Here is a 461373-nt window from a genome sequence, read left to right as displayed (position 1 = left end):
TGACCCCTTTTGAAAGATTCTCTGAAAGATCCTTCAACCACACTCATTTTATATTTTTCACTTCTCTATCTTTTGACCTCTTAATTCCTTGCAAATCCTCTCTATTTCTTGTGAAAAGGATTTTACTTGGAAGGCTTCTGAAAACCTTTGATCCTCAGATACAGCTACTACTTGTAGCAGTTTTTCTTCATATGTTTGTACAAAATGATCAAGCGTTGGACTCTTTGACTTCAGGGCCTTAGCAATCCCTTGAATGATTTTTACACGATAGTAGTCCTCTTTTGGCATTCTCGGAATATCCCATTCACCGTCGTGATTTTTAAAAATTTTTCTAATAGGAACTGCCGAAAAATCAAAATATTTTCCCTCTTGATTTGGCTTAGAAAATGGATCAATTAATAAAGAAGCATAACGAATATAGAGAAGGTATTCTTGATGGATGGACTCAAGTTTATTAAAATTCTCTATTTCTTGTCTGGCTATACTTGCTGGCAGCAATGGATAATTATCATCTACCATAAACTTCAATAGATTTAGGGGTTGAATATCGAAATGACTGACGATTGCCATCATTTCTTTCCAATAATTTAATAATTGATGAATCATTCTATAAGTAATGGGGCCCTCCGGATAGAGTTTATACACATACTTTGTCATTGTCTTTTCATCAAAAATCGCTTGTAATGAAAAATCATTCATAAATAAAGGTGGGTGCACGTACAAAGATATATTTCTTGTTTCTGCCTCAAGAGGAGATGCTACCTTTTTCAGACTAATCCCCAGATGATGAAATAGTACAGTTAAAATTTCTAGTCTATCTGATTTCGAGTAAGTTGAACCAATATATACTTTTTTCTTCACACCTGTTGTTAATACCTCATTTGATGGAATTCCACCTATCCATCTCGTATCTCCATAATAGGTTGAAAAACTAATTACCTCTGCCTGAGGAGCTAGATTCTTTAAGAAATTAGTTATTAAATGACTAGAACCAAATGTAGGGGAAACTAATATAAAACATCTAGCCTCCTTTAGCACTTTGGTATCGATTTGTGCGAGTACAGAAAGATAAGCATCTGTGGTAACACTAAGTATAACCGTATCCCAATTTCCACAAATTGTATCATAACCCTTAAAAAATATATCAATTGTACATTCTCCCGCTACAGGCTGATGTTGTGTATTTTGTATAGATACCTTAAGTGCCAGGTGATGCTGAATGATAGCTTCGAAGAATAGATTGGAGCGTAAAGATTCTCGACCAGCAATAGCTACCTTACTGTTTAAAATTTTTTTGAAATTCACAGCTAATTGAATTACTGTTGGCCCTGTTCCTAGCAATAAAACATTGTTAAAATAAGCCATATTCCTCTCCTCATCTATAGTACTTTTTGATATAAAATAACATCAAATACACGTTGAGGGTGCATAACTTCATCTATTATATGCCATTTGGTTTCGTCTACCCTCTGCATGGGATAATTAAAAAGAGACTTTAATCCATTTCCATAACGCATCGCAATCAGCACATCTTTATTTGTGACATCATATAGTTGATCTAATATGTCATATTTACAGCTAACAGTGGAACTAAATATGATATGGCTAATTTGATTAATCACTGCAAGTTCCCCTACTGTCTTCTTTTCTATTTCAATGGATAAATGACTTCCTAAATTATTGACTACATGTTTTCCCAATTGAATCGCTTCATTATCAATATCAATCCCAAAAACGTCTGCTCCTGTTCGTTCCGCAATCCTTAATAAAGTTATAGGAAAAGGGCCAGATCCCACCAACAGCACCTTCGATTGACTGGTAATTTGAAAACCTCCAAATTCCTTTTCAATGCAATCTTCTATATTTCGAAAATAATCAGTGATCTCCTCTTTTTCACAGGTTACTAGTTGAGCTCGATATTTTTCCATGATTTGCACACAAACAGAAGCGTTATTTCTTAGATTCTCAACTAATGATACAATTTCGCTTGTTTGCTCTAAATTATCCCATAGTTTTTCATTGTCACGATTTATTATAAAAGATGAATAATTATCGATTATTCCACACAACTCTGAATAATCAACTAGTAGGTGATCATTGTTTTGATGGATAAATAACTTAAATTTCTTATCAAAGTAAAGTAATTTCTCAAAAAAATCGTCTATATCCTTCACTTGCCTCACTCCTATGTTTAAGGATTAAAGTTCAATATATGCCAAACCTTTTCATACTATTTCAACCCTCCCTTGGATATGTAAATTATTAAAAATCTCTACGGAGCGAAGAATCTTGTAAAATAATTTATTTATCTACAAGGTACGATTGTTACCTCGTTTCTTTACGCACCTTTTCTTTTCATACCAATGCTTTCAGAAGATTTTCTACGGTAGAATATCTAACACCTAAATAGGCAACTTAGTAAACCACTATGAACAAAATGTTCAAAATGAATGATTTACTCATATTATTTTTATTTCACAATACTTTCATTATATTGACCCTGCCAACTGAACAATCTATGATAATCCCTGTTAATGATTATCATTTTCATTTAAAGTAACGGAAAAGGAAGGTTAGAAGAATGCTAAGTTTTACTAAATTAAAGAATTTGAGTGGGCTATCGCTAATCCTGTTATTAGCAATAATGATGGTGTTAACTGGATGCAATGCTCCTCAAAATCATACAGACACAGAGAAAAAGGAACAAACTACTGGAGAAGCAAAAGAATCTAAAAGTAAAACAATTAAACATGAAATGGGAGAAACCGTACTTAAAAATACTCCTAAAAAGATTGTTACCTTAGAGTTATCTTTTGTTGATTCCCTAAATACTTTAGATGTCAATCCGATAGGTATTGCCGATGACAATAAAAAAGATATGATCACAAAACTAGTCGGCCATGACATAGACTATACATCTGTAGGAACTCGTGAACAGCCTAGCTTAGAGGTTATTAGCTCTTTACAACCGGATTTAATCATTGCAGATGCTGAGCGACACAGTGCTATTTATAAAGATTTACAGCAAATTGCTCCTACAATTGTTTTAAAGAGTCGCGAATCGACATATCAGGATAACTTAGACTCTTTTAAAATAATTGCCGAAGCGTTAGATCAAAAAGAGGCTGCTGAAAAGAGATTAGGTGAACATAAAGAAATCATAAATGAAATTAATTCGAAACTAAGTCTTGATACAAATCTAACTGTTTTACCTGCAGTTGTACGAGACACATCATTTCAAGCGCATACTACTTCTTCTTATGATGGAGAATTACTTGAACAATTAGGTCTGAAGGTGGCAATTCAGGACGAACAACCTTATGTTGAAATGAGTTTGGAACAACTTGTCGAAATCAATCCAGATGTACTACTTTTAGCGAATAATGAAGGTAAGCTACTTACTGATGAGTGGAAGGAAAATCCTCTTTGGAAAGACTTAAAGGCAGTAAAAAATGACCAGATTTATAGTGTTGATAGAGATTTATGGACAAGATTCCGAGGAATTATTTCGGCAGAAGCTATTGCTAAAGACACGTTAGCAAAATTGAATGAAAAATAAAGTAAACAAAAGAGAAGTAAGTAAGATACCCTACTTACTTCTTTTTCTAGTAAATCTTATATTTTGTAAGAAAGTGTGTTGTAGTTAATGGAATCTATAGTTAAAGCTAAAGTAAAAATATATAGTACAGCAATAACTGCAATCGTTTTATTGATGTTAGGAATTATCATTAGTGTTTCTGTAGGGATAGCAGATATTGATCTAGTAATGATATTGAAATCCTTTTTCGAGATAAATCCATCAAAGGAACAGTTAATTATACAAACCCTTCGATTGCCTCGAGCTATCATCGGAGCATTAGTCGGTGCAAATTTAGCCGTAGCCGGTGCTCTTATGCAGGCCATTACTCGAAACTCATTAGCCTCCCCTCAAGTATTTGGTGTGAATGCGGGGGCTTCATTCTTTATTGTCACTGCTTTTGCTCTCTTTCCTTCCCTCTCTTCCCCATCTCTCGTTTTCTCTGCATTTATCGGGGCAGCAGTTGGAGGAATAACAGTCTATTCCTTTGCATCTGGAGGAGGAATGACACATGTAAAACTAGCGTTAGCTGGAATTGCCGTACACTTCCTTTTATCCTCTTTAACACAAGGAATCATTATTTTTAGTGAGCAAGCAAAGGATGTTCTGTATTGGCTAGTAGGATCAATTAACGGAAAATCATGGACACATGTTATGATCATTCTTCCCTGGTCTATTTCAGGACTATTCATTGCCTTATTACTTTCAAGGTCTATTTCGATTCTTGTCCTAGGAGAAAGTACTGCTCAAGGGCTTGGGCAACAAGTAAATCGTATCCGTATGCTAGCTGGAATCCTAGTCATTATTTTGGCTGGCTCTTCTGTAGCGGTCGCAGGTCCAATAGGCTTTGTTGGATTAATTATTCCTCATATTGTTAGAAGATTAGTGGGAGGAGATTATAAAAGAATCATTCCATTCTCTGCACTATTTGGAGCTTTACTTTTAGTTTACGCAGATATTCTCGCTCGCTTTATCGCTTATCCTTTTGAATCACCCGTTGGTATTGTGACAGCTATTATCGGGGCACCATTCTTCCTTTATTTAGCAAAGAGAGGAAGGAATATTAAGCAATGAAACATAAACAAAAATTTATGCTACAACGCAATGTTCATCCTAATCTTATTCTTCTAGTACTTTTAATAATCATCCTCATTTTATCTATTATAAGTCTAGGCTTAGGAGCCATTTACATTACACCGTCAGAAATCATTCAAAATTTAATTGGAGAAGGAACACAAAGTCAAAAATTTATATTAAGCAATTATCGGATTCCTCGTATTATAATCGCTATCATCGTAGGATCTGGATTAGCAACCGCTGGAGCGATTTTGCAAGGAATCCTCCGTAACCCATTGGCATCTCCTGATGTAATCGGCGTTACGAGAGGAGCCGGATTAGCAGCCGTTATCATTATCGTTCTATTTCCAACGTCACCCATTATTTTTCTTCCCCTTGCAGCTTTTATAGGAGCAGCTACCATTGCTGTCATTCTAATGCTGTTTGTTTATAAAAAAGGGGCTCAACCAAATACACTCGCTTTAGTAGGAATAGCTCTAGGTGCAATATGTCAAGCAGGGATAGAGTATTTTATGATTAAGTTCCCAGATGATGTAAGTGCGACTCTTTTATGGTTGACGGGCAGTCTATGGGCAAGAGGATGGGATCAAGTATATATCCTGCTTCCATGCCTCATTCTTATCCCCCTACTAATTGGATTAACTTCTAAATTAGATATTCTAAGCCTTGGTGATGATATAGCTACTGGTCTCGGTGAACGCTCAAAATTCCTGCGCTATATTTTACTAGGTGTTTCAGTTGTGTTAATTGGCGTATGTGTAGCGACAGTAGGTTCTATTGGATTTATAGGTTTAATCGCTCCTCATATTGCCAGAAGAATTGTAGGATCTAAATTTAAAGTGTTACTTCCTGCTTCCGCTCTCTTTGGTGCTATTCTTCTATTAGTTGCTGATAGCCTGGGTAGAGGTCTTTTCCCTCCAATAGAAATACCTGCTGGAATTATTACAGCAGTGATTGGTGCACCCTATTTTTTATATTTATTACGTTCTGAACGAAAAAAGGCATAAGAAGGTGAGCATTTATGACAACATTATCAGCAGAGCATCTTTCTCTCTCCTATGGATCATCTCAAATCCTTGATAATATAAATTTAGTCATTCCTGAAGGTAAGATTAGTGTTATTATTGGGGCTAATGGCTGTGGAAAATCTACTATTTTGCGTTCCTTAGCTAGATTATTAACCCCTCAAGAAGGAATGGTCTATTTAGATGGTAAGGCCATTCAGCAGCAGTCGTCCAAAGAAGTTGCTAAGAAATTGGCTATTTTACCTCAAGGTCCAGAAGCTCCAGAAGATATAACGGTTAAAGACCTATGTTATTATGGTAGACATCCACATAAAGGTCTATTGTCTAGACAAACGCTGGAAGATGATGCAATTGTAAACCGCGCATTATTAGCAACCAAAATGACTGATTTTGTGGATCGTACATTGGATGAGCTATCTGGGGGACAAAGGCAAAGGGCATGGATTTCAATGGCTTTAGCACAAGACACAGATCTACTATTATTAGATGAGCCAACAACCTATTTAGATTTGGCGCATCAAATAGAGATACTTGAATTGCTACGTGATTTAAATGTCACTCACGGTCGAACAATTGTCATGGTTTTACATGATCTAAATCAAGCAGCACAATATGCGGATCATCTCATTAGCATTGTTAAGGGCAAAATTTATCAAGAAGGATCGCCTGAAAAAGTATTTACCAAGAGCATGATTAAGGATGTATTTGGATTAGATTGCTGTATTATTGAAAATCCTGTAGACTATACACCACTTTGCATTCCTATCGGCTTATCATTAAGATAAAAAACACAAGGGACCACTACTGTTAAGTTGGAGTGGTCCCTTCATATTGTTGAAAAACAAAACCATCAATAGATTTTTTGTGAAAGGTGAAAATGGTTTCCGTTGCAGGCTACTTGCTTTCCTGTGGGCGAGCGCCGAGCCGCTTCCTCCGGCTACCGCTCCGTGTAGGGGCTCGCCTGTCTCGCGATCCCACGGGAGTCAAGTAGCCTTCCACTCCAATCCACAAAAGTATTATCTTTTTAGCAAAGGTTTTCAAATAAAATGAAGGTGTTCACGACTCTTTATGGAGAGGTGTTGTCACGCATTACTTCTCCACATTGAAAATAAGAGTTTATCCCCTCTAAGAATATAGATAATGGGCGATTTGATCGCTATGCTACTATGAAAAAAAGTAAAGACACTTTGCAGAATGCTTGATTGGAGTGGAGCGAACGGAAGTGAGTGAAGCGGCTCATCGGACGCCCCCTGGAAAGGACGCTGGCGGAGCGGAAATCAACCCCTCACCTTGCAAAGTTGCTTTTTCTGCCGTTGACATCATCTTTTTGCAACAACATGGGACCACTACATTAAAATTGTAGTGGTCCTTTTTTGTATTCCACACTTCGATGCTCGTTGAAATGTTGATATTTTATAATGGGTTCTGACAGTGAAAACATTTTGCGGGAGGAACTAAAAATGAAAATAATGAAACAAATGCCAAATACAAAAATGATAAATCCTAAAATTTTATATTATGGATTTCCTGTAATTTTACTGAGTACATTAAATGAGGATGGAACAGTGAATATTAGCCCTTTATCTTCTTCTTGGGCATTAGGAGACTGTATTGTCTTAGGTATTGGCCTCGGTGGAAAAGCAATTGAAAATTTAGAACGACATCCTGAATGTGTCCTGAATATTCCTGACACCTCTCTATGGGAGAACGTCGAACAGTTAGCTCCTTACACAGGAAAAAATCCAGTCCCAGATTTTAAGAAACAGATTGGTTTTACATATAGAAAAGAGAAATTTGATATTAGTGGCTTAACACCAATTGGGTCTACAACGGTTATTCCTACTCGAATTATGGAGTGTCCAATTCAAATCGAAGCTCAGGTAAAACATATTCGTATCCCAGATTATGCGCCTAGTTTTGCAATCGTCGAAACACAAACGATACATGTACATGCCCATGAGGATATAATTATAGAAGAAAATCATATTGATCCAAATAAATGGAGTCCCCTAATTTATAATTTTCGTCATTATTTTGGTCTGGGTAGCAAGCTTGGTAACAACTTCCGGTCAGAGATCTAGACATAGATAGTTATATTTATAAATACATCAAAAAGTTAAAAAAAGACCAGGTTCTCATTTGAGCGCCTGGTTATTTGTTTCGAGACTAGCATATAATTGGGGTCAAAATAATATACTTGCTGCTCTTACACACAAAATACTTCACTACTAAGCAATTTAGAAATGAAAAATTTTTCTCAGTACATTCACTTTTCCTCTTTCATAAATTCCCTAAAGTTTTCAACGATTTCTTTTGCTTTAGTACGATATAAATAATGATCCCCTTCAAATGTCATCACTTTTCCATGTACAGAATCTTTTATTTGTTTTTTATGCTCTGGTATCCACCTATCCGTTACTGGATGATTCGCTTGTATAAAGAAAATAACCGGAATATTTTTAGGAAATGATAAATTTTCAGCTGCTTTAAAATTTGCATACATCGTTTCAGCTTCATTTAATTGGCTGGGATTATACATGTTTTTATGCTTAAGAATTTTCATTTGTTCTTTTGTTTTTTCCTCATATGGTAGTACGGTATATGGGTCATCACTTAGCTTCACTTGCAATCTAGCTAAACCTGAATTTTTAAGTAGTTTTAAAGTAGTTATTATTGAAGACTCAATCTTTTTCTCGCTTATCGTTGGAACACTACTATCGAGCCCGACAAATGCACTCACTTCGTTTGGATATTTGTTCACATACTCCAATCCGTAAAGGCCTGAAATGGAGTGGCCCATTAGAATATAACGCTCAATATGAAGTCGCTGTAAAGCTTCATGTATTTCACTGACAATATTCTCTATGCTTCGTTCTTTTTCAGTTAGATTACTTAATCCATATCCAAAAGGCTCAATAACAACAACCTTGTAAAAAGGAGATAATTCATCTACTAATATTTTAAAATCAAGTGCTGGTGCCGCTGTTCCATAACCAGGTAAGAGGACGACGGTTTCTTCGCCTTCTCCCTGAATGAAGACATTCATTTTTTTCCCATCTACGGTTACAGACTGACCATAAGTTTCTAGTTTTCCTTGCTCCATCTTGCTGCAGACAATATTAACAAGAAAGACAATCGCTAAAAAAAGTAGTATGGCTATAACTAAACCCACTATTATTTTACTTATAATGGTGATCGTTTTTTTCATTATATTGGCACGAGGGTGTAGAACGGCAAGCGATAGCCGTTTTCTCCTTTGTTCTCGTACCACACCTCCCTTTCGTTATCTCTTCTCCATATCATTGTATTCTGGCTATTTTCGCAAACCGTTAAGGATAGCTTATACAATGAAGGTGTACTACCTATGACAACAATATGAACGGGGTATGAACAAAAAAAATATTACGACATGATCAATTACAGAAAGGACCCCATGATCCTTTTGTTATGGTATTGCTTAATTGACATAAAAAAAGGATCTTCAAATCGAAGACCCTTCAGACTGTAGACAAACTATTTTTTGAGAGTTCAGATGCTAAAAAATAGTTTATCTCTTGCTTTATAGCAAATTTATCCAACAACATTTATACGTCATGCTTTCTATGCTACAATTTTCTATACGTGAGGAAGGAAGGTGTCTTATGAAAATATCCGTTTATGTTGCAAGTGCATTTAGCAAGGATCATAAAGGCGGAAATAAAGCAGGAGTAGTATTTATTGAGAATACATTGACCACTACTCAAAAAATGGCAATAGCCAAACAACTGGGCTATGCGGAAACCGCATTTATATCAGAATCTGAAATAGCTGATTATAAATTTGAGTATTTTACACCAAAAGAGGAAGTTGATTTATGTGGTCATGCCACAATTGGCTCTTTCACGATACTGATGCATTTAAATAAACTTTTCAAGGATCGCTATACGATTGAAACAAACAGCGGTGTTCTTACTATTACGATAAAAGATGACATCATATTCATGGAACAAAACAAACCGAAATTTTATGATGTTGTATCTCCAAACGAGTTGATCGACTGTATTGACATTAAAGCTATAGACAATAAATACCCGATTCAAATTGTCTCCACGGGCTTAAAAGATATTTTAATTCCTATAACAAGTGAAACACAATTACATGCACTGCAACCTAATTTTGAAAACATTAAAGAAATCAGCAAGGATTATCATGTTGTCGGGATGCATCTATATACTTTTAATGACGATCGAATAATATGCAGAAATTTCGCTCCACTATACGATATCAATGAAGAAGCAGCGACTGGAACCTCAAACGGTGCATTAGCTTGCTACCTTTATGAACAGCACAACTTGCAAAAAGAAATCTATGTATTTGAACAAGGCTATTCTTTACACTCGCCTTCCGAAATATTAGTTAAATTAGCAACCAATAACCATAAAATAGAAAAAGTTTATGTTGGCGGCAAAGGCTACTACTGTGAAACTAAGTATTTAAATGTAGAAAATATAGAGTGAAAATAAAAAAACACCGAATAAAATCTCTCAACCTCAGACTGTAGACAAAGTATCTGATTAATTTCTGGTCTTCACTATTCGAAGATGATTGGTAAAGAAAAAATGCACATGAAAATGGGTCTTACTTTTGCTTGTCTAAATATAAAAAACTTAGCAAACATCCTGAAATTAAGAGACCAAAAGGACTCTATTTTTTTGCCTATTTCGGTGTTTTAATTCAAAAATAGAGAAATAGATAAAAAAACAAACACATTTTTTAATTGGACAATGTGTTTGTCTTCATTCTGAAGGATCTTTAAATCGAAGATCCTTTTGCTACTTCTTTACTGGATTTTTTGTATTTAGTTTTGACGTTTCTTAACAATCCATCTTTTTCTAGTAATGTTGGTAAACTTATACCGATAACGATCGTTACGATACCTGCTATTTGCAAAGTTGTAACCGTTTCGCTTAGTAGGATAACTGATACCATCACCGCGATTGGCAATTCAACAGCACTCAATATGGATGACATACCTAATCCAACTTTAGGAACTGCAATCGTGAATAAGAAAACCGGTATAATCATGCCGAATAACCCTAATGCCAATCCGTAAATCCAAAGTCCTTCGTTAAACAAAGTACCATTCCAAATAATTTCTGGAGACTGAAAAACCGCCGTAATCGTGAAAGCAAAGAAAGAAACCAATACTAAACGGTTAGAAGTTGTCATACTTGCAGTTGCCTTTCCGTTCACATATAAAAATAAGGAATAACAAAGAGCAGCCGCTAACCCCCATAACCACCCTTGAAAAGGTATTTGAGATAAATCTACATCAATTATGCCAGCAGCTGGTATGGTTCCAGCTACCAATATAATTAAAGAGATGAATTCAATTCTGCTTGGGAATTGTCGTTTTGTGATACAAGATATCAACATGCCAATCCATGTAAATTGAAACAGTAGTACAACCGCCAAGGAAGCAGGCAAAAAGTTCAAAGAATGACCATATAAAATATTTGTTAACCCTGTTAAAACGCCTGCAAATACAAGGATTTTAACGCCTTTAAAGCTAAATTTCGATCTATTTGTAAGTAAGAAGATACATACTGCTATACAAAAGCCGATAAAAAACTGACTTGTAACTGCCTCGGAGACAGAAAAACCACTACGCATTGCCAGTTTTATAATAGTTGAAACGATACCAAAACTACTAGCTGCAATCACTACTAATAGGGGATAAAGATACATCTTGATTATTCACTTCCCTCTCAAAACTTGTATATAAATGAAATTTTGTTTATGATTTTGAGATGTCGAAAAAAATCATAATCTCCAATATATATCACTGATTGTTATTTTACAATCTTTTTTTTCGTTAATAATGAATTCCCCAGTAGAAGAAAGTCTAATTTTAAAAATGACAAAAAAGCCAAACCCAGATATATCAAGGGTTTGGCTTTTATCCACTATTTCATGAATAATCCAACCCTGTTGATCACAAAATAACAAAAAGTTACGATATTTCACAAGTAGATTTATATCTTTATACAGAGTTAAGATGGGTATTCATTTTTAACATTATGCTTATGAGTTTCTAAGAAATTCTTATATTGTCTTTGCCTTCTTTATTGAATTTATAACTAAAATGGTTTTACTTCTTTCAATTTATAAATACCAACGTTATATTACTAAACTTAAAGATTGCATGTATTAAAAATAGCTGTTGATTTCTAGAAAACTTTTGTATACAATATTTATAATTTGATACGCAAACTCACACAAATTTGTGAGTGGCGGAATTTTGTAGAGTTTTTTCTCTGTTTCATTCGCCCGTCGTCTATAAATAGACGACGGGATTTTTATTTTTTGGAGGGATTTTTTGAATAAATTAAAGTTTTCTTTAGTGGTTTTATTGGGTGCCTGTAGCTATGGGGTCCTATCATCCATACTTAAAATTGGATTTTTAGATGGATTTTCTTTTCCTGAACTTTTAGGTGGACAATATATATTTGGCTGGTTTGGACTATTATTACTCGTTGTTACCTTTTCTCGTCATAAAGTATCCTTAAAAAATATATTATCATTGTTAGCAGTTGGGATAACAATGAGTTTAACTAGTATTTTTTATGGGCTTTCTGTAAAAGAACTACCTGCATCAATTGCAATTGTATTGTTATTTCAATTCACTTGGATGGGTGTCCTAATGGAAGCAATTGCTAATAAAACCTTGCCAAGCCGCGATAAGGTATTGTCCATTGCCATCTTATTTGTAGGAACGGTATTTGCTGGGGGTGTATTTGATGGAATAGGACAAGAATTATCAACAAAAGGAATCATCTTTGGGTTACTAGCAGCTATAACTTTTTCCATGTATATATTTGCAAGTGGACGTGTATCTACTGATGTTCCAATTTACTCAAAAAGCTTTCTGATGACGACAAGTGCAACCCTTTTTGTTTGCTTAACTTTTCCCCCAACATACTTGATTGATGGTACACTGCAGGCTGGATTATGGAAATATGCTTTAATTTTAGGTTTCTTTGGTGTTGTTATACCAGTTATTTGTTTTTCAATTGGTGTACCAAAGGTAGGGACGGGTTTAGGTACAATTTTAGGAGCTGTCGAACTCCCTACAGCAGTTATTGCTTCAATTACACTTGTCCATGAAGTCGTATCGCCTTTACAATGGATTGGGATTCTTTGTATTTTATTTGGAGTTTTCTTCCCTCAAATGTTCATAATACAAAAAGAGAAGAAACAAATTCGTTTTCATGAAAAAACTACACATTTTTAGGTAGGCTTCTAGAAATTGCTACAAACTAAATCGACTTTTGATGTTTTCAAAAAGAATTTTATATTGAAAAATTTAGTAATACAGTGTTTTTTATTAAATTTTATTTTTGATAGGACGAGTTATGTTGCTACTTAACAAGTACTTGCATGTGCTATGAACTAGGAGTCATACTACAGACTCTAAATTTGTGCAAAAATTATTTAAATGGTTATTAGAATAAGGAGTAGCCTAATAAAGAGACATAAATTAATAATATCGAAACAAGGAATTCGACTCCTCCTGTCTTAGAAGACTACTAACATAATTTTACGGTTAACTAAGAACATAGATAGTCAACAATTAAAAGATTTGCTTGAATAAAAAAGATTCTTTTGATACAGCTTTAAGGGTACAAAGCAGCATCAAAAGAATCTTAATTTCTCTTTAATAAAAATCGGCAATGCGTTTAGCGTGACTCTTTTGGTGGTTGGCATACATCACATTTTCGTTGATTTTTATTTTTAAATTTCGTAAATGTTTTTTCAAAGTTACTACCACATGCACATTTAAATAGTAACTTTTGAGAAAAACCATGATATTCCGTCGTTAACAACTTACTTTCTGAATTGTTCTCAACAAATTTCTGAATTTCACCAATCGTCCAACGTTTATTCATTCTCTTACACCTCCATATTTGATCGTTCTGCGGAGGCTTTTCTTGGCATCCGTTATAAAAAAGATCTTAAGCGCCTCATTATAACATGAGCTGGCTAACAATTAAACAGATGTTTTACAAACTTGTGAGTACTGTTACGATTCGAGCGAGCCTCCCAGCACTTGGCATACCAAGGAACCTTGTAAGATTCAAAGCTTTTGAATCTGCTCTTTAATATCTACCTTACATAATCCTCCGTGGTAACAAACCACAGATTCAATGTCTAGGTCTACATATTTCTTTAAAGATTGTTGAGCAACCTCTATATCCAAAGTGGTTGGAGCATGAATTCCCCCCAGTGCTCCGTTTACGCTATACATTGAATCACCAGCAACAAGCGTTTTACTTTGCTTCAAATATAAACTAATATGGCCAGGCGTATGTCCTGGCGTATGGATAACTCGTATCCCCCCACAATATGGTAATTCTTGACCGTCTTTCAAGGTCTCATCCACTTTCCCCATAGGTGGGTTCGCTATGTGCCCATCTTTCAAAAGTGGTAATTCTCCCTGAATATAAGGCTTATCTAATTCGTGCGCATAAACTTTTATATTACTTCCGCAATTTTGTAATATCTCTGGGAGGCTGCCTATATGATCTATATCCTGATGTGTCAAAATCACAACTTTTAGTTGATCCAACGACACGCCTACCTTCTCCATTGCTATGCATAAGTCTTCCATTTGACCTGAGCATCCAGTGTCAATTAAAACAGCCATCTCCTGATCCCATATAAGAGTTGGATGAATAATGGCTCCATTAAAATCAAGCTCCAGAATCTCTACTCCCTTAGAAACTTTCATAATTTTCTTCCCCTTTATAAGTAGATTTTATCATTCAATAATATGTTAATTTTTTACATCACGAAGAACAGTCCTCTTGCGCCAAAGGAACTCTCTCAAAGTTTCGAAATTGACTAGAATCGTTCCAACAATAATTATCAGAGTACCTATGCCTGTTAGCCACGAAATATATTCATGATAGAAGGTAACGCCTAATATAACGGCAATGACTGGTGATATATATAGCCATGTAGAAGGAAAAACAGGATTTGTCCGTGAAACAAGCCAATAATAAATACTATGACCGATCATTGAACCAAAAATAATTAAATAAAAAAGAGAGCCAATTGAAGCTGGGCTTAAAAGATAATGAAGCTGAATGTTCTCGGTAAAAAGTGACAAAATGATTAATAAAATCCCTCCATGCATCATTTGTGCTGCATTTAAAGCAATCGGGGATGTCGTTTCAAATTTTCGGATGACATGCTTCGTATAAATCGTTCCAGATGCGTAAAAAACTTCACCTAATAGAATGGCGAAACATCCAACCATCCAGACGGGACTAATCTCAATTGAAAAACTAGGTAAGAGCAAGAACGTGACACCAATAACTCCGACGACACAACCAATGAATGATTTCCGATTTCCTTTTTGCTTCAAAAGGAATGTCTGAATAACGATGATCATCATCGGACCTGTAGCAGATAAAACAGCTGCGATTCCAGATGTCACATACTGTTCTGCCCAGTATAACGTGGCAAACGTCCCAAAGGTTAAACCCACTCCTGTAAAAAGCATCTCTTTCCGAAATAATAACCGGATTGTCGTTTTTTCTCTCCAAACCATAAAACTAAATAGTAGCAAGCCAGCAAGGAAAAAACGAAGGCCAGCTGATAAAAACGGAGGCACTCCTGCATCTACACCAATTTTAATCGCTAAAAATGTTGTCCCAAAAATCAAACACATAAAGAAATAATTAATCATTACCATATAAAACTCCTCCTCTTTTTCTATCATAAAAGAAGGAGGACAGAACAGATTGAAAAGGATAGAACAGATTAGATAGGTTCGTGGTACAATCGTTTTGAATAGGAGGAATCGATGTGGGCAAAGCAATTCAAAATGAAGATTATCTTTTTAAGAAAGTCTATGATGATGTACTGCACCGAATAGAGCGTAAAGAATGGAAAGAACATGAAAAGCTTCCCTCCGTTCGGCAATTAGCATCTGAAATGAATGTTCATCGACTAACGGTATTAAAGGCTTATCAATTACTGAAACAGCATGACAAAGTTTATGTAAAAGATAAAGCAGGCTATTTTGTCCAATCAAATGTAACGAAAAACCTTGAATATCTAGATCAGGACAACCCCATTGTTTCAGCATACGTAAAAAAAAATCATTTATCCGAAATCCATCAACCATCTGCTTCCTATCATTTTTCTCAGGCATTGATTGATCCCAATCTTTTGCCTAATCATTATTTTTCAGATTACGTGAAGGAAGTGTTTGACCTTTATCCTAAAGTACTGGCAACCTACTCAACTGTACAAGGTGATTTAGAGTTGCGTGAAACACTCACTCAGTATTTTATCAACCAGTATAAAACTCATCTCAGTGCAGATGATCTGTTAATAACGTCTGGCTCACAGCAAGCCATTCACTTAATCGCTCAAGCTTTTATTAAGCCAAGAGACGTCGTTTTATTTGAACGTCCAAGCTATAGTGCAGCGATTGATATTTTTAGAGCACAGGGGGCACAGATTGTAACGATTGATATCCATCCTGAGGGCTACGATTTAGAACAGGTTGAATACTATATTAAGCAATATAAGCCACGCCTATTTTATCTCAACCCCACATTCCATAACCCAACAGGTTATACTGTTCCTGTTGAGCAGCGTAAACGATTAGTAGAATTAGCTGAACACTATCGATTTTTATTAATAGAAGACGATGCCTATCACGACATCTATTTTGATGAAGCCCCGCCACCACCAATTTACACATATGATAGTGCTGGGACAGTCATTTATATCCGAAGTTTTTGCAAATATATCTCTCCTGGTTTGAGAATAGCGACTGTTATTTGTCCATCATCATTAATGAACTCACTACTAACAGAAAAATCGTTAGCTGATAATGGCTCACCACTTCTCAATCAAAAAATTTTTCTCCATTACTTTTCCTCACTAAGGTTGCAGCAGCACTTGGAGAAAATTCGGATTGCTTTACAGATCCGAAAAGAAATCATGGAGGAAGAGTTAGCAGTAACAGGTTGGCGATGGATCAGCCCAAAAGGCGGTCTGAATTTATGGGTGCAGCTCCCCAATAAACTTCCAACTGAATTATTATTATCCAAAAGTATCGAACAATCGATATCCTTTGTGCCAGGTCAAATTTGTGATCCATTAAAACAACTATCTTCCTGGATACGTTTGAGCTATTCTTATGCAAATGAAAAACAGCTAAGAGAAGGGGTACAAAGGTTGGTTGCAGTGGCGCAATCGGTTTCTAAGTGATCGGACTAGCAATTTAATTTCATCTATAAACGGTGGTTTTCACAGCTTTATCAACCATTTCAATTATTTCGTTCAGAGCTGCCACGAATCGAAAAAAGCAGTGGACACAGCAATAATACGCTACCACATCCACTAACATATTCAGCTGTCAATTTGAATAATATGAAAAAAAGTTATACATCTAGCTCCTATCTCTACAAAATAATTGCAACGAAGGACAGCAAAAGATTGTTCTAGGTGAAGAACACAAATGTACCAAGGAATGATAAGAGTGCCTTCAGATTTGATGAAGCCACATTGACTCTCATATTCCCGCGAAATAGTGGTCCAATTTAAAGCTGCCTCCTTTAAGAAAAGTTATTTTATTATTAAAAAGCGCGATTTAGAGAAATTTCTATTCTCATAACATCCCTGTAGAATGATAGAATGTTTTTATACAGTGATAGAAGGAGGAGAACGATTCATTGTCTGATCAAAATGAGAACTCATTAGATAAGGGAAAACAGCCTGATCCGAAAATCAAAGTAGAAAGAAAAGAGGGAGAACCTACTGCTGCTTTCAAAGGGGCTTCCTGGGCTGCATTGTTAGTAGGTGTTACTGCTTATTTTATAGGCTTGTTTAATGCAACGATGCAACTAAACGAGAAAGGATATTACTTAGCTGTTTTAGTATTTGGACTCTATTCAGCAATATCTTTACAAAAAGCAGTAAGAGATAAAGAAGAAGGAATACCTGTCACGAATATTTATTATGGTATTAGTTGGGTTGCACTTATTGTATCTATTTCATTAATGGGCATTGGGTTATATAATGCTGGCAGTATTGTTTTAAGCGAAAAAGGGTTTTATGGTATGTCATTTGTTCTTAGTTTATTTGCATCCATCACGGTTCAAAAGAATATTAGAGACACACAGAGAGCAAGAGAAAGAGAGTAGGTTATATTACTGAAAGAGTCGAGAAGTTCATTCTCGATTCCTTTTGTCATTTTTTCCTAAGCTCCATGCTCCTCCAGACTATAAAAAAAGAGCATGGCTGTCATAAGCCATACTCCTATCAATTTTATTAATTTTCTCCACTTATCTCGACTAAAATTTTAGATTGTGTTTTGTCATTTGTTAACGTTTTGAATCCTTTTTCAACAATCTCATCTAGTTCAATTTGGCTTGTGATGATCCCTTGTGGATTTAGTTGACCAGCGCTCATTGCATCAATTGTTCTTTGGAAAATGGACGGTGTATAAACAATGGATGATAATACATTAACACCTGTGTTTGTAAGTTGCATTGGATTCCATTCGATTGGTCTTGCAAAAATCGAAACAATCATCATGTTTCCACGAGGTTTTGTTACATCAATTGCTTGTTTAAATGTAGGAGCAACTCCCGCCACTTCAAAGGATACATCAACCCCATCTGCAACAATCGCGCGAACAGCTTGTACAGGATTTTCTTTACCTGAGTTAATAGCATGGGTTGCACCTAATTCTTTTGCCTTTTCTAATCGATCATCTGATAAATCTAATACGATAACTTTACTAGCACCAGATGCTTTTGCAGCGATTACTGTTAATAATCCAATTGGTCCAGCCCCAAATACAGCAACAGAATCCCCTAATGTAACCCCAGCATCTTTGACAGCTTGTACAGCAACAGCCATTGGTTCTACCAGTGCACCATCTTGTAATGTTAAGTTATCTGCTAAACGGTGTACATTTGTTACAGGGACATTAACATAATCCGCAAATCCACCGTTTCCATGTAAGCCAATGAAGTTAAATCCATCATAACGATCGACATCTTCATGTTTATTTCTATACGTTAGTGTAGGATTGATGACAACTCGGTCCCCTGCCTTAAAGTCAGTAACCTTAGAGCCAACTTCTTCGATGATACCAGCAAATTCATGTCCCATTGTAAGTGGGGCAACTTCACCTGTTAATTCAGCTTTTACATCAACTGGTACGAAAACCGGACCCTCTTCGTATTCATGTAAGTCACTTCCACAAATACCAGCCCATGCTACTTTTACTTTCACTTCTTCTTCTCTTAAAGCTCGTAATTCAACCTCTTCGACTCTAATATCTTTCACACCATGCCAAACTGCAGCTTTCATTTATGTTACCCCCAAAAAATTATTTAAATTGGTACCATAAAATAACATCCTTAATAGCCATTCGTGCATTTTCAAAATCCGACACTTCTATACACTTGATAAATGTATTGATGGACATATGGTAGGATTCAACTAGATTCATTTTCCATTTTGTTTGTGCAGCTACATTTGTAACAAATATTGTTTCTTTAAAGAATCGTAGCATGGCAATATTTCCTGTAACATCAAAAAACAATTGTAGCAAGTGAGCAAACGAAACAACATATTCATAAATATTTTCAGCAGACTTTCTTTGTTTCATCGCTTCAAAACGAAGTAATAGTTCATTTTGCAAATCGGCAGTCCATTTAGATTCACACTCGGTAAGTGCAATATCCAATAGATGATAAAGCGCTTCCAAATAATCCTTTAATTCCTGATCCGTTATAATCTTCACTCTTACACCTTTATGTTGTACTTTTTCAACTACACCATCTTTTTGTAAAAGATAAAGGGCCTCACGAACAGGTGCATGACTTACTTGTAACTCCTTTGCAATTTCCGCTTCGATTAAGCGCTGACCTTGTTCATAATAACCAGAAAATATGCGAAATAATAATCGTTCCGCTATTTGCTCAGAAATTGTTTTTTTTGAAATTGAATTTTCATCAAACCCCATTAAACCACTCCAATAAATTTATATCCTTTTATTTTAACATAGTTCAGTGTATAGGGTGATTAGCTAAAAGTGTTATATATTATGGATTATAGATTATCGATAATCTATAAAAGTATTTTAATCTATAAATTCATTTCTTTCAATTATCTTGTTTCGGTTATAGTATCTTTTAAAAGAAATATCAAATTCTAAGAAAGTGTTATTAAGCTGATGAGCGAAGTACAGTGGGATTGTTCGCAGAGAGGTGGATCAAATGTTCCAAAGCACTAAGCATTTCATTTTAGAGTGCCTAATTTTACAATAAACTTCTAAATAGGATTTACTTATTTTCCTTTTTTGAAGTAATAAGTTGTATTATCATTTACTGCTTCGATTAAAAGCCTAAGAGATACATCGAACTTTCCAAAAAGCCACAATAGAAAACTGTATAAATATGCAATAAAAAAGATCAGGCTTTATGCACCTGACCTTTGCTATAGTTATTAATTTAACGGAATTGCCGGTACAACTTGTTCTGCATTAGGGATTGGTTGAGGATAAAAAAAGTTGCTTTCTCCATTAGATTGATTAATATATTTCTTTGATTCCTTGTACTGTTGTCTTAGTCGGTTTTCAAATTCTTTAGGTGTCATATTTTGAATGCTATTTAAAAACTTTTCTTTGTTTTTTTCTGGAATATACATTTCTATCCCATATTCTTTACTAAGTTTTATCAATATTTTATTGTAAGGTACGAGTAATAACTCAATATCGTTGTCATATGTTGACTCAGCATTATAATGAGTAGTTGAACAAAAAACAGAAACCATGATACAAATCAATGTAATATTTATTATCTTCTTCATGCTTTTTCTCTCCTTTAATGTTCCTTTCCCCTTACTTATATCCGAATTACTTAATAATAAACACATCTTTATTTTTTTCATTTTTAAACAATAAGCCAACTAATTTGCATAGTATGTATTTGATGCTGTTAAAGAAAGTGCAAGTGCAACACCATTAGCATCTTCCGGATGTCCTCTTAGAGAGACTGTACAACTTTTTAAATCACTACTTAATTTATGTGAAGCACTATCAACTTCCCAATGATAACCTGTAAAACTAGATGGCCAAGTTGTTCCATATGATTTTATACTTTGATAAGTGAAAGTTCCTTGATTACCTGATGCACTAAAAACATTTGAGTTCAAGTACATTGAAGAATTATAGCTTAATGCAACTAGTTGAGTAATATTTTCACTAATAGATAATGGAGAAACTGCAGAGTCACTATTAGATAGCTTATCATTATAAAAATTATCTAAGAACTCTTTATATTGTTCTCTTAGTAATTTTTCTAATTCATCTGTGCTCATATCTCCTACATTGTTATAAAAGTGTTCCTTTTTTTCTGGATTAATATAAAATTCTACGCCAAATTCATTAGTCAGTTTATTCAACACTTCCTGATATGGACTAATAGATTTTTCAAGATTTACATTTTCACTTGCAGACACACAGGTGATTAATGATAAGGAAATGCTCAAACATAAAAAGATGTAAATAATAACTTTACAAATTTTTTCATAGTATGACCTCCAAACTAATTTACCTGTATTTACATTTAAATACATATTAATACATGGATTCATAATTTTCAAACTTATATTTACACAATAAAGCTAAAATAAACTCTCAGAAAACCTGATTTGAAAGCGTTGTTTTTTGACAAATGACATGACCGTAATGTTTCACTTCTGAGTTCGGGTAGATAACGTATTATGTCATAAATACTAAGAATTGCTTGTTACAGTATAAATACTTTGCGAAATTATCTAGAAATGCATCCTCATTTGACTTAGAAATAATTTATAAATTTAACAATACTTCCATTTTTGAGTAATACTTGATTTAAAATCTTAAAGCTACATAAACAAACTTCATTTTTAAAAATGATTATTTAAAATAGATTTATCCTTTTTACTTAGCATGGATTTTAATAATAAAATTTGATTATTTTTGTACTTGTTATTCCTCTAAGGCATCCATTAGTTAAACAACTAATTTAAATCATTCTGTTTCTTATGTGAAACAGCAACTAATACTACAATCGAAGTCCCAACACCTGGTGCATCATTTGAATCAAGTCCATCTCAAACTATAGTTAAAGAATAAACTTCACATATATTTAGATTACCAAGTGCATTTGCGAAATGACATTTTCTACTTTTCGACTAAACTTGTTATTAGCTCCTACTTTAAGTTTGCAACTAATTTTTCAGATTTTTTTTGAAATCATCACCATCTTTTTTTCTCTTCATATTCTATAGAATCAGATTATTGAGGGGGAAACATATGGGGATTGAATTCACAGCTCTCCATTGGATTTACGTTGTTTTTATTGTGCTCATCATCGGATTTATGGTTAAACGTCGCGATACCACCCTCATTTGTGTAGTAGGCATCTTTATGCTAGCAATTGTTGCGACTGGCGATTTTACTTCGTCCATAAGTGGTGTGTTTAACAGCTTTATTTATGCCATAACAGAGCTGTTATCAACGATTCTTATTATTTCGATTATCGTGGCGATGAGTCGAGTCATGATGTCTTCAGGTATTAATGAGGTTATGGTTGCACCTTTCACAAAGATCATTAAAACACCAGCACTAGCTTATTGGACGATTGGACTATTAATGATGTTTATTTCTTGGTTTTTCTGGCCATCACCTGCAGTGGCTCTGTTAGGGGCGGTGCTCTTACCTGTTGCGATTCGGGCGGGCCTCCCAGCACTAGGTGTTGCCATGGCGATGAACTTATTTGGGCATGGTATTGCGTTATCGAGTGATTTTGTCATTCAAGGGGCTCCAAAATTAACGGCTGATGCTGCTGGTATCCCTGTTGGCGATGTTGTTTCAGCCAGTATTCCACTTGTTATCACAATGGGCGTTGTGACGACAATTGTTGCTTATATTTTCTTACGACGTGATATGAAACGAGGCACTTTACTTTTAAACACTGCCAGCAAGGAAGACGAAGATAGTACACAAGCAATGGAGGAAAATTTACTATCGATCGGGCAAAAACGATTCTTTGCTGTACTTATTCCTATAGCTTTCATCTTGGATGTTGTTGCAATGTCTGTTTTTAAATTGCAAGGTGGCGATGCTACGGCTTTAATCGGGGGAACCTCTGTTTTTATTCTATTGTTGCTTAGTGTTGTTGCTCATAAATCAGAGGGACTAGAAAAAACAACAAGTTATTTGATTCAAGGATTTCAATTCGGCTTTAAAGTCTTCGGACCCGTAATTCCAATTGCTGCTTTCTTTTATCTAGGAGATGCTGGCTTTACACAAATTCTTGGTGATCACCTTCCCGCTACCTCACACGGTATTGTCAATGATCTTGGTGTAGGTCTTGCAGCAATCGTTCCGTTAACAAAGGAAATAGCTGTTGTCACGCTAGCGGTTGTTGGCGCTATTACAGGATTAGATGGTTCTGGCTTCTCAGGAATTTCTCTGGCTGGCTCTGTCGGCAGTTTGTTCGGCAATGCCATTGGTGAAGGAACAGCAACTTTAACAGCTTTAGGGCAAATCACTGCTATTTGGGTTGGTGGTGGTACACTAATTCCATGGGCATTAATCCCAGCCGCTGCTATTTGTAATGTCAGCCCATTTGAGCTGGCAAGGCGTAACTTAATTCCAGTAGTCATTGGACTGGTTGTGACAACGATTGTAGCGGTATTTTTGATATAAAGACAACAAAGAGATGGCCTATTTTTGGAAGCCATCTCTTTCACGCTGTTTTAACTATCCGCATAATATTTTCGAAAAGATTCATGAAATATCTGCTTTAATTGAAATCCATTAATCCCCAAATTATTAGCTTCTACCATGATTTGCTCGACACCCTTCGCTACTTGTTGAATGGAAAAATGCATGGCTTTACTAGAATCTACTATTATCAATGCTGCAGAATGCGGTTTAATGGTGATGATGCCTTTCCTTTGAAGCTCTTTGTAGCTTTTATGAACCGTATGCAAATTGAGGTCTGTTTGTGCTGCTAAATTACGAATAGAAGGCAAATGGTCCCCCTGTGTTAAATTTCCAGTCACTATTGCTAAAAGGACCTGCTGTGTTAACTGCTGATAATATGGAATTTTACTTCTTCGATTTATTTTTACATTCATTTGTCGAGAATTCCCTCCATATTAAAATTTCTTTTTGGCAATAAAATGATGCATGATAGCCATCATGAATAGTACAAGTAACAGTGTGACAACAATATTAAAGCCATACCATGTTTCTACGTTACCTGTCATTAATATCGTGGTAGCATACAAACTATTACTAGCAGGATTCATTACATCTAAGAATGGATGTAAGCCAGCACAAAAACGACAAATAAATAAGACACCTATACTGATTAAAGCAATAAATGGTGAACTATTAAAAAAGGTACTGATCATGGCAACAAATGTAATGACAAACAACAGCCAAATACAATAAAATGCTAAAGCGATCAATGCACGAGTGATCGGTACAGAGGTAAATAAATAAGATGTATAGCCAAAGGACATTGCATAGCCAAGCGTAATACATAGAACAGCTAAAACATAATGAGTAAGTAGTTTACTATTTAAGTAGGACGAGATAGATACTGGCCTTGTTAGAATAAATGCCATCATCCCATTGGCCTTTTCTCCTTGAATAATCCCCATCGTTGCAATGGCAAGGATGATTATACCTAATTGATCAAATTGCGAATTAAGGGTTGAGGCAAGCACTTCTGCTCCCCCTGGCTTTGCCATTGTAGGATCAATTATAATCCCTTCAACACCACCCATAGATTGTAAAATAGCAGGTAAAAAATACATCATGATCGGCTGAGTTAAGCCTAGTAGGATATAGACAATTGGTAGCCAAACGACTTTATATTCCTTTGTCATTTGATTCATTTCTTTTCTACTTAATGCTAGAAACGTATTCACTTCACGTTACACCACCAATTCTAAAAATATTTCTTCTAAGCTTTCTTGAATGCCAAGATCAAACTTTGTAAATACCACGTTTGAATTCAATCCGTACTGTAGCAATCGATGGGCATCTGCTTCCAATTGATTGACATATACTTTAAAACCATCACCGCAACTTTCGATTTTCTTTACATATGCTAACTGTTCAATCGTTGTGAGCCACTTAACATCTTTCTTCTGAATCATTAAAAAGATAGCTGGATCTTGATAGCGATTAAGTAACTCTAATTTTGTCGCATCTTCTATTTTATAACCATTTTTAATGACCACAAAGCGCTCACAAACTTCCTCCGCATCGCCTAATATATGCGTAGAAAGTAAAATGGTCGTTTCTTTTTTTATGTCTTTTAATAGATTCAGCACTTCACGTCTACCAATTGGATCTAGTGCTGATACTGGTTCATCCATAATAATGAAAGCTGGCTTGTGTAATAAAGCTTGTGCGATGCCAAGACGCTGCTTCATCCCCCCTGAAAATGTTCCAACATGAGCATCTGCTTCTTTCCCTAAGCCAACCTTTTCTAAAAGAATTGGAATGTCTTTTTGTAATTGATTTTTTGAAATACCAGAAAGTGTCCCCATAAAGGATAAGGTTTCAGATGCTGTCATCCACGAGAAGAAATTAGGATACTGTGGTAAATATCCAATATGATTTTTCATCTTTGAAATTTTTTGTCCATCAAGTACAATGTCCCCTTCATCTGCATAAAGAATGTCAGCAATGATCTGAATTAATGTGGATTTCCCTGCCCCGTTTGGTCCAATAAGCCCTACACATTCATTCGAATCTATAACCATTGAAAAACCGCTCACGGCCGCTTTCTGTTTAAATTTTTTCGTAATATTGTTAATTTCTAAGCGCACGTTTATTGACATCCTTTCTACCAATCACGAAATATAGAACAGAACCAATTGTATTAAAGAACAAAATAATCATTGCCCACATCAGTATGTTTTCTCTTGTATCTCGGTGATTATATAAATCAATTAGTGCAACAGTGATAAGTAAAAAACCTACGAGTACAAATGGTAAAAGGATTGGTAGTATGCTTGCCCAATCAATTTGATTTAAGTCTTCAAAACCATAGTGTAATTTCATTTTTATAGCTCCCTTCATTATCATTATCGATAATGATAACAAATGGATGAATAAATTTCATTACCTTTTTACTGTACATCTGAAAAAAAAATCTATAGTATATTTTTTGATAATGTTCTCATATTGATAACATTTGAATGCTTCCCTTGATACTATCTCATTTTCTTGTAGGAGGATCGGTTTATGCGCAATAAAGCAGAGGTATTAATGCACCCTGTGAGAATGAAAATTTTACAAGCTCTGATGCACAATAAAGAAGAGGGTTTAAGCACATTGGAGATGATTTCTATCATTAAGGATGTACCACAAGCTACTCTATATCGTCATATCCAAATTTTAGTCGATGAAAACATCATAAAAATTGTGAAAGAGCGAAAAGTTCGTTCTGTTACAGAGAAGTTTTATGCATTAAATGAAGGAGCAGCAAAACTTAGCAAGGAGGATTGGACCCAACTCACAACCAAGCAAAAATTAAATTATATTTCCTACTATCAACTGGCTTTACTATCTCAATATCAAAATTATTTGCATTCACTTGATGAAAAAGAAAGCACGACAGATTTAGCAACATTTTCTTTAATCGACCTAACGTTAACGAACGATCAATTCAAAAACTTTGAAAATGAATTAAACGATTTATTAACTAAATACTATAATATGACCGACTCAAATAAAGGTTCTGAGACTAAAACAATTGCTCTAAATATTATTCCAAAACCTTAGGTACTATTGACGTAAAGAAATGGAGAAGATTTATGAAAAAAGGAAAGTCACTAGAAAATATACGAAAATTCATTATGATAATTATTGGTGCAGTTATTGCCGCTTACGGACTAGAGGCCGTATTAATTCCAAATGCGGTTATTGATGGCGGTGTAACAGGTATTAGTATTATGGGTGCTCACCTCTTTGGTATCCCGTTAGGCGTACTGCTCTTTGTATTAAATATTCCGTTCATTTATATCGGCTATAAGCAAGTTGGAAAAACCTTTGCCTTAATGAGTAGTGCTGGCATTGCAGCTTTATCGATTTCGACGGTTTTATTACATGATGTCAAAACCATTTTAGGTCCAAATGATCCTCTCCTAATTGTCTTATCTGGTGGTATGCTGCTTGGTGTGGGTATCGGGATTGTCTTACGAAATGGTGGCGCTTTAGATGGCTCAGAGGTTTTAGCTGTATTATTATCACGTAAGATTCCATTTTCAGTCGGCGATATTATATTATTTATCAATGCCTTTATTTTCTTAGGGGCAAGCTTTATCTTTGGCTTAGAGAGTGCTCTTTACTCAGCGTTAACTTACTATATTGCCAAAAACGTTATTGATATTATCCAAGTTGGTTTAGAGAAATCAAAAGAAGTACGTGTGGTTAGTGCAAAATCAGAGGAGATTGGCGACGCCATCCAAGCTCGCTTAGGACGTGGTGTTACCTATACACATGGTCGTGGTGGCTTCTCCAATGAACCAACTGAAATCTTGAACTGTGTCATTAACCGTATGGAAGAAAATAAATTAGTTTCGATTATTAAGGACATTGACGAAGGCGCTTTTGTTGTCATTTCTGATGTATCCGAAGTTCGCGGTGGTAACTTTAAGAAGCGAGATATCCATTAATGTAAAAGTAAGTAAGGCATGATGCGCCTTACTTACTTTTTTATTTAGTTACTACTATCATATTTTACGCCCCCTATTAAACATAATGCCCCCAGCATTACTACTAAGGAAGCCCCGATTAATGCATACTGATAGCTATTTGTAAAATTCGCAAGTGTTCCTGCAATGGATGGTCCAATCATTTGTCCAAGTGCATAGCCTGCCGTTAAATAACCTATTATTTGATGACTATTAACTGGTACAATTTGTCTTGCTAATGTTGTCCCAACCGTTGTAATACCCATAAAGGTTGCCCCAAAAATAAAGGCACTAGCATAAAGGATCATCGAATTTGTAGCTAATGCGGGTAAAACAATGCCTATCGCTTGCAGGAACATAGAGATGAGTAAAATTTTCACATAACCATAACGCTGTGCTAGCTTAGACCACACGATACATGAGGGAATTGCTGCCACGCCCACAGCAAACCATACAAAGGCTGCATCCCCATGAAAGCTTGTCGACTCCTGTGCAATCGATACAATAAATGTGCCCGTGACAATATAGCCAAGTCCCTCTAAGCTATAAGCGATGATTAACCACTTCATCCAAGACGGAGGAGGCGTTTTCTGTGAAATAATTATCTGGCTTTCCGCAAGTTGTTTACTTGGTGGAATGGGTTTGATGAATAGCACAATCCAGACAAACAATACAAAACAAAACAGGGCTAGTGCGATCCAAGTGCCATTCCAATTGAACATGGCATGTATTGGAGAAACGATCACGGCACTTAATGCAATACCCATGCCAACCCCACTATAAAACAGCCCTGATAGTTGCATATTCCTACTGCTAGATAACTGGTCTAATACAAGGCTTGTCATAACAACAAAAATAAAAGCACTCATAACACCTGAGATAAACCGTAATATGTACCATATTATGATGGCATTTGTAAAACCCATGAACGCCGTTGTTAAAATGCTGATAACAAGTGCAATTCGCAAAAAGGGAATACGTTTATTCCCTATTGGTAAACGGCCTGCCACCCAGGCTCCAACCAGATAGCCTAAGTAATTACTAGTTGCTAAATAACCTGCTGTTGCACGGCTAAATTCAAATGCTTCTTGCATATACGGTAAAATAACCGTATACGAAAAACGACCGATGCCCATAGCGATTACTAAAGCAAAAACGCCACCGATTAAATATCGAACGGTTTGCTTGTGCATAACATCACTCCTTCTATTTCACTATATCGAATATCTAGGTATCACAAATAGACCCAATTCGTTATAATAAGTATCAAAAAAATTGATAGTTGGTGACTCTATGAATATTAATGATTTAACGATCTTTCGAACAGTCGTCCAAACTGGTAGCTTTTCAAAAACTGCCACAGCTCTTAATTACACTCAATCCAACATCTCTATGAAAATCCAAAGTCTTGAGGCACTGTACGGTACAACATTCTTTTATCGTGGGCATCGAGGCATACGGCTAACACCAAAAGGGGAACAATTTTACGAGTTAGTCTTAAAAATGCTTCATCTCTATGAAAAATCTTTTGAAATCATACAGGATACAGAGGAACAACGAGGCGTTTTACGAATTGGTTCGATGGAAACAACTGCTGCACTGCATTTACCAGCGCTGTTGACAACATTCCAGCAAGCACATGAACAGGTGGATATTACCATATTAACAAGCCCCTCTCAGCACAATATTGAACGGGTAGAAAACTATGAACTAGATGGTGCATTTGTTACGGGACCTGTTTATAAAGAAAATATATGGATGAAGGAGTTTGTCTGTGAAGAGCTTGTTATTCTCACATCTAGCAAGCAAAAACCCATCAAGCATCTACGGGATTTAGAGGGTAGCACCGTAATTACATTCCGCCATGGCTGTTCCTATCGAGCCATCCTGGAACATTGGCTACATGAAGACGGTGTTCAACCGCAGAATCGAATGGAGTTTGGTACGCTTGACGGTATTATTGGCTGTGTTGCTGCTGGGTTAGGTATTACCTTGCTCCCTCGTGCCATTGCGGAAAAATATATGGCAACACAAACATTGACATTGCACGAGATAAAGAACAAGCAAGCACATATTCCTACATGGTTTATTTATCGTAAGGATGAAGTGCAATCCCCCATACTAAAGTATTTTTTAGAATCTATAGAAGCTTATGACTATCCAACGGTTTGACGGTTTTATCCATCTGTTTTAGGGTTTTATCCGTCGGTATTAGGGTTCTATCCACCGGTTTTAGAGTTCTATCCGTCAGTTTTGGGATTCTATCCTACAACTTTTCGAATCTATCCGTCTCCCTATTGAAAAAGCTGTTCAGCGCATCATTCTCTGCTGAACAGCTCTTCACATGTTTTCTTTTGACGACTGAATGCATTTCCTTTAGGCTGTAATTAGACACTGAAGGGAGTTTTCTATGGATATTTTTATCGCTAGTAACCGCCAATTACCGATCCGCTACTATGTGCAGGAAGCGATTTGGATTCGACGTGGTGGCAGTATTAAGCTGCCAGATTTAACACTGCCGTTTTTCGTCGAGGTAGAAATTAAAAATCAATATAATTTACATATCATCGCAGATTATATTATGGACTTTCAACGACAATACAAGCAGACAGAAATCCAATTATTAATTAGAAACACAGCTACCCTAGCTACCCTGCAAGATATGCTTTCACAACATGTACAGACACAACATGCCATTACCATTCTTCCATTATAGTCAAGGCTATTGGGCTGTTAATGGCAATGTGATAATAAAGTACAGTGTCTCGTTTTTATATTTAGCGTGAATCGTTCCTCCGTGAAGCTCCACAATGCTCTTGGCAATCGCTAGTCCAAGCCCTGAGCCCTCAGTAACATTTGTTCTCGATTGATCCTTTTTATAAAATCTCTCAAATAAACTACTAAGCTCCTCTGATGTAAAGGCATCACTTTGATTCGCCACACAAATACGCACATGGTTTTTTTGTCCTTCAAGAGAAACCATAATTTTTCCTTCAGCTGTACTATAATTGATCGCATTGATGAGTAGATTATCAAATACTCGCACAATCTTTTCCGAATCCAGCGCCGCAAAAATTCGTTTTTCTGGAAAATGTTTTATAAAAATACGTTGTTTTTCCTCTGCTAATGGTACTAATTCTTCCATTAGTTGTTCGAGCAGCTCATTTACACAAACTTGTTGTCGCACTAAAGTATTTTTATCATTCGTTAGCTTGGTATACTCAAATAAATCATCTATTAAATTCTTTAATTGCTCGGATTTCGAAAAAGCTATTTTCAAATATTCGTCATATTGCTCTTTCGTCTCATACTTCTCTTCTCTTAATAAACGCAAATAACCCATAATCGAGGTAAGAGGCGTTCTGAGGTCATGTGAAACATTAGTAATGAGATCATTTTTTTGTTGCTCAATTTTTCTTTCCATCTCGATACTTGTCATGATTTCTTCTGCCATTTGATTAATATTATCAGTTAGTAAAGCAATTTCATCCTGCCCTTTTTTCTCAATACGAAAGGCTAAATTCCCTTTTGCGATTTCCATAACCCCCTCCGCTAATGCCTCAATTTGATTCATTTTGCGTTTTGTTATATAGAAAAATGATACGATAAACAAAATAACACCAATGAAAAAAGGTACGGGTCCTTCACTCGTACTTGTGATGGCTTCCCCTTGTGGTAGCCCACTAACAAAGAAATAATAATTTTTTTCTTGTAAGGTCAACGGCACTAATGTAGTAAATTCCTTACGAGAAGTTTCGATCACATGATAGGCATTTTCAAAAGGCTGATTCATTGTAAAATCCATAACATGCCTAATTTCTTCATGTAAATCGATTTGTTGCTCTTTTACCTGCTTTGTTTTATATAAGATCTTACCTGTCTCATCTGTGACGACTATTTTTAAAGCATTGTCTTCATATTCTATTTTTCCGTTTTCTTGATCAATCAATTCTCTTAACGCTTCAACACTATTTTCTTGGGTCGCCAATTCTGCTGTATCCTGTGCATGGTAATACATCATCTTCATACTGCCACTATAATCCACAATCACAGTTTCGTTGATATTCTCAAAAAATGGCACTACTGCACGTGCCACTAAAAAGCTGCCAAGCGCACATAATAAAAACGTTGTAAATAGTTGAATACGAATGCTACGTTGAATATTATTTTTTATTTTCACACCGATATGCTTTAGAAACCTTGGGAACTTTAAAAGCCTAAAGATCTTTTTCAACTTTATACCCTACTCCCCATACGGTTTTAATATATTGAGGATTTCTTGGATTTGTCTCAATTCGCTCTCGAATTTTTCGAATATGTACCATTACAGTATTTTCTGATTGAAATGCCTCCTCTTTCCAAACTTTTTCATAGATTTGCTCTGCACTCATGACGATGCCTGGATTACTAACAAGCAATTCCAAAATAGCAAACTCTCTTGGCGTTAACTTTACTCTTTCATTGTTCACAAAAACTTCATGTGTTGCTGTATTGATACGTAAATCACCAACTTCCATCTCCTCATTATTGCTACTATTAATACCACTCATTTTCAAATAGCGACGAAGCTGTGATTTAATGCGGGCAATCAGTTCTAACGGATTAAAGGGCTTTGTCACATAATCATCAGCACCTATCGTTAAACCAACAATCTTATCCATATCTTGAGATTTGGCAGTCAGCATAATAATAGGCATTTCTGCTATTTCTCTTACCTTCATACACATTTCAATGCCATCTACTTTAGGCATCATTAAATCCAATACAATTAAATGAACCTTATGCTTCTTTACTAACTGCAAACCCTCTTCTCCATCACATGCCTCTAGCACATGAAACCCCTCATTTTTCAAATAAATGGCGATAAGATTTCTTATCTCCTTTTCATCATCTACAATTAAAATTGTTTCATTACTCATCTAATCCCACCATTAATCAAATATTTTCCAATAATCACGTTTCACCATTTTACCTATTTTTTTATTTTCCGTATATAAAAATAATAAAAACAGCTGACAATCAAGATGAATACCCCAAAGTAAATACCATATTTCGTAGCAATCACAGAAATATACTCAATCTGGCTACCAAATAATAAACCAAGTGTAAAATAAATCAATGTCCATACAAAGCCCGTTGTATATGAAAATAAGGCATATGTTTTAAAAGGCATATTATTCATTCCCACCAAGTAAGGAAGGATATGTCGAACAATCGGAATAAAATAACTCAGGACTAATGCAAAGCGTCCATATTGATCTAGCAATTCTTTCGATTTGAGTAAGTATTTTGCCTTTTTCTTTTTCACCAATTTATCGAGTACACGATGACCAAATAGTTTACCGAGAACAAAGCCTAGAGAAAGCCCCGAAACAACGCCTAAATAAGTGAGTAAAAAAGATTTCCATACGACCATTTTTTCCAACGAAGATAGAAAGCCACCACTCATGACAATCATTTCATCTGGTAGCGGCATGCCTATAATACCTAGCCATAAACTAAAAAATAAAGCAAAATAGCCATATTGTTCGATAAATAGTAACAGATCCTGTAGCTCCATTAACTGACCCTCGTATTTCCAAGCCTACAGCTCAATACATAGGCTGGTGGCATATTGATCCATACTTTTTCATGAGAAATATCCTGAAAATAGGTTTGGAAGAATGATTTTTTCACAAGTGAATATTGGAAAGTAATGAATTTTCCATTATGCAAACAATCCTTCACATTTCTTAAAATACAACTGGATACTTCCGCCTTTAAAGATGTAAATGGTAGGCCAGAAATAACATAGTCTATTTTTTCGATAGTCAACTCCGTCATATATTGCTTCAAATTTTCTGCTGAGCCATGAATCACTACAACATTGGCTACATGAGCAAACTGCCGACGTAGTTTTTCACAAAAAATCGCATTATTTTCTATGAGAACCAGCAATGTAGCTGGCTTTTTGCTTTTCACAAGCTCCGTTGTAAAGGACCCCATCCCAGGACCCAGCTCAACAATGCATTGAGCCGTTTCAAAGCAAATAGGTTGTACCATTTTATGCGCTAATTTTTTAGAGCTAGGTGATATGGCGCCTATAGTTTTCGGATGCTTTATAAATTCAGTAAGGAAGGTGATGAGCTGCATATAGTTTTCTCCTCGCTTTGCTTTCATTGTTGATGGTTCTAACTATAAAGAGCATTTCTTAAAGATTTGCAAGGAGAATTCTTAACTTTTTCTTAATAATTTACATTATTTAGTTAGTAGGCAAACAGCATTCTCATAGGTGTAAACAAAAAAGTCGCTCATTTCATACATGAGTGACTTGATTGATTAATTTATATATTCATCTTCATTTTTCTGCTTATACTCTCCATCCCTAAATGCTCATAAAACTCAATTGCATTGGTATTGAATTCCCAAACATTTAATTCTATAGATGTAGCTCCCTTTGCTATTGCCCATTCTTTACAACGATCAAATAATCGTTTTCCAACACCTTGTTTTTGTATTTCTTTTTTTACACCAAAATCATGAATATACGCATATTTACGCTCTATTAAAGAATGAAATGGAGGTGCACATTCAATGCAAACTACAGCAAAACCTATAATTAAATCACTATGCTTGGCTATAAAAATCTCACTATTTTGATCTTCAAGTAATTCTTTAAAATACATATTGGGCATAACAGATTCAACATTTTTAAAAACAGTCGGTTCTTTCATAACATGTTCTTCGTGCCCTTCTCGCACAAGATCATTGATCGCAATATAATCTTCATTCTTAGCTGTACAAATAGTAATAATCATATTTCACACCTCCCAAAATAACCCTTTTTATATTATAACAGCAGTATAAAGGTATGATTCTTTCTTATATGACATGTTGTAATTTTAATCTTTTTCTTTGTTTCTCATGATTCCCTTACTAATTCCTCTTATAATTAACTGTCCTAAAACATAAAAAAATGAAACAAAGATAATGGCTACATCTCTTCCAAAAGGCTTAAACCAACTTCCATCATCATCTATAAAAAAATGGCCAAATATCAAAGAAATAGCTGTCATTAAAAAATTCATGGCAAAGAACAAAATTAAATGACAATTTCTGGATAACACACCTACTACAATGATGAAAAAAAGAAATAACGGAAATAAGAAACTAGCCTCTTGGTTAGAAAGATGGCTATTATACTCGTAAAAATGAAATAAGAACGGAAATGGAAATAACAGCAAAATAATTTGAATAAGTATTTTCATTTCAACTATACCTCCTTGAAATATAAAATGATTAATTTAGTGTAATTTTACACTAATAATCCCCTTTTTTCTATATAAAATAAATGTATACGACGGTAATCCTTCTGTATCAACTTTGTGCTGAGCATCAGTACCATTTCCCTTAAGATTCATAAAAGATTAAAAGGTACTTCGTTCTAATGACTATTTCCTACATAAAATAGGCATACAATTGCTGCCAATCGAATAGAAACCTATATAGAGAACATTTAGTCACGGGAAAAATAAAGTGGGGTGTGAAAGGATGCTTAAAGTAAATGATGCAAAAGAAATGGTACTTGAAATTGTGCAAGATGACCCATTGTTTGTTGCACTACAACATACGCCTTTAGAGGAAAACCTCTTTAATGATGGGTATTTAGCAGAGCTTGATGAATCGAAACACTATACAATCGCAGAAGTCGCGGGCTGGTTTGATATTACAGACGCCATGCTTCGCTACTATTTAAAACCGTTTGAACAGTACATTTTTGATAATGCTTCACCCAATACAAATAGCAATATTCGTTTAAACCTACCTGCTATATTAAGATTGCGAATGATTTTATTATTGAAGGATGAGTATCGTGTGAGGGGGATTAAATTATTGTTAGGTATTGATGATAACGGTCAGTTGCTGAAACACCAAATTACCGCAACGACCATGGATTCTGAGGATTTATCACATAAAATTGATTTGCTCGGAAACGTCCTACAGCAGATGATTCAAACAGGCCTATTTCAGATTCTACCCAATGAAGAGCAAGGAACTTTACAAGTAAACATTAATCAGGATTTTCTTGCTCAAAATATCGAACGATTTTCTTCTGAATCTGCCCTTCAAGTAGAGGAAATTCAAAAGGAAACATCGGAGCTAAAACAAGAAAATGAACATCTCCAAAAGCAAATTTCCGAGCTACAAGAAAATAGCGTAAAGGACATTGTCCAAAAGATTAGAGAGCGTCATATAGAAAATGAAATTGTTTCTACTTTACGTACAGAAGCATTACAGCAATTTTCTCAAAATAATAAAGTCGGTTTTTTCACCAAATTTTTCAAGTCCACTCAAATTGAAATGGACAAAGAGCAATTTGTTCTAAGCTATATTTCAAAACATTTAGAAGAACGTTTAGAAATTGCATTGAACGATTATTATGATAAGTAAACTGGAACAATGGAGAACATGAGTGAGACTATTAGAAATGGTCACAGTCATGTTCTTTTTTATTTTTCCAAATCACATTGACCACAGTAGTCAATTTCAATATAATGGCATAAAATATGACGGAAAGGAGTAAAAAATTGTACCAAGCTTTTATGAATTTAGCAGAAGATAAACGTCAAGCAATCATTAATGCTGCCTTAAAGGAGTTTTCAATCAATCACTATGCTACCGCTTCAACAAACAAAATTGTGAGCAATGCCAATATTTCAAAAGGCATTTTATTTCACTATTTTGGTAGTAAAAAAAATTTATATCTATTTTTATATGAATATACAACCAATACATTCTCCGAAGCGCTTAATCGTCAACTTGATTTAACAGAGCCTGATATTTTTAAGCGTTATGAACAGATCATGAAAGTTAAAATTGATCTCATGAAGCAATATCATGCTCTGTTTGATTTTTTGAAAAAGACCTATGCTGAAACAAGCTTTGAGGTCCGAGATGAATTAAATCATTATAATGCCACTATTCAAAAAAGCTCCTATGCGATGGTATTTGAAGGAATTGATACTGGTTTATTCCACGAAAACTTGGATATCAAAAAAGCAATCGATACAATTCAATGGGTGACAGATGGCATTAGTCATCGTTATGAGGAAAGGTTAAAAGCGCATGCAGATAATCAAGAGCTCTTTAACGAATTAATCGAGCAATGCATGGTAGAGGCAAGTGAATATTTTCTATTTTTGAAGACATTATTGTATCAATAAAATGGGGTGATTGGCATGTCCATGATTGAAGTAAACCATTTAACAAAAAAGTTTGGTGATTTCTATAGTATACAAAATGTTCATCTACAGATTTCAAAGGGTGAAGTGTTCGGTTTTTTAGGACCAAATGGGGCAGGAAAATCCACAACCATTCGCCATTTAATGGGTTTTTTACAGCCAACTGAGGGCTCTTGTTTCATTAACGGTCTAAATTGTCGAGAAGCATCTGCAATCATTCAGCAATTTGTTGGCTATTTACCTGGAGAAATTGCATTTATAGATAAAATGACGGGTAAACAATTTATTCACTTTATTGCTAAGTTAAGAGGTATGAACGATTACACGCATGCCGAGGAATTAATGCACTACTTTGAATTAGATGCTTCTGGGCTCATAAAGAAAATGTCGAAAGGTATGAAGCAGAAGGTTGGCTTAGTTTGTGCCTTCATGCATCATCCCGAAATTGTCATTTTAGATGAACCTACTAGTGGTTTAGACCCGCTCATGCAAACAAAATTTATTGACTTTATTATAGCTGAAAAGGACAAAGGAACGACCATTTTCATGTCCTCCCATATGATTGAAGAGGTAGAGAAAACTTGTGATCGTGTAGCGATTATTAATGCAGGTAAAATCGTGGCGACTGAAACCATTGCAGACTTAAAGAAACGTAAATCCAAAAAATACATGCTTGCGTTTCAAGATGAGCAAGAGCTTACTCGCTTCCTTGATGAGAAATACGCACTTGAACGAATCTCCTCTACAAAAGTTATGATTACTATAACAGGAGATCTTCAAGCATTTCTTCGTGCTATATCCAACTACAACATTATAGACTTAGATGTTATTTCACAATCACTAGAAGATATATTTATGCATTATTACGAAAGTGGAGGTACTCAATCATGAATCTTACCTTATTCAAGCATGAGTTTTTTGCCTCTCTTAAACTATTCACCATTATTATTGGTGTACTAATGCTATATATTGTCAGTGTGATTTACATGTATAATCCGGAAATGACGGACACGCTAAAAAAATTAACGGACACAATGCCTGAAATGATGGCGGCCTTTGGTATGACCAGCATCGGCGATACCTTAATAGAATTCCTCTCTGCCTATTTATATGGATTTTTATTCATGATTCTTCCTATGGTATTTTCGATCATGTTAGCCAATAAGCTCATCATGGGCTATATTGACAATGGTTCAATGGCATACTTACTTGCAACACCGAATACACGTTTTAAAATTGTCTTTACACAAGCACTATTTTTGATCATTAGTCTTTTTACTCTCCTTGCTATTACCACACTGGTCATGATCGTCTTTGCAGAAATATTGTTCCCTAATGAGCTGGACATAACAGCCTTATTACTACTAAATTTCGGGCTATTTTTGTTGCACTTTGCCATTAGTGGATTCTGCTTTCTTATTTCCTGTAGCACTAAAGATTTAAGAACATCTTATGCCTATAGTGCAGGCATTCCCATTGTTTTTTACCTTATTGAGGCACTCAGCAATATGGGTGGTTCATTAGAAAAATTACAATACTTCACAATCTATTCATTGTTCGATTCCGTTAAACTAATTCACCAAAATAGCTCCTGCTGGTGGATGCTAGGTACACTTTTACTCATTGGCTTGCTTTGCTATAGTTTAGCGATTCATTTTTTTGTAAAACGAGATTTACATCTATAATTCCTAACCGCTACAGAGCAAGTGCTGTAGCGGTTTCCCATTAAATAGTAGCTACTACATTTCCTAAAAAGCTTAATAATCGAAAATGTAGAGCAACCATTTCTTCTACTGTTAAGTTCTCGTTCCCCTTGTCTAACCACTCCTGAATCACCCCTAAAATGGCTGATGCTATAAAGGCTTGTAAGTATTGCTGAAACTCTGGATCTTGTGCTTCCTTGCGGATAAGTGATAGTCTGTCCAAAATATGACTTCCGAAGATCGTTTTCATCTTTTGCGTAAATGCAGGACTCCCCTGCTCTCCTAATAACATACGAAAGGCTGGTGCGTGCTCCTTTATACACGCTATCACCTTGATAAACGGCTGATAGAGTTGCCCCATTTTTACTGTTTGAAAAGCATCCACAGGCTGAACATGTTTAACATAGCGCTCTAACTCCAGTAATAGCTCCTGCTGCAAATCCTCCATCACATCATATTTATCCGTATAATGTAAGTAAAACGTGCCACGATTGATTTCAGCTGCTAACGCTAAATTCTTTACTGTCACACGCTCAAAGCCTACCTCCTCTACTTGCTGGATAAAAACCCTTTTAATGGCTTGCTTCGTTTCAAAATTCATCTTTTCATGTACAGACACATATTTCCCTCCATTTACTTAACACTTGCTGGCAAACTGTTGATTGTATTTGCTCACATGCTACCGTAAAATTTTTATCAAATCAACATTGTGTTCAGTGAAGGAGTGAGGTCCATATGGGCAACCAGGCAATCTCTATTAAATCTCTTGAAAAACGATTTCAACAAAAGCAAGTTATTGCCCCCCTTTCTTTGGATATTCCTAAGGGACAGCTAATGGGCTTACTTGGTCCGTCAGGCTGTGGTAAAACAACACTAATCAAAATGATTATGGGGATGCTAAAGCCTGATCATGGCACTATTCAAGTGTTAGATTTGGATGTTCCACATCAGCAATTATTGAATGATATCGGCTATATGGCACAATCAGATGCACTTTATACAGATTTAACTGGGGAAGAAAATCTACATTTTTTCGCTAAGCTTTATTCATTATCGAAGGCGGAACGAATAGAAAGAGTTGCCTATGCTGCTAGCCTTGTTCGTTTAACAGATGACTTACGACTTAAAGTGGTAAATTATTCAGGGGGAATGAAACGTCGATTATCCCTTGCTATTGCCCTTATTCAGAATCCTAAACTATTAATCTTGGATGAACCGACAGTGGGAATTGATCCTGTCTTAAAAAAGGAAATTTGGCAAGAACTTATTCGTTTAAAAGATCAAGAACAAAAAACGATATTAGTGACGACGCATGCGATGGATGAAGCAGAAAGATGTGATCAATTGGCCATGCTGAGAAGTGGGCATATTATTGCACAAGGTACACCACAAGAGTTAAAAGATCATTATCAAGCAAAAGATTTTGATGAGGTGTTTTTAAAAGCTGGAGGTGACGTTCAATGAGAATAGGTGCTATCGTCACAAGAATCATCCAACAAATGAAACGAGATAAGCGGACACTTGCTTTATTATTTTTAGCCCCGCTTCTTGTCTTGTCCTTAATGTATTTTATTTTCAATAGTAACGAGGCTTCTGTCACACTTGTGGTCTCTAATGGGCCCGCCCCATTGATCGACAAATTGAAAGAGACTGATTTTACCATTATCGAGGACAATGCTTTTTCAAAAAAGCAGCTACAGGATAAAGAGTATGATGGTTGGCTAGCAATAGAGCAAAATGATAGTAAGTTAACTTTATTAAATGATGACCCTTCTCAGGCAAAGGCATTAACGATGCAACTGGCACAAGTTTTACAGCCAACACAAACCTCTATAGGCAGTATGGAAACGGACTATATTTATGGTGATAAGGATACGGCTATTTTTGATATATTTAGTCCTATGCTCATTGGTTTCTTCGTGTTCTTCTTTGTCTTTTTAATTACCGGCATTGCCCTATTAAAGGAGCGTACTTCAGGAACATTGGAGCGTTTACTGGCGACACCTATTAAACGCTCAGAAATTGTAGCAGGCTATATGGTCGGTTATGGTTTATTTGCCTTCCTGCAAACGATTATTATCGTCCTGTTTGGTATTTATGTGCTAGATATTGTCCATGTAGGCTCCATCTGGCTTGTCCTACTCATTAATATGGTGGTTGCCCTTGTATCGTTATCCTTAGGTGCATTGCTATCTAGCTTTGCTGCTTCAGAATTTCAAATGATGCAGTTTATTCCGCTTGTTATTGTTCCTCAAGTATTCTTTTCGGGTATTTTTCCGCTCGATAGTATGGCGGAATGGCTTCAAAATATTGGACGCATCATGCCTCTTTACTATGCTGCTGACGCATTGAATGGCGTTATGTATAAAGGTTATTCATTTCCTGATATTGTAATGAATCTCAGCATTCTTGCTTGTTTCGCCATTGTTTTCATTACGTTAAATATTATCAGTTTAAAAAAATATCGTTCGTTGTAAAGTAAACAGTAAGAATCTGTTAATCATTAAACAGATTCTTACTGTTTTTTATAATGGTTTCTTTTGCCATATAACCTACTATTCTCTTACAATAAGCTTAGTGAATTTAACAAAAGTAGGTGCAGATTTATGAATATGTTACTCGCCGTACAAAACATCACCAAGCAATACAGAGGCACTACCATTTTAGAAAGTGTCTCTTTTTCCATCCATTACAATCAAATTACTGCTATTTTAGGGAAAAACGGCTCTGGCAAAAGCACCCTATTAAAAATAATTGCGGGGCTAATCACGCCCGACTCTGGTTCTCTTATTCCTTCCAAACACCCTTTAAAAATTGGCTATGTACCAGAAGTTTCTCCTTCTCATATTTTATTTACCCCTAGAGAATACCTTGAGCATATGGGGCAAATCTGCGGAATGGGTAAACAAGAACTATTATCGAGAATAAATTATTTACTCGAACTATTTCACTTAGAAGATGTACAAGATACTAGAATAGCTCATTTTTCTAAAGGAATGAGGCAAAAAATGATGATTACGCAGGCCATGCTTAATGAAACAGATTTATTGATTTTAGATGAACCTCTGTCGGGACTAGATCTTAAAACACAAAGTGAATTGGAACAGACACTTCTGAGCCTCAAACAACAAGGTATGACGATACTCTTAACCTGTCATGAAACAAAACTACTGGATCATGTTGTTGATACAACTTTAATGATTGAAAATAAAGAAGTAAAAGAAGCTAATTTATCAGTGCATCATGCAACCTATAATCAATTGATTTTTGAGATTTCTAATCTTGCATACTTACAAGACATCTCTCCTTTAATCGAAATTCAAAACCAATTACAACTAGCCAATGGTTCTTATGAAGTTATTACTCATATTCAAGCACAGCAAACTAACCATCTCTTACAACAGCTGCTCTATAAAAATGTTACTATTAAACAAATAGTGCCAATCAATGTCAAGGAGAAATTCATACAAAATGATTAGTTTAATGCGATATCAGTTAAGCAATTATGCTAGAACCTATCAGTATGTTCCACCTTTTTCAATTTTTATTTTATGTCTTGTTGTCAACTATACATTTGTCCCAAATCCTATATTAGATAGCTTTTCATTTACCTCAATTGTTATCTTTTTCTTAATGGGATGGTTCACCATCACACTGTTTCATTCAGAAGATGAGGGGCAAAAAGTGATTACAATATTACATGCGAATGGTTCAACACGTTATAATATTAGCTTATTTATAATCTGCATGTTGATTGCTTTATGCTTAAGTATGATTTCTGTGATCTATCCTACCGTCATTCACGCTTTTGCTGAAGAACCAAGTTTTCTACACCTATCACTTGGATTTCTCGCTCATTTTAGTTTAGCGTTTTTAGGAATGGCACTCTCTGCTATGTTTACAAGAGAGCTTGTCAAAAGTAAACAAAATACTTGGTGGGGTGTTATCAGCGTATTATTGTTTGCTGTAGTAATAGCAACGTTAAAAGACTCGATCCTGCATATAAAAGGCATTATTTGGTTTCTACCCCCACTTTATCTTTCTTTAGAAATGATGACTATTGGAGATCAAATAAAGTCCATACCTAGTAAGTTCTATTGGCAATTTATCTGGATACTAGTTTATGCTATTTTCATTATCTATTTATTTTTCTTTTTGTCCAAACTAAAAAAGAATTAATGATTAAAAGGACTCCCAATTAAGGAAGTCCTTTTATTCTGGATGTTGTTAGTTTTTGACGATAAGTTTTAAATAAACAAATCGTTAGTAAGCTACAGAAAAATGAATCGATGATACGGATTACCCATGTACCATAACTGCTTAGTGAAATCTCATTCATAATGTACCAAAAACAAAAATACAAAAACGCTAGACCTAGTATCTGCATCCAAAAACAAAATTTTTGTGTTGTATGAATCGTTTGCAAAGTTTCCTTCGGCTGATTGTTTGTTCTGAAATAGACATAGCTGATTATCAGCATAAGACCAATGAATGTACTGCCATGCTGTAAGTATTTATAAACAGGAATCTGCAAGCTGAATAGTGGCATTATTTCAGATAAAATAGCTAATTGCGATACCATATAGCCATTTCTATGTGTAAAGGAATCCCAGATAACATGTGTTAGCATACCAAATAGCGCTGAATAGCCAAATACGATGACATTGAATAATTTACTCTTGGAAGTTTTTTGGATAGTTGTATCCTGTAAAAATAAAGGTAAATGATTAACTAGATGTTGATGAATAAACGCACGGTATAGTGTATAGATCAAGATAATAAGAGGTAGATTCAAAATGAAAAAACCTGTCACACTATGACCGATTGCTCCTATTGGTCTGCCTCTAAAAAAATATTCAAAATCAGGTGCCATACTTCCTAGGACAAGTGCTGAAAAATGGATGTATTTGCTTTGTCTTGAAAAAGGTAATATTGCTGCTGGATGTGCAAAGGTTAATGGCATATCACCCACCTCCCATCTGTTCAGACGTTTCTTATGGTGAAAAGATACTCCTCACTATAAAAAAAATCGCATTCCCTCATAGAAATTGTTCTTCTGATAAAACCTCAATTCCATGTCTTCGAAGCAATGCCGTAGTTACCCCTTCTCCAACTAGTTTTATTCCATTGAACTCACCATTATAAATCTCTGCACTGCCACAGGATGGGCTATATTCCTTTAAAATGACATGAGTCGCTCCCACCTCAAGCGCTTTTTGTAAAGTTACATAGGCCCCCTTTAGATATAGCTCCGTGACATCTCGTCCAGAACTTTCAACCACTGTTGCGTTGCCATCAAGAACATCCTGTCCATTGCCTCCTACAATTTCAGCGGGCTCACGGGGCGTCGAAAAACCTCCCATCAGCTCTGGGCAAACCGTGACAGCTTTATTTTCTAACACAAGCTTTTGTATTTTTTCATCTAGGCTGTTGGTGCCATTATAACGAACATTGAAACCTGCTAAGCAAGCACTTATTAGAATCATCGCTTTCTCACTCCTTCTCCTATCTTTATTCCACTATAACATGCGTGATACAATATTTTTATGAAGATCAAGGGAGGGTGAAAAAATGTCCGATCCTATTTTGATTTTGCCTTATACAGATGAATGGGCTAAGGAATTTCATAGCATAGGCTGTCAATTGCGTGAGGCCTTAGGAGACATAGCGCTGAGAATTGATCATATTGGCTCAACCGCTGTAACAGGGTTAGCAGCGAAACCAGTGATTGATATACAAATATCCGTCGCATCGTTTACACCATTGACAGCATTTAAAGCTCCATTAGAATCTCTCGGTTTTATTTATCGAGCGGAAAATCCAGATAAGTCTAAACGCTATTTTCGAGAGGCTCCAGACCAAAGACGAGTACATATTCATGTTCGACAGGCTGGGAGTTGGGCAGAGCAGTTAGCCTTATTATTTCGAGATTTTTTGCGCAGTGATCCAGAACACTGTCGGCGCTATGAGCAGGTAAAATATGAATTGGCTAAGAAATACACACATAATCATCAACTTTATACGGATTCTAAAGAAGCGATCATATGGGAAATTTTAAAACAAGCAAATCATTGGAGTCAGCAGACTGGCTGGTCTCCTGCCAATTCAGATAGCTAAAGAAAAAGGAGGAACAAACTTGGCTGAATTTACAATTTGTTTTCTGAAGAAGGGTGATTATATCCTTTTACTAAATAGAGATAAGCCACAATGGATGGGCGCGTGGAATGGTGTAGGTGGTAAAATTGAACAGAGTGAAACGCCATTAGCTGGTGCACTTCGAGAAATCAAAGAAGAAACAGGTATTACGGTTGAGGATATCACCTATAAAGGTAAAATTACCTGGACAGATGGCGTTGTGAACTATGGTTGTATGTATGCCTTTATAGCAGAACTACCTGAATCTTTTACATATGTTACTCCCATAAAGGTAGCAGAAGGCATTCTTGATTGGAAGAAGCTAGATTGGATTTTTCACCCTGAAAATGTAGGTATTGCGGATTTAAAATATTATTTACCTACAATGCTCAATGAAACAACTAACTATGAATTTATCTTTACATATCAAGACAAGAAATTAGTTCATGTCTCTTCTACACCAATTGAACAAACATCTACTGTCTAGTAGACAAACAAGCCTCGTCATGCTGTGATTGCATGACGAGGCTTGTTTTTTAGTGTCTTGGCTGTACTTTTCCAGTTCGACCAATTCAAGGCACTATATGTTAAAATATGGATGTAGATTTACGTGACTAAATACCTAACTTGATTTGTTTTGATAACCATGACCTGAGGAGCATTTTCGCTTTTTTCTAGCTCTGTCTTCATATTTAATATTGAATTACGATCATAAAGCTAAAAAACGGCAATTTTTTTTAAAATTTTGTTGACTTTTATTGAAATTAGTAATATTTTTGTCTAAGTGATAAAGATTATCATTATCGTTTTTTTAAAATAAAGTGAGGTTGGGAAAATGTCAAAAATGAAAAATTCTATGTTCGTCGTAATGCTTTTATCATTTATGGTTTTAGCTTTAGCAGCATGCTCTGATTCATCTAATAAAGACACTGCTAAAAAAGAAGAACAAACAAAAGATAATACATCAGAAACTACTGATGGACAGCAATATCCAATTACAATTAAACATGCTTTTGGTGAAACGGTTATTGAAAAAAAGCCAGAGCGTGTAGCAACAATTGCTTGGTCTAACCATGACGTAGCACTAGCACTTGGTGTAGTTCCAGTAGGTTTCTCTGCTGCTAACTATGGTGTACAAGATGGTAGTGGTATGCTTCCTTGGACTGCTGAAAAATTAAAAGAGCTTGGTGAAGAAAATCCGAATATCTATCAAGATACAGACGGTCTAGACTTCGAAGCCATTGCAGACTCTAACCCGGATGTCATTCTTGCTGCATACTCAGGTATTACGCAAGAAGAGTACGATACTTTAAGCCAAATCGCACCTGTTGTTGCGTATAAAGAAATTCCTTGGGTAACTTCTTGGCGTGACCAAGTTACATTAAACACGCAAGGTATGGGTATGGAAGCTGAAGGTCAACAATTAATCAAAGACACTGAAAAATTAATCCAAGATAAAGTAAGTGAACATCCTGAAATTAAAGGTAAAAAAGCTGCATTCGCTATGTTCACTGCAACGGACTTATCAAAATTCTATATTTATACACCTGCAGACCCACGTGGTGAATTCTTAAACGAATTAGGTATGGAATATCCTGAAAGCCTTAACAAGCAAATTACTGATGATAGCAGCTTCTATCTTGAATTAAGCGCTGAAAATGCTGATGCTTTATCTGATGTAGAAATCTTTATTGCTTATGGAGATGATACAACTTTACCAGCCTTACAAGCTGATCCAATTTTAGGGAAAGTACCTGCTATTCAAAATGGGCATGTTGTTGTTATTGGTGATAACACGCCACTTGCAGCTGCTGGTACCCCTAGCCCACTATCAATTGCCTATACAATTGATGAGTATTTATCATTAATCTCAGACGTAGCAAAAAATATTAAGTAATATGAATAAGATACAAGCTACCGAACAGAAGCAGTTATTTATCCCTAAACATTTTGGAAAAGTTTTGCTCTTTCTCATCATTTTTCTTGCGATATGCGTAATTGCTTCGTTACTATTCGGTTCTCGTACAATTGGCTGGACTGGACTGATGGATGGCTTGTTCCATCCTGATGTCGAGTCACATGAAGCCGTTGTTATTCGAAAACGAATCGTTCGAACAATTTTTAGTTTACTGTGTGGTGCGGCATTAGGTGTTTCTGGGGCACTCATGCAAGCAGTAACACGTAATCCAATTGCAGATCCAAGTATTTTAGGGGTAAACACAGGGGCATCCCTTTTTGTCGTTTGTGGTATTGCTTTTTTAAACATTAGTTCAGCAAATCAATATATCTGGTTAGCAATAGCGGGGGCAATTATCACTGCTATTTTTGTATTTGGAATAGGTTCTATGGGTGCAAGTGGCGCTACACCTTTAAAGCTTGTACTTGCAGGGGCTGCTACTAGCGCTATTTTATCTTCATTGGTTGTCGCGGTGATGATTCCGCGTACAAATGTAATGGATCAATTTCGATTTTGGCAAGTTGGTAGTGTAGGTGCCGGGAGCTGGGATGCTTTACAGCTATTTATTCCATTTTTAGTTGTTGGTATCTTGATTGCCCTCTTCACTGCCCCAGCACTAAATGCTTTAGCACTTGGGGATGAAGTGGCAACTGGTTTAGGTGTTCGTACTGGTACACTACGGATGTCTGCAGCACTTGGTGGTGTCCTTTTATGTGGGGCTGCTACAGCTTTAGCAGGACCGATTGGCTTTATCGGTTTATTAGCAACCCATGTTGTCCGCCTTCTTATTGGACCTGATATACGTTTTATCCTGCCTATGTCTGCCTTAACAGGAGCTATTATTTTAACGTTTTCAGATGTATGTGGTCGACTTCTCGGCAGTCCTGGTGAGTTAGAGGTGGGTATTTTAACAGCCTTTATAGGTGCCCCTATCTTGATTTTAATTACGATGAAAGCGAAAATGCGTGCGTTATGATGAATGAAACATTGATATCCATAATGGAAGGTAGAAAACAAAGAAAAAGACGTTTTGTCATAATAACTTCTGTACTAACTCTTATTTCCATCATACTTTGTGGCACAATGCTAATGCTTGGTAACACGATTTATCCTGTCGAGGATGTTGTCCGTGTTCTCTTAGGCCAACAAGTACAAGGTGCTTCTTTCGCAGTAGGTACAATTCGATTACCACGCATGCTAGCTGGTACATTTGCTGGCTTTGCATTCGGTGTTGGTGGTTATATTTTCCAAACCATGTTGCGCAATCCTTTAGCAAATCCAAATGTTATCGGTATTACAGCTGGTTCAAGTGCTGCTGCTGTATTTTGTATTATTGTCCTACAAGCAAGTAATATTGTTGTATCTATTGCTTCAGTTATTGGTGGTTTAGCTACTGTACTAATTATTTATGCTTTATCAAGAGGTTCTTCTTTTTCAATTGGCAGATTAATTTTAATCGGGATTGGCATTCAAGCCATGCTCAATGCATTCATCTCTTATTTAATGTTGATTGGCAACACACATGATATTCCAAGCGCCATGAGATGGTTAAGTGGGAGTTTGAATGGTGCAAAAATGGAGACGCTATTTCCATTAATAATCATTGTCATTGTTTTTACACCTGTACTTTTATTTTACGGGAAACATTTAGAAATGCTTGAGCTTGGTGAACAAACATCCACCTCTCTAGGTGTAGACACAAACAAAACACGAATCATTTTAATGATTAGTTCTGTATTAATCATTGCACTTGCTACAGCAACTACAGGACCGATTGCCTTTGTTGCATTCCTTGCTGGACCAATTGCCAAAAAGTTAGTTGGTGTCGGGTTTTCAAATATATTTCCAGCTGGTCTAATTGGTGTTATTTTAGTATTGGCTGCTGATTTAATTGGGCAATTCGCATTTACAGCTAGATATCCAGTAGGTGTTATTACAGGAATCATTGGTGCACCTTACTTAATTTACTTGTTAATTCGAATCAATCGAAAGGGAGATATATGATGAAACCAACACATACGCTTCAAGCTGAGCATATAACATCTGGTTACGAGCAGAAAACGATTTTAGAAAATGTCAGCATTGCTATTCCAAGTAACAAAATTAGCATTATTATTGGTGCGAATGGTTGCGGGAAATCTACTTTATTAAAAACAATGGCACGTCTCATTAAGCCAACTGGTGGTCACGTCATGCTAGATGGCAAATCAATTCATCAAATGCCACCAAAGCAATTAGCTCGTGTGTTAGGGCTTTTACCTCAATCCCCTATCGTTCCTGAGGGAATTACAGTTGCTGATTTAGTCGGACGAGGTCGATTTCCTCACCAAACATTGTTTAAAGGATGGTCCAAACAAGATTATGAGGCAGTTGCAGAAGCACTTGAAATGATGAACATTACAGAATTTGCTGACCGCAATATTGATGAACTATCAGGTGGTCAGCGTCAACGTGTATGGATTGCTATGGCATTAGCACAACAAACTGATATTTTATTTTTAGATGAGCCGACAACTTTTTTAGATATTACATATCAAGTTGAAATTTTAGATTTACTAACAGATTTAAATAAAAAATATGGTACAACCATTGTCATGGTATTGCATGATATTAACCTTTCTGCCCGTTATGCAGACTACTTATTTGCATTAAAAAATGGTCATTTACTTGCAGAAGGTTCACCAAAAACTATTGTGACAAGCGAGTTAATTAAAGAAACATTCGATTTAGATAGCATGGTCATTGAAGACCCTGTTTCAAAAACACCTTTAATCGTTCCTGTTGGTCGTTATCATGCAGTCTAGCTAAAAAGGGAATGTTGTTCATGTCACTAGCAGAAAAAGACCTTTTGGCAAAGCAAGGGGTTGATTTACGTTCCGCCAGCGTCCCTTCCAGAATGCGTCCGATGAGCCGCTTCACTCACTAGTGTTCGCTGTATGCTCTCATCTGTGATGCTAAATCCTCTAGGAGTGACGGTGGCTCCACTCCAATCAACCATGTGCAAAAGCGTCTTTTCCTTTTTTCATACTAGCAGTAGTGAACACCACTATGAACGATGCACATAATCCCTTTAGAAAGATCTAATTTTGTCTTACTGGAAGACGAGATTGAAAATTTGTTTGAATATAATCTTCACTTACATAGCCTTATCGATCTCCCTTTCAACAAAGAGATGATGGTGGGGTTTAACAGTATTACATGATGAATATCACCTTGCTTATCGCAGTTAGCTGTATATCTTTTTCTAATAGACAAACAAGCCTCGTCCATGCAACAGTAGCATGACGAGGCTTGTTCTTTATCCTCTAGCCTGTGCAAAACGCATTCTGCACATCGACCAATTTAAGCTTGTATGCTGGATTTCATCATGGATTTCCCACAAGCTATTTACTATACGTAATTCAACATTCCGATCCCATAATGCTTTAGCTATATCGTTGACTTCAGAGACATTAATGGGTATTTGTGTTAATTCACTTGTATGATAGCCTGCATTATCATCCTGTAATGTGAAGCCATTACTATCAAACTCATATAGGTAAAGTCTCGTATTCTTCAATATTTCAAACCATTTGTTTTCAATGACCACTACATGAGAGGCTTGCGCTAGATAATGCCTTCTATCCTGTTCTGTTGTTTGTATCCCTGCATGAAAACAAACACGAGGACAATCTCTCGGTGTTAAATAATTTGGCAAGCATCTTTCGTTGATTGCCCAAACAAGCCCTTTGGTGGCATCTAAATCTGGTCGTTCAGGTAAACGAGGATGAAAAATCGTTATTGTAGAATCTTCACTGACATGAAATAAACGCATGGATTCACTCTCCTTCATTTTCTTAGTTTAAATACTAGAAAATCTGCACAATGCAAATCTTCCTCAAATTGCGGATATTTCTCTAGCATGTCTTGTGATGGCTTTGGCTCTACAATATTTTCAATGGTAAAGCCAGTTTGAATAATGGCTTGCACATAGCTTGTTAATGTTCGATGGTATAAAACTATGGGTGGTTCAGCATCTAGTTGTTGATAGGCACCCTCATAAAAATAACGCTGGACTTTCCAATACTGTTGATCTAGCTGCTCATGTCTCATCCATCCACTATTTGGTGTCACAAAACACGGATGCAGAATCGAAAAGATAAAAATGCTATTCGGTTTTAATAGTCGATACATCTCACGTATCGCAGCCTGATAATCCTCTAAATCTTGGAAAACCATATTCGAAACAATACCATCAAATTGTTCATTTGCTAAGAATGATAAATTTTCACAGTTCCCGTGTAAAAATTGAATAGCTTCCTGCTGTTGTGTTCTTTCCAAAGCAATCTCCAGCATTTTTCGAGAAAAATCAACAGCCGTCACGCTTGCCCCTTTCTTCGCTAGTAATCTACTTAAATAGCCTTCTCCACATCCTGCATCTAATACATGCTTTCCGTCTACCTCTTCCAGCAAAGAAAAGATAGTGGGATTTAACAGTACTACACGATGAATGTCACCCTGCTCATCGTAGTTAGCTGTATACCTTTCCGCATATTGATTCCAGCGTTGAATAGCTTGTTCTGTGTTCATATATAGTCCTCATTTCAAAGTAGAATCGTAACGTTACGTCCTTTGTGCACTTGTCTATTTTTCCATATAAAGAAAAAAATATATAGACTTTTATTATATTTTTTAATATCATGTAGATAGAGGCACGGCTTCTTTAAGTAAATGATAAAGCCAGAAATCCTATTTGGATTTCTGGCTTTTATGCGTTATATAGAAATTGTATGTTCTGCAACAGCTTCTTTTTTTAAAGTGAGCCATCTACCAATTACCATAACGAGCAATGCAAGAAACACAATGACACCAGCAAATACAAGTGCTGCTTTATAGCTACTATAAACTTCAACCAGCTTTCCTGCGACGATCGGTCCGATAATTTGTCCAAAAGCATAAAAGGTTGTTAATAAGGATACAACGAATCCGCTTTGTGTCGGGAAAAGCTGTCGTGCATAGGAAGTAGTTAGCGTGACAATCCCTACAAAGGTTAGTCCGAATAAAAATGACGCTAACAACACACTCCATACGGTTTGTGCAAAAACAGGTAACAGGATGCCTACCACTTGAAGTATGTATGCCACAAATAAAATTTTTATAGCTGAAAACTTCTCTAATAAGATTGTCCAAACAGGAGCTGATGGAATAGCCGCTAACCCCACAATGACCCAGCTATAGGAGGAGTAAGCTTGAAGAGAAGGGATATTATGAATAATATCGACTAAAAAAGTCCCTGTAATAATATAGCCTAACCCCTCTAAGCCATAGGATAAAATCAGCCATGGCATAAAACCCTTTGTCATTTTTGTATCAAGCGTTTTTGTAACTTTTGTGATATCCTGCACCGCTAAACTTCTCCATAAATAATAGGTAATAAATAAAAAAATCGCTGATAAAATCCCTAATCCTAACCATGTACCCTGCCAAGCAAATCTTATTTCTAAAGCAGGTACACATAAACCTGAAATAGCAATTCCCAAGCCTATACCACTAAATACATAGCCAGACCAGCGTGATAATGAATGTTTCGCCAAGTAATCCATAATAATACTAGACGTTAAAACAAAAATAATACCCCCTGTAATGCCTGCAATTAAACGCAGAACTAGCCAGACACTATATACTTCTATCAAGCCCATTAATACAACGGATAGGACATTGATAACAACACTTGCCAATAAAACATTCTTACGTTGACGATAAATGAATCCTGCCCATAATGCACCAATGAAATAACCAATATAATTGCTTGAAGCTAAAAATCCAGCCACTTCTAATGAAAAACCTACATCACGACGCATAAAGGGTAGAATCGGTGTGAATGCAAATCGACTAATCCCCATTGCAACAACCAATAATAAAATTCCTCCAAAGACAATCCCTATGTGTTGTCGATTCATGATGATCCCCCTCTCATATATTCTACTGTAATTAAAAGGATACAGAGCGCAAATTAATAAATCTAATATATAATGTATATAAAATCATAAAAAAAATTTATGAAAGGTGTAACGACATGAATTTACATGCTCTGCGGTTATTTACAAAGGTGGCTGAACTCAATAGTGTTTCCAAAGCAGCACAGACGCTTATGATTAGTCAGCCTGCAGTAACCATCCAAATTCGAAATTTAGAAAAAGAGCTGGGTTTGACTCTGCTAGAAGCCAAAGGGAGAGGCATTTCGCTAACTCAAAATGGTGCTTTTTTATACAAACAGGCACAGCGCTTATTTGATTTAGAAACTGATATTGAAAGTAAAATTGAACAACTTAAAAATACGGGCAATGAAGAATTGCAAATTGCCTCAACACATGTTCCCTCCCATTTTTTATTGCCCAAATGGTTAGCTCATTTTAAACAAGTTTTTCCAGCGACACATATTCATTTAAAAACCGCTAATTCTCAGCAAGTTATTGAGGATTTACTTCATTATAAAGCTGATTTGGCCTTTATCGTCAAAGAAGATGGGCATCATGCTGATATTAATTATCAATTTCTCATGAATTTAGATTATTGGTTTATTGTACCGTACAACCATCGTCTAGCTGGTCAAACGATTTCCCTTGCAGAACTTATGCAGCAGCCCTTTGTCACAAGGGAGGATGGGAGTTCCACAAAAGAATATTTAAATGCTTTATGTAAAGTGCATAAAATCCCTCCACCGAAAGTAGGGCTACAACTAGATGGAATTAATGAATCGATTCATGCCATTGCAGCAGGTTTTGGTACGATGCTAGCTCCATCCATAGCAGCTTCTAGCTTTATTCAACAGCAACAAGTTGCCCGCGTTTTTATTAAAGACATTGATATTCAACGCCCTATCTACCTTTGTACAAGAAAAAATGAATTGCATCACTCCGCATCCTTTAATAATTTTCTTCACATCATCAATGATTCGATCATGTAGAAAGAAGGCACTCTCAGTTAGGTGCCTTCTTTTGTTATCTATCAACGCTTGTCAAAGCTGTAAAAATGTAGTTGCAAAGGTGGATTTTTTTCTTTAGCCACAGCACCAATATTCGTTTTTTTATAGACTTAATAGTTTGTATAGCCTATAATAATCCGTGTTATTATCAATAAACGAACATTAAGGTGGTTTTTATGACTGAATATACGCATATTTTCAAAGGGACAGCTTTTACTAGTAAATCTGCTACTGACGTTCACATTTTAAAAGATTATTTATTTTTCATTAATGCTGACGGCATGATTGTTAAAACAGTCGCTCCTGAACACGCGGATTACCAACAACTATTCACTACATATCAAGATCAAAATAACTTCCATGCATTAGCTGAAGGGCAATATTTCCTACCAGGATTTGTCGATTTGCATGTACATGCACCTCAATGGGCACAATCTGGGACAGCTTTAGACATTCCTCTATACGATTGGTTAAACACATATACTTTCCCTATCGAATCAAAATTTTCCGATTTAGCATTTGCTCAAGAGGTTTATGAGGATTTAGTAAGCACACTACTTGCCAATGGTACAACTACATCATTATATTTTGCGACGGTTCATAAGGAGGCCAGCGTACTTTTAGCGAAAATCTGTGCTGAAAAGGGACAGCGAGGATTAGTCGGAAAAGTAGTCATGGATGATCCTGAGCAAAATCCTGATTTTTATCGAGATGAGAACACAAAAACTGCATTAGCGGATACGGAGGAATTTATTTTAGCTGTAAAAGATTTAGCCAAAACAGCTAAACAGGGTGTTTATCCTGTTGTCACGCCTCGCTTTATTCCAAGCTGTACTGATGGTGCCTTAAAGGGCTTAGGTGAATTGGCTGCGAAATACGATACACATATTCAATCTCACTGTAGTGAAAGTGACTGGGAACACGGCTACGTCAAAGAACGATTCCAGAAAAATGATGCAGTTGCCTTGCATGACTTTGGTTTGTTAGGTGATAAATCTGTCATGGCTCATTGTAATTTCTTAAGTGATGAGGATGCCCGATTATTTGCTGAAACTGGCACTGCCATTGGTCATTGTCCAATCTCTAATGCCTATTTTGCTAACAGTGTGATTCCAATCGCCCGCTTCCATGCTATGGGGGTTGATATTGGATTAGGCTCAGATGTTTCAGGTGGATTTTCTCCAAGTCTTTTTGATAATGCAAGACAGGCTGTTATGTCATCGAGAATGTTAGAGGATGGTGTAGATACAACCATTACCGCCGAAAACCGTGGTGTGCCAAATTCACGCATTACGATTAATGAGGCCTTCTATCTCGCGACAGCTGGTGGTGGAGAAAGCTTAAGTCTTCCAATTGGACGTTTACAGGAAAACTATACATGGGATGTACAAATTATCGATACAAAATTCCCTACTGCTAAGCTTCCGATTTTTGATCAAAATGAAGATTTACTCGATATCTTCCAAAAAATCATGTATCTTGTACGCCCAGAAAATATCCGTGAGGTATGGGTGCAAGGTAGTAAAGTTCATACGAGAGACTAATCACTCTCTTATTTTCCAATAAAAATCTATCATTTTGAGGTGTACAACTTCGTGGAAACACAACATAGAAAACTAACTAATCAAACAAGACAAACACAATTAACCGTATTACCAGATGAGAAAATCTCGTTCGGTCAATCCGCTCTACTCGGTTTACAGCATGTAATGGCTATGGATGTTTACGTCGTACCATTTTTAATTGCCATGCTAATCGGTTTACAAACTGGTCAGGCAAGCGCACTCATTCAATCAACCTTTATTGCAGCTGGGATTGCGACGATTGTGCAAACACATTTTTGTATGAAATTACCGATGGCACAAGGTCCATCCTATGTTCCACTTGGTGCCATTATTGGGATCTATGCAGCAAGTGGTAGTGGTGATTTAGGTTGGAGTACTGTGCTCGGTGCTAGTTTAATAGGTGCCATTTTAGTTATTATTTTAGGCTATACAGGCATCTTCAATAAAATTGTCCAAACATTTATTCCACCAATTGTGGGTGGAACGATTATCTTTGTGGTTGGACTGTCCTTAATGCCTGTCGGTTTAAGTGATAATATTTTTAATGGAGCAGGAGCATCCATTAATCAAAACATCTATTTAGCGCTGATTTCAGCATTTGTGTTAATTATTTGTGTTATGTTAGGCACAGTCTTCCATCAAAAAGGACGTCTATTCCGAATTGCTTCTGTCATCATTGCCTTAATTGCTGGTAGTATCGCAGCCAATATCATGGGTGTTTTAGATTTATCTCCTGTATCGCAAGCAAAATGGTTTAGTATGCCACAAATTCCATTTGCAGATTTTAGCTTTAGTTTTAATATTTCTGCCATTATCACAATGGTCATTATTTATATTGTCTTAATGGCAGAAACAACAGGAACATGGTTTGCCATTAGCAATGTTATCGACCAACCATTAACAAATAAGCAAATTAATCGTGGTGTTATTGGCGAAGGAATTGGCTGCTTTATTGCTTCTTTACTTGGTTCCACTCCTGTTACTGGTTACTCTACAAATGCAGGTGTTATCTCAATTACAGGGATTGCGAGCCGTCGAGTATTTATAGCAGCAGGTATTTGGTTTATCGTCTTCGGCTTCTCTGGAAAATTAGCGGCACTCATTTCAGCGATTCCTTCGGCTGTTATTGGCGGTGTATTTGTGATCGTCTGCGGTATAATTGCCATTAGTGGTTTGCAGGTCATGAAAAATGAACATATTGGCGAAAAGGAAATGTATGTCATTGCGATTCCTGTTATTTTAACGTTAGCTTTGACATTATTGCCTGATGATTTCCTATATTCATTACCTACAACCGTTCAATATTTATTTGGGTCGCCTATCGCAACGGCAGCGCTAGTAGCGATTTTCCTTAATAAAATTCTACCAAACTCAAAATAGCAGGTATCTACAACGCACAGCACCTCTAGTCCATTTGGATTTGCAGGTGTTGTGCCTATTTATTTTCTAAAATTTCTGTTTCCTTTTCTGTTAATCTGTTATACTAGAGTAAAAAAGTAGGGATTAGAATGGACTATGATGTCATAATAGTTGGTGCTGGCTCCATGGGGATGGCGGCTGGTTATTATTTAGCAAAGGAAGGTAAAAAAGTTCTTATGCTAGATGCCTTTACTCCCCCGCATGAAGAAGGTAGTCATCATGGAGATACAAGAATCATTCGTTTTGCTTATGGTGAAGGGGCTAGCTATGTACCTTTTGTAAAAAGAGCTGGTGAGCTTTGGCATGAGCTAGTGTCATTAGTAAATGAAAGCTTATTTTTACAAACCGGTGTGGTCAATATTGGCGAACCAACATGTGCCTTTATTCGAAATGTGAAGGCTAGTGCTGCACTCTATGATTTAGCACTCGAACACTATTCAGCTGCTGAGGCGATGAACAAATGGCCAGGGCTATTCTTGCCAGCAAATTTAGTTGCTTGCTTTGAGCCGACTGCAGGCGTCCTTCGTGTTGAAGCATGTATTCGAGCATATAAAAAATTAGCCTTAGAGGCTGGTGCAAGCTTACAGACAAATGAAAAAGTATTGGCTATCCAAGCTGGTGATATTGTACAGGTTCAAACAGTACATAATAGCTATAAAGCAAAGCACTTAATAGTAACGGCGGGTGCATGGGCAACAGAGTTACTACAAACAGTAGACGTGAGCATACCCGTCACACCAACGCGCAAAACCTTTGCATGGTTTGAGGCGGATGAGCAGCTATATCGTGATGAAGTTTTCCCAGCCTATTGCTTTGAACTTGCAGATTCGACCTACTACGGTTTTCCAAGCATTGATGGAGCTGGGTTAAAGCTTGGACGACACGATGGCGGTGATGTGGTCAATCCGAACGACCCTCTACGTCCATTTGATGCGTCTGATACAGTTGATTTACAAAATTTCATTGATCAGTTTATGCCTCAGCATGGAACGCTTAAATACGGAAAAACATGTAAGTATTCGATGACACCAGATGAAGATTTCATTATCGATTTTTTACCTGAACATCAGAATATTGTCATTGCTGCAGGCTTTTCTGGTCATGGCTTTAAATTTAGTAGTGCTGTTGGGGAAGCCCTTGCGGAATTAGTTATAGAAGGCAAAAGTAAACAAGATTTATCTACCTTTAAGCTTAGTCGTTTTTAGCAAAAAAAGGATTGGTACAACGGTTAGTCGTTGCACCAATCCTTTAATTTTGAAACATGGTTTGAAACGCTTGCCAATCAAATAAACGCGGAAGATTCACATGCTGGTTATAGGATTGATTTTTTAAGATCACCTTAGTTTTCACATCATGAAGCGTTTCAAGTACTGCTGGTTTATCATCTACATAAATATCTAAAGCAAGCTCTTTTATAATGGCTACTTTTTCTGCATCTTGCATGCCACAGAAAAAATGACCGTCTGTTATTGGAAAGCCCTGTGCTTCCATCCACGCTTTTGTTTGCGCACAGTATTGTTTTGGGCGAGATGTAATATAGTAAATGTCATATCCTTGCTCTGCTAAAGTTTGGAGCGTTTTTAATGCCCCTTCAAAAGATGGGCAGTCCGTAAAATAGATCTCTTCTAATACGCTATTCCACATGGCTGAACCTTCCTCGTCTGTTAATCCAAATGGTTCATGAATTTCCACTCGCTGTATCGCTTGAAAGGTTTCAAAGGAAACATTTTTACCAAGCTTTTTATTATAGAGTGAAAAGGCATGTGCTCGTAAATCAATTAATGTGTCATCTATATCAAAGCCAAACTTCATCTAGTTGTTCGTCCTTTCAAGAAGCCTTGTTTATAAAGTTAGAAGCAAATGTCTGCTCTTTTTCAATTTGTTTTGCTAATACTTCCTCAATGGCTTGCTCACGCATTTGTTGAAAATCTTCTACGTTAAAATGTGCTAGCGTGTCTTTATTTAGCAATGATGCAAGACAATCTGCATCTTTCAGTGCACTATTCAGCCCAAAAGCGCCAGTTGGTGTCATTGTGTGAACGGCATCCCCTAACAAGACAAGGCCCTTTGTTCCCCAACTATTACAATGGCTACTAAAGACATCAAGCAAAACAAAATCTTGCCAAGACGTTATCTGCGCCTGTACGGACTCCGCTAATTCTGGAAATGCCTCCACAAGCTGCTGGATAAAGGGTGTAAATGCTTGTTTTCGGAGCTGAGGGAAACTACCTTGTTCGATATTCCAGCCTATTTGAATATAACCACCAACTTGCGTAAACAATGACAGCTGCTTATCATCGATGAGTGCCATTTTTATAGATGGCTCCCAATCAGTGGGTGCAGGAATTTTAGCCCACAATAAATCAAAGCCATGCTTTTGTTTCTGAACATCAATATGTGCTTCCTTACGAATGGTAGAATAACGACCATCAGCACCAATAATTAATTGGCTATCGATCTTTATAGGGTCTCCGTTTTTTGTCGCCAAAACGCCTCTATAATGACCTGAAGCATCCACAATCAGCTTTGTTACCTTTGTATGTAGCAAGCATGTAAAGTTAGGGAACGGTTGTGCTTTTTGTAAAATTCCTTTTAATAAATTGGCCTGAGGTACATGAATGCCTAAATGTCCTATTGCTTTATCTGGAAGAATCGTTTTAAATGCTCTGCCACCAGCATAATACTCAAGCTTTTCCATTCGTAAGATGCCAAGTGCCTCGACTGCTTCAAAAAGATGGTGACTTTTTAAAACAGCCTCACCTTCCTCATTTAAATGCTCGCCACGAAATGCCTGACCAAGTGCTGCATTTTGCTCTAGTAGGATTACTGACAGCCCTTTTTTAGCAAGTAGGTAGGCTAACAGTGCACCTGCTGGACCTGCTCCTACTATACAGATATCTGCTTGATAGTTCACTTTTCTTCACCTTGCTTTGGATAAGCAATAATACGCAAATCCTCGCCTATTTTATCAAATGAAGTAAATTCAACATCCCATGCCTCATGCATGAGAGAGGGATTATAGCCAGCAAACGGTGTTAACGATAGATTCCCTCCAAGAACTTTAGGCGCTATATATACCACATATTTATCGATTGCACCTTGCTGTAAAAAGGAAGCGTTCATTTTACTTCCGCCTTCTAGCAAAATATCCGTTATGCCGTGTTCATAAAGTTTTTCAAGCATCTCATCAATCTGAAGGCCATATTCATTTTTTCGAACAGGGAACACTGTAACACCTTTTTCTGTAAATAAATGAATCTTTTCTTGGCTTACGTCGTCACTACAAACCAGAATCGTTGGTGCATCCTCCGTATTTAACACATTTGCATGGTCAGGTGTACGTAGAGAACTATCGATAATAATACGTGTTGGATTTTTTCCGTATCCTTCTTTTAATCTTGTTGTTAAAGAGGGATTGTCAGCAATCACTGTACCCACGCCAACTAAAATTCCATCTACTTCATGGCGAAGATGGTGAACATCTTCACGTGCTGCCTCACCTGTTACCCATTTTGAATGCCCTGTATGCGTGGCAATTTTCCCATCTAAAGTCATGGCAAATTTCGAAATAACAAATGGGCGTTTTGTAAGCATATTGTGAATAAAACGTTCATTTAAACGGCGCGCTTGTTGCTCTAAAACACCTACTTCTACCACTATTCCCGCTTCTTGCAGCAATTGAATACCACGACCTGCTACAGTTGGGTTTGGATCTTGCATAGCAACTACCACTCGACTGACACCAGATTCCTTCACTAAATTCGCACAAGGTGGTGTCTTACCATAATGTGAACAAGGCTCTAGCGTTACATATAATGTAGCACCCTGTGCATGCTCTCCAGCCATTCGAAAAGCATGCACTTCAGCATGTGGTTCTCCTGCTTTTCTGTGTAAACCTGTGCCTACAATCACGCCGTTCTTCACGATTACAGCCCCAACAAGTGGATTAGGGTTCGTATTTCCTTTTGCACTAGCTGCTAAATCTAGTGCCAGTTGCATATATTTTTCATCTACATTCATCATCATCGCAACCTCCACCTATTGCTTTTCGCGTAAATGTCCAGATTTTTCAACTTTCGTTTCTAAATAAAAACGATTCGTCTCTGTCAAACCGCCCCATAAAGGAACATGCCCTTCCGCAGCCATGCCGCGAGCCTGTAATGCAGCCAATTTCTTCGGATTATTTGTAATCAGGGTTACTGGTTTGGTACGTAACGTAGCTAACACCGCAAGTGCTTCTTCATAAGAACGTGTATCGTCTGGGAAGCCAAGTGCATGGTTTGCTTCAACTGTATCTAACCCTTCCTCTTGCAATAAATAGGCAAGAGATTTAGAGAATAGTCCAATACCACGACCTTCATGATCAGCTAAATAAAATATGGCACCACAGCCATGCTCTACAATCATTTTCATGGACTCATGCAACTGGTAACCACAATCACAGCGCTGACTGCCAAAAATGTCACCTGTGTGACAAATACTATGCATTCGGATTAAAGCATCTTCTGAGTGGGCAAAATCACCATATACAAGCACAGAAGATTGTTGCAAAAAGGCTAAATTGGCAGCGGCTAATCCATCAATGATTTCTTCTTTTGTTAAATTTGCATCGATTTTAAGCCAGTTATACCATTGAAAAGTTGCAGAAAAATCACCTTGTTTTACAGGCAAATTCACTGGACCAACTAGGCAAATATTTTCTGTGTTCGTATGCTTTACTATTGTCATTTTATCTTTCACTAAGTCCATCACTTTAGTCGTAATTGTCATATTAATCTCCAACCTTCTATAGAAACAGTTGGCTAAATTCACCAACTGAGCACATGTATTTTCACATCACTTACATAACGTAACTTAGTTTATAATAATAACTAAAAAGTGTCAAACAACAGCTATTATTCTTTCATTATAATTGTTAGAGACGGAAATTTTATTATTACTTTTTCATCATATACTACTAGCTTATGGAGATGCTATTTTTTCTGTGCAGGCTAGTCTATAATAAGCTGTGGTACTGTAATGACGAAAGGAAGTTTAACATGAACTTAGAAAAAACTGTTCAACTAAAGCAACCAAAATATCAACAAATAGCCATCGACCTCGCCTCCAAGATTGTCGAAAGAAAATACAGCATTGGCGATAAAATATATGCAAGATCCTCTCTTGCCAGTCAATATAATGTTTCAGCTGAGACTGCAAGAAGAGCTATTGCCGTTTTGCAAGACTTAGAAATTGTTGAAGCCTCTAAAGGTAGCGGCGTAATTATAAAATCGTATGAAAAAGCGGCTCAATTCGTCAGACAGTTTCATGATGTCCAATCGATTCATGAAATACAAAATGAGCTTTTGACAAGTATTCAAAAGCAACATCAAGAATTGATTAATTTGCAAGACAAGGCAAAGCAACTAATTAGTCGCACAGAGCATTATCGATCAGTCAATCCTTTCATTCCCTATCAATTAGAAATGACAGCTGATAGTCCATGCATTCATCAAACTGTACAAGCTTTAAATTTTTGGCAAAATACTTCTAGTACCATCGTTGGTATTAGACGTGGCAATGAATTATTACTATCACCTGGTCCTTATGTCTCATTTGAAGAAGGTGACATTATTTATTTTGTTGGAAATGATGAAAGTTTCGCCAGAGTTCAAAGCTTTTTATACCCAAATTAAAATCCGTTTAAGCGCTGATATAACAGCGTTTAAGCGGGTTTTTTCTTATTTATCGATTTGACAAAAGTAACAACCCTTTGCTACAGTAAGGTTGTTACTTGTTTATTTTTGGGTATCGTTATCCTCACATAGTAATATTCTACGAAAGGAGTGCTTCTATGGAAAAAATTAAAATAGAACACGTATCGAAAGTGTTTGGCAAACATATTCCCCAAGCACTAGAACTCGTTAAGCAACAAAAAAGTAAGACTGATATCTTAAAAGAAACAGGTGCAACTGTTGGTGTATACGATGCAAGCTTTACTGTCAACGAAGGAGAAATCTTTGTGATTATGGGATTGTCGGGAAGTGGCAAATCCACGCTTATACGGCTCTTAAACCGCCTTATTGAACCAACGAGCGGAAATATATATATCGATGGAGAAAATATTTCTACTATGGGAAAAGAAAGTCTACGGTCTGTAAGAAGAAACAAAATGAGCATGGTTTTCCAAAACTTCGGTTTATTCCCCCATCGTACATTACTTCAAAACACCGAATATGGCCTTGAAATTCGAGGCATTTCAAAAGAAGAACGGCAAGCAAAAGCTGAACAAGCTTTAGAAAATGCCGGATTACTCGCATACAAAGATCAGTATCCAAGTCAATTATCAGGTGGTATGCAACAGCGTGTTGGCTTAGCACGAGCCCTCGCAAATGATCCTGAAATACTGCTAATGGATGAAGCATTTTCTGCACTTGATCCATTGATTCGTAAAGAAATGCAAGATGAGCTACTCGATCTACAACAAACATTGAAAAAGACGATTTTATTTATCACACATGATTTAAATGAAGCATTACGCATTGGGGATCGCATTGCCATTATGAAGGATGGCTCTATCATTCAGATTGGTACGGGAGAAGAAATATTAACCAACCCAGCAAATGATTATGTCAAAACATTCGTGGAAGATGTGGATCGTTCGAAAGTATTGACAGCTGAAAATGTCATGGTACGACCAGTTTATGTCAATACAGACCTAGATGGCCCTAAAGTGGCACTAAAACGCATGCGTCAAGAAGCTGTTAGTTTATTAATGGCTGTTGATAAAAATAGACATTTAAAAGGCTATATCACTGCAGACGATGCACTGGCTGCAGCTAAGAAACAAGAGCAAACCGTCCATTCTATTGTGCAATCAGAAGTGTTAACAGTTCCACCAGATATGTTACTACAGGATATTTTAGGGATGATCTATAATTCTCCTACTCCTATTGCCGTTGTGAAAGATGGTCGCTTGCTTGGTGTACTAATTAGGGGCGTTGTCATCCAAGCACTGTCAACGAGCGATGAGGAGGCCGAAGCACATGAATAACTTTTTAGATAATATTCCAACATTACCACTAGCTCCGTGGGTAGAATCAGCTATGGACTGGTTGACGAGTAATTTTTCAGCGTTCTTTAACTCTATTCAGCAATTCGGAAAACTACTCATGAATCAGGTCACTGATTTATTAATTAGTATCCCAGCCATTATTCTTATACTTCTTGTCGTGATATTTGCCTTCTTCGTTTCAGGCAAAAAGTTAGGGCTTGCTGCATTCTCATTAATAGGCTTGTTGTTTATCTATAACCAAGGATTATGGACTCATCTTATGGAAACAACCACGCTTGTGATCTTTTCCAGTATTATATCCATCATCATCGGTATTCCACTTGGTATCCTAATGTCAAAATCAACGGTAGCTGAAAACATTATTAAACCAATACTAGATTTCATGCAAACAATGCCTGGCTTTGTTTATTTAATTCCGGCTGTTGCCTTTTTTGGTATTGGTATTGTACCTGGTGTCTTTGCATCCGTTATCTTTGCTTTACCCCCAACTGTACGTATGACAAACCTCGGTATTCGTCAAGTACCAAAAGAATTAGTGGAAGCTGCAGACTCCTATGGTAGTACAGCTAGCCAAAAATTATTTAAAGTTGAAATTCCCCTTGCTAAATCAACCATTATGGCAGGGATTAACCAAACCGTTATGCTGTCACTTTCTATGGTAGTGATTGCCTCTATGATTGGGGCTCCAGGTCTAGGACGGGAAGTATTAACGGCCCTACAACGTACCCAAGTTGGGAATGGCTTCGTTGCAGGTTTAGGTTTAGTTATTTTCGCAATCATTATTGATCGCTTAACACAAAGCTTCAATAAAAAGAAAGCATTATAGAAACGTCATCTTTCTTGCTACCATCCATGCTCCGATGGATGGCGGCAGTCTGATACAAAACGATGAAGAGAAAGGGAGATTCGATGAAACTGAAAACACTATCAAAGTTAGGAATGGCACTAGGCCTAGGCTTCATGCTTGCTGCATGTAGTGGAGGCGACTCAGGCTCAAGTTCTGGTAAAAACAGTGATTCTAAGGAGGTAAACCTAGCCTATGTTGAGTGGGATACAGAAATTGCCTCAACGAATGTTGTTGGGCAGGTACTCGAAGATTTAGGCTATGATGTAACATTAACTCCTTTGGATAATGCGATCATGTGGGAGGCTGTCTCGAAAGGAGAAGCTGATGGAATGGTGGCTGCATGGCTACCACATACACATGCTTCACAATATGAAAAATATAAAGCTGATTTAGATGAGCTAGGTGAAAACCTTGCTGGTGCAAAAATTGGTTTAGTTGTACCAAGCTATATGGATGTTAATTCTATTAAAGATTTAACAAATGAAGCAGATCATACAATCACTGGTATTGAGCCAGGTGCGGGAATTACGGCTGCGACAGAAAAAGCATTAGAAGAATATGATAATTTAGCAGATTGGAACTTTATTACTTCTTCTTCTGGCGCGATGACAACGGCATTATCTAAAGCGCTGAAAGATAAGGAAGAAATTATTGTCACAGGCTGGTCACCACACTGGAAATTTGCGAAATATGATCTTAAATACTTAGAAGATCCAAAGGGTGTATTTGGTGGAGAAGAAACGATTAATACATTCGTTCGTAAAGGCTTAAAAGAAGATTTACCAGATGTATACTCAGTTCTAGATAATTTCCACTGGACAGCAGAAGATTTAGAAAGTGTTATGTTAGAAGTAATGGATGGTAAAGATCCAAAAGATGCTGCTAAAGAATGGATTGATGCTAATTCAGATAAAGTGGCTGAATGGACAAAAGATGTAAAAAAATAATATAAAAACAGGCACTTCCGCTTATGCAGGAGTGCCTGTTTGTTGTTGAAAAAAGATCATGTCACTAGCAGAAAAAGACCTTTTAGCAAGGTGAGGGGTTGATTTCCGTTCGCTCCAGGGTCTCCTCTGTGACGCTGGCTCCACTCCAATCAACCATTCTGCAAAAGTGTCTTTTCCTTATCTTTCATACTAGCCGTAGCGATCAAATAGCCCATGATTTGTATAATTAGATAGGCTCCTATTTTCAATGTGTAGTGACAACACCTCTCCATAAAGGGTAGTGAAAACCTTTGCTAAAAAGTTAACATTTTTATGGGTTGGAGTGGAAGGCTAATTGACTCTCGTGGGATGCTCGGCGCTCGCCCACAGGAAAGCAAGTAGCCTGCAACGGAAACCATTTTCACCATTCACAAAAATTCTATTGATTGTTTTGTTTTTCAACACTATGCAGAGTGCCTGTTTAATTATGATAGCAATTTCAACATTATTGCTGCTCCTAATACAAGGACAATACAAACCATGCGTCGCCAGTCCTTTGATTCATTAAAAAATAGCATACCTAGCAAGGCTCCCCCAGCAGCACCAATTCCTGTCCAGATCGCATAGGCAGTACCCATTGGCAATGTTTCCATCGCATAGGCAAGACCTGCAAAACTTAAGGTGAATGCACCAATCAACAGCCCTAAATTTTTCATACTCTTCGTCTTATTATATTTACTAATCATATATACGCCCATCATCTCACATAACCCTGCAACAACTAATGCCATCCATGCCATTATTCAGTCACCTCTTGTTCCTTAGGCTCTCCCGTTACAAGCTTTAAGCCCACAACCCCTGCAAGTAACACAACAATACATACTATTTTTGCTAATTTCCACGGTTCTCCAAACAGTAAGCTATCTGCACATACGGTACCCGCTGTACCTAATCCGACAAAGATAGCATAGACTGTCCCAACTGGTAAATGCTCTCCAGCTTTAATGAGCAAATAAAAACTAATAAAAATAGCAATAGCTGTCCCAATCCATTCCAGCACACTTGTTGCATGCTTTAAACCAATGACCCAGCCTACTTCAAAGCAAGCTGCTATTATGACACTGATCCACTGTTTATTCATCCTAAATCCCTCCATTTGATAAGACACGGCCGAATAACTGGTTAATCCAAATACTTTTTCAGCATTCGCCAAATAATTCGATTTTAGCCAAACAAAAAAAGCCTGAAGAAACTGTTTTTAAACAGTATCTCCCAGGCTTTTATCCTTCCGTGTCACAAAATCAATTTGTGGTTTTCTCTCGGACCAGACTAGCAATAGCTACGGAACCCTAGAAAACTTTTTATTCGATTATTACTCTTAGTATAGCAAACTATTTAATGATTTTCCACTGGTACATAGCCGACCTTTTCTACCATCGCTTGCCCTTCCTCAGAAAGTATCCAATCAATCAGTTTCTGAGCATTTTGATTTTCTGTACCAGCTGTGATGGCAAAAAATTCAGATACTAAAGGATATGTACCATTTTGAATATTCTCTTTTGTTGGTGCTACTCCGTCAATGGATAGTAATTTGATTTTTTTATTACCAACCATCTCTGTAGAATAATATCTAAACGTAAAGCCCATGGCATTCTTATAATTTCGATATTGTGACACTTCACGAATGATTCCACCCATTCCTGATGCAACATCTTCAGTCGGTGCCTCCATAATTGGCGTATTGCCCATCAATTTTTCTAGTGTCGTTTGGCTTCCACTATCTGCTGGGCGTTGGAAAGCACGAATGGCCTCATCCTCACCACCCACTTCACGCCAATTCGTTATTTCTCCAGCATATATTTTTTGGACCTGCTCAAGTGTTAAATTATCGATTTTATTTTTACGGTGCACAAAAAAGACAAATGCCTCTCGACCAATTGGCGTCATATCAAACGTAAGACCTTCCTTTTCAGCTTGCCATTCTTGTGAGGTGGACGGTGCTGCCGCAAAGATCAAATCAACATCTCCTGCAATTAAATTTTGATAGGCCTCTGGTGTACGGCTTACTTGAACTCTACTATTATATGGAGGATAGTCACCTTTGGGATAAGTAGCCTCCACAAAAGCCGCATACAAAGGATACATGGCTGTTGCACCATCTAACCGTGGCAAAGACTCTGTCAATTGTAAGGAAGCTTTTTCATTAGATTTTACCACTTCATTGCCAAGCGTAAATGGCTGATAAACGGTTACATCCATTTCCGCATCCACAGTGGGAATACTCAATTTATAATAATGTTGAATTGGTTTGATGGCAGCAATCAATAAGGCGATTCCCATCACACCAAATAGCAAGCCTCTTCGTTTTTTTGTGTTGGTCCATTTAAACATGCTACAAACAATCCAGACAAATAAACAAGCTGGTACAGTAAAGACTAAATTAATTAAATGCATGCCACCACTCAATGTGATAATGAGTGCGACCATTAATGTCACAACTGATAAACCAATTAGAATAGATACTATTTGTATAAACTTAAGCATACAAAAACCTCCTTAGTGTAATTTTACACTCCTTACACCAATGGTACTCGAAAGATAAAGCATTCACAACCATATATTCTGAAAATTATGGTAAAATTAATTTTGTCTTGATTTAACAAATGCTTTTTGTATGAATGTAGAAAACTCGCCTCTATAGAAAAGGGAGCTTCTCGAATAATCTCAAAAAATCTCGACAACCTATGCTAAGGCATAATTGATATGAGTAGGAGGATGTACATATGGCAATTGAAAAAGCACGTCACCATTTAGCACAATGGCATGTAGAACACAAAATACAAGAATTAGAAGAAAGCTCCGCAACAGTTGAATTAGCAGCCCAGGCGCTTGGCTGTGAGCCTGAACGCATTGCAAAATCTTTATCTTTCCTCGTGAATGATGGTGCGATCTTAATCGTTGCTGCAGGTGATGCTAAAATTGATAATGCAAAATACAAAGCCCTATTTGGTACGAAGGCAAAGATGTTATCCAAAGATAATGTGGAGACGATGATTGGCCATGATGTCGGAGGTGTGTGTCCTTTTGGTGTGAACGAAGGCGTAGCGATTTATTTAGATGAATCACTGAAGCGTTTTACTACAGTATTTCCAGCCTGTGGTAGTAGCAATTCAGCCATCGAGGTAACGATTTCAGAGCTCGAAACGTATGCACCTTATAAAGAATGGATTGATGTCTGTAAAGGTTGGAATGAATAAGGATTAAACGAAACGATTGGCGAAACTTTTAAAAGTCTCACCAATTCATGTTGTTGAATAAAGTTAATGTCACTAACAGAAAAAGACCTTTTGGCAAAGCGAGGGGTTGATTTCCATTCCGCCAGCGTCCTTTCCAGGGGGCGTCCGATGAGCCGCTTCACTCACTTCCGTTCGCTCCAGGGTCTCCTCTGTGACGCTGGCTCCACTCCAATCAACCATTCTGCAAATTCCTTTTCTTTCATACTAACCGTAGTGAAAAATGTGGAGAAGCGATGCGTGACAACACCTCTCCATATAGAGTAGTGAACACCTTCACTTTATTTGAAAACCGCTGCTAAAAAAACAAATTAATGGGTTGGAGTGGAAGGCTACTTGACCCCCGTGGGATAGCGAGACAGGCGAAACCTTAAACGGAGCGAAGGAAGCGGTTCGGCGCTCGCTCACAGGAAAGCAAGTAGCCTGCAAAGGAAATCCATTTTCACCTTTTACAAAAATGCTATGGATGGTGTTGTTTTTCAGCACTATAAATTTGTTATTCCTTGTAACCAACGGCTAACCAATGTGAATCCCATTCTGTAATTTGATTGCCTACCCGACAGCTTAAACCACATGCTTGATTATCCGCCACAAATGAACCAATTAGCCACTTCTTAGCGTGATATCCCTCTTCTAACTGTACTGTTATGCTAGGCATCTCCACATACTGTTGGTAAATAAACAAATTATCATCATAATGTGTGGATGTGGAAGCATTTACTCTCTGCCCACTTCCTGCGTAAATTTCTACAGTATTTCCCTCACGAGAATAAACAGGCTTCTTCACATAGGGTATATCCTCTCGTATAAATGGTTCTGCTGTAAGGTATGTAGGGAGCATATATTGCTGGATAGCTGCTCGTTCCTCGGAAGTAAAGAGTAATGGATCATTTCTCCGCTCCCATATTAACCATAATAAGATTTTCGATTGTAATACATAAGCAGCAGGTGGATTAATAATTGCCAGCTGTCTTTTTTTGATAAGCTCTAAAAGATGCAATCCAATGCGATCACCATCCGATGCCACATCATCTAGTAAAAACTCTACAGGGTGTGCGGGTCTAAATAAAATATCAATTTTCTCCATTGTGGGTGTATACAGACCTTGTGCTACCTCAGACGTGTCACTAGAAAAGATAATCAGTTCTTGAATGGGCACATACTCCATATCAAAAGGAATACAGTGTTTGATAAACTGTACTTGGCAATACTCCTCGTAGTCCTCCTTCGCTGTTTTCCCCGTGATAACAATCTTTGGTTTGTTGACATCTTGTAAATATTGGATGGCAGCAAAAAGAGCACCCGACAAGGTTTTTTGTAAGGCTGTTACATCATTGGGATTTTTATAGCCAAAATGCTGGCATAGTGCGTCATTCATCTCAAAGGTTTCTTGTACAAGAAAAGGTGTTTCTCCATTTAACTCTAAACATTTAATGTAGCCCTCCTCTGTACAAATAAAATCAAATCGTGCCAGAACTGATTGCTGCTGTAAATAATCTAGTTGAATATATGGTATCATTTCGGGTCGAATTCCTAGGGCTAACAGTTGATCGACCGATAAATGTTTAAATTGTTTCCCAACTTTTAAAAAAATGCGCCAAAGGATTTGTGTTGCATAGTGAAGTTGATCAATTTGCTGCTTTGGCAATTCTAAAACATCATATAACGCATACTCCAAATCCTCAAAGTCAGGAAAGAATTTAGGGAATTTCGAGTAGAATGCTTGTCGTTGCTGTGTATGATTCATCATCGTTTTTGCTTCCTTTCCAAACTTTACGAGGAGGACGAGCCGCCACGAGATGCCCCGCCTGAACCAAAGCCGGATTTCCCTGTGCTTGAGGAGGAGCCATTAGAGTAGGAATTGGAGCTCTTAGATGAACTATCTGTCGAATAGGAACGTTGTCCACTCGAATAAGAATTTGATCCACTTGAAGTAGAGCTACCTGAAGTTGAACCAGCCTTATTTTGCGTACTGTTTGTTATACCATTTGTTGATTTACTTTCATCTTTAGCGCTTGATGACGATCGTGGCACGGCTGAGCCGCCACCATTGGTTTGCTCCTCTCGATCTGTGCCATTTTTTAAATTGCGACTTTTATATATTGCACTACCTATCATTGCGCCAGCCGTTGCATACATTAGTCCATTAAAGAAATGCTGTGCATAGTAAGGTGAATTTTCATCGATACATTCAAAGGAACCATCATCACCTTCTTGCCATTCATCACAGGCATCAGCCATTTCACTAGTATAAACACTTTCTATTTCATTACTTGTGGTTGCTTGATTTTGATCTTCTGTTACCTGATTCGAAGTAGTTAAAGAGGTTTCCTCCACTGTCTGAGTTTCACTATTTCCACATGCTGCTAGCTGTACAGCCATCAAAGATGCCGTTGTCACAGCCATATATTTTTTTATTTGCTTTGCCATATTGTAAACGCTCCTTTATTTCTAGTATCTAGTTTACGGTTGTCTACCATTTTAGGTTTCATCTTTTACAAAAACATACAATTTATTTCAGCAAAAAAAATCCCAAACAGTAGAATTGTTTGGGATTTACAGTGTTTTATGATTGTTTTGACACAACTTTTTTACCATAAGTCATATAGCGCCATAATTTTTCAAATGGTCCAATTGTAAAGAATTTAAACCAAATCACACTATAGATTATTTGAATGATAAACGTTATACTCGCGATTACTACAATCTCTGATGGTGAAACTACTTCTAACCCCATTAATGAAATGATGGCTGTTTCAATAAAGCTTTGTGCCAAATAATTTGTAAAGGCCATTTGCCCTACACGTCCAATTGGCTGAAGTAGCTTGGCTATTGTTTTATGTTCTAATAGAATAAATAAACCACTTAAATAAAAGTATGTTGTCGGAACAACCCCTAAGCCAATAATAGATTGAAGCTGTTGGTCATCTGCTTGTGAGGCAAACCAAATCCATAGTGAAAATCCAATAAAGAAAGGGAAAGTACCATAAAGCAGCCGTTTTATTTTTTGACTATGCTCCCCAATATGCCCAATCCAATCAGCTTTTGCTACTAAGAAACCACTTAAAAACATAATAAAGATGGCTACGGCATCATTGCCTAAAAAGCCAAAAATAGCTGACGAAATCGCATTAGTCGGCATATACATTTGTCCTAATAGCGCAAGAATATGCAGTGTGATAATGGTAAATAACCATTTAGAAATAGTTGAAACCTTCGCCGAATAAAATGGGAGCAATAAAAATCCAATCACTGCGTAAATGGCTAGGATAGAGCCCCAAAAAATAAAAATATGAATAATACCAATACCCAATAAAGCAAATAAGCGTCTTGCAAAGCGCCATTTCGGTCTATCCCCACGCGCTTCTGCACGTGAAGCAAAAATATAAAAACCAACCCCAAATAGGAATGAAAAGATAGAGAAAAATTTCTTTTCTATAAAAATATTAATAAGTGAATCAATCACCCCATTGATACCACTCATATCAGGCATTGGTGCACCCTCCATTAAAAGCTGATAGGCGCCTACATTAATAAATAAAATACCAAATAACGCTAATCCTCTTATAATATCTAAGGAAATGATTCGTTCTTTTTGTGTAACGGATGGATTCATGTTAAAAAAACTCCTTATCTTTTATGCTATAACTAGCATAACTTCCCATCCTTACAGCTAATTTTTTTTTAAGCTTACAGGAACCTTAAATCAAAAAGAATAGTCTTATAGTTTTTTATCCTTTTCTACGAAGAAACGTTACATATTTTATAGTAAAAACATCGAAAAGAGAGGTTTAGAAGATGAATAGAAATCGCAAGCTCGGTTTTTGTTATCCTGGCTATCGATACTGTGGTCCTGGTTGCTCAGGACCAGGCGCCCCTACAAATGCAGTGGATGCTTGCTGTAAACTGCATGATGAATGCTATGAACGCCACGGTAGCACAAAATACTGTGATGAATTGTTTCAACAATGCCTCCGCCCCCATATGAACGCACCAAATAAAATGGCTAGAGATGCCAGACTGTTCTATCGTGTTTTCGAATTACGCAATCGTTTCTTTTAACTACAGACAAAGCTCACGGTGTTTTCGAAAGCAACGTGGGCTATCTTTTTGTATAAATCGCATATTTTTGCGGAGTTGTAAAACCAAGCTTTGTACCTAAATGAATGGATGCCGTGTTCGAAATATCACAATCCCAACAAGGCGTTAGCTGGTTGGCAAGACAATGATCTATAAATGTTTCCGCAATGCTACTTGCTAATCCTTGTCCTCTAAAATTTGAATCTGTCATAATATCAATTTCTGCATATTCATTCGATTTAAAAATAGAGACAGCTTCACTGATGATCTGCTCTTTATGTACTAAACAAAAGCCAAAGCCATTTTCGAGGAAATTAGAGGTAGCATCCCAATATTCCTCATAATATGTCTGATCAAATTCCAGTGAATTGTTAATAAGATGGTCAGTAATAGACTTGACTTCGTAATGTCGTTCCCCACGCTTTTCTTGATGATTATAAATAGTTTCATCGAATGTAAATGTGTAGCGTTCTAATTTTCTAAGCTGGTCATTTAGCAATTGTTCAATTTTAATATTCCATTGTTCTGAATAAGAAAATAAGGTAAAACGTTTCTTTTGCTTTATGGCCTGTTGGAAGCAGTAGACAAGCTGATGATCAATCGAAGTCTTACTTGCATCGCCATATACATAATAGATTCCTGATTTCGTGTGGAATAATAACGTTTGGTAAGCAACTGTATCCATATAGACAGTTCCTTCTATAATTTGATCTAGTATACTATAAACAAATGTTGGTGCTGTTGAAATAAATTGTTTAATGATAGGATATTGATCTTCCGAGACTTTTATCATGCTATTTCCTCCAGTATTTTGCAGTATGTATCCTTCCTATTATAATAAACCTATATCCAATTGAAGGGACTGAATTATGCGCAGATAGCAATATTTTTCATCCAACTCATCATAATTTTGGAGGTAAAAGTATTGATTGAAGATATCAACACGGAAAGATTACGATTACGAAAAATGGTGAAAGCTGATGCTAAAAGTTTATTGGCCATTTGGTCTGATCCTGAGGTAACCAAATACATGAATATTACTCATTTTACACATGAAGAGCAAGCCTTAGAAATGATTGAACTACTGGAGCAATTAGCTAGGCAACACAAGGCGATCCGCTTCTCTATTTTTGAAAAGGCATCCAATCATATCATTGGCTCATGTGGCTTTAATATGGTGGATTATGACAAGGCTTTAACAGAGATTGGCTATGATTTGGGCAAGGTTCATTGGGGAAAAGGCTATGCAACAGAAGCCATAACTGCTTTAATTGATTATGCTTTTACGCAATTAACAATGGAAACAATTGTGGCAAAAGTTGATGCTGCAAATATCAATTCAATCAAGGTCTTAAAGAAATTGAACTTTATTTGCCAAGGCTATGACAATATTGAAGATGCTCTACAACTTTACACTTTAACAAAGTCGTAAAATGACAAGGCTAAGAATGGTAAAATTTAACCAATACTTAGCCTTTTTAATTAGTGATACATACCGTGATTAATTTTCCCTGTCAGCCTTTCTATTTGTACTTCAAATAGCTCAATTTTAGGCATAATCGGATAGCCTTCTCTTTCAAATGTCCATTCAGCATTGCCATATTTCTCTAGAAGCGCATCAAAGAACCATTCTTTCTTTGACTCCTCTTCAATTCTTACGATCTGCCCAAACAGCACCACACTTTGATAAACAAGTGCTGATTGACAAGCATATTTTTTGCCTGGATGTAAATCGCCCATATCGCTCACTTCTATACAAACTTTAGAATTTTGTTTGATATTTGACCAAAAATGACTCTCTCGAATATTACCAATATGCAAATAAAGTTTGTCCTCCCCCTCATACACATAGACAAACGGAATAACATAAGGAAAACCTTCCCCATCAACAGTTGCAACATGTGCCACTTTTCCTAATTTCAAGTATTGTTGTGCTTCCTCTTGTGAAATTTCTACACGCTTGTTTTGAATCGTACCTCTCATCATTCCTTAACCCCCTCATGAAAATATGTAACGATTAAATAAATGCTACTGTTACATCGTTTATTTTAAACATATATACATATTACATCTTTAACACAATAAAAAGAAAGGTTCTTCACTAAAATATGAATTTAGCTAAGAGGCATATTCGAATGCGATTATTCATGTTAAAATCAATCGCCATATATAGGTTGTTTAATACAGCTAACTTGAATTGTATAAACTCGCTTTGTCCGATCTCTATGTAGTTTTTATAGGTAATAATGGATAGCCTAAAGTAGCTTCTAAATATTCTTTCACAATGTTTCATTTCTCTATTTCCACATAAAAACACCCCAAAAGTTAGATTTTAACTCTAACTTTTTGGGGTGTGGTACCTATACAGGAAGCTGTTTTTAGCTCTGTTAATTTCCTAAGCGTGGAAGCTGATTCCAATATATCTTCTATATCAGTTGATGTGTCTTATGTTATTAAAAACTTTGTTACTTCTAATTATCCCACTCTTTGAGCTTTGCTAATGAGGTTTTATAATAACCGGCCAGCACTTGAAGATAGTCTTCTCCTTTAACGGCTGTAAAAGGATTTGGTCCCTCTGCCATCATCTCCATAATAATCGGCCCTGTATAGTTGATTTCATGTAAAGCTTTGATTTGTCCCTTTAGATCAGCATGACCATTTCCAATTGCTTGACGATTAGAATCTGCTATATGATACATACCTAACTTGCTTCCTACTTTTTTTAAGACCTCGATAGGATTAGCTTCTTCAATATTCATATGGTATGCATCTAATAAAACATATAAATGAGGACTATTTACTGCATCAATTAATGCTAAAGCTTCTTGTCCTGTTACAATTTGGTGGTTTTCATAACGATTTAGCACTTCAAATACAACGTCAATATTTAAAGTGTCTGCCTTCTCCATCACTTTTTTGGAGCTATCAATAAGGAGCTGCCAATCTTTCTCTACCTCTCCACATCCCGCTATTTTTCCTACATCACCATGCAAACAAATACGGCTTGCTCCTAACTCTTTTGCCCAGCTTAATAAATCTAAAAAGTATTGCACTGCCTTTAAACGTATCTCTTCATTTTCACTAGAAATATCTACATTATCAGGTGTAACTGACACTACTTTCAAGTCATATTTAGCTAAAATAGTCGCCAATTCTCCCGGGTTTTGTGTTAAATCTCCTTGAACTTCTACGCCACTTACACCAATTTCCTTTGCTAATTTACATTTTTCCTCAAGCGAAATATCTCCAAATGACCATAAACATAAACCATAATCTCTGCTCATTTCTTTCTCCCCTCTACTAAACTTTCTTGCCTGTAGACCTTTTTACTAGATTTTGCTACACTTCAACAAATATCATAGAACTATTCTTATAACCCTGTTAATTCCCCAATATAGATGCGAGCCATTTTTGCATATTGGAATGGGTTTGCCTTTGCAGGGTCTTGTTCAGCCTCTACAACAAACCAGCCTTTATAATCAATCTCCTTTAACACTTGAAAAATTGGCTCAAAATCAATATTCCCATCGCCAGGTACAGTATACACCCCTGCCTTTACTGCCTCTAAAAAGCTTAAGTCATTCTCTTTTACCGTCTGAAGAACTTCAGCTCGTACATCCTTTAAATGCACATGATGAATACGTTCTCCATGCTTTTGTAATACTTCTAAATAATTCTGTTCTGCAAAATATAAATGACCGCAGTCAAATAATAGTGATACCAGGTCTGGATCTGTCTCTGCCATTAAGCGATCAATTTCTGATACATTTTGAATACCTGTCCCCATATGATGGTGATAAACAATTCGCATGCCTTTTTTCTTGGCAATTTTACCAAGTTGCTCTAACCCTTTAGTAAGCAATCCCCATTCCTCTTCATTAAATACAGGCTTATTACGAATAACACCTACATCCAGCTTGCCTTGAATGCTCTTACCTTGCTCAGATACAACGATAACCTTTGCGTCCATAGCATGTAGAAAATCACAATGCTTTAAAAATGCCTGCTCTGTTTCCTCATATGGTGCAGTCGTTAAATATGCACTAAACCAAGCAGATGCTACTTGTAAACCACGTATATCTAAATATGAATGTAAAATTTCTGGATTTTTCGGAAATTTATTACCTATTTCACAGCCGGTATATCCCGCTAAAGCCATTTCACTAATACATTGTTCAAATGTCACTTCTTTCCCTAACTCTGGTAAATCATCATTAGTCCAGCCAATTGGAGCGATACCTAATTTAATATTTTCTTTACTTAACATAAAATGAACCTCCTCCATGTATATAAGCGATTTGAAAATTTATATGTATCTCTTTATTACTAGAAAAAATAGGAGTAGCCTTTCAATTCACTTGAAAGACCTCTCCTAAATAACTTTTAGAGGCCCTTTATTTCCAGCAAATATATGACTTACTTGTGAAATAAGAAGAACCCATTTCTAATATTGTTAATAAAAATGGACAATCAACATATCTGAACCTATTTTACACTTCTAATAAAGAAGCAATTTTTACTGACTGACCTGTTTCCATTGATTTTTTTGCAGCTTCAGCAATCAGTTCTGCTTGTAATCCATCATTTCCTGAGCAGACTACTTCTGTATCATTGACAATGGCCGCTACAAATTGCTCTATTTCAGAAATATAAGCTTGTGTATAACGTTCTAAGAAAAAGTGATATGGTTTGTCTGTCATGATACCGTCTTCACTGAAATAGGTAACATTTGATGGGCGGTTATTTTCAGTAACTAGCGCACCTTTATCGCCAAATACTTCTAATCTTTGATCATACCCATAAATGGCTTTACGACTATTTTCAATTGTTCCGATGCTTCCATTGGCAAATGTTAATAACACAATTGCTGTATCAATATCGCCAGCTTCACCAATCTTTTCATCGATTAGTACAGCACCCTTAGCATGTACTTCCACAACATTTGACTGCATGATATAACGAGCCATATCAAAATCATGGATCATCATATCGATAAATAGGCCGCCAGAAGTTTTAATATAATCAATTGGTGGTGGCTGAGGGTCACGTGACGTAATGCGTAACGTATGCGTAGAACCAATCGCCCCGTTTGCAACTTGATTTTGAATTGTACGGAAGTTGGTGTCAAAGCGACGATTAAATCCTACTTGTAGCTTAACGCCTTCTTCTTTAACAACCTCTAATGCTTCTCGCGTTGTTTCAGTTGAAAAGCTAATAGGCTTTTCACAGAAAATATGCTTTTTAGCACGTGCAGCAGCTTTAATTAACTCACTATGTGTAGTCGTTGGGCTACAAATAAATACGGCATCAATTTCTGGATTTTGAATAATATCCATTGGTTCATTTGTAATATATTCAATATTTCTTTGCTCTGCCCATTCGCGAACATTATCAATATATACGTCTGCAACTGCCTTTACCCTAATCGTTGGCATTGTAACTAAATTATCAATATGGAGTTGTCCAATACGGCCAGCTCCAATAACTCCAATATTAATCATCATTTTTTCTCTCCTTTTTAGGTAACCGCTTAACTCAAACAACTTTTTAAAGGACTTATATGAAATATTGCACCTCAATATAAATCCTTCAATCTTGGTTATATGATTTTACACTTTGTCTTTCAATTAATTTCGGCGCTAAAACGATTTGTTCAAACGGTGCACATTTCTCTTCTTCAATAATTTTTAATAATTGATAGATCGCAAGCTGCGCCATTTCTTCGACAGGCTGCTCAATGGTTGTAAGCTGTGGCTGACATAGCTGCGCATAAATGGTATTATCAAAGCCAATAACCGATAAATCCTCTGGCACTTTTAGACCTTTCTCTAACGCTGCATTAATTGCAACGATAGCGAAGAAGTCCGTTGTCGCAAACAACGCGGTTGGATGCGGCTCGAAAACCAACAATTGCTCAGCTGCCATCTTTGCTTCAGCTAACTCAGAATTACATGAAATAATCTTGGACTGTTGAACAGCAGATTGATGTACCTCAAAATAGTTACAAAAGCCTTGAATACGCTTTTGTTCACTATCCCTTGATAAATCACCTATGATTCCCACATGATGATGTCCCTTTTCTAATAAATAACGAGCTGCAATATACCCACCTTCGTAATTATTAGTTGTCACACTGGCAGTTTCATTCGGATCTGCATATACAGAGAACTTTAACACTGGTGTATTACGCTTATTAATTTTTTTTAATACATCACTATCAAGCTGCTCTGTTGCAATAATAATACCGTCTACCTGTTTCTTTAACAGTAAATTAATATATTCCTCTTCTCTTTCTGACTGATTATACGTACTACAAATAATAATGGCATATTCAATTTCACGCGCTTTATTTTCTAAAGCGCGCGTAATTTCTCCAAAAAAGGGATTTGCTATATTCGGTACTATTACACCAAGCGTTTTCGTTTTTTTTCCTGACAATGCTTTAGCAATAATGCTCGGCTCATAATCCATTTCTTCCATTACTTCCTTAATATGATTACGGGTTTTTTCGCTGATTTGACCTTTGTTGTTTACTACCTTTGAAACAGTAGCAATCGATACATTCGCTTTTTTTGCCACATCATAAATAGTTGATTTTTTCATTGAATACTCCTTTTATTTAATGATGCCCTTATAACCTATAATCGCAATCATATTATAATATCTATTTATTTACTAATAGATTTTAAGAAATCTAAATGCTCTTGTGCATTTTCTTTTGTAATAATAGTAATGCCACTATCTATACGGCTATCGATAGATTCGCCGGATATTGCTTTGACAGCTGTTTCTACACCTTGATAACCCATATTGTAAGGATTTTGTGCAACTGTTCCTGTTAAACCATTATCAAGAATTGATTTTACAGCTTCTTCTGTACCATCTGTACCAAATATTTTAATATCTAAATTTTTTGCTTGTACAGCACGTAATACGCCCAGTGCCATATCATCATTTGCTGAAAATACACCTTTAATATCTTGGTCTTTTTCTAAGATATTTTCCATAACAGACATCGCTTTTGTTTTATCACTATCTGCAGGTTGCTCCGATACAATAACCATTCCAGCTTCCTCTAACGCTGCTTTAGCACCTTTAATTCGCTCATCTGTTGCTGGATTCCCTAGCGCGCCTGAAATAAGAACTACCTTATCACCTTTTTGAAGCATGTTTGCTAATTGTTTGCCGCCTTCTTGTCCTGCACTAAAGTTCTCTGTTCCGATAAATGTAGTTTTACCGTTAAATGTTGCATCTGAATCAATTAATACCACTGGAATATCTTTTGCTGCTCTTTCCAATGCAGGAATTACTGTATCTGGCTGCGTTGGGGAAATTAAAATCGCATCAGGCGATTGACTAATTTGATCTTCTAGCATATTTACTTGCTGAATAACCTCAGACTCAGCTGAAGGCCCAACAATTGTCACATTGATACCTAGATCCTCACCTGCTTTTTTAGCACCCGCCTCTACATATTTCCAATAGGGACTCGATGTCGTTTTTAATACAACTGAAACATTTTTATCAGCATCCGAATTTGAGCCTGAAGATGATGATTGATCATCATTACATGCTGCTAAAAATAACGAACTCACTAAAGCAAAAGATAGAAATGGCGTTAAAACTTTCTTCATAGTTAATAGCCTCCATATTCTTTTCTATTTATTTTTTCATACACACATTAATTAGCTTTAGATTTACGCTGACGTAAAACATCTACGAAAACTGCGGCAATAATTACTACACCAATTACGGTCATTTGGAAATCTGCCGAAACATTCAGTAAATTCAGCCCATTACGAAGGACCGCTATAATCAATGCTCCGATTAACGTCCCCCATACAGTTCCTACTCCACCGAAGAAACTAGCACCACCAATAATAACAGCGGCAATTGCATCTAATTCATAAGAAAGTCCTGCTAATGGGAAAGCGGAGTTTACACGTCCTACCATTACTAAACCCGCTAAAGCTGCCATAAAACCACTAATTGTATAAACAATAATTAAAACACGATCTACATTAATCCCTGATAAGCGCGCTGCTTCTTTATTGCCGCCAATCGCATAAATATAACGTCCTGTTTGAGTACGTGTCAGAAAAATATGGAAGATAATATACACAGCAATAACTAATAAGAAGCTTACTGGAATAGGCCCTACAAATTCACTACCTAAAAATTGAACTAAGTACGGGAAGCCCGCAATTGGTGCAGCTGCCGTAATAATTAATGCGATACCTCGCGCAATATTCATCGTTCCTAATGTTGAAATAAATGGATGCGGTAAGCGTAGTTTTGTTAATAGTAAACCATTTAATAAACCAAATCCTGCGCCAATCAATAAACAAACGGCAATACCAGCGACTGCACCCATTTGCATGTTAACTGAAACAATCCCCATAACCATAATCGAAACCGCTAAAATCGAACCTACAGATAAGTCAATACCAGCTGTTAAAATTGGTAGTAACATCCCAATTGCTAGTAGAGCATTTATAGATGATTGTCTAGCAATATTCATGAGGTTGCTGACCGTAAGGAATTTATCAGTCGTCATTGTCAAAACAGCCATTAAAATAATTAATGCTAAAAGCGAACCAAATTTACTTAATAGCTTCTTCCAGCCTTGTTCTTTTTTTTCTACTTTCAAAGTTTCAATTAATTCACTCATCTTATTCCTCCTTTAAACGCTATGCCCCTATTGTTGCTGCTTTCATGATGGTTTCTTGTGTTGCTTCAGCAATTGGTAAATTCGCTGTAATATCCCCTTGATTCATTACTAAAACTCGATCACACATTCCTAAAATTTCTGGAAGATCTGATGAAATCATTAGTACAAGCGCACCTTCATCCACTAAATGATTCATTAAGCGATATACTTCAACTTTTGCCCCAATATCGATTCCTCTTGTTGGCTCATCAAAGATGAAAATTTTAGCTTTCGTACAAAGCCATTTAGCAATGACTACTTTTTGCTGATTTCCGCCACTAAAGTTGCGTGCATTTAACTCAATGCTGCCAGGCCGAATTTGCAATTCCTTCACATATTTTGCTGCCTCTTTGCGCATTTTAGCTGGGTTTAATAGCTTTCTAGATCCTTTAAATGCCTTCATATTGGCTAAGCAGACATTAAAGTCAAGTGGTAAATCTAACAATAGCCCCTCTGATTTTCTATCCTCGGTAATAAACGCAATGCCTGCTTCAATTGCTTGGCGAGGGTTAGTAATTTTTTGCTTCACACCATCAATGTAGATTTCTCCCGAATGTCGTTTATCAGCAGCAAAAATTGCTCTCGCTAATTCTGTTCGGCCCGCTCCTACTAAACCAGAAACGCCCAAAATTTCTCCATAATGAACTTCCATGTTTAAAGCAGGTGAATTGGCAGTCACTTTAAAATTCTCAATTTTAAAACCTATTTCGCCTCGCACAAATTCTTTTTTCGGGAATTTCTCATCAAGAGAACGGCCAACCATTAACTCAATCCAATAATCTTGATGAGTTGTAGCTACTTCTACAGTTTCCACACCTTGTCCATCACGTAAAATAGTAATACGATTTCCTAAACGTTGAATTTCTTCAAAGCGATGTGAAATGAAAACAATGGCCATTCCCTCTGCTCTTAGCTGTTCAACAATTTTATAGAGCTGTTCTACCTCTACACCACTTAAACTCGATGTCGGCTCATCCATAATTAACACTTTAGCGTCTAAAATAAGTGCTTTTGCAATTTCAACAAGCTGTTGCTGACCAATACCTAATTTATTTAGCTGAACTGTCGCCAATTTTGGATCTTGTCCTAAACGTACTAATAACTCCTCTGCTTGCTTAATCATTGTCGATCGATCAAGCATTCCGAACTTACCACCTTTTTTTAGCTCTCGCCCTAAAAAGATATTTTCGTATACTGCTAACTCTGGAATAACGTTTAGCTCTTGATAAATGGTTGCAATACCAAGCTCCATGGATGCTATTGGTCCAGTAACACGAACAGGCTTCCCCTCCCAAATCATTTCACCTTTATCCATTGCATAGGCACCTGTAATAATTTTTATCAGTGTAGACTTTCCAGCACCGTTTTCACCTAATAACACATGTACTTCTCCGCGTCGAACACCTAAGTTCACCCCTTTTAATACATGGTTACTTTGAAAGCTTTTATAAACATCTTTCATTACAAGTATTTCTTCAGGCATCGTCAACACTCTCCCCTTCTAGTGCTCGATTGTTATTATTTTTCCTTGGTCTTTAAATGAAGCCGTTGCTGTGTAAGCAATCTGTAGGGCCTTAATACTATCTTCAACAGTTACAGGTGACAATGCCCCATTCATAACCGCCTCAGCGAAAGCGCTTAACTCATTGACATAAGCAGACTCGAAACGCTGTGGGAATGCAGGAATAATTTCATGCAGATTTCCTTTAGGTGTTAAAATATTGACATTTGATTTTTTTGTACTTCCGATAAGAAGTGTACCTTCTGAACCAATAATTTCAGTTCGAATATCATAGCCATAATACGCACAACGGCTTCCTTCTATATCGCCCGCAGCACCATTTGCAAATTGTAGATGTGTAAAGCCTTGGTCTACATCATCATATTGTGCAAACTCAGGATATTTGATATTACAACCAAAGGCAGAAACGGCTTGCACTTCTGCTCCCATTAAAAAGCGTGCTAAATCATAGTCATGAATACATAAATCGATATATAATCCGCCACTACCTGGAATAAAGCTTAAATCTGGTGCAACTGGATCTCGACTAATCCCTTTAAAATAAAGTGGCTTGCCAATTGCTCCTTCCTCAATCATTCTCTTGGCTTCAACATAATCCTGATCAAAGCGTCTCATAAAGCCTACTTGACAAAATACGCCACTCTTGTCGATCTCCTGTTGAATTAACAAAGATTCTTCCATGTCAATTGTTAATGGTTTCTCTACAAAAATAGCTTTTTTAGCTGCAATCGCTTTTAAGATTATTTCATAGTGTGTACTTGTAGGAGTAACAATTACTACCGCTTGAACTTGCTCATTGTTCATAATTTCGTCTACATTGTTCGTAAAAAGTGGAATGCCAGATTCTGTTGCAACAGCTTGTGCAACTTCTAAAGAATAATCACAAACTGAAATTATATTAATATACTTAATTTTCTGTAAATTCATCACGTGCCAACGACCTAATCTTCCTAATCCAATAACAGCTACATTAAGCATAATAAATATCCTCCACTCTGATAAATTTTCCATTTTTATAAGCTGATTTATAGGCTTGCTCTAAATAATGCGACATTTCAAGTGATTGCTGCAAATTTTTTTCAGAGGACACTTTACTATCCACTTGCTGTTCAAAGTGTTCAATTTGTCTCAAATATTGATCATCCTGAATTTTGTGCTGTTCTAACAAATCTCCTGCATTATTGTAGCGTTCTACAATTCCGACGCCACTTTTCGAAACATCAGGACGGAAACTATGTGAAACTTTTAACAAGCCTTGTTCTCCAATAATTTCATAGTAATCAAGAAATGGCATTTCCATCGAACAAGTAAAGGTTGCCATTTTCCCATGTTTATCAAACATTGTACAAACACTAGTACGATCAACATCTGTTTCAGAAAGAGTATTGCTTACCATGCTAATGACTGCGGGCTTAAAGCCAATTAACTGTGTAATTGCATGCATACAATAGCAGCCAACATCATACATCGCTCCTCCTCCTAATGCTGAATTTAATCGAATATCCTGCTCATTTTCTAATAACCATGAAAAATGGGATTTAATATGTACAATATCTCCAATTAGAGGCAATAATTCACGCATCTTTTTATGCTGCTTATGATATTGGTACATAAAACCTTCTAAAAAATAATGACCTGTTTCTTGTACAGTTGCTGCAATTTGTTTCATTTCTTCTAATGAAATCGTAGCTGGCTTTTCCACTAACACATTCTTATAAGATTTTAATGATTTGATTACCATATCATGATGTAATGCATTTGGTAGGGGGATATATACGGATGTTACATGTTCATCAGCTAATAGGTCTCCGTATGTGGCATAGACATTATCAATTTGAAAACGTTGTGCTTTTTCTTTTGTTTTGGTAGCAAGTGCATATGGTTTAGAATTAGCCGAGCGGCGAATTGCTGGAACAACCTCATCAAATGCAATATTAGCAGCACTAATAATTCCCCAATTCATGTTTATCACCTCTTTATAATAATAGGAAAATAAATCTAGTTAAGCGCTTACTTAAATTGAATATTACAAAATTGCGAAAAATAAATCAATATATAATTTTCTCGTAAATAGCACAATTTTCTCTGTTAAACCATTTTTAACTTTACCGAAATAGTAAAAATAATTAGTGGTAACTACTATAAACTTTCTAAATACCTAGTATTTTCAATACAAGGTCGTATTCCTAAGAAATAACCAGACTACTATAATTATTACACTAATAAAATTTAATTCTCATTAAACTTTTTTAAAAAAACCATAACTTTATCAATTTATACTAACAAATTAACCGTAATCGGATATAAATTAACCATAATTGCAATCGATATCTCCAAAAAAATAACTATTATTCATTCAATTTCACAATAAGATAATCATTTTTTAACAAATTATTTATCAACACTCTTATGTAAATTATTGAATTCACGTGCAGAAAAAATATATATCTTTATCTGCAAGCATCCCACTAACGATCATTCTTTCTTATCCTTCTATTAAACGACTAATATGATCATATATTCTTTTGACAATAGGGAATGATTTATCAAAAGGAGCAGAATTTATATCCTGCTCCACAACCGCCCAATCGTTATAATCTATGTCTTTTAACACCTAAACAAATGCTCCAAATCGAAGACACTTTTTCTGGCTCACACGTAATATCCTCTATTACTACTTTTGCAAAGACCAATTTTCAGCATTCATTTTTCCACGAACAGATAAATCACAGCTTTAGCTTTAAACATGCAAATATAGAACACACTCATGGTGCAAATAAATAAACTCGATAGGATCTACACGCATTACAGTTATCAAGTAAAAAATTATAAAAAAGGACAATGCAACCATTTGATATCGATATTTATTCAACGTCAATTAGTTGCAATTCTCAGAGCATTTCTCCTATATTTTCCACAGATTAAATAATCAACATATGATATATTAACTATTTTTTCGGGTTATATACATCTCTCTTAACATAGCTGATTATTTACTTGTTAAAAATCGTATCTATAACTTGAATTTCTTTATCTGTTAATGGTACATTCAAAGTTTCCAAATTCATTAAAAGTTGCTCTGCTCGCTTTGCACCTGGAATAATGACATCGATGACTTCACGTGTTAAATACCATGCTAGTACAAGATGAGCAATTTCAATATTTTTTTCGGCTGCCATTGGACGGAGCTGCTCTATCTTTGCTAAGTTTGAAGAAAATACATTATTTTGAAAGTATGGTAGCCCCCTGCGTAAATCATCAAATGTTGCCTGTTCATTAAATTTACCTGTTAGCAAGCCTGATGCTAGAGGGAAATATGGCACAAATGAAATTTGCTGTTCTTTTAAATATGGGAATAGCTCATGTTCCGCGTCACGCGACAGTAAATTATATTCACCTTGTACAACATCTACATAGCCATCTTTATTTGCCTCTTGCAATTGCTGTAATGAAAAATTTGATACACCAATTGCACGAATTTTCCCAGCATCCTTTAACTCTTTTAGTGCACCAACCGCTTCATCTTTTGGTGTATCCTTATCCGGAAAATGTATATAAAACAGATCGATATAATCAGTTTGAAGTCGTCCAAGAGCCTCATCCACAGCCGTTTTTAAAAAGGTAGGATGATTATTAAATTGTTCCCCTTCATGATTTAATCTATGGGCAGCTTTTGTCGCAATAATCGTTTCTGCTCGATTCCCCTGCTCCTTTACTACTTCACCAATTAGCTCCTCGGAACGCTTTGGACCATAGATAAAGGCAGTATCAATAAAATTGACCCCTTGTTGAAGCACTGTATGTACCAATTCACGTCCCTCTGCCTCATCTAAATTTGGATATAAATTATGCCCTCCTACTGCATTCGCCCCAAAACCAATTGGATTCACATAAAGCTCTGTTCGACCAAGTTGTACTTTTTTTACCATAGTTAACACTCCTTATTCCATCGTAATTGGTTTTATCTCTCTAGACCATATAAGGCTACATATAAATCCTAATATGCTGATACAGCCTGAAAAATAAAAGCTTGCTTCTAAGCCAAATGAAGTATTGAGCAATCCTGCTACAAACGGCCCTACAAACATTCCTATTGCATAAATAGCTTGATAAGCCCCCATCGCTGTTGCTCGCTTGGCATGCGGTATTTTCTCTACCGCCATTCCTAAAAATAATGGGAATAGCAAACCTAAGGCAAAGCCATTCATCATTTGTAAAAATAAGAATAGTATTTTCGTTTCGATAAGAGCCATCAGCATCGTAAATATAGCTGTTGTTAAAAAGGCTAGCTGCAATATACGCCACTTACCAATTTTCAAGATAAATGGTTTCCCACTCATTAATGTAGCGATGGCATGGGGAATCATAAAGGCAAATACAACAAGACTGATTTCAGCTGGTCGTAATCCTTTAGATAATGCATATGCTGTAGTAAATCCGAACATTGTTGTAAAAATAATACTATGAGCAAATATAGAAAGTAGAGAAACTTTCAATAACATCGGTTCTCTTACAACCGTGCCCAATTCACGCAACTTAATAGGCTTATTTACTGGTCTTTTATTCTCTTCTGAGATAAAGAAAGAAAGCAATAGCCCAATACCCCCTAATATTGTACCAATCCAATATGGCGCATCCCATCCTAACTCCTCAACAAGCCAAGCACTAAGCGCCATTCCTAGCAATTGTGCAAACACAAGTGCAAATGATAGATTTCCCATTGCGCTATGTAGCTTGTCATCTGCAGCATAATTAGAAAATAAAATCGTAAAAGCAACCCATGTTGCTGCAGCAATTCCAGCTAGTGCACGGGAAATTAATACCCATTCTAAGCTTTCTGTTAAAGCAAAGGCTAAACAACTTGCTGTACTAATAGCCATTCCTAGCACAACAAATAGTTTTCGATTATTTAATAAATCCGAGCTAATACCCGTCGGCACACGAAATAAAAATTGCATCAAGCCATAACTAGCTAACACAATACCAGTAAAGGTAAATGTTCCTCCCAGATGCTCAATGTACGGAGATAACATCGGAATATATAAAAAATGAGCAAACCAAAAGATAAATGCAATAACTAAAAATAGCAATTGATCCCATCTCTTCACCTTATCACTCCGTATACTTTTAATCATTCATTATAAATAAATGATTATTTTTCAGGATATAAAATTTTGTAATTATATTCTTTACTATGATGCAAATATATGTTGTCTGGTTTTCGGTCAGTCACTAAGTAATCAATTTGATTAAAATCACAATAAGTAGTTAATGAATATTTCCCAAATTTACTATGATCCACTAGCACAAAAACTTGTTCACTTCTCTCAATGACTTTCGCTTTGATAGGTGTTTCTAATGGAGCGGAATTTGTAATTCCCTTTGGCAATGAAATACCTGTCGATGCCATAAAAGCTTTATTAAAATTATATTTACAAAGGTTTTCTACCCCCTCTGTACCTACATAAGATCGAGTAGAACGTTCAAACATTCCACCCATTGAATAAATACTTAAATTCGGATAGTATGTTGCATCCAACGTAAAGTCAAGATTATTTGTGATAATGGTAATTCTTTTATCTTTAATAAACTCAAGCATTTCCAGTGTTGTTGTACCAGAATCAATAAAAATAATATCGTTATCCTCCACAAATTGTGCTGCCAGCTGCGCTAATTGTTTCTTTTCATGAAGTTTTTTCACCTTACGATCTTGATAAGGCACCGTTTGAGAATTAGAAATCGATACACCTCCATGTATTTTGGTAATTTTTTCAGTTGCAGCTAACTCTTGAATATCGCGTCGAATGGTGTTTTTGGAAACATTAAATACTTCCACTAGCTCATCGATTGATGCAGATTCTTGTTGCCTAACATAGTCTAAAATCGCCTTTATCCTTTGTGACTTCATCATAGGGCATTCTCCTCTTTTATATATTATTTACTACCAAAATGCACTCATTTGTTTACCAATTTCTAATACCTTTAGTAGCTTTTATTATTTTACATACTATATCATAGAATAAAATTGACAATCATCTATATTTTTATTTCTTTTCTCCAAATAGCCTATTATTATGCAGTTATGTTCTAGATGCACTTTCTGTATCTATTAAATTTTTTACAACTCACTGCTATCAAATATATCCAAAACATATCCAAATCGTTCAATTACCTCCCCTTTAAAAATCTCTAATCCTCTATTAATTATTAAAGTTTACCACAATATAATCAAATTTAACCCAAAATATATCATTAAGTAATCATTTTATTGTTAACTTTTTGAATTTTATATGCTATACTCGTCTCAAGAAACAAGAAAACTGAATTTAAAGTCAATAATAAATATTCTGTTTTATCTTGATTCGCTAGATGCAATGATTATTGTTTGCCTCTTAGAATGTAGTAAGGGAGTGGGGAAATACCTTTAGTTAAAACAAAAAGCGAACTTAAGTAGCGTTAAGACAACTTTGAGATGTAACAATCACGTTAGTTTAAAAGCATTTCAAGATCATAGAACATCCAATATCAAATTGTTACACAACACGATCCTACTAAAATGGTTATTGACGATATGGACTTGAATTAAACGAAATGATAAAGTCGTTATCTTTACCATCATCGTACACATAAGATGGGAGAGAATTCCATCTATTATTTATTAACATCAGCACTCAAGGTTAATAGTGTCATTTACTCAAAAATGTAATGATAACTTTTGTTACTATTGGTGCAGGTAAATGGCACATCGATTTTGAAAAAGTGCTGTTTTTAAATGATGTACGATGATTGAAATATTTTAAAACATTCTATATAAAAAATACTAATTTTTTTGAATAAGAGGAGGTCCTTATCATGTCAAGAAAACTGAAAAACTTTATTAATGGTGAATGGATAGAAAGTAGAACAGATAAATATGAAAATGTATACAATCCAGCAACGAAAGAAGTATTAGCACAAGTACCACTTTCCACTTCAGAAGATTTTGAAGAAGCTGTTCAAAAAGCACAAGAAGCACAAAAAAATTGGGGGAAAACACCTGTTGTACGTCGTGCGCGTATTTTGTTCAAATACCATAACTTATTACAAGAACATCAAGAAGAACTTGCTACTTTAATCACAAAAGAAAATGGTAAAAGTTATACAGAAGCGCTTGGTGAAGTTGGTCGTGGTATTGAAAATGTAGAATTTGCAGCAGGTGCTCCTACTTTAATGATGGGTGATTCTCTTGCAACAATCGCTTCTGATATCGAGGCAACAAATTATCGTTACCCTATCGGTGTAGTTGGCGGTATTGCACCATTTAACTTCCCAATGATGGTTCCATGTTGGATGTTCCCAATGGCAATCGCACTTGGTAATGCATTTATTTTAAAACCATCTGAAAAAACGCCATTACTTGCTGAAAGATTAGCACAACTATTAGATGAGGCTGGTTTACCAAAAGGTGTATTTAGCATTGTTCATGGTGCTCATGATGTTGTAAATGGTATTTTAGATCATCCAGTTGTGAAAGCTGTATCATTTGTTGGTTCTAAGCCAGTTGGTGAATATGTTTATAAACGTGCAAGCCAAAACTTAAAGCGTGTACAAGCTTTAACAGGTGCAAAAAACCATACAACTGTACTAGCTGACGCAGATTTAGATTTAACTACAAAAGAAATTATTAGTGCTGCATTCGGTTCTGCTGGTGAACGTTGTATGGCTTGTGCAGTTGTTACTGTAGAAGAATCAGTCGCTGACGAGCTAATAGCTAGACTAAAAAAAGCAGCTGATGAAATTACAATGGGTAATGGTTTAGATGATGGTATCTTCCTAGGTCCTGTTATCCGAGAAGAAGCGAAGCAGCGTACATTAAATTACATTGAAAAAGGTATTGCTGAAGGAGCAAAGCTTCTACGTGATGGACGTGGTGAACAAAATGAAGACGGCTACTTCTTAGGTCCTACAATATTCGAAAATGTGACACAAGATATGACGATTTGGAAAGAGGAAATTTTCGCACCAGTGCTATCAATCGTACGTGTGAAAAACTTAAAAGAAGCCGTTGAATATGCTAACCAATCAGAATTCGCTAACGGAGCATGTCTATTTACGACAAGTGCATTATCTGTTCGTTACTTCCGTGAAAATATTGATGCAGGTATGTTGGGTATCAACCTAGGCGTACCAGCGCCAATGGCATTTTTCCCGTTCTCCGGTTGGAAGTCTTCATTCTACGGAACTTTACATGCAAACGGAAAAGACGGAGTAGATTTCTATACGCGTAAAAAAGTAGTAACTGCTCGTTACAACGAACCCGATTTTTCATAAATGAAACAAAAAAAGAAGGGAAGTCTCTCCCACTTCCCTTCTTTTTTCTACAGGTTAATTGGAAACCCTTTCTAAATAGGAGGAAGACGATAAATGAGTCAATTACTTAGAAAACCTGACAATAAAATAATTGCTGAAGGTGTAACTTTAGTGCATGAGGTAACAAAAGAAAACTCTGAATTAGTATATGTTGGTTTTAAAATGCTAGATTTAGAGCCACACGCAGTTTATAAAGAAACATTAACGGATTTAGAACTATGTATTGTAGCTTTAACTGGAAAAATCACTGTAACAGATGGCCAAGACAGCTATAAAGAAATTGGAACACGTCAATCTGTTTTTGAAAGAATACCAACAGATAGTGTTTATATTTCACATAATAAATCATTGAAAATCACAGCGAACACAAAAGCACGCGTCGCTCTTTGCTATGCCCCATCTGATCAAGAATTACCTACAAAATTCATTAAAGCATCTGATAATGGTATCGAAAATCGCGGTAAATACAATAATAAACGTTTAGTTCATAATATTTTACCTGATTCAACTCCATCAGCAAATAGCTTGCTTGTTGTAGAAGTAATTACAGAAACAGCTAATTGGTCAAGCTACCCTCCCCATAAACATGATCAAGACAATTTGCCAGAAGAATCATTTTTAGAAGAAAGCTATTACCACGAAATCAATCCACAGCAAGGTTTTATTTTTCAACGTGTTTACACTGATGACCGTTCATTAGATGAAACAATGGCTGTGGAAAACGGGGATGTGGTCCTTGTGCCAAAAGGTTATCACCCTGTAGGAGTTCCTGATGGTTATACTTCTTATTACTTAAATGTTATGGCTGGTCCAACTCGTATTTGGAAATTCAATAATGATAAAGATCATGAATGGATTATTCACCGTCCATAAAACTGTATTATTTATTTCATCTAATAAAAGGAGAGACCCCAATGGTACTGATATTTAATCAAAATAGAGAATTTGATATTATTGCAATTGGCCGTGCCTGTATCGACTTAAATGCAAACGAATACAATCGCCCAATGGAAGAAACGATGACTTTTACAAAATACGTTGGCGGTTCACCCGCCAATATCGCAATTGGTAGTAGTAAACTTGGCTTGAAGGCTGGATTTATTGGTAAAATCCCGCAAGATCAACATGGTCGTTTTATTAAACAATATATGAGTGAAAAGGGTGTGGACACTTCCAATATGGTGTTTGACACAGAGGGCCGTAAAGCAGGTTTAGCTTTCACAGAAATTCTTAGCCCTAGTGAATGTAGCATATTAATGTATCGTGATCATGTAGCGGACTTATATTTAGAGCCTTCTGAAGTAAACGAAGATTACATTAAAAAGACCAAAATTTTACTTGTTTCAGGTACAGCTCTTGCACTTAGCCCTTCTCGTGAAGCGGTATTCAAAGCAATTAGCTTAGCTAAAAAACATGCTGTTAAAGTTGTTTTCGAATTAGATTATCGTCCTTACACTTGGCATTCACAAGAAGAAACTTCCATTTACTATTCCTTAGTAGCGCAGCTTTCAAATGTTGTGATTGGTACTCGTGATGAGTACGATGTAATGGAGAATTTAGCTACACCAGGTAACAATGATGACACCGTAAAACATTTATTTGCACATGATGCAGAATTAGTTGTCATTAAACATGGTGTTGATGGCTCTTACGCTTACGAACCAAACGGAGCCACATATCATGGTCAAGCTTATAAAACCCAAGTATTAAAAACATTCGGTGCTGGTGATTCATATGCATCTGCTTTCTTATATGCCGTCGTTAACGGAAAAGATTATGAAACCGCCCTAAAGTATGGTAGTGCTTCCGCTTCAATAGTCGTTAGTAAGCATAGTTCATCTGAAGCCATGCCAACAGTACAAGACATTGAAGATCTTATTAAAGATCGTTCTTAATTAAACTAGTATGCCTCAGAGTAGTAGATTGTCATCTTTATTTGCTTATTAATTTTAGAAAGAAGGTTTTAATATATGAAAAAAAAGATTCGTCTAACAACAGGGCAAGCACTAGTAAAGTTTTTGAAACAGCAATATATCCATATTGATGGAAAAGAATTTCGATTCGTAGATGGAATCTTTAACATTTTTGGGCACGGCAATGTTTTAGGAATCGGACAAGCATTAGAACAATATGGGGAAGATTTAAAAATTTATCAAGGAAAAAATGAGCAGGGCATGGCACATGCAGCTATTGCCTTCAGTAAACAAAAGCTGCGTCAACAAATTTACGCAGTGACTACTTCTGTAGGCCCTGGTTCTGCAAACCTTGCAGCAGCAGCTGGAACAGCGTTAGCAAATAATATCCCTGTACTCTTTCTTCCTGGTGATGTTTTCTCCAGTAGACAGCCAAATCCTGTTTTACAACAAATAGAACATGAGCACAGTGCAGATATTTCTACTAATGATGCATTACGCGCTGTTTCCCGCTATTGGGATCGTGTTACACGACCAGAACAATTGATGTCTAGCTTAATTCGTGCATTTGAAGTAATGACAAATCCAGCAACTGCAGGCCCAGCAACTATTTGTATTGGACAGGACGTAGAAGGTGAAGCATTCGATTACGATGAAGCATTCTTTAAAAAGCGAGTCCATTATTTAGATCGTAAAGCACCAGTAGCACGTGAAAAACAAGGTGCCCTCGAGCTTATTAAAAAAAGTAAACGACCAGTCTTTGTAATTGGAGGCGGCGCTAAATATTCCGAAGCTCAAGAAGTATTAGCGCGTATATCCGAAAAATGCCATATCCCCTTAGTTGAAACACAGGCTGGTAAATCGACTATTGCTGCAAATTTCGCTAATAACCTAGGTGGCTTAGGTGTTACAGGTACTCTAGCAGCAAACAAAGCTGCCAAAGAAGCTGATCTAATTATTGGCCTAGGGACCCGTTACACAGATTTTACGACAGCATCAAAAACGGCATTTGATTTTGATAACGCTAAGTTTTTAAACATTAACATTAATCGTTTTCAAGCTTATAAATTAGATGCCTTCCAAGTTGTAGCAGATGTTCGCGCAACACTTGAACTGTTAGAGGCAGAATTACATGATTACCAATCCACTTTCGGCACACGAATTGTGGAATTAAAAGAAGAATGGACGAAAGAACGCAATCGCCTAAGTAATGTGACATATACACGTGAAGGTTTTGATCCAGAAATTAAAAACCATTTCTCACAATCTACTATTAATGAGTATGCTGATGCATTAAATACGACATTCGCTCAAACTACTGCATTATGCACGATCAACGATGCGATTGATGATGCTGCCATCGTGGTGACAGCTGCCGGCTCTTTACCAGGTGACATGCAACGCATTTGGAATCCTAAGTCAGCAAATACTTATAACGTGGAGTATGGGTACTCTTGCATGGGCTATGAAATTGCAGGTGCATTAGGTGCTAAACTAGCAGAACCTACCAAAGAAGTTTATGCAATGGTTGGTGATGGCAGTTTCCTTTTACTCCATTCAGAACTTGTAACCGCTTTGCAATACAATAAAAAAATTAATGTAATGTTATTCGATAACTCTGGCTTTGGCTGCATTAATAACTTACAAATGGGCCATGGTAGCGGTAGCTTCTTTACTGAATTCCGTACAGCTAATAATCAAATATTAAATATTGATTATGCAAAGGTCGCAGAAGGATATGGCGCAAAGGTTTATCGTGCTAACACGGTAGAAGAATTGAAATTCGCAATCGAAGATGCTAAAGAGCAAACTGTTTCCACGTTAATTGAAATGAAGGTATTACCAAAAACAATGACAGATGGCTACGAATCTTGGTGGAATGTTGGTGTAGCTGAAGTATCAAACAATGAAAAGATTCAAAAAGCTTATGAAGAAAACCAACATCATCGTGAAGCAGCACAACAATACTAATTTTTCAAAATAAATAATAGTTTTTTAGAAGACGAGGTGAATGTTATGGGATTTGTCACATTAAAGGATTTATTGCCACAGGCAAAAAAAAACCATTATGCTATTGGACAATTTAACATTAATAGTTTCCAATGGATAGAAGCCATATTACGTGCTGCTGAACAACAAAAATCACCTGTAGTTTTAGCATCATCAGATCGAATCGTTGATTATCTCGGTGGATTTAAATTAATCTCTGCTACAGCCGATAGAATGATAAAAGAGATGAACATTACAGTACCCGTAGCCCTCCATTTAGATCATGGTTTTACAGTTGAACGATGCATGGAAGCCATTGATGCAGGCTATAGTTCTGTTATGTACGATGGCTCTAAGCTTCCCTTAAAGGATAATATCACTACAACTCGTGAAGTTGTCGATTATGCCAAAAGGTATAACGTTTCAGTAGAGGCAGAAATCGGTTCTGTCGGTGGAACAGAAGATGGTGTTACTTCAGGTATTAAGTATGCAGATCCAAACGAATGCTATCAGTTAGTTGAATCGACAAATATCGATGTACTAGCAGCTGCATTAGGCTCAGTTCACGGACCTTATCAAGGCGAACCACAGCTTGCCTTTGATTTAATGAAAGAAATTTCTGAACATCTAAACGATATTCCTTTATCTTTACATGGCGGCTCCGGTATTCCTGAGCATCAAATTATTCAAACGATTGAATATGGCCATGCTAAAATAAACGTAAATACTGAATGTAATCAAGCATGGGCTCAAGCTATTCGTGAAATACTTACAAATAATCAAAATTTATATAACCCACCAGATATTTTAAAGACAGGTATGGATGCTATCGAAAGAGTTGTGTTTGAAAAGATACAATTATTTAATTCATTTAATAAAGCTTAGCATCTTGTATTGAACTATATTCCATAAAGCATCATTACAACAAAAATGGATTTGGTCAACTATTCGTTGACCAAATCCATTTCATCTTTACTTTATTGGAATCCAAATTTCTGAGTATGAATCAGGGCTGTAGGCGTCCTCTTCAGGGTAAACCTCAAGCTCCGCTGTTCCTGCTGGTTCGTATGGATTGGATGGGAACCACTCTGAATAAATTTGTTTCCACGTATTTTGCATCGCATCTGGCATAGGGCCATGTACCTCAAAGATAACCCATTTTGATGGAGGTACTTCCATTGTTAAGAGATCTTCTCCTACTTCTCCTACATGATCAGTAGCAATCCAATAATCAATGAAGCCTTTTTGTCCCTGGCTTGTATTTGGTACACAAACACCTAGTACGCCATTGATAGTGCCATTATTTAATTGATATAACTGATGGTCAAAGCCACTTTGATTCACTTCATGCCAAAATAGAGGGATTTCCCGTGTGTTCTCTCCATTTTGACAGTTGTACGTTCTTTTTACACCAACAATTTGAAACTTGTCTTTTTCTACAATTTTATACTTCATTGGTTCTGCTCCCTTCAAGCTTACCTGTATCACCAGGCGATTGTATGATTGTAATGGTCCTTGCTTCTTTCTTGCTTCACTGGGCGTTACATAATGCTGTTTACGAAACGCTTTGGTAAAGGCTTCAGGAGTTTCATAGCCGTATTTGTAGGCGAGATCGATTATTTTTTGTTCCGTACCCATTAATTCTTGTGCAGCTAATGTTAATCTTCTTCGACGTAGATAATCTGCAATAGACATATCTGTTAAAATGGCAAATGTTCGTTGAAAATGAAAGACCGATGAATTAACCTCCTGTGCAATCTGTTCAATCGTAATATCCTCTAATAAATGATCCTCCATAAAATTAATGGCCTTTTGAATCGACTCAATCCAACTCATTGCTCTCACTCCTTGATCCCATCATAAAATAGATATTGCTGTATAACCTGTCTTTTTATGCTAACTTTGGACAGGTTATAAGGGAAGTATTTTTTTATGGACTACTCTCTTTGCTTAATTTCGTCCTTTATATACACTTTTTTCTCTTTCTCCTCTAAATTTCATTGTACTCGAAATCAAAATATATTGAAAAATAACAATAATGTATTTATAATAACGGACAAGACCTTTATTGTCCTTAAATAAAAATAAAGAGTCTTAAAAAGGAGGAAGAATTGAATGAATGATTTACATACGCAACTGAGTGTTGGCAAACGAAATTTTATCTTTTCACTACTATTTCTAGCATGGCTAGTCGATTCATTAACATTGTTCGGCATGAATGTGGCCATCATCCCCATCAGTAAAGAATTGCATTTAACACAAACACAAAGCGGGATGGTCATCAGTAGCTTTTGGCTAAGCAGTGCACTAATGACATTGCTAGCAGGTTGGGCATCTGATAAGTTTGGCTCAAGGAAAATAATTGTTATTGCTGTATTCATGATTTCCCTCTTCTCCCTACTGACTGGGATGATTGGCTCTTTTATGGCTATTTTAGCTATTCGTTTTATTCTCGGTCTTGGTGATGGTGGTTTGCCGACAGGTAGTGGTGTTGCCATTACGGAGATTTTCAAAAAGGATGTTCGTGCACGAGCTAAATCGATGCTACTAGCAGCTCAATTAATTGGTGGCGTTCTTGCTTTATATTTGGCTGGTTTAATTGCTGATACTTGGGGCTGGCGCGCAATGTTTTACATCATTGGTGGTGTAGGCTTAATTGTCACTCTTTTATTGTTTAAGTTTTACAATCCACCAAAGCTTGTCAAACAACAGGCAACAGCAGTAGAAACTTCGGATGGTCGTCCAATGAAAGAGCTCTATAAAAGTTCATTTTTATGGGTTCTTGTCGTGATGTACTTTTGCTCAAGTACAGTCCATTGGGGATTCTCCTCTTGGCTACCTTCCTATTTGGAACAAACTCGGAATTTAAATTTACGAGAAGTAGGATCACTTGCTATGATTCCACAGGCTTGTGGATTAATCGCAGCTATTATCACAGGGTTTTTAATCGATAAGGCACTGGCCGGAAAAGAAAAAGTAATTGTTTTTGTTGGTGCCATTGTTTCGGGCCTATGCTTGTATATGATGTTCAATGCATCAAGTATTCAGTTAGCTATTTCCTATCAAAGTATCTTTTCAATCGGTGATGCAGCCATCTCAATGGCAATCTTAGCCATTCCACTTAAGTATGTTTCTCAAAAAATCATAGGCTCGTTTTTAGGTATGATGTATTTCGCTAGTGGTATGGCAGGTTTTATTGCACCAACAGCCATGGGTGCCCTTATTGATGGTTTTGGTGGTTCATTCCAAGCAGCATTCTTCTTCCTGATCGGCGCCCTAGTCATCGTTGTAATTTGTGCGGTAATCTATAGAATCCCATCAAAGAATAGTAGTTTAATTGATCATGCTTAAAAAAGAAAGGTAAGGGTGAGTTTATTTGACTAAACATAGTAGACTATCTCAAATTATTGAAGAAAAACGAGAAAAATTAATTGAAGTGAGCAATCAAATTTGGCAGTATGCTGAAACAGGATTTGAAGAGTTTAAATCTGCTGAACTATTATGCAAGGCACTAGTGGATGAAGGATTTGAAGTGGATAAAGGTGTTGCCCAAATTGAAACCGCCTTCATGGGAACTTGCGGTAGCGGCAAACCTATCATCGCATTTCTTGGAGAATTCGATGCGCTTACTGGCTTAAGTCAAAGTGGTGGTATCGCACTGCCGAATCCACAACAAGTAGGAGGCAACGGTCATGGCTGCGGACACAATTTATTAGGTACAGGTTCACTTGCTGCTGCTATTGCATTACGTGATTACATGCAAGAGCACAATATCAAAGGGACTGTTCGCTATTATGGTTGTCCTGGCGAAGAAATTGGCGGTGGTAAGACCTTTATGGCAAGAGAGGGCGTTTTTGATGATGTCGATATTGCTTTGACTTGGCATCCAGGAACAACGAATAATATCATGTCGGTTGCTACACTTGCTTGTTACGAAGTATATTTTAAATTTAAAGGCAAAAGCGCCCATGCAGCTGCTAGCCCACACTTAGGGAGAAGTGCTCTTGATGCTGTGGAGCTGATGAATATCGGAGTAAACTATTTACGGGAGCATATCATTCCAGAAGCACGGGTCCATTATGCCCTTACAAATACAGGCGGTTCTTCTCCAAATGTTGTACAAGCAGAGGCAGAAGTATTGTATTTTGTAAGAGCCCCAAGAGTTTCTCAAACGGAGGATATCTACCAACGTATTTGTGATATTGCAAGAGGTGCTGCTCTGATGACAGGTACTGAGGTAGACATTGATCTAGCCTCAGCTCTTTCTAATGTGATACCTAATACAACATTAGAACAGGTTATGCATGAAAACTTCGTCAAATTAGGTGTACCTTCTTATACAGATGAGGAACTACAATTTGCAAGGGCTATTCGTGAAACATTATCGGAAGAGGAAAAAAAGGTGGATGTGCAAAGAAATCGTGAATTAGCTGGAAAAGATATGGCGGATGTCATTGACCCATTCAAGCCAGATGAATTTATGGCTGGGTCTACAGATGTTGGTGATGTTAGCTGGCTTGTTCCAACTGCACAATGTATGACGGCATGTGAACCACTTGGAACCCCTCTTCATACATGGCAAATTGTAGCGACAGGAACAACTTCCTTAGCACATAAAGGCATGCTTCACGCAGGTAAAATTATGGCTTCCACAGCACTGGATGTTCTTCTACAACCAGCATTAATTGAACAAGCGAAGGCAGAATTAATTGAACGTCGAGCTGGTGAGGTGTACACTTCCCCACTCCCATCAGACGTCAAGCAATACAAAATTCGCTCGTAGCATAAAAGAGAGTCCGTATTATGGACTCTCTTTTCATGTTGTTGAAAAAAGATGATGTCAACGGCAGAAAAAGCAACTTTGCAAGGTGAGGGGTTGATTTCCGTTCCGCCAGCGTCCTTTCCAGGGGGCGTCCGAGGAGCCGCTTCACTCACTTTCGTTCGCTCCAGGGTCTCCTCTGTGACGCTAAATCCCCTAGGAGTGACGCTGGCTCCACTCCAATCAACCATGTGCAGAAGTGTCTTTTCCTTATCTTTCATACTAGCCGTAGCGATCAAAATAGCCCATGATTTGTATAATTAGATAGGCTCTTATTTTCAATGTAGTGACAACACCCCTTCATAAAGAGTAGTGAACACCTTCACTTTATTTGAAAACCTTTGCTAAAAAGGTAACACTTTTGTGGGTTGGAGTGGAAGGCTACTTGACTCCCGTGGGATAGCGAGACAGGCGAGCCCCTGCACGGAGCGGTAGCGGAGGAAGCGGCTCGGCGCTCGCCCACAGGAAAGCAAGTAGCCTGCAACGGAAACCATTTTCACCTTTCACAAAAATTCTATTGATGGTTTTGTTTTTCAACAATATGAAATGAGAGTCCATGTAATTATGGACTCTCTTTTTAGAATGGAGAAATTTTATAAACCTTCCGTGGACGTCCGCGTGTGTGGGGTTTTTCCTCTGCAACTACTTCAGCGAATCCTTTTTCCTCAAGGGTTGTTAATATTCGGCGTGCACTTCGAGCTGGTATTTGCATATATTTAGCTAGCTCATTAGCATTCAGCTCATCACTTGCTAATTTTTTCAATGATGACTTTAACTTATTTAATGTCATCACACTTAAGGAGGTTTCTTGACTTAAAGCCTCTAATTCTTCTGAGGTATAGGAATATGTAAGTTGTTCAGGCTTTCCAAGGGGTCCAGCGATTTTTTTATCATCAAAACAAACCATCCATGATCCCTTACCACAGTCCTTTGCATGCAATAAGGCATTTCCAGCGTTAATTTCTGCGTCATATACTGTTTGACCAATTCCAATTCCACAAGTCATGGCCTCTTGATCTAGTTGTGTGAAATCTTCTATATCAGGTATTTGGCTAAAATTCTTCGTGATGTCCTCCATTAAACCTCTCGTCGTGAAAATCACATAACGCCCAAATCTTGTAGATTTAATGGAACCATGAATGCTTTTTGTATATGTTAGCAAATGCTCCATAATCTTCAGTTCCATTCTAAACAACTCATCTGTAGAAAAATTATTTTTTGCGATTCCTGAAAAAGGATCAATTTCGATAATTTGCACAGCAATTTGCGTCGCCTTATAACGTAACATTTCATATGTTCGTAGCATATTCGTAATAACGGCTTCTACTGCCATTGAGGATGGGAACAGTCGATAGGTTGGAACACCTAGCTGTTGTAGCTCATGATGAATGGGATGACCTGTAATGGCCGCCTTTGTTTGGCCACTTTCCCAAAGCTTAAAATGGTAGTGTACAAGCTCATTTAAGGAGATCGTCTCAGATTCCACAAATTTAGGCTTCACTTCGATTCCTGCCTCCACCAAAGCTTGCTCCCATGCATCACTATTACCAGCATCATAGCTAATCTCATTCACTTCGATTTTGTGTTCATACAATACCCTTAACACCGTTTTATATAAGGAAGATCCTTTATACATAACATAAAAAATGGGTGTCTTTAGCTGATTCCAACTTTGCACAATATCATAGGTGATTGGCCCTGTACACAGCCACATATCCATTTCTTCTTGCAATAGAGGTGTCACTTTTTCATCTAAATCCGCTTCTGCGAGACATTCTATCGAGGTACATATAAACTCTGGCCAATTTTTCAAGACCGCTTCGACAAATTCAATTGAGTCTGAAGGGCCAAGAAGACCTAACCGTATTTTCAAGTACACCCCTCCTCTGTTCAATTAACATGATAATTTTATTATAGCAAAAGTATATAGAATTTTTCAGAAATCCATCTGTTTTTTACAATTACATACTTCATAGGTAAAAATAGATAAAAAGGGGTTTTACTTGTGAAATGGCAAGGTGCTGCCGCTATTTGTTTGAACAAAGACAATCAATTATTAATGGTTTTGCAAGGGAATAAGGATGAAGAAAAAACATGGGCTGTTCCATCAGGTGGTAAAGAGGCAACGGAAGATTTTAGGGCTTGCTGTATTCGAGAGGTTTATGAAGAAACAGGCTATATCGTAACGATTCTTAAAGAAATTCATCATAAGCAGAATGAAATTGTGGAGGTATATTACTTTGAAACTGTCCTGGCTGGCGGACAAATGCTAATTCAAGATCCTGACGAATTAATTTATGACATCGCATGGAAATCTAAGGACGAAGTTGCCCGATTACCATTAACCTTTCTAGAAGATCGAGTCTTTCTATTATCTTTATTTATTTGAATAAAAAAAGTCACGTCTCATCGACATGACCCCATCTTGTTAAATGTTCTAATCATTTTGCTGATAAATAATTAAAGCAGAATGGATGACTGTCTGTTCTCCAATAAAGAGCGTATTGTATTTGATATCAAGTATTAAAAAGCCTTTTAAATCTACTAAAGCCCGGTTAATATCAAGTTCAAATTGCACAATATCATTGTTTTGAATTGTCACAACTTGAGTTATTTGTGTCATTGCCCACACTCCTTTAATCTTATGATAGAGCAAAAAGAAGTTCATGTCACATAAAAAAGTTGGGGCAAAAAATAACCCCAACACTTTTTTAGTACATCTTTAAATACTCCTCACGCTCCCAATTATGGACACGTGTGCGATATTTATTCCATTCAATCTCTTTTGCAGCTGTAAATTTATCGTAAATATGGTCACCCAGTGCATCACGAACAATGGCATCCATCTCTAATTCGATTAGCGCAAATTCCAATGAGGATGGTAAACTGTCAATCCCATTCAACTCCCGCTCCGCTGCTGTCATTTTATAAATATTACGATCTACCGCAGCTGGTGGCGTTAAATCTTTACGTATGCCATCTAGTCCAGATGCTAGAATAACAGCCATTGCTAAATACGGGTTTGCTGCTGGGTCAACTGAACGCAATTCAATTCGTGTAGATAGTCCACGAGCTGCTGGAATACGAATTAGTGGTGAGCGGTTTTGAGCTGACCATGCTACATAGCAAGGTGCCTCATAGCCAGGTACTAATCGTTTATAGGAATTGACAAGTGGATTCGTGATAGCCGTAAAGCCATGTACATGCTTCATGATTCCTGCCATAAAGCTACGTGCGGTTGCACTTAATTGTAAGTCAGCATGTTCATCGTAGAAGGCATTTTTATCACCTTCAAATAACGATAAGTTAAAATGCATTCCTGACCCATTGACCCCAAATAGTGGCTTTGGCATAAATGTTGCGTGGAGGCCATGCTGTGCAGCAATGGTTTTTACGACTAGTTTAAATGTTTGAATATTATCACATGCCTCAATGGCACTGGCATACTTAAAGTCAATTTCATGCTGGCCAGGTGCTACTTCATGATGAGAAGCTTCAATTTCAAAGCCCATTCCCTCTAACTCTAAAACGATGTCACGACGACAGTTCTCCCCCAAATCAGTTGGCGCTAAATCAAAATAGCCCCCACTATCATTTAATTCCAGTGTTGGGTGTCCCTTTTCGTCCAGCTTGAACAGGAAAAACTCAGGCTCTGGTCCTAAATTAAACGAAGTAAAGCCTAGCTCCTCCATTTCCTTTAATACACGTTTTAAATTGGAGCGTGGGTCTCCTTCAAACGGTGTACCATCTGGTCTCGCAATATCACAAATAAAGCGAGCTACTTTCCCTTTTTCAGCAGTCCAAGGAAAAATTACGAAGGTATCGATATCGGGCTTTAAATACATATCTGATTCTTCAATACGCACAAAACCCTCGATTGAAGAGCCATCAAACATGACTTTATTATCTAACGCTTTCTCTAATTGACTGACAGGCACTTCCACATTTTTAATTGTTCCTAATATATCTGTAAATTGTAGGCGAATAAATTTCACATTTTCTTCCTTCACTCGGCGTACAATATCTTCTTTTGTATAATGTTTCATTCTTCACCACTCCAATGTAATTTTAGTTAACATGTTATTTATTACTGTTCTTAAAATACATTAAAAATGGAGAATACGCAATATGTATGTAAGGTTTTATAACATGCATATTATCGAATATATTAATCCCTTTTTTAGATTAATTTTTTTATCACATTTCCTTCTAAAATAGCGTTCTTTCATCTTAAATAAAGGACAAAATTACTACTTTCTACAAAAGGTCTTTAGTCTTACAAAAATCCTTTGTCTGTCTAATGATTGGACAGTTTATTTGCATGATTAGGAGCGAAGCGTTTTCTACATCTTCATGCAGCAAATGCATATAACACAAGAACATTGCTAAAAACATAACCTTAGAACACTCTTCATGAGCTTGGATGTCAAAAACCCCATTGATTAAGTTTTACTTTATATCACAAAAGCCTTGTATAATGCCATATTTATTGGTAAATTTATAGCAAATTAGAATTTTAATTTATTCATATTATAAGTAAATACGGAGTATATATTATGGTTAGAAATCATTATGTTGGCTTCCAGGAAATATTTAGTTATAGATACATAAGGCGGTGAATTGAGTAGGCATGTCAGTATTAATTATTGGCAGCGTAAGTAATGATGTGCTGCGTCTGCAAAAATATTTTCATCGTATCGGCATCCCAAATATTCATTGCTTTTCAACAACGGAAGTAGCAATGAATTATTTAGTAGATTCATCTTTGAAAGATGAGCTAGAATTAATCGTACTCGACACTAAAATGACACTCAGAAATTGCGAGGAAATTTGTCAGCACATTCATGTACTTAAAAATTGGATAGAAGTCCCTATCCTTCTATCTACTACCTACGAAAAAACCATAACAATCGATAGGGTATTTGAAGCTGGTATTTTCGACTTTATTTTAAAACCTTTTGATTTCACTCAATTTAAGACTCGCATTCAAGTAGCCTTAAAATATCAGAGGGAAGCCACGCTTCGAAAGCAGCAGGAAAGTATGATTCAAAAAGATTTGTTTGTTGCAAAAAAATTCCAAAAGAATGCACTATCTCCCCCATTAAATCTTGAGCATATACAGGTTGATGGTCTTTATGTAACATCCAATACACTAGGAGGTGACATGTACTGCTGGTTTAAAATTAATGAACATTTAACCGCCATTCTTCTGTATGATGCAATGGGGCATGGTATCGCTGCATCACTCGTTACTATGTCCATTAGATCCTTATTAAAAGGAATGATTACGAAGTTAATTGATCCAGTAGCAGTAATTCAAGAACTTAACCGCCAAATATACGAGCTATTTTCTGATGATATGGACCGTTTTTTAATGACGGCAATCTACATACTTCTAGATACAAAAAACGGAACTTTGCACTATGTGAATGCGGCTCATCCTTCTGGTTTTTTATTTGGAAAATATGGAGAAACAGTCTTCCTCCCAGCGAATACACCTATCCTCGGACTATTCCCTACTATTCAAATAAATAAAAAAACAATACCTTTATCAGGCTGGCACCGCATCATTCTTTATACGGATGGATTATTAACATTAAACGAGCAAAATTCAATTGATATGGACTTTTTCTACAGTTATGCTTCACAGGAAAATAGCTATGCACTACAAAAGTTTTCTCAAAAATACAATTTATTTGATAATGATTACAGTGATGACATCACAGTCGTTTCAATAACAATTACATTAAAGGGTAGGTGATTGAAGATGGAATTCACACTCAATGTAAATCTTGATACACAAGCTATAGCCTTTATTGATCAAGTAATGGAGAATTATACAGAGTTATATAATCTACCTTATAAACGAGAATTACGATTTGTTGTACATGAATTAGTCATCAATGCCGTAGAGGCTATGGGGAAAATTGACACACCCTCTCAAAAGGAGATCCAAATACATGTAACGCAATCATACGAAGAAATAAAGATAACAGTCACTGATGAAGCAAAAGGTATTGCCGAATATGACTGGGACAAAGTTCTCCAATTCGATTTAGACGAACTTGATTATTCTGATCGTGGACGCGGTTTATTTTTTGTCAAAAATATGGTCGACCACATTTGGTTTGAAAATATTTCAGAAACAAAATTTTTAGTTGGTATTTCAAAAAAGATTCATATATAAAGTAAACGTAAAATTGGGGGCGTGTTTTAATGAAGTTATCTATACGAAAAAAAATGAATCTGCTTATATTTGGTTGTATTATCTTACTTACTTCCCTTTTAGCAGGAGTCAATTTTTTTGTTGCCAAGAACAATCTATTAGAAAGTGCTGATACAAAGCTTCTATCAGATATACAGGTAAGCTATGAATATTTAGACGCTAAATATCCTGGAGAATGGTCCATTAAAAACAACCAACTCTATAAGGGCGATATCAATATGGTAGAAAATTTCGAGGCAGCTGATAAAGTTGGAGAACTCACAAACGGGAATGCTGTATCCATCTTTCAAAATGATACTCGTATAAGTACCAATATAGTGGATAACGGTCAACGCGCTTTAAATACAAAAGTTTCTGACGAGGTTGCTACTGTTGTGCTAGGAGAAAAAAAGCGCTTTATCGGTTCTGCAAATGTCTTAGGAAGTTTGCATCAAGCAGCCTATGATCCTATAGTAAATAGCCAAGGGGAGGTTATCGGCGTATGGGCAACCGCTGTCCCTACCGCTCCTTATATAAGCATTGCCACAAAATCAGCACTGGAGAATGTAGCCATTTCCTTAGTGATTGCCATTGTGATGATTGGAGGAATTAGTTGGTTCTTACAAAAACAAATTGTTAATCCGATTAATATTCTAAGTACAAATGCCAAAGAGCTGGCAGAACTAAACTTAAATGTTAAACTGTTAAACCCGAAAGGCAAAGATGAAATCGCTGAATTAGCGCGCGCATTTAGTAGTATGAAAAATCATTTAACAGAGACGATAACGATTGTGGCTGGTAGCGCACATCAAATCGCAAAGTCGTCACACACTTTAGCAGAATCATCCCATCAAACAAGTGAAGCATCTAACCAAATCGCATTGACAATGAATGAAATTGCTGTTGGTACTACGACTCAATCCGACCAGGCTGAACGAATCGTTTCCATGATGCAAAAAACGATCGAGGAAGTATCAAAGAGCTTACAAAAGGCCGAAATCACTTTAAATAGCGCTATTGAATCAACTCATATCGCACGCAAAGGAGAAGAAGCCATCAATGAAGCGATTATGCATTTAGGTGATGTGACGAAAACTGTGTCTTATGCAACTGATTCTATCCAGAAGTTAGGCAAGCGCTCTGAAGAAATTGGTGGTATTATTACCGTTATCACAGGCATTGCTGAGCAAACGAATCTGTTAGCACTCAATGCAGCCATCGAGGCAGCACGAGCAGGCGATCAAGGAAAAGGCTTTGCTGTCGTTGCATCAGAGGTTCGTCAGCTAGCAGAACAGTCAAGTTTAGCAGCAGGACAAATTACAAATCTCATTAATGATATCCAAGCTGAAACTTCTGTGACGGTAAGGACGATGGAAAGCAATTTATTGGCGGTCGAGGAGCAAGTAACAATCATTAATAAAGGTGGAAGTGCTTTAAAAGAAATCGTGGAGAAAGTTGTCGAAACAGAAGAAGGTGTCGAACAAATGAAGGTTGCATTTACACATGTTAACGACAACTCCTTAGGTGTGCAACAAGCTATCCAAGATATTTCACGTATTATCGAAGACGCTGCAGCAGCTACAGAGGAGATTGCCGCGACTTCTGAAGAGCAATATGCGACAGTTGCAGAAATTACACAAAGTTCAGATGAGCTATCATCAATTGCTGATAATTTACAAAATGAAGTTAATAAATTTAAGTTTGAATAAATCCCCAAACAAGTAAAGAAAAATGGAGGCGCTATAGGATGAATCAGAAGAACATTGCAATGAATATTGACACAAAGGCTGATTATATTGTGATTGCGTTTACTGGCGATTTAGAATACGGGATAATCGAAGATATAAAGTCAGAGCTGCAAACACTTAGCTTGGACACAAAACACGGATACATTATCGATATGCAAAGGGTTACAAATATTGATAGCACTGGATTCGGTATGATCGTCAATTTCGCTAAGAAGGTGTCTGTAAAAGATAAAAAAATTGCCATTATTGTCGTCGATGATTTCATTCGCAACTTATTCGCTATTTCACAGGTTGATAAAGTATTCCCTATTGCCAAAAGCGAAGAACAAGCAAAGAAAATTATTAAAGAAGATTGGCTAGGAGAGCTATCACTTAACGAGTATTAATCCTTGTCATACTAAAAAAAGGTGTATTCCTGTTAGATGGAATACACCTTTTCTTTAATATTGCAGTAGCATATTAACAAACACGACAAGAATGATAATCGGTACGACAACTAACATTAACATACGATATGATGAATAATAGCCTTGTCCCATTTGACTACCCATTAACAATTCTCTTTTCACAAATTCTTTATCCACTACATGGGCAATAAAGATAGCAATGAATAAATTTCCTAATGGAAGCATGATGTTTGACACTAGAAAATCGGTTGCATCAAAAATACTTTTCTCAAAAATCGTTACATCCGATAGAACACTAGAAGAAAGTGCTGCTGGAATAGCTGCAATAAATACGACTATACCAAGTAAAAGTGTCCACATTGGACGGGATTTCTGACTATGTTCCATAAATGCCGCGACAATAATTTCATATAAACTAAATGATGACGTTAATGTGGCAAATAAAAATAGTAATAAAAACATCGCTAAAAATACTTCACCGAATGGCATTTGACTGAAAGCTGTTGGTAGCACCATAAATAGCAAGCCTGGACCCGCTGCTGGCTCTAAATCAAAAGCGAACACAACAGGGAAAATCGCTAATCCTGCTAAAAATGAGACTAGCACAGTTAACAGCACAACAGAACCTGCTGAATTTGGCAGACTTACATCCTTTTTTAGATAGGAACTATATGTAACAAGACAAGAGAATCCCACTGCTAACCCAAAGAACGATTGCCCCAGCGCTTCTAATAATGCCTTTCCAGTAATATTTGAGAAATCAGGCCATAAGAAGAATTTTACGCCCTCCATTGCCCCATCCAATGTAACAGCACGCACAACAAGGACAATGAACATTATAAAGAGTAGCGGCATCATCCATTTATTGGCCTTTTCGATCCCATTTTGTACACCTAACGAAATCACAAGTACATTGGCTAATGTAAACAATACTAAACCAACTAGCGTAATCCAAGGCGTACCTATAATTTTTCCAAATAGTTCAGCAGGATCTACTGCTGGATCGATTACAGCGCCAGCAACACCGAGCCCGCTATAAATAAAGATCCAACCTCCAACTACACTATAAAAAGTTAATAATAAAAAACAACCTAGTACACCCATTCGACCAATCCAAGCCCAGCTTGGCTTTGTCGGAGCAATTTTTTTATATGCCGTTACAGCCTCCGATTGTGTACCACGCCCCAAAACATACTCGGACAATAGCATTGGTAACCCTATTAACAAGGTAAATAACACAAAGATTAGGAAAAACGCTCCCCCACCACTTTGTCCCGTTACATAGGGTAGTTTCCAAATTGCCCCTAGTCCAATTGCAGCACCCGCTGATGCTAGAATAAATCCTAATTTACTAGACCACTGTCCCTTTTGTTCACTCATCTCTTCAAACTCCTCAAACATTCTAAACTCTTCCCTATTTTACATGAAAATATAGCTTTCGACTAGGTCATAATGATAAAGTACTAGATAGCTTGCTTACTCCATTACTTTTTTCTATGTTTATCCGTTAGTTTTGCCTTTCTTTCCGTTCCTTTTAGTAATTTATCCGTTACACCTTAAACCCTATCCATCATTCCTTCAACAAAAAACCTCGGGTATATTCACCCGAGGTTAGCGTATATTATTTTGATATATAGATAGAACGCTGACGGTCGATCCATTTGCGCATTGTTGTAAATAAAAACGCCATAATAGCCGTTAATAAAATACCTTTCACAATGTTAAATGGTAAAATCCCAGCGACAATCATTTTATAAAGTGAGTCACCTACAACAGGTTCCATTCCTAAGAAGTATGTGTACATTGGTAAAAATACTACATAGTTTAAAATACTCATGCCTACTGCCATAACGACTGTACCTGTTGCTAAACCTCCAACAAGACCAGCAATTGTTTTAAAGCGATTAAAAATAAAGCTTACTGGTAAAATAAATAAAATGCCTGTTGTAAAGTTAGCAATATGACCTACTGGCACACCTGTTGGCGTTCCTGAGAAAATCCAATCCAATACATTTTTAAATAACTCTACTAAAATACCAGCTACAGGCCCCATTGTGATGGCTGCTATTAATGCAGGCATATCACTAAAGTCCACTTCCAAAAATGCTGGGAACGGCGGAATCGGGAAATTAAAAAGCATTAATAAAAACGAAATACTGCTCAGCATACCAATCGTAATAAACGATTGAAGTTTAACATTCTTCTTCATAGAAAACTCTCTCCTCTTTGCTGATTCAATCTCGCAAGAAGAAAGGTGACGATCTTTCAATTGTTAGCATGAAAAAACCCTTATGCATGAAAAAGCACAAGGGAGAAAGGCATGACGAATAAGCGTCAATATAAACTATTTTTTGAGCACTGTTTAAAAAGCTCTACAAAAAAGCGCTCGGCTATAGTTCACTTCATAACAATGAATGACGATCGTACCTCCATCTTCTCCCATCCAGACTTTAACTGTCGGCCTTGGAATCACACCAAGTCAGCCATGCAAATAAATTTGCACAGGTCGCGGGCTGAAGAGTGTAGCATAAACCATTCGAGTTAATGAAAAACATTAACGGTTTACCACTCTATTACCGCCGGTCGGGATTTTCACCCTGCCCCGAAGATGAATCATATTATTTTATACTACAACCTTACTATAATTAATTATCAAGAAAAAGTAAATAGTTCTGCTTAAAAAAATCCGATTAGATTTGTATGTATTATAAAAATGGAGCATTCCATGCTACAGGAATGCTCCATTTTTGACTAAGGCATATATTGTTTATTTGGCCCCACAGGCTTTGGCAAATACGTTTTCAAATCGAATCCTTCCCAGCTTTCTTGGACCACATTATCTAAGCGTAATTGTTGGCCAAAGCCAGCAGCAGTTAACATCATGGCCTCAATCAATTGCGTGGCGCGGATTGGCTCCATCGATGCTAAATCTAAGGGGATATCAAATGTAACGACGACACCTTCCGCTTCCTCTTTCACGGTATAAGTCACGTTTTCAGGAACAACTGTTACATAAACATCATCATTTTTGTTTTTCATGAGTGTAAGTGCCTCTGTAACATTTGCAAATGTTTGACGGAAATCTGGTGACAGATATTCCGCACCATTACCATCTTGGTATAAATAATAATTAAAATGTTTGGCGTTTGTTAATGACATAGCTTGGCTTGGCTCGCCCTCTTGAGAAAACTCATAAGGTGTGCCATCTTCATTTTGAATCTCCACTTCCGTATATTCAGAATCTGAGAATGTATCTTCCAAAGTTCCTTTATACTCATTGACGGTAGCTGAAGCAACATCATAGTCATTGTCCTTTGGTAAAACGTGGACAAGCTTGTCTTCCTTCTCCTTCAGTTCACCTTTAAAAGGATGATAATCTGTAAACCCTTTGGCTTCTTCATCAATTTGAGGAGCGTATTTCTCATACATCTGTAGAGTAGAAGGTTTTTCTGTTCCAAAATCAGTTGCTACACGCTCATTTGGTATCACATATGTCATTGGCACACTTTCCGCATCACGTCCTGCTAAACCAATACGGAAAACGACAGCATCTTTCACATCTTCCTCATAGACAGATGACCGTAAAGATAACATGCGCTCATGCTCCGATACAATACTGGATTGAAGCGCTTCATCCTGCGTAGCAGCGTCTTTAGCAGAACGATCTTCCTGTAAAGTAGCGTAATTAGCCGTTTCTGGAGTACTAGCTAGATCTTTTTGGCTAGCATCATTATTCATGAACATGGAGCCAACGAGTACCGTTAGCGCGAAAACTGCTGCTACACTCGTAAAAATCGGCATTCTTCGGAACTTAAATCGTGATGGTCGTTCATCTTGGATCAAAGGTTTACTTTCTTGTTGTGCTTCTTCATTCTCTATAGGTTGTTGTATCGCTTCTTGAAGGTGACTATTATCCTGCAAGCGAGCATCTGCCATTAACCGATTTAATATTTCTTCTTTTGAACGGTGGTCAGAAAGCTTAGGGGCATTGTTCAATACATATTCAAGCTGTTCATCATCAAATGGCTTATGCGTCATTGCCGTTTCGCCTCCTGTTCTCTAATCGGCTGTAGCTGTTGCCTTAAAAATTTAATGGCTCGATGCTGGGTCGTTTTTACCTTAGCTTCTGTCCAATCTAGTATTTGCGCTGTTTCTGCGATCGATAAGTCCTGAAAATAGCGCATTATAATGACCATTTTTTGGTCGCCTGTACAGTTTTCAAGTGCTGATTCTACCTGCATAAATTCATCACTGGCCTGTAGCATATCTTCCGGTGATGGTGTGGTTGAATGGAGCTGTTCCGTTTCCCAGTCAAAGAAATCATGTGAATGCTTTTGGCGTACAGCTTGCTTTCTAAAATGATCAATCGCTACATTTTTGGCAATAGCAAATAGCCATGTTTTCTCACTACTATTCCCTGCAAATTGATCATATGAGCGCAACACTCGTACATAAACTTCATGTGCTAAATCTTCGGCAAGTGTACGGTTTTTTACTAAATATATTAAAAACTGAAACACGTCTTGGTGATATGCATCGTATAGTCGATGGAACACGGAGTCATTCAAAGCACTCCACCCCCGTTCTATAATATTTGTCGTCTTACATTCATAGAAGTTACAGCCAATTAATAGCAATACATGTTATTAATCGAACGGTAAATAAAACGTGAAGGTCGTACCCTCTTTCAGCACACTGTCTACCATAATATTACCTGAGTGTGCCTTCACAATATTTCTAGCAATGGCTAAGCCGAGACCAGTTCCGCCTTTGGAACGGGTACGTGCCTTATCGGCTTTGTAAAAGCGTTCAAAGACATATGGTAAGTCATCCTGAGGAATGCCATGCCCTGTATCTTGAACAGATATTTTAGCAAATGTCGGCTCCTGCTCGATTTTTACAGTCACAGACCCTTCATCTGTATGTCTAAGTGCATTATCGACTAAATTTGTAAGCACTTGTTCAATCCGATCCTCATCAATATTAATCATGGCCTCGTCATTAAATTCACTGTCAAATTGCAGACGAACGTGCTTTTCCTTTGCTACCTGAGCAAATTTTTGTGTAATACGCTCGAATGTCGAATTGATCGGTAATTCATCTTTATAAAGCGTCATATGCCCTGATTCCATGCGTGCCAAATCTAATAGATCTGTCACAAGGCGACCCATTCGCTTCGATTCATCATAAATGATTTTGGTAATCTCATTACGCTCTTCCTGATCCTGAATAAAATCATCGTCCATTAATGCTTCAGAGTAACCTTGTAGCATAGCAATCGGTGTCCTTAGTTCGTGAGAGACATTGGCTATAAAATCGGATCTTAGTTTTTCTAAGCGATGTTGTTCAGTCATATCACGAATAACAGCCACAGCCCCACGTATCATTTCACCACTATAGAGAGGACTAATCGTAAATGTGTAGTAGTTGCCGTCCATTTCAATTTCCTCTTCTAGTTTATCCTCAAACATCAGCACATGATCAAGCATATGATACAGCTCTGGAGGGATAGGCTTTGCACTTTGCGAGCCTTTATTCACAAACCACTTTTGCATTAAACGTTCTGCTGGTGGGTTACTTAATAATATTGTACGATCACGGTTAAAGGTAATCACTGCATCTGTCATAGAAGTCAAAATATTCGAAAGCTGTTCGTTTTCTTGATTAATAACCTCTAAATTATGCTTTAATTGACGGCCCATTTGATTGAAGGCAACGGCAAGTTGACCAATTTCGTCATTTTGCGTTGTAGGCATTTTCGCTTCAAAATTCCCTTTCGCGATTTCAAAAGCCAACTCACGCATTTTTCTTAATGGCGAAGTAATACGTGAAGAAAGGAAAAATGCGAAGAATGTCGTCAGCACAAATGCTATGAAGGCAGCTAAAAAGACAATTTTCGTTGTTTCCTTAGACGTTTTATGTAGCGCATCTGGGCTTTGATAGATGAAGACAGCTCCATGTACTGTATTTTCAACATTTAGGGGGAAACCAAGTACGACATACGATTCCATCTTTTCTTGATCAGTAGAAGAAGGCATCATCATTTCTTTAATAATGGGTTCATCTGATTGAAACACTTCATGAAAAGATTTATTGGCTAAAATAGTATCTTGTATTTCTTTTTTGTTGACACCCTCCTGCATTGCAAAGGATACTTCAACATGGCTTATCGCAATCAATGCATTGGTCCCTGTAGGTAAAATATCTTTTAATAATTCCGAAGTAGATTCTGCTGTTTCATTGTCATCTACTATACTTGCCACTGTTGCAGCTGTCTGACGCAATGAAATTTCTGCTTGCTGCATATGATAATTTTGAAGAAATTCAAGCATTAATACCGTGAAAACAAATAATACAAATGAAACGAGAAGCAATATGGTTACCCATAGCTTCCCGACAACACTATTCCATATTCTATTCATTGACAACCTCAAATTTGTATCCAACGCCCCAAACTGTCACAATCATTTTAGCAGCGTTTTCAGAAACTCGGTTGAGCTTTTCACGTAACCGTTTTACGTGTGTATCCACTGTACGTAAATCACCAAAGAAGTCATAATGCCATACTTCTTTTAGTAGTTGTTCACGGTCAAATACTTTGTCTGGCGATTTCGCTAAGAAATACAGTAATTCATACTCTTTTGGTGTTAAATTGACCTCAATCCCCTCTGCTGTTACACGGTGTGCATCGTGATCAATCATTAAATGCTGGAACACCACCAAATCTTTTGAAGAGGATGCATTCGTCGTTGGTGAGAAAGCTTGTGAACGGCGTAAAATAGCCTTCACACGTAAAACAACCTCACGAGGACTAAATGGTTTTACAATATAGTCATCTGCGCCAAGCTCAAAGCCTTGTACACGATTCGCTTCTTCGCCTTTTGCAGTTAATAAAATAATCGGTGTTGCTGCGCGTTCTCGAATTTCCGCACACACTTCTAGCCCATCTTTTTCAGGCATCATAATATCAAGTAAAATACAGTGATACTCTTTTTCTAAAGATTTCTCGATCGCTTGTTCACCATTTTCTGCCTCGTCAACAAGGTATCCTTCTCGCTCTAGATACATTTTTAATAAGCGGCGAATACGATCCTCGTCGTCTACTACTAATACTGAAATATTTTCTGACACTTTCACGATCCCTCTCTTCCAATCTTTCTCTACCTTCTATTGTACATGCTGTGACACATATTGAAAAGAAAAGAAAGCCTCTTCGCTACAGCGAAAAGGCTTGTTGTTTCACAGGTTACGCGTAGGAGTGTAAACCTGCAAGGATTAAGTTAACAGCAATTAGGTTGAATAAAATAATCCCGAAACCAATTAATGCTAACCAAGCAGATTTTCGACCTTCCCAGCCTTTTGATAAACGTAAATGCAGGAATGCTGCATAGAATAACCATGTAATAAGAGCCCATACTTCTTTTGGATCCCAACCCCAGAATCGACTCCAAGCAATTTGTGCCCAAATCATCGCAAAGATTAAAGCACCTAGGGAGAATACAGGGAAACCAATCAACACTGAACGATAACCAATTTCATCAAGTAATTGTAAATTGACACGTTTAACTAGTGGTTGGAAAATGGCACTAATTCGACGGCGAGCGATTAAACGAATTAATAAATACAAAATAGATCCTATCATTAATGACCAAACAACAGTTGTTAATTTTTTAGCATTAATTAATGCTGGCATTTCTACTAATGGTGACATGCCATGTTCTTCAACCACTTCATATTCATTCATACCGAAAATCGGAGGTAAATTGTAAATAATTTTACGAGTAGTTCCTTCTTTATCCACATAATTATAGCTAGACTCATAATCCATAGCACTAAATGTAGATGTTACCGCAACAAACCCAATAACTACTACAAGACAGTACATCACGGCCTCTAACCAAAAACGTTGTTTAGAACGCTTCGTTAAATCTACTACTTTTAATAAGTAAATAAGTCCTGCCACAGCACTAATAGCTAAAATAGATTGCCCTAATGCTGCTGTAATAACGTGAATCGTTAACCAATAACTTTGTAACGACGGCACTAATGGACTTACTTCTTTCGGGAACATTGCTGCATAAGCGATAATTAAAAGTGCTACAGGCAATGCCACTAATCCAAGTGCAGTCAAACGATAAATAAAATAAATTAAGATAAACGCACCGACAATGAACATACCAAAGGCAGTCGTAAATTCAAACATATTACTTACTGGCGCATGTCCAGTATAGATCCAACGCGTAATAAAATAGCCAAGCTGTGATAGGAAACCAATAATGGTAACCACAATGGCAAGCTGGCCCCATTTGCCAGTATTCTTACCAGTAGCATTAGCTTGCTTAATTGAACCACCAAATAATAATGTCGCAACTAAATAAGCAATAAACGCTACAAATAATAAGTTTCCACTTATATCAATCAAACTCATAAGGTGTTGTCACCTTCCTTTTCTTTAATGCCACCATTTGTGGACTCTTCGCCAGCCTCATCTTTCTCTAACTGATCTGTATACGGAGGCAATGCAGCAAATGTTGTGACAGCATCTAAATCCTTTTTCATGCTGAACATATTTTTGTTGACATGGGCAGCCATTAACACACGGCCGTCTGGTTCCACTTGCAGCCATAAACGACGATGATTCCAATAAGAGCCAATCGCAACACCGATCATAAAGATGACACCCCCAACAAACAGAATAGGGATGGTACTATCTTTACGTACCGTAATACCTGACATGTCACGCATTTCTGCACTAGCAAACTTCATTCTGTATTTATTTTCACCAAGTGGTTCTAAAGGAGGTTGCATAATTTCAACAAAGCTTACTTCTCCTTCTGGTGTTTCTGGTGTTGTCATTTTAAATAAAAACGCGGGATTATTTGGAATTGATGTTTTTGTTTGTGGCTCACCATTTTCAAACCCATCAAAATCTGGTGTATACACTAGTATTTGAACGGATGAACCATTGCCTAAATCATATTCTTTTTTAGGGTTTGTTAAATCAATCTCTACCTTACCTAATGATTTCTCCGTCGTCTTATTAATTAATTCAAAATTCATTTGTTTTAATTCATTTAGACGATAATCCATCTGGTAAAGAGCAAAGCCATCTTCTTTCAAAGGGTGGTTTACACGAATGGAATAGTCTTTTACTTTTTCTAGATTTTCCGTATCCCCTGGTAATGCGTCTTTAGGCTGCTTGTACAGTGTAATATCGGTCTGGAAGTTTTTAGCTACTACATTCACACCCTGTTTAACTTGCTCTCCTTGAGGTGTATTATCATGTGTTTCTAAAATAAAGTCACGGTTTTCAATGAAATAACCTTCCATCCCACTGATCGCTCGTGTTTCACCTTCACGCACCCATATCGATTCATCCACATAGAATCCTGGGATTAGACGTAGCATGACCCCACCTAAAAAAATGATGAGACCTACATGGTTTATGTACGGGCCGTAACGAGAGAAGCGTCCTTTTTCAGCTAAGAGAGCGCTACCATCTCGACGAACAGAATACTTCATCTCAGTCATTTTTTGAGCCACTTTATCAAGCGTTTCATCCGCACTCGCCGTCACTTGTCCTTCTGCAACAATGCGCTGACGCTTCATAAAGCTTTCATGTCTTTTAACACGTTGATTCTTTAATGATTTATAAAGCGGAATGCCTCGGTCAAGACTTGCCACAATAATCGATACTGCCAGCATACCAACTAAAATTTGGAACCACCATGAGCTATATAAATCTGAAAGCCCCAACGTATAATAGATTTTTCCGAATGTACCATATACGTCTGCGTAATAAGCTCCTTTCTCCATATCAGAAGCTTTTACGTAAAACTCTTGCGGTAGTAATGTTCCGATTGAAGCAGCAATTAATGTGATAATAATTAAGGATATACCTACTTTAACACTCGAGAAGAAATTCCATATTTTATCGATGAAAGATTTGTTATATGTTTTGGAGCGAATGGCCATACCATCATAGCGCATATCAACAACCTTATTTTGTTTTTCTTCTTCGGTTAAAGGACGACCACATTTCTCACAAAGCTTCGTGCCGTATGGATTACTATGACCACAAGCACAAATGATTTTTTCCATCGTCATTTACTCCTTATCTGGCTTCACTAATTCCATGTACGAAGCAATATTTTCCTCCGTCATTTCACCTGTAATAATTTTGGCTACTTTGCCTTCTGGATCAACTAGCACTGTTGCAGGTAATTGACCTACATTATAAGCAGTCATCACACTTTTTGTTTTGTCGATAACTACAGGAAATGACAACTCATATCGATCGACAAAATTCTGTACTTCAAAATCTGTTTGAGCAATATTGACCGCTAATGTTTGTACACCCTGATCTTTATACTCTTGATACTGATTGTCCATCGCAGGCATTTCCTTCTCACAAGGCTTACACCAAGTTCCCCAGAAGTTTAAAAATACCCCTTGTCCTTTATAATCCGACAATTTATGCTTTTCACCGTTTAAATCTACTAACGTGAAGTCAGGTGCTTTAGAGCCCACTGCTACTAACTCTACTTTTTCCTTTGTTGCTGTTCCATATACTGTGTACCCGATTGCCAATGCTAACACAGCTAAAATGACCGTTCGCAGTACAAGACGTTTTTTCTTTTTCTCCAAGTTAATAAACCCCCTATCAATTACGGCTTGCGTATGCTTCTACATAATGAAGATACAAATAGAACTTTTTCATGCTCTATACGTCTATAAGTATGTAAAAACTTCTTTCACACTGACGTCAACAATACCGAATTAAATGTGTTACAGCTATAGTAGGTGTACTATTCTCACCTATTATAGCAAAATGATACAAAAACACTTAGCTATTAATTATGAATGATTTATGAACGATTTCACCACAAAGAAAGTGTAAACATCCAAATACCTCTTGTGGTATCCACACTTTCTTCTGGCAAATTTCATTAATCCAGCTTTCCTGTCTCTGCTAACACACGTAGTTGCTTGACTTCATGCTTTGTTAATTCACGGTATTCTCCTGGAGAAAGGCCGAATAAATCTAAAAAAGCAAAGCGTTCACGTTTTAATTTGACAACGGGTGTCCCAATCGCTTCGAACATACGACGAACTTGGCGATTACGGCCTTCATGAATCGTGATTTCACAAATGGCTTTGCCAGCTTTTTCGTCAAAGGATGTCATACTTACCTTAGCTGGTGCTGTCTTACCATCCTCTAATTTGATCCCTCGTTGAAGCTTTTTAAGCCCTTCAATTGTTGGCACACCTTTGACACGAGCGATATATGTTTTGTCAATTTTAAACTTCGGATGTGTCAACATATAGGAAAATTCTCCATCATTTGTCAATAGCAATAATCCAGATGTATCATAATCAAGACGACCAACTGGGAAAATACGTTGCGGAATATGATGAAATAAATCTGTGACAGTTTTGCGTCCTTTATCATCTGTTACAGCAGAAATTGTTCCACGTGGTTTGTAAAGTAAGTAATATACCTTATCTTCTTTTTCTAATTTCACACCTTCTACTTCAATTGTATCGGAATTAGATACCTTTGTTCCCAACTCACGAACAACTACACCGTTTACTTTAACTTTGCCTTCTAAAATCAATTGCTCTGCCTTGCGCCTTGAGGCAACACCTGCATAGGCAATGACCTTTTGTAATCTTTCCATTTTTTCACCTCTAGTTTTCTTTCACAATAACACTTTCTTCATCATTCGATTTCGATCCAATGAATAGGGTTATTTTTTCCCGCTAATCTGTGAAAATTATGTCATACTTTTAGACATTATTAAAGAAAAACAAATTTCACATTTTTTATTTGAGTATTCCAACTAATTTCGCATTAGCTAATTTCTTAACATTTGAACCTGCATTTTGTTTTGTTTACTAGCAGTATACTCAGTTAGCAATAATGTGAATCGATTGTAAAATCTTTATTTTAACAACAAAAAAGCTACCATTCGGCAGCTTTTATTTGTATACATTTTCAATTGTTAGGCCACGTTGGTTTAACTCATTGGCTATATAGTTTTTAGCCAGCATCATGTTGCCTGCCAAAGATTCTTCAATTGTGGAACCATCTTGAAATTTAAAAACCAGATGATCAGGCTTTGTCACACCACTTTTTTCTAGATTCACTTGCTCCACTTTCACAACTTCTTCCCACCCGACAAAATCAGCTTTTAAACTAAAAATTGGACTCCTATAGATACCGTTTGAATCTATCAATTTATAGGTATTAAAGCTTAATGCGATGAAACCTAAAGCAATTAATAAGGAAGCAGACACTAGACCACGTTGAATATTCTTGCTTTTTTTCGTTTCAGGTATGATCAAATAATTGATTAGTAGTACAAGAGCCATGACAAATAAAGAGGCCATAAAGATAATATAAGCATTAAAATAAGGTGCAAAATAATAAAATTCTTTTGGTCGATATAGCATCTCTTGAATTGGATATAGTAGAATGACAGGGACAATTAAACTTGATAAGAATAAGACAATTATTAGCCCAAATTGAATTTGTCTACCTTTACTTTCCATGGAAGCATTCCTCAATTTCCTCACCCCTTTTTTCGAAAATTAAGAATTCAACCTTCATTATCATTTTACCAAATTTAACATCAATTAATCAAATAATGTAAAAAATCAGCAAATCGTTTTTAACGATCCGCTGATTCAACTTTTACTGGCATTGCATAAATACGTTCTTCGCCTATAAAGATCGACAAGACTGCTTCTTGACGTTTTCTTGAAACATGTAATACTTGCCGAACTTGTTCTTTTTCCTCTTTATTTAATTGTAGGCGAACGGGCTCTTGTAAACGAATAGCCAACTTTTTATTGACATTGTATTTACCCTTCTTCACTACTGTTTCAAGACGATAATCTTGCCATATTTTATTGGATAAGCCTCGATGTACATTCCAATCATCGGATGCATTTAATGTGACAACAATGCAGGTTTGCCCGTCCTTTTGAAAGGCCGTTGCAAGTGTTCGTCCAGCAACCTTGGTAAAGCCCGTTTTTCCAGCAAAAGCAGTACCAGTGGCTGACTTTAAGGAACTAACAGGTTGCTCTGTCTCATCATCTATATCTGCCGCCATTCCCGAACCTTCTCTTAATAAACGGTGTTTATTTTCCCATAGCATTCCGTTTACTGTATTCGCCCGGTAAAGAATCGTTGAAGCAATTTTCTCAAACGTTTTATTTTGCAAAGCAAGTCTTAACATCTCAGCAGTATCTCTCGCTGACGATAAATGCTCATCATGATGGAGACCAGATGGATTCATAAAGACGGTATTGGTAAGACCTGCAATAACGGCTCTTTCATTCATTAATTTGACAAAGCCCTCTACAGAACCCCCTACATGTTCGGCTAAAGCTGTGGCAGCATCATTGCCTGACCGTAGCATTAAGCCATACAATAACGTTTCGACTGTTACCGTTTCACCAGCCTGTAGGTAAATAGAACTTCCCTCAGCCATAGCAGCCTTTGGGGATATAACGACTTCATCCTGCAAGTCACTATTTTCGATTGCCACAAGTGCTGTCCAAATTTTTGTTAGGCTAGCAATAGGTAATCGTTCATCGCTATTGGACCCTATTAAAACCCGACCTGTATCGCCATCCAAAACAGCATAGCCGCTTCCTCCTCTTGCAAAGCTAGTTTGAGGAAGCATTACCATGAACACAATGATCATGAACAGTGTTAAACGAAATAACCGAAGCAACGAGCCACTCCTTATTCAATGTGATAGGAAATTATAGATTTAAATTTATGTTGAAGGCTACACATTATACCTAATTACCATTATTTTGCCCCGCTAAAAGTCTCTTGGAACTTCGTCATAAATAAATCTGTTTCTTGTTCTGTATCAACAAGGTCCTCATCAGGTAGAGGAGGCATTTCTTCTATATTATTTAAGCCAAAATAATGTAAAAACTCTTTTGTTGTTCCATATAAGATGGCACGTCCAGTTCCTTCTGACCGTCCTACCTCTTTAATTAAGCCTCGTGAAACTAACGTTTGGATTGGTCGTTCACACTTGACGCCACGCAAATCTTCTATCGCTACACGGGTAATGGGCTGTTTGTATGCAACTATCGCTAACACTTCGAGGGAGGCTTGAGATAAGGATTGTGCGGTTGGATTTTCTACTAATCTTTGAATTGTATCGGCAAACTCAGATTTTGTAATGAGCTGATAGACGCCTGCAATTTCTTTCACCGTAATTCCTCTTGCTAAATCTTCTTCATAGGTTTCTCTCAATGTATTCATTGTTTGCAGAATCAACTCTTCCTGCTCTCCTAAAAGTTGTGATAGTTGTTTAATCGTTAAGCCATCATCTCCCACAACAAATAATAAGGCTTCAATTCTACTCTGTAACATCAATGTTTTCGTCATCTTCCCATTCCTCCTTCTGTAAGGTAACCGTTAATTCTTCAAAGTTACCATCTTGCTCTACGATGACGATCTGACGTTTCATCAGTTCAAGAAGGGATACAAACGTCAGAATAAGTGTTGGCTTATCTTCATAGGGAAAAAGCTCGAAAAATGATGCACGTCCACCTGTTAATCGTAAAGAATCCACAACAGAACGCATTTGATCTTTTACTGATCGTTCCTGCCTTGCTACAGTTGTTTTTAATGGTTTCTTTAATTTTTTACGACGCATCAATTTTTGAAATGCGCCAAGCATATCATAGATATTCACATTCAAATCAAATAAAGCCATCTGTTCTTCTGAGGCTAATCCTGTTAAATCCGCAGGAGGCCTTGTAAATACTTGTGCTCTGTCTGTTTCAAGCTCTTGCAAATTACTTGCTGCTTCCTTGTATTTTTTATATTCGATTAAGCGTTGCACCAGTTCTTCACGAGGGTCAGGTCCGTCCACTTCTAATTCTGCGTCCTCCATCTCTCCTTCGTGAATCGGCAATAACATGCGGCTTTTAATTGCCAGCAAGGTTGCTGCCATTACTAAATATTCACTTGCTTCATTTAATTCCAGTACTTGCATTGCATGTATATGGTCGATATATTGTTGTGTAATTTCAGCCATTGGGATATCATAGATATCAATTTCCAATCTGTGAATTAAATGCAATAATAAATCAAGAGGCCCTGAAAAGGCTTCTAATTTTACTTCATAAGACATTATTTTACCACCCTGAGATTCTATGTTCTTTTAGTATAGTGGAAAGGAGTCCAAAATGCATCCGCAGCATCATACTTTATTTATAGATTACTGTGCCTATTTTAATGGCAATCAAGATTTTTTTGAATGCCATGAAGTGCTAGAGGAATATTGGAAGGAAATTGCACCTGGTGATAAAATGCATCCACTTGTCGGCTATGTACAGCTGGCAACAGGTTTCTATCATTGGCGACGTGGTAACAATACTGGTGCTAAACGAATTTTAGAAAAAGCACTTCATAATTTTCAAGTAAATGAAGGGCATATTTTTTTCCAAGAAATTGATTATCATGAACTCCTAACACAAATGACAATAGCTCTTACTTCGATAAAAACGGGCAAGTCCTTTCAAACTTTCCAGCTCCCTCTTTCACCTCACTTGCTGGAGTTAGCCATAGCACGTATAAAGCTTTTGCCATCGAACAGCTCAAATTATCTTCTTCATAAACATATGCTACGAGATCGCTCACATATTCTTGCAGAGCGACAAGAAAGCAAACAAAGAAAAAGCAGACGGTGTTAATCGTCTGCTTTTTCATCGGTACAATGAATACATTTTCGAACGAAACTACGTGTTTCATCTGTAGCACGTACACTTTCATATTGGCCAAGTTCCGCCACTTCTTGAAGCATCTCGGTTGCTACACCCTCGCCCCTATAGGAAGGGATCACCGACACGTGCTGGATCGTAGCTATATTATGCTCATCAACAACAAGCCCTACTATGCCAACATATTCATCATTCTTTTTCCATAAGTATAAAACCCAATTATCATCATTTTCATAGGAGTGGATGGTTTCTGTAAGCTTTTTTACGTCTTTTTCGTTAGGCATAAACGAAAGTAGCCCCATTGCTATTTTCTCTAAAGCTTTTTTATATCGAATTAACATATTTGTCTATTCCCTCTTTTTCTAGCTGTACATAATCTTTGACTATCCTACACGATTTGTACTTTTACCGCAAGCCAATTTCTGTCTTACGAACCAGGTCCGAGAATACCTTTCGACGCCAACACCCAATAGACTACGCCCCATAATAAAATAAATGTTGTAATGGACGCTAGTAATACCCACTTATTTTTCCTCAAATTTACTCACCCTTTTTTAAAGTTAGCGGGAGATCGTTTTGCACAATATCTTCATAACTTTCGCGGCGAATAGCTAGTTGATGCTGTCCATCCTCTACAAATACAACAGCAGGTCTTGGCACACGATTATAGTTACTAGCCATTGAATAACCATACGCACCTGTACAGAAAATGGCTAACACATCACCTGAAGCAGCATCTTGTAGTTTAGCATCAATAATTAATTTATCGCCAGATTCACATAATTTACCAGCAACTGTATAGAGTTCATCTTTCGGCTCATTCGCCTTACTTGCGATGACTGCCTCATACTTAGCGTCGTATAGTGCTGGGCGGATATTATCACTCATACCGCCATCAACCGCAATATATTTGCGCACATCTGGCACTGTTTTTTGTGAACCGATTGTATAAAGAGATGTTCCTGCATCACCTACAAGTGATCGACCTGGTTCAATCCAAATTTCCGGCATCTTCAGTCCAAGAACAGTTGCTTTATTTTTGACAACTGTAATCATATCCTCTACATATACTTGTGGTTCAAGCGGTGCATCTTCTTCAGTATAACGAATACCAAAGCCCCCACCTAAGTTTAACACAGTACATGTAAATCCGTGAGTCTTGTTCCAATCAGAAATTTTGTCAATCAATTTTTCTCCAGCTAAGCCAAAACCAGCAGTGTCAAAAATTTGTGAGCCAATATGACAATGTAAGCCTAGTAACTCTAGGAATTCATGGCTAAATGTTTGTTGGAATGCTTCATCCGCTTGACCATTGTTTAAGTCAAAGCCGAATTTTGAATCTGCTTGACCTGTCGTGATGAAATCATGCGTATGTGCTTCAACACCTGGTGTAACACGTAATAATATACGCATTTTTTGCTGACGGCGCTCCGAAATTTCTTTTAAAAGCTGTATTTCATAGAAATTATCTACAACAATACATCCAATCTTGGAGTCAAAAGCTAGCTCTATTTCAGCAATGCTTTTATTGTTACCATGAAAATGAATGCGCTCTGCAGGGAAACCTGCCTTTAATGCAGTAAATAACTCCCCACCAGATACAACATCCAATGATAAATTTTCTTCTGCTGCTAATTGATACACCGCTACACATGCAAATGCTTTTGAAGCATAAGCTACTTCTGCTTTTACGCCTAGTTTTTTAAACGTATCGATAAAGCTGCGTGCACGCTTACGAATAAGTGCAGTATCATACACGAAAAGTGGTGTACCATACTCTTTTGCTAGCTCTAGTGTGTCTACCTGTCCAATTGTTAAATGACCATCTTCAGAAATCGCTTGTGTTCCATATAAATGCATGTGCATCTCTCCCTTTTCACATCGTTCCATCTTGTTATTTTTACGGCTTGATAGTGGAATCATTCTTTACCATTTAAAGCCATCCCATCAAGAAATTATTTCCATCAAACATAAAAAAACAAATGTATAATACTTGCTTTTTCTTGAATGAAAATAATTTTTGCAAAAATCACAAAATACTATATGTGAACTTTATCACATGAAAAAAACGAGTGCAACGGCTCCTATGATCTTTTTCGCTGTTTGGAAGCGACTACATAAGGTCTTAATGCATCAGAAGTCATTGGGAAACGAATGATGACACGAAGCATTGCCGTTGGAAAGAATGGAACAAGCGGCCATAAATAAGGTGCCTGCATTGGTCGCAATGAACATAAATAGGTAAACAATAAAAATAAACCAATAAATAACCCATTGACACCCCAGAGACCCGTCATCAGCAGTAACAGTAACCTAAAAATTTTAATGGAGATACTGAGCTCATAGGACGGAATAATGAAAATAAGAATAGCTGCAACTGCTGTATAGAGGACCACCTCTGAAGAGAATAATCCAACATCAATCGCAATTTGACCAATGATTACCCCCGCAACCAATCCCATCGCTGTCGATAATGGTGACGGAGTATGAATGGCGGCCATCCTCAAAAACTCGATGCCAATATCTGCAATCAGTATTTGTAGTAACAATGGTACATGTGATTTCTCCTCCGTACCTAAAAAGGAGAGGGCATCCGGAAGTAAGGATTCATTCGTTGCAAATACATACCACAATGGCAATAAAAGTAAACCCATAACGGAGCCAAAATATCGCATTAAACGTACAAACGTCCCTACAGTCGGTGCCTGTCGATATTCCTCCGCATGCTGTAATAAATGAAACATGGTAACAGGCACTAAAATAACGGATGGAGAGGTATCGACTAATATAGCTATGTGCCCTTCAAGTAGATGGGCAGCTGCAATATCAGGTCTTTCCGTATAACGTACAAATGGCACTGGATGGAACTTTTGTTTAAAAAGCCATTCTTCTAATGATTTATCGGCCATCGTCAAGCCATCATGATTAATTTGTCCAAGACGCTGTCGTAAACTTTCGAGCATATCTTCATTGGCAACATCCTTCATAAACGCGATCGCCACGTCGGTTTGACCGATTTTGGATATTTTATGTAGCTCGAAACGTAAATTACTATTGCGAATTCGCCTACGTATTAAAGCTGTATTTTGAGAAATTCCTTCTGTAAAGCCATCCCTTGAGCCACGGATAACTTTTTCATTATCTGGCTCTTCTGGAGAACGTCCTGGATAGTTTCTAAGCTCTGCAACGTAGCAATAGCCACTTTTGGTAATAAAGGTGACCTGTCCACTTAAAATGGCTAGTAAATAGGCTTTACGCTCTGTTTCCTCTGAACGTCCATGGAAATTAAAATAGGACTCAAAGTATTCCTTCTCATCCTCTACTTCAATCTCAACGTCCTCATCTGGGAGCATACTAGAAAGTAACTGTGTTAAAGCTTCTCCATCTACAAGCCCACTAATATATGCACAAAGGACCGGCAAATCTTTGACAAATAAGTGTTTAATCCCAACGTCAAATGATTCGCCGTCACCAAAATGTTCTATAAGAAAATCTTCGGCTTCTTCTAAGCTGTTAAATAATTTATTTGTCATGCTGTCACCATTTTCTTAGATGTCTTTTTTTATTACTTCCTGCTCCACTGTTGCACTTGTTGCCATCCAACTTTTCAGCTGGGCAAGAATTTTTTTCTCTAATCGGGATACTTGTACCTGAGATATACCTAATCTATTTGCAATTTCAGTTTGCGTGCAATCTGAAAAATAGCGAAGATATATGATAGACTGCTCTCTCGGCTCAAGTCTCGTTAGTACTTCTTTCAGTGGGATATAATCAAATGGTTGCTCTGATTTCTCATCCTTCATTTGATCCATTAATGTAATGGAATCCCCCTCACTTTCATACAATTGCTCATGAAGAGAGGCTGGGTCTCTCAGCGCATCGGATGCGGTGACAATTTCCTCGGTTGTCACACCAAGCACCTGAGCGAGTTCTTGAATAGTTGGAGGATGTTCGTTCTTTTTAATAAATTCGTCAGTAGCATGACGGATTTTAAAATTGAGCTCACGAATAGAGCGGCTCACCTTCACCATGCCATCATCCCTTAAAAAGCGTTGAATTTCTCCAATAATCATCGGTACGGCATAGGTTGAAAATTTCACATCATATGTTAAATCGAATTTATCCACAGATTTCATGAGCCCTATGCAGCCAATCTGGAATAAATCCTCAAGCTCAACACCTCTCGTTGTAAAACGTTGAACAATGGACCACACAAGTCTCGTATTGCCTTCTACCATTCGTTTACGAGCCTCATGATCGCCCTGCTGTGCGCGTGCAATTAAATCACGCATTTCCTCCTGAGACAAAAGCTTATCGGACGACTGTTCTAACGGCTTCACGGGCTTAACCTCACATTACCGCTGTGCGAACTGTGTAAAATTTCTTCGTGAATGTTACAGTTGTTCCTTCTTGCCATTTTGATATAACTGTCAGCTGATCCGAAAAACTGTCCATAATAGTGAAGCCCATACCTGAACGTTCCATCATACTTTTCGTTGTAAATAACGGCTCCATCGCTCGACTAACATCCTCAATTCCTACCCCTTTATCCATGACAGATACTGTCACAATATCATCCTCACGTTTAGCATGAACTGTCACAACACCCTTACCATCTTCTTCATAGCCATGAATAATGGCATTGGAAACCGCTTCTGAGACAACTGTTTTAAATTCTGATAGTTCATCAATAGTTGGGTCTAATTGTGCAATAAAGCCTGTAACTGCTACACGCGCTAAAGCTTCATTTTCACTAATTGCCAAAAAAGTTAATGTCATTTCGTTATCCATTTACAATCCCCCTTACGCGATCAATCGCTTGTTCCTCTGTTGCATCCATCATCCATGGCCCTAATCCTGAAAATTGAAATACTTTTCGCATTGTTGGCGATGGATTCAATAAAATAGTTCGCCCAGCAACTGCTTCTAACTCACGCATTCGACCAAGCACTAAGCCAACTCCCGAACTATCCATAAACGATAGCCCTTCTAAGTTCCAAATGATGGTCGTCACAGTGCCTTGAAAAATTGCTGCAGAAATTTTCGCTCGAATTTGTTCTACTGCATGATGATCGAGCTCCCCAAACAAACGTATAACGACTGTCTCTCTTGTGACCATTTCTAATTGATAATGCATGAACATCGCCTCCTCCTCGTGCAATTCCACATTCAATATGGTGAATCCTTGCGGCTGACAGAACTAGTGCAAAGTCTTCCGAAATAGTGTCTAATCGACATACTTATAGCTTTTTAGGTTAAGTGCAGTATGGGATAAATCAACAATTTCTAAACGCTATCGATTGCTAAAGTTTGGCGATTCATGGAACACAAAAAAGCGAGAGCCCTCTTAAAGTGAGGGCTCTCGCTAAGGATCTTTATGCAATTGTATAAGCTTGTTGAATTTTATTAATTGTTTCTTCATCAATTGGTTGATTTGAATATAAATAAGCAATCGTATCGCCAGTATGGACATGGTCACCTTTTTTAGCAATAAGCTGAATGCCTGCATCATAATCTAGCTGCGATTCCTTCGTTAAACGCCCAGCGCCTAGACTAACACTTGCTTCCCCAACTAATAAGGCATTAATAGTTTCCACAGTGCCCCCTGTAATCGCTGTCACTGCTACTTTATGAGCTGTTTCATTTTGAACAATATCAGAGACTACTCCACCTTGCGCCACAATAAACTCCTCGAATTTTGCAGCTGCAGAGCCATCTGCAAGTACTCGCTTCACCGCAGCAGTCGCTTCCGCTTCATTCACGCCAGCAGCGATTTGGTACATTAAGGAAGAGATGACAACACATTCATCAACCAAATCCTCATGCGTTTCTTCCAAGCGTCCACTTAATAAGGCATATGCCTCGACAACCTCAAGCTTATTACCAATCATTTTCCCTAATGGATTATCCATATCACTAATATGTGCGATGACTTTACGTCCAAGTTTTTCTCCAATAGCCGTCATTGTATCCGCTAAACGCTGTGCTTCTTCCTGCGTCTTCATAAACGCACCTGAGCCACATTTTACATCGAGTACAATACCATCGGCACCGCTTGCAATTTTTTTACTCATAATCGATGCTGCGATTAATGGAATAGAATCGACAGTACCTGTCACATCACGCAATGCATACAATTTTTTGTCGGCTGGTACAAGATTACCTGTTTGTCCAGCAACGGCAATTTTATGCTGATTGACATTATCAATGAACTCTTGTGATGAAAGTTCTGTTTTGAAGCCCTGAATGGATTCCAGCTTATCGATTGTTCCCCCAGTAATCCCTAAACCTTTACCGCTAAATTTCGCAACAGGAATTCCTAGAGCAGCAATAATTGGTGTGACAACAAGTGTGACCTTGTCACCAACTCCTCCTGTTGAGTGTTTATCAATTTTAAAGCCTTCAATAGATGTTAAATCAATGACATCGCCTGATTCGATCATTGCCTTTGTTAAATAAAATGTCTCATCATCAGACATGCCCAGTAAACGTATCGCCATTAATAAAGAACTTGCTTGATAATCTGGGATTGAGCCTGTCGTATAGCCTTCAACAAAATACTGAATTTCAGCTTGAGAAAGCTCTAATCCTTGTTTTTTCTTTTCAAACAATTGAACCATATTCATACGAAAAAAACCCCCTTATTTCAAATCATGTAAGAAACTTTTACCGAATGGTGGTGCTTCTACATGAAAGTTTTCTGCAACTGTTGCTGCAATATCTGCAAAAGTTTCACGAAGCGCAAGTTCCGCCCCACCGTTAAAACGTGGTGAATAGACAATTAGTGGTACATATTCACGTGTATGATCTGTCCCTGGGAAGGTTGGATCATTGCCGTGATCTGCTGTAATAATTAATAAATCGTCTTCTGACATGGCTTCTAGAATTTCTGGTAGGCGTGCATCAAATTCTTGTAATGCTTGTCCATAACCTAGTGGATCACGACGATGGCCAAAATTGGCGTCAAAGTCCACTAAATTTAAGAAGCTAAGTCCGCGGAAGTCACGACGTACAACTTCTGCAAATTGATCCATACCATCCATATTATTTTTTGTACGGACCGAATCTGTCACACCTTCACCATTGAAAATATCTGAGATTTTTCCAATGGCAATCACATCTAATCCCGCGTCCTTCAAAACGTTCATCGTTGTACGACCAAATGGCTTTAACGCATAATCATGACGATTGGATGTACGAGTAAAGTTTCCAGGCGTACCCACAAATGGTCGGGCAATGACGCGACCTACTAAATAGTCAGGCTGTAATGTTAATTCACGAGCAATTTCGCAAATTTTATATAACTCTTCTAGTGGAATGATTTCCTCATGAGCCGCAATTTGTAAAACAGGATCGGCTGATGTATAGACAATAATCGCTCCAGTTTCCATATGCTCCTTCCCGAAGTCTTCAATCACTTGTGTACCACTTGCTGGCTGATTGCACAGTACTTTACGACCTGTACGTTTCTCTAGCTCATCAATTAGCTCCGCTGGAAACCCATCTGGATACACTTTAAATGGTTTATCAATATTTAACCCCATGATTTCCCAATGGCCTGTCATCGTGTCTTTACCAACTGATGCTTCTTGCATTTTACCGTAGTATGCTTTAGGGTCAGTAGTTGCATGCATTCCATGCAATGGTTCAATATTCGCTAAACCAAATGACTCCATTACTGGCATTGTAAGCCCATTCATTTTTTCAGCGATATGTCCTAGTGTATGTGCGCCAACATCACCGAAATTGGCAGCGTCTGGTGCTTCACCAATACCTACGGAGTCCATGACAACGACATGGATTTTATTAAATGGTTTATTCATAATGGTTGCCTCCTAATCTCATGACTCTATTTTACCAAAAAAATGCGAAAAATAAAGGTCAGACATCCGACTGAAATATAATTTTTTCCTATGATGTTTTAAGCACGTGGATGGAATTGCTTATAGACCTCAGATAATCTTGTTTTGCTAATATGTGTATAAATCTGCGTAGTAGAAATATCTGCATGACCAAGCATCTCCTGTACCGCTCGTAAATCGGCTCCATTTTCAACCAAATGAGTGGCAAAAGAATGACGCAATGTATGTGGTGTTAATTCATGTTGGATGCCTGCCTTTAATGCATGCTCCTTCATTAATTTCCAACAACCCTGCCTTGTTAAACGTTTCCCTCTTTGATTAATAAAGAACGCATCTGTTTTAGGGTGCTTTCCCTGTAATTGACCACGAGCACCGTTTAAATAGCCATTTATTGCCGAAAGTGCGCTTTTGCCGAGTGGAATGATTCGCTCCTTGCCGCCCTTCCCAAATACACGTACAAAGCCCATGGTTAAATGAATATCAGCTAAATCCAGTGCAATGAGTTCACTGATACGCATACCAGACCCATACAATAACTCCAGCATGGCAAGATCACGTATGCCTTGTGGCTTACTTCGATTCGGAGCTGTTAGTAAAGCTTCAATTTCTTCGATAGATAAGATATTAGGCAATTTTTGCTCAATTGTCGGCATTTCCAAATGAACTGTCGGATCGGTTTCTGCACGCTTTTCTCGTAGTAAAAATTGGTGGAAACTCCGAATAGATGAAATATGACGGGCAACTGTACGACTTGTCTTCCCCTGTGCCCGCAATTGCTCTAAATGGCGTAATATAGTTGTCCGTTCCACACGACTAAAATCAGCCATACCCTCTGCTTCCTGTAAAAAATGAACATAGCTTTCTAAATCTCGGCGATAGGATGCTAATGTATTAACAGATAACTGCCTTTCCACCTGAATAAAATGGATATAGTCCTCTACTGCATATTGAAATTCATTCATCACAACGCCCCCTTACTGTCAATTATTCTCTATTTTAGCATGGCCTTAAGAAATGTGCTAAAGCACCCTCCGTTCGACATAAACCACCAACCATAATAGAATTTGTACTTCATTTTTATAAAAACAAAAAACTGCCCGATTCAATCTATACCAAAGATTAAAACAGACAGTTTTTTGTTATTTTTCTTCATTCGATTCGTCGTTTTTATCATGACAGCGCCAGCATATGCCGTGGAAAGTTAGTCGGTGATCTTTTATGATAAAGTTCCAACGTTTTTCAACAACGGCTTCCACATCTTCAAGTAAATCTTCTTGAATTTCATCAACAGCACCACATTCGATACAAACAAGATGATGGTGGAAATGGGCAGCTCCCTCTTGGCGTAAGTCATAGCGCGATACGCCATCGCCAAAGTTGATTTTGTCGACAATTTTGAGCTCCGTTAATAATTCTAACGTTCTATAAACAGTAGCTAGACCAATCTCTGGTGCTTTTTCCTTTACTAAAAGATAAACATCTTCAGCACTTAGGTGGTCCTCTTCGTGCTCAAGCAAGACAGCAACTGTCGCTTCTCGCTGCGGCGTCAGCTTGTAACTAGCACTATGCAACTGTTTTTTTATACGATCAATTCGGCTCTCCATGTGACGCCCCCCTAAACTCTTTCCATTATACCAAAGGAGTAAATCCTATTACAAGATAGTGAATAGATTTCTAACCTGCTTCTACTTTTTTATCTGATCACAATTTTTGTCTATTCAATCCATCATTTTAACACATATGAAATAACAATAAACTCAGCAACTATTATGATGAAAAATGCGATAAAATTCAACAAAATTGTCCGACCAGATACTTGTTTCCCGATTTTTCGCTTTGACCAAGCGGGTACAAGTAAATTGCATAGGACTAGCAACAATATACAATAGATGAGCTGAAATGGAAACCACCAAATCGTATAAAGCCAAAAAGCTTCAAGTTTTTGTAATAAAAAAACCGAACTAAAGCCAAAAAAAGTGGCACGCATGGCTACGGTCACACGCACTAACACCTTTAAGACGCTATGTGTTGCTAGTAATAATACAAGACCTATGGAAATAGCGACAGGCAGCACTAAACGAAAAATGGATTGCCTGTCCCCATCTGCTAAACGAGGCTCTATAAATAAAATAAAGGGTTCCGCTTTCGGTCCACCAATAATATGAAAGAAAATAACGCCACAAACAAAACTTACCGCAATGATGGAAGCGTGATAAAAAATAGACACCGTACGAGACATAAACATGCTCCTTTTCTATCAAGGTTTGTACAGCTTATGCTCGTCCGTCTCTATTATGCTAAAAGATTCTTTTCTAAATTTGCAGCCAGCCACAGTACTGCAAATGCTGTTTTAGCATCATATATACGCTGGTCAGCCACCATTAATTGTGCTTCTTCCAACGAAACTTCTAAAAGTTCGACAAATTCATCCTCATCTAAATCTGCTTTATTGTCTATTGTATATAATTCCTTGGCTACAAACAAATGAATGACTTCATCCGCAAAGCCTGGTGATGTTGCAAAGGTTTGTAAAAAACTAAGTTTATGCGCTCCATAACCTGTCTCTTCCTCTAATTCTCGGCGTGCTGTCGCCACAGGTTCCTCACCAGACTCAAGTTTTCCAGCCGGAATTTCAATAATAGAACGCTCCAGCGCTTTACGATATTGTTCTACTAACACTAGTTTCCCCTCGTCCGTAACAGCAATCACTGCTACGGCACCTGGGTGCTTAATTATTTCACGTTTTGCAACCTGTCCATTTGGTAATGTAACATCATCAATTTGTAGTTTTATTATTCTTCCGTCATAGATTGGTGTCGATTTCGTTGTTTTTTCCTCAAACTTTTTCATTGACGATTACCTCGCTTGTTCTTCAGATATGTTCATTGTACCATTACAAGTAGAGAAATCGAAGGAGGTCATTCGTATGAAAAAAAGACAGCTTGGTACAAGCGAATTGTTTATTTCAGAGATTAGTTTAGGAGGCATGTCTCTTTCGACAGATAAAACACAAGCAGCTGCCATTGTCGATATGGCACTAGATGCTGGTATTAATTATATAGATACAGCTGATTTATATGATTATGGTGCTAACGAAGAGATTATTGGCACAACATTAGGTAAACGTCGTCAGAATGTCATCTTAGCAACAAAAGTAGGTAATCGTTGGGTAGAAGGTGTAGATGGCTGGCAGTGGGATGCATCACCATCCTATATAAAAGAAGCTGTCCATGCTAGCTTACAACGTTTAGGAACGGACTATATTGATGTATATCAATTACACGGTGGCACAATCGAGGATGATTGGGATGGAATTATTGACGCTTTTGAAGGATTGAAAAAAGACGGGCTCATTCGTGAATATGGCATTTCCTCTATTCGTCCAAATGTTTTGCAACGGTTTTTACCTGCAAGCTCAGCAAAAAGCGTTATGATGCAATATAGTGCTCTAGATCGCCGCCCTGAAGAATGGCTTGAGTTTATTGCGAATCAAGGTGCATCTGTTGTAACACGTGGCACAGTGGCAAAGGGCTTATTAACGAATAGCTGGCAACAACGTCTACAACAGGTTAATGGTTTTAACACCTATACAGCTGAGGAGTTAACAACAACGTTAACAGACTTAGCTTCACACTATGATGATTTGCATGCATTGGCTACCGCTTTTAATCTGAAAGAGCCGACAATCGCTTCTACGGTCATTGGCGCAAGCTCACAACAACAGCTAGCTCAAACACTTGCTGCCTACGAGAAAATCAATTCCATAACAGATTTTAAGTTAGCGAATGAGCGAACAAAAAATGAGATTTATCAAGAACATCGATGAAAAAATGGCTAATTTTTATCATTTGTCTAGTCGTACTAGTAATCTCCTCTAGTATGACCTATGAGCAACAGAGCATATTACCAGAATTAGAAGATTTACTTGCCAATAAACCTTTTGAAAAACAACTATCTATTTTAAAAATTCCCTATTGGGGAACCATTGTTTCCGTTGAAGAACGTGGTTATTTTCCATTTGTAGAGTTTTTAATTCGTAAATTGACACATTTCATGGGATTTGGCTGCATCGCACTTGGTCTATATTTTGCCTGGGGAAAACGACGTTTTGCAGCAAGTATTGCCATTGGTGGAACAGCTATGATTGCTACGCTTGATGAATTTCGACAAAGCTTTACCCCAGGTCGTACAATGAGTGCTCAGGATGTACTTGTCGATACAGCTGGAGCCATTGTTTTTGTTAGTATCGCTGTAGCAATGAGAAAAATACTCAAAAATAAAAGACAAAAGGCATTATCCTAGCCTTTTGTCTTCATCGTGTTGAATAACAAAATATCCATAGAATATAAAGTAAAAAAGGTTTGCCGTTCCGCAAAAGAGCGCTCTTTTTTACAAAGGTTTCACAAATAAAATGAAGGTGTTCACTACTCACTTTATTGATGGTCGTTGTGATGAATCCCTTCTCTACTCTCTAAAAATATTTTATTCACTACTGGTACTTATGAAGGACCCTGAAGTGGCACTTTTGCAGCATGGTTGATTGAATGGAGCCAGCATCACTCCTAGGGGATTTAGCGTCACAGTGAAGCGGCTCATCGGACGCCCCACGGAAAGATCTCTGGCGGAACGGAAATCAACCCCACGCCTTGCTAAAAAATCTTTTTCTTGTGACATTACCTTTTTTCAACAACATAAAGACAAAAGGTACAATCATAGCCTTTTGTCATAGCCATTTATTTCAAAGTTGGAACCTCCAAAAATAGAGGGAGTTTGTTTCTTTATACAAGGCAGCTCCCGCTTTTTCTAAAACTCGATGGGATGCCACATTATCTTTTTCGGTATCTGCAATAACGTATTTTACATTTGGCTGATGAAGTAACCAGTTTTTTAGAGCTATGATTGATTCGGTCATATAGCCCTGCCCCTGATAATAAGGAAAAGTATAATACCCAATCACAACTTCCCCTCGCTCATTTGGCATACCTTTAAGCATTATGCCACCAACAGCGCAATTTTTTTCTGTTAACACAAGTAACCAATTCGTATGCCACAGATAGTTTTGCTCATCTTCTACTACTTTGGAAAGTCTAAAATAAAGCGCTTGTTTAAGCTCGCAATCTAAACTCCCTACACCTTTAGACAATGACAACTCCTCCGCCATTTGCTCCTCATGCTCTATTAGTAATTTTAGATACTTGGCGTTTAAAGGAATTAAACTTATTCTTTTTGTCTGTAATTCTACCATGTTGTTCTCCTAACATAATTTAATCGATACTAAACTACAATTAGGTATATGTTATTGGCAGCGTCTCCCGTTCCATTGAATTCAAAAATCTCTCTTTATATATCGACTATAACGACATAATTTTAATGCTGTAAAAGACAAAACAGTGAACCCACCTGTGTGAATTCACTGTTTTTTTCTTAAAATTTAGAGCCTTTATCGCCATATTCGTTTAGTAGTTCTTCAAACGATTTATTTTTTTCACGTTGTTTACGTTCAAAAGCTAGTTTTGCTTGGCGTTCTTCTTCTGCTGCCTGCTCTTTCGCAGTTAAATCTTGCTTCGCTGCTTTTAATTTTGCTAGCACATCGCCACCTAGCTGATCTGCTAATGTGACCGCCTCTTGCTTAGGTAGGCTGGCTGTTAAGCTATTGTCTGTATGTTGTTGCTGTTTTCTTTTCTTTCCCATTTCTATTCACCTTCTTATAGACATCAAGGGCGCTTCACTACTGTTGCTACGCCTTGTCCCCCACCGATACATAATGTGGCTAAACCCGTTCTCACATCACGCTTTTCCATCTCATGTAATAGCGTTACCAAAATACGAGCACCACTTGCACCGATTGGGTGACCAAGAGCAATAGCACCCCCGTTAACATTTAGTTTATCATGATTAAAGCTTAATTCACGATCTACAGCAATCGATTGTGCTGCAAATGCTTCATTTGCCTCAATTAAATCGATATCGTTTAAAGTAATCTCGGCCTTTGTCAGCGCTTTTTGTACTGCTTTTACAGGACCTGTTCCCATAATAGCAGGATCTACACCAGCACTAGCATTCGCTGTAATAATCACCATCGGTTGAATACCTAGCTCTTGTGCTTTTTCCTTTGACATCACCACTACCGCTGCCGCACCATCATTAATACCAGACGCGTTCGCTGCTGTCACAGAGCCATCCTTTTTAAATGCTGGTCGTAGCTTAGCTAAGGACTCCGCTGTCACACCTGCTCGTGGGAATTCATCTTGATTGAAAAGAAGTGGCTCTCCCTTACGCTGTGGAATTTCGACAGCGACGATTTCATCTTCAAACTTGCCAGCTGCAATCGCTGCCTCTGCACGTTGCTGAGAACGAGCTGCAAAAGCATCCTGCTCTTCTCGAGAAATTTGATACATATCACATAAATTTTCAGCTGTAATCCCCATATGATAATCATTAAAAGCACACCATAGGCCATCATGAATCATTGTATCTACTACCTTTTGATCGCCCATTCGGAAGCCTTCTCGTGCATTTTTTAAGACATATGGAGCCTGACTCATATTTTCAAATCCACCTGCAACAACAATCTCAGCATCTCCCGCTATAATCGCCTGTGTTGCTAAATGAACAGCCTTTAAACCTGATCCACATACCTTATTAATTGTTAATGCAGAAACCTCATGTGGTAAACCAGCCTTAATTGCTGCTTGACGAGCTGGATTTTGTCCAAGTCCAGCCGCTAAAACATTCCCCATAATGACCTCATCGACGTGTTCCCCTGCTACGCCAGCACGTGCTAATGCCTCTTTAATGACAATGCTACCTAACGTTGTCGCTGGTACGTCTTTTAATGTCCCCTGAAATGAGCCGATAGCTGTACGCACCGCACTCACGATTACTACCTCGTTTGTCATAATCATTCTCCCCTTTTCCCCGTTCAAAAATCAACACTGCATGCATATGCTACTAGCAGATATGTATATTTTAACAAATATTATGACGATTTTCGATAATAGAAATAATCGCAGTTTTGCCAAAGATATTGTAAAATGTTGACGTGTTTTAAACAATCTTAGTTGGGAACATTACAAATAAGAAACAGCATGTGGAGGTGTTTTATGATGAAAAAGAAGATGCTTTTATTCTCTGGTATTACAACAACGCTAGCCGCAGCTGCAACAGGTCTGTTCGGCTTCGCGCTTTCCAATAAATTAATGTATATCCAACAAAAAGACCCTGAATTTATTCGGGAACGAGAAACGACTGCAAAGCGCTTTGATGAAGCTTGGTACAATAAAAACTTGAAATGTGAGCTGAATATTGATTCCCCAAATGGCTACTCAATTCGAGGCATTATGTTTCAGCCTTTGCAAACCAATAACACCATCATCATTTGCCACGGGGTTACCGAAAATAAAATAAATTCCGTGAAATATGCTCGCCTATTTGAAAGACTTGGCTATAATTCCGTTATATTTGACCACCGTCGCCATGGTGAATCGGGAGGCAAGACAACCAGCTATGGCTACTATGAGAAAAACGATCTTGATGCCGTTGTGAAAACAGTAAAAGCCATGATTGGCGAGGATGCTATTCTTGGCATTCATGGTGAATCGATGGGTGCTGCAACCATGCTCCTCTATGCAGGAACGGTTGAAGATGGAGCTGATTTTTATATCTCAGATTGTGCATTCTCTGATTTTTCTATGTTGCTCAAGCAAATTGCGAAAACTGAATTTAAATACGGCTCGATTATTCCTATTCGTTTTGCCGACTTTTTTGTTCGTCTCCGAGATGGTTACTCATTTAAAAGTGTAACACCTGCAGAAGCTGTCACACATATTGAAAAACCTGTACTCTTTATCCATAGCATTCCAGATACATTTATTCCAGCCTCCATGTCACTAGATCTTTACAATAAAAAAGCAGGCCCAAAAAAATTAAAACTTTTTGATACAGGCGCACATGCACAGTCCTTTAATGAAAATATGGATGAATATGAGGATTTAATTCATGATTTTTTAGAAAATTTTATTTATCAAAAAATCAATCGGGATTCTTCCTCCTCCAATGTCATCCCATTCCATTTTTAGTGCGTATAAAAACCTTGCGGAATTTTTTATCGCAAGGTTTTCATTTTGTTTATTCTTCAAACACGATATGCCATTCATCACGTTTTGCTAAAAATTCTTGCGCTAATGCTTGTGCCCCTTCTAAGCTATGGCTAGCTGCCCAGCCACATTGCACTTCATTGCAGGCAGGTACGGCTGTTGCCTTTGTCACGTCTGTAAAGGTTTTTTCTAAAATAGTTAATAAATCCTCATAATCATTATGATTGATCAATGATACATAGAAGCCTGTTTGACAACCCATTGGACTGAAATCAACAATATGATCTGAGTAATTACGGATAATGTCAGCGGATAAATGCTCTAAAGAATGCAATGCAGGCATTTCCATATGCTCTTTATTTGGCTGTTTAAAGCGAATATCGTATTTATATACTTCATCGCCATTTTGGCCCGTTTTCACACCTGCTAAACGAACATAAGGTGCCTTTACTTTTGTATGATCTAGATCAAAACTTTCTACATTTGTTTTTTCTTTTTGCAAAATATACAACTCCCTTCCGTATGGTAATTCTATTATACATAGTTTCCCGATAGAATTGTATGATTTTCAAGAATTTTTTAAATACTGTTAAAAATAAAAAAAAACAACTAGTTATGCTTGAACTAGTTGCTCTGATCATTCCAAATTACTTCTGGAATTTATTCATTTGCGCCATCATTTGACGTACTTGCTTTTCAGACGGCGTACGACCCATTTGTGCCATCATCATACGAATCATTTGCTCATTAATAGGTGGGTTTTCTTTTAAATATTTCATCATAGCTTGACGAGCGAAATAGAAACCAAGTGCCGCGCCCGCTGCTAATGCGATAATTACGATAATAATCCAGCCCCATATAGGCATACAACCAACCTCCTCCACTACAATATACCGAGAAAAAACTCTCCACGCTCCATTATACACGAAATAATAGCGTGTTACTATATATTGTAGTGAATTTTCCTAGTGCATTGTATACTTCATCGGCTTTAACCACCCACACTCATTATCCTGTTTATTAAAAGCAATAAAGCGTTCACTCATTTTAGCAAGCATTTGAAATAAATCTAAATCTAGCATTCGTGAACCTTCACAATAAACACAAATTTTACGATCCACTAAATAAATAGCCATTTTGCCTTTTATCGGATGTTCTAAAAACAAAGCATTGCGAGCTCTTTCTAGGTGTGCATATTTGGAATCAAGTTGTTGCTCTAACATGGCTGCAATCTCCTCAAAACGAACGGATTCACATATATATGCAAGCTCTTTTAAGGATTTCTCGTTGGCATCTTCACAACCTTGCATCATCTCTAATAACTTACGCTCTCTGCCAAAAATAAACGTTAAATGCTCTTCTTTTATCTTATATATAGAATAGGTTCTCACCAGAAATCCTCCTTCGCTCAGTTTCTTTTCCATAAGTATAGCTCATTCAATCTTGTTTATTTGTCAAACGAAGGAGGGATCTCTCTTCTATTTTTGTCGAAAAAATTCTAGTTTCGGATCTATAAATGACTTTATGACAAATGGTAATTATATCCAAGAATAAATAATATTTTTCCAAAAAATAAGAAAAAACCGCTTGTTTAGCACGCCAAAAACCTTCTATTGTGGCTGCTTAGATGAATCTCAGCCTCGAGACCTAGTACAAAATCAATTTCGAGTCCGTTTTAGACAATCTTGTAAACAGGTAACATAAAGGTACAAACGAAAGGAGCTAAAACAAATGAAAAAATTTCTTTTATTAACTGGAGGCGTCATTGCAGCATGTGTTGCACTTGCGTTAATCGGACCACTGGCAGGATTATTATTCTCCGGACTATTTGTAGCACTGGGCATGCACTTCTACATTGCTAGTAAGTCAACATTCGGTAAAATTTTCTGGTTTACAGTTGGTCTAATCGGTGTCCTATCAGCAGTGTCCAACATTCCAGCAATGGTTGGTCTTGCAGCAATCGCCATTATCTATGTTATCTATAAAAAATGGAATGGTGAAGATGTAAAAATCCCAACAATTGAAGAAAAAAAAGAAGAAGATCCGTTTACAAACTTTGAAAAAGAATGGTCAAACTTAACAAAATAAAAGGAGCGAATTTAAATGAACTTATTTCAACGTTTTAGATATACAGTAGAGGCAGACTTACATCAATTATTTGATAAGAAGGAACAAAAAAATCCGATTGCGATGTTAAATCAATACATTCGTGAAGCAGAAAAGCAAACGGAACAAACAGGCAAATTATTAGAGCGACAAGGGCAATTAAAAGAAAAACTAGAGCAAGAATATAAAGAGAACGCGGATTTACTTGCTAAACGTGAATCTCAATTGGCACTAGCAAAAACGAGCGGAGAGCAGGACTTAATTGATTTCGCTACGGATGAAGTAACAGCTTATTCAGCCCGTAACCTTACATTACAAGCTAGCATTGAAGCAAGTACACGTGAATACTTCGAGCTTGAGCGTAAATTTGAAACAATGAAGCATAAAATTAAAGATATGAAAGTGCGTCAATTACAGCTGATGGGGAAAGAAAATGTAACTCGCGCCCATCATCAAATGGATGGAATGATCGCCAAAAACAATAAAACAAACTTTGAAGATTTAGAAGCGTATATCGATAAATTAGCTTATCAAATCGATAAAGATCATGAGCTCACAACTTTTGAGGCAAGACTCGCAGAATTAGAAAAAAAAGCAGTAGAAGATAGCTCACCACTGCTAATTGAAAATAAATAACATGGTATAATATAAAGAGATAAGGGATGCCTCTATTTAGGAAGCATCCCATTTCTTTGAAGAAAAGTAATCTACATTTATAGGACCTTCTCTCTTCCAAATAACAAAAGATTCAATGCAACAGATTTTTCAATAGCATTTTTCCTTGGTGGTTTATTGATATTTGTAGTTACCTTGATTTGGGTATTGTATTAGCGATTAATACTGGAAAAGGAAATTACTAAGATGAAAATTAAAAAGTGGGTCCATCATATGATTAAAATCTGCCTTTTTGCTTTAATTTTTCTCCTCGTACTTTCAATCTGTTTATTGTGTTATCGTTCCATTGTTCAACAACAGATAAAGCAACAAAGTACGGCCATTATTGAAAATGGTGGTATTAGTGAACTAAAAGAAATAACTGTAAATGGAGATAAACAATTTATACTAGTAGAGGGGCAAGATAAAGAAAGACCATTTTGTTTATTCCTTCATGGTGGCCCTGGCTCCCCATTTCCATATGGGGTAAGTGCTAGAACGCTGTTTCCTGAGATTACCGAGAACTGCGTAGCCGTATTTTATGATCAACGGGGTTCTGGTAAAAGTTATAATAAAAACTTATCATTAAACACAATGAACTTAGTTCAATTCACAGAAGATGCTAATAGTATTGTGGATTTTATAAGAGTACATTACAAACAGGAAAAGATCTTTATCATTGGGCAATCTTTTGGAACAGTAATCGGAACACAATTAATAGCTCAATATCCCGAAAAGTTTCACGCTTATCTAGGCATTTCGCAATTAACGAATCCAACAAAGGGACAGGAACTTGGTTATGAGTGGCTAAAGAACGAAGCTCAAGCAATTGACGATGAGAAAACTCTTAGAATTTTGGAGAGTTTTGATAAAAAACCCTATCTTGAAGAAGATGAAGACCAGTTTAGTAAACTTATCAATCAATATAAAGGAATGAATTATTCTGATGATACCATAGAAAAGGTGAACCTTTTTAATTTAATCAAAGGGGCTTTCACTTCACCTGACTATTCTTTACAAGATATTTATCATGCATTTATTTCTGGTCCCCAATTTAGTCTTATCGAAAGCAAGGAATTAAAAAAAGAAATTATCCTTACTAATTTTTTTGAAACTGTTAAAACTATAGAAATCCCTGTTTATCTTATTCATGGAATATATGATAAACAGGCAAATTATGAATTATCTAAACAATATTACGAGATTTTAGATGCACCAAACAGCAAGGAGTTTATCACATTACAACACTCTGCTCACTATCCAAACAAACTTGATGTCACACTAATAAATGACACATTGAAAAAAATGCTTGAAAAATATTAACGCATGAAACTTGTAGAGAAGTTCAGCTTCTCACATCAATTTCTAGAAGGAAGGGTGACCCTCTTGCAAAATTTCACAACAAATAAGCTCACATTTTGGGTACTTTGCTTCTTTTTACTCGTCTTCGTGGAGCTAACTATTTTTAATAACGGTGGTGCCTTCTGTTTATTGATTGGGGCTGTACTTCTTTATTTAAGTTTTTCCAAAAAAGTTCGATTTTTTAAATGGACAGGAATTTTCTTTATTGCCATTGCTTTGTTCACGATGTGGAGCTTACGTTTATTTATCGTCATCATGCTCTTATATATGCTCTATCAATACTTACAAAGAGAAAACGAGCCAAAAGTAGTTGGTGCTGAGCTTTTTGAAAAGCTCCCTGCGACTAAAAATGACTTAATTGGCACAATGCCAGCGCCTACAGAAGCATATAAATGGCAAGATGTACAAATTCAGCGCCTTGCAGGAGATATTACCATCGATACAACGCAAACGATCTTACCAGCTGGCACTAGTTTAATTACAATTCGACAAGGTATCGGTAAAGTTCAAATTTATATTCCTTATGAAATTCCATTCCGTTTACAGTATACGACGTTATTTGGTGAGCTTTCCTGCTTACATGTCGGGCCACAACGTATATTAAATGAAAGTATTACTTTCTCCGATGGCAACCCTGAGGATGCTAAACGTGTATTGATTATTCATGTCGCAACCTGGCTTGGAGATTTGGAGGTGCTACGAAAATGATTGCCTTTATCTCAAGATTATTTACATTATTTTTTATTTTAATGAGTGCTGTTTTCGGTCTTCTTGTTGCACTATGGGGCAATCCTGATGAAAAAACATGGGAGCCCTTATGGCAGCAGAATTACGATAATATCCCTCTAGGTGGCATCATCATAGTTAGCCTGTTTATACTTAGCTTCCTGTTTGCCAGCTGGATCAGTATGACTGCAAGGGCACGAGAAGCGCAGGCAACACGAATAGTGAAACAATTAATCGAGCCTGATTTTGTTTTTCCTCAAAAACAAGCTCTTCCGAAGTCGTTAAAAAAGGCACTTGTCCAAACGAGTGAATTAATCGATACACAACGTAAAAGTTTACAGCGTTTGTCTAATGAACGGGCTGAGGCCAATGATAAGATAATTCAGGAGCGTATTATTGCTGAACGCCAACGTCTAGCTAGAGAACTACATGACTCTGTGTCACAGCAACTATTTGCTGCCTCTATGTTACTATCCGCATTAACTGAAAATGACGAACATGCTACTAGCTTAAAACAGGTGGAGAAAATCGTTCAGCAGGCACAGCTAGAAATGCGTGCATTACTGCTACACTTACGGCCTGTAGCTCTACACAATAAAACTTTGGCACAAGGCTTAGAGGAATTGATTATTGAGCTTCAGCAAAAAGTTTATTTCCATATTGAATACGAGCTAGAGGAAATGGCCTTAACGAAAGCAGAGGAAGATCATTTATTTCGTATTGCACAGGAAGCCCTCTCCAATACGCTTCGTCATGCCAAAGCAAGTGAGGTCGAATTACTGCTTGTGGCAAGAGACGACTTAGCTATTTTACGAATTCAGGATAATGGGTTAGGCTTTGATGTGGAGGCTGATAAATCAACGTCGTACGGCTTACAAAATATAGCTGAACGAGCAGTTGAAATTGGCTGCACCTATAAAATTGTATCAGTGCCTGGTGAAGGAACAATTGTAGAGGTTAAAATTCCTTTACAAAAAGAGGAGGTCAATGTCGATGATACAAGTGCTCATAGTGGATGATCATGAAATGGTACGGATTGGTGTGTCAGCCTATCTTTCAGCACAGCCAGATATTACGGTTGTAGGTGAGGCTGAGAACGGTAAAGAAGCTGTGGAACGTGCCCTAGCGCTAAGGCCTGATATTATTTTAATGGATAATGTGATGCCTGTTATGACAGGAGCAGAGGCAACAGTGGAAATATTAGCAGCATGGCCTGAGGCAAAAATCATGATGGTGACTAGCTTTTTAGATGATGATAAAGTATATCCTGCCTTAGAGGCTGGCGCGGTAAGCTATATTTTAAAAACATCTAATGCCAAACAAATTGCAGATGCTATTCGAAAAACGATGGGTGGCGAAACGGTATTAGAGCCAGAGGTCACTTCCAAAATGATGCACCGCATGCGCCACGGCAATAGTACGCCACTATACGAACAATTGACTGAACGTGAAATGGAAGTATTATTGCTAATGGCCCAGGGTAAAGCCAATCAGGAAATCGCTGATGAGCTATATATTGCCTTGAAAACAGTAAAAACACATGTTAGTAATATTTTAGCAAAGCTAGAAGTTCAAGATCGTACTCAAGCCGTCGTCTACGCCTTCCAAAATGGGCTAGCGAAATAACCATCTATCCATTGCGCTTTGAGGACATGGCGATCTTTCAACAGAAATCTTACCAACTAATCATCCATTTATTTTAGTATGAGCCAAAATAAATGGATGATCCTGCGTAGAAAACGTCCTTGCAACAGACACCCATTGATTTATCTTATCCTATACTCCCCCAAGATGAAAAGGGATTAAAGCAGTAGGTCTTTGCGCTTCAATACTTCTAAACTTACTATATAGAGAACAAGACGAATCCCAAGTGGTCAGACTAGCAACTAAATCGTACTCTCCTCACCACCAATAAATTTGATCGCAATACTCGTAAAATTTTTTAGGCTTCTTACCATATACTAGTTTAACCATGCCTATATATATTCGATGAGATTTAGCAAAATTGATACTATGAAATGAGAAGTCAAAATAATCTTGATAGTACGTTTTGTTAGATAGAACTTTTTATCGTTTGGTACGTTAGTATTTATAAAAGGGGAGCTTTCATGGATAGTCGTTTTACGTATCAGCACTTTATTAAAAATAATGCTTTTGCATTATTGGACCCTGTTTTTATTGTATTGCTGCTGTTCTCCATTGTACTGCTTATCATCGTTTTGCTGAAAAAAGTGCCTGTTTGGGTATGTACTCTTTTTGGTACTTTAACTAGTATTGTAGCCGCACAGCTTCTTTGGTTTTCTGGCATTATTGCTGATGAGCTAGGGATTGGTGGTAGTGCAAAAAGCTTTAATCTTTTTATTAGTATCGTGATTGTGCAGTGTCTTAGTTTATGGGTAACTAGCAAGAAAAACAATAAAAAAATACCGCAACATAGCAGCGTGATGTAAAGTCACGCTGTGTTGCGGTATTTTTATGTAGCTTATAGTGCTTTTACTTTTGCTACAACGTTTTCGACTGTAAAGCCATATTTCTCGATGACTAATTCACCTGGTGCGGATGCGCCGAATTTATTGATTAACTATACAGCTTCTTTATGGACTGCACCCTGCTTTTCAACAGGAGATACTATGTAAGCTCCCCCCTTCGCTACACCCTTATATACGATTTCAATAGAAGCGTGATTGCTAATTAGCCGTTACTAAAATCTCATTTTCTTCATGTTTTGCTTCAACAAACTGTCTATGATTTGGGGCAACAACTAAACTATATGAATGCATTATCGCTTGCTGTTGCATAACCCCCTTTAAAATAAAGCCATCCGTGACACCTGTTGCAGTAAATAAACAATCATCTGTTTGAACAAGTTCATCCAATGTCCAAATTTGATGAGGGTCTTTGATACCCATTTTGACACAGCGGGCATATTCCTCCTCTGTCTCTGGCATCAATTGACCTAAAAAGTCACCACCAAATCCTTTTTGTGCCGCTGCAGCAATAACCCCTTCTGGTGCACCACCAATACCAATAAACAAATCAACGTCACATTGCTCTAATGATGTTGCTAAAACGCCTGTAATATCGACTTCGGCAAAAAGCTTGACCTTAGCTCCTTCCTCTAATACATCCTCAATCCATTGCTGATGACGTGGACGATCTTGAATCATCACCGTTAATGCACGTACAGGCTTATGTAATGCCTTTGCTACACGATGCATATTTTCTTTTAAAGAATCCGTTAAACAAATCGCCCCTTTCGCTTGAGGTCCGCAAGCCATTTTTTTCATATACATATCAGGTGCATGAAGTAATGTTCCTTGTGGTGCTACAGCCATCACTGCCATTGCATCATTCATACCTTTTGCTACTAATGTAGTGCCTTCAATTGGATCTACTGCAATATCAACATGCAAAGCTTCTCCTGTTCCAAGCTTTTCTCCAATATAAAGCATCGGTGCTTCATCCATTTCACCTTCACCAATGACAACTGTAATATCCAATGGTAATTGGTTCAGTTCATTTCGCATCGCATTTGTTCCTGCACCATCAGCCGCTATCTTATTGCCACGTCCAATCCACGGATAGGCGTTCAGCGCTGCCATCTGTGTTACTTTCATAAAATCATTTGCAAAATGCTTAATTTGTACAGTCATTTTCATCATTCCTTTCAAAAAAGGCAATAAAAAACACTCACCCTAAAAAAGGCATGTCCGAAAACATCATTTAAAGCGGATGAATGCTATTTTTAGTTATACACGCATCGTATTTTGTGCGATGTATAAAAATTGCTCCATAATTAATGCTGCTGATGTAGCACCAGGATCTTGCACGCCAATGGAACGTTCACCTAAGCGGCTTGAACGACCTCGTTTTGACAATAAATCTTTCGTTGATTCAGCACCTTCTTTAGCAGCAGCAACAGCTTTTTCAAAGGCTACAGGAAAATCTCCATCCTTATTAAATTCAGCAATTAATGTTTCACGCGCTGGAATAAGTGCATCCATCATCGTTTTATCGCCTAACTCTGCTTGCCCACGCTCCTGTACTCCATCTACAAAGGCAACCCAAAAATCTTTCCATGCTTCATCATTTAACATATCTTTACCTTTTATGGCTTTCGCCCCACGCATAAAGCCTGTTGCATATAATGGACCAACGGATGAACCAACCGCACTTAAAAATGTACGACCAGCAGTTGAACTTACTTTGACACAGTCCTCTTCCTCAGCTAAAGGCCCTTCTAGTTGTTCTTTAACAGCTTGCCAGCCAATAGACATTGTGACACCATGATCACCATCACCTAATTTACGGTCAAGCTCACATAAATAATCTTTTTGTTCTTCAATCATATCCACTATTTTCAATAAAAACTGTTTAAATTGTGTTACCGTGACTTCCATCTCGCTTCCTCCCTATCGCTGTACATACATTGGACAATCTGCTGCAAAATCAATGACTTCCATCAGCTCGTCATCTAATTGTGCAATGGATATAGATGCACCACCCATTTCTAAAGATGTGCTATAATTTCCCACAAATGAACGATGAATGTGAATATTTTTTGCTGTTAAAATTTGTTCAACACGACGGAATAAAATATATAGTTCCATATTCGTTGTTGAGCCTAAACCATTTACTAATACAGCTACTTTGTTACCGCTTTCAATTGGCATATCTTCTAAAATAGCATCTACCAATCTATCTACAACCTCGTCAGCCGTTTGAAGTTTACCTTTTTCAATACCTGGTTCTCCATGATGTCCTAAACCAATTTCCATCTCATCCGCTTCTAATTCAAAGCTTGGCTGACCTGTTTGTGGTAGTGAGCACGGTGAAAGACCAACACCCATTGTACGTGTCACATCGTTCATTTTATTCGCAACACGCACAACCTCTTCTAAACTATAGCCCTTTTCAGAGGCAGCCCCAGCAGCTTTCGTCACGAAAAACTCACCTGCAATACCTCGACGTTTGTGCTGTTCTTCCTTTGGTGCGGATGCAACATCATCTGTTACAATGACACATTCTACAGTAATATCTTCCTCTAAATCGGCAAGCTCTGCTGCCATTCCGAAATTCATTAAATCACCTGCATAATTTCCATAAATATAGACAACACCTTGTCCATTATCAATTTTTTTCGTTACCTCAACAATTGGATCTGGGGAAGGAGAAGCAAAAATATTCCCTACAGCTACACCATCTGCCATCCCATATCCTACATAACCCATAAAAGCAGGCTCATGACCTGAGCCACCACCAATTAAAACACCCACTTTTTGGCTTTCTTCACGAACAGCAACTAAAGCACGTTTATTTTCTGCTAATTGCTGTACATAATTTGGAAAGGCTTTTACATAGCCTTCAATCATTTCATCCACAACATTTGCAGGATCATTCATTAATTTTTTCATTATCTATGTACACCCCCATCAATATAACTTTGTTCTTGGTTCATAATTTGTTGTACTTTACGCGCGGAATTACCACCTGGAAAAGCCGAATTCAAATAGATTTCTACTACTTTTTTTGCTGCTTCTATGCCAATTACTTTTTCACCTAAAGTAATAATTTGTGCGTCGTTACTTTTACAAGCTCGTTCCGCTGAATAAACATCATGTGTTGTTGCTGCACGAATCCCTGGTACTTTACATGCCGCAATCGCCATACCTAGCCCTGTACCACACACTAAAATGCCTCGATCTAATTGATTGTTCATAATAGCTGTGCCTACTGTGAACGCAACACCTGGGTAATCAATTTCTGTACAATTGTCTTTTGAACCATAATCAATCACTTCATGACCTAATTCTTCGGTAATATATTGTTGCAAAACTTGTTTCAAATGATGTGCATTATGGTCTGAACCTAAACCAATTTTCATTATACAATTTCCTCCTACTTGTCATCTATATATATTTGGTATTTTCTGATAAATATAATATTATTCTCACACACAGATTTTCGTTTGTCAATTTTTATTTTCGTTCATTTTCGTTTATTTTCGTTTTTAATTATATAAAAAGGATATTCTTTTCGAATATCCTTTTTATCAATGTCCTGTTACTACCTCTTTCGGTATATCGGTTTGTTTAGAGCCTTTTGGCAGACGAACAAATATCATCAACCCAGCACTTATAATATGCATAGTAACATATGCCCAAATAACACCAACAGCACCAAAACCACCGATTAAAGCACCTGCAACTGCTGGACCGAGAAATGTGCTTAAACCAGCACCCAAGTTAAGAATAGACATTGCTGCTCCACGGTTTTCTGGTGCTAATGATGGCACTAATGCAGAAAGTGGGACATACGCCGCTAAACAGGAGCCGAAGCACATAGCCACAATAATTGTCATCAGATAGTTAGCACCAAGGAAATACGGCACATAATAAAGACCTGCCATAAACACTGCACAACCTAAACCACCGATCCACATAACAGTACGCTGCCAGCCAATTTTATCGGCCACTGCACCCCAAATTAAATTGAAAATAACATTGCTTGCCCATAGAGCCCCATAAATTTGTAGCCATTGTGACATCGTAAATCCAGCATCAATCATATAGGCAGGCAAAAAGACTACTAATCCATATGCACCAGATGTATTAATAGCACGAACAATGCCACCAAGACCTACACGTGGCTTTTCAAATGCAATCGTGATGCCTTTTGTCATTTGCTTCATTGCTTCTTTAATTGTTAAATTTGTTTTTTGTACTTCAGGTTTGCAAAGGATAATACCAAAAACTGCACCGATTGCTGTAAAAATCAATGCACTCCAAAGCGTCATCATCTCGCCTAAAAATGGTAGTGCAAAACTTGAATAATAGGCCCCTAGCATATTTAGACCACCTGCAAATGATACCCAGAACCAACCAACTGCTGTTCCTAATCGCTCAATTGGAGCATAGTACGTAATCCATACTAAAAATGAATACGCAAATAATGGATAGCCTAGCCCACGTAATGCATATGTAGGAAGCATAATAGATAAATTCATCGTTGTAATACCTATTAATAAGAAAATCAACGTTCCTAAAACAAATAAACTCAATCCTATAATCATCATTTTTCTAGGACCATAAATTTCTGCTAACACACCTGAAAGCCAAGAAGCTATAGCTACAGCAATACCATAAAAACTAAGTAATGTAGCGACCTCCTGTACAGTCATTCCATTTTGGGTTAAATAGGTTGAAAGCCAACCTTGTTCTAAACCATCCCCAATCATAAATATCAGGACGCCTAAATAACCCATAAACATTTTTTTATCCATTCCTAGCTTACCAACTGATGTCGCCTGTAAATTTGATTGCATAATATCCCCCCTTGTCTAGCGTTTATCGGCCTATAAATTTGGGTTTAGTACTACTTTTAATGATTCCCGTCCATTTTTCACTAGCTCAAACCCTTTTTCAAACTCTTCAAGAGGTAGCATATGTGTCACAACGCCCTCTGTTGGTAAATCTCCATTCATAATTCCTTTGATAACAGGCTCATAGCAGTACGGCCCTAAATGTGAACCTAATACATCCAACTCTTTACGGTCTGAAATAATAGACCAATCCACTGTTACTGGGTCTTTAAACACACTAAATTCAACGAAACGCCCTAATTTACGAATTAATTTTAAACCCTGCTCGACAGATTTTTGTGCACCTGTTGCTTCAATATATACATCACAACCATAGCCATCGGTTAATTCATCAATAATGCCATAAACATCATCTTTCGCAGGATTTAGTACTATATCTGCACCAAATTGTTTTGCTAATGCTAAACGATCCTCAAATAAATCAAGAACAATTAATTTTCCTGGACCTGATTTTTTTATCGCACCAATCATGCCAAGCCCTAATGTTCCAGCACCTGCTAATACAACAACATCTTCTAATTCAATTTGTGCACGTTGAACAGCATGATATGAACAGGCATATGGCTCAATAAGAATGGCTTTTTCAATTGGTAACTCATTTGGAACATGGTAATTAATGCCCTCCTTTGTAAATTTCATATACTCAGCCATACCACCATTAACATTGTTTTGGAAACCATATAGATCATGCTTTTGACACATCCAATATTGACCACGCTTACAAAAGCGACATTTCTCACAAGGAACTATTTGTTCTGAAATTACACGATCACCGAGTTCAAAATCACCATCTACATTTTCACCAATTGCTACAATATGACCGATAAACTCATGACCAGGAATCATTGGTGCTTTAATGTATGCGGGCTGATCTTCATCGCCCCAAAAGCTTGGCGCACCGTCAAATGCTTTTACATCACCTGCACAAATGCCACATGCTTCTACCTTTATTAAAATTTCACCTTCCCCAATCTTTGGAACAGCTACTTCCTCTAAACGATAATCACCAGGTTCATAGGCAACAACTGCTTTCATTTTTGTTGGGATATTGTCAATAGATTTTGTCACTTTGTCTACTACTTGATTTGAACACATGTATTTCATCCTCCCATTATAAAAAAGCGTTTTCATTTTTCAGATTGTTTTTGTTTTTCTGTTTTTATCGTACCACCCAAACTTTCGAATTTCAATTTTTATTTTTATTTAATTTCGTTATCTATTTTTTACTTTCATTTCATTTATTTTTACGCTACTATGTAAAAGCAATATTTTTTCTGACTTTCTTAATTATCATATTGCTTGTAATTGTAATTTTCTAAATCCTATTGTTTTTACACTATCTAGGTATGATATGATAGTGAAAATAACGAAAAACAATAACAATATGCTCATCACTAAAAGATATGGTTGATATTTTTTCAAATAGTAATTAAAAGATAAGATCCTGGTCACAAAGGCGTTGCTACTATCGCATAGATATAATGTCATAGAACAACCTGATGTGCTTAGCGTGTGTTGCAAGCAAACACTTTCTTTTAGAGCCTTTACTTGTTCAGTGGCGTGGAGGGTACGACTTCAGCGGAAAGCGTCTCCCGCAACGGAAATGGACAAGGTTTTCCTATCATCTGTAAAATAAAGGCTAATCAACACACCTGAGTTCAAAGGAAACTTTACTCTATGTAAAAGAAGCAGCACTTACAAAGTATGCTAGCAGGGTGGCAGTCAACCCCACTTTATGGTGAAAAGCAAAAAATAATATTATAGAAAATTTATAGGTGATGTGATGAAAAAAATGTTTGCACAGGAACGTCAAAAAATAATTTTGGATAAATTAGTTCAACAGAATAGTATTACGATTAAGGAATTGGCTACTTCTTTAAATGTGTCGGAAGCTACTTTACGCACTGATTTAACAAAGCTTGAACAACAAAATCTGTTACGCCGAACGCATGGTGGTGCTATTTTAGTCGATACAGATGAACATGAAACAAGCTTTTCTACGCGTCAGCTCAAAAATAAAACTGAAAAAAATGCGATTGCACGTGCAGCTTTGCAAACGATTTCAGATAATCAATCTATCATGCTTGATGCCAGTTCAACTGCTTTGGAACTAGCCCACTGTTTAAAGGACTTTAATCATCGTCTAACAGTTGTGACAAGTGGCTTAAAAGTGGCAATGGAATTAAGTGATTCTCCTAATATTACTGTTATTTTAATCGGTGGAATCGTGAAGCAAGGTTCAAATTCATTAGAGGGAACACTTGGCGCAGAGATTTTAGATAAGATTCATGTAGATCGCTTATTTACATCTGCCAATGGTTTTAGTAAAGATGCAGGATTTACGGATTTTAGTGTTTATGAAGTTGAACTGAAAAAGCGCATGGTTCAAGCAGCTAAAAAAGTGACAGCCTTGCTTGATCATACAAAAATAAACCGTAGTTCTATTGCAGCCTTTGCCTCCATTGCAGATATTGATACATTCATTACAGATGAACCAGTTTCTGAAGACTATTTCGACCTTTTCCAAACGTATAATGTTGAACTGATTGTGGCAAAAAAATAACAAAAGGTGGGATTCACTTGAAGTTCAAAGGTTTTGATACAAATTTCGGCATTGAAAATAAAGTGGCAGTAATTACAGGCGGTGCAAACGGGATTGGCTATGCTATCGCTCAGCTATTTATTGAAAAAGGGGCATCTGTTGCACTTTTTGATTTAAAAGAAGATGTAGCAGCTATTGCAAAGGAGTTGCACCAGGAGCGAGCAATTGGTGTTCTATGTAATGTAACAGATAATGCAAGTATGGATGATGCCATCAAACAAGCCCATACTCATTATGGAAAAATTGATATTTTGGTAAACTGTGCAGGCATTGCTCTACTCGATGATGCTGAAAATATTTCTGATGACTATTGGCAAAAAACCATGGATATTAATGTAACAGGTACATTTAAAATGGCACAGAAGGTTGGCAATATTTTCATCGAACAAGGCACTGGAGGCAAAATTATTAACTTAGCCTCTCAAGCAGCCATTATTGCACTGGATAATCATGTTGCCTATTGTGCAAGTAAAGCGGCTGTGCTTGGTATTACACGTTCTCTTGCATTGGAGTGGGCACAATTTGATATTAACGTCAATGCAATTTCACCAACCGTTATTTTAACAGAGCTTGGAAAAAAAGCTTGGGCTGGTGAAGTGGGCGAACAAGCTATGAAAGAAATTCCACTTGGACGCTTCGGCTATCCAGAGGAAGTTGCAGCCATTGCTCTTTTCCTTGCATGTGATGCTTCCAATTTAATCACAGGTGAAAATATTGTGATTGATGGTGGAAATACCATTAAATAAAATTGCATAAAAAATACCTCTATCGTTAATTTAAATGAGGCAGTGGGAAGCTCGAATATATCGAGCTTCCCACTGCCTTTTTACTTTATAATGAAGATGTTTTTGCTTGTCTTCTTAATATTATTTGTTTAATGCTTTCACTTTTGCTACTACGTTTTCAACAGTGAAGCCGTATTTTTCCATTACTAATTCACCTGGAGCAGATGCACCGAACTTATCAATTGCTAGAACATCGCCTTCAAAGCCAGTATATTTATGCCAGCCGAAAGATGCCCCCATTTCAATTGCAAGACGTTTTGTAACAGCTTTTGGTAGAACAGATTCTTTGTAAGCGGCGTCTTGTTTTTCGAAGCGATCCATAGATGGCATAGAAACAACTGCTACATCTATACCGTCTGCTTTTAATGCTTTTTGTGCTTCGACAGCAAGCGAAACCTCAGAGCCTGTTGCAATTAAAATAGCATCTGCCACTTCTTTTGTAGCTGGAGACACTGTGTAAGCACCCTTTGCTACGCCCTCACGTACTGTTTCAATAGAAGCGTCAAGAACAGGTAAGTTTTGACGAGATAATACAAGAACAGTTGGTGTTTTTTCTGCTGCTACTGCAAGCTCCCACGCAACTGCTGATTCATTTGCATCCGCAGGGCGAATAACAGATAGGTTTGGCATTGCACGTAATGATGCAAGGTGTTCGATTGGTTCATGTGTTGGACCATCTTCCCCTACTGCAATCGAATCATGTGTGAATACATATGTTACAGGAAGACCCATTAATGCAGATAGACGAATTGCAGGACGAACGTAATCAGAGAATACGAAGAATGTACCACCGAATACATTTAAACCACCGTGAAGAGCCATTCCGTTCATAGCAGCACCCATTGCAAATTCACGAACACCGAACCAGATGTTACGTCCAGCATAGTCGTCTGCTGAGAAATCTCCTGCACCCTTCATCGTTGTTTTATTGGAGCCAGCAAGGTCAGCTGAACCACCAAAGAATGAAGGTGTTTTCTTCGCAATAGCATTAATTGCATCGCCTGAAGAAGAACGAGTTGCTACAGATTTACCAGCTTCATATACAGGTAACTCAGAAGCAAAGTCTTCTGGTAATTCACCATTCATCGCTTTCTCGAATTGAGCTGCTAACGCTGGGAATTCTTCTTTGTATGCAGCAAATTTTGCATTCCAAGCTTCCTCTGGTTGTGCGCCTTGCACTTCAGCAGCCGCATTAAATGTATCGTAAACTTCTGCAGGAATTTGGAATGGTTCATGTGCCCACTCATAGGCAGCCTTCGTTAAGACAACTTCATCTGTACCAAGTGGTGCACCGTGAGAATCTGCTTTACCAGATTTATTTGGAGAACCAAAACCAATCACTGTTTTCACTTCAATTAATGTTGGCTTGCCAGTTGATTTTTTCGCTTCCTCAATAGCAGCATTAACAGCATCTACATCTGTACCATCTGCCACTTTTAAGTAATTCCAGCCATAAGATTCGAAGCGTTTTTGCACGTTTTCTGAGAATGACTTTTCTAAGTCACCATCTAAAGAAATATCATTAGAATCGTAAAGCACGATTAATTTTTCAAGTTTTAAGTGACCAGCTAATGAAATAGCTTCTGCTGCTACACCTTCCATTAAGTCACCATCGCCACATAGCGCAAATGTGTAGTGGTCAACAATGTCATGACCTGGTTTATTGTAAGTAGCAGCTAAATGGCGCTCAGCCATAGCCATACCAACAGTCATAGCGATTCCTTGTCCAAGAGGACCAGTTGTTGCCTCTACCCCTACTGTATGACCGTATTCAGGATGTCCTGGTGTTAATGAATCCCATTGGCGGAAGTTTTGAATTTCTTCCATTGGTAAACCATAGCCTCCAAGGTGCAGTAAGCTGTATAAAAGCATTGAACCATGGCCTGCTGATAGTACAAAACGATCACGGTTAAACCATTTTGGATTTGCTGGATTATGGCGTAATTGTTTTGTCCAAAGCGTATAAGCCATTGGCGCTGCCCCCATTGGTAAACCTGGGTGACCAGAATTTGCTTTTTCAATAGCATCGATTGACAAAGTTCGGATAGCATTAATTGCTAAAAGATCCGCGTGTTGAGTCATTATATTGTGACATCCTTTCTCGTCCTATATATTGTTCTTTTACAGTTTAGTCAACATTGCTTTAGAAAACAATGCTTTTGTTATACTATTTGCGTTTTCATACATACTTTATTGAATTGTGTCACATTAATTTAGAAATTTATTTTTTTGTGCTTGTTTTACCTTCTCAGGAGTTACATCATTTCCTTCTGCATCTACCACTTTAACGTTTTCAATCGTATCTCGCATAGTTGCTCTAAACGTATCTAAATACTCCTTGCGAAGCGCTGTTCGCTCCTTTGCTTCTTCCTCTGTTAATTGTCCGCTTTTTGCTTTAGCAGATAATTCATTAATTCGGTTAATTTTTTCCTTTGATAACATGGTTACACACCTTTCAGTACCTAGCTTAATGACCTCAGTATGCAAAGTATAGCATGGTTTCCCTTAAAATGCAGTTATACCAACCCTTAAAAACACTTCTTAGCCATTATTTACATGACTTCCAGAAGTTAGAGGTGTATAACTAATAATAAAAGGAAAAATTTGATAGATATTAGGAGGAGCTATCATGAACATCACAACACCTAGATTACTTATTCGAACATTTGAAGCCTCAGATTGGCAGGCCGTTTATAGCTATATGTCCGACAAAACGGTCATGCACTATATGCCAGAGGGTGTGTTGAATGAAGATCAGGTTCAAAATTTCATAACAGAGAATAGCAACGAGCAAGCAAAACATTTCGCCATTGTTTTACGTGAACAACAGCGAGTCATTGGTCATCTTGTTTTCCACAAATACTTTGGCGATCATACGTATGAAATTGGATGGGTTATGAATCCTGCCTATCATTATCATGGCTATGCTTCTGAAGCTGCTCAGGCCCTATTAGATCACGGCTTTAATAAAATGAAACTTCATCGAATTATTGCCACATGCCAGCCAGAAAATATCGCTTCTTACCGAGTCATGGAAAAAATCGGGATGCGCCAAGAAGGATTTTTTAAAAAATGCATACCTCATGGAGAGACTTGGTGGGATGAATACTATTACGCTATTTTAGAGGAAGAATGGAACGATTTAAAGGTAAGAGGTGTATGAAATGAAGAAAACTGCGGTGTTATTATACCCACAATTTAGTGAATATGAATTGAGTGTTGCTTTGTCCATATTAATGCAAGGCGGTAAACCCATCATCACACTTGCATCGAATACCAAACCTATCAGAGGAGAATCTGGTTTAAATTGTATAGCTGATTTATCCGTGAATGAGGTAGAGCTTGACGATATTGATAGTCTACTATTACCAGGCTGTATGGATATTTCTACATTACAACTTGAAGAGAGCTTACTAGACTTCATTCATCTTCTATCTGCAAAAGGAGGAATGATTGCAAGTATTTCTAGCTCCCCTTACCTATTAGCAAAAGCAGGGGTCTTAAAGAACAAAAAATATACAGTAGGACTACCTTTAGATGGCATGGAGCAGTTAGGATGCTTTGAACTTCATAACTATTCAGATGAACTAGTGGTACAAGATGGAAATATCATTACAGCAAGAGGAAGAGGTTTTATTCCTTTCGGTATTTGTTTCGGGCATGCGTTAAAGCTAAATTTTGATGAAAATTGGTATTAAGTGATGATTTAAAACCCAAATGTCCAATTAATCGGGCATTTCATGTTGTTGAAAAAGATGATGTCATTAGTAGAATGAGAATTTTTAACAAGGCTGTGGGGTGATTTCCGTTCCGTCTGTGTGCTACAAGAAAGCAAGCAGCCTGCAATGGAAATCCATTTCTCCCCTTCAATTGACTGTTTTGTTTTTCACACCAAAAAATGTCCAATTAGTTGGACATTTTTTAATTCTTATCTTACGATATATGTCTAATACTTTGGACAAAATGGAGGAATAATTCTGAAGAACATCATCAAAATTTTAAGAAAAAAATTAGGCATAACACAAGCTGCTCTTGCAAAAGAGTGTGGAGTTGTGAGACAGACCATTAATAGTATTGAAAATGATAAATATGATCCGACCCTAGAATTAGCTTTTAAGATTGCTAAGGTTCTCAATAGCCGAATTGATGAGGTGTTTATCTATGACTAAATTTCACCCAAATTATATGATTACAATGAAGGACTTCGTGAAAGAACACTCAGCAATTTTAAGAAAACAAACTCAAGAAGTATCGATACCCGTGACCAATGAGGACCGAAATACCCTCCTAGCCATGCTACAATATCTGAAAAATAGCCAAAATCCAACGCTAGCAAAAAAATATAAGCTTCGCCCTGGGAGTGGGCTCTCTGCTAATCAAATTGGCGTAGATAAACGAATGTTTGCTGTACTCTTTGATGACCAAGAAATGATGCTGATTAACCCTAAAATAATGAGTCATTCCCTTAATATGATTTATCTACCGGAGGGAGAAGGCTGTCTATCTGTAAATCGACCTGTCCCTGGTTTTGTACCGAGATATGAGAGAATTAAAGTCAAAGCTTACGACATCGATGGACATGAAATCATTGTACAGTTACAGGGCTATGGGGCCATCGTTGTACAGCATGAAATCGATCATTTAAATGGCATCATGTTTTATGATCGAATAAATAAAGAGCACCCTTTCCAACTGCCTAATCATGTTATCATCGAAAGCTTTTCTTCGCTTCAGTAGTTTTTTACAGAAAAAAAATTAGCAGGAATATTATTTTCCTGCTAATCTTTCTTGGTGCTCTTGGAAACGACGATGTACAGTCGCCTTACTTACCTCAAATCCTAACCCTCTAAGCGTTATAGAAATTTCTTCAAAGGTAAATCCACGTTTGCGGAGCTTCACAATTTCCTCTACAGGTAGATCTTTTCGCTCCTGCCCCTGCGGATTACCTCGGTTCGATAAATTATTTTCTGGACGATAGCCGTTTTCTACAGCACGTCGCATACCTCGTCGAATTTTAGCATTATGGATTCTACGCTGATACTCCTCTACAATCGCTAAAATTTCAAGCAGCATCGTATCCATTTCATTTAATTGAACTGGGCCTGCATCACGCATCGAAAAAACGTCAGTTGCTGACTTTTGTAATAAATGTAATACAGCCATCCTTGCATTGCCTCGTCCTAAACGAGTTTCATCTTGGACAAAAAGAGCATTAATGTTCTTATCTTTTATAAAATCAAGCATTTCTAGTAAGCCTTCACGTTCTACATCATAGCCACTATGTTGATCTTTAAACACGCCCTTCACCGCATAGCCTTGCTCTTTAGCATAGCGCAGCAACTCTTCCTGCTGGCGCTCTAATGAGGAGCTTTGTGTTTCTTTTTCAGTACTTACGCGACAATAGACAACAGCCGATAGTTGATTATTTATCATTGTTCATTTCTCGCAATTTCGATAGTATTGATGGGACTGGCTTGATCACTCACTACAGGAATAACTAGAGATTTTCCCGCTACAATTTTAATATCTGCTAGTTCATTTTCCGTTTTTACAAGCTTTATCCAATCATCAGTACTCATTTTACCACGATATTGCTCAGCTAACGACCACAAGCTATCTCCATGTTCAATTTGAATTTCTGCGTAACTAACTTTTCCTGGATCAGTAATGTAAAGGTATGCTGCAAATAGTAAACAAGCTCCTATTAAAATTGAGATATGTGTGTTTTTCTTCAACCATGTCATAATCATTACCCCTTTTTAAGAATGTTTGTTCGGAATGTATGTTCCCATAATAAAGCGAACAAACGTTTTTGTCAAACACTTTTCGAACCTATGTTTGCATACATGTTCGCATTCTGTTATACTATCAAATAAGTAGAATGATATTAGAAAAAAGAGGTGAGCACGCATGAAAAAAGTTTCGAAAAGACAAGAGGACATTTTAGCTTTCATTAAGGAAGAGGTACGAGCTAAAGGATATCCACCATCAGTACGTGAAATTGGTGAAGCAGTTGGACTTGCTTCCAGTTCAACTGTTCATGGACATTTAGCTCGATTAGAACAAAAAGGCTTTATTCGTCGAGATCCAACAAAGCCACGCGCAATTGAAATTTTAGAGCCTGAAGAATCCATTCAAAAGCAACAGGTGATCCATGTCCCACTTGTCGGGAAGGTTACAGCTGGTTCTCCAATTACAGCAATTGAAAATATTGAAGAATACTTCCCATTACCCGATACGTATGGCACAAGTGAAGATCAATTGTTCATGCTAGAAATCATGGGGGAATCAATGATTGAAGCTGGGATTTTAGATGGAGATTTAGTCATTGTCAAACAAAAGGCAACAGCTAATAATGGGGATATTGTTGTAGCTATGACAGCTGAGGATGAAGCAACTGTAAAACGTTTCTTTAAAGAGAAAAACCATTTCCGTTTACAACCTGAAAATTCTTCTATGGAACCTATTATTGTCGATCAAGTTTCGATTTTAGGACAAGTTGTAGGTCTTTACAGACGTGTACATTAACGATTAAAGCAGGTTTTGAGGATTATGTTCCTTCTAAGAGCATGTATCCTCTTTTTTACGCAAAAAAAGAATCCATATACGATTGGATTCTTTGTATAATGCCCCTTCTAAGCTTCCTTCTTAAATTTTAAGCTCGCTTCAATAAAGGCTGAAAATAGCTTTTGAGCACTCTCATCTCCTGCTATGGCTAGTTCCTCAGGATGCCACTGAACAGCCAAGCAAAATGGCATCTCCTCATGAACTACCGCTTCGATAATACCGTCGCTGGATTTTGCTGCTACTTTTAATTTTTCTGCTAACACATTCACCGCTTGATGATGAAATGAATTCACTGCAATCTTCTCTTGTTCAACGATAGTCGCTAATAGATTGTCAGCAATAACCTGTACAGAATGAGTAGCTACAGCTCGACCTGATTGCTGCGTATGTTGGAGTAACTTGTTACTAAAATGGTCACTATCAATGTCCTGATATAAAGTACCACCTAATGCAACATTTAATATTTGAATCCCTCGACAAATACCGAAAATAGGCATTTTCCGTTGGAATGCAGCTTCAATTAAGGCTAATTCAACCGTATCTCGCGCTGGATGAATTTTTCCAAGCTTTAATGAAGGCTCGGCCCCGAACAGAAATGGATGCACATCATGGCCGCCCGATAACATTAAACCATCTGTCATGGCTAAAATCTGTGCTGCCTCTTCTTCTACTCCAATCGGAATAATCAGTGGAATTCCACCTGCTTCAATAATGCTTTTGCTGTAAGCAGCATTTAATCGAGAGGATAAATCATCCTCCACAAAGGCTGTAATACCAATAATCGGTTTCACTTGCTTCCCTCCACATTCTTGAAGATTAAACAATTACCAAAAGCCTAAATACCAATTGATTAATAGATCGCCATAGAAATAAACAATGACTGCGGCCAGTGCAATAGAAGGCCCAAACGGAATGGGTGTTTTTCTCCCCTGTTTGTTCTTCGATAACACAGTAAATCCGACAATCATACCAATAACAGCAGCTAAAAACAGCGTTAACAGTGTATCAATTGTACCCAGAACGAGACCAATTAAAAAGAATAATTTAATATCGCCTCCACCCATGCCACCGTTCGATAGCACAGCAATTATATATAATATGCCAAAACCAACAACAGCACCCACAAGAGAGTCCCACCAAGGTGTTAATGGTGATAGAACTCGTCCAATAGCAAGCAAGGGTAAAAAGAATAATAGCACCTTATCTGGAATCTGCATATAGGCCAAATCTGACACTACAATGATGACTAATAAGGAGATAAAAACGAAAGCTACTATTAATTCTATGCTCCAGCCTAGCCGCCAATAAGCAAAGGCAAATAATACACCTGTCATTAATTCTATGACTGGGTAAACCCAAGAAATTTTGTTGCCACAACTCCGACATTTTCCTCCTAAAAATACATAGGACAATACTGGCACTAAATCAAGCGCCGTTAGTCGTCTCTGGCATTTCGTACAATGGGAAGGAGGGTGTACAATCGACTCCTTCTGCGGTACACGTAAGCCGACAACATTATAAAAAGAGCCAAAGACAAGTCCAAATAAAAAAATAAAGATCGTATAAGCCATTTCCAATTTTATGTCCTCCTAAACCAATAGGCGCCCATACAAATGAAGTATGGTGCGCCTATCAATAAAGTTTATTGTTGTTCTTCGTAATAGAACGTCGTCACTTGCACTGTTGCCTTTAACGTAAGATCTGCATCTTTCTCTAGCTGTTCCTGCTCTCCAGGTAATTTAAATTCAATCTTATCGGTTTTCATGACACGCTCTAATTGTTCAACCTCCTGTAAAAAGCTTTCAAGCGAATTAAAATCAAGCGCCCCAACCTCTAAGATAAAAGTAATGAGCTTTAAATTAGCTGGTAAAGAGTCCTTTGAAAGAGAAGCAATCGGTGTAGTGGTCTCCTTGTTCTCCTGATCACCATTGACCTCTGCTTCAGCCTGTTCTAACATATTGAGCTCATTCGATACATCTGAAGGTTTCACAGTGCCATCCTCACCTTGAACAGTTAAAGTCTGTATACGAGTTCCTGTCACCTCTTCAATCTCAGCTAAATCAAGAATAATCTTTTCAACGGCTCTTGTTGCAGGTAGCTTTTGTCTTAAGGCTAATATATTGATAGTAGGCTGTCCCTGCTCCTTGTCTAATTGTGCTAGTTGTTCTTTGACATTAGCTAATTCTTGCTGCACCTGCAATACATTACTCTCTTTTTCATTCACCTCATCCAATTTTGGTGACAGCAAATAATAATACAGCGCAAATAAAATAGCAGCTATCAACGCCAGTAACAAGATCATAGATGAATTTTTACTACTCGTTAATTTATTCATGAGCGTCGTCCTCCAGCTAAATACATAAAATCGATTGTTGCTGTGATGGACACTGAATATCGCGGTACTTCTTTAAATTTTTGTTGGGGTGTTAACGCCCTTTGTTCACCTAGCTCTATTTCAAAGTTTGAGACAGTGTTAATTTGAGCATCTGTAAAATAGCTACTCATTAAAAGTCGCTCCACATATTTCGATATATCTGTCATCGTTTCAAAATCCACTTCAATATTCACTGTGTTCTCTCCGAAAACGTAGCTACGTAAATAGGAATGAGTTGGTAATAAAGTTTTTGTTTCATCAATTAACGGTGTTACAGGATAAGAAACGCTTTGAATAAAAGTCACAGACTCTTCCAACGAACCCTGATCGACACTTTGTCGTGCGTCTAGCTCTTGCTGCAATTGATTAAGCTGTGTTGTTAATGCCTGTTCCTCTGCAGTCAATCGAGACAATTCACTTTTGGATGTAAAAAATAAAAAAAGTAAATAAGCTACAATAAGTCCCACAATGACAATCACCAAGCTATAAAAAAGCTTGGGAGAGGTTGTTCTTTTTTCAAGTTGTGGTAAGAGGTTTATATCTGGAACCATTAACGAACCTCCTTCAAAGCTAAGCCAAGCAACGTTGAAAATTCTCGCTTAAAGCGAGGAAACGATTTCTCAATTTTTTTCCCATCGACAACCCTCAGTGGTGGTTCTAAATTAGAAGCGAGTAAGTTCCCAATTGATTTCAATAGTGGGTTATCGCCAAGCATGATAATTTCATCCACTGTTTTTTCACCTTTATGTAAAGAAAACTTAAAGAAATTCATCATCCGATCAATCTCTAGAACCTGATCCATTACGACCATTTGATAATTCTCTGATTCGCCATTATAAATAAATTGATAGCTAAACTCATTCTCCTTCTTCCCCTGCCATTGCGTCATATCTACTTCAATGGTTTGATAGCGCAAAAACTCCACTTGGCCATTGGAAAAAATACTGATAGAGAGTTCATTAATCGACCATTCTGCTATTAAATATGTTTTATTAGGCATTAATAAGGACATGTGCTCTAATAAGCGTATATTACAAAGCGCACGAATATCGGCAGCTTCGGGTTCTAATGAAACATCTAACAGCATCCCTACTAGTTTCGTAATCTCTTCAGAAGGCGCAGCAAATAAGATAGCCTTGCCATCCTCGGCATCTGCATCATACACATCAATTAAAGGGTCCTGAAATGGTAAATGAATGGAATGTCCCAATTCCATCTCAGCATATCCTCGTAATTCCTGAGGCTTTACATCTTTAGGGTGCTCAAAGTTTTTTAATAGAACCGTCGTATCAGGGACAAACATGCGAACTGCCTGTTTTTTCCCTGTCCATTTCATTACTTGCTCTTTAATCACCTCAAAAAGAGCTACCTCGTCGATTATTGTCCCATTTTCAACGATTCCAGCTGCTAAGGGGTATTCATAGCCCTGCCACTGATTAGGCTCTGGTCCTTTCGCCACAATCGCACGTAGCACATAATCCTTCAGTTCAATCGAAACATGCGACTTTCTTTTTCTCTTAAACATGTGAAAAGACCTCCTTATCCTATTCAGTATAAATGATTTTTTCAATTAGTCATCCATTTCCCAGCCAGAAACGCAAATTTTCTTGCGCTTCTGAGTGGGTTGGGAGGACTGATTATTCCTTACCTTTTGTATCTTTATTATCTTCCGGTTTTTCCCCGCCAGCTTTTACCAATCTGTCATTAATCTCTTTTTCTGTTGCTTTATTATCTTTAACTTGAAATTCTGCTAACTTAATATCCTTTAATCTAGGGTACGTAACTTCCCAACCAGTTGTTGTATTTAATTCAACAACAGTACCAGCTAAATCTACACCATCTACATACGGTTTTAATGATTCATCATTACATTTATTTTCTTTACATGCCCCATCAATATAAGCAATTTTAGCACCTGCTAGAATATTTGATGCCTCCGCTAAAATTGCACGGTCCTTCGACTTATTAATAATATTACCAATTGCAGGTACAGCGATTGCTGCGATAATTGCTAGGATAACAATTACAGCTAATAGTTCAACTAATGTTAAACCTTTCTCATTTTTCAATAGTTTTTTATTTTTCCATTTTTTTAACATAATGAAATCCTCCTTAATAATTTTATATGAAGTGTGTGTACACGCGCTTCTGAACATTATGGCGAAGCTGCACAATCTCGCCCAATACATTTGCCACCAGTTCCCTTGCTGCCCTTACGAATATCGTCTGCAATATGCTGTAAGGTGGCATTATCAAAATTAATATATTTGCCATTGCTGTAATAAATCGCATGTGCATTGAAATAGTAGGTGCCCTCGATAAATTGGACATTGGCATTCTGACCTTCTTTATCTGCCTCTAATATTTTGCCTGCACTGTCTAAATAACCATCAGATACTAATTTTCCCACTTCAACCATCTGCCATTGATCAGCGGTTGGATGCTCCATAAAATAGAACTGCGCGGCATGAATGACATTGATAGCATCTGCCTTTAATGCCTTATAACGTGAATTATCAATGACATTACTTATAGCTGGAATTGCAATGGCAGCAACGATAGCTAGAATAACAATGACTGCCAATAACTCGACTAATGTCAAGCCCTTTTCGTTCATTACCCTCATTTCCATGTCCAGTCTCTCCTTTAATACTTAACCATGAAGATACCTACTTGCCGCTTCCTTTTGTTAGCAAATCTAAGTAGATATTTCCCATTAAGCGGAACAAAAGGGCATCCATATCAATATTGTAAACATTACATATTTTCATATAGTTGGAACATTGGTAAGAATATAGCCGCAACGATGACACCTACAACTAGAGCCAGTATCACAATCATTAAAGGCTCAATGAGTGACTTCATGGTATCGACAGCACGGTTTACTTCTTCTTCATAAAAATCAGCAATCTTTTCAAGCATGTAATCCAAGGACCCTGTTTTCTCACCAATTGATGTCATTTGTGTAACAAGTGGTGGAAATAGCCAGCTTTTTTCAAGTGGTTCTGATAATGTGCCACCCTTTTCTAAATTATCTCGGGCTTCCAGTACTACTTTACCCATTACTGGATTACCACCAACCTTTTCGACAATTGTTAGGGCTTGTAGAATTGGCACGGAGCTACTAAAGAGTGTAGACAAGGTTCTTGTCATTCTCGCAATAATATCCTTTTGTAACAGCTGTCCAAAGATTGGCATACGCAGTAAAAATACATTGACGGCATAATGAAACTCTTTATTATTTTTATAGAAATAGTGTAAGCCCACTACTAACACCAATAATCCTAAAATCACAAGGTACCAAAACTGAATGAGCCAATCACTAATACCTACTACAATGACCGTTATTAACGGCATTTCTAAATTCATTTCTTTAAATGCATCCATAAAGGTTGGCACAATGAACACCATTAAAAACATACCAACCACCAGTGTTAAAAGCGATAATATCGCTGGATAGGTCATGGCAGATTGAATTTTTTTCTTGATGTTATATTGCTTCTCTAGTGTGCTTGCAAGGCGATCTAATGTATCATCGACGTTTCCTGTAGCCTCACCAGCACGCATCATATTGACAAATAGCAATGGGAACACTTTTGGGTGTTTACCTGCTGCATCTGAAAATGCCATCCCATTTCGAATATCCTCTTCAACCTGCATCAATGCTCGCTTCAGTGGTTTACTCCTTGTTTGCTCACCCAAAATATGGGTTGCTTCAACGACAGGAACGCCCGCACGAATTAATGTCGCATATTGCCGACAATAAATAACAAATTCCTGGTGCTTCACTTTTGTCCCAAAAGCAATATCTTTATGTAAAATGCTATTTGATTCTTGAAGTTCTCGTGCATTAATTCCTTGTGCTCGAAGCTTTTCCATGGCTACCTTTTTATTCGGTGCCTCGATAATGCCCTTTTTAGGTGCTCCTGTTTTGGTACGACCACTATAACGAAATATCGTCAACTATAATCACCAGCGTTCATATATGGTCGTGCATCCTCAAGTGAAATCTTACCTGTCGTAATTAAGTGTTGCATCGAATATTCCAATGTGTGCATACCTAATGCTTTACTTGTCTGCATCACACTTGGAATTTGGTGGATTTTTTCATTACGAATTAAATTCGAGATGGCAGGTGCCTGTACTAAAATTTCTGTCGCAGCAATACGCCCTTTTACATCCTTACGTACAAATAAACGCTGAGAAACAATACCTTGCAGTACATTCGCAAGCTGCACACGAATTTGACTTTGCTGATGTGGTGGAAATACGTCTATAATACGGTCGATCGTTGTTGGTGCACTACTTGTATGAAGTGTAGCCATGACTAAATGTCCTGTTTCAGCAGCCGTAATAGCCGTTGAAATGGTTTCGTAATCTCGCATCTCCCCGACTAAAATAATATCTGGGTCCTGACGTAGTGATGCACGTAAACCATTTGCAAAGCTCATCGTATCGACACCAATCTCACGCTGATTGATGACAGATTTCTTATGTGAATGCAAGTATTCGATTGGATCCTCTAACGTAATAATATGTTTTGATCTCGTTTCATTAATATGATCAATCATTGCTGCCAAGGTAGTTGATTTCCCTGAGCCTGTTGGGCCAGTCACTAAAATTAAGCCTTGTGGTTTTTCCGCAAGCTTATATAACACCTGTGGCATATTGAGCGCTTCAATAGAAGGAATTTTAGCCTCAATTAAACGAGCCGCAATCGTTACTTCATTTCGCTGATGATATGCGTTGACACGGAATCGACATTTCCCAGGCAATGAAAAGTTAAAGTCAGTTTCACCTTTGTCCTCAAACTCCTGTTGTTTATGGACAGGGAGAATGACCTTTACCATTTCCTTTAAATCTTCTGTTTCTAGCGGCACTGTGCCATAATGCTCCAGTTGCCCATGAATACGATACACTGGTGGAATATCTTTTGTTAGATGTAGATCCGATGCTTTCTCTTCAAATGCACGTGTTAATAATTCAACGATTGAATATGCTGTCATTTCTTTCACCCCTAGTCTGCACTTGCAACACGTAATATTTCTGATGTGGTTGTTTTGCCAGCTACAACCTTTAGTAATCCATCTACTAATAAGGTATGGAAGCCTTTCTCATTCATATAATCACGTAGAACGCTATCACCAACACGATTTAAAATCATATCCTTTATTTGGCGATCAACAGGGAGGATTTCATGAATCGCCATACGCCCTCGGTAGCCTGTATGGTTGCAGGCAGGACATCCACGACCTTTTTTTCCATGCGTTACGCCCTCCACCCCATTGTCTTCAAGTATTTCAAGTTCACGAGAAGTGAATACATATGGCTCAGCACAATCACGACAAACTTTACGTACAAGACGTTGCGCCATGATTCCTACAAGGGAAGAGGATAGTAGAAATGGCTCAATACCCATATCATGTAGTCTTGAAATAGATTCTATGGCACTATTAGTGTGCAGCGTACTTAACACTAGATGGCCTGTTAGTGAAGCACGAATAGCAATTTGAGCTGTTTCAAGGTCACGAATTTCCCCCACCATCACAATGTCAGGATCCTGTCGTAAAATCGATCGTAAACCTACCGCAAATGTTAAGCCGACTTCCTCTTTTACTTGTATCTGGTTGATACCATCTAATTGATATTCCACTGGGTCCTCAACCGTAATAATATTGACGCCTTCTTCATTTAAATGAGAAAGTGCCGCATATAAAGTAGAGGACTTCCCTGAGCCTGTTGGACCAGTAATCAACATCATACCGTTTGGATGGGCTATCATTTTCCTAAAAAGTGCCTCATTACTTGCACTAAAGCCTAATTTATCAATATCATTGGCTGAATTGGTTAAATCTAAAATACGCATAACAACCTTTTCACCATAGACTGTTGGTAATGTGGCTAAACGTATATCGACAGGTCTAAAATTAACATTGGTTTTAATACGTCCATCCTGTGGGATACGATTTTCTGTAATATTTAAATTACCCATAATTTTAATACGAGCCAATACGACATTTTGCATATGCTTGGGCAAGGATCGTTCAGTACGAAGCACACCATCTACTCGATAGCGGACACGTAGCTCTGTCTCTTGTGGATCAAAATGGATATCACTTGCGCGCTGTGCGACACCATTGGCAATTATTTGATTCACTAAACGAACAATAGGTGAATCCTCATTCTCAATTTCGTCTTGTGTTTCCGTACTTGTGGCAGCCAAATCCAACATGGCCGCATCCATTGATTCCTGCAAATCATAGTATTTTGTTATCGTCCGATATAAATCATCTTTTGCTGCAATACTTGTCTCGATTTGGCAGCCCGTCGTCATACGAACTTCCTCAATGGCGAAATAATCCATCGGGTCTTCCATTGCAATAAACAATTTATTTTTTTCTTTGCGAATCGGCATAATATTTGTCCGCTTTGCCAGCTCCGCAGGAATTAGCTGTAATAATTCGGGACTAATTGAAAACTGATTCAAGCTTATATGAGGAATACCCAGCTGGAATTCTAAGACCTCAATAAGCTGCTGCTCTGTTAGGAAGTTTTCTTTAATAAGGAAATCTCCAAGCTTCTCATTTTTCATCTTAGTAGTTAATGCGTACTCTAGCTGGTCAGCTGTGATAACACCTGATTCAACCAGTAAATCCCCTAAACGTTTACGCCCTGGCTTCATTGCCATAAACATACCTCCAATCGTTATGGACTTGTTTGTACAAAATTGCCACCCTTGTCATAGTAGCCATAGACAATTTCTGGTCCATCTTCTTGCTTTGTTTCCTCTGGTGTTGAAGATTTCACGTCAGGCAAGCCATTCCCATCTAAATCCACTTCTAAATCAGGATCTGATGTTCCTGCCCCTACGTTTTGAGTAGGTGTTGTGATCGTAACAGGCTCCTGCGATGAACGCGTAACAATTCGATTTTGAGGTGCATAATAATCTCTACTAATGAATTGTTCTTCTGTTGCTCCGTTCTCTACAATGGAACGATACACTTCCACTCTTGAACCCTCTTTACCCTCTTGCTCCACTCGTTCTTGTCCAGCTTTTAAATCCTCCGAATAGCGATAAATAATTCGTGGCTTCACGATTTTATCCTTGCTGACGCGAACTGTAATGTCCTTGTCTTTCACTGCTGCAAAAACTTCTATCTTTAATTGATTACCTTCCATAGATGCTTTCATTTTACCAAGCTGTTCGGAACGATTTATAAATTGTAAGTCTTTTACTAATGCTGCATTGATATCCGCTTCAATTCCCTGCTGTAAATAGCTTGGATTGATTTCCTGAGAATGTCTTTCAAGAATTTCGTAATCCGTTTGAAGAATGACACTATATAGCATGGACGCGACAAAATCTAAACCTGCATCATTGACAACCCCAGCCTGTTCACCTAATAGTGAAAGCAACGAGATCGATTGATTTGGTACTAGATTGACATCATTTAATAACGGAATGATTTTCGCTACCCCTTGACTATTTGCTGGTAGCTCGGCAATCTGAAAGGCAATCCTTTCCTCGGTTTGCATGGAATCTTCATTGATAACGGCTTCAACCTTATGCTCCTTCAAATAGCTGGCCTGTAAGATTAATTTCTGAAGTGTTTTATCTGTATCCCAAATACCTGCTTCATCTATTTGCTGTGTAATTACTTCATTAACGGTAACAGGAATGGGAATATGAACAATTTTCTCTTTTTGCCAAAATGCATACCAAGGTTTTTTTGTCTGCATTTCGTACTGAGCAATAGCTGCTGATGTGTCAAAAACAAATTGTTTCGGGTCTATGGTTTTGGAAATGCCATCACTAACAATTTCTATTTCCTCACCTTGCCATTCTGAGATTGCATTTTGTAAAGTTGTGGCTAAATCTGATGTTTTCACATCAATGATCTCAATATCTCCAATGGTTGATTTTTCAACATCTCCCTTGGCAAAAACCTTTCCATTTAGTACAAGAGATGGAATAAAAAATCCAATAGCCGCAACAAATGTAATGAATAAGCCAAATATTTTTATGTATTTTTTCATCTGCAACACCCCTCAAAGTACTAAACTTTCTCTATCTTTCTAAATGATACTATAATTAAAGCCATTTTACACCACCATAAATGCAACTTTTTTCCGATTTCATTTTTAAAAAACCTTAAAAATTTCAAAAAAATTTAAGAAATTAGTTCATTCGAAGTACAACATATTAAAAATTCCATAGATATAGAGTAATAATTTCGTTATAATATCCATAACAGTAATAATTATCTACATTGAGCTAACTGTCCCTTAGGATAGTTAGACTCAAACTTTATAATTATCGGGAACATATAAAAATTATTACTCTTAAATGTTAATTCAAGTTATAAAAACATTTAAACACTAATACCTAATCACTCATAGAATGGAAGTGAACCTTTATGATTGTTAAGAACAATCAAACAGGAATTACACTTGTAGAAGTTATTGCCTCTATTGTTATTATTACTATTATCCTCACAAGCTTTTTATCTTTTTTTATAAGTACAGCTAAAACTACTAGCACATCAAATGGTATTTTTGATGCTACTTATTATGCCCAAAAAGAGATGGAACATATTTATCAACTTTCTCAAACTACTAAATATGATGATAGAGTCTCAGAAATTACACTTAGTCCTTCAGATACTAAAGAAGAGAACAAGAAATATTATTATCAAGGCTCAAATACAAGCTTTGAGAAATTAGGGAATTTAGAAGTAGACCCTAACAATCAATATTACTACTCCTTAACATGCATTCCAAAGTCGTATACCTTAACAACAATTGTTATTAAGGTATACGACAAAAAAGGAGGCGTTCTAAAAGCTCAAATGGAGAATGTTTTGGAATGGAGGAATAATGAATGAAACGTTCCAACGAAGCAGGAATTACACTTATTGAAACAGTTGCTGTAACCGTTATCATAGCAATAGTAAGCTTATTAATTTATTCCATTATCCATCAAAGTCAAACAAATTTTCATAAGCAAAACAATGTAAATAAAGATATTAATGACGCTGCTTATGCTTTAAAGGTAATAACAAAAGAAATACGAAAAAACCCAACTACAGTTTCTTCGGACTCGTCATCTGAATTAACTATTAATAAAGATGTTACAGGTAAGGAACTACACTTTGTTTTTAACAAGGATAAAAATACAATAAATAAAAATAACGTTATTTTCGCTACAGGTATTCAAGATTTTCACATCTCGCTTAAAGAACAGATCGTTACAATTAAAATTACTAGTGTACATGGTAAAACGATATCAACAGAGTTGTATCTTAGGAGGGTGGAAACAGAATGAAACGTAATTATTTACAAAAAAATAGCCATGGTTATACTTTTATGATTGCCCTCTTTGTTATCGTTTTGATTGCTGTACTTGGGCTTGGTCTAATGTTAACAACATCAAATACATTAAATATTACTAAACACGAGCGTAACGATCAGTCCATTTTTTATATTGCGGAGGCTGGGTTAAACGTAGAAAAGAAAGCTGTCTATACCCTTGTAAATAACGCTTATGATTTCACAAGAAACAAGCACAAGCAAACAAAAAAAGAAGATAGAGATAAAATTGATTTTGTCAAAATATTTATTGAACAAATAAATGACGGCTTACCTGATCAACCAGTTTCCAATAGCAGCTTCGAACCTCAATTTAATCAACAGCCTGAGGCATGTGTCAAAGTGACAATGGAAAGTGAATCGCCTTTAGCCATTAAAATCGAATCTACAGGATACTTAAGTTCTTCTGAAAATCCCATAGAAATAGATAAAGAATGTACAGAACGTATTTCCAAACATCATCGTGTGGTGGAGCAAATCCTTGAAGTAGATGTAAATTTAAAGTTTTTAACTGACATTGATGATAATGAAGGTGGACCAGTTTTTGAATTGCCAAACCTCGCTGTACAAACATCTGGGGATATCACTTTAAAATCTGCAAAAATCAATGGAAGTGCTGTTTCAAATTCTGGTTCAATACATTTAATAGATGATTCGAACATAACAGGTGCTATAGGTACTAATAAGCCATTAGACGCACCAAATTGGTTAATACAAAGAGAAAAACTAAATGATAGACTCGTTAATAAAACAGTACCCGAAATATTGTTACCAGAATTCCCAAGCTATTCTTTTATTTCTTTATCCTCGGCTAACTACCCAAAAGATTTTCCGATTACAAATGGGAGTTATGCAGCAGGTTGGAACCCTCCGAATTCAAGAGAGAATTTGTCAATGAAAGAGGATTCTAAATTAAATAATTTCACCGTCCCAGATGGAAAGACAATTAATATTGATATAGGTGATAAAACTGTTAATTTACTAGTAGAAGATACATTTAAAATAGGTAGTAATGCAACTGTTAATATAATAGGCACGGGGAAATTAAATATTTTTGTAAAAAAATCACTTACCATCATTGGAACATTAGGTGTAACAAACAGAGACCCGAATAATATAAATGTATATTACTCCGGATCAAGTGTACCTAAGATTGATGATGGTGGATGTTTAATCGCGGCTTCATTAATTATAGAAAAAGCTGATTTAGATTTAAGAGGTGGTGGAGAAATGAGTGGAAATATTATTAGTGGCGGATCAAATATTTCCATTCATGATGATAGAAAACCCACTGGACAATATATAATTGCACCAAAAGCAAAAGTTACACTCGGTGGCTATTTCCATGGTGTTATTATTGCACAATCTTATTTAGGTGATGGGTACGGTGCTGTTACTTATCGACCAGGTATTGTACCTCCACCTTTTCCACCTTCTACCTCAACACCAGATTATAGTGATCCTAAACATTTAATAACTGAAGAAAGTATGGTTGAAAAATAAAAAATGAAGTGACCCCTAAAAGTTAGACACGGTTATTTCGTTTAGACAGCTTGGGTAAAATGAGTTCGGTACTGCACTGGACTCATTTTTAATTTTGCCTTCATACGTTTCGTGTTGTAATAGTTTATATAGTTTTCCAGTTCCTTTTTAAAATGCTTGACACTTTTAAATTCCTTTAAATAGAGAAATTCCGACTTCATGATGCCAAAGAAATTCTCCATGACAGAATTGTCGTAACAGTTGCCTTTACGCGACATACTTTGCACAATCCCTCTTGATTGAAGGGCGTGGCGATATTGTTTCATTTGATAATGCCAGCCTTGATCGGAATGCATGAGGAGCTGGTGTTCTTCTGGCAACCGCTCTAAAGCCTTTTCTACCATCTCTGAAACTAACGAATATGTAGGTCTAGAGCCAATTGTATACGTAATAATTTCGCCATTAAATAAGTCTAAAACAGGCGATAAATAAAGCTTTTCACCAATTAACTTAAACTCCGTAATATCTGTTACCCATTTCTCATTAGGCGCTTTTGCTGTAAAATTGCGATCTAAAATGTTAGGCGCAATTTTACCAACTGTCCCTTTATATGACTTATATTTTTTCATACGAACGATGCACTTTAAGCCTAGCGCTTTCATCAGGCGTTGCACTTTCTTATGATTCACTTTTTGCCCACGATTCGCTAGCTCATCACGAATGCGACGATAGCCATAACGGCCTTCATGTTCCTTATAGATTTCTTGAATTTCGGCCTTTAACTCGGCATCTGGATCGGGACGATTCATCTTCTTTACTAAATCATAGTACGTGCTACGTGGAATTTCTGCGAACGCTACAAGCGCCTTCACCGAGTATTTATGCCTTAATTCATAGATGACGTTTACTTTGTCTTCTTTGGTGATTTTTCCTTGGCTTGAACTAAGGCGTTTAACTTTTTTAAATACTCGTTTTCCATACGTAGACGATTGATTTCTGCTTGAAGTGCTTCTGGTGAGCCTTCTACTGGTGCTTGTTTTGGTTGTTTATTTGTTTCTTTTTTCATGATGGACGCCCCTTTTTCTTTGATTGAAGGGCATCGAATCCTTTTGTTTCAAATTGTTTTTTCCAAAAACGAAGTGTAGAAGGAGTAGCTATAATAAAGATAGCTGCCGTTTCAAGTAAGGACGTACCGTTTTCAATCATATAGTTTAGTACGTCTAGTTTAAACTGTGCCGAATAATTTGTATATCGTTTTATAAACGCTTCTACGCCGTTATACTCATATTGTTTCACCCAATTAAGAATCGCTTTGTGATCTGTTCCAATTAATCTAGCAATTTCATGTGAACTTTCTTTACCTTCTATGTAGCGTAGGACTGCTTGTAATTTTTCTTCTGATGTATATTTAGCCATATAAAAACTGCTCCTCCAATTGTTAGATGTGTCTAACAATTGGGGAGCAGTTCAGATTTTATTACTCTAACTTTTGGGGTGCAGCACCTACCCTAGCAGGCTATTTTTTATTTCATTTCCTCAACAACCTACCCGACAACAGCATGCCAATACCACCAATGGTAATAAATAGAATAGCTCTAATCAATAAATCAAGGGCAGATAAGTCAAAGAAAATTAGCTTAATGAATGCAATGACTAAAATAATAAAGCCTGTTGTGCGCAGTGTTTTTAAATGATGTGTGGAACTAATCCATAGTGAGACACTGGCTGTTAAGAATAATGTAATGGTTGCAAGGGCGATGCTTAGCTTCCAATCAAGGACATTGTTATATGTGAATTGATGGATTAGCCCCCATATTGAAATCATCGTGAGCACGATACCACCGCTTACAATGGCGTCCACATATTTCCCTAGACGATCCTCGTACAATCGATAAATAATTCCTTTTACAAGCACATCCACGATTATTGCTACAATGACTGCTATATAAATTAATCTAGTAATACTATTGAAGCTTTCCAGCATTGACAGTCTCGTGCCGATCATCAAGGAGACTAGTAGGAAAAATGCGCCGAGAACTGGCGTTAAAGCACGTCCTTTATAGGTTTCCTCTACAAATAGAGAGCCAGTAAATAAGGCAGCTAATACGATACACACCATGTATGGAATGTCATTTGTTGCTGCAAAATAAACGGTATCTAGTTTGCTAATATAGGCTAAGAAATAGCCAGTTGTGACCACTGCTAAAATATCGATCACATACAAATCCTTCATGACCTTTTCAAAAGGTGAGAGTGTCTCTTTTGGACGTCTTGCATATAAATAAATAATGATGAAATAGATGATTGGCATAAATAAGCTTAAATGATCTATGCTGAAAAATGGACTTGGTTCATGAAAGAAGAAGTTTAGTGTAAATGTGATCACAAGAGAAAGCGAAGTGACAACCTTCATTATACTTGCACGTATTCGCAAGCTCATCATCACGCCTGCAAATGCGATGAGTGGATACAATAAATCATCCACTTTATTCGGTATGTTCAATAGAAGTATCATATTGCAGAAGGTGATAAACGCAAGTGTCACAGCACTATCCAATACTTCCTGCCATTTCTGACGATAGCTATAAAACGCTAGTGCTCCAAATAAAACCATTAAGATAAGGAGTAGCATTTCTCCATTTTCAAGAGAACGAATGATCAGGTTCAGCAGTAATAAACTAAATGAGCCTAAAGAAAATTGGACGCCGATGTGAAGAGGCTTCCATTTTGATTGTGCATTATACAGTAGGCACCAAATTGCATAAAAGATTGCTAAAATTGCAATCAAACCAAGTGCGAAAACTACTTGCTGATCACTATTCATAAACGCTACAACGCTCACCGCTAGCACCGAAAAGAATGTGGCAATATAAAGGGCTAGCTTTTGCTTGTGCTGATAAATGACCCATTGCAATGCAGCAAACAAGACGATCACAAATAGTAAGATAATGACGGCACTAAAATCCATATATTCTAGTAAATAAGGCAGTAATAATGATGTAAAGGCAACAAAAACAGTTAGTGCTTCATTTTTCTTCAAATAGCTAATGGCGATACCATAGGCTATATAAAGTAGCGTAATGCCTAGTGCTGGGGTAAGACCAATGATTTCGTATAAAATGGCACTCGCTGCAGTTGTTAAAATACCAACAATAAATGCCCCACCGTATAAAGAGATCGTTATCGCCGTTGAGCCTACTTTTCTACGTTCTATTGCATAGGCTATAACCGCTAAACCTACCGATAGTGCATAGGCAAGGATGATTTTCACGCCATTCGATAAATAACCATAATCACTTACAAGTTTTAGACCCCAAAGTACGCCCATTACTAAAATAACCATGAATACTTTTGGAAGTGCCCACATAACACGTTCCTCCATCGATGGCTGTGGTTGCACTTCTTTTTCCGTTACTTTAGTCGGGATAGGCCTCGACTCCAGTACTGGTTTTGGTTTTATTGGTTCTGATTGCTTGATCATCGACTGTCTGGCATCAAGAGTATTTATTTTTTCAGCGCTTTGTGAGCCTTTTAATAAAGACAACTCCTGACGTAAATCTGCCATTTCCTCCTCGAGCTTAGCAATTCTTCGCTCCAATTCAACAGACATTCAATCATCCTCCCCACTTTATCAATTTTCTAACAGTATAACATATTTATCCTTATTGTAAAATTACACTTTTTGTTTATTTTATCTCGGTCTCCGATACATTAAGGCACGCTCACTATCACTGGTGCCCCGTGTGGTTGGATCTACAATGACACCCATTAACACAAGAATCGATAAAACTGTATTTAAAATAGATGACATTTGCTCACTCATCACCCCTGTAAAATCATAGCCAAAAATCGCTGCTACTTGTTGTGCGAGTAGGAGTAACAATGAAAATAGCCCTAGTAAAAATGGAATATGTTGAAGACGAACCTTCCAATTGATTCTCATAAAAGCTCACCTCCCCCCCTCTTGCCACAGTATATGCATAATGGTTATGTGACACATATGCAAAAATGGAACTCTCGCCATGTTACTAGGATTTTTTAATAATATTTTGTGATGCAAACTATTTTCAGACGTTGAAAGAAAGACAGGTTTTATCATGAATGACATGTTCATATATTTAGTTAGGTTGCATCGCAGTAGCGAGGTGTCCACCAATTTACTGAAAATGAGGGTGATGGAGATGGTGTATGAGTGGAACGCAGTAAGGGTAATGGCTTGCTTAAGTATTGTGTTATTACATGCTACAACCAATATTGAAATTATGAATGGCTATATAGAACAGCCATACTACCAGTTTTTTAGATTATTGTTATGTTTCGCTACACCGACTTTTATCTTATTATCCATTTTAATATTAGCGAAACGCTATCAACACCAGCTTCCTCCTCATTTTTTATGGCGTCGTTTGCAGTTTATTATCATACCGTTTGTAGCAGCTGGCATTTTATATGCCGCTAACGCAGCCTTTCATTATGATGAAAGCTTTTGGGATGCATTATATCGTCATATTGTGTTAGGAGATTTTTCGGGTTGGTTTGTCATGACTATCTTTCAGCTCTATATACTCTTTTTTTTAGTCAAAAAATTTCAGCTATCTAGTATCTGGTTCACACCTATTATGTTTTTGTTTGGTATTTTCTATATGACACTGGCAAATGTAAAGATAGATTATTTCATCCAGAATGAACATTTTATGCGCCTACTTTTTGTGGGCTGGCTCCCTTATTTTGCACTAGCCTATATGATGGGCAGTCATTATGAAAAAATCGCCCACTATCTCGTCCGATATAAATTTTTCACAGTGCTAGCTGTCCTACTTGCAATGGCTATTTTATATACAAATTATTATTTAGGTGCCCAACAGATTACATCAAGAAGAATTGATATGATGCTATTCGTATTGGCGATGACATTTTGCATCCTAGCGTTTGCACAAATTTTGCCCAAACTCCCTTTTATCCCTATTTTAAGTCGCTATTCCTTTGGGATCTTTTTAATTCACTGGCTAATTCAAGAATATATAGCACCCTATAGCGCATTACTACCCACTCCCTTCCTTCAAGTCACTTCTCTTTTTTTATCCAGTTTACTTGTCTGTATATTGCTCATCAAAATCATTTCTTTTATTCCTTTCAGTGCCTATCTGATAGGAAAATCTCATCAAAAGCCCTCTCAAGAATGAGAAGGCTTTTTTGATGGAATAAAAATTGTGTACAGAATTTTTTTGCCAAGTGATTGACAGTTGACGCCATAAGTTGTATGGTTAGTTACACAAGTAATTAACCAACTAACAAGTGAGGTGGATTGTGATTCATTCTTTAAATAACGAAAAGCCTATTTTCCAACAAATTCGCGAAAGAATAGAAGATGCCATTTTAGATGGACAGCTACAGCCTGAAGATCGCATTCCATCTACGAATGAATTTGCCAAAGAATATCAGATTAATCCTGCAACTGCTGGGAAAGGCGTGAATGAATTAGTGGATAAGGGTGTCATTTATAAAAAGAGGGGTGTCGGCATGTTTGTACATGAGGGCGCCAAAGATATTTTAATTACTGAGCGTAAAGCAAGCTTCTTCCAGCAACATATTGAACCATTGAAAAAAGAAGCGAGACGTCTAGGCATTTCAGATGAAGAGTTACAACAACTACTACAAGGGGGATCATGAATGAAAATCAATGTGAACCATGTCACGAAAACCTATAAGCATAAATCAGCCTTGAAAAATGTCACTTTCACTATGGAGGGTCCAAAAATTATTGGCTTTTTAGGCCATAACGGAGCTGGTAAAACGACTTTTTTAAATCTATTATCAGGACTCATCACTACAACAAGTGGTGAAATTTTAGTTAACGGAGAAAATGTTTTCAATGCCCCTTCTACATTACGTGATATTTGCTTTATCGCTGAAAGTGGCAATTTTCAAGAAGAAATGACCATTGCCCAAACATTAAAGGCCAATCGCTTCTTTTATCCAAAATGGGATGAAAAGCTAGCTCATGAACTGCTAAAAGTTTTTGCCCTGAATCCAAAAGATAAAGTGCGGAATCTTTCAAAAGGAATGGTATCTGCACTTGGAATTATTACGGGCTTTGCGAGTTGTGCATCCATTACTATCTTTGATGAACCGTATATCGGTTTAGATGTAGCTGCACGTAATATGTTTTATGATTTGTTAATTGAGCAGCAAACAGAAAATCCGCGATTATTTATTTTATCCACACATTTAATTGATGAGGCGAGCGAGCTATTTGAGGAAATTTTTATTCTACATGAGGGCGAGCTTTTGCTCCAAAAGACCACTGATGAATGGCGAGAGCATATTGTGGCTGTAAAAGGCAATGCCTCAGATGTTGCTGTAGCAATTGGCGACTTACAAGTAATCTATCAGCATACATTTATGCAAGAAATGACAGCTGTTGTTTTTGCAAATGGTCAATCCATAGAAGGTCAAAACATCTCGATTGAATCTGTTTCTCTTCAAGATATGCTTGTCTATTTAAGTAAACAGAAAGTGAGGTCTGGGCGATGAACACAATGAGCGGCAGTTTTTATATCTTATTTCAAAGCTATAAGAAGCAAAATATTATTTTTTGGAGCATTTTATTTTCTATCGTGCTTTTGTCATTTTTCTTAGATGCATTTTTTGGTCAATATGTATCTTTTGCTATGACTATTTCGATCCCAGTTTATATTTTTTACAGTATGATGGCAACTAAGCTTCTAAATAGAACCTTACCCTATTTTTTAAAGCTAGGATTAAGTCGCCAGCAATATATGTTATATGTCGGACTATTTTTCATGAGCTGGAGTCTAATCGGTGCCTTCATTATTGCGTGTGCACATCAAATCATTTCCTATGTTTCTACGCTATTCAATATCAAGGATATTATGATCATCCACCCTATCCTATTTTTTGATATCACCCATTCATTTTTACAAACCGTAGTATTGGATACGGTCTTACTACTATTTTGTCTTAGTTCTGGCCTTCTCCTTAACGTTGTTTTTTATCGCTTAGGCATACTTGGTGGCTATAGCTTAATTGGTTTACTAGCATTGATTCCTATATTAATGGTGATCTTTGAATGGTATTCTCCGTTGTATGAGCTTTTAGCCCAATCATCCATATTAGGCATTTTAGGTAGCCTGTTTATTTTTAGTATCTTACTCTATTTAGTTATTGCAGCTAGCATGCGAAAGGTTTCTGTGAATCCTGTATAAATACAGAATAGGAGGAAGGTAATAAAATGAACAAAAATGTGCTGATGAAAATAATTGCCTTAGAGTTTCTGCTCATATTTTTCTATGTTTTAAACGGTGCCTTTGTTTCCATTAAACAACCTACAAGCCCTTTTCTACAGTTTGCACTGTTAATCCCATTCGCATTGGGGCTCTTCATCTATACAGGAATGAAAAAGAACTGGCAAAAATATTTCTTTCTTCCTTTTAAAAAGAATCATTTCTTCATCACCTTACCGCTCCTTATTATTTTATGTATCATTTTGGTGAGTACAAAAGGATTGAATATGACATCTATTAGTGATTTCATTGTCATGTTTATCATGCAAATCTTCATTGTAGCGTTTATAGAGGAGACTGTATTTAGAGGCATTATGCTACGAATGCTATTAACAAAAGGAACATTCACTGCTGTCTGGATTTCTAGTATATTGTTTGGCATCACACATGCGCTACAATTACTAGGTGGTCAATCTCTAGAAGATACGATTGTTCAAATCATCTATGCCCTTTTAGTTGGCCTTGTTCTAGCATTGCTTGTATTAGATGGTCAATCGATTATCGTGACGATTCTTTTCCATGGCTTGAATAATTTTTTCAATTTTATGGGAAATATGGAAGGCTCCATGTTAAGTGCCTATCTTATCATTTTTGTGCTCTTTATCTACATGCTTCTGTTATGGAAACGTGTAAAGAAAACCAATCACAATCCGTTTACGAAAAATGCCAAGTCCATTTAAAACTTGGCATTTTAGTTAGAAAAGTAAATGACCAACCAATGCGGCAATTGGAAGAGAAATGAGCGTACGTAGTATAAATAAGACGACTAAATCGAAAAACTTCAATGGAATTTTTGTACCTAAAATAAGTCCACCTACCTCAGACATATAGATCAGCTGTGACACAGAAACAACAGCAATGACAAATCTAGTAACATCCGATTCAATGCCCGCACCTAAAATAGAAGGTAGAAACATATCGGCAAAGCCAACGACCATTGTTTGCGCTGCTTCAGCGGCTTCAGGCAAGCCAAGTACGGTTAAAATTGGCTCAAACGGCTTTCCTAAAATCGCAAAAATACTTGTAAATTCAGCAAGCATTAAGGCAATTGTCCCAAAAGCCATAACGATAGGCGCAACACCTACCCATAAATCAATTACGTTTCTAGAGCCATCTTTTAAAAATTTTCGAGGATCACGATTTGCATGCGCAATAGCAAGTGCATTTTCTAAGCCATGTGAGACGGAATTATAGCCCTCAGGTAATTTCTCACGTGAATAATCTACTGGTGTCCCATCTATATACGTATCCTCCTTCTTCGCAAGTGGATAGATTCGAGGCATAATAATGGCTAATACAATTCCACAAAGGACTACTGTCAAATAATAAGGAATAAAATAGCGTGCCAAATGTACCGTATCCAATACAACGATACAGAATGTGATAGACACTACCGAGAAACTTGTAGCAATAATCGCAGCTTCTTTTTTTGTGTAGTTCCCCATCTCATATTGTTTACTTGTCATTAACACACCTATTGTGCCATCGCCAACCCATGACGTAAGAGCATCAATTGATGAACGTCCTGGACTTTTAAAAAGAGGTCGCATAATTTTCACCATCATTGTCCCGAAAAATTCAAGTAAACCGAAGTTTGTTAAAAATGGTAAAAGAAAACCTGCAAACAAAAAAATGGTAAACAAAAACGTCACAAGTCCCCCATTTGGATCCATTAGGAGTCCACCCGTATTTTCATTATTGATGGCAGAAGGTCCAAAATTGAAGACCACCATTGAAGCAAAGACTAAACCGATAAAACGAGTAATTGTCCAAAACCAATTAACATAAAACAATGTATCTAAAATACTAGGTTCTTTCGCATTTTTACGAGGTATAAATTTCGCTATAAGTGCACCAATTGCAGATATTGCAAACATTATAATTGTAAAATAACTAATGACTGGAGCCACATTACCCGCTAAAATATTGGCTAAAATGGCAATAGGCACTTTCCAGCCCTCTACCGTTAAAATGGGGGTCATAAATAGGAAGATACCAATTAAAGAAGGAATAATGAAATAAAAATATGTAGAAACAGAATATTTTTTCATTTTTTATAAAGCCTCATCTCTATTAATCTCAATAATTTATGTATTTTTCATTACAACAATTCGAATAGTGTTTATAAGAAGCATTTATTTGTCCATCGTTGTACTACTATACAAACAAATATATGTTGTTTTCATTCACTACCTCATTCCTCCTTCTGTTATAGAACGTTTTTAAAAGCTTTGAAGTATGGAGCATTAAACAGAAAAACACTCAAATTATTCATGTTTTTATAACATAAATCTGTTATAAAACTATTGTAAACGCTACACGCTAGTTGGTTCAACCTCGCAATATTCTGAATATTTATATATCCATTGTTTTTTCATTTACTGACCATCCATAATATATAAAAGCCTAACTTCTTTATAAGAAATTAGACTCCTTGATTTAGATAGCAATTCTATTATTGCATCAACGATTTTTTAATGTTTTACTGGACCTTTCGTGATTTCAGTCAGTTTTGAATTGATAGCAAAGATCTTTGCGTTGATATTTGTGATTCCAAATTCAGCTAATCTTTTTGAATGCATTTCTAAATATTGTTCAGCAGCGTGTTTTGTTTCGAACATGTAGATTCCGCCTGCTTCGTTTGTTTCAGGGCTCTCCGTCCAAATTTTCCACAAAAGTCCTTTCTCTTCACTAATACTTCTTGCTAGATCCGAAAATGCTTCTGCCATGTCTTCTCCAAATGGTCCATCCATTTTAAAATCCACCTGTAATACGTATGTCATTGCCATTCTCCTTAATATTTAGTCGTAATATAACATTCACCAAGCATTTCCTTCATTTCATATTGATCTGATGAAAGCTCTTTTTTCACATAAGACGTAACCTCTGATTTTTCCAGATCATACATGACTTCAATTTCTTTCGAAAATAGTAGCTTTTCTTTTTCGAGCAAGCTTAAAAGAGATGGCTGTTGTTTTGGTTGCAGTTCCTCGATATGGAGAACCTGTTTTAGTCCATCCACATAGTTTACAAATGGACGCCCACCAACAATTTTTAAGCCTTTATTGTCCTCATTCATCATAATAATAGTTGGAAACCCTCTAACACCTAGGTTTCTTGCACGGTCAAAATCTTCATTTAATAACTGCTGTCCGGTTGTTTGTTGTGATTCGTTTACAGTGGCCTCTCCATCAAGACCAAGTTTATTTACAATGTCAATCATAACGGATTTATCTGCAATATTTTGATTGAATATAAATAGTGCTTCTCTTGCTCGGCGCAAATATTCATAGGCTATAGCATCATGATGATTTTTTTGAATCACTTTAAATACCCGAGATGGTGGGTAGGATGATTGAACTGGATTGTCAATCATGACTGTTCCATCAATTGGCATGCGGTAATATGCACCAACTTCTCTCCAGTGTCCCACAACATCGGCAGGTCCAGATATTCCATTTGCAGGATCAACTGGACCATCACCCCATTTTTCTAGTAATCCTCCCATTATCGTATGAAAGTTAAAATAGTGGCCGTACTGCTCGATAAAACGGCGAAGAACAGGCTCAAGCGCCCAACAATGAGAGCAAATCGGATCAGTTACATAATATACTTCAACGGATTTCTTTGGTTGATTAAAATCAATCATTCCGAATTCCTCCTCTCCAGCTACTCCACATACACCTGTCTCTAAATCACACATCATAGGATTGTTCTTCATTTTATTTTCCTCTTTTCTTACTTGAATTAAGAATAGAAATATTACTCTCTCATTTGCCTTACACTTGTATTTTATTCATAATAAAATCATCAAGAAACCAATAATCTATTTGATGCGTTGTTTATACAACACATTTAAGAAATTGTTTAAAAAAGGAGTGACAATTAAATGACCTCACCTAAGACAGACCTTCGCGTTATACGTACGCGTAAATTAATTATGGATTCTTTCATTGAACTTTCTAGTAAAAAAGAATTCAAGGATATTACGGTTAAGGATATTACGACAGAGGCCATGATTAATCGTGCGACTTTTTATTATCATTTCGAAGATATATATGATTTGTTAGAGAAGGTATTATCAGAAGTTTTGTTAGTTAATTTGAATGATGATTTCCTTCAACATAATGAACTTAATGAAGAAGCTTTCGTTATTATCTTTAAAGCAATAACTAATTTTCAAAAGTCATTATCCAATCGGTGTCATAGAGGCTATGAAGAGACGATTGCTCGTATTATTAGAGAACAGCTTGAAATTATTTTTTACAAGATGTTATTGAAACAAAATGCAACGACTGAGAACGAAGCGCTAAAAATGACTGCGGTTATATTAAGCTGGGGAATCTATGGTGCTTCTATAGAATGGAAAAATAATCATCAGGAGAGACAGCCCGAAGAATTTATCAAATCTGCAATCCCTTATTTATTGGCAGGTATTGATAGTCAAGACAATGTGTTATAGATTAACGTTCACATTTAGAAAGCATTCTGATAAAGAAGTTTTATTGGCATGCTAGATTTTACAAAGATAGAAAAAGTGAATAAACACTTATATGATTTCATCAGTGTTTATTCACTCTTAGTGGTAGAATATTTTGTTGAGGTTATGATTGTCTTTTTATTTTTGGACAAGAGATACAATAATCATTTGCTTCATCAGAGGTATGATAATAGAAACAACATGTTTTTCTCAAGCGTACAGGTTGCTCCGATTCTTTGATGGTCACTTTAGGCCCACAATAGTTCGTCAAAGGATTTTTTCTTTCACCAAAAAGGGTGCCTGGTGCTAGGTTTACAGTATAGTGATAATCCTCTTGTATACGAACCTTTTCTTGCTCGCTGGCCCCTTCCCTTATTTTCGTTTCATAGAGCCAATTCACATAAATAGCTGTGTTTTCCCATAAGATTGATTTTGGGATTTTACTTATTTTCGCTAATGACTGCCACACCTTCGCTAAATTATTCGCAAAGATTTCTCTAAGAACCTCATCACGCCATTTTTCACGGTCTTCAATAGGTTTTGACACTGTGCTATCGATTAGCCGAATATTTGGAAGCCATGGCTTCGCATATTCGGCTTCTACCCATGTATTTTCGATTCCACACTGTAGTCCTTTATCGTATCTGGACATAGCATAGAATGCTGAAGCCATCGTTAAGACGCTATAGCGCTTCGCAAATAACGATGCCGTAACTAGTGTAGATGGCGAATGGAAGAAGTGGGCAATTTTTTGTAAATAATCTAGCGCTTGTTCAGTATCCAATAGACTTTGGGCACATATAGAATAAGTAGCGTCTACTGCTGGCTCTATCGTCAATCGATAATCTCGTAGTAGCACGGATGATTCTTCAGCTGACAGTGTTAAGCTCAACTGATGCCTACCTCCTCTAGTTCCTTGGTTTGAACTGTTCGTCCCTTGCCATGTGGAACACATAATGGTGTACCAAATATTGGATCTTCAATAATGGTACAATCCATATGAAAAACTTCTTGTACCATCTCAGCTGTCACTACTTCCTCTGGCTTGCCTTGCGCATAGACCTGTTTATTACGCACCGCCACAATATGATGGGCATAGCGACAGGCTAAGTTTAAATCGTGCAATACCATAACGACTGTACGGCCTTCATTTTCATTTAAATCAAATAGTAAATCTAAAATTTCTACTTGGTGAGCCATATCTAAATAAGTTGTAGGTTCATCTAGTAAAATAAGATCTGTTTTTTGAGCCAATGTCATGGCAATCCATACACGTTGCCGCTGACCACCTGATAATGCATCTACTGGTCGATCCGCAAATTCAGTCATCTGCGTTACCTCAAGTGCATTGTTCACAATTTTTTCATCCTCTGTAGACCATTGCTTTAACCAGCTCTGATGCGGATAACGACCTTGTTTAATCAATTGCTGAACGGTTAATCCTTCTGGCGCAACAGGCCCCTGTGGTAGAATAGCTAAACGTTTCGCCACCTCTTTTGTTGAAATGGCATCTAGTTTATTATCATCTAAGAAAATTTCACCTGACTTCGCTTTTTGTAGCCGTGCAAACGTTCGAAGTAGTGTAGATTTCCCACAACCGTTGGCCCCTACTAGTACCGTAATTTTCCCTTTTGGTATTTGAAGATTCAAATCTTCCAATATAAGATTTTCACCATAGCTTACATGTAAATTTTGTGCCTCTAAGACATTTTTCAAAATCCTGTCACCTTCTTCTCACGCTTTTAACTTTTTTATCATGAAGCTTTATTGATTGCGCGTTCTAAATAATAAATAAATAAAGAATGGTGCGCCAATTGCAGCAGTAAAGACACCTGTTGGTAAATCCTTTGGTAAAAAGGCTGTTCGTGCCACAATATCAGCTACAATGACAATGATTCCACCTATAATAGCTGTCACAGGAATTAATCCTGCAAAGGAACGCCCTACAAGCATTCTGCTCATATGAGGGGCAACTAATCCAACAAAGGCAATGCCTCCAGCAAAAGCGACAGCAGAGCCAGCTAGCATCACACTAATGAGTAGAAAAAGCAAACGATACACTTGCACTTTTACGCCTAGCCCTATCGCTATTTCATCGCCTAATTCCTTCACATTTACCGTTCTTGCTAAAATAAATGTTAGTGGCAATAAAATGACTAGCCATGGTAATAGCAAATAGACATCCTGCATATTCGCCCCATACAAACTACCTGTCAGCCATAAATAGGCCTTCGTTGTTGCGGCTACATTACTGATCACAAGCAACATCGTCACAACGGCCTTTGCTAAGGCTGAAATCCCAATACCAATAAGCACCATACGTATAGGTGTGACGCCTTTTCTCCATGACAGTAGATAAATGATAAAGGAGACAATGCCTGCACCTAAAATAGCAGCTAACGGTAAAAATTGAATGCTGACTGACCCCATAAAGTACACGATAAAGATAATTGCCCCCATGGATGCACCACTCGTTACACCGATAATATCTGGAGCAGCAAGTGGGTTACGGATAATCCCTTGTAAAATTAAACCGGCAACTCCTAGCGCAGCACCAACTAATAATGCCATCAATACGCGTGGAAGCCTTAACGTATGTAAAACAAAATCATAGTCTCCATTGCCATAGCCCAATAATTCTTTCACCACTGTAAAAGGATGGATAAACTCGCTACCCGCAGATAAACCCAGAATCGTTATGATGACTAATAATAAGCTTAATAGTAGTAGTATCCAACCTGTTCTTTTAGCAATTTGAAAAGAGATACGATTAGATTTCGTTCGAACCGTCACATAATTAGGCATTTTTTGCTAACCCCTTTCGTGCAATATAGATGAAGAAAGGAGCTCCGATTAAGGCCGTCATGACACCTATCGGCATTTCTAATGGCATAATCACATACCTCGCCGCAATATCAGCCAACAGTAGCAATATCGCTCCCAACACCGCACTATACGGAATAATCCAGCGGTAATCCGTCCCAACAAGATGGATCGCCATATGGGGGACAATCAAGCCAATAAAGCCTATTGAACCTGCAACCGCTACTGAGCTGCCTGCAAGTATAATAATAATGATGCCTAATGTGATTTTCGTCATCATTGTTCGTTGTCCTAATCCTTTGGCAATATCATCACCTGATTGTAAAATATTTATCGAACGCCCCATAAATATTGCCACAACAGTAACCACTAAAATAAACGGTAGGACTGGTATGAGCATTTCAATGCTACGACCCGATACAGAACCTGCTAACCAAAACAGGACACTTTGTAAACCTTGTTCATCAATGACTAAAAGTCCCTGCGTAAACGAGACAAATAGAGCTGTAATCGCTGCACCAGCTAATACTATTTTAATCGGTGTTAAACCATCTCTTCCTAATGAGCCTAGGAAAAATACCATAGCTCCCGCTGCACCTGCTCCTAAAAAGGCAATCCACATATAGCTCATTAAAGATTGAATGGAAAAAAGAGTAATGGCACTGACAATAAAAAATATGGCTCCTGCATTGATACCTAAAATATCAGGAGCTGCTAAAGGATTTCTTGTTAATGCTCGCATTAATGCCCCCGCAATGGCAAGGCTTGCGCCAACTACTGTAGCGATCACAGCTCTTGTAAATCTAGATGTTCGAATAATGACATGCTCCTTATTAGCAGCATCAAAATGAAAAAAAGCATCATAGATTGACGAGAAAGGTATGGGCGTTTGACCAATAGCTATGCTGATTATAAATGCCAGCAAAAGGATCAAACAACTGATGAATAAGCCTATTTGTTTCATCGGGGTACTAGAAAGAATAATTCTCATTTTATGCCAACTTTCTTGATCCACAATTTATCTTATGCATATAGCTGTAGGTTTCAATTATGCTCAAACACTACAATGAGAGGGCTGTTATTCAAGTATTCTCTAACACTTTTAACAGCCCATCCCTCATTCACTATTTTTCTAATTCAAACTTGTCATAAATATCATCTAGCATTAAATTAGCACTAATAATGCCACCTGCTAGATTCCAATTGATTTCATCTACTTGGTAAACTTGATTTGCTTTCACTGCGTCAAGCTCTTTCCATAGTGGATGGTTTGTCCAATCTTCATAAGTTTTTTTCACTGTTTCATCATTTTCCATAAACATATAAATAACATCCGCATTCATTTGTGTAATGCTTTCCTTATCAGTTAGCTTCACAATTTCTAAAGAATCATCTGTTAAATTTTTAGGACCTTGGAATCCAAGCTCAGATAAAATAGAACCCGCATACCCTGTCACATAAATACGAGCATGGTCTGCTCTGAAGTTGACAACGGAAACATGGAATGGCCATTTATCGCCAAGTTTCTCTTTGATTTTTGTTTGGAAATCAGCAACTCGCGTATCCCAATTGCCTAGTAATTCTTTCACCTTATCTTCTTGATTCATTGCTTGACCCATCATTTCAGCTGTTCCTTTGAAATCGAAAACTGTTTCATGAGCAACGGTTGGAGCAATCTGTGATAACTGATCATAGATTTCTTCATGACGTACTTTAGAAGCAATAATTAAATCTGGTTTTAGCTTTGCAATTTCTTCAAGGTTTGGTTGTGTTTCTTGTCCCACAATTGCAACGCCATCAAGATCATTTTTCATATAATTATAAACAGGCGCTTCAGCCCAAGATTCTACTACCCCAACTGGCTTAATGCCCATTGCTACTGCAACATCTGTAGCACCTTGATATAGTGTAACGATTTTTGTAGGTGTTCCTTCAATCGTTGTAGTACCCATAGCATGTGTAATCTCGCGACTAGTAGCTTCTGATTCTGTGTTACTTTCTTCTGCTTTGTCATTTTCTTGTGAACTACTGGAGTTCGATGATTTCTCCCCACAACCCACTAATAATAACGCGAAGGTTAATAGCAGTGTGAAAAGTACAAAAAAATTCTTTTTTTGTAGTGATAATTTTGGCATACATTTCCTCCTAAGAAATAGTCGACAACGATAATCATTATCAATTAAAGAGTATACTGTACGTTTGTTTTATTGACAATATGTATTTTTTCAAAAAACATACTTTTTTAATAAAAATTTATTTTAAATTAAAAATTCATGACATTGAACCAATTCGATTGCTCTAGACAATGAGCGAATGACGCTAGGAAGAACGTTTATTATTCAACCTAATCATCGTGTTGGAAAACAAGCAAATAGATGATTGTTATGACTCATTACTTCTTCACATTGAAAATATGTGCCTTCCCTTTCTCTAAAAAGTAGAAATAATGGGCTATTTTGTTCACTACTGTAAGTATGATTTGCAACATGGTTGAGGGGAGGCAGATCATTGCCCACGAAAAGGACACTAGCGGAACGGAAATCACCCCCCTCGCCTTGCAAAATTGCTTTTTTTGTCGTTGACATCATCTTTTTTCAACAACATGGAATGCTTTCATTTCACTCACTGGCGTAGGCAAGTTGATTAAAGATTTTCTAGCATTTTAGTTACTTGTTAGATTTACCTATGCATTAATAGGCAAATAAATAGACCCTATCGACGTATATCTCATATCTTAATAATGAACTACAACTTATCAAAACAGGAGGTAATAACATGTTTCAACGAAGACGCCATCCGGCAAAAGGTCCACACTGCTGTCCGCCCCAAATGATGCCAATGCAATATGATCCACCACAGTTTTTACCACCAGAGCAATATGTTCGCACAAATTATATCCATACGGTTGTTCCCCATGTTCAACCAGCACACGTTACAACGGTGAACAAACATATGATTGATCATCAGTACTATTTCCCATGCACAGAATCTGTTGTTAACGAATGCTGTGAAACACATACAATGTGCGGTATGCCACCTAACCCTTGCCATATGCCACACCATCATAAACATATGCGCTAATCATAAAATAACGATGGGGTTGTCACACGACCCCATCGTTCCTAATAAATTTAGAAAAAAACCGAGTAACCTTTATGAGGCACTCGGTATCTTTATGATTAATACATTTTTAAATATTGATCGCGTTCCCATTGATGAACGGTTGTACGGTACATATCGAACTCAATTTCTTTTGCTTCTTTAAAGTTTGCGTAAATATGCTCACCTAAAGCTGCTTGCGCTACTTTATCTTTAGCAAGTAATGTTAGTGCATCATCAAGTGCTGCTGGCAAGTTTTCAATACCATTTGCTTGACGCTCTTCTTCAGACATCACATAGATATTGCGGTTAATAGCTGCTGGTGGCGTTAAGTTTTGACGAATACCTTCAAGACCTGCCTCTAAAATAACAGCCATTGCTAAATATGGGTTTGCTGAAGGGTCCACAGAACGTACTTCTACACGAGTTGAAAGTCCACGTGCTGATGGAATACGAATTAATGGTGAACGGTTTTGTGCAGACCAAGCTACATAACAAGGTGCTTCATAACCTGGTACTAGACGTTTATAAGAGTTAACTGTTGGATTTGTTACAGCTGTGAAACCTTGTACGTGCGCAAGAACACCCGCCATGAATTGCATAGCTGTTTCAGAAAGACCTAATTCTGTAGATTCATCATAGAACGCATTTTCTTTGCCTTTAAATAGTGACACGTTAAAGTGCATACCAGAGCCTGCTTCACCAAATAGTGGTTTTGGCATAAATGTAGCGTGTAGGCCATGTTTACGAGCAATTGTTTTAACCACTAATTTGAATGTTTGGATGTTATCACACGCAGTAACAGCATCAGCATATTTAAAGTCGATTTCGTGTTGTCCTGGAGCTACCTCATGGTGTGATGCTTCAATTTCAAAGCCCATTTCTTCTAGCTCTAATACGATATCACGACGGCAGTTTTCACCAAGATCTGTTGGAGCTAAGTCGAAGTAGCCACCATGGTCATTTACTTCTAACGTTGGCTCTCCTTTTGCATCTAATTTGAATAAGAAGAATTCTGGCTCAGGCCCTAAATTGAAGCTTGAGAAGCCCATTTCTTCCATTTTTTTAAGAATACGTTTTAGGTTGTTACGTGGGTCACCAGCAAACGGTTCGCCTTTCGCAGTGTATACGTCACAGATGAGACGTGCCACTTTCCCTTTTTCAGAAGTCCAAGGGAATACTACGAAAGTATCAAGATCAGGATATAAATACATATCAGATTCTTCGATTCGAACGAAACCTTCAATAGATGAGCCATCAAACATCATTTTATTTTCTAATGCTTTGTCTAATTGACTTACAGGAATCTCAACGTTTTTGATTGTGCCAAGAATATCTGTAAATTGTAAACGAATAAAGCTTACATTTTTTTCTTCGATGAGACGTTTAATGTCCTCTTTTGTGTATTTACCCACAGTTTTCCACACTCCTATAATTTGTCTAGCTTTTATGTTTACCCTACCCTATTTATTAATAGAATCGAGATAAATCCCCTCGTCGGATGGATGATTTTTGCATGCGCTGTGCTTGACGCATTTCTTCGCGCATAATTTGGCGTAATTCTGAATCACTTAAATCTTGTTCATCAGTTGTAGCAACAGGATTTTTCTTTTTAGCAAATATTTTTTTAATCTTCGCCATATTCATACCCTGTTCTAAGTAGTCTTTAACCTCAAGCAATGTATCGACATCATTTAGTGAAAACATACGTCGATTGCCTTCTGTTCGGTGCGGCTCAATTAAATGGTGTTCTTCATAATAACGAATTTGTCTTGCCGAAAGCTCTGTTAATTGCATCACAATACTCATCGATAATAACGGCATAGTTCGTCTAATTTCACGACTCATTTAAGTCCTCCTCCAATACCCGCTTATCATATAACGAAATTTTTTCACTGTCAACCAACCATGTAAGGTTATCTAACATGGTTGGTACTATTTTTTTCAATCTCATAGAAAATTGTAAAAAACTATTCATATTTAGGCTTAATCTATTGTCTTGTTATGATTTTTGAATGGCTTGAACCGCACTACAAATTGCAAATTTAACGTGTTCATATGTTAGTCCACCTTGGATAAAAGCAGTAAATGGCGGTCGTATTGGGCCATCTGCTGTCAGCTCAATGCTGGAACCTTGAATAAACGTTCCAGCCGCCATGATGACATCATCTTCATAGCCTGGCATATATGCTGGTTCCGGAGCATAATGGGCATTGATTGGTGAATTCGCTTGTATTTCACGACAAAAGGCAATCATTTGCTGCGCTGTTTGGAAAGACACAGATTGAATTAAATCTGTACGTTTCGCATGATAGCTTGGAGAAGTGTTCATACCGATTTCCTCCAGCATTCCAGCTGTAAAGATCGCACCTTTTAATGCTTGCGATACAACATGTGGCGCTAGGAAAAATCCTTGATAAAAATCACCTAGTGTATTTAATGTGGCTCCCGCTTCTGCACCTATACCTGGAGATGTCATGCGGTAGGCACATTTCTCCACTAAATCTGCTCGGCCAGCAATATAGCCTCCGATTTTCGCCAATCCTCCACCAGGATTTTTAATGAGCGAGCCAGCCATTAAGTCAGCACCAACTTCTGTAGGTTCCTGCGCCTCTACGAACTCACCATAGCAGTTATCTACAAAAATAACAGCTTCCGGGGCTAATTTACGTACCTTTGCACACATATCAGCAATTTCATCAATCGTAAAGGATGGACGTGTTGCATAGCCTTTTGAACGTTGAATGGCAATCATTTTTGTTTGTGTTGTAATGGCCGCTTCTACACCTGCCCAATCAATGGCCTGGTTATCTAGTAAATCCACATGTCGATAACCGATTTTATAATCTTTCAGTGAGCCTGTATCTTTATCACCACCATCAACAATGGATTGCAATGTATCATATGGCTGACCAGAAATATAAAGCAGCTCATCACCAGGACGCAAAACACCGAATAGACTAAGCGTGATTGCATGTGTCCCTGAAATAATTTGGGGGCGAACAATGGCAGCCTCTGCTCCAAATACTTCCGCATAAACACGTTCTAGGTTATCCCTTCCCTCATCATCATAGCCATAGCCGTTAGATGGATGTAAGTGGTAGTCACTCACTTGATGCTTGCGAAATGCTGCTAGCACCTTCTGCTGGTTATAAAATGCCATTTCTTCTACCTTGGCATGATAAGGCCGCACTTGCTCCTCTATTTTTGTCGCTAAGGATATCGTTTGTGTAGATAAATTTGATGTAAACGTCATTCTTTCTTCTCCATTTCACAATTGTCCCGCATTTCATTCAGTAAGATTTATTGACTATCTAAATTGACATCAATCACTCTAGAATTCCCTAACCAAACACTGGTATATAAATGCTTTTGACGAATGTTTTTCTTTATTTTAATCACATTTTATCAATTTGTATGTGCACCTGTAAAACTTGCCTATTGTTTCTAAAGGAATTTTACGCTAAGCTAATGTGCGGACTTATTTCAAGAAGCGTATTTAATGACTGATTTTGGCTATTAAATTCATAGATTCTGTTACGTAAAAAAGTCTTTTAACTTATAAAAAAGTTTATTTATTGATAGAAGGGGTGAAAGGGATGGCTTGGGAGGTTTTTAGTATTATAGGAACAATTGCCTTTGCTATTTCTGGGGCAATCATTGCCATGGAAGAAGAATACGATTTATTCGGTGTATATATACTTGGTATTGTTACGGCCTTTGGTGGTGGAGCAATTCGAAATTTACTCATCGGACTACCTGTCACAACACTATGGGGGCAAGATATGATGTTTCAAATTGCACTGGCTGCAATTACGATATTCTTTATTTTTCCACATCATCTGATTCAGCATTGGCATCGTTGGGGTAACTTCACAGATGCTATTGGCTTATCAGCATTCGCTATTCAAGGGGCACTCTATGCTGTGAAGCTTGATATGCCAATTAGCGCGGTCATTGTAGCTGCAGTTTTGACAGGTTCAGGTGGTGGTATTGTACGAGATTTATTAGCTAGACGAAAACCACTAGTTCTCCGTGATGAAGTCTATGGTGTTTGGGCAGCTCTCGCAGGGCTGATAATCGGATTTGAGGTTTTTACAGGGGATATTTTCCTTTATATTTTATTCGCAGTAATTACAGCGTTACGTATTCTTTCCTATATGATGAAGTGGCGCTTGCCATTACGAAAATTAAATCGTGCATAAATACCATTCAGCCAATGACCAAAAATTAAGTCATTGGCTGTTTTATTGTTTTTATCTTTTTAACAACTGCATTGATTCTTCTAAAGTCACCATATTTTTCATCATCGAGCAGGCTGCATCTAAAATGGGAAAGGCTAGGGCTGCACCAGAGCCTTCACCTAAACGCATATTCATGTACAACATTGGTTCAATGCCAAATAATGCAGCGGCAATTTTAGCCCCTGGTTCCTCTGAGGCATGGGAAGGAATAATATAATCTTTTACTTTTGGTTCGAGCTTATAAGCAATGAGCGCGGCAATAGTTGAAATAAATCCATCAATGACAACAGGTTTACGATGGACTGCAGCGCCAAGTATAATGCCTATCATCGCCCCTATCTCTAACCCGCCAACCTTAGCTAGAACATCGATGACATCTTTAGGATTAGGCGTATTTAAGCTAATTGCTTTTTCAATAATCGCCGCTTTATGGGCAATTCCACCTTGACCAACTCCTGCTCCAAATCCTGTTACTTCAATTGGGTCACAGTCAGTTAGAACAGCTAATATCGCAGCACTCGGTGTTGTATTGCCGATGCCCATTTCCCCAGTTCCAAGTACATTGGCACCTTTTCTGATTTCCTCTGTTGCCACACGAATTCCTACTTCAATGGATTGAATAGCCTCTTCTCTAGACATAGCTGGACCTTGTGCCATGTTATCTGTACCATATTTAATTTTATGAATGAGGACACCTGCATCAAGTGGAATATCTTCTTTTACCCCAACATCTACTGTTACTACCTTTGCATTGGTAATGCCCGCAATCGCACAAACACCTGTACCTCCCTTAGGAAAATTTAATGTTTGAAAGACCGTCACATCTTGTGGATTCGTGGTTACACCTTCCTCACAAACACCGTGATCTGCTGCACAAACAATGATGACTTTTTTATCAATCACCGGAAATAATTGTCCAGTTATGCCAGAAAGCTGCACTGCAATGGACTCTAGTTTTCCTAAACTGCCAGGGGGTTTACATAGGGCATCTATACGCTGTCTAGCTTGCTCCATCACCTTCAGGTCAGCACCTTGGATGTTTTGTATCGTGTCTTGTAGTAATTGCATGATAATTGCTCCTCTCTTTTTAAGACAAAAAGAAAAAGTCTGTAGTTTATTGTCATGACAAATAAACTACAGACTTTTCCATCATCTATATCTTCTAAAGCATGTAGGCAGGTCTCCTGGCTCAAGTTCAACATCTCATAGCACCTTCCCAGCAATTTGCTAGTGGCATTCACTATGAAACTCCCTTATACAGTGGCGGGTCCGCTAAAGCTTTTCACTTTATTCCCTATTCTCCCTATTGGGCACCTATTGCTTTTATTCAACTACTTTAAATCTACGACAGCTCACTTTTCCTGTCAATATGTGAAAAGTAAACTTGTAAAACTAAACAGTAACACTATAAAGTGGCTTATGTCTTTTCCAATTCACTTAGTAATGTTGAGCCTAATAGAAGAACAGCCCCTATTATTTGTAGGACTGTCATTTGTTCACCAATAATCATTGTTGAGAGTACTAATGATGTCAGTGGATCAATATAGCTAAGAATGGCTATACTTTGACCTTTTAGCTGAGACATGCCTAAAAAGAACAAAAAGAACCCCACACCTGCATGCACAATACCAAGTACTATCAATACTAGAACGAACCCAAAACTAATTTGCATCACTTGAAAACCCGTAGTCCCTACAATATAGAGACAGAGCAAAAATGCAGCTAAAGAGAGTTGGATAATTGTATTTTCGGGCTCTTTTAAACCACGAATACGTTTATTTGTAAAGGTTAGTACCGTGTAAAAGCATGCTGCGATCAAACCATAGACAATACCGATAAAGTGACCACTGTTCTCCATGTTTTGGCTTTGGACAATCAAAAATAGGCCTATTAATGCTACAGCAACATACACTATTTTTCTCCCTACTAACGTCTCTTTTAAAATAATAGGAGATAAACAGATGACCAGTACTGGCGCAAAATAATAACTTAGTGCTGCATTGGCAATGGTCGTTTCCTTATAAGCCTGAAATAAAAATATCCAATTACCGCATAATGCTAAACTTGAAAGCATTAACGGCCATTTATTTTGGACAATCGTGATCCTCGAAAAGCTTTCCTTTTTATAAACAAATATGGCCAACAAAAAACAAGCGCCAATGATACTCATCCAAAAGGCAATTTCACTTGAGGATAAAGGAATAAACTTCGCAAAAACACCGACAGCACCAAAAATAATCATGGACAATACAAATGCTAATTTTCCGCTCATTACAAATTCCTACTTTCTACGTATATCGTTTTAGCCTATACAGTAGAATCTATCGAAATGAGCAAGCTATTATCGAATGCCTAAACAGTAGATTCTACTGCAAAGACATTGTTGGGGGTGCTATGGATCGAAACATACAAAATCCCTCCTTCATTCACTATAATCATAACATATTTCTGAAAATTCAGGATTTAAAATATTAAAATTAGGGGAAGGTTCAGCAAGTAATAAAACAATGAAAAGTTAGGGGAAGATAAAATGAATGCAAAAGAATTAAGAAATGCCAGTGCTGAAACCTGTGAAACGCATGATAGCCTCTATGCCAAGTTGGTAAAACCGATCAATCAACTGCTAATAAATGTCGACGCTTCTATTAGTGAAGAGACAGCAAATAAAATACTAGAAAACTTAAAGTTATTTCATAGTGGTGATAAATACATTACGGAGTGTCATTTCGAGGAGAGTCAAAATTTCTTGAAAGACGGCATTGAGCTTCTCCAAAAGGGTGATTTGGCGAATGGAGCACTACAAATTTATGGCGCTGGTCTAAACTTTGCTAGCTATGCTTCAAAGGTGCAGGGACAAAAAAATGTTCATCTCTACAAAAATTTTGAGGAGAATTTTAATTTCATCATGGACTCCCTGAAAAAACAAGCATAAGAAAAACAAAACCAGCAATAGCTTTTTTGTGAAAGGTGAAAATGGTTTCCGTTGCAGGCTACTTGCTTTCCTGTGGGCGAACGCTAGTGAGGGAAAGCTCCTCGGACGCCCCCTGGAAAGGACGCTGGCAGATCGGAAATCAACCCCTTACCTTGCCAAAAGGTCTTTTTCTGCTAGTGACACGATTTTTTTCAACAACATAAAAAAAGAAAGAGTATATGCTCTTTCTTTTTTCATGGTTTATTTAAATTCTAATTCTCCATCATAAGCCAGCATGCCGCCTTCAAGGTTTGTTACATCAAATCCTTGTGCCTCTAAGTAAGCACAGGCGTTGGCAGAACGAGCACCAGCCTTACACACAATAATATATGGCTTTTCTACATCTAATTCCTCTAAACGTTCAGGGATTGTTCCAAGTGCAATATGCTGAGCGCCTGGAATCATGCCGTGTGCTACTTCATCTTCTTCACGAACATCAATAATATATAGGTCCTCATTTGCATCTAAAAGATCTAATAATTGTGTTGTTTCCATTGTTTTCATTAACTTTGTCCTCCAAAATATCAAATTCCACTATCATTATAGCTTGTAGCAAAAAAAACAGCCAGTGTGGAGAACACTAACTGTTTAACAATCTTTTTATACTTCTGTCTCTAAAAATTCTATTTGTTTTGCTGGAACGAATGTAGAAATGGCGTGCTTGTAGATTAGGTGCTGCTTATTGTCAGCATCCAGCAGTAAAACTGTAAAATTATCATATGATTTCACAGTCCCTTTTAACTGAAATCCGTTTAACAGAAATACAGTTACAAAAACACTGTTTTTTCGTAGTTGGTTCAAGAACGTATCTTGCAAGTTGATTGATTTCATCAAATAGCCTCCCTACTAACTTTCTACCTCTTCATTCCTATAGTAGCACGTTCTACCAATTTATCAATTAGTAATTTTTAGAAATTTTTCTTTATTCTTATAATCGGTCATCTGGTGTAATAAAATGGATATCCATTTTATTGCGGAAATAAGTAAGCTGTCTTTTTGCATAGCGACGGGAATTTTGTTTTAAGCTATCAATGGCTGCTTCTAGGGTACATTTGCCATCCAAATAATCATATAATTCCTTATACCCAATGGCTTGTATAGACTGCACACCTCGGATATTTTGCTGCCATAATCCCTTTACCTCTTCCAAAAGGCCATTTTCCATCATCAAATCAACACGACGGTTAATGCGGTCATAAAGCACCTCACGAGACATATTTTGACCTAGTCCCAAAATAACATGCTTATAAAGGGGTACTTCCCCTCGATTTTGTGCTTCGGCTGCTTTCGAGACACCGCTTAATTCCAGCATTTCTAATGCACGAATAACACGTCGTGTATTATTTGGATGAATTGTCTCCGCTGCTTGAGGGTCTAGTTGTTTTAATTTGTCATGCATTGCCTCAGGGCCAAGCTTTGCTAATTCCTCATAGTAGGCTTTACGTGCTCGCTCATCTACTTTTTCATCAGTAAATTGGAAATCATAGAGGACAGCTTGTACATATAAGCCTGAGCCTCCTACTATAATAGGTAATTTTTGACGAGATTGAATTTCCGCAATCTTTGCGCGTACCAATTTTTGATAGTCTGCCACTGAAAAAGATGCTGTCGGCTCTAAAAAACTTAGTAAATGATGAGGAATGCCCTCCATCTCTTCTTCCGTAATTTTAGCTGTCCCGATATCGAGCCCTTTATATATTTGCATGGAGTCACCATTAATGACTTCACCGTTATATTTCTTTGCCAATTCAATGCTTAAAGCCGTTTTACCAGAGGCAGTCGGTCCCACAATCGCTATGACCTCTGCCTGCTGTAATTTAATTTCTATCATATTTTTCTAACCACCGTATTAAAACTTGAAAGACTGCTTCTTGATTGTCTTCATTTAAAATTTCATGTCGTTTATCCTCGAATAAATAAACCGTTACATCCTCTATGCCCACCGCTGCTAACTGTTCAGCAACTGTGTAAACGCCTAGCCCCTGTTCACCGACGGGATCTTTACTGCCACTTATCAAGAGAATAGGAAGATCTTTTCTTACTCTTGCTAATTCTTTTTTACGATTTAGTGTTGCAAAGCCCGTTGTTAAATCTACAAAAAATTGATTCGTTGGAATAAAGCCACAATAGGGATCGTCTATATACTTTTGCACCTCTTGTTGAACTGAACATAACCAGTCATAGGCAGTCTTTGGATTCGGAAATTGTTTATTAAAGCTACCAAAACTCAGTTGATTTAACAGCTTACTTTCAGTTTCTTTCCCTAGCCCCTTTGCTAATGCTCTGGCTAAAATATTTCCAACAGCATGTAAGGCTGTCACATTTCCAGTACCACAGAGAATAACATTGTTTACTTGTTCTCCGTATAGTTGAATATAGCGTCTAGTAATGAAAGACCCCATACTATGACCAAAAAGAATTAATGGTACATCAGCGTACGATGCATGTAATTGTGTGATCACCTCATGAGCATCTTTTACAACACGCTCAAAGCCGTTTTCTTCAGCAAAGAAGCCTAATGTTCCATTATAAGCTGCCGTTTCACCATGTCCACGATGATCGTGCATCGTCACGACATAGCCTGCTGCGTTGAGTGTTTTCGCAAATGTTAAATAGCGCCCACTGTGCTCTGCCATGCCATGCAAAATGTGAATATGTCCAATACATGGCGTTGAAGGCTCCAATGTTCGAGTGAAGACAAAATGTTCATCTGACATTTGAATATAACGCTCCATCCCTTACTCCCCTTCTTTCACAAAATTTGTTGCATCGATAATGGCTTGCTCTAATTCAGCAATATACCTATTTTTTTGTTCCTCTGTATAATTCAAGCGTTGTTGCATCACCTGAATCACTTGCTGCTTATAAAGCTTTACTGCTTCAATATCAAAGTATAATAAGCCCGTACGACGAATAAAGAAGTCGCTAGGTGTATAGATCATTTCGGCTTCTATGCCATACAGTAGCATAGCATGTAGGGCAAGAGGCATTGTACTGCCATGTTCATGTAAAAATTTCACACGATCAAATAAGGCATCTACATTCGTGCCATACTTTTGTACAAGCTGTTTGGCTTCATCATAATTTAAGCCGTATTGTACACCTTCTCGTGCTTTATAGGCAATATAATCAGGGAAATTAATAGCGTTGATTCCTTTTGCGCCAGAAAGTGCTAGCTCACGTGTTAAACAGGCACTTGCATGCTTGTAACGACGTGCCTTCACAATTTTATCGACAATTGTTTCAGCCATTTGGCGATAGCCTGTGAGTTTGCCACCAGCAATCGTCATTAAACCACTGGGCGCTGTCCATATTTCATCTTTTCTTGAAATTTCAGATGGGTCCTTGCCTTTTTCATAAATTAGTGGTCGTACGCCTGCCCAGGAGGATTCAATTGTTTCTCTTGTAATAGTAGCTGTTGGAAAGACCTTTTTAGCTGCCTCAATTAAATAATCCACATCTTGCTGTGTTGCCACTGGATGTACAGGATTACCCTCAAAAACAGTATCCGTCGTCCCTACATAGGTTTTACCATCTCGAGGAATAGCAAAGGCCATGCGTCCATCGACAATATCAAAATAAACAGCTTGCTTTAGTGGAAAGTCCTTCTGTTTGAGGACAATATGAACGCCCTTTGTCAGACGTAATTGCTTGTTATCTGCTACTTTATCTTTTTGTCGTACGTCATCAACCCAAGGGCCTGTCGCATTTACAATTTGTGCGGCATGGACATCGAGTATGTTACCCGTTACATGATCCTTCACTTTAATGCCAACAAGCTTTTTCTTGTCGTAGATAAATTCCGTCATTTCTGCATAATTGAGGCAAAGTGCTCCATATTCTGCAGCCTTTTTTAATACTTCAATTGTCAGACGGGCATCATCTGTACGGTATTCTACATAGTAGCCGCCACCAACCAATCCATCTTGATTAAGCAAAGGTTCTAATGCTAGGGTTTCTTGGGCGTTTAACATCGTTCTACGTTCATGTTTTTTGACACCCGCCAAGCGATCATAGACCTTTAGTGCCATAGATGTTGTGAATGGACCAAGCGAACCCTTTTTATATAAAGGTAATAGCATTTTTTCAGGCGTTGTCACATGTACCGCATTATCATAAACGATTTCACGCTCTCGCCCAACTTCCGCTACAACTCCTACGTCAAATTGCTTTAAATACCGCAGGCCACCATGAATCAGTTTGGTTGATCGGCTCGACGTACCAGCTGAAAAATCCTGCATATCAATTAATGCGACAGAAAGGCCTCTTGATGCGGCATCTAATGCAATTCCTGCACCTGTAATACCACCACCAATGACTAATACGTCAAAGCTATAGTGCTCTAGATAATATAAAATTTTTGGTCGCTGCTCAAATGAAAACATACCTTTCTCCCCCAATAGCTATGATTTAAAAATTCGTGTTGCCTCTACAGCCTTCTGCCAGCCAGTGTACAGAGCTGTGGCTTGCACTTCATCCATGTGAGGTTGGTAGGTTTGCCCACTCACCCATAATGTGGATAAAGCCTCTTGATTTGGCCAAAAGCTTGTCGCGAGCCCCGCTAAATAGGCTGCACCGAGTGCTGTCGACTCATTCAGTTTTGCTAGTTCAACTTGTAGCTGTAAAACATCACTTTGGAACTGCATTAAAAATTGATTTTTGACAGCTCCACCATCTACACGGAGTACTTCAATCGGAGTACCCGCTGCTTCCTCCATTGCATCCAGTACATCTTTCGTTTGATAGGCTAATGATTCAAGTGTTGCGCGAATAAAATGTTCTTTTGATGTTCCTCGTGTTAAGCCAAAAATGGCACCACGAGCATCAGTATCCCAGTAAGGTGTACCGAGCCCAACAAAGGCGGGGACAACATAGACGCCATCCGTATTGTCTACTTTTCTAGCATAGGTTTCAGAATCCTCAGCTGTACGAATCATCCGTAGTCCATCCCGAAGCCATTGGATAGCTGACCCTGCTACAAAAACACTACCTTCCAATGCATAGGTCACCGTCCCATCTATTCCCCAAGCAATGGTCGTCAATAAACCATTTTCAGATGTCACTGCCTGCTGTCCAGTATTTAATAGCATAAAGCAGCCTGTGCCATACGTGTTTTTCGCCATTCCTTTGGTAAAGCAAGTTTGACCAAAAAGTGCGGCTTGCTGATCACCCGCAATACCAGCAATCGGGATTCTTTCTCCAAAGAATATACTTGGAGCCGTTTCTGTGTATATTTCTGATGAATTCCTTACTTCAGGGAGCATGGACATCGGAATATCTAAAAGCTGGCAAAGTTCCTCATCCCACTGCAATTCGTGAATATTGTAGAGCAAAGTTCGAGCTGCGTTTGAGTAATCGGTCACATGGGCCTTTCCCTTTGATAATCGCCAAACTATCCAGGAATCAATCGTGCCGAATAATAAATCTCCATTGTTAGCCTTTTCACGGGCGCCATCCACATTATCTAAGATCCATTTAATTTTTGTCGCTGAAAAATAAGCATCTAGGCGTAGCCCTGTCTTTTGCTGAAAACGTTCTTCATGCCCCTGTTCTTTTAAGGCATTCACTATGTCCTGTGTTTGGCGTGATTGCCAGACAATCGCATTGTAAATCGGCTGACCTGTGTGTTTATCCCACACAACGGTCGTTTCGCGCTGATTGGTAATACCGATCGCATGAACCTCACTTGCTTCATGCCCACTTTCGGTCAATACGGCTGCAATAACGGACAAAATAGAGCCCCATATTTCATTTGCATTATGCTCTACCCAGCCAGCCTTTGGAAAAATTTGTTGAAATTCCTTTTGTGCGACATGAACAATTTCACCTTTTTTATTAAATAAAATGGCTCTTGAACTTGTCGTTCCTTGATCAATCGCTAAAATAAATTCGCCCATCCATTTTCCCCCTTTTCATTACATAACCCGTTTGAACATTTTTTCCACTTCATATGATGTAAAATGGATAAGCACTGGACGTCCGTGTGGGCATGTAAATGGATTATCTGCATTGCGTAAATCTCGTAGCAATATTTCCATTTGTTCTTTTGTTAAATAATGATTGGCTTTGATCGATTTCTTACAGCTCATCATAATCGCTGCTGCCTCACGTAGTTTTTTGATATCAGCCTTTTTAGTTGTCAGCACCTGTTCAATTAAATCCTCAATGATTTCCTGTTCCTCCCCTTGTGGGAACCAGCTCGGATGCTCACGCACAACGAAAGATGACTGTCCAAATTCCTCTAAGAATACGCCTACAGCTTCTAACTCATGCTTGTGCTCTCGTAATATCAGTGCCTCATCAGCTGCATAATGGAATGTTAGTGGTAACAATAATGCCTGACGTTCATGAGGATTGACTTGACCGACTTTTTCACGGAAAAATTCGTATTTAATGCGTTCCTGTGCAGCATGCTGATCAATTAAGTAAAAACCATCCTCCATTTGCGCGACAATGTATGTGCCATGGATTTGCCCTACTACTTCTAGTTCAGGAAAAGGTTCCTTCGTAGGTGCCTCTTCCAATACTTCCGAATGTGCAACGATCGTTACTTCATCAACTGTTTCAGCCTCCATTTGTGGTGTTGGCTGCCAACTTTCCTCCTGAACAGTAGAAATAGGCATAGGCTCCACTATCTGTTCACGATTGTTTTCTTGAATGGTTTGGACATCATAAAGTTTTTCTACGATGGCATTCATTTTCTCCACATTAATCTTAGGGGCAGGCTTCCAAATATTTAATTGCTCCGTAACTGGTTTAACGATTTTTTCTTTCTTCTCCATTTGTGGGACTCGAATAATGTTGCGTATCTTTTCACGAATGGTTTCTTCTATTAACTTCAAAAGCTCAGGCTCTTTACTTAAACGAATTTGATGTTTTGCAGGATGCACATTCACATCTGTTAAGTAGGGATCACCCTCTATATAAAGAACAACTATTGGAAAACGCTCAATAGGTAAATACGTATGATAGGCATCGACAATAGCCTTTTGTACTAAATAATGCTTGACCCAGCGACCATTGACAAATAGGGACATATAATTTTTAGAAGCACGTGTTACCTCTGGTAAGGTTACAAAGCCAGAAATTCGATAATCATATGACTCGCCTTGGAATGACACCATTTTCTTGGCATTATGTACACCATAAATAGCAGCAAGTACTTGTTGTACATCTCCTCGACCATTTGTTTGCAGTAATTGTTGACCATTATGCAGTAATCTGAATGCAATTTGTGGGTTACCAAGTGCGAGGCGATTCATCAGGTCTATTGTATGCCCAAGTTCGGTTTGAATGGTTTTCATATATTTTAAGCGGGCGGGTGTATTAAAGAATAGCTGTGATACTGTTAAATCAGTCCCTTTGCGCAACGGACCAGGCTTATGAGTGAGGATATGTCCACCTTCAAGCTCTAAATGTGTACCAGATTCACCATTTGATGTAATCAATGTCATTTTGGAAACAGAGGCAATAGATGCTAAAGCCTCACCACGGAAGCCAAGTGTTCGAATACGGAATAAATCATGTTCTTGATGAATTTTACTAGTAGCATGACGAGAGAATGATATTACTGCATCCTCTTCATCCATACCGCTACCATTATCTATTACTTGAATGGAAGTGAGACCCGCTTCTAGTAAAAAAACATCAATGGACGTACTTCCAGCATCAATAGCATTTTCCACTAGCTCTTTGACAACAGAAGCTGGTCTTTCTACTACCTCTCCTGCTGCGATTTTATTGGATAGCCATTCGTCCATAATTTGTATGTTTCCCACTAACGTATCACTCCTTTATTTTTTAGCGTTCACTAGCTCTTGCTGTAGCTCATATAAAATATTCATCGCCTGCATTGGTGATGTACCTAGAATATTTACCTTTTCTAATTTCTTTAGCACCTCTGCCTCGGCTGGTGAAAGTGGCTCTGCCTCTGCAAATAAAGACATCTGCACTGGTTGTTCAGCTATCACCTGTGTTTCGGCAACTACCTCTTTCCCTGCCTCAAAGTTCTCAAGTAATACACGTGCTCTAGCTAAAATTTCTTCTGGTAATTGAGCAAGCTGTGCCACATGAATACCATAGGATTTATCAGCCGCGCCTTTTTTCACCTTATGCAGGAAAACGACCGTACCATTTTTTTCAGTGGCCGAAACATGCACATTTTGTAAGCGTGGCAAATCCTTTTCAAGTGCTGTCAATTCATGATAGTGCGTAGAAAATAACGTATTTGCTCCAATTTTGTCATGAATATACTCCATCATCGATTGTGCCAAACTCATACCATCATAGGTTGATGTTCCACGTCCAATTTCATCAAATAGCATCAAGCTATTTTTCGTTGCATGCATAATAGCATGTTGTGATTCAAGCATCTCCACCATAAATGTAGATTGCCCTGCTGCTAAATCATCGGCCGCTCCAATTCGAGTAAAAATTTGATCGGTAATAGGCAATTTTGCTTTTTCAGCAGGTACATAGCAGCCCATTTGTGCCATGACAACAATTAATGCTACTTGACGCATATAAGTACTTTTACCAGACATATTCGGTCCTGTAATAAGCATCATATTGTTCTGCTCTTCTAGCACACAATCGTTTGGTACATACATTTGCTTATTCAACATTTTTTCAACTACAGGATGGCGTCCTTCTATAATTTTCAGGGCACGTCCACCATGAAATTCTGGTTTCGTAAAACGGTATTTTTCTGAGACGCTCGCAAAGCTTAGTAAAACATCTAACTCACTAATGCTTGCTGCCAGTGCTTGGACACGTGGAATATAAGCTTTTAATGCATCACGAATTTCCACAAACAGGTTGTACTCTAATGTTAAGCTTTCTTCTTCAGCATTTAAAATCAATGCTTCTTTTTCTTTTAGTTCCTGTGTAATATAGCGCTCCGCATTCGCCAGCGTTTGTTTGCGCTCATAGCGTGTTAAATCCGCTAAATGAATATTTGATTTTGTAATTTCAATATAGTAACCAAAAATGCGATTATAGCCTATTTTTAAATTTTTAATACCCGTTTTCACACGTTCTTCTTGTTCAAGCTGGGCAATCCAATCCTTACCATTACGAGCAGCATAGCGAAGTTCGTCTAAGCGTTCATTATAGCCATCACGGATGACATCCCCTTCTTTAATGGTAATAGGTGGATTATCTGTAATCGCTTTTGCTAACAGTTCCTCGACATCTGTACATGTATCAAGTTCCACACCTAATTGCTGTAATGTTTCTTTATTTGACCCCATCAACTGTTGCTGAATAGCTGGCACTTGACGTAAAGAATCACGCAATTGGGCTAAATCTCGTCCACCCACATTGCCAAAAGCAACACGACCAGCCAACCGCTCTAAATCATATACTTGTTTTAAGGATGCTTGAAGCTCTGTTCGTACAAAATATTCTTCCAATAAATCCGTAACAATCGCTAGTCTAGCTTCTATAGCTGAATGTGTGGCAAGCGGCTGGTGTAGCCATTGTTTTAATTTTCGCCCACCCATCGCTGTCACGGTGTCATCTAATAACCATAAAAGTGTCCCTTTTTGATCTCCACCACGAATTGATTGAATAAGCTCTAAATTTCGCTTAGAGCTAGAATCAATACGTAAATAATTTTTGATTTCATTAAACGTGAATGCTTGAATATGTGATAAAGATCGCATTTGCGTTTGATCGATATAAGCTAACAAGCGAAGACACGCAATTTGTAACGGTTGTGGTACAGCTTCTAAATAGCTTGCTGCTTTGTCCATAGACATTTCATTCACTTCAATCGAAAGCACGATACCAGCATTGACGGCATGCTCTGCTAACAATAGCTGCAAACTATCCGTTACAATAAGCTCTCGAATACCATAAGCCTGCATTTGCATTAATAATGCTTTCTCATCGCCTTCAATAGACGACACCACTGCTTCACCTGTTGATAAATCTAAATAAGCGTAGCCAAATGTTGTGTCATCTAGTTGCTCTGCCGCGCCAATAAAATGATTGGATTTACCATCAAGTGCCTTCCCTTCCATAATTGTTCCTGGTGTGATAAGCCGAACCACTTCACGTTTGACCACACCTTTTGCTTGCTTTGGATCTTCTGTTTGTTCACAAACGGCCACTTTATAGCCTTTTTGCACAAGTGTTTCAATATAATTTTTAGCCGAATGATGCGGCACACCGCACATTGGTATTCGCTCTTTTGCGCCTGCATCTCGGCTTGTTAATGTAATCTCTAAAATTTGTGAGGCATTGATAGCATCCTCAAAAAACATTTCATAAAAGTCACCTAATCTAAAAAATAAAAAGGCATCTTTGTAATCTTCCTTTACCTGTAGATACTGTTGCATCATTGGTGTATAAGTTGTCATATCACTATTTCCCTCGCTCTTGCCTTATAGATATTTTTATTATAACAAAAGATACATGCGAAACGCTTCATTCACCTTTTTTAAGATGCTAGCATTTCGCATGTATCAAAAAATGATGTTTTTTAAACTTATCTTGGTCGTTCATCAGGAAACGATGAAGACTCTAACACATACCTACCTTCTCCTTCAGGACTTGAAGATGAGCTGGAACTAGAGCTTGATGAGGATGAAGATGAACTTTCATCATTAAGGCTCCAATCTTCTTCATAGTCTAGTGGATGGACACTAATACAAATTGTTGTTTCACCCATTACTTCCACAACTACTTCACGTTCCACTACAATTTCAAACTTCGTACCACATGGAGAGATAATCGCTTCAATACAATTTGGCTCTTGTATCACACGTACACGAACGTCATCACCAACGCTAATTTCACCTTCTCGATAGTGAAGCTTCACTTTGTCTTTATAGTGAATCGTTTCAGAAAACACAGCTGTTTTCGAATGATTACTATAGGCATACCACACATTGACATCAAATTTCCCTGTTACTTCTACAAATTTCCCGACTCTTTTTGCAGAGCAAGTGTGATTGATTACCCAGCATCCTAAAATACTTGTCGGTTTATTTGTTGGTGATAATGTCACACGTTCTTCCGTTCTCTTCTTCCCTTTGGCAACTACTGCTTTCGTCACGATTTGTCGTAAACGTTTCAGCGCAATTCCTCCTTCGACTCTTTTCACTCCATCATATGCAGGTAGCGCCCATTGGGTGAACATATATTTTTAGAGAATGAAAAGTATCGTCCAGATCTTTTTCCGTGAGAGGTCTGCTATAGCGTGGGAATGCTTCAATAGAAGAAGACATGAAAAAAGCTCGAATGCTGTCATTCGAGCTTTGATTTCCAAGGGTTTATTAGGAGCAACTACCTGGCTGAGTATTTTCTACGTATGAACCCGTTTCACCACGAAGAACATCGCCACCAGTTGAGCGAATAATTTCATTTGTAACATTATTCGCGATGGTATTCGATACCAGTTGCAATAAATCATTCACATCGCCTTGTGATTCTTTAAATTGTTGCACAACTGGGATAGCATTAATTTCTTCTTCGATTTTAGCAATTTTATCTTCAATCATTTTTAATGCTTTTTCTTTCCCTAAGTGTTGGAAATTAACCGCTTGTTTTTGTAAGCTTTTTAAGCTTGCAATACGTTCACGTACTTGTTGATTTTCATTAATCTGTGCTTCTGCCTTTTTGAAAAATTCAACCTCTGGCGTATTTGCAATCATATGTGCAATTTCATGTGATTTTTTAATTAAATCTTCTTTTGTATATAAGACTTGTGTCATTTACGCTTCCACCTTTTCATTTTTTACGACTTCCAAAAATTCACCAGTAAGTGAATAAGATGTAGTCTCTGTTATTTTTACTTTTACTAATTGACCAATTACTTCTGCTGGTGCTTTAAAGTTAACTAAACGATTTTTCCGCGTATAGCCTGCTAGCACATCGTCGCGTCGTTTACTTGTACCTTCAACTAATACTTCGACAACCTCACCATTTAAACGCTCTAATGCTTTGCGTGAGTATTCACCCACTACTTCATTTAAACGTTGAAGACGCTCTTTTTTCACCTCTTCAGGTACATTGTCGATCATTTTTGCAGCTGGTGTTCCTTCACGTGGAGAATAAATATACGTAAACGCTGCCTCAAAGCCGACTTCACGGTATAAGGACAATGTTTCCTCAAATTGCTCCTCTGTTTCATTCGGATAGCCAACGATAATATCTGTTGTTAATGTTACTTCAGGTATGGCAGCTTTAATTCTGTCCACTAAACCTAGGAAATGCTCGCGTGTATATTTACGCGCCATAATTTTTAAGACATCATTCGAGCCAGATTGTACTGGTAAATGGATATGCTCCACTAAGTTGCCACGTTTTGCAAGAACTTCGATTAAATAATCATCAAAGTCACGTGGATGACTCGTTGTAAAACGTATCCGTGGAATATCAATCTTTCTTAATTCATCCATTAAATCACCAAGACGATAATCAATATCCTCAAAATCTTTGCCGTAAGCGTTGACATTTTGTCCCAGCAACATAATTTCTTTGTAGCCCGCTGCCGCTAGCTCACGTATTTCAGCAATGATTTCCTCTGGTCGGCGACTACGCTCTTTACCTCGTGTATACGGAACGATACAATACGTACAGAATTTATCGCACCCATACATAATATTAACCCAAGCCTTAATGGAACCAAGACGTTTTTTCGGCAGATTTTCAATGACATCGCCTTCTTTAGACCAAACCTCTATCACCATTTCCTTCGACATGTAAGCTTCTTTTAAAATGTTCGGCAAACGGTGAATATTATGTGTACCAAATACCATATCGACATGTGGGTAGCTTCTTAAAATTTTATTAACAACAGATTCCTCTTGCGACATACAGCCACAAACCCCGATTAGCATCTCAGGGTTTTTTCGTTTATATTTCAGCAGGAAACCAAGTTCTCCAAATACTTTGTTTTCTGCATTTTCACGAATAGCACATGTATTTAGCAAGACAACGTCAGCCTCTTCAATCACCTCTGTTGGTGTGTAGCCCAGCTGCATAAAAATCCCAGCCATTACTTCTGTGTCATGCTCATTCATTTGGCAGCCATAAGTACGAATATAGAAGGTGCGATCTTTGCCCATTCCTGCGAACTCTTCTGCAATGCTAAAATCCTTATGATACTTGACATCTTCTTTCCCACGTTTTTTAGCATCTTTTAAGGAAGGAGCCGTAAAGACCTTCTCAAAATATTTACTATAATCCTTTTCAGGCTTGTCTTCTTTTTTTGGTTGATTGACTTGTTGATTAGCTAAGCGTTGTTCCTCATTCATCGCAATCAGGTAACTCCTTTCAAACGAAATCCATGCACTTGAATTCCCATTTTATTATTATACTGAATAGTTGATACTTCCTACAAGGTTTGCGCCTCAAATGTCGTGGTTTCGACTTAATTATATGAAGATAGGCGTAATTATCCATCCGCTTTGATGTTCTATCCTTCCGTTAGGGCTTTGTATCCTCCTGTTTTGAAGCGCAATCCTTCAGTTTGCATATGCTAACCATTGCTTTCATTAAAATACTTGCTGTACTTTACATGTAAATACGAATCATACAATTTCAACTTCATCCAACGCTTTATATTCATATCTTCTTTATACAGTAATGCATTCGTGTATTGCCCTTCTTTCATTAATTGCTTTGCTTCAATTTTTAATTTTTCATTCTTCATGTATTTAAATAATGTTTTTGGAGGAAGTAGTGACCATACATGCTTCGTCTGGACATATGTTCGCTCATGATTAACCTGGAATAAATAATCATCCACCACATACTGCATTAAATTATGACCACTCGCTGTCACATAGTAGCTTGAAGCCCCTGCTCGCAAATTCATTTCAAATAGCTTATATTCCCCATCTCTAGCGTCATATTTCATATCAAAATTAGCAAAACCTGTATAGCCAATTTCCTCTAAAAAATGGCGGATTGATTCCATTAGCTGTTCATCATAGTCCGTCATGACAGCTAAAGAAATACCTTTATTTTGCGGAGATGGATCTTCAAGTAGCTTGTTGCTTACACACATCAACTTTACTTTTTGATCCCTTCCTACATATACATCTAGTACACGTATATAGGAATCATCGCCTGGAATAAATTCTTGAACGATTAAGGCATCTTGATAACTAGAACGATAAATACTGCGAATGATGTGCTGCATCTCGTCTGCATCATGCACTAAAAATATTTTTTTCTTCTCAGGAAAGGAACTATTCGTATAGGTCACGGCATTGGAAGGTTTAATAATAATGGGATACTGGATCGGGAGTTCACTATTTGCATGATGTTCCTTTGTGATGATCATGGTTTTGGGGTATTTTAACTGATATTTATCACAAAGCTGGTAAAACTTTTCCTTTGTTTGCACCATTTTTAGTAAAGCCTGATCAATATAAGGTAAAATAAAGTACTTTTCAAGCAGCTCTTTATTTTTAATGATAAGCTCTGCATAATAGCAGTCACAAACTAATAAAATCAATTTCTTTTGTTGGCACTGCATGGCCAATGCGACTAGCGCTTGTACAAAACGGCTAGGATCATCTAAATGTTCCACATATTGAAAATCCAGAATACCGCTATTTTGCGTGGCAATTCCCTGAGAGCCTCCCAAAAAGAGTGAGCGCATCGTTCTCCCTTTTTTAGCTGGCTCAATGACAAGACTTTTGATGCGATAGGCTTCATAAAAAGAGCGGGCTACCCCATAGGCATGCTGACCCGATTGAATAATAATTGGCAAAAAGGGTTGTTCTTTAATGGATGTCAATTTGATTCGCCTCACATTATAAAAATGAATTTAATCATTTGTATGCGAGCTAAATTGTACTTATGTAATACAAATAAAAGGCACTACAATGAAACTTTAGTGCCTTTTCTCTACCTATAACGTGATCATTTTTTTAACTCGCTGCTCAAAAGCGACAATGGCTTGAACGCCATAACCCTTTAGTAGCTCAGTATTGGCAAATGTATATTTACCTAAATCATCCGGGAAATGCGCATCAGAGGATACGGTAAAAGCAACTCCATGGGCAAGTAAGGTTTGTAAAAAAAGAGGACCCGGACACATTTCCTTTACAGGGTAGCGATAATACAGCCCGGCATTGATTTCAGTGGCGGTTTGAGTAGACGTTAGTGCCTGTGCAATACGTTTATACCAAACTTCAAGAAAAGCACGATCCTCCACTTGATAATTAAATACTTTAAAGTTATCTAAATGGGCAACAAAATCAAACATATTAGAAAGAATCATTTGCTCAACTACTCCAAAAAATCGCTCATAACTTTGTTGTAAAGTGGGCTGATCCATTTGCTCAAAAAGATATTGTGTTTGCGGATTATCAAAGCCCCAACCATCAACAAAGTGAACTGAACCAATCACATAATCCCAAGGATAACCAGCCAGTAAAGCCGTTAATTCCTCCTCCCCACCAACAAAATAATCTGCCTCTATACCAAGCCTTAGTGTAATGCCATGTTGACGCCATTTTTCCTTTGCCTGCTGAATGGTCGTGACAAAAGCATCTATATTTTCTGTCATCACACGATCCAGCCAATAGCGCTGTATTTGTCCAATCTCGCTATCATCTAGCCTCATAAAGCGCTCAAAATAGGCCCGTGTTTCTTGAAAACGATATAAATGATCAACAATACCTACCTCACGCAAGCCAAGCCGTTTTGCCTGTTCGAGATATAAATCCAACCATTCCTCACTATAACAGCCATTTTTCACACGTTGTGCTAGCCGCTGTACTTGACAGGTCATTTGTTGCTTAGAGCCTTTTTCCGTCTCATCCTCCTGATGGAAAAACGCCAGTGCCTGTGATGTACGCTCTAGCCAGCGAAATGAATAGGGTCCCTCTTCTAAATGTACATGATAATCAATTGTCATCAGCTCTTCCCTCCATTACATACCGTCCATTTTTCCTCATAAGCTTGCCATTCTAATGGACAAGTGCTTTCGCAAAGAATTTCTGTACATTCATCAAGATGACAGATTTGAAAAAATGATTTGCCATTGATTTTGGCTGCATCCGCTAATAAATAACTCACCTTACTATGCTTGAGCATTTTCTTAGAAATAAGAGATTCATCCAAATCGTAATCATAAACAATGCCCTCACTAATGCCACCACACGATAAAAAGGCCTTATCAAAATTCATATTATCTAGCATTTCTAACGTCATAGCACCTGCAACTGAAGATTGTTTTGGATTCGCAGTGCCCCCTAGTAATATGACCTTGCCTGTCATGCGTCGTTCTTCAATAGCTAAATTAAATTGAATAGCTGCTGCAATCGAATTCGTGACAACTGTTATATCATCAACAGCTAATAAAAAATCGGCCATATGTACCGTTGTAGTACCTGTATCTACTGCAATAGTATCGCCGTCGCAAATGCGTTTTGCTGCCATACGAGCAATTTGTCGCTTTGCCTCCTTTTGCATTTGTAGCTTGCGTAAAAACACCGGTTCATTGCGTACGTTTGTGTATTTAATAGCCCCACCATGAACTCTTGATAATAAATGCTGTTGCTCTAATTCATCAAAATCTCGGCGAATGGTTTCTGGTGCTACTTGAAGGGCATCGGCAATATTGGCAACAATAATTTTTCCTTCTATATCTAATTGTTTTAAAATAAATTCAAATCTTTCCAGTTTTGCGTAAGTCATGCTAATGCAATCACATCTTCTTGTGCGACATAACACTTATAGGTTTTTCCCATTTCAATCGAATAGCCTTGTTGATGCAGTTGTTCCATTGTAAACGCCATTTCCCCATCAAACGTAGTACGAATAATATTGCCACTCATTAATGATTGTTTGGCAATTCCGGAGAGACACAAATCTCCATCTCTTTGATCGAGATGCAATGCTTCAGGTCGAATGGCAAATTTAGAGGATTGCGCTACTAAAGATTTTCCAAGCATTTTCTCTAAAGACTGGCGTGGAAAGACATTATAATGACCGATGAAATTAGCAATAAATTCATTATTCGGTCTCGTATAGATTTCTGTTGGTGTACCATTTTGCGCAATATGGCCATTATTCATGACGAATATTCTATCCGAAACAGCCATCGCCTCCTCCTGATCATGTGTAACTAGAATCATTGTCATATTTAATTTTCGTTGAATTGCTCGTAAATCGGCTTGTAGTTTCTTGCGAATTTGAGCATCAAGCGCACTAAGCGGTTCATCTAATAACAGTACTTTAGGGCGGACAATTAATGCACGTGCCAGAGCAACACGCTGCTGTTGTCCCCCAGATAATTCTTTCGGGTAAGCATTGGCTTTCTCACTTAAATGAACAAGTGCTAGCATTTCTTGAACACGCTGTTCAATATCTGCCTTACTGACTTTTTGCATATGCAAACCAAAAGCAACATTTTCTAGCACAGTCATATTAGGAAAAAGTGCATAGGATTGAAAGACCATGCCCACTTGACGATCCTTCGGTTGTACGCCACTCATATCTTTTCCTTCAATCAAAATTTTACCTGCCGATGCATCTGTTAAGCCAGCAACAATGCGCAAAATGGTACTCTTTCCACAGCCACTAGGACCTAACAGTGTGATAAATTCACCCTTTTGAATTTCCATATGAATATTGGTTAAAACAGTTGCTTGTCCATATTTTTTATGAAGTCCTTCAATAACAAGATAACTCATAGATTTGTAGCACCTTTCGATCGTTTCGTTACGATTGCAATGACAAATGTTAATAGACCCATTAGCACGAGATAGATGAAAACAACTGCACTAGCAATATGTCCACTTGTGCTAAGCTTTTTCATTAAATAAATTTGAACTGTTTCAAAGCGAGAGCCAACAACAAGATTAATCAAGACAAATTCACCAAATAAGACAGAGAAGGATAACAATGCACCTGCAAATAAGCCTGGATAAACGGTAGGCAGTAAGATTTTTGTGAATGCTTGCCTTTTGGATGCACCTAGCAATTGAGCCGCATCAAGTAGCTGCCTCGCATCTATATTTCTTAAACTATTTCGTGTACCTTGATAGATATAAGGAAGAATTCCCACAACATAGGCGCCTAAAACAACGAATATCATCGGTATACCTATTTTGCTATAAACGCGTATAAGCCCTACTGCTAAAATAATTCCTGGGAAAGAATACACCATCACCACTGCCATCTGTATCCATTTCTCATATTTAGGAAAGTACAGGACGATGACAAAGATAGCTGGCACAATAACGAGGAGTGCGATACTAACTGCACCACCTGCTAAAAGTACTGACCGGCCAAATGCCTGAATAAATTCGGTATCCTGAAACAATGTGGCAAGCCATTTGAATGTGAGTCCCTCTGGCAATATCGTTTTATTCCATTTTGTTGCAAACGCATAGAGCATCGTTGCCAACACTGGTAATAGTAAATACCCCCCTAACAGAAGGAAGAAAAAATCAGCCAAGCCACGCTTTTTCATTTTACTTTCCTCCTTGTTTTAGAGATACTCCACTCACTAATAAGCATGGCCGTCACCATTGTCACTGCTAATATGACCGCAATGGCACTGGCTAGCTCTGGCTGAGCAAATATATCACCTTTTATTAAGGAGCCAATACGAATCGCCACTAAATTATAATTACTGCTTGTTAATGCATAAGCAGAGGCATACGCCCCCATTGCATTGGCGAACAATACACTAAAGGTTCCCACAATCCCTGGAAGCATAACCGGTAAACCAATTTTCAGCCAAAACTGCCAGCTAGATGCCCCTAGAAGGGCTGCTGCCTCCTTCCATTGCTGCTGTATCCCATCATAAATGGGATATAGCAGCATAAGCGATAATGGTAGTTGAAAATAAATATAAATAAGTAACAAACCGCCCCAGCTATAAAGAGAAAAGGACGTCAACACATCAATATCCCATTTGTCAAATAACAATGTAAATAAACCACTATTGCCAAGTAAAACAATAAAAGCAAATGCTAGCGGAATGCCTGAAAAATTGGATGTTAAGTTCGTTAGTATTAAAATTTTCTCCCGTACTGGCTCAGAAAACTTCATCATGGCATAGACAGCAAACAATGTGACAAACAATGCAATGACAGCCGAGATAACGGACAATGTTATGCTATTTTTAAAGCCTTGCAAAATATAATCGTTCGTAAAAATGGACTTGTATTGCGCCAGTGTAAAGCCCTCACTATTTTGAAAGCTCGTAATAAGCATATACAGTAAAGGTACTAGGAAAAATAATAAGAGTAGAACAAGAAAAGGCGAAAGCCAAGCAATGGACTGCCGCTTCGATATCAACACAACCACTTCTTTCTATAATTACTTGCGGCTCAAGAGGGATAGTAGTCGCTCCAACCTAAAAGGAGCGACTACTCCTAGTTACACCTCTTTTGCTGTATACACACCTTCTAGCAAAAGGGGTACCATATCATCCGCAGGCTCCATATTTAATAAATGACAGCACAGTGGCGCAATTTGTAATTGCGAAATAATGCCTTCTTTTATACCAGCCTTTACAGAATCTGATATGACAAACAGTGGCACATGACGATCCTCATGCGTTGTTCCACCATGATTGCCATCACTTGTCATACCATGGTCAGCTGTCACAATTACCTCATAGCCTTGTGCCATACACTTTGGAATAAATAATGAAAGTAAGGCATCCATCGCCAACACACGATTGCGATATTGAGCAGAATCCGCCGTAAATTTGTGGCCATCATCATCAACATTCATTGGATGAATATAAAGGAAATCAGGTTGCTTTTGATCCATTAACCATGCTGCATCGGCAAACACATGACTATCTGGATAATGATCCTCAAAATAGAACATACCGTTGTCAATTGGTAATTGTGTATCGAGTTGTAGCCTGTCTTCCATATGATTAAAGGGCGCTCTATTATAAAGCTCACTTACCCAATAATAGGCGGAGGCTGCGGTGGACAAACCATGCTCCTTTGCGACATGAAAGACACTTTGTTGATTCGATAAACGCACAGTCATATTGCTAGTAACGCCATGCACAATGGGGGATGTACCCGTTAAAATTGTCTCATACAATGGTCTGGATAATGATGGTACCTCTGCGCAAATCTTATAGCGAGCAGCCACCTGACGCTCGACTAAATGGTGCAAAAATCCCATATGTGTACAGGCTGTATCAAAACGCAATGCATCGATGACAATAAGAACCACTTTGTTATTTTGCATGGATTAACACCTGCTCTTGATAAAGCTGAGGGATTTGCTTCGTCGTGTCTTCCCATTTCTTTTGATCTTTTACTGGCTGTGCATTCGTATACATATCTGCTGGTAATAATAAGTCTTTTACTTCCTGAGGAAGGTCTACTTTATCTCGAATCGGACGCGCATAGCCTTTTGCTAAATTTTCTTGACCAGCATCTGAAAGAATATATTCACGTGCTAGCATGGCAGCATGTGGGTTTTTGGCATATTTATTAATTACCGTTGCATAACCAGAAGTGACAGATCCTTCTTTTGGTATCACTACATCGAAGCGCTCCTCATCGATTTGGTGACGATAGCCTAGTGCATTAAAATCCCATAAGATTGCAACATCTATTTCACCTTTTTCTAGGTTTGCTACTGATGGATCCCCCTGTAAACGCCCTTGCTTCGCTAATTCGGCAAAGAAATCAATGCCTGGCTGGATGTTCGACTCATCCCCTCCAAAGGCCATTGCTGCTGCTAAAATAGCAAACTGTGCTTGGTTAGCCGTTAATGCATCCCCAATACTGACTGTATAATCCCCATTTTTCAGATCTTCCCATGATGTTGGGGCATTCTTCACATTATTTTTATCTGTCAAAAAAGAAATGGTTCCTGTATAGCCAACAATCCAGTGTCCTTCTTCGTCTTTAGCCCAATCAGGTATTTCATCCCAATACGACGTTTTGTATGGTAATGTTAAGCCCTTGTCCTTAGCGATTGGTCCAAAAGCAATTCCGACATCTCCAATATCTGCTGTAGCATCATCTTTCTCTGCTTCAAACTTCGCTAACTCCTCGGCACTCGACATGTCCGTATCCTTGTGTTTGATGCTATATTCGGTCCCGAGTTCCTCCCAAGTTTCTACCCAGTTCGCCCATGTATCTGGCATACCAACAGAATTAACAGTGCCCTCTTCTTTTGCTTTTTCTGTAATTTCTTCAAGCGATAAATCCTCGTTTACCTCATTTGCACTAGATGAACTGTCAGAACAAGCTGCCAACATGGAAATGGCTAATGCACCGATTAGACCTTTTTTCCACAGTTTTTGAATTGCCATGTGTTGGACCCTCCATTTGTTTTGCTTTATTTTTATTTGCTTACATCCGTAATGGTATAAAACAAACATTAAGCAAGTATGGAGGTGTTAAAAATATTTAGTAAAAATTATTGAGGAATTATAAATATCTATGAAAATAATGAATAAGTGAAGTAGAATTGTAAAGTTGTATGAGGAGAATAAGGAAAAACCTAGGTATGTGTACGTTTGCTTTACAGACGTACACATACCTAGGTTATTTGGAGAGACCTAAAAAATCAGCATATGTATGCGGCTCATTTTCCTTGAGAATTGTTAAAAATGTAAATGCCAGTTGTACAACTGACCACCATCTCATATTGTACGACATCTCAAAACGAGAAGGTTCTAATGAAAAGACATCTTGAAAAATATCTAGCGGCTCTATTTGCTCATCCTTTAAAATGGATAGAAAGCCAAGAAATAACGTATGATCTTTGACTTCAATCAGTTTGTCCTCTACAAGAGCATCAATATTTTCAGGCTGCTGAAAATTACATTGTGTAGCTACATAACGTTCTAAATCCTGAGCACGCTTTCGGTCTTCACGTTCCTTTTTTTTTGCAATAAAATCAATGACGTTATTCACGTTCATCGCCTCTTTTTTTCTTTTATTGTAGCATTTTTTTAAGGAAGAATGCCTGAAATAGCCCCACTCTTTTCTATAATAGAAAGATCTTTAGGCATTTTTATTCACCAATGACAAGGGTATGAAGTGGCGATGTTCCATCTGAATAAAGCCCTCAAACTGTGTAAAAAAATCGTTCTATTGGATGCTTCCTCATAAGCTTGACTTAAATGGTTTGTTTTTTAGTAAATTCCTCTAAAAAAGTAGTCAGTTGATGAAATTCCACAGAGAAAACATCTTGCATACCAAAATAGCCCTCTTTTTCATCAATAACCTTGGCAAACTTTTTATAAAGACGATGAATATAGCCATGATGGCGATAAGCATAAAACTGGACTTCCTTCACTTCTGGATGTTCTTCTAAAATATGATTAAGCATTTGTAGAAAACCATTAACAAAGGATCGACTATTTTGATAATCTTTTTTTAATAGCGCACAATCAATAAAAACGATATTTTTATTTTTAAATTGATCTTCTCGTATACCCAATGTATAGCTCGCCGCCGCGATTACTTCCTGTTGTGGATTTTGAAAGAGAAGCAGATTTGTCTCTTCTATCATGACATATAAACTACCTAGTGTATCTAAAATTGGATACATATCATCAAATATATTTCTATTTTGCAAAAAGAAAACCGCGAATTTTTCATAATCCTTGTCAGTCTTACATTGCACTATTTCCATTCCTTTTCCCCCTTATTTAGTGGGCCCACTTACCATTCACTAAAATGGCTTCGACAGTACCGTCTTCACGTATACCATTGACCTGTAATTTTTGTGAACCTAACATAAAATCAATATGGATCATACTATTATTTATGTTTTCTAGATTCGCACGATCTTCTTCTTTCAAGCCTGATGTATAGGCTTGCCCAATAGCTAAATGACAGGATGCATTCTCGTCGAATAAATTATGATAGAATAGTAGATTGCTTCTGGAGATTGCAGAATCATGAGGAACCAATGCCACTTCGCCAATATATCTTGCTCCCTCGTCTTTATTAAGCATATTTTGTAATGCTTCCATTCCTTTTTCAGCTGAGAAATCAATAATCTCTCCATCTTTAAACGTAAGTGTAAATTGATCAATGATCTGCCCTTCATAAACTAATGGCTTTGTATTTTTGACTATCCCATTTACACCTTTTTTGAGTGGTGTTGTATAAATTTCTTCAGTCGGCATATTACAAATAAATGAACTTCCATTGTCATTCGTTTCTAAGCCATTAACCCAACGATGATTTTGCGGTAGCTCAATTTTTAAATTTGTGTCTTCGCTAATGAAATGTAAATAACGGAAATACTTATCGTTCAATAAAGCTGCCCTTTTATTTAATGTTTGGATATGCTGCCTCCAGGCTTTTAGTGGATTTTCTTCTTCTAATCTTAGTATTTCAAAAAACTTTTCCCATAACTTTTCCAGAGCATTTTTGGGCTCTAAATCGGGGAAAATAGACCCTGCCCATTGCTCCGTCGGATAAACAATAACAGTCCAACTAACTTGCATTCTAATCAATTTTTCGGTAAACGAGCGAAAAGCAAGTGCAGAAGCATACTCTGCTTTTTCTACCTTAACAGGGTCTACTCCCTCCATATTTTGCAAGTGGGGTGAAATTATATAAAGAAAAGCGGCACCACTACTCGCCATTTCTTCATACCCTTTCACAAGCCAATCAGGTGTATAGGCTAAGCCTTGCTCTGTCATATATTCATATTCAATTCGAGCAAGCTCTTCATCAATCCACCTTATATAAACATAATGTGCACCATTGAGATAGGCATGTCGACAAACCCTTCTAACAAAATCGGCAGCAGCTATTGAGGCAGAAATCACTAAAGTCTGTCCTTGTTGAATATTTATTCCTACTTTAATGACCAACTCCGCGTACTGTTCTATTTTAGTTTCAAAAGTTTTCATTCTATGTTAAACTCCCAATTTTTAATATTTTAATGAACACGCCAATGTATTTTTTTACTGATTAATAGATAAGAAAAGCATGAAAAAATAAGTAGAATCAAAACATCTATTAATGTAGAATTGGACCATCCAACAGTTAGCATACCGTGTAATACATTCGCTACATACGTTGTGGGTAGCACATAGGAAATCCACTGAAGAATAATAGGAAGATCTTTCATCTCAATCATAACTGGTGTTAAGAAAGTGACAAACATCAGTAAAAATTGGGCTACAATATTTGTAAATTGTGGATTTGGAGATAAAAACCCCATTAATACACCAATGCCCACTACACTAAAAATCGCCAATAATGCTACTGGTATTAAAAGCCACTCGAAATGAAGATTCACCCCATAAATTTGCTGACCGAAAGTAAATACAATAATAAAAGAGGGTAAGGAAGTTAAAATACCATAAAACAACAAAGATAAAATAAAATTAACTTTACGGATGGGAAGGGACGAATAATATGTAAAATAACCTCCGAATTTTTGATACGATATATCCTGCCCTAAAATATTCATTCCCATTAACAGAATACTAAAAATCATATTACCAATAATTAATCGTGCCAATTGTTCTGAACTTGATTCACCCAGTAAAAATTCAAGAAACACTAAAGTAACCATTGGAAAAATGGAAGACATTGCAATGATCCATAATAATTGATGCCTTACGATGGCTATTTGTATACGAAATAGAATAAATAATTCAACAAAAAATTGAATAAAGGAATTCATAAGCTATTCACTCCTTTGTTGCTCTTGAAGTAATGAATAGACATCTTCAAGACTTGGAGGTAACAGAGAGTACTGACTGATGTTCAATGTCTCATCCTGTATTATTTCAATAATAGTACGGACCGCATTTTTCTCAATTAGCAGGGTGAGTTTTGTATCCTCTACTAATTCAGCTTGCCCAAAAGCTTTTAGTCTGTCTTGGATATTTTGAATAGAGGCTTCCTGCGCATAAATTTCTAAACGCATTCTTTGGTCTACCCTTCTCTTCAGCTTTTCGACATGGTCAATGGCTAAAAGCTTTCCGTTATCTATAACAGCCACACGATGGACAACTTTTTCAGCTTCCAATATATTGTGAGTGACTAAAATAATTGTTGTACCCTTTTGGTTAAGCTCACGAATGATGTCCCATACTAATTTCCGTTTTAATGGATCTAGCTCGTTTGTAGGTTCATCCAAAATCATGACGGATGCCTGACCAATCAAAGTAGTTCCTAAACTAATGAGTCTTCTTTGGCCACCCGAAAGCTTTGATAATAGCTTATCTCGATAAGCTTCCATGCCTAACCTCAGCAAAATGTCATCAGTCTGTTGTTTCGACTCTTTTTTTGAAAGCCCCTTTAACCTACCCGTAAAATAAATGGCTTCCCATGTTTTTAAAAATGATAAAGCAAAAGTCTCTTGTGAATAATAGGCAGTCTGTCTCAATACATACTTCGTATTCTTGGATACTTCTTGGTTATGAAACTTCACTGATCCCTCTGTTGGTGCTAACTGTCCAATCATTTGCTTAATCAATGTGGTTTTTCCTGCTCCATTCGGCCCTAATAAGCCAATAATTTCTCCTTTATTTATGGTCAGTGAAATGCCATCATTTGCTTTAAATTTACCTTTTTTATAATAGAAAGTTACATTTTCTAATTCATATATTGGTTCAAGCATGTTAAACAGCCTTCTTTCAAAAGATGAGGTCTGACTAAAAAGTCAGACCTTGAGGTAATAATTATTTACCGAAGGGCTTTGTATCACCTTTTGGGAAATTCACTATTGGTGGAAACATCAAAATTTTTCACCTCACTTTCTTTTTTATTGAGTGGACAACCATCAGATAAGCTAATGATAATCACTACTTATTTTTGATTTTATATTACTTTAAAGTAATATACAACAAGAAAAATAGAAAAATCAGTATTTTCTCACTTCTAATAATAGACTAACTTAATTTATAATTTCTTCTATCTATTAGACTATTTACAAACAAAAAATATTTTTCCCTTTGTTGCTACACATTATTCGTAATATCCATCATCTTTGTCTTCTTTAAATTAAGTAGCTTCAATGTTTTAATAAAAATATCTATTTCTCGCTAATCTATATTATCCTAAAGTAATATTTGATTTTACTGTGTTCATAACGATGTGAAGCTGTTAGATTACACAAAAAGATATTTAAAATTGGAGTGCCCTGTATAAAAATGTCGCTAGCTCTGCACGTGTTACTGGCACATCGGGATGAAATTCACCATTACTCCCAAATGCAATCCCAGCCTGTTCTAGTGCTGCAATATAACCCGTGCTCCAATGATTACTAGAAACATCACTAAATGAACTTGTACCCTCAGAAGGTAGTCGTAATGTTTTTGCTAAAATTTTTGCTACTTGTGCACGTGTAATAGCTTCTACTGGACGGAATGTGTCACCCATCCCATCAATAATTCCCGCTTGCTGTAGCGTGTTGATCTCTTCATAGTAGACATGATTTGTTGCTATATCAGAAAAGGCTTTTGCTGAGCGAATTGATTCAAACTCGAAGGCGCGTGCAAATAATACTGCCACATGCATACGACTAATCGGTTCATTTGGACGGAAAGTGCCATCTTCATAACCTTGGATAATCTTAAGTATCGCTAGTTCCTCAACTATCTCTTTTGCCCAATGGCTATCCATATCATAAAACCTTACCATTTCTTTGGGTAGTGGTGTGTCTGATTCGTCCACTAGCAAAGGTATCCACTTTGCATATATTACTATATTCTCTCGAATAACTGTATCCTCATCCCATTCAATTTTAAATGCTGCATCCTCATACCAGCCATCAAAGCGAAAACCATCTTTGGTAGGTAAAGGTAAATCACGTATTTTTGTATTATAAGCAATCTCTTGTGGCGGAAGTATTGTACCACCATTTGTATGAAAAGTGATTTTCACAGTTGATAATGAAGAGTAGTCATTATCGTTGGGTGATGTGGTATTGTCACCTGATGATGGTGGATTTACTATCCATTGAGCATATAATATGACATGCACTTTACCAATTGGAAAAGTTTCATTTGCTTTATACACTGTTCCTGTCCCATCTGCCTTGGTGTTCCACCCTACAAATGTATAACCTGCTTTTTCTAGGTGGCCACTATTTCCTTGGACTGTCACTGTTTGATTTTCTTCATACCGTGTACTATCTCTGGTACTTGACCCGCTGTTGCCTCATTTGCATCATAGGTAACTGTATATGTTGCAGTTTGTTTTTTTGTCCATTGTGCGTAAAGAATCACATTTGTTGTGCCTATTTGAAAAGTGACATTCGCTTTATACGCTATACCTTTTCCATCTACCTTGGTGTTCCACCCTACAAATGTATAACCTGCTTTTTCTAGGTGGCCGCTATTTCCTTGGACTGTCACCGTTTGATTTTCTTCATACCGTGTACTATCCTCTGGTACTTGACCCGCTGTTGCCTCATTTGCATCATAGGTAACTGTATATGTTGCAGTTTGTTTTTTTGTCCATTGTGCGTAAAGGATCACATTTGTTGTGCCTATTTGAAAAGTGTCATTCGCTTTATACGCTATACCTTTTCCATCTATCTTGGTGTTCCATCCTACAAATGTATAACCTGCTCTTTCTAGGTGGCTGCTATTTCCTTGGACTGTCACTGTTTGATTTTCTTCATACCGTGTACTACCCTCTGGTACTTGACCCGCTGTTGCCTCATTTGCATCATAGGTAACTGTATATGTTGCAGTTTGTTTTTTTGTCCATTGTGCGTAAAGGATCACATTTGTTGTGCCTATTTGAAAAGTGTCATTCGCTTTATACGCTATACCTTTTCCATCTGCCTTGGTGTTCCATCCTACAAATGTATAACCTGCTTTTTCTAGGTGACCACTATTTCCTTGGACTGTCACTGTTTGATTTTCTTCATACTGTGCACTATCCTCTGGTACTTGACCTCCTGTTGCCTCATTTGCATCATAGGTAACTGTATATGTTGCAGTTTGTTTTTTTGTCCATTGTGCGTAAAGGATCACATTTGTTGTGCCTATTTGAAAAGTGTCATTCGCTTTATACGCTATACCTTTTCCATCTACCTTGGTGTTCCATCCTACAAATGTATAACCTGCTTTTTCTAGGTGGCCGCTATTTCCTTGGACTGTCACCGTTTGATTTTCTTCATACTGTGCACTATCCTCTGGTACTTGACCCGCTGTTGCCTCATTTGCATCATATATTACTGAGTAGAATGGTGTCACTTCATATACGCCTAGATCGATTGTTATTCCCTGAATACGTTTGTTGCCAGCAATATCTGTTGTTACATCTGCTAATTCAGGATAATTAACTTTCCCTCTATCTATTGCTGGTGAGTCAACTTTTAAGCGATAGTCTTTCTTGCTAGAATCCATAAAAATATCTGTTGGTATATAGTTGGATGTATCTGTAGTATTCCCGTCCCCATCAATAAGTTTCCCTCGTACATTCCTTCCTACCTGTACATCTAGCAAACTATTTTCAACTTTGCCCTTATAATTCGAAATAGCAATTTTCCTACTATTGCCAATAATAATGGTATTTTGAATTTTACTAACTAGATCACCTCCATAAATAGCACTCTCCCCATATCTTGGAATATCCCCACTAATAGTCACATTTGTTAAGATTATATTACTATTTGGAGAGTCATTACTTATAGAAGCTCCTTCAAATTCTGCCTTGTTTCCAGTGAATAATACATTTCTTAGATTAGGGCTACTATTATCTTGATTGAACAGGCCCCCTCCAATATATGCATCATTACTTGTTAATGTTGTATTTGTCAAAATCGGGCTGCTAGAACCATTATTAGACATAGCCCCTCCACCATAGTTTGCTGTATTTCCGCTAAATAAAGCATTCATAATAATTGGACTGCTATCTTGATTATGCATACCAGCTCCATTGATGGCACGGTTTTGATTAATCTTCACTTCATCAAAGCTAGGACTACTATAATTGGAAGTAAAAACACCTCCACCTATCTGAAGTGCCTGATTATTATTAAATCTCGTATTTCTTATGACTGGGGTACTGTCACGACCAGTTATAAACATCCCCCCTCCATACCCTGCCTTATTTTCGCTGAATGTTACATTTGTTAAAGTTGGGCTACTATTATCGTTGTACATACCCCCTCCATACATAAATGTCTCATTTCCAATAAATATTACATTGTCTAGGCTCGGATCACTACTTGCATTGTACATCCCTGCCCCATAACTACTTGCCGTATTGCTGGTGAATAATACATCTATTAAGGTCGGGTTACTCATCTCATTAGCTATACCACCTCCATCATAGCTGGCTACATTTTTATTAAATTGCACATTTGTTAACATTGGACTACTTTCGCTATTGTACATTCCTCCTCCTTTCCCTGAAATTAAGGCCTTATTTCCATCGAAACTCACTCCTGTTAAACTAGGATTACTTTGTTTCGTATTGGACATAGCCCCTCCTTTATTCTCTGCTTCATTTTCAATAAATGTTACATTTGTTAAAATAGGACTACTCCCATAATTGTAGATACCCCCACCTTCACTTTGTGACCCAGTTGTCTTATTTTTTTCAAAAATTACATCTTGAAAAGTCGGTCCACTATTATAGTTATAGATAGCGCCACCTTGGAAGCCAGCCTCATTTTCAGTAAATGTCACATTTGTTAAGATAGGATTACTTTCACTATGATTGTAGAGTCCACCGCCCTGAAGGCCCGCTTTATTACCATAAAAATTAACATTCGTTAAAGTCGGACTATTTCTACTAATATTGAACATACCTCCTCCATATAAATCCATAGTGCTCCCATTAGCATTTCCTTTCGTAATCGTGACACCATCGAGAACTGCTGTTTTATCTAACTCTAGGAAATAGGAATGGAAAAAAACATGATAAGCACTACTACCATTAGGTAGTGCGCCACTTAATATGGTTTTGTATTTCTCAAAATCTCTCTCTGCTAATGTCGTTTCATCACCTTTAAAACCACCATAAATCGCCACGCCATTTTTCATTTGAAATGTTGCACTACGTGGATCATTACCATCCACTTTTCTAGTTGGCGTATATGTTCCTTGGGCAATCCATATTTGATCTCCACTTTGTGCCTTATCTAATGCTGATTGTAAATTATCAAAGGCATTTACCCAATTTGTACCATCATTACTTCCTTCAACAGTATTCAGATTCACATAAATAATGGAATTACTTGCCGATAATAGTGAAGGCTGTGATCCTGCAATACGAATAGTATGCTTACTGATAGTTGGTTGTCCGATAATTCTAAACCAAATTGAATAATCACCTGCATCAGTTAAGACAAGTGGATCCATCATATCGAATATCTCCCATGTATCCCCTTCATTGACTGACCACTCTACTTGCATACCTTCACTATCAATCGAGGAAGTTGCCATTTGGATCGTGACAGGATTTAAAGCGATATGTCCTTCTATATAAGGTTCTCCTTCTGTTGTCAGGATAATTGTAAGTGGCTCATTAGCTGTTGCAGACACAGTTATACTACCAAATAAAGCTTGCGCAAATAATAAACAGATGGTAAAAAGCAACATCAACTGTTGCCACACTTTTCTCATAACAGCCCTTCTTTCTTATTACTTTATAAAAATAACCTCTTTTTGTATGAGTCTTCCAAATAGGATCCAATATTCTAGAAATAATAGCTATAACCGTTACTCTATCAAAATCCAACTTATATTACTCAAAAATAATATAAAGGTACAAAATACCATTTTGCGTCATCGTTTGAATTCCAAGCACTGCTACCCTGTCGAATAAAACGATACAACTGTTGCCATGTCTTCCCCTCTTTCTGTAGATTCCTATCTGATATGCTTTACTACTAAAATAAATAGACTCACATGTATAACAATATATAGTGGCTATAACCGTTACTTATTTCCAATTTCATATTATATTACTGAAAAGTAATATTCAACTACAAAAAAGAAAAAATTTGTATTTTCCTTTTTCCCTAACGGTGCAGTTGAACTATTGGACACTTTGTTCTCTATTCAACATTCCTTCAATGAGTAAGTCTACAATTTCAGTGGCTATCTCTTCTGGCTTTTTTAGCTTTGGCAGTAGTTGAACAAATGTTAATCGCTCAATAATGCCTATTAAGCACTCTGCCACTATATGTGTATCTATATCTTTGCGAAAGTAGCCAGCATCTACTTCATAATCCAGATTCTCTTTAATTTGCTTGACAATTTGTACCTTTATTTCATCAGCCTTTGTTGATAAATAAAAGCCAATCCGTGTTAAATTAGGGTTTTTAGCAAAAAATGCTAATAACTCCTTAACATTATAGATAATACGCGCTCTTACTGTCCCTTGCTCCAATGCAGGCTGTAAGCGGCTTTTTTTAGCTAAATCCATCATTCGTAAGCGAAAAAGATTTTCTAATTCTTCAAAAATGGCCTCTTTATTTTTAAAATACAGATAAAAAGTAGGCTGACTTAATGATGCACTTTTTACTATAGTACTCACCTTCGTTTCATGATATCCATGCTGCGCAAACTCTTTCGCTGCAATTTCAAGTAATAATGCGCGACTTTCTTCTCCACTTGCGCCTTTAGGTCTACCTCTTTCTGCCATAAAAAAACTCCTCCATTTAAGAACACATAAAACATTTTTTTCTATAGAAAAAGTCCTTTATAAGGATAGTTAGTTGTAAAACCTGACCTCCAATAAAAAGGACTAAATTTACTATTAGGGTAACATGAAGGACTCATTAGAGCAATGACTTTGATCTACGCTCAAGATAAACCTGTAATCCTAACCTTATCAATTACTCGTGGAAGCTATGTATTTACCCGCGATTGATTACTAAATACTCGCGGTAGCTATGCGTTTACCCGCGATTGATCACTAAATACTCGCGAAAGCAGTATATTTACTCGCGGTTCCTTACTTAAGCATAAAAAAAGCATTTGGAATGTCATCATTCCAAATGCTTTGATTCTATCATTTTTACATAAATTCTTTTACTAAATCATTAAAATCATTTTCGCTCATTTTGATATCGATATCTGTTAATGGTAGCTCTGAGTAGCCAGGTACTTTTTCTTGATACGACGTTGTTTCTGTATCATGATAAATAATGCCTGTTACTAAGCCCTCGTGCTCCATCACTGTACGCATCGCCATACCACGATCTGAGTGATCATAGCCTTCGACATCCGCTAGCTTTGTTAGGTTCTCTTTAAACCAATCATATGTGTTCACTTTGTTATACGTTACACAAGGTGAAAAGACATTGATAAATGAGAAGCCTTTATGGTTAATACCAGCTTCAATTAAAGCTGTTAACTCTTTAATATCTGTAGAGAAGCCTTGTGCCACAAATGTTGCACCACTTGTTAATGCTACCTCTAATGGTTTTAATGACGGTTCAATCGCTCCACCTGGTGTAGATTTTGTAATAAATCCAGCAGCAGAACGTGGTGATGTTTGACCTTTTGTTAAACCATAGATTTGATTATCCATGACAATATAAGTAATATCAATATTACGGCGGATTGCATGAATTGTATGCCCCATACCAATTGCAAATCCATCACCATCACCACCAGAAGCGATGACATGTAAATCACGATTAGCCATTTTTAAGCCCTGTGCAATTGGAAGTGCACGACCATGAATGCCATGGAAGCCATAAGAATTGATATAACCTGAAATACGACCAGAACAACCAATGCCTGAAATGACCGCAAGTTCATTTGGTTCAATACCAACATTTGCAGCAGCACGTTGAATAGCTGCTTGTACAGAGAAGTCTCCACAACCTGGGCACCAGTTTGGTTTCACTGTATTACGAAAATCCTTAAATGTTGCCATTAGCGAGTCAACTCCTTCACACGATTTTCTAATTCACCTGGCAAGAATGGTGTACCATTATATTTAGTGATTGTCGCGATTTTATCGTGACCACCAACATTCATCTTCATAATATTAGCTAATTGACCTGTATAGTTATTCTCTACAACGATCACTTTTTTCGCTTGTGCAACTAGAGATGTCATTTCTGCAGTTGGGAATGGGTGAATTAAACGAATGTGTGCGTGATTCACTTTCATTCCTTGCACATTCAGTCGTTCTTGTACTTCTTCAATAGCGCCTCTTGTTGAGTTAAAGCCTACTAATAAAATCTCTGCTTCCTCATGTGGTGCATTGACAAAGACTGGGTTATCAAATTTCAAACTCTCTAATTTACGGAAGCGTTTATCCATTTGTGTTTGACGATTACCCGTTGCCTCAGACGGCTTCCCTGTTTCATCATGTTCAACACCTGTAACGTGGTGAATACCATGTAGTGTACCTGGTAATACACGAGGTGAAATACCATCCTCTGTATCTTCATAGCGTTTGAAGTAGGCTTTATCTGCCGCTTCTTCAAGGTCATCAATCACAATTTTACCGCGACGAATATCAATTTTATTATAATCAAATGGCTCAACAGATTGTTTTCCTAGAGATAATTGTAAATCTGTCATTAAGATGACTGGTAATTGTAGTTCCTCTGCAATATTAAATGCTTGGATTGTATCAAAGAAAGCTTCCTCCATCGTCGAAGGTGCAATGACTACTTTAGGGATTTCTCCATGTGTTCCGTAAAGCATAGCCATCAAGTCAGATTGTTCTTGCTTTGTTGGTAATCCTGTTGAAGGGCCCCCACGTTGTGTATCCACTACTACTAATGGTTGCTCTGTCATACCTGAAAGACCGATTGCTTCCATCATCAATGAAAGACCAGGACCCGCTGAAGCGGTAAAGGAACGTACGCCACCAAAGTTAGCTCCGATTGCCATTGTTGCTGCTGCAATCTCATCTTCCGTTTGAATTACCGTACCACCAAATTTCGGTAATTTTTTAATCAAATATTCCATAATTTCTGAAGCCGGCGTAATTGGGTAGGCTGCCATAAAGCGTGTCCCAGCTGCTAATGCGCCAAGCGCTACTGCATCGTTCCCAATCATAAACATACGACGTTTGCCATCTGCAGGTGCAAGCTCCCATTCGCCTATACGATCAACTAAAAGCTCATTCATGATTTGGCGACCACGTGTAATAGCTTCCATATTTTTTTGAACGACTTCTTCGCCCTTTTTACCAAAAATATCATCGACAACATTTTGGAATACTGCATCCTCTAGGTTTAGCAATGACGCTGTTGCGCCAATAGCCACCATGTTTTTCATCAACGAAGTACCAAGCTCAGCTGCTACTTCTGTGAACGGTACTGCAAATAATGGCGCTTTGGAATCCTCTGGTTTAACAGGATCAAATTTTGCATCAGCTAAAATAATACCTTTTTCTGTAAGCTCTTTATAATTGACATCGATTGTTTCTTGATCGAATGCCACTAAAATATCTAAATCATCCGCAATTGCACGTACTTCTGTTGGACGAACTGTAATTTTATTATTCGTATGGCCACCTTTAATTCGAGAAGAGAAGTGACGATAACCGTATAGGAAATAGCCTAGACGATTCATTGCCATTGAGAAAATCTCACCAGTACTCTCAATCCCTTCACCTTGTTGCCCACCGACTTTCCATGAAAGCTGATGTAACATGTCAACAACTCCTTAAATCCAATGTGTACTATTATTTTTCCTTCATAAGTTTAACACGAAGAAACCGTCTGGACTATTGTTTCTCCACGATTTAGGTGAAAATCAGACCTTTGACTGAAAATCCTGTTCATAAAGTTGTAATTTTCAAATCCAAGCAAAATCACGCACCTATTTCAAGTGACATCTATCATATGTAAAACAGGAAAACGAAAAAAATGCCCGCCACATTATTATGTGACAGAGCATTTTACTTCATTACTTTTTTATCGAGTACGTTTTTCCACTAGCAGCTTCAAGGCTGTACGTTCTTCGCCAGCAATTAAAATATCGGCAAACGCCGGTGCGCAAATTAAATCTGTGCCACTTGGCGCTACAAATCCGCGTGCAATGGCCACTGCTTTCACGGCTTGGTTAAGTGCCCCCGCCCCAACTGCTTGCATTTCTGCCTGCCCTTTTTCTCTGATTACCGCGACTAATGCACCTGCAACTGAATTTGGATTAGAGCGTGATGATACTTTTAATGAATCCACAATTATTCCTCCCCGTTTCGCGAATAGTGTTTACGCTCAACAACTCATGTCCCCCTTTTTGGACCTCAAGTTATTGTCCGTAGCACATTTTATGCTCCGTAAAACGGAAATAGACTAATTTGACAAAGAAACCTATATCCTCGTAAAAGAAACGTAAAAAAACATTCTTCGACTTATCTATCCTTGAAATGGATAATCTTCATTTATATAAATGCGTTCACAGGCAATGGCTTTTCCTGTTCGATCATCCATCTCTACAAAGAAACCACTTAAAACCTCTCGTCCGTTTTTCGGTACTTCAAAACGAGATGGCATATTTGTTTGGAATTTATAGATGACACTTTCCTTTGTCATACCTAAAATTTCATCATACGGACCCGTCATACCAACATCCGTAATATAAGCTGTACCTTTTGGGTAAATTCGCGCATCTGCTGTTTGCACATGTGTATGTGTCCCAACAACCGCTGAAGCTTTCCCATCTAGATGCCAACCAAGAGCAATTTTTTCACTAGTCGCTTCCGCATGAAAATCCACGAAGACAAGTGGAGATATTTGTCGAGCTTCTTCGATCAATTGATCTGCCATTGTAAACGGATCCTCATGTGGAGGTAAAAATACACGACCATGTAAATTTATGACAGATAATGTCACACCATTTTTAGAAATTTGGACCATACCTTTACCAGGTGCTTCACTTGAAAAGTTTGCCGGACGGATTAAATAATCCGCGTCATCAATAAAATCAAAAATATCTTTATTGTCCCATGTATGATTGCCCATTGTAATGACATCTACACCTATTTGTAACAGGCTGTTATAAATATTACGAGTAATCCCTCGGCCTGCCGCAGCATTTTCCCCATTTGCAATAACAACATCTGGATTATACTTCTTTTTTAAGCGAGGTAAATATTTTTCCACCGCATCTCGACCAATTGAACCAACAATATCACCAATAAATAAAACCTTCATTTTTTAACCACTCTTTCTTTCCATTACGCCTCTATGATTGTGCTAGAGACTTTACTTCGCACCTTGAATACCATCCCTAATTGTACCGCTAGGCGAAGGATTACGCAAAATAAAAAATACAATCTAACAGCGTGAAATCACTTTGGGCTTTTTCACATTCATGTAGATCAGTGTCGAGGATAAGGTAAGCCAATTCATTTTGATGAGCTTTAAAAAAACAAGCTGTTTGATATTGCGATTTATTAACTTAACCTTTAGTATGTCTGGATATGCCTTTAAAAAGGATTGAAGCTCATACTTCATATTTTGTTTAGTAGCACTTTGATGAAGAATAATCAACAACCCTTCGAATTGGTAATTCAGAAAGCTATTTTTCACTTCACCATAAACCTCTCCACACTGTAATTCTTTTAAGAGCTTATTATACAATACATCATAATTATGCCGTAAATGAACCATCGCTTTTCTTGTTAAGGAGCATTGATTGGTTACATTATAATAATAAAGCTGTCTTGGTACATAACAGATAGATTGATTTTTGAGGATAGCTCTTGTTAGAAAAACTGTATCTTCTGCGAAGTTCATCCCCTCATCAAACCTTAGCTTATGCAAATCTAAAAAGGATTTTTCATACAATTTGCAGCTGGCAAAACCAAAATGTTGTTCTCCTATTTCAGTAAATAATTTGTGTAAACACTCTATGGCATTGTAAATACGGTAAGTGTTGGCTGGATAATGTAATTGTCTACTGCCTTCCGCTTCTTGCCAAAATAAATCGCATTTCGCAATATGGGAACCAGTCAACCTGCATGCTTGATACAGTTCTTCAAGCATTGTTAGCTCTAGCCAATCATCTGCATCTACAAATGTGACATATTGACCTTTAGCATGTTCTATTCCTATATTTCTTGCTTGACTGACACCACCATTTTCGCGATTAAAAACGGTTATGCGTTGATCGAGTTGGGCAAATTTTTGCAAGATGGATAATGATCGATCTTGACTGCCATCATTGATAGCAATAATTTCAATATCCTTTAATGTTTGATGACAAATACTTGCGAGACATTTCTCCAAATATTGCTCACCATTGTAGACGGGCACAATAACACTTACTAAGACTTTGAACGCCAAAATTTTTTGCCTCCTTTACGGCAAAGCTCTATCCACTTTGTTCTCTGTTCTTTCCTCAAGCCAATACAGAAAAGACTGGCAGCTGCCAATAGCGTATAATAAAAAATAGATAAACTAATAGAAAGCCAAGTAACATGAAAGTTTGTTAGTTCCCATAACAGTCGACTACAGCAAATAGCGATGACAAAAGCGAGAACTAGCCTACCAATAGTTCGCCAAAACCTAAAGATATCCAAGCCGATTTTCTTATGGTAATAAATATTCATAATGACGACGTTTCCGATAAATAAAGAACAAGCTGTAACAATCGCCGTGCCGACCTTGCCATAAAAATAGATGGCTGGAATGGATACGACAATATTTGTAACAGCAACACTGATTAATAAAATGGTTCTAAATTTAAACATATTTTTTGCCTTCAGCACATTAAGACCTAAATTTTGTATGAGATCAATACTAAACGGCAACATAATAATGAGTACAATTGCATAAATGGCAATGAAATCTTGCCCGAGCCACAACAGTAGAAACTCACGACCAAAAAGGAAAAAACCACCTAGTATATACCCCACTACTAAAAATTGAATGGCTCCCACTTTGATAAATAGCTGATTAATTTCTACTAATCCATCTTCTTTTGTCACAAGCATAGAAATACGAGGTAAAAATAATCCGCTAATCGCTAAAGCTAGTGACATAAAAATCAGCACAATTTGAATCGCTACTGCATAAATAGCAACATCCTCGGTTCCCTTTAAAATACCTAATAATACTTGATCGGTTTGCCAATAAATTTTATCAACAATAACCGTGATAAAAATAAAAAATGAATAGATGAAGATTTCCTTTATAAGTGCTGTATTTTTGAAGGTAAATGTAAATTGGATGGACAGCACCTTCATGCAATAAACGGCATCTAACACTAAAAAAAGTATGTTATATATCGCGATAATATAGATGAGTGTCACCGCATCTGTTCCCTGTAACAAAAAAAACAACATTGTCAAAGGCTGCACAATCACCTGTAATAATGTTGTTAATTTAATAAAAATAAATTTTTCATATGCTTGTAGGATGGAAGTAAAGACACCTAACGGAAATTGCATCGCTAAACTAATCGTCATGATAAAGCCCATTAGCCTAGCCTTTTCTAATTGTTCTCCCGATAAGCTTTGCCCAAAAATAATAGCCACATGGGAAAATAAGAAAAATCCTATCAATAAAGTAAGACAGCCGATGCCAATAAATAATTTCAGAAAAAATCCATTTAATGATGCTTCTAATACCTTATCCGCAGCTGCTCGATTTCTAGCAATATAGCGTACAATTGCATTGCCTAACCCCAAATCTAAAATGGAGAGATAGCCTACAAGTACTATCATTAAGGAATATAAACCAAATTCTTTCTGACCAAGGAGTGATATTATAATCGGTGTGAAAATTAGCGAAGAGAGCATTGTACAGCCGATCGTTATATAAGAAAGAATGGCTCCAATCTTTATTTCTTTCATGAGCACACCTTTCTATTAATTAGGATGGACTTTCATTTAAAATCGCTGGATATAATGATTGGTATTGCGCAACGACCTGTTGAATTTGGAAGTTTGCTAAAACATGTTCACGACCAAGACTCGCTTTTTGTGCATATTGCTGTGAACTGTAATTTAAAGCCGTATTAATCCCACTTGCTAAAGCCTCTGCATCTTTAGCAGCTACAACCTCGCCACTATTCCCGACCAAATAGGCACAATCCCCAACATTTGTTGTGACACAACATGTACCACTAGCCAGAGCCTCCACTAATACATTCGGTAGTCCCTCTCCTACTGAGGATAAAACGAATACATCTGCTGCTGCCATTAACTGCGGCATATCCTCTCTACTGCCTAATAAGAATGTCACCTGCTCTAAATGGGCGTCCTTAATCATTTGCAGTAATTCTCGATTCGAGTGATCGATTTCATAGCCGACTAAAAATAGATAAAAATCTTGTCGTTGCTGTCTTAGATGATTTAAACTTGCCATCAAATTCGCATAATCCTTTAATGGGTCCCATCTACCCACATGCAATAAAATCGGTTGATTGATGATATCAAATCGCTCTACAAAATATTGCCTTTTCATGCTTGGTTTATATAGATCTGTATTAATACCATTTACAATAACACGATGCTTTTTACTACTATAGCCAATTGCTTCATGAATTTCCTTCACCTTAGGTCCACACGAAATAATGGCATCTACACGTTTAGACAATCTTGCACAGAGCTTGGCAATAAAAATTGTCCTACGTTTATTATCTTGTTTACTAAGATTACTATGGTGAATACCCCAAATTAATTTCTTTTTTAGCAAGATTGCTAAAATATACCCTAGTAAATTAGCATGATACATCCATGTTTGAATAATATCGCTATCTCTACATAATCGATAACAATGCAATAATGCACTTACACGATTGCTACGCATATCGCATATCGATACCTTGATGTTTAATTGCTGTTCTATAAGCTCCCCATACGATCCCATCTCTGTTAAACAGATGACCTCTACCTCGTAATCATCCCGATCCATGTGTTGTAAGAGGCGATAAAGCATGGCTTCCGCTCCACCAAGGCCGATGGTGGTGATGATATGAGTAATTTTAATCTTCTTTTGAATAGTCTCATCCTTCGACTTATATTCTTTATATGTAGACGGCACATAATTTGTTTGTAATCGTTTCTGCATCAAGACCTTTCCATTTGATACTGTCACAAATCATTTGATGATCCACTTTCACATTTTTTGTCACAATGGCTTGAATCCAGCTATCCATCTCCCCATTCAGATCTAAATAATGCAATAAACCCATATTTAGATCTACTTCTCTTGGTAAAGTGGAAGAAACAATAGCGGGTGTACCACAAACTTGTGCCTCTAAAAGGACAATCCCAAAGCCTTCGTATTGCGATGGTAAAAGAAACTTATCAAAGAGTTGAAGAAGCTTGAGAATATCTGTACGTTGCCCTAAAAATCGAACACACTCCTCTACGTTTTTTTGTTGGACAAGAAGCTGGATGTCTTGTTCTAAAGGGCCGTCACCTACTAGAAATAATTTTATCGGGATACCTTGTTGCTTTAATTTTGCAGCTAGTTCAATTAAAAATGAATGATTTTTTACGGGGACAAACCGTCCAATATGTCCTAACACTAAATCACCATCTTGTATCGCTAATTCTTCTTTCATACGTCTTTTCTCTTCTAGCGATAGACATTCTATTTTTTGAAGTTCAATTGGATTTGCGATTACTTCAAAAGGTTTCTTATCAAAGCAAAACTCTCCCGCTTTTCTACTACAGGCTATTAACTTTGTTGCATTAAAAACACTGAGTTTTTTTAACAAAGTTAAGATCACTTTATTATTCCACTCTTCTGCAACATTCGTATGACTGTGTAATACGCGGCATGGAACGCCTGCTAATCGTGCTGCCAGTAATGTAAATACGGCTCGATAACCTGTGTGGTCGTGAACTGCGTCATACTGTTGTTGCTTTAGGATGCGATAAATATTCCTGATATAAGCGAGCGGACCTTGCTCTGTAATGTATTTTTCGTAAAATATCTTAGAGCCTTGTTGGGTTATCATTTCATGGTATTGCCCCTTATTAAAAGACACGAAATCAAAGTGGTACAATGATTTATTTGTATTCGTCCAAATATCTACAATCATTGTCGTAATCCCACCAAAATCTGTTGTTGGAATAATATGCAGAATCTTTTTCAATGCCATTTTTCACCCTTATTCTTTTCCATAATAATGCTCATACGTACTGCCTTTTATCTTATAATTATTCAAGATCACCCCTAATATATTGGCTTTGGAAACCGTTAAGATTGATTTCGACTTTACAACAGCTGCTTTTCCAACTACCCCTGTATTGACAATTAAAAGAGTCCCATCACATTTATTCGATAAAATTTGTGCATCTGATAAAAAGAGCAATGGTGGTGCATCCAAAATAATAATATCGTATATAGCTTTCACTTCAGTCAAGAAGTTGGTCATCGTTTCTGAAGCTAACAGCTCTGTAGGATTGGGCGGAATCGGTCCACTTGAAATAATATCCACCCCTTCAACAAAGGTTTCTTGAATAACTTCCTGTATTGCTGATTGCCGTGATAATACGGAGGACAGCCCTAAAATATTGTCAAGGTAGAATGTATAGTGCAACGTAGGCTTCCGCATATCAGCATCGACAATGAGCACGCTTTTGCCCTCTTGTGAAAATACCACACCAATATTTGCAGCATTTGTAGATTTTCCTTCACCAGCAATAGATGAGGTTACTAAAATCGTTTTCACATCTTGATTAGGTTGAGAAAACTTAATATTTGCACGGATTGTTCGATATTGTTCTGAAGGAATCGACGTCATATCTGAAACAGTAATTAGTTTACGAGCCATTGGTGATTTTTTTGTTTTTCTCTTGAAAAACACTATGTTGACCTCCTGACTCTTGATTTTTTTCTAGTAAGTGATTCAATATTGCTAACAATCCCAATCACTGGTAGTGATAAGATTTCCTCGATATCTTGCTCTGTTTTAATGGTCCTATCAATCGTTTCTAAAAAGTACGCAAGCACCATTGCCAAACTGAAACCGCTAATAGCCGCTATAATGAGGTTCAGCATTTTATTTGGTTTGACAGGAACTGGGTGCTCACTATTTTGAGCAACAAATAGAATATTAATATTGTCTACATGCATTAATACAGGGATTTCTTCTTTAAAAACTTCTGCAATCGTATTGGCAATTTTTACGGCTTTCTCTTCATTCTCATCCTGCACACGAATATTCACAACCTGGGAATTATTAGCACTCGAAACCTCAATTTGCTTCATTAATTCCTCAGGCGTCATATTAAGTTCCAGCACATCAATAACCTTCGCTAAAATAACAGGGCTTTTAATAATCACATTGTACGTATTAATGAGCCGAAGATCCGTATCAACGTTCTGTGCCCCTATGAGTTGCTGATTTTCATAGCTTTTTTGATTAACTAATAATTGTGTTTCTGCTTCATAAATCGGTGTTTGAATAAAGTAACTTATCAAGAACGCCACGCCTATTGATAGAACCATCAGCATTAGGATGAAGAACCAGCGTTTTCTCAGTACTTTTACTAGACTTTGTATTGTCATTTCTTCATTCACAAATGGATCCCCTCCTAATAGGCAAATCGTGTACATTGCTAATAAAGTATATTAAACAAGCCTATTGGTTATTCAGACAAAGTTGCTATTTTGCCCTTATCTCGTATGCTTCCACTTACAGCAAATACAAGGATATGGAGCATATTGAAATAAAGAATTTCAAATGTGGAAATGCCTAATACAGCTACTATAATTAAGCCTGTAAATACGACCAGTTGTTCATTCATTTGGCGATACCCTTTGGCAATGGTCAAAAGAAACAAGCTATAGCTAATGAGAGCAAGCAATCCCGCTTCCTGTAAAATATTAATAAATGTATTGTGTGCATGAGAAACGCCTATAGACCACAAAGATTCGACACCATGTCCCCAAAAATTAAAATGCTCTAAAACATATTGCCAAATTTCAAGGCGACCATCCGTTATGTTTGTAGACTTTCTCTCCATTTTTAATAGAATACTTTGCACTGCCACTTGCATCCTATCCATTTTCAGCATCACCATTACCAGCCCTACACCTACAGCTGTAAAGAGTGCGACAAACTTTATGAATGGCAGGAAGGTTTTGTTCATGCTTTTAACAATACAAACAATGACAACAACCGTCGCAAAAGCAACTGTTAATAATGAAGTACGTGCATTTGATAGCAGAATGACATACATTCCAACTAAATAAATGATCGTATAGAGCAGAAATGACAATATATTTTTTATCTGTTGTTGTCCATGTAGCATCTTTATTGCCACATCATATAGCCTCATCAACACAACAATCATTAAATCAATCATTGAAAATCCCATTGTATTTGGGTTCTCAAATACACCTGCAAATGCTTCATACATATAATTCGCTTGTTGAAAGCATAAAACTAAAAATGGTATATAGGCGATTTGGACACTATTTAAAACAATTTCTAAAACATGCGCTTTCACAAGGTCATTAAAAAAAATGGACACAGCGAAAAATAGGCACATTAATTGTAGACTGTTTTTCAATAAAACCATGTCCTGATTCACACCAGCTGCTATGACACAAAAAAAGGTATACATACTAAAGAAAACACTAGCTTGTACATTTTGAACAATTATTTTTTTATGTAGGACAACAGAAACTATGATGATGAACAAGCTAATTACTAAAGATAATTTATGAAAAATACCAGCAACTGGCTGCATGAGGCTCATAAAAATTAATAAGCTGAACATTAATGTGTAGAATAATTTCATGTGGTTCTCACGCTCAATTCTACAAAGACATCTTAAAAAAATACCATCGTTTCTTTAGCGTTATGTCATCTAATTCAAGTGGCAAAAAAGGCTTATTTGCTAAAACCTTTGCATTATTATTTAATAGACGATTAATCGTATCTACCTCTTTCTTTTTCTCCAGATATTGAAGAGCTGCTTGATAGCAGAAGTTCCTTTTTTGTGTATCGTGGGCATCAGAGGCAATCGTATGAATGTAATTCCCCCTCACTAAAGCAAGTGATAAACGCTGTACCTCCTTACCATACGAACCTATCAAACTCCCTGTCGTCAATTGTGTGAATACTCCTTGTTGAATAAGCGTATCCAGTTTCTTTGGATTTTCCCGAATGGCAAAATTTCGCTCTGGGTGAGCCAAAATTGGTATATAGCCAGATGACTTTAATTGCTTTATCATCTCAAGCGTATAAGCGGGGATCGTGCTAGATGGTAGTTCTAATAGGATGTAGTTTGACTGTGCTAAAGTATGAAGTTGCTGCTGTTGAAGTAATGCAGGAAGTTCGTCATGTAAGCGAATTTCGTGGCCAGTATGGAGTGTAATTGGAATTTCATGCTGTAGCAGCAATTGTTGTAAATCTTTTACCTGCTCTGCTACTTTTCTATAGGGAACGTGATATTGTGGGTGCATGGCATGAGATGTACATATAATCTCTGTTATTCCTTCTCTTGTAGCTTGCTTCAACAAATTCAAGGAGTCCATTTCATTTTTTGGCCCATCATCTACACCATTCAGTATATGTGCATGGAGATCTATCATGGTCATCACATCTTTCATCATTAATCAAAGTTTAGCCTTCTTCTTTTTTATGATGGATGTACCTTAAACATGACTCTGCTTCTAATAAAAAAGAGGCTCTCTAGATGTTAATCTAAAGAAACCTCTAACTTTCAATATTATTTCGCGTACTCCACAGCACGTGTTTCGCGAATGACTGTTACTTTAATATGCCCCGGATAATCGAGTTCTTCCTCAATACGTTTGCGAATATCACGGGCAAGACGATGGGATGCTAAATCATCAATTTTTTCAGGTTGTACAATAATACGAATTTCACGTCCAGCTTGAATAGCATAAGATTTTTCTACGCCATCATAGCTTTCTGAGATTTCCTCTAACTTTTCAAGTCTGCGGATATAGTTTTCAAGTGTTTCACTTCGTGCACCTGGACGAGCTGCTGATAATGCATCAGCTGCAGCGACTAATACCGCAATAACAGATGTTGCTTCAGTATCACCATGATGCGAAGCAATACTATTAATAACAACTGGGTGTTCCTTATATTTCGTTGCTAATTCCACACCGATTTCGACATGGCTTCCTTCAACTTCATGGTCAATGGCTTTTCCAATATCATGTAATAAGCCTGCACGACGAGCCAATGCTACATCTTCACCAAGTTCAGCAGCAAGTAATCCTGCCAAATGTGCGACTTCAATTGAATGTTTTAGGACGTTTTGTCCATAGCTTGTACGATATTTCATGCGGCCTAAAATTTTCATTAAATCCGGATGTAAGTTATGAATACCAATTTCAAATGTAGTTTGCTCACCTGTTTCGCGGATTTGTTCATCCACTTCACGTCGAGCTTTTTCCACCATTTCCTCAATGCGAGCTGGGTGGATGCGGCCATCCTGTACAAGTTTTTCAAGTGCAAGTCGAGCTGTTTCACGACGAATTGGATCAAAGCCTGATAATATTACCGCTTCTGGCGTATCATCGATAATTAAATCAATTCCTGTTAACGTTTCCAATGTACGGATATTACGGCCTTCGCGACCAATAATACGACCCTTCATTTCATCATTTGGCAGGTTCACAACAGATACAGTTGTTTCTGCTACGTGATCTGCAGCAAAGCGTTGTAGTGCTAATGATAAAATTTCACGTGCTTTTTTATCCGAGTCTTCTTTCGCACGTGTTTCAGCTTCCTTCGTCATCACAGCAATATCAGTTGCTAACTCTTTTTCTACTTCATTTAGGATAATTGATTTAGCTTCATCTCTAGTTAAAGCAGAAATACGTTCTAGCTCTGTTTTTTGTGATGCCATGAGCTCGTCCACTTTGCTCTCCATCTGTTCAATATGCTGTTGTCTTTCGGCTAGCGCTTGTTCTTTGCGCTCTAAGCCAGCTTCTCTCTTATTTAGAGCATCATCTTTGCGATCAAGATTCTCTTCTCTTTGCAATAAACGGTTCTCTTGTTTTTGAAGTTCTAAACGACGTTCACGAATGTCATTTTCAGCTTCAGTACGAAATTTGTGAGTTTCATCTTTGGCTTCAAGTAGTGCTTCTTTCTTCATTGCCTCCGCTTCTCGTTTTCCTTCTTCAACGATTGTTTCAGCGACATGTTTAGCACCAGTGATTTTTGAGTCATTCACTTTTTTCATGTAGATATAGCTAACAGCGGCACCAACGATGAGTCCAAGCAAAGCGGAGATGATAGTAATTCCATCCATATGAACACCTCCTCTTGCTATTTGGGTATTACAGTTTCAGTCGGCGCATACATCTATGTCGCCCTAGCAATAATGCACCAGATTTTGTTAGAATTTGTACAAAACCCGTTTCATCGGCCAAAGGCATTATCTTCATCCAGTAGGCGTTTAGACATCCATTTAAAAGGACATTTCACTAGAAAACATTTGCTAAATGAAGATAAAATGTACTGCCTATTTAAAGTCATAATTCAGAAATTATACATATTTAATTGTATAGCTAGCCTCAAGCTCTGTCAAGGATAGTCGGGCGTCTGTTCGCCACTTTAGCCAAAAAAAGTAAGTACTATCCATTCAGTGAATTTTCCCCCTATTACTATTTCACTAGAAAAATTTTCATGTTAAATACAATTAATAAAAAAAACAGTACATAGGAAATAAACACCGAATTATTTAGCCTCTCTCTTATTATGTGTAAAAATTTAAGAATATAGACAAAAAAATGCATTGTACCCTCAATAAAGTGGGAACAATGCAGTCGTTGATTATTCTTCTTCAAGAAGTGACATTAATTCTTCATCCATCTCTTCTTCATCATGTGCAGCAATTGTATAAGAAGAAGCCGCAATACCATAAGAAGCTCGAATTTTATTTGCTATATCTTCCTGAACAGCAACATTTTCTTTTAAATACTGTTTAGCATTTTCTCGTCCTTGACCTAAGCGCTCGTCACCATATGCATACCAAGAACCACTTTTTTGCACAATGTCTAATTCCACGCCTAAATCCACTGTTTCGCCTTCTTTAGAAATTCCTTCTCCATACATAATATCTACCTCAGCTGTACGGAAAGGTGGTGCTACTTTATTTTTAACAATTTTAATTTTAGTACGGTTACCAACAATATCATTACCTTGTTTAATAGCTTCTGCACGACGCACTTCTAAACGGACAGAGCTGTAGAATTTAAGCGCACGTCCACCTGGTGTTGTTTCTGGATTACCGAACATGACACCAATTTTTTCACGAATTTGGTTAATGAAAATAGCAATTGTTTTTGATTTATTAATCGCACCTGAAAGTTTACGTAAAGCTTGAGACATTAAACGTGCTTGTAAGCCGACATGAGAGTCACCCATATCCCCTTCAATTTCAGCTTTTGGCACTAAGGCAGCAACAGAGTCAATAACGATAATATCAATAGCACCACTACGCACTAATGCTTCTGCGATTTCAAGTGCTTGCTCACCTGTGTCGGGCTGTGATAATAATAGCTCATCAATATTGACACCTAATTTTTGTGCATAGATTGGGTCTAATGCATGCTCCGCGTCGATAAATGCTGCTTGTCCACCTGTTGCCTGTACTTCAGCAATAGCATGTAAAGCAACTGTTGTTTTACCAGATGATTCGGGACCATATACTTCAATGATACGTCCACGTGGATATCCACCCACTCCTAATGCAGCATCAAGTGCTAGTGAACCACTTGAAGATGTTGCAATTTCTAAATCGGTTTTTTCACCGAGTTTCATGATGGAACCTTTACCAAAATTCTTTTCAATTTGTTTTAGAGCCTGTTCTAAGGCTGCTTTACGATCACTCATTCATTTTCCTCCTTCGAAAACTGTTCACTGTTTTTATCTATCTCTACTATACTTGTTTTTGAGAAAACACGCAAGAAAAAAGCGAACGTTTATTCGATTTTTCTCCAAAATAAAAATTTGGATAGTTTTCCTCTACCCAAATTCCTATGCCCTACTCTATTTAATAACGTTTTGTATAGCCACGTTCTTCTAAAAGTTGCATTAAATAATGGCATGTAAATTTCACCGCACGGAGTCGATTCGTATTCCGCATGCCTGATAAATGAAGTAAATAGGTAAGTGGCTCCTCATCATCGATGGCAATACCAATCCAAACCGTACCTACTGGCTGATGATCATGCGCTGTAGGACCTGCTTCTCCAGTAAGACCAATCCCAATATTTGTAGCAAATTTCTTACGAACAGCGCTTGCCATTGCCGCTGCACACTCAGCACTCACAACACCATGTGTATCAATTAATTGCTGTGATATGCCTAGCTGTTTTACTTTCGCATCAGCTGCATAGGTAACAACGCCTCCTATAAGCGCATTTCCTACTCCTGGAATTTCCGCAAGCTCAGATTGAAATAACCCAGCTGTTAAACTTTCTGCAGCCGCAATTGTTAGCTCATTATCCAGTAGCATTTCAACCGTTTTTGAGGCAAGAGAATCATCATCTACACCATATTGATAATCACCAACAAGTGCCTGTATCTCTGCAACCTTTGCCGCAATAAGCTGCCCGGCTTGCTGCTCTGTTGCGGCTTTGGCTGTTACGCGTAACGTTACCTCTCCATCAGAAGCCAGTGGGGCAACTGTTGGATTAGTTTGTGCATCTAAAATATCTTGAACTTGTACTTCAAGCTCGGCCTCACCAATTCCATAAAAACGCATAACATGTGATGCAATGATCCCTCCATCATTAAGCATCGCAGCCAGTTTAGGTTTAGCCTCAAATTGAAACATTGGTTCTAACTCTTTTGGAGGTCCTGGTAATAAAATATAAGTGCAATCATTTTTTGTGAAGATCATACCTGGAGCCATTCCATGGTGATTGGCTAGTACTTCACTTCCAGCTAAAATTAATGCCTGTTTACGATTATTTTCCGTCATTGGACGTCCTCGTTTAGCAAAAAATTGCTCAATATATGTTAATGCTACTTCATCAAACTCAAGAGAAACTCCAAGATGACGTGCAATCGTTTCCTTTGTTAAATCATCTTTCGTAGGTCCAAGTCCTCCCGAAAAAATAATAAGATCTGCACGAGACTCTGCCACTTCGATAGCTTGTTCTAGACGTTTCGCATTATCACCAACTACGGTGTGATAAAAAACGTTTATGCCTAGCTCGGATAATTGACTTGAGATAAATCTCGCATTTGTATTCGTAATTTGACCTAATAATAGTTCTGAGCCAACCGCAAGAATTTCAGCATTCATGATCCCAAGACCTTTCTTATTTAGACTCAAGTAACACACGTCGATTTAGATAGAAGTAATCCCACCCAGACCAAAGTGTAAAGAACAATGCAATATAGAGCATGATTGTATCAAATGGAATACCAACCAATGTAAAGATTGTGTTGTGTAAAAGAGCAGCAGCAATCGCTACAATTTGTGCCCAAGTTTTAATTTTACCAAGCTGATTGGCAGCAACGACTTCTCCCCCACCTGCCAAAATCAGACGTAAGCCCGTTACGGCAAATTCACGGCTAATAATAATGATAATCACCCAGGCAGGTGCCATATTAAGTTCTACCATTAAAATGAAGGCTGCTGAAACTAGTAATTTGTCAGCTAAGGGATCTAAAAATTTCCCAAATGTAGTCACAAGATTATACTTACGTGCATAATAACCATCCACCCAATCGGTTGTTGAAGCCAAGATAAAAATAAGTGCGCCTATAAAATGATGGATTGGCATCTCTGCACCAAAAAGTGATAATGTTCCCCAGCCAAAATCAAACATCATAACAATGACAAAGAATGGAATAAGCAAGATTCGAGAGATGGTAATTTTATTTGGAATGTTCATTTTTCTAACACCTTTCATGATGAAAGAAAGTAGTCATCATGTGATGACTACTGTTCTTTATTGAAATTGATGACGATATTTTGCGTTACAATTTGTTGTGCATACGTTAGAAGTTCGTCATTAATATAAATTTTAGCTTGCGTTGAATTACCGAGACGAATACGAACATAGTTTTGTGTTGAGGCGTCAAATTCAATTACTTCCCCGGCATTATAGACACGCGTATCTGTTAATATTTCTTGTTGCTGTTGATTGCGAATACCAACAAATGTAGGGCCTGATACTTCGATTTTAAGTTTCATTGTATCCGTACCTGTTAACATATACGAAGTTGTCGCTCCATCTGCTTCAACAGTACCTGCGGAAATTGTTTGCTTCATCTCTTCGGTTTGATCAGTGTCATCTTCATCAGTTGGTGTTTCTTCTGTAGAGTTTGTATCTTCTTTATCATTTTTCTGTGCATCTTTAGTTTCTTGTTCTTTTTTATCCTTCTCACTATCAATTGGTTTGACATTTGTGTCATATTCCATCTCAGGAGTAGAATTGTTTTCTTCGCTTGTCCCTGGACTGTTTTTTGATTGCCATAGCACCCATATAGCCACAATAATGACTACAATAAATAAAGCAACAATGATTTTGGGCATAGCCTCCATCATTTTATTCGAAGGGCCTTTCGTTACTTTTCTTCTGCTAGGACTATTCGTCATCGATTGACTTACTTGATCGTTTGGAGTGCTCGGTAGTTCTTTTTTATATGTCTCTAAAATTTCTTCCGCGTCCAAACCAACAGCTTCTGCATATTGTTTAATAAAAGCTCGTACATAAAACGAACCAGGCATAATGGAATAATTGCCCTCTTCAATTCCTACTAAATAACGTTTTTGGATTTTCGTTATTTCTTGTAAATCGTCTAAGCTGTAGCCTTTAGACAGTCTCGCCTCTTTCAGTCGAGTCCCTAATTCTGCCACTAATAACACCTACTTTAACATCAAATTAAAAATTAAATCCTCCAAAAGAATCGGATTCGGACATATGATTTTTTTCCATTATTTCATAAGTAATTTCTTCATCAGTGTGATGACGCAGTTCAATGATATAATCAAAATCCTCTATTTTATATTCTGAATGCTGAACAAACATATCTGGATGCTCTACAACTTTGATACAAGGCATATTCATCATTTCACGTACTAATTGCAAATGTTTCTCATCAGATGAACGCCGAGTCACAATACCATCTAGAATAAAAATATTGTTACGACTAAATTCATCTCCCACAAGCTTATTACGAACTGTTTGCTTAATCATTGTAGACGATAAAAAGATCCACTTTTTATTGGCACAGACACTCGCGGCTACTATGGATTCAGTTTTTCCAACACGCGGCATGCCACGAATACCAATCAGCTTATGTCCCTCTTTTTTAAAGAGTTCTGCCATAAAGTCGACTAAAATACCTAGTTCGTCTCTTACGAAATGGAATGTGTTTTTTTCGTCTGCATCTCGAGGAATATAACGACCATGCCTAATGGCTAAACGGTCACGAAGTTTTGGTTGTCGAAATTTGGTTACGTTAATATGTTCCATTGTCGAAACAATTGTACGAAAACGCTCAATTGCCTCATCATTGTCTGTATGCACTAACATACCACGTCGATCCTCATCTACACCATTTATTGATATAATATTGACACGAAGCATCCCTAAAAGTGAAGCAATATCTCCTAATAATCCAGGGCGATTCACCTGAATTTCATATTCAAAGTACCAATCGCTCAACACACTCGTTCCCTTCCTATTAGTTAACGTAAAAAATCCTTTATAAGTTCCATCATAGCTGATTTTTTATGTAATGGAAAGTTAGAATACATGGAATTACAGCGTAATTTGCTAATTTTTTTTGATGCCTGTTAAATAGGCTTACATACGTTCCCGTTTTCACAGAAAAATAACTTTTTGTATAGCAAAAAGAGGAGATTGGCTCTCCTCTTTTATTTACTGCACATGCTTATTTTGTACGAGCTTAATGACACAATTCGCTAATGCATGTTTTTCATCTTCAGAGGCAACGCCCCATAAATCCGACAGCACTCGCTCTTGTTCGTTTTTAGGGTCGACATTTGTCGCTAAATATTCCCCAATTTGGACAGCAGCCGTTTTAATCATTTTCTTCGGCATACCACTTGATTCAGCTTGCATAACGTTTTGCCCTAAAAACGATGTCCATTTTTGCCAGTTTTCTAAAATGGTCATATTTCCTCCTCCTTTTCACATGTAGTATGTGCAAAAGAGAATATTATATGTACCAACCACCATTTAATCGTACGATTTGTCCTGTCACATAATCGGCTTTACCAGACAAATAAAAACGGACCATTTCAGCTACATCCTTTGTTTGTCCAATGGAGCCTAGTGGAATATCGTCCAAAATGTATTGAAGCTCTTCTTGACTTAGATGGCTGTTCATGGAGGTATTTATAAAGCCAGGAGCAATAGCATTCACTCTAATCCGAGATAATGCCGCTTCTTTTGCATAGGATTTGACAAAAGCATGTTGCGCACCCTTAACAGTTGCATAAAGTGCCTCTCCTGCTGAACCAGCCTCTCCCCAAATGGAGCCGATAAATAAGACATAGCTCACATCATGCTTGCGAAGTTTTCCAGAAAGTAAAGCTGTCAGCCGCATGGGATTTTGAACATGAACACGCCATAAAGCATCCATATCCCCCACTGTCGTATCTTCCAGCAATGAATAATGGGCTTGACCATTGGCAAAAACAATAGCCTGCACATTAAAAATTTGCGCTGCTACCATTTCTGCTCCATTAACGATTGAAAAATCCCCCTGTACAAGCATAAACTCTTGTGCAGGGAAATTTTCGGAAAGCATTTCACATAATCTCTGTGCCGCTTTTTGGTTGTTTGAATAATGTATATAGATGGACCAGCCGTCCTCAGCTAAGCTTTGACAAATGGCATGACCGATATCACCTGATGCACCTAAAACAAGGGCAAACTTTTTCACTGTTTAGCCTGCTTACTTGGCAGAATTTTAAAGACTGTTTGCTGCGTTTCACCTTGGATAGAGGCAAATGCTTTTTGTAAATCTTCAACGGTTAATGTCTCAAGTACAGGTACTACATCAAATAAATTCATGTCATTAAAGGAATATCGTGTGAATTGGTTTGCGATAAACTCAATCGAATTAAGTGCACGTAGGAAGAAACCAATTTTTTTGCGTTTTATACGATCCAAACCAGCACGATCAAATTGGCTATTTCCTTCATATTTTGCTAATTCGTCCATGATTGTTTTTGCCAATTTATCAGGCTCTGCTGAATCTGAACCAATCATGGCAAACCCAAAGCCATTTTCTAAGGTGAAATCAAAAGCATATGTCTCATCGATTAAACCTTCCTCATAAACACGTTCATAAAAATCAGAGGTACGTCCAAAAATAAGTTCAAGCGCAATCTGAACCGATAACTCATGCTTTAACATGTCCTGACCAGATAAATTAGTGTCTTTCGCTTTTAAGCCAACATAAATTTTCGGTTTTTGAACATCCATATTTAATGTACGTTCTTTCACCGCTACCTCTGTTGGTTCTGTATCAAAGAAACGTTGAATTGGCGCTGGCTCTGGGAACTCTTTCTTGCCTTGATTGTCACGAATAAACGTCATCATTTCCTCTGGTTCTACAGCACCAATTACAAATAACAACATATTCGAAGGATGATAAAACGTGTTGTAGCACGTATATAAATGCTCCGCAGTAATGCCATCAATCGATTCAATCGTACCGGCGATATCAATTTTTACAGGGTGATGATGATACATATTTTCGATCGTGCCAAAATATAGACGCCAATCTGGTTGATCATCGTACATTGTAATTTCTTGCCCAATAATTCCTTTTTCTTTGTTGACAGTAGCTTCTGTAAAGTATGGTTCTTGGACAAAATTCAATAAAGTTTCTGTACTTTTATAAATATTGTCAGTAGATGAAAATAAATAAGCCGTACGTGTAAACGATGTAAATGCATTGGCAGAAGCACCGTACTCGCTAAACTTTTGGAAAACATCCCCATCCTCTTTTTCGAACATTTTATGCTCTAAAAAGTGTGCAATACCATCTGGTACAGTAATACTTTCCGTTTCACCAATTGGCACAAACGTACGATCGACAGAGCCGTACTTTGTTGTAAATGTAACAAATGTTTTAGAAAAGCCCTTTTTCGGCAAAATATAAACATCTAAGCCATTGTCTAGCTTTTCATAGTAAAGTGTTTCATCTAATTGTTTAAATTCTATTGTTTTCATTGTGCGGCTTGCTCCTTCCCACATAAGAAATAGACCGCTTCAAGCTGCACTTGCTTTGCCATTGCAACAACATCTTCCTTTGTTACAGCTTTCCACTTATTTGCCCAGGCTTCAACCGAGAATTCCTCAGGTAAATCTTTATATTGGTCAAAAATTTCGATTTGTCCTCGTGCAGAATCTAAGGATTCTTTTAGCTGATTCGTCAGCATAGCCTTTGTTTGCTCTAGTTCTAAATCTGTAATATTTCCAGTCTGTATGACGGCAAGTTGTTCTTTTATTAATGACAGTGCTTTTTCTTCATTTTTAGCTTCAATACCAGATACAACAAAAACAAGACCGTAATGCGATGCATAGGAACTAGAAGCGTAATAAGCAAGGCTCTCTTTTTCCCGAACATTCATAAACAATTTGGCATGAGGGTATCCACCAAAGACGCCATTAAAAATCTGCATTTTAGCAAAATCCGCATCACCAAATCTGACAGGTGTGCTAAAGCCTATATGAAGTTTACCTTGTTTCATTTCATGCTGTTCTCTTACATAGTCATTGTCAGGATGTTGTTGTGGGAGTATTGCTGGAACTTCTTCAGGTGTACGATCATTAAATGGTAGCGCTTTTTTTAATTTCGCTACAATTTCTTCTTCATTAATGTCTCCAGCAACATAAATATCGATTTTGTCGTTAGCTAGCATAGATTCATAAGCCTCAAATAAAGAGGCAGGTGTAATCTTTTGAATTTCTTCGACACTACCATTGGCTGAAATCGATGCAGGTTCATTTGGTCTCAGGATTTGTTGGAGACGGAATTGAGCAAAACGAGATTTATCATCAAAAATAGATTCAATACGTTGAATGACAGTTTTTTTCTCACGTTCTACAATAGATTCCTTAAAGACACCATTTTCTAAATTAGGTTCAAAAATGGCTGTATGCAATAAACCAAGAACCTCGTTTAAGACACTCGTATTCGCTAGATAATGATCATTCACAGTCTCTACATTCATTAGTACCGTATGTTCATTTCCTCGCTTCGATGTATCAAAATACAAAACTGTACCATACAAGTCATCTAAAAAGCTTCGAAAAGCAGCAGTCGTCTTATATTTAGCATTACTGTGCTGCAGTACATTTGTTAATACTGTACGTTCTGATGCACTTTTAGCCGTTAATGCTCTTCTCCATTTAATTGAAAAATTTACGGTTTTAAATTGGGTCGTTTGTCGGATATGCAAATTGACACCTTTTGCAAAAGGTATTGTTTTAAACATATGAAACCCTCCTATCCTTCTTAATATAACGATGTACTACACATACTATACATGTCTATTGTCTATAATTGCAAAAGGAATCCAAAGTATGTATGGGAAAAATTAAAAAATACGCCAATTATATATAAAAAGGACTGAGCATAGCTTGCCCAGTCCTTGAAATTCTTTTCTTAGCGTTTACCTTTAATATAAGGTTGTCCACTCGCTTTTGGTGCATTTGCTTTACCAATAAAGCCTGCTAAAGCAAGGATTGTCAAGACATATGGTAAAATTTGCAGATAAACTGCTGGTACATTCTCGATTAGCGGAATTTGATTCCCTGCAATACTTAATGTTTGCGCTAAACCAAAGAATAAGGCTGCACCTAGCGCTCCAATTGGATGCCACTTCCCGAAAATCATTGCAGCAATGGCCATGAAACCTTGACCTGCAATTGTTGCGTGTGAGAAATCGTGTGTAATTGTTTGCGCGTAAACTGCACCACCAAGACCACCCAATGCCCCAGAAATCATCACTGCAATATAGCGCATTTTATTTACATTAATACCCATTGTATCTGCTGCCATTGGGTGTTCACCTACAGCACGTAAACGCAAACCGAATGGCGTTTTATAGATAATAAACCATGCTCCAAATGCTACTGCAAACGCTAAAATAGATGTGCTGTAAACATCATGGAACAATAAACGACCGAAGAATGGAATATCCTCTAAGTAAGGGATACCAAAGCGACGAATCGGTTGGTCAATCATATCTGTTTGACCTTTATCATAAATCATTTTTACTAAGAATACTGTAGCAGCCAAGCCCAGTAGGTTGATCGCTACCCCTGATACCGTTTGATCGGCACGGAATGAAATAGAAGCAACCGCATGGAAAAGTGAGAAAATTGCACCAATCACAACAGCTGCTAACATAGCTACCCAGACTGTTGCTGCACCTAATGATGAAGCGAATTCTAAATTGACAAAAATACCAACAAAAGCACCAACAATCATTAAGCCTTCTAGCCCGATGTTGACAACACCAGAGCGTTCAGAGAACACCCCACCGATGGCCGTAAAAATCAACGGTGTTGCATAAAGAATCGCTGAAGGGATGATGAAATATAACATTTCTAAAAAGCTCATGTTATTGTCCCTCCTTTTTCTTGCTCAGCTTCTGTAAGCCCACTCGAATAATATAGCCTGATGCGACGAAGAAGATAATCAATGCAATGATAATCGATACGATTTCTTCTGGAATACCTGCAGCATTTGGCATATTTAATGCACCATATTTTAAAGAACCGAACAGTGATGCCCCAAACACTACCCCAAGTGGTGTATTGGCACCAAGTAGCGCAACGGCAATACCATCAAAACCAATTCCTGTGAAACCAGGTTTAATGGATGCGTTTTGGAACGTACCTAAAGCTTCCATCGCCCCACCTAGACCTGCAAACATACCTGAAATCGTCATAGCTAAAATAATATTTTTATTAACACTCATACCCGCATAATCAGCAGCATTTTTGTTAAAACCTACTGCTTTTAGCTCATAGCCACGTGTTGTTTTTTCTAAAATGAACCACATTACAGCTACCATTAAAAGTGCAACAATGATCCCATAGTGAAGACTTGAATTGTCTGTAAGCTCTCTTAAAAACGGAGAACGCAATGAAGCAGATTCATGGATACGTTCTGTTTTAAAGCTGCCATCGGACAATTTTTTAATCACTGCGTTTGCGATATAAAGCGCTGTGTAGTTTAGCATAATTGTCGCAATAACTTCATGAACTTTAAATTTCGCTTTTAAGAAACCTGCAATAAAGGCCCAAAATGCACCTGCAGCTGCTGCAGCAAGCAATGCCAACGGTAAGTGAATGACTTTAGGTAATTCAAAAGCATATCCTACCCAAGCTGCTGCTAGCCAACCTAAAATCAGCTGACCTTCAACACCGATATTGAACAGACCCGTACGGAAAGCAAATGCTACTGCAAGACCTGCCAAAATATATGGTGTAATTTGACGAATTGTGTTCCCAATAGAATATGAGTCTCCAAAAATACCTGTCCAAAGAGCGATATAACCTTGTACTGGGTCATAGCCGCTGACTACCATAACGATAGCTCCTACAATTAAACCGATAATGATAGAGATGATAGGAACGAGTAAATTAATGACACGATTTGACATTAGTCGTTCCCCTCCTTCGCATCACGCTTGTTATTTTTTTTACTTTGCCCTGCCATTAGTAAGCCTAGCTCTTGTTCTGTCGTTTCTTTTGGATTTAACTCATCGACTATTTGTCCATCATAAATAACCGCAATTCGATCCGAAACATTCATAACCTCATCTAATTCAAATGAGATTAACAAAACGGCTTTTCCTTTATCACGTTGCTCAATTAGGCGCGAGTGAATGAATTCAATAGCTCCTACATCAAGTCCTCGTGTTGGTAGAGCAGCAATTAATAGATCAGGGTTACGATCAATTTCACGACCAATAATAGCTTTTTGTTGGTTACCACCAGATAATGCACGAGCTGGCGTCATTTCCCCATTACCTGTACGCACATCGTACTCACTAATAATTTGGCGAGCTTTCTCTGACACTTTTTTATAGTCCATGACAAAGCCCTTCGCGATTGGAGATTGGTAATATGTTTGCAAAGCAATATTATGACCAATCGGGAAATCTAAAACTAAACCATGCTTATGACGGTCTTGTGGGATATGCCCTACGCCTTCCTCAGTAATTTTACGAGGCTTCATGTTTGTAATATCTTTACCATTCAGCTTGACTTTACCACTTTTGATTTTACGTAGACCTGTAATGGCCTCAATTAGCTCAGATTGACCATTACCATCAATCCCAGCAATACCTACGATTTCACCTTTACGAACATTTAAATTAAGACCTTTTACTTTATCAATATTTCGATAATCCGTAACAACCAAGTTCTCAACCGCTAGCACTTCGTCAGTTGGTTTCGCATCCGTTTTTTCCGTTTTAAATTCAACTTGACGGCCAACCATCATTTCAGCAAGCTGTTCAGGATTTGTGGCAGCGGTTACAACAGTGCCAATCCCTTCTCCCTTGCGGATAATCGTTACACGATCTGAAACTTCCATAATTTCTTTTAGCTTATGCGTAATTAAAATAATGGATTTACCTTCTGCAATAAGCCGACGCATTATTTGAATTAATTCAGTAATTTCTTGTGGTGTTAATGATGCAGTTGGTTCATCAAAAATTAAAATTTCAGCACCACGATACAATGTTTTTAAAATCTCAACACGTTGTTGCATACCAACCGTGATGTCCTCGATTTTGGCATTTGGATCAACATCTAATCCATACTTTTCAGAAAGTGCTTGTACTTTCTTAGCTGCATCTTTTATATTAACAATTCCCATTTTAGTAGGCTCAGTGCCTAAAATGATATTTTCTGTTACCGTAAAGTTCTCTACCAACATAAAATGTTGATGCACCATGCCAATCCCTAAATCATTGGCAATATTCGGGTTTGTAATTTTTACAGCCTTCCCACGTACACGAATTTCGCCACCCTCTGGTTGATACAAACCAAAAAGTACGTTCATCAAAGTCGATTTACCTGCACCATTTTCACCTAGCAATGCATGAATCTCGCCTTGTTTCAGTTGGAGGGTGATATTATTATTCGCCACGAAATTACCGAATTCTTTACGGATTCCTAGCATTTCAATCACATAATCCAAATTTGTCACTCCCTTAATAGGCACTATTATTAAGTATTTTCGCCTTAGCGTATAGTATCTGCTGCTACATGATTGATGGTACAGACAAGCCATACGTCCAGTAATTAAATTTCTACCAGAGGCTATATATTTTATTTGACCGATTTAATATCCCACCTATAGAGGTAGGTGTTTTGCTAAATTAATACAGGAAAGGTCATCGTTAGAAACCTTTCTTCTATTAACTTGTTACCATACTCATAATTACTACCTCTATAAGTTTCATATAAATCTAGTTAAATAGAGTATTGCAAATAATCTAAATACAACGATAGATTGAAAAATCATCATAAGGTCCTTCTAGAAGTCCCTTATGATGATCAAAAGATGAATTATTTTTCCACTTTTTCAGGAACTTTGATTTCACCCTTAGCAATTTTCTCTTTATATTCGTCGATTACTTTTTGTACATCTTCTGGAATCGCACCGCGAGAATCCGCAAGTTTAACACCATCTTCAGCTAAACCGTAAACAAGTGTTTCTCCACCTGGGAAATCACCATTTTTTGCTCTATTTGAAATATCTACTACTGCTGTATTAACACCTTTTAACATAGAAGTTAATGTAACGTTTGTTTTATCGTCAATTTTACCTTCTTCGTATTGGTCAGCATCTACACCGATAACCCATACATCTGCATTTGGATCTTTCGCTTTACGCTCTTTTGCTTCAGAGAATACACCGTTACCCGTTGCACCAGCAGCGTGGAAGATTACATCTACACCTGAAGAATACATACTGTTCGCTGTAATTTTACCAAGATCTGCTTTATCAAACGCACCAGTATATTTTACTTGAATATCGATATCTGGGTTTACTGCTTTAGCCCCTTCAACGAAACCAGCGTGGAAACGGTTAATAACTGGAATATCAACGCCACCTACGAAGCCGATTTTACCTGTTTTAGATGTTTTCGCTGCAGCAACACCTGCTAAGAAAGCACCTTCTTGCTCTTTGAACAGTACATTTACTACGTTGTCTGCTTCTACTTCAGCATCGATTAATGCAAAGTGGTTATCTGGATTTTCAGAAGCAATTGCATCAATTGCATCAGCCATCATGAACCCGATACCAAATACTAAGTTAAAGTCACGACGAACTAAGTTGTTTAAGTTTGTTTCATAGTCAGCATCTGAAGCTGATTGTAGGTAGTCAAAACCACCATCACCTTTTGATAAACCGTGCTCTTTACCGTAAGCTTGTACACCTTCCCATGCAGATTGGTTGAATGATTTGTCATCAACGCCACCTACGTCAGTAACCATTGCTACTGAGAAAGCTTCTTCTGTGCTTTCGCCACCTGAAGCATTGTCATTTTCTTTCGCTGGCTTTTCGTCGTCTTTCGTACCACAAGCACCTAAAATAGCACTTGCCGCTAATACTGATGTTAATACTAAACCAAATTTACGTTTTTTCATTTAATTAACCCCCCAAAGGTATTGTAATTAGCAGGAAAAAATTTAGAAATGTTCTACACCCGTTTACGAACTACATGGAAGCTGAATTTATCAGCTCGGAAATAATTTTTTGAATAGAGCACTACTTGATCATGATCGTCGTAATGCAATTGCTTTAACACTAAAAGAGCTGTCTCACGTCCACAATTTAAAATCGGTGAGGCTTGTTCATGATACCCAACTGGATCAATATAAGTTACGGCATAAGCTACATGAATTTTGCCAGATTGTTCAAGTGCAGAGAACAGTGAAACTTCTTTTTTTTCGACAAAGTCAGTAGGCAGGAAGCTTGCGGGTAGCCTGTCTATGCAGTATACTACTGGCTCACCATCTGCTGTTCTGACACGTTCAATCGTGAGTATTTTATCTTCGCCATCACTTTGGAAGCGTTTTAAATCTTCCTCAGAAGGTACGTGCTCAGTTGCTTTTAAAAAACGCGAACCCGGCTCCATACCTGCTGTCTCAATCATTGAAGAAATGCTTGATAAATGCTCGATGCCTGATGTAAACAACGGCTTAGGGTTGACAAAAGTCCCTACCCCATGTCGGCGCACAATCACATTTTCCTCTTCCAACAGTCGAAGTGCTTCTCTAAGTGTTGCTCGACTGACTCCTAGTGATTTCGATAATTCAAATTCTGAAGGCAGCTTTTCATTTTCTTTAAAAATGCCAGCCTCAATGTCAGATTTTAAACGATCGATTACTTGAAGATAGAGATGACGATGATCTGCTTTAATAGTCACATATATCACCACCAAAATCAGAGATCAGACATCTGATGTACAACATTCCTACTAATCGTTCATAAATATAACATTTTTGCAGAATGAAATAAACAGTTTTGAGTAAAATCTGTTATAGAATTCATTCTTTCTTTATTTTATTTGCAAATTTTTGGACAAAAATACAATTGCTCTCACCATTATCGAGTTTTAGTTATCGTATTGGTGAACAAGTACTTGACGAGGTTTACTACCCTCTGGTGGCCCGACAATACCGCGTTGCTCCATCTGATCAACAATACGTGCAGCTCTTGAATACCCAATACGGAAGCGACGTTGAAGCATAGAGACAGATGCTGTTTGCATATTGACAACTAATTGAACCGCTTCATCATATAAATCATCGGTTTCTTCTAATATGGTTTCTTCTTCAGTCGGTATCATCTCCTCCTGATACTGAGCTTTTTGCTGTTCTATAACAAAATTCACAACAGCCTCAACCTCTTGATCCGATAAAAAGGCTCCTTGTACCCGTTTTGGTTTCGATGCACCTGCTGGTAAAAATAACATATCTCCGCGACCAAGTAATCGTTCTGCTCCGCCCATATCTAAAATCGTTCTCGAATCAATAGCTGAAGAAACTGCAAAAGCAATTCGCGATGGAATATTAGCTTTAATGACACCTGTTAAAACATCTACACTTGGTCTTTGCGTTGCAATAATCAAATGGATTCCCGCTGCACGTGCCATTTGAGCTAATCGTGTAATCGAATCCTCTACATCACTTGATGCGACCATCATCAAATCCGCTAACTCATCTACAATCACTACAATATAAGGTAGCTTTGGATGCTTTTCTTCTGTTTGTTCATTAACCTTTTGTACATGTGCATTATAGCCCTCAATATTTCTTGTACCTGTATGAGAAAACAAATCATAGCGACGTTCCATTTCAGACACCACTTTTTTCAGTGCTTGCGAAGCTTTGCGGGCATCCGTTACGACAGGCGCTAATAAGTGCGGTATGCCATTATAAACGTTTAATTCTACCATTTTTGGGTCGATCATCATGAGCTTTACTTCATGCGGTTTTGTACGCATTAGTATGGATACAACAATGCCATTTATACAAACACTTTTCCCACTACCTGTTGAACCAGCTACAAGTAAATGTGGCATTTTATTGAGTTCCGCTAGTACAGCTTGTCCTGTTATGTCACGACCAAATGCTACTTGTAATAATGCTTCAGGCTTCGCACTATCCTTCGATTCTAATACCTCACGAAGTGTTACAATGGCTACCTCACTGTTAGGTACTTCAATACCAATCGCGGATTTCCCAGGAATTGGGGCTTCCATCCGAATATCTTTAGCCGCCAATGCTAATGCAAGATCATCTTGCAAATTGACAATTTTACTTACTTTCACACCGATATCTGGTAAAATTTCATATTTCGTGACGGCCGGACCTAAATGCACTTGTGTCACCTTTGCCTTTACTCCAAAGCTTTGTAATGTTTGCTCAAGCTTTTTGGCATTCGCTTGAATCACTGAATATTCACCACTTTGATCATGTTGTGGTGGTAATTGCAATAGACTATAAGATGGAAGCTGATAGTCTGCATTTTCTACTGCATCTGTACCCTGAATCCGGACATCATCCGTTGCTTCTTCTAGTTCATTTTCCACCATGTGAGGCGTATCAAACACTTCTCTTTCCTGTGACACGTTCTGTGTAAAAGCAGAGATAATCGGCTCATGAGGCATTTCCTCTTCTTGTTCAGGCATATCTATAGATTGATTAACAGCTGCTACCTCATCCCCACTCTCTACTCTCGAACGACGATTATTTGGTTTTTTCGGTGTATTTTTTTTCTTATCACGGTGCTTTTTTTTCCATTTGCCAAATAGATCTGGCGTTTTTTCTGCTAAATAAGGCATCAATGCTTTACCCGTGACAAGAATTAATCCAATAAAGAAAATAACCCAAGCAACAACTTTCGCCCCCGAGGCTTCAAACAACACATGAAGCCCACTAAATAATAGGGCACCAAGCATCCCACCACCAAGCGCATTACTACGATGAAGTATGCCATCTGTATTAATCAAAATTCGCCACGATTCACGTAGCACAGAATCAGATAGTAGGCCACCTGATTTGGATAGTTGTTCAAATAATATGCCATGACTAAAAATCGTTAAGCTCATAACGATGAGGAACATGCCAAGTACTAATCGATCCTTTATTCCTATTTTTTTACGGCCAATCATCATTAATAATGCAATAAATATAAGCATAAATGGAACAGCAAAATGTAAATTACCTAAAAGAAACATGGCGATTGTTTGTAGAATACGCCCGATCATGCCGTATTCAAAAATCATAATGACTGCTAATGCAATTAAAAGCAGTCCTAAAATTTCGTACATAAGCGGATGCATTTCTTTTTTTTCCGTTGTCGATTTACTTTTAGTAACTTTTTTCCTCTTACTAACTGCCATCTATTTCACCTTCTTCTGCAATCCATTCTATATATGTAGCGAATCATCACATGTAGAACTTGAATATTTCAAAAAAAGGATTTTCCACCGCAATTGGGAGAAAATCCTTTTTCATTTATTTTTTCCTCAAAGCATATACGATGAGCTTGTTCAATTAATATTCCATAATAATAGGAATAATCATTGGGCGACGTTTTGTTTTTTGGAATAAATACGTATTGAGAGTATCTCGTATTTCTTGTTTAATATTCGTCCATTCAAAGGTTTCTTTCCCAACATACTTTTCAATCACATTCTTCGCAATGTCAGATGCCTCAATCATTAATTCCTCTGATTCTCGTACATAGACAAAGCCTCGTGATAAAATCTCTGGGCCTGAGGCAATTTTCTTTTGTGCTCGATTTAATGTTACCACCACAATGAAAATGCCATCCTGTGATAATAATTTTCGGTCACGAAGTACAATATTACCTACATCGCCTACACCAATACCGTCAATCAAGACATTACCAGCTTGTACACGACCACTCATGCGCATTTTATTATTTTTATATTCTACGATATCCCCTTTATCGGCGATAAAAATTTGGGATTTTTGCATACCAAGCTGTTGTGCTAATTTGGAGTGCGCAATTAGCATACGGTATTCACCTTGTACAGGAATAAAATATTTTGGCTGCATTAAGTTTAGCATCAGCTTTAAATCTTCTTGACTACCATGTCCTGAAACATGAACATTTTTGCTAGAAGTCAAAATTTCAGCGCCTGCTTTTGACATCGAGTTCATTGCATTCGCCATTTGTACTTCCATACCTGGAGAAGGTGTAAAGGTGATTAATACTGTATCACCTTGTTTAATTTTAATGTCACGATGGTGCTTACGGACAATTTTTTCTAAAGCATCGAGAGGTTCTCCTCTATTGCCTGTTGCAATAATGATAATTTCATCATCTTGATATTTTTGCATTTCCGAAATTGGAATAATTGTATCTTCTTCAACTGTTAAATAACCAAGCTGTACGCCTAGATCAACCGCTTTTTCCAATGGTTTACCCACAATCACAACTTTACGGAATGATTTCTGGGCTTGGGCAAAAACTTGTTGAATACGAATAAAATTCGATGCATAAACAGCTACTAAAATACGACCTGGTGCTGAGTGGAATGTTTTTGATAATTGTTCTTCAATGACAATCTCTGATGTTGTATATCCTGGTCGCTCAGCTTCGCAAGACTCAGATAATAGAATAAAGACGCCGTCTTCGCCTAGCTGTGCCATTTTTGCTAAATCAGGTTTAAATTTACCTGTCGCTGACTGGTCGAATTTAAACTCTCCTGTATGAACAATCGCGCCTTCAGATGTATGGAACACTACCCCTAACGAATCGGGAATACTATGTGTTGTGTGGAAGAATGTTACATACGTTGAGTTAAAATTCATACGACTACGGTTTGTTACTTCAAAAAATTTCACCTGATGTGGTGCAGGTAATTCTTTTAAATGTTCCTTTGCTAATGCAATGGTTAATTTCGATCCGTACACAGGTGCCTTAATTTTTTGTAAAACATAGGCAATAGAGCCGATCGCATCTTCATGACCATGTGTTAAGAAAATACCTTTCACACGTTCTTTATTTTCTTCTAAGTACGTAATGTCAGGAATCACGATATCTATACCTAACATTTCATCTTCTGGGAACATTAAGCCGCTATCCACCACAAATAGCTCTTCATCAATTTCTACTACGTACATTGCTTTCCCAATTTCGCCAACACCCCCAAGAGGGATGATGCGGATTAATTCATTTTTCTTTTTTGTCAATTTATTTCCTCCTAAAAAATATCCCGAACAGCAACCACTTAACATTTATTATACGGTTTGCAAAGCTTTTGCACAAATTAAAAATACATGTTTCATGTTGGAAATAGATTTTCTTGCTATTTGCTTATTACTTGCAGATGGAAAACAAATATTGGATATCCTGTATAAATAGAGTCAAATAAGTATTTGTGAGGACGAGGAGTTACGGATTTGTGAAATTTTTTTTTACTTTATGCATACAAAAAACGAGGCTGATAGAGTTTCAGCCTCGTTGCTATTTATCTAAAACTTTTCGCTTTTTCTTGATACGTATCCCAAATTCGATCAAAATTAGCTTTCTCTTCATCTGTCATTTCCATCATTGGCAAACGAACATTGAGTGTATCAAAGCCTAATTTTGTCATCGCATATTTAATCGGTGAAGGGTTGGGTTGAGCGAACAGCGCACGTACTAAAGGTAATAAGGCTCTGTGAATTTTGGCTGCTAGCTTATGATTTCCTTCTTCAAACGCTTTAATCATTAATTGCATATCATTGCCTACCACGTGGGCTGCTACAGAAATAACACCTGCGCCGCCAATGGCCATTAGTGGGAGTGTTAAACCATCATCCCCACTATACACTAAGAAATCATCATCTGGATCAACGTTCTCAATAACATCACCCATCTGATCTAAGTTACCGCTCGCTTCTTTAATCCAAGCAATATTAGGAATCTTGCTTAAAGCAACAGAAGTTTCATAGGCAACATTGACACCAGTACGCCCTGGGACATTATAGAGCATAACAGGAAGACTCGTTTGTTTAGCAATGGTTTCAAAGTGAGCAAAAATCCCACGTTGATTTGGCTTATTATAGTAGGGAGCTACAAGCATAATGCCGTCCGCTCCATTTTCTTCTGCTTTATGTGTCATAGCGATAGAGTAAGCTGTTTCATTGTCCCCAGTACCTGCAATAACAGGTACGCGACCTGCTACTTTCTCTACTGTAAAGCGCACAACTTCAATTTTTTCTTCAGTAGACATAGTTGGGTTTTCAGAAGTCGTACCACAAGCAACAATACAATCTGTACCGTTGTCTATTAAATGATTAATAATACGTTCTAGTTCTGGATAATTAATCGTGCCATCATTTTTGAACGGCGTAATCATAGCCGTTCCAATTCGACCTAAATTCATCCTTACACCCCTCTTATAGTAAGTTATCCTCAAGCATTGCTTCTGCAATTTGGATAGAGTTTAATGCGGCGCCTTTTAATAAATTGTCAGAAACGATCCATAGATGGAATCCTTTGCTGTTGTCTAAATCTTGACGGATACGTCCTACAAAAGTAGCGTCTTCCCCTTCTGCATAAATAGGCATTGGGTAAGTTTGTGTTGCAATATCATCTTGTAATACCACACCTGGTGCATTGCGTAATACGTCAAAAATCTCTTGGATTGACGCTTCTTTCTCTACCTCAATATAAACAGATTCAGAGTGACCTGAAACGACTGGCACACGAACGCAAGTAGCAGCTACTTTTAGCTCTGGTGCATGCATGATTTTTTTCGTCTCATTAATCATTTTCATTTCTTCGTATGTAAATCCATTATCTGTGAATTTATCGATTTGTGGAATGACATTACGAGCAATTGGGTAATGACGTTTATCACTACCAGACGGTAAAATATTTGCTTCTACATCTTTACCTGCATCCCAGTTTTCGCTTTGTGCCTTTAATTCTTGGATCGCAGAAATCCCCGCACCCGATACTGCCTGATAAGTTGAAACGATTACTTTTGTTAAACCAAATGCATTACGAATTGGTTCAAGTGCAGCTACCATTTGAATTGTAGAGCAGTTTGGATTCGCAATAATCCCTTTATGCTTCGCTAAGTCGCCTCGATTCACTTCAGGCACGACAAGCGGTACCTCTGGATCCATACGAAAATGGCTCGTATTATCAATAACTACTGCACCACGCTTAGCTGCTTCTGGTGCAAGCACAGCTGATACTGAACCACCAGCTGAGAATAAAGCGACATTGACGCCTTCGAAAGCCTCAGGTGTCGCTTCTTCAATTGTATATGTTTCACCATTAAATTCGATTGATTTTCCTGCTGAACGAGCAGAAGCTAGAAATTTAATATGTCCAATCGGAAATTTACGTTTAATTAATTGCTCCATCATTTTCGAACCTACTGCTCCTGTTGCCCCAACAACCGCAACTGTTAACTGCTTTGTCATCTGTCATCTCTCCTTGAATACATGTTCCATAATGTGTGCTATTGTATCACAAAAATACTGAAAATTGTGTGTAATCTCTTATTTATTTGAAATATTGTATCAACAGCGGTTGTAATTGCTTTTTCTGCGTAATTGCTGCATGAACAGTATCCACCATTTGTTCAAAATCAGCAATTAAAGAATTTGGTTTGGAGTGGGGGGCATCCTGACCAAATGGGATAAAGTATATATTTTTGGCATTTAACAACTTCATAATATTTATGCCATTTAAGCCTAGTGCATCATTTGTGGAAATACCTAAAACTACAGGCGAACCATTACGCAAAGTTGCCTTCGCTGCCATTAAGACAGGACTATCTGTTGCTGCATTAGCAAATTTACTTATGCTATTGCCCGTCATGGGTGCGATGACCATTGCATCTAATGGATTGGATGGGCCAAATGGCTCCGCCTCTTTTATAGAAGAAATAACTTTTTCTCCTGTCAATGCTTCTATTTTGGCAATCCATTCTTCACCAGTACCAAAGCGGGTAGCTGCATGTAAAACGGAATGCGTAATGATTGGAATAACTGTTGCTCCGACATCAATAAAATTTTGAATTTTAGGCACTACATCTTCATACGTACAATGAGAAGCAGTAATACCTAGGCCTATTCGTTTCCCCGTTAGCAATTTTCTTCCTCCTCTATTGCCTTGCACAATATTGTAGCTGCGTCATGTGCAAAGTATTTCCCAGGCAATGATGGCAATAGTACATATGTTTGTAATTGCTCAGTATCTATATCTAAACAGCCTGGCTCGGAGGCCAAGTCATATAATACTGCTGGAACATGCTCTATAAAAGACTCTGTAATCCATTTAGCAGGAATTGTATTAATAAAAATGCCATCCGTAATAGACCATTGACGATCATCTAAATTCGTGGCTTTATAACCATATGCTTTTGCTTCACTCACTTGTACAACAGAACGTGCAACAATATGAACATTCGCACCCATTTTAACTAGTAAAGAGGCGAGCATTTTGGCGATGCGCCCAAAGCCTGCGATTGTGAAATTTTGTCCGTAAATACATTTTTGCTCGAGTCCGTAAAACGTGGCGATAAATCCCTCCGCTGTTAACCGAGCATTTTGCCAAATAAAAGATTCTTGCTGTAAATAACAAATCGATTCATTCTTCTCTAGTAATTGCTTCCAATGCATAGTTAATCGACCTGTATAAAATTTCACTTGTGATATACCATAGAGCTGCTCAACTTCTATTTTTAATGGAAGAATCGGCAGTATGATTTTATTAGGTTGGTATTCTAAAACAAGTTTATTTAACTCCTCGTTCCATACGGTCGTTCTTTTATAAAACACTGTTCTCGATGGACTTCTTAGCATTGTAGCTAGTTCCTTTAACCGCGAGTCCTCACCGATAACAAGCCATTTTTCGTTTTCCAAAAGCTCACCTCACTGTAAATATTCTGACTGTACTGTTGATGTCTTATTAAATAAAATACGATCTTCACCAATTAAAATAATTTCATGCCAAGGTATCATTTCACTAACTTTCATTTTCTTTTTTTGGAATGGTAGTTTATCTTTCACAATTTCAAAACCATGTATTTTCCCTGTTTGCACATCTAATAGGCATTCTGTATGTGCCAAGATGCCAAAATGTACGCCACCCTCAATTTGAATTAACTCCTTATCCACCATCTCAGATAGTAGCATGCCTCATCTCCCTCCTTGAGCCGTTACCTCAATATATGCCGAGTTTTTGCAAATCGTGACCCCTACCAAAAGTACGAAAATGTTGCATTTGCATTACCATATGTATATACTGTATATATACAGTTATAAGAGGTGATGATTTGTGCATATCCATTTGAGTAATGCGAGTGAAAAACCTATTTATGAGCAAATCACCATACAGCTCAAAGAAGCTATTTTAGCCAATAAATTACAGGCAGGTGATGCTCTACCGTCTATCCGTGCCCTAGCAAAGGATTTAAAAATAAGTGTGATGACCACTAAACGTGCTTATGCTGATTTAGAGCGAGATGGTTTCATTGAAACAGTTGCTGGTAAAGGGAGCTTTGTCACAGAACGCAACCAAGACTTTCTACGCGAGGAGCTATTAAGGCAGGTAGAGGAGCATTTGCAAAAGGCAGTAAAAGTAGCGACAACGGCTGGTCTTTCTAGTGAAGAATTGCAAGAACTACTATCTTTAATGTTAGAGGAGGATAAGTAAAATGAACGCCATTGAAATTCATGATTTACATAAGGGCTTTGAAGGCTTTTCTCTAAAAGATATAAGTTTTTCCGTCCCACAAGGAACTGTTATGGGCTTTGTTGGAGAAAATGGAGCTGGAAAATCAACAACGATAAAATGCATGCTAAATTTATTAAAAAAAGAATATGGCGAAATTTTGCTATTTGGCAAAGATCATGTCGAACATGAGTTATCGATAAAAAACGACATCGGCGTGGTATTTGACGATTTACATGTACCGGAAACGCTAAATGCGACGCAACTCGACAAAATCATGAGAAAAGTATTTCAAACATGGGATTCAGGCTATTATTTTGATCGATTAGCTCAATTTAATGTGCCAAAGAGGAAGAAGATTAAGGAACTATCACGAGGGATGAGGATGAAGCTATCGATCGCATTAGCATTGGCACATCATCCAAAATTATTGATTTTAGATGAACCAACAAGTGGATTAGACCCTATTATTCGGGATGAAATTTTGGATTTATTTTTAGCATTTATGCAGGATGAAACACATAGCATTTTATTTTCTTCGCATATTACAAGCGACTTAGAAAAAATTGCTGACTATATTACGTTGATTCATAATGGTGAAATTTTATTGAGTGAGAGTAAAGATGCTCTATTATATGAATATGGGATTTTCAAAGGGAACCGTGAGGAAGTAAGTGACTTACCAGAGCATGCTATCCTGAGAACACGTCCTGGTGCGTTTGGAATAGAAGCTTTAGTTCTGAAAAATGAAGTAAATGAGGCTTTCAGACTTGAAAGACCTTCTATAGAAGATATCATGCTATTTTTTGTGAAAGGTAGTGTTTGAATATGGTAGGTCTTATCCTCAAAGATTTAATGACTATTCAACGTCAAATGAAGGCACAGGCATTTGTTCTATTATTTCTTCTTATGATGGCGATATTTATGCAGCAAAGCTCAATGCTTCTAGCTGTTGTTGTCTTTATTGTAACGATACAAGCCATAACTGCCCTTAGCTACGATGAACAAAGTAACTGGGATAAGTATGCCAATACTTTGCCAATTTCTAAAGGGGATATAGTTCTTAGTAAATATATACTTAGTGTTGTGCTAATGATTATCGGTCTTGTGACGGCTTTACCTCTCCTATTTTTTATTAATTTTTTTACCAATAACGAAATCACTTCAGAATTTTTTCTAACGTTTAATTTGATTGTAACATTGGCGCTCTGTCTGTTAGCCGTATTACTACCTATCTATATTCAATTTGGCTCTATTAAAGGAAGGATAGTCCTCATTGCGCTTTGTTTTATCCCTGGCTTCTTAATGGGGATGTTTAAACAGTATATCCCTGATACGACCCATACCTTTTTATATTTAAAGCAATTTATCTATGTAGCACCTTTTGTCGGGCTTATACTGCTATGCCTCTCCTCTCTAGTTTCTACAGCTATTTATAAAAGAAAAGAGTTTTAGGAGGGATTTCATGCGAGCACTGTTGTTACAAAGAATTGTCGTACAAAAATGGACTATTCTTTTTGCAATGACGATATGTTTACTTCTTCATTTTGTTCATTTACCTTTTGTAGATAGTCCTTCTATCGGATTATTTATTGTCGTTATTTCAGCCAACCTTGTAGATAATTTATATAGAGGTGATCGTCAAGTAAAGTGGACAGTATATGTCAATACACTACCTCTATCAAAGAAAACACAATTGCAATCCGATTTTTTATTTTGCTATGGCCTTATTACATTACTCTTTATTATCCTAGCGCCAATGTATTTTTCACAACCTGGAGCAAATGAAAATTTTATAGAGCATTTTGCTATGTACTTTGCTTTTATAAGTAGCGCTTCTTTCCTCATCTGTAGTCAATTTTATATTCAGCAACTGGAGGAAACGGAGGGAATGCGAACGGTTAGAATGCTTACAGCTAGCGTGCTTATTATTCTTTTAAATTTTGTCATTCATTACTACTTATCACTAGTAGCAGCCAATTTATTCATTTTGTTGTTGCCAACATTGATTAGTGTCTTCATCAGTTTTATTGTGTTTCACAAATGTCTTCATTTATATATGACAAAAGAAATCTGTTAAACATTCAGCAAAAAAATAGGCTGCCTAAATTGGCAACCTATTTTTTATCAATTACAACATGGATTAATGTGTCATTAGCTAGATCAATTGTAAAGGCTTTACCAAATCCAACGACATAGCGTCCATCTAGTGGTGTTAACTCAAACAATGAGAAATCGAGTGAACGCAACATTTCCATCATCTTGGCATTAAATAGCTGGTCGAAGGCAGCAAATACCTCTTCATGGCCGTCATTCCCTAAATTTTTAGGCTGACATTGCCAACGTGCTCGCTCTGTGGCAAATGGATTAGCTGTTACAGCCTCATCCGCTACACAAATTAAATCGACTACTTCTGATTGCTCCATTAGCTGGTAATGTTCAGCAATGCGACTAATATAGACATAAAATTTTCCGTTCAGACGTACAAATGGCGTCGTACTACTAAAAGGTTTGCCATCTCCATCTACAAAACTTAGTACACAATTTTTCTTGCTTTGAATAAATGTTTCATACCCCTGTTTTACTTGTTCAATATCCACTGCTTTCGGCATCTTATTTCCTCCTATACTTTCACCGTATTTTTTAATTGCACCCGTGGAGAATTATCCCACGAGACATATTGAATTTCTGCCTCCATGCGATAAATTTGTTGGATCATCTGTTCCGTCATGACCTCATCAGGTGTTCCCATTTGTGCCCTCCAGCCATCCTTTACGACCACGATTTGATCGCTATAGCTAGAAGCCTGGTTTAAATCATGGAGCACCATCACAACGGTCATTCCCATGTCACGATTAAGCTCCCTCACTAATTCTAGCACTTCATGTTGATGAGCAATATCTAAGAAGGTTGTAGGCTCATCTAATAATAGAACTTGGGGACGCTGTGCTAAAGCCATGGCAATCCACGCACGCTGTGCCTCCCCACCTGATAAAGCAACAATAGGCTTTTCTTTGTAATGGGCAAGATAGGTCTTTTCTAATGCCCAATCGATAATAGCCTCATCCTCTGCATTGAGACGTTCAAACCACTTTTTATGTGGATAACGACCATAGGCAACTAAATTTTTAACAGATATATCGCTTGGAGCTTGATTCTGTTGACTCAACATACACATTTTGCGTGCGATTTGCTTTGAGGATAATTGACGCATATTTTCTCCCTCAAACAGAATGGTTCCTGCATTGTACGGCTGCATTCGCGCAATCGCTTTTAATATCGTCGACTTACCAGAACCATTTGGTCCAATGATCGATAGAATTTCGCCTTGTTTTACTTCGAATGAAAAATTATGGACAACTTCCTTTTGTTCATAGCTGATGGATAGCTGTTCAATTTTTAACATTAAAACGCCCTCTTTCTCATTAGGTATAAGAAGTAAGGTCCACCGATAACAGCCATTAAAATCCCCGCTGGAATATCCAGTGGTGCAAATAATGTACGTCCACCAGTATCGGCAATCAATAAGACAATCGCCCCCATGGCCATACTCATAGGCAACATATACTTATAATCAGAGCCCACAAGTAAGCGTGCCATATGCGGTACGATTAATCCTACAAAGCTAATCATGCCAACTGCCGCAACCGAAATGGCTGCTAGAAAGACAGCTAAAATAGATAACATAATACGAATACGGGTTACACTTTCCCCTAAATTGGTTGCGACCTGATCGCCTAAACGAATAATATTCGCTTTACGAATGGCGAAAATAACGAGTATCCAACCAATGATGGCATACACATAAATCATCTGCAGAGAGGCATTGCCTTTAGCTGCGAGACTTCCATTCATCCATTGCACAGCTGATGGCAAACGATCACTATAAAGAATAGACAAGAACCCAATTACCCCACCACATAAAGCATTTACAGCGACTCCCGATAAAATAATGGTGATGGGTGTAATGCCTGTACGTCTCCACGCTAGGGCATAGACTATGGCTGCTGCAATCAAACCACCAACGAAGGCAGCAAGTGGAATTAAGTGTGTAAGCTCTGGATTTGCTAAAAGGATAAGTAGCACAAAGGCTGCGGCACCGCTCGTTACGCCTGTTAATCCAGGATCAGCTAATGGATTGCCCATGACTGCCTGCAATAAGGCTCCCGAAATGGCTATACTTGCACCAATGATTAGTGCTAGCAACACGCGTGGTAGGCGGATATCCCAGATGATGGTTGTGTAGACGCCTTCTTGATTGCGCCCATTAATCAGAGTAGCTAAAATATCGGGAATCGAAATATGAACACTGCCTAACCCGATTGCTACGATGGCTGCTAAAATTGTTACCACAAATGTCGTCATAATAATCATGCGACTTCTTGCTGTATGAATCATACCTCTACCTCACGTACTTATTTATAGAAATAATCTGCAATTGTTGTCAGTGCTTTCTCCGCATTTGTAATCGATGTGACACCGAATGTACTGTAATCAAGCATATAGATTTTGTCATTTTTATAGGCTGATAATTGTTGCCATGCGCTATTTTTTTCAATCTCTTGTTTAAATTTATCTTCATTTGCTCCATGATCACCAGATGCTAAAACAAAAACGATATCTGGATCAGCTACAACTATATCTTCTAGATTCATTGGCGAGTATGTCGATTCTGCTTTCAGCACAGATTTGGCAATATTGTCTGCACCCAATCGTTCTACTAAGCTTCCTAAGTAAGATTGATCATTCATTACCATAAAGGAATCTGATGTTCCAATCACAAGCATCACAGATGGTAATTCTTTTCCTTTCGCCTTTTCTTCCAATTCTTTTTCTTTTGCTACGAGATTTTGTAAGACCTCGTTCATTTTTTCTTCTTTACCAAAGTACGTACCGAGCACTTTGAAGCTTAATTTTAAGTCTTCATATGAATCTGTTGGTAAATAAGCTGTCGGTAAATTCATTCCTTGAAGAGCTTGATCAAGTGAACTTTGTAAAGAAGAAGCCCCAAGTATTAGGTCTGATTGTAAGCTTGAAATAACCTCTAAATCGGGTGACATTGGTGAGCCGATTTTTGTAATGGAATCAAAGTCTGCTGGGATAGGGTTTGTCGATGTTGGTACCCCTACTGGTGTGATGTCCAAAAGATGTAACATTTCTGTTAAAGGCACAGACGTCGTGACAATTTTTTCTGGTGCTGTTGTTGGGAAGCTTGCTAAAGCCTCTTGAAAAGCTTCCTTATCGACACCATCTTGAAATGCCTCTTTTTCTACCTCTGATGTATTTGCTGTTTCTTGTTGTATTTGTGTTGTTTCTTCCTTTAATTCTTTGTCAGCACTTTTCTCTTCTTGATCTGCACATCCAACGAGTGCTAGTGATAATGCCAATGTACTGACTGTAAGCCATTTTTTCATAACGTGTATATCCTCCATTTAAATGAAAATGATTTTCAATATCACCCATACTATCAAAGTTAATTGAGAATTTCAATACCCAACTGATAAAGGAAAAAACATTAAAAAAGGAGAACTTTGAAAATATTCAAAGTGCTCCTCATAGTGTTGAAAAACAAAACAGTCAATTGAAAGGTAGAAATGGATTTCCGTTGCAGGCTACTTGCTTTCCTGTGGGCGAGCGTCGAACCGCTTCCTCTGCTACCGCTCCGTTTAGAGGCTCGCCTGTCTCGCTATCCCACGGGAGTCAAGTAGCCTTCCACTCCAACCTACAAAAGTGTTACCTTTTTAGTAAAGATTTTCAAATAAAGTGAAGGTGTTCACTACTCTTTATGAAGAAGTGTTGTCACGCATTACTTCTCCACATTGAAAATAAGAGCTTATCCCCTCTAAGAATCCAGATAATGGGCGATTTGATCGCTATGCTGCTATGAAAAAAGTAAAGACACTTTGCAGAATGGTTGATTGGAGTGGAGCCAGCGTCACTCCTAGGGGATTGAGCGTCACAGAGGAGACCCTGGAGCGAGCGTAAGTGAGTGAAGCGGCTCATCGGACGCCCCCTGGAAAGGACGCTGGCGGAACGGAAATCAACCCCTCACCCTGCTAAAAGATCTTTTTCTGTTAGTGACATGTTCTTTTTTCAACAACATGAGGAGAACTTTGAAAATATTCAAAGGTCTCCTCTTTATATGTTTCAATATAATGGATAAATGCTATCCTTGTTAAAATATTTTTATTCGCTAGGACCAATGATTGAAATAGCTGGTTCTGCTTTTAAAATTTTGGCAATCAGCCGATCTACAGACTCCATCGATACGGCATCTATCGATTTAAGAACCTCGTCTACAGTTCGATGCTTGCGATGGACAAGTTCACTTGTTCCATTGCGATTCATACGAGCACCTGTCCCCTCTAACCCAAGGACAAAGCTACCTTTAAGCTGCTCTTTTGCATTATCTAGCTCCTCCTCTGTAACACCACCTGCTACAATATCTAGTAAAGTGGCATCAATGGTATGCTGGAGCTGTGCTAATTGCTGTCGACTCGTACTACCATAAATCGTAAAAGCACCTACATCGGCATAACACGATTGATAGGAAAAAATAGAATAGGCTAGCCCACGTTCTTCTCGTACTTCTTGAAACAATCGAGAACTCATATTGCCTCCAATAATATTGTTCAGCGCAATAAAGCTATACATATCTGGATCTTTTACACCGATTGCTGGATACGAAATCGCTACATGTGCCTGCTCTGTATCGCGTATTTTTGAAATTTCTCCTGGATAAAATGAAGGATTTGTCAAGACAGGCGCCATGGCATGTGGTGAAGGTTGATAGTGTCCAAATAAATCTTCAATCGTTTGCATAAGCTGAGCTGAAATATTTCCCGCAATAGAAATAACAACAGACTCTGGCCCATAATGTTTATCCATATAATGTCGTATAGCATCTGCTGTAAATGTCTTTAACGTAGCAGCCGTACCAAGTATTGGGCGACCAAGCGCATCATTCGGATACATGACACCCCATAGCTTTTCATGAACATCATCATCAGGAGCATCTTCACTCATTAATATTTCTTCTAATACCACTTGTCGCTCTTTTTCTAATTCTTCTTCCGCAAATGTAGAATTGAAAAACATATCTGCTAGTATTGCGACAGCCAGTTCCGCATGATGATCTAAAACCTTCGCATAGTAACATGTATTTTCTTTCGATGTGAAGGCATTTAACTCTCCCCCAATTCGATCAAATTCTTCAGCAATTTGACGAGCTGAGCGAGTGGTTGTTCCTTTAAACAACATATGCTCAATAAAATGTGTGATACCATTCTCTTCAGGTAGCTCATAGCGAGAGCCAGCATTCACAAAAATGCCTAATGCAACAGACCTCACATGATCTATTTGCTCTGATACAATCCGAACACCATTTTGACATGTATGTACTTGAACCAAAAAATCTCCCCCAATTATAAAAATTCTCTACTAGTCTTTTTGCTACTATTTAAAAAGGCTGCGCAATCATACGCAGCCTTTGGAATCGTTATTATTTTTCTTGTTCAGCGCGTTCTTTTTCCTCTTGTATTACTACTTTACGAGATAAATTCACACGACCTTGCTTGTCAATTTCAATAACCTTCACAAGTAATTGATCGCCAAGTTTTAAGACATCTTCCACTTGCTTTGTACGTTCCTCTTGAATTTCGGAAATGTGTAGCAAACCATCTTTTCCTGGGAAGATCTCACAAAATGCACCGAATTTTTCAATACGTTTCACAGTCGATAAGTAATATTCCCCTACTTTTGCTTCCCGTACGATATCTTCAATAATTTGTTTTGCACGTGCATTCATTTCCTCATTTGCAGAAGAAATGTAGATTGTACCATCTTGTTCTGTATCAATCTTAACGCCTGTCTCTTCAATAATTTTGTTAATTTGTTTACCACCAGGTCCAATCACATCACGAATTTTATCTGGATTAATTTTCACGATGACAATTTTCGGTGCAAATTCAGACAATTTTTCACGAGGTTCAGCAAGTGTTGCAAGCATTGACTCTAGAATATGCATACGACCAACTTTCGCTTGTGTCAGTGCTTCTTCTAAAATATTGCGAGATAAACCGTCGATTTTAATGTCCATTTGTAGTGCTGTTACACCTTTAGCTGTACCAGCAACTTTAAAGTCCATATCACCTAAATGGTCTTCCATCCCTTGAATATCCGTTAAAATGGAATAGTGCTCGCCTTTTTTTATAAGACCCATTGCAATACCTGCAACTGGTGCTTTTAATGGTACACCCGCATCCATCATGGCTAATGTGGAGGCACAGATAGAAGCTTGAGAAGTTGATCCGTTTGATTCAAGTACTTCTGATACACAACGAATTGTATATGGGAAAGCCGATTCATCAGGAATAACAGCTTCAAGTGCACGTTCACCTAACGCACCATGACCGATTTCACGACGACCTGGTCCACGGATTGGGCCTGTTTCTCCTACAGAGAATTGAGGGAAGTTGTAATGGTGCATAAAGCGTTTTGATTCTTCAACACCTAAGCCATCAATAATTTGTACATCACCTAGCGCCCCTAGTGTACAAATAGATAGGGCTTGTGTTTGTCCACGTGTAAATAGACCAGAACCGTGTGTACGTTGTAATAAGCCTGTTTCAGAAGAAAGTGGTCGAATTTCGTCGAGCTTACGACCATCTGGACGAATTTTATCTTCTGTGATTTGACGACGTACTTCTTCTTTCACCATCTTATCAAGAATGTTATACACTTGTTTCATTGTATCGTCATCTGCTTCTTGCTCTTCATAAGAAGCAATAACACGATCTTTAACAGCTTGAATCGCCTCATCACGTGCATGTTTCTCCGCCGTTTGAATTGCATCATGCATATCAGTCTCACAAGCTGCTTTTATATCGGCTTGAATCGCTTCGTCAATTTCAAATAGTGTCACTGGTAACTTTTCTTTACCAACCTCTGCCACAATTTGCTCTTGGAAAGCAATGATTTTTTTGATTTCTTCATGACCGAACATAATCGCTTCTAACATAATTTCTTCTGGTACTTCAAGTGCACCCGCTTCAACCATGTTGATAGCATCTTTGTTCCCTGCTACAGATAAGTGAATTGTTGAGTGATTCGATTGTTCTACTGTCGGGTTTACAATAAACTCTCCGTCAATATAACCAACTTGTACACCTGCGATTGGTCCATCAAATGGAATATCAGAAATAGCTAATGCTAATGAGGAACCAACCATTGCTGCCATTTCAGATGTACAATCAGGATCATTTGACATAACCATAGAAATAACTTGTACTTCGTTACGGAAACCATCTGGGAACATCGGACGAATAGGACGGTCGATTAAACGGCTCGCTAAAATCGCTTTTTCAGATGGACGTCCTTCACGCTTAATAAAGCCGCCAGGAATTTTACCTGCAGCATATAGACGTTCTTCATAGTTTACTGTTAATGGGAAGAAATCAAGTGGTTTTGGTGATTTTGACATTGTTGCTGTAGCAAGTACAGAAGTATCGCCATAGCGTACTAATGCGGCTCCGTTTGCTTGTTTTGCTAACTGTCCTACTTCAATTACAAGTGGACGGCCAGCCCATTCATAGGAATAGACTTTCTTTTCGTTCATTCAATGAACCCCTCTCTATTATAAAAACACTTACTTCGTCTGTATGTACTAATAGTAAGTGTACCAAAAATGCTTGTTCTATGCTAAATAATATTTCATGAAATAATCATACATTTAAATTCAGTTATTGCCAATTTATTTAAGATTTATTTCTATATTTCATTGAAAAAGCATTTTTGGTATATGGATTTTTTTATATTGATTCCTTCTTGACGAAAAGTAATGTATGTAAATGGAAATAACTGCTTCGCTAACATTAGTTTTTCAAGTACAAGTTTAAACAATAGACTCATTATAACATGGAGCTTATCATACAACATCCTATAAGGTAAAAGAAAGTCGGATCATCTAGTAAAATTAATAAGTCAGGCACACAAATACCTCTCACATATAATGGGCGGGGTATAAAACCATCAATAGAATTTTTGTGAAAGGTGAAAAGTGGATTTCCGTTGCAGGCTACTTGCTTTCCTGTGGGCGAGCGCCGAATCACTTCCTCCGCTACCGCTCCGTTTAGAGTTTTGCCTGTCTCGCTATCCCACAGGAGTCAAGTAGCCTTGCACTTCAACCCACTGACTTTTTAGCAAAGGTTTTCAAATAAAGTGAAGGTGTTCACTACTCTTTATGAAGAGGTGTTGTCACGGATCACTTCTCCACATCGAAAATAAGAGCCTATCCTCTCTCTAATAATATAAATAATGGGCTATTTTGTTCAGGAAAAGACATTTTGCAGAATGGTTGATTGGAGTGGAGCCAGCGTCACTCCTAGGGGGGTTAGCGTCACAGAGGAGACCCTGGAGCGAACGTAAGTGAGTGAAGCGGCTCATCGGACGCCCCCTGGAAAGGACGTTGGCGGAACGGAAATCAACCCCTCACCTTGCTAATAGGTCTTTTTCTGCTAGTGACATGATTTTTTTCAACAACAATATACCCCACCTATATAATGGGCGGGGTATATTCAGACTAATGAGTAGTCTCCTATATAAGATATGCAAAAAGTTTATTATGTAATTTTAGAAATTGGTTGAACTACTTCTTTTTTCTTATTTCTCTCCATCTTTTCACTTAAGATTGGCATAATAAAGCGGTCAAGCCCAAATTTCCCAGCATTATAACCAGCAACGGCAATAAAGATTGCAAGTAAAATGTCCCAAGGATTACTAGATATAGTACCTGCCATTAAGAAAGCAAAATTCATGACCATACCGAAAAATGCAGCATATGTCGTTAAACATCCCAGAATTAATCCTAGCCCTACTAAAAATTCTCCCCAAGGCACGAGAATATTAATTACCCCAGCATTTGGTAAAGCAAACGATTCAATAAACTTTACATACAGTGGATATGCGAGCTCTTCTCCACTTGTCACTGGATTTGCAATAGCATTGGCTAAAAAACCAGATGCATCAAAGCCATTAAACAGTTTTCCCCAACCTGCTGTAAGCCAATGCCAGCCTAAATAAACACGAATAACTGTTAATATACCTGCGACAATATTATTCTCTCTTAATAATTGGTTAAACATCTTACTCACCCTTCTAAATGATTTAGTTTAAGTTTACATTTCACCATCTGATAATACAGAACGTTTTCTAACCCATAGCCATCGTTTTACTAGTATTCAATGATAGCATTTAGATTGTATGATTGACGCTTATCTACCAATTGTTTCGAGCCTCTACCTATAATTTGCTAGATTATAATTCATGAAAAATAAAAGCAACCTCGCATTCAATTTATCTACTTCAATTGCACTTGCAAAAGATGATTACAATGACTTGAACATGGGCTGTGAAATGTGATTAGAATATATCACCCTTTTATGAAGTATCAAATCATTTTTATCTATCGTTCATCGTAGTGTAAAAAAGTTATGGCTTATTGTTGAACAAAATAACAATCATTATGAATGTTATTTCGTATTGATGATTAGCTATAAAAAAAGACTGTAGACAAACTACTGTTTGTCTACAGTCTAATATAGGATTACTTCTGCTATAAATTAGCGACGTAAGCCTAAACGGTTGATTAGTTCACGGTAACGTTGTACGTCAGTTTCACGAAGATATTTTAATAAGTGACGACGACGACCTACCATTTTAAGAAGACCACGCTCAGAGTGGAAATCTTTTTTGTGTGTACGTAAGTGAGTATTTAGAGCATTGATTTCTGCTGTTAATACTGCAACTTGTACTTCTGGTGAACCAGTGTCACTTTCGTGAGTACGGTACTCAGCGATAATTTCGTTTTTACGTTCTTTTGTAATAGCCATTTGTATGGACCTCCTAAATTATAATTAATCCCCATTAGCACAGTAAACGTTGGAGTCATCGATATACCAAGCTAAGGTTAAGCATTTATGCACTTATGAATGTTACCATAAATCACTTGGTCAAGCAAGTAAAACGTCGAATTAGATCATCTAATTAAGAAAATGAAGTAAGTCTTATAGCTCGTTAAAGTAACGAATTGCTTCTTGTTTATCCTTTTCTATTTGCGTCTTCAATGCCTCAATACCATCAAATTTTCGTTCACTTCGAATGCGTTTATACCATGCTACATGTACTTCTTCACCATAAATATTTTTATCAAAGTTTAGAATATGGACTTCAATCGATAATTGCTTATCATTTGGATCTTTGAAAGTTGGTTTATAGCCAACATTGCAAACACCATCATACCAGTTATTTTGCACAAGCAGGCGAACAGCATAGACACCACTTGCTGGAATAAACGTTCCTTCTAAAGCTTGGACATTTGCTGTAGGGAAGCCAATGGTACGCCCACGTTTATCACCATGTACAACAATGCCATTGATTTCAAATGGTCTCCCTAATAGCACTGTTGCTTCTTCCATGTCGCCTTCTTGTAATAGCTTGCGGATACGGGTAGAGCTGATTTTCTCAACATCATCTGTTTTCTTCTCAACAATCGTTACCCCATATTCACCATTGCTTAATACACGCATATCTTCCATTGTTCCCTTACCAAATGCTCCAAACGAATAATCGAAGCCAGCTGTCACATGTTGAATATTTAATCCACGAATAAATGTATCAATAAACGCAGCTGGTGAAAGTTTGGCAAAATCAGAAGTGAAATGGACAACGAATACCGTATCCACACCCTGTTCTTCAAACAACTGTAATTTCTGTTGTAAGAGTGTAATATAAAAAACCTTTTCGTTACGTCCACCAAGGACTAATGAAGGATGTGGATCGAATGTCATCACTGCAGTTGGAATTTGTCGCTTGTCTCCCTCTTCCTTAGCTGCCTTGATAACTGCTTGATGCCCTCTATGTACACCATCGAAAAAGCCAAGAGCTAATGAATACGGCTGGATACTTTCTCGTTGCTGTAATTGATGTGGGTATTTTAAATGAATGACCTCCATTGAAAAAATCCTCCTACTCTATCGTCGGAAACATCTTATGTGGCTTCATCAAACCATCCTTTGTAGGGTGAGCCTGATAAACCGCAACTGCCTTTCCATTGATTCCATACACAATTTTATCATGACTATTTAATAATGCATCTGCTGGAAGCACTTGTCCATTGAAAATTTCTTTTTCATTGGCGTTCGTAATCTCAATATATGGATAGTCTGCTAATGCATACTCGACAGGTAAAATACAGGTAGCCACTTGCTCAGCCCCCATTAGCTCAGCAACCTGTGCTAATGTAAAACAGTTATCCTGTGTAAAGGTACCTGAAGCAGTTCGTACGAGTTCCTTCATATGTGCTGGATAGCCAAGCGCCTCACCAATTTGTACAGCTAATGTTCGTATATAGGTCCCTTTACTGCAAGCGATACGGACTGGAAATGTAATTTCTTGCCCCTCATATTGTGCTAGCTCATCAAGAAGCTCTAAATCATAAATTGTGACTTGACGAGTTGGTCTTTCAACACTTTCGCCTTTTCGCGCATATTCATAGAGGCGCTTCCCATTTACTTTTACTGCTGAAAACATGGGTGGTGTTTGTTCAATAACTCCAGTTAATGAAGCTAAAACCTCTAGCAACTGTTCACGAGAAAATTTTTTTATCGTAAGATTTTCTTCAACGGTTTCACCTTCTGCATCCTCGGTTGTCGTGGTACGACCGATTGAAATAATTGCTTCATAGGTTTTCCCTGCATCCGTTAAATATTCTGCTATTCGAGTTGCTTGGCCAATACAAATTGGTAGTACGCCCTCAACACCTGGATCAAGTGTACCTGTATGCCCAACTTTTTTTGTCCGCAAAATTTTGCGTAATTTAAAGACACAATCATGGCTCGTCATGCCTCTTTCTTTCCAAAGCGGTAAAATACCGTTCATATAGCTCCTCCCAAATTGCCTACTCTATAATTAATTACTCATTGGCAATATAACCTTTTCCATGAAGATAAAAAGTCTGCCTGCATAAACATGCATGTGGCAGACTTTTTTAGCTTATTCTTTGTGTAAATCTCTTAGCAATGAATCAATACGGTTACCATATTCAATCGATGAATCAAATTCAAAGATTAATTCTGGTGTACGTCGTAAACGAATGCGTGATCCGATTTCAGAACGAATGAAGCCAGAAGCTTTTACTAAAGCTTTTAGCGTTTCTTCACGTTCACGCTCATTGCCTAAAGATGTAATATAAATTGTCGCTTGCTGTAAATCACCTGTTACATCAACACCTGTAACAGTCACAAAACCAACACGCGGATCTTTTATTTTACGGCCAATAATATCGCCAAGCTCCTTTTTCATTTGCTCAGCAACACGGTTTGAACGTAGAGACATAATTTATCACCTCTATTTCGATGTACAGATAGTTGATATTTTATTGCTGTATCACGCTCTCAACTATCTACTGTTACTTATAAATAATCTCGCCACACATCAAGCTGTTCCCATGATGGATTTGACTGCAAATAATGGAGCGCATGGTTTATTTCCCGTTCAGCTGCATCTTTTGATGAAGAAACAGCAACAAGTCCTAATTTCGTACGCTGCCATACATTTTGATGGTCAATTTCCGCAATAGAAACATTAAATTTCTGCTTTGTGCGGGTAATCATACGCTGTAAAACAGCACGTTTTTCCTTTAACGAATGGGCAGTTTGAATGATGAATTCAACCTCTGCATATACGATCATTAGACGCGTTTAACTTCTTCCATAATATAGGCTTCAATAATATCGCCTTCTCTAATATCGTTGAAGTTTGTAATCGTAATACCACATTCGTATCCTCTTGCCACTTCTTTCACTTCATCTTTGAAGCGTTTAAGCGTATCTAGCTCACCTTCAAATATTACTACGTTATCACGGATCACACGTACACCTGAATCACGCGTTACTTTTCCTTCTGTTATATATGAACCAGCAATTGTACCAACTTTTGATACTTTAATTGTTTGACGAACTTCTGCTTGACCAATAATTTTTTCTTCAAACTCTGGATCAAGCATACCTTTCATCGCTTGTTCAATCTCTTCAATTACTTTATAGATAATGCGGTGTAAGCGAATATCTACACCCTCTTCTTCTGCTGCACGTTTTGCGTTAACATCTGGACGTACGTTAAATCCAATAACGATCGCATTGGAAGCTGCTGCAAGAGAAATATCAGATTCTGTAATAGCACCAGCACCTGTGTGAATGATTTTCACATTTACGCCTTCTACATCAATTTTCATTAAGGAAGCAGCCATTGCTTCAACAGTACCTTGAACGTCAGCTTTCACAATTAAGTTAAGCTCTTTCATTTCGCCTTGGCTCATTTGTTCAAATAAGTTATCCAGCGTAACACGTTGCTTTTCTGAACGCTGTGCTTGAATTGCTGACATGGCACGAGTTTCCCCAACTTGGCGTGCTGTTTTCTCGTCTTCAAAGACTACGAAGCGGTCACCAGCTTGAGGTACATCATTTAAACCTGTAATTTCTACTGGTGTTGATGGGCCAGCTTCTTTCACACGACGACCTTTGTCATTCACCATCGCACGTACACGACCATACGCATGACCTACAACAATCGGGTCACCTACTTTTAAAGTTCCATCTTGTACTAATAACGTAGCAACAGAGCCACGTCCTTTATCAAGTTGCGCTTCAATAACTGTACCAAGTGCTAAACGATCTGGGTTCGCTTTAAGCTCACCAACCTCAGCTACAAGTAGAATCATTTCGAGCAATGTATCGATGCCTTCACCTTTTAATGCAGAAATTGGTACGAAAATTGTTTCGCCACCCCATGCTTCAGGAACTAGGCCATGCTCTGTTAATTCTTGCATCACACGATCAGGATTTGCTGATGGTTTATCCATTTTATTCACAGCTACAATAATTGGTACTTCGGCTGCTTTAGCGTGATTAATCGCTTCTACTGTTTGTGGCATGACGCCATCATCAGCAGCTACAACTAAAATTGTTAAATCCGTTACTTTTGCACCACGTGCGCGCATTGTTGTGAAAGCTGCGTGCCCTGGAGTATCAAGGAAAGTAATTTTCTTATCGCCTTCCGTTACTTGGTATGCGCCAATATGTTGTGTAATACCGCCAGCTTCTCCTGCTGTCACTTTAGTATTACGAATAGAATCTAATAATGTTGTTTTACCGTGGTCAACGTGACCCATGATTGTTACAACTGGTGGACGTTCTGATAATTCAGCTTCGTTCACTTCTTCTGTTTGCTCGAAGTGTGTTTCTAAATCCGTAATATCTACACGAATTTCTTCTTCCACTTCTACACCATAGTCTGCGCAAATTAATTCAATTGCATCCTTATCTAATTCTTGGTTAATTGTTGCCATTACCCCAAGCATAAATAATTTCTTAATGATTTCAGACGGCTCACGGTGTAATTTTTTTGCTAATTCCGCTACTGATAATGATTCAACAAAAGTAATTTTTTCTGGCAGTTCCTTTTGTTTAACTGGTATAGACGGTTGATGCGTTTTTGGATGGCGACGTTTGCCTCCATGAATCCCTGGTTTTGGACGTTGGTTGTAACCACCGCCACCTCTACGATTATTATTATTATTGTTATTATTATTATTTTGTGTCATATTTCTATTTTGATTACCTTTTGTATTCTTAGATTTTTCGTTAGACGAATTTGAGTTTTGCTGTGCGTGTTGCTGGTTGTTTGCTTTTGGCTTAGAAGTAGCAGATTGCTGCCTTTGTCCTTCTTGCTTTTTCACCGAATGCTGTGGTTTTTGCTGGCCATTTGATTGAGGTTTTTGTGCCATGTTTTGAGTTGATTGTTTTGCTACATTTTTCTCAGGTGTTGCTTTAAATGTTTGATTTAACTTTGCCACAGCGTCTTTCTCTAACATAGACATATGGTTTGTTACACTCACATTTAATTTACTTAGTGCTTCAATAACCTCTTTACTCGTTTTATTCACTTGCTTCGCATATTCATGAACTCTGATTTTGGTCATCTGCTCACCCCCGATTAGTTTTCGTTGAGTAGACTAGACAATTTACGTGCAAAACCTTTATCGGTAATAGCTAAAGCCACTCGGGCCTCCTTACCTGTAGCATGTCCTAGATCATAACGATCTCCAATTACATGATACTCAACGTTGTAGTACGTGCACTTATCTTGAATTTTCTTACTAGAGTTTTTAGAAGCATCGTTTGCAAGCAATACTATCTTAGCATTGCCATTACGGACTTCCTTTACTACTAGCTCTTCTCCTGAAATCACTTTACGTGCTCTTGCCGCGATCCCAAGCAAATTAAATATTGCTTGATTTATCATAAAATTGACTCCCTACGAATCAGCAAAATAAGTTCCTCATAAATTTCTTCAGGAATTTTAACATCAAGCTGGTGCCCTAATACATTTTTCTTACGCGCGATGTCAACTGCCTGCTCTGATTTAGAGACATAGGCACCACGCCCAGGTTTTTTTCCGGAGACATCTACACTTACTTCGCCCTCTTTTGAACGAACAACACGTACCATCTCTTTCTTTGGTAGCATTTCTCCAGTTGCTACACATTTACGAAGAGGTACTTTTTTGTTTACAGCCATAAGAATCACCATTCCTCTCTGAAGCTTGTCGTAAGAGGTGGACAAGTTATGCTCTACTTGACGCTCTGACAGTATTCAGTCGGCGTAGGGGGCCCACTGAATACTGTCAGCTAACTTGTCACACGGGGCTTTCTTACTTATTCTTCGTCATCTTGATATAAGTCAACTGCTACATCATCAAAATCACTTTCTTCATCATCCGCAGGGATGAAAGTGCTTGTAGCCGAAGGATAAATACCTAATCCACGAGCATCTGTCTCACTCTTAATATCAATTTTCCAACCAGTAAGCTTCGCTGCTAGACGTGCATTTTGTCCGCGTTTACCAATTGCTAGAGATAATTGATAGTCTGGTACGACAACTGTTGTCGATTTTTCTTCTTCATTCACTTGAACATCTAATACTTTCGATGGGCTTAATGCATTAGCTACAAAGACAACCGGATCTTCAGACCATTCTACGATATCAATTTTTTCACCATTTAGTTCATTGACAATCGTTTGTACACGAGCTCCCTTTGCCCCAACACATGAACCTACTGGATCTACTTCTTCATTATGCGCAAAGACAGAAATTTTAGAGCGATCTCCAGCTTCACGTGCAATTGATTTAATCTCTACAATACCCTCATAAATTTCAGGTACTTCCATCTCAAATAATCGGCGTAATAAACCAGGATGTGTACGGGACACAATCACTTGAGGTCCACGTGTCGTACGTTCAACTTTTGTAATATATACTTTAATACGATCATGTGGATGATAGGATTCGCCTTGGATTTGTTCATTAACTGGCAATGCCGCTTCTACTTTCCCAAGACCTACATAGATATTACGAGCATCTAAACGTTCAACAACACCCGTTACGATATCATCTTCACGATCTACGTATTGCTCATAGATTAAACCTCGTTCCGCTTCACGTACACGCTGTGTGACTACCTGTTTTGCTGTTTGTGCAGCAATGCGTCCGAAGTTGCGTGGCGTTACTTCCTGCTCCACGATGTCCTCTAGCTGATAAGCTGGATTAATGACTTTTGCATCTTCTAGCGAAATTTGCAAACGATCATCTTCTACCTCTTCCACCACATCTTTACGTGAAAATACACGAATTGAGCCCTTATCTAAATTTAAGTCCACTCGAACATTTTGTGCTTGGTTAAAGTTGCGTTTGTAAGCTGTAACTAATGCCGCTTCAATGGCTTCAATTAACACATCTCTTGAAATTCCTTTTTGTTCTTCTAGCGCATTCAGCGCATCTAACAAATCACTACTCATTTTGTTTTCACTCCTAAATATGCATTATGCTGAAAAATCAATGGCAAGACGTGCCAATGCGATTTTTTCTTGTTCAATTGTTACTGTCATTTTACGTGTTTTAATACGCACTTCCATCACTAATGTATGTTCATCGTATGACGTTAAGTAGCCTAGGAATTCCTTCATGTCCTTGATGGGCTTGTAGGTTTTTACGTAAATAAATTTACCAACTGCTTTTTCAAAATCTGTATCTTTTTTTAATGGACGTTCCGCTCCAGGCGAAGAAACCTCTAAATAATAATTTTGTGTAATTGGATCTTTTTCATCCAATAACAAGCTTAGTCGTTCACTAACTTGAGCACATTGGTCAATGTCAATTGCACCCTCAGGTGTATCAACATAGACGCGTAAAAACCAGTTACGTCCTTCTTTTACGAACTCAATATCCACTAGCTCAAGATTTAACTCATCCACAATTGGTTTAGCGAGCTCTTCAATTAAAGATGGTACTTTGCTCATTATTTCCTCCTGTATTTATCAAATTCTAGCGTATGAATTGTTCATTACTATCAGTTAACGCAGTAATGAACCATAATAAAACAGAAATTCCACCAGTTGCTTTGGTGAAATTTAACGGTCTTACCTGCTGTTAGTCAAAATTTGTTTTGCTACGGTTAAACAACAGAAAAGAGCGGGTATGCCCCACTCTTTTGCTGGAAAAATATCAACAAATTATTACCATAAGAATAGCACAGTTCTCGACACAATGCAAATTTCCGTCATTAAAGATAACCATATTGTGTCAGGAATTTGAAAATGCATGAAGACCTTTCAATACGAAACAAATCCCATACTAGAATAGTGATAACTGATTAGCATCAGGCATGCCTTCTAAACATCCAAGCTGATCCATGTATTCAATAAGTGTTTTGGATACACGACCACGTTGCTGTAAATCTTCCTTGGATAAAAACTCTCCCTCTTCACGAGCAGCTACTATCGTTTTGGCCACGTTAGTCCCAAGGCCTGGTATCGCGTCGAATGGAGGGATGAGTGAATTGCCATCAATGACAAATTCACTGGCTTGAGAGCGATATAAGTCAACCTTTTGGAAACTCATACCTCGTTCACACATTTCCAACGCAAGCTCCAACACCGTTAATAAGTTTTTCTCTTTAGTGGATGCATCTAAACCTTTCATATTAATTTCATCAATACGTGCTCGAATCATTTGTGATCCTTGAACCATCGCAATTAAATCGAAATCATCTGCCCGAACTGTGAAATACGCTGCATAATAAAGAATTGGGAAATGTACCTTGAACCACGCAATACGTACAGCCATTAACACGTAAGCTGCCGCATGGGCTTTTGGGAACATATATTTTATCTTTTTACAGGATTCGATATACCAGCCTGGTACTTTATTGGCGAGCATCTCGGCTTCAAACTCTTCTGATAAACCTTTCCCTTTACGAACAGATTCCATGATTTTAAAGGCTAATGACGGCTCTAGACCTTGGTAAATTAAATACACCATAATATCATCACGACAACCAATTACTTCTTTCAGCACACATGTACCGTTTTGAATTAATTCCTGTGCATTGCCTAGCCATACGTCTGTTCCATGTGAAAGTCCAGAAATTTGTACAAGCTCTGAGAATGTGGAAGGCTTTGTATCTTCTAGCATTTGACGTACGAAACGTGTACCAAATTCCGGGATACCCAATGTTCCTGTCTTACAGCCAATTTGCTTTTCTGTGACTCCTAACGTTTCTGGAGAACTAAAAATTTTCATCACGACAGGATCATCGGTTGGAATTGTTTTTGGATCTATTCCAGATAAATCCTGCAACATCCTGATCACCGTCGGATCATCGTGTCCAAGTATATCAAGCTTTAAAATATTGTCATGAATCGAGTGGAAGTCAAAATGGGTTGTCCGCCATTCTGCATCCTGCGCATCTGCAGGGAACTGTACTGGAGAGAAGTCATAAATATCCATATAATCAGGTACAACAATAATTCCCCCAGGGTGTTGCCCTGATGTACGTTTTACGCCTGTACAGCCTTGAACTAAACGATCGACTTCCGCACCTCGGAAATGTAAATTATGATCATTTGCATAGCCTTTTACATAGCCATATGCTGTTTTCTCCGCCACTGTACCAATTGTTCCGGCACGGTATACATAATCCTCACCAAATAGCACCTTTGTATAGTTGTGAGCTTGTGGTTGATATTCACCCGAAAAATATGACGATAGGTAAGCCTTTGAAGTTATCGCCAGCTTTTCCCCCGTCCCACACCGTGCATGAGGCTTTCACACTCACACGGCGTTCCATCGTTAGTTTTGTTGAATGTTATAGGCTAAGCTTTGGATTTCCTACTTCCGTTCTTAGCCTGTTTAATTTGTTCATTGCTTTTATTTCGAATTTACTTAAAATCTTCTGATATTCTTTATTCCTTAAAGGGTCTGAATTGTGAATGAGCATATGATACTTTCTATTAATAATAATCAAGTTATCGTATTCATCTGTACCACCTTGTGCTGTTGATTTAATATGATGACATAACGCTTGATGAGGTGTTAATCTCTCACCCGTAATACCACAGCAGCCTTTTTGTGCTACATATTTACTCAATCGGTTATTCTCATACAGAACACTTTTTGATTTATATATTCCTTTACGAAACATTTCGATTTCTCGAATGGACACTTGTTTTAAATCTTTATGAATTACTTTCCTATCAACTTCATTGTAAATTGTGAATTCAGGCTTTCGCTGTCCTCGTATATCATGTCGAACAGCTTCAATAGGATATACCAGCAATCCATTGCTTTTGAAACGTGGATAATTGTAATCTCCGTAAAATTTATCAATCACTCCGTTTGTTTCTTTTGTTTTCAAAAAGATGTTTCTTATCATGAGTGATTTAATGTTTGGGTGAATGTTATGCCTTATCTCATTAAAATCCTGAGCGATCCGAGTTGCAATCTTATAATAGTTTTGCAGCCCTAAAATATTCGCATTAAAATTCATCACTTTTTGTGGAGTAGGACTTTTTCTTAGTTTTACTAGCTGATGCCTTATAACGCCTTGTACCTTTTCTTTTGCTCTTGGGTCCATCTTAGAATTGACGATGTATCCTGTTTTCGCATTGCCTTTTTGTACCGCTCTAAAGCGAACTCCTAAAAAGTCTGTACCATTCTTACGCAAATTCGTGATTTTACTTTTTTCTTCACTAATTTCTAGCCCTAATCGTTCTTTTAACCATTTTTCAACAGCTATTTTAATCTTTCGAGCATTTTCATATGAGTTCGTGAATATTTTAAAATCATCTGCGTATCGAACTAGATACATTGGTTTTAACCTTGTCTTTTTAAGTGCGTCCGTTTTATTGCGTTTTAGCTTATAAGGTACTCGTGTCGGTTTCGTTTCCCATTGATTTGAAATCCACCAATCCAACTCGTTTAATACTACATTGGCAAGTAGCGGAGATAAAATTCCTCCTTGGGGCGTTCCTTTCGTTGGTACTCCTTCACCTGTAATTTCAGCTTTCAGCATCTTTTTGATGATTACTAATACTTTTTTATCCCTAATACCAATCGTCCATAATTGTCTCATTAGCTTTTTATGATTTACATTATCGAAGAAACCTTTAATATCGATATCAACGACAAAATGTTGATGACTATGATTCACCATATGATAGCATCTTGCGAGTGCATCATGTGTGCTTCGTTTCGGTCTAAAGCCATAACTTTGCGGATGATATTTCGCCTCTGTAATCGGTTCTAATACTTGCAAAAACATTTGCTGTATTAATCTATCCTCAATAGTTGGGATACCAAGAGGTCGCATCTTTCCATTCGGTTTTGGTATGAATAACCTTCTTACTGCATGTGGTGAATAATTTTCTAGTCTTCTTCGAACAAGCTTGATTAGTTTATCAGCATTCATTTTGTTTAAATGTTTAATTGTGTGTCCATTAGTACCTTTCGTTTTACTACCTGTATTACTTTTAAGGTTACGAAAGGCGAGCATGATATTTTCTTCGGAAATAATCACATCATAAAGGTCTGTAAAATAACGACCACTTTTACTTTCGTTATAAAGATCATCAAAAGTTGTTTGCAATCCAAAATACTCATTGTTTCTTAACTTTTGAATCATTAAGTCAGTCAACTAATCACTCCCATTGAGCTTTCGTTCTCTTTAGTCATACTAGAATCTGACTTGTGTAGGTTTGTTTTCAACACTAACGACTTGTGCCCTTCCCTCAGAAATGTTTTTTTCCTCCGACCTATTTGTTATTCAGTCATCACTGGCATTTCATCATCGGTACTACGGCACTACTGCCACTCCGTTAAAACGAGTTATAGCTAAAAGCCTTTCCTCGTACCGTCGTCATCGACATGCAACTGTCTCTTACGTTTGGAGCTTCACACGTTCCACTATTTCTATCTGTACATCTTCCCTTAGGTTCCCCCTAAATTCCGCTAGGCTTGCATGTGCCTGTAACACAAGATGGATTTTCATAATCAAACGCTTACTCATCCACACCTAGAAGCCCTAATTTGGACCCCGCAGCATTTCTACTACGTGATATTCACGAAAAGTCAATCGAGGGTTCGTCCCAGTCAATCTACTGATTCTAACCATAGAAAGTTTATAGACGCCAGACCTATCATTCACAGGATGTCTCCTTTTCCACAGCCGTACTGTTTGGGTGAACTTCAGCCCACTTTAACGAGCTTCATACAAGTTTCAATTTTGCAGTCATCCGCTTGCATGTCGTAGCTTCAGCGAGTGTGTTTCGGGGCGTTACTCCGTCATTCCACACTTCGAAATAGCAGTTCTACCATTAATGGTGGCTAATCTTTTCAATTAGCAACGTGTCGCACTCAAATCGATATCGGGTACCTTGTCACCTTTAAAACCAAGGAAGGTTTCAAATGGTATATCTTGTCCATCTTTTTTATAAGGTGTGCCACATTCTGTACAGTCTTTATTTGGTAAATCGAAGCCAGAGCTGACAGATCCATCATCGAAAAACTCGGAATGTTTACAACTAGGACAAATATAGTGAGGAGGTAATGGGTTAACCTCTGTAATTTCCATAAAAGTTGCTACTAACGAAGAACCAACCGAACCACGTGACCCTACTAAATAGCCATCAGCTAATGATTTTTTCACTAGCTTGGCAGAAATTAAATAAATTACCCCAAAACCGTGACCCAAAATCGATTTTAATTCTTTCTCAATTCGAGCCTTCACGATTTCTGGTAAGTCCTCACCATAAATACGATGGGCCATTTCATAAGTTAAATTAGTTACCTCATCATCAGAGCCTTCAATTTTTGGTGTATAGAGGTCATCCTTAATCGGTTTGACGTCGCCAATACTTGCTGCTACTTTTTGAGCATTCGTCACAACTACTTCTTTTGCAAGATCCGGTCCTAAAAAATCAAATTCTTTCAGCATTTCATCAGTTGTTCTAAAATGAACCTCCGGTAGCTTGGATCGATTTAAAATATTCGCTCCACCTTGTGAACCAATGAGTATTTGCCTGAACATTCCATCTGTTGGATCTAAATAATGGACATTGCCAGTAGCAACAACAGGCTTATCTAGCTTCTTCCCAAGTTTAACAAGTTTACGGATAATATCTTCTAATGTCCATTCATCACGCACAACATTTCGTTCGATTAATGGCGCATATACAGCCTTCGGTTGCACCTCAATATAATCGTAAAAACGAGCGACTTTCTCTGCTTCCTCAGGAGATTTATTCATCATTGTTTCGAATACTTCACCATTACTACAACCAGATCCTACTAATAAACCCTCGCGATATTGCTCAAGCACTGCCCGTGTCACCCGAGGAACACGATAGAATGTTTTTGTATGCGAATGTGAGACGATTTTAAATAAGTTTTTTAAGCCTGCATTATCTACTGCTAAAATCGTACAATGCATAGGTCTACCTTTTTTATAGGCATCCCCACCACCAATATGCTTATTGAAGTCATCATGGTAGTTGATAGCTAGCTCATCCGCATCCTTTAATAGCTGCAGCAGTAAATACCCTGTCGCCTCTGTATCATAAATCGCTCGGTGATGTTGTGTTAATTCAATATTGAATTTTTTACAAAGGGTATTCAAACGATGGTTTTTCATTGTAGGATAAAGCAACCTTGCTAGCTCTAATGTGTCAATTACAGGATGGACCGTCTCTTCAAGACCAAATTTTTTATAGCCTGTATAGAGGAAGCCTATATCAAATGACGCGTTATGAGCGACAACAATTGCGTCACCGATAAAGGCATGAAATTCTTTAATGACCTGCTCTACCTCTGGTGCATTTCGAACCATATCATCTGTAATACCTGTTAATTCAATGGTAGTGGCCGAAAGTGGATGATGTGGATTTGCAAAGCTTTCATATTTATCGATAACATGTCCATCTTTAATTTTAACTGCAGCCAACTCAATAATCGTATCGTATGCAGTGGATAGCCCTGTCGTTTCTACGTCAAAAACAACATACGTTGTGTCTGCCAATAAACGATGCTCTGGAGCATAGGCAATTGGTACACCATCATCCACTAAATTTGCTTCCAGACCATAAATAATCTTAATGCCATGTTTTTTCCCCGCCGCATATGCTTCAGGGAAAGATTGCACAACCGCATGATCCGTAATAGCTATTGCTGGATGCCCCCACTTTGCAGCCTGTGCAACAAGCCGATCAACAGGTGTAACAGCATCCATTTGGCTCATTGGTGTATGCAAATGTAACTCAACACGCTTTTCACCCTCTGGTGCTAAATCCTGTCGTGTTTCTTTTTTGATTTCATTAATATCATTCGCCATGACGATTAAATCACGAATGAATGTATCTGTTTGCACAGAGCCTCGAACTTTAACCCACATGCCCTTTTTCAGATGTTGCATTAATTCGGCATCATCATTATCACGAGAAAACATTTTAACAATGATGGAATCTGTATAGTCGGTAATTTTGATTTGTAATAAGGAACGTCCACTTTTTAACTCTTTAATTTCCGCATCAAAGACAAATCCTTCAATAATAACACGGCGTTCTTCTTCAACAATCCGTTTAATTTCCATGATTTCATCATCTTTAATATGCATTCCAAGTTGGAAGGGACGGTCACCAAGGTTCGCCAGTGCTGGATTGTCCTTCTTCTCTTGCTCACGTTTTTGGAAATCCTGCATCGCTTGCTGTGCCAGAGCCACTTCTTCCAGACGTTTCTGCTCCATAAACGCTTCCTGTGCCGCAATCATTTCTTCCGTTTCTTCTTGTAGCACAAAGTCGATTGCCATACGAGGGAAACCAAATTGACCATAGCTTTCTGCTAGTTTGTCAGCATACTTTGTTTTTAGCATCATAAATTCCATTTCCTGCATGCAGGATAATGTCATCTTTTGGCCGTTCCATGTTGGTACTTGAGAGACGAGACAATTTTTAAGCGGTGGGGCCATCTCATCAATTTGTTCCACAACATTTAGCCAGTAAGCTTGCACCAGTTCCTCTGTCACATTTTGCTCTAACGTTTCAAATGTCGTATTAACTTGCGCGATCGCTGAAAACTTCTCTGTCAAATGCGTACGGAAAAGCTGATATAACGAAAACGGTAGTATATCTCTTAACTTAATGGTGAAATGCCAAAGTCTGTCCTTTTTATGAACTGTCAGGCGTGATAATTCACCTTCCTCAAAAAATGACATGTATACATCATCTGTTAACTCTAATTGTTGCAAGAGCATTCGAAGTCTCATTCTTGCCTCTTGTTGCTGTTCCAATCTAATGACACCTACTTTCAGAAAGAGGCAGCTTATTTAGCCTCATGTTCTAATTCGTCTCAAACGCATGATGAGAATTCAAGAAAAAAATTCGCTCCCACACTGCGGGCGCTCTTCAAGTTTAACAGAGATTTTACCATCTGTTGTTTCTTGCTTGGCTCACTGTCCCGCAGAAGTGTCGCGAATTATTTATATCTATCTTATCAAATTTATACGAAAGCCTCTATCAAAAGCATTGGCTTCCAATTATGACCAACCTTCTAGCAGGTCATTAGTTTTTACGGAAAAATTCGTTAAGGTGATCAATGACTTCTTCTTTTTTCCATTCAAATGTTTCACCCGTTTGACGGAATTTCACCTCTATAATACCCTCTGTTGCTTTTTTACCGACAGTTACTCGAACAGGTAGACCAATTAAATCAGCGTCCGCGAATTTTACACCTGCACGTTCAGGACGATCATCTAATAGCACATCATAACGGTATGATTTTAATAAGCCATACAGCTCCTCTGCTAATGCCACTTGCGCCTCATCTTTTGTGTTAACTGGTACAACATGAATATCATATGGCGCTAATTGTGTTGGCCATGTAAAGCCATTGTCATCTTGGAAGTGCTCAGCTACAGCAGCTAGAATACGAGATACACCAATACCATAGCAACCCATAATAAATGGTTGAGCCTTTCCTTGCTCATCTAAGAAAGTACCATTCATTTTAGCAGAATATGTAGTACCTAATTTGAAAATATGACCAACCTCGATACCTTCTGCAAATTTAATGATACCTTGTCCATCAGGAGAAGGATCTCCCTCTTGAATAAAACGAATATCTAAATAGTCATTAACTGCAAAATCACGCTCTGGGTTAACATTGACTAAGTGGAATCCATCTTCGTTAGCACCTGCAATACCATTACGGATGGATTTAATTGCTTGGTCTGCTACTACTTTTACGTCTACTGGTAGTTTCACTGGACCAATTGAACCAACGCCACAGCCTAATAAATCTTTAATTGCTGCTTCACTAGCAAGTTCCACTGACCCTGCATCAAGTGCATTTTTCAATTTGATATCATTAATTTCATGATCCCCACGTGCTAGGACTACAACAAGCTCACCATCTACATCAAAAACTAAAGATTTGATGACATTGGCTGGCTCTACTTTTAAGAATGCTGAAACTTCTTCAATCGTTTTTTGTTCTGGTGTTGCTACTTTTTCCACTTCTTTTAAAGCCTCATCAGATGGTTGATAGTCAACGATGACTTCAGCCATTTCGATGTTTGCTGCATAGTCCGAAGTATCCGAGTATGCAATTGTATCTTCACCGATTTCAGAAAGCACCATAAATTCATGTGTACCTTTACCGCCAATTGAACCTGCATCTGCAATAACGGCGCGGTAGTTTAAGCCAAGGCGGGAGAAAATATTAGAATAAGCACGGTACATATCTTCATATGTTTCATCTAAACTTTCACGTGACGCATGGAAAGAATAAGCATCTTTCATGATAAATTCTCTTCCTCGTAGTAAGCCAAAGCGAGGACGTTTTTCATCACGGAATTTGGTTTGAATTTGATACAATGTTAACGGTAATTTTTTATATGATTTAATTTCATCACGTACTAAAGTAGTAATGACTTCTTCATGTGTTGGTCCTAATGCAAAATCACGGTCATGACGGTCTTTTAAGCGCATTAATTCAGGCCCGTATTTTTCCCAGCGACCTGACTCCTGCCATAGCTCAGCAGATTGTAGGGATGGCATTAGAAGCTCAATGGAGTTGATAGCTTCCATTTCTTCACGGATAATTGTTTCAATTTTTGTTAGCACACGTTTTGCAAGCGGTAAATACGAGTATACCCCACTTGTATTTTGACGAATAAACCCTGCACGTAGTAATTGCTTATGTGATTTTACTTCAGCATCAGCAGGTACTTCACGTAACGTTGGGATAAATGTTTTACTTTGCTTCATTCAGTGTTCCACCTTTTTCAATAGATAAGTTTATACTCTCAATAGCATAAACAAATTTAGCTTTGAGCGCAATGTTTCATCGAAATTGCGCTCAAAGCTAGGAAATCAAATTTCATTTAACTGTAGATCATTTAAAAGAAGAATCGTTGTATATCGTTCCATGTAACGACCACCATTAAAATCATCAGTAGGACGATTCCTACAAAATGTACAATCCCTTCTTTTTGACGGTCAATTGGTTTACCACGTAGCGCTTCAAAACCAAAGAATAATAAACGACCTCCGTCAAGTGCTGGTAATGGAAGTAGGTTCATAATTCCTAAGTTAATACTTAGCATTGCTGCCCAATTCATTAAGTTCATAATACCATACTGGGCAACTTGCTCTGTTGCTTTATAAATACCTACAGGACCAGAAAGTGCATCGATTGTGAACTTACCAGTAATCAGCATACCTAATAGTTCAAATATTTTCACAGTCATATTATAGGTTTCTTGTGCTCCATAGACAACCGCCTTTATTGGGTTAAACTCCCTTGGGCTTTCATAGCGCACACCTATTTGACCATATTTTTCACCGTCCTGTTGGATTTCCTTCACGGTCATATTTAAGTTCACAGATTGTCCATTTCGATCAACTGTCACGGCAATATCTTCGTTTGGATGATCTTGAACGATAGCGGCTAAATCCTGCCATTTTTCAACAGCTTGTCCGTTAATAGATGTTACTCTATCTCCTGCAAGCATCCCTGCTTGTGCAGCTGGATCATTCTCTACTACTTCCGTGATGATTGGCTCATAAGTTGGTACTCCATGGATTAATCCAATCACTAAATAAATCACAAACGCAAGAATAAAGTTAAACAAAGGACCTGCAAAGATGGTCATCGCTCGTTGACCAACTGTTTTTGCATTAAATTGACGATCCTGTGGTGCAATGACCAGTTCACGACCATTTTCCACAAGAACACAATCTCTAGCTACTTGATAACGAACTAAACGTTCTTCTTCATCATAGCCCTCTACAAATAACTCCTTCTCTAAATCAGCACGTTCAACTTCTAAAAATAATAAATCTGGTAACTGCTTATTATTTTGATTGAAAATAATTTTTTTAACAATATTATCCTCATTCACAATAAGCCCTATTCGGTAGCCCGGCTGTAATTCAGTGCCATCCATATCCTCGCCGGCCATACGTACGTATCCCCCGATAGGTAATAATCGAATGGTATACATTGTTTCTCCATGTGTTCTCCCATAAATTTTGGGACCCATTCCGATAGCAAATTCACGTACTAAAATGCCTGCACGTTTGGCGAATAAGAAATGTCCAAGTTCATGGAAGAAGACGAGCATGCCAAATATTAATATAAATGCAATGGCTGTTTGCATATTACCCCACCTTTAATAGCGATTAGTTAACGATACAGTGCTTTCGTTATTTTACCATGTCTAACACTATTTTTCTTGTCTCACTATCCACATGTAATATGGTTTGTAAATCTGGTATTGCAATGTTTTGGTGTGCTTGCATCACACGCTCAATCGTCTCATCAATTTCAAGGAATGTGATTTTCCCTTGTAAAAAGGCTGCAACTGCTGCTTCGTTTGCTGCATTCATCGCTGTCAAAATGGTACCACCCATACGACCAGCCTCATATGCTAAACGTAAAGCAGGGTATCGCTCAAAGTCCATCTCTTGAAAATGTAGTTGACCAATTTGCGCTAAATTTAGTCGCTGACCATTATGTAATGGTATACGATCTGGGTAGCTTAAAGCATATTGGATTGGCACACGCATATCTGGTGTACCTAGCTGAGCAATAACACTAGTATCATGATACTCAACTAGAGAGTGAATAATACTTTCTCTATGCAAAAGTACATCTATTTTATCATATGGCATATCAAATAAAACATGTGCTTCAATGACTTCTAATCCCTTATTCATCATTGTAGCGGAATCTATCGTAATTTTTGCACCCATAGACCAGTTCGGATGATTAAGTGCATCTGCGACCGTCACGTGTTTTAATTGCTCTCGCGTTTTATCACGGAAGCTACCACCAGAAGCAGTAATAATCAAACGTTCAATATTTTTCGGATTCTCGCCATTCATCGATTGGAAGATGGCAGAGTGTTCACTATCTACAGGCAAAATGGTTGCCTTGTATTTTTTCGCCTCTGCCATCACTATATGTCCAGCAGTTACAAGGGTTTCTTTATTAGCAATAGCAATCGTTTTGCCCATACGAATTGCTGCTAATGTTGATTCAAGCCCTACACTTCCAAGCACGGCATTGACTAGTACAGTCGAATCTGGGTGTGTTGCGACCTCTACAAGTCCTTTTGCTCCAAACGTAAATTGGATATTTGGAAACTCACTAGCAAGCGTAAGTGCGTCTTCTTCTAATTGCACTGAAACTAATTCGGGCTTTAATGTTTCAATCATTTCTCGCGTTTTCTCTAAGTTTTTCCCTGAAGAAAAAGCCACTAATTGAAAAGCATCACGTTGTTCTTTTAAAATATCGTAGGTTTGCCAACCGATTGAACCAGTAGCACCCAATAAACTAATTTTTTTCACAACAAATTGTCCCCTTTTTTCTATCTAAGCAAATGATTTAGCAAGCTGCCTTTTCGTATACAGATTAATTACCAAATAAATGTAGAAAATGAAGTAGTGGCACGACAAATAATAGACTATCAAAGCGATCTAAAATCCCGCCATGCCCTGGTAAAATATTGCCCGAATCTTTTACATCAAAATGACGTTTAATAGCGGACTCTACCAAATCGCCCATTTGACCAATGATTGAGGCAAAAATCGTTACAAAAACAAGTGATATATAACCATTTGCGAATGGGTAAATGAGTTGCATACCAACTGCAAAAATGACAGCAATGACAATTCCACCTATAAAACCCTCAATCGTTTTCTTTGGTGAGATTTCTGGCCATAACTTATTTTTTCCTAATTTTCTGCCTACAAAATAAGCACCGGAATCTGTTGTCCAAACCACTAATAAGCAATAAACAACATACTCTAATCCAACATTTCTTGTTTCAATTAAATAATGGAATCCTAATCCCACATAAAATGCACCTAATAAAATAAAACCAACTTCATCAAAAGTTATTTTATTTTTCACTAAAACCACGTAAATAAGAAGTAGCATCATGAGACCATAGACTACCATTAGATTAGACGAATAGCCTATTAATTCTACAACCTGTTCACTCCAGTCCTTCGGGATAACAAGTAAAATTAACGTGACCAGCCCTAAGAAGCCAGGTACAGAAAAAATGGAAATACCTTTCATTTTTAATATTTCATAAAAACCGACAATAGCCATTGCAAGCACAAGTATGGTAAACGGTACTTTGCCATAAATAACGAACGGAATAAAAAGTGCTGCTGCGATTATTGCCGTGATAATACGTTGTTTCAAGTTGTTTCTTCTCCCTTCAACCCACCGTAACGGCGATTACGTTTCTGATAGTTTTCCACCGCTTCCAGTAAGGTTTCCTCACTAAAATCTGGCCACAATGTATCTGTAAACCAAAATTCTGTATAGGCGAGCTGCCATAGCATAAAGTTACTTAATCGCACTTCACCACTTGTACGAATTAAAAGATCTGGCTCAGGTAAATGGGCCGTCATTAAATGAGATGTTAAGCAATCTTCTGTTATGTCTTGCATCGTTAATTGACCGTCCTGCACTTTCTGAAGCATCCTCTTCATGGCATTGACCATTTCAGAACGACTACCATAATTCAACGCAAAATTTAGAATAAGCCCTGTATTATGCTTCGTTTCTTCCATTGCCTCATACAACGCTTTTTGTGTATGGGCAGGTAATAAAGATGGGTCACCGATCATTTCGACACGTACATTACGCTCCATCATCTCTGGTAAAAAAGAACCTAAAAATTCAACAGGTAGCCGCATCAGAAAATCAACCTCAGGTTTTGGTCGCTTCCAATTTTCAGTGGAAAATGCATAGACAGTTAAGACTTTAATACCTAAGTCTGACGCAAATCTCGTTACCTTACGTACCGTCTTCATTCCTTCATGATGACCAGCAACACGTGGCATAGCTCGTTTCTTCGCCCAACGTCCATTTCCGTCCATAATAATCGCTACATGGGCAGGAATCGGCTCGCTTTTAGTTAGGGCCACACGCTCCTCCAATGATAGTGTATCCATATTTATTTGTTTACCTAATAGCTTTTTAAACATGCTAACTCCCCCACTACAACTAATCGGACGTATACTAACCTATCATAACAAACAAAAGCGCCTTTTGTCTTTTTTTTCCCTCTAAATTGACTATGTATGTACTAGCTTGTTTTAGAACTATACACATATTAAAGAATGAGTTTGTTAAAAAATCGATGATTGTATCATTAATGACCTTTTCACATTTCATAAATGCTCTCTACATGAGTAAGCAATTTGGCTATGAATAATAAAGAGAAAAGACGTCCTGTTAAGTATAGGACGCCTTCATCTCATCAAAAAGTTCCATCATAGACGTGTAAAAGTATAGTTTACACCTCTAAAATTTCTTTTTCTTTATCTTTCGCTACTTGATCTACTTTCACAATGAATTCATCTGTTAATTTTTGGATATCTTCACCAAAGCCACGTAGATCGTCTTCTGTGATTTCGCCAGCTTTTTCAAGTTTTTTCAAATCATCATTTGCATCACGACGAACATTACGTACAGCAATTTTTGCGTCTTCCGCTTCTTTTTTCACTTGTTTTACTAGATCCTTACGACGCTCTTCCGTTAGAGCTGGGATCATTAGACGAATGACAGAACCATCATTTGTTGGTGTGATACCAATATCTGATTTCATAATTGCTTTTTCAATATCACCTAAAATTGATTTATCGTAAGGTGTAATTACTAATAAACGCGCTTCAGGTACAGAAATACCCCCAAGTTGGTTAATTGGTGTTGGTGCTCCATAGTAATCAACCGAAATACGATCTAATAGAGATGCATTCGCACGACCTGCACGAATAGAAGCTAGTTCACGTGAGAAAGCAGCGATTGTTTTGTTCATTTTTTCTTTTGCTTGTTCTAATACTTGTTTAGCCATTATACATTCCTCCTAACAACTGTTCCGATTTTCTCGCCTTGTACAGCACGTTTAATGTTACCCGGCTCCGTAATTGAGAAAACAATTAGCGGGATATCGTTATCCATACATAAAGTAGAAGCCGTTGAATCCATTACTTGTAAGCCTTGTTGGATAACGTCTAAGTATGTGAGTGTATCATATTTAATGGCTGTCTCATCCAATTTAGGATCCGCTGAATAAACGCCATCAACATTGTTTTTAGCCATTAAAATTGCATCAGCGTCAATTTCTGCTGCTCGTAATGCGGCAGTCGTATCAGTAGAGAAGAACGGATTACCTGTCCCTGCTGCAAAGATAACGACACGCTTTTTCTCAAGATGTCTAACTGCTTTACGACGAATGTATGGCTCCGCTACTTGAGTCATCACAATAGAAGATTGAACACGTGTTTCAATGCCTAATTTTTCAAGTGCATCTTGTAAAGCTAGGGAGTTCATTACGGTTGCCAGCATGCCCATATAGTCCGCAGCTGCACGATCCATTCCCATTTCACTACCTATTTTCCCACGCCATATATTACCGCCACCTACAACAACAGCAACTTCTACATCAAGATCTACTACTTCTTTTACTTCTTCTGCAACAGACTTGATTATTTTTGGTGATAAACCGAAGCCCGCTTCTCCAGCTAACGCTTCACCACTTAGTTTAATAACTACTCGTTTATATTGCGGTACACTCATTGTAAACCTCCGTAAGACTTTATTTAAAACATCCCTATTCCCTTTTCCATTATAGTATATCTAACAATAATTGCTAGTTATGAATAAGGCAGAATAGAAAATTATCTTCAATTTTTCATTCACTTCGGAAAAATAGGGAACACGCTATGTTGTGTTCCCCATTTTTTTGTCTAGATAATCTAGATATTATTTGATTAGAATCAAATGCAAGCTAAATTAGTTACCTTTAACTTGGCTCATTACTTCTTCTGCAAAGTTATCTTCACGTTTTTCGATACCTTCACCAACAGCGTAACGTACAAAGCCGTTTACAGAACCGCCAGTTGAAGCTACAAAATCACGTACTTTTTGATCTGAGTTTTTAACGAAAGTTTGGTCAAGTAAGCAAACATCTTCGAAATATTTACCAAGACGACCTTCAACCATTTTTGCAACGATGTTTTCTGGTTTACCTTCGTTAAGAGCTTGTTCAGTTAATACTTTACGCTCACGTTCAACTTCTTCAGCAGAAACTTCATCGCGAGAAACATAAGTTGGGTTGATTGCTGCAATGTGCATAGCAACATCTTTAGCAGCTGCTGCATCAGTAGAACCTTCTAAAGTTACTAATACACCAATACGACCACCCATGTGTAAATAAGAACCGAATGCATCTGCATCAGATTTTGTTTTAATTTCGAAACGACGAAGTGTAATTTTTTCACCAATTGTTGCAATAGCAGTAGAGATTTGATCTACAATTTTCACGCCTTCAGCATTTGCAAGCTCTAAAGCAGCTTCAACTGATGCAGGTTTAGCAGCAAGTAATTGCTCTGCTAAAGATGCAACTAATACTTGGAATTTGTCGTTTTTCGCAACAAAGTCAGTTTCAGCGTTTACTTCAAGGATGATTGCTTCGTTACCTTGTTCTAAAATGTAAGTTGTACCTTCCGCAGCGATACGGTCAGCTTTTTTAGCAGCTGAAGAAAGACCTTTTTCGCGTAGGAAGTCGATAGCTGCTTCTAAGTCGCCATCTGTTTGTACTAACGCTTTTTTACAATCCATCATACCAGCGCCAGTTTTTTCACGTAATTCTTTTACTAATTGTGCAGTAATGTTTGCCATTTAGTGTTTCCTCCTCAAATTGGTTGAACATAATTTAATGATAGGTTCTAAAAAAGGTGATAAGGGTTCTGAGCCACTTATCACCTTTTTGTAAACGTGAATTACTCAGCAGCAACTTCTACAGCTGGAGCTTCTTCTTCACCTTGTTTTGACTCGATTAAAGCGTCAGCCATTTTAGCAGTTAAAAGTTTAACAGCGCGAATAGCATCATCATTAGCAGGGATTACGTAGTCGATTTCATCTGGATCACAGTTCGTATCAACAATACCTACTAGAGGGATGTTTAATTTACGAGCTTCTGCAACCGCAATACGTTCTTTACGTGGGTCAACCACGAACATTACGTCTGGAAGATCGTGCATATCACGGATACCGCCTAAGAATTTGATTAGACGTTCGTGTTCTTTTTTAAGTTGGATTACTTCTTTTTTAGGAAGAACTTCGAAAGTTCCTTCTTCTTCCATTTTTTCGATTTGTTTCATACGTGCAACACGTTTTTGAATTGTACCGAAGTTTGTAAGAGTACCACCTAACCAACGTTGGTTGATGTAGTAGTTGCCTGAACGTTCAGCTTCATCTTTGATCGCTTCTTGTGCTTGTTTTTTCGTACCAACGAAAAGAACTTTACCACCGTCTTGACCAACTTGACGCATGAAGTCATAAGCTTCCTCTAATTTTTTAACAGTTTTTTGTAAGTCGATGATGTAGATCCCGTTACGTTCAACGAAGATATATTTCTTCATTTTTGGGTTCCAACGACGAGTTTGGTGACCGAAATGTACACCAGCTTCAAGTAATTGTTTCATAGAAATTACTGACATGTGAATTTCCTCCTAATATGTTTGGTTTTTATCCTCCGCATTTATCATCTGCAACAAGCTACCCTAAGCTTAGAGCACCACTTACTACATCAAAATGCGTGTGTATTAATAACACCATTTGCAACTATATCATAGCTTTGAACGATTCGCAACAATTTAGTAATGGAATTTCAGTAAAAGCTCGATTTCTGTTTTGCCTTTTTGCAGTTGTTTCGCTATTTCCTCTGGTGATTTTCCCTGCTTTGCTAATTCTAGAACCTGCTGTTCCACTGTCAGCAATTTTTCTGGTTCTTTTTGCTCCTCCACTTTTAGAGGTGGGGCTGATTGCACCATTTTTGAACCTGTTTGTTGCTGACGTGAATAAGCATTTGCGACAATATTTTTAGGTACATAGATACGAGCATCTTTATCTAAGGCTAGAGAACTATCACTTTTTACCTCATGTACTACTGGTAGAGGCGACTGCTCCTGAGTTGCCACATATTGCTCGGTTTGCTGCATGCTACTAGCCGTTATTTCAGACTGTGAGACATTTTGTAACTCTTTAATAAGACGGTCATTTTCATCTTTCATTTCAGCTAAATACACACTAATGGTGTCGTCCATTTCCCTCATTAATCGTTCTTGCTTCTTTTCCAAATCTTTAAACTTTGCTAACTTTGTGTTTAAAATGATAAGAAAGTAAAATGAAATGAGCTGTAAAAAGAATAGCACCGCTATTAGAATGGTTGTCATTGTAAACTCCTATCCACTAAAATCCACGAAATTCCCTTTAAACGGATGTTGTGCCTGTTTTTCTTGTTGATCCTTTTTTTTCTTTTTATGAATACCTGTTAAATATTCACCGCCTGCATCTTCATCCTCACTAATTTCATCCATATCTTCAGATGTATTGACAATTTTCTGTTGACGCTCAACTTCTTTTTTTAATGCTTCATTTGCATGTGCTTGTTGGGCTAATACTTGTTGCTGTGCCTGATCTGCCATTTTTCCTGCTTCAAATGTTTTTGGAATAGCAATCTGTAACTCAACACCTTTTAAACTCATTGGAATCTCTCCCTCAAGGATATTTACGCATTAATCATTTCACTCGATAATAGCTTTCGTAGCTTTAATAGCGCTTTTGAATGAATTTGTGAAATGCGTGATGTTGATAGTTCAAGCATTTCACCAATTTCAGTCAAAGTTAATTCCTCTGTGTAAAATAAACTTAGTACAAGCTGTTCTTTTTCATTGAGTTTCTGAATATTTTCAGCTAAATCATCTAATAACTCTGATTTAATGATAGCTTGCTCAGGTGTTTTGGTTGTATCATCTCGGATGACAAATGACTTGCCATCTGTTTCTTCTTGATCTTGTTGTTCATTAATAGAAAGAACATTGGAAAAAAAATGCTCCTGCACCGTCTGATAAACATCTTCAACAGGTAACTTCATATGCTCCGCAAGTTCCTCAGGTGTTACATGACGCATATATTTTTGCTCTAGCTGTTCAATTTGAGCATCTAATTTTTTGGCTTTTTCGCGTGCTGACCGCGGTAACCAGTCTTCTTTTCGTAAACCATCTATGATGGCTCCTCTTACTCTAAACGAAGCATATGTATCAAATTTTAAATCTCTGTTAATGTCAAATTTATTTAGTGCATCAAAAAGCCCTACCATCCCTAAACTCGTTAAATCGTCACGTGATACGCTTTTTGGCAAACCTGCACCAATACGTTGGACATGATAAGATACTAAAGAAATGTATTTTTTTATAAGTAAATCACCAGCATCTGGATCACGCTCATGTATCCAGCGATTCCATAGTTTTTGCTCATCGTTCAGAATTGGTTGTGTCATGAAATCCACCTCTCTAAAAAACGCTTTTTCACGCCCTTTTGCCAACGACTACTTGCGCTCTTAAAATTTATCATTTAACAGGATTTCTCGGTTATTTAAAAAAATCCACATTTAAGCTAATCTAGACGTGAGCCCTGAATAGTTAAAAGCCCGATAAGCAGTTGCCATCTTTCCTATATTATAACAAGAATCGACTATAATTTCATTTGTTTCTCTTAGTCTCTAATATATTCCTTTGTTTTTTAAAGACATAGAAAAACTGTACCCTCATTGTGTAATGACACTTGGATACAGTTTTGTATGATAAAGCTTATAGTTTATAAAGCTACTGGATTCTTTTTATATGATTTTTGAGTAGCCATACTGACGAGCAACATAACCATAACATTGAGCAAAAGAGCGATGATCCCTACATTGACATCTTTCATCCAATGTGGAAGCAACGGAAACGAAGTGGCAATGGTCGTTTTTGACAGCGTAATATAGGCTACGGCTGCTTCACCCATTATGATACCTGCAAAGGCCCCTTGCTTTGTCACAAAATTATTTTTCATCAGACTAAACATCAGAGACGGAAACAGTTGTGTCACCATACTTGCACCCATCGTTCCACTTTGAAATGTGAAGAACAGTGCGATTAATGCAACGAAAGGTACTAAAAACTTTGCTAACTGAACAATTTGTTTTTATGTAGCAGTTGGTACAAATACACCATAAACATTTTTTGCTAGTAATGTAGCGACAGACAGTAACAGCATTGAGCCTGGAACTAATGCTGGTAGTACGCCAGCAGCTCCAATGACACCATGACCCATGGATCGAAAGCCATTTTAGATAAACGTAATAGCGATAAGTCAACTTCATCACCTTGCAAAGTCGGAATTTGAAGAATCGCAGCAAATCCAACAAGAAATACAAAGAGCAATATCAATTGATATAATGGCATAATAATTGTATTTTTGCGGAATGCTTTTTCACTTTTACCTGCATATATCGCACCAAATGCATGTGGGTACATATAAAACCCAAGCGAGGTTAGTAATACTGTAGAAATAAACCATGTCGGACTTAACCCTTCACTAGGTATGGAATGATGCTAATAGTTTGATAAGTTTCAAAGTATGTTCTCCTTTCAAATTTACAATCGACAATGATTGTCCTACTCAACTGCATTCAGTTCACCTGCAACTACGTTTCCCTTATACATAACAGCGGGGCGTCTAGATCTTCTAGCTATTGCTTCAGCTGAACAACTTGCTTCTACAAATACCATGCTTGCTTCATCACCAATGTTTGGCCAGATTCGTTTCCCCATCTGATCTAAAGGTGTTTTACCATTCGTAATAAAGCCTAGTGTTTGAGCTAATGATTGCTCGTCAATCCAGTTAAATCGCTCTGCCATACGGCTTGCTCGGTCAAGAATATCGCCATTTCCAAAAGGAGACCAAGAATCAAAAATATTATCACACCCTATAGCAATGGGCACTCCCTTTTTTCTCAATAAATCAATTGGAGGTATAGGGCCATGAATAGGCACACTCGTAATAAGCGATATATTCGATGCTACTAGCATGTCAGCTACATCTTCTGCCTCAGCTAAAGAAACCTCCCCTAACCCGTAGGCATGGCTAATGGTTACTCTTCCCTGCCAGCCTGCATCTTCTGTAAGTGCTGCTAAACGTCTCATCGTAAAAATTCCAAGATGACTTGGATCGTGTAAATGTAGATCAATACCAACATTTGCTTCCACAGCAATATCCATCATTTGCTGTAAAGATGCCTCAATATCACCTTCTATAACAGCAGGGTCGACTCCACCTACCAAATTAGCCCCTTCACGTAAAGCTGCTCTCACTAAATCTTTTGAGTTTGTACGTAGTAAACCATGCTGTGGAAAGGCTACAATCTCATGTGATAATCTTCCATCAAATGTTGTCAATGCTTGCTGTACAGCTTCTAAATAATGAAGTCCTGCTTCAGGATAAATATCAACATGGGTACGAATATGCGTTGATCCAGCATTTACTAATACTTGTAAAAGCGCCTCTGCTCTTTCTTTAGTTGTTGTTGCTAAAGTAGGTAGCAAATTTTTTTCAAAGTTGCAGCGCTCGATTCGGTTGGCTACTTGACGACAGGATCTCCAAGAGTCTCCAATCAATGTTTTATCTAAATGACAATGTTTTTCTATAAATGAGGGAAGAATTAATAAGTTTCTTGCATCTTTTTTAGGTAGTTGATCGCTTAATGGCGTACGAGCAGCAACAATAGCTGTAATAAAGCCATTATCTATTAAAATATGAACCTTTTCCGTGATGGTCTCAATGGCTACATCATCCTCATAGTGAAAACCACTTTCTAATAGCGCATTTGTAATCCAAAATGTAGAGCCCTGCATAATCCGCTTCACCTTTCCTCTATCAATTATTAAAATATTAAGAAAATTAAATTCAAAAAAATTATCAATTTAGATAGGGATGGTTTCTAATAGAAGCTAATAATACCATCCCTTATCAATAAGCTTTTGCTTTAAATCGAACTATAGACAAAGTTTCCATTGAATAGAGTTGCCTTGCGTTGAGATCTTCGAGCAATTGCTTCAGCAGAGCAAGAAGCCTCCACGAACACCATATTTGCACTATCTCCCACTTTTGGCCATGTTTGCTCACCCGCTTGATTGAGTGGGGTTTTTCCCCCTGTAATAAATTGAAGAGTTTGGGCTAATGAGCGTTCATCCCCCCAACCTGAGCTTTTTGCCAAACGACCAGCTCGTTCTAATAGATCTCCGTTACCAAATGGGGACCAAACATCAAAGATATTGTCACACCCAATTGCAACGGGTACTCCTTTACTGTGTAATAAACCAACAGGTGGGTACTTTCTACGTAGGGGTACACTCGTCACAATCGTAATTCCTGCATCACATAAGATGTCCGCCATTTCTTCTGCCTCAGTGCTTGAAACATCTCCAAGCCCAAAGGCATGGCTAATGGCTACTTTGCCTTGTAAACCAGCTTCTTTTGTTAATTGGGCTAATCTCTTCATGGTGAAAGTACCCAATTGGTCTGGGTCATGCAAATGCAAGTCAATTCCTGCGTTTCCTTCAACAGCGAGTTCCACCATTTGTTGTAGGGAAGCCTCAATATCACCATCCACTGTAGCTGGATCGACACCTCCGACAAATCCTGCCCCACAACGTAAAGCTTCCCTTATTAAATTGGTTGCCTTTGTTCGTAATAGACCATGTTGCGGAAAGGCAACGATTTCATAAGACAACTTCCCTTCAAAAGTTTGTAAAGCTTTTTGAACCTCCTCTAAATTTTTCAAACCTACCTCAGGATATAAATCCACATGCGTACGTACATGTGTAACGCCTAACTGCACATAACGACTAAGTAATTCCTCAGCGCGTTGCTGTGTAGTTGTATGCAAGGCTGGAAGTACCTCTTTTTCAATTTCACAACGTTCGAAAATATTGTTCACAGGTGTAACTGCCCGCCATTGGTCACTCAAGAGAGTTTTATCCAAATGACAATGTTTTTCTATAAAAGAAGGCAATGCTAATAGCTGTTTCATATCTTTTTTTGGGTAATCATCATTTAATAGGCTATTAGCAGAAACTATTTCTGCAATTTTTCCATCTTTAATGAATAGATGAAAACAAGCCGTATTCGTTTTGGTAATCGTGTCGTTTTCAAAATGATAATCCGTTTCAAGACGTACATTTGTTAACCAAAAAGTAGAGTTCATTTCAGATTTATCCTTTCCTCTTCAATAATTAAAGCCCGCCCGCAACTATTTTTCCTTTAAAGAGAACTGCCACTCTTCTTGCTCTCCTTGCTACTGCTTCTGCTGAACAAGTTGCTTCAACAAACACGACATTCGCTGCATCTCCAATATTCGGCCAAAGGAGCTGTCCTTCATTGCTTAAAGGTGTTACGCCTCCCGTAATATACTTTAGACTTTGACCAAGTGAACGTTCATCACTTAAACCAAAGCGTTCAGCTAGCGTACCCACTTTTTCTAAGCTGTCACCTATACCAAACGGTGACCAGTGATCCGTAATGCTATCATCACCTAAAGAGATTTGAACACCCTTTTGATCTAATAGAGGAATAGGAATGGTATGATCCAATGGAACAGACGAGGTAATGTCAATACCATGATGTGCTAGTAACGCTGCGACTTCACTTGCTTCATTAATAGAAACATCAGCAAGGGCCATCGCATGACTAATTGTCACTCGACCTTGCCAACCCACTTCCTCTGTTAATGCGGCTAATCGTTTAAAGGTAAAAATACCAAGATGGCCAGGATCGTGGATATGCAGATCAACATTTGCATTAGCTTCCACCGCTAATTCCATCACCGTTTGTAAAGATTTTTCAATATTTTCATCGATCGTTGCTGGGTCTACACCACCTACTAGAGACGCTCCACTTCGCAAAGCTTCCCTTACTAAAGAAATGGAATCACTACGTAATAGCCCATGTTGCGGGAAAGCAACAATCTCTAAAGCAACTTTATCTTTGTAAGCCTCTTTAGCTCTTAAGACTGCTTCTAAATTTTTCAACCCAATAAACGGGTCAATATTACAATGCGTACGAATATGTGTTGAACCCGCATGTAACAGCAAATCAAGTATATTTTTTGCTCTTTCCTCTGCAACAGGCAATAAGCTAGGCAGTAGAATCTCTTCCTCTTTTAATCTTGTGATTAGACCTTCTGTTGGAATCGAAGGAGCCTTCCATGGCCCACCAAAATAGGTTTTATCAATATGAATATGCATATCTCTAAAAGAAGGGAGCATTAAATAACTATGTGCATCTCGCTTAGGTAAATCTGTTTCTAAAGGCTGATCTACACTTATAATTTGTGTTATTTTACCATTTTCGACTTGTATATTAAAAAGAGCCGTTTTTGTTTCTATAACGGCCCCATTATCGTAATGATAACCCGTTTCTAATCGTACATTTGTTAGCCAATACGCTGTTGGTATCATTAATTGAACCTCCCGAATTTTATTAAAGATTACTAGCTAGATGAACCATCTGAATGGCCCTCTCTTGATGGGGTAAAGATAGTTGATGGTAGACATAATTTTGACTAGGATTACTAGCATTAAAATAATAAACTGTAGAAATTTTAGAATAATAAATGGCACTCAAACACATAGGACATGGTTCTGTGCTTGCATACATTTCGCAACCTTCTAAATTGGTCGTTTTCAGTGCATGACAAGCTTGACGGATTGCTTGAATCTCTGCATGATTCGTCAAATCATTGGTGATTGCAACCTCATTTACACCAGAGCCAATCATCTGTCCATTTTTCACCACAATTGCACCAAAAGGAGCACCATGTTTTGTTCTTTCATTTTCCTTAGCTAAGTCAAGTGCTTGTTTCATAAAGTCATGTGATTTCATATCGTTTCCCTCCTAGAAATAGCGAATTCCTATTACCTTGTCATACATTAAAACGGGCCGTAATTGATAAAATGTGCGACGATGACTGCAGTCAAACCGATGAGAATGTGAATGGCAACCAGTGGCCAAATCCATTTCAACCAACGCACCCATGGGATACCAGCTAATGCAAGTGCTGCCATAAGTGGGCCATTTGTTGGGAAGATGATATTGCCAATGGCGTCCCCCATTGAAAAGCTAAGTACAGCTGTTTGACGTGTCACCCCTACAAGATCAGCAAGTGGTGCCATAATAGGCATCGTTAATGCTGCTTGACCACTTCCTGAAGGAACAAAAAAGTGAAGAATAAACTGTAAAAAATACATTCCTACAGCACTCAATACAGGTGGGAAATGATGAATTAAGGATGATGCATGAAATAATAATGTATCAATGACATGACCATCAGTTAACACGACAACAATTGCTCTCGCAACACCGATGATTAACGCCCCTGACAAAATACCACCTGCACCCTGCATAAATGCATTCACTGCTTTGTTTGCAGAAATTTTCCCTGCAAAAGCAATGACGATAGCTAGCAACGTAAAAATACCAGCAATTTCTGTAATATACCAACTGAACTTAATCACACCGAAAATAAGCACAACAAAATTTAGTAAGAAACAACCGAGGACAATCTTATGTGTAGTATTAAGTTGAACATTGGCTGTATCGTCTAATTTGTCGTACTTGCCAATTGGGAAAAATCCTTTTGAAGGATCACGTTTTATTTTTAAAGCATAGCGCTGAATATACCAAACAGAAACCAAATACGTAATAACAAACAACACAATACGATAGCCAATCCCTGAAAATGGCGGTAATTGAGCAATCCCCTGTGCAATCCCTACAGTAAATGGATTTAACACGGCTGTCATAAAACCAACAGATGCCCCAACCAATACAATAGCTGCCCCTGTAATAGCATCAAATCCAAGTGCGATGGCAATAGGCACCAAAATCCCAATATAGGCCAATGTTTCTTCAGCCATCCCTATTAATGTTCCTGCTAAGGCAAAAAACAGCATAATAATTGGAATCAACCATTTTTCTTTTTTGGCGAACTTTCTCGAAGCTGTGGCAATTAACGCTTCAACTGCTCCAGTTGCTGATAATACCCCCAATGTTCCACCAATAATCAGTACAAAGAAAATAATAGGTGCTGAATCTACCATTCCTGTATGAATAGATGTAATGAGCCCCATCAAACTAATTGGTGAAGATTCAATCGTCTGATACGTATCAGGCACTACTACATTTCTGCCATCCACATCTGACCGGGTATATTCACCAGTTGGTACAATGTAAGTAATAATAGTTGCAATCACTAACATTGATAAAATAAGGACAAAAACATTTATTTCTCTTATTTTCTTTTTTTTGTTTTGAAGATCATTTGACTGAACTGTAGTCATAACTCCACTTTCTCCCCTTTGCAGCTAAACTTTCTCTTAGTTGAAAAAATCTATCAAAATGTACAACCAAGATAAATCTGGTTTTTCCTAATGAATAGATTTTATTAAGATTAATTAATAGAATAAACAGTGATCGCAATTTAATTTGCAGAAAATTTCGTCTTTTTAAGTGATAACACGTTTAACCATGTATCGTTCCTGCAACAAGCTTTCCTTGAAAAAAAACAGCTATTCGTTTTACACGTCGAGCGATTGCTTCTGCTACACAGCCAGCTTCCACTAATACCATATTGGCCTCACTACCTTGAATGGGCCACATTCTATTGCCTTCCTTGTCTAATAATGTGATACCATTCGTGATATAACCAAGTGATTGATCTAAAGAATATTCATCTAACAAGTGGAATCTATTTGTTAAGCGGCCAACGCGCTCAAGCAAATCTCCATTACCAAATGGTCTCCAAGCATCGTAAATATTGTCACTTCCCACTGCAACTCGTACCCCTTTTTCCTTCAGCAGTGGAACAGGTGGCAAGGTAACATTATGTTGTAAAGCTGTCGTTATGGAAATACCTGCTTCCACTAGGAGGTCTGCCATTTCTTCAGCTTCAGTTAATGGAATTTGTCCTAATGCAAAAGCATGACTAATATTTACACGTCCTTGCCAGCCAGCATCCATTGTAAGTGCTGCTAACCGTTTCATTGTATAAATACCTAAGTAGTCACTATCATGTAGATGAAGATCTATTTCCGCATTTGTTTCCACAGCTAGATCCATCATTTGGAATAAGGACTCTTCAATATTGCAATCGACCGATGCAGGATCAACACCACCGACAATGCCTGCCCCAAGGCGCAATGCATCTCGAACCATGCTCTTAGCCTTCTTTCTAACTAAACCGTGCTGTGGAAAAGCAACTACTTCATAGGAAAGCCTCCCAGAAAAATGAGTCAATGCTTGCATAACTTCTACAATATTTTCAAGTCCTACTTCAGGGTAAATATCTACATGTGTTCGAACATGAGTAGACCCATTCTGTAGTAACTTATCTAATAAAACTATTGCCCGTTCTTCAGTAGTCATTGTCAATGCTATTAATTTATTATGTTCGAGCTTGCATTGATCAATAATGGATTCTTCCTGTTTTACAGCAACCCAAGGTCCACCTAGAAATGTTTTATCTAGATGAACATGTTTTTCAATAAAACTCGGCATGAGTAATTTCATTTTTCCGTCAATTTTTTCGATATTGCTGTCTACTGGTTGATCTGCTGATAAGATATTCACTATGATCCCTTCTTTAATATGAAGGTGACAAAGCTCGGTTGTCGTACCTACAATGACACTTCTGTCCTTCTCATAGCTTTTTTCAAGAAGCACATTCATTAACCAATACTCTTGCTGCATCACCATTCCTCCATATGTGACTTGTTTTTAGCTGTTTTTCACCCTATTCTTTTGATTGACTTCCAGGACAAGGCATTTGTTATGACAAACTACATTTTTTATATAATTTGTAGTTTTCTGATTAAAGGCTTTTCCTTTGTACAAATATGCTAACATGAAGAGTGTATATATGAATAATATAAAAAAAATTAATTTTACTTAAGTTTTTCATATACTATAAACTTCAAAGCCAAATAAAAAAAGAGTCGCTATTCACGACTCTCTCTTTTACGCATTCACTTGTTGGTCTTCTTCTCGATTCATCATCGTTCGTACTACTTGTGCAATTTCCTCAGAATTCTCATCTTGAAATTCAACCGTGGAATTAGCTGTTGGCGCTTCTTGTGTTACGCCTTCTGTTGAATCAAGTTCCTTTTCATCTAAATCATCTTCAACTGCTTCCTCATCTACCTCTGGTGTAAACAAGATGTAAGCAATTAAAAAACGTACAATAAACATTACAAAAAATACGATGATTGCTACAATAAATGAGCCAATCAGGATTCGCAGGGGCGTATATGATTCTTGAAATGTACTAAAAAAATAAATAGAAAAGGCAATTAATGCTCCCCATAGGTTGTAAAATATAGAACCAAACATTAGATTTCGCTCACTCCCTGGTTAACTGTTCGAATATGTAATATCGACGTTGCAGGATTAAATTCAATCGTTCTACCACTATTTCCACCAGTATCCTCGGCCACTAAAGGGATTCCATGTCTCTTTAATTCATTTTTGACAGCTTCTACATTGCGGGGACCGATACGCATTGTATCTTTGTCAGAAGTAAATTGGAACATCTGCGCACCCCCTGCAATTTTTGCTTTGAGTTTAAATTTTTGAACGCCTTCTAACTTTAATAAATCAACCATTGCAGCAATGCCTGAATCTGCAAATTTTGCGACATTGATTGACTCAGCTCTTCCTAAGCTTGAATCTGGTAACATCACATGGATTAAACCAGCAATTTTTTTTGACTCATCATACAAAATAACACCAACACATGAACCAAGACCCGAAGTTCGAATCGTGTTAGGTAGCTTTACTACATCCATTTGTGCAATTCCCACTTTAATCACTTGTCCACTACTATTGCTTAACATCATCATGAAACCCCTAATGCTTTAAAAATCGCATCAAATGAGTCAGGATCTGGTAGTAGGAAGAAATGGCCTCTCACCGTTTCAAGGTCTTCCACACCTTCTTCAAAAATGGATGTATTTATAACAATAACATTATCACTGACATGAGATAATTCTATTAAACCAATACTTATTATAGCTCCAAACATATCAACACTTAGACCTGGCACAGTCGGGTAAATTTTCAAGTTAGTAAAATCTGATAGGGCTGATAAATAGGAGCCCGATAAAATATTTCCCATTTCTTGCATAGCTGATAAACCTAACTCTGAAACAGGTCGTTTTTCAAAGTCAAATGAGTCATCGAAAATGAGTCGACGGATAAAGCGGTTTGCTTGTTCGATAGGTAAAATAAAGAACATACTCCCCTCTGCATCACCTTCAATACGAAGGTAAATGCCAACAACGACGTTTTCTGATCCGCCAGCCAACTCCATCATATCGTTAAAGGATACCATTTCTACCTTTGGAACACGCATATCTATTTTTTTCCCAAGTAAATTGGAAAGTGCTGTCGCGGCATGCGCAGCACCAATGTTTCCAATTTCCTTTAATACATCTAAATGTAGCGATGTTATTTTTTGATTAAATGTCATTATCGATCCCTACTTTAGTGGATTTAATACTTTTTCTAAATGTAATAAGATTAATAATCGCTTTTCTACTTTAGCAACGCCTGAAATAAATTCTTCTTCAAGTGAGCCAACAACTTCTGGTTGCGGTTCAATAGCACTTGCAGGAATATCAATAACGTCGTTAGCAGAATCTACTACAAAGCCTACTTCCATATCTTCTAATGAAATAATGATAATACGTGTTGTTTCTTCATGTTCAGAGATTGGTAATTCAAAACGTTCACGTAAATCAACAATCGGCGTGACAACACCTCGTAGATTGATTACACCTTTTACATAATTCGCTGTTTTCGGTACACGTGTGATATGCATTAACTTCTCGATTCCTTGTACATGAGACACAGGAATTGCATATTCTTTATCTGCTAATTGAAAAACAATTACTTTAATACTTTCTTGCTCCACTGCATTTGTCATACTTTACACCTCTCTTATTCATTCACCTTATTTAATTAGTGCGTTGCAATCTACAATTAAGGCTACTTTACCATTGCCTAAGATTGTTGCTCCTGAAATGGCAAAGATATTTGTTAAGTAATTTCCTAATGACTTCAAGACAATTTCTTGTTGGCCAATGAATGAATCCACTACTAAACCAGCAAGTTTTTCACCCTTACGGACAATCACTACTGAGTGGAATTCTTCATCTTGCGGCTCTTGACGAGGTACCTCAAAGATTTCTTCTAAGAATACCAATGGCACAACCTTGCCACGGAAGTCGATTACTTTTTGATTATGCGCATTCATAATCTCTGATGAACGGATAATAGATGTTTCAATAATAGAAGATAGTGGAATTGCATAAATTTCCTTTTCAATCTCCACAAGCATAACTGAAATGATCGATAATGTCAGTGGTAATTGAATCGAGAAGATGGATCCAACATCTTGAGTTGATTCAATTGAAATATTGCCACCTAGTGATTCAATCGTTGTTTTTACAACATCTAAACCTACTCCACGACCAGATACATCAGAAATGACATCTGCCGTTGAGAAGCCCGAAGCTAAAATAAGCTCATTAATTTGTTTATCAGACATTGAATAAGACTGTTCTTGCGTAACAATACCTTTTGAAATAGCTTTCGCTAATACTTTTTCTCGATTTATGCCCGCACCATCATCTTCAATTTCAATAAAGACGTAGTTTCCGCTATGATACGCACGCAATACAACCGTTCCTTCTTCAGGCTTACCTTTTGCACGACGAGCAGTTGGATTTTCAATGCCATGATCCACAGAGTTACGGATTAAGTGAACAAGCGGATCTCCAATTTCATCGATGACTGTACGATCTAGTTCTGTTTCAGCACCAATGATTTCGAGGTTGATTTTCTTATTTAAATCACGCGATAGCTGACGAATCATTTTCGGGAAACGATTGAAAACTGTTTCTACTGGTACCATGCGCATCGTTAAAATAATCGTTTGCAAATCACCCATCACACGACTCATTCGCTCTACTGTTTCATTTAGCTCGCCATGATTTACTTCAGTAGAGATTGATTGCAGTCGGCCACGATCAATGACAAGCTCCTCAAACAAGTTCATTAAAATATCTAGACGTTCTATATTTACACGAATTGTTTTATTACCTACAGGTGCATGATTTTTGTCAGCCTTTGCAGGTGCAGCTTCTTTGACCGGTTTCGCAACAGGCTCAGCTTTAGCAGCAGGTGTAGCAGTAGGTATTGCCTCTACCTCAACCACTGCTGTTGCAGTTGCTGCTACTTCTTGGTGAGCTTCAAATTCTTTTTCGCTAAATTTCCTTTGGTCGATTGTTGTCACAATAACTTCATCAACTTCAGAAACTTTCATTAGCTTTTTCTGCATATCCTCTGCTGTTGTTTTTGTGACAAATGCAACATAAAACTGTTGATCAAACTGTTCGTCCTCAAGCTTTTCAACAGTTGGACTTGATTTAATGACATCCCCATCTTTTTCTAAAATCTCAAACACCATAAATACACGTGCTGCCTTTAGAAGGCAATCCTCGCGTAATGTTACTGAAATTTCAAAAGCATTGAAGCCTTGTTCAGCCGATTGTGTAATGACTGTTTGTTCAAATGAATCATATTCTAATACACTTTCAACAACTGGTGCAGCAACAGTTGCTACCACCTCTGGTACGGCTTCCTCACCTAATTCTATGCGCTTCAGCTGCGCAACAGTTGAAGAAACATCACGCTTACCATCTCCGCCGTTGGCAATATCCATTACCATTTCTTCTAAATGATCAACAGATTCAAATACGACATCTAAAATTTCAGGTGTTACATGAATCTTCTCATTACGGATAGCATCTAAAACATTCTCCATTTTGTGTGTTAAATCTGCTAAATCTTCAAAGCCCATTGTGGCAGACATACCTTTTAATGTATGTGCAGAGCGGAATATTTCCCCAACAATTGCCAAATCATCTGGATTTTTTTCTAACTCTAATAAGTGTTCACTACATGCTTGTAAATGCTCTTTACTTTCTTCAATAAACATCTCTAAATATTGATTGACTTCCATAAGAGGACACCCCTTTTAAGGCAAATATTTCATTATTGTTTGTGCAATATCATCTACATCTGCAACTTCATCAACAAGTTGCGTTTCTACTGCTGCTTTTGGCATACCATATACAATGCAAGTTTCTGCTGATTCGGCAATAGCAATGACATTGCCAGTATTTTTCAATGCTTTTAATCCATTAGAGCCATCATGGCCCATACCTGTCATAATCACTGCTACTTTATCAAAATCTTTATATTGACTAACATCTTCGAACATTACATCTACAGAAGGTCGATGGCCAGATCTTGGTGCTTCTTGATTATCAAGAACTATGCCAAAAGTCGTCCCTACTTTTCTAAGCTTTAAATGATAGCCACCTGGTGCAATATAAGCCACTCCATTTTGCAAAATATCGCCCTGTTCAGCCTCTTTTACAGAAATTTCACTTAGCTGATCAAGTCGAGTCGCAAGCGATTTAGTAAATCCAGCAGGCATATGCTGAACAATTAATATAGGAGCTTGAATAGACTTAGGAATTTTAGTAACAACCTCCTGAAGTGCACGAGGTCCTCCTGTTGATGTGCCAATTAGCACAATCTTCTTTCCTACTTTACTCCATTCTACCATTGGTTTTGTTGCGACTACCTTAGTAGAAACAACATTTGTAGATGTATTTGGTCGTCCATGCTGTTGTGGTTCCTTTATTACGGTACTCACCCTTGTCACTTTTTCTTGTTGTCTTTTACTACCAGAAGGTTTTTTCAATTTGGAAATTGGCACCATTGCAGCTTGCTCCACTTTGTGCACAAGTTCATTTTGAATTTTATGTAAATCAAGGGAGATGGTCCCGCTAGGCTTGGCGACAAAATCGACTGCACCGCCTTCAATTGCTGCAATTGCATTTTCTGTCCCACGTTGAGTGGTACTTGAGAGCATTACTACAGGAACCGGACATTGTATCATAATTTCTTTTAAAGCGTCGAGCCCATTCATTTCAGGCATCTCAATATCCATTGTCACAACGTTTGGCTTCAACGATTGTATCTTTTTGATCGCATCTTTTCCATTTCGAGCTGTTCCAACTACTTCCACCTTCGAGTTGCCAACAAAAAAGTCACTAATTAGCTTTCTCATAAAAGCAGAATCATCCACAACTAAAAGCTTGCTTTTATGTAAAAAGTCCAATTAATCACGCCCTTTCGAGAAAATACTTCTAAGTTTCGTTAAAAATTTTTTCGCAGTTTGATCATGCGCGTGTATTTCCTCTGCACGCTGCTCCATAAAACGAACTACTATAAGTTGTAATGTTTTTGATATTAATGCGTCTGGATAAGCAAGTGAAAATGGTACTTGCTCGCGCACTGCCTTACGCACAATAGGGTCTTCAGGTAATGAACCGAGAATGATTGTTTCTTTGTCTAAAAAACGTTTCATTGTTAACTTTAAACGTTCATTCGTTTCTATTCCTTCTTCTTTACTGAAAGCACGGTTACAAAGAATATAAAACTGCTTATCTGGATCTCGAACATGAATATACTTCATCATGGAGTACGCATCTGTAATAGAAGTAGGCTCCGCTGTTGAAATGACGATAATTTCATCAATGGATGTGAGTAAATCTAACGACCAATTTGTCGCACCAGCCCCCATATCAAATAAAATATAATCATAGTTTTTTTGAAGCTCTTCAAATGCTTGGATAAGTCGTTCAAACATACTATGTGACCAATCAAGCACACTTGTCATACCTGACCCACCTGAAATATACCTTAAATCGTAAGGCCCTTCAAATATTACCTCATCTAGTAACTTATTTCCTTCTAAGTAATCTTTTAAACTATAAGAAGCATTTTTCCCAATTAGAATATTGATATTCCCCATCCCAATATCCATATCTACAATGACAACTCTTTTCCCCTTTTGGGCCAAAGTCATGGCAAAATTCATAGTGAAGTTACTTTTACCTACTCCACCTTTGCCACTTACAACTGCAATTGCTCTACCTAGTTCGCCTTGCCGTCTCATCATTTTTAAGCGTAATGCTTCAGCTTGGTCTCTCATTTTTCTTCACCTTGAAAAAACAAATTAAGCACTGCTTCTAAATCAGCTTCTTCAATATCTTCTGGTACTTCTTGACCATTCGTATAGTAAGCAAGTCCTTTATTATATTTAATCATTAAATTGATCATTGTGCCAATAGAATTTGTTTCATCAATCTTTGTAAAAATGAATTTTTCAATTGGTAATTGTTTGAATTTATCAACAATATTCTCCATATCCCTTTCTTTCGTTGTCATTGCAAGGACTAAATAAGATTCTGCATGATAATCGAATTTTATGAGACGTTGGAGATCATCAACATATTTGACTTCTTTATAATTACGACCAGCTGTATCAATAAAAACCAAATCTAAATGTGATAATCTTCGGATTGCTTGTTCAAAATCTGTTGCATTGTAAGCAATTTCAACAGGAGCTTGTAAAAGACCAGCATATGTTTTGAGCTGCTCTATTGCCGCAATCCGATAAGTATCTGTCGTAATAAAGCCAATCTTTTTCTTCTTTTCTAACACAGCTCTAGCAGCCATTTTGGCAATGGTTGTGGTCTTGCCAACACCTGTTGGTCCTAATATATTTATATATTTTCTTTCGTAGGACAATCCTCCAACAGGAAGTACTTCTAGCTTCTTACGGAGTAAATTTTTTGTTATTAATTTACACTGCGAGAAATTTATTTCTGACGCTTCTTTGAAATGCATAAAAAGCTCATCACCTATCGTTGTGATGAGCTCTTCACTTAGCTCTTGCTGTCTTAAGTATTCAATGAAGGGTAAGAGTTCATCGGGATATTGAGCTTGGGTAGTCTTTTTATGCATCGATTGCATTAATGATTTTAAATCAGCAATTTCTTTTCTCAATTCTTCTGAAATGCTAGTGTCCTCATGTACTGCTACATCATGGGGTGGTTCCTGATGTATTTTTGCTTGAATAGCATTTGTAATCTCTTGTAACCTTGCATTTTCTTTTTTTACTACAGGTAGTACAGCAGGTGTTGGTACAGAAGCCACTTGACGTGGCTCCATTGCATCAATACCTGCAACTACTTCAAAACTTTTCTTTTTTATCATGCCGAAAAATTTCTTTGTGATGACTACTTTTGAATTTAAAATGACTGCGTCCTCACCTAATTCTGCTCGGACTTGCTTCATCGCCTCTGGTATGGATGATGCATAATACTTTTTCATTTTCATTAAACATTCACCACCCCAACACTTTGAATTTCAACTGAAGCATCCAGTTCATTATAGGATAGAACCGGAATTTGCGGGAAATAACGCTCCGTTAGTTGTCGTAAATACATCCGAACTGCTGGAGAGCATAAAATAATAGCTGATTGCTCCATAAAGGAAACACGCTCTACTTCAGCTGCAATAGTTTCTAATACTGTTTGGGAATCTTGAGGGTCCATAGCTAAATAATTTCCATGATCCGTTTGCTGGATACTATCAGCAATCATTTTTTCTACTTTACCTGAAACCGTAATCACCTTTAATACCGAACTATCCCCAACATACTGGGCTGTAATTTGACGAGCCAATGATTGACGCACATATTCAGTTAAGATATCTGTATCACTCGTTAATTTTGCATAGTCTGCTAGTGTCTCAAAAATAATTGGTAAGTTACGTACAGACACATTTTCTCGAAGAAGCTTGCCCAATACCTTTTGGATTTCTCCAGTAGATAAAGGTGTAGGTGTCAATTCTTCTACTAAGATTGGATGTGATTCTCGTAAGTGATCGATTAACTGCTTAGTCTCTTGTCGCCCTAATAACTCATGAGCATTTGCTCGAATAATTTCTGTTAAGTGTGTTGAAACCACACTCGGTGGGTCCACAACTGTGTAACCGTACATTTCAGCATCCTCTTTTACTTGCTCTGTTATCCATTTAGCTGGTAATCCAAATGATGGCTCGACAGTGTCAATACCTTCAATGGAATCATCGTCGCCAGGACTCATCGCTAAATAATGATCTAGTAAAAGTTCGCCTCGTGCCATTTCATTTCCCTTTATTTTAATTCGATATTCATTTGGTTGAAGCTGAATATTGTCACGAATACGTACAACTGGGATAACGATTCCCAACTCTAATGCTAGCTGTCGACGTATCATGATAACACGGTCTAATAAGTCCCCACCTTGAGCGGCATCTACTAAGGGAATTAATCCGTAACCAAATTCGAATTCGATAGGGTCCACATTTAATAAATTCACAACATTCTCTGGGCTCTTCATGCCGTCAGTAGCCACTTCTTCCTCAATTTCCTGTAATTCTTCTTCATCCTCTGGTTTCTTACGCTCCATCATATAAGCTCCCGCAATTAGTGAAAGACCTATTGGCAGTGTTACCCAGTTTGGTATTGGGGTGAACAGCCCTAGTAATACAATGGTACCACCAGCTACATAGAGAAGCTTAGCTTGGGCAAATAATTGTCCTGTAATGTCCTGACCAAGACTTCCTTTAGAGGAGGCACGCGTTACGACAATCCCTGTAGCAGTTGAAATAAGCAACGCAGGAATTTGGGATACAATACCATCCCCTACTGTTAGTTTCGAAAAATGAGTTGCCGCTTCTGCAAAGGGAAGCCCCATTTGTACGACACCAATGATGATACCAAATAATAGGTTGATAATAACCATTACCATGGATGCAATGGCATCTCCCTTTACAAATTTTGTGGCACCATCCATTGCTCCGTAAAAGTCCGCTTCTCCCGCTACTTTTTCACGTCGTTCACGCGCTTCTTTTTCGGAAATAATCCCTGCATTTAAGTCAGCATCAATACTCATTTGTTTACCTGGCATCGCATCCAGTGTGAAACGTGCCGCTACTTCAGCTACTCGTTCCGCACCTTTTGTAATTACAATAAACTGAATTAACACTAAAATTAAGAAGACGACTAAACCAACAAGTATATTTCCGCCAACTACGAAATCTCCAAAGGTTTCAACGACCGAACCTGCATCTCCATTTGCTAAGATTGCACGGGTTGTGGAAACACTTAATCCTAATCGGAACAAGGTTAATAATAAAATCACCGAAGGAAAAATGGAAAAATCCAATGCTTCTTTCATACTCATTGCTGTTAGCAGTACAATTAATCCTAATGTAATATTAATGACAATTAAAAAACTTAACATCCACGGAGGAAGAGGGATGATGAGCATCGCTACGATTAAAATAACCGCACCTAAAACCCCAATATCGCGAACTTTCATTTGTGTCCCTCCTACAAAAAGCCTTAAATTTTTCGCTTAATACGGTAAACATAAGCGAGTATCTCTGCTACTGCTTTGAAAAATTCCTCTGGTACCTGATCGCCTATTTCTACCTGATCATACATGGCACGTGCTAATGGCCTATTTTCAACCATAATTACATCATGCTCTTTGGCAATCAGTTTAATTTTTTGAGCAATAAAGTCTGTCCCTTTCGCAATAACACGAGGAGCATCCATACTGTCCTCATTATATTTGAGGGCAATTGCATAGTGAGTAGGGTTGGTAATAACTACATCCGCACTCGGAACCTCTGACATCATCCGTCTCATCGCCATTTCACGTTGACGTTGTTTGATTTTTGATTTGATCAGAGGGTCACCCTCACTATTTTTATATTCATCTTTAATATCTTGCTTAGACATTTTAAGATTTTTTTCGTACTCATGTTTTTGATACATCCAGTCTAAAATGGATACACAAAGTAATACTAAAGAAGCTGCTATGCCCATAATGCCAACAAGCTTCCCTACCGTAATGAGCGTCATCCATGGACTTTTAAAAGATAAGGCCAAAACTTCCGGTAAGTTTGACCAAATAATAATTGTTGTGACACTTCCGATAAAGCCGATCTTTAAAACAGACTTTAATAACTCCACAATGGCTTTAACAGAAAATATCTTTTTTAGCCCTTTAATAGGGTCCATCTTTTTCAAATCAAACTTCATTGGCTCTAACGTAAAGAGAAAGCCAAACTGCAAAAAATTACCTGCAAGTGCTCCGACAAATGCAATTGCCATAATTGGCACAATGATAAAAGCCATTTGAATCAATGTTTCTGTAAATAAGCGCATCACACTATCAATAGTCAGTGCTTCGATGCGTATGTTATGAATAAAGGTTTGCCTGAAAAAGGATAGTAGCTCGTCGCGCAAAGAGCCTGCAAAGAAAAATAAAAAGATAAATACCATTAACATCACAATGGCACTAGAGATATCTTGACTCTTGACTACTTGCCCCTTTTTTCGAGCATCCTGTCGTTTCTTAGGGGTTGCCTTTTCTGTTTTTTCACCCGCAAAAAATTGTAGTTCTAAATTCAGTAGTAGTCTCATATTATCCACCACCTAAAATGGCCATTAAATCACGCATCCCATAAATCATAATCGTAATAAGCTTTTGAATAACTTGAATCATAACGGCCATCATTGTAAATAACACTAAAAAACTAACACCAATTTTAATAGGAAAACCGACAACAAATATATTCAGTTGCGGTACTGTTTTTGCAGTGATCCCTAAAGCTAAGTCGACCAAAAATAAGGTCGCTACAACAGGAGCAGCCATCTGGAATGCTATGGCGAAAACGGCTGTAAATGTTGTGATGATAAACTGCGGAAAGTTTTCGTTCATAAAACTAGGGAATTGATCCATCGGGAAAAATTGATAGCTGTAGTAGATTCCATTAAGAATCATATGATGGCCATCAATCGCTAACAATAAAAGCAGTGCTAGCATATTAAAAAACTGACCAATTAATGGACTTTGAGCACCTGTTTGCGGGTCAATTATATTGGCAATGGCAAAACCCATTTGAAAGTCGATAAAGCTTCCTGCAATTTGAATTGCGGACATGATGATATAGCCCATTAGACCGAGTAATAGTCCAACTAGTGCTTCTTTCACCACTAATAATATGTAATCATCATTGAATGCAAATGGCTCAACATCAATTGTATAGTACATCATCCAAGCTAAAACCAGTGCGAGAGTAATTTTGACTTGTGGTGGAATGGTTCTATATGAAAAAAAAGGAACCGTAGCAAAAAAGGCTGAGACACGTACAAGTACTAATAAGAAAACCGTTAGATGCGGAATTAATTCATTCATGTACTCACCCTATATAACGCGTTAAATTCTCAAATATGTCTCTCGCATAGCTTGTAACTTGAGATAGCATCCAAGGGCCGAAGAATACGATGGCCACTAAGACAGCAATAATTTTTGGTACAAATGCTAAAGTTTGCTCTTGTATCGAAGTTGTGGCTTGAAAGATACTTACCGCTAAACCAGAGATTAAAGCAACTAATAGTAGCGGACCGCTTGTTAGAAGGATAATCATTATAGCACGCTCTGCAATGGAAATAACCAACTCACCTGTCATACTGTATCATCCCCTAAAAACTTTGTAGTAACGATTTCATAACGAGATACCAGCCATCAACCAGTACAAATAATAAAATTTTAAATGGCAATGAAATCATTACTGGTGGTAACATCATCATCCCCATCGACATTAATGTACTCGCAACAATCATATCGATTACTAGGAATGGAATAAAAATCATAAAACCAATTTGAAATGCAGTTTTAATTTCACTTAAAGCAAAAGCAGGGACAAGCATAGTCAGCGGAATTTCCTCCACTGATGCTGGTTTTTCTGCTTGGTTATACGTTAAAAACAAATCAAGATCTTTTTGCCTAGTATGCTTACTCATAAACTCTTTAAATGGCACACTAGCACGGTCATAGGCTTCTTCTAAACCAATTTCTTCAGCAAACAATGGCTGTAGCGCCTCTTTATTGACCTCCTGAAAGGTTGGTGCCATGATAAAAAACGTTAAAAATAGTGCCAGACCAATGATCACTTGATTTGGTGGCATTTGCTGTGTTGCCAATGCTGTACGCACAAAGGATAAGACAATGACTATACGAGCAAAGGATGTCATTAAAATTAAAATACTTGGTGCAAGTGATAAAACAGTTAGTAAAAGTAAGAGCTTTACAGATGTCGAGACGTTCGTTGGATCGCTGTTGGAAAAAATATTGATTAAATCATTCATTTACCATCCTTCTCCTTCTGCTTCCATCTCTCTATCTCGTCACTACGCTCCTGTTTTATTTCGGATAGCTTTTTTTCAAATAAATTGCCGAATGAATCTTGCTTTTGTTGCTCATTTTGTACATTCACGCTATCTTTTTTCTTAAACTTAGAAAATACTTCTGCAATATACGGTGATGTTGCTGCAAGTTCTTGCCTATCATTATATAGGGCTAAAAGAGCTTCAACTTCTTCAGGATCTGTAATTTCTCGTAAAAGTTGAACGTCTTCTCCGACACCAACTAAATACAATGTTTTACCTACCTGTAAAAGCTGAACTGACTTTTGCGCACCTAACGATAAACCGCCTAAATTTTGTACCATTTGATTACGTTGGAAGTTTAAATTACGTTTATTTAAAAACTTCATCAATCCATAAAATAAAGCTACAACAAAAATAAGCGCCAAAACCATTTTTATGTATTCCCATGCAGATATGTCTCCAGCTGCTGTTACAGTTGTTTCTTGTTTAGCAGCTGGATCAGTCGTATCTCCATTACAAGCTTCTGGATCTTTAATGCAATCCGTGACACTATTCGTATCAGCATCTGCATAGACAGAAGTTGGTGTCGGGTACAAAAACAGGAAGGATACAAGAAATGCGAAAATCATCGTTAAACGAAATGATTTTAACATTTTCATGCAATCATCCTAGCGCTTTTTGAATCGCTTCAATTACACGATCTGCTTGGAAAGGTTTAACGATAAAATCTTTCGCACCAGCTTGAATTGCATCGATTACCATCGCTTGTTGCCCCATCGCTGAACACATGATTACAGTTGCACTTGGATCTGTTCCCTTAATTGCTTTAAGAGCAGCAATACCATCCATCTCTGGCATTGTGATATCCATTGTTACTAAATCTGGTTTTAGTTCATTGTACTTTTCGACAGCTTGTAAACCATCTGCTGCCTCTCCAACAACTTCAAATCCATTTTTTGATAAAATATCCTTGATCATCATGCGCATAAATGCAGCGTCGTCTACAATCAAAATTCTTTTAGACATGGTTAACTCCTCCAATTGAAACTATCTTAAATTATTTAAACGCTCTGCTTGACTTAAAACATCTGTAATACGGACACCAAAGTTTTCGTCAATGACAACGACTTCACCTTTAGCAATTAAACGGCTATTGACTAAAATATCAACAGGTTCCCCTGCTAATTTATCCAGTTCAATAATTGAACCACTTGATAGTTCTAAAATCTCTTTAACAGAACGCTTCGTACGTCCTAACTCTACAGTAACTTGCAATGGAATATCAAGTAGCATATTTAAATTTCTAGCTTCAGATTGAGAGATTACATTTGTATCGAAGCTAGCAAACTGTGCTTGTTGCACATTTACAGGCTGTGCAGGTCTCGCTGGTTGTGCAAATTGTTGTGGCTCCTGATAAATCGGTTGCTGCATTGGTGCTGATTGCTGCTGATATACTGGTTGTTCAGGTGGTGCTACAGGCACATGCTGTTGAACAGGCGGTGGTGTAACTGGTGGAGCCTCAGGTGCAATCGTTGCAGCCACAGGTTCCTCAAACACTCCTGTTTCACCTAATAAAGATTTTACAATATTTTGACTGAATTTAAGCGGTAATAATTGCATTAAATTCGAATCAATTAAATTACCAATTCTTAATCTAAATGAAACTTTCACCAGCAAATCGTCTTCTGGAATATTTTCTCGACCTTCATCTTGTGAGATGTTCATTAAATCAATTGTCGGTGGAGAAATATCTACTTTTTTGTTGAAGACCGTCGACATAGATGTAGCAGCTGAGCCCATCATTTGATTCATAGCCTCTTGAACAGCACTTAGCTGAATCTCACCTAAGTCCGGCTTCGGATTTAATCCATCGCCACCTAACATTAAATCTGCGATAATTGCTGCATCAGATTGTTTAATAACAAGTAAATTCATACCTGTCAAACCAATTGTATATTCAACTTGTACAGCTACATATGGATGAGGAAATTCCTCTTCTAATTTATTGCGATTAATCATCGAAATACTTGGTGTAGTAATATCTACTTTTTGACCCAGTAACGCTGAAAGAGCTGTGGCAGAGCTACCAAAGGATATATTGCCTACCTCTCCTAATGCATCTTGTGCAAACGAATCAAGGTAATCCTCTACTCGTATCTCATTTATTTCTTCATTTGTTGAAGCATCAGTGTCGTTGTTTTTATCTCCCAACGTCTCGCCCCTTAATAGCGCTTCAATTTCTTCTTGGGAGAGCATTTCATCACTCATCTTCGTCTCCTCCTTTCAAAGGGTCGATAATCTGGATTGCTAATTTTTTGCCTTTCTTACCTGGTTGAACAGTGAATTTCGGCAATGTTCCTACTTTCAGTAGTAATGGTGCTTCAATTTTTTGATCTAACTGTATAACATCCCCAACCTGCATTGTTAGGAAATCTTCAATGGTGATGTCCGTCAAACCTAATTCAACTGAGAGTGGTAATTGGGCTTGTTTCACACGTGTTTCAAGCATTTTTGTTTGCTCTGGTGACATCTCTTTCGTATTAGTTTGCATCCAATAGCGAACCGAAAGATTTGGCACAATTGGCTCCAACACAACATGTGGAATACAAATATTAATCATACCGCTTGTCTCACCGATAATCGTATTTAACGAGATTACGACAACCGTTTCATTGGGTGAAATCATTTGTAAAAATTGTGGATTAACTTCAAGTTCCACTAATATGGGATCGATTTCCGCAACATTTTCCCATGCTTCACGTAAATTGTCGAATGAGCGTTCAAAAAGGTTTGTCATAATTTTAGTTTCAATTTCCGTTAGGTTATCTACATTACTATGACTTGCCCCACTACCGCCCATTAGGCGATCTAGCATTGAATAGGCAATATTTGGATTGATTTCCATCAATATATTACCATCTAATGGTGGCACTTCAAATACATTAATGAGTGTCATATTCGGAATGGAACGGACAAACTCTTCAAATGGTATTTGGTCTACTGAGGCAACCGTAATTTGCACATAGCTTCTAAGCTGTGCAGAGAAAAAGGTTGTCAATAGTCGTGCAAAATTTTCATGTATTCGGGTCAAACTTCGGATTTGATCTTTTGAGAATCGAAGTGCTCGCTTAAAATCATAAACTTTAACCTTACGTCCCTCGTCCTCTTTCTTTATGTCATCCGCTGACATCTCCCCTGTCGATATAGCGGAAAGCAGCGCATCTATCTCGGATTGAGATAACACATCTCCTGCCATTTGCCCACCTCCAATTCAAGCAGTTTCTGTTTTATTGAGTAATGAAGGAGGTAAAATATACTTCCTGAACTTCTCCCTCTTGCATCAATTCATTTATTCTTGTTTTCAATGATTTTTGGAAAATCTGTTTCCCTTGCTTACCTTCTAAATCCTTTTGCTCCATTTCAGAAAGCTCTTGAATGGCGATGTTTTGCACTTGGAAAACGCGCTTTGTTAATTCTGCAGCAGCATCTTTACTTGTCGTTTGAATTTTCAACGACAAGCGCACAACTCTTTTATCTGCAAGATTTGTCGTGATCTCTGGTATCTCCACTGTTGCCTCTACAATCTCATCAATGGACGGCTCAACAGCCCCTGTTGGTTTATTAAATTGGGTAAGCAATACAAACAAAATAACCCCAATCAGAATGACTGCTACTAGTAAAATAATAATCATCGTTAGCATTTTATTATTCTTCATCTTCTTCACCTCGTAGATGCGGGTTGGATAGTACTTGTATATTGTTATAAAAGGCAGTTACCTTTTGTCGCACCTCATCTTCACTCTCTAAAACAATTAATTTTGTTCCAGTTGTTAAAGTAATAGTCGTATCTGGAAATGATTCGACGGTTTCTATGTATAAAGCATTTAATGTAAATGCTTTGCCATTTAGACGTGTTAGTTCAATCATGAATTAGGGCCGGGTCTAGCATGAGAGCCGGCCCGACCCTCCCTCATATGAAAATATGTTTGTTAAAACGTCCGTTATGAAAGGACTATATTATTATCGTTTTAAGTTTACTAGTTCTTGTAGAATTTCATCAGATGTCGTGATGATACGTGTATTTGACTGGAAGCCCCGCTGTGCAACAATCATCTCTGTAAACTCCTCTGAAAGGTCCACATTTGACATTTCAAGTGCCCCAGAAACGGCTTTACCTATCCCACCTTCAGTACCAGCTGCAAAATAAGGATCTCCTGAGTTAGCAGTTGGTACGTAATAATTTCCACCAGACTTTTCAAGTCCTCCTGCATTTGCAAATTTCGCCATAACAAGTTGACCAGCATAATGTAAAACGCCATCTTTACTAACAAAAGTCACTTTACCATCTAATCCAATAGACATTGATTGAGCATTCGTAGGGATTTGGATAAAGCCTACATTACCTGCTAGATCTGCTGCAGGATCAATCGTTTCAGGAACAACAGGTGCTGGGTCTACTGCTGTACCTCCAGACGGTGTTAAGTCTTGATAATTACTCAAATCATCTGGAGTCGTTGGGTCAAACGATGGATTCTGAGGAGATGATTCCGCTAAAGTCGTAACAGCCATCATATAATTACCATCTGCGTTTACCAAGAAACCATCTTTATCTAAATAAAAGTTTCCCGCACGTGTATATTTTAAATCTGAAATTGGAGCAACAGGCCCTGTAGAGTTAGCATCATAACCTGCTGCAATAAAAAAGCCATCCCCTTCAATAGCCAAATCTAAAACTCGTCCCGTACTTTGAAGTGAACCTCCTCCATGAATGGTATCAATCGCAGCAAGTTGTGAACCTAGTCCTACTTGTTTAGCGTTTGTGCCCCCAATAGTGCCTGTTGGACCTGAGGCACCTGCCTGTGTTTGAGACATTAAATCTTTGAAAATTACTCGCCCTTTTTTAAAACCATAAGTGTTCACGTTGGCGATATTATTACCAATCACATCTAGCTTTGTTTGGAAGTTTTTAAGACCTGAAATACCTGAATACATAGAACGTAACATATGTTTTCGTTCTCCCTTCGTTTTATATAGGTGAGCCTCTATCAATCAGCATCACCAAGGCTTCCTTACGTAAGAAGGTCCAGCCTTTAAAGCACAATCGTGCCATCAATATTTGTAAATAACTGCTGTTTTGCTTCCGTGCGATCCATTGCTGTAATGACAGTAGCGTTTTTAGCACTGACAATTAAAGCTGCTTGATCCATCAAGACTAATGGCTGTTTGACACCTTTTGAGTGTGCTTCAAATACCTTATCCGATACAACCTGCCATTCTTGTTCAGAGATATTAATTTTGCGCTCTATAATACGTTCATTCGCATGCTTACTCACCTTTAGCTCTTGTTTAGAAGCTTCCTGTAAATGTGCTTTAAATGATGGTTGCGTATTGATTGGCTTAGGTTGTATTGTACGAATAGATGGATGCAAGGGTACACGATGAATTGAAAACTTATCCATCACTTTTCTCCACCTTTATTCGCTAATAACCGTAAAATCTTTATCTGTTAATCTTTTATCATTGTCTAATACGTAATTAATGACCCCATCTTTATTGGAAACAGAGACGATTCGTCCTGTTAGTTCTTGGTCACCGTCTTTATACGATACATTTTTACCAATCAATTGGCTAGCTTTCACTAATGGAGATTCTGATACATTATTATTGCCATTTGAACTAGAATCGCTTGCTCCACCTAAAATACCAGAAATATTACCAGGAGCAATCTCTTTCCCATCAGCTAATTTGAACACAACATTACCATCTACAAATTTAAGGGATTCGATGACGCCTGTTCCTTCATTAACCACGGGATTTCCTTTTTCATCTATCTCCTCTGAAATCTGATGCCATTTGACTTCTTTGCCAATAAAAGTTGTATAACTCATCATCTGTGTTTGTTGCTGTGATGCTAATAAAGATTCCATGGCCTTTGTCATATTTTGCATTTGCTCTAAAGAAGAAAATTGCGCCATTTGAGAAATAAATTCTCGATCATCCATTGGATTCGTTGGATCCTGATGCTGTAATTGTGTAATTAACAATTGTAAAAAGGCATCCTTGCCAAGCTCACTATTTCCTGTTTGCTTCATTGGCTTCTGATAATTCGAGTAGTAAAGATCATCTGTTATCGAATTATTTGTCACTTTCGTTGTTGCATCTGCCATTATTACACCTCCTCACTTATTAAATAGTCACTAAAGGACATTCCTTCATCTTCATCATCACTTTTTTGATCCTGTTCTTCGTCTTGCTGTTGTTTAAAGAAATTATTGAAGAAACTTTGATCACGTTGTTGTCGATCGGCATCTTGTAGTGATTGTGCAATATCAAGGCGGTCTACTTGAATATTTTGCTGAGCAAATGCCTGTTTTAGCTGGTGTGCTTGACTATCAAGCAATTCACGTCCATGGGTTGTAGAAGCCAGTAAACGGGCTGTAAGAACACCATCATTTTGTACAAGTTCAATACGAACCGTCCCTAGATTTTCTGGATATAATTTTATGGTTAAACGTGTAATCCCTTGTGCATTAGAGATCTGTGCTCGATTGATGATGGCTTGCATTTCCTTTAATAAAGCTTCTGATTGCGCAGGCTTAGCCGTTGGTAATGTTACATGGAATGTGTCTGGTTTGGTTTGTACCGTTTGTGGTGTAACCATATCAGTCGTACTTGTTTCACTTTGCTTCGTCACTTGGACTTGCTGAACAACTTGCTGGAAGCCTTGTAATGGCAATGTCACAGTTGTTTTAGTTGTTATTTCCTGCATCGTACCTACTTGCGTTTGCAATGACGTTAATAGGCTCTTAACCGTCGTTAACAGGTTTTCTTGCGATGCAGTTAAGTCTGTTTTTTGGCCTACTAATTGCACTAATTTCAACACTTGAAGAAGTTGTGACGCCTCTTTTGGTGTCACTTGACCTTCACCTTGTAATGCTGTGCTTATATTTGCCTGTAGTACCGGTGCTTGGGCATCTATTACTGATAATAGCTCCCAAACATCACTCGCTTCCTTTTCTTCTCCTAGAAGCTGTTGAATTATTTTTTGAAGCTGCTCTTCATCAATACCTAATGCATTTAGTATATTTTCTAAATGTAGCATTTCATCCATTGCCACTGCCTTACCGTCTTCTCCTAGCTGAAGCACTAGTAAACCATCATCGTGGGAAATCCCCAGTAAATCTAGTACTTCCTCCATTGAATCAGCATTTAAAACCGCTTGTAAATCTGCTAGCTCATTTGTGGAAGTCGTCTGTGATGCTTGGGTTGATTGAGATGAAGAAGATAAAACTTGCCCAAAAACAGAACCGAAATTTGATAAACTTTCTTTCTTTTGTGTGCCACCTAATTTTTCTTCAGCGGTACCAACTGCTGCTGACTTTGTTGCTGCAGTTTTAGTAGGCGCTGATTTATTGATCATTTGCATCATCGCTACATCCATTAATCTTTCACCTCCTTTCAATTACCCTATTGTTTAGCCATAAGCTCGGTATATTTTGCTGCGTCTTTTGCATCCATTTTCTCTAAAATGGCTGCTAGCTTATCCGGCTTTAAATTCGTTATAATTCGCAACGCTTCCGTATCACTCATATTGACCAGTACAGGTGCTGCAGCTTTGGGTGACATCTTATCAAACGTTGATAAAATATCATTAAAATCACGCTTTACATCATCTTGTTCACGATTCAATTTTTCAATTTCAAATTGAAGTTGTTCTTTTTCTGTCAGCAACTTCTCTTTATCCGTTATTGTTGAATCTAATTTTTTTTGAAGCTGTGTAATTTCTGCTTCCTTTTCTTGTATCTCTGCCTGTAAACTCACTATTTTAGAGTCGTTATTAACGACAGCATCCTTCGCTTGTTGTTCTTCTGACGGCATAAAAGGTAAATTACCAATTGCCTTTTTTCCTAAATCAAAGACATTTGTATTCATTAATGTTGCCACAACAAGCAAAACCGCTACTACAAACATAATCGGCAGTACAATCCAAGTAAAAAACTTTAGAAAGCCCCCAGATTTTTTCTTTGGTTGCTCTTCTACTAATTCTGTTGCTAATCGATTGTCTTTCTTTGCCATGAAATCACCTGATTTCTTTCTTGTTATACGTTTGTAATGAAATCTCATCTAAAAAAAGGCTTTCTATACGATCTTGCTCTTGTTGGAAATGTTTAAAATCCTTTTCTCTCATTTTTTCAAATTTACGTACTTCCAAGTTTTTTTCTAATAGTTTTTCTTCGTGCCAATTCATCTTTGCACGAGCTTGAATCACTTTCTGTTGCACATCTGCAATTGTTTTTTCGAGACTGTCAATAAAACGACTATAATGATGGATTTCATCTATCGATGAGCCGATCATTAAACGCTCCTGTTGAAACCCAATTAAATCTTCTTTCTTTTTTAGCAATTCATATAATTTCGTTGCTATTTCTTCAAAAGAACGGACAGATTCTTTATAAGCCATTTCGGTTTCGTTTTTTTCCTGTTCGCGAATAGTTAACACTTTTTCAAAACGATACACATAACTGACCATCTATTTCGCACCACCGTTCGATAATGTTATTAACTCATTGACACTTTCTTCTAATGTCACTTTATCTAAGTAACCCTGTTTAAGATAAGCAGTAATAAGCGGTTCATAATAAATTGCTTCATCAATTTCTTTAGAAGTCCCTCTTTTATAAGCCCCAATATTGATCAAATCCTCAGATTTGTCATATGTATAATAGAGTTCTCTTAATCGTTCAGCAGCTTTTTTATGAGTTGGCTCTGCAACATGGTTCATCAAGCGACTCACACTTTTCAAGACATTGATGGCTGGATATTGCCCTTTGTTGGCAAGATTTCGATCCAATACAATATGACCATCTAATATCCCTCGCACAGTATCCGCAATGGGCTCATTCATATCGTCCCCATCTACTAAAACGGTATAAAATGCTGTTATAGACCCCTTTTCATTGGTGCCTGTTCGTTCTAGTAATTTAGGTAATATCGCAAAAACAGAAGGCGTATATCCTTTTTGTGCAGGTGGTTCACCCGTGGCAAGTCCAATTTCACGTTGTGCCATCGCCACACGTGTAACGGAATCCATCATTAGCATGACATTTAAGCCTCGATTTCTAAAATATTCGGCGATTGCTGTAGCTGTAAATGCCCCTTTAATCCGCATTAATGCAGGTTGATCTGAAGTAGCTGCAACAACAATGGACCGACTTAGACCTTCAGCGCCTAAATCACGTTCGATGAATTCTCGAACCTCACGACCACGCTCCCCTATTAACGCAATGACATTCAAATCTGCTTGAGTATTTCTTGCGATCATACCAAGTAATGTACTTTTACCTACCCCAGAACCAGCGAAAATACCAACACGTTGTCCATTACCAACTGTTAGCATGCCGTCAATAGCCTTCACTCCGACTTCAAGCCTTTCATTAATCGGTGGACGAGTCAGTGGGTTTGGTGGATCTTGTTCAGTGGGAACTGTCATTAGTCCCTTAGGCAATAAAGTACCATCAATTGGATTCCCCATAGAATCCAATACTTTACCAATTAACTCAGGGCCCACTTTTACTTCCAATGGAGCACCCGTCCCTTCGACAAGGCAGCCGATCGATATTTCGCGTAAGGAGGTAAAAGGCATTAAGACGACTATTTCATCTTTAAAACCAACAACCTCTGCTAAAATAATCTGATGACCATTATTTACAGTTTCCACATGAATTTTACAGACATCACCTATGGAACTATCTGGACCTTGCGACTCAATCATCAAGCCAACAACTCTAGTAACTCTACCAAACTTTTTAAAAGTAGGTATATGAGGAATATGTTCAATTAATTGAGCCACTTTCATCAAGATCATTCCTTACTCTCTAATATTTCATGTAACTTTAATCTGAGTGCATTTAATTGCTCATCGATACTAACCATAATTCGACCATGATTTGTTTCAATATAGCAATCTGTTTCATTATCCAAATCCTCATTAACAAAAATCATAAATGGTACGTCTATTGGGAACATTTCTGCTAATTCATCTCGATTGGCCGTAATTAAAGCATAATAAGCTGGAGAGACATAAATTTTAATTTCTTTCATTTCTCTCGCTTCTTTCAGCCCTCTGCGTACGATTGATACAAATAGTTCGTTATCCTGTTCTAATGAGGTACCAATAATTCGTTCTGCAGCAGTTAAGCCTAACTCTAAAATCACCGCTTCTTGATCATCAATGTATTTTTGAGCATTTTCTTTCGCTAACATCATGATTTCATTCGCAGTTTGAAGTGACTGAGCCATTGCTTCAGTGGCCTTATTCACGCCGTCTTCATAGCCTTGCCCAAATCCCTCATCATAAGCTTCTTGAACACGATTGGGTCTCTCTTCCTCCCAGCTTAGCTTTAAATGTTCAATCTCTTGAAAGTGCAAATGCTTTTCCTGTTCAAACATCTCTCGTTCTGCCTGCAAAGCAGCTCTCGCTTCAGCAAGTAAACGATCTCGCTCTGCCATTACTTCATCCATCGTTAATTGATGTTGAGGTGGGATTTCTTCCTGGTATTCCTCCATCGGTTCAAACATATCACGGATCTGTATTTCCTTAACATTATCGCTATCGGACTGTGTATAAATAGAACGGATGATTCTAGACAATGACGTCATCTCCTCCACCGCGAGCTATAATAATCTCGCCAGCATCCTCTAGACGACGAATAACGGCAACAATTCGAGATTGTGCCTCCTCTACGTCACGTAATCGTACAGGTCCCATAATTTCCATTTCTTCTTTAAATGTTTCAGCCATACGTTGTGACATATTGCGGAATATAATATCTTTTACCTCTTCACTTGATACCTTCATTGAAAGCAGTAAGTCTTCGTTTTCACAATCACGAATAACACGCTGAATGGAACGATTGTCGAGTGTAACAATATCTTCGAACACAAACATACGTTTTTTGATTTCCTCTGCAAGTTCTGGATCTTGGATTTCGAGTGCATCGAGAATTGTTTTTTCTGTTTGGCGATCTACTCCATTTAAAACTTCAACGACTGCATCGATACCACCCGTTTCTGTATAATCCTGCGTAACAGTTGACGATAATTTACGCTCTAACACAGATTCAATTTCGCTTATCACTTCTGGTGAAGTTGATTCCATGACCGCTATACGTTTAGCAATGTCAGCTTGTACTTCCTGTGGTAAAGAAGATAAAATAACACCCGCTTGCCCTGCCTCTAAATAAGAGAGTATCAGGGCAATTGTTTGAGGATGCTCATTTTGGATAAAGTTGAAAATTTGCGCTGGATCAGCTCTGCGTGCAAAATCAAACGGACGTACTTGTAAAGAAGATGTTAATCGATTAATAATCGTTTGTGCTTGTTCTACACCAAGTGCTTTTTCTAATACTGTTTTTGCATAGCCAATACCACCTTGTGTGATATAGTCCTGCGCTAGTGCAATATTGTGGAATTCTTCAATAATCTCTTCTTTTACATTTGATTCCACTTTTTTAACACTTGAAATTTCTAATGTTAAACGTTCAATTTCTTCCTCTGTTAAATGCTTATAGACAGAAGCTGAAACCTCAGGCCCTAATGAAATTAACAAGAGAGCGGCCTTTTGTTTTCCGGTTAATTCCTTATCTTTCTTGGACACAGCCGAACCTCCTAGTTAGTCTTCAGCAATCCAACTGCGCAGTAACTTTGCAAAATCGTCTGGCTTATCTTTGGCCATTTTTTCAAGCTGCTTACGACGCATTGTAGCTTCCGTTTCAATTTCTTCATTAATATCATCAACCATTAATTCTTCTTGTTCTTCTAGGATACTTAGCTCTTCTTCTTCCTTCGCACGCTTACGTGAACGGATAATGAAGAATGCTAGCAATACGATCACAGCTAACAAGATACCGCCGATAACCCAAACCCACCATGGAATAATTGGTTTTTCATCAGCTACCTCTGTCACCTTACCGTATAATGGTTGTACAGATACCGCCACTTTTTCATCAATTTGCTCTTGTGTAAGTTCTGCTGCCACGTCTTTGGAAATTGTTGTACGTACAATTGTACTTAAAATTTTCTCAATATCTTCACGAACACCGTCTGGTAATGACGCTGCGTCAGTTGCTGTCGGTGGTTCAACAATTACTTGAATCCCAATATCTTGAATTTTATAAGGTGCTTCTTGGATATCCTTACGTATACGGTTCACATCATTATTTATCGTCTCTTCCGTACGTTCATAATCTCCATTTCCTGCTGCACCTTCATTATAAGTTGTGAAGTTATCAGTGGTTGTTTCAGCTTCAGGTGTTCCGGCAGCAGCTGCTGCTCCTGTGCCAGAATATTGCTCTGTAATTCGCTGCGCACTAATAGCAATACCTTCCATATTTTCTTCATCAACAGGTGTCACAAGATTTTCTTCGCGATTTTCTTTCTTGAAATCAATATCTGTTGTGACAGAAACCATTACCTTATCTTGTCCCATCAACGTTCCTAGCATATTTTGTACTTGACGTTGTAGATCTCGTTCCACTAATTTCTTCATTTGTAATTGACCTTCTGCTGTCGTTGTGGAAGTTCCATCAGCTGTGGCAGCATTCAAATCAAAGTACTCTGAGAATTGATTAGAGATCACAATATTTTCAGTATTTAAATTCGGAATACTTTTTGACACCAAATTGTACATCGTTGTAATTTGCTGCTCTGTAAATTTATAGCCAGGGTCTGTATTTAAAACGATAGATGCCGTTGCTTCTCCTTTAACATCCGTTACGAATACCCCTTCCTCAGGAACAGTAATCATTACTTTTGCATCTTTTACACCTTCCAAATTTTTGAAAAGTTTAGCAATTTCAGTTTCAGTAGCTGCTTTTTTTAATAGGTTAAATTCATTATCAGTCATACCAAATCCTGAACTATTCGCAAATGAGTAATCGATTGAACCTGTTTGCGGATATCCCTCAGAAGCTAATTGCACTAACAAGGAGTCAACTTGTTCTTCTGGCACTAAAATAGATGTTCCACCTGGAGCAATTTGATAGGTCACACCTTGGGAATCTAGCGCTTCCTTTACTTGTCCAATTTCCCGTGTTGATAAATCTTTATAAAGTGGAACATATGTAGTTTTGGAAGCGAAAAATGTCACAATTGCTGCTAGTGCGATTACAACTACCACGGAGCCAATCATAACTATTTTTTGCTTTTTACTTCGACTTGTCCAAAATTGACTGGTGTCGTTTTTTATTTTCGTCAATCGTTCATTCATTATGAATCCTCCGGTTATAGTGAATAACCTAGCCATCAATAATTTGCGAACATAATGAGCCCACTCTAAATCGTGGTTATTAATCTATATTGAAAAGGGGTTGCCTTATCTTGACAATAAATTAAACACTCATTCGCATTATTTCTTGGTAAGCTTCAATCACCTTATTGCGAACTTCAATTGTTGCGTTTAGTGTAATGCTCGCCTTTTGCGAAGCAATCATCACTTCATGCAACTCCACATCTTCACCTTTAATTAGCTTCTGAGTATACTTATCAGAAGTTATTTGTTGATCATTTACTTTTGCTATTGCTTCTTTTAAAGAGTTCGCGAAGCTTTGTTGTGCTTCATAAGGTGTTTCATTAAGTTTGTTTGGGTTATTTACAACCTGAGTAGGTGTCATTAGCGAAATGGACGAAATGGCCATGTATGTATCTTCCTTTCTACTTAATTTTATTTACCAATCTCTAAAGCCTTTGTAAGCATGGATTTATTCGCATTAAAAACAGTTATATTTGCCTCATAAGAACGAGTAGCCGACATTAAATCTACCATTTCTTTCAATGGATCAACATTTGGCATATTTACGTAACCATCTGCATTTGCATCTGGATGAGTTGGGTCATAAACAAGTTTGAAAGGTGTTTCTTGATCTTCTGAAATTCGAGTAACTTTTACACCATTACCAACACCACTTTTTGCATTTTTCCCTAGTGCTATGTTCAAAAAATTTGAAAATTGTCCTTCTTGTGCTGACAGCGTAACAGACTTGCGTCGATATGGTTCCCATTCCCCATTCACTTGACGAGCGCGAGTTGTATCCATGTTAGCCATATTAGAAGAAATAACATCCATGCGTAAACGTTGCGCCGTTAAAGCAGAGGCAGTGGTATTCATCCCATGAAATATAGACATCTATTACTTACCTCCTTTAATAACGGTATTCAATGTGTTTAATTTCCCATTAACACGATCGATTAAAGCATTATAATAAATTTGATTCTCTGCTAATTTTGCTTGCTCAGCATCCATATCTACAGCATTCCCATTGTTTCTATATCGCAAGTTCTCAACGATATTGACACCAGGTGTAGCTTGTCGAAACGTGAAATCATAATGTCTATTATCAGTACGATATGCAGAAATGGCTATACTCTTCTGTTCTTCCAGCATATCCTTAAAACTAACATTTTTCGCCTTATAATTAGGTGTATCGACATTCGCAATATTATTTGCGATCGTTTTATGATTTAAAGTGGCATAGGAAAGTCCATTTTCCAGGCTACTAATAGTTCCTCCAAATAAATTCAAAACTGTTCACCTCATTTTATTTCAATCTATGTACTTGTTAATTTATCCAATAATACAATTGTAATTAAGATGATACCTAGTGTCTATTGTCTTTTGTCACTTTTTAATAGTCTATACGCCCTATTTTTTCTCAACCTCAACCATGACAAAACTTCCTTATCCCTTGTGCCTCTAAGTTCAAGTAAAGGTCATTACACATCTAGTTATTTTACACCATTTCGACAGTGTTTACGATTTTATTGTTAAATATGCCTTTTTATGAGGTTTATCGCCTTTTTTAATCCTCATCAATAAAGGTCCCTTTTTACTAGTTCAATCAATATTAGAGTATTTTTAAAATAGTTACTATACGTTTATTGGCCATTCTTCCAAAGTAACATAAAAGGCATTTTTATATGCTAATTGTAGTGACAAATTATCGAACATTATTAGGCTAAAAGCAATGAAATCCATCAAACTTCATTGTTTTTGTATTAATTCTCTAAAAAATATGAGCCATAAAAATTCGAAAATAAACCAAAAAACGTCTATATGTACCATAGACACTTTCATATTTTTTGAAAAACACAACAATAAAATTTTTTTATGACAAGTGAAAAAGGCTTTCCGTTCCAATCTACCTGCTTCCATTGCCGCTTTGCTGTCGCCCAGAGCCAACCTTCCTGTGCTAGTGTGACTAAGCTTTCGTCGCAAAACCAGTATGGCTACCGCTCTGTGCAAGGTCATTCCTATCTCGCTATTACACGTAGAAATGAAGTAGCTTTCCACTCCAATCCACAAAAGAGTTATCTTTTTGCATAAATAAAATAAGGTGTTCACTACTCATTTTATGGATGATCGTTATGACTAGTCACCTCTCTACATTTAAAATAAAAGCCTATTCTTTCTTAAAAAACAGATATAACTGGCGAAATTTCCCTACGGCTAGTGTGAAAGATAATGAACAGACACTTTTGCAGCATGGTTGATTGGCGTGGAGTCCGCGTCACTCCTAGGGGAGATGAAACCTTGGGGCGAACGCAGTGAGTGAAGCGGCATATCGGACGCGATCGGAACGGAAATCAACCCCTTACCCTGCCTTCTACTAGTGAAATTATCTTTTATCAACAACAAAAAAGCGTCTATATGTTCCATAGACGCTTTCGTTAGCTTCTTAAAGAAGCAATTATTTCATTTTAATTTCTGCTAGAGCATTTAAGAATTTATCGTTTAGTACTTTAATATAAGTACCTTTCATACCTAAAGAGCGAGATTCAATGACACCTGCTGATTCAAGCTTACGTAATGCGTTTACGATTACTGAACGTGTAATACCCACACGATCAGCAATCTTAGAAGCAACTAATAAACCTTCATTCCCATCAAGTTCTTCGAAAATATGCTCAATTGCCTCTAGCTCACTGTATGAAAGTGAATTAATAGCCATTTGTACGACTGCCTTGCTACGAGCTTCTTCTTCAATTTCTTCAGATTTTTCACGTAAAATTTCCATACCAACTACTGTTGCACCATACTCAGCTAAAATTAGATCATCATCTTCAAATTGTGAAGATAAACGAGCAAGGATTAACGTTCCTAAACGTTCACCACCACCAACGATTGGCACAATTGTTGTTAAGGCGTTTTGGAATAAATCTTTGTTTTCAACTGGGAAAGCAGTATGTTCATTATTAATATCTAAATTTGATGAAGTTTCAGAGATCGTAAATAAGCTATGTGTGTATTCTTCTGGGAACTGTCTCTCTTCGAACATTTTTTTCATACGCTCATTTTCAATTTGTTGGTGAATTGAAATACCTAATAATTTACCTTTACGACTCAAAATATAGACATTGCTATCAATAATATCGCCTAATGTATCGGCCATTTCTTTAAAGTTCACCGGCTTACCAGCAGAAGCTTGAAGCATCGAGTTAATTTTACGTGTTTTTCCTAATAAATTCATTATATGTTCCTCCTATAAATAATCCGAAGAGTATTTACTAAATATTCTAAAGGTTTTTACTATTGAATGATACTAATCAGCTTTATCTTACAGTATAAACTGTGACAAATCTTTGTTTTTTACTATACCCGCAAGTTTTTGATCAACATACGCAGCATTGATTGGGATACTTGCTGGTGCAATTTCAGATGCCTCAAACGATAGTTCTTCCAGTAAACGTTCTAATATCGTGTGTAAACGACGGGCTCCGATATTGTCTGTTTCCTGATTCACTTCGGTTGCAATTTCAGCAATTCGTTCAATTGCATCTGTCGTGAAATGAACTTCTACACCTTCTGTCTCTAATAGTGCTTTATATTGCAAAATTAGTGATTGATCTGGTTCTTGTAAAATACGTACAAAATCCTGCTTTGTTAATTTTTCTAGCTCTACACGAATTGGGAAACGGCCTTGTAATTCAGGAATTAGATCCGATGGTTTCGACATATGAAATGCACCAGCAGCAACAAACAGCATATAATCCGTTTTTACTGCACCATACTTCGTAGTGACAGTAGAGCCTTCTACAATTGGTAAAATGTCACGTTGAACTCCTTCACGGGAAACATTCGCCGAAGTATTTCCTTCTTTACTAGCAATTTTATCGATTTCGTCAATAAAAATGATACCCGATTGCTCAGCCCTATTAATGGCTTCCTGTGCTACTTCATCTGCATCTATCAGCTTATTTGCTTCTTCTATTGTTAAAATACGACGTGCGTCTTTTACTTGCACACGGCGTTTTTTCTGTTTTTTAGGCATTAAACTAGATAGCATATCCTGCATACCGCTATTCGCAGACATATCCATCCCAGTTCCTTGTAACGCATCAAAAATGGATGGATTTTGTTCTGTTACCTCTACAGTAACCCACTCATTTTCTAACTTCCCATTGCGTAAATCAATCGCAATTTGTGCACGCTTCGAGCGAACTTCCCCATCATCTGCTAATGAATCGTCATTTGTTGGTTGCTCTTTCCCACCGAATAGCATTTCAAACGGATTTTGCATCGCCTGTTTTTTACGTAAAGAAGGCACCAAAAGTTTCACGATTGCTTCATTTGCTAATTCTTCTGCTTGTTCCTTGACAGACTCCATCATTTCTTCTTTAACTAGACGGTGTGAAGCTTCTACCAAGTCACGTACCATTGATTCAACATCTCTACCGACATAACCTACCTCAGTAAACTTTGTTGCTTCAACTTTTACAAAAGGAGCATTTGTAAGCTTTGCAATCCTTCTCGCTATTTCTGTTTTACCGACACCAGTTGGCCCAATCATCAAAATATTTTTCGGAATAACTTCAGCCTTCATATCTTCGTTTAACAATGAACGACGATAGCGGTTTCGTAACGCAATAGCTACTGCTCGCTTAGCTTCATTCTGCCCAACAATGTTACGATCTAAATGCTCAGTAATTTGTCTTGGCGTTAAATTTTTTTGCGTCATTAGTTCAGCGCCTCCACGATAATATTATGATTCGTAAATACACAAATTTCAGCAGCTGTTTCTAATGCCGCTTCAGCAATTTCACGAGCAGTCATCGTTTCACCTGCATATTTTTTTAATGCTCTACCTGCGGATAACGCATAATTTCCACCAGAGCCAATAGCCAAAATGCCGTCATCGGGTTCAATCACTTCTCCTGTACCCGATACGAGTAGTAAGGTCGTTTTATCCATTACTAATAGCATCGCTTCTAGCTGGCGAAGCATTTTATCACCACGCCATTGCTTTGCTACCTCAACTGCTGCACGCTGTAAATTACCGTTATACTCATTTAATTTGCCTTCAAACATCTCAAAAAGTGTAAAGGCATCAGCAACTGAACCTGCAAAACCTGCAAGGACCTGCCCATTAAACAGACGTCTGACCTTCCTTGCTGTACCCTTCATCACAACTGCATTTCCCAATGTTACTTGACCATCACCAGCCATGGCACAGCCTCCGTTATGATGAACCGCAAATATCGTTGTTGCATGAATTTGTCCCATCTGCCTTCCTCCTTAGCTCTATTATGCCCTTGGATGAGCATTCATATATGTTTGACGAAGATGCTCTTTTGTTACATGTGTGTAAACTTGTGTAGAAGATAAATGTGAGTGACCTAATAACTCCTGCACCGTCCGCAAATCTGCGCCATTATTCAACAAATGAGTGGCAAAAGTATGACGAAGCATGTGTGGGTAAATTTTCGTATGGAGTGAGGCCTTGTCAATCATTTCGTTTAAAATATGACGTACCCCTCTAGGAGTAAGTTCCCCACCACGCATATTGACAAACAACTGCTGATGATTCGTTTTTTTCATCAATCGTGGACGAGCTTGCTCTATGTAGTCCTGCATTGCTAAACTCGCAAATTGACCAAATGGAATGATTCGTTCTTTTCGACCTTTGCCCATTACTCGTATGATCGAATAATGAAAATCCACATCCTCTACTTGAATTGAAGTCAGTTCACTCACACGAATACCTGTTGCATATAACAGCTCTAATATAGCTATATTTCTCAATGATTTCAAATCATCACCAGTATTCGCATCAAATAACTGTTTCAATTCTTCTTCGTAGAAAAAACTGGGTAAACGTGATTCTTTTTTCGGATGATAAAGCGAACGAAATGCTCCGTCATCTAATCCGTACTGTCTATTTAGAAAGCGAAAAAAGGAGCGGATTGAGGAAATTTTCCTAGAAATAGAAGCTCTTGCCCTTTTTTCTTCGTACAACTTTGTTACATAAAGACGTGCATGTATATATTCAACACTTGCTAAATCATGGATTCCCTCCGTTTGTAAAAAGGTTAAAAAATCTAGCAGGTCTGATTCATATTCTCGCACTGTATGAACAGAGAAGTTCTTTTCAACTTGGATGTAAAGCATGAACTGTTCGAGTGCATCTTGGGACGAAACTAACATGGAAAGATTCACCACCAATAATTTATTAATAATTTTCTCAAATGACTGTCACTTGTAATATAACGGATATACATTTCTTTGTCATCTCTTACAAGTTTGTATCGTTTTTCTCATCATTAATAAACATACATATTGACACTAAACCTATCTTCATAATATAGCAAGTGTAAATAGTTATATTTTGAGAAAATCTCCATACAAAATAATAAAATACGTCTAATTAAGCATTTTGTCTACAAAAAGAAAAAGCCTCTAAGAGTATATCAACTTTTAGAGGCTTTTGGCAATTAAATTGTTTGTGAATTCACAAAATTTCGAATTGTGCTTATTGCGCGTGTTGCATGCATTTCCGCACGTTCTGGTTTGGAACGACGACCAGGTGGTAAGTCTGGGAAAATACCAAAATTTACATTCATTGGCTGGAAGTTTTTCGACTGTGCTTCTGTTATATAACGCGCCATGCTTCCTAATGCCGTTTCGAATGGGAAAATAATTGGCTCTTGTCCTAATGCTAAACGAGCTGCATTAATTCCTGCAATTAATCCACTGCCTGCTGATTCAACATAGCCTTCTACTCCAGTCATCTGACCTGCAAAGAAAATATTCTTTTGCTCACGAAGTTGATATGTTTTTTCTAAAACTTTCGGTGAATTAATGAAGGTGTTTCTATGCATTACGCCATAGCGTACAATTTCTACATTCTCTAACCCTGGAATTAGCTGTAGCACTTCCTTTTGCGGCCCCCATTTTAAATGGGTTTGGAAACCTACAATGTTGTAAAGGGTACCAGCAGCATCGTCTTGACGAAGTTGAACAACTGCATATGGACGTTTTCCTGTTTTTGGATCTTCAAGACCAACTGGCTTCATCGGACCAAATAACATGGTTTTCTCTCCACGAGCTGCCATGACTTCAATTGGCATACAACCTTCAAAGTAAATTTCTTTTTCGAATTCTTTCAATGGTACAACTTCAGCTTCGATTAATGCTTGGCGGAAACGATCGAATTCTTCTTTTGTCATAGGACAGTTTAAATAAGCCGCTTCCCCTTTATCATAACGAGATTTTAAATAAACTTTATTCATATCTATACTATCTTTTTCGATAATGGGTGCTGCTGCATCGTAAAAGTATAAATAATCTAAACCCGTTAAACCTTGAATTTTTTCAGCTAAAGCTTTCGAAGTTAATGGTCCTGTTGCAATAACTGTAATACCCTCTGGAATTTCTGTGACTTCCTCATGAATAACCTCCACAAGTGGATGGTTTTTCACAGTCTCCGTTACATACCCTGCGAATTCATGACGGTCTACTGCTAATGCACCTCCAGCAGGTACTGAACATTGGTCTGCTGCCTTTAATATAACAGAATCTAACATACGCATTTCTTCTTTAATAACGCCTACAGCATTCGTTAACCCATTTGCACGCAATGAGTTAGAACAAACAAGTTCCGCAAATTTATCAGTATGATGCGCTGGAGTCTGCTTTACTGGACGCATTTCATAAAGTTTAACTTTTATACCACGCTTTGCAATTTGCCAAGCTGCTTCACTACCTGCTAGTCCTGCTCCTATTACATTTACTACTTGTTCAGTCATGTTTCTTACCATCTTCCTATCATTGAGTTGGTGCTTCTTCATAGTCACACTTCGTACATTGAATTTGCACACCTTTTTTTATCTTTTTCTCTACTAATAATGCACTACATTTTGGACATGGTCTACTAATTGGTTTGTCCCATGATACAAATTCACATTCAGGATACTGATTGCAACCGTAGAATAGACGCTTTGTTTTACTTTTTCGCTCCACAATTTCGCCCGTTTCACAAGAAGGACATTTCACACCAATAGGTTTCATAATTGCTTTTGTATTTCTACAATCTGGGAAATTAGAGCAAGCCATAAATTTGCCATATCGTCCGAGCTTAAAGACCATTGGAGATCCGCAAAGTTCACAGTCTTCTCCTGCAGGCTCATCTTTAATGACAACCTTTTCCATAGCTTCATCCGCATGTTTTACATGAACTTCAAAGTCTGTATAAAACTCTTCTACAATACTTTTCCATTGACGACTACCTTCTTCAATATCATCTAAATCTTGTTCCATTTGTGCTGTGAATTCGATGTTTATGATATCTGGGAAAAATTCTAGTACGAGTTGGTGTACGATTTCACCTAGCTCTGTTGGCATAAAGCGTTTAGCATCTAATACAACATAGCCACGGCGCTGAATTGTATCGAGGGTAGGTGCATATGTGGACGGGCGCCCAATTCCTAGTTCTTCCATTGTTTTAACAAGTCGCGCCTCTGAATAGCGTGGTGGTGGCTGTGTAAAATGTTGTTTAGGCTCAATTTCAAGCGATTTTACTTGGTCACCAATTTCCATCTCAGGTAAAAGTTTTGTCGTCTCTTCCGTTTGATCATCAGTACCCTCGATATATAATTTCATAAAGCCTGCAAATTTAACTTGTGAGCCATTCGCACGGAATAAAACATCACCATTTTGAAGATCTACAGCTACTGTATCAAGGACTGCTGGTGCCATTTGGCTCGCAATAAAACGCTCCCAAATTAAGCGATATAAACGTAACTGATCTCGACTAAGTACCGTCTTTAATTCCTCGGGTGTACGCATCGTACTAGTTGGACGAATCGCTTCATGAGCATCCTGTGCATTTGAAGCCTTTTTTGTTTGTTTTATTTCTGTTGCAATGTACTCTTTTCCATATTTCCCCTCAATGTACGTCACCGCTTCAGCTTTTGCCGTATCAGAAATACGTGTGGAATCGGTACGCATATAGGTGATTAACCCGACTGTTCCCTCTTTTTTTCCAATATCAATACCTTCATATAATTGCTGAGCTAGCATCATGGTTTTCTTAGCTCGGAAATTTAGTTTTCGTGCAGCTTCTTGCTGTAAAGATGATGTTGTAAAGGCTGGTGCTGCATTACGTTTACGTTCCTTTTTCGTTACATTAACAACATCAAAGTTTGTTCCTTTAACATCTTTTAAGATTGCTTTTACTTGTGCTTCATTTGTTAATTTTATTTTTTCTTTACCATTTCCATAGTAAAGGGCATCAAATGATTTTTTGCCTTTTTCAAACGTTCCTTCAATTGTCCAGTATTCTTCTGGTTGGAAGTTTTTAATTTCATTTTCACGATCAATGATCATGCGTAGCGCTACAGATTGTACTCGACCTGCTGATAAACCTTTTTTCACCTTTTTCCATAGAATCGGGCTAATGTTATAGCCAACAAGTCGATCCAATATACGTCTTGTTTGCTGTGCATCTACTAAATCCATGTTAATTGGACGTGGATTTTTAAAGGACTCTATAATTGCATCTTTAGTAATTTCATTAAATACAACACGGCAATCTGAGTGAATATCAATATTTAATGCAGTCGCAAGGTGCCAAGCAATTGCTTCTCCCTCGCGGTCTGGATCGGCTGCTAGATAAACTTTCTTTACTTTTTTAGCCGCAGATTTTAATTCCTGTAAAACAGGTCCTTTACCACGTATCGTAATATATTTAGGCTCGAAGTTATTTTCAGCGCTAACACCCATCTGACTACGTGGAAGATCTCGTACGTGTCCAACCGATGCTTTCACTTTATATTTCTTTCCTAAATACCGTTCAATTGTTTTTGCTTTTGCTGGTGATTCTACAATCACTAAATAATCCGCCATCTATGTCTCCCCCTTAGCGAGGTCTATTACTAATTTTTTTTAAGTTACCTGTTGCAAAATGTATAACAGATTTTAAGATAATGCAACTTTTTTTCAATTTTTGTTCGAAAAGAGGTCCAATGTTTCAATGATTTGATGACCATTCACTATTGGAATTGCTCCTTCTAAAAGCAATTGATTTGTCCCCTTAGATTGGGTAGCATCAATAGGTCCCGGCACCACAAATACATCTTTTCCTTGCTCTAATGCAAGCTCTGTTGTAATGAGCGTGCCACTTTTTAATGCCGCTTCTGTCACAACTAAAGCTCGAGATAATCCACTAATGATTCGGTTACGCATTGGGAAATGCCATTTTTCAGGCTTCATATAAGGGGGATATTCTGTCACTAATAACTGGTGCTCTGCCATTTGTTTAGCAAGAACGCGGTTTTCTGCTGGATAGAGATAATTAAAACCATGTCCAAGCACAGCAATTGTATGACCACCCATATCGATTGTCGCCCTATGTGCCATTGTATCTGCACCTCTTGCAAGCCCACTAACAACCGTATAATCACGTTGAACAAGAGGCGGGACAATTACGTCTATCGCTCTTTTTGAATACGCTGTCGCCTTCCTAGAGCCTATAATAGCTATCTGTTTTTTGTTTGTTAACAGGGAATATTGACCTTTCACATACAATACAGTAGGTGGACTTGATATTTCAAATAATTGCGCCGGGAAATAGGGATGATAAAACGGGATGGGGAAAATATTAGCCCGTGCATAGGCCTCTTCAAGTGGTGTTGTCATAATTTGTCGAAAACGCTGAGAAAGTTGACATGCTTTATGTGCCGATATTTGTAAAACTTTTGCGATTTCGTCATAATGAATGTCTTCAAAAGAGCTAAAAATATTCACCGGGGACAACAATTGCTGAAGTTTCTGAAGTGGTAATGGGTATACATAATGTAAGGCTAGTAATCTCTGCGTATCTACTGCTAGGATCATTCAATAAACCTCCTTTATAATAGAAGAAATTAAATGACCGCATGATAATTTTCAACACAACATTTCATTATTATTTATAACTTCTGCCACAAAATTGTTGATTTCTTCAGAAGTAAGTAGGTAATTATTGAATGAAGTATGATAAACAGTGTATAAATAATGAAAAAGATGTAGCCGCAATGGCTACATCTTCCATTTTAATGGGTTTTACACTTTTCGTATAGCCCTTTTTCTTTAATTACTTTAATCAATGTTTCACCAATTACAGAAGGTGTTTCTGCAACTTCGATACCAGCTTCGTTCATTGCTTTAATTTTCTCCGCTGCTGTTCCTTTACCACCAGAAATGATAGCACCAGCGTGACCCATACGTTTTCCTGGAGGTGCAGTTTGTCCACCAATAAAGCCTACAACAGGTTTTGTCATATTTGCTTTAATCCATGCAGCTGCTTCTTCCTCAGCTGTACCACCGATTTCACCAATCATAACGACTGCGTAAGTTTCTGGATCATTATTAAAGGCTTCAAGCACATCAATGAAGTTTGTACCGTTGACAGGGTCTCCACCAATACCTACTGCAGTTGTTTGACCAATTCCAGCTTGTGTTAATTGATGTACTGCTTCATATGTTAATGTACCAGAACGAGAAACAACTCCTACATGGCCTTTTGTATGAATATAACCAGGCATGATACCAATTTTACATTCATCAGCTGTAATAACACCTGGACAGTTTGGACCTACTAGGCGAGTGTTTTTACCTTCCATATAACGTTTAACCTTAACCATATCAAGGACAGGAATATGCTCTGTGATACAGATTGTTAATTCTAATTCAGCATCAACAGCTTCTAAAATTGCATCTGCCGCAAATGGTGCAGGTACATAGATAACTGAAGTTGTAGCACCTGTTGCAGCTACAGCTTCTGCTACTGTATTGAAAACAGGAACTCCCTCGATTTCAAGTCCACCTTTACCTGGTGTTACACCTGCTACGATTTTAGTACCATACTCAAGCATTTGCTTCGTATGGAAAAGAGCTGTTTCGCCCGTAATCCCTTGTACAATTACCTTCGTATCTTTGTTAATAAATACAGCCATTGTTCTCCCTGCCTTCCTTAGCCTACTAGTCCCACAATTTTTTGTGCACCGTCAGCCATTGAATCCGCTGCAACGATGTTTAAACCAGATGCATTTAAAATTTCTTTTCCAAGTTCTACATTTGTACCTTCTAAACGTACAACTAAAGGCACAGCTAAACCAATTTCTTTAGCAGCCGTTACAACACCTTCAGCGATAATGTTACACTTCATAATTCCACCAAAGATGTTTACGAAAATGCCTTTTACGTTTGAATCAGAAAGGATAATTTTGAAAGCCTCTGTTACTTTTTCAGCTGTTGCACCGCCCCCTACATCTAGGAAGTTAGCAGGGCTTCCGCCATAATAACTAATTGTATCCATTGTTGCCATAGCAAGACCAGCACCATTAACCATACAGCCAATGTTTCCATCTAATGAAATATAGCTTAAGTCATATTTTGATGCTTCGATTTCTTTTGCATCTTCCTCGTCAAAATCGCGTAATTCGACAATATCCTTATGTCGATATAATGCATTGGCATCAAAATTGAATTTAGCATCTAGTGCCACTACATCGCCTTGTCCAGTTACAACAAGTGGATTAATTTCTACGATTGATGCATCTTTGTCGATAAATGCTTGATATAAGCCTAACATTAATTTAACAGCTTTCCCTACAAGGTTTGCTGGAATATTCATATTAAACGCCATACGACGTGCTTGGAAGCTTGTTAATCCAACTACAGGATCTACTACTTCTTTGAAGATTTTTTCCGGATTTGTTTCCGCTACTTCTTCAATATCCATACCGCCTTCTTCAGATCCCATCACTGTAACACGAGATGTGGCACGGTCTAATACTAGACTTAAGTAGTATTCTTTTTGGATATCAGAACCCTCTTCAATATACAAACGTTTTACTTCTTTTCCTTCTGGACCTGTTTGATGAGTCACTAAAATTTTTCCTAATAACTCTTTTGCGTATGTGCGCACCTCGTCAAGGTTTTTAGCGATTTTTACACCGCCTGCTTTACCGCGTCCACCTGCATGAATTTGCGCCTTGACTACTGTTACGTTTGAGCCAAGTTCCTTCGCTACTTTTACTGCTTCATCAGGGGAAAAAGCTACTTTTCCGTTTGGTACAGCTACACCATATTTTCTCAGAATCTCTTTCCCTTGATATTCATGGATATTCATAATACATCCTCCCATCAAACATTTGCATAGAATTGTTTTACTAACATAGACTATTCTAACGAAAGATTCTGATAAAGTCTACACTTTGTCTTTAGTTCGAATTTTCTCTCTTATTATGACGCTTTTTTCTATTTTGTGTACTAAAACAGCTTGTAAAAATAATCAGAATAATTCATTTTTTCTATATTTTTGCGCATGTTGCTGATCCAAACGATAAATAAATGCAAAAACTTCTGCTACTGCCTGATATAATTCTTCAGGAATAGACTCATTTAAATCTAATTGACCAAGCAACTGCACAAGGTTAGGATCCTCATAAATCGGCACATTATGCTCATTTGCGCGAGCTAAAATATTTTCTGCAATCTTCCCTTTTCCCTTTGCTACAACAGTGGGACTATCAAATTGACCAAGCTTATACGTAAGTGCAATTGCCTCTTTCCGGGTAAGTTTTTCTTCGCTCATACGCGGATATCCACCCCACTCTGCTCCTCTCGCTGTTCTACTACAGGACTTACTTTTTCCGTTTGCCCTTTGTCAAATTGTTTAATAAACACTCCTGATAGTTGATAATTTTTTTCTGCCAACCCAGCTTTCAAGGCAACCTTTAACGGCTCGGCAAGTGATTGAATTTCCGAATTTTCATTAAAGACCGTTACTGTGACGACTCTATTTTGAACCTGCATATCAATCACTGTTTCTTGCATGGATGCCATCTGTAAATAAAATAATACGCGTGCATAGTTGGCATCAATTTTGCCATTTTCTTTCATGCGTCCATTCCACTGTAATGTTGCATCCATTTTCTTGCCAAAAAATTCAAGTGGGACTTGCATGATAAGCTGATGTTGATGACCATTTTCTCCTGAAGATAGCTGCATACCATTCATACGCGTCATGAGCATCTCTGCCGCTTCCTTTATTTGCGGTGTTGTATTAGTTTCCTGCAATAATGTATGGAGCTGTGGCTTTAGCTGATGTGCAATCATGTGTAAATCAGCCGATTTGTTTCCCAATGTTACCTCATAGCTAATTCCTAAATTTTTCAACACCGTTTTAAGAGCATGTTCCATCGCTTTACTATCCATTGAATTTTGCACTAGTGCATCTGCTTGTGTCACAACTTGCTGTATAAATGGCTGCGAAGAATCAATACTTTTTTTTACAAGATTGCGCATGAGCGCTTCATTCTGTGAAGGAGAATTTGCCTCTTGCCTAAATAGGGATAACAAATGATCTTTCACCGAAAGTGCATGGGCATCCTGTGTAAATAAACGATCAGTTGTATTTTGGGCAAATGCTTTTAATAACTGATCCTGCATTTGTTTAGCAAAAACCTCTAGCGTTTGTTTCGTTACTGGTAACTGATTAAAACGATCCACCAGCTGATTGATTTGCTGTTTTTGCTCATTGGTTAATAAACTTTGACTGTTTGTCCATGATTTAAGCTGTTCCACCAGTTGCCTAGCATCTTCAGGCTTTGTAGCAAGTATAGTTTGAATAACTTGACCAGCTTGCTGCATTGGTTGAAAGGCTTTAGCTTCATTCATATTTGACCAGTTTTGCAACGTAGCCTGCTGGGGAAGGATCCCCGACTCTTTTAGAATCGATAAAGCTTGCATTTTTTCGCTCGTTGTCGCAGCACTATTCGTTAAACTTTGTAGAACCCTAGCAAGCACAGCACTACCTGTTTCTACTTCAAAGGGCTTGGCAATCGCTTGTACTTGTTGCATTAAATTTTGCCTAAATGACTCAGATAGGGTTGTATCCTTTGCTAAAAGCTGGGCAAAGTTGTCCATGATAGCGGTCATACCAGAAGTCTTTTGACCACTAATCAATGCTTGAAACACATCGTTTGTCATAGGCATTTTAAGCTCGATCATTTTTTGTATAGTTTGTAGAGCATCCATTTTTGATATACCTTCTGGTAATGCCTTTAACCACATTTCAGCTTGTAGCATTTGGTCTTTTGAAATAGGTAACTGTGCTTTCATAAAATGTCCTAATAATTGCTGCATTTCTGCTGATTTAGGCAAATTCATGGATTCTAATAACTGATTAATTTGCTGACTTGGGGTAGCTGCCTGCGCCATCGGTCCAGTCACTATTTTCAATTCCGTTTGTGGATTTGTTCCTGTTACCTGAAAGAAATGGGCATCTCCAGCTTTTAACGGCACTTCGAGTTTAGCTATAAATTTTTGATTACCTACTTGTATTTCTGCCATTTGATCTGGATATAATTGCTTAATTGTTCCGTGAAATACTTGTCCTTGTTTTAAAGCAAGTGGTTGATTTGTCGAAGTGATCGCATTTTGTTGCAGTTGAATCGGATTAAATGATGTGGCTGTCATCTACATACTCCTTTCATCAATTACTCCTACGTGTAATTGTCTACCGTTTTTTAGCTTTATTGAAACATAGATTTTATTGGTTCAAACGATTTACGATGGTGAATAGACGGTCCAAATTCTTCTAACGCTTTTAAATGTTGCTTTGTCCCATACCCCGCATGTTGCCTAAAGCCATACATCGGAAATTCTTCATCTAATTGATCCATATACTCATCCCGTGCCGTTTTAGCTAAAATGGATGCAGCTGCTATCGCTAGGCTCTTGGCGTCCCCTTTTATAATGGAATCCTGAGGGAGCGAAATAGGTAATGTCATGGCATCCACTAAAACAACATCAGGCTTCGTCGCTAATGATTCCACACTTGCTTTCATAGATTGTTTCGTTGCCTCATATATATTCAGTTCATCAATTTGCTGGGCAGGCTGAAAATGAATGAAATAGCTTATGGCATGCTCTTTAATTAATGTGGCAAAACCGTTTCGTTTATCCTTCGATAATTGCTTTGAGTCATTCAAACCAACAAGTGCCTCACAATTTGTCGGTAAAATTACAGCTGCCGTCACGACTGGTCCCGCTAGTGGTCCCCTTCCTGCTTCATCTACACCTGCAATAAATGCATCTGTTCCCCCATAGCTTAAATCAAATGCGACTTTTTTTTGATGCTCTTGCAGTAATTGATGTTTTTTATCTTGTCTCTTTTGCCAAGTAAGCCATGCCTTTTGTACGCCAGCTCTTTCATCCGCTGCAATGTCTTTCATCCAATCTTGCCATTCCTCGGCATCTTTCAATGCAGTTGTAATTTCCTTAATGGTTTTCATTGTGTACTCCTTCTTACTTCTATTCATTCAAACTATATCATGTTCAGTTCTTTATGTAGTCTCTTTAACTAGAAAACTATTTCCTCTCTATAGTCATTATCGGTAAAAAAATGCATTCCTAAAAGAAAAACTGTCACAAAAGAACGTGTGACAGTTTCAAATACTTATACTTGTTCAGTTTCTTTTTCTAATTGCTCATCCACAAAATCAAAGGTTAGTTTACCTAATTGTAATCCGCGGATATCTCGAACAATTAGTTGAGCTACTTGATCATAATCAATCTCTCCACCCGGACCGAATACACGGCGCAGCTTGCCTATATGGTCAAAAGTGTCCACTAGCTCCTCGTGGATAAATTCCAAACCATAACGCTCCTCCATTCGCTTTGGGTAATGAACAGATAAGAAGCGTAAGCCATAGACAGCTAGGTCTTCCATATTTGTAATCGTGTCCTTAATAGCACCAGTTAAAGCTAATTTAAAGCCTACTTCTTGATCCTCAAACTTTGGCCATAAAATACCGGGTGTATCCAATAGTTCAAGCTCTTTACCAACTTTGATCCATTGCTGTGCTTTTGTCACACCTGGGGTATTCCCCGTTTTAGCGATATTTTTTTTCGCTAATCGATTAATCAATGTGGATTTCCCTACGTTTGGAATTCCCACAATCATGGCACGAATAGCTCTAGGTTTCATTCCTCTTGCTTTCATGCGATCAAATTTTTCTTTTAAAATTTCTTGCGCCGCTTTTGTTACTTGCTGTAAGCCCTTGCCCTCAAGTGAGTTAATGGCTACTGCTTTATGACCACGCTTTGCAAAATACTCTACCCATTTCCGTGTTTCTTGCTCATCTGCCATATCCGCTTTATTTAAAATCAAAAGACGAGGCTTTTGGTTAATGACTTCGTCGATCATCGGATTACGTGAGGATAGCGGTAAACGTGCATCTATTAATTCAAATATAATGTCAACAAGCTTTAATTTTTCAGTTACTTCACGTCGGGCTTTAGCCATATGCCCGGGAAACCATTGTATCGTCACAGCTATACCTCCTAAACTAAAAGAAAAAGGGAGTGATTATGCTCTCCCTTTCATGCATTACTTTACAATTTTTATGTCACTAAATGGCCAGAAAATCAGACTGGTGTTACCAATAATTTCTTTTTGGTCAACAAGGCCAATATGTCGACTGTCTTTACTATATCGACGATTATCCCCCATAACAAAGATATATCCCTCAGGAATGGTATTGCTATCCAAGGAAACATCGATGTCACTTAAGGTGAAATCTTCTGTTAAGGTCCCCTCAGTAATTTGCGCTTTATAGGCATCTAAATAGGGTTCATCAATTGGCTCTCCATTTATATACAATTGATCATCCTTATACTCCAATGTATCTCCTGGCAAGCCAATTACACGCTTTATGTAATTTTTTTGTTCAGGTGCATGGAATACAACGATGTCAAAACGTTTTGGTTCACCTATTTTATAACCAATTTTATTCACAATCATTCGGTCGCCATCTTCAAGGGTTGGCATCATGGACTCTCCATCAACTGCAATGGGTGTAAATAAAAAATATCGAATAACTGCAGCAATCGCAAATGCAATTAATAGTGCTTTTGTCCATTCCCATAATTCATTTTTTTCTTTCACTTGTTTTTCCATTGAGAATTGCCCCCTTGTCTAACACCATTTTAGATGATAGTGAATAAAGATGACAAGCAAAAAGAAAAGAGGCTTGAACACAAGCCCCTCACTTTTAAGTCATAATTATCGAATTTCTTTAATACGAGCAGCTTTACCACGTAGGTTACGTAGGTAGTAAAGTTTAGCACGACGTACTTTACCACGACGTACAACTTCTAAGTTAGCGATTTTTGGTGTGTGTACAGGGAATGTACGCTCAACACCTACACCGTAAGAAATTTTACGAACTGTGAAAGTTTCGCTAATTCCGCCACCACGACGTTTAATTACTACACCTTCGAAAAGTTGGATACGTTCACGAGTACCCTCTACTACTTTCACGTGTACCTTAACAGTATCACCTGGACGGAAAGTTGGTAGATCAGAGCGAAGCTGAGATTTTGTAATTTCTGTAATAATGTTTGACATTGTTTTCTCTCCTTAGACAGATGCTCTTGCACGCAATCTATGCCACAGCGGAACACCGTAATTCAGTACTTCACATAGAAGTACAGATTAGATGTTATCATAAATAGAGTCGGCAATCAAGCATCTAGATGATTGTTTTTTAGTTTTTCTACATACAATTTTTGCTTGTCTGTTAATGGATATTGCTCCAATAAGTCAGGACGGCGCTCAAAAGTTCTTTTCAGCGATTGTTCCTCTCTCCACTGGTCGATTTTAGCATGATTCCCCGATAATAAAACATCAGGTACCTTCATGCCACGGAACTCCGCAGGTCGTGTATAATGTGGATGCTCCAGTAGACCCGTTGAAAAAGAATCCTGTATATGCGAATCCTCTTGCCCTAAGACACCAGGTAACAATCTAACTACACTATCAATAACAGTCATAGCGCCTAATTCCCCACCTGTTAACACGAAATCGCCAATGGAAATTTCATCTGTTACAAGGTGCTGACGTATACGCTCATCATAGCCTTCATAATGACCACATAAGAACACTAACTCTGTTTCCCGGGCTAGCTCTTCTGCTTTTTTTTGGGTAAAGCGTTCCCCTTGAGGACACATTAATATGATCCGTGGCTGTTTGCCTGCAGTGATGGCCTCTACCGCACTAAACATCGGTTCAGGCTTTAATACCATACCTGCACCACCACCATATGGATAGTCGTCAACTTGATTATGCTTGTTCCCTGAAAATGTACGAATATCCGTTACCTCTAAATTTACAGCACCCTTTTCTTGTGCTTTCTTTAAAATAGATGCACCGAAAACGCCTGAAAACATATCAGGAAACAGGCTTAATACATGAATATTCATCATAATAAGCCTTCCATAACATGAATGACAATTTTTTTATCCATAACATCAATATCTTTCACGATATCTTCTATATAAGGGATATAGTGTTCTTTCTTCGAGCCTTTCACTACCCATACATCGTTTGCCCCTGTTTGCAGGATATCTGCTACAACACCGATTGTTTCGCCCTCTTCAGAAATAACTGTGCAGCCGATTATTTCATGGAAAAAGAACTCATTTTCTTCAAGTAGATCATCAGTCATTTGATCTTTTGTCACTTTCAGCATGCCTTCTTTAAACGGCTCAACTAGGTTGATATTGTTCATGCCTTCAAAAGTTAATAAAATAAAGTTTTTATGACGACGCACAGAGTCAATCGTTACCCATGTTGGTTTCTTATCGTCTTTTTTAAAGGCAGCAAGCTTATTTCCTACTGCAAAACGCTCTTCTTCAAAGTCTGTTGTCGATAATACACGTACCTCACCACGGATACCGTGCGTATTGACAATTCGACCTACATTAAACCATTCCATTTTACTTTCACCTCGTAAAAACATGCTTATCTCCACAATGCACCTTGCTCATCTAACAAAGGTCCCGTTCTTGCAGATGTGCTTTGGAAGAATGTAGTTTTAGTTAAGACTCAATTGTCTTGTCAATAATAATATAAGCGATATCCTTTAGCTATACTCCTTATTAAAGGTTTATTTTCCACTTCAACAGAAATCATAGCGATATGCTGATGTTAAAAAAAGATAAAAAAAGGAAGGAACCTACAAGCTCCCTCCTTCTTCGTCCAGATTTTACACTTCATGCTAAAAGCCCACTTCGAACTCCTAAGCGACATGTAAACACACCTATCAGGACTCACTAGTACTTGTTGCAAGAGCGTGAAAATCTTTTCTATTAATCCAATATATCGACGTAGGTCTTCTTTTGATGGTGACTACCTGCCGCTGAATAAACAATTGTACGAATCGCTTTTGCTACTCGCCCTTGCTTGCCTATGACTTTCCCTCTATCCTCTGGATGAACAAAAAGTTTATAAACAATTCGATTTGCATTTTCATCCGTCTCAATACGAACTTCTTCTGGATAATCGACTAACGGTAAAACGATTGCTTCAATCAGCTGCTTCAAAGACGTCGCCCCCGATTATTTACTGAATTTTTGGTTATGGAATTTTTCCATGATACCTTGTTCTGAGAACAGGTTACGTACTGTATCTGATGGTTTTGCACCGTCAGCTAACCATTTAAGAGCTTTCTCTTCATCAATGTTTACAGTAGCTGGTTGAGTTAGTGGGTTGTAAGTACCAACTGTTTCGATTTGACGACCGTCACGTGGTGAACGAGCGTCTGCAACTACGATACGATAGAAAGGAGATTTTTTAGCTCCCATACGTTTTAAGCGAATTTTAACTGCCATTTTAATAGCACCTCCGAATAAGTTTCACACAAGATAGTATATTATCAATGTTTAGGTTGTTTGTAAAGTGTTTTTTCTTAACACCTAAAAATTATTATTTAAACAACGAATCAAAGCCTGGTAATTTCATTTTTTTCTTTCCTTTACCACTTGCCATTCCAGTCATTTGCTTCATCATTTTTTTCATTTCATCGAATTGCTTAATGAGACGATTCACCTCTTGAATAGATGTCCCAGAGCCTTTCGCAATACGTTTTTTACGGCTACCATTCATGATTTCTGGGTTGGTCTTTTCAGCAGGCGTCATCGAGTAAATAATGGCCTCTACACGCCCCATTTGCTTATCATCAACTTTTACATTATCTAAGCCTTTGATTTTATTAGCACCTGGGAGCATTTTTAAAATTTCATCAAGAGGGCCCATTTTCTTGACTTGCTGTAATTGCTCGACAAAATCATCAAAAGTGAATGTTTGAGATTTGAACTTTTCTTCTAATTCTTTCGCTTTGGCTTCATCTACATTTGCCTGTGCTTTCTCGATAAGTGACAGAACATCGCCCATACCTAAAATACGAGATGCCATACGCTCTGGATGGAATGGCTCGAGCGCATCCATTTTTTCGCCCATCCCGACAAATTTAATTGGTTTTTGCGTCACAGAACGGATAGATAATGCAGCACCACCACGTGTATCACCGTCAAGTTTTGTTAAAACAACTCCAGTAATACCAATTGCTTCATTAAAGCTTTCTGCTACATTGACTGCATCTTGACCCGTCATGGCATCGACAACTAGGAAAACCTCATCTGGCTCTTTTAATGCACGAATATCCTTTAACTCTTGCATTAGGTCTTCATCGATATGAAGACGACCAGCCGTATCGATGATTACTACATCATGATGCTCTTCCTTTGCTAATTCAATTGCCTGACGCGCAATTTCTACAGGAGATACTTCGGTTCCTAACGCAAAAACAGGTAGTGATAACTGTTTTCCTAATGTCTGTAATTGTTGGACAGCTGCTGGACGATAAACGTCTGCAGCAACTAGTAAAGGTTTACGATTATATTTTTTTCGTAGAACATTTGCCAATTTACCTGTAGTTGTCGTTTTACCCGCACCTTGTAAACCAACCATCATAATGACAGTGGGTGGCTTTGTATTAAACTTAATGGGACTTTGTTCGCCCCCCATTAATTCTGTTAATTCGTCCTGTACAATTTTAATAACTTGCTGACCTGGTGTTAAACTTTGCATAACATCAACACCGACAGCACGTTCACTTACCTTTTTTACGAATTCTTTGACTACTTTTAAGTTAACATCCGCCTCGATTAAAGCAAATCGGACTTCTCGCATCATTTCTTTAACGTCTTGCTCTGATACTTTCCCTTTGCCTTTAATCTTTTGGATCGTTCCTTGGAGTCGTTCCGCTAATCCTTCAAAAGCCATTGCTTTCGCCTCCTAATCCCATTCTTTCATCTGTTCAATAAGTGCTAACTGCTCTTCAGCTGTCATACTTTTTTCTGTAATCCCCATTGTTAGCTGTGACAGCATTTGGGTACGTTGTTTAAATTTTTCAAGTAAACATAATTTTTCTTCATATTCCTCAAGCATCGCTTCTGTTCGACGAATATTATCGTAAACAGCTTGGCGTGAAACACCATACGATTCGGCAATTTCTCCTAGGGAGTTATCATCCAAATAGTATAGCTCCATATAACTTCTTTGCTTATCAGTTAATAATGCTTGATAAAAGTCGAAGAGAAAGTTCATGCGTGTTGTTTTTTCAAGTAGCATCGAATGTTTCTCCTCCCGCTATTAGTCATTTGTATCATAACGAAAAGCGCCCGTCTGTGTCAAGGTAATCTCCTTGTCTAAAAGCCTAAATTGCTGCTATCAGGCATTTCTTGCCTTTAGCTAGTATTACTCTTTTAAACAAGCCCATTTCACCTATACACAGTCGAGCGTTTTTATCCATTACGTGTCAGTGTCATTTTATCCAATTTTGTTCAAAAACTGAAGCAAATTAAGCATCTACCTTCCCCAAAAGAGGAGGGAGATGAATTCTAATCAAGATAAAATTATTCAGCTACTGTTAGCTGTTACTCTTCATTATTTTGTAATTCCTTATCTAAACCATCGGCAAATAATCCATAAACATATCGTTCTGCATCAAATGGCTGTAAATCATCCATTTTCTCACCAAGACCCACAAATTTTACAGGAATGTGTAACTTGTTGCGAATCGCAAGGACAATACCACCTTTAGCTGTACCGTCAAGCTTTGTTAAAACAATACCTGTTACATTCGTCGCTTCTTTAAATGTTTGTGCTTGAACAAGCGCATTTTGGCCAGTTGTTGCATCTAATGCCAATAATACTTCATGTGGAGCATTTGGAATTTCACGTGAAATAACACGATGAACCTTTTCAAGCTCATTCATTAGGTTCACTTTGTTCTGCAAACGTCCAGCTGTATCACAAATTAACACATCCGCTTTTCTGTTTTTTGCTGCACGAATCGCATCATACATGACTGCCGCTGGGTCAGAGCCCTCTGATTGTTTAATGACCTCACAACCAACTCGGTCTCCCCACACTTGTAATTGATCAATGGCACCAGCACGGAACGTATCACCTGCAGCTAACACAACTGTTTTTCCTTGGGATCTTAAGCGATGCGCTAGCTTACCTATCGTCGTTGTTTTCCCAACGCCATTTACGCCAACAAATAAAATAACAGTCAGTTCACCATCTGGCTGCATATTTAGTTCAATTAAATCTTCTTCACCTTGCTCATAAATTTCTACAAGCTTCTCAGAAATCACTGCTTGAATACCATTTGTATCTTTGATATTTTTACGCTGAACTTCATAGCGAAGTTTATCCATGAGTTCCATGACTGTTTCAAATCCAACATCAGCCTGTAATAGTAAATCCTCTAATTCTTCAAAGAAATCCTCATCCACTTTACGATAACGTGCAACAAGGTCATTCACTTTTGAAGTAAAGGAATTACGTGTTTTTTCAAGACCAGCCTTGAACTTTTGTGTTATTGACCAAGCAGAAGGCTTTTTCTCTTCCAGTGGTTCGTCCTCTACTACAGCTAGCTCCTGTATTTCTGACTGTTCTTCTTCTATCTCAGGTGAGGATTCTGGTTCTGCTTCCACTTCAGCTTCTTTCACAATCTCCATTTCTGGTGAATCCTCACCTTGTTCAGGCACTTTTAGATCCACAGTCTCAATGGCAGCAGGTTCGTTTGATTCCTCTAGCTCTATTTGATCAGAATCCTGCTCTTTGTCAGCTGCCTCTAGTTTTTCTTCCTCTGCTGGATTACCCATTAATTTATCTTTTAAACGTTTAAAAAAACTCATGCTTGTTCGCTCCTTTGCTCCGCAAGTACGGGTTCATCTTCTAGTTTTACTGATACAAGTTTCGACACACCTGATTCCTGCATTGTTATACCATACAAGACATCGGCTCCCTCCATCGTTCCTTTACGGTGGGTAATAACAATGAATTGTGTGTTGCGACTAAACTTTTTCAAATATTGGCTATAACGCACAACATTCGCCTCATCTAAAGCCGCCTCTACTTCATCAAGAATACAAAATGGTACAGGTCGAATATTTAGAATGGAGAATAATAAAGCAATGGCCGTAAGTGCGCGCTCACCACCAGAAAGTAAACTTAAATTTTGTAATTTTTTTCCTGGAGGCTGTGCCACAATTTCAATACCTGTTTCTAATAAATTTTGCGGGTCAATTAAAACTAAATCAGCTTGCCCCCCGCCAAATAGTTCACGGAAAACACGTTTAAATTGCTCTCTAATAGCATAGAACGTTTCACTAAAGCGCAACGTCATTTCTTCATCCATTTCTTTGATTGCTTCATGCAATGTTTCCTGCGCAGCAAGCAAGTCCTCTCGTTGTTCAGTTAAGAAAGTATGACGTTCTAGCACTCTATCATATTCCTCAATTGCACCTAAATTAACAGGTCCTAGCTCTTCAATGGATCTTTTTAATAATTTTACACGTCTTCGCACAAACTCTTCATCTTCGATGGCTAGAGCTTCTTCTTCAGCCTCTTCGAATGTTAACTGATAATTTTCTTCGAGTTGTTCTATAAAATTATCCATTTCAAATTCTACACGATTTCGTTTTAACTCATTTGCACGTATTGCCTCAAGGTATCCTTTATGAATACGTTGCAGTTCCTTCAGTTGCTCTTCTAATGTAGCTAGTTCTTGTTGCTGACCTATTTTCTGCTCTTTCTTGTCAGAAATAGTTTCTTGTAAGGCATCTCTTCTTGCTTTCCATGTAACAACCTGTTCCTCGACCTCTTCATCACTTAAATGATTTGTCGATTCATCAGATTGAAGCCACACTATTTCCTGAGAAATATTTTTGACTTTTTGTTGTGCTTTGTTTAATTGTAGTGCTAGTTCAGCAGTAGTAATTTGAACTTGTGACATTTGTTCCTGCATAACTGCTAACTGTGAACGTTTTTCGGCAAGTCGTTCTCGTAATACATCTTTCTCTGTCTCACCTTGTAACTTTACCTTACTTAATTGTTCTACAGTTTCATTGATTTCGACAAGCTCTATAGCAAGGGTATTTAATCGCTCCACTGCCACTTGTTTTTGTGTCAACAATGCTTCCTCACGTGTTTTTACATCCTGTGTTTCAGTTGAAGCAAAGGTTACTCTGGCCGATAAGCTTTTTTCTACCATTTCTAGCTCACGAATACGGCTAGATTGTTGCATTTCATCTTTTCGTAGTTGCTCTCCTTCAAGCTTTAGTTGCTCTACTTGATCTCGCAGTATCGCAAGCTTCTCTTTTTCTGCTGCAACAGCCTGTTCGGCACTATAAATGGAAGCTTGTAATGATTCTAGCTTAAGGATTAAATCATCTAACTCGGCCTTTCTTGTGAAGAGTGAGGATTGCTGTTTCAATGCACCACCTGTTAATGAACCACCTGCATTGACAATATCTCCATCAAGTGTGACAACTCGGTATCGGAAACCACATAAACGAGCAATTTGACTTGCACCTTCTAAATTTGCTGCCACGATGACATTTCCTAAAAGGTTTTCAACAATTGTTCGATTATCTTCGTTAAAAGTAACAAGCGCATCTGCCATTTGAATAAAAGCAGGATGCTCAGTTGCTATTTGAATAGTCCCTAGATTAATTTTGCGTGATTTCATGACTGTTTTTGGTAAAAAAGTAGCACGTCCAGCCCGTTTTTGTTTTAACCAATGAATGGCCTGTTGTGCATGACGTTCATTGGTTGTGACAATATGTTGAGAGGCAGCACCTAAAGCTGTTTCGATCGCTTGTGAATACTTTCCTTCAACTTGAATTAACTCAGCTACAGCACCCTCAATACCTTGTAATTCGCCTTTATCACGAGCAAGTAAGACTTCTTTAACACCTTGGAAGAACCCAGAAAAATCAGCTTCGAGCTCAGCTAACGTATCTTTTCTAGCCTTTAGTTGCTGTTGGTGCTGGTAGGCTTTGTACAGCATATCCTGCTTTTCAGTAAAGGATATATTGACATTTTTCAACTGTATTTGTAAGGCTTCATGTTGCTCTATTTTTTTCTGCAAATCATTGGTTGTTAAGGCATGTTCAGCCACTAACTTTTCTTTTTCAGCAATAATTTGCATAAGCTCCTGTCCAATTTCATCTGTTTGATCGGACATTTTTGCTGCCATTGCCTTTTGTTGAGCTAATTGCTGGTCGATATTTTTCAATTCATTCTTGACTGTTGCTTCTTCATTTAATGAATCAATATATCGATTTTTATGCTCTTCGATTTCTTCCTCGATTTCCGTCACAGAACGATTTAATGATTGTTCTAACTGTTTGATGCTCTGTTTTAACACTGAAACGGCTTGTTGTTTCTCGGAGAACACTTCTTTTTTCTCCTGTTCTTGAACAAGCAGTAATTCTACCTCTGCTTTAGCCTCTTGTAATGTCGTATTCAGCTGCAGAAGTTGATTGGATGCATTTTGGCGTTTTTCAGCCATCAGTGCCTTACGACCATCCCAACGTTCTACCTCCATAGTGGCATTGACAAGTTCAGCTTGCGAAACATCCAAATAATCATCCAGATCTTTTAATAGCTTACGGATATTGGTAGTCTGTTTATCAATCGTTGTAATTTTTTGAGCTTGTTTTAGCTCCGTTGCTGAAAGCTCAGCAAACTCCTCTTTTAGCGCATGCAAAGATTGTGCACAATTTTTAAAATCATGCACAAGAATGGCAATATCAAAATCCTTTAGCTCGGTAGACATTTGTACATAGTCTCTTGCACTAGATGCCTGCATTTCAAGCGGCTCTAATCGGTTGTCTAATTCATGGAGAATGTCTAATACACGATACAAATTTTCATCTGTCTCAACAAGCTTATGCTCTGCTTTTTTCTTTCTTATTTTATACTTTAAAACGCCAGCTGCCTCTTCAAAAATAGAACGACGGTCATCAGGTCGGCTATTTAAAATTTCATCCACACGTCCTTGAGAGATGATTGAAAATGCCTCTTTTCCAAGTCCTGAATCCATAAACAAGTCCGTAATATCCTTCAGGCGACACTGTTGGTTATTTAATAAATATTCACTATCACCTGAACGGTATACGCGTCTTGTTACACTGACTTCTGTATAAGAAAAAGCAAGTTGCTCGTCAGTATTATCTAATATAAGTGTTACCTCTGCAAAGTTGAGTGGCTTACGAGAGTCACTCCCAGCGAAAATAACATCTTCCATCTTTGCTCCACGTAACGACTTTGCCGATTGCTCCCCAAGTACCCAACGAATCGCATCTGTGACATTACTTTTTCCACTGCCATTTGGTCCAACAACGGCTGTAACACCAGGTACAAAATCAATTCCAATGCGTTCCGCAAAAGATTTAAAGCCAATCACTTCTAGTCGTTTTAGGAACATCTATTAAGCCTCCTCTTTTGCAGCTTCTTCACGCATCATTCGCATAGCACATTGTGCAGCTTGCTGCTCGGCTTCTTTTTTTGATTTTCCACGACCAATACCAAGCTCTTGTCCATTTAATAATACGCTTGATACAAAGGTACGATTATGTGCTGGGCCTTTTTCATCGATAATCTCATAATGAAGAAGTCCATTATTGGTTTGCTGTACCATTTCTTGCAATTGACTTTTAAAATCCATCACATGCGAAAAAGCACCGACTTCTACTTTTGGGAACACGATCCGTTCTAAAAAGGACACGACCGTTTGTAAATCTTGATCTAAATAGAGTGCGCCTACAAATGATTCAAATACATCTGCAAGTAGCGCTGGACGTTCCCGACCACCTGTTAATTCCTCACCTTTTCCAAGTAAAACAAAGCGTCCAAAGCCTAGCTCATTAGCAAAAATAACTAGGGATGGCTCACAAACAATGGAAGCTCTTAACTTTGTTAACTCACCCTCGCTCATATTCGGGTATTTCTCAAAAAGATATTTAGAAACAGACAGTTCAAGTACTGCGTCTCCTAAAAATTCAAGACGCTCATTATCCGTAAATAGTTTACGGCGATGCTCATTCACATAAGATGAATGCGTGAATGCTTGGTACAATAAATTTTTATTAATAAATGTGATATTTAATTCATGCTGTAACAGCTCAAATTGATTGCGTACTTTTTCAGGAAGTACGCCAGATTTCTGCATAGTTCCTTTTCTTTTCATAGCCATTGAACAAATCTGCCTTCCTAATAGTTTCTACCGTTTTAGTGTACCTTTTTCAAGGCGTTTATGCAAAAGTATTTCGGCTTAAACACAATGTTTTGGAAATTTTTCCGAAAATTTATCTTGATTCAGCATGCATCTCCCTTGAGAGAGAATTTTGAAGCCAAAGCGTAATTAATTTTCAACATGAAAAAAGGGACGTTAATAGATCGAAAACCGATCCATTTCGTCCCCTTTAAATACATCTTCATTCATTGAATCTGCTTCTTCTTTCAAGTAAAAGCAGAAAAAGTAATTTCTACTTTATTCAAGCTACCATAAAAACCATTGTATGATTACGATGACCATTACACCTATAGAGGTGATCTATTTTCACTAAATAAAGTTTTAACGAAATTAGTTTAATTTACTTTCGATGTATGAGATTGCAGTACCTACTGTTGAGATTTTTTCAGCATCTTCATCAGAAATTTCCATATCGAATTCGTCTTCAAGCTCCATTACAAGCTCAACTACGTCTAATGAGTCAGCACCTAAATCATCACGGAAAGAAGCTTCAAGCGTTACTTCGCTTTCTTCCACACCTAAACGGTCCACGATTACTTTTGTTACGCGTTCTAATACTGTAGACAAATGATTCACCTCCCCTCAAATGATTATACAAAAAATCAGCGTATATGCCTAATTGAAATTACATGACCATGCCGCCATCAATATGAAGCGTTTGCCCTGTCATATAATTAGCGTCATCCGATGCAAGGAAAGCTACTGCTTTTGCAATATCCTCTGGCTGACCAAGTTTCGCAAGAGGAATCTGTGTAAGCATACCTTGTTTGATATCCTCTGGCAATTGTTCTGTCATTTCTGTTTCAATAAAACCTGGTGCAATGGCATTGACTAAAATATGACGAGAAGCTAATTCCTTTGCCGTCGTTTTCGTTAGTCCAATAACACCTGCTTTAGCCGCAACATAGTTGGCTTGACCAGCATTCCCCGCTACACCAACGATAGAAGAAATATTAATAATACGACCTGCACGTTGCTTCATCATTTGACGTGTTACCGCTTTAGTACAAAGGAAAACACCTTTAAGGTTCGTGTCTAATACATCGTCCCATTCGTCCTCTTTCATACGCATGATCAAGTTATCTCTTGTAATACCAGCATTATTAACTAAAATATCAAGAGAACCAAATGTTTTCACAGCAGCATCCATTAAAGCTGTAACTTCTTCTGTCTTTGAAACGCTAGCTTGCACAGCAATGGCTTCGCCACCGTTTTCTTGAATCATCGCCACTACTTCTTCCGCTTTTGCCTGTGAGCCACTATAGTTCACAACAACCTTCGCACCTTCATCAGCAAGCTTTAAAGCAATAGCACGTCCAATTCCTCTTGAAGCTCCTGTTACAACAGCTACTTTTCCTTCTAATTTACGCATTGATTGACCACTCCTTCGATGCTTCTAAAACTGCTTCTAATGAAGCTTCATCATAAACACAATAAGCTGCAACAGAGCGATCAATTTTTTTCAAGAGACCGCTTAATACTTTGCCAGGTCCACATTCGATAAAGACATCAACGCCCTGCGCAATCATTTCACGCATAGATGCTTCCCATTGCACAGCACTATAGACCTGTTCAACTAGCTCCTGTTGAATCGCAGCTAAATCTTTTAATTCCTTCGCCATTACATTACCAATCACAGGTATTTCAGGTGCGGATAAAGAAACCTCTGCCAATGCTGCTTGCAGTTTCTCTGAGGATGGTTGCATTAAATCAGAGTGGAAAGGACCACTTACAACTAAAGGGATTGCTCGTTTTGCACCAGCTTCTTTAGCGGCGATACTTGCTTTATCTACTCCTTCTTTAGTGCCTGAAATAACAATTTGTCCTGGACAATTCACATTGGCCACCTGAACAGAGTCGCCTGCAGCTGACACCTGCTTTGTTACCTCGTTCAATGCCTCTAGTTCCATTCCTAGAATTGCCGCCATCGCACCTTGTCCTGCTGGTACAGCTTCATTCATATAAAGACCTCGTTTATGCACGATCGACACGGCATCATCAAATGACATAACGCCTGCTAAAACCAATGCACTATATTCTCCAAGTGAATGACCCGCTGCGTAGTGTGGTTGAATACCTGCTGCGCGCAACTTTTCGGCCACCATTACACCAGTAGTAAGAAGCGCTGGCTGTGCATGATATGTCAATGTTAACTCTTCTGCTGGACCTTCTAACATTAATTTAGATAATTCAAATTGAAGAGCTTGATCTGCACGATCATAAAACGCTTTACTTTCTGCAGCATTTTCAACAAACTCTTGACCCATTCCAACTACTTGCGAACCCTGTCCTGGAAAAATAAATGCTATTTTCGTCATTTGAATAATCCCCTTTGCTTAATCAATTTCTATGTGACGTACTGTCTCAGTAATCGTCGAGATAACGGTATGCTCTACCATCGTATTGGCTTGTCGAATGGCACTGAAAATCGCTTTCGCGTTAGATGATCCATGTGCCTTAATAACAGGTGCTTGTAAGCCAAACAATCCTGCGCCACCATACTCTGTATAGTCCATTTTATTTTTCAAGTCACGTAAATTATTTTTCATGAGTGCTGCCGAAATTTTTGTTTTCGTTGAAGACATAAAGGCCTCTTTCAACATGGAAAATAAAGCACCGGCCGTCCCTTCAATAGACTTCAACACCATATTGCCTGTAAAGCCATCCGTTACAACAACATCAGCTACTCCTTCAAGTAAATCACGCGCTTCAACATTACCAATAAAATTCAAATCCGCTTCCTTCAATAATTCGAAGGCTGCTTTCGTTAGTTCATTTCCTTTTTTATCCTCAGTGCCGATATTTAATAAGCCAATTCGTGGTTTTTGTAATCCTCCAACCTTTTTAGCATAAATATCACCCATAATCGCATATTGCACTAAATGCTCTGGTCGAGCATCTGCGTTTGCTCCTAAATCAAGCATTAAAAAGCCTTTACCATCTAATGTTGGTAGCGTTGTAGCTAATGCTGGTCGAGCTATTCCCTCAATGCGACCTACTTTAAATAAGCCTCCTGCCATAAGGGCACCTGTGTTCCCAGCAGAAAGGCAAGCATCTGCTCTACCTTCTTCTACTGCATCCATCATACGTGCCATTGAAGAATCTTTTTTTCTACGAACAGCGCGGGCAGGATCATCAGTTCCTTCTACTACTTCCTCACAATGTATAACCTTTAATCGATCATGTTGTTTTAAAAATGGTTCCAGCTTATCTTGCTGACCATATAATTGAATTTCTAAGTTTGGGATTTGCTCTAATGCTAAAAGTGCACCTTCAACAACTGATTTTGGTGCATTGTCTCCACCCATTCCATCAAGCGCTAATTTCATTGTTACTCACCTTTACCTTTCGTGCGGTACATATCAAACTCACCAACAAAAACGGTTTCACCATTAACGGTAGATGTTACCTCGACTTTTGTACGATGTTTTTGTTCATCTCGTCCGATAACAATCGCTTTTGTAATAACACGATTTCCAGCTCGTACAGGTTTCACAAACGTTATATTGGAATGTACGGTTAATGCTAGTTCGTCATCAATTACTGCAACCGCTAATGAATTTGCTTGCGCAAACAAATGATGGCCACGTGCGATGCCATTGCGCTGAAAAACATGCTCTTCTTGTACATCAAAAATCGAGAGTGCTCGATGATCTAATTCAATATCTACAATTTCCCCGATGACCTCATCAATCGGTAGAGATTTTACTTCATTTTCATAGTTTTTTGAAGCAACGTCTTTAATTCGCTCTCGTAATTCTGGTATGGATAACTCCATACGGTCTAAACGAATTGTTTGGACACTTACCTGAAACTGTGTTGCTAGCTGTTCATCTGTGACGAATGGATTTTCAGCTATCGTTTCAGATAGTAGTCGCTGTCGCTCTTTTTTCGTTCGTCTCAACTTCATTCGCCACCTTTTGAGTTGTTATTAGCACTTGGTACTAATATCAGTATATAGAGTATAAAAAAAGAATGCAAGACTTGTTTTGAAATCAAGTACTTACATTCTTTCTATGCTAATAAGCTTCCAAAACTAATCGAAGCGTTCCCCTTGTAAAACACCAGAATCCTCTAGCATTTTACGCAAGTATTGATAGTCGTCATCCTGCCAAAACGCCTTTGTTTCAAGCATCTCTGTGGCATCTTTTCTAGCGGTCTCCAATATACGATAATCATGTACTAAATCAGCTACTTTAAAATCAGGTAAACCACTTTGCTTTCTACCAAAAAAGTCCCCTGGTCCCCTTAATTCCAAATCTTTTTCAGCTAAACGGAAACCATCATTCGTTTCCGTCATCGATTGCATACGTTCTTTCCCCTCATCAGACTTAGGATCAGCAAGTAAAATACAGTAGGATTGATGCTCTCCACGCCCAACACGCCCTCGAAGCTGATGCAACTGCGCTAAGCCAAAGCGTTCAGCATCATAGACAATCATAAAGGTAGCATTCGGCACATTCACACCTACCTCCACAACGGTTGTAGAAACTAAAACCTGAATGGTTCCTTCACTAAAAGCCCGCATAACAGCATCTTTTTCATCGGCTGATAAACGCCCATGCATTAAACCGACCTGATAACGATCTTTAAAATAAGTCGCTAGCTGCTCATAAATTTCCACTGCATTTTGAACATCAAGCTTATCGGATTCCTCAATAAGCGGGCAAATCGCATAGGCTTGTCTTCCAGCCGCTAACTCTAATTCTAGCTTGGACAAAACAGAGCCGATTTGTTCTTTCTTCATCCAATGCGTTTCAATCTGCTTGCGCCCTGCTGGCATTTCATCAATCATCGATACATCCATTTCCCCAAATGCCGTAATAGCCAGTGTTCTTGGTATCGGGGTAGCTGTCATAAAGAGCACATCTGGATTCTCCCCTTTATCTCGCAAAACACGACGTTGCTCCACACCAAAGCGGTGCTGTTCATCCGTGATGACAAAGCCTAATTTATGAAAAACAACATCTGGCTGGATTAGTGCATGTGTGCCAATGACAATATCAAGATCCCCATTTGCCAAATCAGCTAATATCACACGTCGCTCCTTTGTTTTAGTGGACCCAGATAACAGTGCAACACGAATGCCGAAGGGCTGGAACCATTCTTTCAAGTTCTCCAAGTGCTGTTCTGCTAATATTTCAGTTGGTGCCATTAAGGCTCCTTGAAAACCTGCTGTTACGGCCGCATATAGCCCTATTGCCGCTACGACTGTTTTCCCTGAACCTACATCCCCCTGTAGCAAGCGATTCATTCGATGCGGTTCCTTCAAATCTTTACAAATTTCATTCACCACGCGTTTTTGGGCATTCGTCAATTCATAGGGCAAAGAAGCAATAAAGTCTCGTAACTTATGCACATCAAACTGAATGACTGTACCGTGTTCACTATCCTTCCTTATTTTCCGTAAAGCTTGAATACGCAATTGGAAGTTCAATAGCTCCTCATAGGCAAAGCGTCTTCTTGCCTGTTTAGCATGTCCGGCATCCAGTGGAAAATGAATACCCTCCAAGCCCTCTCTTATTGAAACGAGCTTATACGACTCTAGTAAATAATGTGGAATGGTATCTGTCAACACTGCACCACAGTCATCTAACACTTGTCGCATATATTTTCGAAATCTTTTTTGTGGGATCAAACCTTTCAGACTATAGACAGGCTCAAAGTCTACTTGATCCGTTTTAGGACCAAATGTGACAGAAGTGCCGTTGATTACTTGTCTACCACGATCCCATTTTCCAGTCACCGTAATAATGGCTCCAGGTACAAGCTTTTGCTTTAAATAGCCCTGATTAAAAAATACGACTTTCACTAAATGACGTCCTGCTAAAACGGTTACTTGAAGTCTTGATTTATTACGACCTAAAAACAAAACTGTAGGCTCACGCTCCACCTTACATTCAACCGTCACTCGTTCGTTATGTGGTGTTTGCGCTAAATCTTTTAAACGAAAATCTTCATGTCGATGTGGGAACGTCCATAATAAATCAGCTATTGTATTGATTCCTAGTGATTCAAGATGTGCTGCTGTTTCTTTCCCGACGCCTTTTAATTCATTGACGGGTCCATATAATTCAGTCATCTTCTCCCACAACTCCCTTCATTGAATGTTTATGTAGTGTTATACCCTCTCTCTATCTAATGTACCATAAATTATTTCCCTAACCCTACATATAAGCAAAAACCCTACCAATGATTGATAGGGTTAAATTTTTGATTATTTAATTTCACAGGAGAAGCATGTAATTTCTTTCACATATTGCTCATCAACTTCTATTCCTAATCCAGCTTTATGGCTTAACTGTAGGATGTCTTTATAGTATGTAACATTTGCCACATCTTTTACAAACATTAATGGCCCAACCATCTCGTTTGTATGGATAATCGACTTACTAATCGCTAGGTGTGCCCCAGCCATTGTTCCGATTGCTGATTCCACCATAGAGCCTACTTGACAAGGCATCTCTGCAGCCTCTGCCAGACTTGCTAGAGCTAGAGCTGGATAGATTCCACCTGATTTCATTAATTTTATATTTAGCATATCCGCAGCACGCATTTCTATGACATCGACTAAATCATAAATATTATGAACACCCTCATCTACCATAATACTACAAGGAGAAAGGGCTCTGATTTCTTTTAACGCTCTTAAATCATGTGCTTTTACAGGTTGCTCGTACCAGTCTACATGACAAGCTGTAGTTTCTCTTATTACTTTTAATGTCTCCATTCTATTCCAACCTTGATTGGCATCTACCCGCAGTTGCACCTCATCCCCTATTGCTTCTCTTACCGCACGAATACGAGCAATATCTATTTCAGCATTTGTACCAACCTTAATTTTAATATTACGGAAACCCGATTTTACAAATTCACTTGCATCTTTAGCCATTTCTTCCGGACTTTTAATACTAATCACTCTTGGCACCTGTAATTCCTCATGTGCTTTTCCACCAATTAATTGATAAACAGGTTGACCAGTCATTTTCCCCATCAAATCATAGAGTGCAATGTCCAATGCTGCTTTTGCTGAAGGGACTCCATCAATTTTTTCATTAAACTTTTTATGAATACGCTCTACTGCAAATGGATCTTCATTAATCAATAATGGGGCTAATTCATGTTTAATAACGTGATACGTACTCTCCCAAGTTTCACCAGTCACATTTTGATCAGGCACAGCTTCGCCCCAGCCAACTACCCCCTCATCCGTCTCTATTCTGGTAAGAATAGTTGGCATATCATCTAAATGAACATACGAAATAATGAATGGTTCCTTTAATTGTAATCGTGCTGCAAACACTTCAATCTTTTTTATCACGATGTATAGCTCCTTTCCGTATAATTAGTCTGATTATTTATGTTGCAAGATAATGTTTATAAATAGTTGAATAGCGTCAGGGAAAACATCTTCATCTACATCAAATCGTGGATGATGATGTGGATATTGGCTTTTTTTACCACCCATACCTACAAAAACAAATGCTCCAGGCTTATGTTGTAAATAATAAGAAAAATCTTCTCCTCCCATGACTGGTTCAACTACCTTAAATGCAGTATCTCCGAATTGTTCCCGTACAATCGATTCAATAATTCGTGATTGTGTCGGATCATTGATGAGCGGAGGTGTTCCTAAAATAAAATCGATTTTTCCCTCTGCTCCAAATGCTCGACAAATTCCCTCTGTTAAACTTACCATTTTCGTTTTAATGATTTTTACAGTGTTCGGTGTCAACGCTCTGATCGTTCCAATTAATTTTGCCGTATCAGGAATAATATTATAGGTAGTCCCCGCTTGTATATTACCTACTGTAATGACACCGGCATCGATAGGATTGACATTTCTACTTATGATACTTTGAAAAGCTTGCATTAAATGGCTCGCTATATAAATAGGATCAATTGTTTCATGTGGCATCGATCCATGCCCACCATACCCTTGAATTATAATTTCAAAATCATCAATAGAAGCCATCATTGGTCCATGTGTTAAACCAATCTTACCTTTCTCTAAACCTTGCCATAGGTGAATGCCAAAAATAGCATCTATATCTTCCAACACACCTTTTTGAATTAATAAATCAGCTCCACTTGGGGTGATTTCCTCTGCCGATTGAAATATAAGCTTGATATTCGGTTCGATTTTCTCCCTATTTAAGCTTATCCATGTTGCAACTGCTAATAAAATCGCAGTATGACCATCATGGCCACACATATGAGCAATACCTTGCTTGTGAGAAATGTATGACTTGTCTCCCTCTTCTTCTATAGGTAATGCATCTATATCGGCACGTAAAGCAATGGTCTTTGTTCCCTTTGTCCCTTTTATAAATGCCACTACACCTGGAGGTTCGTAATCTAGAATTTCTATATCTAACGCCTCTAGTCTTTGGCGAATAAACTTACTTGTTTCGTATTCTTGACCAGAAAGCTCTGGGTATTGGTGCAGATGACGACGATCCTCTATTGCCTTTTCTGCTAATTTTTTCATATTCATTATTTCCATTGTTAAAACTCCTTTAGAAAGGTCCATATTGTATGATTTGCGCAATAATGAGCGATATTACAGCAACTGTTACTTGAATAAGCATAAACGGAAAAATCCATTTTATCCATTTACCCCAAGGAATACCCGCAATTGATAATCCCGCCATTAAAAAACCTACTGTAGGGAAAATAATATTCGACATACCATCTCCAAATTGATAGGCAAGTACAGCTGTCTGTCTTGTAACGCCAATCATATCTGATAAAGGTGCCATAATCGGCATTGTTAAGGCAGCCTGTCCACTTCCTGATGGTACTAAAAAGTTTAAAAATAACTGGAAGATAAACATCCCTACTGCATTTAGTACAGGTGGAACTGAATCAAGCAATGCAGACGTGTAAAAGAGGATTGTATCAATTAATCCTGAGTTATTGAAAATCACTAAAATAGACTGGGCTAATCCAATGATAAGCGCACCACCAATTAAATCCCCAGCACCCTTCATAAATGAATTAGCAATATGCGAAGGTGATAGTTTGCCAATAAGCCCCATCAAAATACCAAACAATAAAAATAAACCAGCTATTTCAGTAATGTACCAACCTAGTTTTACAACCCCGTACATCAACACGATAAAATTCAATAGAAATGTAGCCATAACAAGCTTATGTCTTATTTCCATTTTCGAATTCCCCTGTACGAAACCACCATCCCCATTGCGGAAATTCCCATAAAACCCTATTTCGGGATTATTCTTCACTTTTCTTGCATAGCGATATACATATATTGTTGCTACTGTGTATAAGACAATAAAAATTACAATTCGAAAAGCAATTCCTGAAAATAATGGCAAGCCCGCAATCTCTTGCGCTATTCCTACTGTAAACGGATTCATAACAGCTGCCGAAAATCCGACAGATGCACCTAGAATAACAATAGCAAAACCCGTAATTGCATCAAAACCTAGGGCAACAGCAAGCGGTGCAAGAATCCCTACATACACAATCGTTTCATCAGACATCCCCATTAATGACCCAGCACAGGCGAAAAACAACATCAATACTGGTATTATTAACATTTCACGTTTAGCCATTTTTACGGATAGCATAGCGATAAAGGATTCCAACGCCCCTGTGGCTGATAGTATCCCAAAGGTACCTCCCACAATCAATACAAAGAAAATAATACTTGCCCCTTGCATCATGCCAGAATGAACACTGCTAAAAATATCTAAAAATCCAATAGGGTTCATTTCTGTAAAACTAAATGTCCCAGGTTGAATCACTTGACGTCCATTAACTTCTTCCCGTTGAAATGAACCAGCTGGAATAAAATACGTTAAAATGGATGATACGACAATAAGGCAAAAGATTAACACATAAACATTAATTCCTTTTTGTTGCTCTATTTCTTTATTAGCTATAAATTTACTCATCCGCCATCCTCCTTAGTTGAATCAGTAATCAAAACAAATTTTTATTAGCACTATCAATGCATATCGTATCTCTCCATCATAAAAAGCCATCCCCTTTTTTTGAAATTTCCGTCTTATTCATTGTAATTGATAAAAAAATAAATAAAAAATTACTATTTCGAATAGTTACTATTGATAAATTTACATATAATTCATCGGAATACATCAAAAAAATTACAAATAAAAAAGAACGTTCATTCCTGCGATTTCACCAGGAAGCAACATTCTTTTCATATACAAACCTTTTAAATTGTTTTCCATGTATCTTTGACTAAATCAATAAAAGTACTTACATTACTAAATGTTTTAGCATTTTGAGGAAAGATTAAATAAGTAGGTAACTTTTTAGGAAATCGGTAAAGAACTTGAAGACTTCCTTTGCTTACCTCTTTTTGAATAATAATATCACTCAGCAAGGCTAAACCTACTTGCTCCATTACCGCTCGTTTAATTGCTTCCTCGCTTCCAAATTCCACTATTGTTTGGGGCTTACACTGAATTTCTTGAAGGCAACTGACAATAGAGTCATCCATACCATAGGTTATAAAGGGAAAATGATCGAATATTTCCTGCACAGTACGGTCTTTTACAATAAGCGGATTTCCAACCAACACTAAATCCTCTTCCTCCAATAATATCCCCTCTACACCAGCGTAACTAGGATTGCCAGCTACAAAACCTATATCTGCTTGATTTGAACTCACAAGTTTAGCTGTTTCTTTACTATTGGCACAAAGAAGTTTTAAGTTTACCTGAGGGTACAGTTTTAAATACGAGCCAATAATATGTGATAAATAATAGCCACAATAAAATTCTGGCGCAGCGATTGTCAAATGGCCAAAGGGTTTTTCGAAATTCTTCAAATCCTGTTCCATTTCTTCCATAATCCCAAATAATCGATCTGTATGTTCCTTTACTATTTTTCCTACTTGAGAAAGAAACATTTTTTTGCCCATTCGATTAATTAAGATATGTCCTAACTCTTCCTCTAACGCTTTAATCTGCTGGCTAATTGTAGGCTGGCTATAATTTAAAATTTGAGCCGCTTTTGTAAAGTTGAGGTAAGTTGAAACAACATGAAACGTTTTCAAATTACGCAAATCCATCTCTATTCACGCCCCTGCTATCAATTAAGATTTCACTTATTAAAATTTAATTATACATAAAACGACGATGTACGTTAGAGGGTTTTTCTTTCCATTAAGTTATCAACCAACATAAAAACATGCTACCTATTCAGATAGCATGTTTCTTCATTTTTATTGAAGTGCTTTAATGCTTTGTAAGCCACCGTTTTCAAGAATAGCTTTACTAATAGCCTTTCCTGTTGGTGTTGCCGCTAGACCACCTCGTGCGGTCTCTTTAAGATTTGGACTCATAGATTGTCCAATGCGATACATTGCGCCAATTACTTCATCACATGGAATACGACTCGTTACACCTGCAAGCGCCATATCCGCCGCTACAAGGGAGTTAGATGCACCCATGGCATTACGTTTGACACATGGTACTTCAACTAAACCTGCTACTGGGTCACAGACAAGTCCTAGCATATTTTTTAGTGTAATGGCAAACGCTTCTGAACATTGCTGTGGTGTACCTCCAGCCATTTCAACAATAGCAGCCGCAGCCATACCTGCGGCTGAACCAACCTCTGCCTGACAACCGCCAGCAGCCCCAGAAATGGAAGCATTATTTGCTACCACAAATCCAAATGCTCCTGACGTAAATAAATAACGAATCATTTGCTCACGAGTTGGATTTAGTTTGTTTTTTACAGCAAAAAGCGTTCCTGGTACAACACCTGCCGAACCTGCTGTTGGCGTTGCACATATTGTGCCCATTGCAGCATTTACTTCATTTGTTGCAACCGCTTTACTTACTGCATCTAATAATAAATCACCTGCTAGTGACTTTCCTTGTTTAATATAATTTTGAAGCAATACGGCATCCCCACCAGTTAAACCTGTTACTGACTGCACACCTTGTAATCCGCGTTCAATTGCTTCTTCCATCACTGTTAGATTTCGATCCATTTGCTGGATGATTTCTTCACGAGTTCTGCCAGTTATCAATATTTCCTGTTCGATCATAATTTCTGATATTAATTTTCCTTCTTGCTCTGCTCGTTCAACAAGCTCACGAACATTATGAAATAAAACGTCCATTACGGGACACCCCCTTAGTTATTAATTTTAGAAACCTTTGTAATATGTGGAATTAAGGATATTTGCTGCAGCACCTTATCCTCAATGTTTTGGTCAATTTCAATCACCATTAGAGCAGTTAAACCACGTTCGATACGTGACACCTCCATATGCCCAATGTTGACTTCATGCATCGCTAAGCAATTGGCTACATTGGCAATACAGCCAGCACGATCGTCATGTACAACAAGAATAGCTGGCATGCCACCAGTTAAACGCAACTTAAAGCCATTGACTTCACTGACTTCAATTTTCCCGCCACCAATCGAAATACCGACTACTGACATTTCCCCTTCATCGTCCCCAATGACAAGTCGAGCCGTATTTGGATGCTCCGTATTAGCTGTTTCAGGAATAAATTCATATTCTAATCCTGCTTTTTTGGCATCTTCAAATGCTGTTTTAATACGATCATCAAATGTATCGTAATTTAATAAGCCTCCCACAATCGCAACATCTGTACCATGCCCTCTATACGTTTCTGCAAATGATCCATATAAATGAATTTTTGCCCATTTAGGTTGTCTACCAAATAAATCCCTTGCTACACGCCCGATACGAGCTGCACCTGCCGTATGAGAGGAGGAAGGCCCAATCATGACTGGTCCAATAATATCAAATACTGAAGTAAACTTCATACAAACACCCCTCTATTCTATTCGTATAATAATATTTATTTTTATTTATATCATGCTTGATAGTTACTATAAAAGTAAAGCATTTAATTTATCAACTTTCAGAAAATTACCACTACTATAATTTATAGTAAATATATATGCTTATTTTTTGTCCGCACCATATATACACAACTACTAAAGCGTTGACATTCCAATATTTCCAAATTTTATATCCTGTGGGTACGTACATTGAATTCTTCATATTTAGTACGTTTTTAATAAATTTAACCCATCATTCTCTTTGTAGCATAAACAAAAGCAGTACACGTTTTGTGCACTGCTTTCTTTACGGAATTGCAAAGTAGCATGTAATTATTCTACTGAAATAATATATGGATATAACCCTTGTTTTCCATCAAATAATTCAACTTCTACATCTGGATAGTTCTCTTCAATGAAGGCTACCAACTCTGAAGCAGCTTGTTCAGTTGTATCTTCACCATAGATCACTGTAACAATCTCAGCATCTTCATCGACTAAATCCATGATTACTTTTTCAGCTGCATCCTTTAGTGCTGGTGTAGAAAGAACAATTTTTCCTTCTGCCAATGCCATATAATCATCTTTATGGATTTCAACACCATCAATAGATGTATCACGCACTGCATAGGTAACTTGACCTGTCTTCACGTTCGCAAATGCTTCTGACATGGTCTTTTTATTTGCATCAACAGCCGCCTCTGGATTAAACGCTAAAATCGCTGCCATTCCTTGAGGAATTGTCTTAGTAGGGACAACTGCTGCATCAATTTCTAATAGTTCAACTGCTTGCTCCGCTGCCATTACTATATTTTTATTATTCGGTAAGATTAATACTTTCTCTGCTCCAATTTCTTGTACAGCTTTCACGATATCTTCAGTCGAAGGATTCATTGTTTGCCCGCCTTCAATGACATAGGAAGCACCGATAGAGCGCAATAATTCTGCCACACCCTCACCCATAGCAATCGTGACAATAGCATATGGATGTTTTTCTACTTTTTTGGCAGGCGTTGGCGCTTTATGTTCTTCACCAACGATTGCTGAATGCTGCTCACGCATATTATCCACTTTAATTTTTATAAGACTACCGTATTTTTGTCCAATCGATAGAACAGAACCTGGTTGCTCGGAATGGATATGAACTTTCGCAATTTCCTCATCCGAAATCACAAGTAAAGAATCCCCCAAAGGATTTAATTCATTACGGAATTGTTCCTCATCAAAAGGTTCTTTTCCTTCCTCTAAGCGTACCATTATTTCTGTACAGTAGCCAAATTCAATATCGGCAGTGTTCATGAAATCTTGCGCTCTATGATGTTCTGCATTGATTAAATCATCGAGCGTCGCATCATTTTTCTCAGGGAGAGCCTCACCCTTCAAGGAAGCTAAAAACCCTTCATACACAAATAGTAAGCCCTGACCACCACTATCTACCACACCGACCTCTTTTAAAACAGGCAGTAGGTCAGGTGTGCGATCCAACGATGCCTTTGCCTCTGCTGTAAAAGCTTCCATTACGGCAATGATATCGTTTTCAGTTTCTGCTACTTCTACACCTTTTTTTGCAGCTTCACGTGCCACTGTTAATATCGTTCCTTCTACTGGCTTCATAACAGCTTTATATGCCGTATCAACACCTGCTTGGAAGGCTCCTGCAAAGCCCTTTGCATCAATTGTTGACTCTTTTTCAATAAACTTCCCAAAACCACGGAATAATTGAGATAGAATAACGCCTGAATTCCCACGCGCACCCATTAACAAGCCTTTTGATAATGCCTGTGCTGTTTTACCAATATGCTCTGAAGCAGCATGCTCTGTTTCCTTAGCACCAGATGTCATCGATAAGTTCATATTTGTACCTGTATCACCATCTGGAACGGGGAAAACATTTAATGAATCTACATAATTTGCATTTTGGTAAAGGTGATGCGCACCCATTTGTACCATTTCAGCAAACTTTATACCGTCTAAAGACTGCATTCGATTTAGTTCCTCCTCTTAATTCGCTACACGAACGCCCTGTACAAAGATATTGACAGATTTTACGCTCATACCTAATGTTTTATCTACTGTATATTTCACTTTCGATTGTACTTGATAAGCAACTTCCGAAATTTTTGTCCCGTAACTAACAATAATGTACATATCTATATGTAAATCGTCGTCCTGTTGTCGAATTACAACACCTTTTGCGAAGTTTTCTTTACGTAAAATATCAGTTAGACCATCACGAATTTGATGTTTAGATGCCATGCCAACAATACCGTAGCATTCTACAGCAGCTCCACCAGCAATTTGTGCAAGTACATCTGTTGAAATATCAATTTGGCCGAATTCATTGTTTAATTCAATTGACATAGAAATGCCCCCTTGGCTCTTTTTGACTAAACTATATTGTAACACTTTCGTTATAATTTAAGCAACCTAAGGGGGTATTGAAAGGCTTCGTAGCAACGTTTTCTGACTTCAAATAGACGCATTTGCTTCTTCATCAAAAATTGCCATTTTACGATAATAGTTGTTTCGTCCGTTTTGCTTAGCTAGATACAGCGCTTGGTCAGCTAATTCACAACATGATTGTAATTGCTCATACTTTGTGATTTTAGCATGACACATTCCAATACTGACTGTAACATGTTGGGCAATAGTAGATTGTATATGCGGAATATTAAGTTCTCGAACTTCTTCTAAAATTTCTTCACAAACAGGTTCAGCAAACTTGTGAGTATGCTGACTTATCATCACAAATTCCTCGCCTCCCCAACGGGCAACGAATGCATTATACTTCCCTGCAATTTCATCCAACAGGGATGCGACTTTGACAATTGCATCATCTCCCTGTAAATGTCCATAATAATCATTAAATTTTTTAAAGCAATCAATATCAATCATTATGACTGTGAAAGATTGCGTTAGATGAAGTTGATGTCCTATTTTATTCAATTTTTGATTAAATGCACGTCGATTAGGTAGATTCGTTAAAGAATCTTTTAATGCTTGCTCTGCTAATTCATTATTTTTAGTAGCCAACAATTCTGATAGTCGTTTCGTTTTGGTCATTTCCTCATTCAATAAAATATGCTGGGTATGGATTTGTTTACGAACCTTATAGGTCTGATATTGAATCATTACACCAATAGGTATTAATAGTGACATCGGTAATATGATTTTTATATTCTCACTCGATATTCCAGCACTCATATACACACTCGCAATAATCGCTGATGCAGAAAGCAAAATAATCCAGACAATTTTACGTAAAGGTAATGCGAATACTGTACAAATGATGATCAAAATCACCTCATACAATGCTGCATGGCGGAAAAAGTAAACATCCAATACCGATATAGCAGTAATCAATAGCATTATTGTGTAAATATAAACAACAACCAATCGTTCATACTTCTGTATAGTTAAAGGCGTAATATGAATTCGCTTTTCTCGGATAAACAATAATACTGCTACATCTATATAAAACATGGCGATATGAATAGCAATATAGACGGGGACCATAGCTCTTTCTGCCTTAATAAAGAAAACCTCTCCATAATGAATAATCGAAATAATGGCTGATACATACATGAGTGTCCAAGCAACCATTCTCATCCCTTTTAAATTCGACTGAACCATTTCTTCACGAATAGAAAAAGCTATTTTTTCTTGATTTTCCATCATGCTCGCTCCTCATGTCCACTTTCAAATAATTATAATGTCCTATATGTATCGTCATGATAATGAAAAATACAAGTCAATCTAAATTTTTCTGGTAAATAAAAAAGTTGATACCTTTATAGCATCAACTTTTTACATTGTATTCAATTAAATATCAAAAAATTTATCTGGCTAAAATAGACTTTTAATAAGCGTATCGATCATAACAGGCATTTCTTTAAACGCACTATCCACATGCAATCGTTCTGTTTTTTGATGGGCATCTTTACCAAATGGACCGACATTTAATACAGGGCCTTGTAATGCCGCCATTTCTTTGAATGGAATATGATACGTGTCGCCCCATACTGGTGTGTTCCGCTCAAATGCTAGCCACTCATTGGATGCATCTGAATAGTTGACATAGCTTAAATCACAAATGCCGTTAAAGTAGTGGATCTGCTCCACCTCAATATCAAATGTCCGAGCTGTTTGCTTCATTAATTCAATCGACTGTTTCACTAATGGGTGATTGGATGAATTAATGGCTGGGTAGTAAGGTGGCGCATATAACAAGACTGTTGCGGGTGCTAGTTCCTGACAGCGAATCATGAGCTGATCCACAATGCGAATGGACTTTTCACGATCATCCCATGCACTATGTTGCAGAACCTGCTGCTTAATCGCTTGTACTTCCTCAGCCCCTAATTTATGGATCGCATGTTCCAATAATGCCTCGTAGCGCAAGACCTTTACTTTGCCCACACCCTGCACATTTTCTCGTGTACAAATGTCCTGATAGTGCGCATTGCAAGCAGCCATTGCCTGTAACGCAACTTCCTCAAAAATAGCCATCACTTCTGCAGCTGTCCGTTTTAACAAAAAGACATTGTAAAGTGCCGCAGCACGATACGGTGTTTGTGTAGAATACTCCATTTTCAAATCTTTTAACTGTAGCGATACGGGTAGTGGCGTGCTTTCACCTAAATCTGTTTCACGGAAAAGCGGGTTCCACTCCATATGCTGTGTCATATAGGAGGCGATAAAGGTAGCCGTCATCCCTTTTAATGGTTCACCCACATGTGTCTCTTTTCCATAGAACAAGGCAGCAGGCATGATTTTACCAATTGTGCCTGAATAGATATATTCATTCGTATCCGATGGCCCTTGTGAAAAGGAAGGCTCACTATTTAAAAATAATTGATAGGATAAACCATGCTGTTCACGCAGTCTCACCAGTTCCACAACAGCCGCTCTCATACCAGCAGAGTTGACTTCCTCATCAGGAACAGTTGTTAAAATCAAATTAATCGGCCATTGCTCAAAGCTTGCCTTTTCAATTAACTGCATGTGTAAGGCAAGACCCATTTTCATATCCATTGTGCCGCGACCAAATAAATAATTCCCTGACTCCAAATCAATGCGAGCTGCCTCTGGTAAGTCTTTTAGGTATTTAGGCTCCAGTAGCTTTTTCGTTAGCTCTTCCGGATAAAAGGCTAACGGCTCTAGTTCACCATATTCCTCCGTATGCACGGTATCAAAGTGGCTAATTAATACAACCGTTTCCGTTGCCGTTGGATGCTTATAGAAGGCTGTAACCGCGTTTCTGCCAAGTCCTGCATCATGTAATTCAATCAATTCCGGGTGTTTATCAAAATATGGAAGCGTTAACAATTTATCTTTTAAGCGAAAGGCAAATTCATTTTCACCCTTCGTTAATGTTCTGCTTTCCCAGCTCACAAGTTCACATAAGAGGGCACGTAATTTTTCGGGTGTATCCCACATAAAAGTATTCATAAAAATTCTCCTTTAACTCCCATTCGTTAGAGATTCTATTAACGAACTTCTAGTGTTTCTTCATTTTTGCTATCTGTAGCAGCAGTTGCCACTTTTTTTAATTTCAATTGATAAAAGATCATACAGGCAATAAAGAAGCCAATCCCGTACAGTAAACCAATCCTTTGTGTTGGATCAAACGCTAAAAATGCTAAAATAAATACACAGAAGATTATACAAAATACTGGAATCAGTGGAAATAATGGTGTCTTAAATTTTAGATCAGCCACATTTCCTCCAGACTTGACATAGCGATAGCGGAACATTAATTGAGAAGCACAAATTCCCATCCATGAAATTGTGACAGATATTCCAGCTACCGACATTAGTAATACAAATACAGCATCAGCTTCCATTACACTTGTTAACAATGATAAGAGCGAGAATACCATTGTAAAAATAAGCGCATTTAATGGTACTTTATTTTTCGTTAATCGACCAAATAATTTGGGTGCCATCCCCTCTTGTGACATAGAAAATAATAAACGTGTTGATGCATATAAGCATGAATTACCAACTGATAAAATAGCCGTCAAAATAACAAAGTTCATGATGCCAGCTGCATAAGGCACACCAGCTAAATTCATTAACGTGACAAATGGACTCTCCATAAGACCAAGCTCTGATGCTGGGAATATTGCTGACAATACAATAATGGAAGCAATATAGAAAACGATGATTCTGAAAAGAATTGTACGAATCGCTCTTGGAATATTTTTTTCAGGGTTCTCGGTCTCCCCTGCTGCAATTCCAACCAGCTCTGATCCCTGATAAGAAAAAATAACATTCATCATTGTGACAAAAATAATCGTAATACCTGCTGGGAATAAGCCAGAAGGTGCTAAATTTGTGAGATGTGGAGTTGGACGATCTGCTAATGGAATTAAACCAAAGATTGCTGCACCACCAATAATGATAAATGCAATCACTGCAACAACTTTTATACTAGCAAACCAGAATTCCGCTTCAGCAAAGCCCTTCGTTGTTAAAGCATTTAAGACAAATAAAAGAACCATAAACACAGCACACCATATCCAAATTGGTACACTTGGAAACCAATGCTGCATTAAAATGCCTGCAGCCGTAAATTCAACACCAGCTGTGGCAGCAGAACCGACAAAATACATCCAACCTAATGAAAAACCAGCTGAAGGACTAATGAAACGTGTTGCGTATGTTTGGAAGGAGCCTGTAACAGGCATGTAAACAGCCAATTCTCCAAGACAGTTCATGACCATAAACAAAATTAAGCCACCAAACAAGTAGCCAATAAGCGCGCCTCCTGGGCCTGCCTGATTAATGGTATAGCCTACATTTAAAAATAAACCTGTTCCAATAACACCTCCAAGTGAAAGCATTAACAAGTGACGGCTTTTCATCGAACGTTTTAATTGATTAGTGTGAAGCTGATCCCCTTTATTCAACATCCATCCCTACTTCCCATATAATGTAAAAATATTAAATTTTCTGATATTTATAGAATGAAAGTACCCAATCAATTTTCTCTTTTAAATTGATTGGGTATTGTTAGAATTACTTAAAAACGTAATGATAAACAGCTTAAGCCACCATCATGTTTTCTGAATTCAGACATATCAAGTTCAATTGTTTGATAGCCTAGATCCAGTAGTTTACGATTTGTTTCTGGATAGCCAGCTGGAATAATAATATAATCATTTACTTGAATACAGTTAGCTGAATATTCATCTTCTTTAGGAATTATGATTTTATCGTAAGATTCAAATGCAGGGTGGTCGACAAACTCACCAGCTAGCACCATGCGATTTTCCCCAACATAGGCAATTCCTGTTTTTAGATGGAAGAACTCTTTTAATGGGATAATAGTTGCCTCATAACCCTCTTGCTCAACAATTTCTTTAAATTGCTGCGCTCCTTCTTCATTTGTGCGATCTGAAATCCCTACGTAAAACTTTTTCTCTGCCTGTAATACATCTCCACCATCAAGTGTTCCAGAACCTTTAATATAGTAAATTTTTTCATAGAATTGCTTTACAGCTGGTTCAATTTCTTCAATTTCACGGTTACGAGCTACTGCTCCAGGATTCGATATAATAGCAAACTCAGGTGTTAATACGGCTGTATCCTCTACAAATGTTGAATCTGGAAATGCTTCATTCGCTGGTAATTGAGTGACCTCAACACCACATTTTTTTAAAGCCTCTACATAGTTTTCATGCTGTTCAAACAATTTTTCTAAAATGGGCTTCCCTAAATCACTAGTTGTTAAACCGTTTACAAAACTATTTCCTGGATTTTTGACAATTACATTTTTGAACATATTCATCTTCTCCTTTATCCTCTTACTACTGGGCAAGTTAAACATGTTGGCCCACCAGTTCCTTTAACAGTAATTTCATCGCCTTTATATTCATACACAGTTGCTCCAGCATCAAGTAGCTGTTGCTTTGTTTCTTTGTTGCCTTGAGGAATCACACATACCCTTGGTGCAAGCGCTAACACATTACAGCCTAGCGCATCATATTCATCCTTCGGGACTTCTACTAGCTGGATGCCACGCTCAATTAGCAGCTGTCTGAAAAATACTGGCATTAGGCGCGAATGCACAACAGCTAAATCTCGGTCTACCATACTTATGAAAGACATTAAATGTAAACACTCAGCTTCACCTAGATCATGTGGTAGCTGTACAACTATAAATTCATCTACCATATCGGCTGTCATTTCCTTTAACTGACGAATGGCTTCATCGTTTGTACGATAACCTCTCCCCACTACGAGCGTTCGATCATCTAGCCAAACAATATCTCCACCGTCTGAAACCGCCTCACCTGTAAGTTCACCAATGACTGGAATACCTTTTTCCTGTAAAAAGTCCTTGTATACTGCCGCTTCTGGTTGTCTTAATTTTTTGCCAGACTTCAGTATAATGGCACCATTTGGTGTGAATTTAACTGGATCATGTGCGTAGAGCGAATCTAATCCTACTTCATCTGCTATTGGCAAATAATCAATAGTCTCAACATACTTTTCAAGAATCCCAATAAATTCAGCATATTCACTTAGAGCTTCTTCATAATTAGGCTCAGATAAGTAGTTAAATGTTTTCCATTCATCACTAAGATGTTTCTGACTTCGGAAAGCATCTTTTGGATCTTTTACTATAACGTGTTTCAAAGGTGCATACATTGATGAACAATAATGCATTCCTTTCACCTCATTTCCGTGTAGTGGAAAACGTTTCCGTTAAGAGGAAAGTTTATATGAAGAATATATTCGTTTTATGCTATACTGTCAATATATTTAGAAAACTTTTATTTTTCTTTTAATCTATATTGCATTCACTCTCGGAGAAAAAGTTATATTAGTATTTATGCAAATACACTTAAAGAACCCTTTTGTACTTGTCTTAAATAAAAATACAGCTTTTGTTTAGACTACTAATCCGTTCGAGGATATTGGAACTAGACGTAGATGGAGAATAAAAATAAAATAGGAAGAAGGGAGGTGGGACAAATGCAATTATTAGAACGGGCAATGACGATTGCGAAGGTTTTAGCTGCTGATGCAAACGACAGTAGCTTGTCCATTTCAGAGCTTTCTACTAAATGCGATTTACCGCTAAGTACTTTACATAGAATTTTAAAAGCCATGATTAAACAAGGGATGATTGAGCAAGATGAGCAGACCAAACATTATCGGCTTGGAACTATATGGATGGAGCTTGGCTTACAGGTGTATGATACGATGGATTATATTAGCAAAATCAGACCTGAGTTAGAACGATTAGCCAGAGAGGTTGAAGAAAGCGTTTATTTAAGTAAACCAGCTGGATTAGATACGATTATTATAGAACGGATAGACAGTGCAGCAAATCCGATTCGTATTTATGATCAGTTGGGGATTCGTATACCCATGCATATCGGTGCGGCCAATAAAGCCATACTTGCCTCCATGTCAAAGGCACAATCAAAGGAAATTTTAGAACAACTTGTAGATAAAGATGAAATGGCCGAATTAGAGGAGCAGCTTCAACAAATTCGACAACAAGGCTATGCAATAAGTCATGGAGAAAGAACTGCAGGTACATCCTCCATTGCTGTCTCTGTTTTAGATGGTTTTGGTGAAGTGATAGGCGCAGTCAGTATTGGTTTTGTGAGCTTTAATGTCTCTCAAGATCATATTAATACATTAATTAAGCGTTTAGTTGATACTGGTAGACGTGTATCGACGAAACTTGGTTATCGAGGAAAAGGATAGGAGAACGGCTACCGAAAAAGTTTCCCTACTTTTTCGTCACTGTTTTATGTCTGTAAAGGTTTTTTTCTTGAAAGGTTATGTGAAAACTGTTGCACTGAACGCCATCGTATGTTAAATTATTATGGTATGTGAAATACCGAACTGAAATAATAATCTTTCAGCATCAACAGTAAGGAGGGAATACAACATGCCAAAACAATGTGTAATCACTGGACGTAAAGCTCGTACTGGTAACAACCGTTCCCACGCTATGAACGCTAACAAACGTACTTGGGGTGCTAACCTTCAAAAAGTTCGTATCTTAGTTGACGGTAAACCAAAACGTGTATGGGTTTCTGCTCGTGCATTAAAATCAGGTAAAATCGAGCGCGTTTAATCGCTGCTTCTAAAAAATCGATTTCGCATTGAGCGCAATCGATTTTTTTCTTTGATTAGTATTCTATAAGAAAGTAAAAAAATCCGACTAACATTAGTCGGATTTTTTTACTTTCTTATCTTTTTTAAATAGGTTAATACACGTACGCGTGATACTACTCACGAATTTCGGCAATTGGAACGTATATACTTTCAGGACTCTCTCCCCCTTACGCTAATCTATGCTTCTTATCATTAAACATATGCCTTGTGAGAAAGATATAGACCCTGAAGTTCCTATTATTTCATTACTTGTAAATCGAGATGTTCCTAAAGAAATTTCCTCATTCGTTGTTTCATATTTTACTTGTCGTAATGTTACATCTTGAATAGGCTCCTCGTGAGCGAAAAAAGACAAGTATCGGTATCGATCATCTGCATAAATGGTATGTGTACCTGGTAGTAAAAATTGCAACATATTTGAGTGATTGATAATCTTTAGCTCAATTTGAGGACGCTCCTTTTGTAATCGATAAATGGAACGAACGGCTGCCTCATAATGATCTAAACGCCCACCCGTCACACCTGTCAAAACAATTTCTTGCGGTTCATACGTATAGGCTTTGAGCAAAGCTAAGTCCGTGTCTGTTTCATTTTTCTCTTCTTGAAAACGTTGTTGATCATTGGTTTGTGCCATCACTTGTCGATATTCTTCATCTGTTAAAGAATCAAAATCACCAACAATGGCATGAGGAGTAATTCCCTGCTCAATTAAATATAAAGCGCCACGATCTGCCCCGATAAACACAACATCCTGTTGTTGCTGAAATGACGAAAATGAACAAAGCTCATTTTTTGGACCACCTGCACAAACAACGACTGTCGTCATCCTTTAATCGCTGCCTCGCCAGCCAATAAAATCTCTTGAAGGGCAGCTGTTCGATCCTCTTTACTATAGATGGCTGATCCTGCTACAAAAATAGTCGCTCCAGCCTGTGCACATGGAACAATTGTTTCAGCAGTAATACCACCATCAATTTCAATGGCAATAGCTAAGCCTCTCTCTTTAATAATTGCTGATAATGCTTCTATTTTAGGCACAACAGAATGGATAAACTTTTGTCCACCGAACCCTGGATTTACAGTCATTAATAATACCATATCGATATCTTCTAAAACGTGTTGTATAGACTCTATCGGTGTATGTGGATTTAATACGACACCAGCTTTTACACCATAAGAACGGATTAATTGAATTGTTCGATGTAAATGACGGCATGCTTCTACATGTACTGTAATATAGTCTGCTCCAGCTTTTGCGAACTGTTCAATATATTGATCTGGATTTTCTATCATTAAATGCACATCTAATGGTAATTTTGTTAATGGACGGATAGCATCTAATACGATGGAGCCAAATGAAATATTCGGTACAAAGTGACCATCCATTACATCAATATGAATAAGTTGTGCACCTGCTTGTTCTACTTCTTTTACTTCTTCACCTAACTTTGCAAAATTCGCTGCTAAAATTGATGGTGCTATTTGTATCATCATTAATACCTCGGCTTTCGATCCATAATTTCTTGCATAAATTGTTCATAATGCTTGTAGCGGTAGTCCCGAATTTCTCCTGATTCTACTGCTGCCTTTACTGCACATTTGGGCTCTTTCAAGTGTAAGCATCCTCTGAATTTACAATTATCCGCTACTCTAGCCATTTCAGGAAAACATACACCTAATTCTTCTTTATCAATTTCGTCAAAATCAAAGGAACTAAATCCAGGCGTATCTGCCAATAAACCATCACAGACCTCTATCAATTCGACATGACGAGTGGTATGTTTTCCTCGTCCTAAGCTTTGGGATATAATATCAGTTTTTAAGTTCAACTCTGGAATGAGTGTATTGAGCAAGGTTGATTTCCCAACACCTGATTGGCCAGCTAAAACAGTGGTTTTTTCCTTTAAAATAGGACGTAATCGTTCAACTAATTCTTCTTCATCTTTATATGTTTGCAAAACTGTATAGCCCATGCTTTCATAATCTGCTATATAATTTTGTAATTCCGCACGTTCGTCATTTTCTAGCAGATCCATTTTTGTTAAACAAATAATAGGATGTACATGGAATGATTCTAACACAACTAAAAAGCGATCCAGTAAAATGGTATTGAAATTGGGCTCTTTTACAGAAAATACCAAAATACCTTGATCAATATTAGCAATTGGCGGACGCACCAATTCATTTTGACGCTCTAAAATCTTTTGTATAGTCCCATCAGAACCTTCTGTTTCCATTGTATACTCTACAATATCGCCGACAAGTGGAGATTCGCCACGATTACGAAATACCCCACGTCCTCGACATTGAATCAGTTGATGTCCATCAAATACATAATAATAACCGCTTAATGCTTTTCTTATTTGGCCTTGCGCCATCCAATTCCTCCTTAATCGACATCATTATAATTAACTTTGCCTTCTAAAATTATTTCTGAGTCACGGATTATTCTATAACTCGCATCTTTGCCATCTTCAATTGTAAGCTGAATGTTGTATGGCGTATCACTTAAAATTTCAAATACTTCAACAGGTTCAGACAATGTATGATTTTTATCTTGAATTTCAATTCGAATGTTTTGAGCTATTCCCTCTTCTGTAGGTTTATACTCAATTTCTACAGGTATGAGACGTAGTTTATCAGGTTGTTTCGCTGGTCCTTTACTTATTACAACCGATAGCATAGAACCTTCTTCTACCATAGTACCCGCTTTTGTCAATTGCGAAATTACACTGCCAGCTGGGATCGACTCATGATATTCTTCACGAGATATACGCCAATTAAGCCCCACTCTATTCACATAGTCATCCATATCAGCTTTCGTATAATTTACAACGTTTTCAACCCTTACCATCCTAACTCCTTGGCTTACTTTAAACGTGATGGTTTCCTCTTTTGCTACTACTTCTGTATCCGCTGGAATACTTTGCTCAATAATCCTGCCTTCTGGTTCACGCGAAGGAACATCCTCTTTTATTACATCTTTATACTTACCTTTCAATAAAGCTTCCACCTGACTATAATTCTGACCCACATAATTATCTACAGTCGTCATCTCTACACCTAAACTAACGATTAAGTCTACCTCTGAGCCTTTTTCACGTAATGAATTCTTTGCTGGGTCCGTTTCAATGACCTTTCCCTTTTCAATTTCCTCATGATTTCGCTCCTGATGCTCTTCACCAACAACAAATCCATCTGCTTCTAATTTTTTTGTCGCTTCCTCTATTGTTAAGTTTACTACATCCGGTATAGCCACTTTTTTCGGGCTAAATAAATCTTTTGCAAATATAAAGAATAAGAAAATGACAATCGCTGCAATAAATAGTCCTGCAACATACTTTGGCCAATTTTTCTTCTTTGCCTTAACGGGAACTGGTTTTTCTACAGGCTTTTTAGGCTGTGGTTGAGATGGAGCTTTAGCTTCCATAATTGGTTCAATCACTCTTGTTTTGGTTAAATCTTCGTCTTTTTTATGCATCTGCTCTTTAATGATGGGAATAGCCTTCGTCACATCATTATCCACAGGTATGACAAATTTGGGATTGTTGATTCTAGATGGTGATAGAACGGTTTCCAAATCTTCATACATTTCTTCCACTGTAGTATAACGATGGGATGCATCTTTGGCAGTAGCCTTTAGTACTACATTTTCCAAGCTCTGAGGAATCGTTGCATCAAAAGCACGGACAGAAGGCGTTTCTGCTTGTAAATGCTTAAGTGCAATTGAAACAGCCGATTCACCAGAAAATGGAAGTTCACCTGTTAATAATTCATACAACACAATACCGAGTGCATAAATATCCGATTTGTTTGTAGCCGTACCACCACGAGCTTGCTCTGGCGATAAATAATGCACCGTACCAAGCACAGAGTTTGTTTGAGTAAACGATGTAGCACTTAACGTCATGGCAATACCAAAATCCGTAATTTTCACATTGCCTTCTGCATCCATTAAAATATTTTGCGGTTTAATATCACGGTGGATAATATGGTTTTCATGGGCATTGGCAATGGCAGATGTTAATTGCTTCATAATATGCACACTTCTCGCAGGAGAAATCGGTGCAAATTCTTGTATGTACTGCTTTAATGTTTTTCCTTGAACATATTCCATCACAATATAATGTAGATCTCCATCGTCACCTACATCATAAACACTAACAATATTCGGATGTGTAAGACTTGTAGCAGACAGTGCCTCACGTTGAAAACGTCGATGTAATTCATCCTCATTGGAAAAATCATAGCGTAATATTTTAATGGCTACATCACGATTTAAGATCATATCGTGTGCTAAATAAACATTGGACATACCTCCGCCACCAATGAGTTCTATAATTTTATAACGGTCACTAATTCTTTTACCTACAAGCATTCTTACACCTCCTCATCCTTTTTTGTTAGTAGCACGAGGGAGATGTTGTCTTCTCCCCCGCTGGCATTTGCTAATTCTACAAGTTTACGTCCCTTCTCCCCAATGGAATCTGGATACGTAATAATAGATGCCATTTCATAAACAGTTAGTTTATTGCTTAATCCGTCTGAACAAATGAGTAAATACGATTCTGATGCTAAATCTACTTCATAAAAGTCTGGTTCAATTGTTTCCTCTGTTCCAACTGCCTTTAAGATGAAATTTTTCTTTGGATGTGTCAAAGCTTCTTCTTCGCTTATCTCACCATTTTCAACCAAGACGTTCACATATGAATGATCTCTTGTTATTTGTTGTGCACCATCTTCAAAGAAATAATACACACGACTATCTCCAACATGTGCAATGAAGCAATGTTGTTCTTCGATTAACACCGCAATAAACGTCGTGCCCATTCCTTTACAGTCTTCATGTGATAAAGAATAGTCATATATAGTTTTATTCAATTGCTTAACTGTTTGTAATAACCATTCTTTTTTTGATGTTGTGGATACAAAATGATGTGTGTCTGCCTGTAAAAAAAAGGATTCCATCTGTTTGATTGCCATATCACTTGCTACATCACCAGCATTATGACCACCCATGCCGTCTGCTACAAGTGCTAGTGCAAGCCCATCTGGACGTTTAAAGAATGCAGCACGGTCCTCATTAATGGATCGTTTTAAACCAATATCACTTTCGACTGTGTATTCCAATACTGGTCACCTCGTTTCTTCAGATCTCTCTTGTGCACGTAATTGACCACACGCAGCAGCGATATCTGAACCTTGCTCTCGGCGGATCGTTACGTTAATACCATTTTTCTTTAATGTTTTTTCAAAAGCAAAAATTTGACTACGAGACGTACGAACATAATCACGTTCTGGTACATAATTTACAGGGATTAAGTTGACATGACATTTAATTCCTTTAATTAATGCAGATAGCTCCTCAGCAATTTCTACTGAATCATTTTCGCCAGACATTAATCCATACTCAAAACTCACTCGTCGACCTGTTTTTTTAGTATAGTATCGCACAGCTTCCATTAATTCTTCCAATTTATAAGCACGAGCAATTGGCATGAGCTTTTGACGTGCTTCCTGATTTGGCGCATGCAGCGAAACAGCAAAGTTAATTTGTAATTGTTCATCTGCAAATTGATAAATCTTCGGAACAATACCAGATGTTGATACTGTAATATGACGTGCACCGATATTTAAACCTTTTTCATGGTTGATCACTTTTAAGAAGTTCATCATTGCATCATAATTATCGAAAGGTTCGCCAATACCCATAATGACAATATGTGATACTCGCTCACCCAATTCATCTAATGTTTGCTGCACTTTGACAACTTGCTCCACGATTTCTCCTGCCAATAAATGTCGCTTCAAACCACCTAAAGTAGAAGCACAAAACGTACAGCCAATTCGACAGCCAACTTGTGTAGTTACACAAACAGAATTTCCATACTCATGGCGCATTAATACAGTTTCTATTGAATAACCATCCTGTAATTGAAATAAAAATTTAATGGTACCATCTTTAGATTCTTGTTTAATAATGGTTGATAGTGTGGATAGTGCAAAATTTGCAGTTAGCTTTTCGCGTAATCCCTTTGAAAGGTTTGACATTTCTTCAAATGTCTTTACACGTTTATTATACAACCAGTCAAAAATTTGAGCAGCACGGAAAGGCTTTTCGCCATTTTCCTTTAACCATTCTTCTAATTGATGAGGCTGTAAAGAATAAATGGATTCTTTTAAATTTGGTTTTTCTTTTTTTTCACGTCGAACGGGCTTTTCTTCCGCTTCTTCAACTAAATCGTTAATACGTTCATTAAATTTCTCTTGATCCACCATTAGTTGGATTCTCCTTTTTTACGAAAGGCGGCGACAAAGAAACCGTCACTGCCAAAGTCTTGTGGAAAGACTTGAAGCATGCCATTAGCTTGCTTTTCCGCTAATTTTGTTGGTAAAGATTCTAGTTGTATAGCTTCCATTTCTGGATGTGCTGTTAAAAAGGCTTTCACTGTGCCTTCGTTTTCCTCTATGTCGACTGTACACGTACTATATACAAGCTTACCATCTATTTTCAATACTTTCGTAGCTGCATCGAGTAAAGCTAACTGGATTTTTTGAAGACTTTCTAAATCTTCTTCTCGCTTTGTATATTTAATATCTGGCTTACGTCGCATAACCCCTAATCCACTACACGGTGCATCGACTAAAATAGCATCAAAAGACGCTGCTTGTAAAAAGTCCGGTGCTTTCCGTCCATCGATTGGGGCTGTTTCAACAATATCAAGCCCTAGACGCTCTGTATTATGGTCGATTAAATCTAATTTATGTGGATGAAGGTCTGTTGCTAAAATGGAACCTTCATTTTTCATTATTTCGGCTATATGCGTTGTTTTTCCACCAGGTGCCGCGCACATATCCAAGACACGCATACCTGGAGATGGATTTAGCACGTTAGCAGGTATCATTGAACTTTCATCCTGAATAGTAATCATACCTTCTTTGAAGGCTTTTGTACGAGCTGGTTGACCGTTTGTAATGTGTAAGCACTCTGGTATAACATCGCTTTGCTTAGCAGTTAATCCTTCTGCCTCTAACTCGGCAATAGCTTGCTCAACAGTTGCTTTTGTTGTATTAACACGCACTGTCTGCACAGGTGGTCTATTATTTTCATGCAACATTTCAGTCGCTACTTCCAGACCGTAGTTATCAACAAATCGTTGTACTAGCCAAACTGGATGACTTGTTTCAATAGAAAGACGCTCAATTGAATCTACTATGTCATCTGTTGAAGAGACTCCACTGCGTAACACCGATCTTAATACGCCATTGACCGTCGAAGCAATCCCACGATGTCCTCGACGCTTGGCAATTTCTACTGCCTCGTTTACTGCAGCGTGTGGAGGGATACGTGTTAAATAATGGATTTGATACAACGATATTCTTAATAACCAGCGCACCCAATGATCGATTGAACCGCGAATAAACGGCTCTAAATAATAATCAAGCGTCATTTTATGCTGTAAAGTACCATACGTTATTTCAGTTAATAAAGCACGATCTTTTGCTTCAATTTTATGTCGTTTAATTGTTTCATTTAGCAGTAAGTTGCTATAGGCCTGATTTTTATCAACTGCTAATAGAATTGATAATGCGGCATCTCGTACATTGCCATCCCAAATCACTACACTTTTTTTACTCATTGAAATTGGTCCCCAATCTGTAATTTAGAACCTGTCCCACGTAAATATTCCTCTGCGGTCATGCGCTTTTTACCAGCTGGTTGCACATCATATAATGCTAAAGTTGTCCCATTGCCAGCTGCTACCACAAAATGATCTTTTTCGATTGCCACCACTGTACCAGGATTAGCCTCATGCTTACTTTTGCCAATAGTTGCCCACCAAATTTTAAAATGACCATCCTCAAAAGTCGTATAAGCAACAGGCCACGGATGAAGACCGCGCACTTGATTGTATAAAGTAGCAGCATCATTTGTCCAATCGATACGTTCCTGCTCCCTCGAAATATTACTTGCAAAGGTAACTTGAGCCTCATCTTGAACTGTACGGTTATTTGTACCATTTATAATAGAAGGAAGTGTTTCCTTAAGTAAGTCACACCCCACTACGCTTAGCTTATCAAAAAGTCCACCAGTATGATCATCTTCCTCAATAGGAATTGCTTTTTGAGAGATAATATCTCCCGCATCAAGCTTTTCTGCCATATACATGATTGTTACCCCTGTTTCTTTTTCACCATCCATGATGGCTTGGTGAATCGGAGCACCTCCACGATATTTTGGTAATAGTGAGGCATGGACATTAATACAGCCAAGAGCTGGTGCATCCAATAGCTCTTTTGGTAGTATTTGTCCAAATGCTGCTGTTATCACTAAATCGGGCTGTAAAGCAAGAATTTGCTGTAACTCCTCAGAGCCACGCAATTTTTCGGGTTGAATAATGGGTAAGCCAAGTTCCAAGGCTGTTGCCTTCACAGGCGGCGGTGTTAGTACTCGCTTACGCCCAACCGGACGATCTGGTTGGGTCACAACTGCTTTAATAGCATAACCTTCATCATGTAGCATACGCAAAATAGGTGCGGAGAAGTCAGGTGTCCCCATAAAAACGATAGATGTCATTTTATTCCTCCTCTTCTGCGTACATTTCTTCTAGTTCTTCTGCTGTGACAATACGCTTGATTTTTGAATCAAAAAGCACACCATCTAAATGATCCAGTTCATGTAAAATTGCACGGGCATCAAAGCCACCTGCCTCTAATTCATAAACACGTCCTTCACGATCACATGCTTCAATTTTGACATAACTAGGACGTTCCACTTCTCCATATAACCCTGGAAAGCTCAAGCATCCTTCAATATCTACTTCTGCTCCATCCGTTTCAACGACAGTTGGATTAATCATTTCTAAAATATCACGTTCTTCACCTAGTTCAACAATTGCTACCCGTAACCCTACATCTATTTGTGGTGCAGCAATACCTACGCCATCATACTCCACCATTGTGTCATATAAATCATCAAGTAATGTAATAATTTCTTCATTAATTTCTGTCACTTCAGCACACGGTGTTGATAGTACTTTTGCTGGGTTTTCGATTACTTTTTTTATGGCCATTATTATTTCCTCATTTCTGCTTTAAAGCTAGTGCACTAGCTGATTGTTTCTTTTACAATTTTTAAATGATCATGCTATTATTTCACGCTAACTATATAGTAGACGGATCTAAATCTACCGTCATTAATATTCCTTGTTTAATCCACTCTGCTCTATACATGGCAAGTAGGCGTTGTAACACGGAAATTAGATTTGGTTCAATTTTATATTTTATCAAACATTGATAACGATATCTATTTTGGAGACGAGCAATACTCGCAGTTGTTGGTCCTATAATGGCTACTTGATTCGATAAGTTTCCTCGCAACCAATCTGCCACTCGACCTGCATATTCAGCAGCCATCATAACATCTTCATGAGATACTTGAATAAGAGCTACAAAATAATAGGGTGGATAGTTGGAACGTCGTCGTAAAAACATCTCTCGCTCATAAAATGGTTCATAATCCTGCGTTTTAGCCAATTCAATTGCATAATGCTCAGGTGTATACGTCTGGATGATGACTTCCCCTGGTTTATCATGTCGCCCAGCCCTTCCACTTACCTGTGTTAATAGCTGAAATGTACGCTCTGCTGCCCGATAATCAGGTAAATGCAAGGATGTGTCGGCACTCAGTACACCGACTAGCGTAATATTAGGAAAATCAAGACCTTTTGCAATCATTTGAGTCCCAAGTAAAATATCTGCTTGACCCGCTCCAAATGTCTCCAATATCTCTTCATGTGCCCCTTTATGCTTTGTAGTATCTACATCCATACGTAACACTCTTGCCTCTGGGAACAACTTATACAGCTCTTCTTCCACTTTTTGTGTACCTGTACCAAAATAACGAATATGATCACTTTGACATTGCGGACATATTTGAGGAACATGTTCCTCGTAACCACAATAATGACATTTCAATTTTTCAGTTGTTCGATGATAGGTTAAGGAAATATCACAATTTGGACATTGGACGACTGTCCCACAATCTCGACAGAGTACAAATGATGAATAGCCACGACGATTTAAAAACAGCACCATTTGCTCATTTTTCTCAAGTCTTAAACGGATCGCTTCAATTAGTGATTGAGAAAACATCGAACGATTACCTTGTCTCAGCTCTTCACGCATATCTGCTATAAAAACAGTCGGCAAAGCCTGATGTAAAGCACGGTATTTTAATGAGAGTAGCGTATACACTCCCTTTTTGGCTCTTGCAAATGACTCTAACGCTGGTGTTGCACTGCCTAAAATAATAGGACATTTGTAAAACGCACTACGCCAAATGGCGACATCCCTTGCATGGTAACGTGGAGAATCTTCTTGTTTATATGTTGATTCGTGTTCTTCATCCAAAATAATAAGGCCAATATTTCTAAAGGGGGCAAAAATAGCGGAACGAGCACCAACCACTACTTTCACTTTGCCTTGTTGGATTCTGCGCCACTCATCATATTTCTCACCAACAGATAAACCACTATGCATAACAGCAACCATCTCCCCAAAGCGGCTGCGGAATCGCTCAGTCATTTGAGGTGTCAAAGAGATTTCAGGTACGAGCATAATAGCTTCTTTCCCATCATCTAGCACCTGTTGGATGGTCTGTAAATAAACCTCCGTCTTACCGCTCCCTGTTACACCGTGTAACAAAAAGGTTTGCGCTTGCTGTTGCTCCATAGCTGTAGAAATAGCTTGTAGCGCAACTTGCTGCTCATCTGTTAACGGTAAAGCATCTGTACGTGATACATCCTTTGTAAACGGATCACGAAACACTTCTTCTTGTATAAAATGAGCAGCTCCTTTGTCAATCACTGCCTCTAATACCGATAAGGAGACACCGGCTTCCTCACAAATTTGCTGAGGTGTTGATATTTCTCCTAGATGTTGACACATCCATTGCAGTAATAGACGTTGTTTAACTGCCCTAGATGACAGTTCCAAAGCCTGTTCAACAAGTTGCAGGTCTTTTGTAATTTGAACCATCCGAATTTCCTTGACATTCCCTTGTTGCTTTACAACATTTTCAATGGTAACAATATTGTCTGCAACCAATTCTTTTAATAAAGGAAGTAAACCAGCTCGTTCAAATTCTTTAAAATTAGCTTGTTGACGCTTACCGAATATAGCCTGTACCTCTAGTGGCAGTTGTTGACCCTGCTGTAGCTTAACCATTTTTTCATACTTGGCCCGAAGTGCAGATGGTAACATCACTTGCAAGGCATCTATTTCATAACAAATCGTATCGTTCTTCAACCACTTCGCCATTTGCAGCATCTCTTCTGTCAGGACTGGCTCCATATCTAAAATTTGAGTGATTGCTTTTAGTTTATTCAGCGGGACATCCGTTTCTTTTTTTAATCCAACGATAAAACCTAAGACATTTCTTGGACCAAATGGTACTTTAACACGACATCCTAATTCTATGACACTAATCCATTCTACAGGTACTTGATAGTCAAATGGACGGTCTACATGGTAAGTAGAGACATCTACAATGACCTCTGCTATCAAAAAGCTCATTGCTCCTCACCCTTTATAATATAAGCCCATAATGTCTGAGCAAAAAGTTGTGGGTTAATTGTAGCCAAAAATTGTCCGTTTAGCTGCGCTTTTTCACTAAAATCAATCCATCTCTCAGAAAATATGTTAAGCATTGGTGTGCCTTGCACTCTTTGTCCAAAAGTGATCGCTTTTATTCCTTCTACAGAAATGATCGGCGCTTCCTCGATCGTCGGCACATTTGCTGCATGGATCAATAATGCTTGGGGATATTGGATTTTATAGGCTTCAAGTTGTTGAATAACATCAAACAAATTGCTATTTTCTATTTCAATTACATGTGCGCCAAGCAACCTTGCCTCATGCGCTAAAGCTCGTCCTATAGATCCATTTGCCTGTGGGCAGATCATATGCAGCTCATCCAACGGTATATGCAGGGCACCTGCTGTCACTAATACGGTTTTACCTGTTAATGGTTTTGTTTTTCCTGAAAAAAAATCTTGAACAAGTGCAGTAATTTTTTCAGGCTCCTCTAGACGTCCCTTCCCGACATAGCCACATGCTAAAAACCCCTCTGAAGGCTCAATAAATTTGTAACCATCAGCTGATAGCCTATCCAAATTACGTTTTACTGCTGGATGATCGTACATGTGTACATTCATAGCTGGTGCAATCCATACAGGTGCTGTCGTAGCAAGCAAGGTTGTTGTAACCATATCATCTGCGATACCATTGGCCATTTTGCCAATCATATTTGCCGTAGCGGGCGCCACTAAAATTAAATCGGCCCAGTCTGCTAAGTCTATATGAGCAATCACACTTGAATCTTTTTCATCAAATGTGTCAAAATAAACATCATTTTTGGACATCACTTGAAAACTTAATGGATTCACAAACTGTCTAGCAGAGGCCGTCATGATGACTTTTACGTTGGCCCCTGCCTGTGAAAGCTTGCTAACGAGCGCAACAGCCTTATATACAGCAATTCCGCCTGAAACACATAGTAAAATATTTTTATTCATGCTAGGTGTCGTCCTTTCAAATGATAAGCTCCCAAAGAAGGATTCCCTGGGAGCTTTCGGCATTCTGTATAATCAAAATCTACTGCTAACTAGACTAGCATGCATGTAAAGCAAAGCACTTTACATGATGTTAGATTTCGTCCTCGTACACAGCTGACTCATCCTGTGATACTTTCGTAAGTACACCTGCCGCTACTTCTTCAAGTGCTTTCCCTACATATTTATAGGAAACATATTTGTGTAAGCGTTCTGTGTCTTGCTCTTCTTGCATTTGGCGAGCACGTTTAGAAGCAAGGCTCACTAATGAATATTTTGAATCGATTTCTTTTTTTAAGGCGTCTACTGATGGGTATAACATTGTTTTATTCTCCTCTCAACATTGACAAATATCTTTTTTCAACACGTTCTCTACGACAATGCTCGGCTTTTATAATCGCATTTATACGATCACAGGCATTCGTCACTTCATCATTCTCCACAACATAATCATACAAGCTCATCATTTCAAGTTCTTCACTTGCAGTAGCAATGCGTTTGGCAATGATATCTTCAGTTTCTGTCCCACGTCCAACTAAACGATCTTTTAATTCCGTTAAACTTGGAGGGGCTAAGAAAATAAATAAGGCATCTGGTGCTTTTTTACGAATTTGTGCCGCACCCTGCACTTCGATTTCTAAAAATACATCACGACCTGCATCTAGTGTTTCATTTACATAAGCTAGTGGTGTTCCATAATAGTTACCGACAAATTCAGCGTGCTCTAATAAGCCGCCTTGTTCAATTAACGCTTCAAATTCATCACGTGTCTTGAAAAAATAGTCTACACCATCTACTTCACCTTCGCGAGGATTTCGTGTTGTCATCGAGATGGAATACTCATAATTCGTATTCGGCTGAGAAAATAATTCTTTTCGCACTGTCCCTTTACCTACACCAGATGGGCCAGACAGAACAATTAATAATCCACGTTCTTTTATCATTTATTCTCTATATCTCCCTTAATTTATAACAGACACGTGCAAGTTATTCGATGTTTTGCACTTGCTCACGCATCTTTTCTAAAATTGTTTTCGCCTGAACAACAGCTACTGCTGCTTCTGTAGATTGATTTTTCGAACCAATCGTATTGATCTCGCGATGTATTTCCTGCATTAAAAAGTCTAATTTACGTCCAACAGAAATCGTTTCAAGTAATGTTTCCTCCAGTTGGTTGAAGTGACTATCTAATCTGTCTAATTCTTCGGAGATGTCTACTCGTTCTGCAAAAATCGCTACTTCCGCTAGTAAACGATCTTCTAGCAAAGTGCCATTTGCAATTTCAGTAATTCGCTCTATTAATCGTGTACGATATTTTTCAACAGCAAGAGAGGAACACAAACGAATCTGATTTACTTGCTCTATCAACTGTTCTTTATATTGTACAACAACTTCTTGCAATTCTTGCCCTTCACGCTCACGCATTTGTACGAGCTGTGCAATCGCTTGTGATATCGCTTGTTCAACAGCACTGAGCAAATCCTCTGGTGTAAGCTGTGGTTTTTGCTGTACAAGTGCTTGCTCTAACGATAAAAGCTCTTGCATCGTCCATTTTTCTTCAAGTGGTACTTTACTTGCTAACTGCTCTTTTGCCTTACGATACGCTTCAATTAATGACCAATTAATCTCAATAGATTGCTCTACGTTCTCTAAGTCCTTCACATATACCATCACATCAATTTTGCCGCGTGACAAAGCTTGAGAAATTAGTTTCTTTGCAAAAATTTCTGCTTCAAGCCATTCTTTCGGAAATTTTGCGTTAATTTCTAAAAATCGATGGTTGACCGAGCGCATTTCCACGGTTAATTGAAAGTCTCTAGTTGTTGTGACACCTCTGCCAAAACCAGTCATACTACGCACCAAGGTTCGTCACACCTTTCTTTGCATACTGGAATTATTATAACATAAGCTTTGTCGATTATGACGACTCTCCAAAAAAATTTGGATAAAGTAAAAGCTAATTCTACCACAACTGAAGCTATATTTTAATATTCACCTAAAAAATGCTATGATAAACATACAAAACGTGTATTAGCAGAAGCTTGAAAAGAGTGAATGCAAATGCAACAAGAAAAAAATAGGAAAGTACCAAGATGCTTGCTATCGTTGGAAAGAGGAATTCATATGGCATTTGATGGCTTATTTACTTATTCAATAACTGCCGACCTACAACAGCTGGTCACTGGTCGGATTACAAAAATACATCAACCCAATGCACAAGAAGTTATATTACATGTCCGTGCTAACGGAAAGAATCATAAATTACTGTTTTCTATCCACTCTTCTTATGCACGCGTTCACCTAACTGAGCATACGATTGAAAATCCAGCTGAGCCCCCAATGTTTTGTATGCTTTTGCGGAAACATATAGAGGGCGGTTTTATTGCTTCTATAAAACAGCGTGATTTTGATCGCATTATAATAGTAGAAATTGAAAGTAAAAATGAAATTGGTGATCCGATTGTAAGGGAAATACATGCTGAAATTATGGGTAGACATAGTAATCTACTGTTGATTGATCAAGAGCAGGGAAAAATTATTGACAGCTTAAAACATCTACCTCCTTCAGTCAATAGCTTCCGTACCGTGTTACCAGGTCAACCTTATATTGCGCCTCCTGTACAAAATAAGTGGAATCCTTTAACAGCGACAGATGAAGAGCTAACAACATTTTTCGCTGAAGCAAAAACCTTCAAAGAGGTAGTACAACAGTTAGCTGGTTTTTCACCTCTTCACGCGGAAGAATTATTGTATCGAATGAAGACAACATCAAATACGCTAGCATGCTTCAAGGATTTTATGACCTCCTTCGCGAACGGTGGGTTGAAGCCTATGTACGTACTCTTCAATCATAAAACGTACTTCTCCCCAATCGAGTTAACGCACTTGCATGGAGGAGATATAACAATTTATCCCAATGTCCATGAGCTTCTTGATCGTGTATTCTTTGCACGTGCAGAGCGAGATCGTGTGAAACAACAAGCTGGAGATTTAGAGCGTTGGCTACAAAATGAAATTGATAAACTAGCTTTAAAAACAAAAAAGCTAACCAAAGACTATGAGCGTGCATCTAAGCTCGATCAATTCCAGCTATACGGTGAGCTATTAATGGCGAATATTTATGTCTTTGAAAAAGGAGTCAAGGAAGTAACCGTTACAAATTACTATAGTGAAACTGGCGAAGAGCTAACGATTCCCGTAAGCGAACGTAAAACACCGATTGAAAATGCCCAAAGCTATTACACAAAATATACAAAAGCAAAGAATGCCTTGGTTATGGTTCAAGAGCAGCTAGAAAAAACGACAGAAGAAATTGCCTACTTCGAAATGCTAGCACAGCAAGTTCAACAGGCTTCTCCTGGTGATATTGAGGAAATTCGTGAAGAGCTAGCAGAGCAAGGTTACTTAAAACTACGTCATGCGAAGAAAAAGAAAAAGCAAGTGAAACCTGAACCAGAACGCTATGTTTCTTCCACAGGTGTTACAATTTCTGTTGGAAAAAACAATAAGCAAAATGACATGCTGACATTTAAACTAGCAAAACGGACTGATATTTGGTTACACACAAAGGATATCCCTGGATCTCATGTTGTCATTCATTCAAGTGAGCCAGATGAAACGACATTGCGAGAAGCTGCCACACTAGCCGCCTATTTTTCTAAGGCCAGAGAATCCTCTTCTGTGCCTGTGGATTATACCGAAATACGACAGGTCAAAAAGCCAAATGGAGCCAAACCTGGTTTCGTCATCTATTTTGAACAAAAGACACTGTATATTGACCCTGATGAGGCAGTCATTTTACAGTTAAAGAAACAGTCATAAAGGAAGAAATCGATACAAATTGTATCGGTTTCTTCTTTTTTATAGCGAGAACACGTAATCCGTACTATAAAACGATGAAAACAGCCTTATCTTGATTGATTTTTACAGACAATCTTCCTTATTATAATAACATTATAAAAACATATGAATAATCTGCACTGTTTCCTTCACCGAATATTGACTTCTACTACTCTGAAACGCTAAATTAAAGTATAAAAATTTTTGTAGAGCATTTAGGAAAGGGCGTATCTCTATGTCTGTAGGTAAAAAATTAAGCTTTGGTTTCTTTGCAATTATTCTCACACTAATCATTTCATTGTTTATTATGTTCCTGTTATTTTCAAACATTGAAAAAAAGATTGAAAATGCTTTAGAAGGACATGTTGCCCTTGTAGAATTAGCAGATGATATTCAATTTGAAATGGCCATGCAAGGTCTTTTCATTCGTGCCATCATCATCGAAGACAAACCTGCTAACAAAGAGAGTTTCTCAAAATATGCAAATATGCTCGACACACATGTAGAAGAAATCATAGAAAAATCGAATTCAGCTGAAATGGAAACATATGCACAGGAATTAAAAATTCATAATGATACTTTTAACAAGGCAGCAACTGAAGCAATAGCTCTATTTGAAGCTGGTAATCTAGAAGGTGCTTTGCAAAAGGTGAATGGTGACGTGCAACAAGCGAATAAAGGTATACAAGATGTATCCGATAAAATTGGAAGCTATCAAAAGGAACAACTAGACATTGTGACAAAAGAATCTAAACAGGCCGTGTTTAATTCTCAAATTATTTCCATAATTGCGATCATTATTGGTATCGCTCTAGGTATTTTCCTTATTTTCTATATACAACGGACAATCTCACGCCCTTTAAAATCTGTCGTTCTGGCAGCAAACCATGTAGCTAATGGTGAATTAATTCATCCAGATATTACCCATCATTCAAAAGATGAAATTGGTCAGCTTTCAGCAGCTTTTAATGCCATGAAGGGAAATCTGAAAAATTTATTAACGCATATACAGGACAATGCAGAGCACTTAACAGCTTCTGTAGAGGAACTTTCTGCCTCAACTGAAGAAATTACTGCCACTGCTGACGAAATAACAATTCGGATTAATGAAACAGCTGACGCTGCAGTAGCAGCTACAAGTGCAGCTAACGAAAGCGCACACGCAATGGATGAAACGGCTGTAGGTGTTCAACGTATAGCAGAAGCAACTCAACAACTGCATCAGAATGCTATAACAACTTCTGAATTAGCGACAAATGGTAATGTGACAGTAGAAGAAGCTCAGCAACAAATGAATGTGATCCATGAGTCAACACAAATGATTAATAACCTTGTCCAAAAATTGAGTAAGCAATCAGATGAAATTAGTCAAATCACAGCTGTCATTACAGCCATTACCGATCAAACGAATTTATTGGCACTCAATGCAGCTATTGAAGCAGCTAGAGCTGGTGAGCATGGTAAAGGATTTGCGGTTGTAGCAGACGAGGTCCGTAAGTTAGCTGAGGAATCCAAACAATCAGCCAACCAAATCGTTGCCTTAACGTTGGATATACAACAAGATACACACAATGTTGAAAAAGCTGTTTTTGATGGCCTTCACTCTGTTACAGAGGGCGTAAAAATCATCGGACATGCAGGACAAGCCTTTGAAGGAATTGTCAAAGCGATTAATACGATGACAGATCAAATAGAAGATATATCAGCTACCTCTGAAGAAATTTCAGCTAGCGCAGAACAAGTTGCCGCCTCTGTTGCAGAAATTGCTCATGGTGCTTCAACTAGCGCGGATAATACAAAAATTGTAGCTTCAGCAACTAGAGAGCAGTCTATAACAGTGCAACAAGTAAATCAAGTTGCAGCAGATCTAAGCGAAAAGTCCTTAGATTTACAGAATCAAATCAATCAATTTAAACTTTAAATAAAAAAACAGTGCATTTTATATACGTGAATGCACTGTTTTTTATATTTTTTTCATGTAGTACCACTTAAAAAGTGGAAGAATATCCTTCTGGATAGCTATTGATAACGTTTTCATTAGGTTAATAAACAGATTTTTAGTAATTATTTGCATAATCAATCCTCTACAGTAAGACAAATGACATCCTCAAAAAAACAATATTATTAATATGGCTCCACCTGGAAAAATATTGGTTATAATAAAGCAATACTTTTAAAATTTGATTGATGAATAAAACAGAATAGAGTTGCATATATGCATGTATACACAATTCGTTCTAAAATTATTTCAAAAAAACTTAATCTCGTAAACTAGCTTGTCGCTAAATCCATTTTTTTCTTAGTATGGGTACCTTTTTTCATACAAATGCTCATTTTTTTCTTTTCCTTCCCCACAATTGGATAATCCTAGAAAAATACAAAACAAGTTTCTTATATATCATTAATAGATAAAAATAATCATGTTTCGCGATCATAATTTACAAGAAATTACCTGTAAAAGAAACTAATTCACTGAGTTTTACATAGATTTTCTACAAATCTATACAAATTCCTCAAGGTATTACATCCATGACTTTTGATTCATTTTTCAAATATCGATAATATTATCAAAAAAATAGGAATTTTCCGTATAGTAAATCATTTTTTTATTTTTACTTTATTTTTGATATTCAGAATATGTAAATATCAAATTTTTAATATATATGCACTTCGTCTCTTTAGCGTGATAAATCGGAAAAATTTATTATTCTCCTAAATGTCAGATAATACTATATAAATTCGAATCTTTTTTATTTTGTACACAATGATTTTTTTGGTATATTAAATAGGAGCTTCACAAAAGGCTTAAAAATTGTATAAGGGGGATTCACATGAATAAAAACAAAAAGTTTTTATTACTAACAGTTCTTGCAGTATTTTCTTTAGTACTTGCTGCATGTGGCTTTGGTGGAGGAGATTCGTCTAGCAAACCAAAAGACGAAGGAAAAGATTCTGGTTCTTCAGAAGAAACAACTTCATCAGGTGGCGAATTAAACGTAGTAGTAGCTTCTGAGCCACCATCACTTCATCCTGCATTAGCAACAGATACAACTTCTGGTGTTATTCTTACAAATACTTTTGAAGGATTAACAACACTTGATGCAGACGCTCGTCCAGTTGCAGCTGCGGCTGAGAGCTGGGAAGTTAGCGAAGACCTAAAAACTTACACGTTCAAATTACGTGATGCAAAATGGTCAAACGGAGATCCAGTAGTAGCTAGTGACTTCGAATACGCTTGGAAATGGGCATTAAACCCAGACAATCTTTCTGAATATGCTTCAATCCTTTACTCAATTAAAGGTGCTGCAGCATACAACAATGGTGAAGGTTCTGCTGATGATGTAGGCGTTAAAGCTGAAGATGAGAAAACATTAGTAGTAACTTTAGAAAACCCAACACCTTACTTCTTAGAATTAACAGCATTCAAAACATATGCACCATTAAACCAAAAAGTAGTTGAAGGTAATGATGAGTGGTATACAGATGCTGGTGAAAACTTTGTAACAAACGGACCATTCGTATTAGATGAGTGGAGACACAACGATACAATCGTATTAAAGAAAAACCCAGAATACTGGGATGCTGATAAAGTGGCTTTAGACACAGTTAATATCGGTATGGTTGAATCTGAAGCAACAGCAGTAACAATGTTCAAAGGTGGCGAAATTGATTACCTTGGAGCACCTTTCCAAACTGTAGCACTTGATGCTATCGATGGATTTAAAGCTGATGGTACATTAAATATCAATGACCAAGCTTCTGTTTACTGGTACAAGCTAAATACAAAAGATAAAATCACTGGAAACGCTAACATCCGTAAAGCGTTAGCATTAGCACTTGATCGTCAAGGTTTAATTGACAACATTACTAAAGGTGAGCAAAAACCTGCATTAGGTATGGTTCCTACTGCTGTTCACGGCTTTGAAGAAGACCGTGGTTACTACAAAGATAACGATATCGAAGGTGCTAAAGCAGCACTTGAAGCAGGTATGAAAGAACTTGGTATTACAAACCCAGCAGATGTAAAAATTAACCTTTCTTACAACACAAGTGAAGCACACGCTGCTATCGCACAATACGTTCAAGAGGGCTGGACTAAAAACCTTGGTATCACTGTAAGTCTAGATAACTCTGAATGGCAAGTTTATTTAGAAAAACTTAACCAATTAGATTACCAAGTTGGCCGTATGGGCTGGGTTGGTGACTACAACGATGCTTATACATTCTTAGAAATGTATGACACTGCTGCAAACGGTAACAATGATACAGGTTGGGAAAATGCAGAATACAAAAAATTATTAGATCAATCTAATACAGAAGCAGATCCAGCGAAGCGCCTTGAGCTTTTAAAACAAGCTGAATCAATTGCTGTTTCTGAGTTCCCAGTTGTTCCAATTTACTACTACACGAACCTTTCTGTAGTACAAGATTATGTGAAAGACATGAAGGCAGACATCCTTGGTAACATCTCTCTTAAAGAGGTTAAAGTAGAGAAATAATCAACAATAATTCGCTTATTTAGCTCTACAGCGAAGAGCTGCCTCGTAGCCACTTCGGCGCGAGTCAGCTCTTTTTAAAATACGAAGGCATATATTTGTCTGAAAATTGACAAATAGAAGGAGGAGTTTTATGTGATTAAATATATTTTGAAAAGGCTGATGTATATACTTCTCGCGCTTTTCGTCATCGTAACGGTTACGTTTTTCTTAATGCGTCTCGCTCCTGGTAGTCCTTTCGCGAGTGAACGTAATTTCCCACCTCAAATTGAGGAGAAGTTAAACGAAACGTATGGATTAAATAACCCTTGGTATATTCAATATAAAGATTATTTAATCGATACGGCCACTTTCAATTTCGGTGAGTCAATGAAATATAAAGCGCGTTCTACAAATGATATGATTTCTGAAAGTTTCCCTGTTTCTTTAACATTAGGGATTGAAGCTATGCTATTAGCAATTGGATTCGGTATTTTAATTGGCGTAGTTTCCGCGCTATATCATAATAAGTTCCCGGATTATTTGGCAACGTCCTTTGCGGTGCTATTTATATCAGTACCTTCATTTATCTTAGCGGGTTTAATGCAGTATTTCTTAGCCTTTAAACTAGGCTGGTTCCCTATTAGTGGATGGAAAGGCTTTCAGTATAGTATACTGCCTGCCCTTGCAATCGCTTTAACTCATATGGGCTTTATCGCAAAATTAACACGTTCAAGTATGCTTGAGCAAAACAATAGTGATTATGTTAAAATGGCTCGCGCTAAAGGTATTGGAAGATGGACAATTGTATTCCGACATACATTACGAAATGCCCTTCTACCAGTCGTAACTTATCTTGGTCCATTAACAGCTGGTGTTGTAACAGGTAGTTTCATTGTTGAGCAAATTTTCGCTATTCCTGGACTTGGTAAACACTTCGTCCAAAGTATTACAAACCGTGACTATACAGTCATTATGGGTACGACAGTGTTCTTTTCCATCATCCTTTTATTTGCGGTATTAATCGTTGATATTCTATATAGTGTGATTGATCCGCGTATTAAACTGAAAGGAGCGAAAAAATAATGACACAGCAACAAATTGAAAAAGATAAGTTTAAAATTGTTGGTGGTAATCATGAAGCAACGGAAAAATTAGCTGACAAATCAGTCTCCTTTTGGAAAGAAGTATTTCTCCGTTTCTCTCATAACAAATTAGCCATCATTGGGGTAATCATTTTAATCATTGTTATTTTAATGGCTACATTCGTACCAATGTTTTCTCAGTATAAAGCAAGTGATCAGCTAGGTGTTTACAACTCACCACCATCTGCACAATTTTGGTTTGGGACGGATGACCTTGGTCGTGATATCTTCGTTCGTATATGGGAAGGAGCTCGTATTTCCCTATTTATCGGAATTGCAGCAGCGATTATTGACTTAATTATCGGTGTTATTTGGGGAAGTATTTCAGGCTTAGCAGGCGGTCGCGTTGATAACATCATGATGCGTATTGCTGACGTTTTAACAGCTGTACCTTACCTTTTAGTTGTAATTGTACTTTTAGTTGTTATGCAACCTGGTTTAATTCCTATGATTGTTGCCCTATCCATCACTGGATGGATTAACATGGCACGTATCGTTCGCGGTGAAGTATTATCTATCAAAAATCAAGAATATGTTCTTGCTGCTCGTACATTAGGTGCTAGTACAAGTCATTTAATTATTAAACACTTAGTTCCGAATGCTCTTGGTGCAATCTTAGTAACGATGACTTTAACAATTCCATCTGCTATTTTCACTGAATCATTCCTAAGTTACCTTGGTCTTGGGGTTCCTGCTCCAACAGCTTCTTGGGGTACAATGGCCTCTGATGGTAATAAAGCCATTGCCAATGCTCCATGGCGCTTGATTTTCCCTGCGGTATTTATCTCACTAACAATCTTTGCGTTTAACGCAGTTGGTGACGGCTTACGTGATGCTCTAGATCCAAAACTACGTAAATAAGGAGGTGGCCGAAATGAGTAAAACAATTCTAGAAGTAAAAGATTTAAAAATTAACTTTAAAACTTATGCAGGACTTGTACATGCTGTACGTGGTGTTAACTTTGATTTAAAGGAGGGTGAAACACTCGCTATAGTAGGTGAATCTGGTTCTGGTAAAAGTGTTACGAGTAATGCGTTAATGAAACTAATTCCCCAGCCACCTGGTATTTATGAGTCAGGACAAATTTTATTCAATGGCCGTGATTTAGTTCCATTAACTGATAAAGAAATGTCTAAAGTACGCGGAAATGAAATTGCAATGATTTTCCAAGATCCAATGACAAGTTTGAATCCAACAATGAAGGTCGGACGTCAAATAACTGAAGTAATTTTGCAACACAAAAAGGTTTCTAAAAACGATGCCAAAAAACGTGCCATTGAGCTTTTAACACAGGTAGGTATTCCCTTCCCTGAGAAACGTTATAACCAATACCCACATGAATTTTCAGGTGGTATGCGTCAACGTGTTGTAATTGCCATTGCCCTTGCAGCTGATCCTAAGCTATTAATTGCCGATGAGCCGACAACAGCTCTAGACGTAACAATTCAAGCGCAAATTTTAGAATTAATGAAAGAAATTCAGAAAAACTCGAAAACATCTATCATTTTCATTACACACGATTTAGGTGTAGTAGCGAATATCGCTGACCGTGTAGCAGTAATGTACGCTGGCCAAATCGTAGAATATGGTACTGTGAATGATATTTTCTATAATCCAAAGCATCCTTACACATGGGGTCTACTTGGTTCAATGCCAGATTTAGATAATGATACTGATGAGCTATTACGTACGATTCCAGGCTCACCACCAGATCTTACGAATCCACCTAAAGGTGATGCATTTGCAGCTCGTAACGAGTATGCTATGGCGATTGATTATGAACAAGAGCCACCAATGTTCCAAGTAAGTGAAACACATTTTGCAAAAACTTGGTTGTTGCATCCTGATGCACCAAAGATTCCTCTTCCAGATGCGGTTGCTAAACGTATTGAAGGGTATTTAGCAAAGGAGGCACAAGAAAATGACTAAAACTGGTGCGAAAAAAATTCTTGAAATCAAAAATTTACAGCAGCATTTTGGTTCGCCAAGTAATCCTATCAAAGCTGTAGATGGTATCAGCTTCGACGTTTACGAAGGTGAAACACTTGGTCTTGTGGGTGAATCAGGTTGTGGTAAGTCAACTACTGGTCGTTCAATCATTCGATTATATGATATTACAGGTGGCGAGATTGTTTTCGATGGTGAAAATGTCCATGGAAAAAAATCTAAAAATGAGTTAAAGAAATTTAACCGTCAAATGCAAATGATTTTCCAAGATCCTTACGCTTCTTTAAACCCTCGTATGACAGCTGGCGAGATCATTGGTGAAGCCTTTGATATCCATGGCCTTTACAAGGATAAAAAAGAACGTCGTGCGAAAATCCAAGAGTTACTTGAAGCTGTTGGTTTAAACAAAGAGCACGCGAATCGTTACGCACACGAATTCTCTGGTGGTCAACGTCAACGTATTGGGATTGCCCGTGCACTAAGCTTAGATCCTAAGTTTATCATTGCCGATGAGCCTATCTCTGCACTTGACGTATCCATCCAAGCACAAGTTGTTAACTTACTAAAACAACTACAAAAAGAACGTGGCTTAACATATCTTTTCATTGCCCATGACTTATCTATGGTAAAATACATCAGTGACCGTATTGCTGTAATGTACCGCGGTAAAATCATGGAAATCGGTAAAGCAGATGATATCTACAATCACCCTGTTCATCCATATACAAAATCTTTACTATCAGCTATCCCACTTCCTGATCCAATGTCAGAGAAGCGCCGTCAACGTATTCAGTACAAGCATACAGAGGTTGACGAAAGTGCATCTTACCATGAAGTAGGTGATCAGCATTATGTTTACGGTACTGCTGATCTAGTAAAAACTTGGATTGCTAATCGATAAAAATTATAACTCCTGTCGACAGTTTAACTACTGTGATGGGAGTTTTTTTAGTTTATTTCTTTATTACCCATATCCCCATTAGTGTAAACCTAAATAATTTCACTGTCTTTCAATGAACTATAATTCCCTTCTCCTTTATTTTACATGAAATAAGTAGTTAATAAATACCATTTTTGTAAATTATATTTTAAAAAATCAGGGAATATATTAAGATATAGTTAATATGAATAAAGGGGTGTATTCAAATGAAAAAAAGTATGAAACTTCTTCTTGCTACGTGTTGTTTTACAATATTATTAATTAGTATTGGTTCAACCACTGCATCTGCCTATCCAGGTCCATGTCATAGTCCAAAGCCTTGTGTGATTAGACCATAATTGATAAAAGACAAGCTATATGCTGTTTATTCGCTCTCAAAAACAATATTTCTGGGTCTGTAAGGACTACTATGCATTAAACTATCATCCTTTATAAAATTCGGCACCTTTAAATGCAATGATTTTTACATTTAAAGGTGCCCTATTTTCTTGTCACTTATTTAATATTCAATTTATGATTACCTTCTTGATTTTGGATTTAACGCATCTTTTAATCCTTCTCCAATAAAGTTAATCGACAAAATTACTAGCGTAATAGCTGTCGCAGGAGGTACCCACATCCAAAGCTTCTCCTTTAATACCTCTGAGTTTCTAGCTTCGGATAGCATATTCCCCCAACTAGGCGTATCTGCTGGTACACCCAATCCTAAAAAGCTTAAACCAGATTCAGCGACGATTGTTACGGCCATCAGCAATGTTGCTTGTACAATAATCGTCGAAGCAACATTAGGTAGTAAATGCTTGATAATAATCTTTGAGGATTTACAGCCTATTGATTGAGCTGCTAATATATACTCATTTTCCTTTTCAGCAAGCACCCTACTTCGTACAATCCTTGCAACAGATCCCCACATTAACAGTGAGATAACAAAAATCAAAGTCCATAGACCAGATACTTTTCCAATTAGAATTTGGTTTAAAACAATGACAAAAATCATAAACGGAAACATTAAGATAAAATCTGTAAATCTCATTAGTATTTGATCTACTTTTCCGCCAAAGTACCCCGAAATGGCACCGACTGTAGTTCCAATTATAACAATAAAGAACATACAGCTTAATCCTACAGTTAAGGAGGATCTACCAGCATAAAGCATTCTTGTAAACACATCTCGTCCATTTGTATCTGTTCCTAGCCAATTTTCACTAGATGGTGGTTTACTTATTTGCATAAAATCAACTCGGACAATATCTTTGGTTGTGATATATGGAGCTAGAAACGATAAGATAATAACTGTTAGTAGAAATACAAGACTAATCAAGGCCAGTTTATTTTTAAAGAACTTTCGTCTCGCAATTACCCATGGCGAGGGGCTTTTCCTTGGCGATTTTGGCGTTAATACTTTTTGATCCGTTACCAATGTCATATTTCCCCCTCCTTAATCCAATCTAATACGTGGATCTACTACACCATATAATAAATCCGCTACTAAATTCCCAAAAAGTGTTAAAAACGAAAGTAACATTGTGATCGACATCATGACTGCATAATCCCTTCTTCCCACAGATTCTAGGAAGAGAGCACCTATTCCAGGATACGTAAAGATAGTTTCTGTTATTACCGCACCACTGATTAATGTGGCGATATCAAAACCAAGGAACGTAATAAGAGGAATAATAGAATTTCGTAAAATATGTTTGTTGTAAATTTTCGATTCTTTTGTTCCCTTTGCTCTCGCAGTTCTTACAAAGTCTTTTCTACTATTTTCAATAATGTCATTTCGCAAAAATTGTGTATAGGATGCTGTTCCCATCAATCCTAATATAAGCGCAGGTAGTAAAACATGGTGGAATCTACTTAGATAGTACTCAAAATTTCCTGGCTCTAACCCAACGCCCACCGAACCGTTAAATGGGAACCAACCTAACTTGAACGAGAAAAAGTAAATGGCTACAATTCCCGCTACAAATGACGGAATGGCTAAAGCTAGGTAATTGTAAGTTGCAATCAAATTGTCCCCAAGTGTATAAGGTTTTCTACCAGCATACATGCCCATAATAAATGCAAATATGTAGGTGAAAATTAACGATGTTAGAGCTAAAAATATGGTATTAGGTATGCGCTGTGCAATAATCTCTACCGCTGGTTTTTTATAAACAGTTGATTTACCAAAATCCCCTTGTATAAAATTAACAATCCATCTGCCATATTGCTGGATAATAGGATCGTTATAGCCTAATTTTTCTCTCATTTCTTCGATGTATTGTGGATTCGTATTAGAAGGATCAATTTCACCCGCAAATGCATCTCCTGGCATCATTTTTGCTAAAAAGAATACCACTAACGAAATAAGGAGTAACAATGGGATCATGCCAAGTAGTCGTCGAAGTGTATATTGAAGCATGTAACATCTCCTTATCTATAAATTTACTAACTAAGCCCTCTTTACAAGGACTTAGTTAGCAGAATTAAATTACACGATAGCTTATTCTTTAATATGCCATTTATAAACATCCGTTTGGAAGCCAACAGCGTTGACATGAACACCTTGTAAACGATTATTTATACCATATAAATCTAGGTTTTCCCATAAAGGAAGTGCAGGTAATTCTTCGTTGAAGTATTTTTGCCATTCAACATATGTTGCCATACGTTTGTCTTTGTCAAACGCTTCTTCACTTAAGCCTTTATCTAATAATTCTTGGTTTTTCGGATCTACCCAACGACCATAGTTCCACTCTGCGTTATTCCCCCATAATCCTGATGGATCTGGATCAGAACCCATACTCCACGCACCGAAGAACGCTTCTAATGCTGCATCATCATTGTCTTTCATATCATTATATAAGTTAAACTCAATTAAACTACCTGTAGCTAATTCTGTTTTTACACCAATATCATTCCAAGATTGAACAATTGCTTGGGCACGACCTTCAAATGCTGCTGAACCTGCATAGTGACCAAATGAAATTTTAAATGGCTGACCTTTCGGATCTTCTACGAAACCATCGCCATCTTTATCTACATAGCCAGCAGATGCTAATAGCTCTTTAGCTTTCTCTAGGTTGAATTCATATTGATTTAATTCTGCCTCTGGCGCAGCAGTCCAGAAAGTAGTTGGAATCACAGTATTGGCAACTGTTGCTTTTCCTTCTAAGAAAGCATCGATCATTGCTGGACGGTTAATTGCATATAATAATGCTTGACGTAATTCTTTTGCATTAAATTTATCAAAATCTGCCACATTTTTTAACGCCGCTTTATCACGGTGGCCAAAACGAAGTCCGATGTATGAATAGCCCACACCATTAGTTTCTTCAATACGTACATTGCCTAATGCTTCTAACTCTTTTACGGATTGTGGTCTAATATCCATAATGTCAATTTCTCCGTTTTGGAACGCACCAGTTGCTAATGATGGGTCGATTACTTTTACAATAACGCCATCAAGCTGTGGTTTGCCCTTCCAGTAATCATCAAAACGCTCTAATTCAGAATACTCTCCATCTACAACTTTTTTCACTTTAAATGGCCCTAAGCCTACAGGATTTTCACGAACCTGTTTAGATTCCTCTAAATCTTTTACCGCAATACCTTCATAGTGCTTCTTCGGCATTGGATATTGCCAAAGTTGTTCTAAATTATTAATTTTCACTTGTTCAAAAGTGATTTTTACTGTATATGGATCTACAACTTCAATACCTTCAATTTTATCAGCTTTACCTTCTTTTTTAGCTTTTGCTCCTTTAATTCCTTCTGCATAATTAAAACGAGGTCCAGCATAATCAGGATCTGCTAGAGTCTCTAATGCAAATACCCAGTCATCACCTGTTAATTCCTCACCATTATGCCACTTTACACCTTTTTGGAATGTAAATGTATACGTTAATTTATCTTCACTAATTTCCCAAGAAGCTAAGTTAGGAACATATTCTAAATTATCATTTACATCATAAACACCATCTGTTGTGAAATTTTGAATATAGCTATCTACAATACTACCTGAATAAGCTGGATCATATACGCCCTCAGGTGCCGTATCTGTACCAAATGTTACGATGCCACCCTCTGTAGAAGGTTCATCCGTTGTTGTCGTTGTATCCCCGCTTGTATCCTTTTCATTTTCCTTCTCTGTTGTTGTCGAGTCAGTATTACATGCGGCTAAAAATAATGCCATAACTAGCAAGAGCATAAATGACCATAATGCTGATTTTTTCATTTTTTTCCCCCCGTAATTTTATTTTGTCAATAACTAACTATTTTCCGTTTTTAGTTTTTTAATATAAATGGCAAGCAACACTATGCCCTGACTTCACCTCCTTTAAAGCAGGCTTCGTTAATGAACATTCTGCCATTGCCTTTGGACATCTTGGATGGAATGGACAGCCTGTTGGTGGATTAGCAGGACTTGGTATATCTCCCTCTAAAACAATACGACTATTTTTCTTTCTCGGATCTGGCACTGGTATTGCAGAGATTAAAGCTTGTGTATAAGGATGCAACGGCTCATCATAAATATGTTCCTTATCGGCTATCTCTACAATATTTCCTAGATACATCACACCGATTCGATCGCTCATATGCTTGACCACACTTAAATCATGCGCGATAAACAAGAATGTTAAATCAAACTCATCCTGAAGTTCTTTTAATAGATTAAGAACTTGTGATTGTACAGATACATCTAAGGCTGAAACAGGCTCGTCTGCTATAATGAGCTTTGGTCTAAGTGCAAGTGCCCGAGCAATGCCAATACGCTGACGCTGACCACCTGAGAACTCATGCGCATATTTATAATAGGCATCTTCAGGTAAGCCTACTTTTCTTAATAGTTCCATTACCTCGCCTTTTAATGATTTCAATGATTTGTTGCTGAAATTCATAATGGGCTCTGCAACAATACTCCCAACCATTTGCATCGGATTTAATGAGGCGTATGGATCCTGAAATACCATTTGAATATCTTTTCGTATATCCCTTAAAGATCTCCCTCTCAGGTTTGTAATATCTTTACCGCCAAAGATAATTTTTCCATCTGTTGAGTCTAATAATCTTAAAATTGTACGTCCAGTTGTAGATTTTCCACAACCAGATTCCCCCACTAGCCCTAATGTCTCACCATTTTTAATGGTAAAAGAAATGTTATCCACTGCTTTTACATGACCGACAGTATGCCTTAAAAAACCACCTTTAATTGGGTAATATGTCTTCAAATCTATAATTTCTAATAGGTTTTCCTTTTCTTGTTTTACGATTGTTTCATTCATGCTGTCAGCTCACACCCTTTCTAGTATCACAACTCTCATAAAGTAAACACGATACCTCATGTCCCTGATCTATAAAGGAAAGTTGCGGCGTAACATTTCTACAATCAGGCATAGCTGAAGGACATCTATCAACAAACCGGCAACCTATTTGAGGCATATTTTTTAACGAAGGTACAATCCCCTGAATGGTCGTTAATTTTTCAACTTCTTCATCGATTCTTGGTATAGAAGCCATTAATAGCTTTGTATAAGGGTGCTGAGGGTTGTGGAACAAATTATCTACATTTGTTCGTTCTACAATTTTTCCTGCGTACATAATGATTACTTCATCACACATTTCGGCTACGACACCTAAATCATGTGTAATAAGCACAATGGACATATCATTCTTTGCTTGAATTGTCTTTAATAAATCTAAGATTTGAGCTTGTACTGTCACATCAAGTGCCGTAGTTGGCTCATCTGCAATTAATAGTTTAGGTTGACAAGCAATGGCAATGGCAATCATAACCCTTTGTCTCATACCACCAGATAATTGGTGTGGATACTCATCTACAATTTGATCAGCTCTCGGTATACCGACTTGTTTTAATAAGTCAATTGCTTTACTTTTAGCCTCTGCCTTTGACATTTTAGAGTGATTTAAGATAATCTCTTGTATTTGTGAACCTATTGTAAAAACGGGATTTAAAGATGTCATGGGTTCTTGGAAAATCATACTGATATCTTTTCCTCTAATCTTATTCATGTCATCACTAGAATAATTTTCTATGTTTTTGCCTTCAAACCTAATTTCTCCGCCTGTAATTTTGCCAATCCCTTTTGGAAGAAGCTGCATAACTGAAAGTGACATGACACTTTTTCCACATCCAGATTCACCGACTACCCCAATAATTTGACCAGATTTGACTGAAAAAGAAACATCATCAACAGCATGATAAATCTCCCCATCTATATCAAAACCAGTTTTAAGGTTTTTCACTTCTAACATTAAGCTCATTTAATATCACACCTTTAATTTTTTTACTAAAAATCACTACATCCTTTATGTAAGCAACAGAAACATATGTCTAAAATGTATTCTTAAAGTAAAAGATGTAAAAAGAAATTAGCTTTTGGATTTCTTTGTAAGATTCAATATTCCGAAAAATGAAATCAAACGATGTTAAACTTATTTCAAAATTATATTAGCTAAAAAAAATATCAAATTTTAAAGAGAAGTCTCCATCACATAAAATTGACCCTTTTTTCCAAATGTAAAAGTAACTGGATCAGTATATAATATTCTGACAATTAGGCGTAATGCTATTTTATCTGGAAATAATACATTTAATCAAGTGAATTTTTACAATTCTTATAATATTCCAAATAAATCAAGCCATACAACTATGGCATTTCAAATTAGATACTTTAAAATTCATCACACTGAATATTTGTTCATTTTTAACTTTATTTGCCTAAAGTATCATTTTTTTATTTTATTAAAATAACGATAACCCACTTAATTGATCCATTCATTCTACGCCGAAATTTACTTTTATTTGGAAAACATGATTATAAAAGGATTTTAATAGTTTATCTAGTTCATAGAATGATACTAAATTTTCCGAATTATTATTAATGAATAATTTTATTTACTAAAGTACTAAATGAATGAAGTGTATTATATTACATTAAAAAAACAAATTATTTTTACAATTCCTTTAATCTATATGCCATACTTCTCTTCAAAGTTAACATCGTTAATTTCCTTCTAATCACGTCGAATAAACACAAAAAAACAACTATCAACAAAAATATCGATAGTTGTTTCTATGCATTTACTCTCTTTTATATTCCAGTAACTCTATGTTTTACTACTACTTTTGCAAGATTACTGATTATAGCTCTCCAGCTTTTAACTTGCCATGCCACTCTTTTAAGAATGGAATATCTTCTTCTTTGATAGCACCTGATTCATTTGCTGCTTCAATTAGATAATCAAAATTTGTTAACGATACATATTGAATGCCAGCCTCATCAAACGCTTGCTCAGCGCGTGGAAGGTTATATGTGTAGACACAAACTACTCCTAATACTTCACAGCCAGCTGCACGCAATGCTTCTACTGCTGTAATGGAAGATCCACCTGTAGAGACGATATCCTCCACAACCACTACTTTTTGTCCTGCTGCGTATTTTCCTTCAATTTGATTGCCACGGCCATGCTCCTTCGCTTTAGAGCGTACATAAACCATTGGTAATTCTAAAATATCACTTACCCATGCTGCATGTGGAATACCTGCTGTAGCTGTTCCTGCTACAATTTCTGTCGCACCGAAGTTCTCTTTGATGACAGAAGCTAAACCATTTGCTAATTGTTTACGAATAACTGGATCGGAAATTGTTAAACGTGTGTCACAGTATATAGGTGATTTAATACCAGATGCCCATGTAAATAGCTCTGTTGGATTTAATTCTACAGCTCCTACTTTTAACATAGCGTGTGCAATTTCATTTTGTAATGTCATAATTTATGCCTCCCATAATTCACTTACGATTTTATACGCTGCTACTGGATCCTGTGCACCAGTTACAGCACGTCCCACAACGATGAGTGATGAACCATCACGTTTTGCCCCATCAGGTGTTGCAATACGTTTTTGATCGTGTGCAGCACCACCTGCTAGTCGAATTCCAGGTGTTACACGTAGAAACTCATCTCCACACGCCTCTGCAATCGCCTTTGCCTCATGCACAGAGCAAACAACACCTTGTAAGCCAGCTTGCTTTGTCAGACCTGCATAGTGCAGAACAGACGCTTGCAAAGAAAGAGCAATTTTTTGCTCTGCTTGCATTTGTTCTTCTGTTGTGGATGTTAATTGTGTAACAGCTATTAGTGCAGGACGTTCTTTGCCTGCAGGTGTTCCCGCTTCAAGTCCTTCTAGAGCGGCTTCCATCATAGGACGTCCGCCTGCAGCATGGACATTGACTAAATCTACGCCCAATTTTGCTAGACCCTTCATAGCAGAGCCTACTGTATTTGGGATATCATGTAATTTTAAATCAAGGAAAATATCATGACCTAAATCCTTTACTTTACGAACGATATCAGGTCCTTCTTGCATATATAATTCCATACCAATTTTCACGAAAAGAGGCTCATTGAACTTTTTAAGAAAATCGAATACTTCTTTTTCTCCTGGAAAATCTAGAGCTAGTATAGGTTTCGTATTCATCAACGATGGCTCCTTCCAATAATCTCTGTTATATGTTCTACACCTAATGCATCCAGCTTTGCTGGTAACTCTTCAATGATGTTTGGACAGACGAAATGGTCAACAAAGTTAGCAGTTCCTACTGCTACAGCTGAAGCACCTGCGGACATAAAATCAATGACATCCTGTGCTTCCGTTACACCGCCCATACCAATTATCGGAATATTGACAGCCTTGTACACCTCATAAACCATTCGTATTGCTACAGGTTTTACAGCTGGCCCAGACAGTCCACCTGTGCCATTAGCAATGACTGGCTTGCCTGTACGCTCATCTAAACGCATACCAACCAATGTATTAATCATCGTAATCCCATCTGCTCCACCTGCTTCAACAGCTAAGGCAATATCAACGATGTTCGTAACGTTTGGTGATAGCTTCACATAGACTGGCACTTCTGACACAGCCTTGACAGCCTTGACAAGCTCGCGTGCTGTAGCAGGATCTGTTCCAAATTGAATACCACCACATTTCACGTTTGGACAAGAAATATTTAGCTCCAATGCTTTGACATTCGGTGCTGCTGAAATACGGCGTGCTACTTCCACATAGTCTGCCGTCTCTGTTCCAGCGACATTCGCGATGATAGGTACATCATAATCCTCTAAAAATTTTAATTCCTCATTCATCACTTTTTCAATGCCTGGATTTTGTAGACCAATGGCATTTAACATCCCCGCAGCTGTTTCGGCAACACGTGGCGTTGGGTTACCTGCACGAGTTTCGACCGTTGTTGCCTTAATCATGATAGCACCTAGTTTTGACAAATCATAAAGCTGTGCATATTCACGACCAAAGCCAAAGCAACCTGAAGCTGGCATAATAGGGTTTTTTAAATCTAAGCCTGGTATTTGAATTGTTAAACGACTCATAGTGCCACCGTTCCTTTCGGGAAAACTGGACCATCAGAACATACTTTAACATAGTCTTTTTCAACTTGATCAGTTGTTTTACATACGCATGCAAAGCAAGCTCCAATACCACAGCCCATACGCTCTTCAAATGATAAATAGCCTTCTTTTTCAGGATAAAAGCCTTCTAATGCTCTTAACATTGGTAATGGACCACAGGAATAAAAAACATCAAACGCTGGTGCATGCGACTCTAAGACAGTTGTCACAAAGCCTTTTGTACCTTTCGAGCCGTCCACCGTCACATAATGCGTTTCACCAAGTGCACTAAATTCATCCTCATAAAAGCAGACATCCTCTGTTTGGAAGCCTAAAACATGGATTGTTTTCACACCACGAGCATTCAATTGTTTGGCTAGCTCATGTAATGGTGGTACACCAATACCACCACCAACTAGTAGTGCTGTACCTCCCTCTTGTACTGCATCTACTGGGAAACCATTCCCAATTGGCCCAAGCACATTGACCTGCTGACCTTCTCGATTCGTCGCCAGCACTTTCGTACCACGCCCCTCAGCACGATAGATCATTGTGAACTCGTTGTTGTCTTTATCAATATTTGCAATACTAATTGGTCGACGTAAAAGCGGCTCCAGTGAATCTGACACCTTTACATGGACAAACTGGCCAGGAGTCATCTCCTGAACCAGTTCACCATGAAGTGTCAGTTCGAAAATGTTTGTCGCAATTTGCTTTTGAGAGACGACCGTCATTTTCTCTTGACGTATCATATTAGTGTACTACCTCCGCTTTTGGCATTTCTTCTGCTGTAAATGTCATGGATTCGATGACACGTACCATTGCTTCTGCCGTATCTAAAGATGTTAGACAAGGTACGCCGTTTTCTACAGATTCACGACGAATTCGGAAGCCGTCACGAGCTGGTTGCTTCCCTTTTGTTAATGTGTTGACAACAAGCTGAGCTTCCCCATTTTGGATAAGGTCAATCAATGTTTGTCCTTTCGCGCCAATCTTGCCGACAACATCTGTGCGTACGCCTGCTGCTTCAAATGCTTTTGCTGTACCTTCAGTAGCTACAATGCGATACCCTACTGTTGAGAAACGTTTTGCTAATGCGATTGCTTCTTCTTTATCTTTATCAGATACAGTGAATAATACTGTACCTTCAGTTCGAATTTCCATACCTGCTGCAACTAAGCCTTTATAAAGAGCTTTTTCTAATGTTGCATCTTTCCCCATTACCTCACCAGTAGATTTCATTTCAGGTCCTAATGTAATGTCTACACGACGTAATTTAGCGAATGAGAACACTGGTACTTTAACAAATACGCCTTTTTGCTCAGCTGCTAAGCCTGTTGGATAGCCTTGCTCTACAATGGATTTGCCTAGGATTGCTTTTGTTGCAATATTAGCCATTGGGATATTTGTAATTTTACTTAGGAACGGTACTGTACGTGATGAACGTGGATTCACCTCGATGACAAATACTTCGTTTTGTGAAATCACATATTGGATATTCATTAAGCCGATGATGCCTAGTCCCTTCGCAAGACGAGTTGTATAGTCAACTAATGTATCTTTTTGTGCTTGTGTTAATTTTTGCGGTGGGTAAACAGAGATCGAGTCACCAGAGTGAACTCCTGCACGCTCGATATGCTCCATAATTCCTGGAATTAACACATTTTCACCGTCACAGATAGCATCTACTTCAATTTCCTGTCCTGTTAAGTAACGGTCTACTAATACTGGATGATCTGGAGATGCCTCTACCGCGTTTTCCATATAGTGCTGTAATTCTTCTTGGTTATAAACAATTTCCATTGCACGTCCACCAAGTACATAAGAAGGGCGAACAAGTACTGGGAAGCCTAGACGCTCACCAATGACAAGGGCTTCCTCTGTAGAAACTGCTGTTTCTCCCTGAGGTTGTGGAATATCTAATTCACGTAGAGCCTGCTCAAATTTATCTCGATTTTCTGCACGGTCAATATCCTCTAAAGATGTGCCTAGGATTTTTACGCCATTTGCAGCTAATTTATCAGCAAGGTTGATAGCCGTTTGACCACCAAATTGAACAACAACTCCAATTGGTTGTTCTAAGTCGATAATATGCATTACATCCTCAATTGTTAATGGCTCGAAGTATAATTTATCAGAAATCGAGAAGTCTGTTGACACTGTTTCTGGATTTGAGTTGATAATGATGGCTTCATAGCCCGCTTCTTGAATCGCCCATACTGAGTGTACAGTGGCATAGTCGAATTCTACCCCTTGGCCGATTCGGATTGGACCTGAACCAAGTACCACAACAGAAGGTTTTTCTGACTTAATCGATTCATTTTCATCTTCATATGTCCCATAGAAATATGGTGTTTCTGATTCAAATTCTGCTGCACATGTATCGACCATTTTATAGACTGGAATAATGCCATGCTCTTTACGATAAGCGTAAAGATCTTCTGCTGTCGTTTCCCAAAGCTCAGCAATTTTCTTATCTGCAAAGCCTAAACGTTTAGCTGTTCGTAGTACTTCTTTGTCATTCTTATTATCAGCAAGCGTTTGTTCCATATCCACGATATTTTTAAATTTATTTAAGAAGAATAGATCAATTGCTGACCATTCATGAATTTGCTCAATTGTTACACCTCGGCGTAAAGCTTCACCGATGAAGAATAGACGCTCATCCCCAGCTTTGCGGATACGTTTTTCAATCCAAGAATCTGAATTTTCCTCAGCATGTTTTAACTCTAAGTGTACTTGACCTGTCTCAAGAGAACGAACCGCTTTTAGCATAGCTTCCTCAAAAGTACGACCTAACGCCATTACCTCACCAGTAGCTTTCATTTGCGTACCAAGATTACGTTTAGCAGATTCGAATTTATCGAATGGCCAGCGAGGAATTTTAGCTACGATATAGTCCAGTGCAGGCTCAAAGCAAGCATATGTTGATCCTGTTACAGGGTTTTTAATTTCATCTAATGTTAAGCCTACTGCAATTTTAGCTGCTAGCTTAGCAATTGGATAGCCTGTTGCTTTTGATGCTAATGCAGACGAACGAGAGACACGTGGATTTACTTCGATCACATAGTAATTAAAGCTATATGGATCAAGTGCTAGCTGTACGTTACAGCCACCTTCAATTTTCAATGCACGAATAATATCTAATGATATATTACGTAGCATTTGGTTTTCTCGATCCGACAGTGTTTGCGTTGGTGCTACAACGATTGAGTCACCAGTATGAATCCCTACTGGGTCAACGTTTTCCATGTTACATACGACAATCGCATTGTCAACCGCATCACGCATTACTTCGTATTCAATCTCTTTATAGCCAGCGATCGATTTTTCTAATAGACATTGCGTCACAGGTGAATATTTTAAACCAGATGTCACAATCTCTTCTAAGTCTTGATCGTTGTAGCAAATACCGCCCCCTGTACCGCCAAGTGTAAAGGCAGGTCGAACAATGACAGGGTATCCAATTTTCGCCACAAATCTTTTCGCTTCATCTAAGTTATGAATAATATCAGACTCAGGAACTGGAGCTCCTAGCTCATACATTAAATTACGGAATAAATCACGGTCCTCCGCTTTATGGATTGCATCTAATTTTGTACCAAGAATTTCAATCCCAAGCTCATCTAGAATACCTGATTTGTCTAATTCGATTGCCATATTTAGACCCGTTTGACCACCAAGTGTTGGTAAGATCGCGTCTGGGCGTTCTTTACGTAATATACGAGATACAAAATCAAGAGTAATTGGCTCAATATAGACTTTGTCAGCAATTTCTGTATCCGTCATGATTGTAGCAGGGTTTGAGTTGATTAAAATAACGCGGTAGCCCTCTTCTTTTAATGAAAGACAAGCTTGTGTTCCTGCATAGTCAAATTCTGCTGCTTGTCCGATAACAATTGGGCCTGAGCCGATTACTAAAATAGTTTCAATATCTATACGTTTAGGCATGTTGTTTCCCCTTCCCTGCTTCTACTTCCATCATTTCGATGAATTCATCAAATAAGTGGTTTGAATCTTCTGGTCCTGGTGATGCTTCTGGATGATATTGCACTGTGAAAATTGGATATTTCTTATGACGCACACCTTCACATGTTCCGTCATTTAACGCGATATGTGTTAATTCTAAATCAGTATCTTTTAAGGATTCGATGTCGATGGCATAGCCATGGTTTTGTGATGTTAAATCTGTACGACCTGTGCGTAAATCTTTTACTGGATGGTTACCACCACGGTGTCCAAATGGTAATTTAAAGGCTTTCGCTCCACTCGCTAAAGAAAAGATTTGGTGACCTAAACAGATACCGAACATTGGCACTTTTCCAATTAAGTTACGTACCGTTTCAATGCCTTCTTGAACATCTTCAGGATTTCCTGGTCCATTCGATAGCATGATGCCATCTGGATGCCAAGCTAAAATTTCCTCAGCTGGCGTATTGTAAGGAACTACTAGCACATCACAATCACGTTTGTTTAATTCACGTAGAATACCATGCTTCATTCCATAATCAATTAAGACAACTCGTTTACCACGCCCTGGAGATGGATAGGCAGCTTTTGGTGATACTTCACGAACATGGTGCGTAATGGCTGGCGTCGCTTGTAATTGTGCCACAATTTCATCCACATTTACTTCTTCATCAGCAGCTGTCAATATCGCTTTTACTGATCCTTTACTGCGAATAATACGTGTTAATTTTCGTGTATCAATCCCCTCAATTCCTGGGATATCCTTTGATGTCAAATAGTCAGCTAATGTTAAATCACAGCGGAAATTTGAAGGGTTTTTAGCCAGTTCACGTACAACGAATCCACGAATGGCTGGTGTAATCGATTCAAAGTCATCACGGTTAATTCCGTAATTACCAACTAAAGGATAAGTTAATGTGACAATTTGTCCATAGAATGAAGGATCTGAAATCGTTTCCTGATAACCTGTCATCCCTGTTGTGAATACAACCTCACCTTGTGAAGCGCGCTCGCTACCAAATGCTGTACCTGTAAATACTGTGCCATCTTCTAAAACTAGTAAACGTTTTTTCATTACTCTGCCTCCTGATATACGATATTGCCTTCAAAAATCGTTAGTACTGGCCAACCCTTTGCCACCCAGCCGTTGAATGGTGTATTACGACCTTTTGATACAAAGCCTTCTGCATCAATCGTTTGTTCTTTTTGAATATCAATTAAAATCATATCAGCTGAAGCGCCTACTTCTAATGTGCCATATGGCAGATCAAAAATCTCAGCTGCTCTCACTGTCATCCAATCAATTAATTGTTTTAACGTCCACTTTCCTGTTTCTACAAATTGTGTATAAAGTAGTGGGAAAGCTGTTTCGAAACCTACAATTCCAAATGGTGCGCCAACCATTCCGCAGCATTTTTCTTCTACAGTATGTGGCGCATGATCTGTTGCGATGCAGTCGATTGTGCCATCAAGTAGTGCTGCATGTAGAGAATCTTTATCATCAGCTCCACGTAATGGTGGATTCATTTTCCAATTAGCATCATCAGATGGAATATCCATTTCTTCTAGTAATAAGTGATGTGGACAAACCTCTGCTGTGACACGAATTCCTGCTGCCTTTGCATCCCTTACCGCACGCACAGATTCCTTCGTCGATACGTGACAAACATGGTAACGAGCGCCAGCTGCTTCTGCAAGTAGTACATCCCGTGCAATTTGTACGGATTCACAAATGGAAGGTATTCCTGGAAGGCCAAGCTCTTTATTACGCTTTCCTTCATGCATCACGCCATCATAGATTAAAGAGTTGTCCTCACAATGTGCCACAACGACCATATCGTGCTTGGCAGCATCTTTCATTTGCTCATACATCGTAGAGGCCAGCTGAATGCCAACACCATCATCTGAAAATGCTACTGCTCCATGTGCTTTTAATTCTTCGATATCTGTTCGAACCTCACCCGATATATCCTTTGTTAGGGAACCATATGGGAGTACTCGAATAACAGAGCTGTCCTCAATGAGCCCATTGATGAGCTGCATGTTTTCAACCGAATCAGGTACTGGCTTTGTATTAGGCATTGCACAAATTGTTGTAAAGCCACCTTTTGCTGCTGATGCCGAACCTGTTGCAATGGTTTCCTTATGCTCAAATCCTGGCTCTCGTAAATGTGTATGAACATCGATAAAGCCTGGTGCCACAATCAAACCATTTCCTTCAATCAACTCTGCACCTGCTACAGTCACATCCTGACCAATTGCCGTAATCTTTCCGTCTGCCATTGCAATATTGACTGTCTCCAGTTCACCTTGTTCATTTAGCATTTGTACATTTTGAAGTACCTTTGTCATGTTATTCTCTCCCCTTTAAAATGGTTTCCATAATAGCCATCCGTGTGTAGACACCATTCCGCACCTGTTCAAAAATTCGAGAGCGATCACACTCTACTAACTCAGAAGCAATCTCGACATCACGATTTACGGGTGCTGGATGCATGATAATGGCTGATTCTTTCATTTGCTTTTCTCGTTCAATCGTTAAACCAAACTCCTGATGGTAACCCTCTTTCGAGAAGCTTTTATTCACTTTATGACGTTCATGTTGCACACGAAGTAACATAATGACATCACTTATTTCGATTAAATTTTCCCATGAATGATGCGCTTCAAAACCGCCAGACCATTCTTCTGGACAAAGGAAATGAACATTTGCCCCTAAATTTTGTAATGCTGTTGCATTTGATTTCGCTACTCGACTATGAGAAATATCTCCAGCAATTGTGACATTTAACCCTTCAAAATAGCCAAACTCTTTTTTGATGGTATAAAGATCCAATAAGGATTGTGAAGGGTGTTGCCCAGCACCGTCCCCTGCATTAATAACGGCTACATTAATACCGTCCAGTAGCTCATTGTAATACTCATCTTCTGACGCTCGAATGATGACTGCATCTAAACCAATCATTTCTAACGTTTTGACAGTATCGTACATCGTTTCCCCTTTCGTAACACTCGAAAACCCTGCATCGAAAGGGATAACATGACAGCCAATTTTGTATTCTGCCATTTCAAAGCTTGTTTTTGTACGAGTACTTGGTTCAAAGAATAAATTGGCCACTTTGTGTGTGCGAGATAACGATGATGTTTCACCATTTTCAAATGCTTGCGCAAGATCTAGGATTTGGTTAATCTCTTCTGTTGTTAAATGTTCCATCGATAATAAGTTCTTCATCATGTGACCTCCATTAGGTTGTGAGTCGTGAACGTCTTATGTATGACGTTCTTTAAGTCAATTTCGCCTTGGCGTAATTGCGTCCGGATTTTGAATTGGGCTTGCACAATTCAAAATCCGTGACAACCGCCGTAGGCATTATCTTCAATCATCCTCTTTCTTAAGGTGATGATTGAAGATAATCAGAACCACCAGTATAACTGGTGGTTTGCTCTGCGCGTGAAACGCTGGGGTACTGGCCCATGTCTAAAGACATTCTGAATGGTCCGTCAACCGCACTCCGTTTTCACACAAACCGCTAAAGCGGCTTACTTATTTTTTCTTTCTCTTGATTTCTTCTCCTGTGAATGGGTCAATGAATTCTTTCATCGTCATTTGATCTTGCAGGATATCTTCTTGTAATTGATTTTTTATATACTCCTGTATCTTTTTCTTATTTCGGCCGACTGTATCCACATAGTATCCTCGACACCAGAATTGACGATTACCGTATTTATACTTTAAATTTGCATGTCGGTCGAAAATCATTAGACTACTCTTCCCTTTTAAATAACCCATGAACGCAGATACACTCAATTTCGGAGGAATACTTACCAACATATGAATATGGTCAGGACAGGCTGTTGCCTCTATGATTTCTACATCTTTTCTTTCACATAATTGGCGCAATATTCTTCCAACATCTGCTTTAATTTGACCATAAATAATCTGCCTTCTATACTTTGGCGCAAAGACGATATGATACTTACAATTCCACGTTGTATGTGCTAAACTTTTATTATCCATTTATGGTGGCTCCTTTCGTACGAAGTCGGTTGACTAGACCTGACTTTATTGTACGTTTGGAGTTTTTTTATTGTCCATAGCTAAAAGCTTTCCGGAACCCCCTGCATAGCAGGGGGTTTTCAAAGCACACAAAAAAGGCCCCGTTGATGTCATCAACGAGGCATGAGGAGGCGTGACAAACTACAGCAAGACATACATCCTACTTCAGCCTGTCCACAACTTCCCTTTTTTTGCCTCTCTGGACAATTCATTAAAAGGTACTTCTATGAATCTTTATTTTGATTGTATGGTACGGGTACATCAGCTTCTTTTTTACCTGGCAGAATCGCATTTAATAGCACACCGATAATCGCTGCTAATGCCATTCCTTCAACACTCAATGATTCTGAGATAACAAATTTGGCACCGCCAATGCCAATGACTAAAATCACTGAAGCAATCACTAGGTTACGACTGTTACCAAAATCAATATGATTATCTACTAGCATACGTAAGCCACTTGCTGCGATAATTCCGAAGAGTAGGATGGAAACTCCACCTAGTACTGCGGTTGGAATCGTTGCGATTACTGCCATTGCTTTCCCGAAGAATGATAGTAAGATGGCAACCACTGCTGCACCTGCAATAACGTAGATACTGTATACTCGAGTAATGGCTAGTACACCAATATTTTCACCGTACGTTGTTTTCGGAGGACCGCCGATTAAAGCACTGACAAATGTTCCGAGCCCATCACCTAGTAGGGAACGGTGTAAACCTGGTTCTTTAATATAATCTCGATTTACTACTTTTCCTAATACCAGTTGATGACCAATATGTTCAGAAATTGTTACGATCACGATTGGTACCATGATAAGAAGGATTTTTGTTGTTATTTCAAATTCATAATGCACACCTGGTATTAAGAAATCAGGCATGGCGAAGAATTTTGCTTTGGCAATCGGTGTATAGTCTACTATGTCAATCATCATGGAGTAAATATACCCTACAATTAAGCCAATCAAGATTGGCATAGTACTTAAAATTCCTTTAAAGAAAATCGTAAAGATGATAGCTGTAAAGACTGTAACTAAAGCCGCCGAGAAGTGTAAAAAGCTATACTCCCCATTGACGTTCATCGCCATATTCACAGCCGTACCTGATAGTCCAAGTCCAATAACCATGATTACTGGTCCTACCACGATTGGCGGCAAAATTTTCATAATCCACTTATAACCACTTTTCCAAATGATTAAGGATACAATTCCGTACGTAATGCCGACTGCCATTGCACCAATCATGGCATTGCCTGGGTTTACACTTGAGCCGTTTTCATTTAGTCCACCAGCAGCAAGTAAGATTGGTGCAATAAAGGCAAAGGAGGATCCTAAATAAGCTGGTACCTGAAATTTCGTAATTAGTAGGAAGAATAATGTAGCAATTCCGCTCGTTAAAAGGGCAATCGCTGGGCTAAGGCCTACTAACTGCGGCACTAAAATCGTTGATCCAAACATCGCAAACATATGCTGGAAACTTAATGTCACTAGCTGAAGCGGGGTCGGTTTATCCTTAATATCTAAAACTGCATTTGACATACTGTTTCCTCACTTTATTGTTCGTCTTCTTTGTAAATAATGACGCAATCTTCTCCGTCTACTTCTTGTAAATTAACTACGATGCGCTCAGATCCAGAAGTTGGAACGTTTTTCCCTACATAGTCTGCTCTAATTGGTAACTCTCGATGTCCTCTATCCACTAGAACGGCTAGTTGAATTTGTCCTGGTCTTCCTAGATCCATCACTGCATCTAGAGCTGCACGTACTGTTCGTCCTGTATAAAGTACATCATCCACTAAGATGATCTTTTGATTTTTCACTTGATACTCGATATCAACTTGTTCTACATGTGCTTGTTCATTTTCATGTTTTGTTGTTAAATCATCTCGGTAAAGTGTAATATCAAGTTCCCCTGTACGAATCGGTTTACCTTCAATTTTTTCAATTCGCTGTGCCAAACGTCTGGCTAGAAAGGCACCTCGTGTTTTAATGCCAACTAAAATACATTCATCGATTCCTTTATTACGTTCTATAATTTCATGGGCAATACGTGTTAATGCTCGTGTCATTGATGGGCCATCTAATAATTCATTTTGTGCCATATTCGTATCCTCCTCTCTTCAATCTATTGTCGGCCATGTGTCCATAAAAAAACCTCTCGAGGCGAATAGCCTGAGAGGGTTGTATACGTGTCGAAAAAGCATGTTGGAAAAATTTGCAGCACAAATTTTCACAACACTATCACATGTCCCTTCTCAGCCTCTCTGGACTGCTATTAAAGGTGAATATTTAGTTATGTTGTTCATTCACTGTCGTTAGTATAGACTTTCTTTTCGTATACGTCAATGCCTATTTCTTAAATCATTTAATAATTGTTCATAATCAGCAGGAAGTGGTGTTTCAAACTCCAAATATTCTCCAGATGAAGGATGATCGAATCCTAAAGTCGCTGCATGTAAAACTTGTCCACCAAAGTCGATTGTTTTTTTCGGACCATATTTTGGATCTCCAACAAGTGGGAAACCAATATAATTCATATGCACACGAATTTGGTGTGTACGTCCTGTTTCTAAACGACATTCCACAAGCGTATAGTCACCAAAACGTTCAATCACTTGGAAGTGTGTAACAGCATGTTTACCCTTATCAACGACTGCCTGTTTTTGTCGATCTTTTTGATCACGTCCAATTGGCGCATCAATTGTTCCCTTATCATGTGCAATATGCCCGTGGACAAGGGCAATATATTTACGAGTAACCGTTTTATTAACTAACTGATTGACTAATGATTCATGGGCCGTATCGTTTTTAGCAACCATTAATAAGCCTGATGTATCTTTATCGATACGATGAACGATACCAGGTCGTAGCACACCATTAATCCCTGATAAATCTTGACAATGATACATTAATCCATTTACCAGTGTACCTCCCATATGGCCCGGTGCTGGATGTACCACCATACCCTTAGGTTTATTCACAACAAGGACATCTGCATCCTCATACACGATATCTAAATCTAGGTTTTCTGCGACTACATCCAATTCTTCAACTTCCGGTACATCGATAGCAATGACGTCACCAGCTTTAACCTTATATTTTGCTTTCACAGCATCACCATTTACTTTGATGACTCCCTCACTAATCCAGTTCCCAACTTGCGTGCGGGACCACTCTGATTGTAAGCTTGAAAGTGCCTTATCAATACGCTCTCCTTGCTGCTGTTCTTCGATTGTATATGTTACTTGCGTCATTGTTTCACCTGTTTCTTCTCTTTTTTATCTTCCATAATTAAGCCAATCATCAGCACGACAACTGCTATTGTTAATGCAGCATCTGCGACATTAAAAATAGGGAAATCATAATTAATAATTGGAATTAAAACATCTACAAAATCGACCACTTCTCCTCTAAATAGACGGTCAATAAAGTTTCCTACTGCACCACCAAGCAAGAGCATTAAGCCCACTTGAAAAACAGGCTTTCCTTTTGCTTCTTTATGATAGAAATAGACAATCGCACAGATAACAGCAACTGTCACAATACTAAACAACCACATTTGCCCCTCTAGCATTCCCCATGCTGCCCCTCTATTTCGATGAGACAAGATACCAAACCATGGGTCCCATACAGCAATGCGTTCAGCATATTCCATATTTTTCACAATTAGCCATTTTGTCCATTGATCCAATAAAACGACAAAAGCAGCTAATCCATAATATTTATACACAGACATTCCTCCGTTCACTCAACATCTTACCTATTCTACCATAACAGCACCATTCACAATAACTAATATCATATCAAAATATGGCGGATACCCAATCTCTTTGCGGGAATATAAAAAAGCTATTCCTATTACGTTTAAGCAATAGAAATAGCTATAAGTTATTGGGTTATACGGTTTCAGATTCCTTTGAATGCACTCGCTTCATGAAGTCATTGACATCAGCAGGAACTTTACGATCTAGTAATGACACGATAATAACAGATAAGAAGCCAACAGGCACCGTCACAATACCTGGAATTTTAAACTGTAAGAAGCTTGGTAACGTTCCTGGTAAAAAGATCATCCACATAGATACGCCAAGTCCAATTAGTAATCCTGCAATAGCCCCCTTTTCTGTCATGCCTCTCCACCAAATACCTAATATAAATATTGGTGTGAATGTACTTGCTGCCACAGTAAAGGCGAGCGCCACTAAATGACCAATGGATGCATCCTTTACAAGTAATCCCAATGCTCCATATAAAATACCTAATAATACAATGGCCACTTTCCCTGCAATAACACGTTGTTTTTGTGTAATATCCTTTTTCATGATGTTGGCATATAAATCATGAGCTAGTGCGCCTGAGCTTGTAATAAACAGTCCTGAAAGATTGGAGAAAATAGCTGCAAATGCTCCTGCTATGACTAATCCAAGTAGCCATTTGCCACCTAGTGCAAGGGCTGTAGTAGGAATCACCATATTATTTCCACCTAGCACTAAATCGCGCATAACTTCCTCACTAGCTGTTCCAGAAATGAAAATAGATCGACCTACAACACCTAAATAAACAGCTAATAGGAAGAACGCACTTGCAATCCCAATGGCCATGAGTGCAGATTTACGGGCTGCTTTAGCACTCGGATTTGTATAAAATCGTAATAAGATATGAGGAAGTCCAATTGTTCCTAGCGCTAACCCAATTGTCATACTAATTGTTTGCCAGAATGTTGGGAAATAGAAGCCCGTGCCTGTCCAAGCAGCACCATCAAAGTTTATATCATTGCCATCTAAGGCATACGGTGAAGTGCCTGTGATTGGACCACTAAATGAATGGATGGCTGCTAAAATTTTATCGTAATGTAAACCACCATAAACCGCTGCAATTAACATCACGATAAACGCACCAAGACGAATCCATAACTCTAATGCTTGGTTGATGGTTGTCCCTTTCATACCACCAATTCCTACATAAAAAATCATAACAACACAAGTAAAAATAATGCCAAATTCATAAGAAGTACCAAAAAACATACTTAAAATTTGTGCAGCACCTAATAATTGGGGAGCTGCATAAAAGCCGGAAATAGCTAAAACCACCGCCACCGCTACAAGCCGTGCTCGTTTACTGTGAAAACGATAGCCTAAAAAATCTGCAACGGTAAATGCACCAAAACGTCTTAAAGGACCCGCCACAAAAATCGCTAATAATGTTAACCCAATGGAGAAGCAAAAAGCATAATAAGCACCATCATATCCAAGTTGAAATGTTAAACCTGCGATGCCCAGGAATGTTGCTGCACTTAAGTAATCCCCACCAATGGCAGAACCATTTGTAAACCATCCGAAGCTTCGGCCACCTACAAAGAAATCCGATGCGGTTGCATTTCTTTTTGTTAAATACGTAATGTATACAATCGTTCCCATCAAAGCAATGGTCATTAACATCTTTGGTTCTAATAGAGCTTCCATCATTCAACATTTCCCCCTTTATTCCAACTACTTATTTGCTATATCGTATTTTTTTAGTCGTTTCTCGTACATAGCAGTGTGAACATATGCAATAATAAATGCCATAGCCATCATCACAATTGTTGTCACAAACCATGTGACTGTCATACCACCCCAGATCCTCTTGAATGCAAATGCTGGCGCAAACCAATTCATAATAGGGATACTAAAAATCACAATAAAGTAAAATATCGATAAACCTAAACCTGTTTTAAATTCATCTTTCATAATTTTGTTTGTTGTTGCATCTAAAGGTGGTAGATCTTTCACATCAACTGTTCCTGCTTCTACATAGTCATAATCATGACTGCCTACTTCCGCCATAAGCCAACTCCCCCTTTTCGTATCAGTAAATAATTATCTGAAATTTCAAATTATTATTCACTACAATTATTCTATTCTATTTCAACTTCAATATAGATATAAAATTTTGCTGTATTAGTACAAATAATTGCTATTTTAAGTTAAAATATTTTTATCTTTTTATTCGTAGGAGGCTGGTAGCATTTTAAAGGTGGTATGGTATATGGAAAGCTCATTTGACAAGCAGCAAATGAGTGAATGGTTAAAAGAGGTTTTACCAAACGCTTTAGAGGAATGTAAAATGCCTAAGCCAGAAGATGAGGTCATTATTGTCTATGAAGTAAACCGGTTATTTGATTGGGTAAAAATTAATCGCTTAAAAAGAAACTATCCTAATAGTATAATTGTCCCGTTTGTTACAGAACACCTCACCTACTCGACTGGTATAGCAATTGAATTAGTTTTACCTGCACTTCTCATAAAACCATTACAAAAATCAAAATTTTTACGAATCGTAAAAAAACTGTACACATCCTATCAGGAAAAAAAAGCAAGTACACTCACAATGCTTGAGCTATCACAACAAGTATCCCAACAACATACCTCTCCGTTCAGAGAAGCATTTTTAAAACGTCTGATCCGTGGAGAAATTGACGATGAACAAGAAATTATACAATCCGCATCATTTTTATCGACAAGCTGTATTCCTAATATTGTATTTTTAATTCAGGGCTATATTGATGGAGACGATAAGAGAGCTATCCCACATGATGCGAGTAGTAGTATTACAACCGTTTTTCGCCAATACTTTGCTGACAAGGCCCCATTATCCTTTTTACATTTTGAACGCTATTTACTACTTCTTATGCGAATTCCGTCTAAGTACAACTCTTTTAAACATTGGGCAGAGGGTGAAGCCTGTCTATTAGAGGTGATCGAGACACTAAAAAAGGACCACTCTATTCATCTATTTATGGGGATTGGTGGTGTATTTCAGGATGCTATGCATGTGAAGGAATCCTATAGTCAGGCTAGAAAAGCACGTAGAAAACCACCTATCCATAACATTCACATCAGGTATTACGAAGATTTAACAAAGCATGAGCAGCTTCAAAAAGCTATTCAGTATATTGAAGAACATTATGACGAACAGCTGACCATACGTGATGTTGCAAAATATATTAGCTTTAGCCCAACTCATTTTAGTAGACTATTTAAAAAAGAAACGGGTCGCAATTTCGTTGACTATGTTGCTTATACGCGCATTATCAAAACCTTACCTTTTTTACGCAAGTACGACTACACCGTAGAAAAAATCTCCTCCACCTGTGGCTTTAATACACCAAATTACTATAGTTTAACCTTTAAAAAATATGTAGGAATCTCTCCAACAGACTACCGCAATACGACAGAAATTTTATTTAAATAATCTAGAAAGAATCTGCAAAAACCTCATGAAAAAAAGCAAGCCCCCATCAAGGAGACTTGCTTATCATCTACATGAGAATGCAGATTCTTATTTTTCATAGCATTACACGTAATATTTTTCTACAACTTCTGCACAGCGAGCGCATACTGTAGGTTGTGCCTCATTTGCACCAACTGTTTCAGAAATTGACCAGCAACGCTCACATTTCTCACCTGTCGCCTTCTCAACAACAATGGAAACATGCTCAAGTGCTAAAGCTTCAGCAGGCGCTTCTTCTATGGCAGCTACCTCGAAAGCTGAAACGATGGAAAGTTGTGCAAAGTCAATGTTGGCATCGTTCAATAATGCGACAATGTCCTCTTTTGCATAGACAGTCACTTTTGCTTCAAGTGATTTACCAATTGTTTTCGCATTACGTGCTTCCTCTAATGCTTTTAAAATATCATCGCGTACATCAATAATTTTTTCCCATTTTGTGCGTAGGCTGTCAAAATTCGCTTGAACATCTACCTCTGGGAAGTCCGTTAATTGAACAGAAGCCTCTTCTACAATACCTTGAGCATTTAGGTAAGACCACATTTCATCTGTTGTATGTGGGATAACTGGTGTCATGATTTTAACCAATGTCATTAATGTATCATAAATAACTGTTTGCATCGCACGACGATCTTTATTGTCATGACCCTCAATATAGACAACGTCTTTTGCAATATCCAGATAGAATGAAGATAACTCTACAGCAACAAAATTATTGACTACATGATAGACAGCAGCAAAATCATAGCGATCATATGCAGCACGTACAGTTTTTAAGACATCTTGTAAGCGCATATACACATATTGATCCATTTCACGAAGCTCTGCATAAGCTACACGATCTTTCTTAGGATCGAAATCAGCAATATTACCATGTAAGAAACGGAATGTATTACGAATTTTACGATACACTTCAGATACTTGCTTTAACATATCCATAGAAATGCGCACATCTGCTGTATAGTCAACAGAAGCAACCCATAAACGAAGAATGTCTGCGCCATACTGATCCATTACTTTTTGTGGGATAATTACATTCCCTAAAGATTTACTCATTTTACGTCCTTCACCATCAAGAACGAAACCATGTGTTAAAAGTCCTTTATATGGTGCATAGCCGTTAATCGCTACAGATGTAATAAGAGATGAATTAAACCAACCACGGTGTTGGTCAGAGCCTTCTAAATAGAGATCAGCTGGATATTTCATGCCACGTTCTACCAGTACACCTTGGTGTGATGAACCTGAATCGAACCATACGTCCATAATATCATTTTCTTTTGTGAATTCACCGTTCGGGCTTCCTGGATGTGTAAAGCCTTCTGGCAATAATTCTTTTGCTGTTTTTTGGAACCAAATATTTGATCCATGCTCACGGAATAATGCTGAGACATGACTAATTGTTTCAGGTGTAATAATTGGTTCACCATTTTCAGCATAGAAAATCGGAATCGGCACACCCCAAGCACGTTGACGTGAAATTACCCAGTCTCCACGATCACGAATCATATTATAAAGACGCGTTTCTCCCCAAGCTGGTGTAAATGCTGTTGCTTTTACAGCCTCTAATAACTCTCCACGGAATGCTTCAACGGATGCAAACCATTGAGGTGTCGCACGATAAATAACAGGCTTTTTCGTACGCCAGTCATGTGGGTATGAGTGCGTAAAGAAATCAAGCTTTTCTAACGCTTCTACTTCTTTTAGTTTTTCTGTTACTAGTTTATTCGCATCATTATAAAACACGCCTTCAAAGCCTGGTGCCTCATCTGTATAACATCCACTATTATCAAGAGGGCTAAGAATACCTAAACCATACTGTTTACCAATATGATAATCGTCTTCCCCGTGTCCTGGTGCTGTATGAACACAACCAGTACCCGCTTCAGCTGTTACGTGTTCGCCTACCATAATAAGAGATTCACGATCATAGAATGGATGCTGTGCTACAATACGATCTAGTGCCTCACCTTTTACTTCCTGTACAACCTCATAGTCTTCCCATCCAAGCGTATTTGCCACTGACTCTAATAATTCTTTGGCGATGATGAATTTTTTATTAGCCACCGCTACTACGACATAGACAAATTCAGGATTCAAAGAAATCCCTAAGTTTGCTGGTAATGTCCAAGGTGTTGTTGTCCAAATAATAAATTTTGCGTCTGCTGGTACAACACCTTTTGCATCCTTAATAGCAAAGCTTACATAAATGGACGGTGATTTGATATCCTTATATTCAATTTCAGCTTCCGCTAGAGCAGATTCAGAAGATGGTGACCAATAAACTGGTTTTAATCCTTTATAGATATAACCTTTTTCGGCCATTTTACCAAATACTTCAATTTGACGTGCTTCAAACTCAGGCTTCAACGTAATATAAGGATTTTCCCAATCCCCACGAATGCCTAATCGACGGAATTGTGTACGTTGATTGTCAATTTGCTCATACGCATACTCTTCACAAAGTTGGCGGAATGCTGCTACTGACATTTCTTTACGCTTTACACCTTTGTTCGTCAATGCTTGCTCAATTGGTAAACCATGTGTATCCCAACCTGGAATATAATTTACATGGTAGCCAGTCATAGAACGATGACGTGTAATCATATCCTTCAATACTTTATTTAAAGCATGGCCGATGTGGATATCACCATTGGCATATGGAGGGCCATCATGTAGAACAAATTCTGGGCGATCTTCCGTACGCTCCATTTGTAATTTGTTAATATCCATAGCATTCCATTTTTCTTGCATTTTTGGCTCATTTGCCGGTAAGTTTCCACGCATTGGGAAATCTGTTTTTGGCATTAATAAAGTATCTTTGTATTCAACCATTAAAATTCCTCCTTTATTTTACATAAACAGGTAGACATTCTTCTCATACGACAGTTATTGGCAAACTTATCTAAAACGATTCGGGAACAAACAAAAAAAGCCCTCAATCCCACTAAGGGACGAGAAGCTTCTACTCGCGGTACCACCCTACTTGTAGCACAAAAAAATTGCACTACCTCTTAAAAGCACATTTAACGTCGTGCATCACGAAATAACCTACTTTTTTCAGTTATTTAGCTCAGAAGTGATGTTCAATGCTAGTTGTATGTTTGGGCTCTCACTGTCCCCAAATCGCTTAACAACGCCTAACAAATACTGTCTTCGTCTCTGCTTTTATGCATATCTGTTCAAAATAATTACTATTACAAAGTATATGAAATTCAAACAATCGCGTCAAGTTTCATTTGTCAATTGCAACAATTAAAAAGAAAAGTTAAATATCTTCAGAATCCTGTGCTTCCTCAACAGATGCTTGAATTTCTGTTAAATCAATATCATATTGCAGCAAATGATCCCAGTCATCTGCATTAAGTAAATCAAGCTGTGCTTCTACAAGCATCTTGAAACGATTACGGAATACCTTAGATTGCTTTTTAAGCTCATCAATTTCAATCGTCACCTTACGAGCCTTCGTCAAAGCTTCATTGACAATTCGATCAGCATTTTTTTCAGCTTCTTTTACAATGAGCTTCGCCTCTTTTTGAGAGTTTCTTCGCACTTCATCAGCCGCTTCTTGTGCAACGACAATAGACTTCTGCAAAGTTTCTTCTAAGGAGTTAAAATGTCTCGCTTGTTCTAAGGCCATCTCTAATTGTTTATCAACTTCTTTTTTTTCACGAAGCAGAATTTCATAGTCTTTAATAATCTGATCTAAAAATTCATTTACTTCATCTTCAGCATAGCCTCTGAAGGCTTTTGTAAACTCCTTATTATGTATATCAATAGGTGATAATGGCATACAATCCTTCTCTCCTTTACATGTACATTCGTAATTCCTATTATACAATTGTTCCGACAACTTAGCAGTAAAAATTAATGAAATTTACTTCACTTTCAGCTTTTTTGGGCCAATCGACCGACTTGTAGACGGATTTTATCTTTTTTTGTTCGGCCTTCAGTCATAATAATTTTCACACGACCACTTCCTCGTATCGATAAAATATCTCCCTCTTGTAATTCAAAAGCAACTGTGTCTCGTTCTGTCCAATTAACACGTACTTTTTTCCCAGTAATGAAAGCTTGAGCTTTTTGGCGTGATACATTTAAGACAGTCGCAATAATTACATCTAAACGCATCGAAGATACCGTATGAGATTCCTCCAACCATTCTTCCTCATTTACAATAAGGGAATCCGCTTCTTTTAAAGACTCAATATGCACCTTTACTTTACCAATACCCGTTAAATGTAAACGAACATATTCTGCTACCTCCTGAGCTACAATGAATTGCACCTGGTAATCATTAACTCGAATATCACCAAATTTACCACGGTTTAAACCTAATGATAGCAATGCACCTAAAACATCAGGATGTCGTAATTGAACAAATTTCACAGGATATTGAATCGTAAATGCCACCAACTGAAAGTCTTCTTCTGTCGCTTCATAGTAAGTAGGAAAAATGAGCATACGCTGCCTTTCTGCTCCATCAAATAAACCTGTGCATGCCGTTTTCAGCGTATCATCCTGCCCGATAATAGAGGTCACAATAAAACGTTGTCTTGGATCAAGAAAATCTGTCAGCTTAGGCGCATAACGATCTTCCACCTCACGTTGCCAACTTATTACCTGTTCAATAAAGGGTTGTTCTTCTTTTCGAAAATGCTGGATTAAGTGTTCCATCTTGTTGTCTCCTCTTTCACTAGTTCCGTTTTGCTTTGTTAGTTGGAAACTTAGTATTCCCAATTAATGACGTTTGGACATCATTGTTTTAAAAATTTTTTATTAGTCGCTTTAGTAGCGGAGTAATTCTTTTTTACTTGATACTTCGTGTTGCATCAAAATAAATAAAAAATCCCCACTAAAACGTGAGGATTTACTTCTAAGCGAACATAAAATATATTTTCTGAATGACTATATAAAGCCCTCTTTCTATAAAATTCAGCATAAAGATGGCCACAATTGGAGAAATATCAATCATACCAAGCGGCGGAATAAACTTCCTAAAAATCCCTAAATATGGCTCACATACTTTTTCAAGCATTCGACCAATGGCTGAATTTTGAGCGGCAGGCACCCAAGACATTAAGATATATGCAATTAGCATAAATGAATAAATCTTAAATGCTAATGATACATAACTAAGTATTAAAAGAAAAGTCATATAAACTACAATCCTCGCTATTAATTATCGTCTAAAATAAAGTTTGTAATTTCACCAGTCACTTCTACATTATCTGGCGTACACAGGAAAATATCCTTACCGATACGTTGAATATCACCAGCAAGAGCATAGACTGTGCCACTTAAAAAATCAATAATGCGTTTACCTTGTTCTCGTTCAATACGTTGTAAATTAACGATTGTTGCACGCTTATTTTTTAAATGCTCTGCGATATCCTGTGCTTCTGCATAAACTCTGGGTTCTATTAAAACAACTTTTGCTCCCTTAGAACTCATAGCTGCCTGCAAACTGACAATGTTATTAGGAGTTGCTGAACTTTGTGGCACAATTTCATGAATAGGTGCTTTACGTTCTTTCATCATTTTTTTAGGCTTTACTGAATGAATCGGTTGCTGTTGTTGTATGGGTTGTTGTTGCTGAATAGGAGCTTGCGTGATTTCTTCTTCTAATTCTTCTTCAAGGTAAAAGAAGTTTTTAATCTTATTTTTCATGCTCATCCTGTTCCCCTCTTTCATTTCCAACAAGAGCCGTTCCGACTCGAACAAAAGTAGCCCCTTCCTCTACCGCAATTTCAAAGTCATTAGACATGCCCATTGATAACTCGGTACAAGGTGCGTGTGCGAATCCTTGCTCGGCTATTTGCTGTTGACATTGTTTTAATTGCTTGAAAACAGAGCGAATGATTGCTTCGTTTTCGGTGTTTGGTGCCATTGTCATTAAACCTACAACTTGAATCTTTGTAAAACCTTTTAAGGCTTCTACAAAAGGCAAAACTTCTTCGATAGTTAAACCATGTTTTGAATCTTCGCCAGAAACATTTACTTGTACAAAACATTTAACAGGTTGATCTGCTCTTTTTTCAATTTCTTCTGCCAAACTCAAACGATCTAAGGAGTGTAAATAATCAATGCTGTTAATCACTTGTTTTACTTTACGTGTTTGAAGCGACCCAATATAATGCCAGTGTACATCAGCATGAATCTCAGTAATTTTACGATGTAAACCTTCTGGTCTATTTTCACCTAAATGAGTGAGTCCTGCTTCAATTGCTTCTTGCGTTCTTTCAACAGAAACTTCCTTCGTCACCGCAATTATTTGGACTTTATCGCCCTCACGATTCCCTTTTTTTTCTGCTGCTGTTATTAAATCATTTAGTTTGTTTAAATTTGTTAAGATTTTTGTCACTGTTTTTCCCAACTTTACAACAATAGTTTCTTTTATTGTAACAAGCAATGCTTGATTTATCAATGAATAGCCTGACCTATGTCAGCTTACAATCCTCACAATTTTATTGACCATATGTTTTAGGAAAGTGCTTTGACTAAAATGACATCCTTGCCAACGACAAGCACATCCTTCATATAGACTTTTCTCACAGACTCTTCGCCTTTAAAAAAACCAAGATATTTGCGAGGCTCTGCAATTAAAAATGCTGTCACATAGCCCGTTTCTTTTGATACTTCGGCATCTATCACAAAGCCTATAAATCGTCCATTTCCTGCTTCAATGACTTCTTTTTGTTGTAACATCGAAAAACGCAATGACATACCTCCTCTATTGTTTACTTTCGTACATTCATTTCTACCATCAAACTTTGCTGTTACTATATATTTATGTATCACTTGTTGATTGAATGAAGATAAAATGCGCACCGAATAATACGATGCGCATTTTTTTATTTGTAATCTTTTTGCATTGTTTCAATTGCATTTTTTTCAAGACGTGAAATTTGTGCTTGAGAAATCCCAAGTTCTTTGGCAATTTCAGTTTGGGTCTCTCCATAATAAAATCGTTTGGCAACGATCATTTGCTGACGTTCATCTAGCTTTTGCAAGCTTTCCTTTACCGACACATAGGCAACCCATTGATCCTCAGATACATCATCATCTCGTAATTGGTCCATCATATAAACAGCATCTCCGCCATCTGAATAAATGGGCTCTTGTAATGAAACTGGATCTTGAATGGCATCTAAAGCAAATAAAACATCTTCCTTTTTCATGTCAATCATCTCAGCAATTTCTTCAATCGTTGGTTCACGCAAATTATCGGTTATCCATTGCTCTTTTGCCTGCATTGCCTTATAAGCTATATCTCTTAGAGAGCGAGATACACGCAATGCATGATGATCACGCAGATGGCGACGAATTTCACCAATAATCATTGGTACAGCATATGTCGAAAATCGTACATTATGCTTTAAATCAAAATGATCAATGGCTTTCATGAGGCCAATACAGCCCACTTGAAATAAATCATCTGCCTGTTCACCTCTATAGGCAAATCTCCCGACAATACTAAGCACTAACCTTAAATTGCACATGACAAGCTCTTCTCTAATCTCAGTTTCTCCAGCTTGTAACCGGATGAAGAGTTCCTTCATTTCCTCGTGCTTTAGAATTGGCAAAGTCGATGTATCTAAGCCGCAAAGATCTACTTTTGTTCGCATATTCGATTCCTCCGGATGTTATTCTCTGACTAAACCGTGACATCAGTTTGTCCGAGAGAAACAAGAATATGCAAAAAAGCTGCGACCAATTTTAGGTAGGTTAAATTTCCCTTTCTACGAAATTGGCTGATTTAAATTTTCACGTAAATCTTGAATAATTTTCTTTTCTAAACGGGAAATATATGATTGCGATATGCCTAAATGATCTGCCACTTCTTTTTGTGTCATTTCAACTTTTCCATTGAGACCAAAGCGACATTCCATAATATATCGTTCACGCGCACCTAGTAAATTAATAGCATGAAACATGTGCTGACGTTCAATTTTCTTCTCCACATTGTCTAGAATAATATGCTCTTCTGTTCCTAAAATATCTGACAGTAATAATTCATTTCCATCCGCATCAGAGTTTAGTGGCTCATCTAAGGAAACTTCACCCTTCATACGACTTGTTTTTCGTAAATGCATTAAAATTTCATTTTCAATGCAGCGTGATGCGTATGTTGCTAGCTTAATATTTTTATCCGTATTGAACGTCTCAATCGCCTTTATTAAGCCAATGGAGCCAATGCTAATTAAATCTTCAATTGGCGTTCCCGTATTATCAAAACGTCTAGCAATATAAACAACAAGACGTAAATTACGTTCAATTAGTGTGTCTCTAGCTCGTAAATCACCGTTCATAAAGGATGCAATGACTGTAACTTCTTCTTCTCGACTTAATGGCACTGGCAATGAATCATTTCCCCCTATATAGTACGTTTCACGACTCCGAAACTTACTCCATAATTTTTTCAAGCTAGCAAGTAGCCTAAGAAGCAATAGTTCTCCCCCTCTATGAGTTATTTGAAAGCGCTGAAAAATGTAAAATTGCTGCTGTGCTATGTGGAAAATTTTTAGCTTTTTTGGTTAAAACGATATATTCATTCATTTTCACTTGCGATGGCTCCCCCTTTATATGCCACTCATCAAAGCGAAAACCAAGGACAACGGTTTGCTGTTGTACGGTATTGACATGAATAAATCGTATATAACGCTGATAATCTTCTGAAAACATAGATACATTGTACGGATCTGTTTCTTGCCATTCCATTAATGATTCCCGGAACGCTGAAGGTAAATGTGGCCTCAAAGCAGTATAGGAAACGAAATGAACCGGTTTTCCTGATAATGGCTCAATGGCTTGATTTCCTGTGTCTACAAAGGCCGAAAGTGGTATCTTTGCCCCAAAGATTGTTAAAGTTGTATCAAATACAAATTGACCACTTAAGCGTTCTAACTTTACAAAACCCCATTGCTTATAAAATGCAACAAGATTTAAAACGGCAAGCAAAAAGCAAATCATAATGAAATGGGTGGCAGAAAGATTTTTTAAAAAAGGTTGTAGAGCTGTTAACAATCCGCCAATAACGATCGTTGCTGTTAATACAATCGGTCCTTGCTTCTGAAAGCTTCGAATCTTGAAGTGAAACGCTATACCAATTAACAATATAAAACTAAGAATTGTCGTCCACAGCATTTGACCGCCAATGACAGCTACAAAACTACTACAAATAGAACTCATTAATAATCTTGAATTTTTTACAAGGACTCCTGTTACTCTTGCCGTAAACGTGAGTATCGCTAGATTAAAAAGCGTATTAATGAGCACCAGCCATTCTCCATACATAACAGCCGCCTCCTACTTACAAAGTTAGCACGTTACTCCCACAAATATTGTCAAACAATCGCATCATTTCCTAAAAATGTTTTGACAAAAAACATGGTTTCCTTACACATTTGAACATCATGACAGCCAATATAAAAAGCTCGTATTTTACATATGTAAAATACGAGCTTTTTAGAAGTTAGTTAACCACGATTTTTGCGGTTACGTAAAAATGCAGGAACCTCAAGCATGTCATCCTGTGCATAATTTTGCTGATTTTGACGTGGCTGCTCATGTTGAACATGCATTTCTTGTCGTTGTTCACGAATTGGTGCTTGTTGCTGTGGAGCAGATTGTCTGTTCATGTTAAGTGTCGGTTTTGCTGTAGGGCGTTGTTGCTGTAAAGCTTCCTCTGTGAAGCCTGTCGCAATGACCGTAACAATGATTTCATCTTTAAGATTTTCATTAATGACAGAACCGAAAATCATATTTACCTCTTCATCTGACGCTGAAGCTACGATATCTGCCGCTTCTTGTACTTCAAATAAGCTAAGATTTGAACCACCTGTGATGTTCATAAGAACACCTTTAGCGCCATCAATGGATGATTCAAGCAATGGACTTGAGATAGCTTTCTTCGCCGCTTCAGAAGCTCGGTTTTCGCCTGTTGCGATACCAATTCCCATTAAGGCTGAACCTTTGTTAGACATAATCGTTTTCACGTCTGCAAAGTCTAAGTTAATAAGACCAGGTGTAGCAATTAAATCTGAAATACCTTGTACACCTTGACGTAAAACATTATCGGCTTCTCTAAAGGCTTCTAACATTGGCGTTGATTTATCAACTATTTGTAATAGCTTGTCGTTTGGTATCACAATCAGTGTGTCCACAGATTCTTTCATACCGCCAATTCCACCGATTGCTTGTGTTTGACGCTTACGACCTTCAAAAGTGAATGGACGTGTTACAACACCTACTGTAAGAGCTCCCAATTCACGTGCAATTTGTGCAATCACTGGTGCTGCACCAGTACCCGTTCCACCGCCCATACCAGCAGTCACGAATACCATATCTGCACCTCGTAAAACCTCTTCTAGCTGTTCTCTGCTCTCTTCTGCAGCTTTTTTTCCTACTTCAGGATTTGCACCTGCACCTAATCCACGCGTTAATTTAGCCCCAATTTGTAGCCTCACTTCCGCTTTGGATAAATTTAATGCCTGTGCATCCGTGTTAACCGCGATAAAGTCAACACCTTGTACACCATGTTCTATCATTCGATTGACAGCGTTGTTACCGCCGCCACCAACACCTATGACCTTTATTACTGCAAGTTCATCAACACTTGTATCAAATTCTAACATATCTTTTTCCTCCCACGGTAACTCGACTCTGTATCATTCATTACGCATTCTAGTTAATCAAAAAACTTATCAAATAATTTTTTTGCTCTCCCAATTACGCTTTCTTTTGGTTCTGAAGGTGCAGAATACTCTTGCTTTTTGCTTATAGCTGATTGAGCCCCTACAACTGCATATTCAACAGGCTGCGTATTCGTACTTTTACCGTAAAAATCATCTTCTAAATAGGCGTAACGAATAAGTCCAACTGCCGTCGCAAATGAAGGCTCTCTAACACCGATATAATCGGGTGTATAGATTCTAACACGCGTTTGTAGAATTTGACGTGCTAATTGGGCAATCCCCTCAAGCTTTGCAACACCACCAGTTAAAACAACTCCACCTGGTAAATCTCTAACACCTAAACGTGCTAATTCATCAATAACTAACTCTAGTAATTCTTCTAATCTAGCACCGATAATCTCCGATATATAGCGTTGGCTGTACTGATCAGTAGAATCTGTACCTACGACAGGCACTTCAAAGAGCTCGTCATCAGAAGCGTCATCATAGAAGGCATGTCCAAACTGGTGTTTAATTTGTTCTGCTTGTTCTGTTGGTGTTTTTAAAACGATTGAAATATCTTTCGTTATATGATCACCACCAACTGGTATGACACCCGTATGCGTTAATAATCCCTCTTCAAATACTGTGATTGTTGTAGATCCGCCACCTAAGTCAATAAAGGCAGTTCCTTGGTTTTTTTCATCTTCTGTTAATGCAAAGTAGCCTGATGCTAATGGTTGCAAATATATTTCTCGTATACTTAAACCCGCTCGCTCGACACAGCGAAGAACATTGTGTAAAAGCGTTTTGGATGTTGTTATCATTGTTGCATCCATTTCTAGACGGATGCCAATCATACCACGAGGATCTTTTATTTCATCAAGGTTGTCTACAATAAACTGTCTTGGAATGATGTTAACTAATTCACGTTCAGGAGGTATTGACATGACTTGTGCAGATTCTACCACTCTGTCTAAATCATCATCTGTAATTTCTCTATTTTCACTATTTACAGCGACAACACCTTTAACTAGCTGTAACATCGTCTGGTTAGCTGGAACGCCTAAAACGACTTCATGGATTTGATAACCTGTCATACGTTCAGCCTGTTCTATTGCTTTTCGAATAGATTGTACTGTTGCATCAATATCAACAATTGCACCTTTTCGAACTCCATTCGACTTTACATTTCCGACGCCAATTACATGTAATTGCCCGTCACTCATTTCACCTATTAATACCTTGACAGAGGAGGACCCAATATCAAGGGAAATGTATAAATCTTGATGATTCAATTCGCTGCACCTCCTTGAAAAATGCTCTTGTTTTCATTCTATTGTAAATTTGGCATAATGTCTAAGCAAATCGAGTATTTTGGTCAATTTTTCTCTCATTCTATGGAAGTTTTTTTTCGCTTGTGACGTTTCTCATCTAACCGAGTTAGTAATATCCGCCTAATTATTGCTATATTTTGGAATAAACGTACTCCAAAAGCGAAAATGGCTGCTAAATACAAATCTATCCCCAAATTCACTCCTATAAAAGCTAATCCTGCTGCTAGAACTATATTAAAAAAGAATCCTGATACAAAAACTTTATCATCGTAAACTTGCTGTAATTGAGCACGAATACCTCCAAATAATGTATCTAAAGCTGCTAAAACAGCTATTGACAGATAATTTTCATACATAGAGGGGATTTGTATATTTGTTAACAAGCCAAGGGCAAGTCCAAATATCAAACCTAAAAATGGTAGCCACATATATTAATCTCCTTTTTTTACCTCTGCTAAATAATCATTTGTCAACGGCTGATCAAATGCTGGAATTAGTAACTGTTCATTTGGTTCTTCAATTACTAAATTAAAATTGTCTAAATAAAATGAGTCTATAAATGTTGAGGCCTGCAATGAATTATACATTTTTTGTGCTGCTTTATAATTGCTTGTCCCAACAAATAGCTCAAAAGAAGGTGAAGACAGTGGTATACTGTTTACTGTTGTCTTACCATTTATATCCCGTATGGCAGTCGTTTGTACTACACGATTACCATCGATTGCGACACTAGTAGCATCGTTCTTAAAAAGGGTATTTAATAATTGAGTTAACAAATCGGGTGAAATTTCTTTAATTTCATAGCCCATTTCAATCAATTCAGGTGCAGGTTCAACACGAAGTACGACACCTGGTCCAATAACTTCTGTTAATCCTGCTTGCAACTTTAAACGATTTAATGTTTCATTTAAGGCTGCTTGCTGATTTACTTTTTCAGATTGCTCATAGCGATCCACTACTTCATGAAGTGAGCGAATTTCTGCCAGTAATGCGGAATGTCTTTGCTTTTCTTGTGCTAATTCCTCTCTTATTGCCCAAATATCTCGTGTATCTCGCTCAGCTGGTTTTTGTATGGTATTGTATTGTACCGCTATCATCAAACCGATAATAAATAGCACGATCGTTATTCGGGTGTACATATTTCTTTTCAAAATAGCCCCTCCTAGACGTATCGTATGCCCCTCAGAATACGATTTTAAATTGTAATCTATATCTACAATCGACTATGTAACTGGAGGCTAAATTAGACTTTAAACTTGAATTATAGAGCTTGTCCTTAACTTTCTACTTTTACCTTTGGCATTGAAAGCTTTTGATTTTCTTCTAATGACACCACAATATTGTCATTTAATAACTGATCCACTACACCTCCGTTTAAATTTAAAGAAGCCATTAATGTTTCTGAATCACCAACTGCTTCTATCACAAACGGAGCTGGATGTTGTGTGCCATCAATGGTTATCACAGGTCCATTACAGCGGATATAAGAACTAGCCATCACACGTTGTCCATTTATGGCGATAGCTTGTGCACCTGAAATTTTCAGTTCATTTAACAATTTAAAAACATGACTTTCATGGACAATATAGTCATTTGGATTCAAGGATTTCGGATCATAGTCCCCATCCTGGAGGGTGATGCGTATCCCTTTCCCCTCACTCTTTAGTTCACCAAGCAATAGCCGTAAATCTTCTGCTTGCTCAACAAGCTGCTTATAGTCTTTCTCGTTTGAAGCAAAGGATTTTTCATACTTTCGAATCTGTTCTTGTAAATTATTTAGTTCTTCAGTGAGCTCTTTATTGCGCTCTTGTTGTGTGATTAGCTCTTCACGATAAGAATCTTCTTGCTCAAAAAGCTCAGAATCAATAGTACCTGCTTCTCGATTATCTTTCGCCTGGTTGTATGAATAGCCGATGATAAATCCTGTTGTTACACAAACAATTAGTAATTCAAATTGTTTTCTAGTAAAAAAACTCCCTTTGCTATTCTTCTTCTTGTTGTTCATCGTCCGTCACTTCCTGGTTAACCAATTCCCCATCTGCATTCGCTTCCATGTCAATACTCATCTTGTTGTATTCCTCGTTAAAAGGACGATAGTATGAACCGACCTCTAAATCAATCACACCTTTTTCCAAGTTGGCAATTTGAGCGACAATAGAGGGGTAGTAATTTAACTTTTGCGCTAGTGTCTGAATAACAGCACGAACTTCATAGCCATCATTCATATAAAGCTTGACTGCATTGGGATTCGCCTCATTACTATTCGTGTTAACCTGGGAAATTAAAGCTAATACTTCTGGCTTTAGTTGTGCTAGCTGTTCAACAAGCTTATTAATGGTCTTTTCACCAGTTATCCCGATAAAAACAGGTGCATCAATGGGCGTATCATTCCCTGTTTGTTCAAAGCGCTTGCCGTTTTCTAGCAAAGGATAATAAGTGCCGTCCCCAGCTAAGTACGCAACTTTTTTCCATTCTTTAACATCAATCGTTACGCCTTGTAACCAGTTACGTTTAACATGTGCTTCTTTAACCCATTTATCCTTTAATAAAATCTGCTCAATATCTTCCACTTTGAAACTCCACATTGATTTACCTGGTGCAAGAGTACTTGCCTCCACATAATACTGGTCATTCGCTAGCTTTGCGCCATTGACTGTGATCTTATTGATGTTACTGTATGGAGATTGAAAATAAAGGAGTACTGCTAACACAATAAAGAAAAGTAATATTAGCACTATAAATTTCCGGTTTGTACGCTTTTTTCGTCGCTTTTTTAGCGTAGGTATACGATCTTCTATATCAATTACTTTCTCCAAAAAAGTACTCCTCCTTTATATTTATTTCGCTAATTGATAAATAATACCTATTATTAACCACATTGTTACTAAAGATGTTCCACCGTAGCTAATAAATGGTAATGTGACACCCGTTACTGGCACTAAACCTATTACTACAGCTATATTTAGAAAAGCTTGCACCATGAGCATTGTGACAAGCCCGATAATCGCATAATAGGACGTTCGGTTTTTAGCCTGTACAGCAAATCTATAGCCTGCATAGATCGTTAGTACAAAAAGCGCTAAAATAAAGAGGCCACCAATCAATCCGACTTCTTCTAAAATAATGGCGTAAATAAAATCATTTTGAGGCTCTGGTAAATACAAAAACTTTTGTCGGCTTTGTCCAAAGCCATGTCCAAAAATCCCTGCTGGACCGATTGCCATTAAAGATTGCACCGCTTGGAACCCACTAACCAAGGGATCAGCCCATGGATCAAGAAATGCTTCTATACGCTTTAGACGATATGGTGCTGTCGCAATGAGACCTACCAACCCAGCAACCCCTGCTAGCATAATCATGGCGTATAGTTTTAGAGGATAACCAGCGACAAAAAATAATAAAAACACAGATACAACAAGAATAAATACTGAGCCAAAATCCGGCTGCAACATGATGAGAACTACAGGTAATAACAGGATGAACCCATGTCGCCAGTTAACAACTGGCTTGCCTGTTTTATGTTGTGCTAATATGTGGCTCAAGTACACAATGACGGTAATTTTCGTTAGTTCTGCTGGCTGAATTGTTAATGGACCTACACCAATCCAGCTTTGGGAACCATTTCGCACGAGTCCTATACCAGGAATCAGTACAAGAACGAGTAAAATTAACGAAAATATATAGGCCATTTTCCAAAAGGACTGCTCTCTCAAAATATTTAATCGAATCGTGATTAAAAATACGACAATGGCTACAACAAAGTATATGCTTTGCTTCATATAAAACGGCATTTTTCCACTATAATGAACGGCACTCCAATAGGTACCTGCAGAATAGACGAAAATAATGCCGATTATTGATAGCATCAAAGTTGTGACGAGCAATAAGTAGCTTTCTTTACCTCTCAGTAATGCCATCCTTCCAAGTCAAGTATATTCTAAAATAGTTACAGGCTCATTACAGCTTCATTACAGCATCAATAAAAACATCTCCACGTATTTCAAAGCTGTCATATTGGTCCCAGCTTGCGCATGCTGGAGATAGTAAAATAACATCTCCTTCTGCAGACATCGGTGCTGCATAGTGAACAGCGTCTTCTACATTTTGTGCAATGACAGTTTGTTGGACACCACACGATTTTGCAAATTCGACAAAGCGTAAGCCAGTTTCTCCAAATGCAACAACACCCTTTACATGATTCATACAAGGGCGAAGTTCTTCAAAAGAATGTCCACGATCTAAGCCACCTGCGAGTAAAATGACAGGTGCTTGGAAAGCATCTAAAGCACTCTTTGTTGCTAAACAATTGGTTGCCTTGGAGTCATTGTAAATCTTTCGACCATCCCACTCACGTACAAATTGTGTACGGTGTCTCACTCCACCAAATGTCGCTAAAACCTCTTCCATCTTCTCTTTGTCACAGCCAAATAAAATACAAGCTGCTACGGCTGCTAAGATGTTTTCTAAATTATGCTTACCAGGTAGGGCAATGTTGGCACGATCCATATATGGTTCGCCTTGCCAATAAATTGTTGTATCATCTGCACTAATGCCGTTTGTAGTACATCCCTTAGAACTGAATGGAATTTTTTGTGCATTAGATTGTGCTGCGTATCCAACCACTATCGGTTGGTCAGCATTATAAATAAAATAGTCACTGTCATCTTGATTTCGAGTAACACCAAACTTCGCTTCAGCATAATTATTAAATGTTCCGTGATAGTCTAGATGTGCATCATAAAGGTTTGTCAAAATAGCAATTTTAGGCTTAAACGTTTTGATCCCCATCAATTGGAATGAAGACAATTCTGTTACAATGATGTCATCTTTATTAGCTTCTTTTGCGACACCACAAGCTACTGTCCCTATATTTCCAGCAATTAATGAATTTTTACTGCCGTTATTTAACATGTCGAATATTAAAGTTGTCGTCGTTGTTTTACCATTCGAACCTGTTATACCAATAAATGGTGCATCGCTAATTAAATAAGCTAGCTCAATCTCTGTCCAGACTGGAATCTCTCGACTAAGAGCATCTGCCACAATTCGATTGCTATAAGGTATTCCTGGATTTTTAACCACTAATTCAAAGCCTTCATCAAGTAAATCTTCAGGATGGCGACCACAAATTACTGTAATCCCCTTCTGTAATAATCCTTGTGCATCAGGACTTTCATCAAATGGTTTCGAATCATTAACTGTTACAAATGCGCCAAGCTCGTGTAAAATTTCAGCAGCGGCCACACCACTTTTGGCTAGACCTAACACAAGCACTTTTTTATGTTGTAAATCTGTATAGTTTTTCATTAGAACGCCTCCGATAAGACTGCAATTAATGCTACTGCTAAGGCAGTTGACCAGAAGACAAGCACTACTTTCCACTCTGACCAACCTGATAATTCAAAATGATGATGAATAGGGCTCATTTTAAAAATACGCTTTTTTCGAAGCTTAAAGCTACCTACCTGCAAAATAACGGAAAGTGTTTCGATGACAAACACTAAGCCGACTAGTAA

General features: G+C 37.7%; 445 protein-coding genes, 4 pseudogenes, 3 riboswitches and 1 other annotated feature (1 of these 453 only partly in view). Of the genes and pseudogenes, 95 read left to right on the top strand and 354 right to left on the bottom strand.

Annotated features, from left to right (window positions below; all coding sequences use genetic code 11):
- Positions 1–57 precede the first annotated feature (57 nt).
- Together MHB40_RS07065 and MHB40_RS07060 are read right to left on the bottom strand one after the other, a co-directional pair.
- Entirely contained in the window at positions 58–1365 is a 1308-nt protein-coding gene (locus MHB40_RS07065) for an opine metallophore biosynthesis dehydrogenase (protein WP_342534192.1), read from the bottom strand.
- A 14-nt stretch (positions 1366–1379) separates the two neighbouring features.
- Positions 1380–2174, bottom strand: coding sequence for a nicotianamine synthase family protein (locus tag MHB40_RS07060; RefSeq protein ID WP_342534191.1), 795 nt, complete (start codon positions 2172–2174; stop codon positions 1380–1382).
- Between the two features lie 407 nt (positions 2175–2581).
- Here MHB40_RS07060 and MHB40_RS07055 point away from each other — a divergent pair, with 407 nt between their 5' ends.
- The 5 genes from MHB40_RS07055 (at position 2582) to MHB40_RS07035 (ending at position 7760) form a co-directional block, all read left to right on the top strand.
- A complete protein-coding gene (locus MHB40_RS07055) occupies positions 2582–3559 on the top strand; it encodes a Fe(3+) dicitrate ABC transporter substrate-binding protein (protein ID WP_205442251.1) in 978 nt (325 codons plus the stop codon).
- 87 nt (positions 3560–3646) lie between these two features.
- A complete protein-coding gene (locus MHB40_RS07050) occupies positions 3647–4651 on the top strand; it encodes an iron ABC transporter permease (RefSeq protein WP_342534190.1) in 1005 nt (334 codons plus the stop codon).
- A complete protein-coding gene (locus tag MHB40_RS07045; RefSeq protein WP_342534189.1) occupies positions 4648–5661 on the top strand; it encodes an iron ABC transporter permease in 1014 nt (337 codons plus the stop codon). The genes MHB40_RS07050 and MHB40_RS07045 overlap by 4 nt, the downstream gene beginning before the upstream one ends.
- 14 nt (positions 5662–5675) lie before the next feature.
- Positions 5676–6464 carry an ABC transporter ATP-binding protein gene (locus MHB40_RS07040; RefSeq protein ID WP_342534188.1) on the top strand — a complete coding sequence of 263 codons (789 nt, stop codon included), beginning with the start codon at positions 5676–5678 and terminating at the stop codon, positions 6462–6464.
- A gap of 675 nt (positions 6465–7139) precedes the next feature.
- Positions 7140–7760, top strand: coding sequence for a flavin reductase family protein (locus MHB40_RS07035; protein WP_342534187.1), 621 nt, complete (start codon positions 7140–7142; stop codon positions 7758–7760).
- 185 nt (positions 7761–7945) lie between these two features.
- Here the strand turns inward: MHB40_RS07035 and MHB40_RS07030 are convergent, their stop codons facing one another.
- A complete protein-coding gene (locus MHB40_RS07030; RefSeq protein ID WP_342534186.1) occupies positions 7946–8887 on the bottom strand; it encodes an alpha/beta hydrolase in 942 nt (313 codons plus the stop codon).
- A gap of 433 nt (positions 8888–9320) precedes the next feature.
- Here MHB40_RS07030 and MHB40_RS07025 point away from each other — a divergent pair, with 433 nt between their 5' ends.
- On the top strand, positions 9321–10175 hold the full coding sequence (locus MHB40_RS07025) for a PhzF family phenazine biosynthesis protein (RefSeq protein ID WP_342534185.1): 855 nt from the start codon (positions 9321–9323) through the stop codon (positions 10173–10175).
- Between the two features lie 295 nt (positions 10176–10470).
- Here MHB40_RS07025 and MHB40_RS07020 read toward each other — a convergent pair whose 3' ends face one another.
- Positions 10471–11406, bottom strand: a complete 936-nt coding sequence (locus MHB40_RS07020) for a DMT family transporter (RefSeq protein ID WP_342442937.1) — start codon at positions 11404–11406, stop codon at positions 10471–10473.
- 631 nt (positions 11407–12037) lie between these two features.
- On the opposite strand from MHB40_RS07020, the gene MHB40_RS07015 reads away from it, so the two are divergent.
- Positions 12038–12952, top strand: a complete 915-nt coding sequence (locus tag MHB40_RS07015) for a DMT family transporter (RefSeq protein ID WP_342442936.1) — start codon at positions 12038–12040, stop codon at positions 12950–12952.
- Positions 12953–13397: 445 nt separating this feature from the next.
- Here the strand turns inward: MHB40_RS07015 and MHB40_RS07010 are convergent, their stop codons facing one another.
- The 3 genes from MHB40_RS07010 to MHB40_RS07000 form a co-directional block, all read right to left on the bottom strand.
- A complete protein-coding gene (locus tag MHB40_RS07010; protein ID WP_205442243.1) occupies positions 13398–13607 on the bottom strand; it encodes a hypothetical protein in 210 nt (69 codons plus the stop codon).
- Positions 13608–13795: 188 nt separating this feature from the next.
- Positions 13796–14449 (bottom strand): MBL fold metallo-hydrolase, encoded by a 654-nt coding sequence (locus tag MHB40_RS07005; protein WP_342534184.1) that lies wholly within the window; start codon positions 14447–14449, stop codon positions 13796–13798.
- A gap of 45 nt (positions 14450–14494) precedes the next feature.
- Positions 14495–15418, bottom strand: a complete 924-nt coding sequence (locus tag MHB40_RS07000) for an EamA family transporter (RefSeq protein ID WP_342534183.1) — start codon at positions 15416–15418, stop codon at positions 14495–14497.
- A gap of 113 nt (positions 15419–15531) precedes the next feature.
- Here MHB40_RS07000 and MHB40_RS06995 point away from each other — a divergent pair, with 113 nt between their 5' ends.
- A complete protein-coding gene (locus tag MHB40_RS06995; protein ID WP_342534182.1) occupies positions 15532–16950 on the top strand; it encodes a PLP-dependent aminotransferase family protein in 1419 nt (472 codons plus the stop codon).
- Positions 16951–17414: 464 nt separating this feature from the next.
- A complete protein-coding gene (gene yiaA, locus MHB40_RS06990; protein WP_205442238.1) occupies positions 17415–17885 on the top strand; it encodes an inner membrane protein YiaA in 471 nt (156 codons plus the stop codon).
- A gap of 127 nt (positions 17886–18012) precedes the next feature.
- On the opposite strand, the gene MHB40_RS06985 is transcribed toward yiaA, so the two are convergent.
- From MHB40_RS06985 to MHB40_RS06970, 4 genes are all read right to left on the bottom strand, one after another.
- Positions 18013–19062 (bottom strand): 2,3-butanediol dehydrogenase, encoded by a 1050-nt coding sequence (locus MHB40_RS06985; RefSeq protein ID WP_342442931.1) that lies wholly within the window; start codon positions 19060–19062, stop codon positions 18013–18015.
- 19 nt (positions 19063–19081) lie between these two features.
- Entirely contained in the window at positions 19082–19720 is a 639-nt protein-coding gene (locus MHB40_RS06980; protein ID WP_205442236.1) for a GntR family transcriptional regulator, read from the bottom strand.
- 482 nt (positions 19721–20202) lie between these two features.
- Positions 20203–20646, bottom strand: coding sequence for a hypothetical protein (locus MHB40_RS06975; protein ID WP_342534181.1), 444 nt, complete (start codon positions 20644–20646; stop codon positions 20203–20205).
- An 18-nt stretch (positions 20647–20664) separates the two neighbouring features.
- Positions 20665–21216, bottom strand: a complete 552-nt coding sequence (locus MHB40_RS06970; RefSeq protein WP_342534180.1) for a hypothetical protein — start codon at positions 21214–21216, stop codon at positions 20665–20667.
- A gap of 838 nt (positions 21217–22054) precedes the next feature.
- On the opposite strand from MHB40_RS06970, the gene MHB40_RS06965 reads away from it, so the two are divergent.
- Positions 22055–23452, top strand: coding sequence for a hypothetical protein (locus MHB40_RS06965; protein ID WP_342534179.1), 1398 nt, complete (start codon positions 22055–22057; stop codon positions 23450–23452).
- Between the two features lie 50 nt (positions 23453–23502).
- Here the strand turns inward: MHB40_RS06965 and MHB40_RS06960 are convergent, their stop codons facing one another.
- Genes MHB40_RS06960 through MHB40_RS06945 form a run of 4 tightly spaced genes read right to left on the bottom strand, consistent with a single transcriptional unit; the run spans position 23503 to position 25831 of the window.
- Positions 23503–23886 carry a GntR family transcriptional regulator gene (locus MHB40_RS06960; protein ID WP_205442233.1) on the bottom strand — a complete coding sequence of 128 codons (384 nt, stop codon included), beginning with the start codon at positions 23884–23886 and terminating at the stop codon, positions 23503–23505.
- Between the two features lie 21 nt (positions 23887–23907).
- Positions 23908–24687 (bottom strand): ABC transporter permease subunit, encoded by a 780-nt coding sequence (locus tag MHB40_RS06955; RefSeq protein ID WP_342534178.1) that lies wholly within the window; start codon positions 24685–24687, stop codon positions 23908–23910.
- Between the two features lie 6 nt (positions 24688–24693).
- Positions 24694–25596, bottom strand: a complete 903-nt coding sequence (locus tag MHB40_RS06950) for an ABC transporter ATP-binding protein (RefSeq protein WP_342534177.1) — start codon at positions 25594–25596, stop codon at positions 24694–24696.
- Positions 25580–25831, bottom strand: a complete 252-nt coding sequence (locus MHB40_RS06945) for a PLD nuclease N-terminal domain-containing protein (protein WP_342534176.1) — start codon at positions 25829–25831, stop codon at positions 25580–25582. The genes MHB40_RS06950 and MHB40_RS06945 overlap by 17 nt, the downstream gene beginning before the upstream one ends.
- Positions 25832–26014: 183 nt before the next feature.
- On the opposite strand from MHB40_RS06945, the gene MHB40_RS06940 reads away from it, so the two are divergent.
- Together MHB40_RS06940 and MHB40_RS06935 are read left to right on the top strand one after the other, a co-directional pair.
- Positions 26015–26554, top strand: coding sequence for a transcriptional regulator (locus MHB40_RS06940; RefSeq protein ID WP_342534175.1), 540 nt, complete (start codon positions 26015–26017; stop codon positions 26552–26554).
- Positions 26555–26586: 32 nt separating this feature from the next.
- A complete protein-coding gene (locus tag MHB40_RS06935; protein WP_205442227.1) occupies positions 26587–27447 on the top strand; it encodes a YitT family protein in 861 nt (286 codons plus the stop codon).
- A gap of 44 nt (positions 27448–27491) precedes the next feature.
- Here the strand turns inward: MHB40_RS06935 and MHB40_RS06930 are convergent, their stop codons facing one another.
- A complete protein-coding gene (locus MHB40_RS06930; protein WP_342534174.1) occupies positions 27492–28658 on the bottom strand; it encodes a YbfB/YjiJ family MFS transporter in 1167 nt (388 codons plus the stop codon).
- Positions 28659–28758: 100 nt separating this feature from the next.
- On the opposite strand from MHB40_RS06930, the gene MHB40_RS06925 reads away from it, so the two are divergent.
- Both MHB40_RS06925 and MHB40_RS06920 read left to right on the top strand, forming a co-directional pair.
- A complete protein-coding gene (locus MHB40_RS06925) occupies positions 28759–29637 on the top strand; it encodes a LysR family transcriptional regulator (protein ID WP_342534173.1) in 879 nt (292 codons plus the stop codon).
- A 238-nt stretch (positions 29638–29875) separates the two neighbouring features.
- Positions 29876–30181, top strand: coding sequence for a hypothetical protein (locus MHB40_RS06920; RefSeq protein ID WP_205442224.1), 306 nt, complete (start codon positions 29876–29878; stop codon positions 30179–30181).
- Positions 30182–30187: 6 nt separating this feature from the next.
- Here MHB40_RS06920 and MHB40_RS06915 read toward each other — a convergent pair whose 3' ends face one another.
- The 6 genes from MHB40_RS06915 to MHB40_RS06890 form a co-directional block, all read right to left on the bottom strand.
- Positions 30188–31699 carry an ATP-binding protein gene (locus MHB40_RS06915; protein ID WP_342534172.1) on the bottom strand — a complete coding sequence of 504 codons (1512 nt, stop codon included), beginning with the start codon at positions 31697–31699 and terminating at the stop codon, positions 30188–30190.
- Positions 31683–32384, bottom strand: a complete 702-nt coding sequence (locus tag MHB40_RS06910) for a response regulator transcription factor (protein ID WP_342442852.1) — start codon at positions 32382–32384, stop codon at positions 31683–31685. The genes MHB40_RS06915 and MHB40_RS06910 overlap by 17 nt, the downstream gene beginning before the upstream one ends.
- Positions 32385–32437: 53 nt before the next feature.
- The gene (locus MHB40_RS06905) at positions 32438–33025 is read right to left on the bottom strand and encodes a DedA family protein (RefSeq protein WP_342534171.1); all 588 of its coding nucleotides are present in this window, start codon (positions 33023–33025) and stop codon (positions 32438–32440) included.
- Positions 33025–33597 carry an rRNA adenine N-6-methyltransferase family protein gene (locus MHB40_RS06900; protein WP_342534752.1) on the bottom strand — a complete coding sequence of 191 codons (573 nt, stop codon included), beginning with the start codon at positions 33595–33597 and terminating at the stop codon, positions 33025–33027. Before MHB40_RS06900 ends, MHB40_RS06905 begins: the two co-directional genes overlap by 1 nt.
- Before the next feature lie 191 nt (positions 33598–33788).
- A complete protein-coding gene (locus MHB40_RS06895; protein ID WP_342534170.1) occupies positions 33789–34262 on the bottom strand; it encodes a GNAT family N-acetyltransferase in 474 nt (157 codons plus the stop codon).
- An 84-nt stretch (positions 34263–34346) separates the two neighbouring features.
- A complete protein-coding gene (locus tag MHB40_RS06890) occupies positions 34347–34712 on the bottom strand; it encodes a hypothetical protein (protein WP_342534169.1) in 366 nt (121 codons plus the stop codon).
- Between the two features lie 283 nt (positions 34713–34995).
- Here MHB40_RS06890 and MHB40_RS06885 point away from each other — a divergent pair, with 283 nt between their 5' ends.
- The 4 genes from MHB40_RS06885 (at position 34996) to MHB40_RS06870 (ending at position 38371) form a co-directional block, all read left to right on the top strand.
- A complete protein-coding gene (locus MHB40_RS06885; protein ID WP_342442848.1) occupies positions 34996–35895 on the top strand; it encodes a hypothetical protein in 900 nt (299 codons plus the stop codon).
- A 152-nt stretch (positions 35896–36047) separates the two neighbouring features.
- A complete protein-coding gene (locus MHB40_RS06880; protein WP_342534168.1) occupies positions 36048–36668 on the top strand; it encodes a TetR/AcrR family transcriptional regulator in 621 nt (206 codons plus the stop codon).
- A gap of 15 nt (positions 36669–36683) precedes the next feature.
- Positions 36684–37577, top strand: coding sequence for an ABC transporter ATP-binding protein (locus tag MHB40_RS06875; protein WP_342534167.1), 894 nt, complete (start codon positions 36684–36686; stop codon positions 37575–37577).
- On the top strand, positions 37574–38371 hold the full coding sequence (locus MHB40_RS06870; RefSeq protein WP_342442846.1) for an ABC transporter permease subunit: 798 nt from the start codon (positions 37574–37576) through the stop codon (positions 38369–38371). Before MHB40_RS06875 ends, MHB40_RS06870 begins: the two co-directional genes overlap by 4 nt.
- A gap of 40 nt (positions 38372–38411) precedes the next feature.
- Here MHB40_RS06870 and MHB40_RS06865 read toward each other — a convergent pair whose 3' ends face one another.
- The gene (locus MHB40_RS06865) at positions 38412–39008 is read right to left on the bottom strand and encodes a TetR/AcrR family transcriptional regulator (protein ID WP_342442845.1); all 597 of its coding nucleotides are present in this window, start codon (positions 39006–39008) and stop codon (positions 38412–38414) included.
- Between the two features lie 116 nt (positions 39009–39124).
- On the opposite strand from MHB40_RS06865, the gene MHB40_RS06860 reads away from it, so the two are divergent.
- The 4 genes from MHB40_RS06860 to MHB40_RS06845 all read left to right on the top strand — a co-directional run bounded on the left by MHB40_RS06860 (position 39125) and on the right by MHB40_RS06845 (position 42568).
- Positions 39125–39853 carry an ABC transporter ATP-binding protein gene (locus tag MHB40_RS06860; protein WP_205442209.1) on the top strand — a complete coding sequence of 243 codons (729 nt, stop codon included), beginning with the start codon at positions 39125–39127 and terminating at the stop codon, positions 39851–39853.
- Positions 39850–40866 carry an ABC transporter permease gene (locus tag MHB40_RS06855; RefSeq protein WP_342442844.1) on the top strand — a complete coding sequence of 339 codons (1017 nt, stop codon included), beginning with the start codon at positions 39850–39852 and terminating at the stop codon, positions 40864–40866. Before MHB40_RS06860 ends, MHB40_RS06855 begins: the two co-directional genes overlap by 4 nt.
- A 129-nt stretch (positions 40867–40995) precedes the next feature.
- The gene (locus MHB40_RS06850) at positions 40996–41868 is read left to right on the top strand and encodes an ABC transporter ATP-binding protein (protein WP_342442843.1); all 873 of its coding nucleotides are present in this window, start codon (positions 40996–40998) and stop codon (positions 41866–41868) included.
- Positions 41861–42568 (top strand): ABC transporter permease, encoded by a 708-nt coding sequence (locus MHB40_RS06845; protein WP_342442842.1) that lies wholly within the window; start codon positions 41861–41863, stop codon positions 42566–42568. Before MHB40_RS06850 ends, MHB40_RS06845 begins: the two co-directional genes overlap by 8 nt.
- Positions 42569–42587: 19 nt before the next feature.
- On the opposite strand, the gene MHB40_RS06840 is transcribed toward MHB40_RS06845, so the two are convergent.
- Together MHB40_RS06840 and MHB40_RS06835 are read right to left on the bottom strand one after the other, a co-directional pair.
- Positions 42588–43352 (bottom strand): DUF4184 family protein, encoded by a 765-nt coding sequence (locus MHB40_RS06840; protein WP_342442841.1) that lies wholly within the window; start codon positions 43350–43352, stop codon positions 42588–42590.
- A 76-nt stretch (positions 43353–43428) separates the two neighbouring features.
- Positions 43429–43875: a DUF523 domain-containing protein gene (locus MHB40_RS06835; protein ID WP_342534166.1), complete on the bottom strand. Its 447-nt coding sequence runs from the start codon at positions 43873–43875 to the stop codon at positions 43429–43431.
- 85 nt (positions 43876–43960) lie between these two features.
- Between MHB40_RS06835 and MHB40_RS06830 the strand changes: the two genes are divergently transcribed.
- The 6 genes from MHB40_RS06830 to MHB40_RS06805 all read left to right on the top strand — a co-directional run bounded on the left by MHB40_RS06830 (position 43961) and on the right by MHB40_RS06805 (position 49285).
- Positions 43961–44506 (top strand): GrpB family protein, encoded by a 546-nt coding sequence (locus tag MHB40_RS06830; protein WP_342534165.1) that lies wholly within the window; start codon positions 43961–43963, stop codon positions 44504–44506.
- Positions 44507–44525: 19 nt separating this feature from the next.
- Positions 44526–45011 carry an 8-oxo-dGTP diphosphatase gene (locus MHB40_RS06825; protein ID WP_342534164.1) on the top strand — a complete coding sequence of 162 codons (486 nt, stop codon included), beginning with the start codon at positions 44526–44528 and terminating at the stop codon, positions 45009–45011.
- 348 nt (positions 45012–45359) lie between these two features.
- Positions 45360–46421 carry an iron-siderophore ABC transporter substrate-binding protein gene (locus MHB40_RS06820; RefSeq protein ID WP_342442837.1) on the top strand — a complete coding sequence of 354 codons (1062 nt, stop codon included), beginning with the start codon at positions 45360–45362 and terminating at the stop codon, positions 46419–46421.
- 1 nt (position 46422) lies between these two features.
- The gene (locus tag MHB40_RS06815; protein WP_342534163.1) at positions 46423–47457 is read left to right on the top strand and encodes an iron ABC transporter permease; all 1035 of its coding nucleotides are present in this window, start codon (positions 46423–46425) and stop codon (positions 47455–47457) included.
- Positions 47454–48485 carry an iron chelate uptake ABC transporter family permease subunit gene (locus tag MHB40_RS06810; protein ID WP_205442198.1) on the top strand — a complete coding sequence of 344 codons (1032 nt, stop codon included), beginning with the start codon at positions 47454–47456 and terminating at the stop codon, positions 48483–48485. Before MHB40_RS06815 ends, MHB40_RS06810 begins: the two co-directional genes overlap by 4 nt.
- Entirely contained in the window at positions 48485–49285 is an 801-nt protein-coding gene (locus MHB40_RS06805) for an ABC transporter ATP-binding protein (RefSeq protein WP_205442196.1), read from the top strand. Before MHB40_RS06810 ends, MHB40_RS06805 begins: the two co-directional genes overlap by 1 nt.
- 494 nt (positions 49286–49779) lie before the next feature.
- Here the strand turns inward: MHB40_RS06805 and MHB40_RS06800 are convergent, their stop codons facing one another.
- From MHB40_RS06800 to MHB40_RS06790, 3 genes are all read right to left on the bottom strand, one after another.
- Positions 49780–50295 carry a DUF6886 family protein gene (locus MHB40_RS06800; RefSeq protein WP_342534162.1) on the bottom strand — a complete coding sequence of 172 codons (516 nt, stop codon included), beginning with the start codon at positions 50293–50295 and terminating at the stop codon, positions 49780–49782.
- Positions 50296–50309: 14 nt separating this feature from the next.
- Complete coding sequence (locus MHB40_RS06795) at positions 50310–51050, bottom strand: class I SAM-dependent methyltransferase (RefSeq protein WP_342534161.1); 741 nt, start codon at positions 51048–51050, stop codon at positions 50310–50312.
- 185 nt (positions 51051–51235) lie between these two features.
- Positions 51236–52420, bottom strand: a complete 1185-nt coding sequence (locus MHB40_RS06790; RefSeq protein ID WP_342534160.1) for a YbfB/YjiJ family MFS transporter — start codon at positions 52418–52420, stop codon at positions 51236–51238.
- A gap of 116 nt (positions 52421–52536) precedes the next feature.
- Between MHB40_RS06790 and MHB40_RS06785 the strand changes: the two genes are divergently transcribed.
- From MHB40_RS06785 to solA, 4 genes are all read left to right on the top strand, one after another.
- The gene (locus MHB40_RS06785; protein WP_342534159.1) at positions 52537–53427 is read left to right on the top strand and encodes a LysR family transcriptional regulator; all 891 of its coding nucleotides are present in this window, start codon (positions 52537–52539) and stop codon (positions 53425–53427) included.
- Between the two features lie 194 nt (positions 53428–53621).
- Positions 53622–54989 carry a guanine deaminase gene (gene guaD, locus MHB40_RS06780; RefSeq protein WP_342534158.1) on the top strand — a complete coding sequence of 456 codons (1368 nt, stop codon included), beginning with the start codon at positions 53622–53624 and terminating at the stop codon, positions 54987–54989.
- A 51-nt stretch (positions 54990–55040) separates the two neighbouring features.
- Positions 55041–56390: a solute carrier family 23 protein gene (locus tag MHB40_RS06775; protein ID WP_205442189.1), complete on the top strand. Its 1350-nt coding sequence runs from the start codon at positions 55041–55043 to the stop codon at positions 56388–56390.
- 128 nt (positions 56391–56518) lie between these two features.
- Positions 56519–57634 carry an N-methyl-L-tryptophan oxidase gene (gene solA, locus MHB40_RS06770; RefSeq protein WP_342534157.1) on the top strand — a complete coding sequence of 372 codons (1116 nt, stop codon included), beginning with the start codon at positions 56519–56521 and terminating at the stop codon, positions 57632–57634.
- 43 nt (positions 57635–57677) lie between these two features.
- Here the strand turns inward: solA and MHB40_RS06765 are convergent, their stop codons facing one another.
- From MHB40_RS06765 to MHB40_RS06750, 4 genes are read right to left on the bottom strand one after another with little or no spacing between them, the layout of a single operon-like run.
- Complete coding sequence (locus MHB40_RS06765; protein ID WP_342534156.1) at positions 57678–58241, bottom strand: HAD family acid phosphatase; 564 nt, start codon at positions 58239–58241, stop codon at positions 57678–57680.
- Between the two features lie 16 nt (positions 58242–58257).
- A complete protein-coding gene (locus MHB40_RS06760; RefSeq protein WP_342534155.1) occupies positions 58258–59343 on the bottom strand; it encodes an FAD-dependent oxidoreductase in 1086 nt (361 codons plus the stop codon).
- Positions 59340–60452 carry a bifunctional diaminohydroxyphosphoribosylaminopyrimidine deaminase/5-amino-6-(5-phosphoribosylamino)uracil reductase RibD gene (gene ribD / locus MHB40_RS06755; RefSeq protein ID WP_342534751.1) on the bottom strand — a complete coding sequence of 371 codons (1113 nt, stop codon included), beginning with the start codon at positions 60450–60452 and terminating at the stop codon, positions 59340–59342. Before ribD ends, MHB40_RS06760 begins: the two co-directional genes overlap by 4 nt.
- Positions 60453–60467: 15 nt before the next feature.
- Complete coding sequence (locus MHB40_RS06750; protein ID WP_342534154.1) at positions 60468–61199, bottom strand: GTP cyclohydrolase II; 732 nt, start codon at positions 61197–61199, stop codon at positions 60468–60470.
- Positions 61200–61468: 269 nt separating this feature from the next.
- Between MHB40_RS06750 and MHB40_RS06745 the strand changes: the two genes are divergently transcribed.
- The 4 genes from MHB40_RS06745 to MHB40_RS06730 all read left to right on the top strand — a co-directional run bounded on the left by MHB40_RS06745 (position 61469) and on the right by MHB40_RS06730 (position 65277).
- Entirely contained in the window at positions 61469–62104 is a 636-nt protein-coding gene (locus tag MHB40_RS06745) for a TrkA C-terminal domain-containing protein (protein ID WP_205442183.1), read from the top strand.
- A 158-nt stretch (positions 62105–62262) separates the two neighbouring features.
- Positions 62263–63462: a glycine betaine/L-proline ABC transporter ATP-binding protein gene (locus MHB40_RS06740; RefSeq protein WP_205442182.1), complete on the top strand. Its 1200-nt coding sequence runs from the start codon at positions 62263–62265 to the stop codon at positions 63460–63462.
- Entirely contained in the window at positions 63455–64309 is an 855-nt protein-coding gene (locus tag MHB40_RS06735; protein WP_016991840.1) for a proline/glycine betaine ABC transporter permease, read from the top strand. Before MHB40_RS06740 ends, MHB40_RS06735 begins: the two co-directional genes overlap by 8 nt.
- 83 nt (positions 64310–64392) lie before the next feature.
- A complete protein-coding gene (locus MHB40_RS06730) occupies positions 64393–65277 on the top strand; it encodes a glycine betaine ABC transporter substrate-binding protein (protein ID WP_342534153.1) in 885 nt (294 codons plus the stop codon).
- A 464-nt stretch (positions 65278–65741) separates the two neighbouring features.
- Here MHB40_RS06730 and MHB40_RS06725 read toward each other — a convergent pair whose 3' ends face one another.
- From MHB40_RS06725 to MHB40_RS06715, 3 genes are all read right to left on the bottom strand, one after another.
- Entirely contained in the window at positions 65742–66056 is a 315-nt protein-coding gene (locus MHB40_RS06725; protein WP_205442180.1) for a multidrug efflux SMR transporter, read from the bottom strand.
- A complete protein-coding gene (locus tag MHB40_RS06720) occupies positions 66056–66397 on the bottom strand; it encodes a multidrug efflux SMR transporter (RefSeq protein ID WP_342442823.1) in 342 nt (113 codons plus the stop codon). The genes MHB40_RS06725 and MHB40_RS06720 overlap by 1 nt, the downstream gene beginning before the upstream one ends.
- A gap of 126 nt (positions 66398–66523) precedes the next feature.
- Positions 66524–66620, bottom strand: a riboswitch (guanidine-I (ykkC/yxkD leader).
- Between the two features lie 31 nt (positions 66621–66651).
- Positions 66652–67800: a PstS family phosphate ABC transporter substrate-binding protein gene (locus tag MHB40_RS06715; RefSeq protein ID WP_342534152.1), complete on the bottom strand. Its 1149-nt coding sequence runs from the start codon at positions 67798–67800 to the stop codon at positions 66652–66654.
- A gap of 239 nt (positions 67801–68039) precedes the next feature.
- Here MHB40_RS06715 and MHB40_RS06710 point away from each other — a divergent pair, with 239 nt between their 5' ends.
- On the top strand, positions 68040–68513 hold the full coding sequence (locus MHB40_RS06710) for a YbaK/EbsC family protein (RefSeq protein ID WP_342534151.1): 474 nt from the start codon (positions 68040–68042) through the stop codon (positions 68511–68513).
- Positions 68514–69045: 532 nt separating this feature from the next.
- Here MHB40_RS06710 and MHB40_RS06705 read toward each other — a convergent pair.
- From MHB40_RS06705 to MHB40_RS06695, 3 genes are all read right to left on the bottom strand, one after another.
- Entirely contained in the window at positions 69046–70299 is a 1254-nt protein-coding gene (locus MHB40_RS06705; RefSeq protein WP_342534150.1) for a glutathionylspermidine synthase family protein, read from the bottom strand.
- Between the two features lie 23 nt (positions 70300–70322).
- Complete coding sequence (locus MHB40_RS06700; RefSeq protein WP_342534149.1) at positions 70323–70979, bottom strand: hypothetical protein; 657 nt, start codon at positions 70977–70979, stop codon at positions 70323–70325.
- Positions 70980–71115: 136 nt separating this feature from the next.
- Positions 71116–72165, bottom strand: coding sequence for a DUF418 domain-containing protein (locus MHB40_RS06695; protein ID WP_342534148.1), 1050 nt, complete (start codon positions 72163–72165; stop codon positions 71116–71118).
- Positions 72166–72347: 182 nt separating this feature from the next.
- Between MHB40_RS06695 and MHB40_RS06690 the strand changes: the two genes are divergently transcribed.
- Positions 72348–72611: a Parvovirus coat protein VP1-like protein gene (locus MHB40_RS06690; RefSeq protein ID WP_342442819.1), complete on the top strand. Its 264-nt coding sequence runs from the start codon at positions 72348–72350 to the stop codon at positions 72609–72611.
- A gap of 40 nt (positions 72612–72651) precedes the next feature.
- Here MHB40_RS06690 and MHB40_RS06685 read toward each other — a convergent pair whose 3' ends face one another.
- Positions 72652–73422: a GNAT family N-acetyltransferase gene (locus MHB40_RS06685; protein WP_342534147.1), complete on the bottom strand. Its 771-nt coding sequence runs from the start codon at positions 73420–73422 to the stop codon at positions 72652–72654.
- Positions 73423–73554: 132 nt separating this feature from the next.
- Here MHB40_RS06685 and MHB40_RS06680 point away from each other — a divergent pair, with 132 nt between their 5' ends.
- Entirely contained in the window at positions 73555–74061 is a 507-nt protein-coding gene (locus tag MHB40_RS06680) for a GNAT family N-acetyltransferase (protein WP_342534146.1), read from the top strand.
- Between the two features lie 50 nt (positions 74062–74111).
- Here the strand turns inward: MHB40_RS06680 and MHB40_RS06675 are convergent, their stop codons facing one another.
- The 13 genes from MHB40_RS06675 to MHB40_RS06615 form a co-directional block, all read right to left on the bottom strand.
- On the bottom strand, positions 74112–74615 hold the full coding sequence (locus tag MHB40_RS06675; RefSeq protein ID WP_342534145.1) for a pyridoxamine 5'-phosphate oxidase family protein: 504 nt from the start codon (positions 74613–74615) through the stop codon (positions 74112–74114).
- A 485-nt stretch (positions 74616–75100) separates the two neighbouring features.
- Positions 75101–75913: a sugar phosphate isomerase/epimerase family protein gene (locus MHB40_RS06670; RefSeq protein WP_205442167.1), complete on the bottom strand. Its 813-nt coding sequence runs from the start codon at positions 75911–75913 to the stop codon at positions 75101–75103.
- A gap of 86 nt (positions 75914–75999) precedes the next feature.
- Positions 76000–76896, bottom strand: coding sequence for a myo-inosose-2 dehydratase (iolE, locus tag MHB40_RS06665; protein ID WP_205442166.1), 897 nt, complete (start codon positions 76894–76896; stop codon positions 76000–76002).
- 223 nt (positions 76897–77119) lie between these two features.
- Positions 77120–78130, bottom strand: a complete 1011-nt coding sequence (gene iolG / locus MHB40_RS06660; protein WP_004232267.1) for an inositol 2-dehydrogenase — start codon at positions 78128–78130, stop codon at positions 77120–77122.
- 88 nt (positions 78131–78218) lie between these two features.
- Entirely contained in the window at positions 78219–79232 is a 1014-nt protein-coding gene (locus tag MHB40_RS06655) for a substrate-binding domain-containing protein (protein WP_205442164.1), read from the bottom strand.
- A 65-nt stretch (positions 79233–79297) separates the two neighbouring features.
- Positions 79298–80263 carry a sugar ABC transporter substrate-binding protein gene (locus MHB40_RS06650; RefSeq protein ID WP_205442162.1) on the bottom strand — a complete coding sequence of 322 codons (966 nt, stop codon included), beginning with the start codon at positions 80261–80263 and terminating at the stop codon, positions 79298–79300.
- A 47-nt stretch (positions 80264–80310) separates the two neighbouring features.
- Complete coding sequence (locus MHB40_RS06645; RefSeq protein WP_205442161.1) at positions 80311–81300, bottom strand: ABC transporter permease; 990 nt, start codon at positions 81298–81300, stop codon at positions 80311–80313.
- A gap of 19 nt (positions 81301–81319) precedes the next feature.
- The gene (locus MHB40_RS06640; protein ID WP_205442160.1) at positions 81320–82822 is read right to left on the bottom strand and encodes a sugar ABC transporter ATP-binding protein; all 1503 of its coding nucleotides are present in this window, start codon (positions 82820–82822) and stop codon (positions 81320–81322) included.
- 18 nt (positions 82823–82840) lie between these two features.
- Entirely contained in the window at positions 82841–83839 is a 999-nt protein-coding gene (locus tag MHB40_RS06635) for a Gfo/Idh/MocA family oxidoreductase (protein WP_342442816.1), read from the bottom strand.
- Entirely contained in the window at positions 83832–84824 is a 993-nt protein-coding gene (locus tag MHB40_RS06630) for a Gfo/Idh/MocA family oxidoreductase (RefSeq protein WP_205442157.1), read from the bottom strand. Before MHB40_RS06630 ends, MHB40_RS06635 begins: the two co-directional genes overlap by 8 nt.
- A 1030-nt stretch (positions 84825–85854) precedes the next feature.
- A complete protein-coding gene (locus tag MHB40_RS06625) occupies positions 85855–86790 on the bottom strand; it encodes an aldo/keto reductase (RefSeq protein WP_342442815.1) in 936 nt (311 codons plus the stop codon).
- A gap of 12 nt (positions 86791–86802) precedes the next feature.
- Positions 86803–87969: an MFS transporter gene (locus MHB40_RS06620; protein WP_243456068.1), complete on the bottom strand. Its 1167-nt coding sequence runs from the start codon at positions 87967–87969 to the stop codon at positions 86803–86805.
- Positions 87970–88013: 44 nt separating this feature from the next.
- Positions 88014–88772: a DeoR/GlpR family DNA-binding transcription regulator gene (locus MHB40_RS06615; RefSeq protein ID WP_009370726.1), complete on the bottom strand. Its 759-nt coding sequence runs from the start codon at positions 88770–88772 to the stop codon at positions 88014–88016.
- Between the two features lie 941 nt (positions 88773–89713).
- Between MHB40_RS06615 and MHB40_RS06610 the strand changes: the two genes are divergently transcribed.
- The 5 genes from MHB40_RS06610 to fba all read left to right on the top strand — a co-directional run bounded on the left by MHB40_RS06610 (position 89714) and on the right by fba (position 95997).
- On the top strand, positions 89714–91171 hold the full coding sequence (locus MHB40_RS06610) for a CoA-acylating methylmalonate-semialdehyde dehydrogenase (RefSeq protein ID WP_205442153.1): 1458 nt from the start codon (positions 89714–89716) through the stop codon (positions 91169–91171).
- Positions 91172–91264: 93 nt separating this feature from the next.
- Entirely contained in the window at positions 91265–92083 is an 819-nt protein-coding gene (gene iolB, locus MHB40_RS06605; RefSeq protein ID WP_342442814.1) for a 5-deoxy-glucuronate isomerase, read from the top strand.
- 41 nt (positions 92084–92124) lie between these two features.
- Positions 92125–93105, top strand: a complete 981-nt coding sequence (gene iolC / locus MHB40_RS06600; RefSeq protein ID WP_205442149.1) for a 5-dehydro-2-deoxygluconokinase — start codon at positions 92125–92127, stop codon at positions 93103–93105.
- Between the two features lie 75 nt (positions 93106–93180).
- A complete protein-coding gene (iolD, locus tag MHB40_RS06595; RefSeq protein ID WP_004232238.1) occupies positions 93181–95094 on the top strand; it encodes a 3D-(3,5/4)-trihydroxycyclohexane-1,2-dione acylhydrolase (decyclizing) in 1914 nt (637 codons plus the stop codon).
- A 45-nt stretch (positions 95095–95139) separates the two neighbouring features.
- A complete protein-coding gene (gene fba, locus MHB40_RS06590) occupies positions 95140–95997 on the top strand; it encodes a class II fructose-1,6-bisphosphate aldolase (protein ID WP_342534144.1) in 858 nt (285 codons plus the stop codon).
- A gap of 87 nt (positions 95998–96084) precedes the next feature.
- Here the strand turns inward: fba and MHB40_RS06585 are convergent, their stop codons facing one another.
- Positions 96085–96948 (bottom strand): AraC family transcriptional regulator, encoded by an 864-nt coding sequence (locus MHB40_RS06585; RefSeq protein ID WP_342534143.1) that lies wholly within the window; start codon positions 96946–96948, stop codon positions 96085–96087.
- Between the two features lie 279 nt (positions 96949–97227).
- Between MHB40_RS06585 and MHB40_RS06580 the strand changes: the two genes are divergently transcribed.
- Positions 97228–98463: an MFS transporter gene (locus tag MHB40_RS06580; RefSeq protein ID WP_342534142.1), complete on the top strand. Its 1236-nt coding sequence runs from the start codon at positions 97228–97230 to the stop codon at positions 98461–98463.
- A gap of 25 nt (positions 98464–98488) precedes the next feature.
- Entirely contained in the window at positions 98489–99895 is a 1407-nt protein-coding gene (locus tag MHB40_RS06575; RefSeq protein WP_342442810.1) for a M20 family metallopeptidase, read from the top strand.
- A gap of 613 nt (positions 99896–100508) precedes the next feature.
- On the opposite strand, the gene MHB40_RS06570 is transcribed toward MHB40_RS06575, so the two are convergent.
- On the bottom strand, positions 100509–101804 hold the full coding sequence (locus MHB40_RS06570) for an ArsR family transcriptional regulator (RefSeq protein WP_342442809.1): 1296 nt from the start codon (positions 101802–101804) through the stop codon (positions 100509–100511).
- Between the two features lie 132 nt (positions 101805–101936).
- Here MHB40_RS06570 and MHB40_RS06565 point away from each other — a divergent pair, with 132 nt between their 5' ends.
- The gene (locus MHB40_RS06565) at positions 101937–102320 is read left to right on the top strand and encodes an NUDIX hydrolase (protein WP_342442808.1); all 384 of its coding nucleotides are present in this window, start codon (positions 101937–101939) and stop codon (positions 102318–102320) included.
- Positions 102321–102368: 48 nt separating this feature from the next.
- On the opposite strand, the gene MHB40_RS06560 is transcribed toward MHB40_RS06565, so the two are convergent.
- Both MHB40_RS06560 and glnA (MHB40_RS06555) read right to left on the bottom strand, forming a co-directional pair.
- Complete coding sequence (locus MHB40_RS06560) at positions 102369–102554, bottom strand: hypothetical protein (protein WP_205442142.1); 186 nt, start codon at positions 102552–102554, stop codon at positions 102369–102371.
- An 88-nt stretch (positions 102555–102642) separates the two neighbouring features.
- The gene (glnA, locus tag MHB40_RS06555; RefSeq protein ID WP_205442140.1) at positions 102643–103977 is read right to left on the bottom strand and encodes a type I glutamate--ammonia ligase; all 1335 of its coding nucleotides are present in this window, start codon (positions 103975–103977) and stop codon (positions 102643–102645) included.
- Between the two features lie 584 nt (positions 103978–104561).
- Here glnA (MHB40_RS06555) and MHB40_RS06550 point away from each other — a divergent pair.
- Genes MHB40_RS06550 through MHB40_RS06535 form a run of 4 tightly spaced genes read left to right on the top strand, consistent with a single transcriptional unit; the run spans position 104562 to position 108270 of the window.
- Positions 104562–105692 (top strand): SpoIIE family protein phosphatase, encoded by a 1131-nt coding sequence (locus MHB40_RS06550; protein ID WP_342534141.1) that lies wholly within the window; start codon positions 104562–104564, stop codon positions 105690–105692.
- Between the two features lie 6 nt (positions 105693–105698).
- A complete protein-coding gene (locus MHB40_RS06545) occupies positions 105699–106118 on the top strand; it encodes an ATP-binding protein (protein ID WP_342534140.1) in 420 nt (139 codons plus the stop codon).
- Positions 106119–106147: 29 nt separating this feature from the next.
- Positions 106148–107845, top strand: coding sequence for a methyl-accepting chemotaxis protein (locus MHB40_RS06540; protein WP_342442805.1), 1698 nt, complete (start codon positions 106148–106150; stop codon positions 107843–107845).
- 38 nt (positions 107846–107883) lie between these two features.
- Positions 107884–108270, top strand: a complete 387-nt coding sequence (locus tag MHB40_RS06535) for an STAS domain-containing protein (protein WP_342442804.1) — start codon at positions 107884–107886, stop codon at positions 108268–108270.
- A gap of 54 nt (positions 108271–108324) precedes the next feature.
- Here MHB40_RS06535 and MHB40_RS06530 read toward each other — a convergent pair whose 3' ends face one another.
- From MHB40_RS06530 to MHB40_RS06465, 14 genes are all read right to left on the bottom strand, one after another.
- The gene (locus tag MHB40_RS06530; RefSeq protein WP_342442803.1) at positions 108325–109671 is read right to left on the bottom strand and encodes a sodium-dependent transporter; all 1347 of its coding nucleotides are present in this window, start codon (positions 109669–109671) and stop codon (positions 108325–108327) included.
- A 241-nt stretch (positions 109672–109912) separates the two neighbouring features.
- Positions 109913–110500: an ECF transporter S component gene (locus MHB40_RS06525; RefSeq protein ID WP_205442133.1), complete on the bottom strand. Its 588-nt coding sequence runs from the start codon at positions 110498–110500 to the stop codon at positions 109913–109915.
- A gap of 218 nt (positions 110501–110718) precedes the next feature.
- Positions 110719–110905, bottom strand: a riboswitch (FMN riboswitch).
- Positions 110906–111042: 137 nt separating this feature from the next.
- Positions 111043–112329 (bottom strand): RNA polymerase subunit sigma, encoded by a 1287-nt coding sequence (locus MHB40_RS06520; RefSeq protein ID WP_342442802.1) that lies wholly within the window; start codon positions 112327–112329, stop codon positions 111043–111045.
- Entirely contained in the window at positions 112326–112880 is a 555-nt protein-coding gene (gene sigX / locus MHB40_RS06515) for an RNA polymerase sigma factor SigX (RefSeq protein ID WP_081011069.1), read from the bottom strand. Before sigX ends, MHB40_RS06520 begins: the two co-directional genes overlap by 4 nt.
- Before the next feature lie 57 nt (positions 112881–112937).
- Positions 112938–114713, bottom strand: a complete 1776-nt coding sequence (locus MHB40_RS06510) for an ATP-binding protein (RefSeq protein ID WP_342442801.1) — start codon at positions 114711–114713, stop codon at positions 112938–112940.
- Positions 114706–115422: a response regulator transcription factor gene (locus MHB40_RS06505; RefSeq protein ID WP_004232215.1), complete on the bottom strand. Its 717-nt coding sequence runs from the start codon at positions 115420–115422 to the stop codon at positions 114706–114708. Before MHB40_RS06505 ends, MHB40_RS06510 begins: the two co-directional genes overlap by 8 nt.
- A gap of 115 nt (positions 115423–115537) precedes the next feature.
- Positions 115538–116719 (bottom strand): c-type cytochrome biogenesis protein CcsB, encoded by a 1182-nt coding sequence (gene ccsB, locus MHB40_RS06500; protein WP_342442800.1) that lies wholly within the window; start codon positions 116717–116719, stop codon positions 115538–115540.
- Positions 116716–118392: a cytochrome c biogenesis protein ResB gene (locus MHB40_RS06495; protein WP_342442799.1), complete on the bottom strand. Its 1677-nt coding sequence runs from the start codon at positions 118390–118392 to the stop codon at positions 116716–116718. Before MHB40_RS06495 ends, ccsB begins: the two co-directional genes overlap by 4 nt.
- A gap of 6 nt (positions 118393–118398) precedes the next feature.
- On the bottom strand, positions 118399–118938 hold the full coding sequence (gene resA / locus MHB40_RS06490) for a thiol-disulfide oxidoreductase ResA (protein WP_342442798.1): 540 nt from the start codon (positions 118936–118938) through the stop codon (positions 118399–118401).
- A 302-nt stretch (positions 118939–119240) separates the two neighbouring features.
- Positions 119241–119972 (bottom strand): pseudouridine synthase, encoded by a 732-nt coding sequence (locus MHB40_RS06485; protein ID WP_342442797.1) that lies wholly within the window; start codon positions 119970–119972, stop codon positions 119241–119243.
- A 301-nt stretch (positions 119973–120273) separates the two neighbouring features.
- Entirely contained in the window at positions 120274–120861 is a 588-nt protein-coding gene (locus MHB40_RS06480) for a hypothetical protein (RefSeq protein ID WP_342534139.1), read from the bottom strand.
- Positions 120862–120965: 104 nt separating this feature from the next.
- Positions 120966–122036, bottom strand: a complete 1071-nt coding sequence (locus MHB40_RS06475) for a serine hydrolase (RefSeq protein WP_342442795.1) — start codon at positions 122034–122036, stop codon at positions 120966–120968.
- Positions 122037–122116: 80 nt separating this feature from the next.
- Positions 122117–122710: an SMC-Scp complex subunit ScpB gene (gene scpB / locus MHB40_RS06470; RefSeq protein ID WP_342534138.1), complete on the bottom strand. Its 594-nt coding sequence runs from the start codon at positions 122708–122710 to the stop codon at positions 122117–122119.
- On the bottom strand, positions 122682–123461 hold the full coding sequence (locus tag MHB40_RS06465) for a segregation/condensation protein A (protein WP_205442126.1): 780 nt from the start codon (positions 123459–123461) through the stop codon (positions 122682–122684). Before MHB40_RS06465 ends, scpB begins: the two co-directional genes overlap by 29 nt.
- A gap of 55 nt (positions 123462–123516) precedes the next feature.
- Here MHB40_RS06465 and MHB40_RS06460 point away from each other — a divergent pair, with 55 nt between their 5' ends.
- Positions 123517–124023 (top strand): DUF309 domain-containing protein, encoded by a 507-nt coding sequence (locus MHB40_RS06460; RefSeq protein ID WP_205442125.1) that lies wholly within the window; start codon positions 123517–123519, stop codon positions 124021–124023.
- Here the strand turns inward: MHB40_RS06460 and MHB40_RS06455 are convergent.
- The 12 genes from MHB40_RS06455 to MHB40_RS06400 form a co-directional block, all read right to left on the bottom strand.
- Positions 124020–124391, bottom strand: a complete 372-nt coding sequence (locus MHB40_RS06455; RefSeq protein WP_342442793.1) for a GNAT family N-acetyltransferase — start codon at positions 124389–124391, stop codon at positions 124020–124022. The two genes, MHB40_RS06460 and MHB40_RS06455, sit on opposite strands and share 4 nt — an antisense overlap.
- Before the next feature lie 199 nt (positions 124392–124590).
- Positions 124591–125910: a diaminopimelate decarboxylase gene (gene lysA, locus MHB40_RS06450; RefSeq protein WP_342442792.1), complete on the bottom strand. Its 1320-nt coding sequence runs from the start codon at positions 125908–125910 to the stop codon at positions 124591–124593.
- Positions 125911–126134: 224 nt separating this feature from the next.
- Complete coding sequence (locus MHB40_RS06445; protein ID WP_205442122.1) at positions 126135–127583, bottom strand: spore germination protein; 1449 nt, start codon at positions 127581–127583, stop codon at positions 126135–126137.
- A gap of 15 nt (positions 127584–127598) precedes the next feature.
- Positions 127599–128390, bottom strand: a complete 792-nt coding sequence (gene sigF, locus MHB40_RS06440) for an RNA polymerase sporulation sigma factor SigF (RefSeq protein WP_009370709.1) — start codon at positions 128388–128390, stop codon at positions 127599–127601.
- Positions 128391–128400: 10 nt separating this feature from the next.
- On the bottom strand, positions 128401–128841 hold the full coding sequence (gene spoIIAB, locus MHB40_RS06435; protein ID WP_205442121.1) for an anti-sigma F factor: 441 nt from the start codon (positions 128839–128841) through the stop codon (positions 128401–128403).
- Positions 128834–129187 (bottom strand): anti-sigma F factor antagonist, encoded by a 354-nt coding sequence (gene spoIIAA, locus MHB40_RS06430; RefSeq protein WP_004232181.1) that lies wholly within the window; start codon positions 129185–129187, stop codon positions 128834–128836. The genes spoIIAB and spoIIAA overlap by 8 nt, the downstream gene beginning before the upstream one ends.
- 238 nt (positions 129188–129425) lie before the next feature.
- Positions 129426–130676 (bottom strand): thymidine phosphorylase, encoded by a 1251-nt coding sequence (locus MHB40_RS06425; protein WP_342442791.1) that lies wholly within the window; start codon positions 130674–130676, stop codon positions 129426–129428.
- A 15-nt stretch (positions 130677–130691) separates the two neighbouring features.
- A complete protein-coding gene (gene deoB / locus MHB40_RS06420) occupies positions 130692–131873 on the bottom strand; it encodes a phosphopentomutase (protein WP_342442790.1) in 1182 nt (393 codons plus the stop codon).
- 98 nt (positions 131874–131971) lie between these two features.
- The gene (gene xerD, locus MHB40_RS06415) at positions 131972–132874 is read right to left on the bottom strand and encodes a site-specific tyrosine recombinase XerD (RefSeq protein ID WP_205442118.1); all 903 of its coding nucleotides are present in this window, start codon (positions 132872–132874) and stop codon (positions 131972–131974) included.
- 177 nt (positions 132875–133051) lie between these two features.
- Complete coding sequence (locus tag MHB40_RS06410) at positions 133052–133516, bottom strand: Fur family transcriptional regulator (RefSeq protein WP_004232171.1); 465 nt, start codon at positions 133514–133516, stop codon at positions 133052–133054.
- A 122-nt stretch (positions 133517–133638) separates the two neighbouring features.
- Positions 133639–134151, bottom strand: a complete 513-nt coding sequence (locus tag MHB40_RS06405; protein WP_205442117.1) for a hypothetical protein — start codon at positions 134149–134151, stop codon at positions 133639–133641.
- A gap of 53 nt (positions 134152–134204) precedes the next feature.
- Complete coding sequence (locus MHB40_RS06400) at positions 134205–134762, bottom strand: NUDIX hydrolase (RefSeq protein WP_342442789.1); 558 nt, start codon at positions 134760–134762, stop codon at positions 134205–134207.
- A 76-nt stretch (positions 134763–134838) separates the two neighbouring features.
- Between MHB40_RS06400 and MHB40_RS06395 the strand changes: the two genes are divergently transcribed.
- Together MHB40_RS06395 and MHB40_RS06390 are read left to right on the top strand one after the other, a co-directional pair.
- On the top strand, positions 134839–135738 hold the full coding sequence (locus MHB40_RS06395) for an aldo/keto reductase (protein ID WP_342442788.1): 900 nt from the start codon (positions 134839–134841) through the stop codon (positions 135736–135738).
- Positions 135735–136214 (top strand): VanZ family protein, encoded by a 480-nt coding sequence (locus MHB40_RS06390; RefSeq protein WP_342442787.1) that lies wholly within the window; start codon positions 135735–135737, stop codon positions 136212–136214. Before MHB40_RS06395 ends, MHB40_RS06390 begins: the two co-directional genes overlap by 4 nt.
- 436 nt (positions 136215–136650) lie before the next feature.
- Here MHB40_RS06390 and MHB40_RS06385 read toward each other — a convergent pair whose 3' ends face one another.
- The 3 genes from MHB40_RS06385 to MHB40_RS06375 all read right to left on the bottom strand — a co-directional run bounded on the left by MHB40_RS06385 (position 136651) and on the right by MHB40_RS06375 (position 138811).
- A complete protein-coding gene (locus MHB40_RS06385; protein ID WP_342442786.1) occupies positions 136651–137157 on the bottom strand; it encodes a GNAT family N-acetyltransferase in 507 nt (168 codons plus the stop codon).
- 179 nt (positions 137158–137336) lie between these two features.
- Positions 137337–137603: a YqkE family protein gene (locus MHB40_RS06380; protein WP_342442785.1), complete on the bottom strand. Its 267-nt coding sequence runs from the start codon at positions 137601–137603 to the stop codon at positions 137337–137339.
- Between the two features lie 23 nt (positions 137604–137626).
- Positions 137627–138811, bottom strand: a complete 1185-nt coding sequence (locus tag MHB40_RS06375; RefSeq protein ID WP_205442110.1) for an acetyl-CoA C-acetyltransferase — start codon at positions 138809–138811, stop codon at positions 137627–137629.
- 207 nt (positions 138812–139018) lie between these two features.
- Here MHB40_RS06375 and MHB40_RS06370 point away from each other — a divergent pair, with 207 nt between their 5' ends.
- The gene (locus tag MHB40_RS06370; protein ID WP_342443700.1) at positions 139019–139990 is read left to right on the top strand and encodes an alpha/beta hydrolase; all 972 of its coding nucleotides are present in this window, start codon (positions 139019–139021) and stop codon (positions 139988–139990) included.
- Between the two features lie 49 nt (positions 139991–140039).
- Here MHB40_RS06370 and MHB40_RS06365 read toward each other — a convergent pair whose 3' ends face one another.
- From MHB40_RS06365 to sirA, 3 genes are all read right to left on the bottom strand, one after another.
- Positions 140040–140510: an S-ribosylhomocysteine lyase gene (locus tag MHB40_RS06365; protein ID WP_205442109.1), complete on the bottom strand. Its 471-nt coding sequence runs from the start codon at positions 140508–140510 to the stop codon at positions 140040–140042.
- Between the two features lie 145 nt (positions 140511–140655).
- Complete coding sequence (locus MHB40_RS06360; protein WP_342442784.1) at positions 140656–140874, bottom strand: YneF family protein; 219 nt, start codon at positions 140872–140874, stop codon at positions 140656–140658.
- A 99-nt stretch (positions 140875–140973) separates the two neighbouring features.
- Positions 140974–141399 carry a sporulation inhibitor of replication protein SirA gene (sirA, locus tag MHB40_RS06355; RefSeq protein WP_243456062.1) on the bottom strand — a complete coding sequence of 142 codons (426 nt, stop codon included), beginning with the start codon at positions 141397–141399 and terminating at the stop codon, positions 140974–140976.
- Between the two features lie 340 nt (positions 141400–141739).
- Between sirA and MHB40_RS06350 the strand changes: the two genes are divergently transcribed.
- The 7 genes from MHB40_RS06350 (at position 141740) to MHB40_RS06320 (ending at position 147306) form a co-directional block, all read left to right on the top strand.
- On the top strand, positions 141740–142096 hold the full coding sequence (locus MHB40_RS06350; protein ID WP_205442107.1) for an ABC transporter permease: 357 nt from the start codon (positions 141740–141742) through the stop codon (positions 142094–142096).
- A 15-nt stretch (positions 142097–142111) separates the two neighbouring features.
- Positions 142112–142750, top strand: coding sequence for a PspA/IM30 family protein (locus MHB40_RS06345; RefSeq protein ID WP_342442783.1), 639 nt, complete (start codon positions 142112–142114; stop codon positions 142748–142750).
- A gap of 225 nt (positions 142751–142975) precedes the next feature.
- Positions 142976–144091, top strand: coding sequence for an alpha/beta hydrolase (locus MHB40_RS06340; protein ID WP_342442782.1), 1116 nt, complete (start codon positions 142976–142978; stop codon positions 144089–144091).
- A gap of 63 nt (positions 144092–144154) precedes the next feature.
- The gene (gene liaF / locus MHB40_RS06335; protein WP_342442781.1) at positions 144155–144838 is read left to right on the top strand and encodes a cell wall-active antibiotics response protein LiaF; all 684 of its coding nucleotides are present in this window, start codon (positions 144155–144157) and stop codon (positions 144836–144838) included.
- On the top strand, positions 144835–145875 hold the full coding sequence (locus MHB40_RS06330; RefSeq protein WP_342442780.1) for a sensor histidine kinase: 1041 nt from the start codon (positions 144835–144837) through the stop codon (positions 145873–145875). The genes liaF and MHB40_RS06330 overlap by 4 nt, the downstream gene beginning before the upstream one ends.
- On the top strand, positions 145850–146482 hold the full coding sequence (locus MHB40_RS06325) for a response regulator transcription factor (protein ID WP_009370700.1): 633 nt from the start codon (positions 145850–145852) through the stop codon (positions 146480–146482). Before MHB40_RS06330 ends, MHB40_RS06325 begins: the two co-directional genes overlap by 26 nt.
- A gap of 482 nt (positions 146483–146964) precedes the next feature.
- Positions 146965–147306: a hypothetical protein gene (locus MHB40_RS06320; RefSeq protein WP_259419255.1), complete on the top strand. Its 342-nt coding sequence runs from the start codon at positions 146965–146967 to the stop codon at positions 147304–147306.
- A 237-nt stretch (positions 147307–147543) separates the two neighbouring features.
- On the opposite strand, the gene glpX is transcribed toward MHB40_RS06320, so the two are convergent.
- From glpX to MHB40_RS06290, 6 genes are all read right to left on the bottom strand, one after another.
- A complete protein-coding gene (gene glpX, locus MHB40_RS06315; RefSeq protein ID WP_259419256.1) occupies positions 147544–148509 on the bottom strand; it encodes a class II fructose-bisphosphatase in 966 nt (321 codons plus the stop codon).
- Positions 148510–148605: 96 nt separating this feature from the next.
- Positions 148606–149256 carry a dihydroxyacetone kinase subunit DhaL gene (gene dhaL / locus MHB40_RS06310; RefSeq protein WP_259419257.1) on the bottom strand — a complete coding sequence of 217 codons (651 nt, stop codon included), beginning with the start codon at positions 149254–149256 and terminating at the stop codon, positions 148606–148608.
- 12 nt (positions 149257–149268) lie between these two features.
- Complete coding sequence (locus tag MHB40_RS06305) at positions 149269–150270, bottom strand: dihydroxyacetone kinase subunit DhaK (RefSeq protein ID WP_342442779.1); 1002 nt, start codon at positions 150268–150270, stop codon at positions 149269–149271.
- Complete coding sequence (locus tag MHB40_RS06300; RefSeq protein WP_259419259.1) at positions 150270–150740, bottom strand: RpiB/LacA/LacB family sugar-phosphate isomerase; 471 nt, start codon at positions 150738–150740, stop codon at positions 150270–150272. The genes MHB40_RS06305 and MHB40_RS06300 overlap by 1 nt, the downstream gene beginning before the upstream one ends.
- Before the next feature lie 168 nt (positions 150741–150908).
- A complete protein-coding gene (locus MHB40_RS06295; protein ID WP_259419260.1) occupies positions 150909–152180 on the bottom strand; it encodes an MFS transporter in 1272 nt (423 codons plus the stop codon).
- A 30-nt stretch (positions 152181–152210) separates the two neighbouring features.
- A complete protein-coding gene (locus MHB40_RS06290; protein WP_259419261.1) occupies positions 152211–153332 on the bottom strand; it encodes an alcohol dehydrogenase catalytic domain-containing protein in 1122 nt (373 codons plus the stop codon).
- Between the two features lie 688 nt (positions 153333–154020).
- Here MHB40_RS06290 and MHB40_RS06285 point away from each other — a divergent pair.
- Positions 154021–154800, top strand: a complete 780-nt coding sequence (locus tag MHB40_RS06285; protein ID WP_259419262.1) for a DeoR/GlpR family DNA-binding transcription regulator — start codon at positions 154021–154023, stop codon at positions 154798–154800.
- A 17-nt stretch (positions 154801–154817) separates the two neighbouring features.
- The gene (locus MHB40_RS06280) at positions 154818–155585 is read left to right on the top strand and encodes a GolD/DthD family dehydrogenase (RefSeq protein WP_259419263.1); all 768 of its coding nucleotides are present in this window, start codon (positions 154818–154820) and stop codon (positions 155583–155585) included.
- Between the two features lie 120 nt (positions 155586–155705).
- On the opposite strand, the gene tkt is transcribed toward MHB40_RS06280, so the two are convergent.
- Positions 155706–157706 carry a transketolase gene (gene tkt / locus MHB40_RS06275; protein ID WP_342442778.1) on the bottom strand — a complete coding sequence of 667 codons (2001 nt, stop codon included), beginning with the start codon at positions 157704–157706 and terminating at the stop codon, positions 155706–155708.
- A 126-nt stretch (positions 157707–157832) separates the two neighbouring features.
- Positions 157833–158066 carry a DUF896 domain-containing protein gene (locus MHB40_RS06270; RefSeq protein WP_004232132.1) on the bottom strand — a complete coding sequence of 78 codons (234 nt, stop codon included), beginning with the start codon at positions 158064–158066 and terminating at the stop codon, positions 157833–157835.
- A gap of 187 nt (positions 158067–158253) precedes the next feature.
- Here MHB40_RS06270 and MHB40_RS06265 point away from each other — a divergent pair, with 187 nt between their 5' ends.
- The 4 genes from MHB40_RS06265 to def (MHB40_RS06250) all read left to right on the top strand — a co-directional run bounded on the left by MHB40_RS06265 (position 158254) and on the right by def (MHB40_RS06250) (position 160361).
- The gene (locus MHB40_RS06265) at positions 158254–158787 is read left to right on the top strand and encodes a GNAT family protein (RefSeq protein WP_342442777.1); all 534 of its coding nucleotides are present in this window, start codon (positions 158254–158256) and stop codon (positions 158785–158787) included.
- A gap of 1 nt (position 158788) precedes the next feature.
- Positions 158789–159322, top strand: a complete 534-nt coding sequence (locus tag MHB40_RS06260; protein ID WP_131519512.1) for a DJ-1/PfpI family protein — start codon at positions 158789–158791, stop codon at positions 159320–159322.
- Between the two features lie 279 nt (positions 159323–159601).
- Positions 159602–159793: a helix-turn-helix transcriptional regulator gene (locus tag MHB40_RS06255; RefSeq protein ID WP_066036592.1), complete on the top strand. Its 192-nt coding sequence runs from the start codon at positions 159602–159604 to the stop codon at positions 159791–159793.
- A complete protein-coding gene (def, locus tag MHB40_RS06250; RefSeq protein ID WP_131519511.1) occupies positions 159786–160361 on the top strand; it encodes a peptide deformylase in 576 nt (191 codons plus the stop codon). The genes MHB40_RS06255 and def (MHB40_RS06250) overlap by 8 nt, the downstream gene beginning before the upstream one ends.
- 30 nt (positions 160362–160391) lie before the next feature.
- Here def (MHB40_RS06250) and MHB40_RS06245 read toward each other — a convergent pair whose 3' ends face one another.
- Together MHB40_RS06245 and MHB40_RS06240 are read right to left on the bottom strand one after the other, a co-directional pair.
- Entirely contained in the window at positions 160392–161057 is a 666-nt protein-coding gene (locus tag MHB40_RS06245; protein ID WP_004232122.1) for a recombinase family protein, read from the bottom strand.
- On the bottom strand, positions 161054–161368 hold the full coding sequence (locus MHB40_RS06240) for a LysM peptidoglycan-binding domain-containing protein (RefSeq protein ID WP_066036589.1): 315 nt from the start codon (positions 161366–161368) through the stop codon (positions 161054–161056). The genes MHB40_RS06245 and MHB40_RS06240 overlap by 4 nt, the downstream gene beginning before the upstream one ends.
- A 166-nt stretch (positions 161369–161534) precedes the next feature.
- Between MHB40_RS06240 and lexA the strand changes: the two genes are divergently transcribed.
- Positions 161535–162152, top strand: a complete 618-nt coding sequence (gene lexA / locus MHB40_RS06235; protein ID WP_004232118.1) for a transcriptional repressor LexA — start codon at positions 161535–161537, stop codon at positions 162150–162152.
- Between the two features lie 107 nt (positions 162153–162259).
- On the opposite strand, the gene MHB40_RS06230 is transcribed toward lexA, so the two are convergent.
- The 11 genes from MHB40_RS06230 to MHB40_RS06180 form a co-directional block, all read right to left on the bottom strand.
- Complete coding sequence (locus MHB40_RS06230) at positions 162260–162982, bottom strand: gamma-glutamyl-gamma-aminobutyrate hydrolase family protein (RefSeq protein ID WP_342442776.1); 723 nt, start codon at positions 162980–162982, stop codon at positions 162260–162262.
- A 33-nt stretch (positions 162983–163015) separates the two neighbouring features.
- Positions 163016–163768, bottom strand: a complete 753-nt coding sequence (locus MHB40_RS06225) for a prepilin peptidase (protein ID WP_342442775.1) — start codon at positions 163766–163768, stop codon at positions 163016–163018.
- A 65-nt stretch (positions 163769–163833) separates the two neighbouring features.
- Positions 163834–164526, bottom strand: a complete 693-nt coding sequence (locus tag MHB40_RS06220) for a hypothetical protein (RefSeq protein ID WP_342534135.1) — start codon at positions 164524–164526, stop codon at positions 163834–163836.
- Entirely contained in the window at positions 164523–165116 is a 594-nt protein-coding gene (locus MHB40_RS06215; protein ID WP_131519507.1) for a hypothetical protein, read from the bottom strand. Before MHB40_RS06215 ends, MHB40_RS06220 begins: the two co-directional genes overlap by 4 nt.
- Positions 165116–166090, bottom strand: a complete 975-nt coding sequence (gene pilM, locus MHB40_RS06210) for a pilus assembly protein PilM (RefSeq protein ID WP_131519506.1) — start codon at positions 166088–166090, stop codon at positions 165116–165118. The genes MHB40_RS06215 and pilM overlap by 1 nt, the downstream gene beginning before the upstream one ends.
- Before the next feature lie 112 nt (positions 166091–166202).
- Complete coding sequence (locus MHB40_RS06205) at positions 166203–166664, bottom strand: prepilin-type N-terminal cleavage/methylation domain-containing protein (protein WP_342534134.1); 462 nt, start codon at positions 166662–166664, stop codon at positions 166203–166205.
- Between the two features lie 56 nt (positions 166665–166720).
- A complete protein-coding gene (locus MHB40_RS06200) occupies positions 166721–167197 on the bottom strand; it encodes a prepilin-type N-terminal cleavage/methylation domain-containing protein (RefSeq protein WP_259419270.1) in 477 nt (158 codons plus the stop codon).
- Between the two features lie 125 nt (positions 167198–167322).
- Positions 167323–168528 carry a type II secretion system F family protein gene (locus MHB40_RS06195; RefSeq protein ID WP_342534133.1) on the bottom strand — a complete coding sequence of 402 codons (1206 nt, stop codon included), beginning with the start codon at positions 168526–168528 and terminating at the stop codon, positions 167323–167325.
- Entirely contained in the window at positions 168525–169571 is a 1047-nt protein-coding gene (locus MHB40_RS06190; protein WP_257521355.1) for a type IV pilus twitching motility protein PilT, read from the bottom strand. The genes MHB40_RS06195 and MHB40_RS06190 overlap by 4 nt, the downstream gene beginning before the upstream one ends.
- A gap of 11 nt (positions 169572–169582) precedes the next feature.
- A complete protein-coding gene (locus MHB40_RS06185) occupies positions 169583–171253 on the bottom strand; it encodes a GspE/PulE family protein (protein WP_342534132.1) in 1671 nt (556 codons plus the stop codon).
- A 17-nt stretch (positions 171254–171270) separates the two neighbouring features.
- The gene (locus MHB40_RS06180) at positions 171271–172602 is read right to left on the bottom strand and encodes a G5 domain-containing protein (RefSeq protein ID WP_342534131.1); all 1332 of its coding nucleotides are present in this window, start codon (positions 172600–172602) and stop codon (positions 171271–171273) included.
- Positions 172603–172982: 380 nt separating this feature from the next.
- Between MHB40_RS06180 and MHB40_RS06175 the strand changes: the two genes are divergently transcribed.
- From MHB40_RS06175 to MHB40_RS06165, 3 genes are read left to right on the top strand one after another with little or no spacing between them, the layout of a single operon-like run.
- A complete protein-coding gene (locus MHB40_RS06175; protein WP_342534130.1) occupies positions 172983–173450 on the top strand; it encodes a prepilin-type N-terminal cleavage/methylation domain-containing protein in 468 nt (155 codons plus the stop codon).
- Positions 173447–173890 (top strand): prepilin-type N-terminal cleavage/methylation domain-containing protein, encoded by a 444-nt coding sequence (locus MHB40_RS06170; protein WP_342534129.1) that lies wholly within the window; start codon positions 173447–173449, stop codon positions 173888–173890. The genes MHB40_RS06175 and MHB40_RS06170 overlap by 4 nt, the downstream gene beginning before the upstream one ends.
- Entirely contained in the window at positions 173887–175437 is a 1551-nt protein-coding gene (locus tag MHB40_RS06165; RefSeq protein ID WP_342534128.1) for a hypothetical protein, read from the top strand. The genes MHB40_RS06170 and MHB40_RS06165 overlap by 4 nt, the downstream gene beginning before the upstream one ends.
- A gap of 41 nt (positions 175438–175478) precedes the next feature.
- Here MHB40_RS06165 and MHB40_RS06160 read toward each other — a convergent pair.
- From MHB40_RS06160 to MHB40_RS06150, 3 genes and pseudogenes are all read right to left on the bottom strand, one after another.
- Positions 175479–176832: pseudogene (locus tag MHB40_RS06160) on the bottom strand (IS3 family transposase).
- A 112-nt stretch (positions 176833–176944) separates the two neighbouring features.
- Complete coding sequence (locus MHB40_RS06155) at positions 176945–179026, bottom strand: DUF2339 domain-containing protein (RefSeq protein ID WP_342534127.1); 2082 nt, start codon at positions 179024–179026, stop codon at positions 176945–176947.
- Positions 179027–179107: 81 nt separating this feature from the next.
- On the bottom strand, positions 179108–179359 hold the full coding sequence (locus MHB40_RS06150) for a phage holin (protein ID WP_016991985.1): 252 nt from the start codon (positions 179357–179359) through the stop codon (positions 179108–179110).
- A 238-nt stretch (positions 179360–179597) separates the two neighbouring features.
- Between MHB40_RS06150 and MHB40_RS06145 the strand changes: the two genes are divergently transcribed.
- The 5 genes from MHB40_RS06145 (at position 179598) to MHB40_RS06125 (ending at position 183400) form a co-directional block, all read left to right on the top strand.
- Positions 179598–180599, top strand: coding sequence for an acyltransferase family protein (locus MHB40_RS06145; RefSeq protein WP_342534126.1), 1002 nt, complete (start codon positions 179598–179600; stop codon positions 180597–180599).
- 124 nt (positions 180600–180723) lie between these two features.
- Positions 180724–181086, top strand: a complete 363-nt coding sequence (locus MHB40_RS06140) for a GntR family transcriptional regulator (RefSeq protein ID WP_342534125.1) — start codon at positions 180724–180726, stop codon at positions 181084–181086.
- Positions 181087–181950 carry an ABC transporter ATP-binding protein gene (locus MHB40_RS06135; protein WP_342534124.1) on the top strand — a complete coding sequence of 288 codons (864 nt, stop codon included), beginning with the start codon at positions 181087–181089 and terminating at the stop codon, positions 181948–181950.
- A complete protein-coding gene (locus MHB40_RS06130; protein WP_342534123.1) occupies positions 181947–182642 on the top strand; it encodes a hypothetical protein in 696 nt (231 codons plus the stop codon). Before MHB40_RS06135 ends, MHB40_RS06130 begins: the two co-directional genes overlap by 4 nt.
- Before the next feature lie 26 nt (positions 182643–182668).
- Positions 182669–183400: a CPBP family intramembrane glutamic endopeptidase gene (locus tag MHB40_RS06125; protein WP_342534122.1), complete on the top strand. Its 732-nt coding sequence runs from the start codon at positions 182669–182671 to the stop codon at positions 183398–183400.
- A gap of 15 nt (positions 183401–183415) precedes the next feature.
- Here the strand turns inward: MHB40_RS06125 and MHB40_RS06120 are convergent, their stop codons facing one another.
- From MHB40_RS06120 to MHB40_RS06110, 3 genes are all read right to left on the bottom strand, one after another.
- Positions 183416–184771: a YjiH family protein gene (locus MHB40_RS06120; protein ID WP_205442078.1), complete on the bottom strand. Its 1356-nt coding sequence runs from the start codon at positions 184769–184771 to the stop codon at positions 183416–183418.
- A 423-nt stretch (positions 184772–185194) separates the two neighbouring features.
- The gene (locus MHB40_RS06115) at positions 185195–185503 is read right to left on the bottom strand and encodes a monooxygenase (protein ID WP_342442762.1); all 309 of its coding nucleotides are present in this window, start codon (positions 185501–185503) and stop codon (positions 185195–185197) included.
- A gap of 11 nt (positions 185504–185514) precedes the next feature.
- Positions 185515–186441 (bottom strand): DsbA family protein, encoded by a 927-nt coding sequence (locus MHB40_RS06110; RefSeq protein WP_342534121.1) that lies wholly within the window; start codon positions 186439–186441, stop codon positions 185515–185517.
- Positions 186442–186609: 168 nt separating this feature from the next.
- Between MHB40_RS06110 and MHB40_RS06105 the strand changes: the two genes are divergently transcribed.
- Positions 186610–187182, top strand: a complete 573-nt coding sequence (locus MHB40_RS06105) for a TetR/AcrR family transcriptional regulator (protein ID WP_342534120.1) — start codon at positions 186610–186612, stop codon at positions 187180–187182.
- A 142-nt stretch (positions 187183–187324) separates the two neighbouring features.
- Here the strand turns inward: MHB40_RS06105 and MHB40_RS06100 are convergent, their stop codons facing one another.
- From MHB40_RS06100 to MHB40_RS06080, 5 genes are all read right to left on the bottom strand, one after another.
- Entirely contained in the window at positions 187325–188092 is a 768-nt protein-coding gene (locus tag MHB40_RS06100) for an IucA/IucC family C-terminal-domain containing protein (RefSeq protein WP_342534119.1), read from the bottom strand.
- Positions 188089–188916: an ABC transporter ATP-binding protein gene (locus MHB40_RS06095; RefSeq protein WP_342534118.1), complete on the bottom strand. Its 828-nt coding sequence runs from the start codon at positions 188914–188916 to the stop codon at positions 188089–188091. The genes MHB40_RS06100 and MHB40_RS06095 overlap by 4 nt, the downstream gene beginning before the upstream one ends.
- A gap of 48 nt (positions 188917–188964) precedes the next feature.
- A complete protein-coding gene (locus MHB40_RS06090; RefSeq protein ID WP_205442071.1) occupies positions 188965–190005 on the bottom strand; it encodes an iron ABC transporter permease in 1041 nt (346 codons plus the stop codon).
- Positions 189998–191014, bottom strand: coding sequence for an iron ABC transporter permease (locus MHB40_RS06085; RefSeq protein ID WP_342442758.1), 1017 nt, complete (start codon positions 191012–191014; stop codon positions 189998–190000). Before MHB40_RS06085 ends, MHB40_RS06090 begins: the two co-directional genes overlap by 8 nt.
- A gap of 133 nt (positions 191015–191147) precedes the next feature.
- Entirely contained in the window at positions 191148–192158 is a 1011-nt protein-coding gene (locus MHB40_RS06080; protein ID WP_342534117.1) for an iron-siderophore ABC transporter substrate-binding protein, read from the bottom strand.
- A 640-nt stretch (positions 192159–192798) separates the two neighbouring features.
- On the opposite strand from MHB40_RS06080, the gene MHB40_RS06075 reads away from it, so the two are divergent.
- Positions 192799–193104 (top strand): CotD family spore coat protein, encoded by a 306-nt coding sequence (locus MHB40_RS06075; RefSeq protein WP_016991980.1) that lies wholly within the window; start codon positions 192799–192801, stop codon positions 193102–193104.
- A 98-nt stretch (positions 193105–193202) separates the two neighbouring features.
- Here the strand turns inward: MHB40_RS06075 and glnA (MHB40_RS06070) are convergent, their stop codons facing one another.
- The 3 genes from glnA (MHB40_RS06070) to MHB40_RS06060 form a co-directional block, all read right to left on the bottom strand.
- Positions 193203–194537 carry a type I glutamate--ammonia ligase gene (gene glnA / locus MHB40_RS06070; RefSeq protein ID WP_205442068.1) on the bottom strand — a complete coding sequence of 445 codons (1335 nt, stop codon included), beginning with the start codon at positions 194535–194537 and terminating at the stop codon, positions 193203–193205.
- Positions 194538–194592: 55 nt separating this feature from the next.
- On the bottom strand, positions 194593–194970 hold the full coding sequence (locus tag MHB40_RS06065; RefSeq protein WP_004225812.1) for a MerR family transcriptional regulator: 378 nt from the start codon (positions 194968–194970) through the stop codon (positions 194593–194595).
- 154 nt (positions 194971–195124) lie between these two features.
- Positions 195125–196378 (bottom strand): methionine gamma-lyase family protein, encoded by a 1254-nt coding sequence (locus tag MHB40_RS06060; RefSeq protein ID WP_205442067.1) that lies wholly within the window; start codon positions 196376–196378, stop codon positions 195125–195127.
- Between the two features lie 343 nt (positions 196379–196721).
- Here MHB40_RS06060 and MHB40_RS06055 point away from each other — a divergent pair, with 343 nt between their 5' ends.
- Positions 196722–197327: a trimeric intracellular cation channel family protein gene (locus tag MHB40_RS06055; protein ID WP_205442065.1), complete on the top strand. Its 606-nt coding sequence runs from the start codon at positions 196722–196724 to the stop codon at positions 197325–197327.
- A gap of 51 nt (positions 197328–197378) precedes the next feature.
- On the opposite strand, the gene cobT is transcribed toward MHB40_RS06055, so the two are convergent.
- Both cobT and MHB40_RS06045 read right to left on the bottom strand, forming a co-directional pair.
- Positions 197379–198434, bottom strand: a complete 1056-nt coding sequence (gene cobT, locus MHB40_RS06050) for a nicotinate-nucleotide--dimethylbenzimidazole phosphoribosyltransferase (protein ID WP_342534116.1) — start codon at positions 198432–198434, stop codon at positions 197379–197381.
- An 88-nt stretch (positions 198435–198522) separates the two neighbouring features.
- A riboswitch (cobalamin riboswitch) is annotated at positions 198523–198699 on the bottom strand.
- Positions 198700–198783: 84 nt separating this feature from the next.
- Entirely contained in the window at positions 198784–199638 is an 855-nt protein-coding gene (locus MHB40_RS06045) for a DMT family transporter (RefSeq protein WP_342442754.1), read from the bottom strand.
- Positions 199639–199896: 258 nt separating this feature from the next.
- On the opposite strand from MHB40_RS06045, the gene MHB40_RS06040 reads away from it, so the two are divergent.
- Complete coding sequence (locus MHB40_RS06040) at positions 199897–200298, top strand: hypothetical protein (protein ID WP_342442753.1); 402 nt, start codon at positions 199897–199899, stop codon at positions 200296–200298.
- Between the two features lie 240 nt (positions 200299–200538).
- Here the strand turns inward: MHB40_RS06040 and MHB40_RS06035 are convergent, their stop codons facing one another.
- The 61 genes from MHB40_RS06035 to MHB40_RS05735 all read right to left on the bottom strand — a co-directional run bounded on the left by MHB40_RS06035 (position 200539) and on the right by MHB40_RS05735 (position 269832).
- Positions 200539–200841: a rhodanese-like domain-containing protein gene (locus tag MHB40_RS06035; protein ID WP_009371183.1), complete on the bottom strand. Its 303-nt coding sequence runs from the start codon at positions 200839–200841 to the stop codon at positions 200539–200541.
- A 96-nt stretch (positions 200842–200937) separates the two neighbouring features.
- A complete protein-coding gene (hfq, locus tag MHB40_RS06030; RefSeq protein ID WP_205442062.1) occupies positions 200938–201168 on the bottom strand; it encodes an RNA chaperone Hfq in 231 nt (76 codons plus the stop codon).
- A gap of 97 nt (positions 201169–201265) precedes the next feature.
- Positions 201266–202168 carry a tRNA (adenosine(37)-N6)-dimethylallyltransferase MiaA gene (gene miaA / locus MHB40_RS06025; RefSeq protein WP_342442752.1) on the bottom strand — a complete coding sequence of 301 codons (903 nt, stop codon included), beginning with the start codon at positions 202166–202168 and terminating at the stop codon, positions 201266–201268.
- Positions 202155–203072 (bottom strand): alpha/beta fold hydrolase, encoded by a 918-nt coding sequence (locus MHB40_RS06020; protein WP_342442751.1) that lies wholly within the window; start codon positions 203070–203072, stop codon positions 202155–202157. Before MHB40_RS06020 ends, miaA begins: the two co-directional genes overlap by 14 nt.
- A gap of 3 nt (positions 203073–203075) precedes the next feature.
- On the bottom strand, positions 203076–204722 hold the full coding sequence (locus MHB40_RS06015) for a glycerol-3-phosphate dehydrogenase/oxidase (protein WP_342442750.1): 1647 nt from the start codon (positions 204720–204722) through the stop codon (positions 203076–203078).
- 18 nt (positions 204723–204740) lie between these two features.
- Positions 204741–206234: a glycerol kinase GlpK gene (gene glpK, locus MHB40_RS06010; protein ID WP_342442749.1), complete on the bottom strand. Its 1494-nt coding sequence runs from the start codon at positions 206232–206234 to the stop codon at positions 204741–204743.
- A gap of 18 nt (positions 206235–206252) precedes the next feature.
- Positions 206253–208115, bottom strand: a complete 1863-nt coding sequence (gene mutL, locus MHB40_RS06005) for a DNA mismatch repair endonuclease MutL (protein WP_342442748.1) — start codon at positions 208113–208115, stop codon at positions 206253–206255.
- Between the two features lie 15 nt (positions 208116–208130).
- Positions 208131–210701 (bottom strand): DNA mismatch repair protein MutS, encoded by a 2571-nt coding sequence (mutS, locus tag MHB40_RS06000; protein WP_342442747.1) that lies wholly within the window; start codon positions 210699–210701, stop codon positions 208131–208133.
- Positions 210702–210829: 128 nt separating this feature from the next.
- On the bottom strand, positions 210830–211483 hold the full coding sequence (gene cotE / locus MHB40_RS05995) for an outer spore coat protein CotE (protein WP_205442054.1): 654 nt from the start codon (positions 211481–211483) through the stop codon (positions 210830–210832).
- Positions 211484–211619: 136 nt separating this feature from the next.
- A complete protein-coding gene (locus tag MHB40_RS05990; RefSeq protein ID WP_004225842.1) occupies positions 211620–212057 on the bottom strand; it encodes a RicAFT regulatory complex protein RicA family protein in 438 nt (145 codons plus the stop codon).
- Positions 212058–213602: a tRNA (N6-isopentenyl adenosine(37)-C2)-methylthiotransferase MiaB gene (gene miaB, locus MHB40_RS05985; RefSeq protein WP_342442746.1), complete on the bottom strand. Its 1545-nt coding sequence runs from the start codon at positions 213600–213602 to the stop codon at positions 212058–212060. It abuts the gene before it with no gap.
- 224 nt (positions 213603–213826) lie between these two features.
- Positions 213827–215095: an ATP-grasp domain-containing protein gene (locus tag MHB40_RS05980; RefSeq protein ID WP_342442745.1), complete on the bottom strand. Its 1269-nt coding sequence runs from the start codon at positions 215093–215095 to the stop codon at positions 213827–213829.
- Positions 215096–215209: 114 nt separating this feature from the next.
- The gene (locus tag MHB40_RS05975; RefSeq protein WP_342442744.1) at positions 215210–216220 is read right to left on the bottom strand and encodes a histidinol phosphate phosphatase domain-containing protein; all 1011 of its coding nucleotides are present in this window, start codon (positions 216218–216220) and stop codon (positions 215210–215212) included.
- A complete protein-coding gene (locus MHB40_RS05970; protein WP_205442049.1) occupies positions 216220–217002 on the bottom strand; it encodes a DeoR/GlpR family DNA-binding transcription regulator in 783 nt (260 codons plus the stop codon). The genes MHB40_RS05975 and MHB40_RS05970 overlap by 1 nt, the downstream gene beginning before the upstream one ends.
- The gene (locus tag MHB40_RS05965; protein ID WP_342534115.1) at positions 216999–218000 is read right to left on the bottom strand and encodes an ABC transporter ATP-binding protein; all 1002 of its coding nucleotides are present in this window, start codon (positions 217998–218000) and stop codon (positions 216999–217001) included. Before MHB40_RS05965 ends, MHB40_RS05970 begins: the two co-directional genes overlap by 4 nt.
- Positions 217997–218782, bottom strand: a complete 786-nt coding sequence (locus MHB40_RS05960) for an ABC transporter permease subunit (RefSeq protein ID WP_342534114.1) — start codon at positions 218780–218782, stop codon at positions 217997–217999. The genes MHB40_RS05965 and MHB40_RS05960 overlap by 4 nt, the downstream gene beginning before the upstream one ends.
- Complete coding sequence (locus tag MHB40_RS05955) at positions 218779–219624, bottom strand: ABC transporter permease subunit (RefSeq protein WP_342442741.1); 846 nt, start codon at positions 219622–219624, stop codon at positions 218779–218781. Before MHB40_RS05955 ends, MHB40_RS05960 begins: the two co-directional genes overlap by 4 nt.
- A gap of 72 nt (positions 219625–219696) precedes the next feature.
- Complete coding sequence (locus MHB40_RS05950; protein ID WP_342534113.1) at positions 219697–220533, bottom strand: alkaline phosphatase family protein; 837 nt, start codon at positions 220531–220533, stop codon at positions 219697–219699.
- A complete protein-coding gene (locus MHB40_RS05945) occupies positions 220523–221611 on the bottom strand; it encodes an extracellular solute-binding protein (protein WP_342534112.1) in 1089 nt (362 codons plus the stop codon). The genes MHB40_RS05950 and MHB40_RS05945 overlap by 11 nt, the downstream gene beginning before the upstream one ends.
- Positions 221612–221846: 235 nt before the next feature.
- A complete protein-coding gene (locus MHB40_RS05940) occupies positions 221847–222224 on the bottom strand; it encodes an ELKS/Rab6-interacting/CAST family protein (RefSeq protein WP_243456052.1) in 378 nt (125 codons plus the stop codon).
- A 199-nt stretch (positions 222225–222423) separates the two neighbouring features.
- Positions 222424–222942, bottom strand: a complete 519-nt coding sequence (locus MHB40_RS05935; protein WP_342534111.1) for a hypothetical protein — start codon at positions 222940–222942, stop codon at positions 222424–222426.
- Between the two features lie 16 nt (positions 222943–222958).
- On the bottom strand, positions 222959–224176 hold the full coding sequence (locus tag MHB40_RS05930; RefSeq protein WP_205442041.1) for an aminopeptidase: 1218 nt from the start codon (positions 224174–224176) through the stop codon (positions 222959–222961).
- Positions 224177–224205: 29 nt separating this feature from the next.
- A complete protein-coding gene (locus tag MHB40_RS05925) occupies positions 224206–224958 on the bottom strand; it encodes an ABC transporter permease (RefSeq protein ID WP_205442040.1) in 753 nt (250 codons plus the stop codon).
- 3 nt (positions 224959–224961) lie between these two features.
- The gene (locus MHB40_RS05920; RefSeq protein WP_342534110.1) at positions 224962–225900 is read right to left on the bottom strand and encodes an ABC transporter ATP-binding protein; all 939 of its coding nucleotides are present in this window, start codon (positions 225898–225900) and stop codon (positions 224962–224964) included.
- Positions 225901–226406: 506 nt separating this feature from the next.
- The gene (locus MHB40_RS05915) at positions 226407–227387 is read right to left on the bottom strand and encodes an S-layer homology domain-containing protein (protein ID WP_342534109.1); all 981 of its coding nucleotides are present in this window, start codon (positions 227385–227387) and stop codon (positions 226407–226409) included.
- Positions 227384–230866, bottom strand: coding sequence for an InlB B-repeat-containing protein (locus MHB40_RS05910; RefSeq protein WP_342534108.1), 3483 nt, complete (start codon positions 230864–230866; stop codon positions 227384–227386). Before MHB40_RS05910 ends, MHB40_RS05915 begins: the two co-directional genes overlap by 4 nt.
- Before the next feature lie 415 nt (positions 230867–231281).
- A complete protein-coding gene (locus MHB40_RS05905; RefSeq protein ID WP_205442037.1) occupies positions 231282–231890 on the bottom strand; it encodes a TetR/AcrR family transcriptional regulator in 609 nt (202 codons plus the stop codon).
- A gap of 375 nt (positions 231891–232265) precedes the next feature.
- Positions 232266–233132 (bottom strand): 2-oxoacid:ferredoxin oxidoreductase subunit beta, encoded by an 867-nt coding sequence (locus tag MHB40_RS05900; protein ID WP_004224896.1) that lies wholly within the window; start codon positions 233130–233132, stop codon positions 232266–232268.
- Positions 233132–234871: a 2-oxoacid:acceptor oxidoreductase subunit alpha gene (locus MHB40_RS05895; RefSeq protein WP_342534107.1), complete on the bottom strand. Its 1740-nt coding sequence runs from the start codon at positions 234869–234871 to the stop codon at positions 233132–233134. Before MHB40_RS05895 ends, MHB40_RS05900 begins: the two co-directional genes overlap by 1 nt.
- Positions 234872–235134: 263 nt before the next feature.
- Positions 235135–235401, bottom strand: coding sequence for a stage V sporulation protein S (locus tag MHB40_RS05890; protein WP_053594284.1), 267 nt, complete (start codon positions 235399–235401; stop codon positions 235135–235137).
- A 177-nt stretch (positions 235402–235578) separates the two neighbouring features.
- A complete protein-coding gene (locus MHB40_RS05885; protein WP_342534106.1) occupies positions 235579–236376 on the bottom strand; it encodes a TIGR00282 family metallophosphoesterase in 798 nt (265 codons plus the stop codon).
- 123 nt (positions 236377–236499) lie between these two features.
- Complete coding sequence (locus MHB40_RS05880) at positions 236500–237510, bottom strand: glycosyltransferase family 2 protein (protein WP_342534105.1); 1011 nt, start codon at positions 237508–237510, stop codon at positions 236500–236502.
- Positions 237492–239021 (bottom strand): oligosaccharide flippase family protein, encoded by a 1530-nt coding sequence (locus MHB40_RS05875; RefSeq protein WP_342534104.1) that lies wholly within the window; start codon positions 239019–239021, stop codon positions 237492–237494. Before MHB40_RS05875 ends, MHB40_RS05880 begins: the two co-directional genes overlap by 19 nt.
- A 19-nt stretch (positions 239022–239040) precedes the next feature.
- On the bottom strand, positions 239041–240240 hold the full coding sequence (locus MHB40_RS05870; RefSeq protein ID WP_342534103.1) for a glycosyltransferase: 1200 nt from the start codon (positions 240238–240240) through the stop codon (positions 239041–239043).
- Positions 240197–241282: a glycosyltransferase gene (locus MHB40_RS05865; RefSeq protein WP_342534102.1), complete on the bottom strand. Its 1086-nt coding sequence runs from the start codon at positions 241280–241282 to the stop codon at positions 240197–240199. Before MHB40_RS05865 ends, MHB40_RS05870 begins: the two co-directional genes overlap by 44 nt.
- Before the next feature lie 9 nt (positions 241283–241291).
- Entirely contained in the window at positions 241292–241990 is a 699-nt protein-coding gene (locus MHB40_RS05860) for a CpsD/CapB family tyrosine-protein kinase (protein WP_205442030.1), read from the bottom strand.
- Positions 241990–242706 carry a Wzz/FepE/Etk N-terminal domain-containing protein gene (locus MHB40_RS05855; protein ID WP_342534101.1) on the bottom strand — a complete coding sequence of 239 codons (717 nt, stop codon included), beginning with the start codon at positions 242704–242706 and terminating at the stop codon, positions 241990–241992. Before MHB40_RS05855 ends, MHB40_RS05860 begins: the two co-directional genes overlap by 1 nt.
- A 68-nt stretch (positions 242707–242774) precedes the next feature.
- Positions 242775–243932, bottom strand: a complete 1158-nt coding sequence (locus MHB40_RS05850; protein WP_342534100.1) for an O-antigen ligase family protein — start codon at positions 243930–243932, stop codon at positions 242775–242777.
- Positions 243933–243951: 19 nt separating this feature from the next.
- Positions 243952–244749, bottom strand: a complete 798-nt coding sequence (locus tag MHB40_RS05845; RefSeq protein ID WP_342534099.1) for a CpsB/CapC family capsule biosynthesis tyrosine phosphatase — start codon at positions 244747–244749, stop codon at positions 243952–243954.
- A gap of 116 nt (positions 244750–244865) precedes the next feature.
- A complete protein-coding gene (rny, locus tag MHB40_RS05840) occupies positions 244866–246425 on the bottom strand; it encodes a ribonuclease Y (RefSeq protein ID WP_205442027.1) in 1560 nt (519 codons plus the stop codon).
- A gap of 524 nt (positions 246426–246949) precedes the next feature.
- A complete protein-coding gene (recA, locus tag MHB40_RS05835; protein WP_205442026.1) occupies positions 246950–248011 on the bottom strand; it encodes a recombinase RecA in 1062 nt (353 codons plus the stop codon).
- Between the two features lie 160 nt (positions 248012–248171).
- The gene (locus MHB40_RS05830) at positions 248172–249431 is read right to left on the bottom strand and encodes a competence/damage-inducible protein A (RefSeq protein WP_342534750.1); all 1260 of its coding nucleotides are present in this window, start codon (positions 249429–249431) and stop codon (positions 248172–248174) included.
- A gap of 16 nt (positions 249432–249447) precedes the next feature.
- A complete protein-coding gene (gene pgsA, locus MHB40_RS05825; protein WP_342534098.1) occupies positions 249448–250026 on the bottom strand; it encodes a CDP-diacylglycerol--glycerol-3-phosphate 3-phosphatidyltransferase in 579 nt (192 codons plus the stop codon).
- Positions 250027–250073: 47 nt separating this feature from the next.
- Positions 250074–251003, bottom strand: coding sequence for a helix-turn-helix domain-containing protein (locus MHB40_RS05820; protein ID WP_342534097.1), 930 nt, complete (start codon positions 251001–251003; stop codon positions 250074–250076).
- A 16-nt stretch (positions 251004–251019) separates the two neighbouring features.
- Positions 251020–251805 carry a DUF3388 domain-containing protein gene (locus MHB40_RS05815; RefSeq protein WP_026023397.1) on the bottom strand — a complete coding sequence of 262 codons (786 nt, stop codon included), beginning with the start codon at positions 251803–251805 and terminating at the stop codon, positions 251020–251022.
- 216 nt (positions 251806–252021) lie between these two features.
- Positions 252022–252279, bottom strand: a complete 258-nt coding sequence (locus MHB40_RS05810) for a DUF3243 domain-containing protein (RefSeq protein WP_342534096.1) — start codon at positions 252277–252279, stop codon at positions 252022–252024.
- A gap of 43 nt (positions 252280–252322) precedes the next feature.
- The gene (locus MHB40_RS05805; protein WP_342442726.1) at positions 252323–253051 is read right to left on the bottom strand and encodes an SDR family oxidoreductase; all 729 of its coding nucleotides are present in this window, start codon (positions 253049–253051) and stop codon (positions 252323–252325) included.
- The gene (locus tag MHB40_RS05800; protein ID WP_342534095.1) at positions 253048–254349 is read right to left on the bottom strand and encodes a pitrilysin family protein; all 1302 of its coding nucleotides are present in this window, start codon (positions 254347–254349) and stop codon (positions 253048–253050) included. The genes MHB40_RS05805 and MHB40_RS05800 overlap by 4 nt, the downstream gene beginning before the upstream one ends.
- Entirely contained in the window at positions 254346–255617 is a 1272-nt protein-coding gene (locus tag MHB40_RS05795; RefSeq protein WP_342534094.1) for a pitrilysin family protein, read from the bottom strand. Before MHB40_RS05795 ends, MHB40_RS05800 begins: the two co-directional genes overlap by 4 nt.
- A gap of 170 nt (positions 255618–255787) precedes the next feature.
- A complete protein-coding gene (locus MHB40_RS05790) occupies positions 255788–256747 on the bottom strand; it encodes an ABC transporter permease (RefSeq protein WP_205442018.1) in 960 nt (319 codons plus the stop codon).
- 1 nt (position 256748) lies between these two features.
- Positions 256749–257795 (bottom strand): ABC transporter permease, encoded by a 1047-nt coding sequence (locus MHB40_RS05785; RefSeq protein ID WP_342534093.1) that lies wholly within the window; start codon positions 257793–257795, stop codon positions 256749–256751.
- Positions 257795–259342 carry an ABC transporter ATP-binding protein gene (locus tag MHB40_RS05780; RefSeq protein WP_342534092.1) on the bottom strand — a complete coding sequence of 516 codons (1548 nt, stop codon included), beginning with the start codon at positions 259340–259342 and terminating at the stop codon, positions 257795–257797. The genes MHB40_RS05785 and MHB40_RS05780 overlap by 1 nt, the downstream gene beginning before the upstream one ends.
- A gap of 371 nt (positions 259343–259713) precedes the next feature.
- On the bottom strand, positions 259714–260799 hold the full coding sequence (locus MHB40_RS05775; protein ID WP_205442015.1) for a BMP family protein: 1086 nt from the start codon (positions 260797–260799) through the stop codon (positions 259714–259716).
- 53 nt (positions 260800–260852) lie between these two features.
- Positions 260853–261581 carry a GntR family transcriptional regulator gene (locus tag MHB40_RS05770; RefSeq protein ID WP_205442014.1) on the bottom strand — a complete coding sequence of 243 codons (729 nt, stop codon included), beginning with the start codon at positions 261579–261581 and terminating at the stop codon, positions 260853–260855.
- A gap of 189 nt (positions 261582–261770) precedes the next feature.
- Positions 261771–264062 carry a DNA translocase FtsK gene (locus MHB40_RS05765; RefSeq protein ID WP_342534091.1) on the bottom strand — a complete coding sequence of 764 codons (2292 nt, stop codon included), beginning with the start codon at positions 264060–264062 and terminating at the stop codon, positions 261771–261773.
- 154 nt (positions 264063–264216) lie between these two features.
- The gene (locus MHB40_RS05760) at positions 264217–265884 is read right to left on the bottom strand and encodes a ribonuclease J (RefSeq protein ID WP_205442011.1); all 1668 of its coding nucleotides are present in this window, start codon (positions 265882–265884) and stop codon (positions 264217–264219) included.
- Positions 265885–266162: 278 nt separating this feature from the next.
- Positions 266163–267062 carry a 4-hydroxy-tetrahydrodipicolinate synthase gene (gene dapA, locus MHB40_RS05755; RefSeq protein WP_205442010.1) on the bottom strand — a complete coding sequence of 300 codons (900 nt, stop codon included), beginning with the start codon at positions 267060–267062 and terminating at the stop codon, positions 266163–266165.
- 13 nt (positions 267063–267075) lie between these two features.
- The gene (locus tag MHB40_RS05750; protein ID WP_205442008.1) at positions 267076–268113 is read right to left on the bottom strand and encodes an aspartate-semialdehyde dehydrogenase; all 1038 of its coding nucleotides are present in this window, start codon (positions 268111–268113) and stop codon (positions 267076–267078) included.
- A gap of 82 nt (positions 268114–268195) precedes the next feature.
- A complete protein-coding gene (locus tag MHB40_RS05745; RefSeq protein ID WP_004224962.1) occupies positions 268196–268786 on the bottom strand; it encodes a dipicolinate synthase subunit B in 591 nt (196 codons plus the stop codon).
- On the bottom strand, positions 268780–269559 hold the full coding sequence (locus tag MHB40_RS05740; RefSeq protein WP_205442007.1) for an NAD(P)-dependent oxidoreductase: 780 nt from the start codon (positions 269557–269559) through the stop codon (positions 268780–268782). The genes MHB40_RS05745 and MHB40_RS05740 overlap by 7 nt, the downstream gene beginning before the upstream one ends.
- 9 nt (positions 269560–269568) lie before the next feature.
- Positions 269569–269832 carry a hypothetical protein gene (locus MHB40_RS05735; RefSeq protein WP_004224966.1) on the bottom strand — a complete coding sequence of 88 codons (264 nt, stop codon included), beginning with the start codon at positions 269830–269832 and terminating at the stop codon, positions 269569–269571.
- Positions 269833–269974: 142 nt separating this feature from the next.
- Here MHB40_RS05735 and MHB40_RS05730 point away from each other — a divergent pair, with 142 nt between their 5' ends.
- The 4 genes from MHB40_RS05730 to MHB40_RS05715 are packed head-to-tail and all read left to right on the top strand — an operon-like array spanning position 269975 to position 272450.
- Positions 269975–270352 (top strand): GntR family transcriptional regulator, encoded by a 378-nt coding sequence (locus MHB40_RS05730; protein WP_342442723.1) that lies wholly within the window; start codon positions 269975–269977, stop codon positions 270350–270352.
- Between the two features lies 1 nt (position 270353).
- Positions 270354–271196 carry an ABC transporter ATP-binding protein gene (locus MHB40_RS05725; RefSeq protein ID WP_342442722.1) on the top strand — a complete coding sequence of 281 codons (843 nt, stop codon included), beginning with the start codon at positions 270354–270356 and terminating at the stop codon, positions 271194–271196.
- Positions 271197–271198: 2 nt separating this feature from the next.
- Positions 271199–271825, top strand: coding sequence for an ABC-2 transporter permease (locus tag MHB40_RS05720; protein WP_342534090.1), 627 nt, complete (start codon positions 271199–271201; stop codon positions 271823–271825).
- Between the two features lie 10 nt (positions 271826–271835).
- Complete coding sequence (locus tag MHB40_RS05715; protein WP_342442720.1) at positions 271836–272450, top strand: ABC-2 transporter permease; 615 nt, start codon at positions 271836–271838, stop codon at positions 272448–272450.
- Between the two features lie 37 nt (positions 272451–272487).
- Here MHB40_RS05715 and MHB40_RS05710 read toward each other — a convergent pair whose 3' ends face one another.
- The 114 genes and pseudogenes from MHB40_RS05710 to MHB40_RS05145 all read right to left on the bottom strand — a co-directional run bounded on the left by MHB40_RS05710 (position 272488) and on the right by MHB40_RS05145 (position 392707).
- Positions 272488–272982, bottom strand: a complete 495-nt coding sequence (locus MHB40_RS05710; RefSeq protein WP_205442001.1) for a pyridoxamine 5'-phosphate oxidase family protein — start codon at positions 272980–272982, stop codon at positions 272488–272490.
- 11 nt (positions 272983–272993) lie between these two features.
- Positions 272994–273776 (bottom strand): ABC transporter ATP-binding protein, encoded by a 783-nt coding sequence (locus tag MHB40_RS05705; protein ID WP_342442719.1) that lies wholly within the window; start codon positions 273774–273776, stop codon positions 272994–272996.
- Entirely contained in the window at positions 273776–274768 is a 993-nt protein-coding gene (locus MHB40_RS05700) for an iron ABC transporter permease (protein WP_342442718.1), read from the bottom strand. Before MHB40_RS05700 ends, MHB40_RS05705 begins: the two co-directional genes overlap by 1 nt.
- Before the next feature lie 17 nt (positions 274769–274785).
- Positions 274786–275784 (bottom strand): ABC transporter substrate-binding protein, encoded by a 999-nt coding sequence (locus tag MHB40_RS05695; protein WP_342442717.1) that lies wholly within the window; start codon positions 275782–275784, stop codon positions 274786–274788.
- Between the two features lie 772 nt (positions 275785–276556).
- A complete protein-coding gene (locus MHB40_RS05690; RefSeq protein ID WP_205441997.1) occupies positions 276557–277780 on the bottom strand; it encodes a pitrilysin family protein in 1224 nt (407 codons plus the stop codon).
- Positions 277781–277871: 91 nt separating this feature from the next.
- Complete coding sequence (gene pnp / locus MHB40_RS05685) at positions 277872–279986, bottom strand: polyribonucleotide nucleotidyltransferase (RefSeq protein ID WP_342442716.1); 2115 nt, start codon at positions 279984–279986, stop codon at positions 277872–277874.
- Between the two features lie 1003 nt (positions 279987–280989).
- A complete protein-coding gene (locus tag MHB40_RS05680) occupies positions 280990–281511 on the bottom strand; it encodes a DoxX family protein (RefSeq protein WP_205441995.1) in 522 nt (173 codons plus the stop codon).
- A gap of 477 nt (positions 281512–281988) precedes the next feature.
- Positions 281989–282258, bottom strand: coding sequence for a 30S ribosomal protein S15 (rpsO, locus tag MHB40_RS05675; RefSeq protein ID WP_008178982.1), 270 nt, complete (start codon positions 282256–282258; stop codon positions 281989–281991).
- 174 nt (positions 282259–282432) lie between these two features.
- Complete coding sequence (gene ribF / locus MHB40_RS05670; RefSeq protein ID WP_205441994.1) at positions 282433–283380, bottom strand: riboflavin biosynthesis protein RibF; 948 nt, start codon at positions 283378–283380, stop codon at positions 282433–282435.
- Between the two features lie 13 nt (positions 283381–283393).
- Positions 283394–284305, bottom strand: coding sequence for a tRNA pseudouridine(55) synthase TruB (truB, locus tag MHB40_RS05665; RefSeq protein ID WP_342534089.1), 912 nt, complete (start codon positions 284303–284305; stop codon positions 283394–283396).
- 114 nt (positions 284306–284419) lie between these two features.
- The gene (gene rbfA, locus MHB40_RS05660; protein ID WP_205441992.1) at positions 284420–284761 is read right to left on the bottom strand and encodes a 30S ribosome-binding factor RbfA; all 342 of its coding nucleotides are present in this window, start codon (positions 284759–284761) and stop codon (positions 284420–284422) included.
- A 77-nt stretch (positions 284762–284838) separates the two neighbouring features.
- The gene (locus MHB40_RS05655; protein WP_036121391.1) at positions 284839–285117 is read right to left on the bottom strand and encodes a DUF503 domain-containing protein; all 279 of its coding nucleotides are present in this window, start codon (positions 285115–285117) and stop codon (positions 284839–284841) included.
- Entirely contained in the window at positions 285117–287405 is a 2289-nt protein-coding gene (gene infB, locus MHB40_RS05650; protein WP_205441991.1) for a translation initiation factor IF-2, read from the bottom strand. Before infB ends, MHB40_RS05655 begins: the two co-directional genes overlap by 1 nt.
- Before the next feature lie 14 nt (positions 287406–287419).
- Positions 287420–287728, bottom strand: coding sequence for a YlxQ family RNA-binding protein (locus MHB40_RS05645; protein WP_205441990.1), 309 nt, complete (start codon positions 287726–287728; stop codon positions 287420–287422).
- Entirely contained in the window at positions 287725–288003 is a 279-nt protein-coding gene (locus MHB40_RS05640; RefSeq protein WP_205441989.1) for a YlxR family protein, read from the bottom strand. Before MHB40_RS05640 ends, MHB40_RS05645 begins: the two co-directional genes overlap by 4 nt.
- Before the next feature lie 137 nt (positions 288004–288140).
- Positions 288141–289280, bottom strand: coding sequence for a transcription termination factor NusA (gene nusA / locus MHB40_RS05635; RefSeq protein WP_342534088.1), 1140 nt, complete (start codon positions 289278–289280; stop codon positions 288141–288143).
- A gap of 24 nt (positions 289281–289304) precedes the next feature.
- On the bottom strand, positions 289305–289781 hold the full coding sequence (gene rimP, locus MHB40_RS05630; protein WP_205441986.1) for a ribosome maturation factor RimP: 477 nt from the start codon (positions 289779–289781) through the stop codon (positions 289305–289307).
- A gap of 334 nt (positions 289782–290115) precedes the next feature.
- Positions 290116–291519 (bottom strand): annotated as a pseudogene (locus tag MHB40_RS05625) (PolC-type DNA polymerase III); the annotation flags it as partial.
- 109 nt (positions 291520–291628) lie between these two features.
- Complete coding sequence (ltrA, locus tag MHB40_RS05620; protein WP_342442714.1) at positions 291629–293455, bottom strand: group II intron reverse transcriptase/maturase; 1827 nt, start codon at positions 293453–293455, stop codon at positions 291629–291631.
- 717 nt (positions 293456–294172) lie between these two features.
- Positions 294173–297100 (bottom strand): annotated as a pseudogene (locus tag MHB40_RS05615) (PolC-type DNA polymerase III); the annotation flags it as partial.
- A gap of 271 nt (positions 297101–297371) precedes the next feature.
- Positions 297372–299078 carry a proline--tRNA ligase gene (locus tag MHB40_RS05610; protein ID WP_342442713.1) on the bottom strand — a complete coding sequence of 569 codons (1707 nt, stop codon included), beginning with the start codon at positions 299076–299078 and terminating at the stop codon, positions 297372–297374.
- A gap of 131 nt (positions 299079–299209) precedes the next feature.
- A complete protein-coding gene (rseP, locus tag MHB40_RS05605; RefSeq protein WP_342534087.1) occupies positions 299210–300472 on the bottom strand; it encodes an RIP metalloprotease RseP in 1263 nt (420 codons plus the stop codon).
- A gap of 46 nt (positions 300473–300518) precedes the next feature.
- Positions 300519–301664 (bottom strand): 1-deoxy-D-xylulose-5-phosphate reductoisomerase, encoded by a 1146-nt coding sequence (dxr, locus tag MHB40_RS05600; RefSeq protein ID WP_342442711.1) that lies wholly within the window; start codon positions 301662–301664, stop codon positions 300519–300521.
- Between the two features lie 64 nt (positions 301665–301728).
- Positions 301729–302529, bottom strand: coding sequence for a phosphatidate cytidylyltransferase (locus MHB40_RS05595; protein WP_205441981.1), 801 nt, complete (start codon positions 302527–302529; stop codon positions 301729–301731).
- Positions 302526–303320, bottom strand: coding sequence for an isoprenyl transferase (locus MHB40_RS05590; RefSeq protein WP_205441980.1), 795 nt, complete (start codon positions 303318–303320; stop codon positions 302526–302528). Before MHB40_RS05590 ends, MHB40_RS05595 begins: the two co-directional genes overlap by 4 nt.
- Positions 303321–303631: 311 nt before the next feature.
- Entirely contained in the window at positions 303632–304189 is a 558-nt protein-coding gene (frr, locus tag MHB40_RS05585; protein ID WP_205441979.1) for a ribosome recycling factor, read from the bottom strand.
- Positions 304189–304914: a UMP kinase gene (pyrH, locus tag MHB40_RS05580; RefSeq protein ID WP_205441977.1), complete on the bottom strand. Its 726-nt coding sequence runs from the start codon at positions 304912–304914 to the stop codon at positions 304189–304191. Before pyrH ends, frr begins: the two co-directional genes overlap by 1 nt.
- A gap of 216 nt (positions 304915–305130) precedes the next feature.
- Positions 305131–306018, bottom strand: coding sequence for a translation elongation factor Ts (tsf, locus tag MHB40_RS05575; protein ID WP_016994555.1), 888 nt, complete (start codon positions 306016–306018; stop codon positions 305131–305133).
- A gap of 101 nt (positions 306019–306119) precedes the next feature.
- Complete coding sequence (rpsB, locus tag MHB40_RS05570; RefSeq protein WP_008180715.1) at positions 306120–306839, bottom strand: 30S ribosomal protein S2; 720 nt, start codon at positions 306837–306839, stop codon at positions 306120–306122.
- Positions 306840–306995: 156 nt separating this feature from the next.
- Positions 306996–307574 carry a hypothetical protein gene (locus MHB40_RS05565; protein ID WP_342442710.1) on the bottom strand — a complete coding sequence of 193 codons (579 nt, stop codon included), beginning with the start codon at positions 307572–307574 and terminating at the stop codon, positions 306996–306998.
- A 9-nt stretch (positions 307575–307583) separates the two neighbouring features.
- Positions 307584–307886 carry an RNA polymerase subunit sigma gene (locus MHB40_RS05560; protein ID WP_342442709.1) on the bottom strand — a complete coding sequence of 101 codons (303 nt, stop codon included), beginning with the start codon at positions 307884–307886 and terminating at the stop codon, positions 307584–307586.
- Positions 307887–307909: 23 nt separating this feature from the next.
- Complete coding sequence (locus tag MHB40_RS05555) at positions 307910–308680, bottom strand: FliA/WhiG family RNA polymerase sigma factor (RefSeq protein ID WP_205441974.1); 771 nt, start codon at positions 308678–308680, stop codon at positions 307910–307912.
- A 317-nt stretch (positions 308681–308997) separates the two neighbouring features.
- Positions 308998–309770 (bottom strand): annotated as a pseudogene (locus MHB40_RS05550) (sodium:solute symporter family protein); the annotation flags it as partial.
- A gap of 69 nt (positions 309771–309839) precedes the next feature.
- Positions 309840–311075: an amidohydrolase gene (locus MHB40_RS05545; protein ID WP_342534086.1), complete on the bottom strand. Its 1236-nt coding sequence runs from the start codon at positions 311073–311075 to the stop codon at positions 309840–309842.
- Positions 311076–311206: 131 nt separating this feature from the next.
- On the bottom strand, positions 311207–312427 hold the full coding sequence (locus MHB40_RS05540) for an amidohydrolase (RefSeq protein WP_342534085.1): 1221 nt from the start codon (positions 312425–312427) through the stop codon (positions 311207–311209).
- A gap of 28 nt (positions 312428–312455) precedes the next feature.
- Complete coding sequence (locus MHB40_RS05535) at positions 312456–313679, bottom strand: amidohydrolase (protein ID WP_342534084.1); 1224 nt, start codon at positions 313677–313679, stop codon at positions 312456–312458.
- A 22-nt stretch (positions 313680–313701) separates the two neighbouring features.
- The gene (locus tag MHB40_RS05530; protein ID WP_342442706.1) at positions 313702–314103 is read right to left on the bottom strand and encodes a nucleoside deaminase; all 402 of its coding nucleotides are present in this window, start codon (positions 314101–314103) and stop codon (positions 313702–313704) included.
- Between the two features lie 47 nt (positions 314104–314150).
- Positions 314151–315560 (bottom strand): C4-dicarboxylate ABC transporter permease, encoded by a 1410-nt coding sequence (locus MHB40_RS05525; RefSeq protein ID WP_342534083.1) that lies wholly within the window; start codon positions 315558–315560, stop codon positions 314151–314153.
- A 181-nt stretch (positions 315561–315741) separates the two neighbouring features.
- Positions 315742–316968, bottom strand: a complete 1227-nt coding sequence (locus MHB40_RS05520; RefSeq protein WP_342534082.1) for an amidohydrolase — start codon at positions 316966–316968, stop codon at positions 315742–315744.
- Positions 316969–317235: 267 nt separating this feature from the next.
- Entirely contained in the window at positions 317236–317607 is a 372-nt protein-coding gene (locus tag MHB40_RS05515; protein WP_342442703.1) for a hypothetical protein, read from the bottom strand.
- On the bottom strand, positions 317607–318110 hold the full coding sequence (locus MHB40_RS05510; protein WP_205447315.1) for a chemotaxis protein CheD: 504 nt from the start codon (positions 318108–318110) through the stop codon (positions 317607–317609). The genes MHB40_RS05515 and MHB40_RS05510 overlap by 1 nt, the downstream gene beginning before the upstream one ends.
- A 2-nt stretch (positions 318111–318112) precedes the next feature.
- Positions 318113–318745, bottom strand: a complete 633-nt coding sequence (locus MHB40_RS05505) for a chemotaxis protein CheC (protein WP_205441964.1) — start codon at positions 318743–318745, stop codon at positions 318113–318115.
- 9 nt (positions 318746–318754) lie between these two features.
- Positions 318755–319201, bottom strand: coding sequence for a chemotaxis protein CheW (locus MHB40_RS05500; RefSeq protein WP_205441962.1), 447 nt, complete (start codon positions 319199–319201; stop codon positions 318755–318757).
- Between the two features lie 27 nt (positions 319202–319228).
- Positions 319229–321301, bottom strand: a complete 2073-nt coding sequence (locus MHB40_RS05495; RefSeq protein WP_342534081.1) for a chemotaxis protein CheA — start codon at positions 321299–321301, stop codon at positions 319229–319231.
- 15 nt (positions 321302–321316) lie between these two features.
- Entirely contained in the window at positions 321317–322471 is a 1155-nt protein-coding gene (locus MHB40_RS05490) for a chemotaxis response regulator protein-glutamate methylesterase (RefSeq protein WP_205441960.1), read from the bottom strand.
- The gene (locus MHB40_RS05485; RefSeq protein WP_205441959.1) at positions 322472–323347 is read right to left on the bottom strand and encodes a MinD/ParA family protein; all 876 of its coding nucleotides are present in this window, start codon (positions 323345–323347) and stop codon (positions 322472–322474) included.
- Positions 323344–324537, bottom strand: coding sequence for a flagellar biosynthesis protein FlhF (gene flhF / locus MHB40_RS05480; protein WP_342534080.1), 1194 nt, complete (start codon positions 324535–324537; stop codon positions 323344–323346). Before flhF ends, MHB40_RS05485 begins: the two co-directional genes overlap by 4 nt.
- Positions 324537–326567: a flagellar biosynthesis protein FlhA gene (gene flhA / locus MHB40_RS05475; RefSeq protein ID WP_205441957.1), complete on the bottom strand. Its 2031-nt coding sequence runs from the start codon at positions 326565–326567 to the stop codon at positions 324537–324539. The genes flhF and flhA overlap by 1 nt, the downstream gene beginning before the upstream one ends.
- 23 nt (positions 326568–326590) lie before the next feature.
- The gene (flhB, locus tag MHB40_RS05470) at positions 326591–327679 is read right to left on the bottom strand and encodes a flagellar biosynthesis protein FlhB (RefSeq protein ID WP_205441956.1); all 1089 of its coding nucleotides are present in this window, start codon (positions 327677–327679) and stop codon (positions 326591–326593) included.
- 1 nt (position 327680) lies between these two features.
- On the bottom strand, positions 327681–328454 hold the full coding sequence (gene fliR, locus MHB40_RS05465) for a flagellar biosynthetic protein FliR (RefSeq protein ID WP_048391595.1): 774 nt from the start codon (positions 328452–328454) through the stop codon (positions 327681–327683).
- 4 nt (positions 328455–328458) lie between these two features.
- On the bottom strand, positions 328459–328728 hold the full coding sequence (gene fliQ, locus MHB40_RS05460) for a flagellar biosynthesis protein FliQ (protein ID WP_004269285.1): 270 nt from the start codon (positions 328726–328728) through the stop codon (positions 328459–328461).
- A 13-nt stretch (positions 328729–328741) separates the two neighbouring features.
- Positions 328742–329407, bottom strand: coding sequence for a flagellar type III secretion system pore protein FliP (fliP, locus tag MHB40_RS05455; RefSeq protein ID WP_205441955.1), 666 nt, complete (start codon positions 329405–329407; stop codon positions 328742–328744).
- A complete protein-coding gene (locus tag MHB40_RS05450) occupies positions 329404–330081 on the bottom strand; it encodes a flagellar biosynthetic protein FliO (protein WP_342534079.1) in 678 nt (225 codons plus the stop codon). Before MHB40_RS05450 ends, fliP begins: the two co-directional genes overlap by 4 nt.
- A 10-nt stretch (positions 330082–330091) precedes the next feature.
- Positions 330092–330454: a response regulator gene (locus MHB40_RS05445; protein ID WP_004269288.1), complete on the bottom strand. Its 363-nt coding sequence runs from the start codon at positions 330452–330454 to the stop codon at positions 330092–330094.
- A gap of 21 nt (positions 330455–330475) precedes the next feature.
- Positions 330476–331696 (bottom strand): flagellar motor switch phosphatase FliY, encoded by a 1221-nt coding sequence (gene fliY / locus MHB40_RS05440; RefSeq protein ID WP_342534078.1) that lies wholly within the window; start codon positions 331694–331696, stop codon positions 330476–330478.
- Positions 331689–332684, bottom strand: coding sequence for a flagellar motor switch protein FliM (gene fliM, locus MHB40_RS05435; protein ID WP_004269290.1), 996 nt, complete (start codon positions 332682–332684; stop codon positions 331689–331691). Before fliM ends, fliY begins: the two co-directional genes overlap by 8 nt.
- Positions 332685–332715: 31 nt before the next feature.
- Positions 332716–333144: a flagellar basal body-associated protein FliL gene (gene fliL, locus MHB40_RS05430; RefSeq protein ID WP_342442696.1), complete on the bottom strand. Its 429-nt coding sequence runs from the start codon at positions 333142–333144 to the stop codon at positions 332716–332718.
- Complete coding sequence (locus MHB40_RS05425; RefSeq protein ID WP_342442695.1) at positions 333134–333355, bottom strand: flagellar FlbD family protein; 222 nt, start codon at positions 333353–333355, stop codon at positions 333134–333136. Before MHB40_RS05425 ends, fliL begins: the two co-directional genes overlap by 11 nt.
- Before the next feature lie 93 nt (positions 333356–333448).
- Positions 333449–334432: a flagellar hook-basal body complex protein gene (locus MHB40_RS05420; RefSeq protein WP_342442694.1), complete on the bottom strand. Its 984-nt coding sequence runs from the start codon at positions 334430–334432 to the stop codon at positions 333449–333451.
- A gap of 86 nt (positions 334433–334518) precedes the next feature.
- Positions 334519–334887, bottom strand: coding sequence for a TIGR02530 family flagellar biosynthesis protein (locus MHB40_RS05415; RefSeq protein WP_342534077.1), 369 nt, complete (start codon positions 334885–334887; stop codon positions 334519–334521).
- A gap of 15 nt (positions 334888–334902) precedes the next feature.
- Complete coding sequence (flgD, locus tag MHB40_RS05410; protein ID WP_342534076.1) at positions 334903–335595, bottom strand: flagellar hook assembly protein FlgD; 693 nt, start codon at positions 335593–335595, stop codon at positions 334903–334905.
- A 2-nt stretch (positions 335596–335597) separates the two neighbouring features.
- Positions 335598–336869, bottom strand: coding sequence for a flagellar hook-length control protein FliK (locus MHB40_RS05405; RefSeq protein ID WP_342534075.1), 1272 nt, complete (start codon positions 336867–336869; stop codon positions 335598–335600).
- A gap of 26 nt (positions 336870–336895) precedes the next feature.
- Positions 336896–337504, bottom strand: coding sequence for a hypothetical protein (locus MHB40_RS05400; protein ID WP_342442691.1), 609 nt, complete (start codon positions 337502–337504; stop codon positions 336896–336898).
- Positions 337505–337508: 4 nt separating this feature from the next.
- Positions 337509–337958, bottom strand: coding sequence for a flagellar export protein FliJ (fliJ, locus tag MHB40_RS05395; RefSeq protein ID WP_205441946.1), 450 nt, complete (start codon positions 337956–337958; stop codon positions 337509–337511).
- Positions 337959–339284 carry a flagellar protein export ATPase FliI gene (gene fliI, locus MHB40_RS05390; protein ID WP_205441945.1) on the bottom strand — a complete coding sequence of 442 codons (1326 nt, stop codon included), beginning with the start codon at positions 339282–339284 and terminating at the stop codon, positions 337959–337961.
- A 5-nt stretch (positions 339285–339289) separates the two neighbouring features.
- Entirely contained in the window at positions 339290–340078 is a 789-nt protein-coding gene (gene fliH / locus MHB40_RS05385; protein WP_205441944.1) for a flagellar assembly protein FliH, read from the bottom strand.
- Positions 340071–341084 (bottom strand): flagellar motor switch protein FliG, encoded by a 1014-nt coding sequence (gene fliG, locus MHB40_RS05380; protein ID WP_008180783.1) that lies wholly within the window; start codon positions 341082–341084, stop codon positions 340071–340073. The genes fliH and fliG overlap by 8 nt, the downstream gene beginning before the upstream one ends.
- Before the next feature lie 15 nt (positions 341085–341099).
- Positions 341100–342695: a flagellar basal-body MS-ring/collar protein FliF gene (gene fliF / locus MHB40_RS05375; RefSeq protein WP_342534074.1), complete on the bottom strand. Its 1596-nt coding sequence runs from the start codon at positions 342693–342695 to the stop codon at positions 341100–341102.
- Between the two features lie 121 nt (positions 342696–342816).
- Positions 342817–343122: a flagellar hook-basal body complex protein FliE gene (gene fliE / locus MHB40_RS05370; RefSeq protein WP_342534073.1), complete on the bottom strand. Its 306-nt coding sequence runs from the start codon at positions 343120–343122 to the stop codon at positions 342817–342819.
- Positions 343123–343148: 26 nt separating this feature from the next.
- A complete protein-coding gene (flgC, locus tag MHB40_RS05365; protein WP_205441941.1) occupies positions 343149–343610 on the bottom strand; it encodes a flagellar basal body rod protein FlgC in 462 nt (153 codons plus the stop codon).
- 3 nt (positions 343611–343613) lie between these two features.
- Positions 343614–344006: a flagellar basal body rod protein FlgB gene (flgB, locus tag MHB40_RS05360; protein WP_004269305.1), complete on the bottom strand. Its 393-nt coding sequence runs from the start codon at positions 344004–344006 to the stop codon at positions 343614–343616.
- A gap of 1165 nt (positions 344007–345171) precedes the next feature.
- Positions 345172–345951: a GTP-sensing pleiotropic transcriptional regulator CodY gene (gene codY, locus MHB40_RS05355; protein WP_205441938.1), complete on the bottom strand. Its 780-nt coding sequence runs from the start codon at positions 345949–345951 to the stop codon at positions 345172–345174.
- An 87-nt stretch (positions 345952–346038) separates the two neighbouring features.
- On the bottom strand, positions 346039–347439 hold the full coding sequence (gene hslU / locus MHB40_RS05350) for an ATP-dependent protease ATPase subunit HslU (RefSeq protein WP_342534072.1): 1401 nt from the start codon (positions 347437–347439) through the stop codon (positions 346039–346041).
- Positions 347439–347984, bottom strand: coding sequence for an ATP-dependent protease subunit HslV (gene hslV / locus MHB40_RS05345; RefSeq protein WP_004229270.1), 546 nt, complete (start codon positions 347982–347984; stop codon positions 347439–347441). Before hslV ends, hslU begins: the two co-directional genes overlap by 1 nt.
- A gap of 21 nt (positions 347985–348005) precedes the next feature.
- Complete coding sequence (gene xerC / locus MHB40_RS05340) at positions 348006–348905, bottom strand: tyrosine recombinase XerC (protein ID WP_205441936.1); 900 nt, start codon at positions 348903–348905, stop codon at positions 348006–348008.
- Positions 348906–349192: 287 nt separating this feature from the next.
- Complete coding sequence (gene trmFO / locus MHB40_RS05335) at positions 349193–350506, bottom strand: FADH(2)-oxidizing methylenetetrahydrofolate--tRNA-(uracil(54)-C(5))-methyltransferase TrmFO (RefSeq protein WP_016994086.1); 1314 nt, start codon at positions 350504–350506, stop codon at positions 349193–349195.
- 19 nt (positions 350507–350525) lie between these two features.
- Complete coding sequence (topA, locus tag MHB40_RS05330) at positions 350526–352604, bottom strand: type I DNA topoisomerase (protein WP_342534071.1); 2079 nt, start codon at positions 352602–352604, stop codon at positions 350526–350528.
- Between the two features lie 93 nt (positions 352605–352697).
- Positions 352698–353594: a DNA-processing protein DprA gene (dprA, locus tag MHB40_RS05325; RefSeq protein ID WP_205441934.1), complete on the bottom strand. Its 897-nt coding sequence runs from the start codon at positions 353592–353594 to the stop codon at positions 352698–352700.
- Positions 353595–353791: 197 nt separating this feature from the next.
- The gene (gene sucD / locus MHB40_RS05320) at positions 353792–354694 is read right to left on the bottom strand and encodes a succinate--CoA ligase subunit alpha (protein ID WP_004229280.1); all 903 of its coding nucleotides are present in this window, start codon (positions 354692–354694) and stop codon (positions 353792–353794) included.
- Positions 354695–354711: 17 nt separating this feature from the next.
- Positions 354712–355872 (bottom strand): ADP-forming succinate--CoA ligase subunit beta, encoded by a 1161-nt coding sequence (sucC, locus tag MHB40_RS05315; protein ID WP_205441933.1) that lies wholly within the window; start codon positions 355870–355872, stop codon positions 354712–354714.
- A gap of 162 nt (positions 355873–356034) precedes the next feature.
- The gene (locus MHB40_RS05310; protein ID WP_048391628.1) at positions 356035–356337 is read right to left on the bottom strand and encodes an EscU/YscU/HrcU family type III secretion system export apparatus switch protein; all 303 of its coding nucleotides are present in this window, start codon (positions 356335–356337) and stop codon (positions 356035–356037) included.
- A complete protein-coding gene (locus tag MHB40_RS05305) occupies positions 356334–358223 on the bottom strand; it encodes a hypothetical protein (protein WP_342534070.1) in 1890 nt (629 codons plus the stop codon). Before MHB40_RS05305 ends, MHB40_RS05310 begins: the two co-directional genes overlap by 4 nt.
- Positions 358224–358279: 56 nt before the next feature.
- Positions 358280–359041 (bottom strand): ribonuclease HII, encoded by a 762-nt coding sequence (locus tag MHB40_RS05300; RefSeq protein WP_342534069.1) that lies wholly within the window; start codon positions 359039–359041, stop codon positions 358280–358282.
- 164 nt (positions 359042–359205) lie between these two features.
- The gene (gene ylqF / locus MHB40_RS05295) at positions 359206–360081 is read right to left on the bottom strand and encodes a ribosome biogenesis GTPase YlqF (RefSeq protein WP_205441928.1); all 876 of its coding nucleotides are present in this window, start codon (positions 360079–360081) and stop codon (positions 359206–359208) included.
- 57 nt (positions 360082–360138) lie between these two features.
- A complete protein-coding gene (gene lepB / locus MHB40_RS05290; RefSeq protein WP_342442687.1) occupies positions 360139–360708 on the bottom strand; it encodes a signal peptidase I in 570 nt (189 codons plus the stop codon).
- 105 nt (positions 360709–360813) lie between these two features.
- The gene (rplS, locus tag MHB40_RS05285; protein WP_205441927.1) at positions 360814–361158 is read right to left on the bottom strand and encodes a 50S ribosomal protein L19; all 345 of its coding nucleotides are present in this window, start codon (positions 361156–361158) and stop codon (positions 360814–360816) included.
- Positions 361159–361274: 116 nt separating this feature from the next.
- Positions 361275–362012: a tRNA (guanosine(37)-N1)-methyltransferase TrmD gene (gene trmD, locus MHB40_RS05280; RefSeq protein WP_342443697.1), complete on the bottom strand. Its 738-nt coding sequence runs from the start codon at positions 362010–362012 to the stop codon at positions 361275–361277.
- The gene (gene rimM / locus MHB40_RS05275) at positions 362012–362527 is read right to left on the bottom strand and encodes a ribosome maturation factor RimM (protein ID WP_342442686.1); all 516 of its coding nucleotides are present in this window, start codon (positions 362525–362527) and stop codon (positions 362012–362014) included. Before rimM ends, trmD begins: the two co-directional genes overlap by 1 nt.
- A gap of 373 nt (positions 362528–362900) precedes the next feature.
- Positions 362901–363134 (bottom strand): KH domain-containing protein, encoded by a 234-nt coding sequence (locus tag MHB40_RS05270; RefSeq protein WP_004269410.1) that lies wholly within the window; start codon positions 363132–363134, stop codon positions 362901–362903.
- Positions 363135–363149: 15 nt separating this feature from the next.
- Positions 363150–363422, bottom strand: a complete 273-nt coding sequence (rpsP, locus tag MHB40_RS05265; protein ID WP_004269411.1) for a 30S ribosomal protein S16 — start codon at positions 363420–363422, stop codon at positions 363150–363152.
- A 94-nt stretch (positions 363423–363516) separates the two neighbouring features.
- A complete protein-coding gene (gene ffh, locus MHB40_RS05260; RefSeq protein ID WP_205441925.1) occupies positions 363517–364875 on the bottom strand; it encodes a signal recognition particle protein in 1359 nt (452 codons plus the stop codon).
- 12 nt (positions 364876–364887) lie between these two features.
- On the bottom strand, positions 364888–365223 hold the full coding sequence (locus tag MHB40_RS05255; RefSeq protein WP_342534068.1) for a putative DNA-binding protein: 336 nt from the start codon (positions 365221–365223) through the stop codon (positions 364888–364890).
- 305 nt (positions 365224–365528) lie between these two features.
- Positions 365529–366800, bottom strand: coding sequence for a signal recognition particle-docking protein FtsY (gene ftsY, locus MHB40_RS05250; protein ID WP_342534067.1), 1272 nt, complete (start codon positions 366798–366800; stop codon positions 365529–365531).
- Positions 366797–370378: a chromosome segregation protein SMC gene (gene smc / locus MHB40_RS05245; RefSeq protein WP_342534066.1), complete on the bottom strand. Its 3582-nt coding sequence runs from the start codon at positions 370376–370378 to the stop codon at positions 366797–366799. Before smc ends, ftsY begins: the two co-directional genes overlap by 4 nt.
- Positions 370379–370381: 3 nt before the next feature.
- On the bottom strand, positions 370382–371146 hold the full coding sequence (gene rnc, locus MHB40_RS05240) for a ribonuclease III (protein WP_012293239.1): 765 nt from the start codon (positions 371144–371146) through the stop codon (positions 370382–370384).
- 390 nt (positions 371147–371536) lie between these two features.
- A complete protein-coding gene (acpP, locus tag MHB40_RS05235; protein WP_009371143.1) occupies positions 371537–371773 on the bottom strand; it encodes an acyl carrier protein in 237 nt (78 codons plus the stop codon).
- A 58-nt stretch (positions 371774–371831) separates the two neighbouring features.
- Entirely contained in the window at positions 371832–372578 is a 747-nt protein-coding gene (gene fabG, locus MHB40_RS05230; RefSeq protein WP_205441920.1) for a 3-oxoacyl-[acyl-carrier-protein] reductase, read from the bottom strand.
- On the bottom strand, positions 372571–373524 hold the full coding sequence (gene fabD / locus MHB40_RS05225) for an ACP S-malonyltransferase (RefSeq protein WP_342442682.1): 954 nt from the start codon (positions 373522–373524) through the stop codon (positions 372571–372573). Before fabD ends, fabG begins: the two co-directional genes overlap by 8 nt.
- Positions 373525–373542: 18 nt before the next feature.
- On the bottom strand, positions 373543–374535 hold the full coding sequence (gene plsX, locus MHB40_RS05220; RefSeq protein ID WP_205441918.1) for a phosphate acyltransferase PlsX: 993 nt from the start codon (positions 374533–374535) through the stop codon (positions 373543–373545).
- Positions 374536–374537: 2 nt separating this feature from the next.
- Entirely contained in the window at positions 374538–375110 is a 573-nt protein-coding gene (gene fapR, locus MHB40_RS05215) for a transcription factor FapR (RefSeq protein ID WP_205441917.1), read from the bottom strand.
- A gap of 132 nt (positions 375111–375242) precedes the next feature.
- On the bottom strand, positions 375243–377288 hold the full coding sequence (gene recG, locus MHB40_RS05210; protein WP_342442681.1) for an ATP-dependent DNA helicase RecG: 2046 nt from the start codon (positions 377286–377288) through the stop codon (positions 375243–375245).
- 135 nt (positions 377289–377423) lie between these two features.
- Positions 377424–378527, bottom strand: coding sequence for a dipeptide epimerase (locus MHB40_RS05205; protein WP_205441915.1), 1104 nt, complete (start codon positions 378525–378527; stop codon positions 377424–377426).
- A 33-nt stretch (positions 378528–378560) separates the two neighbouring features.
- Positions 378561–379712, bottom strand: coding sequence for an amidohydrolase (locus tag MHB40_RS05200; RefSeq protein ID WP_342534065.1), 1152 nt, complete (start codon positions 379710–379712; stop codon positions 378561–378563).
- Between the two features lie 13 nt (positions 379713–379725).
- Positions 379726–381129 (bottom strand): C4-dicarboxylate ABC transporter permease, encoded by a 1404-nt coding sequence (locus tag MHB40_RS05195; RefSeq protein ID WP_342534064.1) that lies wholly within the window; start codon positions 381127–381129, stop codon positions 379726–379728.
- 284 nt (positions 381130–381413) lie between these two features.
- On the bottom strand, positions 381414–382274 hold the full coding sequence (locus MHB40_RS05190; RefSeq protein ID WP_342534063.1) for a LysR family transcriptional regulator: 861 nt from the start codon (positions 382272–382274) through the stop codon (positions 381414–381416).
- 153 nt (positions 382275–382427) lie between these two features.
- On the bottom strand, positions 382428–383336 hold the full coding sequence (sdaAA, locus tag MHB40_RS05185) for an L-serine ammonia-lyase, iron-sulfur-dependent, subunit alpha (RefSeq protein ID WP_205441911.1): 909 nt from the start codon (positions 383334–383336) through the stop codon (positions 382428–382430).
- Positions 383337–383350: 14 nt separating this feature from the next.
- The gene (gene sdaAB / locus MHB40_RS05180; RefSeq protein ID WP_205441910.1) at positions 383351–384013 is read right to left on the bottom strand and encodes an L-serine ammonia-lyase, iron-sulfur-dependent subunit beta; all 663 of its coding nucleotides are present in this window, start codon (positions 384011–384013) and stop codon (positions 383351–383353) included.
- A gap of 351 nt (positions 384014–384364) precedes the next feature.
- Positions 384365–386014 carry a DAK2 domain-containing protein gene (locus tag MHB40_RS05175; protein WP_342442677.1) on the bottom strand — a complete coding sequence of 550 codons (1650 nt, stop codon included), beginning with the start codon at positions 386012–386014 and terminating at the stop codon, positions 384365–384367.
- An 18-nt stretch (positions 386015–386032) separates the two neighbouring features.
- Positions 386033–386392, bottom strand: coding sequence for an Asp23/Gls24 family envelope stress response protein (locus tag MHB40_RS05170; protein WP_004269431.1), 360 nt, complete (start codon positions 386390–386392; stop codon positions 386033–386035).
- A gap of 108 nt (positions 386393–386500) precedes the next feature.
- On the bottom strand, positions 386501–387709 hold the full coding sequence (locus MHB40_RS05165) for a diguanylate cyclase (protein WP_342442676.1): 1209 nt from the start codon (positions 387707–387709) through the stop codon (positions 386501–386503).
- A 168-nt stretch (positions 387710–387877) separates the two neighbouring features.
- Positions 387878–389482, bottom strand: coding sequence for a M20/M25/M40 family metallo-hydrolase (locus MHB40_RS05160; RefSeq protein ID WP_342442675.1), 1605 nt, complete (start codon positions 389480–389482; stop codon positions 387878–387880).
- A gap of 38 nt (positions 389483–389520) precedes the next feature.
- Positions 389521–390948, bottom strand: a complete 1428-nt coding sequence (locus MHB40_RS05155; RefSeq protein WP_205441907.1) for an amino acid permease — start codon at positions 390946–390948, stop codon at positions 389521–389523.
- 110 nt (positions 390949–391058) lie between these two features.
- Complete coding sequence (locus MHB40_RS05150; protein ID WP_205441906.1) at positions 391059–391820, bottom strand: arginine deiminase family protein; 762 nt, start codon at positions 391818–391820, stop codon at positions 391059–391061.
- 14 nt (positions 391821–391834) lie between these two features.
- Positions 391835–392707, bottom strand: a complete 873-nt coding sequence (locus MHB40_RS05145) for an arginine deiminase family protein (protein WP_205441905.1) — start codon at positions 392705–392707, stop codon at positions 391835–391837.
- A 309-nt stretch (positions 392708–393016) separates the two neighbouring features.
- On the opposite strand from MHB40_RS05145, the gene MHB40_RS05140 reads away from it, so the two are divergent.
- The gene (locus MHB40_RS05140; RefSeq protein ID WP_342442674.1) at positions 393017–393760 is read left to right on the top strand and encodes an IclR family transcriptional regulator; all 744 of its coding nucleotides are present in this window, start codon (positions 393017–393019) and stop codon (positions 393758–393760) included.
- A gap of 187 nt (positions 393761–393947) precedes the next feature.
- Positions 393948–394136 (top strand): 50S ribosomal protein L28, encoded by a 189-nt coding sequence (gene rpmB / locus MHB40_RS05135; RefSeq protein ID WP_004227417.1) that lies wholly within the window; start codon positions 393948–393950, stop codon positions 394134–394136.
- 93 nt (positions 394137–394229) lie between these two features.
- On the opposite strand, the gene spoVM is transcribed toward rpmB, so the two are convergent.
- The 15 genes from spoVM to MHB40_RS05060 all read right to left on the bottom strand — a co-directional run bounded on the left by spoVM (position 394230) and on the right by MHB40_RS05060 (position 408654).
- Positions 394230–394331: a stage V sporulation protein SpoVM gene (gene spoVM / locus MHB40_RS05130; RefSeq protein WP_099805045.1), complete on the bottom strand. Its 102-nt coding sequence runs from the start codon at positions 394329–394331 to the stop codon at positions 394230–394232.
- An 18-nt stretch (positions 394332–394349) separates the two neighbouring features.
- Complete coding sequence (locus tag MHB40_RS05125; protein ID WP_342442673.1) at positions 394350–395003, bottom strand: thiamine diphosphokinase; 654 nt, start codon at positions 395001–395003, stop codon at positions 394350–394352.
- A complete protein-coding gene (gene rpe, locus MHB40_RS05120; protein WP_342534749.1) occupies positions 395000–395668 on the bottom strand; it encodes a ribulose-phosphate 3-epimerase in 669 nt (222 codons plus the stop codon). Before rpe ends, MHB40_RS05125 begins: the two co-directional genes overlap by 4 nt.
- Before the next feature lie 2 nt (positions 395669–395670).
- On the bottom strand, positions 395671–396555 hold the full coding sequence (rsgA, locus tag MHB40_RS05115) for a ribosome small subunit-dependent GTPase A (RefSeq protein ID WP_205441902.1): 885 nt from the start codon (positions 396553–396555) through the stop codon (positions 395671–395673).
- Positions 396556–396566: 11 nt separating this feature from the next.
- Positions 396567–398555 carry a Stk1 family PASTA domain-containing Ser/Thr kinase gene (gene pknB / locus MHB40_RS05110; protein WP_205441901.1) on the bottom strand — a complete coding sequence of 663 codons (1989 nt, stop codon included), beginning with the start codon at positions 398553–398555 and terminating at the stop codon, positions 396567–396569.
- A 2-nt stretch (positions 398556–398557) separates the two neighbouring features.
- Positions 398558–399307 (bottom strand): Stp1/IreP family PP2C-type Ser/Thr phosphatase, encoded by a 750-nt coding sequence (locus MHB40_RS05105; protein ID WP_205441900.1) that lies wholly within the window; start codon positions 399305–399307, stop codon positions 398558–398560.
- Positions 399308–399313: 6 nt separating this feature from the next.
- Entirely contained in the window at positions 399314–400456 is a 1143-nt protein-coding gene (gene rlmN / locus MHB40_RS05100) for a 23S rRNA (adenine(2503)-C(2))-methyltransferase RlmN (protein WP_243456039.1), read from the bottom strand.
- Positions 400456–401817 carry a 16S rRNA (cytosine(967)-C(5))-methyltransferase RsmB gene (gene rsmB, locus MHB40_RS05095; protein ID WP_342442672.1) on the bottom strand — a complete coding sequence of 454 codons (1362 nt, stop codon included), beginning with the start codon at positions 401815–401817 and terminating at the stop codon, positions 400456–400458. The genes rlmN and rsmB overlap by 1 nt, the downstream gene beginning before the upstream one ends.
- Positions 401814–402755 carry a methionyl-tRNA formyltransferase gene (fmt, locus tag MHB40_RS05090; RefSeq protein WP_342442671.1) on the bottom strand — a complete coding sequence of 314 codons (942 nt, stop codon included), beginning with the start codon at positions 402753–402755 and terminating at the stop codon, positions 401814–401816. Before fmt ends, rsmB begins: the two co-directional genes overlap by 4 nt.
- A gap of 1 nt (position 402756) precedes the next feature.
- Positions 402757–403251 carry a peptide deformylase gene (def, locus tag MHB40_RS05085; RefSeq protein ID WP_342442670.1) on the bottom strand — a complete coding sequence of 165 codons (495 nt, stop codon included), beginning with the start codon at positions 403249–403251 and terminating at the stop codon, positions 402757–402759.
- Positions 403252–403342: 91 nt separating this feature from the next.
- Positions 403343–405754, bottom strand: a complete 2412-nt coding sequence (gene priA / locus MHB40_RS05080) for a primosomal protein N' (protein WP_342442669.1) — start codon at positions 405752–405754, stop codon at positions 403343–403345.
- Positions 405751–406755, bottom strand: coding sequence for a bifunctional phosphopantothenoylcysteine decarboxylase/phosphopantothenate--cysteine ligase CoaBC (gene coaBC / locus MHB40_RS05075; protein ID WP_342442668.1), 1005 nt, complete (start codon positions 406753–406755; stop codon positions 405751–405753). The genes priA and coaBC overlap by 4 nt, the downstream gene beginning before the upstream one ends.
- A gap of 130 nt (positions 406756–406885) precedes the next feature.
- Positions 406886–407113 carry a DNA-directed RNA polymerase subunit omega gene (gene rpoZ / locus MHB40_RS05070; RefSeq protein WP_205441894.1) on the bottom strand — a complete coding sequence of 76 codons (228 nt, stop codon included), beginning with the start codon at positions 407111–407113 and terminating at the stop codon, positions 406886–406888.
- A gap of 4 nt (positions 407114–407117) precedes the next feature.
- Positions 407118–407735, bottom strand: a complete 618-nt coding sequence (gmk, locus tag MHB40_RS05065; protein ID WP_205441893.1) for a guanylate kinase — start codon at positions 407733–407735, stop codon at positions 407118–407120.
- A gap of 43 nt (positions 407736–407778) precedes the next feature.
- Positions 407779–408654, bottom strand: a complete 876-nt coding sequence (locus MHB40_RS05060) for a YicC/YloC family endoribonuclease (protein ID WP_342442667.1) — start codon at positions 408652–408654, stop codon at positions 407779–407781.
- 261 nt (positions 408655–408915) lie between these two features.
- On the opposite strand from MHB40_RS05060, the gene MHB40_RS05055 reads away from it, so the two are divergent.
- From MHB40_RS05055 to MHB40_RS05025, 7 genes are all read left to right on the top strand, one after another.
- A complete protein-coding gene (locus MHB40_RS05055; protein WP_342442666.1) occupies positions 408916–410613 on the top strand; it encodes an NFACT RNA binding domain-containing protein in 1698 nt (565 codons plus the stop codon).
- A 253-nt stretch (positions 410614–410866) separates the two neighbouring features.
- Positions 410867–412552: a HAMP domain-containing methyl-accepting chemotaxis protein gene (locus MHB40_RS05050; protein WP_205441891.1), complete on the top strand. Its 1686-nt coding sequence runs from the start codon at positions 410867–410869 to the stop codon at positions 412550–412552.
- A 910-nt stretch (positions 412553–413462) separates the two neighbouring features.
- Entirely contained in the window at positions 413463–415130 is a 1668-nt protein-coding gene (locus tag MHB40_RS05045) for a peptide ABC transporter substrate-binding protein (protein ID WP_342442663.1), read from the top strand.
- Positions 415131–415262: 132 nt separating this feature from the next.
- Positions 415263–416192, top strand: a complete 930-nt coding sequence (locus tag MHB40_RS05040) for an ABC transporter permease (RefSeq protein ID WP_205441889.1) — start codon at positions 415263–415265, stop codon at positions 416190–416192.
- A complete protein-coding gene (locus MHB40_RS05035; RefSeq protein WP_243456036.1) occupies positions 416192–417112 on the top strand; it encodes an ABC transporter permease in 921 nt (306 codons plus the stop codon). The genes MHB40_RS05040 and MHB40_RS05035 overlap by 1 nt, the downstream gene beginning before the upstream one ends.
- 13 nt (positions 417113–417125) lie before the next feature.
- Positions 417126–418181, top strand: coding sequence for an ABC transporter ATP-binding protein (locus tag MHB40_RS05030; protein ID WP_205441888.1), 1056 nt, complete (start codon positions 417126–417128; stop codon positions 418179–418181).
- Positions 418174–419100, top strand: coding sequence for an ATP-binding cassette domain-containing protein (locus tag MHB40_RS05025; RefSeq protein ID WP_205441886.1), 927 nt, complete (start codon positions 418174–418176; stop codon positions 419098–419100). Before MHB40_RS05030 ends, MHB40_RS05025 begins: the two co-directional genes overlap by 8 nt.
- 556 nt (positions 419101–419656) lie before the next feature.
- Here MHB40_RS05025 and opp4C read toward each other — a convergent pair.
- From opp4C to MHB40_RS04925, 20 genes are all read right to left on the bottom strand, one after another.
- Positions 419657–420565 (bottom strand): oligopeptide ABC transporter permease, encoded by a 909-nt coding sequence (opp4C, locus tag MHB40_RS05020; protein WP_205441885.1) that lies wholly within the window; start codon positions 420563–420565, stop codon positions 419657–419659.
- A 12-nt stretch (positions 420566–420577) separates the two neighbouring features.
- On the bottom strand, positions 420578–421543 hold the full coding sequence (gene opp4B / locus MHB40_RS05015; protein WP_205441884.1) for an oligopeptide ABC transporter permease: 966 nt from the start codon (positions 421541–421543) through the stop codon (positions 420578–420580).
- A gap of 81 nt (positions 421544–421624) precedes the next feature.
- Positions 421625–423358 (bottom strand): oligopeptide ABC transporter substrate-binding protein, encoded by a 1734-nt coding sequence (gene opp4A / locus MHB40_RS05010; protein WP_342442662.1) that lies wholly within the window; start codon positions 423356–423358, stop codon positions 421625–421627.
- Positions 423359–423416: 58 nt separating this feature from the next.
- Positions 423417–424406 carry an oligopeptide/dipeptide ABC transporter ATP-binding protein gene (locus tag MHB40_RS05005; protein ID WP_205441882.1) on the bottom strand — a complete coding sequence of 330 codons (990 nt, stop codon included), beginning with the start codon at positions 424404–424406 and terminating at the stop codon, positions 423417–423419.
- A gap of 4 nt (positions 424407–424410) precedes the next feature.
- A complete protein-coding gene (locus MHB40_RS05000; protein WP_342442661.1) occupies positions 424411–425406 on the bottom strand; it encodes an ABC transporter ATP-binding protein in 996 nt (331 codons plus the stop codon).
- An 880-nt stretch (positions 425407–426286) separates the two neighbouring features.
- The gene (pyrE, locus tag MHB40_RS04995; RefSeq protein ID WP_016994265.1) at positions 426287–426916 is read right to left on the bottom strand and encodes an orotate phosphoribosyltransferase; all 630 of its coding nucleotides are present in this window, start codon (positions 426914–426916) and stop codon (positions 426287–426289) included.
- 3 nt (positions 426917–426919) lie between these two features.
- On the bottom strand, positions 426920–427624 hold the full coding sequence (gene pyrF, locus MHB40_RS04990) for an orotidine-5'-phosphate decarboxylase (protein ID WP_205441880.1): 705 nt from the start codon (positions 427622–427624) through the stop codon (positions 426920–426922).
- Positions 427624–428535, bottom strand: a complete 912-nt coding sequence (locus tag MHB40_RS04985; RefSeq protein WP_131521611.1) for a dihydroorotate dehydrogenase — start codon at positions 428533–428535, stop codon at positions 427624–427626. The genes pyrF and MHB40_RS04985 overlap by 1 nt, the downstream gene beginning before the upstream one ends.
- Positions 428532–429305, bottom strand: coding sequence for a dihydroorotate dehydrogenase electron transfer subunit (locus tag MHB40_RS04980; RefSeq protein WP_205441879.1), 774 nt, complete (start codon positions 429303–429305; stop codon positions 428532–428534). Before MHB40_RS04980 ends, MHB40_RS04985 begins: the two co-directional genes overlap by 4 nt.
- A 1-nt stretch (position 429306) precedes the next feature.
- Entirely contained in the window at positions 429307–432504 is a 3198-nt protein-coding gene (gene carB, locus MHB40_RS04975; RefSeq protein WP_342534062.1) for a carbamoyl-phosphate synthase large subunit, read from the bottom strand.
- Positions 432497–433597 (bottom strand): glutamine-hydrolyzing carbamoyl-phosphate synthase small subunit, encoded by a 1101-nt coding sequence (gene carA, locus MHB40_RS04970; RefSeq protein WP_205441877.1) that lies wholly within the window; start codon positions 433595–433597, stop codon positions 432497–432499. The genes carB and carA overlap by 8 nt, the downstream gene beginning before the upstream one ends.
- A complete protein-coding gene (locus MHB40_RS04965) occupies positions 433597–434874 on the bottom strand; it encodes a dihydroorotase (protein WP_342534061.1) in 1278 nt (425 codons plus the stop codon). Before MHB40_RS04965 ends, carA begins: the two co-directional genes overlap by 1 nt.
- Position 434875: 1 nt before the next feature.
- A complete protein-coding gene (locus MHB40_RS04960; RefSeq protein WP_205441873.1) occupies positions 434876–435754 on the bottom strand; it encodes an aspartate carbamoyltransferase catalytic subunit in 879 nt (292 codons plus the stop codon).
- Positions 435755–436066: 312 nt separating this feature from the next.
- On the bottom strand, positions 436067–436540 hold the full coding sequence (gene tnpA, locus MHB40_RS04955) for an IS200/IS605 family transposase (protein WP_036129052.1): 474 nt from the start codon (positions 436538–436540) through the stop codon (positions 436067–436069).
- A gap of 263 nt (positions 436541–436803) precedes the next feature.
- A complete protein-coding gene (locus tag MHB40_RS04950) occupies positions 436804–438114 on the bottom strand; it encodes a solute carrier family 23 protein (protein ID WP_205441871.1) in 1311 nt (436 codons plus the stop codon).
- A 14-nt stretch (positions 438115–438128) separates the two neighbouring features.
- The gene (gene pyrR / locus MHB40_RS04945) at positions 438129–438677 is read right to left on the bottom strand and encodes a bifunctional pyr operon transcriptional regulator/uracil phosphoribosyltransferase PyrR (protein WP_205441869.1); all 549 of its coding nucleotides are present in this window, start codon (positions 438675–438677) and stop codon (positions 438129–438131) included.
- A gap of 240 nt (positions 438678–438917) precedes the next feature.
- Positions 438918–439829: an RluA family pseudouridine synthase gene (locus MHB40_RS04940; RefSeq protein ID WP_205441867.1), complete on the bottom strand. Its 912-nt coding sequence runs from the start codon at positions 439827–439829 to the stop codon at positions 438918–438920.
- Positions 439826–440305 (bottom strand): signal peptidase II, encoded by a 480-nt coding sequence (gene lspA / locus MHB40_RS04935; RefSeq protein ID WP_004227346.1) that lies wholly within the window; start codon positions 440303–440305, stop codon positions 439826–439828. Before lspA ends, MHB40_RS04940 begins: the two co-directional genes overlap by 4 nt.
- Positions 440306–440471: 166 nt before the next feature.
- Positions 440472–442040 (bottom strand): cation acetate symporter, encoded by a 1569-nt coding sequence (locus MHB40_RS04930; protein ID WP_205441865.1) that lies wholly within the window; start codon positions 442038–442040, stop codon positions 440472–440474.
- Between the two features lie 24 nt (positions 442041–442064).
- On the bottom strand, positions 442065–442400 hold the full coding sequence (locus MHB40_RS04925; protein ID WP_205441863.1) for a hypothetical protein: 336 nt from the start codon (positions 442398–442400) through the stop codon (positions 442065–442067).
- Positions 442401–442602: 202 nt separating this feature from the next.
- Here MHB40_RS04925 and MHB40_RS04920 point away from each other — a divergent pair, with 202 nt between their 5' ends.
- The gene (locus tag MHB40_RS04920) at positions 442603–443808 is read left to right on the top strand and encodes an AraC family transcriptional regulator (protein WP_342442657.1); all 1206 of its coding nucleotides are present in this window, start codon (positions 442603–442605) and stop codon (positions 443806–443808) included.
- Between the two features lie 102 nt (positions 443809–443910).
- On the opposite strand, the gene ileS is transcribed toward MHB40_RS04920, so the two are convergent.
- The 19 genes from ileS to mraY all read right to left on the bottom strand — a co-directional run.
- Entirely contained in the window at positions 443911–446679 is a 2769-nt protein-coding gene (gene ileS / locus MHB40_RS04915) for an isoleucine--tRNA ligase (RefSeq protein ID WP_342442656.1), read from the bottom strand.
- Between the two features lie 112 nt (positions 446680–446791).
- Positions 446792–447016, bottom strand: a binding site (T-box leader).
- Between the two features lie 96 nt (positions 447017–447112).
- Positions 447113–447637, bottom strand: coding sequence for a DivIVA domain-containing protein (locus MHB40_RS04910; protein ID WP_131521621.1), 525 nt, complete (start codon positions 447635–447637; stop codon positions 447113–447115).
- A 95-nt stretch (positions 447638–447732) separates the two neighbouring features.
- On the bottom strand, positions 447733–448521 hold the full coding sequence (locus tag MHB40_RS04905) for an RNA-binding protein (protein WP_342442655.1): 789 nt from the start codon (positions 448519–448521) through the stop codon (positions 447733–447735).
- Positions 448522–448720: 199 nt separating this feature from the next.
- Entirely contained in the window at positions 448721–449002 is a 282-nt protein-coding gene (locus MHB40_RS04900; RefSeq protein ID WP_205441848.1) for a YggT family protein, read from the bottom strand.
- 20 nt (positions 449003–449022) lie between these two features.
- Complete coding sequence (locus tag MHB40_RS04895) at positions 449023–449520, bottom strand: cell division protein SepF (protein ID WP_205441846.1); 498 nt, start codon at positions 449518–449520, stop codon at positions 449023–449025.
- Entirely contained in the window at positions 449504–450208 is a 705-nt protein-coding gene (locus tag MHB40_RS04890; protein ID WP_342442654.1) for a YggS family pyridoxal phosphate-dependent enzyme, read from the bottom strand. Before MHB40_RS04890 ends, MHB40_RS04895 begins: the two co-directional genes overlap by 17 nt.
- 119 nt (positions 450209–450327) lie before the next feature.
- Positions 450328–450570, bottom strand: a complete 243-nt coding sequence (locus MHB40_RS04885; RefSeq protein WP_225340754.1) for a YlmC/YmxH family sporulation protein — start codon at positions 450568–450570, stop codon at positions 450328–450330.
- Between the two features lie 128 nt (positions 450571–450698).
- Positions 450699–451472 carry an RNA polymerase sporulation sigma factor SigG gene (gene sigG / locus MHB40_RS04880; protein ID WP_004227313.1) on the bottom strand — a complete coding sequence of 258 codons (774 nt, stop codon included), beginning with the start codon at positions 451470–451472 and terminating at the stop codon, positions 450699–450701.
- A 114-nt stretch (positions 451473–451586) separates the two neighbouring features.
- Entirely contained in the window at positions 451587–452294 is a 708-nt protein-coding gene (gene sigE, locus MHB40_RS04875) for an RNA polymerase sporulation sigma factor SigE (protein ID WP_009373518.1), read from the bottom strand.
- 13 nt (positions 452295–452307) lie between these two features.
- Positions 452308–453141: a sigma-E processing peptidase SpoIIGA gene (locus tag MHB40_RS04870; RefSeq protein WP_342442653.1), complete on the bottom strand. Its 834-nt coding sequence runs from the start codon at positions 453139–453141 to the stop codon at positions 452308–452310.
- Between the two features lie 182 nt (positions 453142–453323).
- The gene (ftsZ, locus tag MHB40_RS04865) at positions 453324–454481 is read right to left on the bottom strand and encodes a cell division protein FtsZ (RefSeq protein ID WP_205441840.1); all 1158 of its coding nucleotides are present in this window, start codon (positions 454479–454481) and stop codon (positions 453324–453326) included.
- 53 nt (positions 454482–454534) lie between these two features.
- Positions 454535–455818, bottom strand: a complete 1284-nt coding sequence (gene ftsA, locus MHB40_RS04860) for a cell division protein FtsA (RefSeq protein ID WP_342442652.1) — start codon at positions 455816–455818, stop codon at positions 454535–454537.
- Positions 455819–455913: 95 nt separating this feature from the next.
- Positions 455914–456285 (bottom strand): small basic family protein, encoded by a 372-nt coding sequence (locus MHB40_RS04855; RefSeq protein ID WP_004224852.1) that lies wholly within the window; start codon positions 456283–456285, stop codon positions 455914–455916.
- A 3-nt stretch (positions 456286–456288) separates the two neighbouring features.
- The gene (locus MHB40_RS04850; protein WP_243456034.1) at positions 456289–457008 is read right to left on the bottom strand and encodes a DUF881 domain-containing protein; all 720 of its coding nucleotides are present in this window, start codon (positions 457006–457008) and stop codon (positions 456289–456291) included.
- A 125-nt stretch (positions 457009–457133) separates the two neighbouring features.
- Positions 457134–457862 carry a DUF881 domain-containing protein gene (locus MHB40_RS04845; protein ID WP_342442651.1) on the bottom strand — a complete coding sequence of 243 codons (729 nt, stop codon included), beginning with the start codon at positions 457860–457862 and terminating at the stop codon, positions 457134–457136.
- Positions 457840–458673: a cell division protein FtsQ/DivIB gene (locus MHB40_RS04840; protein ID WP_342442650.1), complete on the bottom strand. Its 834-nt coding sequence runs from the start codon at positions 458671–458673 to the stop codon at positions 457840–457842. The genes MHB40_RS04845 and MHB40_RS04840 overlap by 23 nt, the downstream gene beginning before the upstream one ends.
- A gap of 21 nt (positions 458674–458694) precedes the next feature.
- Positions 458695–459774 (bottom strand): putative lipid II flippase FtsW, encoded by a 1080-nt coding sequence (gene ftsW, locus MHB40_RS04835; protein WP_205441832.1) that lies wholly within the window; start codon positions 459772–459774, stop codon positions 458695–458697.
- A 40-nt stretch (positions 459775–459814) separates the two neighbouring features.
- Positions 459815–461164: a UDP-N-acetylmuramoyl-L-alanine--D-glutamate ligase gene (gene murD / locus MHB40_RS04830; RefSeq protein ID WP_342442649.1), complete on the bottom strand. Its 1350-nt coding sequence runs from the start codon at positions 461162–461164 to the stop codon at positions 459815–459817.
- On the bottom strand, positions 461164–461373 hold the final stretch of the coding sequence (gene mraY / locus MHB40_RS04825) for a phospho-N-acetylmuramoyl-pentapeptide-transferase (protein WP_342442648.1). It continues 762 nt past the right edge of the window; only the last 210 of its 972 coding nucleotides appear in the window; the start codon falls outside the window, past its right edge; it ends in the stop codon at positions 461164–461166. Before mraY ends, murD begins: the two co-directional genes overlap by 1 nt.

Origin of the sequence: Lysinibacillus sp. FSL K6-0057 (assembly GCF_038630885.1) — a bacterium.
Classification (GTDB): Bacteria; Bacillota; Bacilli; order Bacillales_A; family Planococcaceae; genus Lysinibacillus; species Lysinibacillus fusiformis_F.
Note: the sequence above shows the minus strand (reverse complement) of the source record. Positions and strands in the feature narration are given on the sequence as shown.

Coding starts and splice junctions, on each gene's coding strand:
- MHB40_RS07065 (WP_342534192.1), bottom strand. CDS start 1,365: ATGGCTTATTTTAACAATGTTTTATTGCTAGGAACAGGGCCAACAGTA.
- MHB40_RS07055 (WP_205442251.1), top strand. CDS start 2,582: ATGCTAAGTTTTACTAAATTAAAGAATTTGAGTGGGCTATCGCTAATC.
- MHB40_RS07050 (WP_342534190.1), top strand. CDS start 3,647: ATGGAATCTATAGTTAAAGCTAAAGTAAAAATATATAGTACAGCAATA.
- MHB40_RS07045 (WP_342534189.1), top strand. CDS start 4,648: ATGAAACATAAACAAAAATTTATGCTACAACGCAATGTTCATCCTAAT.
- MHB40_RS07040 (WP_342534188.1), top strand. CDS start 5,676: ATGACAACATTATCAGCAGAGCATCTTTCTCTCTCCTATGGATCATCT.
- MHB40_RS07035 (WP_342534187.1), top strand. CDS start 7,140: ATGAAAATAATGAAACAAATGCCAAATACAAAAATGATAAATCCTAAA.
- MHB40_RS07030 (WP_342534186.1), bottom strand. CDS start 8,887: ATGAAAAAAACGATCACCATTATAAGTAAAATAATAGTGGGTTTAGTT.
- MHB40_RS07025 (WP_342534185.1), top strand. CDS start 9,321: ATGAAAATATCCGTTTATGTTGCAAGTGCATTTAGCAAGGATCATAAA.
- MHB40_RS07020 (WP_342442937.1), bottom strand. CDS start 11,406: ATGTATCTTTATCCCCTATTAGTAGTGATTGCAGCTAGTAGTTTTGGT.
- MHB40_RS07010 (WP_205442243.1), bottom strand. CDS start 13,607: ATGAATAAACGTTGGACGATTGGTGAAATTCAGAAATTTGTTGAGAAC.
- MHB40_RS07005 (WP_342534184.1), bottom strand. CDS start 14,449: ATGAAAGTTTCTAAGGGAGTAGAGATTCTGGAGCTTGATTTTAATGGA.
- MHB40_RS07000 (WP_342534183.1), bottom strand. CDS start 15,418: ATGGTAATGATTAATTATTTCTTTATGTGTTTGATTTTTGGGACAACA.
- MHB40_RS06985 (WP_342442931.1), bottom strand. CDS start 19,062: ATGAAAGCTGCAGTTTGGCATGGTGTGAAAGATATTAGAGTCGAAGAG.
- MHB40_RS06980 (WP_205442236.1), bottom strand. CDS start 19,720: ATGGGGTTTGATGAAAATTCAATTTCAAAAAAAACAATTTCTGAGCAA.
- MHB40_RS06975 (WP_342534181.1), bottom strand. CDS start 20,646: ATGAAAAAAATAAAGATGTGTTTATTATTAAGTAATTCGGATATAAGT.
- MHB40_RS06965 (WP_342534179.1), top strand. CDS start 22,055: ATGGGGATTGAATTCACAGCTCTCCATTGGATTTACGTTGTTTTTATT.
- MHB40_RS06960 (WP_205442233.1), bottom strand. CDS start 23,886: ATGAATGTAAAAATAAATCGAAGAAGTAAAATTCCATATTATCAGCAG.
- MHB40_RS06945 (WP_342534176.1), bottom strand. CDS start 25,831: ATGAAATTACACTATGGTTTTGAAGACTTAAATCAAATTGATTGGGCA.
- MHB40_RS06940 (WP_342534175.1), top strand. CDS start 26,015: ATGCGCAATAAAGCAGAGGTATTAATGCACCCTGTGAGAATGAAAATT.
- MHB40_RS06935 (WP_205442227.1), top strand. CDS start 26,587: ATGAAAAAAGGAAAGTCACTAGAAAATATACGAAAATTCATTATGATA.
- MHB40_RS06930 (WP_342534174.1), bottom strand. CDS start 28,658: ATGCACAAGCAAACCGTTCGATATTTAATCGGTGGCGTTTTTGCTTTA.
- MHB40_RS06925 (WP_342534173.1), top strand. CDS start 28,759: ATGAATATTAATGATTTAACGATCTTTCGAACAGTCGTCCAAACTGGT.
- MHB40_RS06920 (WP_205442224.1), top strand. CDS start 29,876: ATGGATATTTTTATCGCTAGTAACCGCCAATTACCGATCCGCTACTAT.
- MHB40_RS06910 (WP_342442852.1), bottom strand. CDS start 32,384: ATGAGTAATGAAACAATTTTAATTGTAGATGATGAAAAGGAGATAAGA.
- MHB40_RS06905 (WP_342534171.1), bottom strand. CDS start 33,025: ATGGAGCTACAGGATCTGTTACTATTTATCGAACAATATGGCTATTTT.
- MHB40_RS06900 (WP_342534752.1), bottom strand. CDS start 33,597: ATGCAGCTCATCACCTTCCTTACTGAATTTATAAAGCATCCGAAAACT.
- MHB40_RS06895 (WP_342534170.1), bottom strand. CDS start 34,262: ATGATTATTACTATTTGTACAGCTAAGAATGAAGATTATATTGCGATC.
- MHB40_RS06890 (WP_342534169.1), bottom strand. CDS start 34,712: ATGAAAATACTTATTCAAATTATTTTGCTGTTATTTCCATTTCCGTTC.
- MHB40_RS06885 (WP_342442848.1), top strand. CDS start 34,996: ATGCTTAAAGTAAATGATGCAAAAGAAATGGTACTTGAAATTGTGCAA.
- MHB40_RS06880 (WP_342534168.1), top strand. CDS start 36,048: ATGAATTTAGCAGAAGATAAACGTCAAGCAATCATTAATGCTGCCTTA.
- MHB40_RS06875 (WP_342534167.1), top strand. CDS start 36,684: ATGTCCATGATTGAAGTAAACCATTTAACAAAAAAGTTTGGTGATTTC.
- MHB40_RS06870 (WP_342442846.1), top strand. CDS start 37,574: ATGAATCTTACCTTATTCAAGCATGAGTTTTTTGCCTCTCTTAAACTA.
- MHB40_RS06860 (WP_205442209.1), top strand. CDS start 39,125: ATGGGCAACCAGGCAATCTCTATTAAATCTCTTGAAAAACGATTTCAA.
- MHB40_RS06855 (WP_342442844.1), top strand. CDS start 39,850: ATGAGAATAGGTGCTATCGTCACAAGAATCATCCAACAAATGAAACGA.
- MHB40_RS06850 (WP_342442843.1), top strand. CDS start 40,996: ATGAATATGTTACTCGCCGTACAAAACATCACCAAGCAATACAGAGGC.
- MHB40_RS06845 (WP_342442842.1), top strand. CDS start 41,861: ATGATTAGTTTAATGCGATATCAGTTAAGCAATTATGCTAGAACCTAT.
- MHB40_RS06840 (WP_342442841.1), bottom strand. CDS start 43,352: ATGCCATTAACCTTTGCACATCCAGCAGCAATATTACCTTTTTCAAGA.
- MHB40_RS06835 (WP_342534166.1), bottom strand. CDS start 43,875: ATGATTCTAATAAGTGCTTGCTTAGCAGGTTTCAATGTTCGTTATAAT.
- MHB40_RS06830 (WP_342534165.1), top strand. CDS start 43,961: ATGTCCGATCCTATTTTGATTTTGCCTTATACAGATGAATGGGCTAAG.
- MHB40_RS06820 (WP_342442837.1), top strand. CDS start 45,360: ATGTCAAAAATGAAAAATTCTATGTTCGTCGTAATGCTTTTATCATTT.
- MHB40_RS06815 (WP_342534163.1), top strand. CDS start 46,423: ATGAATAAGATACAAGCTACCGAACAGAAGCAGTTATTTATCCCTAAA.
- MHB40_RS06810 (WP_205442198.1), top strand. CDS start 47,454: ATGATGAATGAAACATTGATATCCATAATGGAAGGTAGAAAACAAAGA.
- MHB40_RS06805 (WP_205442196.1), top strand. CDS start 48,485: ATGAAACCAACACATACGCTTCAAGCTGAGCATATAACATCTGGTTAC.
- MHB40_RS06800 (WP_342534162.1), bottom strand. CDS start 50,295: ATGCGTTTATTTCATGTCAGTGAAGATTCTACAATAACGATTTTTCAT.
- MHB40_RS06795 (WP_342534161.1), bottom strand. CDS start 51,050: ATGAACACAGAACAAGCTATTCAACGCTGGAATCAATATGCGGAAAGG.
- MHB40_RS06790 (WP_342534160.1), bottom strand. CDS start 52,420: ATGAATCGACAACACATAGGGATTGTCTTTGGAGGAATTTTATTATTG.
- MHB40_RS06785 (WP_342534159.1), top strand. CDS start 52,537: ATGAATTTACATGCTCTGCGGTTATTTACAAAGGTGGCTGAACTCAAT.
- guaD (WP_342534158.1), top strand. CDS start 53,622: ATGACTGAATATACGCATATTTTCAAAGGGACAGCTTTTACTAGTAAA.
- solA (WP_342534157.1), top strand. CDS start 56,519: ATGGACTATGATGTCATAATAGTTGGTGCTGGCTCCATGGGGATGGCG.
- MHB40_RS06765 (WP_342534156.1), bottom strand. CDS start 58,241: ATGAAGTTTGGCTTTGATATAGATGACACATTAATTGATTTACGAGCA.
- ribD (WP_342534751.1), bottom strand. CDS start 60,452: ATGATGAATGTAGATGAAAAATATATGCAACTGGCACTAGATTTAGCA.
- MHB40_RS06750 (WP_342534154.1), bottom strand. CDS start 61,199: ATGACAATTACGACTAAAGTGATGGACTTAGTGAAAGATAAAATGACA.
- MHB40_RS06745 (WP_205442183.1), top strand. CDS start 61,469: ATGAACTTAGAAAAAACTGTTCAACTAAAGCAACCAAAATATCAACAA.
- MHB40_RS06740 (WP_205442182.1), top strand. CDS start 62,263: ATGGAAAAAATTAAAATAGAACACGTATCGAAAGTGTTTGGCAAACAT.
- MHB40_RS06735 (WP_016991840.1), top strand. CDS start 63,455: ATGAATAACTTTTTAGATAATATTCCAACATTACCACTAGCTCCGTGG.
- MHB40_RS06730 (WP_342534153.1), top strand. CDS start 64,393: ATGAAACTGAAAACACTATCAAAGTTAGGAATGGCACTAGGCCTAGGC.
- MHB40_RS06725 (WP_205442180.1), bottom strand. CDS start 66,056: ATGGCATGGATGGCATTAGTTGTTGCAGGGTTATGTGAGATGATGGGC.
- MHB40_RS06720 (WP_342442823.1), bottom strand. CDS start 66,397: ATGAATAAACAGTGGATCAGTGTCATAATAGCAGCTTGCTTTGAAGTA.
- MHB40_RS06715 (WP_342534152.1), bottom strand. CDS start 67,800: ATGCTTAAGTTTATACAAATAGTATCTATTCTAATTGGTTTATCAGTT.
- MHB40_RS06710 (WP_342534151.1), top strand. CDS start 68,040: ATGGCAATTGAAAAAGCACGTCACCATTTAGCACAATGGCATGTAGAA.
- MHB40_RS06705 (WP_342534150.1), bottom strand. CDS start 70,299: ATGATGAATCATACACAGCAACGACAAGCATTCTACTCGAAATTCCCT.
- MHB40_RS06700 (WP_342534149.1), bottom strand. CDS start 70,979: ATGGCAAAGCAAATAAAAAAATATATGGCTGTGACAACGGCATCTTTG.
- MHB40_RS06695 (WP_342534148.1), bottom strand. CDS start 72,165: ATGAATCCATCCGTTACACAAAAAGAACGAATCATTTCCTTAGATATT.
- MHB40_RS06690 (WP_342442819.1), top strand. CDS start 72,348: ATGAATAGAAATCGCAAGCTCGGTTTTTGTTATCCTGGCTATCGATAC.
- MHB40_RS06685 (WP_342534147.1), bottom strand. CDS start 73,422: ATGATAAAAGTCTCGGAAGATCAATATCCTATCATTAAACAATTTATT.
- MHB40_RS06675 (WP_342534145.1), bottom strand. CDS start 74,615: ATGATGAGAGGTACGATTCAAAACAAGCGTGTAGAAATTTCACAAGAG.
- MHB40_RS06670 (WP_205442167.1), bottom strand. CDS start 75,913: ATGAGCAGAGATTATGGTTTATGTTTATGGTCATTTGGAGATATTTCG.
- iolE (WP_205442166.1), bottom strand. CDS start 76,896: ATGTTAAGTAAAGAAAATATTAAATTAGGTATCGCTCCAATTGGCTGG.
- iolG (WP_004232267.1), bottom strand. CDS start 78,130: ATGATTAATATTGGAGTTATTGGAGCTGGCCGTATTGGACAACTCCAT.
- MHB40_RS06655 (WP_205442164.1), bottom strand. CDS start 79,232: ATGAAAAAATCAACTATTTATGATGTGGCAAAAAAAGCGAATGTATCG.
- MHB40_RS06650 (WP_205442162.1), bottom strand. CDS start 80,263: ATGAAGAAAGTTTTAACGCCATTTCTATCTTTTGCTTTAGTGAGTTCG.
- MHB40_RS06645 (WP_205442161.1), bottom strand. CDS start 81,300: ATGAGTGAATTAATTGAAACTTTGAAAGTAGAAAAAAAAGAACAAGGC.
- MHB40_RS06640 (WP_205442160.1), bottom strand. CDS start 82,822: ATGCCTGAAGAAATACTTGTAATGAAAGATGTTTATAAAAGCTTTCAA.
- MHB40_RS06635 (WP_342442816.1), bottom strand. CDS start 83,839: ATGCTTAATGTAGCTGTTATTGGATTAGGAAGATTAGGTCGTTGGCAC.
- MHB40_RS06630 (WP_205442157.1), bottom strand. CDS start 84,824: ATGAATTGGGGAATTATTAGTGCTGCTAATATTGCATTTGATGAGGTT.
- MHB40_RS06625 (WP_342442815.1), bottom strand. CDS start 86,790: ATGGTAAAAAAAGTACAACTTGGTCGAACAGAGCTTTATGTGAATCCA.
- MHB40_RS06615 (WP_009370726.1), bottom strand. CDS start 88,772: ATGATGAAGTCACAAAGGATAAAGGCGATTTTAGACTATGTTAGGCAA.
- MHB40_RS06610 (WP_205442153.1), top strand. CDS start 89,714: ATGTCAAGAAAACTGAAAAACTTTATTAATGGTGAATGGATAGAAAGT.
- iolB (WP_342442814.1), top strand. CDS start 91,265: ATGAGTCAATTACTTAGAAAACCTGACAATAAAATAATTGCTGAAGGT.
- iolC (WP_205442149.1), top strand. CDS start 92,125: ATGGTACTGATATTTAATCAAAATAGAGAATTTGATATTATTGCAATT.
- iolD (WP_004232238.1), top strand. CDS start 93,181: ATGAAAAAAAAGATTCGTCTAACAACAGGGCAAGCACTAGTAAAGTTT.
- fba (WP_342534144.1), top strand. CDS start 95,140: ATGGGATTTGTCACATTAAAGGATTTATTGCCACAGGCAAAAAAAAAC.
- MHB40_RS06585 (WP_342534143.1), bottom strand. CDS start 96,948: ATGAGTTGGATTGAGTCGATTCAAAAGGCCATTAATTTTATGGAGGAT.
- MHB40_RS06580 (WP_342534142.1), top strand. CDS start 97,228: ATGAATGATTTACATACGCAACTGAGTGTTGGCAAACGAAATTTTATC.
- MHB40_RS06560 (WP_205442142.1), bottom strand. CDS start 102,554: ATGACACAAATAACTCAAGTTGTGACAATTCAAAACAATGATATTGTG.
- glnA (WP_205442140.1), bottom strand. CDS start 103,977: ATGAAACATTATACAAAAGAAGATATTGTACGCCGAGTGAAGGAAGAA.
- MHB40_RS06550 (WP_342534141.1), top strand. CDS start 104,562: ATGTCAGTATTAATTATTGGCAGCGTAAGTAATGATGTGCTGCGTCTG.
- MHB40_RS06545 (WP_342534140.1), top strand. CDS start 105,699: ATGGAATTCACACTCAATGTAAATCTTGATACACAAGCTATAGCCTTT.
- MHB40_RS06540 (WP_342442805.1), top strand. CDS start 106,148: ATGAAGTTATCTATACGAAAAAAAATGAATCTGCTTATATTTGGTTGT.
- MHB40_RS06535 (WP_342442804.1), top strand. CDS start 107,884: ATGAATCAGAAGAACATTGCAATGAATATTGACACAAAGGCTGATTAT.
- MHB40_RS06530 (WP_342442803.1), bottom strand. CDS start 109,671: ATGAGTGAACAAAAGGGACAGTGGTCTAGTAAATTAGGATTTATTCTA.
- MHB40_RS06525 (WP_205442133.1), bottom strand. CDS start 110,500: ATGAAGAAGAATGTTAAACTTCAATCGTTTATTACGATTGGTATGCTG.
- MHB40_RS06520 (WP_342442802.1), bottom strand. CDS start 112,329: ATGACGCATAAGCCATTTGATGATGAACAGCTTGAATATGTATTGAAC.
- MHB40_RS06510 (WP_342442801.1), bottom strand. CDS start 114,713: ATGAATAGAATATGGAATAGTGTTGTCGGGAAGCTATGGGTAACCATA.
- ccsB (WP_342442800.1), bottom strand. CDS start 116,719: ATGAGTTTGATTGATATAAGTGGAAACTTATTATTTGTAGCGTTTATT.
- MHB40_RS06495 (WP_342442799.1), bottom strand. CDS start 118,392: ATGGAAAAAATCATTTGTGCTTGTGGTCATAGTAATCCATACGGCACG.
- MHB40_RS06485 (WP_342442797.1), bottom strand. CDS start 119,972: ATGGAAAGATTACAAAAGGTCATTGCCTATGCAGGTGTTGCCTCAAGG.
- scpB (WP_342534138.1), bottom strand. CDS start 122,710: ATGACGAAAACATTGATGTTACAGAGTAGAATTGAAGCCTTATTATTT.
- MHB40_RS06465 (WP_205442126.1), bottom strand. CDS start 123,461: ATGTCTTATGAAGTAAAATTAGAAGCCTTTTCAGGGCCTCTTGATTTA.
- MHB40_RS06460 (WP_205442125.1), top strand. CDS start 123,517: ATGCATCCGCAGCATCATACTTTATTTATAGATTACTGTGCCTATTTT.
- MHB40_RS06455 (WP_342442793.1), bottom strand. CDS start 124,391: ATGTTAATTCGATATAAAAAAGCTTTAGAGAAAATAGCAATGGGGCTA.
- lysA (WP_342442792.1), bottom strand. CDS start 125,910: ATGCATTTATATGGAACACAAGCGATTTCTGAAGATGGTCATTTAACA.
- MHB40_RS06445 (WP_205442122.1), bottom strand. CDS start 127,583: ATGACAAATAAATTATTTAACAGCTTAGAAGAAGCCGAAGATTTTCTT.
- spoIIAB (WP_205442121.1), bottom strand. CDS start 128,841: ATGGATAACGAAATGACATTAACTTTTTTGGCAATTAGTGAAAATGAA.
- spoIIAA (WP_004232181.1), bottom strand. CDS start 129,187: ATGCATTATCAATTAGAAATGGTCACAAGAGAGACAGTCGTTATACGT.
- MHB40_RS06425 (WP_342442791.1), bottom strand. CDS start 130,676: ATGAATATGGTTCAATTGTTTGAAAAGAAAAAACAAGGATTAGAGCTT.
- deoB (WP_342442790.1), bottom strand. CDS start 131,873: ATGAATAAACCATTTAATAAAATCCATGTCGTTGTCATGGACTCCGTA.
- xerD (WP_205442118.1), bottom strand. CDS start 132,874: ATGAATGAATTTCAATATGCAGTAGAGGACTATATCCATTTTATTCAG.
- MHB40_RS06410 (WP_004232171.1), bottom strand. CDS start 133,516: ATGGAGAGCCGAATTGATCGTATAAAAAAACAGTTGCATAGTGCTAGT.
- MHB40_RS06405 (WP_205442117.1), bottom strand. CDS start 134,151: ATGTCTCGTACGGTGTCTATTTTTTATCACGCTTCCATCATTGCGGTA.
- MHB40_RS06400 (WP_342442789.1), bottom strand. CDS start 134,762: ATGAAAAAGTTTGAGGAAAAAACAACGAAATCGACACCAATCTATGAC.
- MHB40_RS06395 (WP_342442788.1), top strand. CDS start 134,839: ATGAAAAAAAGACAGCTTGGTACAAGCGAATTGTTTATTTCAGAGATT.
- MHB40_RS06390 (WP_342442787.1), top strand. CDS start 135,735: ATGAAAAAATGGCTAATTTTTATCATTTGTCTAGTCGTACTAGTAATC.
- MHB40_RS06385 (WP_342442786.1), bottom strand. CDS start 137,157: ATGGTAGAATTACAGACAAAAAGAATAAGTTTAATTCCTTTAAACGCC.
- MHB40_RS06380 (WP_342442785.1), bottom strand. CDS start 137,603: ATGGGAAAGAAAAGAAAACAGCAACAACATACAGACAATAGCTTAACA.
- MHB40_RS06375 (WP_205442110.1), bottom strand. CDS start 138,811: ATGACAAACGAGGTAGTAATCGTGAGTGCGGTGCGTACAGCTATCGGC.
- MHB40_RS06370 (WP_342443700.1), top strand. CDS start 139,019: ATGAAAAAGAAGATGCTTTTATTCTCTGGTATTACAACAACGCTAGCC.
- MHB40_RS06360 (WP_342442784.1), bottom strand. CDS start 140,874: ATGCCTATATGGGGCTGGATTATTATCGTAATTATCGCATTAGCAGCG.
- MHB40_RS06350 (WP_205442107.1), top strand. CDS start 141,740: ATGAAAAAATTTCTTTTATTAACTGGAGGCGTCATTGCAGCATGTGTT.
- MHB40_RS06345 (WP_342442783.1), top strand. CDS start 142,112: ATGAACTTATTTCAACGTTTTAGATATACAGTAGAGGCAGACTTACAT.
- MHB40_RS06340 (WP_342442782.1), top strand. CDS start 142,976: ATGAAAATTAAAAAGTGGGTCCATCATATGATTAAAATCTGCCTTTTT.
- MHB40_RS06330 (WP_342442780.1), top strand. CDS start 144,835: ATGATTGCCTTTATCTCAAGATTATTTACATTATTTTTTATTTTAATG.
- MHB40_RS06325 (WP_009370700.1), top strand. CDS start 145,850: ATGATACAAGTGCTCATAGTGGATGATCATGAAATGGTACGGATTGGT.
- MHB40_RS06320 (WP_259419255.1), top strand. CDS start 146,965: ATGGATAGTCGTTTTACGTATCAGCACTTTATTAAAAATAATGCTTTT.
- glpX (WP_259419256.1), bottom strand. CDS start 148,509: ATGACTGTACAAATTAAGCATTTTGCAAATGATTTTATGAAAGTAACA.
- dhaL (WP_259419257.1), bottom strand. CDS start 149,256: ATGGAAGTCACGGTAACACAATTTAAACAGTTTTTATTGAAAATAGTG.
- MHB40_RS06305 (WP_342442779.1), bottom strand. CDS start 150,270: ATGAAAAAATTAATGAATGATCCTGCAAATGTTGTGGATGAAATGATT.
- MHB40_RS06300 (WP_259419259.1), bottom strand. CDS start 150,740: ATGAAAATTGGTTTAGGTTCAGACCATAATGCACATCATTTGAAACAA.
- MHB40_RS06295 (WP_259419260.1), bottom strand. CDS start 152,180: ATGCAATCAAATTTACAGGCGACATCAGTTGGTAAGCTAGGAATGGAT.
- MHB40_RS06290 (WP_259419261.1), bottom strand. CDS start 153,332: ATGTGTTCAAATCAAGTAGTAGACAAAGTGACAAAATCTATTGACAAT.
- MHB40_RS06285 (WP_259419262.1), top strand. CDS start 154,021: ATGAAAAAAATGTTTGCACAGGAACGTCAAAAAATAATTTTGGATAAA.
- tkt (WP_342442778.1), bottom strand. CDS start 157,706: ATGACTCAACACGCGGATCTTTTAGCAATTAATGCTATCCGAACTTTG.
- MHB40_RS06270 (WP_004232132.1), bottom strand. CDS start 158,066: ATGTTATCAAAGGAAAAAATTAACCGAATTAATGAATTATCTGCTAAA.
- MHB40_RS06265 (WP_342442777.1), top strand. CDS start 158,254: ATGAACATCACAACACCTAGATTACTTATTCGAACATTTGAAGCCTCA.
- MHB40_RS06260 (WP_131519512.1), top strand. CDS start 158,789: ATGAAGAAAACTGCGGTGTTATTATACCCACAATTTAGTGAATATGAA.
- def (WP_131519511.1), top strand. CDS start 159,786: ATGACTAAATTTCACCCAAATTATATGATTACAATGAAGGACTTCGTG.
- MHB40_RS06245 (WP_004232122.1), bottom strand. CDS start 161,057: ATGATAAATAATCAACTATCGGCTGTTGTCTATTGTCGCGTAAGTACT.
- MHB40_RS06240 (WP_066036589.1), bottom strand. CDS start 161,368: ATGACATGGTTGAAGAAAAACACACATATCTCAATTTTAATAGGAGCT.
- lexA (WP_004232118.1), top strand. CDS start 161,535: ATGAAAAAAGTTTCGAAAAGACAAGAGGACATTTTAGCTTTCATTAAG.
- MHB40_RS06220 (WP_342534135.1), bottom strand. CDS start 164,526: ATGAATAAATTAACGAGTAGTAAAAATTCATCTATGATCTTGTTACTG.
- MHB40_RS06215 (WP_131519507.1), bottom strand. CDS start 165,116: ATGGTTCCAGATATAAACCTCTTACCACAACTTGAAAAAAGAACAACC.
- pilM (WP_131519506.1), bottom strand. CDS start 166,090: ATGTTTAAGAGAAAAAGAAAGTCGCATGTTTCGATTGAACTGAAGGAT.
- MHB40_RS06205 (WP_342534134.1), bottom strand. CDS start 166,664: ATGTTAAAAAAATGGAAAAATAAAAAACTATTGAAAAATGAGAAAGGT.
- MHB40_RS06200 (WP_259419270.1), bottom strand. CDS start 167,197: ATGGAAATGAGGGTAATGAACGAAAAGGGCTTGACATTAGTCGAGTTA.
- MHB40_RS06190 (WP_257521355.1), bottom strand. CDS start 169,571: ATGACAGCATATTCAATCGTTGAATTATTAACACGTGCATTTGAAGAG.
- MHB40_RS06185 (WP_342534132.1), bottom strand. CDS start 171,253: ATGGCAATGAAGCCAGGGCGTAAACGTTTAGGGGATTTACTGGTTGAA.
- MHB40_RS06180 (WP_342534131.1), bottom strand. CDS start 172,602: ATGAAAAAATACATAAAAATATTTGGCTTATTCATTACATTTGTTGCG.
- MHB40_RS06175 (WP_342534130.1), top strand. CDS start 172,983: ATGATTGTTAAGAACAATCAAACAGGAATTACACTTGTAGAAGTTATT.
- MHB40_RS06170 (WP_342534129.1), top strand. CDS start 173,447: ATGAAACGTTCCAACGAAGCAGGAATTACACTTATTGAAACAGTTGCT.
- MHB40_RS06165 (WP_342534128.1), top strand. CDS start 173,887: ATGAAACGTAATTATTTACAAAAAAATAGCCATGGTTATACTTTTATG.
- MHB40_RS06155 (WP_342534127.1), bottom strand. CDS start 179,026: ATGTCTGTTGAATTGGAGCGAAGAATTGCTAAGCTCGAGGAGGAAATG.
- MHB40_RS06150 (WP_016991985.1), bottom strand. CDS start 179,359: ATGAGAATCAATTGGAAGGTTCGTCTTCAACATATTCCATTTTTACTA.
- MHB40_RS06145 (WP_342534126.1), top strand. CDS start 179,598: ATGGTGTATGAGTGGAACGCAGTAAGGGTAATGGCTTGCTTAAGTATT.
- MHB40_RS06135 (WP_342534124.1), top strand. CDS start 181,087: ATGAAAATCAATGTGAACCATGTCACGAAAACCTATAAGCATAAATCA.
- MHB40_RS06130 (WP_342534123.1), top strand. CDS start 181,947: ATGAACACAATGAGCGGCAGTTTTTATATCTTATTTCAAAGCTATAAG.
- MHB40_RS06125 (WP_342534122.1), top strand. CDS start 182,669: ATGAACAAAAATGTGCTGATGAAAATAATTGCCTTAGAGTTTCTGCTC.
- MHB40_RS06120 (WP_205442078.1), bottom strand. CDS start 184,771: ATGAAAAAATATTCTGTTTCTACATATTTTTATTTCATTATTCCTTCT.
- MHB40_RS06115 (WP_342442762.1), bottom strand. CDS start 185,503: ATGACATACGTATTACAGGTGGATTTTAAAATGGATGGACCATTTGGA.
- MHB40_RS06110 (WP_342534121.1), bottom strand. CDS start 186,441: ATGAAGAACAATCCTATGATGTGTGATTTAGAGACAGGTGTATGTGGA.
- MHB40_RS06105 (WP_342534120.1), top strand. CDS start 186,610: ATGACCTCACCTAAGACAGACCTTCGCGTTATACGTACGCGTAAATTA.
- MHB40_RS06090 (WP_205442071.1), bottom strand. CDS start 190,005: ATGCCTAATTATGTGACGGTTCGAACGAAATCTAATCGTATCTCTTTT.
- MHB40_RS06085 (WP_342442758.1), bottom strand. CDS start 191,014: ATGAGAATTATTCTTTCTAGTACCCCGATGAAACAAATAGGCTTATTC.
- MHB40_RS06080 (WP_342534117.1), bottom strand. CDS start 192,158: ATGCCAAAATTATCACTACAAAAAAAGAATTTTTTTGTACTTTTCACA.
- MHB40_RS06075 (WP_016991980.1), top strand. CDS start 192,799: ATGTTTCAACGAAGACGCCATCCGGCAAAAGGTCCACACTGCTGTCCG.
- MHB40_RS06065 (WP_004225812.1), bottom strand. CDS start 194,970: ATGAGTCGTGAAATTAGACGAACTATGCCGTTATTATCGATGAGTATT.
- MHB40_RS06060 (WP_205442067.1), bottom strand. CDS start 196,378: ATGACGTTTACATCAAATTTATCTACACAAACGATATCCTTAGCGACA.
- MHB40_RS06055 (WP_205442065.1), top strand. CDS start 196,722: ATGGCTTGGGAGGTTTTTAGTATTATAGGAACAATTGCCTTTGCTATT.
- cobT (WP_342534116.1), bottom strand. CDS start 198,434: ATGCAATTACTACAAGACACGATACAAAACATCCAAGGTGCTGACCTG.
- MHB40_RS06045 (WP_342442754.1), bottom strand. CDS start 199,638: ATGAGCGGAAAATTAGCATTTGTATTGTCCATGATTATTTTTGGTGCT.
- MHB40_RS06040 (WP_342442753.1), top strand. CDS start 199,897: ATGAATGCAAAAGAATTAAGAAATGCCAGTGCTGAAACCTGTGAAACG.
- MHB40_RS06035 (WP_009371183.1), bottom strand. CDS start 200,841: ATGAAAACAATGGAAACAACACAATTATTAGATCTTTTAGATGCAAAT.
- hfq (WP_205442062.1), bottom strand. CDS start 201,168: ATGAAATCAATCAACTTGCAAGATACGTTCTTGAACCAACTACGAAAA.
- miaA (WP_342442752.1), bottom strand. CDS start 202,168: ATGATAGAAATTAAATTACAGCAGGCAGAGGTCATAGCGATTGTGGGA.
- MHB40_RS06020 (WP_342442751.1), bottom strand. CDS start 203,072: ATGGAGCGTTATATTCAAATGTCAGATGAACATTTTGTCTTCACTCGA.
- MHB40_RS06015 (WP_342442750.1), bottom strand. CDS start 204,722: ATGTTTTCATTTGAGCAGCGACCAAAAATTTTATATTATCTAGAGCAC.
- glpK (WP_342442749.1), bottom strand. CDS start 206,234: ATGGGCGAATTTATTTTAGCGATTGATCAAGGAACGACAAGTTCAAGA.
- mutS (WP_342442747.1), bottom strand. CDS start 210,701: ATGACAACTTATACACCAATGATGCAACAGTATCTACAGGTAAAGGAA.
- cotE (WP_205442054.1), bottom strand. CDS start 211,483: ATGTTCACCCAATGGGCGCTACCTGCATATGATGGAGTGAAAAGAGTC.
- MHB40_RS05990 (WP_004225842.1), bottom strand. CDS start 212,057: ATGACACAAGTCTTATATACAAAAGAAGATTTAATTAAAAAATCACAT.
- miaB (WP_342442746.1), bottom strand. CDS start 213,602: ATGAATGAGGAACAACGCTTAGCTAATCAACAAGTCAATCAACCAAAA.
- MHB40_RS05975 (WP_342442744.1), bottom strand. CDS start 216,220: ATGACAATTGATTATCATGTACATTTAGAAGAGGGACCCTATTCATTT.
- MHB40_RS05970 (WP_205442049.1), bottom strand. CDS start 217,002: ATGACTTACGCAAAACTGGAAAGATTTGAATTTATTTTAAAACAATTA.
- MHB40_RS05965 (WP_342534115.1), bottom strand. CDS start 218,000: ATGAGTTATCTTGTTATTGAAGGACTTCATAAAAAATATGGACAAGCA.
- MHB40_RS05960 (WP_342534114.1), bottom strand. CDS start 218,782: ATGAAAAAGCGTGGCTTGGCTGATTTTTTCTTCCTTCTGTTAGGGGGG.
- MHB40_RS05950 (WP_342534113.1), bottom strand. CDS start 220,533: ATGCAAAATAACAAAGTGGTTCTTATTGTCATCGATGCATTGCGTTTT.
- MHB40_RS05945 (WP_342534112.1), bottom strand. CDS start 221,611: ATGGCAATTCAAAAACTGTGGAAAAAAGGTCTAATCGGTGCATTAGCC.
- MHB40_RS05940 (WP_243456052.1), bottom strand. CDS start 222,224: ATGAACGTGAATAACGTCATTGATTTTATTGCAAAAAAAAAGGAACGT.
- MHB40_RS05935 (WP_342534111.1), bottom strand. CDS start 222,942: ATGGAAATAGTGCAATGTAAGACTGACAAGGATTATGAAAAATTCGCG.
- MHB40_RS05930 (WP_205442041.1), bottom strand. CDS start 224,176: ATGAAAACTTTTGAAACTAAAATAGAACAGTACGCGGAGTTGGTCATT.
- MHB40_RS05925 (WP_205442040.1), bottom strand. CDS start 224,958: ATGAATTCCTTTATTCAATTTTTTGTTGAATTATTTATTCTATTTCGT.
- MHB40_RS05920 (WP_342534110.1), bottom strand. CDS start 225,900: ATGCTTGAACCAATATATGAATTAGAAAATGTAACTTTCTATTATAAA.
- MHB40_RS05910 (WP_342534108.1), bottom strand. CDS start 230,866: ATGAGAAAAGTGTGGCAACAGTTGATGTTGCTTTTTACCATCTGTTTA.
- MHB40_RS05905 (WP_205442037.1), bottom strand. CDS start 231,890: ATGGCAGAAAGAGGTAGACCTAAAGGCGCAAGTGGAGAAGAAAGTCGC.
- MHB40_RS05900 (WP_004224896.1), bottom strand. CDS start 233,132: ATGGCAACATTTAAGGATTTTCGTAATACAGTGAAACCAAACTGGTGC.
- MHB40_RS05895 (WP_342534107.1), bottom strand. CDS start 234,871: ATGTTACATCAGCTTTCATGGAAAGTCGGTGGGCAACAAGGTGAAGGG.
- MHB40_RS05885 (WP_342534106.1), bottom strand. CDS start 236,376: ATGAAGGTTTTATTTATTGGTGATATTGTTGGTTCAATTGGTCGAGAT.
- MHB40_RS05875 (WP_342534104.1), bottom strand. CDS start 239,021: ATGAAAGAAATAAAGATTGGAGCCATTCTTTCTTATATAACGATCGGC.
- MHB40_RS05870 (WP_342534103.1), bottom strand. CDS start 240,240: ATGCAGAAACGATTACAAACAAATTATGTGCCGTCTACATATAAAGAA.
- MHB40_RS05865 (WP_342534102.1), bottom strand. CDS start 241,282: ATGGCATTGAAAAAGATTCTGCATATTATTCCAACAACAGATTTTGGT.
- MHB40_RS05850 (WP_342534100.1), bottom strand. CDS start 243,932: ATGAAATTATTCTACACATTAATGTTCAGCTTATTAATTTTTATGAGC.
- MHB40_RS05845 (WP_342534099.1), bottom strand. CDS start 244,749: ATGATGAAAGATGTGATGACCATGATAGATCTCCATGCACATATACTG.
- rny (WP_205442027.1), bottom strand. CDS start 246,425: ATGGATGGAATTACTATCATCTCCGCTTTGCTTGGACTCATCGTTGGT.
- recA (WP_205442026.1), bottom strand. CDS start 248,011: ATGAGTGATCGTAAAGCAGCCTTAGAACAGGCTCTAAAACAAATTGAA.
- MHB40_RS05830 (WP_342534750.1), bottom strand. CDS start 249,431: ATGAATGCTGAAATTCTTGCGGTTGGCTCAGAACTATTATTAGGTCAA.
- pgsA (WP_342534098.1), bottom strand. CDS start 250,026: ATGAACATTCCAAATAAAATTACCATCTCTCGAATCTTGCTTATTCCA.
- MHB40_RS05810 (WP_342534096.1), bottom strand. CDS start 252,279: ATGACCATTTTAGAAAACTGGCAAAAATGGACATCGTTTTTAGGGCAA.
- MHB40_RS05800 (WP_342534095.1), bottom strand. CDS start 254,349: ATGAAAACAATAGAATTTAAACAATTAGATGAAACACTTTACTATGAA.
- MHB40_RS05795 (WP_342534094.1), bottom strand. CDS start 255,617: ATGTTTAAAACAATACCTTTTGCAAAAGGTGTCAATTTGCATATCCGA.
- MHB40_RS05790 (WP_205442018.1), bottom strand. CDS start 256,747: ATGAGCTTTTTAGAAATGTTATATTTCATCATCCCTTCAGCGATTCTT.
- MHB40_RS05785 (WP_342534093.1), bottom strand. CDS start 257,795: ATGTCAAATCGTGTCATTAATTTACTCGTTCCTATCATCTCTATCATT.
- MHB40_RS05775 (WP_205442015.1), bottom strand. CDS start 260,799: ATGAAAAAACGTAAATTTGGTTTAGTATTAACATCAGTATTAGCGGCA.
- MHB40_RS05765 (WP_342534091.1), bottom strand. CDS start 264,062: ATGGCAGTTAGTAAGAGGAAAAAAGTTACTAAAAGTAAATCGACAACG.
- dapA (WP_205442010.1), bottom strand. CDS start 267,062: ATGAATTTAGGTCGAATTGGAACGGCTATGATTACGCCGTTCAAAAAT.
- MHB40_RS05750 (WP_205442008.1), bottom strand. CDS start 268,113: ATGACAAAGCAGTTAACAGTTGCGGTTGTTGGGGCAACAGGAGCAGTA.
- MHB40_RS05735 (WP_004224966.1), bottom strand. CDS start 269,832: ATGCTACTATCTGAGATGGTGGATAAGGAGTTAATTCAAATTGAGGGT.
- MHB40_RS05725 (WP_342442722.1), top strand. CDS start 270,354: ATGAACGCCATTGAAATTCATGATTTACATAAGGGCTTTGAAGGCTTT.
- MHB40_RS05720 (WP_342534090.1), top strand. CDS start 271,199: ATGGTAGGTCTTATCCTCAAAGATTTAATGACTATTCAACGTCAAATG.
- MHB40_RS05715 (WP_342442720.1), top strand. CDS start 271,836: ATGCGAGCACTGTTGTTACAAAGAATTGTCGTACAAAAATGGACTATT.
- MHB40_RS05710 (WP_205442001.1), bottom strand. CDS start 272,982: ATGCCGAAAGCAGTGGATATTGAACAAGTAAAACAGGGGTATGAAACA.
- MHB40_RS05705 (WP_342442719.1), bottom strand. CDS start 273,776: ATGTTAAAAATTGAACAGCTATCCATCAGCTATGAACAAAAGGAAGTT.
- MHB40_RS05700 (WP_342442718.1), bottom strand. CDS start 274,768: ATGATTCATACAGCAAGAAGTCGCATGATTATTATGACGACATTTGTG.
- MHB40_RS05695 (WP_342442717.1), bottom strand. CDS start 275,784: ATGAAAAAATGGCTTACAGTCAGTACATTGGCATTATCACTAGCACTC.
- pnp (WP_342442716.1), bottom strand. CDS start 279,986: ATGAACGAAAAGAAAGTCTATTCCTATGAATGGGCTGGCCGTCCACTT.
- MHB40_RS05680 (WP_205441995.1), bottom strand. CDS start 281,511: ATGTTTAACCAATTATTAAGAGAGAATAATATTGTCGCAGGTATATTA.
- rpsO (WP_008178982.1), bottom strand. CDS start 282,258: ATGGCTATTACAAAAGAACGTAAAAACGAAATTATCGCTGAGTACCGT.
- ribF (WP_205441994.1), bottom strand. CDS start 283,380: ATGGAGGTCATTCATTTAAAATACCCACATCAATTACAGCAACGAGAA.
- truB (WP_342534089.1), bottom strand. CDS start 284,305: ATGAACGGTATTTTACCGCTTTGGAAAGAAAGAGGCATGACGAGCCAT.
- rbfA (WP_205441992.1), bottom strand. CDS start 284,761: ATGTCTCTACGTTCAAACCGTGTTGCTGAGCAAATGAAAAAGGAGCTT.
- MHB40_RS05655 (WP_036121391.1), bottom strand. CDS start 285,117: ATGATCGTATATGCAGAGGTTGAATTCATCATTCAAACTGCCCATTCG.
- infB (WP_205441991.1), bottom strand. CDS start 287,405: ATGACCAAAATCAGAGTTCATGAATATGCGAAGCAAGTGAATAAAACG.
- MHB40_RS05645 (WP_205441990.1), bottom strand. CDS start 287,728: ATGATAAATCAAGCAATATTTAATTTGCTTGGGATCGCGGCAAGAGCA.
- MHB40_RS05640 (WP_205441989.1), bottom strand. CDS start 288,003: ATGGCTGTAAACAAAAAAGTACCTCTTCGTAAATGTGTAGCAACTGGA.
- nusA (WP_342534088.1), bottom strand. CDS start 289,280: ATGAGTAGTGATTTGTTAGATGCGCTGAATGCGCTAGAAGAACAAAAA.
- rimP (WP_205441986.1), bottom strand. CDS start 289,781: ATGAGCAAAGTACCATCTTTAATTGAAGAGCTCGCTAAACCAATTGTG.
- MHB40_RS05610 (WP_342442713.1), bottom strand. CDS start 299,078: ATGAAGCAAAGTAAAACATTTATCCCAACGTTACGTGAAGTACCTGCT.
- rseP (WP_342534087.1), bottom strand. CDS start 300,472: ATGCAAACAGCCATTGCATTTATATTAATATTTGGCATGCTCGTCTTC.
- MHB40_RS05590 (WP_205441980.1), bottom strand. CDS start 303,320: ATGTTTAAAAAGCTATTAGGTAAACAAATAAATATGGATACACTATCA.
- frr (WP_205441979.1), bottom strand. CDS start 304,189: ATGGCTAAACAAGTATTAGAACAAGCAAAAGAAAAAATGAACAAAACA.
- pyrH (WP_205441977.1), bottom strand. CDS start 304,914: ATGAGTGTACCGCAATATAAACGAGTAGTTATTAAACTAAGTGGTGAA.
- tsf (WP_016994555.1), bottom strand. CDS start 306,018: ATGGCAAACATTACTGCACAATTAGTAAAAGAATTACGTGAAAAAACT.
- rpsB (WP_008180715.1), bottom strand. CDS start 306,839: ATGTCAGTAATTTCTATGAAACAATTACTTGAAGCTGGTGTACATTTC.
- MHB40_RS05565 (WP_342442710.1), bottom strand. CDS start 307,574: ATGACAACCATTCTAATAGCGGTGCTATTCTTTTTACAGCTCATTTCA.
- MHB40_RS05560 (WP_342442709.1), bottom strand. CDS start 307,886: ATGAGTTTAAAAGGTGTTGAGTTACAGATTGCTATTCCAAAAACATTT.
- MHB40_RS05555 (WP_205441974.1), bottom strand. CDS start 308,680: ATGACACAACCAATTCTGAACGATGAGCAAAAACTATGGAATCGCTGG.
- MHB40_RS05545 (WP_342534086.1), bottom strand. CDS start 311,075: ATGCAGGGCTCTACATTTTGGATTACAAATGCGCTATTAGAAAGTGGT.
- MHB40_RS05540 (WP_342534085.1), bottom strand. CDS start 312,427: ATGAACTCTACTTTTTGGTTAACAAATGTACGTCTTGAAACGGATTAT.
- MHB40_RS05535 (WP_342534084.1), bottom strand. CDS start 313,679: ATGATACCAACAGCGTATTGGCTAACAAATGTACGATTAGAAACGGGT.
- MHB40_RS05530 (WP_342442706.1), bottom strand. CDS start 314,103: ATGAAATCACATGACTTTATGAAACAAGCACTTGACTTAGCTAAGGAA.
- MHB40_RS05525 (WP_342534083.1), bottom strand. CDS start 315,560: ATGACTACAGTTCAGTCAAATGATCTTCAAAACAAAAAAAAGAAAATA.
- MHB40_RS05520 (WP_342534082.1), bottom strand. CDS start 316,968: ATGCAGCAAGAGTATTGGTTAATGAATGTGCTTCTTGAAAAAAGCTAT.
- MHB40_RS05515 (WP_342442703.1), bottom strand. CDS start 317,607: ATGTTTGGTTCTATATTTTACAACCTATGGGGAGCATTAATTGCCTTT.
- MHB40_RS05510 (WP_205447315.1), bottom strand. CDS start 318,110: ATGTTAAGCAATAGTAGTGGACAAGTGATTAAAGTGGGAATTGCACAA.
- MHB40_RS05505 (WP_205441964.1), bottom strand. CDS start 318,745: ATGACATTTAATCAAAAAATAACATCGCTACATTTAGATGTATTAAAG.
- MHB40_RS05500 (WP_205441962.1), bottom strand. CDS start 319,201: ATGACAAATGCAGTGGAGCAAGAAAGTATTAAAGTAATTGTTTTTCAA.
- MHB40_RS05495 (WP_342534081.1), bottom strand. CDS start 321,301: ATGGAAGTCAATCAATATTTAGAGATGTTTATTGAAGAAAGTAAAGAG.
- MHB40_RS05485 (WP_205441959.1), bottom strand. CDS start 323,347: ATGAGAGACCAAGCTGAAGCATTACGCTTAAAAATGATGAGACGGCAA.
- flhF (WP_342534080.1), bottom strand. CDS start 324,537: ATGAAAATGAAAAAGTATTATGCATCATCCATACCAGAGGCGATGAAG.
- flhA (WP_205441957.1), bottom strand. CDS start 326,567: ATGAAAGTTCGCGATATTGGGGTTTTAGGTGCGGTTATTTTAATCGTA.
- flhB (WP_205441956.1), bottom strand. CDS start 327,679: ATGAGACTACTACTGAATTTAGAACTACAATTTTTTGCGGGTGAAAAA.
- fliR (WP_048391595.1), bottom strand. CDS start 328,454: ATGAATGAATTAATTCCGCATCTAACGGTTTTCTTATTAGTACTTGTA.
- fliQ (WP_004269285.1), bottom strand. CDS start 328,728: ATGACAGGTGAGTTGGTTATTTCCATTGCAGAGCGTGCTATAATGATT.
- fliP (WP_205441955.1), bottom strand. CDS start 329,407: ATGAATGATTTAATCAATATTTTTTCCAACAGCGATCCAACGAACGTC.
- MHB40_RS05450 (WP_342534079.1), bottom strand. CDS start 330,081: ATGTTAAAATCATTTCGTTTAACGATGATTTTCGCATTTCTTGTATCC.
- MHB40_RS05445 (WP_004269288.1), bottom strand. CDS start 330,454: ATGTCTAAAAGAATTTTGATTGTAGACGACGCTGCATTTATGCGCATG.
- fliY (WP_342534078.1), bottom strand. CDS start 331,696: ATGAGTGATGAAATGCTCTCCCAAGAAGAAATTGAAGCGCTATTAAGG.
- fliM (WP_004269290.1), bottom strand. CDS start 332,684: ATGGCAGGAGATGTGTTATCTCAATCCGAGATAGATGCGCTGCTTTCC.
- fliL (WP_342442696.1), bottom strand. CDS start 333,144: ATGAAGAATAATAAAATGCTAACGATGATTATTATTTTACTAGTAGCA.
- MHB40_RS05425 (WP_342442695.1), bottom strand. CDS start 333,355: ATGATTGAACTAACACGTCTAAATGGCAAAGCATTTACATTAAATGCT.
- MHB40_RS05420 (WP_342442694.1), bottom strand. CDS start 334,432: ATGTTACGTTCTATGTATTCAGGTATTTCAGGTCTTAAAAACTTCCAA.
- MHB40_RS05415 (WP_342534077.1), bottom strand. CDS start 334,887: ATGGATAAGTTTTCAATTCATCGTGTACCCTTGCATCCATCTATTCGT.
- flgD (WP_342534076.1), bottom strand. CDS start 335,595: ATGGCAGATGCAACAACGAAAGTGACAAATAATTCGATAACAGATGAT.
- MHB40_RS05405 (WP_342534075.1), bottom strand. CDS start 336,869: ATGGATGTAGCGATGATGCAAATGATCAATAAATCAGCGCCTACTAAA.
- MHB40_RS05400 (WP_342442691.1), bottom strand. CDS start 337,504: ATGGCAAAGAAAGACAATCGATTAGCAACAGAATTAGTAGAAGAGCAA.
- fliJ (WP_205441946.1), bottom strand. CDS start 337,958: ATGGTCAGTTATGTGTATCGTTTTGAAAAAGTGTTAACTATTCGCGAA.
- fliI (WP_205441945.1), bottom strand. CDS start 339,284: ATGAAAGTGGCTCAATTAATTGAACATATTCCTCATATACCTACTTTT.
- fliF (WP_342534074.1), bottom strand. CDS start 342,695: ATGAATGAACGATTGACGAAAATAAAAAACGACACCAGTCAATTTTGG.
- fliE (WP_342534073.1), bottom strand. CDS start 343,122: ATGGCCATTTCGTCCATTTCGCTAATGACACCTACTCAGGTTGTAAAT.
- flgC (WP_205441941.1), bottom strand. CDS start 343,610: ATGTCTATATTTCATGGGATGAATACCACTGCCTCTGCTTTAACGGCG.
- codY (WP_205441938.1), bottom strand. CDS start 345,951: ATGAATTTATTAGGAAAAACACGTAAAATTAACTCGATGCTTCAAGCT.
- hslU (WP_342534072.1), bottom strand. CDS start 347,439: ATGACGCAAAAAAATTTAACGCCAAGACAAATTACTGAGCATTTAGAT.
- hslV (WP_004229270.1), bottom strand. CDS start 347,984: ATGGGACAAATTCATGCAACAACGATATTTGCGGTTCATCATAACGGA.
- xerC (WP_205441936.1), bottom strand. CDS start 348,905: ATGTTAGTTTCGTCCCAAGATGCACTCGAACAGTTCATGCTTTACATC.
- trmFO (WP_016994086.1), bottom strand. CDS start 350,506: ATGACTGAACAAGTAGTAAATGTAATAGGAGCAGGACTAGCAGGTAGT.
- topA (WP_342534071.1), bottom strand. CDS start 352,604: ATGGCGGATTATTTAGTGATTGTAGAATCACCAGCAAAAGCAAAAACA.
- dprA (WP_205441934.1), bottom strand. CDS start 353,594: ATGATCCTAGCAGTAGATACGCAGAGATTACTAGCCTTACATTATGTA.
- sucD (WP_004229280.1), bottom strand. CDS start 354,694: ATGGCTGTATTTATTAACAAAGATACGAAGGTAATTGTACAAGGGATT.
- sucC (WP_205441933.1), bottom strand. CDS start 355,872: ATGAATATCCATGAATATCAAGGGAAAGAGATTCTGAGAAAATATGGT.
- MHB40_RS05310 (WP_048391628.1), bottom strand. CDS start 356,337: ATGAGCGAAGAAAAACTTACCCGGAAAGAGGCAATTGCACTTACGTAT.
- MHB40_RS05305 (WP_342534070.1), bottom strand. CDS start 358,223: ATGACAGCCACATCATTTAATCCGATTCAACTGCAACAAAATGCGATC.
- MHB40_RS05300 (WP_342534069.1), bottom strand. CDS start 359,041: ATGAAAACCATTAAGGAAATTACAACTGCATTGAAAGATGCCGAGGAA.
- lepB (WP_342442687.1), bottom strand. CDS start 360,708: ATGGAAAAACAAGTGAAAGAAAAAAATGAATTATGGGAATGGACAAAA.
- rplS (WP_205441927.1), bottom strand. CDS start 361,158: ATGTCAAACATTATTACAGAAATTACAAAATCTCAGCTTCGCTCTGAT.
- trmD (WP_342443697.1), bottom strand. CDS start 362,012: ATGAATATTCATGTATTAAGCCTGTTTCCTGATATGTTTTCAGGCGTT.
- rimM (WP_342442686.1), bottom strand. CDS start 362,527: ATGGAATGGTTTAATGTAGGTCGAATTGTCAATACGCACGGTATCCGT.
- rpsP (WP_004269411.1), bottom strand. CDS start 363,422: ATGGCAGTTAAAATTCGCTTAAAACGTATGGGAGCTAAAAAATCTCCT.
- ffh (WP_205441925.1), bottom strand. CDS start 364,875: ATGGCTTTTGAAGGATTAGCGGAACGACTCCAAGGAACGATCCAAAAG.
- MHB40_RS05255 (WP_342534068.1), bottom strand. CDS start 365,223: ATGCTACTTGAAAAAACAACACGCATGAACTTTCTCTTCGACTTTTAT.
- ftsY (WP_342534067.1), bottom strand. CDS start 366,800: ATGAGTTTTTTTAAACGTTTAAAAGATAAATTAATGGGTAATCCAGCA.
- smc (WP_342534066.1), bottom strand. CDS start 370,378: ATGTTCCTAAAACGACTAGAAGTGATTGGCTTTAAATCTTTTGCGGAA.
- rnc (WP_012293239.1), bottom strand. CDS start 371,146: ATGGCTATGAAAAGAAAAGGAACTATGCAGAAATCTGGCGTACTTCCT.
- fabG (WP_205441920.1), bottom strand. CDS start 372,578: ATGCGTAAATTAGAAGGAAAAGTAGCTGTTGTAACAGGAGCTTCAAGA.
- fabD (WP_342442682.1), bottom strand. CDS start 373,524: ATGACGAAAATAGCATTTATTTTTCCAGGACAGGGTTCGCAAGTAGTT.
- plsX (WP_205441918.1), bottom strand. CDS start 374,535: ATGAAATTAGCGCTTGATGGAATGGGTGGAGACAATGCACCAAAATCA.
- recG (WP_342442681.1), bottom strand. CDS start 377,288: ATGACTGAATTATATGGACCCGTCAATGAATTAAAAGGCGTCGGGAAA.
- MHB40_RS05200 (WP_342534065.1), bottom strand. CDS start 379,712: ATGGAAATAATGAATATGAAAAAATTAGCAGAAAAGGCAATAGAGGAT.
- MHB40_RS05195 (WP_342534064.1), bottom strand. CDS start 381,129: ATGAGTAAATTTATAGCTAATAAAGAAATAGAGCAACAAAAAGGAATT.
- MHB40_RS05190 (WP_342534063.1), bottom strand. CDS start 382,274: ATGGATTTGCGTAATTTGAAAACGTTTCATGTTGTTTCAACTTACCTC.
- sdaAA (WP_205441911.1), bottom strand. CDS start 383,336: ATGGACGTTTTATTTCATAATGTTCGTGAGCTTGTTGAACGAGCAGAG.
- sdaAB (WP_205441910.1), bottom strand. CDS start 384,013: ATGAAGTTTACTTCAGTATTTGATATTATTGGACCAGTCATGATTGGG.
- MHB40_RS05175 (WP_342442677.1), bottom strand. CDS start 386,014: ATGCAGTCTTTAGACGGTATAAAGTTTGCTGAAATGGTACAAATGGGT.
- MHB40_RS05170 (WP_004269431.1), bottom strand. CDS start 386,392: ATGTCAATTGAATTAAACAATGAATTCGGCCAAATTGATATTTCAACA.
- MHB40_RS05165 (WP_342442676.1), bottom strand. CDS start 387,709: ATGATGGAAAATCAAGAAAAAATAGCTTTTTCTATTCGTGAAGAAATG.
- MHB40_RS05160 (WP_342442675.1), bottom strand. CDS start 389,482: ATGAATACTTTTATGTGGGATACACCCGAAAAATTACGTGCCCTCTTA.
- MHB40_RS05155 (WP_205441907.1), bottom strand. CDS start 390,948: ATGTTGAATAAAGGGGATCAGCTTCACACTAATCAATTAAAACGTTCG.
- MHB40_RS05150 (WP_205441906.1), bottom strand. CDS start 391,820: ATGTTCAAAAATGTAATTGTCAAAAATCCAGGAAATAGTTTTGTAAAC.
- MHB40_RS05145 (WP_205441905.1), bottom strand. CDS start 392,707: ATGCATTATTGTTCATCAATGTATGCACCTTTGAAACACGTTATAGTA.
- MHB40_RS05140 (WP_342442674.1), top strand. CDS start 393,017: ATGCAATTATTAGAACGGGCAATGACGATTGCGAAGGTTTTAGCTGCT.
- rpmB (WP_004227417.1), top strand. CDS start 393,948: ATGCCAAAACAATGTGTAATCACTGGACGTAAAGCTCGTACTGGTAAC.
- MHB40_RS05125 (WP_342442673.1), bottom strand. CDS start 395,003: ATGACGACAGTCGTTGTTTGTGCAGGTGGTCCAAAAAATGAGCTTTGT.
- rpe (WP_342534749.1), bottom strand. CDS start 395,668: ATGATACAAATAGCACCATCAATTTTAGCAGCGAATTTTGCAAAGTTA.
- rsgA (WP_205441902.1), bottom strand. CDS start 396,555: ATGGCGCAAGGCCAAATAAGAAAAGCATTAAGCGGTTATTATTATGTA.
- pknB (WP_205441901.1), bottom strand. CDS start 398,555: ATGCTTGTAGGTAAAAGAATTAGTGACCGTTATAAAATTATAGAACTC.
- rlmN (WP_243456039.1), bottom strand. CDS start 400,456: ATGGTGGATCAAGAGAAATTTAATGAACGTATTAACGATTTAGTTGAA.
- rsmB (WP_342442672.1), bottom strand. CDS start 401,817: ATGAGTAAAAAAAGTGTAGTGATTTGGGATGGCAATGTACGAGATGCC.
- fmt (WP_342442671.1), bottom strand. CDS start 402,755: ATGACATCTATCGTTTTTATGGGGACACCTGACTTCTCCGCACCTATT.
- def (WP_342442670.1), bottom strand. CDS start 403,251: ATGGCCATAAAAAAAGTAATCGAAAACCCAGCAAAAGTACTATCAACA.
- priA (WP_342442669.1), bottom strand. CDS start 405,754: ATGAGCTTTTTGATAGCAGAGGTCATTGTAGATGTCTCTACTTACCAT.
- coaBC (WP_342442668.1), bottom strand. CDS start 406,755: ATGAATAAAAATATTTTACTATGTGTTTCAGGCGGAATTGCTGTATAT.
- rpoZ (WP_205441894.1), bottom strand. CDS start 407,113: ATGTTATACCCATCAGTAGACGCCTTAAAAAAAGAAATCGATTCAAAA.
- gmk (WP_205441893.1), bottom strand. CDS start 407,735: ATGATAAAAGAACGTGGATTATTAATTGTTCTGTCTGGCCCATCTGGT.
- MHB40_RS05055 (WP_342442666.1), top strand. CDS start 408,916: ATGGCATTTGATGGCTTATTTACTTATTCAATAACTGCCGACCTACAA.
- MHB40_RS05050 (WP_205441891.1), top strand. CDS start 410,867: ATGTCTGTAGGTAAAAAATTAAGCTTTGGTTTCTTTGCAATTATTCTC.
- MHB40_RS05045 (WP_342442663.1), top strand. CDS start 413,463: ATGAATAAAAACAAAAAGTTTTTATTACTAACAGTTCTTGCAGTATTT.
- MHB40_RS05035 (WP_243456036.1), top strand. CDS start 416,192: ATGACACAGCAACAAATTGAAAAAGATAAGTTTAAAATTGTTGGTGGT.
- MHB40_RS05030 (WP_205441888.1), top strand. CDS start 417,126: ATGAGTAAAACAATTCTAGAAGTAAAAGATTTAAAAATTAACTTTAAA.
- MHB40_RS05025 (WP_205441886.1), top strand. CDS start 418,174: ATGACTAAAACTGGTGCGAAAAAAATTCTTGAAATCAAAAATTTACAG.
- opp4C (WP_205441885.1), bottom strand. CDS start 420,565: ATGACATTGGTAACGGATCAAAAAGTATTAACGCCAAAATCGCCAAGG.
- opp4B (WP_205441884.1), bottom strand. CDS start 421,543: ATGCTTCAATATACACTTCGACGACTACTTGGCATGATCCCATTGTTA.
- opp4A (WP_342442662.1), bottom strand. CDS start 423,358: ATGAAAAAATCAGCATTATGGTCATTTATGCTCTTGCTAGTTATGGCA.
- MHB40_RS05005 (WP_205441882.1), bottom strand. CDS start 424,406: ATGAATGAAACAATCGTAAAACAAGAAAAGGAAAACCTATTAGAAATT.
- MHB40_RS05000 (WP_342442661.1), bottom strand. CDS start 425,406: ATGAGCTTAATGTTAGAAGTGAAAAACCTTAAAACTGGTTTTGATATA.
- pyrE (WP_016994265.1), bottom strand. CDS start 426,916: ATGACATTACAAAATGAAATTGCACACGCTATGTTAAAAGTAGGAGCT.
- pyrF (WP_205441880.1), bottom strand. CDS start 427,624: ATGAATACGAAACCTATACTAGCTCTAGATTTTCCAGGAGAAAAAGAA.
- MHB40_RS04985 (WP_131521611.1), bottom strand. CDS start 428,535: ATGAGTCGTTTAACAATTCAAATACCAGGCTTAGATTTAAAAAACCCT.
- MHB40_RS04980 (WP_205441879.1), bottom strand. CDS start 429,305: ATGATACGTCAAGAGAAAATGACGGTCGTCTCTCAAAAGCAAATTGCG.
- carB (WP_342534062.1), bottom strand. CDS start 432,504: ATGCCTAAACGTATAGATATTGAAACTATTTTAGTAATCGGCTCAGGC.
- carA (WP_205441877.1), bottom strand. CDS start 433,597: ATGAAAAAACGTTTACTAGTTTTAGAAGATGGCACAGTATTTACAGGT.
- MHB40_RS04965 (WP_342534061.1), bottom strand. CDS start 434,874: ATGACAAAGGTACTTCAAAATGTACAAATGCTAAATGAACAAGGTGAA.
- MHB40_RS04960 (WP_205441873.1), bottom strand. CDS start 435,754: ATGAAGAACTTATTATCGATGGAACATTTAACAACAGAAGAGATTAAC.
- tnpA (WP_036129052.1), bottom strand. CDS start 436,540: ATGGATAATAAAAGTTTAGCACATACAACGTGGAATTGTAAGTATCAT.
- MHB40_RS04950 (WP_205441871.1), bottom strand. CDS start 438,114: ATGTCAAATGCAGTTTTAGATATTAAGGATAAACCGACCCCGCTTCAG.
- pyrR (WP_205441869.1), bottom strand. CDS start 438,677: ATGGCACAAAATGAATTATTAGATGGCCCATCAATGACACGAGCATTA.
- MHB40_RS04940 (WP_205441867.1), bottom strand. CDS start 439,829: ATGACGCAAGTAACATATACAATCGAAGAACAGCAGCAAGGAGAGCGT.
- MHB40_RS04930 (WP_205441865.1), bottom strand. CDS start 442,040: ATGATGGAAGCTCTATTAGAACCAAAGATGTTAATGACCATTGCTTTG.
- MHB40_RS04925 (WP_205441863.1), bottom strand. CDS start 442,400: ATGGCGGAAGTAGGCAGTCATGATTATGACTATGTAGAAGCAGGAACA.
- MHB40_RS04920 (WP_342442657.1), top strand. CDS start 442,603: ATGGAAAGCTCATTTGACAAGCAGCAAATGAGTGAATGGTTAAAAGAG.
- ileS (WP_342442656.1), bottom strand. CDS start 446,679: ATGGTTGAATACAAAGATACTTTATTAATGCCAAAAACAGATTTCCCA.
- MHB40_RS04910 (WP_131521621.1), bottom strand. CDS start 447,637: ATGCCATTATCACCTATTGATATACATAATAAGGAGTTTACAAAAGCC.
- MHB40_RS04905 (WP_342442655.1), bottom strand. CDS start 448,521: ATGGAACACTTAATCCAGCATTTTCGAAAAGAAGAACAACCCTTTATT.
- MHB40_RS04900 (WP_205441848.1), bottom strand. CDS start 449,002: ATGACTTTTCTTTTAATACTTAGTTATGTATCATTAGCATTTAAGATT.
- MHB40_RS04895 (WP_205441846.1), bottom strand. CDS start 449,520: ATGAGCATGAAAAATAAGATTAAAAACTTCTTTTACCTTGAAGAAGAA.
- MHB40_RS04885 (WP_225340754.1), bottom strand. CDS start 450,570: ATGTCATTGCGTTTTTCGATGTTACAACAAAAAGAAGTCATTGAAGCA.
- sigG (WP_004227313.1), bottom strand. CDS start 451,472: ATGCGAACAAAAGTAGATCTTTGCGGCTTAGATACATCGACTTTGCCA.
- MHB40_RS04870 (WP_342442653.1), bottom strand. CDS start 453,141: ATGTATGGAGAATGGCTGGTGCTCATTAATACGCTTTTTAATCTAGCG.
- ftsZ (WP_205441840.1), bottom strand. CDS start 454,481: ATGTTAGAATTTGATACAAGTGTTGATGAACTTGCAGTAATAAAGGTC.
- MHB40_RS04855 (WP_004224852.1), bottom strand. CDS start 456,285: ATGTGGCTACCATTTTTAGGTTTGATATTTGGACTTGCCCTTGGCTTG.
- MHB40_RS04845 (WP_342442651.1), bottom strand. CDS start 457,862: ATGAACAACAAGAAGAAGAATAGCAAAGGGAGTTTTTTTACTAGAAAA.
- ftsW (WP_205441832.1), bottom strand. CDS start 459,774: ATGGCATTACTGAGAGGTAAAGAAAGCTACTTATTGCTCGTCACAACT.
- murD (WP_342442649.1), bottom strand. CDS start 461,164: ATGAAAAACTATACAGATTTACAACATAAAAAAGTGCTTGTGTTAGGT.